This window comes from Pelagibius marinus (assembly GCF_014925385.1).
Classification (GTDB): Bacteria; Pseudomonadota; Alphaproteobacteria; order Kiloniellales; family Kiloniellaceae; genus Pelagibius; species Pelagibius marinus.
The window spans coordinates 56,527-486,021 of record NZ_JACSDK010000009.1 but is presented as its reverse complement, the minus strand read 5'-3'; the positions used below and the strand labels follow the sequence as shown (position 1 = coordinate 486,021).

Below are 429,495 nucleotides of genomic sequence, written 5' to 3'. Positions count from 1 at the left end.
CAGGCGGGCGGGGGCCACCCCCCGGGCTGTCGCGGCGGCGCTTTCCGGGTCCTGCGGGCCCCCGCCGGCGGCGAGGATCCGGGCCGCCACGGCGCGGTAGATGGAGCCGGTGTCCAGGTAGGCGTAGTTCAGCGCGGCGGCCAGGCGGCGCGCCAGGGTGCCCTTGCCGGCGGCCACGGGTCCGTCGACGGCGATGATCATGATTCTGCGATCTCCGCCCCCAGGCCGGTCATCAGCGCGGTGAAGTCCGGGAAGGAGGTGGCGATCGGGGTCATGTCGTCGATCTGCACCGGGCGCTCGGCGGCCAGGCCCAGGACCAGGAAGCTCATGGCGATACGGTGGTCCAGCTCGGTCTGGATGGCCTGGTTGTTGCCGCCGGGCGGGCGGCCGCCGGCGCCCTGGACGACCAGGGTCTCCGGGCGCTCCTCCACCTCGACGCCGCACAGCGCCAGACCACGGGCGGTGGTGGCCAGGCGGTCGCTTTCCTTCACGCGCAATTCACCCAGGCCGTGCATCACCGTGCGCCCCTCGGCCACGGCGGCGGCCATGGCCAGCACCGGGTATTCGTCGATCATCGAGGGCGCCCGCTCGGCCGGCACCTCGACGCCCCTCAGCTTGCTGCCGCGCACCAGCAGGTCGGCGACCGGCTCGCCGCCCTCCTCGCGGGCGTTCTCCAGGGTGATGTCGCCGCCCATCTCCTTGAGGGTGGTGATGAGGCCGATGCGTTGCGGGTTCATGCCGATGGCGGTCAGCCGCACCTCCGATCCCGGCAGCAGCAGCGCCGCCACCAGCGGGAAGGCCGCCGAGGAGGGGTCGGCCGGCACCAGCACCCGCCGGCCGGTGAGCTCCGGCTGGCCGGTAAGAAGAATCTCCTGCGCCGGGTGGCCCTCGTCGTCGATCTCGCGGGTCACAACCTCGGCGCCGAAGTGGCGCAGCATGCGCTCGCTGTGGTCGCGGGTCGCCTCGCGTTCCACCACCCGGGTGGTGCCCGGGGCATTGAGACCGGCCAGCAGCACGGCGGACTTCACCTGGGCCGAGGGCACCGGCAGGCGGTAGTCCAGCGGCAGGGGGTCGCGTGCGCCGATCACGGTCAGCGGCAGGCGCCCGCCCTCGCGGGCGATGAAGGTGGCCCCGCAGTCCGACAGCGGCTCGGTGACGCGCGCCATGGGGCGGCGGCGCAGCGAGGCGTCGCCGGTCAGCACGGCGGTCAGCGGGTGGCTGGCCAGGATGCCCAGCAGCAGGCGCGCGCCGGTGCCGGAGTTGCCCATGTCCAGCACGTCCTCGGGCTCGCCCAGCCCCCCGACGCCGCGCCCCCAGACGTGCCAGCGCCCCTCGGCGTCGCGGCTGATCTCGGCGCCCAGGGCGCGCAGCGCCGCGGCGGTGCGCAGCACATCCTCGCCCTCCAGCAGGCCGTCGATGGTGGTCTCGCCGACCGCCAGGCCGCCGAACATCAGCGCCCGGTGCGAGATTGACTTGTCGCCGGGCAGGCGCAGGCTGCCCGAGAGCGCGTCGCTCGGCCTGGCTGTCATGGGTTTCACGGGATTGGAATTCCTTATTCTGGGCAGGTTTTGGGCGAGCTTTGTTGGTAGGCGGCGATGACCCGGCGTTGGCCGTCAATTACCTTTTGACAGCGATGCACGATCATGGCAATTGCCACGCCCAGCCTGTGAACTGCAAGACCTTTGGATGGAGGATCGCGCTGGTGGCTAATCCGAAGTGGGGAACCAAGCGCATTTGTCAGGGTTGTCAGACCAAGTTCTACGACCTGCAGAAGTCACCGATCGTCTGCCCCTCTTGTGGCACCGTATTCGATCCCGAGGCCCTCTTGAAGTCGCGCCGCGGCCGCAGCGCGCCCAAGCCGGAACCGGCGCCCAAGCCGAAGAAGGCCAAGGCGGCGCCGGTGGCCGACGACGACGATGACAGCGAGACCGAGGACGACGAGGACTTCGACATCGACGATGCCGAGGCGGATGCCGCCGTGGGCGACGACGACGACGAGGATTTCATCGAGGACACCTCGGACCTGGGCGACGACGACGACATGAGCGACGTGGTCGTCGGCGACAAGGACGACAAGGACGACACCTGAAGCCGGGGCTGTCGCGCGCCGTTAGGACAAGAGTAAGGCTTCGGTCCGATACTCGCGACCCGGCCCTGCCCCTGCAGGGCCGAAAGGCCCGGAAAACGGCCCCTTCGAGGGCTCGCAATTTTTCCTTGCCTTGACCGGGCGGGATACCTAATTTCCCGCATCACGCCGCCGGGCGACGCAGTCAACCGACAGGTTCGGGCGCCGGCGGTTCCCATGGGGCCGTAGCTCAGTTGGGAGAGCGCTACAATGGCATTGTAGAGGTCAGGGGTTCGACTCCCCTCGGCTCCACCAGTTTCCAGAACCCCCGGTCCGGCGGCCGGGGGTTTTGCTTTTCCCAGGGCAGCCAGATGCTATTGCCCCATCGCTGAATTGACCAAATGGGAAGGCAATTACCAGCTTCGATGGTGCCTGGATCCGGTGGTCAGATACGAAAAGGCAATGGAATTGGCCTCAGGGTTCATCAATTTCATCAGACAAGAGGGATGATGGGAACCGCCTTCGTGAGAGCCAAAGCAAGAGCAGGAACGGAAGTGAGTAGATTGTTCCTGCCACTCCGAGACCAATCCTATCACTTGTGGAAATCGGCACCGGATCGAGTTGGAACGCGAGTTGAAATTGCATCACTAGACTTGGAAACAGGGCAACCATCACAGCCCCTAGTCCGACGAGAATAACGAGCGACAGAAAAATTTTGAACGTTCGAACGATGCTCTTCGACGGTGTTCGCACCGAAATCGATGAGAAAGTGCCTGCCCTAATAAGAGCTGGTAGGAGCGCATGGAGTGCCGACGGTAAAAGAGGTCCACCGAATTCCATGCCCTTCGGCATCCCAATAATTGTTCCAGAGCATTTAGGTCGCGGTTCCTTGCCAGTGTGAAGCACACGAATGAGAACCCCGTCGCCACGGTCTAGAAACGAGAATTTGTACCGTAAGATATTTCGCTGGTCCCCCTCTATTAAAAGTCTTGATTTATTCGCTTCACGGCTGCGCTTGACGATTTCAGCTTTCAATACTTCTGAGTCATTCCCAAAATCGAAAACTATTGGGTCTTCTTGGACTACATCTTCAGCGCGGACCGCTTTTGCGCCATGATTCCAAATCACGATTTGCGAAAGCGTCACACGCGGGACTTGGCTTCCTGCGTATTGAACAGCCACTTCATTGGGTAGCAATCCACCGCCTGCTTCGATAAGGCGCTGCCCCGATGCTTGAAAGATTAAGCGAGGCCCGGTTCTTCGAACCGTCTGATAAATGGCAATTGCAACCCCTAGAAGCCCAATCGCAATGCCTAACCAAGATTGTTCAAACAGATAGCTGATGGTCTCCATCTTGGCGTGTGCCTCCCAACCTTATGTGTAACCTAAGGTCGGATAAGTTTTTTGATCAAGAGAATCTGTTCGGCAGAGGTTTGTTTAGAATTTGCTGGGGTGCATCCGGAATCCAGCTGCGATGGCGTAGCTCCTTGGCCCCCGTCCTTGCCCAAACCCGGGCTTTGCCCTATTCGAGAGCCCGACAATTCCGGGTAGGGAGGCTCTTTCATGTCCAATCGCAAGCACCGCATCGCCGTGATTCCCGGCGACGGGATCGGCAAGGAAGTCATTCCGGTGGGCCAGCGCGCCGCCGAGGCGGTGGCCGGCAAGCACGGCTTCTCGCTGGAGTGGGAGGACTTCGACTGGTCCTGCGAGCGCTATGCCGAGACCGGGGCCATGATGCCCGAGGACGGCATCGCCCAGGTGAAGGAGTTCGATGCCCTCTACCTGGGGGCGGTGGGCTTTCCCGGCGTGGCCGACCACGTCTCGCTCTGGGGTCTGCTGATCCCGCTGCGCCGCGAGCTGGACCTCTACGCCAACGTGCGCCCGGTGCGGCTGCTGCGCGGCATGACCTCGCCGCTGGCCGGGCGCGGGCCGGAGGACATCGATTTCATCGTGGTGCGCGAGAACGTCGAGGGTGAGTACTCGGAGATCGGCGGGCGCTCCTACGGCGGCACCGAGCAGGAGATGGTCTCCCAGCTCTCGGTCTTCACCCGGCGCGGCACCGACCGCATTCTGGAGTATGCCTTCGAGCTGGCCAAGAAGCGCAAGCGCCGCCACGTGACCTCGGCGACCAAGTCCAACGGCATCGTCCACACCATGCCCTACTGGGACGAGCGCTTCGCCGCCATGGCCAAGAACTACCCGGACATCGAGACGGCGCAGTACCACATCGACATCCTCACCGCGCACTTCGTGCAGCATCCGGACTGGTTCGACGTGGTGGTGGCCTCCAACCTCTTCGGCGACATCCTCTCCGACCTCGGGCCCGCGGTGGCCGGCTCCATCGGCATCGCCCCCGCCGCCAACCTCAACCCGCCGCGCGAGTTCCCCTCGCTCTTCGAACCGGTGCACGGCTCGGCCCCGGACATCGCCGGCCAGGGCGTGGCCAACCCCATCGCCGCGGTGTGGACGGCGGCCATGATGCTCGAGCATCTGGGCGAAGACGCAGCGGCCGCCGAGCTGGAGGCGGCCATCGAGACGGTGCTGGAGGATCCCGCCGCGCGCACCCGCGACCTGGGCGGCACCGCCGATACCACGGCCTGTGGCGAGGCGGTGCTGAAGGCCCTGGTCTAGGGTTGAGGGGCCTGGGGCTCGAGGGCTTAGGGTTTAAGGGCGGCGGCCAGCGACCGGCGATACTGTGAAAGCAGTTCTTCGGGGATCGTCGAGAGGCCTTCGAGAGGCTGCAAATACTGCGTCTCGATCCAGTCGTGCAAAGCCTGGTCGACGAAGACCTCCTCCGCGGCGACGTCATTGGGGGCGAGCAGGGCGGTGACCGGCTGAAGCGCTTCATCGCTTGCGAACTCGACGAGGCGCCTGTTGAGCCCTTTCATGTAGACGTCGACAAAAGGCTTCATGCGCTCATACTCCGGGCCGCACAAAGCCTTGTATTCGCTGAGGCTTTCGTAGCAGTCCGTTGCCGCCGTGGCGAAGCGGTTCAACTGCGCCAGGAGCGGCGTTCTGTTGCCAAGGCTCTTGTTCAGGGACGCGCCCGGTCCGTTGAGCTGTGCAAGGGTCTCTTTTGACGGCTCGGGCATCGAAAGGCGGGCGGCGTATTTGGCCCAGAAGTCTTCCGGGGCATTCCTCAGTTCGTCCGCCGAGAGAACGACGATGCTGTCCCAGTACTTCTGAAAGGTGTCGATCATGAAGCGCAGGTCGAGAATCGCCTCGCACAGCTTGCGCTGGACGCCGAGGAACTCGGCATAGGAGGCGTGGCCGCCTTCCTTGATGGTTTGCTCGTGTACGGCGCGCAACAGGGCGACCGGATCGCGGACGATGATCAGGACCCGGCCCGAAAGCCGGCCTTCTCCCAACACCCTGGCCGCCAATTCCTGCAACGGCTTGATGGCGGCCTGCTTCTCCGGATGATTGAGCCAGCCCCAAGTGAGCCCTTCCGAAGAGAGTACGTTGTGTTTCCGCAGGACTCTCGGCGGGGCCTTGAACTGAATGGTCTGGCCGGCGCTTCTCTCGGCGACGGTGCGAAGGGCCCTCACGATGGGCGACGAATCGAGCAGGTGGTACGTCGTGTCGTCGAACCAGAGCTGCTGAAGATAGGTGCTCGCGCACTTGGCCAGGCCGATATGGATGAAATCCACCGGATAGTCCTGCTGCCCCTCGATCGACGGGGTCTGCGCGGGCTGGACCGTCGTGTGGCTCAAAAGAATGTCTCCGTTGCTTGCGTCAGCAGCTGACGGGGTGCGCCGGGTGACGCCCTCCGGACGCCTCGGCTGTTACCTCATTTCGCGGTCAGCAAACCACGAGGTTTCTTAAATTCCGTTAACCCAACCGCGGCTCGACGGGTTCTTGACCGTCCCTTTACTGGAATTTAGATACTCTGCCGCCGTTCTGACCTCCAAAGGCCAAGAAGGAGCGCCTGTCCCGATGCTGTCCAACCTGCTGTGGAAGAAGCTTGCCATCCGTTTTGCCGCCGTCGCCGCCCTGGCCGCCGCCTTCTGTCTGCCGGGCGAATCCGGCCTGGCCCACTCCAAGGGGCCCAAGATCATGCCGGCGAACGGCAGCGAGCTTAGCGAAGCCCCCGAATCCCTGAACTTCGTCTTCGCGCAGCCGGTGCGGCTGACCGCGGTGCGCCTCTACGACGGCGCCGACAGCGAGGTCGATTTGCCCGGCAAGCGCAGCATCGAGGCCGCCAAGGAACGCCGCATCGAGCTGCCGTCGCTGGAGGCCGGCGCCTATCGGGTGGAATGGCGCGCGCTCTCGGCCGACGGCCACCCGGTCGACGGCGCCTTCAGCTTTGCCATCGTGCCCGCCCAGTGACGGCCGCCGCCGGTGGTTGAACTCTCCCTTTCCCCGGTCGAGGCGGTCAACCTGGGCGCCAAGGTGCTGGCCTACGGCGCCGCCCTGGCCGCGGTCGGCGCCCTCTCCTTCATCGACACCTTCCGCGGCCAGCTTGCCGGACCGGAGATCGCCGGGGTGAAGCGCCACCTGCTGCTGCTGGTCGGCCTGACCCTGCTGGCCTCCCTCGGCACCCTCTACGTCACGGTGGCGCTGCTCAACGGCCTGGGGCTCGCCGGCGGCTTCGACCCGGAACTCTGGACCCTCGTGGCCGGCACCGCGGCGGGCGAGGCCGTCTGGGTGCGCTTCGGCGGTATGGCGGTTTTGCTGCTGGGGCTGTTGTTCGGACCGCTGCGCCTGGCGGCGGCGGTCCTCGGCGGCCTCATCGTCGCCGCCTCCTTCGGCTTCGTCGGCCACGTGCAGGACGATCTCCACTCCGTGCTTCTGCACGGCCTGCTCATGCTGCACCTGCTGGCCGTGGCCTATTGGATCGGCAGCCTCTGGCCGCTGCTGCGCCTGGCCACGGCGCCGGAGCCGCAGCGTGTGGCCCAGGTCATGGAACGCTTCGGTCGCCTGGCGGTCTATGTGGTCACCTGCCTGCTGGCCGCCGGGGTGGTGCTGGCCGCCCTGCTGCTGGACGGCCTCTTGCCGCTGTTCACCACGCCCTACGGACGCCTGCTGCTCGCCAAGCTGCTGCTGGTCGGCCTGCTGCTCTGCTTTGCCGCGCTGAACAAGTGGCGTCTGGTGCCGGCCCTGGCCGCCGGCGCGCCGGACGCCGGGCGGCGCCTGCAGCGCTCCATCGCCGTGGAGGCGGGTCTGGTCGTGCTGATCCTCGGGGCCACGGGTCTGCTCACCTCCGCCTTCTCGCCCGCTTGACCTTCCACTTGCTGGAAAGTGCAGCTTGCCGGGCAAGAAGCAACCGACAGGCAGGACCAAGGTGCAGAAATCACGCGTGATCGTCATCGCAGTGGCCGTACTGATCGCCCTCGGCGCGGCGGCGGCCTACACCTACAACCCCTTCGGCTCGGGCGGTGGGGCCGGCATGGATCCAGGGGACCGCGACAAGGTGGCGCTCGGCGCCCAGGTCTACGCGGCCAACTGTGCGTCGTGCCACGGCGCCGAGCTGGAGGGCCAGCCCGACTGGCGCCAGCGCCGCGCCGACGGCCGCCTGCCGGCGCCGCCGCACGACGTCAACGGCCACACCTGGCACCATCCCGAGGCGCAGCTCTTCGCGCTGACCAAGTACGGCCCGGCGGCGCTGGCCGGCGGCGGTTACGAAAGCGACATGCCGGGCTACGAGGGCACGCTCAGCGACGAAGAGATCTGGGCGGTGCTGTCCTATATCAAGAGCCGCTGGCCGCGCGAGGTGCGGGCGCGCCACGACCAGATGTCGCAGCAATGACCAGATGTCGCAGCAATGATCAAAGCAGGAGAAGCAATGTGAAGAGAAACGGACTCGCAGCTCTTTTTGGACTGGCGGTGCTGGCTGCCGTGACACTGCCCGCCGGCGCGGAGACCACCGTGCCCTATGCCGGCTGGCAGACGCGCGACATCAAGGCGCTGTCGCCGCAGCAGGTCGACGACCTGCGCGCCGGGCGCGGCATGTCGCTGGCTCTGGCTGCGGAACTGAACGGCTATCCCGGCCCGCGCCACGTGCTGGACCTGGGCGCGGCGCTGGGCCTTTCGGCGGAACAGCGCGCCCTCTTCGAGGATCTCTTCGGCGAGATGCAGGCCGAGGCGCAGCGCCTGGGCGCTGCGATCCTGAAGCAGGAAGCCGCCCTGGACCAGGCCTTCGGCAGCGGCGGGGTCGAGGATGGCGAGCTGCGCGAACGCCTGGCGGCGCTGGGCGCGCTGCAGGGTGAGCTGCGCTACGCCCACCTGCGCACGCACCTGACGGCCCAGGCCCTGCTCACGCCGCAGCAGGTGGCGCGCTACAACGCGCTGCGCGGCTATGGCGCAGATGCGGGCGGGGGCGCGTCCCACGGCGGGCACGGGCAGCAGCCGGCCCGCCCCTGACCCCGGCGCGGATTTTCCGCGCGACCTTCGTTGCAGACCACCACGATCAACCGCCGCGCGCTCGCACGGCGGCGCAGGCTGCTGCGCGTTCGTCCGGCGCGCCGCGAGGCGCCTACTCCCTTGGAGGTATGCTGCAATTTTGCAGATCGCTTGTGTGGCTTCACGGCTTCCGCTTTGGCGAGGCTGACTGTATCTCATTGCGCAGGAACACAGCCGCCGGGATTTGCGCGGCTGACGCCGGGGAACACAGCACATTTTTCTCCGGGCCGGATCGCTTGCGATGGGTTCTGCGATTTGTTGGCGCGGTTAATTGAACTGAATTCGCTGCCGGCGCGACCTGCGTCCTGTTCGCCGGGAAATTTTTGTCACCAGTCAATTTTCAAGTTGGAGGTCGATATGAAACTTCGAAGCATTTTCTTCGCCGGTCTTCTGGCGGTTATGTCGGCGCTGGCCATCGGTACGGCGCTGAGCCCGGCTCCCGCCGAAGCGGCGACCTGCGCGCTCTACGACGGCAAGTGGAAGTGTGGCGGGGCGACGTTGAAGAAGGCCAAGGCGGCCTGCAACGTGACCACCGGCAACTTCGAGCACAGCTGCGATAGCGGCATCAACGTCTGCACCTGTGCGACGCGCTCGACCAAGCGTCCCGGGACCGACATCACGAACCTCTCGACCGGCGACGGCGGTGGCGACACCGGCGGCATGACGCTGAAGAATACCCGCTAGGTCAAGCGCGGCCCGCGCCGCCACCCAATCCTTCCCCCCGCCGTTGCCGGCGGGACTTGCTCCCCTCCTTGCCCACCTCGAGGCGCGGCTTTCCCCCGCGCCTCGTTTTCTTCCCGCATCACCGGTGATGCGACCAAGGTGCTATTGGTCGAAGGGGCGGTGAGCCCCGATACTGTGGTCTCTACGGACGAGTCCTCCCGCTAGCTTCTGGGGGAGGGTGATCGTTCGGTAGGGCGTACTCCGAGAACCTCCCTGACACTCCCTCTATGGGGGTTGAGGTCCTAAGCCTGTTGCCTTTGGCCGGCGCCGCTGACGCGGCGCCGGCCCTTTCTTTCTTCACGGCGGCCCGGCGGTGAGGGGCTTGGCGAAGCTCTGCTTCGCTGGGGCTTTGAAAGGGCCCGGCGGCGCGCCTACACTCGGGGGCGCTAGCGCCCCTCCGAGGAGACTGCATGCCACGCATCGTCGCCGAAACCACCCCCTGGCAGGCCGCGCCGCGCGCCCTGCCGCCCGGGCGCGCGGTCTTCGCCATTGGTGACGTGCATGCCCATGCCGACCACCTCTGGAGCCTGCAGGAGCGCATCTCCGGCATCATCGCTCTGGAACTGGGCGAAGAAGCGGTCTCCGTGGTGTGGCTGGGCGACTACGTCGACCGCGGCTGGCAGCCGCTGGAGACTCTGGACCTGGTGGCGGCGGGCCTCGGCCAGCCGGGGGTGGAGGAGATCCGCCTCGTCGGCAACCACGAGATCTTCCTCATCGAGGCGGCCAGCGGCGAGGACGTCAGCCTGCCGCGGCTGCTCAACTGGTGGCGTTTCGGCGGGGCGGAAACCCTGAAGACCCTGGCGCCGGAAGCGCGCATCGAAGAGCCGGGCGAACTCGTCGCCGCGCTCAGCGAGAGCCTGGGCCCGGGGCGCCTGGACTTCCTGCGCGGGCTGGCCCTGCAGCACCGCATCGGCGACTACGTCTTCGTCCACGCCGGGCTCAACCCCGAGCGCCCGCTGGAGGCGCAGGAGGAGCAGGATCTGCTGTGGATCCGCGAACCGTTTCTCAGCGGCCGGGACTGGCCGCACCCGGTCACGGTGGTCCACGGCCACACGCCCGAAGGGCCGACCGCCCTGGACCACCGCATCGGGGTCGACAGCGGGGTCTTCTCCAGCGGCCGGCTAAGCGCGGTGGAGTTGCGCGGCGATCGCCTGCGCTTTATTTCCACGCGAGAAGAAAACTAATAATTTCAAATACATACGCTCAGCCTGCGTTGTTAGCGCAGGTTTGATCCTGGCTTGCCTTTTAAGCAAGCCCTAAGGGTTTGAACCATAGAATTGTTCTGGAGACCCAGTTAGAGCGCCTTGAAGATCCCTGACGATCCTCTGGGGGACCGCTGCGGCAGAGAGGCCGGCCGCCGGCCGGACGGGGAAGGGCACTGATGGTGCAGGCCAAGGAAATCCGGAACGTCGAACTCGTTCTCAGCGAAGCCGAGCAGCTTCGCGAGCAGCGCGACCGTTTCCTCGCCTTCGCCTTCGCCGCTTCCGATCTGCTGCTGGAAGTGGGCGACGACAGCCTGATCCGTTATGCCGTGGGGGCCACCAACCAGCTGCTCGGCGGTTCGCCGCAGGAGGTCGTCGGCCAGGGCTGGCTCGACCTCTTCGTCGAGGAGGACCGCCCCCTGCTGGTTTCCAAGATCGGCAACCTGACCCCCGGCAAGCGCTGCGGCCCGGTCCTGGTCTCGGTGCGCCCGGCAAAGCGTGAGCTGGGCGACGGCAAGCGGCGCCTGCCGCCGACCATCAAGGTGGTGTTCAGCGCCTGCCGCATCCCCGACCACGAAGATGTCATCTACTGCACCATTACCGTGGCCAACATCCCCCAGGCCAAGTCCGCCCGCGCCACGGCCCAGCGCAGCGACAACGGACTGCTGAACCGCGCGGCCTTCGAAGAGGCGGCGACGGAGACCCTGGAGGCGGCGCGGGCCGCCGGCCAGGACGTCGAGATCACCTTCATCGAATTCGTCGGCGCCGCGGGCTTTCGCGAGCGCCTTGGCGGCGAGCGCTGGAAGGCCTTCTACGCCGATGCCGGCAATGTGCTGCGCGAGGGCGCCGTCGATGCCGACTCCGCGGGCGCCATCGCCGACAACCGCTTCGGCTTCGTGCACCAGGCCGGCGCCGCCATCGGCAGCGAAGTGCGCCGCCAGCTGGCCGAGCTGGCTCGCGCCTTCGATCCGACCGGCAGCGGCCTGAACGTGGAGCAGGCCACCGTCGCCGCCTCCGCCGAGGAACTGACCAGCGAGGAGGCCGCCCAGGCGCTGGTCTACACCATCAACAAGGTCGCCGCCCAGGGCACCGCCAACCTGGCCGCCGACAACCTGGCCGCCTCCTTCCACGAGCAGGTGATGGAGACCCAGGACCGCATCGCCGCCTTCAAGGCGGTGGTGGCCGGCAACCGTTTCGACTTTGCCTTTCAGCCCATCGTTGACCTGGAAAACCGCGAGATCTCCCACTTCGAGGCGCTGACCCGCTTCGCCCACGGCGAGTCGCCCTACCAGACCATCGTCTTTGCCGAGGACGTGGGCCTGATCCAGGAATTCGACATGGCCTGCTGCCGCCGCGCCATCGCCTTCATGGCCGAGCGCGCCGAAAGCTCGCCGATCAACCTGGCGGTCAACCTCTCGGGCCTGTCGCTGCAGAACGACATCTTCGTCGAGGCGCTGATGGAGCTGCTGCGCCCGCACGCCAACCTGGCCGGGCGCCTGATGTTCGAGGCCACGGAATCCTCGCGCATGCACGACCTGGAACGGGTCAGCCGGGTCTTTATCGCCATGAAGAAGCAGGGCTTTTCCATGTGCCTGGACGACTTCGGCGCCGGGGCCGCTTCCTTCCAGTACCTGCGCGCGCTGGAGGTCGACTACGTGAAGATCGACGGCACCTACACCCGCCGCCTGCTGTCCTCGGACCGCGACAGCCTGATGCTGCGCAACCTCTGCGACCTCTGCGCCGACCTGAACATCAAGACCATCGCCGAGATGGTCGAACTGGACGACCAGGTCGGCAAGCTGCGCAGCCTGGGCGTCCACCTGGGCCAGGGCTACCTGTTGGGCCAGCCGGCGCCGCAGCCGGTCTTCTCCGGGCCGCCGGCGCGGGCCCGCCAGGCCTCCGGGGACTGAGGCCGCGGCCCGCCCCCATTTCCTTTTTTTAAAGCGCGTATAGTGGTGTGCATCGTTCAACGCCAGGTTTGGCTTTGCGGCTTGATTGGGGGTCTCGGGACCCCCATTTAAGATAAGGCGGCGCCGCTTTTTGGGCCGCTGGCGGACGGATGACCCCCGGGTGTCCGCGCCGTGCAACGAAGGATAGCCTTGCTCAAAGAGGAGGAGGATCCTCAGTCCATGACCCGTTTGTCTCTCTTCAACAGCCCGCTCCTGCTCGGATTCGAGCCTTTTGAGCGGGCCATCGACCGAATTTCCAAGACCGCGGACGGATACCCGCCCTACAACGTCGAGCAGCTCGGCGAGAACCGCCTGCGCATCACCCTGGCGGTCGCCGGTTTCACCGAAGACGACCTTTCAGTTCAGATCGAGGACAAGCAGTTGGTGATCCGCGGCAAACAGTCCGACGATCCCGAGCGCGTCTACCTGCACCGCGGCATCGCCGCGCGCCAGTTCCAGCGCAGCTTCGTGCTGGCCGAGGGCATCGAGATCACCGGCGCCCGGCTGGAACGGGGCCTGCTCCACATCGACCTGGAGCGCCCGCTGGTCGAGCCCGAGGTACGCACCATCAAGATCGACACCCAGGACCGCGCCGACGGCAAAGGCCCGGTCATCGAAGATGTTCGCCAGGACTAGCAGGCGAAAGGAAAGCTAATGAACCAGCAGGTCACCTTCACCGAACTCTCGTCCCAGGACTTCCTGTTGCTCGGCATCAACAACATCGCCTACGTGAAGAAGGGACAGCGGGACGACCGCGAGGTCTACTTGATCCACTCCGCCGACGGCGCCGAGATCACCGCCCTGGCCGACCATGACGTCGCCTTCGCGGCGGTGCGCCAGAACGGCATGGAGCCGCTCAGCGCCCACTAGCGCCCCAAAGGGGCGCCAGGCCCTGCGCCGGCCCCCAAAAAACGAAAGGGCCGCTCCCCTGCCGGGAAGCGTCCTTTTTTCGTCAGCGGCCCGCGTGCCGGCTCAGGCGGCGTGGCTGGCCGGGCTCTGGGTCAGCAGGGCGAAGATGGCCTCGCTGCTGTCGGTGCCGCGCAGCTTGTCGCAGACCGCGCGGTCGCGGAACAGGCGCGAGACCCGCGCCAGCGCCTTCAGGTGGTCCGCCCCAGCGGTTTCCGGCGCCAGCAGCACGAAGATCAGGTCCACCGGCTGCTCGTCGATGGCGTCGAAGTCGATCGGCGTCTCCAGACGGGCGAACAGGCCGTAGAGGCGGTCCAGCTCCGGCAGCTTGCCGTGCGGGATGCCGATACCGTGGCCGACGCCGGTGGTGCCCAGGCGCTCGCGCTCCATCAACACTTCGAACAGGGCCCGTTCGGGCTGCCCGGTGAGTTCGGCGGCCTTCTTGGCCAGTTCCTGGAGAGCCTGCTTCTTGCTGGTGACGCGAAGGTTCGCGATCACGCTCTCAGGTAGGATCAGGTCGGAAATATCCATCAGCAACTCTATAGGTCCTCGTCCGGTCACTCCCCGCGGTTTCCGCGGGGATCGATCCAGCCGATGTTTCCGTCGCTCCGCTGGTAAATCATGTTCAAGCCGCCATGCGCGCTGTTGCGAAACATCATCGCGGGCAGGTTCCCCAGGTCCATGCGCATGACCGCTTCGCTTACCGTAAGCGTCGGAATCTCTGTTGTCATTTCAGCCACCACGGCCGGCTGGCCGTCGGCGCTGCTCTCTTCTCCTGAATCTTCCGGGCCCTCTCCGGCCAGGATGTACTGCTGCGCGGGTAGCGAGGCTCCCTCCGCAGGCTTCGAATTGTGATCCCGCAGGCGGCGCTTATAGCGACGCAGTCGCTTAGAAAGTCGGTCCGCCGCCGCATCGAATGCGGGATAAGGTTCGTTCGCCTCCCCATGGGCTTCCAGATGTATGCCGCGGCCCACATGGGCCGACACCACGGCGCGGTAGAGGTGCGCATCCCGCGACAGCGTTACGATAACCTCAATCGCATCCCCGAAGTATTTGTCGAGAATCCGCGAAAGGCTTTCATCAACGTGCGTTCGCAGCGCGTCACCGACGTCCAGCTGCTTTCCTTTAACGGAGAGCTGCATAACCGCTTTTGTGGATTGAATAGAGGTGGCTGACCACCTTCACAGCATGCCCTATAGCCAAGGCGGGCGCAACATAGAGACGGCCCCAGGTGAAGTCAATAGCCTGTCTCGGGTCGTTATTTGTACCCGTCTCTTCCAGAGATAATGTATGAAAATCAATCGATTATGCCTGATCGGTCAGGACGGCCTTCTCCCGGCGCCGCTGCACTGAGGAGGGGATTCTCATGGCTTCGCGGTACTTGGCCACCGTGCGCCGGGCGATGTCCACCCCGTCCTTGCGCAGCAGTTCCACGATGGTGTCATCGGAGAGGATTTTCTTGCTGCTTTCGCCCTCGATCAGCAGCTTGATCCGGTGACGCACGGCCTCGGCCGAGTGGGCCGTCCCATCGGATCCGGCGATCGCCGCGGTAAAGAAGTATTTCAACTCGAACGTGCCGCGCGGCGTGGCCATGTATTTGTTCGAGGTCACACGGCTGACCGTCGATTCGTGCATCTCGATTTCGGTGGCGATGTCGCGCAGGGTCAGCGGCTTCATGTGCTCGACGCCCTGGCGGAAGAAGGCGTCCTGCTGGCGCACGATCTCGCTTGCCACCTTCAGGATGGTGGTGGCGCGCTGGTGCAGCGCCTTGACCAGCCAGTTGGCCGACTGCAGGCGCTCGTTCAGGTATTCGCGTTCCTTCTTGGAGCGCACCGACCCCGAGATCTGGGCGTAGTAGTCGGAGTTGACCAGCACCCGCGGGACTGTCTCGCTGTTCAGTTCGACGATCCAGCCGCCCTTGCGGTCGGGGCGCATCAGCACGTCGGGCACCACCGGCTGCGCCGTCTCGCCCTCGATGGACAGTGCCGGGCGCGGGTCCAGCACCTTGATCTCGGCGATCATGTCGGCCAGGTCCTCCTGGTCGACGCCGCAGATCTTGCGCAGCTTGGCATGGTCGCCCTTGGCCAGCAGCTCCAAGTTCTCCACCAGGGCCTGCATGGCCGGATCGTATCGGTCGCGGTCCTTCAGCTGCAGGGCCAGGCACTCGGCCAGCGAGCGGGCGAAGATGCCGGTCGGCTCGAAGCCCTGCATCACCGCCAGCACCGCCTCCAGGCGTCCCGGCGGGCAGCCGAGCTGGGCGGCCAGTTCGTCAAGGTCGCCGCTCAGGTAGCCGCTGTCGTCCAACTGGTCGATCAGGCAGACGCCGATGGCGCGGTCGGTGGGATCGAAAATTTCCAGGTGCAATTGGTCGGTCAGGTGCTGGCGCAGGGTGACCGACTCGGCAAGGCGCTGCTCCAGGGAGAAGTCGCTCTCGTCGCCGCTGCCCGAACCGCCGCGCTGGGCGAAGGCGGGTTCGGCGCTGGGGCCTTCCCAGCTGGCGCTGCCGGTGTAGACGTTGTCGTAGTCGGTATCCAGCGGCTCGTCGCTGGAGGACGGCAGCTGCTCGGCGGTGGAGCGCTCCAGGGAGTCCGGGTCGGCGGGGGTATCGAGATCGGAGGAGTCGGGGCCGGCGGCGGAGTCGTCGCCCCCGATGTCGGAGGCGTGCGCAAAATCGTCCTGCTGGTCGGGAGAGGGTCCCTCCAGCAGGCTGTCGTTTGCGCCGTCGTCGCGGTCGAGCAGCGGATTTTGCTCGAGCTCCCGGTCCACTTCCGCCGCAAGTTCCAGGTTGGAAAGCTGCAACAACTTGATCGCCTGCTGCAGCTGCGGCGTCATGACCAGAGATTGGCGCTGGCGCAGTTCCAATCTTTGTGTCGCCGCCATATCGCTTAACCTTTTAGAGGCTAAACCTTTCGCCCAGGTAAACGCGACGGACATCCTCGTGGGCGACGATCTCGTCCGGGGCGCCTTCCATCAGCACCACGCCGTCGTGGATGATGTAGGCGCGGTCAACGATCTCCAGGGTCTCACGCACGTTGTGATCGGTGATCAGCACGCCGATGCCGCGGTCCTTCAGGTGCGAGACGAGGTCGCGGATGTCGCCCACGGCGATGGGGTCGATGCCGGCCAGCGGTTCGTCGAGCAGGATGAAGGCCGGCTGCGAAGCCAGGGCGCGGGCGATCTCGACACGCCGCCGTTCGCCGCCCGACAGCGCCACCGCCGGGGTGCGCCGCAGGTGGGTGATGGAGAATTCGGCCAGCAGGTTTTCCAGCGCCACCTCGCGCTTCTCGCGCACCGGCTCGATGACTTCCAGCACGCCGCGAATGTTTTGCTCCACGCTCAGGCCGCGGAAGATGGAAGCCTCCTGCGGCAGGTAGCCGATGCCCAGGCGGGCGCGGCGATACATCGGCATGTCGGTGATGTCGTGGCCGTCCAAAGTGACCCAGCCGTAGTCCGGCGCGATAAGGCCGGTGACGATGTAGAAGCAGGTGGTCTTGCCGGCGCCGTTGGGGCCCAGCAGGCCGACGGCCTCGCCCCGCTGCAGCGACAGGGTGACGCCGCGCAGCACCGGCCGCTTCTTGAAGCTCTTGCCGATGTTGACCGCCATCAGTCCGGCGTTGTCGGTGACCAGCCGCGGCTTTTCGCCGATCGCGGCGCCCTGCCCCGTGGCGGCGCCTTCACTTACCTTCTGTGTTTCGTCGACCAAATCAAACTACCCCAATCTGTACCTGCCCCGATCTGTAGAATGCTGCGGGCAATCCGCGGGCACTGCCGCGGCCCTACTGGGTGCCGCCCGTCTCCGCTGCGCCGTCGTCGGAAGTCTCCTTCTCTATTTCCTTGGTCGCGCGCGGCAGAACCAGGGCCTTCACCTGTCTGGGCTTGTCCTTGCTGCCCGGCGGCGCGCCCAGCAGCTTGCTGATGCCGGTGGCCATGTTGACCTCGGCATAGTCGCCGTCCAGCTGGTTCTCACCCTGGGTGATCTTCACGTCGCCTTCCAGCGTCGCCAACTCCCGCTTCACATAGTACACGCCTTCACGCCCGCGCGCGTATTCCTTTGCGGTCATGATCTCGACGTTGCCCGCGGCGTCGATGCGGTGCACCTCGAGGTCGCCGGCGGCGTTTTCCTCGAAATTGGCGGTCAGGACGTCGGCCTTGATCTGCTTGTCCTCGTGGGTCGCGTGCGCCTTGCCCCGGGCCACAGCTTTGCGCTGGCCTTCCCAGTATTCCAGGCTGTCGCGCGCGGTCACCACGTCTTCCTTGCTGATCAGGCGCAGGTCCTCGCCGGTCATGATGAAGACCTTCTCCTCCAGCTTGTACTGGCCCTTGTCGCCGAAGACCGAGCCTTCCGGTGAGTTGATGCGCACGTTGCCGGCGGCTTCCAGCAGGTAGATCTCGCTGCCGCCGCCCTGGGAGAAGAGGGAGTCCTCGCCGGCGGGCCTCTCTTCGCGCTCGCGGTAGTAGGCGGTCAGGACGTCGGCCAGCACCTCGACTTCGCCGCTGGCGGCGCGCGCGTTGCCGCGTGCGACGTAGGTCTTGTCGTTGCGGTTCCACTCGATGCCTTCTTCGGCGTTGATCTCCAGCGGCTCGTCGCTCTCGCGCAACTCGGCCGCCGTCGACTGCGCTGCGGCCGGGCGCAGCGGCAGCGCCGCGAGGCCCAGCATCAGGGCGGCGGCCAGCGCGGTCGTCAGCACAGCGGCCAGCATGGGGTGCTCCGCCGGGACGGGACGCGGCCGGGCCGTCAGGCGCAGGGCGACGGTCATTGGTCCGCCTCCGCAGGCGTGCGTTCCTCGGCAGAGCCGGTGGCGGCGTTTTCTTCTGACAACTTGTCCTTGGCCTCCGGGTAGATGAGCAGGCGGCTCTTGCCGGTAAAGAGAATGACCTGCCCGCGTTCGCTCAAGCGGAAGCCCTCGGACTGCAGTTCGCCGGAGGGGCCGGCGCCGCTTACCGCCGTGTCGCCGCTGGCCGAGCCGTCCTTCAGGTCAAGGGTCGCCTCCTCGGTAACCATGTCGAAGCCCTTGTCGTGCGTCAGATGCACCTTGCCGGTCAGGTCCAGGATATCCGCGCCGCGGTTGTAGTGGCCGACGCGCGCGGAGAGTGCCACCAGGTCGCCCTCGGTCGTCTTGATGTTCGCCTTGGGGTGCTGCAGTTCGACCAGGTCCTCGTTTTCCGGGGACTGGGTCGCCAGGTCAGCGGCGATGTTGAAGGGCTGGTTGTTCTCGTCGACGCCGCTGTAGCGGGCGTTCAGCATGTTCAGGGTCTTGGCGTGGTCGCGGGCGATCTTCGCGAAGTCGAGGCCGGAACGGCTGACGTCGGGCATGAGCTGCGGCCAGGCGATGACCAGCAGCACCAGGCCGGCGGCCAGCGCCGGCAGCACCAGCTTCATCGAGCTGACGAAGAGGCTGTAGGTGTTGCGTCCGGAAAGCCGCGGCGGTTGTCGCCCTTTGCCCTCGCCCTGCGGCGGGAGCGCGGCGCCGCGCGGCCTGGCCGGTGGGGAGTGGATTACGGTTTCAGCCACGCTTGCCGCCCGCCAGCTCAGACCACGCCTGCGCGCAGGCAGTCGTGCATGTGGAGAATGCCGATGGGCCGCTCGGGCGAGCCGTTCTCATCGACGACGAAGAGGCAGAGGAAGGGCGGGGTGGAGGTGTTCATGAAGGCCACGGCTTCCGCCGCCAGGGCGTTGGCGCGGATGGTGCGCGGCTTCGGCGTCATGATGTCGCCGGCCCTCAGGGCCAGGATGTCCTGTTCCATGTGACGGCGCAGGTCGCCGTCGGTGATGATCCCGATCAGCCGCTTGGCCTCGTCGATGATGCCGACGCAGCCGAAGCGCCCGGTGGTCATCGCCAGGATGGCCTCCTTCATGTTCGTGTCGGGGCCGCAGAGCGGCAGATCGTCGCCGCCGTGCATCAGGTCGCTGACGCGCAGCAGGCGCTTACCCAGCGAACCGCCCGGGTGGAACACCTTGAAGTCGCTGCTGGAGAAGCCCTTGCGCTCCAGCAAGGCCACCGCCAGGGCATCGCCCAGCGCCAGCATCATGGTGGTGGAGGTGGTCGGCGCCTGGGTCACGGCGCAGGCTTCCGGCGCGCCCTGTGCCTCGCCCGGAAGGATGATTGCGATGTCCGCCGCCTCGGCCAGGGCGCTGTCGTCGCGCGCGGTCATGGCCACCAGGGGAATGGCGAAGCGCTTGGCGTAGGTGATGATGTCGCTCAGCTCCAGCGTATTGCCGGAGTTGGACAGGGCGATGACCGCGTCTTTCTGGGTGATCATGCCCAGGTCGCCGTGGCTGGCCTCGCCGGGGTGGACGAAGAGGGCCGGGGTGCCGGTGGAGGCCAGGGTCGCCGCGATCTTGCGCGCCACGTGGCCGCTCTTGCCCATGCCGGTGACGATAACGCGGCCCTCGACTTCGCCCAGGCGGGCCACCGCCTCGGCGAAACCGCCGTTCAGGCCGGCGGCCAGGGTGGTCAGGGCCTCGGCTTCGACTTCCAGAACGCGGCGCGCGACCGCCAGGTCCGCGGCGCTGTCCGGCGTGTCGGAGTCCACCGGCCTGTCCGATTTCAATGTAGACTTCATGCCATCTCTTCTCGTGGGGGCGTGCCGCCCGCGCCGGCCGGATCGCTTCTTCCGGTCCTACGTGGCGTGCCCGCGCGGCATCCCCCTTGCCACACCTCGCAGGACCGTTCGCAGACTAGCACAGTCGGCCCCACGCCTTAAAAGCCCCAAGCGCCCGATTCCCCATAGATTCAGGGGCGGATTCGGGGCCCGATTCGGGGCGCTCCCTAGAGGACCATCTACGAAAGATTCCTCCGGGTCAATCAACCGGCTGCCGCTGAGGCGGGGTCGAACTAGTGGGCGAAGATGTCGTTCTCGTTCCACCCGGCGATGTCGAGCGCCGCGCGCGTCGGCAGGAACTCGAAGCAGGCCTTGGCCAGCTCCGTGCGGCCTTCGCGCGCCAGCATGACATCTAACTTGGCGCGCAGGTCGTGCAGATACAAGACGTCGGAGGCCGCGTAGGCGAGCTGTTCCTGGCTCAATTCCGCCGCGCCCCAGTCCGAAGACTGCTGCTGCTTTGAGATTTCGGCGCCCAGCAATTCGCGGCAGAGGTCCTTGAGGCCGTGGCGGTCTGTATAGGTGCGGACCAGCTTGGAGGCGATCTTGGTGCAATAGACCGGGGCGCAATCAACGCCGAGGTAGCGGCGAATCGCCGCCACGTCGAAGCGGGCGAAGTGGAAGATCTTGGTCACCCCCGGGTCGGCCAGCAGCGCCTTCAGGTTAGGGGCGTCGTAGTTTCCCTTGGGAAACTGCACCAGGTGGCAGACCCCGTCGCCGGCCGAAAGCTGCAGCAGGCACAGCCGGTCGCGGGACAGGTCCAGACCCATGGTCTCGCTGTCGACGGCGATGCTGTCACCCAGCGCGAGTCCGGCCGGCAGGTCGCCTTGGTGGAGGTGAATTTCTGGAGGTGCCACGAGGAGTGTCTGCCTTGGATAGGTCTTGGGGAAAAAGCCGTACGAATCCTGCAATCGCGGGCCCTTGGCGCGGCCCGCCGCCCAACATAGGCGGTCAATTGAGGCTGTCAACTTGATCCCAGGCTTTGTATATATCGCCCGCAGGCGGGCCCGGGTGCCGGAGACGGCATCGGAAACGGCGCCGGAGGAATTTCCGGAGCGCCGGCCGGCCCTTGGGTTTGGCATTTGGAGAGGCGGGGCATGAGCGCCAGGCGCGGTGGCATCGTTACGGTTTTCGGCGGCTCGGGCTTTCTCGGGCGCTATGTGGTGCAGCGTCTGGCGCGCGAGGGCTGGATGGTCCGCGTTGCGGTGCGCCACCCGGGCCGTGCCGCCTTCCTGAAGCCCCTGGGCGATGTCGGCCAGATCACGCCGCTCTGCGTGCCGCTGCAGGACCCCGCGGCGGTGGCCGCGGCGCTGGATGGTGCCGACGCGGCCATCAACCTGACCGGCATCCTCTTCGAGCGCGGCCGGCAGAAGTTCCAGGCGGTCCACGCCGAAGGGGCCAAGGCCATCGCCGCGGCCGCGGCGGCGGCCGGCTGCGAGGCGCTGGTGCACGTCTCGGCCATCGGCGCCGGGCCGGAGGCGCCGGCCGCCTATGCCCGCTCCAAGGGCGAAGGCGAGGCGGCGGTGCGCGCGGCCTTTCCCGAGGCCGTCATCCTGCGCCCCAGCGTGGTCTTCGGTCCCGAGGACGGCTTCTTCAACCGCTTCGCCGAGATGGCGCGTTTCTCCCCGGTGCTGCCGCTGATCGGTGGCGGCAAGACCCGCTTCCAGCCGGTCTACGTGGGCGACGTGGCCCGCGCGGTGACGACGGCGCTGAGCGATCCGGCCTGCCGCGGCAAGGTCTACGAGCTGGGCGGCCCCAGGACCTATAGCTTCAAGCAGCTGCTGGAACTGATGCTGAAGACCATCAGGCGCAAGCGGGTGCTGGTGAACCTGCCCTTCGGCCTGGCCCGCCTGGAGGCGACGTTCCTGGAGCTGCTGCCCGTGCCGCCGCTGACCCGCGACCAGGTCACCCTGCTGCAGCGGGACAACGTGGTGACGCCGGGCGCGCTGACCCTGGCCGATCTGGGCATCGAGGCGACGGCGCCTGAAGCGGTGATCCCCGGCTATCTGGACAAGTACCGCCCGGGCGGGCGCTACAACCAGTCGGCCGATCTCTGAGATTCAGGGGTCAGGCCGCGCCGCCGTAAGCCCGGCCCCTAGGCGCCTCCGACGCCGTAAACCCACCACAGCAGCACGCCGCCCAGCAGGATGCGGTAGACCACGAAGGGCGTGAAAGACGCCCGCCTGAGCCAGCCGATCATCAGCACGATGGCCAGGAGCGCCACGCCGAACGACAGCACGACGCCGACCAGGGCCTCGTGCCCCAGCGCCACGTTGCCGCTTTCATAGAGGTCGTAGCCCGCCAGGCTGCCGGCGCCGAGGATCGCCGGGATGGCCAGCAGCAATGAAAAGCGCGCCGCCTCGACCCGCTCGAAACCCAGCGCGCGGGCCGCGGTCATGGTGATGCCGGAGCGGCTGGTCCCCGGGATCAGGGCCAGCACCTGGGCCAGGCCGATGACCAGGCTGGCGGTCAGGGTCATGTGGTCGATGCGCCGAAAGGTCATGGCGCTGCGGTCGGCGATGAACAGCACGATGCCGAAACCGATGGTCGCCCAGGCGACCACCGCGGTGTCGCGCAGGATGGCGGTGATGTGGTCCTTGAACAGGCCGCCGACGAGGATCAGCGGCAGGGTGCCGACGATCACCAGGACGGCGAGGCGCGCGCCCGGCGTCCAGCGGCCCACCGCCAGGCGGGCAATGCCGCCCGCCATCTGCCCGATCTCGCGCCAGGCGTAGAGGCAGACCGCCGCCAGGGTGCCGACGTGGACGGCGATATCGAGGGTCAGGCGATCGGACGCGGCCTGCTCGACGCCGCTCATCTGGGCGGCGTCGAAGACCTCCCAGGCCAATACAAGGTGCCCGGAGGAAGAGATCGGCAGGAATTCGGTGATGCCTTGAACGATGGCCAGGATGACGACATGCAGCAGCGACAAGGGCGGGTTCCGGTGGCGGTTGTCGGTCGGGCAAAAGGGTGCGGGCGGCGACCGGCGGCTTATAGCACCCCTTGGTTAACGATCCCATCGGGCAATTTAGTCTCGGATCGGAACTAGTTTTTCGGAAAACTGTCGCCGAACCGGGGTGGTTTTTGATATAAGGAAGGGCCTTCGGGCAAGATAGGTCATAAATATTGTCCTATTCTGTGTTTTTTCCTCGCAAGCTGCGGGGGCTTCGTCTATAGACGGGCGCCCCTGGTGATTTCGGGCGCTCCGCCATCGGCGGCGCCCTGGGACACCGACGCGGACTTCATCGCCGGGACTGCGGCCTTCCGCTCAAGCGCAAGGCGCCGCCGCCCCCGGGGGCGGGGCAAACGCCGCTGCAAGACCCGGCCAGGGCCCGCTGGACATCGGTTCAGCCAGGGCCCGGCAAAGGGGGGCGGCTAGGATCGACTGAGAGAGTTTAGGGACGTAAAGCCTATGGCCAGCCGGATGTTGCAGTTCGTCAAGCTTGCCCGCGCCATGCCGGAAAAGCGCAGCGCCGAAGCGCGCCGCCGTGACTTCGACGAGATCTACGACGAGTACGATCCCGAGGCGGCGGCGAACCAGGCGGGCCGCTGCTCCCAGTGCGGCGTGCCCTTCTGCCAGGTGCACTGCCCGCTGCACAACAACATCCCCGACTGGCTGATGCTGACCGCCGAGGGCCGCCTGCAGGAGGCCTACGAGACCGCTCAGGCGACCAACAATTTCCCGGAGATCTGCGGGCGCATCTGCCCCCAGGACCGGCTCTGCGAGGGCAACTGCGTCATCGAACAGGCCGGCCACGGCACGGTCACAATCGGTTCGGTGGAGAAGTACATCACCGACACTGCCTGGGAGAAGGGCTGGGTCAAGCCGGCCAAGCCGCCGCGCGAGCGCGCGCAGTCGGTCGGCATCATCGGCGCCGGCCCGGGCGGCATGGCCGCTGCCGAGCAGCTGCGCCGCAAGGGCTACCAGGTCCACGTCTACGACCGCTACGACCGCGCCGGCGGCCTGCTGATCTACGGTATTCCCAACTTCAAACTGGAAAAGGAAGTGGTCGAGCGCCGCGGCGATCTGCTGGAGCGCGGCGGCGTGCAGTTCCACCTCAACTACGACGTCGGCGGGGCGGAGAGCTTCGCCGCCCTGCGCGCCAAGCACGACGCTGTGCTGATCGCCACCGGCGTCTACAAGGCGCGCGACATCAAGGCGCCGGGCAGTGGGCTGCAGAACATCTTCGCGGCCATGGACTTCCTCACCGCCTCCAACCGCAAGGGCCTGGGCGACGAGGTGCCGGCCTTCGAGGACGGTACCCTGGACGCCAAGGGCAAGTCGGTGGTGGTCATCGGCGGCGGCGACACCGCCATGGACTGCGTGCGCACCGCGGTGCGCCAGGGCGCCAAGTCGGTGCACTGCCTCTACCGCCGCGACCGCGCCAACATGCCGGGCTCGCAGCGCGAGGTGGCCAACGCCGAGGAGGAAGGCGTCGATTTCGTCTGGCTGTCGGCGCCCGAGGCCTTCCTCGGCGACGACAAGGTGACCGCCGTGCGCGCCCAGCGTGTGCACCTGGGCATGCCCGACGCCACCGGCCGCCAGACGCCGCAGATCATCGAGGGCTCCAGCTTCACGGTGGAGGCCGACATGGTGATCAAGGCGCTGGGCTTCGATCCGGAAGACCTGCCCAGGCTGTTCGACACCAGCGGCCTGGAGGTCACCCGCTGGGGCACCGTGCTGGCCGACTTCAAGACCAAGATGACCTCGCTGGACGGCGTCTTCGCCGCCGGCGACATCGTGCGCGGCGCCTCGCTGGTGGTCTGGGCGGTGCGCGACGGGCGCGACGCCGCCGAGCAGATGCACAACTACATGCAGGCCAAGGCGGGTGCCTCCGCCGTGGCCGCCGAGTAAGGTTGGGGGAGAGAAGATCATGACGGAACAGAAGTCCCTCACGCCCGCCGGGCAGCGCGAAGACTACGCGGCCGCCTGGAAGCGCAACGCCGAGAAGCTCTCCAGCTACGGCCTCTACGATCCCCGCGACGAGCACGACGCCTGCGGCGTCGGCCTGGTCGCCTCCCTGGACGGTACCCCGCGCCGCGACGTGGTGGTGGCGGGCATCGAGGCGCTGAAGGCGGTCTGGCACCGCGGCGCCGTCGACGCCGACGGCAAGACCGGCGACGGCGCCGGCATCCACCTGCAGATCCCGCAGGACTTCTTCCGCGAGCACGTGGCGCGCACCGGCCATGAGCCGGGCGAGGAGACCCTGGCCATCGGCATGGTCTTCCTGCCGCGCACCGACTTCGGCGCGCAGGAGCGCTGCCGCGTGCTGGTCGAGCGTGAGATCCTGAACTTCGGCTACCGCATCTACGGCTGGCGCCAGGTGCCGGTGACCACCGAGATCGTCGGCGAGAAGGCCAACGCCACGCGCCCGGAGATCGAGCAGGTCATGATCGCCAACTCGCGCGGCGTGCCCGACCCGCAGTTCGAGATCGACCTCTATATCATCCGCCGGCGCATCGAGAAGGCGGCCGAGCTGGAATCGATCCAGGACTTCTACATCTGTTCGCTGTCCTGCCGCTCGGTGATCTACAAGGGCATGTTCCTGGCCGAGCAGCTCTCGTCCTTCTACCCGGACCTGCTGGACGACCGCTTCGCCTCCAACTTCGTCATTTTCCACCAGCGCTACTCGACCAACACCTTCCCGACCTGGCGCCTGGCCCAGCCCTTCCGCATCCTCGCCCACAACGGCGAGATCAACACCCTGAAGGGCAACGTGAACTGGATGCAGGCGCACGAGTGCCGCATGGCCTCGGAGACCTTCGCCGATCACGTCGAGGACCTGAAGCCGGTGATCTCCGCCGGTCTCTCGGACTCCGCGGCCTTGGACGCGGTGGCCGAGCTGATGGTGCGCGCCGGGCGCGACCTGCCGATGGTCAAGACCATGCTGATCCCGGAGGCCTGGGGCCAGGACCCCTCGCTGCCGCCGGCGCACCGCGATCTCTACAGCTACTGCAACGCGGTGATGGAGCCCTGGGACGGCCCGGCCGCGGTCTGCGGCTTCGGCGGCCGCTGGGCGGTCGCCGGCCTGGACCGCAACGGCCTGCGCCCCCTGCGCTACACCATCACCAACGACGGCCTGCTCTTCGCCGGCTCCGAGACCGGCATGGTGCGCATCGAGGAGCACAACGTGGTCGAGAAGGGCCGCCTCGGCCCGGGCCAGATGATCGCCGTCGACCTGCAGGAGGGTAAGCTCTACCACGACCGCGAGATCAAGGATCACCTGGCCAAGCAGAAGCCCTTCGGCGAGTGGATCGCCAACGTCACCTCCATCGACGACCTGCTGCGCCCCGACCACGGCGAGCCGAGCCGCTGGGAGGGCGAGGAGCTGCGCCGCCGCCAGCTCAACTACGGCCTGACCATGGAAGACCTGGAGCTGATCCTGCATCCCATGGTCGACGACGCCAAGGAAGCCATCGGCTCCATGGGCGACGACACGCCGCTGGCCGTGCTGTCGGACCGCTACCGCGGCATGCACCATTTCTTCCGCCAGAACTTCAGCCAGGTCACCAATCCGCCGATCGACTCCCTGCGCGAACGCCGGGTCATGACCCTGAAGACGCGCCTCGGCAACCTGGGCAACATCCTGGACGAGGACGAGGCGCAGCTGCGCCTGCTGCAGCTCGAATCGCCGGTGCTCTCCAACGCCGAGTTCGATGCCATGGTGCAGCACATGGGCGACGCCGTGGCGAGCATCGACTGCACTTTCCCGATCGACGGCGGCGAGACCGCGCTGGCGGAGGCGCTGGACCGCATCCGCCAGGAAGCGGAAAACGCCGTGCGCGAGGGCTGCGAGCACGTGGTGCTGACCGACGAGGCCGTCGGCCCGGGCCGCGTCGCCATCCCGATGATCCTCGCCACCGGCGCGGTGCACACCCACCTGGTGCGCCAGAAGCTGCGCACCTTCATCTCCTTGAACGTGCGCTCCGGCGAGTGCCTGGACGTGCACTATTTCGCGGTGCTGATCGGCGTCGGCGCCACCACGGTGAACGCCTACCTGGCGCAGGAGTCGATCGCCGAGCGCCACCGGCGCGGCCTCTTCGGCGACCGCCCGCTGGAGGACTGCGTGCAGCGCTACATCAAGGCGGTGGACGACGGCCTTCTGAAGATCATGTCCAAGATGGGCATCGCGGTGATCTCCTCCTACCGAGGCGGCTGCAACTTCGAGGCGCTGGGCCTGTCGCGCACGCTGGTGGACGAGTTCTTCATGCCCATGCCGTCGCGCCTGTCGGGCATCGGCCTGATGGGTATCCAGGAAAAGGTGCTGGCGCTGCACGCGCGCGCCTGGGACGAGGACTTCGTGGCCCTGCCGGTGGGCGGCTTCTTCCGCTACCGCCGCGGCGGCGAGAGCCACTCCTGGGAGGCGGGGCTGATCCACACCCTGCAGCACGCGGTGGCGACGGATTCCTACACCACCTACCGCAAGTTCTCCGAGGGGGTGCACAGCCAGCCGCCGAACACCCTGCGCGACCTGCTGGACTTCAAGGTCGAGGGCATCGCGCCGGTGCCGATCGAGGAGGTCGAATCGATCACCGCGATCCGCAAGCGCTTCGTCACGCCGGGCATGTCGCTGGGCGCGCTGTCGCCCGAGGCGCACGGTACCCTCAACATCGCCATGAACCGCATCGGCGCCAAGTCGGACTCCGGCGAGGGCGGCGAGGACCCGGGCCGCTTCACGCCGCACCCCAACGGCGACAACGAGAACTCGGCCATCAAGCAGGTCGCCTCCGGGCGCTTCGGCGTCACCGCGGAGTACCTGAACCAGTGCCGCGAGATCGAGATCAAGGTGGCCCAGGGCGCCAAGCCCGGCGAGGGCGGCCAGTTGCCCGGCTTCAAGGTGACCGAGATGATCGCCAAGCTGCGTCACTCGACGCCAGGCGTGATGCTGATCTCGCCGCCGCCGCACCACGACATCTATTCGATCGAGGACCTGGCGCAGCTCATCTACGACCTGAAGCAGATCAATCCGGACGCCAAGGTCTGCGTGAAGCTGGTGGCGCGCTCGGGCATCGGCACCATCGCCGCCGGCGTCGCCAAGGCCAAGGCCGACGTGATCCTGATCTCCGGCAACGTCGGGGGCACCGGCGCCTCGCCGCAGACCTCCATCAAGTTCGCCGGCGTGCCCTGGGAGATGGGTCTCTCGGAGGTCAGCCAGGTGCTGACCCTGAACCGCCTGCGCCACAACGTGACCCTGCGCACCGACGGCGGCCTCAAGACCGGCCGTGACGTTGTCATCGCCGCCATGCTGGGCGCCGAAGAGTTCGGCATCGGCACGGCCTCGCTGGTGGCCATGGGCTGCATCATGGTGCGCCAGTGCCACTCCAACACCTGTCCGGTGGGCGTCTGCGTGCAGGACGAGGCGCTGCGCAAGAAGTTCACCGGCACGCCGGAGAAGGTGGTCAACCTCTTCAGCTTCATCGCCGAGGAAGTGCGCGAGATCCTGGCCCGCCTGGGCGTGCGCAGCCTCAACGAGATCATCGGCCGCACCGACCTGCTGATGCAGGTCAGCCGCGGCGCCGAGCATCTCGACGACCTGGACCTGAACCCGCTGCTGGTGCAGGCCGATGCCGGCGACTTCCCGACCTACTGCACGCTTCTGGGCCGCAACGAGGTGCCGGAGACCCTGGACGCCCAGATCATCGCCGACGCCAAGCCGCTGTTCGAGGACGGCGAGAAGATGCAGCTGCAGTATTCGATCCGCAATACGCACCGCGCCATCGGCACCAAGCTGTCGTCGCTGATCACGCGGCGCTTCGGCATGACCGGGCTGAACCCCGGGCACGCCACCGTGCGCCTGCGCGGTTCGGCCGGACAGTCGCTCGGCGCCTTCGCGGTGCAGGGCTTGAAGCTGGAAGTCTTCGGTGACGCCAACGACTACGTCGGCAAGGGCCTCTCGGGCGGCGAGATCGTGGTGCGGCCGCTGACCTCCAGCCCGCTGGCCAGCAACGAGAACACCATCATCGGCAACACAGTGCTCTACGGTGCCACCGGCGGCAAGCTCTTCGCCGCCGGCCAGGCGGGCGAGCGCTTCTGCGTGCGCAATTCCGCCGCCGTCGCGGTGGTCGAGGGCTGCGGCTCCAACGGCTGCGAGTACATGACCGGCGGCGTCGCCGTCATTCTCGGCTCGGTGGGCGCCAACTTCGCGGCCGGCATGTCCGGCGGCATGGCCTTCATCTACGATGTCGACGACGTGCTGCCCGAGCGCATCAACCCTGAGAGCGTGATCCATCAGCGCGTCGAGACCGACTACTGGGAGGCCCAGCTGCGCGAGCTGATCAGCGAGCACTGGCGCGAGACCCAGTCGGCCTTCGCCCAGCAGATCCTGGTCAACTGGGCGCACGAGAAGGGCCGCTTCTGGCAGGTGGTGCCGCGCGAGATGCTGGAGCGCCTGGAGCACCCGGTCACCCGCGAGGCGGCGGCCGCCGCCGGCGACTAGGGACCAGACCTGATAGCCGGGGGCGCATGCGGCATGGCTGAAACCGCGGAAGCGGGTGTTGTACTGCGGCCCACAGGCCCGGACGACCTCGACTTCGTGCTCGCCCTGGAAGCCCGTCCGGACTATGGCGTGTTCATTCTGCGCTGGAGCCGCGAAGAGCACCTGGCGGCCCTGGACGATACCGATCGGCGCCACCTGATGATCTGCGGCGCCGCAGGGGAACCGCTGGGGTTTGTTCTCCTGGCGGGGCTGGCGAAGGGGGGCGGCTGCATCGAATTGCTGCGCATTGCCTTGGACCGGCCCGGCAAGGGCACCGGAGGAGCCGCGCTTTCCACCCTCTCCGCCTATGTCTTTGAGGAGCTTGGGGCACAGTCTCTTTGGCTCGACGTCTTCGCGGACAACGCGAGGGCCCAGCGTGCCTATCGGCGTGCCGGTTTCGCCGAGGACGGCGGGTCGCGGCCGACCGCTGAGCGCGGCGGCGAGACGGTGCCGCTGGTGGTCATGACTTTGACCCGTGCGGCCTTTGCCGAACGGGAGAAGGCGCGCGCCGGCCTGCGCCGCTAAAGGCTACTGTTCAGGCCCAGGCGCTGCCCGTATAGTCCGCGCCCATGCGCCAGCTCTATCACATCGCCATCGATCCCGGCTGCCGGACGATCCGGGTCCTGCTTGCCGAGAAGGGCCTCGACTGCGAACTGCGTACCGAAAAAGTGTGGGAGCGGCGCGAGGTCTTCCTGCGCCTGAACCCGGCGGGGCAGGTGCCGGTCTTCATCGACGAGGACGGCACCACCATCGCCGGTACCGCGGTGATCGCCGAGTACCTGGAGGAGGTCTATCCCGAGCCGACCCTGCTGGGCCGCGATCCCATCGACCGTGCCGAGGTGCGGCGCCTGGCCGAGTGGTTCGGCGGGAAGTTCCACCGCGAGGTCACGGCCAACCTGGTCGACGAGAAGATCATGAAGCGCTTCCTGAAGCTCGGCACCCCGAACTCCGGGGCGATCCGCGCCGGTCTCGCCAACATCCACTACCATCTGGAATACATCGGCTGGCTCTGCGACCGGCGGCGCTGGCTGGCCGGCGACGCCTTCTCGCGCGCCGACATCACCGCGGCGGCGGAGCTCTCCGCCGTCGACTACCTGGGCGACGTGCCCTGGCACGACCACAGCGGCGCCAAGGACTGGTACGCCCGGGTCAAGTCGCGCCCCAGCTTCCGCACCATCCTCAGCGACCACATCTCCGGCGTCCAGCCGCCCAAGCACTACGCCGATCTGGATTTCTAGGCGGGTCGGGGCAGCGACAATGAACCAGCCAAGATCGCCATATGCCTGGGTCAACGAATACGTTGACTATCTCAACCAACCGCGCGAGAGGTCCGGGCCGCGTGAAATGTTGCCGGTCCTGGAATACATGCGCCGCTCTCACCTGCCGGCTGAGGTGGTGCTGGAATTCGCGAAGGAGGTCATGACCCGCCCAGAGTTGACGGAAGCTCTTGAGGAGCAGACACGCCTCACCACCCACAACATCCATGAGGACGACTTTGCGATTCTGGGAGCTTTTACAGGCTACTATGCATGGAAGAACGGCATAGATGACTTCCAGAAGCTGAGCCTTAACTATGGGTACGATGTTGTTCGCGATGTAATCCGCGGCGACTTGGAAAGCCTTGATTCCGATGAAGCGTTGGATCGCCTCCGCAGTTTCCCCGAAGTCGATTGATCGGAAGATCCGGCGCCCGCCCGAGCACTACGCCAACCTGCATTTCTGAGGTCGTTCTTTTTGCCGACGGCTTGAAGCGGCAAGAAGGTCACCCCCACCCTAGCCCTCCCCCATCCCAGGGGGAGGGGATTATTAGGTGCAGCAGCTCAATGAAACTCCTCCCCCCTTGATGGGGGGAGGTTGGGAGGGGGGTGGATGCAGGCGACGCTGCCTACTCCACCTTCACGTCCAGCTTGGCCAGGTTGTCCTGGGCATCCGCGGCGGCCGGGCTGTCGGGGGCGAGGCGCGTCACCTGCAGCCAGTCCTCCCGGGCGCCGGCCTCGTCGCCGGCCAGGCGGCGCAGGTTGCCGCGCTCCAGGTGCCCCTCGGCGTTGCGGGGGTCGAGCCGCAGGGCGGCCTCCACGTCGGCCAGGGCGGCGTCGGGCTGGTCCAGGTAGCGGTAGGCGCTGGCGCGCAGCACCAGGATATCGGCCCGGTTGGGGGCGTTCGCCAAGGCCCGGTCCAAATCGGCGATGGCGGCTTCGTAGTTGCCGACTTCAGCAGCCGTGAAGGAGCGGTCGACCAGCAGTTCGATGTTGTTGGGCTCGCGCGCCAGGGCCGTCGTCTGCACGGCGTAGGCGCGGTCGATCTTGCCGGCCTCCAGCCAGGCCTGGGCGGACTGGATCAGGATCGGGATCTGCAGGTGGGCGTAGGCGGGCTCCAGGCTGGCGGCCAGGGTCTCCATCTCCTGGGCGGCGACCTCGTAGTGGCCGAGGCGCATCAGGGCGACGGCGGCGCAGTGCCGCGCCGGGTCGCTGCCGCCCAGGTCGGCCCAGGTCTGGGCCGCCTCCACCGCCTCGTCCGGCGCGGTCTCGGCCAGGTCCATGCAGACGCGGTAGCGGGCCGCCTGCTCCGGGTCGTCGCCCTGCGCCCGGGCCGCGCCCGCCGGCCCCAGCGTCAATGCGGTTGCCAGGGCCCCCGCCAAAAGGGCCGGGCTTGCCGTCTTTGCCAAGAAGTTCATATCACTCGCGGGCCCAACGTCCTGCTGGTCATCAGCCTTGCGGCCGCTCTAAGGTGCGGCTCCTGAAAAGACCGCCGAAAAGACCGCCCCATCTATAGAAGAGATGCCCCTCTAAAGAAAGCGGGGCTAAAGAATGCGGGGGAGACAGGAGCCAAGATGACCGAGACCGCCGCGCCTTTCAGGCTGTTCTGCTTCGGATTCGGGTTCAGCGCCCGGGCGCTGGCGCGGCGTCTCGCGGAAGCGGGCTGGGCGGTGGCCGGCACCACGCGCTCGCGCGAGAAGGCGGCGGAACTGCGCGCGGCGGGGGTCGAGGCCTACCTCTTCGACCGCGCCCACCCGCTGGACCCGGCGGCGCTGGCGGGGACCACCCATCTGCTGGTGAGCATCGCCCCGGACGGCGAGGGCGGTCGGGCGGGCGACCCGGTGCTGGACCGCCACGCGGCCGACATCGCCGCGCTGCCGCGGCTGGAATGGATCGGCTATCTCTCCACCACCGGCGTTTACGGCGACTGGCAGGGTGCCGAGGTGGACGAGACCTCGGAGCTGCGCGGCGCCAAGGGGCGCAACCTGCGGCGCATCGAAGCCGAGGCCGCCTGGCTGAGGCTGCAGGAAGAAGAGGGGCTGCCGGTCCATGTCTTCCGCCTGGCCGGGATCTACGGGCCGGGGCGCAGCGTCCTGGACCAGGTGCGCGCCGGGCGCGCCCGGCGCATCGACAAGCCGGGGCACCTCTTCAGCCGCATCCATGTGGAGGACATCGCCAAGACTCTCCAGGCCTCCATGGCCCGGCCCCATCCGGGGCGCGTCTACAACGTCTGCGACGACGAAGCGGCGGCCGCCGCCGAGGTCACCGCCTATGCCTGCGGGCTGCTGGGGGTCGAGCCGCCGCCGCTGATCCCCCTGGAAGAGGCCGAGATGTCGCCCATGGCGCTCAGTTTCTGGGAAGACAACCGCCTGGTCTCCAATCGCCGGCTGCACGAGGAACTGGGCGTCGCCCTGGACTATCCCAACTACCGCGCCGGCCTGGAGGCGATCCTGGCGGAGGACTAGGTCGCTGTTTTCACGGTGATTTCCTCGATCGCGCGCTCCAGGCGGGCCAGGTCCTCGGGGTCCGAGAGGCGGTGCGCCGCGGCTTTCACCAGGGTTACTTCGACGTCTTCGCTCTCCAGCGCCTCGGCCAGGCGCAGGCTGGTCTGCCAGGGGACGTCGACGTCGGCCATGCCGTGGATCAGGCGCACCGGGCAGGCAAGGGGAATGGGGGCGTTCAGCAGCAGGTGGTTACGGCCCTCCTCGATCAGCCGGTAGGTGATGCGGTAGGGCGTCGCGGCGTATTCCGAGGGGCGGTCGACATAGCCGACGCTTTCCAGCGCTGCGCGCTGCTTCGGCGTGGCGCGTCCCCAGATCAGGTCCTCGGTGAAGTCGGGCGCCGGGGCGATGCCGACCAGCCCGGCGACGCGCTCGGGCCGCGCCCGCGCGACCAGGAGGGCGATCCAACCACCCATGGAGGAGCCGATGAGGATCTGCGGGCCCTCGCTCGCCGCGTCCAGCACCGCCAGGGCGTCGCCCAGCCAGTCGCCGATGGTGGCCTCCTCGAAGCGACCGGAGGACTGGCCGTGCCCGCGGTAGTCGAAACGCAGGAAATCGCGGCCCCGGCGTCGGGCGTAGGCCTCCAGGGCCAAGGCCTTGGTGCCGCTCATGTCGGACATGAACCCGCCCAGGAAGATCAGGCCCGGTCGGCCCGCCGGTGCGCCGCTTCTGGCTTTTCCCCCTGCGGTCCTGTAATAGGCCAGGACGGTCCCGTCCTCGCGCGTTAAACTTTGTGGCGGGTCGACCGGCACATCGGATTGCGGCATGCTAACTCACAATAAAGGGTTTCTGTGGCAAGCAGTTCTGTGGCATGAGCCTTTCGTGCAGCGGGAACAGCAAGGTCAATGAGCGTTCCAGACGTTAACATCGGTGTGACAGAAGTCGAAAGGGCCACGGCCAGCGGTGGCCCGGTGGTGTTGCAGATCGTGCCCAGCCTGGTGACGGGCGGCGCCGAGCGCGGCACCGTAGAGATTGCCGCGGCCATTGTCGGCTCGGGCGGCACCGCCATCGTCGTTTCCGAAGGCGGACTGATGGAGAACGACCTGAAGCGCGCCGGCGCCCTGCACCTGAAGCTGCCGGTGGCCTCCAAGAACCCCATCGTCATCTACCGCAACATCGCGCGCCTGGAACGCATCATCGAAAGCTACAAGGTCGATGTGGTGCACGTGCGCTCGCGCGCGCCTGCCTGGTCGGCCAAGGCCGCCTGCCAGCATACCGGCGCCCACTTCATCACCACCTTCCACGCACCCTACAATTTCTCCAACGCCATCAAGAAGCGCTACAACCAAATCATGGCCGAGGGCGAGCGGGTGATCGCCATCTCCGAGTTCATCGCCGAGCACGTGCGCGAAAACTACAATGTCGACCCGGCGCGCCTGCGCGTCATCCGCCGCGGCATCGACCTGGCGCGCTTCGACCCGGACCGGGTCTCGGCCGAGCGCATGATCCAGCTCTCCACCCGCTGGCGCCTGCCCGACGGCGTGCCCCTGATCCTCATGCCCGGTCGCCTCAGCCGCTGGAAGGGCCAGGCGGTCCTGCTGGAGGCGCTGACCCACCTGCGCGACATCGATTACCGCTGCGTCTTCGTCGGCTCCGACCAGGGCCGCACCGGCTACCGCCGCGAGCTGGAGGCGCTGATCGGCAGCTACGAACTCGAAAGCCGGGCCTCGATCACGGACGAGTGCAACGACATGCCGGCGGCCTACATGCTCTCCGACGTGGTGGTTTCGGCCTCGACCGACCCGGAAGGCTTCGGCCGCGTGGTGGGCGAGGCGCAGGCCATGGGCCGACCGGTGGTGGCCAGCAACCACGGTGGCGCGCGCGAGCAGCTGATTTCCGGGCGCACCGGCTTCCTATTCCCCTCCGGCGACCCCAAGGCCCTGGCCGAGGGGCTGCGCAAAGCCCTCTCCCTGGCGCCCGATGCTCGGGCCCGCCTGCACGACGAGGCCATCGCCCGGGTCCGGGCCGAGTTCTCCAAGGACCAGATGTGCGCGCGCACCCTGGCCATCTACCGCGAGGTCCTGCGCGCCGGGGCCGGCCAGCGGGCCACGCGAACTTGATGGGCCCTGGGCACCGCCCAGGGCCTCTCGGCTGACCGCACCCCTCCCGGGGCGCTGCTTGACAGCCCTTGTAATCCTTCTAAAGTCCCCCCGCTTTCTAACAGGACCCGGATTTCCGGGATTTATCATGGCAGTTACGACGCAAAGCAAGCTCTCCATCACCCTTCCCGACGGCAGCACGCGCAGCTACGACGGGCCGGTCACCGGTGGCGAGATCGCCGCTTCCATCGGGCCCGGGCTCGCCAAGGCGGCCCTGGCCGTGAAGGTCGACGGCGCGCTGCGCGACCTGTCGCGCCCCATCGAGCAGGACGCGGCGGTGGAGATCGTGACCGCCGGCCACGAGGACAGCCTGGAACTGCTGCGCCACGACTGCGCCCACGTGCTGGCCGAGGCGGTGCAGGAACTTTATCCCGGCACCCAGGTGACCTTCGGCCCGGCCATCGAGAACGGCTTCTACTACGATTTCGCCCGCGACGAGCCCTTCACGCCCGACGATCTGGTGGTCATCGAGAAGCGGATGCACGAGATCGTCGACCGCAACGAGGAGATCATCCGCGAGGTCTGGGACCGCGACGCGGCGATCCGGCACTTCGCGGAGATCGGCGAGAAGTACAAGGCCGAGCACATCGAAACCCTGGCGGACGACGCGGAAATCTCGATCTACCGCCAGGGCGACTGGCTGGACCTCTGCATCGGCCCGCATCTGCCCGCCACGGGCAAGCTGGGCCATGCCTTCAAGCTGACCAAGATCTCCGGCGCCTATTGGCGCGGCGACGCCCGCAACGAGCAGCTGCAGCGTATCTACGGCACCTGCTGGGAGACGGAAAAGCAGCTCAAGGCCTACCTCACCATGCTGGAGGAGGCCGAAAAGCGCGACCACCGGCGCCTGGGCCGGGAGATGAACCTCTTCCACATGCAGGAAGAGGCCGCCGGCTCGGTCTTCTGGCACCCCAAGGGCTGGAGCCTCTACCGCACGGTGGAGCGCTACATGCGCCAGCGCCTGGAGGCGGCCGGCTATGTCGAGGTGAAGACGCCGCAGCTTATCGACCGCTCGCTGTGGGAGGCCTCGGGCCACTGGGAGAAGTTCCACGAGCACATGTTCATCGCCGAGTCCGAGGAACGCTCCCTGGCGGTGAAGCCGATGAACTGCCCGGGCCACGTGCAGATCTTCAAGCAGGGCATCACCAGCTACCGCGACCTGCCGCTGCGCATGGCGGAATTCGGCTCCTGCCACCGCAACGAGCCTTCCGGCGCGCTGCACGGCATGATGCGGGTGCGCGCCTTCACCCAGGACGACGCCCACATCTTCTGCACGCCCGACCAGATCAACAGCGAGACGGTGATCTTCTGCGACCTGCTGCGCACGATCTACCGCGACTTCGGCTTCGACGAGCTGGTGGTGAAGTTCTCCGACCGCCCGGCGGTGCGCGCCGGCGACGACGCCACCTGGGACAAGGCCGAGCAGGCCCTGAAGGACGCGGTCGAGGAGGCCGGGCTGGACTACACCCTGAACCCCGGCGAGGGCGCCTTCTACGGCCCGAAGCTGGAGTTCGTGCTGCGCGACGCCATCGGCCGCGACTGGCAGTGCGGCACCTTCCAGGTCGATTTCGTGCTGCCCGAGCGCCTGGGCGCCAACTACATCGGCGAAGACGGCGGGAAGCACCGCCCGGTCATGCTGCACCGGGCGATCCTCGGCTCCTTCGAGCGCTTCCTGGCCATCCTCATCGAGCAGTACGCCGGGCGCTTCCCGCTCTGGTTGGCCCCGCAGCAGGCGGTGGTGGCGACCATCACCTCCGACGCCAACGACTATGCCGAAGAGGTGCGGGCCGCTTTCGCCGTGGCGGGCCTTCGCGTCGAGACGGATCTGCGCAACGAAAAAATCAACTATAAGGTGCGCGAACACTCGCTGGCCAAGGTGCCGGTCATCGCCGTGGTCGGGCGCCGCGAGGCCGAGGAAGGCAAGGTCGCCCTGCGCCGCCTGGGCAGCAAGGATCAAGAGGTCCTTGCGCTCGGCGAAGCAGTAGCTAGGATCAGGGAAGAAGCAGCAGTTCCGGGCGCAGAGCCGCCGCGGGGCCAATAGCTGTAGGTAAATTTGGTTGATGCAGCAGATTTCGGGGGGCGGTGAGCCGGGGCAAGCTCGGAAGCGCCCAGCCGGAGAGATGGGGAGGTCGCCGCTTTCGGCGGTGGGACCAGGGAAACGCCTGAATGGGACCCCCTGTAACGGGAATAAGGAGCTTAAGCGATAGCACGCCCACCCTTTGACGCCACGCCGTCCCGCGACGGACCGCGTGTGAACGACATGATCACGTCGCCCCAAGTACGCCTAGTCGACCAGGATGGAGAGCAGGTCGGCGTCGTTTCCGTCGCCGATGCGCTGCGCCGCGCCGAGGACGCCGGGCTGGACCTCATGGAGGTCTCGCCCAACGCCGATCCGCCGGTCTGCAAGATTCTCGACTACGGCCGCTTCCGCTACGAGGCCCAGAAGAAGAAGAACGAGGCCCGCAAAAAGCAGAAGGTCATCGAGGTCAAGGAGATCAAGATGCGCCCCAACATCGACACCCACGACTACGAGGTGAAGATGCGGGCCATCCACCGCTTCATCGACGAAGGCGACAAGGTCAAGGTGACCATGCGCTTCCGCGGCCGCGAGATGGTCCACCAGGACCTCGGCAAGCAGGTCCTCGACCGTGTCCGCGAGGAGATGGAAGAGAAGGCCAAGGTGGAGCAGTTCCCCAAGATCGAAGGCCGCCAGATGACCATGGTCATGGCGCCGCGTTAAGCGGCGCCCCCGGGCGGGCGGCCTCCCGGCGCCGCCCGTGGCAGCGGCCCGGAGACCCTGCGTTAACCATTTCCCCCGGCAGAGCCCCGAAACCCCAGGATTTCCGCGGGGTCCGGGCGCGTCTGAGTCCCTTGCAATCCCCCTTCCGGGGGGCTATAACCCCGCGTTCTCATAGTGAGCGGTCCGGCTAAAGGGCATGCCCAGCCGCTCCAACCGTCTGGTTTCGTTCAGAAAGGATGGAAAATGCCCAAGCTGAAGAATAAGTCCGGGGCCAAGAAGCGTTTCCGCTTCACCGCCACCGGCAAGGTCAAGTTCAAGCACTCGGGCAAGCGCCACATGATGCGCCGCCGCCCCCAGAAGATGATCCGCAGCACGCGCGCCATGAGCACCTTGAGCGATGCTGATGCCAAGATCGTCAAGCGCAACTTCCTGATTTACGCGAAGTAAGGGAGGCGACGACATGGCACGAGCAAAGCGGGGCGTAACCACTCACGCCCGTCACCAGAAGGTTATGAAGCGCGCCAAGGGCTACCGTGGCCGCGGCAAGAACGTCTATACCGTCGCGATCGAGCGGGTCGAGAAGGGCCTGCAGTACGCCTATCGCGACCGCCGCGTTAAGAAGCGCAACTTCCGCTCCCTGTGGATCCAGCGCATCAACGCCGGCGCCCGCCTTCACGGCCTCACCTACTCCCAGTTTATGAACGGCATCAAGCGGGCCGGCATCGAGCTCGACCGCAAGGTGTTGTCCGACCTGGCGGTGCGTGAGCCCGAAGCCTTTAAGTCCCTGGTGGAGCAGGCGAAGGCCGCCCAAGCGTAAGTTCTTGGGCCCTGAGCATTCCGGTAAACCAGTGACCCCCGTCCGCTAAGAGGCGCGCCCTATCGCAGCGGCGCGCCGGACGGGGCGGCAGAGGCGGATCAATGGAGAACCTCGAGGAACTGCAGAACAGCCTTCTGGATCGCGTGGCCGCGGCCGGTGATCTGGAAGCGCTGGAGTCTTTGCGCGTGGCCGCGCTGGGCAAGAAGGGCGAGGTGACCCAGCGCCTGAAGAGCCTGGGCGGCCTGTCGCCCGACGCGCGCAAGGAAGCCGGCCAGCAGCTGAACAAGGTCAAGGAAGCGGTCGCGCAGGCCCTGGAGGCGCGGCGGTCCGACCTGGAGGAGAGCGCCCTGGAGGCGCGCCTGGCCCAGGAAGCGGTGGACGTCACCCTGCCGGCGCGCCCGGCCGAGGCCGGCCGCATCCACCCGATCAGCCAGACCTTCGAGGAGCTGACGGCGATCTTCGGCGAGATGGGCTTCTCGGTCGCCGAGGGCCCGCACATCGAGGACGACTTCCACAACTTCACCGCCCTGAACATCCCCGAGGTGCATCCCGCGCGCCAGGAGATGGACACCTTCTACATGCAGCCGGCCGCCGACGGCTCCCGCAAGGTGCTGCGCACCCACACCTCGCCGGTGCAGATCCGCACCATGCTGTCGCAGAAGCCGCCGATCCGCATCATCGTGCCGGGCCGCACCTTCCGCGCCGACCACGATGCCACCCACTCGCCGATGTTCCATCAGGTCGAGGGTCTGGTGATCGACAAGGCGAGCCACATGGGCCACCTGAAGGGCACGCTGACGGCCTTCTGCCGCGCCTTCTTCGGCGTCGACGACCTGCCGCTGCGCTTCCGGCCCAGCTACTTCCCCTTCACCGAGCCCTCGGCCGAGGTCGACATCGGCTGCTCGCGCGAGGGCGGCGAGCTGAAGATCGGCCCGGGCAAGGACTGGCTGGAGATCCTCGGCTGCGGCATGGTCCACCCCAAGGTGCTGGCCAACTGCGGCATCGACCCGGAGGAGTACCAGGGCTTCGCCTTCGGCATGGGGATCGAGCGCATCGCCATGCTGAAGTACGGCTTCCCGGACCTGCGCATCTTCTTCGAGTCCGACCTGCGCTGGCTGAAGCACTACGGCTTCGTGCCGCTGGAGATCCCCTCGATGGTGAGGGGGATGTAGCGTCATGAAGTTCACGCTGAGCTGGCTGAAAGACCACCTGGAGACCGGGGCTTCCCTGAAGGAGATCACCGACAAGCTGTCGATGATCGGCCTGGAGGTCGAGGGCGTGGAGGACCGCGCCGAGACCCTGAAGCCCTTCACCGTGGCCTACGTGAAGGAGGCGCGCCCGCACCCCAACGCCGACCGCCTGCGCGTCTGCGTCGTCGACACCGGCACGGAGGAGGTGCAGGTGGTCTGCGGCGCGCCCAACGCGCGCACGGGCATGAAGGGCGTCTTCGCCCCCGTCGGCAGCTACGTGCCGGGCATCGACCTGACCCTGAAGGCCGGCAAGATCCGCGGCGAGGCCTCCAACGGCATGCTGGTCTCCGAACGCGAGATGGGCCTTTCCGACGAGCACGAGGGCATCATCGACCTGCCCGAGGACGCGCCGCTCGGCGCGCCCTTCGCCGAGGTCGCCGGCCTCAACGACCCGGTCATCGAGATCGCCATCACGCCGAACCGCGGCGACTGCCTGGGCGTGCGCGGCGTCGCCCGCGACCTGGTGGCCGCCGGTCTCGGCAGCCTGAAGCCCTTCGACAGCACGCGCCAGCCGGGCGGCTTCGAGAGCCCCATCAAGTGGCGGCGCGACCTGCCGGCCGACCGCCAGGAGGCCTGTCCCTTCGTCGCCGGGCGCTACTTCCGCGGCGTGAAGAACGGCCCCAGCCCGAAGTGGATGCAGGACCGCCTGCGCGCCATCGGCCTGCGCCCCATCTCGGCGCTGGTCGACATCACCAACTACGTCACCTACGACCTGGGCCGGCCGCTGCACGTCTTCGACGCCGACAAGGTGAAGGGCGACGTGGTCATGCGCTTCGCCCAGCCGGGCGCCGAGATCCTGGCCCTGGACGGCGACACCTACACCCTGGACGCCGAGATGGTGGCCATCCACGACGACAACGGGCCCGAAGGCATCGGCGGCGTCATGGGCGGCGAGCTGTCGGGCTGCCAGGCGGACACCACCAACGTCTTCCTTGAGGTCGCGCTCTTCGACCCGGACATGGTGGCCCGGACGGGGCGCAAGCTCGGCATCCATTCCGACGCCCGCTTCCGCTTCGAGCGCGGCCTGGACCCGCAGTCGGCGGTCTGGGGCGTGGACGTGGCCACCCGCCTGATCCTGGAGCTCTGCGGCGGCGAGGCCAGCGAGGTGGTCAGCGCCGGTGAGATTCCGCCGGAGACGCGGCGCGTCACCCTGCGCCCGGCCCGCGTTGCGGAGCTGGGCGGCATGGAGGTCGCCCCGGCGCGCCAGGCGGAGATCCTGGAGCGCCTGGGCTTTGAGGTGGCGCAGGAAAACGGCGCGATCGCCGCGGTGCCGCCGAGCTGGCGCCCCGACGTGGAGTCCGAGGCCTGCCTGGTCGAGGAAGTCATGCGCATCCACGGCTACGACGACATTCCCGAGGTCGAGCTGCCGCGCGACAGCTACCTGCCGCGCGCGGTGCTGACCGCGGCGCAGCGCCGCGTCTCGGCGGCGCGCACGGCGCTGGTCTGGCGCGGCATGTTGGAGGGGGTGACCTTCTCCTTCGTCTCCTCCAAGGAGGCCGCGCTCTTCGGCGGCGGCGCAGAGGCCCTGCGCCTGGCCAACCCGATTTCCGCCGACCTGGACGTCATGCGGCCGACGCCGCTGGCCAATCTCGCCACCGCCGCCGTGCGCAACGCCGACCGCGGCTACGGCGACCTGGCGCTCTTCGAGGTCGGCCCGCAGTACGTCGACGACACGCCGGAAGGCCAGCTGACCGTGGCCGCCGGGCTGCGCGCCGGCGAGTTCCAGCCGCGCCACTGGGCCGGCGGGGCCCGGGCGGCCGACGTCTTCGACGCCAAGGGCGACGCCGAGGCGGTGCTGGGCGCCTGCGAGGCGCCGGTGGAGAACCTGCAGGTCACCCGCGACGCGCCGGGCTGGTACCACCCCGGGCGCTCCGGCGTGCTGCGCCTCGGCCCCAAGGTGCTGGCCCAGTTCGGCGAGTTGCACCCGCGGGTGCTGAAGGCGCTGGACCTGAAGGGCCCGGCGGTGGCCTTCGAGGTCTTCCTCGACGCCATTCCGCTGCCGCGCGCCGGCAAGCAGAAGCGCAGCCTGCTGGAGCTTTCGCCCTTCCAGCCGGTGTCGCGCGACTTCGCCTTCCTGGTCGACGAGGAGGTGCCGGCGGAGAAGGTGCTGCGCGCCGCGCGCGGTGCCGACAAGGCGCTGATCGCCGGGGTGTCGCTGTTTGACGTCTACCAGGGCAAGGGCGTGGAGCCGGGCAAGAAGTCGCTGGCCATCGCCGTCACGCTGCAGCCGCGCGAGGCGACGCTGACGGATCAGGAGATCGAGGCGGTGGCGGAGAAGGTGGTGGCCCAGGTCACCAAGGCCACGGGCGGCACCCTGAGAGGCTGAGGGGCAGGGGCTGAAAGGCCGGGCTGCGGGTCCGGCGAAGGTGCAGCGCGCCGGCTGGCCGCCGGCGGCTATCGGCCATCAAAGACAAGTCATCTGCGACCCCTGAATAGCCCCTCGGTGAGGCGGCTGCGGGGCGGGTTTTCCGCTGTTCAGCGGGCCAGGCGGTACTCGCTGTCCGTGCAGCGGGCCCAAAGCTCGTCGGCCTTGCGGGCCCGCTCAACCAGTTCCTTGGCTAGCTTGATATTGCCGGCGGCTTCCGCCCGCGCGGCCAGCGCCCAAGTCATCGCGGCATATTCGCGTGCCTCGGCTTCGCTGATTCTCCGGTCCATAATGAATTTTCCCTGCCCATCAACGGGATACGGCGACACTGGCCAGGGTCGGTCGAGTGTGGTTAACGAAAGGTTAAGAACCGTTTACCTGTGGTATTTCCGCACTTCGAGTTGCAAGGATGCAACAGTCGGCTGGGCCGCCGGTGGACCCCAGGGCGCGCGAACCGGGGGCGCGCGAAGCGTGTGCGCGCGACGCGGGACGGGCGGAATGGAAGCGGGACAAAGAAAAGGCCCGGTCCTTTGTGGACCGGGCCGGGCTTTGATCTCGTGGCCTTGTCGGGGCGCTGCCTTGCGATTGACCTGCCGCTTGGGCGCCGCCGCGACCGTATCGGGAGCTACTGCCTCAGGTGCTGTACCACTGCATGCAAATGCGCGGGCCCTGATGTGCCTTGTTGCTCGCCTTGGTCTGGCGAATCGTCTTGTTGATGAAGGCTTCCAGTTCCCGGATGTGATGCTCCGGCACGCCGTGGCGGATCAGGTAGGCGCGGGACTTGCGGGCGTTCTTGTCGTAGGTCGCGAAGTCCTTCTTACCCATCGCCTCGTAAGCCTTCACCATGCAGTAGTTCTGCTGGTACCAGCGGGCCTCGTTACGCGCCGCTGCTGCGGGGGACGTGGTCGCCGCGAACACAGCGCCTGCAATCGCAATACAGGCTGCCAGGCGAAGTCCGCCACCCACGGACGTGAAAAAACTTCCCATGAAACCTCTCCGCATCGTTCGTCCTCAGTGTACTGAGGCCTGCGATTCTCCGTGCCCCGCGTTGAGATTCAGTGAAGAATCGAGACAATGCACCCCAAATCTTCGGGTAGATTAACAAAAATGCCCGGATACTCAAAGCTGAAGAAAGCGCGGCTTTCCGGAGCGGGGCGTCAGAATTCGCGTGGTGGAACTGGCGGGGGGCTGCCAATGCAACTCCACACCCCGCTCTGCAAGAAAATCTTCCGCTGCCTGACGCGCCTCCGCGTGGGTCCTGGCCGTGCCCTGCCCGAAGCGTACGCCGCCCTGCGCGCCCTCGGCCGGCCGGCTGTCCTCGTAGCGGTAGGTCACCGTCCAGCGGAACAGCCGCTCCCCCCGCTCGTGGGTAAAATTCGACTTCTCGCGCCACGGCTCGATCAGGATATTGTGGCTCTTCACCTGGGTCCTCCCCCTAACACTAGTGGTTGAGGGCTAACATGCTGCTTTGCAGAGGGTGTGTGACGACTTCGAGACAAATTCGGGCGGCGCCGGCCCGGCAGGGGGGCGACGGGAAGCGTTGATTAGCGGGGCGGCGCACCCTATCTTCCTGCGCGCCGAAACCATTCCGGCCCCGGGGCGAAATCTCCGGGACCCGTATTCCCGAGGCAGTCCGCAAGCCAGCATGACCGATCTTTCCCATATCCGTAATTTCGCGATCATCGCCCATATCGACCACGGCAAATCGACCCTGGCCGACCGGCTGATCCAGCTCTGCGGCGGGCTCAGCGACCGCGAGATGAAGGAGCAGGTGCTCGACTCGATGGAGCTGGAGCGCGAGCGCGGTATCACCATCAAGGCCCAGACCGTGCGCCTCAGCTTCACCGCCCAGGACGGCGAGACCTACGAGCTGAACCTCATCGACACCCCGGGCCACGTGGACTTCTCCTACGAGGTCAGCCGCTCGCTGGCGGCCTGCGAGGGCTCGCTGCTGCTGGTCGACGCCTCCCAGGGGGTCGAGGCGCAGACCCTGGCCAATGTCTACCTGGCCATCGACAACGACCACGAGATCATCCCGGTCCTCAACAAGGTCGACCTGCCGGCGGCCGAGCCCGAGCGGGTGAAGGAGCAGATCGAGGAGGTTATCGGCATCGACGCCTCCGACGCCCTGGAAATCTCCGCCAAGACCGGCAAGGGCGTGGCCGAGGTGCTGGAGGCCCTGGTCAAGCGCCTGCCGCCGCCCAAAGGCGACGCCGCGGCGCCCCTGAAGGCCATGCTGGTGGATAGCTGGTACGACAGCTACCTGGGCGTCATCGCCCTGGTGCGGGTCATCGACGGCAAGCTGACCCCCGGCATGAAGATCCGCATGATGGGCAGCGGCGCCACCCACCTGGTGGACAAGGTCGGCGCCTTCACGCCCAAGATGGTGAACCTGAAGGAACTGGGCCCCGGCGAGCTGGGCTTCATCAACGCCTCCATCAAGTCGGTGGCCGACTGCAACGTCGGCGACACCATCACCGACGAGCGCCGCCTGGCCGACAAGCCGCTGCCCGGCTTCAAGCCCTCGGTGCCGGTGGTCTTCTGCGGCCTCTTTCCGGTCGACGCCGCCGACTACGAGGACCTGCGCGACTCCCTGTCGAAGCTGGCGCTCAACGACTCCTCCTTCCAGTACGAGGCGGAGAGCAGCGCGGCGCTGGGCTTCGGCTTCCGCTGCGGCTTCCTGGGCCTGCTGCACCTGGAAATCGTGCAGGAGCGCCTGGAGCGCGAGTTCGATCTCGACCTCGTCACCACCGCCCCCTCGGTGGTCTACAAGATCCACATGACCAACGGCCAGATGATCGAGCTGCACAACCCGGCGGACATGCCCGACGTGGTGAAGATCGATCACATCGAGGAGCCCTGGATCAAGGCGACCATCCTGGTGCCGGACGAATTCCTCGGACCGATACTGAAGCTCTGCGAGGATCGCCGCGGCGAACAGGTCGACCTGACCTATGCCGGTTCGCGCGCCATGCTGGTCTACCGCCTGCCGCTCAATGAAGTGGTCTTCGATTTCTACGACCGCCTGAAGTCGGTCTCGCGCGGCTATGCCAGCTTCGATTACCAGATCGAGGAGTACCGCGAGAGCGAGCTGGTGAAGGTCTCGATCCTGGTGAACCAGGAGCCGGTGGACTCCCTGGCCATCATCGTGCACCGCGGCCAGGCGGAAACGCGCGGGCGCATGCTCTGCGAGCGCCTGAAGGACCTGATCCCGCGCCAGCTCTTCAAGATCGCGATCCAGGCGGCCATCGGCGGCAAGGTTATCGCCCGCGAGACCATCTCGGCGCTGCGCAAGGACGTCACCGCCAAGTGCTACGGCGGCGACGTCAGCCGCAAGCGCAAGCTGCTGGAAAAGCAGAAGGCGGGCAAGAAGCGCATGCGCAATATCGGCAATGTGGAAATTCCGCAGTCGGCCTTCCTGGCGGCGCTGAAGATGAGCGATAACTAGGCCGCGCTTCGCGCGCTGCCTCGGTTTGGACCGCTCAGCGCTTGCCGCTGAAACGCCGCTGCGTGCGTCCGCCGCCCCAGCGCCGGAACAGCAGCAGGAAGACGACGCCCGGCACGACAAAGACCGCCACCGCCGGCCACAGCAGCACGGGCGCGAAGACGTTGTCCCAGAGGTCGACGGAGATGTTGCGCTCGATGCCGGCTTGCAGGGTATTCAGGGTAAAGCCGCCGAGGGCCTGGTCGATCTCGTACCAGCGCTGGCCAAGCACGGCGAAGCCCCAGGTGCCGTTGTCGAGGGACGAGACGGCGTCCCAGCCCAGCAGCACCAGGGCGCAGAACAGCAAAAACCAGCCGATGACGCGGCCAACGATCATCCAGTCCCCCATTCCGGCCGCCGCGCCGGCCGGAACGGCCCGGATTTTTTGCCCCAGCGCTGGTTGCGGGAGGTTCCGGGTTTGGCTCCGACGGCCGCAGGCGGCCCCGAAAGACGCAATAGTAGCAGCCGCGGGGCGCCTCGGCCAACCTCCGGGCGAGACTGCGCCGCCTCGCAAGCTCTTGAAGCGGAGGGGCGATGGCCCCGCGACCCGGGAGGGAGAGAGCCCGGGGACCGGCCGGGTCGGGGCCGGAAGGCGTTGCATCGGGGCCCGGCCTCGGCTAGTTTCCCGCCCGCGCCCCCCTTGGGAGGTTCGGCGCGGGCCCGGATCACCCCTGATTCAGGATTGTGAAACCCGGTTCCGCTAAGACCTAACGGGAAAGCAGGGGACCGCGCCCGAGGAGAGGTGGCCGAGTGGCTTAAGGCGCACGCCTGGACCGCGTGGGGGCGGGAACCCCCCCCGTGGGTCCGAATCCCCCCCTCTCCGCCATACCAAAAGACCCCCGGCAGCGCCGGGGGTCTTTTGGTATGGGAAAGCGGGGTGTGGTGGACGGATCCTGGTTCGTGCCGGCGTCAGCAAGACGCCGGCGACGCCGAACACAGTGAGGCGCCCGTCAGGGCGGCGGTCAGCAGACCGCCGTCAAACCCACCCTCTCCGCCACTTCCAGGAAAAGCCCCGCCGGTTGCCGGGAGGGTTCGAACCCTCAACCCTTAAGCTGCGCGCGGAGCTCGCGGGGTTCGAATCCCACCCTCTCCGCCAGCCTTCGCTCTTCGAGCTTCGGCTGGCCTGCCCCTCAATAAAGACTGCGCGGGAAGAAGGCGAAGAGGAAGTCCTGGACCAGCTGCCAGGTGCTGCGCGTGGGCTGGTGGCGCAGCGTGGTGTCGCCGGCGATCCAGAGGACCTCGTCTTCCTCGCCGTACTTGCCGGGCTCGCCCAGTTCCAGGCGCCAGGCATTCTCCGGGCGCATGTCCACCTCCATGACGGCGGCGAGCTTCTCGGCCAGCGCCGGGCTCTCGACGATGACGCCCATCTCGCTGTTGATGCGCCATGACCTGGGGTCGAAGTTCATCGACCCGATGAAGACGTACCAGCGGTCGACCACCACGGCCTTCACGTGCAGGCCCATGAACTCCCCCTCGACCGGCGGTGTGTCGGCGAGGCGGACCTTGGTGGCGGCGTCCGAGCGCGTCTCGTAGAGCTCGACGCCGGCGCGCAGCAGGTTGTCGCGCCAGATCCGGTAATGGCTGTTCACCGCCGGCACATCGTGGGAAGCCAGCGAGTTGGTCAGGACGCGGTAGCGCACGCCGCGCTTCACCTCGCCGCCGATCCAGTCGACCACCTTGCCGTTGGGAATGATGTAGGCGTTGGTGATAATGACCTCGTTCTCGGCCTTCTCCAGCAGCCCCCGGATCGCCTGCGGCATCAGGTGTTCGACGCCGTCGTCCACCGGGTTGTCGGTAAAGACCCGGCTGCGCCCGCCCGCCATGCCGGCGGCCAGGGCGTCGAGCAGGTCCCGCCAGGTCTGGGGCTCGATCCTGAATTCGGAAAGCAAGGGGTTGCCGGCGAGCCGCCGGTTGATCGCCTGATAGCCCTTCTGCAGTTCCTCGGGCGTTACCTCGACGCCGATCGCGCCGGCGGAGGCCACCAGCCGGCTGTTCCAGAAGCGGTCGAAGACCTCCGAGGACTGGCGGGCGACGGGGCCGATGCCGATGGTGTCCAGGTCGCGGAAATTGAAGGCCGGAGAGAGACCCATGTACTCGTTGCCAAGGTTGCGCCCGCCGATGACGGCGGCGCGGTTGTCCGCGATCATCAGCTTGTTGTGCATGCGCTGGTTGGCGCGCTCGAAGTTCATCACCGTATCCAGCAGGCGGCCGCCGAAGCTGCGCGAGCGCCAGGGATTGAACAGCCGGACCTCGATGTTGGGGTGGGCGTCGACAACCGCGGCGGCGGCGTCGCGCAGCCTGGGCTCGGTGGCGTTCGCCAGCATGGTGGTGAGGTCGTCGACAAGGATGCGCACTTTGACGCCGCGGTCCGCCGCCAGGATGATCCGCTTCATCAGCAGCGCCCCGGTCTCGTCGCCCCACCAGACGTAGTACTGCAGGTCGAGAGAGTGTTCCGCCGAATCGATCAGCGCCAGGCGCCAGCGCAGGCCCTCGGTATTGCTGTTCAGCAGTTCAAAGCCCGACTCCTCCGGCCCCAGGCGGGCCTGCAGCCGCGCCTCGATGTCGGCCAGGGGGCCGCCGGGCTGCGGCGCCAGCGCGTGCTCGGGCGCGGCCCGGGGCAGATCCCGCGGCAATTCGCTCGCACAGGCCGCCAGCAACAGGGCCGGCGCCAGGGCTGTGAGGGTACGTATCATGGCCGGCTTCTTAACTGCATAGGCTGTTTCCGGACGACTTTCCCAACAGAGGCCAGTCTAGCCTGCCTGCGTAGCCAGTCATCCGGTTTCGCACCTGCCCGGCGCGGTCCGGTGCCCTGTGCCCGGCTCCATGGACAAGGCAGACGGGGGTAGGCAACAATCGGCCCGGGCCAAGTCAGCGGAGCCGGCGATGAGCGAAGTGAACCCAAAGGTCGAAGCCTTCTTCACCAAGGCGAAGAAGTGGCGCGAAGAGCTGGAGGCGCTGAGGGCGATCCTTCTCGACTGCCCGGTCACCGAAGAGTTCAAGTGGCGCTCGCCCTGCTACACCTTCCAGCAAGGCAACGTGGCCACCATCTGGGGACTGAAGGAAGGCTGCGTGCTTTCCTTCTTCAAGGGGGTCCTGCTGAAGGACACCGAGGGACTCCTCGTCGCGCCCGGGGAAAACTCGCGCTCGGTGCGCATAATCAGGTTCACCAGCGTCCCGGAAATCGCCGAGAAGGAAGCCGTCCTGAAGGCCTATATCCAGGAAGCCATCGAGGTGGAGAAAGCCGGCCTGAAGGTGGACTTCAGGAAGGACGATCTCGTGTTCCCCGAAGAGCTCACGGTCAGGCTGGATGAAGACCCGGACCTGAAGAGGGCTTTCGAGGCCCTGACGCCGGGCCGGCGAAGAGGATACATCCTCTACTTCTCTCAGCCCAAGCAGTCCAAGACCAGGGCGTCGAGGATCGAGAAATGCGCGCCGAGAATCCTGGACGGCAAGGGATTGCACGATCGGTGAAACCGACCGGCGATCAGGAATTCCGGCACTGCGGCAGGCGGCGCCCTGCAGAGTGCCGTCGGACTCTCATCCCGGCCCTTTCGCTTATGCCGGGACCAGCTCCGCCGGGATCAGGCCGCGCAGGGAGTTGCCGAGGAAGACCGCCTCTGCGGCGCGCAGCTCGTCCAGGCGGAGACGCCGCTCCTCGGCGGCGCCGGTCTCCAGCAGCTCCTCTCGCAGAACGCCGGGCAGCAGGCCGCAGGCCAGCGGCGGCGTGACGAGCTTTCCTTCCAGGCGCGCGAAGACATTGGTGATGGTGCCCTCGCAGACCTCGCCCTCCTGATTGAGGAAGATCACCTCGTCGATCCCCGACGGCAGGGCCGCCCGGGTGTCGTCGTAGAGCCGGCGCTGGGTGGTCTTCACCGCCAGCCAGGGATCCTCGGCGGCGAGACGTTCGGGGCTGACCGTCCCGTGCCACTGCGCCGGGGCCTCTCCCAAGGGGGCCGCCGTGACCTCGACCTGTCCCTGCCGGTCGAGGGTGAGGCGGCAGCGCAGGGCGGGCGCCGGGGCCGCCTGGACCGCACCGCTGAGCGCCGCCTCGCAGGCCGCGCGGTCGAAGGCGAAGCGCAGGCGGGCGCAGGTCCGCCCGGCCCGGGCCAGATGCCGCGCCAGGCGGCAGAAGCCCTCACCGGGTTCCCACCGCAGCGTCTCGATGACCTTCAGGCCGGCCGGGGCAAGTTCGTATAGCGGGCTTTCCACAAGGCCTCCTCGTATTCGGCCGGGCCGGTGCTGTCGTAGACCACGCCGCCGCCGACGTTCAAGGTCACCGCGCCGTCGTCGAAGATCGAGAGGGTGCGGATCGCCACGTTGAAGGCGGCGCTGCCGTCCGGCCCCGCCCAGCCGATCGCGCCACAATAGGCATCGCGCGCCTGCGGCTCCAGCTCGCGCAGGATCTCCATGGCCCGCACCTTGGGCGCGCCGGTGACCGAGCCGCAGGGAAAGAGCGCGTACAACAGCTCCGGCAGGCCGATGCCGTCGCGCAGCCGGGCGCGCACCAGCGAGGTCATCTGGTGCACCGTGGCGTAGTCCTCGACGGTGAAGAGTTCCGGCACCTCGACGCTGCCGATGCGCGCCACCCGTCCGATGTCGTTGCGCAGCAGGTCGACGATCATCAGATTTTCGGCACGGTTCTTGGGGTCGCTGCGCAGGAAGTCGGCCAGCGCGCGATCCTCTTCCGGGCTGGCGCCGCGCGGCGTGGTGCCCTTCATGGGGCGGGTCTCGATCACCCCCTCGGCGTCGACCCGGAAGAACAGCTCCGGCGAGCGCGACAGCAGCAGCGGGCCTTCGCCCAGGGCCACCACGGCGCCGTGGCGCACCGGTTGCAGTCGGCTGAGGGCGGCGTAGAGGCCCAGCGGCGGTCCCTCGTAGCGCGCGCTCATGGGAAAGGTGAGGTTGGCCTGGTAGATGTCGCCGGCGGCGATATAGGCCTCCACCCGGTCGAAGGCGGCCAGGTAGTCGGTCTCGGACCAGTCGGGCCGCGGCGCCGAGAGGCGCGCGGCGGCTTCGTCGCGCCGGGCCGCGGCGAGCAGCTTCTGCGCCGCTTCCTCATCGGGGCCGTCGAAGACGCCGAAACAGATGAGCGGCAGGCGGCGGCCTTGCGGCAGCAGCGGCGCCAGCTTGGGCTCCAGCAGGTAGCCCAGTTCGTAGCTGCAGGCGCCGGCCAGCCAAAGGCCGTTGTCGCGGGCCTGGCGCAGCGCCGCCAGGGCGGCGGGGACCTCTTCGGCGGACCAGGCGACAATTAGCCGCCGTGGCTCGGCGAAGAGCGCGGGGCGGCCTGTCGGGCCGGCATCGAAAAGGACGAAACGCTGTGGCACGGCACCTTATCTCCGGCAGAGCCGGCTCTGGCAACCGGTGAATCGGCCCGGATTCCGGACCATTCGGGAAGGATCCTACAGTAGTACGCCGGGCGCGCCGGGGCGATCCTGGCGGCGACCCGGAATGGCGCAGACCTGCCATGCGCGGGCCCTGCGCCGCTTGCCCGGCGCCCGGGGCGGGCCTAACTTTACGAGGCCGCAACTTTATTGGCTGGACCTGCCTCATGACCCTACGCCACGGCCGGGAATACCTGGCGATCCCCGGTCCCACCAATGTGCCCGACGCGGTGCTGAACGCCATGCACCGCCCGGCCGTCGAGATCTACACCGGTCCGCTGCTGGAGATCACCAGCAGCTGCCTGGAGGATCTGAAGCGCCTCTTCGGCACCACCACGGGCCGCAGCTACATCTACGCCGCCAACGGCCACGGCGCCTGGGAAGCGGCGCTGACCAACACCCTGTCGCGCGGCGACAAGGTGCTGGTGCTGGGCAGCGGCCGCTTCGCCACCCTGTGGGGCGACATGGCCGCCTTCATCGGCATCGAGATCGAGGAGCTGTCCTTCGGCTTCCGCAACGCCGTCGACCCGGCCGCCGTCGAGGCGCGCCTCAAGGCCGACAGCGCCGGGGAGATCAAGGCCATCCTCATGGTCCAGGTCGACACCGCCTCCAGCGTCATGAACGACGTGGCCGCGGTCGGCCGCGCCATCCGGGCCTCCGGCCACGGGGCCCTCTTCATGGTCGACGCCATCGCCTCGCTGGCCACCATGCCCTTCGAGATGGAGGCCTGGGGCGTCGACGTCGCGGTCACCGGCTCCCAGAAGGGCCTGATGTGTCCGCCGGGCCTGGGCTTCAACGCGGCGGGCCCGCGCGCCCTGGCGGCGCACCGCAGCGCCGGGCTGCGCACGGCCTATTGGGACTGGACCAAGCGCGAAGGGCCGCTGCACTACGAGAAGTACTGCGGCACCCCGCCCGAACATCTGCTCTTCGGCCTGCGCCAGGCCATCGACATGCTGTTCGAGGAAGGCCTGGAGGCGGTCTTCGAACGCCACCGCCTGCTGGGCGAGGCGACGCGCCGTGCCGTCGCGGTCTGGGCCGAAGGCGGCGTGCTGGCCTTCAACGTGCTGGACCCGGCGGCGCGCAGCAGTTCGGTCACCACCGTGCGCAGCGAGGGCATCGATCCCCAGCTGCTGCGCGACTACTGCAACGACACCTTCGGGGTGATGCTGGGCGAGGGCATCGGGGAGCTTAACGGCAAGGGAATCCGCATCGCCCACATGGGCCACGTCAGCGGCGCGATGATGCTGGGTACCCTGGGGTCCATTGAAACCTCCCTCGGCGCGCTGGGCCGCGCCCGCGGGAAGGGCGGGGACCGGGCGCCCGCCGCCTCCCTGGCCGAACCCCTGCCGGCGCCGGCCGCCGCCGCCAAGACCGACCTGCGCAACGCCGGGACCTGAGACCGGGACCTGGAGGCCGGGACGTGGAGGCGGGGCCTACCAGCTGCCGCCGCCGCCGCCACCGCCGCCACCGCCCGAGGAGCCGCCGCCCGAGGAGCCGCTGGAGCCGCCGCTGCTGCTGGGCCGCGTCGAGGCGGTGCTCAGCGTGCTGCTGAGCCCCGCGGCCAGGCCGCTGGTCGCGCGGGAGATGTCGGAGAGGCTGCCGCGGTCGCGCGTGTGGTACCAGCGCCGCTGGCGCTGTACCGCCGCTTCCCGGGCCGCCGCGCTGGCGCTGGCGGTGAAGCGCGCGGTCCACTCCTTCTCCACATCCAGCGCCATGGCGTAGGGCAGGTGGTACTCGAAGAGTTCCACCGTCATCTCCGGCTCGGCGGTCAGCATGTTGAGGCGGTCCTTCTCGGCCACCGTGAGGTAGAGCAGGTAGCCCTCGATCTGGTCCAGCAGGTCGCGGCCCAGGCGCGTCGGCGCCTTCAGCAGGAACCAGAACAGCGTCAGGTTGGCGAGATGGGCGATGACCAGCAGTGCCAGCGGCAGCCCGAAGGTGTCGTAGGTGAAGTAGAGGGCGGCGAGGCCGGGCACCATGAAGGGGATGATGAACAACAGCATGATGACCGCGCCCCAGGACAGCTTCGTCTCGCCGCGCAGCACCGCGGCCAGGTCCCAGACGATCTGCCGGGCGATGAGCACCACCGGGATGGAGAAGACGATGCCGAAGAGGCCGCCCAGGCCGATGAAGGGCAGCAGGTCGAGGTTACCGGCCCGGATCAGCAGGCCGCCGACCGCGCTGGCCACCGCCAGCAGCACGCCCAGGAACCAGAACCCCATGTTGTGACGGAAGTAGACCTTGTCGTACTCGCGGCGCAGCACATCGCCGATGCGCTTGACCGCCGAGCCGATGGCCTCCGTGTACTTGGGCCTGATGACCGTGCTCTCCTGGTCGCCGGGAAACATCGCCTCCATGACCGCCGCCTCGCCCGGCGGCAGCTTCTCGGCTGACGCTTTCCCGGGCTCGCGGGTCACGGTGTACTTGCTGCCCTTTTCGTCGATGGTCAGCAGCCCCTTGATGGCGAGGCTGGTGAGGGCGACGGTGAAAGCCTTGGTATTGCCGAAGGAGCTGCCCTGGGTGGCGGCCCAGATGTAGCCGGTGGCCGCCGGCGACAGATCCTCGGGCGCCTCGAACAGCGGGATGATCACGCCGGCCTCCGGGTCGCGGCCGACGCGGCGCCATTGGATCAGGAAGTAGAAGAAGACGACGACGAGGCCCAGGAAGGCGACCAGCGGGCCCAGGTTGTCGGCGACGGCGCGGCCCAGCTTCTCCCCGAAGCTCGGCTCCTTCACGTAGCCCTTGGGGAAGGCCACTGCGATGGTCAGCCCCTCGCCGGGCTGGAGGCTGCGGGTCGTGGCGAAATAGACCGAGCCGTCGGCCTGCACGCTCTCGATGTAGTCCTTGCCGTCTTCGCCGGCATAGCCGGTATAGCCGGCGGTCTCCCGGGCGACGGCACCCGGCGGCAGGTGGATGGTGGCCTCGGCGTGGTCGATCGGATGAGCCCAGTCGTTGCCGGTGACGTCCCAGTAGATCTCGTCGCGGGCGCTGTGGAAGAACAGTTGCCGGCTGGTGCGGTAGGTGATGCGGTAGTGGTGCAGGCCTGCGGGCAGCAGCAGGTTCTCGCGCCCGATGCGCAGGCGCACCCCGGCGGGCCCCTCGATAAGGACGTAGGGCTCCATCCCGCCGTCGCGGGACACCTTTTGCACCTCGAAGCCGACCGTGTCGCGCAGCCCCAGGAAGCCGCTGTAGGTGGTGGGGAAGTCGCGGTAGATGCCGTGCTTCCTGCTGCCCGGCGTGACCAGGAAGTCGATTTCCTCGGTCACCAGGAAATCGCCACTCTCTTCGATCACGATGTCGGCGGCGAAACGCGGGATACGGTCGGGGTCGGTGTCCTGGGCGCTGGCGGGCGGCGCCAGGCAGGCGAGCAGCAGACCCAGGAGCAAGCCCAGGGGCAGGCCGGGGAGAGAAAGGTGCCGTGTGAGGCGCATGAGGGATCTCCAGGTGAGCGCGGCTACCAGCTGCCGCCGCCGCCACCGCCGCCGCCGCCGCCCGAGGAGCCGCCGCCGGACGACGAGCTGCTGCTGGGCGGGGACGCGGCGCTGGATAGCGTGCGGCTGAGCCCGCTCGCCAGGGCGGGAGCCATGCCGGTGAAACTGCGGGGGCCGGACCTGGAGCGGTACCAGTTGCGGCCGCTTTCGGCGGCCTGCTGAACCGCGGCGCTGGCGTTCTCGGTGAAGCGGCGGGTCCACTGCTCCTCGACGCCCAGGGCCATGGCGTAGGGCAGGTGGTGCTCGAAGAGGTCCAGGGTCATCTCCGGCTCGGCGGTCAGCAGGTTCATCTGGCTGGCTTCGGCGACGGAGAGGTAGAGGCGGTAGCCCTCGATCTCGTCGCGCAGGTCGCGGCCCAGGTGGGTCGGCGCCTTCATGAGGAACCAGAACAGTACGACGAGGAAGATGTAGAGGCCCACCAGCAGCGCCATCAGCAGGCCGAACTCCTGGAAGATCAGGTAGACCCCGCCCAGGGCCGGCACAAAGAAGGGCAGGATGAAGATGCTGCCGAAGATGGTGCCGGCCAGGTTCCTGGTGTCGCCGCTCAGGGCCTGCGCCCACAGCGGTGACAGCTTGTAGGCGATCAGCGCGGCGGGCGTTGTGAAGCCACCGATGAAGATGATGCCGAAGGCAACCATGAAGAGGAACTCGATATCGCCGAACTGCAGGGTCAGCGCCGCGGCGATGCCCAGCAGGGCGAGCACCACGCCGCCCAGCCAGTGCCAGGTGTTGTGCTTGAAGTAGACCTTGGCGTGCTCGCGCTTCAGGGCCGCCATCACCTTGTCGGCAGCGGTTTCGATCTTGGCGTCGTAGGCGCGCTCGATCTCCACCTTCTCGTTGCCCAGCGGGAAGAGCCGCGAGAGGGCGGCCGCCTCGCCGCCCGGCAGGCGGGCGGGCGTCTCCCCCTCGGCCCGGGGCCGGCCTTCCAGGACGTAGGTCTTGTCGTCCTCTTCGATGGTCAGCCGTCCCTTGATGGCCAGGCTGGTCAGCGCGACGGTGAAGGCCTGGGCGGTCGGCAGGGTGGTGCCGCGGCAGCGCGCCCAGACGTAGCCCGTGCCCGCCGGGGAGAGGCCGCGCGGCGCTTCGAAACGCGGTACGATGACGCCGGCGTCGGGGTCGCGGCCGACGGCGCGCCATTGCAGGTAGAAGAAGGCGAAGACCACCAGCAGGCCGACAGCGCCGACCAGCAGGCCCAGGTTGTCGTGCAGGCCGGCGGCCAGGCGCTCGCCGCTGCCCGGCTGCGGCACGAAGCCCTTGGGGAAGGCGACGACGATGGTCAGGCCCTCGCCGGGCTCCAGCGTCCGCGTTGTGGCGAAGGTGACCGCGCCGCCGTCGCTGCGCCCGACCGTGGCTTCCGCGCCGTCTTCGCCCAGGTAGCCGGTGAAGACGGCGGTGTCGACGACCGGCGCACCGGCCGGCAAATGAACCGTCGCCTCGGAGCGGTCGATGGGATGGGCCCAGTCGTTGCCGGTGACGTTCCAGTAGACCTCGTCGGACTCCGCGTTGAAGAACAGCTGGCGGCTGGTGCGGTAGGTCAGGCTGTAGCGGTGGATGCCTTCGCCGATCAGCACGTCGGCGGCGCCGATGCGTATGCGTATGCCCGCGCCGGCCTGCTGCAGGAGATAGGGCTCCGCCCGGCCATTGCGCGTGACCTCCAGCAGCTCGAAGCCGACCCGCGTGTTGAGGCCCAGGGCGTCGCGGTAGGTGGTGGGGAAGTCGCGGTAGATGCCGTGCTTCTCGCTGCCGGGCATGACCAGGAAGTCGATCTCCTCGGTGACCGTCAGGTCGCCGTTGTCCTGGACCACGATGGTGGCGGCGAAGCGCGGGATGCGGTCGTTGTCCTCCTGCGCGGCGGCCGGTGCGGCCAGGACGAAGAGGGCGAGCAGCGCGACGAGCGCGCGCCGCAGGCAGAGGCCGGTCATGTCCCGCCCTCCCCGAAGCGGACCTCCGGCAGCACGCGGTCGGCGGCGCTGTCCACTTCATAGTACTCGGCCTCCACGAAGCCGAAACGCTGGGCGATGAGGTTGCTCGGGAAGGACCCGATCAGGGTGTTGAGGTTGCGCACCGAGCCGTTGTAGTAGCGCCGGGCCATCTGGATATGGTTCTCGATGTCGCTCAGCTCTTCCTGCAGGGCCAGGTAGTTGTTACTGGCCTTCAGGTCGGGATAGTTCTCGGCCACGGCGAAGAGATGCCCCAGGGCGCCGCCCAGGCGCGTCTCCACCGCGGCGCGGGCGCCGGCCGGGGCGTTCTCGGCGGCCAGGGCCTGGCCGCGCAGCTGGGTGAGCTCTTCCAGGGTGCGGCGCTCGTGGCTGGTATAGGCCTTCACCGTCTCCACCAGGTTGGGGATCAGGTTAGAGCGCCGCTTCAGCTGGACGTCGATGCCGCTCCAGCCTTCCTCGGTCTGCTGCTTGCGGGCGACCAGGCGGTTGTAGATCAGCACTGCCCAGATCAGCAGCAGCAGGGCGAGCCCGACGAGGGCGCCGATTACGGTTCCAAGTGACATCGGGATCTCCCACCCCTGAAATGAACGCATGGCGGTGCGGGCAAGCGCCCGCGGACCGGCCTTTGTCGATCGTCGCCTCCCGTTGGTCGCCGCGGCAGCGGGGAAGGTTCAATCATGGCTAAGCCGACTCCGCCTTTTCAGCCTTTCGGTAGTCGACGATGCGCTGCCAGCACCTCTCCGAATCGCCTGAGAAAAACACCACCAGGTCGCCCTCGCCGCCAAGGCCGAGTGCCTTGTCGATGGCCGCGACTTCATCGTCGATGGTGATGATCCGGCTGCTCTCGACCCCCTGCGCTACCAGTGCCGCCGCGATACGCTTGGGGATCTCTTCCGAGGGAAAGCCGCGGATCGACTTGAAGGCTTCGCTGTACCATTTATCGCGGGAGCAGATGAAGGTGTCGAACTGTCCCGCGAGTATCTGCGCGGTTTCGGCAATGTGCTCAGCATGGCGGTTGCCGAAGTTCGCCAGGAGGCCGATGCGCCGACCGGGCGCCTCCATGGTCTTCAGGGCCTCGCAGGCGGCCAGAACACCATGCGGGTTGTGGGCCATGTCCAGCACGGCAGTGAAAGGGTGCCCTTCGTAGATGTTGAAGCGCCCGGGATTGCTGTCGAAGGTGTTGTCGTAGCTGGCGAGCGCTGCGGCGATGCCCGGAAGAGAGATGCCGAGGCCGTAGGCCAGGCCGATCGCCGCCATGGCGTTCTGCACGTTGTGTTTCGCTGCCCCGTCCAAAGTGGCGGGAATGCCGCCCACCTTGATGACCGGATCGCTTGCGCCGGGGCGGTGCAGCAGGATGCCTGGAGCATCGTTGTTTCCGTCCAGGCTGATCGCCAGGCCGCCTTTGGCGACATGATCGAGCAGGACTGCGCCGGCGGGCAGCAGTGAAATCAGGCAGACCTCCTGCGCCGGCTTGAGCTCGGCCAAGGCAAGGCAGCGGGGGTCATCGCTGTTGAGCACGGCGAGCTTGCGGGCGGCTTCGGCGACGCGACCCTTGATCCGCGCCAACTCGTCCAAGCTGTCGATGCCGTCGGTCCCGAGATGGTCGTTCGCGATATTCAGCACCGCGCTCACGTCGCACCAGTCGAAGGCCATGCCGCCTTTCACGATGCCGCCGCGCGAGGTCTCCAGGACGGCGGCCTCCACCGAGGGGTCGCGCAGCAGCACCCGGGCGCCGCTGGCGCCGGCGATGTCGCCCCTGGCCACCGTCTGGCCGTCGATCTCGGCGCCCGAGGTGGTCACCAGGCCGACCGTCCCGACGCCGATTTCGCCGCCGGCCCGGCGCAGGATATGGGCCGTCATGCGCGAGGTCGTGGTCTTGCCGTTGGTGCCGGTGACCGCAACGATGGGGATGCGGCCATTGCTCTTGCCGGGGAACAGCCGCTCGATGATGGGCCCGACGACGTCGCGCTCAATACCGGAGGTCTGGGCCGCCACCAGGTGCGGGCGCAGGCCGGGCGAGTAGTTGACCTCGCAGATGCCGCCGCCCACCACCCGGTAGGAGCGCGAGATGTCGCGGGTCAGGAAGTCGACGCCCGCCACGTCCAGCCCGGAGATGCGCGCCGCCCGCTCCAGCATCACGCGGTTGTCGGGGTGGATAAGGTCGGTGACGTCGATCGCCGTGCCGCCGGTGGAGATGTTGGCGGTGCCGCGCAGAGGGACCATCTCGCCCTTCGGCGGGATGCTGTCGCCGGTATAGCCGCGCTTTTCCAGCATGCGCAGCGCCTCGCGGTCCAGTTCGAGGCGGTTCATCAGCTTGGTGAAGCCGATGCCGCGGCGCGGGTCCTTGTTCACCCCGGCCACCAGTTCGGCGATGGTATGACGACCGCCGCCGGTCACGGCGCCGGGAACGCGCTGGGCCGCGGCGACGATGCGGCCGCCGACCACCAGGACCCGGTGGTCGAAGCCGGCGATATAGCCCTCGACAATAACCTCCGGATGACTCTGACGGGCGACGACGAAGGCCTCCGCGACGGCCTCGTCGCCCTCCAACTGCACGCTGACGCCCTTGCCCTTGCCGCCGCGCGCCGGCTTCACCACGACGGGATAGCCCAGGGTCCGGGCCGCGCGCACGGCGCTCTCCTTGTCGCGCACGACGATTTGCCGGGGCACCGGAAGAAGCACTTCGGAGAAGATGCGGTTGGTCGTCGCCTTGTCGCGCTGGAACAGGGCGGCCGTATTGGAAACCTTGTCGGTGACCGTCTCGCGGATGCGTTGCAGGTGGCGGCCCTGGCCGAACTGCACGACGCGCAGGTTGCGCTCGACGACGAACCAGGGAATGTCGCGCCGCTTTGCCTCCTCGATCAGCGCCAGGGCCGTCTGGTCCAACGCGATGCTCCGCGCGGTCTTGAGATAGTTGTCGAGCACCTGCTTGACGTCGATCGGCTGCCGGTACTGGTGGGCCGGGCGCATCTCCGGCGGCAGCAGGCCCAGCGCGATGATGACGCCGCCCTGGCCGGCCAGCACGCCGATCTCGGGGTCGTCGTAGTGGAAGAAGATGTCCTGGACCTCGGCCCCGTCTTCCGGCGCGCCGTCCTCCTGTTTTGCCGGGGGGCGCCGCAGGGCGACCGGCTTAGGAGCCTCGCCCTCGCGGCGCTGCAGTTCGCTGGCGATGCGCCCGGAAACATAGCCCAGCGGCAGGCCCGGCGCGCGGCGCAGTTCGGCGACAAAGCCGCCGGGCTCCTCCGTCGTGCTGGGATGATCGGCCAGGCCGGGCAACAGCTTCAGCAGCGCCCTGGTGGGCTCCGGTGAGATGCTGTCATCGGGCCAGGTCACGTCAACCCGGCTCCCGAGCTGGTTCCGGGGTCCCTCAATCGCCACGCGGAGGTGGACCAGCGGGACCGCCGCGATCTCATTCGGGCCCGCATAGGCGCGTGCCTTGGTGATTTTCATGTCCGCGATTCGCCCTTTCCCCAGGGTGGGGTGAGCATAGCGGGCGGCCGCCGCCGGACCAACGGCAATTGGGCGGCATTTTCCACCGCCGGCGGGTCAGCTGCCCTCGGCCTGGACCCTTCGGCGGGCCGCGGCTTCGGCGGAGATCGCCAGGCCGCCGGCGATGAGGCAATAGAGGGCGCAGGCCAGGGCGATGCTCTCCATGCCCGCCCCGCGGTCGATGAAGAAGCCCAGGGTGGCGGGGGCCAGGCCGGTGGAGAAAACCATGGCCGAGGTGGCGCAGGCGCGGATCGCCCCCAGGTGGGTGACGCCGTAGAGTTCGGCCCAGAGCGCGCCGAAGATCACCGAGCCGCTGCCCGTGGTGAGGCCGAGCAGTCCCATGAAGAGCGTCGCCGCCGGCGCCGCGTCGCTCAGCGCCAGGGTCAGGCAGGCCAGCGTCAGGGGCACCAGCAGCAGCGGCACCAGGCGGCGCGCAGCGAAGCGGTCGACCAGGGGGCCGGCCAGCAGCAGGCCGCCCAGGGCGCAGGCGGCATAGGCGGTGAAGGAGCCGGCCAGCAGGCTCAGCGGCCAGCCCTTGCTCTCGGCCAGGTGGACTTGGTGGAAGATCAGTCCGGTGCCGATGAAGGGGCCGGCCAGCAGCGCCGGCAGGCGCAGCCAGAGGCCCGGGTCGCGCAGCACCCAGGCCAGGGCGCGGTCGCCTTGCGTGGCGCGGCTTTCCTGCTGCCGCCGGACGGCCGCGTCGCGGTCGCGCTGTCCCTTGAGCAGCAGCAGAACCAGGGGCGCCAGGACCAGCAGCAGCAGGCCGCTGCCGCTCCACAGCTGGCGCCAGCCGGCCAGCGCCAGGGCGGCGACCACCAGGGCGGGCAGGATCGCCTCGCCCAGGGTGTGGCCCAGGGTGGCGACGCTGAGGGCGCGCCCGCGCTGGGCCTCGAAGTAGCGGCCCATGGCGACCATGGCGCTGTGGCTGGAAAGGCCCTGACCGAAAAAGCGCAGGCCGAAGAGCGCGACGGCCAGGCTGGCGGCGCTCCAGGTCGCGCCCATCAGCAGGCAGGTCTCCCCCAGCAGCGCCAGGACGGCGGCGGCGAAGACCGGCAGGGGCAGGCGGTCGATCAGGCGCCCCGCCCACAGCAGCACCGCCGCCGAGGTCAGGGTGCCGAGGGAATAGAGGCTGCCGAACTCGCCGTCGCTCAGCGCGAAGTCGGCGCGGATCTCACCGGAAAACAGGGAGATGAAGAAGGTCTGCCCCATGCTGGAGCAGAAGGTCATCAACACCCCGAAGCCGAGCAGACGGCAGTGCGCGCGCAGGAAGGAGATCGACAGCATGCCCTTTACTACGGGCAAAGCGGCGGGGGGAGAAGTGCTCAGCTCGCGACCCAGAAGGCCATTCCGGTCATGGCACGGCCGCTGACCTGGCCTATAGTTGTGGGGGCTCCCTTGGCGGCGCCGCTCTGCGGTCTAGTTTTCTCTCTTGGTGCGGTGCTATCTGCGCAGTCAAACGGGGGATCTCGACGATGCGACAGTCCTTTCCGGCCTTCATCCTGTTGACCGTCCTGCTGGGCGCCGCCGTGACGGCGGGGCCGGCCGGCGCCCAGACCCCGCTGCAGCTCGGCGACGAGCCGCTGCCCGAGATTCCGCCGCAGAACCGCAGCGGCCTGCCCGTCGACCTGGAACTGGTGCTGCTGGCCGACGCCACCGGCTCCATCGACGACAAGGAGATCTTCTTCCAGCGCCAGGGCTATGCCGACGCCCTGATGCATCCCGACATCCTCTCGGCCATCTCGCTGGGCGCGGACGGCAAGATCGCCGTCACCTACGTGGAGTGGGGCGATGCCTCTTCGCAGGAGGTCGTGGTGCCCTGGACCATCATCGACGGCCAGGGCGCGGCGGCCAACTTCGCCGAGGCGTTGATGGAGACGCCGCGCCGCGCCTTCGGGCGCAACGCCATCGGCTCGGCCATCACCTACGCCCACCTGCTGATCGAGAGCAACAGCATCAACGGCTTCCGCCGGGTGATCGACCTCTCCGGCGACTCCGCCAACTCCTGGGGCGGCGTGCCGCTGGAGGCGGCGCGCCAGGCCGCCGTCGCCGCCGACATCGTCATCAACGGCCTGGCCATCCTGTGCCGCGACTGCAGCGGCCGCCCGGTCTTCTATGATCTGGAGGAAGCCTACCGCCGCGACATCATCGGCGGGCCCGCCGCCTTCGTGGTGACCGCCGACGACATGGAGTCCTTCGCCGCGGCGGTGCGCAAGAAGCTGCTGCTGGAGATCGCCGGCGTGCCCGACGAGCGGACCTTCCGCCAGCGCCTGGCCCAGGCCCAGGGCGGGGCTGGGCCGCACAAGGCCATCGACTGAGCGGGCGCACATGCTTCGAGACGGGCCTGCGGCCCTCCTCAGCATGAGGATGGGAAGGGCCTCACCCTGAGGAGCGCTCGCCAGAGCGCGTCTCAAAGGGGGCGCCACCGCTAGGGCGTCAGCGGCACTCTTTCGCCGTGCTCGGCGATCATGCGGTCGATCTCGGCCAGGGCGAAGGCGGCGAGCTGGCGCTGGGTGGCCTGGGCCTCGGGGTCGTCGTCCTCCAGATCGCCGATGACCAGAATGTTCTCGTCGTTCAGGCGGTTGGCCGGGTCGGTGTAGTTGAAGCTGCCGGCGATGATCACCGCGCCGTCGATGACCATCAGCTTGTGGTGCAGCTTGCCCAGGCCGTGCTTGCGCGAGGCGAGGAAGGCTTCGCCGCCGCCGTCGGCCACCATGCGGGTCGCCGCCCAGTCGCGGTTGCCCTGGCCGGAGTCGAAGATGCCGCGGATGCGCACGCCGCCCTTGGCCATGGCCACCAGCGCGTCGTCGATGCCGGAAGACTGGGCGAAGGTGAAGATCGCAAAGTCGACCCGATCTTTCGCCTTCAGGATCTGCTTCATGATCTCCATCTCCGGCGCGTGGTCCGGGGCGAAGAGGGCGCGCACGGTGATGCCGGCGACGCGGTTGTTGCGCGGCGAGGGGTCGTGGCGGTTGCGCACCTTGCCGAAGGTGCCTTGCCAGATCTCCGCGAACTCCTGGTCGTACTCGTTGCAGACCCACTGGTCGTGCACGATGACGATGTGATTGAGGTTCTTTTTGCTCGCATGGCTGCCCACGCCCGTTGGCGTGAAGTTGGTGGACCCGGTCAGCAGCGCGCGGCTCGGCCGGCCGCTGTCGCGGATGATGAACTTCTGATGGAAGATGTCGGGGTTGTAGTCGGTGCGCGCGTCGATGTTGGCGCGCAGCATGGCGGCGAAGAGGTTGCGGTTCTCCTCGTCCTCGCCGCCCACGGCGAAGGGGTCGGCGGGCGGGTTGTCCGCGCGCAGGTAGTCCTGCTCCAGCACCAGCCGGACCCTCACGCCGCGCTGCTTGGCGTGGATCAGGGCCGTGGCGATGGAGAGGGACTCGATCTCCTGCACCGCGACGTCCAGGGTCTTCTCGGCGGCGTCGATGAAGCCGACGATGACCTGCTCCAGGTCGTCGGGGGCGCCCAGGCTGGCCGGCCCCATGTGCAGCTCCAGGCGGTCGTTCAGGATGAATGGCATGGCCTCTCCCTTTCTCTGCTGCCCGATAGCACAGATATGTTACCGCAACGGCGCCAGGCTGCCGCACAAGTTTAGGGCGCAAAATAGTGGGCAAAGGGGGTGCCCCGGCGCGCCATGACGGCTAGCATGCGCTCCGGCGGGGGTTTTGCGTCACAGGAAAGAGGATCCAAGCAACAGTGAGTGACAGCGTGAACGATTTCATCGCCGGCCTGCCGAAAGCCGAGCTGCACCTGCATATCGAGGGCTCATTGGAGCCTGAGATGATGTTCGCCCTGGCCCGGCGCAACGGCGTCGAGCTGCCTTACGCCGGTGTCGAGGAGATCCGCGCCGCCTACAGCTTCACCCGGCTGCAGGACTTCCTGGACCTCTATTACCGGGGTATGTCGGTGCTGCAGACCGAGCAGGACTTCTACGACCTGACCCTGGCCTACCTGCGCCGCGTTGCCCGGGACAACGTGCGCCACGTGGAAATCTTCTTCGACCCCCAGGGCCACACCGATCGCGGCCTCGCCTTCGAGACGGTCTTCAACGGCATCGAGCGGGCGCTGAAAGACGGCGGGAAGGAACTGGGCATCACCTGGAAGATCATCCTCTGCTTCCTGCGCCACCTTTCCGCCGAGGCGGCCATGGCGACCCTGGAGCAGGCGCTGCCCTACAAGGACCGCATCGTCGGCGTCGGCCTCGATTCCTCGGAGAGCGGCCACCCGCCGGCCAAGTTCAAGGACGTCTTCGACCGGGCGCGGGCGGAGGGTTTCCGGACCGTCGCCCATGCCGGCGAGGAAGGCCCGCCCGACTATGTCTGGTCGGCGCTGAACGACCTCCAGGTCTCCCGCATCGACCACGGCAACCGCGCGCTGGAGGACCCGGAGCTGGTGCTGGAACTGGCCCGGCGCAGGATGCCGCTGACGGTCTGCCCGCTCTCCAACCTGCGCCTCCGCGTGGTGGAGGACATGACCGCCCACCCCCTGAAGATGATGCTGGACCGCGGCCTCTTCGTCACCGTGAACTCCGACGACCCGGCCTACTTCGGCGGCTACATGAACGACAACTACGCCGCCGTCCGCCAGGCCCTGGCGCTCACCAAGGAAGAGCTGGCTCTGATCGCCCGCAACTCCTTCGAGGCTTCCTTCCTCGATGACGCCACCAAGGCGAAGTACATTGCCGAGGTGGAGAGCTACGTCCAGGGCCAATGACGCCGAGGGCTCGTATTCTCCCCGTTGCACGGCAACCGTGATGGATCTGCATCCGCTTTACTCCATGCCAAGGCTGGAGGATGTCGCCCGTCTGGTGAGCAGGCTCTATGACGTCGGCGAGGTAACGGCCTGTGCCCTGGCCAACCGCGGCTTCAACGATGTCTACGACCTCCGTACCGCCGGCGGTGATCGCTTCATGTTGCGGATTGGAAATCGGCGCAGCCGCCCGGACGCGAACCTGGACTATGAAACGGCCTTTCTCGCCCATCTCGACTGCCGTGGCGTGCCGGTCGCAACGGCCGTGGCGACCCGCGGTGGCGAACCCTGGTGCCGCGTCCGCCTGGCCGAGGGAGAGCGGCCGACCGTCCTGTTCCGCTATCTGCCGGGGCGTGCGGCGCGGCGTGGCGAGACGCCGGACTCCTTTGCGCAGGGCAGGACGCTGGGGCAGGTCCATCGCGCCGGGGAAAGTTATGACGGCCCCCCAAGCCGCCTCCGGCTGGATATGCAACACCTGATCGAGCGGCCGTTGGCCGCCCTGCTCGCGCAGCCGAATCTGGAGCTGGCTGATACAGAGTTCATTTCGGACCTCGCCGCGCGGCTCGCAGAGCAGTTGGATGGCATTCGTGGCGATCTCACCTGGGGCAACTGCCACGGCGATTGCCACGGCCACAACGCCAGGATTTCGGAAAACGGTGCCCTTGGCCGGACAGCGGCCTTCTTCGATTTCGACGACGGCGGTCCTGGCTGGCTGGCGTATGACCTGGCCGTCTATCTGTGGAACAAGGCGCTGGTGCCTGGCACGATGCACCTCTGGCCGCCCTTTCTTCAGGGCTACCGCAGCGTCCTTTCCTTACCGCCTCAGGATCTCGACGCCACCCTGCTCTTCGTGCCGATCCGTCACATCTGGCTGCTGGGCGAATACGCGGGCCGGGCGGCGGAATGGGGCCTGGACACCATTTCCGCGCTTTGGCTTTCCCGCCAGGTGGATTTCCTGCGCGCCTGGGAAGACGATCATCTTGCCGACCGTCTCTTCTGAATCGCTCTCGCCGCGCCGGCCACATCGGCGCCTTTGTGAGGATTGCCACTTTCGGGCGGCCCTTGGCGTTGACGCCAGCCTCTCCGTCCCGCAAAAAACCCCCGCGTCGCCGCGCAGCAGAACGAGCCTCCCGGATTGCGCTTGCCGGCATCCGGGTCGCAGGGAGGGGCCCTCCAATGGAGATCACCATCAGGCACGCCGCGCCGGAAGATGCGGCGGCGGTTCATGTCATCTTTTCGCAGGACCACGTGCTGGACGGCACCCAGCGCCTGCCCTACGCCTCGCCGGACTACATGCGTGAGCGCCTCTCCGCGCAGCCGGGCGTCATCAAGCTGGTGGCCGAGGCCGAGGGCCGGGATGGTAAGAAGGAGGTGGTCGGCTTCGCCGAGCTCATCACCTATCCCGACAACCCCCGCCACCACCACGCGGGCGAGGTGAACATGATCACCGTGCACCAGGACTGGCAGGGCAAGGGCGTCGGCCGCCGCCTCATGGAGGCCATGATCGATCTGGCCGACAACTGGCTGCAGATCACCCGCCTCAGCCTCATCGTCTGGACCGTCAACGAAAACGCGATCCGGCTTTACGAGGATCTCGGCTTCCGGCGCGAAGGCGTGATGCCGGACTATGGCTTCCGCCGCGGCGCCTACGTCGACGCCCTGATGATGGGCCGCCTGACGCGGCGCGGCTAGCGGTCCCGCAAACTAAGCCGGCCGGAACCCGCCGGGCGCCGCTCCCAAGGAGGGCGCGTACCGGCGCCCGGCTGCGTTGAGCGGCAGCGGGCCGCCGGCTCTACTTCTGAGCGTTTTGATCAAAGCGAGTGCAATCGCCTTCACCTTTGTGCAGAACGCCTGGCTGACTTTGTCCGTCGCATCTTGCTGCGCTGTGCCGGCGTCGGCCGGACAGCTGTGCGAGCCGCAATTAAACGAACACTTAATGTGAAAGTGATTAGAGTGGAGCCTCCCGCAGAGAAGGGAACCACTGCGCCGGCCGCGGTACGGAGGGAAGAACCGCTATGGAGCCGAGATGATGCAGGCTGTTTCCGGGGTTGCCACTGGCGATGAGTCCAGCATTGCCCCTCCAGCCGGCACCGAGGCTTCCGGCGATGCGGGGGCCGCTCTGGCCGAAGCAGTGAGGGCGCTGACGGCGGGCAACTACGATATTGCCCTCGGCGGCGAGGATGGGCTGACCTTGGCCTTGATCGAGCTGCGCGATCGCCTGCGGGAAGATGCCCGCCATTCCCTCGAGGCGACCGTTTCCTTCTCGATGGGCGCCAGCCAGGCCATGGCCTCGATCTCTCACGTGACCGACAGCATGCGCCGCGCCGACGAGCGGACGCAGGGCATGGCTTCGGCGGTGGAGCAGATGAACTCCTCCATCCAGCAGATTTCCGACTCCGGCCGCGTCGCCGCGAAGGAGGCCGACCATTCCCTGGAAGCGGCAAGCGACGGCGTGCACCAGCTCGACAACGCTGTCTCTCAGATGCGGGAGATCACCGGCAGCGTCGCCTCGATCGACAATTGCGCCGAACGTCTGGTGTCCGCCTCGGAGCAGATCTCTGGCATTCTGGCCACCATCGACACGCTTTCCAAGCAAACCAATCTTCTGGCGCTCAATGCGACCATCGAAGCCGCGCGCGCCGGCGAGCACGGCAAGGGGTTCGCCGTCGTATCGAACGAAGTCAAGGCGCTGGCCAAACAGACCGCTGATGCGACCGACGACATTCGCCAGCGCATCCTGCTTTTGGAACAGGAAGTGGCGGCCTTGACCGATGCGGCTTCGGCCAGCCGCGAAGCCGCAGACAGCGGCACGAAAGCCATTGATGAAGCCCGCGAGCGCATGGGCACGATCGGCGACCAGGTGCGCACCGTGAACGGGCACATACGCGAGATTTCGAGCATGCTCAGCGAGCAGTCGACCGCGGTTCAGGAAATCAGCAGCAGCGTCTCGGTCATCGCCGAGCTGTCCGACCGCAACAAGCGCTACGCCGACCAGGCGATCGAGGCGGTGCGCCAATCCGAGACCACCGTCGAAGACTGCTTCGCCGAACTGGACAAGAAGTCGATTGGGGACACGGTGCTCTATCGCGCCAAGTCGGATCACTACATCTGGAAGAAGCGCCTGGCGGAGATGCTGGTCGGCCTGAATTCACTGAAGGCCGACGAGCTGGCCGACCATCACTCCTGCCGCCTGGGCAAGTGGTATGACAAGGTCGATGACGCCTGGTTCCACGGCAATCAGTCGTTCAAGTCACTGGTGGCACCCCACGAGCGGGTTCATTCCCTGGGCAAGAAGGCGGCTGAGGCCTATCAGACCGGCCGTGCCGAGGAAGCCTGGAAACTCTATTCGGAGATGGACGAGGCTTCCGCCGAAGTGGTGCGGCTGCTGGACAAGATCATCACCGGGCGTCGCAGCCGCACGGAGTGATCTGCGTCGCTTGCTCGCTCGGGCGGAAAGGAAAGGAAAAGGGCGCCGCGTCCGCGGCGCCCTTTCGCCTTTCAGGCCGTCAGGCGGCCGTTGCCGCCTTCAGGGTCACCGAGTAGAGCTCTTCGTTGTTGAGGTCTTTCAGGGTGACGGTCATCGCCTCGGTCTCGCCGTCGATGCGCACCTGGCCGAAGAACTGCAGGCCCTCGCTGGGCGCCAGGTTCGGCTTGCCGCCCGGGTTCTTGGTGTAGATCACCTGCGGACCAAAGGTGTTGTCCATCTCGCCGGGGCCGAAGGAGCCGGCGTGCACCGGGCCGGAGACGAACTCCCAGAAGGGGTTGAAGTCCTGGAACTGCGCCTTGTTGGGATCGTAGTAGTGCGCCGCCGTGTAGTGCACGTCGGCGGTCAGCCAGACGATCTGCTCGATCCTGTTGTTCTTCGCGAAGCGCAGCAGGTCGGCGATGTCGTGCTCGCGGCCCAGCACCGGCCCGTCGCCGTTGGAGCTGTTCTCGAAGGCCGGCTGGCCGTCGACCTTGTCCTTCACCTGGATGCCGATGGGCATGTCGGCGGCGATCACCTTCCAAGTCGCCTTGGAGGCCAGCAGTTCGCGTTTGAGCCACATGAGCTGATCGGGGCCCAGGAAGTCGGTCGCCGCGCTGCGCTCGGCCTGGCGGTTGGCGCTGTTGGCGCCGCGGTAGCTGCGCATGTCGACGAAGAAGACGTCCAGCAGAGGGCCGTAGGAGACCTTGCGGTAGATGCGCTCCGGATCGCCCAGGGTCGGGCGGATCGGCATGTACTCCAGGAAGGCACGCTGGGCGCGGCTGGCCAGCAGCGAGGCGCTCTTCACCTTGTAACGGTCGTCGGAGATCAGCATCTCGCCGGGGTACCAGTTGTTCAGCACCTCGTGGTCGTCCCACTGGGAGAACACCGGCACCTCGGCGTTCATGCGCCTCACATTCTCGTCCATCAGGTTGTACTTGTAGCAGCCGCGGAACTCGGCCAGCGTCTCGGCGACCTTCGACTTCTCTTCCGTGGTCAGGTTCTTCCAGATGCTGCCGTCGGGCAGGGTGACCTCCGACTGGATCGGGCCGTCGGCGTAGATGTTGTCGCCGGAGTGGATGAAGAAGTCCGGGCGGTTGTCCAACATGGTCTGGTAGCAGCGCAGGCCGCCCCAATCCAGATTGATGCCCCAGCCCTGGCCGCAGGTGTCGCCGGTCCACACGAAGTTGATGTCGCGCTTGTCGGCGGGCGCGGTGCGGAAGCGGCCGAGCGTCGGCTCGCTCATCACATTCACGTCGGCAAGGTCCTGCCACTGCAGGCGGTAGAAGATATCCTGGCCGGCGGGCAGGTCGGTGAGGTCCATCTTGGCGGTGAAGTCGCTCGTCTCGATCGCCGCCGGGCCGCGCAGGCGCCGCGCGTCCTTGAAGCTGTCGCTGGTCGCGACCTCGACCAGCAGGCGCGACGGCCGGTCGGCCCGCGCCCAGATCATGCCGCTGTTGGTGGTGACGTCGCCGCTCTGTACGCCGTGGGTGAAGACCGGGCGGTTCGACTGGGCGATGGCGGGGGCCGAGAGGCCCAGCAGGCCCGCTCCGGCGAGGCCCGCGCCGGCCGCCCCGGTCTGCAGCAGGCTGCGCCGGGTGAGGCGGAAGGTGGAACGGGCGTTAGGCAGCTGCGACATGATCTGCTCCTTGCGTGTCTTGACGTTTGTAGGCCGCGCGGATGGCGGTTGTCGATTGGCTCCCCGGCGTTGTGACTGCGGTCCTTTCTGCGTTTGGTCCAGGCCCGCCGTCGCGGGCGCTGTCCCCGAGTCGGATCCGGGCGGGGGCCTCGCGCAGTCGATAGCCTGTCGGCGTTGCCGGGCGATGTCGCTCACGCGGCAGTTTTATGACCGAAGGGTCCTGCGCTCGGCGCGCGCAGGTAGCACGTCTATGTCGTGTATTCGCGCCTGCTTCACACACCAGGAGCGGTGAATCTTCAACGTCTTTTAACGCTTATATGTTGGAATTTATATGTGCCACCAGAAGCTTAGGGGATTTTCGGCCCTTGCCGACAAAAGCGCAGTTGGCCGAGGAGCTCGAGAAGCTCCGGCGGCGCGTGGAAGAGGTTGAGCAGCTCGAAGTCGAGCGCTCCAAGGCCGATGCCGCACTGCGTGAGAGCGAAACGCGTCTGCGTGACTTCGCCGCCGCCGCCTCCGACTGGTTCTGGGAGATGGACGCCGACCTGCGCTTCTCCTTCATGTCGGAGCGTCTGCGCGAGGTCACCGGTGTCGACCCCACCAGCACCCTCGGCAAGACGCGCCAGGAGATCGGCGCCGGCGACACCGACGCCGACAAGTGGGAAGCGCACCTCGAGGACCTCCAGGCGCATCGTCCCTTTCGCGACTTCCGCTACGTCTACATCAACGACACGGGCGACCGCCAATACTGGTCGATCAGCGGTGTGCCGCTGTTCGACGATGAGGGTGCTTTCCTCGGCTACCGCGGCACCGGCCGCAACCTGACCGAGGAATACCGTGCCCGCCGCATGGCCTTCGAGGCGCAGGATCTGCTGCTGCAGGCGATCGAGCACTTCACCTCGGCGGTGGCGCTGTTCGACAGCGAGGACCGGCTGCTGCTGTTCAATGACAGCTACGTCGAGATCTTCGGCCCTGCTGCCAATTCGATCGGCCCCGGCATGACCTTCGAGGAGCTGGCGCGCCTGCAGGTGAAGCACGGCATGGTCCCCGCCGCCTTCGGGCGCGAGCAGGAGTGGATCGAAGAGCGCATCGTCCGCCACCGCAACCCGATCGAAGAGTTCGAGATGGAGCGCGCCGACGGCCGCTGGTTCCGCCTGCGCGAGGAGCGTACCGGTAACGGCGGCATCTTCCTGACCGCCACCGACGTCAGCGAGACCAAGACCATGGAGCGGGCCGAGCGCGAGATTCGCGATCGCCTGCGCGCCGTCATCGACCACCTGCCCGCCGGCCTGGTGCTGAAGGACCAGAACGGCGCCTACCTGCTGGCCAACCAGCAGTTCAGTGAACTCTACGGCCTGCAGAGCAACGAGATCGTCGGCCAGTCCGCCCACGACCACTTCCCGGCTGCCGAGGCCGAGGTGATCAACGCCCAGGACAGAACGGTGCTGCGCACCGGCATCCCCATGGAAGCGGAGATGGAGGTGTCGCGCCACGACGGGGGCAAGGTCTTCGCCATGATCACCCGCTTCCCGGTGCTGGACTCCACGGGGAACGCCATCGGCGTCGGCGGCATCCACATGAACATCAGTGAGATCAAGGAGAAGGAGCAGCAGCTGCGCGTCGCCCGCGACGAGGCAGAGCGGGCCAACCACGCCAAGTCGGCCTTCCTGGCCAACATGAGCCACGAGCTGCGCACCCCCTTGAACGCGATCATCGGCTTTTCGGAGATCATGGAGCAGGGCCTCTTCGGCCCGCTCGGCAATCCGCAGTACAGCGAATACGCCGAGGACATCCGCCGCAGCGCCAGCCACCTGCTGTCCATCATCAGCGATATCCTCGACCTCTCGAAGATCGAGGCCGGGCGCATGGAGCTGCACGAGGAGCATTTCGATCTCGCCTCGGTGGCGCAGTCCTGCCAGACCATCGTCAAGGAAGCCGCCGCCAATGCCGGCCTGGCGCTGCGCAGCCTGCTGCCCGAGGATCTGCCCTCGCTCTACGCCGACAAGCGCTCGGTGCGCCAGATCCTGCTCAACCTGCTGTCCAACGCCATCAAGTTCACGCCCAGCGGCGGCGGCGTGATCGTCGAGGCGCGGCAGGAGCCGGGCGGCCAGTTGGCCCTCATCGTGCGCGACACCGGCATCGGCATGTCGGCCGACGACATCGAGATCGTGATGCAGCCCTTCGGCCAGGTCGAAAGCGCCCACACGCGCAGCCACGACGGCACCGGCCTGGGCCTGCCGATCACCCGCTCCCTGGCCGAGATGCACGGCGGTTCCATGACCATCGAGAGCGAAGTGGGCAAGGGCACATCGATCACCGTGCGCTTCCCCGCCGAGCGCGTCGGCGTCGAAGAGCTCTACAGGCTGGAAGAAGACCGCCAGACCGCCTGAACGCCGGAGCCAGACAGCCCGGCTCTACAGCGGCCAGATCACCAGGATCACCGGCACCGCCACGGCGATGACCAGGATCTCCAGCGGCAGGCCCATGCGCCAGTAGTCGCCGAAGCGGTAGCCGCCGGGGCCCAGGATCAGGGCGTTGTTCTGGTGCCCGATGGGCGTCAGGAAGGCGCAGGAGGCCGCCACCGCGATGGCCATGAGGAAGGGGTCGGGGTCGACCCCCAGGCGCTGGGCGATGGTGGCGGCGATGGGCGCCATGACCACGGCGGTGGCCGCGTTGTTCAGGATATCCGACAGGGTCATGGTCACCACCATGACGATGACCAGCACCGCCGCGGCGGGCAGGCCGGCGGTGAGGCTCAGCACCCCGTCGGCGATGAGCGACGTCGCCCCGGTCGCCTGCAGGGCGCCGCCTACCGGGATCAGCGCCCCCAGCAGCACGATGACCGACCAGTCGATGCCGTCGTAGAGCTCGCGCACGTTCATCAGGTCCGTGGCCACCAGCAGCACGATGGCCATGCCGAAGGCGATGTGGATCGGCACCAGGCCGAAGCTGGCCGCGGCGATGGCGGCGGCGAAGATGGCGATCACCGCCGGGCCCTTGCCGCGCTTGCCGAAGTGCAGCTCGCGCTCGGCCAGGGGCAGGCAGCCGAAGGCCGGCACCAGGTCGGCCAGCTGTTCGCCCTCGCCGTGCAGCAGCAGCACGTCGCCGGGGCGGATGCGGAAGGAGCGCAGGCGCCCGTGGAAAGGCTGGCCCTGGCGTGAGACGCCCAGCAGGGTGATGCCGCGGCGGGCGAAGAGCTTCAGCGAGCTGACCAGGCGGCCGTCGAGGCGCGAGCCCGGTGTCACCACCGCTTCCATCAGGCTGGCGTCGCTCGATTTTTCCCGTGGCTCCACGCCCGAGTCCTCGCTGCCGATCTCCAGCCCCAGCTTGCTGACGAACTTGTCGATCTCGTCCGGCGCCGCCTCGATCTTCAGGATGTCGCCGGCGCGCAGCTGCTTGCGCGTGGCGGGCGGATAGGCGCGGTCGCCGCGGATCTGGTCCATGATGATCGCGTCGATGTCCTCGGTCATCTCGTCGATCTCGCGCAGCGTCTTGCCGATGTTGGGGTTGTCCTCCGGCACCGTCACCTCGGTGACGTAGTTCTCGATGTCGAAGAGTTCGCCCTTGGCGCGGGCGCTGGCGCGCTGCGGCACCAGGCGCCAGCCGACCAGGGCGACGAAGACCACCCCGGTCAGGGCAATGGCCAGGCCGACGGGGGTGTAGTCGAACATGTGGAAGGGCTCGCCGGTCAGCTCGCCGCGGTAGCTGGCGACGATGATGTTGGGCGGCGTGCCGATCAGGGTGATGAGACCGCCCAGCATGGAGCCGAAGGACAGCGGCATGAGCACCAGACTGGGTGAGCGCACCGCCTTGCGCGCCGACTCGATGGCCATGGGCATGAGGATGCCCAGCGCGCCGACGTTGTTCATCACCGCCGACATGGCCGCCGCCAGCCCGGCCAGGGCGCCGACGTGGGTGGTGGTGTTGCCCGTCGCCGGGCGCACGATCTGGGTCAGGCGGTCGATGGCGCCGGTGCCCGAGAGCACGCGGCTCAGCACCAGGACGGCGGCGACGGTGATGGTGGCCGGATGCGCGAAGCCGTTGAAGGCCTCCCCGGTCGGCACCAGGCCCAGGGCCACGCAGGCCATCAGGCTGGCGAAGGCGACCACGTCGTAGCGCCAGCGGCCCCAGACCAGCAGAGCGAAGAGCGCCAGGAGAATCGCGAAGAGAACGGCCTGATCGCCCGTCATGCCGCCAGGGATCAAGGTGTCGGGGATCATGGTCTCTGGGGTCAAGGTGCGGTTCGGCTCCCTGGTCGCGCGGATTCGGGACTCCGATTGTGTCATCGCCGCCGTACGGCTGCAAAACCATAAGCGGGAGACTGTTTTTCAGTCACTTGGCCGCCTTTCGGCGCCTCGCGCCCCGCCGGCCGCGCGGCTATGCTTAACGCTACCTTAACGCCGGCCTTTCACGCTGTCTCACAACGCTGTGAGAGGCCTTTTGCCGCGCTGCCGAGTATGCCTATCTGTGCTTGGAGCGCGACACCAGCGCCGGAGTTCCGGCGCGGCAGCAGCGCAAAGGAAAGCGAGCATGCCCAAGACCATCGAGGCCGATATCTGTGTCGTCGGCGCCGGTTCCGGCGGCCTGTCGGTGGCCGCCGGCGCGTCCCAGATGGGCGCGCGGGTGGTGCTTGTCGAAAAGGGCAAGATGGGCGGCGACTGCCTGAACTACGGCTGCGTGCCCTCCAAGGCGCTGATCGCCGCGGCCGCGGCCGCCGACAAGGTGCGCCATGCCGACCGCTTCGGCGTCAACGGGCACGAGCCGGCCGTGGACTTCCCGGCGGTCCGCGACCACCTGCGCAGCGTCATCGCCGCCATCGCGCCGCATGACTCGGTCGAGCGTTTCGAGGGCCTGGGCGTCACCGTCCTTCAGGCGGCGGCGCGCTTCACCGGCGCGCGCGAGCTGGAAGCGGGCGAGACCCGGGTGAAGGCCAAGCGCTTCGTCATCGCCACCGGCTCCAGCGCCGCAGTGCCGCCGATCCCCGGCCTGGAGAGCGTGGCCTACCTGACCAACGAGACCGTCTTCGAGCTGGCCGAGCGGCCGGAACACCTCATCGTCATCGGCGGCGGACCGATCGGGACCGAGCTGGCCCAGGCGCAGCGCCGCCTCGGCGCGCGCGTCTCGCTGCTGGAAATGGACCGGATCCTGGCCAAGGACGACCCGGAGATCACCGCCGTCGCCCGCCGCCGCCTGGAGGAAGACGGCGTCGAGATCCACGAGGGCATCGCCGTGAAAGAGGTGGCGGCGGAGGGCAACGGCATCGCGGTCAGCCTGGAAAAAGACGGCGCGCAGACCCGGCTCACCGGCTCCCACCTGCTGGTCGCCGCCGGGCGCAGGGCCAACGTCGACGGCCTGGGCCTGGAGGCGGCGGGCGTCGCCTATACGGCCCGCGGTATCGAGGTGGACCGGCGGCTGCGCAGCAGCAACAGGCACATCTTCGCGGTCGGCGACGTCGCCCTGGTCGAGGGCCTGGGCGCCTACCAGTTCACCCACCTGGCCGGCTATCACGCCGGCATCGTCATCCGCAACGCGCTGTTCCGCCTGCCCGCCAAGGTCGACTACAAGGCCCTGCCCCGGGTCACCTTCACCGACCCGGAAATCGCCCACGTCGGCCTCACCGAGGCCGAGGCGCGCGAGAAGCACGGCGACAAGGTGCGGGTGCTGACCACGTCTTTCGCCGAGAACGACCGCGCCCGCACCGAGCGCGCCGCGGAGGGCCTGGTGAAGGTGGTGGTCGGCGCGCGCGGGCGCATTCTCGGCGCCTCCATCGTCGGCCTGCACGCCGGCGAGTTGCTGCAACCCTGGGTGCTGGCCATCGACAAGGGCCTGAAGATCGGCGCCCTGGCGAACGTTATCGCGCCCTACCCCACCCTGGGCGAGGTGAACAAGCGCGTGGCCGGCAGCTACTACACCCCGAGCCTGTTCGGCGAACGCACGAAGAAGATCGTGCGCTTCCTGCTGCGCTTCGGTTGAGAAGGCAAGTGAAAGGCAAGGCATGAGCGATCTGGATCAGCGCATTGAGGTTCCGGGCGGCGGCCGCGGCAAGTCGACGGCACGGCGCCTGCTGCCGCTTGTGGTGCTGGCGGCTGCGATCGCCCTTGCCTTCCAGCTTGGCCTGCACGAGCAGGTCAGCATCGATGCCCTGCGCGAGCACCGCAGCGCCTTGAACGGCTTCGTCGCGGAAATGGGCGCCATGGCGGCGCTCGCCTTCGTTGCCCTCTATGCCGTGACCACCCTGCTGTTCCTGCCGGTCGGCGCCGTGCTGACCATTGCCGGCGGCTTCCTTTTCGGCGTTACCTTCGGCACGCTCTACGTCGTCGTCGGGGCGACCCTGGGGGCAGCCGGCATCTTCCTGGTCGCGCGCACGGCACTCGGGGATCACTTCCGCGCCAAGGCCGGCCCCTTCATGCAGCGCATGGAGGCGGGCTTCCGCGAGAATGCCTTCAGCTACATGCTGGTCCTGCGGCTCATCCCGCTGTTCCCCTTCTTCATCGTGAACGTGGTGCCGGCCTTCCTCGGCGTCTCCCTGCGCACCTACGTGGCCGGCACCTTCATCGGCATCATTCCCGGCACCCTGGTCTTCATCCTGGCCGGGGCCGGGCTGGGCTCGGTCTTCGACCAGGGCGGAACCCTGTCCCTGCAGACCATCCTTACGCCGCAGATCATCGCCGGCCTCATCGGGCTGTCGATGCTCTCCCTGCTGCCGGTGGTCTACAAGCACCTGAAGGCGCGCCGCGCTTCCGCCTGATCACTAGCCCCTCTATGATCCGGCGTTCAGGCTTGATATACCTGGAATATCGAGCGGTTCCCCGCTTCCGAGATCTTGAGCCCCATGCCTAGCCGACGGCCCCGGACCTCATGGCGGGACGACCTGTGTTCCAGGGGAGTGACCAGGGGAGAAGCGTCATGCCGTCTGCACCGAACCCGTCCGTGAAAGCTCCGCTGAAGCGCTGCGGACTGCGCGCCCTGCTGGCGCTGCTGCCCTTCCTGGCCCTGACCGGCGCCGTGACGGTCGGCCAGGTCGCCGCGCAGGACATCCGCTTCTTCCGCATCGGCACCGGCTCCACCGCCGGCACCTACTTCCCGGTCGGCGGGCTGATCGCCAGCGCCATCTCCAGCCCGCCGGGCAGCCGCGACTGCGAGCGCGGCGGCAGCTGCGGGGTCCCGGGCCTGGTGGCCGTGGCCCAGTCGACCCGCGGCTCCGTCGACAATGTGCGCCAGATTGCCGATGGCAGTATCGAGTCCGGCTTCAGCCAGTCCGACGTGGCCTATTGGGCCTACTACGGCGAGGAGCTGTTCCACGAGGGCGGGGCGCTGACCTCGCTGCGCGCCATCGCCAATCTCTATCCCGAGACCATCCATCTGGTGGTCCGCGTCGACGCGGGCATCAAGTCCGTCGCCGATCTCAAGGGCAAGAAGATCTCCCTCGACCGCAAAGGCTCCGGCACGCGGGTCGATGCCCTTCTGGTGCTGCACGCCTACGGCCTCACACTCGATGACCTCGAGGACGTTCCCCTGGCCTCCGGCGCCGCCGCCGATGCCTTGCGCGAGGCCGAAATCGACGGCTTCTTCTTCGTTGCCGGCACGCCGGCCGCCGCGGTGCTGGAACTGGCCGAAGAAGCGCTGATCGACCTGGTCCCCCTCACCGGGCCGGAGGCCGACAAGCTGCTGGCGGCCCGGCCGTTCTTCGCCCAACAGACCGTTCCAGTCGGCGTCTATCCCGGCATTCCCGCCACCGAGACCCTCTCGGTCGGCGCCCAGTGGGTGGTTTCCGACCAGGTACCCGAGGACGAGGTCTACGAGATCACCCGCGCCCTCTGGCACCCCAGCACCCGCCAGCTGCTGGACAAGGGCCATCCCAAGGGGCGCCAGATCGTGCTGGAAAAGGCGCTCGACGGCCTCGGCATTCCGCTGCATCCCGGGGCCGCGCAGTACTACCGCGAAGTCGGCCAGCTGCCCTAGGCGGGCAGGCCGATCTCTCATGGCGGTTGTCAGGATTGTCGGCTGGAAGCGTGACCTCCGGAAGATCAGCCACACCACGCTGATTCGCGAGTACGCAGGCTTGGGACTTGCCCAGTCCAAGGCGATCACCGATCGCCTCCTGGAGGGGGAGGAAGTCGATGTAGAGGTCGACGCCAGGAAGACAGAAGAATTTCTGGCCCGGCTCCGTGAACTCGGCGCGATTGCGGAGCTGGCCGCTCCCTCGGACGTTGAGGAAGGTTAAGCCTCAGTCGAACTCGGGGGCCCGGGGCTCCGCGGCCGCCGCGGCGGCCCATTCCTGCATCCAGGGGTGGGCGGTCACCGCCGCGCAGTAGGCCTCGCAGACGCCGTCCAGCTTCACGTCATAGGTGCGAAAGCGCGTCACCACCGGCGCGTAGAAGGCATCGGCGATGCCGAAATCTCCGAACAGGAAGTCACCGCCACCGCCGAAGCTTGCGCGGCAGTCCCGCCAGATATCGCAGATCCGCTCGATGTCGGCCTGCACCTCGGCGCCGACCGCATGGCCGGGATAGTGCTTGCTGAGGTCCATGGACAGGGCCTGGCGCAGGGGCGCAAAGCCGGAATGCATCTCCGCCGTGACGCAGCGCGCCACCTGCCGGGCCCGGGCGTCGCCGGGCCAGAGGCCCTTCCCCGGGAAGCGCTCCGCCAGGGTCTCGGCGATGGCCAGGGAATCCCAGATCGGCTGGCCGTCCTCTACCAGGGCCGGGACCTTGCCGGCCGGGCTGTGCTTCAGGATTTCGGCGCGGGTCTCGGGCCGGCGCAGCGGGATCACCACCTCCGTGAAGTCCAGGCCCGCCTGCCGGGCGAGCAGCCAGCCGCGCAGCGACCAGGAAGAATAGGTCTTGTTGCCAAGGATCAAGGTATAGCTGGTCATCGTCCGTGCTTTCGTTCGTCTGCGGGCCTTGTCGCCCGCATCCAGCGAGTCGACAGGGCGGCGATTTAGCGCAAATATGCGCGCGCCGCGCAAGCCTGCCGTGGCGCCTGACCCCATGAACGAACTCATTCCAGGAGCCGACCCTTGGCCAGTACCGCCTATCTTGTCGCCGATGACGAAGCCAACGCCGCTTGGGCCACGCCGATCGCCGCGGTCACGCGGGAGGCCTATGACGACTGGCTGAAGAACCAGGAGGCGCCGCAGCGCAGCTGGATCGCGGCGAGCGGCTTCCGCGCACAGCCGGGCGCCTTCTGCCTGTTGCCGGGCGAGAAGGGCAAGCTGGCGCAGGTGCTGCTGGTGATCGACGGGGAGGAAGCGATGTGGTCCTTCGCCGGCCTGCCGACGGCCTTGCCGCCAGGCACCTACCGGCTGGACCAGGGCTTGCGCCCGGGCCTCGCCTCGCGGGCGGCGCTGGGCTGGGCGCTGGGCAGCTACAGCTTCACCCGCTACAAGGAAAACCCCCGCGAATATCCCCGCCTGGTCTGGCCGAAGTCCGCCGACAAGGATCAGGTGAGCCATACCGCCGAGGCCATCGGCCTGGTGCGCGATCTCATCAACACCCCGGCCGCCGACATGGGCCCGGCGCAGCTCGCCGAGGCGGCGCGCAGTCTGGCCAAGCAGCACCGCGGCAAGTGCACGGTCCTGGCCGGCGACACCCTATTGAAGCGCAACTACCCGGCGATTCATGCGGTGGGCCGGGCGGCCGCCGAGGAGCCGCGCCTCATCGACCTGCGCTGGGGCACGCGCGGGCCCAAGGTGACACTGGTCGGCAAGGGCGTCTGCTTCGATTCCGGCGGCCTGGACCTCAAGCCCGCCGCGGCCATGAAGCTGATGAAGAAGGACATGGGCGGCGCCGCCCACGTGCTGGGCCTGGCCGCGCTCATCATGGCCGAGAAGCTGCCCCTGCGGCTGAGGGTGCTGGTCCCGGCGGTGGAGAACGCCGTCTCCGGCAACGCCTTTCGCCCGCTCGATGTGCTGCAGACCCGCAAGGGCCTGACGGTGGAAGTGGGCAACACCGACGCCGAGGGGCGCCTGGTGCTCTGCGACGCCCTGGCGGAGGCCGACAGCGAGAAGCCCGATCTGCTGATCGACTTCGCGACCTTGACCGGCGCGGCCCGCGTCGCCCTCGGCCCCGATCTGCCCGCCATGTTCTGCAACGACGACAAGCTGGCCGGCGCGATGCTGCGCCACGGCGTGGCGGAGGGCGATCCGCTGTGGCGCCTGCCGCTGCACAAGGGCTACCGCCAAGGGCTGGAGAGCAAGGTCGCCGACCTCAACAACATCTCCAACAGCCCCTACGGCGGGGCCATCACGGCGGCCTTGTTCCTGGAGAACTTCGTCAGCCCCGGCACCCGCTGGGCGCACTTCGACGTCATGGCCTGGAACGTGGCGCCGCGCCCCGGCCGCCCGGAAGGCGGCGAAGCCATGGGCCTGCGCGCGGTCTACGCCGCCATCGTCGAGCTGACGCGGCGCAGCGCCGCCAAGAAAAGCTGAGACGGCGCAATTGTCACAGCCCTGACCCCGCGCCGGGCTTGCGCCCGCATCGCGGCTTCGGCAGAATTCGTTTCGTTCCTGCAATGACAGCGAGCCGCCGTCATGGCCGCCCCGCCACCGCCGCCCGGCCGTCCCGCCGCCGGGTTCCCCAACGTGCCCCTGCTGCAGCCCAGCCAGGCGCTGACGCTTTGGCATACGGTGCTGGTCTCGGGGCTGAACCGCGCGCTGCCCGATCTCACCACGCGCCAGTTCGCGCTGTTCCTGGAAGTCTACCTGGCGCCGCCGCCGCATACGGTGCGCGGCCTGGCCAAGACCCTCAACATGTCGAAGCCGGCGGTGACCCGCGCCGTCGACCGGCTGGAGAAGCTGGAGTTCGTGCGGCGCAAGACCGATGAGCAGGACAAGCGCTCCGTCCTGGTTCAGCGCAGCGTGAAGGGCTCGGTCTTCCTGCGCGAGTTCGCCGACATGGCCAGCGACGCTTCGCGCCGCCTGGGCGGCTCGTGATCCGCCGCGTTCAGTAGCCGCGCTTCATATCGACCCGGCGGCTAATAGCCGCGCTTCATATCGACCCGGCGGCTAATAGCCGCGCTTCATATCGACAACGTGCTGCAGGGCTTCGCCCGCTTCCAGACGCTGGATGTTGGCGACCACGGCGCGCACCGCGGTCTCCGGCACCGTCATGCTGGCGATGTGCGGGGTCATGAAGACGCGGGGGTGCTCCCAGAAGGGATGGTCCTCGGGCAGCGGCTCCTGCTGGAAGACGTCCAGGGTGGCGCCGCTGATCTGGTCGCTGTCCAGGGCCTCCAGCAGGTCTTTCTCCACCAGGTGGCCGCCGCGCCCGACGTTGATGACCGCCGCGCCGGCCGGCAGCTTGGCGAAGGCCTCGGCGTTGAGGATGCCCTCGGTCTCCGGCGTCAGCGGCAGCAGGCAGACCAGGATGTCGGTCCCGGCCAGGAACTCGTCGAAACCGCCGATGCCGTGGAAGCAGGTGACGCCGCTGATCGACTTGGGGCTGCGGCTCCAGCCGGCCAGGCGGAAGCCGAAGGGCTTCAGCTTTTCCAGCGCATCGCGACCCAGCACGCCGAGCCCCAGCATGCCCACCTGGCGTGCCTCGGCGGGCAGTTGCAGCAGCTCCTCCCAGACCTTCTCGCGGCGCTGGGCGGCATAGTCCAGCATGAAGCGGTGGTGATTCATCACCGCCCAGACGACGTATTCCGACATGCCGGCGGTGAGGCCGGGCTCGACCATGCGCACCACCGGCACGCCCTCGGGCAGGTCGGGATCGCTGGCCAGGTGGTCGACGCCGGCGCCGACGGAGAAGACGGCCTTGAGGTTCGGGTAGCGCTTCAGCTCGCCCTCCGGCGGCTGCCACACCAGGGCATAGTCGATCGCCGCCGGGTCGCCGTCGTAGGGCCAGCTGTAGACCTTCAGCTCGGGGTAATTGGCGGCCAGGGCCTCGGCCCAGGCGTCGCCGCGATCGATATCGGTCTTGATGAGAAGTGCCAAGGTAAACCTGTCGGCTGAAGGGTAGGAAAATCAGGTGGAGACGACGCCTTCGACGGCTTCCAGCTCGAAAGCCGCCTTCATCAGCGCCTGGGTGTAGGCTTCGGCGGGCGCGTCGAAGATCTGTTCGGCGCGGCCCTGTTCCACCACCTTGCCGTCGCGCATGACGATAACCTCGTCGGCCAGGGCGCGGACGACCTTCAGGTCGTGGCTGATGAACATGTAGGCCAGGTTGTGACGCTGCTGCAGTTCGCGCAGCAGGTCGACGATCTGCGCCTGCACCGACATGTCGAGGGCGGAGGTCGGCTCGTCCAGCACCACGAAGCGCGGCTTCAGCACCATGGCGCGGGCGATGGCGATGCGCTGGCGCTGGCCGCCGGAGAATTCGTGCGGGTAGCGGTGGCGGCTTTCGGGATCCAGGCCCACTTCGTTCAGGGCCTCGACGATCAGCGCCTCGCGTTCTTCCTCGTTGCCGCCCAGGCCGTGGATCTTCAGGCCCTCGGCGACGATCTGGCCGACCGAGAGGCGCGGGCTCAGCGATCCGAAGGGGTCCTGGAAGACGATCTGCATGGAGCGGCGCAGTGGGCGCAGCTCCTTGCTGCCGAGCCCCTGGATGGTCTTGCCGTCGAACCGGATCGCGCCCTGGGAGGACAAGAGACGCAGCAGCGCCAGGCCCAGGGTGGTCTTGCCGGAGCCGCTTTCGCCCACTACGCCGACGGTGTGGCCCCGGCGCACGGTGACGGAGATGCCGTCGACGGCGCGCACGTAGTCGACGGTGCGCTTCAAGATGCCCTTCTTGATGGGGAAATAGACCTTCACGTCCTCGCCCTGCATCACCACCGGCGCGTCGGGCGCGGCGGTGAGGGGGCGGCCCTTGGGCTCGGCCGCCAGCAGGCGCTGGGTGTAGGGGTGCTGCGGGTTCTCGAAGATCTGCTCCTCGTTGCCCTGCTCGACGATCTCGCCCTGGGTCATGACGCAGACCTTGTCGGCCATCTTGCGTACGATGCCCAGGTCGTGGGTGATCAGCAGCAGGGCCATGCCGAGTTTCTGCTGCAGCTCCTTCAGCAGCTTCAGGATCTGCGCCTGGATGGTGACGTCCAGGGCGGTGGTCGGCTCGTCGGCGATCAGCAGGTCCGGCTCGTTGGCCAGCGCCATGGCGATCATCACGCGCTGGCGTTGCCCGCCGGAAAGCTCGTGGGGATAGGCGGAGAGGCGCTTCACCGCATCGGGGATGCCGACCAGCTTCAGCAGTTCCAGGGTGCGGGTCCTTGCCTGGTCCTTCGACATGCCCTTGTGCAGGAACAGCGTCTCGTTGATCTGCTTTTCCACCGTGTGCAGTGGATTAAGCGAGGTCATGGGCTCCTGGAAGATCATCGAGATCTGGTCGCCGCGCACCTCGCGCAGCAGCTTGCCCTCGGCGCCGACCAGCTCCTGACCGTTGAACTTGATGGAGCTGCCTTCCGGGTGGCGGGCCAGGGGATAGGGCAGCAGCTGCAGGATCGACAGGGCGGTTACCGACTTGCCCGAGCCGCTTTCGCCGACCAGGGCCACGGTCTCGCCCTTGGCGATGTCGAAGCTGACCTTCTTCACCGCATCGGCGGCGCCGCCGGGCGTCTGGAAGCGCACCGAGAGATTGCGGATCTGCAGCAGCGGCTCCATCAGTCGTCTCCTCCCGCGGCGGGGGCCGGCTTGGCTGTTTCTTCTTCGGCCGCCGTCTCCGCCGGGGCGGGGCCGCTGAACAGCTTGCGCGGGTCGAAGGCGTCGCGCACGCCCTCGCCGATGAAGACCAGCAGCGTCAGGGTGCCACCGATGACGAAGAAGCCGGTGAAGCCCAGCCAGGGCGCCTGCAGGTTGGCCTTGCCCTGGGCCAGGACCTCGCCCAGCGAGGCGGAGCCGGGCGGCAGGCCGATGCCGAGGAAGTCCAGCGAGGTGAGCAGGGTGACCGATCCGGCCAGGGCGAAGGGCATGATGGTCATGGTGACGACCATGGCGTTGGGCAGCACGTGGCGGAACAGGATGACCGGCGTGGGCGCGCCCAGTGCCTTGGCGGCACGCACGAATTCCAGGTTGCGCGCGCGCAGGGACTCAGCCCGCACGCCGGAGACAAAGGCCATCCACTGGAACAGCAGCAGCAGCGCCAGCAGCCACCAGAAGTTCGGCTCGATGATGCTGGTCAGGATGATCAGCAGGAAGAGGGTCGGCATGGAGGCCCAGATCTCGATGAAGCGCTGGAACAGCAGGTCCGTCCAGCCGCCGAAGTAGCCCTGCACGGCGCCGGCGGAGACGCCGATCACCGCCGAGATGATGGTCAGCACGAAGCCGAAGAGCACGGAGATGCGGAAGCCGTAGATCACGCGGGCGACCAAGTCGCGGGCCTGGTCGTCGGTGCCCAGCCAGTGGGCCGCGTCCGGCGGGCTGGGCGGCGGTGTGGCCAGGTCGGCGGCAACGCTCTTCTCGTTGTAGCGGATCAGCGGCCAGACCATCCAGCCCTTGTCGTTGATCAGCTCGGCGACGAAGGGGTCGCGGTACTCCGCCTCGGTCTCGAAGGTGCCGCCGAACTGCGTTTCCGGATAGGCCTCGAAGATCGGCGTGTAGAAGTCGCCGTCGAAGTAGACCAGGAAGGGCCGGTCGTTGGCGACGAACTCGGCGAAGAGAGTGAAGAAAAAGAGCGCCAGGAAAATCCAAAGCGACCAGAAGCCGCGCCGGTTCTTGGCGAAATTCTGCAGCCGCCGCCGGGTCAGCGGCGTGATCGTCATGCCGAGGAAGCGGTCCTGGTGCGGAAGGCTCGTCATGGTCAGACCTCCCGGCTCTCGAAGTCGATGCGGGGGTCGACCACGGTGTACATCATGTCACCGATGATGTTCATGATGAGGCCGAGCAACGAGAAGAAATAGAGCGTCGCGAACATGATGGGATAGTCGCGCGCGAAGGTCGCCTCGAAGCCGAGCCGCCCCAGGCCGTCCAGCGAGAAGATGATCTCGATCAGCACCGATCCGGTGAAGAGGATGCCGATGAAGGATTGCGGGAAGCCGGCGATGACCACCAGCATGGCGTTGCGGAAGACGTGGCCGTAGAGCACGCGCTGCTCGGTGAGGCCCTTGGCCCGCGCGGTGACCACGTACTGGTGGCTGATCTGGTCCAGGAAGGAGTTCTTGGTCAGCATGGTCAGCCCGGCGAAGCCGCCGATCACCATGGCGGTGATGGGCAGCACCATGTGCCAGAGATAGTCGACGATCAGCGCTGGCCAGCTGAGCGATTCCCAGTCGTCCGACACCAGTCCGGCAAGCGGGAACCAGTTGAAGTACTGGCCGCCGGCGAAGACCACCAGCAGGAAGACGGCGAAGAGGAAGGAGGGAATGGCGTTGCCGACGATGACCACGGCGCTGGTCCAGATATCGAAGCGCGAGCCGTCGCGCACCGCCTTGGCCACGCCCAGCGGGATGGAGATCAGGTAGACCAGCAGGGTGGTCCAGATGCCCAAGGATATGGAGACCGGCATCTTGCTGAGAACCAGGTCGACGACGCTTTCGTCGCGGAAGAAGCTGTCGCCGAAGTCGAAGACCACGTAGTTGCGCATCATGATGAAGAAGCGCTCGTACATCGGCTTGTCGAAACCGTAGAGCTTCTCGATCTCGGCGATGAACTCGGGGTCGAGGCCCTGGGCGCCGCGATACTTGCTCGCCGGCGACTGATCGCTGGCTGCGCCGCCGCCCTGCTGGCCGCCGCCGGCCGCCACCTCGCCTTCGCCGCTGCGGGTGATGCGCTGGGAGATGTCGGCGCCCTCGCCGGTGATCTGGCCGATCAGCTGCTCCACCGGCCCGCCCGGGGCAACCTGGATGATGAAGAAGTTGATCACCATGATGCCGAACAGCGTCGGGATGATCAGCAGCAGGCGGCGGATGAGGTAGGCGAGCATGGCGCTGGTCTCTCAGGTTGCGGCGCTGCCGGAACGGCGTCTGTAGACGAAGAAGGCGATGATCACCGCGACACCGGCCAGCAGCCACCACCAGGTCTGTCCGCCGCCGCTCTCCGGCTGCTCTTCGGCGGTCAGGTTCTGGGCACGGCGCTGCTCCAGCAGCTTCGCCTTTTCCTCGTTCCACCACCAATAGGCCCAGGAGGTTCCACTCTTGGGGATGATCTCGGGCTGCGAGAACTTGTCCCAATAAAGGATGCGGTCGACCCGGGAATGCCAGTTGGGCACGACGAAGTGATGCCACAGCAGCACCCTGTCGAGGGCGCGGGTGCGCGCGACGAGGCTTTCGCGGCTCGGTGCGGCGATCAGCAGCTCGATCAGTTCGTCGATAACCGGATCGGCAATGCCGACGTAGTTGCGCCCCGAGGGGGAGTTTGCCGACTCGCTGCCCCAGAAGTCCCGCTGCTCGTTGCCCGGCGATTCCGACTGGCCCCAGCTGCTGACAATCACGTCGAAATCGAAAGCGCGCAGCCGGTTGATGTACTGCGACTGGTCGACGAGGCGTACCCTGGCGTCGATGCCGAGGCGCTCCAGGTTGCGCGTGTAGGGCAGGACGATGCGCTCGAAGGCCGGGCTGACGATGAGGATCTCGAAGCGCAGCTGGACGCCGGTCTCGGCATTCACCAGCTTCAGGTCGCGCACCACCCAGCCGGCCTCGGCCAGCAGTTCGAAGGCCTTGGCCAGGTTGTCACGGGGCCAGCCGCTGCCGTCGGTCTTGGGTGCGTGGTATTTGGTGGTGAAGACCTCCTCGGGAACGCGCCCGCGAAAACGCTCCAGGATCTCCAGTTCCTCGCCTTCGGGCAGACCGCTGGACGCCAGCTCGGAGTTGGCGAAATAGCTCTCCGTGCGGGTGTACTGGCTGAAGAAGAGGTTCTTGTTGGTCCACTCGAAATCGAAGGCGTAGCTGAGCGCCTCGCGCACGCGCGGGTCCTTGAACTGGTCGCGCCGGATGTTCATGGCGAAGGCCTGCATGCCCGAGGTGCGTTCGTTCTCGAAGCCGCGCTTGATCAGCAGGCCGCGCTCGACCGCCGGGACGTCGTAGTCCACCGCCCAGGCCTTGGCCTGATTCTCCACGCGGTAGTCCAGGTCGCCGGCCTTCAAGGCCTGGCGGATCACCGTGTCGTCCAGGTAGTACTGGTAGTGCAGGCGGTCGAAGTTGTAGAGGCCGCGATTGACCGGCAGGTCCTTGCCCCAGTAGTCGTCGACGCGCTGCCAGTCGATGTAGCGGCCCGGCTCGAACTCGGCGATCTTGTAAGGGCCGCTGCCCAGCGGCGGCTCCAACGTCGTCTTGTCGAACTCCCTGTCTTCCCAGTAGTGCTTCGGCAGCACCGGGATCTGCCCGGCGATCAGCGGCAGCTCGCGGTTCTCGCCCTCCGAGAAGTCGAAACGCACGCTGCGCTCGCCCAGCTTGGTGGCCTTCTCGATGTTCTGGTAATAGAAGCGGTAGAAGGGGTGCCCCTTCTCGCGCAGGACGTTCAGCGAAAAGATCACGTCTTCGGCGGTGATCGGCTCGCCGTCGTGCCAGCGCGCCTCGGGGCGCAGGTGGAAGATCACCCAGGAACGGTCGTCCGGCCACTCGACGCTGTCGGCCAGCAGGCCGTATTCCGAGAAGGCCTCGTCGGCGCTGGAGGTCAGCAGCGTCTCGTAGAGGAATCCCAGACCTGCAGCGGTGTTGCCCTTGATAATGTAGGGATTGAAGGAATCGAAGGTGCCGCTGGCGCCGAAGCGCAGGGTGCCGCCCTTGGGGGCGTCCGGGTTCACATAGTCGAAGTGCTGGAAATCGGCGGGATACTTCGGCTCGCCGTGCATGGCGATGGCGTGGGACTTGTGGATGATTTGGTCCTGGGCGCCAACGGGTGGTGCAATGGCCGCAAGAGAGAGGGCAAGCACCGTGGCGGCGGTGCAGTTGGCAAGGACTCGGCGCAAAGGCGGCATCACTTCCAAAAGCTGGACCCTGTTCGTCCCCGACTTGGTTCCGACCCGGGTTGGTCCCGGTGTTGATCGCGGAAATCTTTCTCCAATTCTAAACAGAACTGGCGGGCGAATCCGCAGATAACAAGCCTCCTCGCTGAGAAGTTATGGCGAATCAGGCGCTTTGCAGCAAGGACAACGCTTCGGCGTGGCAGGCGGGGTCGCCGGCGCAGAGCACCCGTCCGTCGGTCTCCAGGCTGGTCGGGCGGCCCTGCCAGTCGGTCATGACCCCGCCGGCGCCGGTGACAATGGGGGCGTGGGCCAGGTGGTCGTAGGGCGCCAGGTTGGCCTCGACGACGATGTCGCTGAAGCCGCTGGCCAGCAGGCCGTAGTTGAAGCAGTCGCCGCCGTAGAGGGTGAGCTTGGCGGCCCCGCGCAGGCGCGCGAAGGCCGGGGCGTCGTCGCCCATGAACATCTCGGGCGAGGTGGCCAGCACCGTGGCGGCGGCGAGGCCGGCGCAGGGGCGCACCCGGGCCTCCCGCGTGCCTTTGCGGTCGGTGAAGGTGGTGGCCTGGCCGCTGGCGCCCAGCCAGCGCTCCTCCAGGATCGGCATGTCGATGAGACCCAGGATCGGCCGGCCGCCCTGCAGCAGGGCGACGAGGCAGCCGAAGAGGGGGTTGCCGGTGATGAAGCGCTTGGTGCCGTCGATGGGGTCCAGCACCCAGACGAACTCGGCCCCGGCGTTCTCGACGCCGAACTCCTCGCCGTGGATGCCGTGGTCCGGGTGGGCGGCGGCGATGAGCTCGCGCATCGCCGTCTCGGCCTCGCGGTCGGCCCGGGTCACCGGGCTCTCGTCGGCCTTGTCCTCGACCGGCAGGTCTTCACGGAAGTGGCGCTGTGCCACGGCGCGTGCCGCCGCGGCCAGACGGCCGGCGAGACTTAGGAATTCCTCGGGGCAGCGCGGCGCGCTCACCGCGGGAGCGCGGTCCGCGCCTTACTCGGGCAGCGCGGCCGGGCTGCCGCTCAGCGTGCGCAGCCAGGCGACGAGATCGGCCCGGTCGCCGACCTTGCTCAGGCCGGCGAAAGACATCTTGGTGCCCGGGGCGAAGTCCTTCGGCTTGGCGAGGAAGGCGTTCAGGTTCTCGTAGGTCCAGGTGTCGCCCGACATGCCGGCCAGGGCGTCGGAATAGCTGAAGCCCTCGTGGCTGGCGATCGGCCGGTTCACCAGGTCGTAGAGGTTCGGGCCCACCTTGTTGGGGCCGCCCTCGTCGAAGGAGTGGCAGGCGGTGCACTTCTTGGCCACCTTCTCGCCGGAAGCCGGATCGGCGGCGGCCAGCAGCGGGGCGATGGGCTCGAGCGTCGGCTCCTCCGCCACCATGGCCGTTTCGGTGCCGCCCTCGCTGGCGGCGATCACGTAGGAATTCTCTTCCAGCTCCACGTGCGGCTCGTAGAGCAATTCGGCCACGAAGCCGGAGAGCATGGCGACAACGCCGGCCGAGAGGACGGCGGCGGCGATCTTATTCGATTCCAACGAGGAAGCCATTGATAAGCCCTTGCATCCCTTCTGAACTGCGCCGGACAATAACGGCGCGAGACAGCGCTTTCAATAGTCCCTGCGGCTGGCGCCTGCAAGGCCCTGGATCGGGGGTGCGACGACGAGTCCTGCCTGCAAATCCGCCGGATTCTTGCTTTCCGGGGCGAAAAGGCGGTTTCTTTTCCCGCTTTTCCGGCCCTAAGCTGCGGCGGCCGGCCCGCCGGGGCCGCTTTTCACCGTGCCGGGTGGTCCGCTGCCCGATCCACTTAGCTCTTCTTCCGCTGTTCCGACCCTGCTGATGACCGCCCCTCCCGAAAATCCTCCCAAGAACCCGATCGTCATGATCCCGGCGCGCCTGGCCTCGACCCGGCTGCCCGACAAGCCCCTGGCCGACATCCAGGGTGCGCCCATGATCGTCCATGTCTGGCGCCGGGCCATGGAGGCCGAGGCGGGGCCGGTGGTGGTGGCCTGCGCCGAGGAGGCCATCGCCGAGGCGGTGACCGCCGCGGGCGGCCAGGCGGTGCTGACCGACCCGGCGCACGCCAGCGGCTCCGACCGCATCTTCGAGGCCCTGCAGCAGGTCGACCCGGAGGGCCGCCACGACGCCGTGGTCAATCTGCAGGGCGACCTGCCGACCCTGGACCCGGCGCTGGTGCGGGCGGTGCTGCGGCCCCTGGCCGAAGGCCCGGCGGACATCGCCACCCTGGTGGTGGAGATCACGGAGCCCGAGGAGCGCAGCAATCCCAACGTGGTCAAGGCGGCGGTCAGCTTTCCGGCGGGTCACGACAGCGCCCGGGCGCTCTATTTCAGCCGCTGCCCGGTGCCCTGGGACGGCGGGGACGACAGCCGCCCGCTCTACCACCACATCGGCATCTACGCCTACCGGCGCCCGGCGCTGGCGCGCTTCGTCGCCCTGCCGCCCTCGCCGCTGGAGCTGCGCGAGAAGCTGGAGCAGCTGCGCGCCCTGGAGGCGGGGATGCGCATCGACGCGGCCCGCGTTGACACCCTTCCCCTGGGTGTCGATACTCCCGCCGACCTGGAGCGGGCGCGGGCCCTGCTGGCGACCGCCTAGGGCCTGGATTTCCCTATGTTCCCGGGCGGTTTGGACGTTCGGGCATCCGCGACAGAGAAGGCCGCACCCTATGTCAGAGGCCACCAAGCAGGCGGCGTCAGAGAACGTCATTGCCTTTCAGGGCGTCCCCGGCGCCTATTCCGACATGGCCTGCCGGGCCGCCTACCCGGAGATGACCACCCTGTCCTGCGCCTCCTTCGAGGACACCTTCGCGGCCGTGACCTCCGGGCGTGCGCGCTACGCCATGATCCCCATCGAGAACTCCAGCGCCGGGCGCGTGGCGGACATCCACCACCTGCTGCCGGGCTCCGGCCTGCACATCATCGGCGAGCATTTCCAGAAGGTGGAGCACCAGCTCCTGGCGCCGAAGGGCGCCACCATGGACAGCGTGCAGACGGTGCACAGCCACGTGCAGGCGCTCTCGCAATGCCGCGAGTACGCCCGGCGCGAGGGCCTGACCCCGGTGACCCACGCCGACACCGCCGGCGCGGCCAAGGAAGTGGCCGAGCTGGGCGACCCGAGCCGCGCCGCCATCGCCTCCGCCCTGGCGGGAGAGATCTACGGCCTGCAGGTGCTCGACGCCAACGTGCAGGACATCCCGCACAACACCACGCGCTTCATCATCATGGCGGAGGAGCCGATCGACCCGCCGCACGACGGCACGCCGGTGATCACCACCTTCGTGTTCCGCGTGCGCTCGGTGCCGGCGGCGCTCTACAAGGCGCTGGGCGGCTTCGCGACCAACGGCGTGAACATCACCAAGCTGGAAAGCTACATCATCGACGGCAGCTTCACCGTGGCCCAGTTCTACGCGGACATCGAGGGCCACCCGGAAGACCGCATGGTGCGCCTGGCGCTGGAGGAGCTGAGCTTCTTCTCCCGCGAGGTGAAGATCCTCGGCGTCTACCCGGCCAACGACTTCCGCGGCACCGAGAACGGCGACGACTGAGGCCGGCCCTTCATCCACACTTCATTTGTCATGCTCGGGCTTGTCCCGAGCATCCAGGGCGGGTGGCGTGGCGGTTGCCCCTGGACCCTCGGCAGAAGGCCGAGGGTGACAGCAGGGGCCGCTCCTAACCCTCTTCCAGCCAGTCCTCGATCAGGCGGCGGGCGATGGAATCGCGCCGCGGCAGCTTGAAGGTCTCGTCCTCCGGCGAGTTCTTGAGGTCCGCGCGGCTGTACCACCGGGCGCTCTCGATCTCGTCCTCGGCAAGGCGCAGAGGGCCGAAGTCGGCGCGGGCGTGGAAGCCCAGCATGATGGAGGAGGGGAAGGGCCAGGGCTGGGAGGAGGAATAGGTGACGTCCTCCACCGCGATCTTCAGGCCGACCTCTTCCCAGATCTCGCGGGCGACGGCCTCCTCCAGGCTCTCGCCGGGCTCGACGAAGCCGGCCAGGGTGGAGTGCATGCCCGGCGGCCAGACCGCCTGGCGGCCCAGCAGGCAGCGGTCGGCGCCGTCGTGGACCAGCATGATCACCGCCGGGTCGGTGCGCGGAAAGTGCACGGCGTTGCACTCGGCATTGCTGCAGCGGCGCTGGTGGCCGGCCTTCTCGCTCACCGTCGGCGCGCCGCAGACCCCGCAGAAGCCGTGGCGCGCGTGCCAGTGGGCGAGGCCGCGGGCGTAGGCCAGGATGGCGCTGTCCTCGCGGTTCATGAGCGGGCCGACCTGGCGCAGGTCGCGGAAGGCCGCGGCGGCGCCGCCCAGCGGCTCGACCTCGGGCTCCTCCAGGTGCGACAGGTCGACGGCCAGGTAGACGGTCTCCTCGCGCAGGCCCAGGAAGACCGCGGTGTCGGCGCTCTCGATCAGGGTCTCGATCTCGGCGCGCTCCAGCCACACCGCCTCGGCCTCGCCGGCGACGAGGTGCAGGCTGCGCCACAGCGGCACCACCCGGGCGCGCGGGTCGGCCAGCAGCTCGGCCAGGCGCTCGGTGTCGCCGCGCAGATGGTCGGCGCGGTCCAGCGGCACCCCGGCGTAGAAATTGATCTTCGGCATAACAATCAAGGTGGCATGGCCCCGGCGGGGCTGGCAATCGCGATGTCCGCCCGCCGCGCGCATGGCCGGGTTGCATCCCCTCGGGCTCCGACCCGCGTAGTTGTCTGCGAAGGCCCGATGGGTCAGGCTTCTGGAAAGCGGAAGGAAAATGCATGCAAAGACGCCAAGCCTTGAAGCTGCTGGGCGGCGGCGGCGCGGCCCTCGGCCTCGGCCCCCTGGGGCCGTTCGGCGGCGCGGCGGCTGCCTGCGATCTGTTTCCCAGGCAGGACGGCTGGCGCTTCCTGGTGCTGCGCCACGGCAACGTGATCGGCGAGCACCTCTTCACCTTCTCGCGGCGCAACGGCGACTTCGTGGTCGACATCGCCATCGACATCGCCGTCGACCTGCTGGGCGTCACCCTGTTCCGCTTCACCCACCGCGCCGAGGAGGTCTGGCGCGACGGCTGGCTGCATTCCCTGGTCTCCGCCACCGACGACGACGGCACCCTCTGGCGGCTGGAGTCGGAGCACCGCGACGGCGCCCTGCGCGGCAAGGTGAACGACGTCGCTTTCGACGTCTCCGGCTTCGTCATTCCGGCCAGCCTCTGGCACCGCGACACGCCGAAGACCCAGGCGCTGTTCGGCACCATCGACGGGCGCATCAAGGTGGTGCGCAGCGAGGCCCTGGGCGAGGAAGCGGTCAAGGTCGGCGCGGACCGGGTCCAGGCCCGCCACTACCGCCTGACCGGCCAGCTGGAGCGCGACGTCTGGTACGGCCCGGACTGCGGCATCGCCAAGGTGACCTTCCCGGCCCGCGACGGCTCCCTCATCACCCTTGAGCGCCAGTAGGAACGCGTGGCCGGTCGCCGCAGCGGGCCGGAAAAGCGCGGAAATCCGCCAAAAAATCTTCTTTCAGGGAATCCGGAGGGGGGTCTTGTGCCGGGCCCTTCGATGCACGATATTGGGCCTGGGAGGTTGGCGGCGGACGGGCCACTCGCCAACCCGGTCAGGTCCGGAAGGAAGCAGCCGTAACGAGATTCCGGTCCGGGTCGCTGTTCCAATCTCCCACCCAAAGCTCTCACGCGCGCCGATCCGCTCTGGGCCGGGAAGATCGCCGGTTCCGCGGCGGCTTATCCCCAAAGCCATCGCCGCTTGGCCTTTGCCGGGCAGCCGTTGCCGGATAGACTGTCTCTCATGAGCGACGCCCCCAGCGACCGAGACCCCAACGGCCTTTCCGAGGGTCAGAAGGACGAGAGCCTTTACCGGGTGCTGGCGCGCAAGTACCGCCCCTCGACCTTCGCCGACCTGGTGGGCCAGGAAGCCCTGGTCCGCACCCTCACCAACGCCATCGACACCGGCCGCCTGGCGCACGCCTTCATCCTCACCGGCGTGCGCGGCGTCGGCAAGACGACCACGGCGCGCATCATCGCGCGGGCGCTGAACTGCGTCGGGCCGGACGGCCAGGGCGGGCCGACGCCCGAGCCCTGCGGCCTCTGCGCGCAGTGCACCGCCATCGCCCAGGACCGCCACGTCGACGTCATCGAGATGGACGCGGCCAGCCGGACGGGCGTCGCCGACATCCGCGAGCTGATCGAGGGCGTGCGCTACCGTCCGGTGCAGGCGCGCTACAAGATCTACATCATCGACGAAGTGCACATGCTCTCCAACAGCGCCTTCAACGCGCTGCTGAAGACCCTGGAGGAGCCGCCGGAGCACGTGGTCTTCATCTTCGCGACCACGGAGATCCGCAAGGTCCCGGTGACGGTGCTGTCGCGCTGCCAGCGCTTCGACCTGCGCCGCCTGACCCAGGAGGACCTGCAGGGCCTCTTCTCGCGCATCGTCGAGAAGGAAGGCGTGAGCGTGGAGCCCGAGGCCCTGGCGATGATCGCGCGGGCCGCCGACGGCTCGGCGCGCGACGGCCTCTCTCTGCTGGACCAGGCCATCGCCCTGGGCGGCGGCACCACGGTCGCGGCCGAGCAGGTGCAGGGCATGCTGGGTCTCGCCGACCGGGCCCGCATCTTCGATCTCTTCGGCGCGCTGGTCGCCGGCAAGGTGCCGGAGAGCCTGGACATTCTCTCTGACCTCTACGCCGCCGGGGCCGACCCCGCCGTGGTCATGCAGGACCTCCTGGAGCTGGCGCACTTCCTGACGCGGGCCAAGCTGGTGCCGCAGACCCTGGAGGCGCCGGGCCAACCGGAGACCGAGCGCCTGCGCGGGCGTGAGCTCTCGGAGAAGCTGAGCCTCGCCGCCCTGGCGCGGCTCTGGCAGATGCTGCTGAAGGGCCTGGGCGAGGTGCAGAGCGCCCCGGTGCCCCTGCAGGCCGCCGAGATGGCGCTGATCCGCCTGGCCTACGTCAGCGACCTGCCGACGCCGGGCGAGCTGGTGGAGCGCCTCAGCGGCGCCGCCGGATCGGCGCCGGCCGCCGCTGCGTCGCAGAGCGCGGCGCCGGCGCCGGGCAACGGCAGCTCTGCCGGTGGGGCGCCGGTCGAGGCGCGCGCCGGCTCCGAAAGAGGCCCCGACAGAAACTACGAGAGGGGCGGCCCCCCGCCCGCCGACAGCGGCCCCCGGGCTTCCCTGGCGCGGGCCTTGCCCGAGGAGCTGCCAGACGAGCTGGTCGTGCCGCGCTACGAGCCCCCTGAAGCGCTGGCCGAGGCGCCGCCGGCGACCGAGGCTTCGGAAACACCGCAGCCGCGCAGCTTCGCGGAGGCGGTGGCGCTGGTGCGCGATGGCGGCGAGAGCATCCTCGCCAACCACCTGATGAACGACGTGCATCTGGTGCGCTTCGAGCCGGGCCGCATCGAGATGCGCGTCACCGAGGCGGCGCCGCCCAACCTGGCGCCCCGCTTCGGCGCGGTGCTGGAGAAGGCCTGCGGCAACCGCTGGGTGATCACCATCTCCCAGGAGACGGGCGAGGCCAGCCTGCGCGAGCAGCAGAACGCCGCGGAGGCCGAGCGGCGCGCGGCGGTGATGCGGCACCCGCTGGTGCAGGCGGTGGTCGAGACCTTTCCCGACGCCAAGCTGGTGGCCCGCCGTGACCGGGTTGAGGTCGAGCGGGCCGAAGCGGCGGCGGTCGACAGAACGGATTCAGACAGAGGAGCGGACGAGGGATGAAGAACCTGGGCCAGATGATGAAGCAGGCGCAGGCGATGCAGGCCAAGATGGCCGAGATGCAGGAAAAGCTGGGGCAGCTCGAAGTCTCCGGCCAGGCCGGCGCCGGCATGGTGACGGCCACCCTGAACGGCAAGTCGGAACTGCGCGCCCTGAAGATCGATCCTTCGCTGGTCGACCCGAACGAGGTGGAGGTCCTGGAAGACCTCATCGTCGCCGCCGTCAACGACGCCAAGGCCAAGGTGGAGGCCAAGGTCGCCGAGGAGATGAGGCAGGTGACCGGCGGGCTCGACCTGCCGCCCGGCATGACGCTGCCCTTCTGATCCGCGCCGCCCCTTCCCCCGTCATGATCACCCCAAGATGATCGCTGGCGATTTAGAACGCCTCATCCAGCTGCTGTCCCGCCTGCCGGGCCTCGGCCCGCGCTCGGCGCGGCGTGCCGTGCTGCACCTGATGAAGAAGCGCGAGGCGCTGATGCTGCCCCTGGCCGAGGCCATGGCCCGGGCGGCGGAGTCGGTGACGCTCTGTTCGACCTGCGGCAACCTGGACAGCCACGACCCCTGCGGAATCTGCCGGGACCCCCGGCGCGATCCCAAGCTGCTCTGTGTGGTCGAGGATGTCGCCGACCTCTGGGCGCTGGAGCGCTCCGGCGCCTTCAAGGGCGGCTACCACGTGCTGGGCGGCACCTTGTCCGCCATCGACGGGCGCGGGCCCGACCAGCTCAACATGGGCCGGCTGCTGGAGCGGGTCACGGGCGAAGGCAAGGATGTCGAAGAGGTCATCCTGGCGCTTTCGGCCACGGTCGACGGCCAGACCACGGCGCACTACATCTCCGAGCGCCTGGCGGGCAGCGGCATCAAGGTGTCCCGCCTGGCCCACGGCGTCCCGGTGGGCGGCGAGCTGGACTACCTGGACGACGGTACCCTGACGGCGGCCATGAAGGCGCGCCGCCCGGCCTGAGAAGATGGGCCTGAGCTGCCCCGAAGCCGCCCTTGCGGTATCACGTTCTCGCCGCAATCCTCGGGCAGGATTTCTGCTACAACTCGCAGCAATGCAGCCTAGTTCCCGTCAGGAGATCCGGCCTATGCCTTCCCCCCGCCTGAAAGCTTCCGCCCTCGCGCTTGTGCTGCTTGCCTCTCCCCTGGTCTCTGCGGCCCTGGCCCCGGCCGTTCTCGCCCAGGAGGTGCCGGTGACGGCGGAGAGCCGCCGGGCGCTGACCCTGACGGTCTACAACCAGAACCTCGGCCTGGTGAGCGAGAGCCGCCGGGTCGACCTGCCGGCGGGCGAGAGCCTCTTGGCCATCGAGGACGTGCCGCGCCAACTGCAGCCGGAGACCGTGCTGCTGGGCGCGCCGGGCCTGCGTATCATCGAGCAGAGCCTGGCCGCCGACCTGCTGACGCCGCAGCGCCTCTTGGAGGCCTCCCTGGGCCAGACCGTGCAGCTTATCCGCGTCCACCCGGAGACCGGGGAGGACATCGTCGAGGAGGCCCGGGTGCTGTCGCTGGCCGGCGGCATGGTGCTGCAGTTGGGCGACCGCATCGAGATCAGCCCGCCGGGCCGCATCGCCTTCACCGGCCTGCCGGCGGGCCTGCGCAGCGAGCCGGCCCTGCTGGCCCGCGTCTTCCCCGGCCAGGCCGGCCCCAGCGACCTGCAGATCGACTACCTGACCGGCGGCCTGTCCTGGCGTGCCGACTACGTGGCGCGGTTGAACAGCGCCTCCGACCGTCTCGACCTCCAGGCCCTGGTGACCCTCACCAACGCCACCGACAGCAACTTCGAGGGGGCCACCCTGCGCCTGGTCGCCGGCGAGGTGAACCAGGCCGCCCCGGCGCCGCGCCCGGTGCTGGGGGCCATGGCGATGCAGGAAGCCGATGTCGCCCGCATGGCGCCGGCCCCGGAGATGTCGAAGGCCATGGCCGCCGCCGACCGCTACGTCTACGCCCTGCAGCGCCCGGTCACCTTGCGCCGCGGCGAGACCAAGCAGATCCCGCTGATGAGCGCCCGCAACGTGAAGGTGGTCCGCGAGTACCGCTTCGAGGGGGTGGTCAACGGCCATCCCGGCCTGGAGGAGATCGGCCCGCTGAACGCCGCGCTGATCCTGGAGCTGGAAAACGACCCCGACCTGGGCCTGGGCGCCCCGCTGCCCGCCGGCATCGTGCGCGTCTACGGGCCGGCCCAGGGCGCCTCGGGGGGTGGTGAGGACGCGACCCTGTTCCTCGGCGCCGACGGCATCGATCACACGCCCGAGGGTGAGAAGGCCCGGCTCGGCCTGGGCGAGGCCTTCGACGTCACCGCCCGGGCAAAGCGCACGGTCTACGAGCGGCTCTCCCAGCGCAGCTACGAAAGCGGCCAGCAGGTGACCGTGAAGAACGCCAAGGACGAGCCGGTGGAGGTGGTCCTGGCCGGGCAGATGCCCCAGGGCTGGCGGATGCTGGAGCAGAGCGCCGAGCACGAGCAGGAAAGCGCCAACCACCTCATCTGGCGGCTCACCGTGCCCGCCGGTGGCGAAGCCGAACTCACCTACCGCATCCGAGTGTCGAACTAGAGATTAGGCAAAATCGAGTTAATTATTCCAGGCAGAAACGGCTGATGCGCCAACGTTTCCGCCGCTTTTCTGTCATTAACTGATTTTCGCTTAATTCTCTGAAAACGACGAGCCCGCAGCGGCCCTAGTGCGTCGTCGGCGCGCCCAGGTGCGGGGGCGGCGGGGCGACCTGCTCGGCCTCGCGCTCGGCCTCTTCCAGCTCCAGCTCGCCGATCTTTTCGCCGCGGTTGAGGACCTTGTTGGCGGAGGTGCGGATGTCCTGGATGTCGCGGGAGGCCTGGTCGAAGTGGCTCTCCAGCTTGCCGACCCGCTTATCCAGGCGCAGCACGTCCTCCATCATCTTGCCGACCTCGGTCTGGATGATGGCGGCCTGCTCCCTCATGCGCACGTCCTTCAGCACCGCACGCACGGTGTTGAGCGTGGCCATGAGGGTGGTGGGGGAGACGATCCAGACCCGCGCCTTGTAGGAGGCTTCCACCACGTCGCGGAAGTTGGCGTGCAGCTCGGCATAGACCGCCTCGCTGGGCAGGAAGAGCAGCGCCGACTCGGCGGTCTCCCCGGGGATGATGTAGCGCTCCGCGATGTCCTTGACGTGGCGGCGCACATCGGCGGCGAAGGCGCGCTTGGCCGGGACGGCCAGGGCCTCGTCGCTGCCGGCGCTACGCAGCGCCTCGTAGCTTTCCAGCGGGAACTTGGAATCGATGGCGATGGCGCCCGGCGGATTGGGCAGCTGCAGCAGGCAGTCGGCGCGCCGCCCGTTGCCCAGGGTCGCCTGGAAGGCGTAGGCCGAGGGCGGCAGGGTGGCCTCGACCAGGTCGCGCAGCTGGATCTCGCCGAAGGCCCCGCGCGCCTGCTTGTTGCCCAGGATCTCCTGCAGGCCGACCATCTGGGTGGAGAGCTCGTTCAGGTTCTGCTGCGCCTTGTCGATGACGGCCAGGCGCTCGCGCAGATCGGCCAGGGCGGTCTGGTGCTTGGTGGTGGAATCGGTCAGGCGGTCGCCGACCTGCTTGGACAGGCCCTGCAGGCGCTCGTCCACGGCCTTGATGACCACCCGCTCCTGGGTCTGCAGGCGCTCGACGATGGTGTTCTGCACCGCGTTCTGGCTTTCGGCCATCTGGGCGAGGCGCCCGGCGAGGGCCGCCAGCTCCGGATTCTCCCGGGGCTGCTCCGGCGGCTTGGGGCGTAGCAGCAGCCCGGCGACGGCACCCAGGGCGAGCGCGGCCACGGCGATGACGAGGATGAGCATCAGGTCCATAGGCCCGACTCCAATGGGGGAACAGAACGCGAATCGGAGGCTAGCATACAAGGCGCGGCCGGGCGAAGGCCGTGCTTTGGAACCCTTCCAAACGGCTTGACCCGGGCCGTTTCTCGCCATACCTACAGGGCCATGGCTCTGCTCCCCATCATCACCGCGCCCGACCCGCGCCTGAAGAAGGTCTGCGCCCCCGTCGAGGCCGTGGACGACGAGATTCGCCAGCTCATGGACGACATGCTGGAGACCATGTACGCGGCGCCGGGCATCGGCCTGGCCGCGCCGCAGGTCGGCGTCCTCAAGCGCATCCTCGTGGTCGACATCTCCGGCGACGACGAGGAGGACGCGCCGCTCTTCATGGCCAACCCGGAGCTGGTCGCCGTTTCCGACGACGACGCCGCCTACGAGGAAGGCTGCCTCTCCCTGCCGGAGCACTACGGCGAGGTGATCCGCCCGGCCAAGATCCGCGTCCGCTTCCTGGACCGCGAGAACGAGATCCGCGAGCTGGAGGCCGAAGGCCTGCTGGCCACCTGCATCCAGCACGAGATGGACCACCTGGACGGTGTCCTCTTCGTCGATCACCTGACGGCGCTGAAGCGCAACATGATCCTGCGTAAGCTCCTGAAGGCCAAGAAGTCGAACACCCCCCTGGCCAGCTACGCCACGGTCTGAGGCGGGCCCCGGCATGTCCCTGCGTGTCGCTTTCATGGGGACGCCCGACTTTTCCGTCCCCACACTGAAGGCGCTCGCCGAAGCGGGCCATGAAATCGCCGCGGTCTATTCCCAGCCGCCCCGGCCCGCCGGGCGCGGGCAGAAGGAACGGCCCTCGCCGGTCCAGGCCTACGCCGAAAGCCGGGGCTGGGAAGTGCGCACCCCGACCTCGCTGAAAACGCCGGAGGCGCAGAAAGCCTTTGCCGACCTGAACCTCGACATCGCGGTGGTGGTGGCCTACGGCCTCATTCTGCCCCAGGCCGTCCTCGACGCCCCGCGCCTCGGCTGCGTGAACGTCCATGCCTCGCTGCTGCCGCGCTGGCGCGGCGCCGCGCCGATCCAGCGCGCCCTGCTGGCCGGCGACGAAGAGACCGGCGTCACCATCATGCAGATGGAGGCGGGTCTCGACACCGGCCCCATGCTGCTGAAGCGCAGTCTGCCGATCACGCCGGAGACCTCGGCGCAGGAACTGCACGACGCCCTGGCCGCGCTGGGCGCGGCCATGATCAACGAGGCGTTGGAAGGGCTCGACGACGGCAGCCTGACGGCGACGCCCCAGCCGGAGGAGGGCGTGACCTACGCCGCGAAGCTGGACAAGGCCGAGGGCCGCCTCGACTGGTCCGACGGCGCCGCGGCCCTGGACCGCCGCATCCGCGCCTTCACCCCCTGGCCCGGCGCCTTCTTCGAGGTCGGGGCGGGTAAAGGCCGAGAGCGGGTGAAGGTGCTGCAGGCGGAACCGCGCGAAGGCCGGGGCGCCCCCGGCACCGTCCTGGATGACCAGGCCACCATCGCCTGCGGCGAGGGCGCTCTGCGCCTTAAGAAGGTGCAGCGCGCCGGCAAGGCGCCGATGGCGGCCGAGGCCTTCCTGCGGGGGTTCGACCTGCCCGCCGGAACGGTGCTGCCGTGACCCGGGGGCTGGCGTGACCCGCTACAAGATCACCGTTGAATATGACGGCGGCGACTTCGTCGGCTGGCAGCGCCAGGCCAACGGCCCCTCGGTGCAGGCGGCGCTGGAACAGGCCATCCACCGCTTCTGCGGCGAGCGGGTGCTGGTGGAAGGGGCCGGGCGCACCGACGCCGGGGTTCACGCCCTCGGCCAGGCCGCGCACTTCGATCTCGTGAAGGACACCACGGCCGATACGGTGATGAAGGCGCTGAACTTCCACCTCAAGCCGGCGCCCGTGGCGGTGCTGACCGCCGAGGCGGTCGGCGGGGACTTCCACGCGCGCTTCTCCGCCATTCGCCGCGCCTACCTCTACCGCATCGTCAACCGCCGCGCGCCCCTGGCGCTGGAGCGCGGGCGCGCCTGGTTCGTGCCGCAGCCGCTCGATGCCGAGGCCATGCACGCGGCGGCACAGCTGCTGGTCGGCCACCACGATTTCACTTCCTTCCGCGCCAGCGAGTGCCAGGCCAAGTCGCCGGTGAAGACACTGGATATGCTGTCCGCTGTTCGTGATGGCGATCTGATCGAGGTGCGGGCCGAGGCGCGCTCCTTCCTGCACCACCAGGTACGCAACTTCGTCGGCTCCCTGAAGCTGGTCGGCGAGGGCAAGTGGTCGGCCGAGGATCTGAAGACGGCGCTGGAGGCGCGCGACCGTGCGGCAGCGGGGCCGACGGCGCCGGCCGCCGGGCTCTACCTCACCGAAGTGGGCTATCCGCCGCCTGCGCCGTGAGGGCCCACGTCAGCGCTCAGGTGACCAGCACCGCGACGAAGCTGACGATGAAGAAGTCGATCATGATCTGCAGCACCAGGAAGCCCGCGGCGCCGGCGGTGCTGATGTTGAGGCAGCTCTTGGCGATGAACCACTGATAGCCGATCAGGTAGCCGACCATCGCGAGGCCCAGCAGGGCGGCGAAGCCGGCCGGCAGGAAGCCGGCGACCACCAGGGTGAACATGGTCAGGCCCAGGTGGTAGGTCACGACCTTCGACCAGTTGTTGGCCGCGAGATAGCGGTAGAATGCGCGCTCGCGGTCAATCGTCTGGCAGATGTGGTAGGCGACGACCGGGAAGACGGTCCAGCTGAGACTGTAGATCAGGATCTCGGCAACGACGGTGAGGAAGCTTACCTCCTGTGCCGCCGCGTCGGCCGGCAGCAGCAGGTCCAGGAAGAAGTAGGCCGGCGCCACCAGCACGGCCGCGAAGAAGGACCGCAGCGCCGGCTCCGGCGCTTCGTCGAAGTACTGCGCGCCGGCGGCGTCGAAACGTGCCAGCCGCAAGACGCCGTACATCCGGTAGAAGACTTCCTGTCGGCTGGGAATCATCGCGGGTGATAGCGCTCCAGGACCGCGCGGTAGATGGCGGTGAGCCGTTCCAGGTGCTCCAGCGGCACCTGCTCGTCCACCTTGTGGGCGGTGGCGTTCAGCAGGCCCAGCTCCGCCACCGTGCAGTGATCCTTGATGAAGCGCGCGTCGGAGGTGCCTCCGGTGGTGCCCAGCTCCGGCGCCTTGCCGGTTACCGAAGCGACGGCATCCGACACCAGGTCGCTCCAGGGCCCCGGCGGGCAGAGGAAGGACTCGCCGGAGACGCGCATCGAAAGCTCGTAGCCGGCGCCGCGGCTGCGGTCGATCGCCTTGTCGAAGCGCTCGCGCAGCCAGGCCTCGACCGAGGCGCTGGAGTGGATGTTGTTGAAGCGCACGTTGAACAGGGCCGTCGCCTTGGCCGGGATGACGTTGGTCACCGGGTTGCCCACGTCAACCGAGGTGATCTGCAGGCTGGAGGGCGGGAAGTGTTCGTTGCCGTCGTCCAGCGCTTCGCCGACCACGGCGTCCAGCATGCGCGCCAGGTGGTGCAGCGGGTTGTCGGCCAGCTGCGGATAGGCGGTGTGGCCCTGCGTTCCGGTGACCGTCAGCACGGCATTGAGGCTGCCGCGCCGGCCGATCTTCACCATGTCGGCCAGGCTGTCGTTGCTGGTCGGCTCGCCCACCAGGCAGACGTCCAGGGACTCGCCGCGCTCCTTCAGCCAGCGCAACACCTTGCGCGTGCCATTGACGGCGTCGCCTTCCTCGTCCCCGGTGATGAGCAGCGAGATCGAGCCTTTCGGCCTGCCGTCTTTCAGGTAGCCGCTGACGGCAGCGACGAAGGCGGCGATGGAGCCCTTCATGTCGACCGCGCCGCGCCCGTAGAGCACGCCGCCGCGCGCTTCGGCGGCGAAGGGATCGCTGCTCCAGGCGGCGCTGTCGCCGGCCGGCACCACGTCGGTGTGGCCCGCGTAGCAGAGATTGGGTCCGGCCTCGCCGAGGCGCGCGTAGAGGTTGTCCGTTTCCGGCGCGCCTTCCTCGGCGAAGGGCAGGCGGTGGCAGGTGAAGCCGAGCTCTTCCAGCACCGACTGCAGCAGGTCCAGGGCGCCGCCTTCGACGGGCGTCACGCTGGGACAGCGGATCAGCGCCTGTGCCAGGGCCAGCGTTTCCACCCTGGTTCCCGTTATGCCTCGGCTGCCCGCCATGCCGCCTCCCGCCTCAGGTGCGCAGCAGGTCGTTGATGGAGGTCTTGGACCGGGTCTTCTCGTCGACGCGCTTGATGATGACGGCGCAGTAGAGGCTGGGTCCCGGGCTGCCGTCGGGCAGCGGCTTGCCGGGCAGGCTGCCGGGCACCACCACGGAGTAGGCCGGCACCCGGCCCATGTGGACCTCGCCGGTCTCGCGGTCGACGATCTTGGTGGAGGCGCCGATGTAGACGCCCATGGAGAGCACCGAGCCCTCTTCCACCACCACGCCCTCGACCACCTCGGAGCGCGCGCCGACGAAGCAGTTGTCCTCGATGATCACCGGGCCGGCCTGCAGCGGCTCCAGCACGCCGCCGATGCCGGCGCCTCCGGAGAGGTGCACGTTCTTGCCGATCTGCGCGCAGGAACCGACGGTGGCCCAGGTGTCGACCATGGTGCCGCTGTCGACGTAGGCACCCAGGTTGACGAAGGAGGGCATCAGCACCACGCCCGGCGCGATGTAGGCGGAATGGCGCACGATGCAGTTGGGCACGGCGCGGAAGCCGGCGTCTCGGAAGCGGTTCTCGCCCCAGCCGGCGAACTTGGAGGGCACCTTGTCCCACCAGTTGGTGTTCTCCCCCGGGCCGCCGGGGATCGGCGCCATGTCGTTGAGGCGGAAGGACAGCAGCACCGCCTTCTTCAGCCACTGGTGGACCTCCCAGCCCGCGCCGCCCTTTTCGGCCACCCGGTAGGTGCCGCCGTCCAGGCCGGCCAGGGCGGTGGTGACGGCCTCGCGAATCTCGCCACCGGTCTCCAGGGTGACGTTTTCGCGCGCTTCCCAGGCATCTTCGATGATGCCCTTTAACTGATCTGTCTGCATGGGATCCCGTAAGGCTGCTTCAGGCTTAATTCTGCGGCCCGAAAGCCTCCCCTGGGAGGCTTGGCCGGCGCGGCTCGGAAGATGCGGGAGGGTCGCCGCTCTGTCAATGACCCCTGGAACCCCCTGGGCGGGGCGAAAGGCCGGATTCCGGGCGCTGCCAGGGTTAAGCGGGGGTTAAGGCGAAGGGCCCCGGAAGGCGCCGTTGCGCAATGCGGTAAGACCGCAAAATGACACGGCCATTTAAGGGCATATTAAGGGCGAAAGGCGCAGATTTGCTGTCTTGAGAGAGATGCAATCATGATCGCAAAGAGGGGTTCTATGGCACGGTCGCCGGCGGTGAGCGACCCACCCGAAGCGCGTGACCCGGCAAAGGACTACCAGCGGTTGGTCGAGCAGACGCCGCCCGGTGGTCTGCTGTCCGCCGGGGGTGCCTTTGCGCACTTTCCCGGGGCGGTCCTGATCGCCGGGCACAACGGCATCGTGCTCAGCGCCAACGACCAGGCCGAAGCCATCGCCCAGATTCTCCAGGCCGGCCAGCACGAGGAGCTGCGCGCCGCCATCCAGGCGGCGCTCGGCGGCACCACCGCCCAGGTCAATCCCCTGGTGGTTGCCACCAGCGAGGTCAGGGCCGGCGAGGCGCCCGAGGGCGCCTTCAAGTCACCGGTGGAGCGTGCTTTTGACGTGGTGGTCCTGCCCTGGGCCGACGGCACTGCCGCTCTGCTGCTGGGCCGCGACGTGACCCTGGAGCGCAGCCTGCGCGCCGCCCTGGTGGAGTCGCGCCAGCGCTACAAGGACCTGGTCGAGATTTCCAACGACTTCGCCTGGGAAACCGACGCCGAGGGACGCTTCGTCTTCGTCTCACCGCGCGGGGCGCTGGGTTACGAGGCGACCGACCTGGTCGGCCGGCCGGCCCGCGAACTGCTGCTGGATCCGGAATCCGGCGGCGCTGGGGCCGAGACCTCCCCCTTCACCGCCCATACCGTGGTCGAGGAAGCCGAAGTCTGGGTGCGCAGCAGCGAAGACGTCCACCTCTGCCTGCTGTCGACGGCCCTGCCGCTGACCTCCGAAAGCGGTGCCTGGATCGGCGCGCGCGGCGTCTGCCGCGACATCACCCGCCTGCGCTGCCACGAGGCCGAGCTGGCCGAGGCGCGCAACCGCGAACGCCTGTTCTCCTACATCGTCAACATGGTGCGCCGCGAGCTCGAGCCGGCGCGCATGCTCAGCGCCACCGCCGAGGCGCTGATGCCCGCCCTGGCGCTGACCGGGATTTCCATTCATGCGCTGGTAGACGGCGCCGCCGGTGCGCGGAAATTGGGCGAAGCCCTGGCCCAGGCCGGCAAGCCGGCCGCGCCTGACGACCTGCGCGTCCTGGTGGCGCGGCTTTCCGCCGACCAGCAGGCCGTCGAACTGGAGGACGCCGCCGGCGGCCTGCTGCTGCGCGCCACGCGCTATCGCGACGAGATCAACGGCCTGCTCTGCGCCCGCCGCAGCGGCACCGGGTCCGGCTGGAGCGTCGAGGACCGCGGCCTCTTCGACAACATCGCCGGCCAGGTCGGCCTCGCCATCGAGCAGCTCGCCCGCCAGACGGAAATGGAGGTGCTCTCCATGACCGACCCGCTGACCGGCCTGCACAACCGGCGCGGCTTCGTCGAAAGCCTGGAGCAGCACCTGGCCAGGCAGCAGGGGGGGGAGGATGCCAAGGTCCTGCGGCCGGGTGCCCTGTTCTACATCGATCTGGACAACTTCAAGCAGGTCAACGACACCCATGGCCACCAGACCGGCGACGAGGCGCTGCTCGACGTGGCGGCGCTGCTGAAGGAGCAGATCCGCGGCGGCGACCTGGCCGCCCGCCTGGGCGGCGACGAGTTCGCCCTCTTCCTGGGCGGCATGGAGCGCGAGGCCGCCGAGCGCAAGGCCGAGCTGATGCTGAAGGCGGCCGAGCGGCTGCGCGGCTACTCCGGCGACGCCGATCACCTGCTGGGCTTCTCTCTGGGCGTCGCCATCTACGATCCGCGCACCGGGGAAGGTCTCGACTCGCTGCTGCGCCGCGCCGACGAAGCGATGTACGGCGCCAAGCGGGCGGGCAAGCATTCCCTCAACTTCGCCCCGGAGTTCGACCGCCGCGGCAAGCGGGAAGGAGGCCAAGGATGATGCTGGGCCTCGGGCGCAAGAAGCTGCCGGACAACCTCACCTACGAGGAGAGCCGGGAACTGGCGCAGAACGGCTCGGACAAGACCCGCGCCGACCTGGCCATGCGCGTCGATCTGCGCCCCGAGGTGCTCTACTTCCTGGCCGAGGACCCCTCTTCGGAGGTGCGCCGCCGCATCGCCGCCAACGCCAAGACGCCGCGCCAGGCCCACCTGCTCCTGGCCCGTGACGCCGACGAGGCGGTGCGCGCCGAGCTTGCCTCCAAGGTCGCCCAGCTGACCGCCCCCGACGGGCGCGGCGCCCAGGAGAAGGCGCAGCGCTTCGTCGAGCAGACCCTGGAAGTGCTGGCCCGCGACCAGACCACCCGGGTGCGTCAGATCCTCGCCGAGGCGCTGAAGTCGGTGGCCCATGCGCCGCCGCAGGTGATCCAGCGCCTGGCGCGCGATGCCGAGGACGTTGTCGCCTGTCCGATCCTGGAGTTCTCGCCGCTGCTGAGCGACGCGGACCTGCTGGAGATCATCGCCTCCTCCGGCGTATCCAGCCGTCTCTGCGCGATTTCCCGGCGCAGCAACCTGGGCGAGGCCCTTTCCGACGCCATCGTCCAGCGCAACGATCGCAAGGCGGTGACCGAGCTGCTGGCCAACGGCTCGGCGCAGATCCGCGAGGAGACCCTGGACAGCCTGATCGATGCTTCGGTGACCGAGACAACCTGGCAGCCGCCCCTGGTGGTCCGCCCGGCGCTGTCCGCCGGCGCGGTCAAGAAGCTGGCCGGCTTCGTCGCCGACTCCCTGCTGAAGAAGCTGCAGAACCGCAGTGATCTGGACCACAAGACCGCCGAGGCGGTGGCCGAGGTGGTGCGCAAGCGCATCGAGGAAGGCGCGGCCGACATGGCCGCCGCGGACGACCCGGCCGCCGAGGCGGCGAAGCTGAAGAAGGCCGGCAAGTTGAACGGCGAAGTGGTCGGCGACGCCGTCCTGGCCGGCAAGCGCGACTTCGTGCGCCATGCCCTGGCGCTCATGGCCGGGGTGGAGGTCGACTTCATCGACCGGGTGCTGCAGGGCCATTCGGCCAAGGGTGTCACCGCCCTGGCCTGGAAGGCCGGCTGCTCCATGCGCGTGGCCATGCAGCTGCAGACCAACATGGGCGGCATCCCCCCGGCAAAGGCGCTGCACGCCCGCGACGGCGAGTTCCCGTTGTCTCCCGAGGAAATGGAGTGGCAGCTCGACTTCTTCGCCAGCCTGGGCCAGGAGTAGGTCGGGGCAGCAGGCCCGGAACCGGCGCGGCCGTCAGCGGTAGGTCCCCTGGCGGTAGATCCCCTAGCGGTAGATCCCCTAGCGGTAGATCCCCTAGCGGTAGATCAGGGTGCCGATGCCGCCGCCGGTGAAGATTTCCAGCAGCATTGAATGGGGCAGGCGGCCGTCCAGGATGACCGCCGCCTCGACGCCGTTGTTCACCGCCTTCACGCAGGTCTCCAGCTTCGGGATCATGCCGCCGGAGATGGTGCCGTCCTTCTCCAGCGCCTCGACCTGGGCGGTGTTCAGCTCCTGAATCAACTCACCGTCCTTGTCCAGCACACCGCTGACGTCGGTCAGCATCATCAGGCGCGAGGCGCCGGCCGCCGCCGCCACCGCGCCGGCCACGGTGTCGGCGTTGATGTTGTAGGTCTCGCCCGCCGGGCCGACGCCGATCGGCGCGATCACCGGAATGATGTCCGACTGCTGCAGCGAGAAAAGGATCTTGGGGTCGATCATGGTCGGCTCGCCGACAAAGCCGAGATCCAGCACCTTCTCGATGTTGGAATCCGGATCCCGCTTGGTGCGGCGCAGCTTCTGCGCCTGGATCAGGTTGCCGTCCTTGCCGGACAGGCCGACGGCCCGCCCGCCGGCCGCGTTGATGGCGCTGACGATCGACTTGTTGATGGTGCCCGACAGCACCATCTCCACCACCTCGACGGTTTTGGCGTCGGTGATGCGCAGGCCGTCGATGAACTCGCTCTTCACCTCCAGGCGCTCCAGCATGCGGCCGATCTGCGGGCCGCCGCCGTGCACCACGATGGGATTGATGCCGACCTGCTTCAGCAGCGCGATGTCGCTGGCGAAGAGCGAGGCCAGCTCTTCGTCCACCATGGCGTGGCCGCCGTACTTGATGACGAAGGTCTTGCCGTTGTAGCGGCGCATGAAGGGCAGGGCCTCGGTGATGGTCCGGGCCGTGCGCAGCCAGTGCTTGGTGTCGCTGATGCTCTTCTGCGTCATCCGTGAATTCCTAAATCCCCCGCGCGGGCCTTGGGTGACGGGCCGCGGTCACTTTACCTTCAGGAGGCCGGTTCGGCCAGGGCCGCCAGGGCCGCGCGCAGCTCCGGCAGGCCGGCGCCGGTCTCCGCCGAGGTGGGCAGGCAGAGCGGATGGGCGGCCGGATGCCGGGCAATGGCCTCCTGGGTCTCCTTCACCAGGCGTTTCAGCGGCCCGGGTTTCACCTTGTCGGCCTTGGTCAGCACGATCTGGTAGGAGACGGCGTCGCTGTCCAGTTCCTCCATCACCTGGAGGTCGCTGTTCTTCAAGCCGTGGCGCGAGTCGACCAGCAGGCAGACCCGGCGCAGCTGCGAGCGGCCGCGCAGGTAGCCGCGGGTCAACTGGTTCCAGCGCGCGATGTCGGTCTTGGAGGCGCGGGCGTAGCCGTAGCCCGGCAGGTCCACCAGGATCAGCCGCCCGCCGAGGCTGAAGAAGTTCAACAGCCGCGTGCGCCCCGGCGTGTTGGAGGCGCGGGCCAGGTTCTTGCGGCCGGTCAGCGCGTTCAAGAGGCTCGACTTGCCGACGTTGGAGCGCCCGGCGAAGGCGACCTCGCTGGCGCCCAGGGGCGGCAGGTCGTTCTCGTCGGCGGCCGAGATCAGGAAGGTGCATTCCCCGGCGAAGAGAAGCCGCCCTGCTTCCAGGGCGGCTTTTTCTTCTTCGCTCAGCGCTGCGTCGGTCATGGGGTTTCAGTCGTAAAGGGGGCCGGCGTCCTCATTCGTTCTGCTCGTTCGGCTTCTTCTTGGACCCGCCGCCGATCGGCACGCCCTGGCGTTTCATGATGAAGGCTTGCTGGGCCATGGAGAGCACGTTGTTCCAGGTCCAGTAGATCACCAGGCCGGCCGGGAAGGTCGACAGCAGGAAGGTGAAGATGACCGGCATCATCAGGAAGACCTTGGCCTGCACCGGATCGGGCGGCTGCGGGTTCAGCTTCTGCTGCAGGAACATGGAGATGCCCATGAGTAGCGGCCAGACGCCGATGTTGAGGACGTGCAGTATGCCCAGTTCAGGCGCATCCCAGGGGAAGAGGCCGAAGCCGTTGAGGATCGTGGTCGGGTCGGGCGCCGAGAGGTCGTGGATCCAGCCGTAGAAGGGCGCGTGGCGCATCTCGATGGTGACGAACATCACCTTGTAGAGCGCGAAGAAGACCGGGATCTGGATCAGGATCGGCAGGCAGCCGCTGAGCGGATTGGCGCCCTCTTTCTTGTAGAGCGCCATCATCTCCTGGTTCAGGCGCTGCTTGTCCTCGGCGAAGCGCTCGCGCAGCTCCATCATCTTGGGCTGCAGCTTGCGCATCTTGGCCATGGATTTGTACGACTTGTTGGCCAGGGGGAAGAAGACCAGCTTGATCGCCACGGTCAGCAGCAGGATGGCGATGCCGAAGTTGCCGACCTGCGCGTGCAGCCAGTGCAGCGCGTAGAAGATCGGCTTGGTGAGGATCTTGAACCAGCCGAAGTCGACCGCCAGGTCGAAATTGATGATGCCGTAGGTTTCCTCGTACTGCTGCAGCAGCGGCACCACCTTGGCGCCGGCGAAAAGCCGGCTGGTCGTCTCGACGCTGGCGCCGGGCTCGACCTTTGCGGTGGGGTAGAGGAAGTCGGACTGGTAGTGGTCCCGCCCGCCCCGCAGGTTGTAGACGAAGCGGGTCTTCACGGCCGTCTGCTGTTCGGGCACCAGCGCGGTCAGCCAGTACTTGTCGGTGATGCCCAGCCAGCCGCCGGTGGTGTCCTTGGCGATCACCGAGTCCCGGCTGCCCTGATACTCATCCTTCAGATCGTCGTATTTGATGCCGTCATCCAGCGAGCCGTTGAATACGCCGACCGGGCCTTCGTGCAGGATGTAGAAGCCGAGAGTCGGTGGCGTGCCCGCCCGCGAGATCAGGCCGTAGGGCGCCATCTCCGCCGCCGCCGCGCCATTGTTCACCACGCGCTGGGTCACCGTGAAGAGGTAGTTGTCGTCGATCGTGATGACCTGCTCGAAGGTCAGGCCCTCGCCGTTGTCCCAGGTCAGCGTGACCGGCGAGGAGGGGGTCAGCGGGCCGCCCGCGGCGGTCCACAGGGTCTCGGCGGTCGGCAGCTTGACGGCGCTGCCGGAGACCGGCGCCCAGCCGAAGTTGGAGTAGTAGGCCTTCTCGGAGCCCTCCGGCGAGAGCAGCGTGATGGGCGCGCTGTTGTCGTCCAGGGTCTCGTGATACTGGGTCAGGATCAAGTCGTCGAGGCGCGCGCCGCGCAGCGCGATGGAGCCGGACAGAAGCGGCGTCTGGATCGACACCCGTGGGCTGATGCCGATGACGTCCTCGCGCGCCGGCTGGGTCGGCACGCCGCCCACGCTGGGGGCGCCCGGCACGCTGGGCGCGCTGCCGGGCACGGAGGTTCCGTCCGGCGCGGTCTGGGCCTGCTGCTGCCCGGGGGTCTGCTCGGGCGGGGTCGCCGGCGGGAACAGGAACTGGAAGCCGAAGAGAATTGCCATCGACAGGACGATCGCGAGGATAAGGTTACGCTGTTCCATTAGACTCGATGGGCTCCCAGGGGGCGGGCCTTAGCGGCCCGGTTGGTGATCCAGATGGCGACAGTCCGGGCAAAGACCAAGCCCGGATTTCTCTTCAGCTGTGGTTTTCCCGGCCCTCTCCGATACCGGGCCCGCGACTGGGTCCGGCACGGGGTCGTAGCCCAGACCGCCCCAGGGGTGGCAGCTGACGATGCGGCGCAGGGCCAGCCAGCCGCCCTTCAGCGGGCCGTGACGGGTGACCGCCTGGCGGGCGTATTGGGAGCAGGAGGGAAAATAGCGGCAGCTCGGCGGAAACATCGGGGAGATCAGCAGCTGATAGCCGCGGATCAGGGCCAGCAGGACGAAGCTCACAAGCTTCATGGCGGCCTTCATTGTGATGCCTCCTTGCGCGCGGTCCCTTTGGCAGGGCGGCGCTTTCCGTCTCTCGGGCCGCCGCTTCCACCGTGACGCTCGACCTTCACGATCGCCTGTTCCAGGTCCCGGCGCAGTGCGTCATAGGGACGCGTCAGCGTGCCGGCGCGGCCGATGACCACATAGTCGGTGCCGGCGCGGCCATGCTCGGCGAAGATCTCCGCCGCCGCGGCCCTGAGGCGCCGCTTCGCGCGGTTGCGCGCGACGGCGTTGCCGACCTTGCGGGTGACGGTGAAGCCGACCCGCACCTCCGCTTCCTCCCGGTCCCCTTGCTCGCGGTCCGCCTTGGCCTCGGCCGCACGCACGCCGGGCGCCGCCCGGTCATCGCCGGGTTGGCGCCTCGCTGCTTGCAGGACGAGGCCGGGCGTGACCCATTTGCGCCGGGCCGCCGCGACCTTGAGGAATTGGGGCCGTGTCTTGAGCCGCCCTACGGTCGGCATCATGACACTTAGGCGGAAAGGCGCTTGCGGCCCTTGGCGCGCCGACGGGCAAGGACGCGACGCCCGCCAACGGTTCCCTTACGTGCGCGGAACCCGTGGCGGCGCTTGCGAACCAGCACACTGGGCTGATAGGTGCGCTTCACGGCTGTACTCCAATATCAGGCTGAATCTCGAATTGACGGGGCTGTATAAGGGTGGGCTTGGGCTCTGTCAACGACCGGCAGGGCCGGAAGCGACGGATTCTCGTTCCCCCCGGTCCGGCGGCCTCACACCCTCTTGACTGGCTGCCGCGCCGGTCTGCGGGTAAAACCGCTGTGTCGCCCGGTTTTCCGCCATTTTTTGCCTCCGGGGGAGGGCCGGCCGCGGGGCGCCGGCGAAATTGCCTGTTAAGGTCCCGTTTACTCTGTTTCCGGCGCCATGTCCCCGCCGCCGCGGTCGTAGAAGGAGCCCGATGACCCAGCCGTCCCCCAGCCCCCCCGAACCGGGACACAACGGCGCCGGTTCCGGGCCCAATGCAAATCCAGACGGGGGACCGGCGCGGCCGCCGGCCTGGCGGCGCTTTCTGCCGCTTTTGGCGCTGGTCGCCGGGCTGCTGGCCTTCCTGGCCCTGGGCGGTCACCGCTACGTCGCCCTGGACACCCTGGAGCGGCACCGTGAGGCCCTGATGGCCCTGGTTGACGAGCACACCGTGCTGGCGCCGCTCGTCTTTATCGGGGTCTATGCGGTGATGGCGGCCTTCTCCGTTCCGGGCGCCGCCATCATGACGGTGGCCGGCGGCTTCCTTTTCGGCATCCTGGGCGGGGCCGCCTGCTCGGTGGTCGGGGCCACGCTGGGCTCCATCGCGCTGTTCCTGGCCGCCCGCACGGCCCTGGGCGACCTGCTGCGCGACCGCGCCGGCGCCGCCGTCAACCGCATGCGGGCCGGCTTCCGCGAGAACGCGCTCAGCTACCTGCTGGTGCTGCGCCTCATCCCCCTCTTCCCTTTCTGGCTGGTCAACCTGGTGCCGGCCCTGGTCGGCGTCTCCCTCAAGACCTTCGTCCTCGGCACCTTCCTGGGCATCATTCCCGGCTCGCTGGTCTACGCCTCGGTCGGCAACGGTCTGGGCGCCCTCTTCGAGGCCGGCAAGGCCGCCGACATCGAGAGCGTCCTCTACCAGCCCGAGGTATTGCTGCCTATCGTGGCCCTGATTGCCCTGTCGCTGGTGCCGGTGATCTACAAAAAGGTGAAGAGCCGCCGGAACGGGGCAAACCGCCGCTAGCAGCCCCGGCGGCGGGGCCGCCCAACGCGGGCCGGGAGCTTGCGCTCACCAAAATTTCACAGGAAGTTGAAGCGAATCGCAGGACCGTGATTCGAGATTGATCGGCGTGGTGCGCATTGTTCTCTCACCAGCGCCGGCCGCGCTCTCCGCGGCGGCGCGACAGAGTGAGAGCTTCTCTTCCCGGGGGAGCCCCCAAGAGACGGCTTGATGAGACCGAACATTATTGGAGGCAAGTAAGATGCTGAAGAAAACCCTGGTGGCGCTGAGTGTCGCGACCGTGTCGACGGGCGCCATCGCCCTGCCGCTGGCTGCGAGCGCCACCGATCTGCCGGTGCAGATCGCGGCCTGTAACCCCTGCAGCCCCTGTGCCGCCAAGGCGGCCTGCAACCCCTGCAGCCCCTGCGCAGCCAAGAAGCCGGTCAACCCCTGCAACCCCTGTGCGGCGGCGAACCCCTGCCAGGCGGCCAATCCGTGCAATCCCTGCGCGGCCAACCCGTGCAATCCCTGCGCCGCCAAGTAAGCACGCGCAGCTAGTCCTTGCGTCTCAGCGCCCGCCGATCGCCGGCTTTGCCCCCCGCCGGTGCGGCGGGCGCTGCTTTTCCTGGCGCCCTTCCCGGGGGCCGCCGAGCCGCAGATTCCCGCCGGGGCGGCCGGCATGCTATAAGCCCGATTATGTTGGGCCATAGATCGCCGGGGAACAGTCTTCGACTGCCGCCCCTCACCAGGAGCCTTTCGGCCAAGCTGCTGCTCTTGACCATCGCCTTCGTGATGCTGGCGGAGGTGCTGATCTACGCGCCCTCGATCGGCCGCATGCGGCTGGTCTATCTGGAGGAGCGCCTGGCCGCGGCCCACCTGTCGATCCTGGCGCTGGAGGCCACCCCCGACAACATGGTCAGCAAGGAGATGGAGGCCGAGCTTCTGCAGCACGTCGGCGCCTACACCGTCGCTCTGGCCAAGCCGGGGTCCGGCAAGCTGATGCTCATGGTGGAAACGCCTGAGGACATCGACGCCACCTACGACCTGCGCGAGGCCAGCTTCTTCGGCCTGATCCACGACGCGGTCATGACCCTGCTGGCGCCGCAGGACCGCCTGCTGCGGATCATCGGCCCCTCGCCCAAGGACGAGCAGACCCTGGTCGAGGTGGTAATGGACGAGGCGCCCCTGCGCGGGGCGATGCTCGACTACTCCTGGCGCATCCTCGCCCTGTCGCTGGTGATCTCCATGTTCACCGCGGCGCTGGTCTATCTCAGCCTGCACCTGCTGATGGTGCGGCCCATGCGCCGCATCACCGAGAGCATGGCCGCCTTCCGCGCCAATCCGGAGGTGGCGGCCGCGGCCCTGCAGCCCTCGGAGCGCAGCGACGAGATCGGCATCGCCCAGCGCGAGCTGGTAAACATGCAGCAGGGGCTGCGCGCCGCCCTGCTACAGAAGACCCGCCTTGCCGCGCTGGGCACCGCGGTCACCAAGGTCAACCACGACCTGCGCAACATCCTGGCCACCGCCAGCCTCATTTCCGACCGTCTCGGCAAGAGCGGCGACCCCGCCGTGCGCTCCATGGCGCCGAGCCTGGTCGGGGCCATCGACCGGGCGCTGCATCTCTGCTCCCAGACCCTGCAGTTCACCCGCGAGGGGCCGGTGCAGCTTGACCTGCAGAGCTTTGACCTGCGCGACCTGCTGACCGAAGTGCGCGAGGCCCTGGCCGAGGTCGGCGGCGGGCGCGAAGCCCTGGCCAATGAGGTCGAGCGCGGCTTCGCGGTGGAGGCCGACCGTGAGCAGCTCTACCGCGTGTTCTTCAACCTGACGCGCAACGCGCTGGAGGCCGGCGCCGCCGAGGTGCGCGTGGAAGCGCGCCCGGTGCGCGACTTCCTGGTCATCGACGTGGAGGACAACGGCCCCGGCATGCCGGAGGCCGCCAAGCAGAACATCTTCAAGCCCTTCGCCGCCTCGACGCGAGAGGGCGGTACGGGCCTGGGCCTTTCCATCGCCCACGACATCATGCGCGCCCACGGCGGGGACATCCGCCTGGAGCGCTCCGGGCCGGAGGGCACGCTGTTCCGCCTGGTCCTGCCGCTGCGCCAGGCCGGCGCCCAGCCCACGGCGAAGGCGAGCTAGCCGCCGCTAATCCAGCGCCAGAATCTGCGCTTTCAGGTAGGCGCTTTCCGGCAGGGCCGGATGCACCGGATGGTCCGGCGCGGCGCCGGAGGTGCGCAGGATGCGCCCGCTGCGCCCGGCGTCCATGAGGCCGCGCTTCACCTGCTCGGCGAAGCTCTCCAGGTCGGCGTGGTGCGAGCAGGAGGCCGCCAGCAGGTAGCCGCCTTCCGCAACGAGGGGTGCGGCCAGGCGCACCATCTTGCGGTAGCCCTTGAGACCCTGGGCCAGGTCCTTTTTCGTCTTCACGAAGGCCGGCGGATCGACGATGACCAGGCCGTAGCGCTCCCCGGCCCTGGCTTGGCGCTGCAGTTCCTGGAACACCTCCGCCTTCACGAAGCGGCAGCGCTCACTCACGCCGTTGGCCTCGGCCGCCTGGGCGGAGAGGTCGAGGGCGCCCTGCGAGCGGTCGACCGAGACCACTTCGCTCGCCCCGGCCAGGGCCGCCTGCACGGTGAAGCCGCCGGCGAAGGCGTAGCAGTCCAGCACGCGGGCATCCTTGGCCAGCCGGGCCGCCCAGGCGCGGTTGTCGCGCTGGTCGTAGAACCAGCCGGTCTTCTGGCCGCCGGCGAGGTCGGCGAAGAAGCGCGCGCCGTTCTCCTCCAGCGGCAGCGGGCCGTCCAGGCTGCCCTGCACGACCTCCACATACTCGTCGAGCTGCTCCAGTTTGCGCACGCCGCCGTCGTTGCGCAGCACGATGGTCTCCGGCGCCACCACGTCGTTCAAGGCTTCGAGCAGCAGCGGCGTGAGGAGCTCCATGCCGGCGGTGTTGACCTGCAGGCAGAGCGCTGCGCCGAAGCGGTCGATGACCACACCGGGCAGGCCGTCGGCCTCGGCATGGACCAGGCGGTAGTAGGGCACGCCGATCAGGCGCTCGCGGATCGCCAGGGCGCGCCTTAGGCGCTGTGCCAGGAAATCCTTGTCGATGGGCTGGGCCTCGTCGCGGCTCAGCGCCCGCGCGGCGATCAGCGGATGGCGGTTGAAGAAGGCGGTCGCCTGATAGCGGCCCTTGCGGTCGCAGAGCCGCACCAGCCCGCCCGGCGGCACCGCCTTGGCGGCGGCGTCCATCTCCACCTCGTTGGAATAGACCCAGGGGTGACCGCGGCCGAGGCGCTTTTCGCCGTGCGGCTTCAGGGTGACGCTCGGCAGCTCGGTGACGCTGCTGTGGGGGGCTTGGGACATCGCCGCGCAGTCTAGTCGGTGGCCGGGTGACTGCAAGACCGCTCTGCCGCCGCCTGCTCACCCTGCTTCGTCGGCACGGCGCCTTCGCGGCCCTACTTCGTTAGCACGACGCCTTCGCGGCCCTACTTCGTTAGCACGACGCCTTCGCGTCGGGGGTCCGCGCCGCCCTCCAGGCCCCCCCCCTCCGGCCCCTTGCGGATCCGGCGGATGCCGTGCAGGCCGCTGGTCATGCCGCGCACATTGACCTCGTGGCCCAGGGCCTCCAGCCCCGCCTTGGCCGCCTCGATGCCGGTGCCTTCCTCCAGGTCGGTGGCGCCGTTGCGGTTGACGAAGTTGGGCAGGGCGACCGCCTGCTGCATGGTCAGGTTCCAGTCCAGGGCGGCGATGATCGCCTTGGTCGTGTAGCCGATGATGCGGCTGCCGCCGGGCGAGCCGATGGCCATGACGAAGCGGCCCTCTCCGTCCAGCACCAGGGTTGGCGACATGGAGCTGCGCGGCCGCTTGCCCGGCGCGACGCGGTTGGCCACCGGCCGGCCGTCGACCTCGGGACGGAAGGAGAAGTCGGTCAGCTCGTTGTTCAGCAGGAAGCCGCGCGCCATGACGCGCGAGCCGAAGGCGCTCTCGATCGAGGCGGTCATGGAGACGGCGTTGCCCTTGGCGTCGACCACGGAGAGGTGCGAGGTGGAGGGCGGATTGAGCTGCGCCGGGCTGTGCGCCTGCGGCGTCCTCAGGCCCGGGCGGGCCTTGCCCATGCTGGCCGCCGGGTCGATCAGCACCGCGCGGGCGGCGAGGTACAGCGGGTCGAGCAGCTTGTCCACCGGTACCTCGACGAAGTCGCTGTCGGCCAGGAAGCGGTCGCGGTCGGCGAAGGCCAGGCGTTCGGCCTCGGCCACCAGGTGGATTGCTTCGGCGCTCGGGCTTTCGCCGGGCGCCGGCGCCAGGGCGGCGAGGTCGAAGGCCTCCAGCAGCTTCAGGGTCTGCAGCACGGCGACGCCGCCGGAGGTCGGCGGCGGCATGCCGCAGACGATCCAGCGGCGGTAGGGCAGGCAGACAGGCTCGCGCCGCTTGGCCTGGTAGCCGCGCAGGTCGGGGTAGCTCAGCAGGCCGGGATTATCCGACGCATCGCGCACGGCGTTCACGATGTCCAGCGCCACCCAGCCCTTGTAGAAGGCGTCGGCGCCGCCCTCGGCGACAAGGCGCAGGGTATCGGCATAGGCCTGGTTCTTCAGCAGGTGACCGACCGGCAGCGGGTTGCCGTCGGCGTCGTGGAAATAGGCGGCCGTCGCCGGGTAGCGCTTCAGGTACTTGTCCCCGGCGATCAGTTCGTGCAGGCGCGGCGAGACGGCGAAACCTTCCTCGGCCAGGCGGATTGCCGGCTGGAAGAGCCTCGCCCAGGGCAGCTTGCCGTGCTCCCGGTGGGCCATTTCCAGCATGCGCAGCAGGCCGGGCGCGCCGACCGAGCGGCCGCCGACCACCGCATCCCAGAAGGGCAGGGGCTCGCCCTCGGCGTCGAGGAACAGCGCCTCGTCGGCACCGGCCGGGGCGGTCTCGCGTCCGTCATAGGCGGACACCGCGCGCTCGGCGGCGTCATAGTGCAGCAGGAAGGCGCCGCCGCCGATGCCGGAAGACTGTGGTTCCACCAGGCCCAGCACCAGCTCGGTGGCAATGGCCGCGTCGGTGGCAGAGCCGCCCTCGCGCAGCATGGCCATGCCGGCCTCGGCGGCCAGCGGATTGGCGGCGGTGACCATCTGGCGCGGCAACGCCGGCGCGGGCTCTTCCACCGTGTTGCAGGCGCCGAGGAGCGGCAGCCCCAGCAGCAACGGGACGGCGAGCAGGCGGCTTAGCCGCTTCAAGGCCTCGGCGGTGACGGCAGAAGTCATGGCGCGGTCTCCCCGATCGGTTGGCGTGCTGCGGCGCGCGCAACGAAGGGCCGCGCCGATGATTCACGTTATCATCGACCGCCGCTCGCGGCTTGGCCAGGGGTAGATTTTGAAGGCGCGGTAACGCTTCAGAGATTGACGGGGATCAGCTTGCACATGTGGAGCCCCTCGACGTGGTGGCCACGTTCGAAGAGCACGGAACACAGCCAGTCGTCGTCGCTCTTTCTGCCGTTGTTGCCCACGTTGGTATGCACCGCCGTGCAGCCGTGGCGCCGGGCGATCTTCTCCAGCCCGCTTTCCAGGGCGCGGGCAACGTTGCCCTGGTCGACGATGTCCAGGGCACCGAAATGGTCGGCCAGCAGGATCGGGCCGTGCAGCAGGTCGTGAGACAGCATGTAGGCCGCCACGGCGACAATGCAGCTTTGCTCGTTGCGGACAATTAGGATACCATTCCCACGTTCGGATCCTCCGGCCAGGCGCTGGCCGGCGAAGCTGCGCCAGGCTTCCAGGTCGGCATCTGGGCAGATGGTGCGGATCAGAGGGAAGGCCTGATCCACCTCCTCCGGCAGGAGCAAACTGACATTGAGTTTCCGCACCAAACGAGTCACCTTAATCACACACAGCTATGCGCCTTTGAGACGCGGGATCAGCGCTAAGTTCGCATTCTCTAGATTGGAAGATTGACGTTCGGCGGCGTTGCGCGTCGTTGATCCACATCAAAAGAAAAAGGCGGGAAGGCTCGCGGCGCCGGTGGGGGATAAGGTGGCGGAGCCGAGTGCAGAGTGTTGTTGCTTGGAGATGGGTGGGAGATGACGGTTTTCGATTTTGACCGCGCGAGCAAGCTGGCGCCGGCCGTTGCACGGGAGCGCAAAGACGATTCGCCCTGCGCGGCCTGTTCGGTACGCGGCATGACCATCTGCGCGCCGCTGGATTCGAACGAGCTGGCCCAGGTCTCGGCTCTCATGACCTCGGTCGAGCTTCAGGCCGGCGCGCCCCTCTTCGACGAGGGCGAGGAGGCCGGCAACGTTTACAACCTCACCTCCGGCACCCTCAAGGTCTACAAGCTGCTGCCCGACGGCCGCCGCCAGGTGACGGGCTTTCTCTTCGGCGGCGATTTCCTGGGCCTTGCCACCCAGGACACCTACGCCTTCAGCGCCGAGGCGGTGACGCCCTGCCTGCTGTGCCGCTTCCCGCGCCACAAGCTGGAAGATCTCATGCAGCGTATGCCCAAGATCGAGCAGCGCCTGCTGAGCATCGCCAGCAACGAGCTGGTGGCGGCGCAGGAGCAGATGCTGCTGCTGGGCCGCAAGACGGCGCGGGAGAAGATCGCGTCCTTCCTGATGATGCTGGCCAAGCGCGCCAAGCAGCGCGGCCAGCCGGAGGACCCGGTGCTGGTGTCCATGAGCCGCACCGACATCGGCGATTATCTGGGGCTGACCACGGAGACCGTAAGCCGCACTTTCACGCAGTTGAAGCAGGAAGGCATCATCAACCTGTTGCCCAATCATCAGGTGAAGCTGGCTCAGCGCGAGGCGTTGGAGGAGATCGCCGGCGGCTACTGAGCCCTCCGGGATCAGCCGCGAGAACCCCTTGAGGCCTCAGCGTGGCGTCTGGATGATCGGCGGCACCGACATCAGCGCCGTATCCCAAGGAAACAGGATCCAGGTGTCCTGGCTGACCTCGGTCACGAAGCTGTCGACCAGGGGGCGGCCGGCCGGTTTGGCGTAGACCGTGGCGAAATGCGCCTTGGGCATGAGTTCGCGCACCTTGCGGGCGGTCTTGCCGGTGTCCACCAGGTCGTCGATCAGCAGCCAGCCCTCGCTGTCGTGCTCCACCGCCTTGAGGACGTCCATCTCGCCCTGGGAGCGGTCCTCGCGATAGCTGACGATGCAGATGGTGTCGATCAGGCGGACGTCCAGTTCGCGGGCGATGACGGCGGCCGGCACCAGCCCGCCGCGGGTGATGGCGGCGATGCCCTTGAAGGGGCCCTGCTCGACCAGCCGCCAGGCGAGCGCGCGGGAATCGCGGTGGAGTTGGTCCCAGGAAACGGGGAAAGTCTTCTGTTCGCCGGCGGACATGTCTAGGGGCCACCCTCTTCTTCAATTCCAGGCTTCTTGTTCACGGCGGCCGCCCCTGGCGGGGCGCCGACTCGAAGCGGGGATTAAAGCGGAAGTCGCGGCTGGCGTCTAAAGGCTTTTCGCCGCCAGCCGGCCTTAGCTGGTCACTTCGCCGGTGCGGATCAACTGCACCGCGGCGATCCGCCAGCTGCCGTCGGGCTGCTGCTCCATGGTGTAGATGGCGACGACCGCCTGGCCGTCGGGGCCGACGAAGCGGACCGCCTGGCCGGTCTTGCCGTCGACGATGCGGGCGTCGAGGTACTCCACCGACTGGGGCCGGTAGACCGGCTGATAGCCGCCGCGCACCATCGCCATGAAGTTCTCCGGCGTGCGGAACAGCGCGCGCAGCCGCGGCGTGGCGTAGGAAAAGGCGCGGCCCCAGTCGTCCGCCTGGAAGGCGTTCAACTGGGCCTGGATGGTGCCGAGGATGGCCCGCTGGTCGCCGGGGGCGGGCCGCAGCACGTCCTGGGCCGCGGCGCCGGTCGGGACAGCGACCCCCGGGACGGCGCAGAGCAGCGCAAGTGCAAGGCAGGTGCGGGCAAGGCGGATCATGCGGGTCTCCCGGAGGGGCTATGCCAGAAGGGCCTGCGGGAGGAACTAGGGCGATCGACGGCGGCGGCCAGTCCCCCCCCCGGAAAGCACCCCCGAAAGCCCTTCCCGAAAAGCGAGAGGCCGGCTCCGTTTCCGGAGCCGGCCTCGAGAAGCTTCGGTTGTCTGCCGGGGTCAACGCACGTAGACGTGCACCTCGTTGACCTGGGCGGTCGGGCTGGAGGTCGCCGAGAGCGTCATGCGGTCGGCGGGCAGGCCCATGTTAGTGAGGGTGCGCAGCACATTCTCCGCGTTGCGGCGCGAGCGGTTGGTGTCCAGCGCCACGCGGGCCGAGTCGCCGCCGGCCGGGGCCACTGCGACGATGTCGAAGGCGGCGTTGGGACGGCGTTCCAGGGCCGCGCCGATCACCGTGAAGAGCGCCTGCTCGTACTGCGGGTTCTCGCGGTCGAAGCGGATCACCGCCAGGGGCTGGCGGGCGCCGACCTGGCTGGCCGCGCCGCCGGCCGGGGCCGGCGCGGGCACGCCGTAGGCGCGGTTGGCCAGGCTGCCGCCGATGTACTCGCCGTTGTCGATGGCGACCTGCATGGCGGTCAGGTTCAAGCGCTCGTTGGCGAAGTAGTTCTGGGTGCGCGCGATGTCGTCGCTCAGCTCGTTGAGCAGGCGGTCGATCACCACCACGGTCTTGTTGACCTCGTCCTCCAGAACGGCGAGCTGGCGGTGGTCTTCCTCGATGGCGCCGCGCAGCTCGAAGGTGGTGCTGGTCGACTCGAGCAGGAAGGCCGACAGCGAGGCGGTGCCGGAGACCTGGCTGGCCAGGGTGTTCAGGGCGGCGATGGAGGCGCCGACCTGCTGCAACTCGGCCTGGGCCTGGTTCCACTGGGCCACCAGCTCCGGGTTGCCGGGGGTGGTGCCGACCTGCAGGCGGGCGTTCATGGCCGCCTTCAGGGAATGGTAGTTGCCGGCGAACTGGCGCGCCGAGATGCGCAGGCTCTGCAGCTGGTCGTTCTCGGCCTTCAACTGCTCCTGCAGCTTCAGGAGGTCTGTGCGCAGCGATTCGATCTTCTGGCCGACCACGGTGCCGGTAGGCCGCATGTTGCTGACCGTCGGCGGCTCGAAGACCGTATTGCCCAGGATCTCAGGCGCCTGGGCAGCCGGAACCGACGAGGCGGGAGCGGTCTCTACGCTGGCGGGCTGGGCGGCCGCGGAAGTCTCGGCCTGTGGCGCCGATGCGCTGCTGCTGACGGGCTTCTTATCTTCCTGAGGGGCGGCGCAGCCCGCCACGAAGAGAAGCGCGCCGATGACGACAGCGGTCCGGCGAAAGGGCAACAAGTGTCTGCTCGACATAGAGATTTCCGTACAGATTTCCGAGACAGCTTAACCTTAGAACTGCTCACATATTAACTATGTAAGTCTTTACAGAGTCTTGCTATCCCGCCCCCCTCGAACGATTGCGAGATAGTAGAGTATGGATTCTGGGCGTACAAGTGCCATTTCCTTGTGGTTGAGAGCGTCCGGCAGGGCGCTTCGAGGTTGGAAATCCTCGCTTTTTTGCCCTTCTCGAAGGTCTTGCAAGGGGCGGAGGCTTCGAGTAATGTCCGGCCTCTTCGCGGCGGCGGTCCCGCCTCCGCGCCGCTTCTAGCGGCTTTGATGTGCGCCCGTAGCTCAATTGGATAGAGCACCTGACTACGGATCAGGAGGTTGGGAGTTCGAATCTTCCCGGGCGCGCCATAATCCCCTGAGAATCAGCAAGAAAACGCGCTGGGAAAGTCTTCACTTTCCGCATTTCCGGATTCGTTCCGGGCCCAGGTCTCCGGTAGTTTGTGCCAGGCGGGCACGGATGCTTGGTCGCGCGACGGCTAAGGCGTCCGCTCCAGGGGGGCGCAGTCCGGCAAGGCCCAGACCAACTGCGGGACTCCGGCCACCGCGTTATGGGCTCCACCCACAGGATATCCAGAGCCTTCGCCTGATGCTTCAAGGCGCCTTGCATGCGGCAGGTTGGAGCACATCTTGCTCACGCACGCTGGGCATCGGCGTTTTGCAGGCTCAACCCGTCTCGGTCATGCCCTTTGACATCGCGGCCGCATATCCAGGTTCGACCCGTGCATCGACTACGACGCAGGCTCCCTCCTTCGCGCGGAGAAGGTCCGCCAGAGCGACGCGCGCCGCCCAATCGTCGGCGGAGCGGGACATGCGCCCCATCATGAAGACAGGATTCTTTGCACGTTCCAGGCGTGCCAGCAGGCTCTCGATTTGAGCGTCCGACGGGGACCGGTGGGTCTGGGATGGGATACGCCGCAGGACCGGGCAGGTCGGGCAGGTCGGACATCTAGGGGCTAGGTCGTGATAGACCGATGTCCCAACCTGACCCGCAGCAGACTTCTAATCGACGACCCGAACGGCATCTGGGCGCAGACCGTGACCGCGCAGACCCCGGCTAGCCCGATTTCGGTCCTGCCAGCAATCCATGTTCAAGTGCATAGCGGGTCAAGCCAGCCGTGGAAGAGATTTCAAGCTTGCTCTTGATGTTCTTTCGATGCGTTTCGACCGTGCGAACGGAAATTTCCAGCTCGCGGGCAACTTCCTTGTTGCTCTTGCCCTCGGCGAGCAACACCAGGACGGTTTGTTCACGGGAGGTAAGGGCACCTGATCTCTCCTTCTCCGCCTGTCCGGAAAGCAGCTGATGCGACACGCCCGAACTGAAGTATGTGGCGCCAGCGTGAATCGCCTCGATGGCGGTGACGATCTCGCGGGTCGGCACGTCTTTCAGGACATATCCCTGAGCTCCATACATCAGCGCATTGGAGATGTATTCCTTGTTGTCGTGCATCGAGAGGATCAGAAGCTTCGATTCCGGCAGGCGTTCCCTGATCAGTTCCGTCGCGTCCAGCCCGTTCAGGCCCGGCATGTTGATGTCCATCAGGATCACATCCGGCTTGGTGTCGGAGGCCGCACTCAAGGCGGCCTCTCCGCTGTTCACCTCGGCCACCACATGGATATGCTCGTAGTTTTCAAGACAGGCGCGGATCCCCTCCAGCACCAGCGGGTGGTCGTCCACCAACATAACCGTGATCCGCGCTTTTTGGTTCATTCTTCGCTTCCACTTTCAAGCGCTCGGTTTGAGCCTGCAGGACCGATTTGGGCAGATGGGCTTCAATGACCGCCCCCCGGTCCGAGAATTCCATCCAGATATGCCCGTCAAAGTGCTCGATGCGCTCCTGCATGTTGCGCAGGCCGAAGCCCTGGGCGCTGTCTCGGGAACGGCGGAGGCCGCTGGAACCGTTGCCGATACCGTCATCGGCGATGCGCAGAACAATCCCCGTCGGCAGGGACTCCAGGCGTAAGACAACCTTGCTGGCTTGGGCATGGCGTTCGATGTTGGTAAGCGCCTCCTGCGCGATCCGGTAAAGGGCTGTCTTGACCTCCGCCGACAGAAGATCCTTGAAGGCAACGGTCTTGATGTCCACCTCGATCCCGGTGCGCTCGGAAAACTCGGTCACCAGACTCTTGAGTGCCGGGGAGAGCCCCAGGTCATCCAGTATTTGCGGGCGCAGATCCCGTGAGATACGGCGGATTTCGCGAATGGCGTGACTGAGGCGGCCTTCACAGGTTTCAAGCGTGGACAGCAACGATTCCCCGTCTCCGTCCTTTGCCCGGTGCAAGACGGACTCCAGAACGTATCTCGCCGATACCAGGATCTGGCTGATGCCGTCGTGCAACTCGCGAGCCACACGGGCGCGCTCTTCCTCCTGGATATCGACGATCCGCTGAGTCAGCGCTTTCAGTTTCGTGTCCGCGAGGCGCCGCTCGTGGATATTGATCGCCACGCCGGTCAGGAAGACCAGGAGGACCGCAGGCACGGTGGCCAGCGCCACGATGAGGAAGGTATCCTCGATACCTTCTTCGACATCGCTGCGGATGGCGGCCGCCTGGGCAACGACATCGTCGATATAGAGGCCGGTGCCCAGCATCCATTGCCATTTGTCGAGGGCGACGGCGTATCCGATCTTGTCGGCAATCGCACCTGACGATGGCTTCTCCCACTGATAGCGATGGTAGCCGCCGCCGGCCTGCGCCTGCTTGATCAGTCCCTGGATCACCTTGTTTCCCGTCCGGTCTTCCAGGTCCCACCAGTTCTTGCCGACGCGAAATTCCTGCTTGGGATGGACGATGTTCACGCCACTGTAGTCGTAGACGAAGAAATAGCCGTCGGGACCATAGGTCATGCCGTTCAGGATCTGGCGCACCGCGTCCTGGGCCGCCGTGTCGTTGGGGCCCGCGGCGTCGTAGATGTGGCGGATCGAAGTCAGCGCCAAGCTGACGTAGTTCTGCAGCTCGGCCTGCTTCGCCGCCAGCATATTGGCTTCGAAGACCGCGATCTCCTGCTCCGACAGGTCCTTTGCCCCGCGCATCACGAGCAAGGTCACGACCACGATCGCTACGATCAGCGGCAAGGTCGCGAGCAACAGGATTTTTGATCGTAAACGCATACACTTACACGGCAACCCGGCCGATCAAACAGTGGGCCGCCGATAGTCTCCCCTGCTGTTCCCGTTTGCAGTCTAACAGATAATCCGCGGCTCTTCCGTCCGTAGTTCTTGGTATTCCCGCCGGGATACTACGCAGAGGCATAGGGGTTATCAGGCGCACCTCTACCCACTAACGCGAATTTCCCGGCCAGGGGGAGTTCGCCAGTGTGGCGCCGCAAATCCCGTCGCATTCATGGCTATGCGGCGGCCACAACAAGAAGAGCCTGATGTGCAGGCTTCTGCAAACCGGGAGGTTACGATGAAAAGGCGTCAATTTATTTCCAAAGCGGGGCTTGGTGTCGTGGGCGCCACCGCCACGCTCGCCGCACCGGCCATTGCCAGCGGCAAGAAGCAGTGGATCGCCGTGTCGGCCTTCGGCAAGGCCGGGCTGCTGGGGCAGGCGCTGGAGGAGTTCACGGCGCAGGTCGCGGCAGCCTCCAACGGGCGCCTGTCCATCAAAGCCTATCATGCGGGCGAGTTGGTGAAGCCCTTCGAGGCCATCGACGCAGTCCAGAGCGGCACCGCCCAGATGGGGTTCGGCGCTCCGTACTACTGGGCAGGAAAGTCTGATTCCATTTCCTTCGTGGCGGCGATGCCCTATGGCCTCACGGCGCAGGAACAGAACGCCTGGTGCTACTACGGCGGAGGCATCGAGATTGCCGACAAGACGGCCTATAACCCGCTGGGCCTGAAGTTCCTGCCGCTCGGCAACACCGGAAACCAGATGGGCGGCTGGTATGCCAAGGAAATTCACACGGTCGCCGACCTTGACGGCCTCAAGTTCCGCATGCCCGGCCTGGGCGGCGAAATCCTGAAGACCTTCGGCGTTAACGTGATCCTCCTGCCCGGATCCGAAGTGCTGCCCGCCCTCACCTCGGGTGCCATCGACGGCACCGAATGGATCGGTCCCGCAGCCGATATGGGCAAAGGCCTATTCAAGGTCGTCAACAACTACTACTACCCGGGTTGGCATGAGCCGGCGACAATCCTGGATGGCTTCTTCGACCTCAACGAATGGGAAGGCCTGGATGCCGACCTGAAGGCCATCGTCACCGAGGCGACGGTAGCCACCAACCTGAAGATCCTGTCCAAGTTTCAGGCCGTCAATAACGTCGCCCTGCAAAAGCTGGTGAAGGAACACGGGGTCAACATTCGCCGGTACAGCGACGAGTTGGTCCAGGCCATCGGCGCGCGGGCGACAGAGTTGCTTCCGGAGCTGGCCGCCCGCACGCCGGAGGGCAAAGAGCTGTTCAATCACATCGTCGATTTCCGCAAGGGAATGCTGGACTGGTCCGGGTACTCGGAACAGGCGTTTCTGGCGGCGCGCGGTGCGGCCTCCTTCAAGTCGGCGTAGCTGTCTTCCCAGGGGAACCTACGACCCTCGCCCTGCGGAGGTGCCGTCAGGGGAGTGACTCCCCTCTCGGAAGGACTTGGGGCTGCAATGCCACAGCCGTTGCAGCCCCATTTTTCCGCCTTTACCAACCCATCCCGGAGTGCTGACCGATGCAAACATTGTCGGCCGCCATCGACATTCTTGAATCCATAAACGACCGGATCGGAAAAGCGGTCGCCTGGCTGAATGTGCTGCTTGTCGTCAATGTATTCACCGTTGTCGTCATGCGCTATGTCTTCAGCCTGGGCTGGGTCTGGATGCAGGAGCTGTATGTCTGGACGCATGCCACGATCTTCCTGGCGGGCGCCGGCTATACGTTGCTGCACAACGGTCACGTCCGCATCGACCTGATCTATGGAATCGCCCGCCCCCGGTATAAGGCGGCGGTCGATCTCGTCGGAACTCTCTGCCTTGGACTACCTCTGGTCGGGGTGATCCTGGATCGCAGCTGGCCGATGATCCATCGGTCCTGGCTGTCGCTCGAGAAGTCGGCTGAGATCGGCGGCCTGCCCGGCTTGTTCCTTCTGAAAAGCATGATTGCCGCATTCTGCTGCATCTTTGGTTTGCAGCTTCTGGCGATGCTGCTGCGTGCCCTGCGAACCCTGGTCACGGGCGAAGCGGCCGCGGAGCAAATCGACATGGGTGCAGAAGTTGCGCGGGAGGCACTTCAATGACTGCGGAACACCTCAGTTTCATCATGTTCGGTGTCTGCCTGCTGGCGCTGGTCATGGGATATCCGGTGGCCCTGACGCTGGGGGGCGTCTCGCTGTTGTTTGCGTTCGTCGGCGACCACCTCGGGCTGTTCAACGCCGGTATGCTGATGGTCTATCCACTACGCGTTTTCGGGGTCATGAAGAACGAGCCGCTCGTCGCGGTGCCGCTCTTCATCTTCATGGGCGTCATGCTGGAGAAGTCCAACCTGGCGGGCGATCTGCTTGAAACCATGGGCAGGATGTTCGGGCGCATGCGCGGCGGGCTCGGCATATCGGTGGTCATCGTCGGCTCGCTGCTGGCAGCTTCCACCGGAATTGTCGGGGCCACGGTGGTCACCATGGGTCTCATGAGCCTGCCGGTCATGCTGCGGTCCGGCTACAGCCCCAGACTGGGGGCCGGGCTTATCTGTGCCTCTGGTACGCTGGGCCAGATCATTCCACCGTCCATCGTCCTGGTGCTGCTCGGCGACATTCTGCAGGGGGCCAACGAAATAGCTGCCCAGCGCGCCGGCAAGCTGGTCCCCGAACCCGTCACAGCCATCGATCTCTTCGCCGGGGCCCTGATTCCGGGCGTCCTGCTGGTCGGCCTCTATGTCGGCTGGCAGGTGGCCATGGCGCTGCTGCAGCCGGGCAGCTGCCCGGCGCTGAAAGGCGGCGATGCGGAAGACCGGGAGACGGTTGCGGTCCTGGAGGCGATAAAGGTCGTCCTGGCACCGGTCCTGCTGATCGTAGTTGTCCTAGGGTCGATTCTGACGGGGATCGCCACGCCGACGGAGTCCGCATCTGTCGGCGCTGTCGGCGCCACCCTGCTGGCACTGCGAGCGCGCCAGCTCAACCTCTCCATCCTGCGGGTGGTCTCGCTGCAAACCATGAAGATAACCTCCATGGTTTTCCTGATCCTGTTGGGCGCGTCCATGTTCAGTCTTGTCTTTCGAGGGTTCGGGGGGGACGTGGTGGTGGAGGAGTTTCTCTCTGATCTTCCCGGCGGGCAATTCACGGCCATGGCTGTCGTCATGCTGATCATTTTCCTGCTGGGCTTCTTCCTGGATTTCATCGAGATCATCTTTGTCGTCGTGCCGATCGTGGGGCCGATACTGATCGCCATGGGATGCGATCCCCTTTGGCTGGGGGTCATGATCGGCATCAATCTGCAAACGAGTTTTCTGACCCCGCCCTTCGGTTTCGCCCTGTTTTACCTGCGGGGCGTGGCGCCGGCGAACATGCGCACATCGGACATTTATCTGGGGGTTTTCCCGTTTATCGGGATCCAACTCGTTGCCTTGACGCTGGTCTGGATGTTCCCGGTCATAGTTACTTGGTTGCCAGAGAGGATATTCATGCCGTGACGGTCAGTTGAACCAAATCGTGACACATCAATCCCGGACAAAAGCAGCGCGGCGGATCATATCCGGCGGACGTTGAACAAGCCTGCAACGAAACATCACGGTTCGGAGATCAGCAACAACCCGGGCCAGTGTTCGCTCATGGCACCAAGCGGACGGCGCTGAGTCGGTGTTTGGTGGTCCGCTTCTGGTGCGAAGGGTCCTCGACCAGGGAGTGGGCAATTTTGCCCGAAACGGTCCAAACCAGTTTCCACTCTGCCTGATAGGCAATTGGAATGATTGAGACGGAATGAGAGACCCAGAGCGGAAACCACTTTTCCGTAATGCATTGAAATAACGTGGAAAAGTGCCATTTTTCCCGCTTTCCCGCCTCTGACTACGGATCAGGAGGTTGGGAGTTCGACTCTTCCCGGGCGCGCCATAACCCCCCGAAAATAAAATAGAAAACGGCCGGGGAAGGCCTGCGCTTTGGGCCTTGTTCCGAACCGCTTTCCAGAATCTCCGATTCGTTCCTGTGCTGCATCACAGGATGGCCGGCAAGATCGAAACCCCCGGTCCGGGCGAAGGCGGAGGCCCTGAGCCGCGGGCTGCGCGCGGGCAGGTGGCGCGCGGGCAGGTGGCGCGCGGGCGGCCGCCAGGCAATCCACGACTATCTGAACGTGAAGCTGACGCAGTTCATGCCGGCGTGACGCCTGCGCGGCGTCGGCGGCGCCCGCGTTGCGGCGGCACCGCAGCCGGGCCCGCCGTCGAGCGTATCAGGGTCTCCTTGGCCGAGGCGAGGTGCGTCCGGCAGGCGGCTTCCACCCGGGTTACGTCGCGGCTGGTCAGGGCGTCGATGTAGGCGAGGTGTTCGCGGATGGCGACTTCGTTGCGCTGGCGCTCGTCCTGCTTGTTCCACTGGTAGTGATAGTGAAAGATCATTGCGATGATCTCGTAGAAGTCCTCGACAAAACGGTTGGGCAGGGCCGCGTTGATCAGGCGGTGAAAGCGGTTGTCGAGATCGGAGAAGTCGTGGAAGCGTTGCTCGATTTCGTCGAGCAGCCGCAGGTGCTCCTCGCGCAGGGCCTCGATCTGCCGCCAGAGCGGCGAAGCGGGTGGCAGCTTCGCGAAAGCGCGCGCCGAGCGCAGCTCGAAGAGCTCGCGGATTTCGAAGAGCTCCAGCGCGAAGTCGGAGGTGAAACCCTTCAGGATCCAGCCGGCGTTGGGGCGCTTCTCAATCAGCCCGAAGCGCTGGAAGCGGTTGAGGAACTCACGGATGCTGGTGGTCGCGGTGCCGAGTTGGCGGGCCAGTTCCAGTTCGTTCACCGCGGTGCCCGGGCAGGCGTTGTCGCGCAGCATCCACTCCATGAAGCGACGTTCGACCTGGGCGCCCAGGGGCACGGTCTCGGCGTCGGGAAAGCGCTGTGTCGGCTGCACGACCGCGCGCACGCGGCGCTGGCGCGGCGCACCGGACACCGCCCCCTTGTCGGCCAGTGCGGCGAGGACCTTGCGCACCGTGGTGCGGCTGACCCCCAGGCGCGCGCCCAGGGCGTTCTCGGAGGGCAGTGCCGCGCCGACGCCCAGCTCGGCGATCAGGTCCAGCGAGTCGTTGTAGGCGCGCTTGAAGACGACGTCAGATTTCATCCCGCTCCGGCCTCTTAATTGAATTGTACTTTAATCGATAAAAAACAAATTGACCACCGGCCTAGGGTGGGTTTTTCTCGATAAGAAACAATCAAGCAAAACGGTCGGTTTGTCAGGGAGGCAAGGTGGCCAACCAGTCGGACGTCGCAACGGCCGCGCCGGAAGGTGACCGGGCCAGAGGGGGAGGCTCCGCGGTTTCGCTGGCGCTGCGGCTGCTCGGCGTGGGGCCGCTGCTGATTCTCATCGCCCTTGCGGTCGCCATCAGCCTGCTGACCCCAAACTTTCTGAAACCCGCCAACCTCAGCAATATCCTCGCGCAGTCCGCGGTGATCGCCGTCGTCGCGATCGGCCAGCACCTCGTCATCCTCACCCGCGGCATCGACCTTTCGGTCGGCGCCAACCTGGCGCTGGCCACGGTCATGGGCGGGCTGATGTTCCGCGTCACCGACTCCCCCACGCTTGTGATCCTGGCGATGCTGGCCGCCGGCACCGTGGTGGGCGCGGTCAACGGGCTGTTCTACGTCTTCGGGCGCCTGCCGCATCCCTTCATCATCACCCTGGCGACACTGAGCATCTGCAAGGGGCTGGCGCTGGAACTGAGCATCGGCCACACCACCATGCGCGGCATGCCCGATGCCATCACCTTCATCGGCGGCGCGTCGTCCTTCGGCTTTCCCAATTCCTTCTTCGTCGTCTTCGGCGTCGCCACCATCGTCCTGGTGCTCACCAAGACCATGGTCTGGGGGCGCTGGATCTATGCCGTCGGCGGCGATCCGGAGTCGGCGCGGGAACTCGGCATACCGGTGAAGGGCGTGCTGCTGTCGACCTACATGATCTCCGGGCTCTGCGCGGGCATCGGCGCAGTCGTGCTCTCCGGCCGCACCGGCGCCAGCTCGCCGCTCTACGGTAACCTGCTGGAGCTCGACACCATCGCCGCGGTGATCATCGGCGGCGCCAGCTTCCTGGGCGGGCGCGGCAACCTCGGCCACGCGCTGATCGGCGCGCTGATGATCGGCGTGATCCGCAACGCGCTCAACCTGATGAACGTGAACGTCTTCTTCCAGATGATCGCCATCGGCGTCATCATCGTAGCGGCGGTGGAGGCCGACGTGCTGCGCAACTACCTGGAAAAGCGCGCACGGACGATCCAGGCGGCGAAGACCCAATGACGGCCGCCGCGACCCCTCCCGTGCTCACGGTGCGCAACGCCCAGAAGCGTTTCGGCGCGGTGCATGCCCTGAAGAACGTCAGCCTGGAAGCCTATCGCGGCGAAGTGCTGGCGCTGCTGGGAGACAACGGCGCCGGGAAATCGACGCTGGTGAAGTGCATCAGCGGCGTGCACGCCCTGGACGAAGGCGAAATCCTGCTCGACGGCGAGGCCGCGCCGGTCCACTCACCGGCCGCCGCTCGACGCGCCGGCATCGAGACCGTCTACCAGGATCTCGCGCTGTTCGACAACCTGACGCCGGCGGAGAACTTCTACTGCGGCCGGGAGATCGCCTGGCCGCGCTGGCTGCCGCGGGGCCTGCGCTTCCTCGACCGCCGCGCCATGAACCGGGATACCGCGGCGGTGCTGGAGCGCCTCAGGGTCAAGCTGCCCAAGCTCGACGCGCCGGTGGCGCTGATGTCCGGCGGCCAGCGCCAGGCGATCGCAGTGGCCCGCGCAACGGTCTTCGCACGCAAGCTGGTGATCCTCGACGAGCCGACCGCCGCCCTGGGCCTGCGCGAGTCGCGCAAGGTGCTGGATCTCATCGTACAGCTGCGCGCGGAGGGCAACGCGGTGATCGTCATTACCCACAACATGGAGCAGGTGGTCGAGCTTGCGGACCGCGCGGTGGTGCTGCGCCAGGGCCGCAAGGTCGGCGAGCTGCGGCCGAGCCGTGCCAGCCAGCAGGAGCTGGTCTCCATGATCGTCGGTGCCGAGGGGTAACGGACCTCGCCGCCGGCAGACGGCGGAAAACGAGTCGTTCCGCTGCGGAACGATGAAAAAATGGGAGGAAATAAAATGAAACTGCGAATGCTGCTAGGGAGTATGGCGCTGCTTGCCGGGATTGCCGGCCCGGCGTCGGCGGCCGATCCGGTGAAGATCGGCTTCATTACGAAGTTTCCGGTCCCGTTCTTTGCCACCATGGAGAACGCCGCCAAGGACTATGCGGCAGCCAACCCGGGCGTTGAGATCATCTACGGCCAGGGGGCCTCGGCAACCGACATCGAAGGGCAAATCGCGCTCATCGAGTCCATGGTCATTAACGGCGTCCAGGGCATCGCCATCACGCCGGTCGATCCCACCGTGGCGCCGGCGCTGGACAAGGCGATCGCTTCGGGCGTGAAGGTGGTCCTGATGGACAACAACATTCCCGACTGGGACGGCCGGACGGCGCTGGCGACCACGGACAACTACGCCGCCGGAAAGATCGCCGGGGAGTACCTGAAGACCAAGCTGAAGGATGGTGACACCCTGGGCATCCTGGAAGGCGTGCCCGGCGTGCCGTCCCTCGACGATCGGGTGAACGGCATGCTTGAGGGGCTGCAGGGCGTCGACGTCAAGATCGTCGGCCGCGGGGCGACCAACTGCACCGAAGAGCTGGGCATCAACGTCGCCCAGGACCTCCTGACCGCCAACCCCGACATCAAGTCGATCTTCTCCGCCTGCGGTCCGCCGGCGGCGGGTGCCGCGCAGGCGATCAAGAACGCCGACCTGGACCAGCGCCCCATCCTGGTGGGCTTCGACTTCTGCTGCGGCGAAGCGGAGGCCCTTGCCGCGGGTACCGAGGATGCCACGGTCGCGCAGTTCCCGTCCAAGATGGCGGAGCTCGGCGTGGATGCCTTGGTCAAGGCCATTCGCGGTGAACGCGTCGAATCGCTGATCGACTCCGGCGCGGCGCTGGTCACCAAGGAAAACATGAGCAAGTTCCAGTAAGGAGGTGGCGAAGGCCGGCAGGTATGCCGGCCTTCGCTTTGCCGCTTGCGAAACAAGTCCGAACCGGAGGTGTCTGCGGTGGAAGCCCTTGTCTGCGTGGAACCCGGCAGGTTGGAGTTGCGCCAGTCGCCGGCGCCTGAAGCGGGCCCGGAGGCGGCACTGGTGCGCCCGCATCGGGTCGGGCTCTGCGGCACCGACTACCATATCTATGAGGGCAAGCACCCTTTCCTCGAATACCCGAGGGTGATGGGGCACGAACTGGCTGTCGAGGTTGTTGAGGCGCCTCCGGGAGCTGGCGTCGCGCCGGGAGAGATCTGCGTGGTCAATCCTTATCTCTCCTGCGGGGATTGCGTCGCCTGCCGGGCAGGCAAGCCGAACTGCTGTACCCGCATCTCGGTGCTGGGCGTGCACCAGGACGGCGGCATGGCCGGACGGCTCTGCGTGCCGCTGCCCAACCTGATACCCGCTCAGGGTTTGAGCGTAGACCAGTGCGCGACCGTGGAATTCCTCTCCATCGGCGCCCACGCCGTGCGGCGCGGCGCGGTGCGCGGCGGCGACAGGGCGCTGGTCGTCGGGGCCGGGCCGATCGGCCTCGGCGCCGCGCTCTTCGCGCGGCTGGCCGGTGCCAGCGTGACGGTGATGGACCGCGATCCCGAGCGCGCCGAAACGGCGAAGGCCGTCACCGGGGCCGAGGCGGCGTTGGCGGGGGGCGATGTCGCGCCGGCCATTGGCGAACTGACGGGCGGCGAGGGTTTCGATATCGTCTTCGACGCGACGGGCAGCCAGCAGGCGATCGAAGCCGGCTTCGAATTCGTCGCGCACGGCGGGCGCTACGTGCTGGTCAGCGTCGTCAAGGAGACGATCACCTTCTCGGACCCGGTCTTCCACAGCCGGGAGATGACCCTGCTGGGCAGCCGGAACGCCACCTCGGCGGATTTCGCGCATGTCATGTCGGCGATCAGGGAGGGGGCCGTCCCGGTCGACCGCCTGATCACGCATCGTATCCCCTTGCGCGAGGCGGCCAGCAGCATTCCTGTCTGGGCGGCCCGGAAGTCGGGGCTGATAAAGGCTGTCATCGAAATTGACTGAGCCGGCACCAAGCCGGCACCACTTTCCTCTCTGCTTCATGGCGGAGCGCTGGTGACCGTCCGCAATGCCAAACGCCCCGGTAGCCGGGCGGTTGGTGCCGCCTGATCGGGGTCCCCCCCGACTGGCAGGCCCTGGCACAAGGAGAGCATTGGACCGGGCAAGCTTGGACATCGGCCTTGGGTACGCAGGAGACACCGTCCAGGCCACGACGTTGCCCTATCCGAAAGCGTGCGAACCGGTTTCCACTCTGACCGATAAGGCTTTGGAATCACCGAGGTGGAATGAGAGTCCCTAAATGGAGACGGCCTTCCTTCTTACGCCATTCAAAATACGTATGAAATAATGACCTTGAGGCAGGCCCGCCCCTGACTGCGGATCAGGAGGTTGGGAGTTCGAGTCTTCCCGGGCGCGCCACAATCCCCTGAAAATCAGCAAGAAAAAGGGCTGGGAAAGTCTTCACTTTCCGCATTTCCGGATTCGTTCAAAGCTCCGTTCCCAGTGCCGGGGAGGGGCTCCGCTGGCCGCTTCACTTTCGGGGAACACGAGGGGGCGTGGTCCCCTTGGCTCCTCGGCGATGGGCCGGGCCACCATGGCGCGCCTGCCGGAGGGAGCGCGCGAATACCTGCTGCGGGCCTGCGCGCGCGATCCCGAGACCTTTGCGAAGATCGAACAGGGTGTCGAGTAGGCGCTGCGCGATCTCGACAGCCAGGGCTTTGTCACTTCCTTCGGCGACTGGCGCCCCGGCGTGAACGCCATCGGCGTGCCCGTGCTTTCGCTGAACCGCGAGCGTGTCTTCGGCCTCATCTGTGGCGGTCCTTCATTCACCGCCTCCGCCGAGCATCTCAGCGAGAAGGTTGGACCGCGCCTGGTGAAGATCGCTGCCGACTTGAGCGCGCCGGCGGAAGCTTCCGTCTCCGCACTCGCCGCGCGCTAGGCGCCTTCCTCCAGAAGGACACGCGACAGCCACTCGGCGGCGACGACCGGTGCCTTACCGCCCTGTACCTCCACCGTCACTGCGTATTTCAGGGTGAGTTCGCCCGGTTTGCGCTCGTCGGCCTGCATCAGGTTGAAGCGCGCACGGACTTTGGCACCCGCCGGCACGGGGGCGAGGAATCGGATTTTATCAAAGCCGTAGTTGATGCGCGCTCCAGCGTTCTTGAAGTGGGGCAGGGCGTTGCGCGCCATGACCGGCAGCAGCGACAGCGTGAGGAAGCCGTGCGCCACGGTGCCGCCGTAGGGCGATTCCTTTTTGGCGCGCGCCGGGTCGACATGGATGAACTGCTTGTCGCCGGTGACCTCGGCGAAGGCGTCGATCAACGGCTGGCCGACGCAAACCCAGTCGGAGACGCCGACTTCCGATCCCGTCAGCCCCTTCCACTCCTCGGCACTCAACGCCACGGTCGCTGTCATCGACATTCCGCTCCAAGATCCGGGTGACTTACTTGGCCGTGCGCCGGGCCAAGGCGTCAACCGAGCAGAGGCGTTGCTTGGGCCACGGCCGCGGCCCTTCAGACCTGGGTGACACCCCGGTCGCGCACGCTTTCCATCGAGACGAAGGTGGAGGTGGAGGCGACGTGCGGCAGGCGCGAGATGCTCTCGCTCAGCACCCGGCGGTAGTCGCCGATGTCGCGGGTGCGCACCTTCACCAGGTAATCGAAGCCGCCGGCGATCATGTGACATTCCTCCACCTCGGCGATCTGCCGCACCGCCGCGTTGAAGGCCTGCAGCGCCTGCTCGCGGGTGTCGGCCAGCCGCACCTCCAAAAAGGCCACGTGCTCCAGGCCCAGGCGCCCGGCCGAGAGCTCGGCGCCATAGCCGGTGATCACCCCCTCCGCCTCCAGGCGCTTCACCCTGGCGGTGACCGGCGTTTTCGACAGGCCGACCTTCTGGCCGAGCTCGATCATTGAGATTCGCGCGTTTCGCGCCAACTCGTTGAGAATGGCGCGGTCGATCCGGTCCAGCTTGAGTGGGGAAGTGTCGGCCAATTCCGTATTCCTGCGAAAGCATGAAAGATCAGGCGTTTTGCCTATGATATAGCCAGATTTGGTCAAAAGAAACGGCCTTATCGGTATATCATGGGTCGTTCGGGCCAACAGGAGTGCCAAGAGGGGGTGGATGAAGATGATCGACCTCGATCCACGATGGGACACAAACAAGCGGCGTGACGAGGCCGAGGTGTTGCAGGCCTTGACCGAGATGGCCGCCCTCGACGCCGGCGCGCGCGCCACGGTCGTCGAGCGTGCCGCGGCGCTGGTGGAGCGAATCCGCGCCGAGGCGCGGCCGGGCCTGATGGATGTCTTCCTCGCCGAATACGGGCTCTCGACCGACGAGGGCGTGGCGCTCATGTGCCTGGCCGAGGCGCTGCTGCGGGTGCCCGACGCCGAGACCATCGACGCCCTGATCGAGGACAAGATCGCCCCCTCGGACTGGAGCCGGCACATCGGCCACTCCTCCTCGCCGCTTGTCAACGCCTCGACCTGGGGACTGCTGCTCACCGGCAAGGTGCTGGAGGCCGACCGGCCGGGGATCGCGGGCACTCTGCGCGGCATGATCCGGCGCCTGGGAGAACCCGTCATCCGCACCGCCGTCGGCCAGGCGATGCGCGAGATGGGGCGCCAGTTCGTGCTGGGCCAGGACATCGAGGCGGCGATGACGCGTGCCCAGGGGAAGGAGGCAAAGGGCTTCACTTATTCCTACGACATGCTGGGCGAGGCCGCCATGACCCGGAGCGACGCGGCGCGCTACGCGAGGGCTTACGCGCAGGCCATCGCCGCCATCGCCGAGGCCTGCAGCGCGTCGGAGATCGCCGCCAATCCGGGCATCTCGGTCAAGCTCTCGGCATTGCACCCGCGCTACGAGGTGGCCAAGACCGCCAGGATCATGGACGAGCTGGTGCCGGTGGTGCGCGATCTCGCGCGCAAGGCCGCCCAGGCGGGCATGGGGCTCAACATCGATGCCGAGGAGGCCGACCGCCTGGGCCTCTCGCTGAAGGTGATCGAGGCGGTGCTGGCCGATCCCGCGCTGGCGGGCTGGGACGGTTTCGGCGTCGTGGTCCAGGCTTACGGCCGCCGCGCCCCCGACGTGATCGACGGCCTCTACGAGATGGCTGAACGTCACGACCGGCGCATCATGGTCCGGCTGGTGAAAGGGGCCTACTGGGACACGGAGATCAAGCACGCCCAGGTCGAGGGCCTGGAGGACTTCCCTGTCTTCACCCGCAAGGCCGCCACCGACGTCAGCTACCTGGGCAACGCGCGCAAGCTGTTGGGTCTCACCGACCGCCTCTACCCGCAGTTCGCCACCCACAACGCCCACACCGTCGCCGCGATCTTGGAAATGGCCGCGGGGCAGGACCGCGCCACCTTCGAGTTCCAGCGCCTGCACGGCATGGGCGAGGCGCTGCACGACATCGTGCATGCGGAGGAAGGCACGCGCTGCCGTATCTACGCGCCGGTCGGCGCCCACCGCGACCTGCTCGCCTACCTGGTACGCCGGCTGCTGGAGAACGGCGCCAACTCCTCCTTCGTGAACCAGATCGTCGACCGCAACGTTCCGGCGCGCACGGTGGCGGCCTGTCCCTTCGAAGCCCTGGAAGGGGCACCGGGCCGCTTCGAGCCGGTGGTGCGGACCGGGCCCGAGATCTTCGCGCCCGAACGGCGGAACGCGCGCGGTTTCGACCTCTTTGACGTGACGGAACTGGCGCGGATCGACGCGGCGCGCAAACCTCTCGAGCCCTGGCGGGTGCAACCGCTGCTCGCCGGGCCCGTGCAGGGCGGAGAGGTGGAGACGGCCCGCAATCCCGCCACCGGCACGGTCATCGGCGAGGTCGTCAGCGCCAGCGCGACGGATGTCGAGACGGCGCTGGCGGCGGCCCGGCCGTGGGACGCGCCGGTCGCCGAGCGCGCTGCCGTGCTGCGCCGGGCCGCGGAGCTCTACGAGCGCGATTTCGGCGAGCTCTTCGCGCTGCTGGCCGGCGAGGCCGGCAAGACGCTGCCCGACGCGGTGGCCGAACTGCGCGAGGCGGTCGACTTCCTGCGCTACTACGCGGGTGAGGCCGAGCACCTCGCCGGACCGCCGCGCGGGATCTTCACCTGCATCAGCCCCTGGAACTTCCCGCTGGCCATCTTCAGCGGACAGATCGCCGCCGCCCTGGCCGCCGGCAACGGCGTGCTGGCCAAGCCCGCTGAGACGACGCCGGCCATCGCCGCCTGGGGCGTGCGGCGCCTGCACGAGGCGGGCGTGCCGCGCGCGGCCTTGCAGCTGCTGCCGGGCGCGGGTGGCGTCGTCGGCGCGGCGCTGACCTCCGATCCGCGGGTGAACGGCGTGGCCTTCACCGGCTCCACCGCCACCGCGCGGGCCATCCAGCGCAACATCGCCCGGCACCTCGAGCCGGGCACGCCGCTGATCGCCGAGACCGGCGGGCTCAACGCCATGATCGTCGACAGCACCGCGCTGCCCGAGCAGGCGGTCCGTGACATCGTGGTCTCCGCCTTCCAGTCCGCCGGCCAGCGCTGCTCGGCGCTGCGCTGCCTCTACGTTCAGGAGGATACCGCCGACACACTGCAGGAGATGATCGTCGGCGCCATGCAGGAGCTGGAACTGGGCGATCCCTGGCGACTCTCCACCGACGTCGGCCCCGTCATCACCGAAGCGGCCCAGAGGAGTATTACCGCCTATGTTCTGCAAGCGGAGCTGGAGGGGCGCCTGATCCACCGCCTCGAGACCTTGCCGGGCGGTCATTTCGTGGCGCCCGCGCTGATCGCCGTCGAGGGGATCGGCGATCTGGAGCGCGAGGTCTTCGGCCCGGTGCTGCACCTGGCGACCTTCAAGGCGGGCCAGCTCGACAAGGTGATCAAGGCGGTGAACGCGACCGGGTACGGACTGACCTTCGGCCTGCACACCCGCATTGACGACCGGGTTCAGAAGATTGCCGATTCGGTCCACGCCGGGAACATCTACGCCAACCGCAACCAGATCGGCGCCATCGTCGGCTCCCAGCCCTTCGGCGGCGAGGGGCTTTCGGGCACCGGCCCCAAGGCGGGCGGCCCGAATTACCTGCCGCGCTTCACGCGCCGGCCGGCCGCGCGCCACAACTTCGATAAAGACATCTCCGCCGAGCCCGCGCGCGTCGCTTCGGCGCTGACCGCGCCCGAGGGGCGGAAGGCGGTCTGGTCGCGGCTCATGCCGGGGCCGACCGGCGAGCTGAACCGGCTGTTCACCTATCCGCGCCCGCCCGTGCTCTGCCTCGGGCCCGGCGCGTCGGCCACGCGCGACCAGGTCGCCGCGGTCGAGCTGCTGGGCGGTCACGCCGTCGCCGTCGAAGGGCGGCTGGCGCCGGAGCGCCTCGCCACCCTCCCCGCCTTCGGCGCCGTCATCTGGTGGGGCGACGAGGCGGCGGCCCGCGACTACGCCTGCGCGCTCGCCGAACGCGACGGACCGATTGTCCCGCTGGTCACCGGCCGGCCCGACAGCGCCCATGCCCTCTACGAGCGCCACCTCTGCGTCGACACCACCGCGGCAGGCGGCAACGCGAGCCTTCTCGCCGGCGGCATGTCCTCCTGATCGTCCCTCGGCGTCCGGATCCTCCGGGCGCGTCACCTCTCTGCGAAGCCAGCCGGGCAGTCGGATCTGAAAGGCTTTCGCCTTCCGATTCCTGTGCTTGACCAAAGTCAATTACAAGCCGTCGAAACCTGCCTGAATGGAGAGGCGGCTGGAATCGGATGTCGAATTCTTGCAGGCGCCCTTCGTGACACCCGCCGACGCGGGCACAGCCGCGGCGATGCGCGCCTGGCGCGTGGCGACCGGTTAGCCGGAGGGTGCGGCCTGTCTCCGCCATTGATCCTGAGGGGGATGAGAATGAGCGACAGCAACACACCTGAAGCGGGCGGCGGCGAAGCGGCGAAACAGGAGCCGGTGCCCGTCATGCAACGCGTTCTGGACAACCCCTTCCTTCTGCTCTTCCTCGGCGTCACGATCCCTGCCGTCCTCTACATTGTCTGGGGCGTGATGGAGGTGGCTTCCGTTCCCGTTGCCAACTGACGGCACTTCTTATCGCGAGGCAGCATCATGGCCGTTACCCCACCGACAAACCGCCTCTGGTGGAAGGAACCGATCCACGGCACCGAGCTGGGCTGGATCATCATCGCCTTCCTCTGGGGCCTCTTCATGTTCTTCTTCATGATCGCCTGGCATTTCATCGGCGAGCAGAACCTGTCGACCGAGACCTACCGCATCCGGCCGGAGAGCTATGTGGAGAAGGTCGAGGCCTTCGCCGAGGAGTACCAGGCCATTGGGGCTGACGGCGAGCCCCTTGAGGAAGAGGGGGTCCCCGTCGTTCGTCCGCCGGCCGGTGGCGATGTCTACATCCTGGCGCGGCTGTGGGAGTTCTGGCCGATCCTGGAATTGCAGAAGGGCCAGAGCTACCGCATTCATCTGTCGTCGGCGGACTGGCAGCACGGCTTCTCCCTGCAGCCGACCAACATCAACATCTCCGTCCATCCGGGTTACGAGCACGTCGTGACCCTGACGCCGACCGATAGCGGCGTCTTTGGCATCATCTGCAACGAGTTCTGCGGGATCGGTCATCACACGATGACAGGGCGCATCCGCGTCGTCGAGTAAGGGGTAAGGGCATGACCACGATTGAAGAAGGCGCCTTCGCGGCCCCGGGCATCGAAGCCAACTATCGCACCTGCCGTTTCACCGGGCTGCGGGTCGAACGCAACGCCGAGCTGCTGATCCGCGTCAACGCCGTGGCGGCGGTGGTCTTCCTGGCCCTCGGCGGGGTGATGGGACTGCTGGTCGCGCTGACGCGCTGGCCGGCGGTGCAGCTGCTGCCGGCGGAGATGTTCTATCTGGTCCTGACCGGCCACGGCGCCAACGTGCTGCTGTTCTGGATCATCTTCTTCGAGATCGCCGTGCTCTATTTCGCCTCCGCCGTGGTGCTGGGGGCGAGACTCGCGACGCCGCGATTCGCCTGGCTTTCCTTCGTGCTGATGCTCGTTGGCGCGGGCATGGCGAACTACGCGGTCCTGCGCGGCGACTCCTCGGTGATGTTCACCTCCTACCCGCCGATGATGGCCTCGCAGTGGTTCTATCTCTCGCTGATCATCTTCGCGGTCGGGGCGCTGATCGGGGTCATGGTGTTTTTCGGAACCCTTGTGGTGGCCAAGGCGGAGCAGACCTATAACGGCTCGGTGCCGCTGGTCACCTTCGGCGCGATCACGGCCGGCATCATCGCGGTCTTCACCCTGGCCTCCGGCGCCATCATCCTGATCCCCACCTGGCTGTGGTCGATCGGCCTGGTCTCCGAGATCGACTCGCTGATGTACAAGGTCGTGTGGTGGGGCATGGGGCACTCGTCGCAGCAGATCAACGTCTCCGCCCATGTCGCGATCTGGTATGCGATCGGGGCCATGGTCGTCGGTGCCAAGCCGCTATCGGAGAAGGTCAGCCGCATGGCCTTCCTCATGTACATCCTCTTCCTGCAGCTCGCCTCCGCCCACCACCTGCTGGCCGAGCCGGGCATGAGCTCGACCTGGAAGATCGTCAACACCAGCTACATGATGTATCTGGCCGTCATGGGGTCCATGGTCCACGGCCTGACGGTGCCCGGCGCGATCGAGGCGGCGCAGCGCCGCAACGGCTTCACGCGCGGCGCCTTCGAATGGCTGACCAAGGCGCCCTGGGGCAACCCGGCTTTCGCCGGCATGTTCCTCTCGCTGGTGATGTTCGGCTTCATCGGCGGCATTTCCGGGGTCGTGCTGGGCACCGAGCAGCTCAACGTGCTGATGCACAACACGATCTATGTGCCCGGGCACTTCCACGGCACGGTGGTCGCCGGCACCACTCTGGCCTTCATGGCGATGACCTACCTCGTGGTGCCGCTGATCTTTCAGCGCGACATCATCTGGCCGGGCGTGGCGCGCTGGCAGCCCTATATCTTCGGCTTCGGCGCCGGCGGCATATCGCTCTTCATGATGGGGGCGGGCACGCTGGGCGTCGCGCGGCGTCACTGGGACCTTGCGCTGACGGATGCGGCCCATGCCTTCGAGTTCGCGCCGGGCGCCTACCTCATGATGGGACTGAACGGTATCGCGGCGATTCTGGCCGCCCTGGGCGGGATCATGTTCATAGTCGTGGTTGTCGCTTCGATCCTCGCCGGTCCACGGCTCGACCGTCCGGGGGCGAAGATGGTCTTTCCGCTGCACGACCAGGGACGCGAAGCGGTGTCGCAGTACGGCAGCGAAGGCACGCTGAAGCTGCCCGGCACAATCATCCTCGTCGGCATCTTCTTCACGGCCTTCGTGCTCTACTACTTCGTGAACTGGAAGTACCTGTCCGAGCTCTGGCTGTTCCATTGAGACAAGGGAGAGCCTAACCATGATCGCTGCGCTCAGAATGACGGTTTCGATCCTCAAGCTGCGGATCGGCTCCTTCGTGGCGCTGGCGGCGCTGGTCGGAATCCTCACCGGAGGCCCGGCGCTGGGGCCGCTTGAAGCCTTGGTCTTTTCCATCGCCGTGCTGGGCGCTTCCGGCGCGGCGGGGGCTTTCAACCAGTACCTCGAGCGCGACGGCGACCGCCTGATGAAGCGTACCCGCAACCGCCCCTTCGCCAAGGGAACGTTGAAGGCGGGCGCGATCTGGCCGATCACCTTCACGGCGCTGCTGGCCGCCTCGCTGCTCATGGCCTACTCGGTGGGCGGCGCCCTGGCCAGCGTGCTGGTGTTCTGCGGCGCCGCGACCTACGGCCTGGTCTACACCGTGTGGCTGAAGAAGCGCACGGTGTGGAACGTGGTGATCGGCGGGGCCGCGGGCAGCTTCGCCGTGCTGGCAGGGGCCGCCGCGGCCGCGGCGCCGACGGAGCCGCTTATCGGGCCCGTGCCGCTGCTGCTGGCGGCGGTGCTGTTTCTCTGGACGCCGCCGCACTTCTGGAGCCTGGCGGCGGCCCGCAGCGAAGACTACCGCGATGCCCAGGTGCCGATGCTGCCGGTCGTGACCGAGCCGTCCTTCTGGGGCCCGACCATTTTCAGTCACGTGGCGGCGCTGGTGGCCCTGTCCTTCATGCCGCTGCTGTTCGGCATGGGGCCGGTCTACGGGCTCTTCGCCGCGGCCGGCGGGCTGCCCTTCCTCCGGGCCAGCTGGCGCCTGATGCGCCGGCCCGACCAGCGTCTGGCGATGGCGACCTTCCGCGCCTCGCTGTTGCAGTTTGCCCTGCTCGCTCTGGGTGTGATCCTGGACGAGGGGGTTCGATGGGCGTTCTGAACCGGGGGCTTCTGCCGGCGGCGCTGGGCGGCGTCCTGCTGCTCGCGGCGGTGCCCTCCGCGCCTGCGGCCGTGCCTCAGCTCGACGCCCGCGTCGCCTACGAGCGCAGTCAGGCCGTGATCGGCGGCAGTGTCGGAGCCCATGTACTGACCGACCGGAACGGCGCGCCCCTGGCCCTGGCCGAGCTGCGCGGCCGTCCCCTGGTCATCTCGCTGGTCTTCACCAGCTGCAGCACGGTCTGCCCGATCACCACGGACCATTTGCGCGACGCCGTTGCGGAGGCGCGCCGTGCCCTCGGGTCACAGAGCTTCGCGGTCCTGACCTTCGGCTTCGACGCCGGGCGGGACCGCCCGGCGCAGCTCAGCGCCTTCGCCGACACCCACCACCTGGACGGCGTCGAGAACTGGTTCCTCGCCAGCGCCGACGCCGACACCACGGAAGCGCTGCTGTCGGACCTGGGCTTCAGCTTGCGCTCGGCGGCCGGCGGCTTCGACCACGTGACCCAGACCACGATCCTGGATGCCGAGGGGCGGGTCTACCGTCAGGTCTACGGCGAGACCTTCCCGCTGCCGGTGCTCATGGAACCGCTGAAGGACCTGGTGCTCGGCAGGGTCACCCGCTCCCTCGCGCCGGCGGATCTCTGGGACCGGGTCTCCTTCCTCTGCACGGTCTACAACCCGCTGACCGGGGCCTACCGCTTCGACTACGGGATCTTCTTCGGCATCTTCTTCGGCGGGCTGTCGCTGCTGATCACCGGCACCGTGATCCTGCGCCTGTGGCTGGGCAACCGGCGCCTTGCGAAGAGCTTGCGCAGCCGCGCGATGCAATGATGGGGCTTCGCAGCGTACTTCGTCGCGGCTTCGACCGGGTCGAACGCGGCCTCGACCGGTTGTTCGGTCCCGACTGGAACCCGCTGGCCAACCTCGGCCCGCTGGGCTGGTTCCTGTTCTGGATCGTCGCGGGAACCGGGATCTACCTCTTCATCTTCTTCGACACCGGCGTTGTGGACGCCTATGCCTCGGTGCAGTGGCTGACCGAGGACCACTGGTTCCACGCCGGGCTCGCCCGCAGCCTGCACCGCTACGCCTCGGACCTCATGGTCCTGGCGATGCTGGTCCACCTGCTGCGTGAGTTGGTTTTCGACCGCTATCGGGGGCGGCGCTGGTTTTCCTGGATCACCGGGGTGCCGGTGCTGTGGTTCGTCTACCTCTCGGGCATTACCGGCTACTGGCTGGTGTGGGACGAACTGGCGCAGTACGTCGCCTTGACCACTACCGAGCTGTTGGACGCTCTGCCGGTCTTCGCCGAACCCATCGCGCGCAACTTCCTGACGCCGGAAAGCCTCTCCAGCCGCTTCTTCACGCTGATGGTGTTCCTGCACATCGCCATTCCGCTGCTGCTGCTGCTCGCCATGTGGATCCACATCCAGCGCATCAGCCAGGCGCGCACCAAGCCGGCGCGCGGCCTTGCCGTGCTGACGCTGGTGGCCCTGGTCGCCGCGTCGCTGCTGATGCCGGCGACCTCCCAGGCGCCCGCGGACCTGGCGACGGTGCCCGCCCGCGTCGGCATCGACTGGTTCCTCCTCAGTCTCTACCCGGTCATCGAGCTGCTGCCCGCAGGCGTCATCTGGACCGGCGTCCTGGTCTTCAGCGTGCTGTTGATCGGCCTGCCGTGGCTTCCCCGCCGCAAAGAGGCGCCGGCGGCGGTGGTGGCGCTTGACCACTGCAACGGCTGCGCGCGCTGCGTCGCCGACTGTCCCTACTCCGCGATCAACCTGGTGCCGCGCAGCGACGGGGCGCCCTTTCCCCACGAGGTCGAGGTCAATGCCGACCGCTGTGTCGCCTGCGGCATCTGCATGGGGGCCTGTCCTTCCTCGACGCCGTTCCGCCGCTCGGGCGATCTGGTCACGGGCATCGATCTGCCGGCCTACTCGCTGGCCGAGCTGCGCACCCAGGTGATCGCCGCCGCGGGCGGACTGTCGGGGCCGGGCCGCGTCCTCACCCTGGCCTGCGGCCATGGCGCCGGCGGCCTGCCGGAAGCGGGCCGCATCGTCCTGCCCTGCGTGGCGATGGCGCCGCCGGCCTTGCTCGATTTCATCATCAGCCGCGGCCTCGCCGACGGCATCTGCATCGCCGGCTGCGCCGAACGCGAATGCTGGAACCGCCTGGGCGGCGAGTGGATGCGTGAGCGCGTGGCGCGCCGGCGCGATCCCTTCCTGCGGGAACGGGTCCCGCGTGAGCGCCTGCTGGTGGTCTGGGCCGGGCCCAGCGAGACCGGCCGGCTGCGGCGGGAAACCGCGGCCTTTGCCGAACAGCTCGCCGCGCAGCCGTCCTACGACAAGGCGCGCCCGCTGAGCCAGGATGAACTGGCAAAGGGCGAGGCGACGGCCGTCCAACGGGAGCTCGCCGAATGAAGGGGCGCCTGCGGCATCTCATCCTGGGCGGCGCGGCCACGCTGGCGCTGTCGCTCGCCGTCGCCTACCTCTCGGCGGCGCCCGGCTGGCAGAGCCTGCCGGCGGACATGGCGCTGCTGCGCGTCAGCTTTACGCACAGCGGCGACCGCAGCGCCTCCTGCCGCGAGCGAACGCCGGAAGAGCTGGCCGAGCTGCCGCCGAACATGCGAATCGCCAAGGTCTGTGACCGCCGCCGGCCGCCGATCTACGTCGAGATCGAGATCGACGGCGCGACGGTGCTGGCCGAGGAGCTGCCGGCGCGCGGCATCGCCGGCAGCGGCCCGTCGCGCATCTACCAGCGCTTTCCTCTGCCGGCGGGCCGCCACGATATCGCCGTGCGCCTGCGCGACCGTCCCGCCACGCAGGGCTTCGACTATGTGGGCGAAACGCAGGTGACCCTCGTCCCGGCGCAGAGCTTCGTCATCGATTTTCGCCCGGAATCGGGCGGCTTTGTATTCAAGTGAGCCGAAGGGAGACCGTCATGGCTCCGATCGAATGGAAGCCCGAGTTCAGCGTCGGCGACCCCGCGGTGGATCATGAGCACCGCCAGCTCATCGATCTGGTGAACCGCACCGCCGGCGCGATCCTGGAGCGGCGCCCGGAGGCCGACGTCGAACGCGGCTTCGGCGATCTTCTGCGCGCCATCTCGGCGCATTTCGCCCTGGAGGAACGGCAGATGCGCGAGGCGCGCTACGACGCGTTGGCCGAGCACAAGGCCGATCATGAGCGCCTCTTGGACGCCCTGCGCGACCTCATGGACGACGCGGCCGGCACGCCGGAAGCCTCGGTCGACCGTCTCGTCGCGACGCTCGAGGCCTGGTTCGCCGATCATTTCCGGGTCCACGACTCGCGGCTTCACCGCCGCCTGGGTCCGCATTCCCATTCCTAGCGTGGGCCCTGCCGCGGCCTAGGATTTTTCATCTGCCAGCGGAAAATTCAGCGATTCCAGGCGGTTCAGCCTGTCACCTTGCCGTGGGCGAGCAGTTGGTGTTGATTCACCTCAATGCCGGAGGTGCGGGGGGAGCGGTATCAATTGCCGCAAGCACAAGGGGATAAGCCATGCGACCGAATGACGATTGGCGCGTCGCCAAGGAGTCCATACTCCTTTCGAGCGTCCCGGACCAGTTGCTTGATACCATCCTTTCCCAGACCGAGATCCGCACCTTCGGGCGCGGCACGACGATTTTTCTGCAGGGTGAGCCCGCGGAGATCGTCTACATCGTGCTGGAAGGTTGGGTGAAGCTGTTCCGCATTTCGCAAAACGGCGCCGAGGCGGTGGTGGGCGTCTTCACCAAGGGGCAGAGCTTCGGAGAGGCCGCGGCCTTCCAGAACGACGTCTATCCGGTGGGCGCCGAGGCCGTCACCGACTGCCGCGTCATGCCGGTGAGCGCCGGCCTGATCCTGGGACTGATGAAACCGCATCCGGAACTCTGCACGGCGATGCTCGCCTCGACCTTCAGGCACCTGCATGCCCTGGTTGCCCAGGTCGAGCAGTTGAAGGCGCATACCGGCGCCCAGCGGGTGGCTGAGTTCCTGCTCGATCTCTGCCCGGTCGACGAGGGCGGCTGTGCCGTCACGCTGCCCTACGACAAGGTGCTGATCGCGGGCCGGCTTGGCATGAAGCCGGAGAGCCTTTCGCGCTCCTTTGCGCGGCTGAAGGAGATCGGGGTCTGCGTCAATCAGAATCACGCGGCCATCTCGGACGTCGCGGCGCTGCGGGCCTACGTGGGCGAGGATCCCGCGATGGCCTGGAGCCGCGTCCATTGAGCGGTCGGCTGGAGGCGGTTCTCGCCGCGATCGACGCCGCCAACGCGCAAGACCCGACCGTGGAGGGCGAGGGGGCGGAGGCAGGCCCCGCCGCCCTGCTCTACGGACGACGCATGTCGGACGAGTTGGCGCGGATCTGCCCGCAGCCGAGCGAGCTGCTGCAGATCGCCGCCCGCGGCCAGCACATCGAGCGCTGGAAGATGCCGCGCAGTTCCTACCCCGAAGGCCGTCCCGGCTATCTCAAATGGCGCAAGGCGCAGGGCGCCTTCCACGCCGAGCGGGTCGCGGGGCTGATGGCGGAGGCCGGCTATCCGGAGGACGACTGCCAGCGGGCCGCCGCCATGCTACGCAAGGAGCGGCTGAAGCACGACGCCGAGGTGCAGATGCTCGAGGACGTCATCTGCCTCGTCTTCCTGCGCTGGTACTTCGCCGACTTCGCCGCGGGGCGCGACGCCGAGCAGATCGCCGGGATCGTCACCAAGACCGCCCGCAAGATGTCCGCCGAGGGCCGCGCCCGGGTCGCCGCCGAGTTCGATCTGCCGGACCACCTGGCCCAGGCGCTGGCTGTGTAGCGCGCTCGCCGCGTTGCCTGTCCCCTATTCGAACTGTTTCAGATAGGCGATCACGTCCGCGCGCTCGCCTTCCTTGCGCAGGCCTGCGAAGGTCATCTTGGTGCCGGGGATCAGGTCCTTGGGCTTGGCCAGGTAGGCATCGAGGTTCTCTTCGGTCCACTCCATGCCCTCGGCGTGCTTTTCCTGGAAGGCGTCGGAGTACTTGAAGTCCTCGACCGAGCCGACGGTGGCGCCGACGATGCCGTTGAGCTGCGGGCCGACCTTGTTCTTGGCGTCCTCGCCGACGGCGTGGCAGGCCTTGCACTTCCGGAAGACCTTCTCGCCATTCTCAGCGTCGCCGTCGGCCAGGGCCGGCGTGGCGAAACAGGCGAGGGCGCCGGCAAGAACGGCAATCTTCAATGTCCGCATGATTTCGTCTCCTTGGGATATGTCTGATTAGAGCAGGGCCTCGAGGGAGGCGTCGGGATGCGCGCCGAGCGCCACGGCGATGGCGTCGCGGGACAGCAGGCAGCAGGCGGTCGAAAGCCCGTCGGCCAGGGCGGCGCGGTCGGCGGCGACGGAAACCAGCTTCCAGCGTCCGCCCGGCTCTCCGCTGCGCGGGTCCAGGATATGGCCGACGCGCCCCGCGGGGTCGAGCAGGGTGCCGAGCGGCGCGGAGGTGGCCAGGCAGCGCTCGCCCAGACGGACCTCGCGGACGATGCGGCCTTCGGGCAGGCTGATGCCGGCGCGCCAGGGCCTGCCGTCCGGCCGCCGCCCGAGGGCGGCGATCTCGCCCATGTCGACAAGGACGTCGCGCAGTCCCATACCGCGCAGCAGTGCCGCGACGCGGTCGGCGATGTAACCCTGGCCGATCCCGTTGAAGGTGAGGGCCATGCCCGGACGGGTGAAGGCCACCTCCCGGGGCGAAATCTCGAGGTGTCGCCAGCCGCAGCTTTCCCGCACTGCGGCGACTTCGCCGGCTGTCGGGCGCCGCCGCTCCGTCGCTGCCGCGGCGTGCAGCAGCCACAGGGGCTGGATCGTCGGATCGAAGGCGCCGCAGGTCGTCCGCTGCAGCCGGTCCGACAACTCAAGCAGGTCCAGAAACTCGCCGGGCGGTGCCGTCAGCCGGCCCTCCGCGTTCAGGCGGGCCAGCAGCGAGCCGCGGCGGTAGAGGCTGAAAAGCCCTTCCAGCCGGTCTATCTCCTCCTCGACCGCGGCGAAGACGTCCGTCGCCTCGGCCTCATGCACGCCCACGAGTGTCATCGATGCCTGGGCGCCGAGGGCGGCGCCGCGCCAACGCGTGACCGGCCGGGCGGCGCGCGCGGCGGCCGGCAGCGCCGCGGTGGCCGCCGAAATGGCCAGGAAGCGGCGTCGGCTCAGACTTGGTTTCGAGACAGGTCGCACGGCGGTAGTCTATCCTTTCCAGCCTGCAAACTCTGGCGGTTTCGGGGATGATCCACCTTGACCATAGTCAAGACGGCCTTGGTTCGGATGGGGGCTCGCCCGGGTTCATGCGCGCCTGGCGGCGCTTCAGGATCGTGCAGCTGTTCGCGTCGTGATAGATCATCTGACAGCGCAGGCAGAGGACGCATTCGTTGGGGTTGATGCGGCCGATTGGGTCGATGGCGCCCACCGTGCAGAGCTTCTCGCAGAGCCGGCATTCGCGGCCGCACTGCGGGCGCCGGCTCAGCCAGTCGAAGAGCTTCAGCTTGGCGGGAATGGCCAGGGCCGCGCCCAGCGGGCAGAGATAGCGGCAGTAGAAGCGCTCGATGAACAAGCCGGCCACGAGAATCACCGCGACGAAGAGCACGAAGGGCCAGGCGCGGATGAAGAGCATCGACATCGCCGTCTTGAAGGGCTCGACCTCGGCCAGCACCAGGGCCTGCTCCATCGAATAGAAGGACAGGCCCAGGATCGCCACGAAGAGCGTGTACTTGATGACCCAGAGGCGCTCCTGCACCACCTGAGGAACCTGGACCTGGGGCACCGAGAGGCGTTGGGCGATCTCGTTGGTCAATTCCTGCAACGCGCCGAAGGGACAGAGCCAGCCGCAGAAGACGCCGCGGCCCCAGAACAGCAGACCCAGGGCGACGAAGCTCCAGAGCATGAAGACGACCGGTTCGATCAGGAAGGTCTCCCAGCGGAAGCCGGTCAGGAGGGACTGCACGAAGGCGATGATGTGGACCACCGAGAGCTGGCCGCCGGCGATCCAGCCCAGCCAGACCAGCGTCACGCTGAGAAAGCCGATGCGGCCCCAGCGCCATAGCCTGGGCCGGCGCACGAAGGATTGCTGCAGAAACAGGATCAGCGCCAGCACCGTCAGCATCAGGCCGACGCCGATGACCTCGAAGCGCTTGCGCTGCCAGGCGCCGATCCAGAGAGGCTCGACCTCCGCCAGCGCGGCGGCCGCCTGCACGAAGACGCCGGGTAGCGCATAGTCCAGCGGGATCCGCATGGCCACCTCGCCCCTTTCCGTCTCGCGGGTCGCGGTCACCTCGATGGTGAAGGGCCGGGTCGGGTCGAAGCTCGTGGTCGGCAGCCGGAACAGGCTCAGTTCCTTGAAGTCCGGGGCGCCTTCGGCCGCCAGGCGATCGAGGCGTAGGTAGTTCTCGGCGCGGACCTCAAAGGTCGCGCCGTCCTGGACCACGCGCAGACGTTCGAAGACGCCGCTGCGCCGCCAGGCCGTGCCGCGGTGCGAGTGCAGGCCGGCGGAAGCGACGAAGAGCGCCACCTCCTCCGCGCCGAGGGTCGCCACCGCGCGGGAGTAGGCTTGCTGACCCAGCAGGTTGCGACCGATCGTCGGCGGGTCGAGCAGCGCAGCCCAGAGGTCGATAAAGGGCGCCTTGCCGGAGGGGATCGGGACCTTGGCGCCGCCGAGGGCGGCCCGCGCCTGGTCGAGGGTGACGGTGGCATGGGCCAGCGCGCCCAGCGCCTGCAATTCCGCCCAGGTCTTTGCCGCAAAGCGCAGGCGGTCGATCCTGGCGCCGCCGGCTGCGCTGCGCGCCAGGGCGACGGTACGCGCCGTGCGCAGTATGGAATCCCGGATGACGCCGCTGGACACGGTGGCGCGGGCGATCACGTCGGGCGCCGCCACGCCGCCGGTCCCGGCTTCGGCGGGGGGGCGGGTCAGGTCGATGCCGGCGAAGCTGTCGATATAGCGCGCGATATCGGCCGTGGAGATGCCCAGCGTCAGGATCGGCTCGTTGTGGCGCACGAGCTGCGCCCCCGCGATCCGACCTGCCTCCGTGACGGCGACCAGGATGTCGATGGGGCGCCCGGAATAACCGACCGAGTGGGAAATTTCCCAGGTCGAGGCGATGTAGCCGAGCGGCCCGTCGGGCGAACTGACGGACCAGCCGGGCACGCCGCCCTCCTCCCGCACCACGCGCAGGGTCTCGTCGCTGCCGAAGAGGCGCGCGGCGAGAGCCGGATCCGGCTCCGCCTGTGTCGGGGCGTCCGCCCGAAGCAGATCACCGGCGGCCGGCGCCGCACCAATCATGGCGGGGGCGGCAAGAGCTACGCATGCCACCAGGAAGGCCCGGAACAGCCGCATCGGTTACTCCAATCTGTTTTGCAAACTTGCGGGGAGCCGCCGCGCACCGCCTTAACGAAAGTCAAGGCAGCCGCGCAGGGCCCCTGCCTATTCTCGCAATAGCCTCACCGGTCCTATGGAGATGGGCATGCATACCCCTCGCGAAACACGGAAAATTGCGCTTCTTGCCGGCGTCCTCTTGCCGCTGGCACTCTTTGCCTCCGGCGCCACGGCGCAGGACAAGCCGAAGGAACACGGCGACTCGCCGGCCTCGTCCTATGAACCCAGCATGACGACGCTGGGGCAGATCAACGTCGAGATTCCGGGCCGCAAGCCCGGTGATCCGGTGATCACGCCCTCGGAGTTCCAGACGGCCTCCACGATCTATTTCGAGCGCTGTGCCGGCTGCCACGGCGTGCTGCGCAAGGGGGCAACCGGCAAGCCCTTGACCACCGAAGTTACGCGCGAGCTGGGCTACCAGCACCTCAGCGACTTCATTAACTACGGCTCGCCCGCCGGTATGCCGAACTGGGGCACCTCCGGCGAGTTGACCGAGGATCAGGTCGATATCATGGCGCGCTACCTGCTGATCGAGCCGCCGGCGCCGCCGGAGTTCGGCATGCCGGAGATGCGCGCGACCTGGAAGGTCCTGGTGGCGCCCGACAAGCGCCCGACCAAGAAGATGAACGACATCGACATCGACAACCTCTTCTCGGTCACTCTGCGCGATGCCGGTCAGATCGCCCTGATCGACGGCAAGACCTATGAGATCCACACCGTCATCGACACGGGCTATGCGGTCCATATCTCGCGCATTTCGGCCTCGGGCCGCTACCTCTACGTCATCGGCCGCGACGCGCTGGTCAACATGATCGACCTCTGGATGGAAACCCCGGCCACGGTCGCGCAGATCAAGATCGGCGCCGAGGCGCGCTCGGTCGAGACCTCCAAGATGAAGGGCTGGGAGGACAAGTACGCCATCGCCGGCAGCTACTGGCCGCCGCAGTACGTCATCATGGACGGCGATACGCTGGAGCCGAAAAAGATCGTCTCGACCCGCGGCATGATCTTCGACACCCAGGAGTTCCATCCGGAACCGCGCGTCGCCGCAATCGTGTCGTCGCACTACCGGCCGGAGTTCATTGTGAACGTGAAGGAGACCGGCAAGATCCTGCTGGTCGACTACTCGGATATCAAGAACCTGAAGGTCACCGAGATCGAGGCCGAGCGCTTCCTGCATGACGGCGGTTTCGACTCGACCAAGCGCTACTTCCTGACGGCGGCCAACGCGCGCGGCAAGATCGCTGTCATCGACACCAAGGAAGGCTCGCTCACCGCCCTGCTGGAAAGCGGCGGCACCACGCCGCACCCCGGCCGCGGCGCCAACCTGATGCATCCGACCTATGGCCCGGTCTGGGCGACCTCCCATCTGGGCGACGAAACGGTCGCGCTGATCGGCACCGACCCGGAAGGACATCCCGACCAGGCCTGGAAGGTGGTGCAGCAGCTCTATGCCCTGGGCGGCGGTTCGCTCTTCGTGAAGTCGCACCCCAGCTCGAGCCACCTCTACGTGGACGCGCCGCTTAACCCGGAAGCGGAGGTTTCCGGCTCGATCGCGGTCTTCAACGTCGGCGACCTGACCCAGGAGGAACCGGAGTACACGGTTCTGCCGATCGTGGAGTGGGCCGGCATCGCCGAGGGCCAGCCTCGCGTGGTGCAGGGTGAGTTCAACAAGGAAGGTGACGAGATCTGGTTCTCGGTGTGGAACGGCCGCGACTTGGAATCGGCGATCGTCATCGTCGACGACAAGACGCTTGAGCTGAAGCACGTAATCAAGGACCCGCGGCTGATCACGCCGACCGGCAAGTTCAACGTCTTCAACACCCGTCAGGACGTTTACTGACGGGACCTCCCCTGGGGGGCGGCCATCGAGGTGAGGCCGCCCCCTTTCAGGCGGCGGGGCAAGGTAGGGAGAAGGCGATGAGGAAGCCGGGTCAGGTTTTTCTCGTGGGCGCCGGGCCGGGGGACCCGGAGCTTCTAACTCTGAAAGCCGCGCGTATCCTCGGTGAGGCGCAGGCCGTGGTCTACGACCGTCTGGTGTCGGAAGAGGTGCTGGCGCTGACGCCGCCGCTGGCGCGCCTCATACCGGTGGGCAAGGCGCCGAAGTCCCACCCCGTCCCGCAGGAGCGGATCAACGAAATCCTGGTCGAGCTGGCCTTGGACGGCCTGACGGTCGTGCGCCTGAAGGGCGGCGACCCGATGATCTTCGGCCGCGGCTCCGAAGAGGCGGCGGCCTTGAGCGCCGCCGGCGTTCCCTTCGAGATCGTGCCCGGCATTACCGCGGCGCAGGGCGCGGCGGCGGCGACCGGCGTGCCGCTGACCCATCGCGGCCTGGCAAGCGGTATCCGTTATATCACCGGCCACTGCCGCGAGGACCGCCCGCTCGATCTCGATTGGGCGGGTCTGGCCGACCCTCAGACGACGCTGGTCGTCTACATGGGCGCCGGCGCCATCGCGGAGATCGCCGCGCGGCTGCTGGGCGAGGGCCTGCCCGCGTCGCACCCGGTCATGGCGGTGGCCAGCGCGACGACACCGCAAGAGCTCCGCCTGGTTTCCAGTCTCGGCAGGATTGCCGAAGACGCGGCGGCGGCGTCTCTGCGCGGACCGGTGCTCTTCGTGATCGGCGAGGTCGTCTCCCTCTACCGCAGTTGCCCGGACACCGTCCTGGCGCTGCTCGCCACCAGCCCATCCAGGGACGCCGTCTATGCATGAGGCCTTTCCGATCCTGCTGCTCTGCGGCCTGGCCGCGGGGCCGGCCGCAGCGGCGGAATTGCCGCCGGGCCGGGCGGCGGAACTGGAGCGGCTGGTGCTGCAGGACTGCGGCTCCTGCCATGGCCTGACGCTGAAAGGCGGGCTCGGGTCCGACCTGCGGCCGGAAAACCTGGCGGGCAAGCCGCTCGACGTCCTGACCGAGATCGTCCTGGACGGCGTGCCGGGCACGCCGATGCCGCCCTGGCGCCCGCTCCTCAGCGAGGCCGAGGCGCGCTGGATCGCCAACTACCTGCTGAACGGAGGCGCTCAGTGACCCGCTTCATGGCTCTTCTCTGCCTTGTCCTGGCGGCCCTGCCGTGGCGCGCGCAGGCCGATTCCCTTCGCGCCACCGGCGACCTGGGGGTGGTGGTGGAGCGGGCGAGCGGGGCGCTGCTCATCATCGACCAGTCGGATCATGCGGCAATCGGCCGGGTCGAGGGGCTGGGCGACCTGTCCCATGCTTCGGTCGTCTTCTCGCCGGACGAGCGCTTCGCCTACGTCTTCGGCCGCGACGGCGGGCTCAGCAAGGTCGATCTGCTGACCCAGAGCGTTGCCGGGCGTGTGCTGCAGTCGGGCAACGCCATCGGCGGGGCGATCTCCGACGACGGCCGCCTGGTCGCGGTGTCGAACTACGAGCCGGGCGGCGTGCGCGTCTTCGATGCCGGGACCCTGAAGATGGTGGCGGACATCCCGACCGGGTCGAAGACCATCGGGCTGGTGGATGCGCCGGGGCGGCGCTTCGTCTTTACCCTCTGGGACGCGGGCGAGACCTGGATCGCCGACTTCTCGAAGGGCGAAGCGGCGGTCACTCCTCCCAAAATTACCCGGGTCCAGGGCATCGGCCGCAATCCCTACGACGCGCTGATCACCGCCGACGGGCGGCGCTACATCGCCGGCCTGTTCGGCGAGGACGGCCTGACCGCCCTCGATCTCTGGCAGCAGCCCCCGATCCCGCGGCGCATCCTGGCCGGCTACGGACGCGGCGAGGAACCTCTGCCGGTCTACAAGATGCCGCACCTGGAAGGCTGGGCCCTGGCGGGCGAGCGCTTCGTGCTGCCCGCCGTCGGCCGCCACGAGGTGTTGTGGATCGATTCGCGCAGCCTGGAGGAGGTCGGCCGCACCAGGACACACGGCCAGCCGGTCTTCGCCGTCGCGCGGCCGGACGGCCAGCAGGTCTGGGTGAACTTCGCCCACCCCCTGAACGACACCGTGGAGGTGATCGACACGCCTTCCGGCGAGGTCATTCACCGGCTGACGCCGGGCCCGGCGGTGCTGCACATGGAGTTCACCCCGCGTGGGCACGAAGTCTGGGTCTCGGTGCGCGACGCCGGACGGATCGACATCTACGACACCCACAGCTTCGAGAAGCTGGGCGAGGTCGCGGCGCAGAACCCCTCGGGCATCTTCTTCACCGCGCGCGCCCATCGGACAGGGCTCTAGGCGATGAGCCCGATCCGCGACTCCCTCGATCGCGCCCTGCTGGACCGCTGGCAACGCGACTTTCCCTTGGTATCGCGGCCCTTCGCCGAAATCGGACGCCGGCTGGATATCCCGGAAGCGGAGGTGCTGGAGCGGCTGTTGCGGCTTTCGGAGGCGGGGGCGATCAGCCGTATCGGCGCGACCTGCCGGCCCAACGTCGCGGGGGCCAGCACGCTGGCCGCGGTAGCGGCGCCGGAATTCCGCATCGACGAAATCGCGGAAGTGATCGGTGGGGAGCCGGGCGTGAACCACTCCTACCTGCGCGAGAACGACTGGAACATCTGGTTCGTGGCGACCGGCCCGGACCGCGACCATGTCGAGACGACGCTGGCCCGTATCCACCGGCGCACGGGGCTGGAGGTTCTGGACCTGCCCCTGGTGCGGCCCTTCAACATCAGCCTCGCTTTCGCGCTTGACGGGCCGGGGCATCTGCCGCCGGCGCGCGACGACGTCGATGCGGGCGTGCTGCTGCCGGGCGACCGGGAAATCATGCAGGGTCTGTCCACGGGGCTGCCGATCATGGCAAGTCCCTTCGCCGAGTTCGCGCGCGAGCTGGGCCGGCCGGAAGAAGAGGTGCTCTCGCGCATTGCCGCGCTGGCGGCGGCGGGCGTGCTTTCGCGCATCGGCGTGATCCTGCGGCACCGGGCGCTCGGCTGGCGCTCCAACGCCATGGTGGTCTGGGACCTGCCGCCGGAGGAGGCCGATCGGATCGGCCCGGCCCTGGCGGCGGTGTCGGGGGTGACGCTGTGCTACCAGCGCCGCCCGGCCGCCCGGGTCTGGCCCTACACGCTCTACTGCATGATCCACGCGCGCTCGCGGCGCGAGGCCATGATCGTGCTCGACCGCGCCTGCGAGGAAACGGGTCTGGCCGGGGTCCCGCACCAGGTGCTCTTCAGCCTGCGCTGCTTCAAGCAGACCGGGGCCATGGTGGCGCCTTCGGCCGGAGCCGCCGCATGACGCGCCCGCTCTATCATCCCGACGCGGTGGACCGCCGCATCATCAACGGCCTGCAGGAGGGCTTCGCGCTGTCGCCGCGCCCCTTCGCCGAGGCGGCGGCGCGTCTCGGCCTGGAGGAGGACGAGCTGATCTCCCGGCTGGAGAACCTGCGCCGGCGCGGCGCCATCACCCGCTTCGGCCCCTTCATCGACGCCGCGGCCATGGGCGGGGCCTTCTGCCTCTGCGCCATGGCGGTGCCCGACGACCACTTCGACTTGGTTGCCGCAGAAGTCAACGCCTTCCCGGAAGTCGCCCACAACTACGAGCGCCAGCACCCGCTCAACATGTGGTTCGTGCTGGCGACGGAGCGGCCGGAGCAGATCGAGGCCACTGCCCGGGCCATCGAAGCGGCGACCGGCCTGGACGTCCTGCGCTTTCCGAAGCTGGAGGAGTTCTTCATCGGTTTCAGGGTGACGGCATGATGCTGGATGCGACCGAACGCAGGATCATCGAGGCGACCCAGGCGGGGCTGCCGCTGTCGCCGGCGCCCTACGCCGAGGTGGCCGCACAGCTCGGGCTCAAGGAACGCGAGGTGATCGACCTGCTGCGCGATCTGCAGGCGCGCGGCGTCATCCGCCGCATCGGCATCGCGCCCAACCACTACGCGCTCGGCATGGTGGCGAACGGCATGTCGGTCTGGGACGTCGACGACGCCGCCGCCAGCGACCTCGGCGCGCGGGTCGGCAACCTGGATTTCGTCTCCCACTGCTACCTGCGGCCCCGCGCCCTGCCGCGGTGGCCCTACAACCTCTTCGCCATGGTTCATGGCAGAAGCCGCGAGGAGGTCGAGGAGAAGCGCGCGGAGATTGCCGCCCTGCTGGGCGCGGCCTGCCGGCAAGGTGACATTCTCTACTCGACCCGCATCCTCAAGAAGACCGGCCTCAGAATCGGCCGGCAAGGGAAGGCTTGATGTTTCGTCTGTCCCACTACATGCGCCAGCTCGTGACGCCGACACTGCCGCGCCGCCGCAAGGGCCCGGTCAAGCCGGTGGTCATCTGGAACCTCACCCGGCGCTGCAACCTGCGCTGCCGCCACTGCTATTCCGTCTCCGCCGACGTCGATTTTCCCGGTGAGCTCAGTCACGCACAAGCCATGGGGGTGCTGGAGGATCTGGGCGCTTTCGGCATTCCGGCGCTCATTCTTTCCGGCGGCGAGCCTTTGGACCGCAAGGACCTCTTCGAGATCGCGGCCCGGGCCCGCGAGATGAAGCTCTACCTGGCGCTCTCCAGCAACGGCACCCGCATCGTCGGAGAGGCCGCCGACCGCGTCGCCGAGATCGGCTTCGACTATGTCGGCATCAGCCTGGACGGCATCGGCGCCACCAACGACTGGTTCCGCGGCCGGGAGGGCGCCTTCGAGCAGGGCCTCGCCGGCGTGCGCGCCTGCAAGGAACGCGGTGTGAAAGTCGGCCTGCGCTTCACGTTGACCGAGGACAACGCCGCCCAGCTGCCCGAGCTGCTGGACCTCACCGAAGCCGAGGGCGTCGACAAATTCTATCTCTCGCACCTGGTCTACGCCGGGCGCGGCGACAAGCACCGCGGTGCCGACGCGAGCTGGCGGCGCTCGCGCGACGCCATGGACCTGCTGCTCGAGCGCGCCTGGGCCGCGGCCGAGGCCGGCGACCCGCTGGAGATCGTGACCGGCAACAACGACGCCGATGCCGTCTACTTCCTGCAGTGGGCGGCGCGGCGCTTTCCGGCGGAGAATATCACCCACCTGCGCGCGCACCTGGCGGCCTGGGGCGGTAATTCCTCGGGCGTCGGCGTGGCCAACATCGACCCGCAGGGCAGGGTCCATCCCGACACCTACTGGTCCGACTACACCATCGGCAACGTGAAGGAGCACAAGTTCTCCGAGCTGTGGACCGGCAGCGATCCCATGCTGGCCCAGCTCCGCCTGCGCCCGCGCCCCTTGAAGGGGCGCTGCGGAGCCTGCGCCTACCGGGATGTCTGCGGCGGCAACACCCGCATCCGGGCGCTGCAGCTGACCGGCGACCCCTGGGCCGAGGACCCCGCCTGCTACATGGCCGACGCGGAGATCGGCGTCGAGTCCGAGCAGCGGCTGACCGTCACGCCGTTCCGCGGGAAGAGCCATGATCCGGCGCATCGCTTCCTCTAGTCTGCTCGCCGCGGCTGTCGGCTGCGGCCTGGCGGTCCCGGCGCTCGCCGAGCCTTCGGGCCCGGCGCTTTATGAAGAGCACTGCGCGGCCTGCCACGGCGCCGACCGGCTGGGCGGAACAGGCCCGGCGCTGATCCCCGAGGCCCTCAGCCGCCTGCGCGGCGCCAAGCTGTCGACCATCATCGCCGGGGGGCGCGCGGCGACCCAGATGCCGGCCTTCGCCGGGACGCTCTCCGAGGAGGAGATCGCCGCCCTGGCCGCCTTCGTGCGCGTTCCGCTGGCGCAGGTCCCCGCCTGGGGAGCGGAGCAGATCACGGCCAGCCGGACCTTCGCGCCGGATTACACGCCGGCCGGGGCACCGGTCTTCGAGGCCGATCCGCTGAACCTCTTCCTGGTGGTCGAGACCGGCGACCATCACGTCAGCGTGCTGGACGGCGACCGCTTCACGGTCATGGACCGCTTTCCGACGCCCTTTGCCGTGCACGGCGGGCCCAAGTTCACGCCCGACGGCCGCTTCGTCTTCATCATGTCGCGCGACGGCTGGGTGCAGAAGTACGACCTCTGGAGCCTGGCGGAGGTCGGCCGGGTGCGCGCCGGCCTCAACAGCCGAAACATTGCGATCTCCAAGGATGGCCTTCACCTGGCCGTGGCCAACTACCTGCCGCGCACCCTGACGATCCTCACGACCGGGGATCTCTCGGTCGAGCGGATTTTCGACGTGGCCTCCAAGGACGGGACTACGTCGCGGGTCTCGGCGGTCTACCAGGCACCGCAGCGCGACAGCTTCATCCTCGCCCTGAAGGACGCGCCGGAGGTCTGGGAGATCGCCACCGATCCCGAAGCCGGTGCGGTCTACGAAGGCTTCGTCCACAGCTACGAGCAGGGCATGGTCGAGGCGCTGCCGACCGCCGAGGGACTCTTCGCCCTGCGCCGCATCGAGGTGACCGAGCCAATCGACGACTTCTTCTTCACGCCGGACTACCGCAACCTCATCGGCGCCTCGCGCGACGGCGCGCGCGGCGTCGTCGTCAACCTGACCGTGGGGCGGGAGATCGCCGAGCTGCCGCTACCCGGCCTGCCGCATCTGGGCTCCGGCATTTCCTGGCTGCGCGACGGTCGCAGGGTCATGGCGACGCCGCACCTGAAGGAGCCGCGCCTGACCGTCATCGACATCGAAAGCTGGGAAGTCGTCGACACCATCGAGACGCTGGGGCCCGGCTTCTTCCTGCGCAGCCACGAGAACTCGTCCTACGTCTGGTCCGACGTCTTCTTCGGTCCCAACCGCGACGTCATGCACGTCATCGACAAGAAGAGCCTCGAGATTGTGAAGACCCTCCGCCCCGTTGCCGGCGCCACGGTCGCCCATGTGGAGTTCGACCGTGACGGGCGCCATGCGCTGGTCAGCGTTTGGGAGGACGAGGGCGCGGTCATCGTCTACGACGCCGCGACGCTGGAAGAAGTGAAACGCCTGCCCATGCGCAAGCCTTCAGGGAAGTACAATGTCTGGAACAAGATCACCTTCTCGGACGGCACCAGCCACTGAGCGGCGCGCCGCCCTGCTGGTGGCCCACGGCGCGCCCTCCGCGCCGGCCGGGCCGGAGCGGGCGATCCGCGCCCTGGCGGAAAGAGTGGCGGCCCTGCTGCCCGGCGTGACGGTCGCTGGCGCGACGCTGGCTGCGCCCGGCGCGCTGGAGGCGGCGCTGGCGGCCCTGCCGGGTACGGCGCCGCTGATCTTCCCGGTCTTCATGGCCGACGGCTGGTTCGTGCGCGAGAAGCTGCCGCAGCGGATCGGCCGGACCTGCGGCGGGTCCTTCGAGATGCTGGGGCCGCTGGGTCTCGATCCGGCCTTGCACCGGCTGTGCCTGGACTACGCGCTGGAGGGCGCGCGGGCCGCCGGTCTGCCCCCTGCACGCACCACTCTGCTGCTTGCCGCGCATGGCTCGCCGAGCGACCCCGCCCCGCGCGAGGCGGTCGCCGCGGCGCTGCGCATCATCGCCGGGGCGGCGGTTTTCCGCCAAGTGCGCCCCGGCTTCATCGACGAGGCGCCGTTCCTTGCGGAGGCGGCGCAGATCGAGGGCCCGGCGCTCTGCCTGCCGTTCTTCGCCGGGCGCGCCGGCCATGTCGCGAGCGATATTCCGCAGGCCCTCGCCGCGGCCGGGTTTGACGGCCTGCTGCTCGACTCCATCGGCCGGCATGACAGGGTCGCGGCGATCGTGGCGACGGCGCTGGCCGCCCGGGCCGGACGCCGCGCGGCCTGACCACGGACGCTAGAGAAGAGATTGAGGAGGACGCGCGCGCCGCCGCCGGGAAACTGAAGAGGGAGGAAGGTCGCCATGTGTGCCGGGAACAAAGGTCCGCCGCCGCCCGAAAAGAGCCGGATCGAACCGAGTTCGACGGCGCTTCTCGACGACCCGCTCGATTTCTTCTTCGCCGAACACTTCCGTCAGCGCGAGCTCTGCAACCTGCTCGAAGAGATGGCCCGCGCCGACCGCCTGGACCGGCGCCTGGCGGCGGAAGTCATTGCCTTTTTGCGCCATGACCTGGTGCTGCACATCCAAGACGAGGAAGAGGACCTCTACCCCATGATGCGGCGTCGTTGCCCCCCGGAAGACGAGATCGAGCGGGTTTTCACCGCGCTGACGGCCGAGCACGCCGGCGGCCGTGTGCTGGCCGAGCGCATGAACACCGGCCTGGAGGCGGCGCTGCGTGAAGGGCGCGCCGGCGCGGCGCAGTCCGGCCTGCGCGAGGCGATGCTCGAATTCGCGCGCAGCGAGCGGCGCCACCTGGCGCTGGAAAACGCGGTGGTCCTGCCGTTGGCGCGCCGGCGCCTGACGCCCAAGGATCTCGAAGCCATGGCGGTTCGCATGCGCGCGCGCCGCGCGCAGGAGCCGGCGCGGGAAGGGGCATGACGAAATCGGACGAGCCGGTCCCGCCCTCGACGGCTGGCCCCGCGCTGCTGCGTGCCGGCTTTCGCGTCTTCTTCCTCGCCGCGGGGGTCTGGGCGGTGGTGGCGGTGGCAATATGGCTCTGCGTCTTTCAGGCCGCCGCCGCGCTGCCGACCGCCTTCGACTATACGGCCTGGCACGCCCACGAGATGGTCTTCGGCTACGCCGCGGCGGTGATCGCCGGCTTCCTGCTGACGGCGATCCCCAACTGGACCGGGCGCCCGCTGCTGCAGGGCCTGCCCCTGGCGCTGCTGTTCGGCGCTTGGATCGCCGGCCGCGCCGCCGCCGCCGGCTCGGCGATTACCGGGCCGCTTGCCGCCGCCGCGGTCGACCTTGCCTTTCTGGTGCTGCTCTTCGCGGTCGCCCTGCGCGAGATCCTGGCGGGGCGCAATTGGCGCAACCTGCCGATGCCGCTGGCGCTGGTCCTGCTGATCGTGGCCAATGTCCTGATGCATCTCCAGGCCGCCGGCCTGGCGGAGACGGGCGGCTTGGGCCAGCGCCTCGGCATCGGCGTCGTGGTGCTGCTCATCAACCTCATCGGTGGGCGCGTCATTCCCAACTTCACCCGCAACTGGCTGGCCCGGACGAATGCGGCCGCCCTGCCCGCCGGCTTCGGACACTTCGACCGGCTCAGCCTGCTGACGACGGCGGCGGGGCTCGGCCTCTGGGTCTTTTTGCCCGAGCATCCGCTGACCGGCGGGGTGCTGCTCGCCGCCGGTGGGCTGAACCTGGCGCGCCTGGCGCGCTGGCAGGGCCTGCGCACGCTGGCCGAGCCCCTGGTGTGGAGCTTGCATCTCGGCTTCGCCTGGGTGCCGCTGGGCCTCGCATTGCTGGGCCTGGGTGTGCTGCTGCCGGAGGTCCTGGCGCCCACCGCCGGCCTGCACGCGCTGACCGCCGGGGCCATCGGCGGCATGACGGTGGCGGTGATGACACGCGCCACCCTGGGGCACAGCGGCCGGCCGCTGACGGGGGACGGCTGGAGCGCGGCGATCTACCTGGGTGTTGCGGCTTCGGCGGCCCTGCGGGCGGCGGCTCCCCTGGCCGGGTCGGCCTACGTGACGCTGCTCTGGGCCTCGGGGCTTCTGTGGGTCGCCGCCTTCGGGCTCTTCGTCCTCCGCTACGGCCGGCTCCACCTCGCGGACTAGCGGCGCCTTGCGCCGGGATCAGAGACCCTCGGCGAATTTCCACAGGAAATAGGCGGCGCCGCAGAGGATGAAGCCTTCCATGAAGAGCTTGTGCACCCGAAGCGAGGTATTGCGCACGATCCAGCGGCCGACATAGGCGCCCGGCACGGTACAGAGGCCGATCAGTACTCCCTTGGCGAGCAGGGGCGCGCCCAGCAGGGGCGAAAAGCCGAAGACCAGCGACTTGGTGAGGTTGAGCCCGAAGCCCAGCGCCGCCACGGTGCCGACCAGGTATTCGCCGGCCAGGCCGAAGCCGAGCAGGAAGGGCGCCAGCATCATGCCGGCCCCGAAGGTGGAGCCGGAGATCAGGCCGTAGGGCACCGCGGCCAGGGCCAGCCCCTTCACGCCGACCTTGAAGTCGTGCTTTTCCATGTAGCGGCGCAGCGGCACCGAGATCAGCAGGAAGGTCCCGAGCAGCAGGGCGACCACGGCCACCGGCAGCGAGATGTAGATCACCGCGCTCAGCACGATGAAGGGCACCGCGGCGCCGAAGATCGCGGTGAAGGCCTTCCAGTTGACCGAGTGGCGGAACACCCAGACCCGCGTCATGTTGGAGACGATCATCGCCGTCGCCGTCACCGGTACGGTTTCCTTCACGCCCAGGATAGGCGCCAGGCAGATCGCCAGCAGCAGGCCGCCGGCAAAGCCGCCGACCGAGTGAAATACCGCCGTCCCGAAGGCTGCCGCGGTCACCAGCAGGACGGTTACCAGGTCCAGCTCCAACAAAGCTTCCCCTTTTTGTCGACAATCGCCCGGCCGGAGGCGGAGGGGCGGCCCGGAGGTTCTATACGTTTCCGGAGCGCTATTTTTGATCGACCGTGACGGAGTTTTCAATCCCGCGCGGATTGTCTACAATTTGTATGTGGAGAATGAAAGCCGGGATTACCGGCGGAGCGGGAGGATCATGGGGACAGAGGCGCCCAAGACGATCTTTGACAGGATCTGGGAGAGTCACGTCATCACCCGGCGCGACGACGGGGAGAGCCTGATCTATATCGACCGCCTGCTGCTGCAGGAAAATTCCTTCCACGCCTTCGACAAGATCCGCCGGGAGAACCGCAAGGTGCGCAACCCCGGCCAGGCCTTCGCCTTTGCCGACCACTACGTGCCGACCCGGGACCGGGCGCGGGGGCTCGATGCCATCGCCGACCCGGAGATCCGCAACATGGTCGAGCTGATCGAGGCCGACACCCGCGCCTACGACATCACGCTCTTCGGGCTGGGCGACATCCGCCAGGGCATCTTGCACGTGGTCGGGCCCGAGCAGGGCATCACCCAGCCCGGCCTGGTGATCGCCGGGGCCGATTCCCATACCTCGACCCACGGCGCGCTGGGCGCCTACGCCTTCGGCATCGGCTCCTCCGAGGTGGCCCACGTGCTGGCGGTGCAGGGGCTGTGGCGGCCGCGGCCGAAGACCATGCTGGTCGACGTGGTCGATCCGCTGCCGGCGGGCACCACCGCCAAGGACCTGATCCTGGCCATCATCGCGCGCATCGGCGCGGGCGGCGCCGTCGGCCACGTCATCGAGTACGCCGGACCCGGCATCACCGGCCTCTCGGTGGAAGAGCGCATGACGGTCTGCAACATGTCCATCGAGGCCGGGGCCCGCGCCGGCCTGGTCTCGCCCGACGACAAGGTTTTCGACTACGTGAAGGGCCGCCCCTACGCGCCGCGCGGCGAGGATTGGGAGCGGGCGCTGGCCTATTGGCGCAGCCTGCCGAGCGCGCCGGGCGCGGCCTACGACCGGCGGGTCGAGATCACCGGCGGGGAGGTCGCACCCATGGTGACCTGGGGCACCAGTCCGGACCAGGCCCTGGCGGTGACCGGGCGGGTGCCGGACCCGGCGGCCGAGGGCGACGCCGACGAGCGCCGGCGCATGGAGCGCGCGCTGACCTATATGGACCTGCGGCCCGGCCAGGACCTGCGCGCCATCGCCGTCGACCGGGTCTTCATCGGTTCCTGCACCAACAGCCGCATCGAGGATCTGCGCGCCGCCGCCGCCGTCGCCAAGGGCCGCCAGGCCCGCGTGCCGGCCATGGTGGTGCCCGGCTCCGGCCTCATCAAGCGCCAGGCGGAAGAGGAAGGCCTGCACGAGATTTTTCTCGGCGCCGGCTTCGAGTGGCGTGAGCCCGGCTGTTCCATGTGCGTGGCCATCAACGGCGACGGCCTGCAGCCCGGCGAGCGCTGCGCCTCCACCTCGAACCGCAACTTCGAGGGCCGCCAGGGCCGCGGCGGGCGCACCCACCTGATGAGCCCGGCCATGGCGGCGGCGGCGGCCGTGACCGGCCATCTGAGCGACGTGCGCGACCTGCTGGCGGAGGGCTGACGGCCATGGACCCTTTTGAGACCCTGAGCGCCGTGGCCGTGCCGCTGGAGCAGGCCAACGTCAACACCGACCAGATCTTTCCCGCGCGCATGATCAAGAAGCCGCGCGCGGTGGGCTATGCCCAGTTCACCTTCCACGACATCCGCCGCGACGACGCCGGCGCGCTGCGGGACGACTTTCCCCTGAACCAGGACAAGTACCGCGACGCCCGGATCCTCGTCGCCGGGGTCAACTTCGGCTGCGGTTCTTCGCGCGAGGGCGCGGTCTACACGCTGCTCGACTCCGGCTTCCGGGTCGTCATCGCCCCCAGCTTCGGCGACATCTTCGCCGCCAACTGTCTGAAGAATGGCCTCTTGACCATCACCCTGCCGGAGGCGACGGTGGCAGACCTGCGCAAGGAGATCTCCGCCGCCGCGGCTCCCCGCCTGACGGTGAACCTGGAGGCGGAAGAGATCACACGGCCCTCGGGAGAGACCCTGGCCTTCGAGGCGGAGCCCTTCCAGAAGCACTGCCTGCTGAACGGCTTGAACGAGATCGACCTGTCGCTGGAGTTCGCCGCCGAGATCGATGCCTTCGAGCAGGCGCACCGCGCGCGCCTGCCCTGGCTGGCCGTTGAAGAAGGGTGACACTGGCTATGCGCCTGCGTGAAATCAGTCTCCACCGCGTCGACCTGCCGCTGACGACGCCCTACCGCCTGTCCTACCGAACCTTCGAGAGCTTCGAGCCCCTGCTGGTGGAGGTTCGCGACGAGGCCGGGGCGGTCGGCTGGGGCGAGCAGCACATCTCGCCGGGCTCCAGCGCCGAGACCCGCGAGGGCGGCTGGGCCTTCGCGCGGGAGATGGCCGAGCAGCTGCTCGGCATGGAGGCGGAAGAGGCCAAGCGCCGGGTGCTGGCCCGCTCGAAAGAAAGCAAGGTCGCGGCCACGGCGCTGGTCACCGCCATCGAGATGCTGGAAGGGGCCGAACGCCTGGTCAACAAGACCGAGCGGCGCTTCCGCCTGCTCACCGCCTTCAACGCCAGCGAGCGCGGCGCCATCGCCGAGGAGGTGGAGCAGCGCCTGGAGCAGGGCTTCCGCACCTTCAAGATCAAGGTCGGCAAGGACCTGGCGGGGGACATCGAACGCCTGGTCTGGATTCAGGAATGCGTGGCCGGGCGCGCGACGCTGCGCATCGACGCCAACCGCGCCTACAGCCGCGAAGCGGGCTGCTGCTTCGCCGCCGCCATCGATCCGGCGGGCGTCGAGCTCTTCGAGCAGCCCTGCGCGGCCGAGGACTGGCAGGCCAACGCGGCGGTGGCCATCGTGTCGCGCGTGCCGCTGATGCTGGACGAGCCGATCTGCACCCTGACCGACATCGACCGCGCCGCCGCCATCGACGGCGTCGGCCTCTGCAAGGTGAAGCTGAAGCGCTTCGGCTCTTTGGCGGGCCTGGAGCAGGCGATCCGCTATCTCCAGGCCAAGGGGCTGGGCGCCGTCCTGGGCGACGGCCTGGGCGCCGAGATCAATTGCTGGATGGAGGCGCGCGTCGCCGACGGCCTGATCGACAACGCCGGCGAGTTCAACGGCTTCGTGAAGATCCGTCCGGAGGCGCGCCTTTTGGCCGAGCCGCTGCCCTTCAAGGCGGGCGAGATCATTCTGCCCGCCGGCTGGTGGCCGGAGATGGACCGCGAGAAGCTGCGCACCCGCTGCCTGGAGACACATCGCTTTGCGCCGCCCAGCGTCGGGGCGACGGCCTGAGACCGGCGGCGAAGAAGGAGGAAGACATGAAGGTTGTTCCCTCGGGCGCGGCCCTGGGCGCGGAAGTGCAGGGTGTCGATCTGGCCGCGCCCTTGGACTCCGCGACGGTCGAGCAGATCAAGGCGGCCTGGGACGCGCATCTGGTGCTGGTCTTCCGCGGCCAGCAGATGAGCGATCCGGACCTGCTGGCCTTCAGCCGCAACTTCGGCGAGCTCGACCCGCCGGGCCCCAATCCTTACGGCGTTACTTTCCTGCCTGAGTTTCCGGAGATCAACGTGATCTCCAACGTGAAGGACGCCGAGAACCGCCCTATCGGCAACCTGGGTGCCGGCGAGGCGGTGTGGCACGCCGACATGACCTACATCGAGACCCCGCCCAAGGCGGCGATCCTCCACGCGCTGGAAATACCGGTGGGGCAGGGCGACACCTACTTCGCCAACATGGTGGCGGCCTACGAGGACCTGCCCGCCGATCTCAAGGCCGCGATCGAGGGGCGGTCGGCGATCCACGACGCCGCGCACAACAGCGCCGGCATGCTGCGCAAGGGCTATGAGGAGATCAGCGACCCCCGGCAGACACCGGGCGCGCATCACCCCCTGGTGCGCCAGGACCCGGCAACGGGACGCCGCGCGCTCTTCCTGGGCCGCCGCCCGCACGCCTATGTGCCGGGCCTCGAGCCGGCGGAGAGCGACGCGCTGCTCGACCGACTCTGGGCGCATGCCACCCAGCCGAAATATACCTGGGCGCATCAGTGGCGGCCCGGCGACCTGCTGATGTGGCAGAACCTCTGGATCCTGCACCGCCGCGACGGCTTCGAGGAGACGGCGCGGCGCATCCTGCACCGCACCCAGATCAAAGGCGACGAGGCGATCGTCGCCTGACTTCCTGCGGCTCTCAGCCGCCGAAGCGCCCGGCGAAGTCGAGCCAGTCATCCTGCTCGACGACCACGTCGCGCTCGGGCAGGGGGCAGAGCAGCTCGGCCACTGCGCTTGAATCGCCGTCGCGGGCCAGTGCCTCCAGCACCTCGCCCAGGCAGCGGATGACGGCGCGCTGCAGGTCCGAGGGCACGATGACCAGCCGGTAGCCCAGTGCGCCCAGCTCCGCCGTCGGGGTGAAGGGCGTGCGCCCGCCGCGGAACATGTTGATCATCACCGGCCCGGTGAGGCGGCGCGGGATTTCGGCGATCTGACGTGGCGTTTCCGGGGCTTCCAGGAACAGGATGTCGGCACCGGCCTCGCGGTAGGACGCGGCGCGTTCCAGGGCCTTGTCGAAGCCCTCGACCGCGATGGCGTCGCTGCGCGCGGCGATCAGGAAATCGTCGTCGCGCCGGGCGTCGACCGCCGCCTTGATCTTGTCGGCCATCTCCGCCGCGTCGATCAGCGACTTGCCGGCAAGGTGGCCGCAGCGCTTGGGGAAGCCCTGGTCCTCGATGTGCAGGCCGGCGATGCCGGCGGCCTCGAAGCTGCGCACGGTGCGGCGGACGTGCAGCGCGGTGCCGTGCCCGGTGTCGGCGTCGGCCAGCACCGGCAGGCCGGCCGATTCCACGATCTGCGCCAGGCGGGCCGCCATCTCGGCCATGCCCACCAGCCCCAGGTCCGGCAGACCCAGGCTGCGCGCGATGGCCCCGCCGCTGGCGTAGACCGCGTGAAAGCCCGCGCGCCGGACCATGGCCGCCGACAGCCCGTCGAAGACGCCCGGCGCGAGCAGCGGGGCCTGCTCGTCCAGCAGCCTTTTGAATGCACTTCCCGGTCCCGGCATGACGCGCCTCCCTTCGCCGTGATGGAGTCGGTTTGTTCTTATCTCTGTCTACAATGCATGGGCGAAGCCTTCACCTCAATCGATGATGCACTGCGAAATTCTGCGCTTTTTTACAGGCCATTGACGTGCCGTCAATTCTCAGCGTTCATTTTTCAAGGTCATTTTGTTGACAATTTTGCCTCCAGTTGAGCATCCTGTATGTCGCCGGTCCGCCCCAGGGCGGCGGCGCGCTCGCGCGACCGCCTGGAGACCTGCCCCGCGATCAAAGCCGGTCCACGTAAGAGACCGGCGCCACAAAGGCCTAATTGGGAGGAAACCATGAAGACAGGATTGAAGACAGCTTGCCGCGGCCTCGCCGCTGCGGTCTTCGGCGTCATTGCCGCCTATGCCGCCCCGGCGGCGGCGCAGGACGAAGGCTATCCCTGCAACATCGAAGTCGTCATCCACTCCAGCTACGGCGGCGGCACCGACACCACCGCGCGCATGATGATGATCCGCACGCGCCGCGAGCTGAAGACCGACATGGCCGTCGTCGCCCATCGCGGCGGCTCCGGCGCCAAGGCCCAGAACTACGTCCTCAGCAAGCCCGCCGACGGCTGCACCGTCATGGCGCTGACCCAGTCGCACCTCTACACCATGGCCCGCGGCAAGTCGGACATGAAGATCGACGACATCGTCGGCATCGCCCGTGCCATGGACGACCCCACCTTCATCGTTGTGAACGGCAAGGGTGATATCAAATCCCTCGACGACCTGATCGCGGCCTCCAAGAAGGCGCCGCTGAACTTCGGCGTCGCCCAGATCGGCGGCACCGAGCACATCGGGCTGGCCCAGCTCGCCAAGGAGGCCGGCTTCCAGTACAAGGTCGTGCCCTTCGGCTCAGGCGCGCAGATGGTGCAGGCCCTGCTGTCGGGGGCCATCGACGCCACCCTGCCGAACGTCAGTGAAGCGCGGTCCCAGGTCGAGGATGGCGCCTTCCGCGCCCTGGCGGTGATGGCGGAAAAGCGCCTCGCCGATTTCCCCGACGTGCCGTCGACCTACGAGCTGGGCTATGAGGTGAAGACCTCGACCACCCGCGGCTACGCCGTTCTGGCAACGACGCCGCCGGACAAGGTCGGCATGCTCTCCGAGGCAATGGTCAAGGCGATGCAGCACGAGGTCTTCGCCAACTACCTGAAGAGCGCCGGCCTGACCCCGGAAGACAGCGTCGCCGGCACCGAAGTCTGGGACAAGCACCTGAAGGAGGAATACCAGAAGGCCGCCGATGCCCTGAAAGAGCTCGGCCTTTTGAATCAGTAATCAAACTTCGTTTCAGCCTCTAGGAAAACCTCATGTCCAAAGAGACTGACGGGGCCGGGGGCGTGGAGGACGCGCGATCGTCCGAGGGTGTCGCGCGCCTCCTCCATCCGGTCGATACTCTCCTGGCGATCCTCATTCTCTGCATCGTCGCGTGGCTCTACTACGAGACGACGCAGTTCGAGGAAGTCTCAGATCTCCTAACGCAGAACATCCCACCGCAGATGTTCCCACGGATTCTGCTGGTCATTGTCGCGTTGTTGGCGCTGGTGATGCCCTTCGAGCATATTCTGCTGAAGCGCAAGGGCAAGGACATCGACAAGGACCGGCGTGCGCCAGTCAAGCGCATCGCCTGGGTGACCATGGCGGCGCTGGTAGCGATCATCATTGCGGAGCAATGGCTCGGGACCTTGCTGACGATGGTGGCTGTCTGCCTGGTCATCCCTCTCCTTTGGGGTGAGCGGCGGCTGCGGTTCGTGCTGCCCTTCGCCGTCTTCTTTCCCCTCTGCGTCGCTTTCCTTTTCAGTGTTGTTCTGGGCGTCTACTTCGATCCTGGTGTGGCCGGGGTCTCGATCAGGTAGGAGCAAGTGATGGAAGCCGTTGCCGAAGGCCTCGGCCTTCTTTTAGATCCGTTCAATATCGCGCTCATTCTGGGCGGCGTCGTCATCGGCGTGCTCGTCGGGGCCCTGCCGGGCTTGAGCTCGCCCATGGCAATCGCCCTGCTGATTCCCTTCACCATCCAGTTTGAGCCGGTGCCCGCCATCTCCATGATGGCGGCGCTCTACTGTGCCGGCACCTTCGGTGGTTCCATCACGGCGATCCTGATCAATGCGCCGGGTGCGCCACCGGCGGCGGCCACCGCTCTCGATGGTTATCCCATGGCCAAGAAAGGAGAACCCGGTCGCGCCTTGGGGCTGGCGACCGTGTCGAGCGTCACGGGTGGGGTCTTCAGCCTGATTGTCTTCATCTTTGCCGCCCCGCTGCTTGCCTCGGTGGCGCTGGAGTTCCGGCCGCAGGAGTATTTCGCCCTGGCGGTCTTCGCGCTTTCCATGCTGGCCTCCATGAGCGGCAGGTCATCCCTGCGCAACCTCATTTCCGGTGCCGTCGGCGTGTTGATCGGCACGATAGGTCTGCATCTGACCACAGGCGTTGAGCGCTTCACCTTCGATATTCCGGAGTTGGAGGAAGGCATCAATTTTGTGCCGGTACTGATCGGGCTTTTTGCCTTGGGCGAGATGCTCAATCAATCGCAGGTCTTGGACAAGGCTTTCGAGCGGATCCGCGCGACAGCCACCAAGCTGCCGAGCATCAAGGAACTCAAGGAGCTCAAGTTCACCATCCTGCGTTCCTCGGTTCTCGGTACCTTCATCGGCATCCTTCCCGCCGAGGGCTCCACCGTCGCGGCCATCATGGGCTACAACGAGGCCAAGCGCTGGTCGAAGAAGAAAGAGGAGTTCGGCAGCGGCACGCCGGAAGGTATCGTCGGGCCGGAGGCGGCCAACAACGCCGCGGCCGGCGGCGCCATGGTGCCGACGCTGGCGCTCGGCATCCCTGGCAGCGGCTCCACCGCGCTGATTCTGGCGGCCCTCATCATGCACGGCTTCCGGCCGGGACCCTACCTGATCAACGAGACGCCGGAGTTCATCTACGCCATCTTCGGCGCCATGCTGGTCGCCAATCTGGGTTTCCTCGTCATCGGCCTGGTCGGCGCGAAGTTCTTCTCCCTTGTCACCTTCGTGCCGAGCCGCCTGCTGTGGCCGGCGGTCTTCGTCTTCTCGATGGTCGGTTCCTATGCCTACGGTGCCTCCATGTTCGATGTCTGGGTGATGTTGATCTCCGGCATCGTCGGTTTCCTCATGATGCGCCACGGCTTCTCGCCGGCGCCGCTGGTGATGGGCCTGATCCTCGGCAAACTGGTGGAGGAGACCTTCTCCCAGGCGATGATTATCCACGACAACAACTTCTTCAGGCTCTTCGAGAGCCCCATCGTGCTGCTGTTCTTTGCGCTGACCCTGCTCAGCCTCTCCTCGCCGCTCTGGGCCCTGTTCCGCGACAGGCGCCGCGCGGCCAAAGAGGCGACTTGAGGGGAGGCGATGAGCACGGGAGACTCATACCGGGTGGCGATCGTCACCGGCGCGGCGCGCAACATCGGCCGCGCGGCCGCGCTGGCGCTGGCGCGCCAGGGCTTCGCCGTGCTGGTGCACAGCGGCTCCGACAAGGAAGGCGCCGAGGAAACGGCGGGACTGGTCGAACAGGCGGGGCCTCCGGCCAGGGTGACGCTGGGCGACCTCACCGAGGAGGCGACGTCCGCGCGGCTGGTCGAGGCGGCCGCGGCGCTGGGCCGGCCGGCCGTCCTGGTGAACAACGCGGCGCTGCGCCGGGCGGTGCCTTTCGAGGAGATGGACCTGGCGGAGTGGCGCGCGGTCCTGGCAGTCAACCTCGACGCCGCCTTCCTGTGCAGCCGCGCCGTGATCGCGCCGATGCTGGAAGCGGGCTGGGGGCGCATCATCAACATCGGCGGCCTGTCCGGCCACAGGGGGGCGGCGAAACGGGCCCACGTGGTGGCCTCCAAGGCCGCCCTGGTCGGCCTGTCCAAGGCGCTGGCGATCGAATACGCCGGGCGCGGCGTCACCGCCAACTGCGTCGTCCCCGGCGAGATCGAGACCCGACGCGGCGCCTCGGCGGGCGCGCGCGGCCAGCATCCGGACAAGGCGCTGCCGCCGGTCGGCCGGCGCGGCACGCCGGAGGAGGTGGCCGCCGTCATCGCCCTGCTCTGCGGGCCCGAGTCGGACTACCTGACCGGCCAGACCTTCCACGTCAACGGCGGGGTCTATCTGCCATGAGCGAGGCCGGCATCCTGACGCAAGAAGAGGCGGCGCTGGCCGAGGTCGTTGCCGGCTGGGCCGACGGCCTCAGCGCGGAAGCTGTTCCCGCGGCGGTGCGCACGGCGCTGACCCGCACCCTGATGGACTCCCTGGGCCTCATGGTGGCGGCGCGGCGCGAAACCTACATCGAGTCCATCGTCCAGGCAGCCGACGGCAACGGGCCCTGCAGCATCGTCGGTCGCCCCGGCGGCTTCGACGTGATGACCGCGGCGCTGGCCAACGGCACGGCGGTTCACGGCGAGGACTACGACGACACCTTCGAGGGCACGCCGGTTCACGTCGGCGCGGTCATGGTGCCGGCCATCCTGGCGGCGGGGGAGCAGCGCAACCTTTCGGGTGAGGACCTGCTGCGGGGTCTGGCCGTCGGCGCCGAGCTGATCTGCCGGCTCGCCCTGGTCGCGCCCACGGCCATGCACCGCCAGGGCTTCCATCCCACCGCGGTCTGCGGCGCCTTCGGCGCGGCGGCGGGGGTGGCGACCGCCCTGCGCCTGCCGCCCGCGCAGATCGCCTCGGCGCTGGGCATTGTCGGCTCCCTGGCCTCGGGCATCATCGAGTACCTGGCCGAGGGCACCTGGACAAAGCGGCTGCATCCCGGCTGGGCGGCCGGTGCCGGCTGGCGCGCGGCGCGGCTGGCGGAAAGCGGCTTCATCGGGCCGCGCACGGTCTTCGAGGGCGAGCACGGCGCCTTCCATGCCTTTGCCGTGCCGGGCATCCCGCGCGACTTCTCGCACCTGGGCGAAGGCTGGGGCAGCCGCTGGGAAGTCGCCAACCTGGCCTTCAAGCCCTATGCCTGCGGGACCATGGCGCAGCCCTTCATCGACTGCGCCCTGAAGCTGCGCGATGAGATCGACGACCTCTCGGAGATCGAGACCATCGTCGCCAAGGTCGGCGAGGGGACGGTGCACCGCCTCTGGGAGCCGCGCGCCGAGAAGGCCCGCCCCTCGACGCCCTACGGCGCCAAGTTCTCGGTGCCCTACTGCGTCGCGGTGGCGCTGCTCGACGGCGGCGCGGGCCTGGAGCAGTTCACCGAGGCGCGCATCGCCGACCCGGCGGTGCTGGCCCAGGCGGCCAAGGTGACCTATGAGATCGACCCGGCGAACGAATATCCCCGGAACTACACCGGCGACCTGGTGGTGACGCTGAAGGACGGCCGGCGGCTGGCAGCGAACCAGCCCTGCCTGCGCGGCGGCCGCGGCGCGCCGCTGGAGGAGGCCGAGCTGTGGGAAAAGTTCCGCGGCAACCTGCGCTTCGGCGGCTGGAGCGACGACCAGGCCGAGGCGCTGGCCGCCTTCGCCCGCGACGCCTTCACCGCCGCGGATGCCGGTGGCCTGAAGCAAGTCGCGCGGCACAGCTAAAACCGGGAATGAGGAGACAGGTATGACCCATGTTCCGGCCTCTGAAGCCCTCTCGCACATCCGGGTGCTGGATGTGACGCGCGTGCGTTCGGGCCCGACGGCGGCCCGCCAGCTCGCCGACTGGGGGGCGGACGTCATCAAGATCGAGCCCCCGGAGAGCCTGGAGCCGGACGGGGCGCTGGGCGCCGGCCGCAACACGCCGGACTTTCAGAACCTGCAGCGCAACAAGCGCAGCCTGACCCTCAACCTGAAGGACCCCGAGGGCCTGGCGATCTTCTACAAGCTGGCCGAGAAGGCCGACGTGGTGATCGAGAACTTCCGCCCCGACGTGAAGGAGCGGCTGAAGATCGACTATCCGGCGCTGAAGGCGATCAACCCGCGCATCATTCTGGCCAGTATCTCCGGCTTCGGCCAGGACGGGCCCTATTCCAAGCGCCCGGGCTTCGACCAGATCGCCCAAGGCATGGGCGGCCTGATGTCGATCACCGGCGAGCCGGGGCGCGGGCCCTACCGCGTCGGCATCCCGCTGGCCGACCTGACGGCGGGGCTGTTCTGCGCCCACGGTATCCTGGTCGCCCTGATCAGCCGCGAGAAGACGGGCGAGGGCCAGTGGCTGCACACCTCGCTGCTGCAGTCGCAGATCTTCATGCTGGATTTCCAGGCCGCGCGCTGGCTGGCCAAGGGCGAGGTGCCGACCCAGGCCGGCAACAACCATCCCACCAGCGTGCCCACCGGCGTGTTCAAGACCCAGGACGGCGCGATCAACATCGCGGTGGCCGGCGAGACCATCTGGCAGCGCTTTGCCAAGGCCGTGGGCAGGCCCGAATGGATCGACAGCGAAGAGTACAAGGACAATGCCGCGCGCCTGGCGCGCCGTGACGAGCTGAACGAAGAGATCGAGGAAATCACCCGGGCCTGGAAGAGCGGCGACCTGGTGACCATGCTGCTGGACAAGGGCGTGCCCTGCGGCGAGATCAACCGCATCGACGAGGTCTTCGCCGATCCGCAGGTTCAGCATCTGGGCATCGCCCAGAACGCCGACACCCTGCCCTTCGGCAAGACGCAGCTGGTCGGCCAGCCGGTCATTCTGACCGGCACCCCCAGCCGCATCGTGCAGCACCCGCCGGAACGCGGCGAGCACACCCAGGAAATTCTTGCGGAGATCGGCTATGACGGCGAGCGTGTCAGCGATCTGCGGCAACGCCAGGTGATTTAGCCGGCGAAAAGGAGAAGAGGTTTATGGCGAGCGAGTCAGCGACGGATCAGCAGAGCGACAAGATGCTCGGCCGCAAGGACGGCGCGATCGGTCATCTGATCTTCAACAACCCGGAAAAGCACAACGCGGTCTCCCTGGAGATGTGGGATGCGGCGGACCGCATCCTCGACGACTTCGCCGCCGACGCAGAGGTGCGCGTCGTGGTGCTGTCGGGTGCGGGCGGCAAGTCCTTCGTCTCCGGCGCCGACATCTCGAAGTTCGAGAAGGAACGCGGCTCCGAGGATGCCGTGCACCACTACAACGAGCGCATCAAGGGCGTCTACGGGCGGGTCGAGCTCTTCGCCAAGCCGACCATCGCCATGGTCAACGGCTACTGCCTGGGTGGCGGGCTGAACCTCGCCGCCGCCTGCGACCTGCGCTTCTGCTCGGCCAAGTCGAAGTTCGGCATGCCTGCCGCGCGCCTGGCGCTCGGGTATCCCTATCACGCGATCCGCCGGCTGATTAACGCCGTCGGACCCTCGGCGGCCAAGTACCTGATGTTTTCGGCCGAGCGCATCGACGCCGAGGAGGCTTTCCGCCTCGGCCTCGTGCAGAAGGTGCTGCCGGAGGAGGAACTGGAGAGCTTCGTGGCCGGCGTTGCCGGGCGCATTGCCGGCAACGCGCCGCTGACGGTCAAGGCCATGAAGGCGATCACCAACGAGGTGCTGAAGGATCCCGAGGACACCGACCTCGCGCTCTGCGACCGCCTGGTCGCCGACTGCTTTGCCAGCGAGGACTACAAGGAAGGCCGCCGCGCATTCATGGAAAAGCGCGACCCGGATTTCAAAGGACGCTAAACGCCGCGCCGCTGGGAGGCGGAGGTCTGGCGCGCCGCGGCAAGTTCCTGGGCGCGTTCGGCCTCCATGGCGGCCAGCAGGCGGTGCTTGGCGGCCAGCACGTGACTTTTCATCGAAACGCCCGCGGCGATGGGGTCGCGCGAGGCGATGGCCTCGACGATCTGGCGGTGCTCCTCGTTGGAGATCCGCATGGAGCCGGACTGCAGCAGGCCCTTGCGCCGGAAGAGGTGCAGCTCCTTGATCAGGCTCTTGTAGAGACGCTCCAGGCGACGGTTGTTGGCGTAGGCCAGCAGGGCGTTGTGGAATTCCAGGTTCGCCGGATAGTAGCTCTCCAGGTCGCGCTCGGCGGCGGCGCGGTCCATCTTGTCCACCAGCTCGAAAAGTGAGGTGATCTGTGCGTCCGTTGCCTGGTCGGCGATCAGGCGGCCCATCAGCTCGTCGAGGGCGGAGCGGATATCGTAGACCTCCAGGGCTTCGCGCAGGTCGAGCTCGCGCACGAAGACGCCGCGGTTGGGGATGGCGACCAGCAGGCCTTCCTGGGCCAGGGCCCGGCAGGCTTCGCGCAGGGGACCCCGGCTGGTGCCGAACTTCTCGGACAGGGCGATCTCGTTCACCCTGTCCCCGCCGCGCAGCTCGCCGTTCATGATCATGTTCTCGATCGCCGCCTGGACGCGGGTGGTCAGGGGGCCGCTGCCGTTTCCCCTGCGGTCGTCGCCCCTGTGATCGTCGCCCCTGTGATCGTCTGCGCTGCTCACCGTAAACCCCTCGAAGGCCCAGCTTTGAAATCAGGCCCCTATTGTCGACGAAACGAGCCTGAACCTAAATCCAAAAATGCGCCAATTTCGGGGAAAAGACTGCTTTTGTGCCGTCTTGGTGCCCTTCTGGGCGGCTTTGGAATGTCGGCAGTCGGGGCAGAACGGCGGCGGGGCATCCAATCGACTGACGCCGCCGAAGCGCGCCGGTGTTCGATGCTCCTTCGCAGATGACCCTGGCACCGCTATGGCGCCTGCTGCATTCTAGGCGCGGGATCCGATCGCACGGAGCGGTGGTGGATGGAGTACACGATCGGCGGCGCGAACATCGTCGTCCTGGCCGTCGCCGTCTGGTTTGCCGGAACCTTCATCAACAGGAAAGTCGCCTTCCTGGAGCGCTACAGCATTCCGGTCGCCGTCACCGGGGGGCTGCTGTGCAGCCTGACGGTCACGGTCATCTACTACGTCTTTGACGTCACCATCCACTTCGACACCCGCCTGCGCGATCTGTTGCTGCTGACCTTCTTCTCGACCATCGGCCTCTCGGCCCGGATGAGCCTCTTGAAGCAGGGTGGTGCGGCGCTGGTGATCCTGCTGCTCGCGGCGGCCGTCCTGCTGATCCTGCAGAACACGACCGGCGTCCTCCTCGCCCTGGCCTTCAGCGCGCCTCCGGGCTACGGCCTCTTCGGCGGCAGCGTCTCCCTGGCCGGCGGGCACGGCACCGCGATCGCCTGGGGCGCCGTGGCGGAGGAGGCGGGGCTGCGGAACGCCAGGGAGATCGGCATCGCCTTCGCCACCTTCGGGCTCATCGCCGGCGGGCTCATCGGCGGCCCCATCGCCGAGCGCCTGATCAAGCAGAACAAGCTGCAGGCGGCCTGCCGGCAAGAGCCCCGGGGCGGCCCGGCCGCGGCGGCAGAACCGGCGGCGACGCAGAGCCTGCCGCCGATCTCCTCGACACTGGGCACGTTGATGCTGCTCGCCGTCTGCGTGGAGGCGGGCGACCTAGTGAACCAGTTCCTCTTCTCGCGCGGCGTCACCTTGCCGGGCTTCCTGACCGCCATGCTGGTGGGCATCGTCATCGTCAACGGCGCCGACCTGCTGAAGATCAGGCTCGAACCGGTTACGCGCGACCGCGTCGCCGAGTTGAGCCTGCAGCTCTTCCTCGCCATGAGCCTGATGAGCATGCAGCTCTGGGTCCTGGCCGGGGCCGTGGGGCCGATCCTGCTGATCCTTTTCGCCCAGATGGCCGTGATCACCCTCTTTGCCGTCTTCATCGTCTTCCGGGTGATGGGTCGGACCTACGACGCCGCCGTCATGGCCGCCGGCTTCTCGGGTCTGGGCATGGGGGCGACGCCCGTCGGCATTGCCAATATGAACGCCGTGACCTCGAAATACGGCCCTTCTCCGAAGGCTTTCCTGGTGGTGCCCCTGGTCGGCGCCTTCTTTCTCGACCTCTTGAACGCCCTTGTCATCAAGACCTTCCTCGGCATGGAGTTCATGCAGGCATTTTGAGCCGATCCGCGCCTTGACGCCCCTTATTGTATCCGCTTGTATACCGACAATAACACCAGGCCTCGGCGCCGGGCGCCGGCGGCTTCTGCGGTCTCAATGGGAAACCTCGCTTCATGACCCAAACGGCTATCCCGTTCCTCTTCATGCGCGGCGGCACCTCGCGCGGCCCCTATTTCAAGCGCGCCGACCTGCCGCAGGACCTCGACGACCTCTCGCAGGTGCTGATCGCTGCCGTGGGCGCCGGCCACCCGCTGAACATCGACGGCATCGGCGGCGGTGCCGCGGTGACCACCAAGGTCGTCATGCTGAGCAGGTCGGAGCGCGAGGACGCCGACATCGACTACTTCTTTGGCCAGGTGGCGGTGGAGGAGCGCCTCGTCGACTACAAGCCGACCTGCGGGAACATGCTCTCCGGCGTCGGCCCGGCCTCGATCGAGCTGGGCCTCTTCGAGCCCGCCGACGGCGAGACCCGCATCCGTATCCACGCCGTCAACACCGGCGCCCTGGTCGAGGCCGTGGTGCAGACGCCGGGCGGTAAGGTGCAGTACGAGGGCGAGGCGGCGATCGACGGCGTGCCCGGCACCGCGGCGCCGGTGCTGCTGAACTTCATGGACGTGGTGGGCTCGAGCTGCGGGGCCCTCCTGCCCACCGGCAAGCTGCGCGAGGAAATCGACGGCATCGAGGTGACCTGCATGGACGTCGCCATGCCCATGGTCATCGCGCGGGCGGCGGACTTCGGCCTCACCGGCTATGAGACCCGCGAGGAGCTGGACGCCAACAAGGATTTCTACGCGCGCATGGAGCCGATCCGCCGCAAGGCCGGCGAGATGATGGGCCTGGGCGACGTCTCCAAGTCGGTGACCCCGAAGTTCGGCATCCTCTCCAAGGCGCGCGAGGGCGGCACCATCTCGGCGCGCTACTTCATGCCCTGGAACTGCCACCCCAGCATGGCGGTGACAGGCTCCCAGTGCCTGGCCTCCTGCACGCTCACCCCCGGCACCGTGGCCGAGGGGCTGGCCGAGCCGGCGCAGGGCCAGCCCGCCGTGGTCACCATCGAGCATGCCTCCGGCAGGATCGACGTCACCGTCGACTACGAGATGAAGGACGGGGCCTTCGAGCTGCGCTCGGCCGGGCTGCTGCGCACGGCGCGGCTGCTGGCGCGCGGCGAGATCTATGTGCCCGGCGCCGTCTGGGCGGGCTGAGCCAGCTTCGGAAAAAATTGCGCTATTTCAGGGCCCTGGAAGCCTTGAACCGCGTTGCCTAATATTGTATACAAGAGAATACAAAAAGTAGGAGAGGTAACCTTGGCCGCGCCACGCGCCAACAAGATCGCCGCCCCCGCGCCCGAGGCGCTGCAGGGGAAGACCGCCTACCAGCGGCTGCTCGACGAGATCGCCTCCGGCGCCCTGCTGCCGGGCACCCGGCTGCGCGAGGTCGAGCTGGCCAACCGCCTGGGCATCAGCCGCACGCCGGTGCGCGACGCCATCCGGCAGCTGGAGGCGGACGGCCTGGTTGTCCACGTGCCGCGGGTCGGCGCGACCATCCGCACCCTCGACTACGCGGAGGTGATGGAGCTCTACGAGATGCGCGCGGTGCTGGAAGGCACGGCCGCGCGGCTGGCGGCGCGTGCCGCCTCGGACGTCGAGATCGCCGAGCTGGAAGCCCTGAACGAGGAGCTGCGCGCGGCCGAGCGCGACGGACTGCGCAGCTACGCGCTCAACAAGCAGTTCCACCGCACGCTCCTGGACGCGGCCCGCAACCGCTACCTCACCCGGTCGGTGAACAGCCTGGAGAAGACGCTGCTGATCCTCGGGCGCTCGACCCTCTCCGAGTCGGACCGCGTGCGCGAGGCCGTGGCCGAGCATGCGGAGGTTCTGGACGCCCTGCGCGCCCGTGACGCCGCCAAGGCCGAAGAGGTCATGCGCCGGCACATCGAGGCGGCGCACCGTGCGCGCCTGCGCCAGCTGCGCACCGTCGTGCTCCCGCACGGCTGACGATCCGGCGACGGCCCGCGCTGCGCTGACCTGCCCTTCATGGACGGTGAGATGGTCGGAAGATCCCTAGTTGAGACCACCTGGGATGTGGTGGTGGTGGGCGGCGGCAACGCGGCGCTCTGCGCCGCCATCACGGCGGCGGAGAAGGGTGCTTCCGTGCTGATCCTCGAAGGCGCGCCGAAGCCCTACCGCGGCGGCAACAGCCGCCATACCCGCAACTTCCGCTGCATGCACCGCGGCCCGCTCTCGGTGCTGACCGATACCTACGAGGAAGAGGAGTACTTCCAGGATCTGCTGGTGGTGACCAAGGGCAAGACCGACGAGGGCCTCGCGCGCATGGCCATCCGCGAGTCCGAGGCCTGCCTGCCCTGGATGGAGGCCCACGGCGTGCGCTTCCAGCCCTCGCTTTCCGGCACCCTCTCCCTGTCGCGGACCAACGCCTTTTTCCTGGGTGGCGGCAAGGCCCTGGTCAACGCCTACTACAACACGGCCGAGGACCTGGGCGTGCGCGCCGTCTACGAGGCCCAGGTCGTCCATGTCGGACTCGAGGACGGCCGCTTCACCCATGTGGAGGTCGAGCTGGGCGGCGAGACGCTGCGGGTCGAAGGCAAGGCGGTGGTCCTGGCCGCCGGCGGCTTCCAGGCCGACATCGACTGGCTGGCGCGCGCCTGGGGACCCTCGGCGCGCAACTTCCTGATCCGCGGCACGCCCTACAACAGGGGCGTGGTCTTGAAGGACCTTCTGGACCAGGGCGCGGAGAGCATCGGCGATCCGACCCAGTGCCACGCGGTCGCCATCGACGGGCGCGCGCCGAAGTACGACGGCGGCATCGCCACGCGCATCGACTGCGTGCCCTTCTCCATCGTCGTGAACAGGGACGGCCAGCGCTTCTACGACGAAGGCGAGGACGTCTGGCCGAAGCGCTACGCCATCTGGGGGCGGCTGGTGGCGGCGCAGCCCGACCAGATGGCTTACGCGATCATCGACCACAAGAGCATCGACCTCTTCATGCCCACGGTCTTCCCGCCGGTCAAGGCGGAGACCATCGAGGGGCTGGCCCAGCGCCTGGGCCTGCCGGCGCCGGCGCTGAAGGAGACGGTCGAGGGCTTCAACCGGGCCTGCCGGGAAGGGACGTTCCATCCCACCGAACTGGACGGGCTGGCGACCGAGGGGGTCTCGCCGGAGAAGACGAACTGGGCGCGGCCCCTCGATACGCCGCCCTACTACGGCTACCTGCTGCGCCCCGGCGTCACCTTCACCTACCTGGGCCTCAAGGTCGACGAGACGGCGCGGGTCACCGGCCAGAACGGCCGCTACGCCAATATCTGGGCGGCCGGCGAGATCATGGCGGGCAACGTGCTGGGCGAGGGTTATCTCGCCGGCTTCGGCATGACCATCGGCACCGTCTTCGGGCGCATCGCCGGCAGGGAGGCGGCCGATCATGTCCTCTGACGCAGCCACTCCATCTCTCCTGCAGTTCGCCGGCGATGCCGAAGGCGAAGCGGCCCTTGCCGAGGCGCGCCGCCAGATCGAGATCTGCAACGCCTGCCGCTACTGCGAGGGCTTCTGCGCCGTCTTTCCGGCGATGACGCGGCAGAAGGCCTTCAGCGACGGCGACATGACCCAGCTCGCCAACCTCTGCCACAACTGCCGGGGCTGCTACTATTCCTGCCAGTACACAGCGCCCCACGAGTTCGACCTCAACGTGCCCGGCATCCTGGCCGAGGTCCGCCAGGACAGCTGGTCCCGCTGCGCCTGGCCGGCGGCGCTGGGCCGCGTCTTCCACCGCCACGGCGTGGCGGTCGCGGCCGCCCTGGTCACCGGCTTTGCCTTCCTGCTGCTGCTCATCCAGTCGCTGCGCCCGGAGGCGGGGCAGGGCTTCTACGCCTTCCTGTCGCACAACGCCATGGTGGCGGTCTTCCTGCCGGCCTTCCTGCTGCCGCTGGCCGCGCTGGCCGTGGGGCTCCGGCGCTACTGGCGCGAAGTCGGCGGCAGCCCCTTGCGCGGACGCCACCTGGTCGCGGCCTTCAAGGACGCGGCGGTGCTGCGCAACCTCGACGGCGGCCAGGGGCAGGGCTGTAATTTCGAGAAGGGCGACCGCTATTCCAACGAGCGGCGCTTCGCCCACCAGGCGACGCTCTACGGTTTCCTGCTGTGCTTTGCCGCGACCAGTGTCGCGACGCTGATGCACTATCTCTTCGATATGCCGGCACCTTACGGCCTCTTCAGCCTGCCCAAGCTGCTCGGCCTGTCAGGCGGCCTGCTGCTGTGTCTCGGCACCCTGCGTCTCGCCATGCTGAAGGCCAGGGGCGAGCGCGACCTAGGCGCCCCGCGTGTCTGGGGCGGCGAGATGGCTTTCGTGCTGCTGCTGTTCTTCGTCAGCCTGTCGGGCCTGGTGCTCTACGCGGCCAGCGGCACGGCTATCGGCACTGGGGCGGTGTCCTGGCTGCTGGCGCTGCACCTGGGATCGGTGCTCGCCTTCTTCCTGCTGACGCCCTATTCGAAGATGGCGCACGGCTTCTACCGCCTGGCGGCGCTGGCGCGCGAGGCCCAGCAGCGCGAAGCAAAGCCCTAGCGCTTGCCCAGCTCCCTGGCCTTGTCGCCGCCGACCACCGAATACTGCATCGCCACCTTGCGCGACTTCTGGAAGGTCGCGAGGTCCTTGCCGCGGAAGGCGGCGTAGATCTCGGGGTTGGAGCGGCCGAGGACGGCGGCCATCTTCTCGATGACGAAAAAGCTGACCCCGTAGCGGATCATCTCGATCCACTTGCGTTCGCGGATGAGGTCGCGTTCCTCCTCGCTGAGGCCGAAGTCCTCGAACAATGCCTCGGGATTCTCGACAAAGCGCTTGCGGTGCTCCGGTTCCGTGAGCCGGTGCAGGAAGTCGTTCACGCGGAAGGCCTTGTGGCTGCGTTCCAGGGTGAAGGGGTAGGTGCCTTCCAGCTTCTCGACGCCGGCCAGCTCGTGGTTCATGTGCCGGCGATAGGCCTCTACCTCCTGCAGTGAGGGCCGGTCGCCCTGGTCCTCGTAGATCACCGTGGCGATGTTGGTCATGGAGGGCAGGTAGGTCGTGCGGTGCACACGCGTCACCCTGTCCGACAGCGCGCCGCGCATGATCAGCCACATGATGACCTCGGCGCCCTCCAGGCCGCCCAGCTCCGCATAGTCCGCCAGGCGCATCCCGGCGAGTTTCTCAGGGTCGTTCTCCAGCAGGTCGAGGAACTTCTCGTCCCAGTCTTCGTTGTTGAAGCCGCAGCGCTCGCCGTGGACCTGGTGCGACAGGCCGCCGGTGGCCATGACCGCGACCTTCAATTCGTCGGGCAGGTCGTCGTCGGGGAAGCTCTCCACCGCCTTGCGCAGGGACTGTCCCAGCCGGTAGCAGCGTTTGGCGCTGGGGATGGGGAACTGCAGCACGCCGACCTGCAGCGGCACGATGCTGCCCGACCAGCCGTCTTCGGCGTCGGCGATCATCGACAGCGGCGAGAAGCAGCCGTGGTCCAGCGGTTTGTGCTGGAAGAACGACATGTCGAACTCGTCGGCCACCAGGGCCGAGGCGATGTGGCGGGCCAGCGCCGCATGTCCCTTCAGCGGCGGCAGGTCGCGCGGGCCGCCGCCTTCGTCGGCGGGCGCGTAGCTGTCGTCCACGCCCAGCGCGAAGGCGGAGTAGTGGTCGAAGAAGAAGGAGGAGATGTGATCGTTGTAGATCATGAAGAGGACGTCGATGTCCCGCGCCTTGACCCAGCGCTTGATTTCCTCGAAGCCCACGAAGATCGGCGCCCAGGCCGGGTCGGCGGCCTTGTCGGCGTCCTTGGCGAAACCGATGGTCGGCGAGTGCGAGGCGCCGATCCCTCCGACGAGTCTGGCCATGCCGGCATTCCTCCCTTTAAGTCCGCCCGGACACTATCGCCGGGGCCATCGGGCAGCGGCCACTTCAATCTGGGTCGGCGGTATAAGAAACGCCTATTGCGCTCTTTGCCTGACGGTGATCGGACGGCTATCCTCAAAGAAAAGAATCTGGGGAGGAGAAGGCATTACATGCAGGAGCAGCTTTTCTTCAACATCGACAGCGCCGAAGGCGGGGTGCCCCGCGAGCTCGCGCCGGGAATCACGACCACGGTCTTCTCCGGCGAGCACGCGCAAATCTCGATCGTCCGCTTCGAAGCAGGCGCCAAGGGTACGCTGCATCACCACCCCGAGGAGCAGTGGGGCCACTGTCTTTCCGGCGGTGGTGTGCGCTACCAGGGCGACGAAGAGGTGGCGGTGAAGCCTGGCGATTTCTGGCGCACCCCCGGCGACCTGCCGCACACCATGGTGGCGGGCGACGCGGGCATGGTGGTCATGGATATCTTCGCGCCGCCGCGCAAGGCTTATAAGCAGGCCGGCAGCGGCTTCGCCGCCGGGGAATAGCGGCCGCGCCGCAGGGCCAATCAGGGGATCTCGGGAAACAGAGGGTCGAGGCCGGTCTCGCGGATGGCCGGCGCGGCTTCCTCGGAGGCCAGGAAGCGCAGCAGGTGTTTGGCTTCGGCCACCTTCTTCGAGGTTGCGCCGATGCCCGCGCAGAACACAAAGGGGCGGCGGAACACCGCGGGCAGCCGCCCGATGATCTTCACGCCCTCGATGGGCAGGATCTCGCTGATCTGCTGGAAGCCGAGATCCGCTTCGCCGCGCGCGACGACACGGCCCACCCGTTCGCTGTAGACGGTCCTTGCCGTCTCTTTCATCTGCTCTGCGATACCCAGGGCGGGAAAGACCTCGGTGGAGAGATAGATGCCGCTGGCGCTGGCTGCGTGCGCCACGGCGCGGGAGGCCAGCAGGGTGGCGCGGAAGGCCTCGACGCTGCCGATGTCCGGCGCCGGATCTCCGCTGCGCACCATGGCGCCGATGTGTGACTCCACGAGGTCGTAGCCGGCGTCCGCGCGGATCAAGCCCTGGGCCGTGAGATTATCCAGCGCCTTGCGGGCGAGGAAGTAGACGTCGAAGCGCTCGCCCTCGGCCAGGCGGGTCGGGATGGAGTCGTGCGCCGTGCCCAGGGAGGAGCCGAAGGACAGCTCCACCGCGCAATCGTTGGCGCTGCGGTAGAGCGGCAACAGCCGTTCAAGGGCGGCGGCCAAGGCGCCGGAGGTAATCGCCCTCAGCGGCGCCCTGCCGGTGTCCTCGCCCATGGGCGCGGCGCCGCTCAGCCCAGGACCTTGGCGAGGAAGGCCGCGCTGCGCTGGTGCGCCAGGTCGGCCGCCGCAGCCACGTAGCTCGGGCGGGCGTCGTTGGCGAAGGCGTGACCGGCCTCGTAGATCTGCACATCGGCCTCGGGCAGGTAGTCCTTCATCTGCTCGACCATTTCCAGAGGCACGTGCTCGTCGCTGGTGCCGCAGTGGCACAGCAGCGGCGCCTTCAGCGGCCGGTCCAGGTACTGCGGCAGGCGCGTGCCGTAGAAGGAGATCCCGCCGGCGACGTCCAGCACCTGGGCGGCGCGCAGGGCCAGGCCGCCGCCCCAGCAGAAGCCCATGACCGCGACCTTGCCCCCCTTCTCGCTGAGCGCCTGCACCGCGGCCTCGACGTCGGTCATGGTCTCGGAGAGGTCGGCGGCCAGCATGATGTCGCGGCCCTTCGGGCCCTGGTCGAAGGGAAAGACAGCGCCGCGTTGCTTGCGGTCGAAGAGCGCCGGGATGGCGACGTCGTAGCCGAGGGCGGCGTAGTGCGCGGCGACGCCCTTCAACTGGTCGGTGACGCCGAAGATCTCCTGCAGGATGACCAGGCCGCCCAGACGCGCGCCCCTCGCGGGCTCCATCCAGCAGTCCAGCTCATGGCCGTCGGCGGCGGTCAGCCGCGTCATCGCCCCTCGGATATCCTGTGTCATGGGCGGTCCTGTCCTTTCGCAATGGAAGTTGCGGGAGCCGCCGCCGGCGGGCGGCTCCCGCAGGGATCATTCGCCGACCGTGATGCCGGCTTCCTTGTAGTAGCGCAGGGCGCCGGGGTGATAGGGCACGGCGTTGGCCGGCGCCATCTCCGCCAGCTTGGCGCGGCCGAAGGCCCCGAAGGAGGCCTTCAGCGCCTCGTTGTTCTCGGCCACCGCCTTGGTCATGCGGTAGACCAGGTCCTCGTCCGCGCCGGCGTGGGTCAACATCATCCAGGGCACCTCGATGATGTTGGCGGCTTCCTTCAGGCCGGGGATGTTGTCGTTCTGCGCTTGCGACACGATCTTGCCGGCCGGCAGGAAATCCTTGAAGGCCTTCACGCCCTCCGGCGAGTTGTCGAGGGAGACGTACTGCAGCCCGCCGCGGTCCTGCATCTTGGCCTCGACCTGCTTGCCGGCGCCGGAGTTGAGGCTGATCAGGGTCACGTCGACCAGGCCGTCGCCCAGGGCCTGGATGCCCTTGACGAAGCTGGAGACCGGCACCTTCTGAAAATCGTCATAGGTCATGCCGCCGTTGGCCAGTGCACCGGCGATGTAATAGGGGATGATGGTGGAGGAGGTGTACTCCGAGGCGATGCGCAGCTCGCCGGCCTTGGCCTTCAGGTCGGCGATGGTCTTGATGCCGCTGTCGGCGACGACCATGAGGCCGGTGCGCAGCGGGAACATGACGCCGACCAGGCGGATGTTCGGGTTGGCGCGGTCGTAGTTGCCGGTGCCGGCGTGGGCGTACTCGGCCTCCACGCCGTTGGAGAAGCCGAAGTCGACCTCGCCTGTGTTGATCAGCGGCAGGTAGCCGACCAGCGGCTGGGTGCGGGCGGTAATGCCGGCGTCGTTGGCCACCTTGGCGACGGCCTGGCCGGAGTTGTAGGCCAGCGAGCCCTGGGCGCCGGTCGCGACGGTCACGACCTGGGCCAGGGCGCCGGCGGCCATGAGGGAACTGCCGAGCAGTCCCAGGGCAAGGGCTTTGGCGAACGTCTTCATTGGTCTTCCTCCCGTGCTGAATTTCTTTCAGTCAGTCGATTCTCTGGGTACTTGGACGTCTTGGGCGGCGCTGCGTCTGAAGTAGATGAGGCTGGCGGCAACGCCGGCGGCCGCCACGGCGCAGGCGATGTGGATCTTGTCCCAGCCCGCCGGCAGATAGCCGGCCGGCAGGGCGCCCAGCCCCAGCGCCGCGAAGAGCAGGCGTGTTGGTGTGCCGAGGCGGCAGTGGAAAAAGCCGACCATGCCCGCGCAGATGGCGGCAACCCCGATGATGGAAAGGACCGTGGCGAGGGCGATGGCGCTCCAGGAACCCTCCAGCAGCAGGGCGGGCGAGCCGACGAAGATGAAGGGGATGATGTAGGCGGCCCAGCCGACCCGCATGGCGGCGAAGCCGGTGCCCAGGGGGTCGGCCTTGGTGATGGTCGCCGCCGCGAAGGCGGCCAGGGCCACCGGCGGCGTGATCATCGACATCATGCCGAAGTAGAGAATGAAGAGGTGCGCGGCGATCGCCGGCACGCCGGCCTGCACCAGCGAGGGCGCGACCAGGGCGGCCAGCAGCACGTAGACGCCGGATGTCGGCATGCCCATGCCCAGCAGGGTGCAGATCAGCGCCGAGACCAGCAGCAGCAGGAAGAGGTTCTCGCCGATGGCGTTGACCAGCACCAGGGTGAGGGCGAAGCCGAGGCCGGTGATGTTGAGGATGCCGATGACGAAACCGGCCGCCGCCACCACCAGGATCAGGTCCACCATGGAGGTGCCGGTATCGATGAAGACGTCGCGCAACTTGGCCAGGGTCAGGCGCTGGCCGCGGTAGCCGCGCAGGAAGCCGACCAGGACGATGGCGATGGAGGCCATGAGCGCCGAGTCCTCGGGGTCGTAGCGCCACCAGAAGAGCGCGGCGAGCAGCACCCCCAGGGGTAGCGCGAAATGCCAGCCGGCGCGCAGCACCTCCGCGGCGCTGAGGACCTCGTCGTCGCCGTGGCTGATCCGGTCGCGCCCGGCGATGAGGTCGACCTGGATGAAGACGCTGACGTAGTACAGCAGCGCCGGGATCAGCGCCGCGGCGGCGACGGTCAGGTAGGAGATGTCGAGGAACTCGGCCATCAGGAAGGCGGCGGCGCCCATGATCGGCGGGGTCAGCTGGCCGCCGGTGGAGGCCACCGCCTCGATGGCGCCGGAGTCCTTCCTGGAATAGCCGCCGCGCTGCATCAGCGGGATGGTGACCACGCCGGTGGTGACCACGTTGGAGACCGCGCTGCCCGAGATGGTGCCGAAGAGGGCCGAGCCGACGACGGAGATCTTGGCGCTGCCGCCGCGCGAACGCCCGGTCGCGGCGATGGCCAGGTCGGTGAAGAAGGCGCCGCCGCCCGCGGCGAAGAGCAGCTGGCCGAAGAAGACGAAGAGCAGCACGATGACCGTGCCGACCACCAGCGGCGTCGAGAAGACGGCGCTGGGGTCGAAGCCGACGTACTGCACCAGGCGCACGGGCGTGAGCGCCTTGCCGATCAGTTGGCCGGGCACCTTGTCGGCGAAGAGCGCGTAGACCAGGAAGATCGCGACGATGACGAAGAGCGTCCAGCCGGCGCGCCGCCGGATGCCTTCCATAACCGCCAGGGTGACGACCAGCCCGATGACGGTGATCTCCGGCGGGCGGTAGGCCTGCTCGCGCAGCAGGTAGGAGAAATCCCAGGCCGCGTACATCAGCACCAGGAAGCAGACGACGGCCGCCAGGCCGTCGACCAGCCCGACCCGCGCCTTGCGGTCGCCCGAGGGGCCGAAGCGCAGGAAGGCGATGGTGAGCGCCAGGCCCAGCTGGAAGGCCAGGTACTGCTCGGTCAGGATGGCAACGCCCAGGCGGGTCGGCGTCTCGATGTTCCACAGGATGCAGGCGACGCACATCACCGCGGCCAGCACCGCGATCAGGCCTTCGCTCCAGCTTCGCTCTGTCGCCGCGTCGCTCAAGAGGCCGCTCCGGCTTCTTCGGGCCAGTAGAGGCGCAGGGGATTGTCGACCAGCAGCGCCCGCTGCAGGGCTTCGGTCCCGGCGATGCGCGGGATCCAGTCGACCAGTGCGCCGTCGTCGGGAATATGCGATTTCATGTTGGGATGCGGCCAGTCGGTGCCCCACAGCACGCGCTCGGGAAAGCGCGCGACCAGCGCGCGGCCGAAGGGCACCACGTCGTCGTAGGGCGGCCCCGCGACGGTCAGGCGCTCCGGGCAGGAGACCTTGACCCAAATGTTCGGATTGTCGTCGAGAAAGCGGATCAGCTGCTGGAAGGCTGGCGCCTCGACGCCCTTGTCGATGTCGGGCCGGCCCATGTGGTCGATGACGACGGTGCCGGGCAGGGCGGCCAGGAAGGGCATCAGCTCGTCCAGGTCGGCGGCCTCGAAGTAGACGACGCTGTGCCAGCCCAGGGCGGTGACGCGCTCGGCGACCTTGCGGAAGACGTCCTTGGGCGTGTTGTCGACCAGGCGCTTGACGAAGTTGAAGCGGGCGGCACGCACGCCGGCGCGGTCCAGCGCGGCCAGGTCGTCGTCGCCGATCTCCGGGTCCAGTACGGCGACGCCGCGGGCCAGCCCCCGGGACGCGATCAGCGCGTCGGCCAGGGCCCGGTTGTCGCGCCCGTGGCAGGAGGCCTGGACGATCACGTTGCGGGTGAAGCCCAGGTGGTCGCGCAGCGCGAAGAGCTTCTCCTTGGGGGCGTCGACGGGTGTGTACTTGCGCTCCGGCGCGAAGGGGAAGACCGCCGCCGGGCCGAAGACGTGGCAGTGCGCGTCGACGGCGCCGGGCGGCACGACGAAATCGGGCTTCTTGGGGTTGGGATGGAACGGCAGGTAGTCGGAGGTCACCCGCGCTCCTCCGGCCCCAGCCTTGCTGAGGTCGTGGGTCTCGAACTGGCCACGCGCCTGGTAGCGGCATGGAGATAAGGGGCAGACTTCTGCGCCGCCGCCATCGACTCCTCCCCTGGATCGATGTCCTCGATCGATGGTCGCGCGCCCGGCCCACCTGCCGTTTTTGCTCTTGCCGGTCATTATGTGCCGTTATCCGGAGGTGTTTCCGGACGCCGGTGCCGGGCGCGAATTTCCTGTGAAACCGTAATGCCATGGCCCGGTCTGAGGTAATAAGAAATAGCGGCGCGGCCATAAGCAGGGGATATGGCGGCGCCAGGGCTGCCGGGGCCCGTGGAATTTATGGCGGCAACGGAAGATTGGACGGCGAATCGCCGCCGGCCCGGCCTATGGTTGGTCCCATCGTCCAGGACCTTGTGAGGCTGCCGAGCTATGACCAAAACCGTGACTGTTGAGCGGGCGCGCTTGCTGCACCTCGCCGAGGCGGCGCTGACCGCCGCCGGGGCCGCTCCGCGCCACGCCGCCCTGTCCGCGGATATCCTCGTCGAGGGCGATCTCATGGGAATTGGTACCCACGGCGTGCTGCGCGTGCTGCTCTACAGCGAGCGGCTGCGCCTGGGCGGCATCAAGGCCGGCGCCGATATCAAGGTGGAACGCAAGGCGCCTTCGCTCGCCCTGGTTGACGGGGACGACGGCCTGGGGCCCGCGGTCGCCATGACCGCCCTGGACGCCGGCTGCGAGATGGCGGCGGAAAGCGGCCTCGCCTACGTCGGCTGCCGCAATTCCAACCACCTGGGCGCGCTGGCCCCCTATGCGCTGAAAGCCTGCGAGAGAGGTCTGGTGCTGATCAGCGGCACCAACGCCTCCACCACCATCGCGCCCTGGGGCGGGCGTGAGGCGCGCCTCGGCAACAACCCCCTCTCCATCGCCGCGCCCCGTCCCGCTTCGGCGGGCCCGGACGCGCCGCACTTCATCCTCGACATGGCGATGAGCGTCGCCGCGCGCGGCAAGATCCGCAAGGCGCGGGACGAAGGTGCCGGCATTCCCGAAGGCTGGGCGGTGGACGCCGCCGGCAAGCCGACCACCGACCCGGTGGCGGCTCTGGAAGGCTTCCTCCTGCCCTTCGGCGGGCACAAGGGCTCGGGCCTGTCCCAGGCAGTGGACCTGCTCTCGGGGGTCTTGAGCGGCGCGCGCTTCCTGACCGACATCTCGCCCTGGACCGACTATCCGGAGCGCCCCTGCGGGACCGGCCACTTCTTCCTGCTGCTCGACCCCGCCCGCCTGCTGGGCAAGGAGGCCTACGAAGCCGCCGTGACGCGCTTCTGCCGCCTGATCCGCGAGACGCCGCCGGCCGATCCCGCGCAGCCGGTGCAGATTCCCGGCGAGCGAGAGCAACTGCGCCGCGCCGAGGCGCTGGACAAGGGGATTGTCCTGCCCGCCGACCTGCTGGCCAAGATCGAGGCCCTGGCGAAGGGCCGAGGGACGCCTAGTCCGAGGTGACGGGATGCCCTTCGAACTGTTTGGCGCCGTCGCAGATTTCGTACCATGAGGGCTTTTCGGCGACGAACTCGTGGAAGCGGTTCTTCACGCCCGGTTCACTGTCCAGGGCATTGGCAGCAATCGGAAAGCTCTCCGCTTCCGACAGGATTTCACCCAGCGAGGTGCCGCAGGTCCTGCAGAAGCACCGACCGTACTTGTAAGGGGAAACCGGTTCGAAAAGCTGGACGTGATCCCGTCCTTGAATCCATCTCAGGTCCTCTTTTTTCACAAACACCAGGGTGCTCGCCCCGACTTTGCGGCACCTCGTGCAGTGGCACGTCGCCATCATCGACGGCTGCGCCAACAGCTCGAACCGGACCGCTCCACAGCAACAGCTTCCAGGAATCATCACCCACCTCTGCAGATTCGAACTCTGTCCAAGATAGAAAGAACATTACATGAACATTTGGGTCGGTTCAATGTGACACCGGGCTGGAAGCGCGGATCCGACGGTTTCGGTCAGCCCGTGGGTCCTGATCCTGGACGATCAGGCTGGATTTTCAGCCCTGCGCCTGGCCGAGGCCGCCTGCACCTTGGCGTCGGCGGCGATCCATTCCTGCGTGATGGCCTTCACTTCCTTCAGCAGGGTGGCCTGCACCTGGGTCGGTTTCCAGTCACGCCGCAGGGTGGCGACGATGGTGCGCCGCAGCTCGGGCAGGCCGATGTCGACGGCCGCCAGCAGTCCGGCCTCCAGCTCCGGGGTGATCTGGTGGCGCGACAGCACGGTCAGGCGGTCGCTCTCCAGCAGCAGGCCGCGCACCGAGGCCTGGGAGCCGGTCTCGATGAGGCCCTTCTCGTGCTGCACGCCGATCCGGTCCAGCAAGGCATCGCAGCTGCGCCGCGTCGGCGTGCCTTCGCGCGGCAGGATCCAGGGGTAGCGCGCCAGATCCGAGATCGAGGACATGCCCTTGACGATCAGCGGGTGATCCGCCCGGGCGACGACCGCCAGCCGGTCCTCGAAGAGCAGGTCCTCGACCACGTCGTCGGTGGCCAGCGGGCGTCCGGCGGTGACGATGAGGTCCAGGTCGCCGGCGCGCAGGCCGTGCAGCAGCTGGTCGTAGGTGCCGTCCTGGACCAGGAAGTTGGCGTCGGGAAAGGCGCGGGCCGCCCGCGCCACCGCCCGCGGCACCAGCTCGGTGCGTCCCAGGGCCAGGGCGCCGATGGCGACACGGCCCTGGTGCCGGCCGCGGGCCTCGTCCAGGTCGTCGGAGACCAGGTCGATTTCCTTCAGGATCAGACCGACCGATGCGGCGAAGTCGGCGCCGCTGCGGGTCGGCGCCAGGCCCAGGCTGGTCTGCTCCAGCAGGTCGACGCCGAGCACGTCCTGCAGCTGGCGCACGGCGCGGTGCACGGAAGGTTGAGAGATGCCCAGGCGTTTCGCGCCGGCCTTGAAACCGCCGGCGCGCGCCGTCGCCACGAAGGCGTCGAGCTGCGACAGGGTCAGCATGCGGTCGGGCAGGACAGCGCCGGAACCGCGATTGCCGCGCCCGGTGCAGACGCGCTGGGTCGCCGCGCGCAGCCGTTCCAGCGCCCGGTTGATGCGTTCCACCGCCACCTGGCCCAGCTCGGTGGGGTAGACGCCGGTGGTGCCGCGCTCCAGCAGGCGGCAGCCGTAGTGACCCTCCAGCCGGGCCACGGCCTGGCTGACGGCGGATTGCGTGACGCGCGCCGCTTCTGCCGCCCGGCTAATGTTTCCCTCGCGGACCGCCAGGCTGAAAGCCCGCAGATGGCGCAGGTTTGGCCGGTTCGCGCGTGTGTTTTGACTGCCCATGAATAGCAACATGTAATGCCTCGTACCGTGAATTTCTTATACAAACCCGACCCCGGCGGCAATACTGCCGTCCGACACCGGAACTGAGTTGCAGGAGGAGTTAATGGCTGGGCAGTCCGCCTTGGTCGTCAGCGCGCATGCCGCTGATTTCGTCTGGCGCGCGGGTGGGGCCATCGCCCTGCATGCTTCCAAGGGCTACGCGGTGACCATCGTCTGCCTGTCCTACGGCGAGCGCGGCGAGTCCGCCAAGCTGTGGAAGCAGGACGGCATGACCCTGGAGCGGGTGAAGGACGCCCGCCGCAAGGAGGCCGAGGCCGCCGCCAAGGCGCTGAACGCCCACGACATCGAATTCTTCGACCTGGGCGACTATCCGCTGGTCGCCGGCCCCGAGGCCAAGGAGCGGCTGGTCGACACCATGCGCCGCGTGCAGCCGTCCTTCCTGCTGAGCCACTCCAAGGCCGACCCCTACAACAGCGACCACCCCTATGCGACCCAGGTGACGCTGGAGTGCCGCTCGACGGCCCAGGCCTGGGGCCACAAGCCGGGCGAGAAGGTGCTGGGCGCGCCGCAGCTCTACCTCTTCGAGCCGCACCAGACCGAGCAGTGTGACTGGCGTCCCGACACCCTCCTCGACATCACCGATGTCTGGGAGCAGAAGTGGGCCGCCATTCAATGCATGGAGGGCCAGGAGCACCTCTGGAGCTACTACACCAACGTGGGCGAAAACCGCGCCAACCAGTTCCGCCGCAACTCCGGCGGCCAGGCGGGCGGCCGCGCGGCGAAATACGCCGAGGCCTTCCAGTCGATCTTCCCGCGCACGGTAGACGAGCTGTAGGAGGACGTGTGATGAGCAATCTTGTCGTCACCAACTGCCCGCGCGCCGAGCGCGCCATCGTCGACGGCCTGGCCGCCTGCGGCGTCGCCACGGTGCACGAGGCCCAGGGCCGCAAGGGCCTGATGCAGAGCTACATGCGCCCGATCTACCCGGGCGCCCGGGTGGCGGGCAGCGCGGTGACAATCTCCATGGCGCCGGCCGACAACTGGATGATCCACGTCGCCGTCGAGCAGTGCCGGGAAGGCGACATCGTCGTCGCCACCCCGACCTCGCCCAGCGACCAGGGCTACTTCGGCGAGCTGCTGGCGCAGTCGCTGATCGCCCGCAAGGTGCGCGCCATGATCATCGAGGCCGGCACCCGTGACACCGCCGACCTGACGAAGCTGGGCTTTCCGGTGTGGTCGAAGGCGGTCTCGGCCCAGGGTACGGTGAAGGAGACCGTCGGCTCGGTGAACGTTCCGATCGTCTGCGCCGGCGCCGCGGTGGCGCCGGGCGACGTGGTCATCGCCGACGACGACGGCGTCTGCATCGTCAGGCGCGAGGAGGCCGAGGTGGTGCTGGCCGCGGCCCGCGCCCGCGAGGAGAAGGAGGAGGCGACCCGCGCCCGCCTCCAGGCCGGCGAGCTGGGCCTCGACATCTACAACATGCGCCAGCGCCTGGCCGACAAGGGACTGAGGTACGTCGACCACGCGGACCTCGCCGCCGGCAAGACGGAAGGCTGATCCCTTGTCCGGCAATTCAGGAAGTTCCGGGATCCCCTGCACGATGATGCGCGGCGGCACCTCCAAGGGCGCCTACTTCCTGGCCAGCGATCTGCCGCAGGACGCGGCCGCGCGCGACGCCCTGCTGCTGTCGGTCATGGGTTCACCCGATCCGCGACAGATCGACGGCATCGGCGGCGCCGATCCCCTGACCAGCAAGGTCGCCATCGTCGAGCGCTCCGCGCGCCCGGGCATCGACGTCGACTACCTCTTCGCCCAGGTCTTCGTCGACGAAGCGCGCGTCGGCTACGCGCAGAACTGCGGCAACATCCTGGCCGGCGTCGGCTACTTCGCCATCGAGCAGGGCCTGGTGCCCGCCGGCGACCCCGTCACCCACGTCACCATCTACATGTCCAACAGCGGCCAGACCGCGGTGGCCGAGATCGCCACGCCCGGCGGCAAGCCGAGCTACAGGGGCGAGGCCCACATCGACGGCGTGCCGGGCAGCGCGGCGCCGGTGCCCTTGAGCTTCACCGACGCCGCCGGCTCCACCTGCGGCGCCCTGCTGCCGACCGGCAACGCGGTCGACGAGGTGGCGGGCACCAAGGTCACGCTGATCGACAACGGCATGCCGGTGGTGGTCATGCTGGCCTCCGACATGGGGATCAGCGGCGAGGAAACGCGCGAAGAGCTGGACGCCAACAGCGAGCTGAAGGCGCGCCTGGAGAAGATCCGCCTCGCCGCCGGCCCGCTGATGAACCTGGGCGACGTCACCGAGAAGACCATTCCCAAGATGACCATGGTCTCGGCCCCGCGCCACGGCGGCTGCGACTCGCCCCGCACCTTCATCCCGCACCGCTGCCACGCGACCATCGGCGTCTTCGGCGCCATCAGCGTGGCCACCGCCTGCCTGCTGCCGGACTCGCCGGCAGCCGGCGTGGCGGTCATCCCCGAGGGGGCCACGAAGAAGCTCGCCGTTGAGCACCCGACCGGCGCGCTCGACGTGCTGATGGAGATCGACGAAGGCGGCTCGCCGCCGGAGATCAAGCGCGCCGCCTTCCTGCGCACCGCCCGCAAGCTCTTCGTCGGCAGCGTCTTCCCCCACGAGGACGGCTAGGCCCGTCTCTGACAAGGGCCCCGGCAGGCGCTTTGGTCCTGCGTCCTTGCCGGGCGCAAAATCTCCGGTTGCTTGGCCGGTGATCCCCTTCGCGTTGACAATCGGCTGCGCTGAGGCCTACGGTGTTCTGAATTCAGAATTCAGAAATAACTCAGGTGGCAAGCATGCAGATGCCCCCCCTCGCGCCGAAGCCCGATCTCACCATGCAGACGCTGGATGCGATCCGGGCGGCGATCCTGTCCGGGGATCTGGCGCCGGGCACGCCCCTGGCGCAGGAGGACCTGGCGGCGCGCCTGGGGGTCAGCCGGCAACCCATCAGTCATGCGCTGATCCTGCTGAAGTACGAGGGGCTGGTGGTCGACCGTGGCCGCAAGGGCCAGATGGTCGCGCCGATCGACGCCGACCGCCTGCTCGGCCTCTACCAGGTGCGTGGCGCCCTGGACCGCTTGGCGGCGCGTCTGGCGGCCAGGCGGGTAGGGGCGCAGGAAGTTCAGGCTTCGACGTTGGGGGTCCTGATCGAAGAAGGCAAAGCGGCGGCCGCAGCCGGGGACATCGACGCGCTTGTCGAGGCCGATGTGGCCTTTCACCAAGCGATGTACGAGCTGTCCGGCAACCCCGAAATCGCGATCACGGCCAACGTTTTCTGGCCCCACATGCGGCGCTCCATGCGTGTCGTCCTGGAAGACCGGGAGTCATGGGGCGCCATCTGGGCCGAGCACGCGGCGATCGCCCAAGCGGTCGTCTCCGGCGACGAAGACCTGGTTGGCTCGCTTGCGGCCCAACATGCGGAAAGCGCCGGCGAAGCGACCTACCGGCGTCTCAAGAACCTGTAGGCGAAGCCCCGGTACGCCGCGTCTCGGCTTGCAGCAAAAACAAACCTAATTCCCGGAGGAGAGTCCCATGCGTTTGACCGACGAGGAACTGGAGCAGTTCGACGAGCAGGGCTATCTGTTCTTTCCCGGCAAGTTCTCGCCCGAGGAAGCAGCCCTGCTGAAACACGAAGCCGAAAACGTCTACGCGATGGAGCGCAAGGAGGTCTGGCGCGAAGCCTCCGGCGTCGCCCGCACCGCCTTCGCCGCGCACCTCTACAACGAAGGCTTCCGCCGGCTCGGTGCGCATCCCCGGCTGATCGAGCCGGTCCAGCAGGTCCTCGGCGGGCCGGTCTACATGCATCAGTACAAGGTCAATGCAAAGGCGGCCTTCGACGGCGAGGTCTGGCAATGGCACCAGGACTACGGCACCTGGAAAAGGGACGACGACATGCCGGAGCCGCGGGCCATGAACATCGCCGTCTTCCTGGACGACGTCACGGCGGCCAACGGTCCGCTGTTGTTCATTCCGGGAAGCCACAAGCAGGGCGTCGTCGAGGCGGGGCACGATCTCGAGACGACCTCCTATCCGCTGTGGACGCTGGACCGGGAAACGGTCAGGAAGCTGGCCGAGAAGGGCGGCTGTGTGGCGCCCACCGGCCCCGCCGGCAGCATGCTGATGTTCTCCTCCCTGCTGGTGCACGCCAGCCCGCCGAACATCTCTCCCTTCGGCCGGACCATCGTCTATCTCTCGCTGTGCCACGTGGACAATCATATCCGCGCCTTCAACCGCGAGGACTGGATCGCGCACCGGGACTTCACGCCGATCACCCCGCTGGACGACGACTGCCTCGACGAGCTGGTCGCCGCGCAGCGCCAGGCCGCGGAGTAAGGCCGGATGTACATCTATCAGGAGCTTGCGGCCCGGGCCGCCGCCGGGGATCCCGTCCGCGTCGGCCTCATCGGGGCGGGAAAGTTCGGCAGCATGTTTCTGTCCCAGGTCCCGACGACGCCGGGGCTGGAGGTCGCGGTCATTGCCGACCTCGCCCCCGACCGCGCCAGGCAGGCCTGCAAGGACGTCGGCTGGCCGGACGAGCTGACGGCGAAAACTCGCTTCACCGATGACGCGCCCGCCATGATGCGGGCGGGCGGCGTCGACGTGGTCGTCGAAGCGACGGGCAATCCGATCGTCGGCATCCTCCATGCGCGCGAAGCCATTCGCAATGGCCTGCACATCGTCATGGTGAATGTCGAAGCCGACGTCCTCGCCGGCCCGCTGCTGGCCGAGGAGGCGCGGAGCGCCGGTGTCGTCTATTCCATGGCCTATGGCGACCAGCCCGCGCTGACCTGCGAGCTGGTCGAGTGGGCGCGCGCCACCGGCTTCGAGGTGGTGGCCGCGGGCAAAGGCACCAAGTACCTGCCGAGCTACCACGCCTCGACGCCCGACACGGTCTGGGACTATTACGGCCTGACCCGCGAGCAGGCCGCCGCCGCCGGCATGAACAGCCAGATGTTCAACTCCTTCCTTGACGGCACCAAGTCGGCCTTGGAGATGGCGGCCATCGCCAACGCCACCGGCCTGGAACCGCCATCGGAGGGCCTTCAGTTTCCGGCGGCAGGGATGGACGACCTCGCGCATGTCCTGCGTCCGCTCGCGGACGGCGGGCAACTGGAAGACAAGGGCCAGGTTGAGGTGGTGTCCTCGCTGGAGCGCGACGGCCGCCCGGTCTTCAAGGACCTGCGCTGGGGAGTCTACGTGGTCATCGAGGCACCCAACGACTACGCCGCCGCCTGCTTTCGCCAATACGGCATGAACACGGATGCGTCGGGTCGCTACTCGGCCATGTACAAGCCGTTCCACCTGATTGGCCTGGAACTGAATATCTCGATCCTCTCGGCGGCGCTGCTCAAGAAGCCGACCGGGTCCACTCAGGGCTTTCGCGGGGACGTGGTCGCCACCGCAAAGCGCGGCCTGAAGGCGGGAGAGGTGCTGGACGGCGAAGGTGGCTTCACCGTCTGGGGCAAGCTCTTGCCGGCGGAGAAATCACTGCGGCTCGGCGGCCTGCCGATCGGCCTCGCCCACAAGGTCGTCCTGAAAGCAGATATCCCCGAAGGCCGGCCGATCAGGTGGCAGGATGTCGACGCCGACAAAACCCTGGACGCGGTGAAGTTCCGGCGGGAGATGGAGCGCCGCCTGAGGGGCCGCGCCGCCGCTTAGCCGCAAGAAGGCGGTTCCTCGCAGGACATCCGGAACCCGGGGGTTCCCCGCCGCCGCCCTCCCGGCGATCGCCCGCCTTCCGGGCCGCTAGGTCAGCGGCCAGGGCAGGCGCACGAACTCCTGCAGCAGACCCGGCGGGAAGTCGCGTCCCAGCGTGCCGGCCAGGAAGCATATGAAGCCGATGGCGATGGCCGTCAGGATGACACTGCGCAGCCAGGAGACATTTGCGCGGATGCGCAGGAAGGTGATGAAGAAGATCGTCGCCGCCAGGATGAAGCCCAAGAGGCAGGACAGCACCAGCAGGAAGGCGAACCATCCCAGCGTCGCCCAGAGGCCGTGCGGGGCGCTCGCGTCCTCGCCGCCGCGCTCGAAATCGGCGAAGAACGCATGCTTCTCCGGCGCGCGTATCATCTGGATCAACAGCGCCAAGCCGCAGACCAGGGTCACCGCGCCGACCGTGACCGGGAAGATCTTGTCCCCCATCCGGTGGATGCCGAGCGCGTCGATCCAGGCGACCGACAGGTAGCCGAGGATGCAGATGAGGAAGATCAGCGGCGCGCGCTTGCCGCCGGTCGGCGGCGTGTCCGAGCCCAGGATGTGCTTGGCCTGGCGAACGCCGATGATGATCGAAATGATGATCAGCGCCAGGATCACCAGGACGATGGGCGAGGCGACGTACTCCAGCCCGTCCATGAGGCCCTGGCGGAAGCGCGCGCCGGCGATCTGGTTGGCCATGTTCGAGAAGGACTCGGCCTGGGCCGAGAGCACGAATCCGATCAGGAAGGCCGGGCGCGAGAACTCGAAGCGGCGCAGGAAGATGCCCAGCACGCCCACCGCCATCAGCGCCGCCAGGTCGCCCAGCGACTGGCGCGACTGGAAGGCGGCGAAGGCGATGACCATGAAGAGGAAGGGGGCGACCAGGGTGAAGCGGATCGTCGTCAGTTTTGCGATCTGGTTGGAAAGGGCGATGCAGAGCCCGGCGCCCAGCACGTTGGCGATGGCCAGCGACCAGACGATCGTATAGGTGATGTCCAGGTTGTGGCGCACCATGTGCGGGCCGGGGTCGTAGCCCAGCAGGGCGAGGCCACCCAGGAAGACGGCCATGCTGCCCGAACCCGGGATGCCGAAGATCAGCGTCGGCACCAGGCCGCCGCCTTCCTTGGCGTTGTTCGAGGATTCCGGGCCGATGACGCCGCGAATCTCGCCCTTGCCGAAGCCGCTCTTCTCTTTGGTCGACTGCACCGTGAAGCCGTAGGCGATCCAGTCCACGACCGAGCCGCCGAGCCCCGGGATGACGCCGACCATGACGCCGATGGCCGAGCAGCGGATCGACAGCCAGATGTTGCGCCACCAGTCGCGCACCCCGTCGATCCAGCCTTTGCCCAGGCCGCCGGACTTGGAAATCGCCCGGTCCTGGCGCAGCAGCGAGACGATCTCGGGAATCGCGAAGATGCCCAGGCCGACGATGACCAGGGAGAGGCCGTCGATCAGGTAGGGAATGTCGTAGGTCGCCATGCGCAGGCTGCCGCCCGCGGCGGCTTCGCCGATGGTGCCGACCATGAGGCCCAGGCCTGCGGCCACCACGCCCTTCAGCGGAATGCGCCCGGCCAGGATCGCGACCATCGACAGGCCGAGGATGGTGATCATCAGCATCTCCGGCAGGCCGAAGGCGAGGATGAGCGGGCGGGCGATGAGGATGAAGAAGGTCAGGACGGTGGCGCCCAGCAGGCCGCCGAACAGCGAGGAGATGAAGGCGGCGGAAAGCGCGCGGGCGGCTTCGCCCTTCTTTGCCAGGGGAAAGCCGTCCAGCACCGTCGCCTGGCTGGCGGTGGAGCCGGGGATGCCCAGCAGCACCGAGGCGAAGGTATCGGATGTCGGCACCACGGCGATGAGGCCGACCATGAGGGCCAGCCCGGACACCGGATCCATGCCGAAGATGAAAGGCAGGACCAGCGACAGTCCGGCGATGCCGCCCAGTCCCGGGAAGACCCCGACCGAGAGTCCCAGGAGAACGCCGACGAACAGGAACATCAGCTGTTCCGGCTGGAGAATAAGAGAAACTGCCTCGCCAAGGGCGGGCAGCGCTGTCGCGAACAGGTCCATAGGTTACTCTTAGCGCAAAAGGCGCGCCGGCCCCACCCATTGGGTGGAGCCGGTCACCAAAGTCGCTTCTATTTCAGCGTGACGTCGTAGTCTGTCTTCAGCCAGTCGAGCACGAACTGCTTGGCCGAAGGTGGGACAGTGGTCGCCAGCTTCTTCGCGTTGTCGGCGGCCTTGCCGGTCATCTGCGGATCCTTGCCCAGGGTCTTTTCCGCCATCTGCGCGAAGTCGGGACGGGCATGGATCTTCTTGAAGGCGGCCTCATAGCCGTCGACGACTTCCTTTGGGGCCGTCTTCGGCAGGAAGACCATCTTCTGGGCCGGGAAGCCGGCGATGAAGAAAGCCTTCCAGGCGTCCCAGGCGTCGCCCTTGGTCTCGCAGGCCGCCGTCTTCTCGCAGACCTCCTTGAAGGTCGGGATGTCCGGGAAGGTCGGATCGCGCACGATGTTGCCGTCGTCGTCCAGCGAGCCCCAGGTCATCATCGGCACGGCCAGGCCTTCCTCGACCATCGGCACGACGCTGCGCAGATAGGCCGGCGAGGTCTGGTAGTCGATGTTGGCCTCGCCCCGCTCGAACATCAGGCGGCCGTCACCGCGACCCTCGATGCCGAAGACCGGCACGACGTTCATGCCCAGCATCTTCCAGGCCAGGTTGGCGACCAGGTCCAGGCGCGTGGCGCCCTGGCTGCCCCAGATGAAGTCGATGTCGCCCAGGTCGTCGGCGTCGCCGTCGAAGCGCTTGGCGATGTCCGGCGGCAGGTAGCTCACGCCGCCCACGCCGGAGGCCAGCACGACCTGCCAGTCGCTGTACTCGTAACGCACGCGCGGATCGCCCAGCAGGTAGGGGAACTGGGTCGAGCCCGAGGAGCCGAAGATCAGCGTGCCGTCGGCGGTATCCTGCTCCTGGAACCAGTTGGCGCCCTTGGTGGAGCCGGCGCCGGGACGGTATTTCACCACGACGGTGGGATTGCCGGGCAGCGCCTCGCTGAGCAGCGGCGCGTAGAAGTTCGCCCAGCGCGCCGAGCCGCCGGATTCCGAGAAGGGAATCACGAACTCGACGGTCTTACCCTCAAGATTGAATTCTGCTGCGTTCGAAATTGCTGGGGTTGCAAGGGCCGCGGCGGCGGCAAGGCCAAATGCCACCCCACGGGTGGTCTTAAAAACAGACATATTGTCCTCCCTCGAGTGAGTCCCGCCCAAAAAGGTGTTGTCCTGCACTAAATTTTTCCGGTGCGTGCTGCCCGGTTGATATCACCTTACTGAGGTCTCTTCCTTGCGCCAAGCACTCAGGGATTACTTATGTGCGATGACTATTACTTTCGTGTGCAATGACTTCCTGCCCCTGGCGGGAGCATGTTGAGTTGAGTTCTAATGATGGCCGCACGTCGGCCATTTGCGCTTTCCGACCGCCTCACTTGAAGGACGACATCCCATGGCCAGGCCACAGGAAGTTCCCAAGATCGATTGCTCGCCCGAGGAATGGGAGATGCGCGTCGACCTCGCCGCGGCCTTCCGCCTGGTCGATCTCTACGGCTGGTCGGACCTGCTGGCCACCCACCTCTCGGCGCGCGTGCCGGGGCCGGAGGACCATTTCCTCATCAACCCCTTTGGGCTGATGTTCGACGAGATCACCGCCTCAAGCCTGGTGAAGGTGGACCAGGAGGGCAACATCCTCTCGCCGACCGACTACACCATCAACCCGGCCGGCTTCGTCATCCACGGCGCCATCCACATGGCGCGTCCGGACGTCGCCTGCGTGATCCACACCCACACCCGTGCCGGCACCGGCGTCGCGACCCAGAAGAACGGTCTTCTCCCGATCACCCAGCACGCCATGGCGGTGATCGCCCAGACCGGCTATCACGACTACCAGGGCATCGCGACGGACGTCGCCGAGCGCGAGAGCATTGTGCGCGACCTGGGCGACAACAACGTGCTGATCCTGCGCAACCACGGCCTCCTGACCGTCGGGCGCACGGCGGGCGAGGCCTTCATGTGGATGTACCGGGCCGAGCGCGCCTGTTACATGCAGCTCTCCTTTCAGCAGTCGGGCGCCGAGCTGAACTACATCCCCGAGGACGTGCAGCGCACCACCATCGAGCGCAACAAGTTCAACAATTCCGAGAAGGGCTACCGCCCCATCGGCAAGGTCGAGTGGCCGGCGCTGCGCCGCAAGCTCGACCGTCTTGATCCGTCCTACAAGGACTGATGCGCAAAGGACGGAGGTTTCCCTCAGGCATGAGGGTCTGTTCACGAACTCGAGGCAGAGGCCGCAAGGATCTCTCCCGTTTTCCTTGCTGTGTGAGACGGGCCGCCTAGCGGTAGGGCGAACGCTGCGGACGCACCATCATCTCGGTGACGCAGGCGTTGGCCGGCAGGGTCACGGCCAAGGCCGCCATCTCGGCGATGTCCTCGACCTGGACACATTTTGCGGGATCCAGCCGCTCCGGGTTGGTCATCTGCGTATTGACGAAGCCGGGGTGCAGCAGCGTCACGCGCACGCCGTCCTCGCGGACCTCTTCGAAAAGCGCCTTGGCGAAGCCTTCCAGGCCGTGCCGGCCGGCACAATGGGCCGCCATCTTCGCCATCCCGATCTTGGCGTAGATGCCGCAGAGATAGAGGTAGGCGCCCTCGGCGGCGCGGACCGCCGGCAGAGTCAGGGCGGTCAGGCGCATCGGGGCGTGAAGGATGCCCGCGAGGGTGCGATCCCACTCCTCGAAGCTTTCGGGCGCCGTCGGCACGGAGCGGCCGCCGGCCGCCGTCCAGATCACCGCGTCCAGCCTGCCGCCGCGCGAGGCCCAGTCCGCCAGGGCGGTGACCTGCTCGGGGTCCGTCAGTTCGGCCTGAAAGCTCTCACCCGCGCCGCCGGCCGCGGACACGGCCGCCAGGGTTTGCGCCAAGGCGTCTTCCTTGCGCCCGTGGGCCAGCACCGTCCAACCCGCGCCGGCCAGGCGCACGGCGATGCCGCGGCCGATCCCGCCGCTGCCGCCGACAATCAGTGCCCGCTTCGTCATGACTGTCTCCCCTTTTGCTTCGCCCCGGGTGCCAGGGTCCGTCTTATGGGGAGATGCTAGCTTATGGTGCCGCCTGCCCGCATCACACGGGGAAGCCACTGTCCGTTCCCGCCGATCAACCCGGCGGCTGTGGGACAGGGGCCAGACAAGAGATTGCGCGGCGGCGATACTGATAATCGTTCGCATAATTTCGCGATGCCGCGGCCCGCCCCTGGAGGCGGCCGCCGCCGCCGCCTCGCCGCATGAGATCGGTGAGATCATCACCAGGCTGGTGCGTCGCGCCGCCGAAGACTATGCCGACGCCGTGGAGGACGACGGCAGCGTCGCGGAGGATTTTGAGTATCAGGCCGCCTTGGGCTTCACGCGGGCGGCGGGAAGCTGGCTGGCAAAGCTGGAGGCGACCGGCGCCCCTGCGGACAAGGTCGCGGCCATCCGCGAACAGCTGGAACTCATCGAGCCCGCCTGGCCATTGCTGGTGCCGCCGGCCCAGGCACCTGTCGAACCCTCGCTGCTCTATGGTGCCGCCGCGCGCATCGAGATCGCCACCCTGAAGCTTAAGGGGTAGCCGCCCGATCAGGGGCGCTTGTCACTGGCCAAGGGCCGCGGGGCGCGCCAAGTTGCCCCGCACAGCTTCAGCGCTGTCTTGTTTGCCTGCCTGCCATTCGAGACCGACGGGAGAGCCACGATGACGAAGCCTGTCTCGCGCCGCCTGCACGCGGCGCTCTGGACGCTGATCGCCCTGCTCACGGCCTTGCTGGCCACGGCCCCGACGCAGGCGCGGGCTCAGGAAAGTCTCGCCGGGCTTCACATCGACCCGGACAGGATTTCGGTTTCCGGGATTTCCTCGGGCGCCTTCATGGCCAGCCAGCTTCACATCGCGCATTCCGAACTGATCATGGGCGTCGGCCTTGTTGCCGGCGGCCTCTACAGCTGCGCCGCCATCAGCGTCGACGCGGAAGGCGGCGAACTCGCCGGCTCGGTCAGTCGCGCCCTCGACCGCTGCATGGCCGCCCGGCCGCCGGTCGCGGCGGCGGAGACCTTTCGTGCGCGCACGGCGGAGCTTGCCGCGGGCGGCTGGATCGACCCCCCGGACGGCCTGGCCGGCGACAGGGTCTATCTCTTCACCGGCCGGGCGGACAAGACGGTGAGCCACATCACCGTGGAACGCAGTGCCCAGCTCTATGAAGCTTTTGGGGTCGAGCCGGGGAACATTGCGCTGGAAAGCTTTCGCGCAGAACCGCCGGCGCCGGGCAGCGAGGCGGGCCATTCCTGGGTGACCGAGGACTGCTGCCAGCCCTGCGCGGTCACCGGCCCGCCCTTCATCAACGACTGCGACTACGACCAGGCCGGTGCGATCCTGAAGCATATCTACGGCCCCCTGGCGCCCAAGGCCGCGAACCTGACCGGCGAGACGATTCTCTTCGACCAGCGCGAGTTCGTGCCCGCGGGTCAGGCCGTCATCAACGGCCTGGACGAAACCGGCGCGCTTTACGTCCCGGCGGCCTGCGCGGCGGGGGAGACCTGCCGGCTGCACGTGGTGCTGCACGGCTGCCAACAGGCGCGCGAGGTGCTGGGCGATGGCTTCTACAGCAGAATCGGCATGAACGAATGGGCGGACAGCAACGGCATTGTCATTCTCTATCCCCAGGCGCACAGCGTCACGCGCGCGGACCTGGACGCCGCCTACCCCGGCCGCTGGTTCCGCAACGGTTTTGCCGTCAACCCGAAGGGTTGTTGGAACTGGTGGGGTTACGCCTACGACGACCACTTCGCGCTGAAGGATGGCGTCCAGGTCAGCGCGATTTTTGGCATGATTCAGCGGCTGACGGGCGGCGACAAGGAATAGGGCCGAGGACCCGCCGCCTCACGAGGCGCGCCCAGCTTGCCGCTGAAGACCTTTTCCCTGGTCACCACGGAGGGAGATGTATCCTCTTTGGTTCCGGCGCTCGGCCAACCATGGGCTGATCTCCGGCTCGCATTGCATCATCGGGTTGGCGAAGCCGGCGGCCTTTGTCGGCAAGGCTCTCTTTTCTTGCGGTTGGTGGCCAGGGAATGGGCTAAAATTTCACGGCTCGCAGACTGGCCAAATGGATCAGGTAAAAGCGGATGCGCAAGGCTCTCCTCATCGCTGCGTCGTTGTTCTACGCCTTCTTCGCCGCGACGTTCGCAGGCCCGGTCGCTGCGGAGCCCGTCAACGTGAACATCGGCGTCTCAGACAATCTCGGTCCGAGAATCTCCCGGATCATGGAGGAGCATCCGGACGTCTGTGAGCAGGATGACTTCTTCTCGGACCAATGGCTTCGTACGTCTTTGGAATTCGTCCTGGTCTGTCGCGCAATCCGTCTGGGAGGTCTCGAAGCGACCTACACCATCTACAGCTTCCCGAACTCCGCGCGGACGCGGGGGGAGCTTCTGGCGGGCAGAGTCGCGATCATGGTCGACCTGCCGTGGAACGATTTCGCGCAGCACGAAGACCTGTATCAAAGCGATGCCGTCTTGCGGGTCGGTGACTTCGTCAAGGGCATCTACACGCGGCCGGACCACACGGAGCTGCTGAAGGTCAGGACGCTGGAGGAGCTGAGGAAATTCACGGCCGTCTCCAGCGATACCTGGGTCTACGACTGGGCCGCCCTGCAGCGTATGAATATCACGACTTCCACCGTTTCCAGGTATGAGCTGATGGGCAGGATGGTGGAAAAGGGCAGAGCAGATTTCCTGGTCGGCGAGTTTCCCGGCGCAAGCGACCTGTCACAGTACATCAACGGCTTCAGGTTCGTTCCCGTGCCGGGCATAAAGATCGCTCTTCCCGGTTCGAGGCATGTCGCCATTTCCAAGCGGGCCCCCCACGCCAAGCAGATATTCGACGCGGTTCAGATCGGCCTGAAGATCTTGCGCGACAGGGGGCTGATCAAAAAGGGCTATCAGACCGTCGGTTTTCTCAATCCGCTGATCGAAACGTGGAAGGTCCTGTGCTGCGAGGACGTGTCCTGATCTGTCGGTCAGGCTCCAGCGAACACGCCCGACGGCCCCCGGGCCTCACGCCGGTTTGTCGCTCTTGCGGGGGAAGGCCTTTTCCATGGCTTCGATCGTGGGGAAGGCGTCGTCGCTGAGGCCGGCTTTGAGGCCCTGTTCGACAGCCCAGGCGATACGCTTGGCCGCGGCCTCCGCCATCAGCGGCTCGATGCCCATGTCGCGCAGCATTGTCGCCGCCTCGCTCATCTCCGCAGAGCGCCGCGTGCCGTGCAGCGCCGAGCGGGAGGTGAGATAGCGCGCCCGCTCCGGCCAGTCGAGGCCCGGCAGGCTGGGCTGCAGAGACTCCAGCACCCGTTGCGTGGCGCCGAACTGGCTGGCCGCCGCCACGCATTCCAGGAACAGTGCCTCGACGCCCTTGATCATGATGGAGCGCAGCATCTTGGTGGCCGAGGCCGCGCCCAGGGTCACGCCGCCGTCTTCCACGTTGAAGCCGAGGGCCGCCAGCTTCGCCGTGGCTTCCGCCGCCTTGGGGCCGCACAGCAGGATCGGCACCTTGTGGCGGTGCTTGGGCACCGGCGAGAGGATGGCGCCGTCCAGCACGTCGCAGCCGCTGGGCTTCAAGGCCTCGGCGACCGCCAGCTTGGTGCGCGGCGCCGCGGAGTTGAGATCAATGTAGATCTGGCCGGGCTTCAGGTGCGGCGCCGCGGCCTCGGCCACGGCGACGGCCTGTTTGGCGACCACGGTGGAGAGCACGATCTCGCCGGCGGCAACGGCCGGGCCCAGGTCGTCGTGGCAGACCGCGTTCAGGGCCGCGGCGGCGGCGCGCAGTTCCGCGCTGTCTTCGCCCTGCAAGCGGATGTCCCATAGATGGATTTCCAGCGCGGGGTTTTGCTCGCGCAGGCCGGTCACCATGGCCCGGCCGGCTTCGCCGAAGCCGATGAAGGTCAGGGCGCCGGGCGCGCCGTCTTGCTGCTCACTCATGTCGCTCCTCCGGATGGGCCCAGGATATAGGGCCGGCCGGCGGCGGGCGAGCCGGCAGTCGCCGCCGCTTTAGAAATTCTGTGCCGAGACGATAAGAAACGTGTGCGCGGCGGCCGCGTTCGGCCGCTCAGCCCTTTGCCGTGCCGCGCTTGTGCGCGGCCTGCTGAGCCAGCGCGACAAAACGCCGGGCGGCGGCTGAGTGATCGCTCTTGCGCGCGACCAGGCGGATCGGCGCCGTCAGGCCCGAAGGCGCGCTCAGCGGGCGGTAGACGATAGACTCGGCCTGCAGCCCACTGAGCGACTGCGGCACCAGGGTGACGCCCAGGCCCGCCGCCACCAGGTTCAGGGTTGCGGTGATGCGCGGGGCTTCCTGCTCGTTGCGCGGCGTGAAGCCGGCGGCGCGGCAGGCGCTGACGATGGCGTCGTAGAGCCCGGGGCCGGAGGCGCGGCGGTAGAGAATGAAGGGCTCGCCCGCCAGGGCCGCGAGGCGCAGCGGGCGGCGCGACGCGGTGGCCAGGCGGTGGCCCGCCGGCAGGGCCGCGACCATGGCCTCTTCCAGCAGGTCGTAGAGCGCCACGCCCTCGGCCGGCGGGATGGCCGGGCGGATGAAGGCGACGTCCAGGCGCTCGGCCTGCACCGCGGCGACCAGTTCCGACGATCCCATCTCCTCCAGGGTCACGGTGACCCGGGGATGGGCGCTGCGGAAGTCGCGCAGCAGGCGCGTGACGAAGGGATGAAAGGGCGCCGAGGCGGTGAAGCCGACGGCGAGGCGGCCGAGCTCGCCGCGTGCCGTGTGCCGCGCCCGGGCCAGCGCGCCTTCGACCTCCGCCAGGATGCGCCGTGCGTCCTCCAGCAGGCTCTCGCCCGCCTCGGTCAGCTCCACGCCGCGCGGTTTGCGGCGGAAGAGCTGCACTTCCAGTTCCGCCTCCAGCGCCTTGATCTGCTGGCTCAGCGGCGGCTGCTGGATACCCAGGCGCTCGGCGGCGCGGGTGACGTGGCCTTCCTCGGCCACGGCGACGAAATAACGCAGGTGCCGTAGGTCCATGCCATATGATTCAGATATGAATAACGGCTTATCAATATATTGGATATCTGGGTCTCGGGCCAGTAGGAAGAAGGGGAACCTTTTCAGCAAAACCTTAAGCCCCGCGCTGCCCCGGCCAGACCTCCGGCGTCTTCCGGCGCAGCGGCGCGCCGGGGCCGGGAGGAGGGAAGATGACCTCTCAATCAAAGGGCCGGAGCCAGGACGCGGACCTCGGCGTCGCCATCTCCGGCGCCGCCCGCGGTCTCTTCGCTCGCCTGAGGGTGGCGCTCGACCGTCGGGTCGCTACCCTGTTCTTCTGGTGCAGCGTCAGCCGCCGTATCGAGCAGTTGTCGGCGCTCAGCGATGCCGAGCTGAGGCAGCTGGGGTTTGAGCGAAACGAGATTGTCGCGCGGGTTTACGAAGAGGCCCGCGGCGCGCAGGACCAGCAGCGCTAGGCCCGGCGGCGCAGGGCCATGGCGGTCTCGACCCTCTCGCGGGCCAGGGCGAGGGCGGCCTCGCGCGGCGCGACCTTGTCGTCGCGGCTGGCCTCCAGCACGGCGCGGGTGTTGGCGCGCACCTTTTCTTCGATGGTCTCGAAGGCCTGGCGCTCGCCGCCGCCGGCGAATTCCACGGCGCCGCAGATGACGCCGCCGGCATTGGCGATGAAGTCGGGGATGACGAGGACGCCGCGCTGGTGCAGTGCCGCCTCGGCCTCGGCGGTGATGGGGATGTTGGCGCCTTCGACCACCAGCGTGGCTTTCAGCTGGTCGACGTTGTCGGCGCGGACCACGTCGGGGCGGGCGGCGGGAATCCAGATGTCGCAGTCGACGCCGACCACCGCATCGCGGTCCAGCTTCTCTCCGCCCTTGTGGTCTCCCAGGCTCTTGCCCGCGTCCTTGAGGGCGATAAGCGCCTCGATATCCAGGCCCGCCGGATCGGCGAGCGTGGCCTTGGAGTCGGCGGCGGCCACCAGAACCGCGCCCTTCTCCGCCAGGAAGCGGGCGGCGTGCTTGCCGACCGAGCCGAAACCCTGCACCGCGACGCGCGCGCCTTGCAGGTCCAGCTCGCAGAAATCGCGCGCCACGTCGACGGCGACGCTGAGGCCGAAGCCGGTGGCGCCGATCTCGTCCAGCGGGATGCCGCCCAGGGCCGCGGGCAGGCCGACGCAGCGGCCGATCTCGTCGTAGACCCAGGCCATGCAGGTCTCGTCGGTGCCCATGTCCGGGCCGGCGATGTAGTCCTTCACATCGGCGATGGCGTCGGCGAAGGCGCGGATCAGCGGCTCCTTCTTCTTCCGCGGCGCCCCTGGGTCGCCGAAGATCACCGCCTTGCCGCCGCCGTGGCGCAGGCCCGCCGCCGCGTTCTTGAAGGTCATGGCACGGGCCAGGCGGAAGCATTCCTCGGTGGAGACATCGGGGGCCATGCGCACGCCGCCGATGGCCGGGCCGCGCACCACGTTGTCGACCACCAGCACGGCCTTCAGGCCGCTGTGCGCCTCGTAGATGTGGATGACCTTGGCGGGCCCCAGGTCGTCGCAGAAGCGAAAGGCGTCTTCCATCGGCTCTACCTCAGGTCATTCCGGTTCCTCGAGATCCTTCACGACGGCGGCGAGGAAGCGCGAGGCCTCGCCGCCCATGATGGCGCGGTGGTCGAAGGTCAACGACAGCGGCAGCACGCGGCGCGCGGCCAGCTGGCCCGCCTGCGCCACGGCGCGCTCGGCGATGCGCCCGGCCCCCAGGATCGCCACCTGCGGCGGCAGCACCACCAGGGCGGCGTGGCGGCCGCCGAACATGCCGAAGTTGGAGAGCGTGATGGTCTGGCCGCGCAGTTCCTCCGGCGGCACGCGGCGCGCGCGCACGTCGGCCTTCATGCGCTCCAGCCCCTGGCGCAGGTCGGCGGCCGTACGCCCGCCGACGTCGCGCAGCACCGGCACGAAGAGGCCGTCCTCGGTGTCCATGGCGATGCCCAGGTCAACCCTGTCGTGCAGGCGCCGGCCCTTGTCCGTACCCAGGAACCAAGCATTCAGCGCCGGTTCGGCGGTGCAGCCGGCGACGATGGCGCGCACCAGGCGCAGGGTGGCGTCGCTGCCCGGCGCCCAGGCGTGGATGTCGGCCTCTTCCGTCACCGTGGCCGGGACCACCTCGACATGGGCCCGGGCCATGTTGAGCGCCATGGCCCGGCGCACGCCGCGCAGCGGCTCCAGCGGTCCGGCCGCGCCGATGGCGGCGGCGGCGCGTTCCACGTCGCTGGCCAGCACCGCGCCCTCCGGCCCGCTGGCCGCCACGTGGGAGAGGTCGACCCCCAGGCGCTTGGCCAGGGCGCGTACGGCGGGCGCGGCCTTCGCCCCGGGCACGGCGGCAGCTGCGGCGGTTTCCTTGGCGGCTGGCTTCGGCTTCTCCGCCGCCGCGATACTGCCGACCACGGTGCCCTTGTCTTCGGCGGCCGCGCTTTCGAACTCGACCAGCGGCGCGCCGATCTCGACGATGTCGCCGGGCGCGCCGAAGACCTTGGCGATGCGGCCGGCCTGGGGCGAGGGGATCTCCACCACCGCCTTGTCGGTCTCCACCGAGACCAGCGGCTGGTCGGCCACCACGTGGTCGCCGGGCCCGACGTGCCAGGAGACGATTTCCGCGTCCTGCAGGCCTTCGCCGAGATCTGGCAGTTTGAAGGTCGTCATGTGTAGGCCAGCGTCTCGCGCAGCTTGCGCAGGATCCGCTGCTCCGTCGGCATGTAGTGGGCTTCCAGGCGCGGCAGGGGCATCACCGTGTCGTAGCCGGCGACGCGCCCGACCGGCGCCAGCAGGCTGACCAGCCCGCGGTCGGCCAGGCCGGCGGCGATCTCGGCGCCGACCCCGCCGCTCAAGGGCGCTTCCTGGACGATGACGCAGCGCCCCGTGCGTTCCACCGAGGCGAGGATGGTTTCCATGTCCAAAGGCTTCAAGGTGGCGACATCGATCACTTCGGCCTCCTTGCCCTCGGCGGCCAGGGTCTCGGCCGCCGCCAGGGTCTCCTGCAGCATGGCACCCCAGGACACCAGGGTCACGTCGCGGCCGTCGCGGAGCGTGAAGCATTGATCGAGCGGCAGCGCCGCGCCGTCGTCGGCGACGTCTTCCTTGGTCGCGCGATAGACGCGCTTGGGTTCCAGGAAGACCACGGGGTCGGGGTCGCGGATCGCCGCCAGCAGCAGGCCGTAGGCCTTGGCCGGCGAGGAGGGGATCACCACGCGGAGGCCGGGGATGTGGGCGAAGAGGGCCTCCATGCTTTCCGAGTGATGCTCCGGCGCGTGGATGCCGCCGCCGTAGGGCGCGCGGATCACCATGGGGCAGGAGAGCCGCCCGCGGGTGCGGTTGCGCAGGCGCCCGGCGTGGTTCAACACCTGGTCGATCGCCGGATACATGAAGCCCATGAACTGGTACTCGATTACCGGGCGGAAACCCTGGGCGCCGAGCCCGACGGCGAGGCCAACAAAAAGCGATTCCGACAGCGGCGTGTCGATCACGCGGGCCTCGCCGAAGCGCGCGAGCAGGCCGTCGGTGGCGCGGAACACGCCGCCGTCGATGCCGACGTCCTCGCCCAGCAGCAACACCGTCTCGTCGTCGCTCATGGCGCGGGCAAGCGCTAGTCGCACCGCCTCGACGAGAGCCAGCTCGCTCATGGCTCGTCACCCTCGGCGTCGTTGTTGGCCGTCACTTCGTCGCGCTGCGCCTCGAGGGCGGCGGGCAGTTCAGCGTAGAGGTGGTCGAACATGGCCGACGGCGGCAAGGCCGGCGTCGCCAGGTATTCTTCCACCGCCGCCTCGACCCGGGCCGCGCAGTCCGCGATCAGCGCTTCCTCCGCCTCCTTGGTCCAGTGGCCGGCCTCGCTCAGGTAGGTCCGCAGGCGCGCGACGGGGTCTTCCTTCCAGCGGGCGCTGACCTCGGCGTCGTCGCGGTAGCGGCTGGCATCGTCCGCCGTGGTGTGGTCGCTGAGGCGGTAGGTCAGCGCCTCGATCAGCGCCGGCCCGCCGCCGCGGCGCGCCCGCTCGACGGCCTCGCCCACCACGTGGCGCACGGCGATGACGTCGTTGCCGTCGACCTGAAGGCCGGGCATGCCGGCGGCGACGGCTTTCTGCGCCAGGGTTTCCGCCGCCGTCTGCCGGGCGCGCGGCACGGAAATGGCCCACTGGTTGTTGTTGACGACGAAGACCAGCGGCAGGGCCTGCAGGGCGGCGAAGTTCATGGCCTCGTAGACGTCGCCGCGCGAGGTCGCACCATCGCCGAAGACGCAGGCCGCCACCCGCGCCTCGCCGCGCAGCTTCAGCGCCAGGGCAACGCCGGCGGCCTGGGGCGCTTGCGTTCCGACCGGCACGCAGATCGGGAAGTCCTCGCGCGGCCCGGCGTAGTCGCTGCCGCGCTCGTCGCCGCCCCAGTAGAGCAGCAGCTCGGTCATGGTGACGCCGCGCAGGAACTGTCCGCCCTGTTCGCGAAAGGAGGGCAGCAGCACGTCCTCCGGGCGCAGGGCCTCGCCCACGCCGACGGCCACCGCCTCCTGGCCAAGCGAGGAGGCGAAGGTGCCGAGGCGCCCGGTGCGCTGCAACGACACCGCCTTGGCATCGAAGGTCCGGGTCAGCACCATGGCCTTGTAGAGCCGGGTCAGCGTCTCGGCGTCCCGGGCGAAAGCCGGCAACTCGCCTTGGACTTTGCCCTGCGCGTCCAGGAAGCCGGTGTGGTCGATGCTGAAGGACGCAACCTGCGACATGGAGCGGGCGCCTCTCGCTAATGACAATTCGTTCCCAGTATGACGCTAGGCGGGCGGTCGCGCCGCCACATTGACGTGGGTCAAGCCCGCGCTCAGCGGTAGAGGTAGATGGGGCTGGTCCAGGCCAGCGTGCCGTCCTCCTGCGTCACGCGAATGAAGATCGGGTTGTCGCCTTCAGGGCGCAGCGCGATGCGCCGCGTGAAGGTCATCGTCCGCTGCGGATTCGCCGTGGGCAGGCGGAAGACCTTCAGGTAGCGCGGCAGCACGCCGCTTTCGTCGAAGATCTCGTCCTCAAGGCCGATCTCTTCCAGCGGCAGACCGCACTTCACCAGCGGCGTCTCGATCTTCAGGGTGCCGCCGTAGGGATCGGCCACCCAGAGGTCGAAGCCGCCGATGTTGCCGGTGGTCAGCGCCCGCCAGGCCAGCTCGGTCTCCGAGACCTGGTCCAGGGTCTTGTCGCGGTTGAAGAAGTTGATCGGCCGGGCGGCGACGACGCTGTTGTCGGAGAGGTGCGCGCTGCCGTCCCAGATAACCTGGCGGAAGCGGCCGCGATACTCGGCGCCTTCCCAGACGACGCGGATGCGGTTGCCCAGGTCCTCCGCGCCGTAGGGGCGCAGGGTTTCCAGGTGCTCCAGGCCGTTGAAGAGGTCGACGCGCTCGATCGGCGCGGCGGCGGCGATGTCGACCTGCAATTCCACCTCGCCCTCGGGCAGCTGGACGAAGTCGCCCATGATCGCCTCGCTTGCCGGCCGCCCTTCGCTGGGGCCGAGGCGCGGATCGTCGTGGTAGAGCGTGGCCGCGCCGCCCAGGCTGGCCCGCAGATCGATGAAGGGACGCCCGCCGTGGCCGCCGGTGGTGGCGTAGTGATGGCGCTTGCGCAGGCAGTCGAGGATCGCCGCGCGGCTCAGCTCCTCGGTCAGGAAGCAGGTCAGCCCGCCGACGGCGCCGAACAGCGAGGCGCCGGGGTAGCTGGCCCCGGGGCGTCCCTTGTGGCCGTCGGAGTTGGCGACGATGCCGACCCGGTAGCCCATCTCGAAGGCGTCCTGGACCAGCCATTCGAAGGTCCCCCAGGAGCTGTGCACCTCCATGGATTTCTCGAAGCGGCCGTCGTGGGCCATCTTCACGTCGGCGTAGCGCCCGCCGCAGTGGGCGTAGCCGACCACGTCCCACTCCTTGTTGTCGGCCAGGGCCTGGAACAGCTCGGCGGCGCTGTTGGCGTCGCTGGCGATGTCGGAGCGGTCCTCGACCAGGGCGTGGGAGGAACGCCTGAGGATGCGCCCCTCTTCGGGGAAGTAGATGTTGCGGTCGCCACCCAGGCCGGTGTTGCCGGACCATTCATAGCCGGGAATGGCGACGAAGCTGCCGGGCCGGTCGAACTCGGCGCAGAGGGCGTCGAGCTCGCGCCAGAAGGGGGTGGTGATCTGGAAGTCGTTGCCCTGGTGGCCGGTGGCGTCCAGGAAGGCGCGGTCGCGGGCGAAGGCAAAGTACTGCCGGGCGCTGCCGGTGCCGATGGTCTCCTCGGACTGGCCGTGCAGATCGCCCCAGAAATGCACCAGTGCGGATCCCTCAACGATGCGCAGGGGATTGGCCTCGGCCGCCGCCGTGCCATCCTCCTGCAGCAGGCGCAGGCGCAGCTCGCCCGGCTCGGCCAGGCTCAGCCCCTCGATCGTGGCGGCGAAGGCGCCGGGCGCCAGGCGCAGCGTCTCCGGCAGGCCGGCGACGGGCAGGTTGCTCTCCAGGCGCAGCACCGCATCGCACTTGTCCGTGGGGTTGCCCCAGAGGTCCTCGGCCCTGACCTTCAGCGCGAAGGTCTCCCCGCAGCGCCGAAGCGTCGGCAGCACGGCGACGAAGCTTTCCGGCGCGCCGGGAACGATGCGGATCGTCGGCTGCTCGGGCAGCGGCTGATAGCAGTAGGTGGCAATGGGGTCGACCAGGGTGTGGAACTCGAAGCTGTCCTCGCAGAAGGTCTGCAGGCGCATGCCGGGCGAGCCCCGGGAGCGGTCGCCGAAGGTCACCGTGATGGTGTCGCCCTCGCGCAGGAAGCCGCGCACCACCTTTATATAGAGGGTACGGTCCCAGGGCCGCACGTTGCCCTTGGGGTCGTAGTGGTACTGCAGCACGGCGGAGTTGGAGGCGACGATGGTGGTGTAGTTCGGCCCTTGCGGGTTCTCGAACTGCGGGCGGGTCTGGTCGCTGGCGAAGCGGAAGCAGATACGCAGCGAGCCGGAGTCGTCGATGCCGAACTTGCCGGCGGTGTAGACCAGGGTGAAGGTCTGGTGGCTGCCGGCCACGAAGTCGCCGTCGGGCGTCAGGGTCACCGAGCCCAGTTCCCGCGCCGGTATGGCGCCGCGCTGCGGCGTGCTGGCGAGGCCGCCGGCGGCGGGCGGCAGGGCGGCGTCGTCGGGACTGCCGAGCGGCTGGTCGGTCACGGGGTCGTCTCCTCCTAGGGGCCTCTTTACGGGCCTCTCTCTCGACCTTGCCGCCGGTCTCGCCGTGCTTGCCGGCGCGATCAGGTGGTCGGGTCGTCGATCAACGGACTGGGCTTGGCCAGGCTACGCAGGTCGTCGATCTTGGTCAGGCGAATCTCGCGGCCACTCACCTCCACGCCGTAGGGCTTCAGGGTGACGAAGGCGCGGGACAGGTTCTCCGGCGTCATGCCCAGGAGGGCGGCCAGGGTGCGCTTGTCGATCTGCAACTGGACGACGCCGGTGCCGCCCTGCTCGGTCTCTGTGCGCAGCAGGTAGTTGGCCAGGCGCTCGACGGCATTGCGCAGCTTGTGGCTTTTCAGGGATTTGACCACGCCGCGGTAGCGGGCCGCCAGTTCGCGCACCACGGCGCGGGCAAAGACCTGGTCGCGGGCGAAGATCGCGCGCACGTTCTCCGAGGGCACCATCAGGATTTTGGAGCTCTCCACCGTGCGCCCCGACATCAGGAAGGGGGCGTCGCGCAGCACGGCGGCCAGGATGAAGGTGGTCACCGGCCGCATGATCTCGATGGAGGTCTCGCGCCCGCCGTTGGCGGCGAAGAGCTCCACGCCGCCTTCGACCATGATGTAGAGGAAGTCGGCGGGGTCGCCCTCGGTGATGAGCTGCACCTGTGGCGGAAAACGTTGCAGGAAGGCGGCCTGCATCAGCTCGTCGAAATTGGCCTCTTCCATTTCGGCGAAGAGGTCCAGTTCACGCACCAAGGGTAGATCTATAGACCTCAAGGAAACTCTCCGACTCGCCTGGCCCACTCTGCGGCAAGGTAATGCCAATTCTTGATAATTATCAAGATTTCAATTTAAACATAATAATTCTGTAATACAAAAAATCCGGAAGAGAATAGAAAAAAGATATCCAAGCGCTTGTTTCAGCAATGGTTCTACAAAAATTGACCTGCATCAAATAAATCTCGTCACGGTCTGATGAATATCCCTCCGCCTGGGAGGCGGGGCCTTCCAGCCAGTTTTGTCGGGCTGCGGCAGAGGAGGGAATCATGCACGACCTGCAAGGCGTCACGCCGGGGCAACAGACGAAGGTGCTGGGCATCAGCACCTTTTCTTTTTCGGTTTGCTTCGCCGTTTGGACGATCTTCTCGATCATCGGCGTGAAGATCAAACAGGATCTCGGGCTTTCCGAAACGGAGTTCGGCATCCTGGTGGCCACGCCGATTCTCACCGGCTCCTTGAGCCGCATCTTCCTGGGGATCTGGACCGACCAGTACGGCGGCCGCACCGTATTCACGGCTGTGATGGCGCTGACCTCTATCGCCGTATACCTGCTGTCGACGGTGAGCACCTACGGGATGTTCCTGGTCGCGGCGCTCGGCGTCGGGCTGGCCGGCGGCTCCTTCGCCGTCGGCATCGCCTACGTGTCGCGCTGGTACGAGAAGGATCGCCAGGGCACGGCGCTCGGCATTTTCGGCGTCGGCAACGTCGGCGCTGCCGTCACCAACTTCGTTGCCCCCTTCCTGCTCGTGGCCTTCGGCTGGCAATCGACCGCCCAGGTCTATGCGGCCGTGTTGCTGGCCACCGCGGTCCTCTTCTTCCTCTTCACCCGTGACGATCCTGCGACGGCAGCGCGGAAGAAAAGCGGTCAGCGCCCGCGCAGCATGTTTATGGAGCTGGAGCCCCTCAAGCGGCTGCAGGTCTGGCGCTTCGCCCTTTATTACTTCTTCGTCTTCGGCGCTTTCGTCGCCCTCGCGCTGTGGCTGCCCCGCTATCTGATCGGCGTCTACGATCTTGATATCAAGACCGCCGGTATGCTTGCCGCCTTCTATGCGGTGCCGGCCAGCCTGTTTCGGGCCTATGGCGGCCACCTGTCCGACAAGTACGGTGCGCGCAAGGTCATGTACTGGACCTTCGCCGTGTCGGTGATCTGCACCTTCATGCTCTCCTATCCCGAGACCCAATACATCATCCAGGGCATCCAGGGGCCGATCGTCTTCTCGACGAGCATGGGCCTGGTCCCCTTCGTCGTGACGATCTTCGTCCTCGGCTTCTTCATGTCGCTGGGCAAGGCGGCGGTCTACAAGCACATCCCGGTCTACTATCCCGACAACGTCGGGTCCGTCGGCGGCCTGGTCGGCATGATCGGCGGCCTCGGCGGTTTTGTGCTGCCGATCGCCTTCGGCGTGATGAACGACCTGACCGGAATCTGGACCAGCTGCTTTGCGCTGCTCTTCGGCATCGTCGTGGTCGCACTGGTCTGGATGCACGTCGCAATCCGCCGCATGGAACAGGCGGCCCTCGCCGGTCAAGGTACTCAGCTGCCCGAACTGCCGGAAATGCTGGAAATCCACAAGCCTGAGCATGTGCGGCCATCAAGCGCGGTGATCGAGGACTGGCGGCCGGACGACGAGGAGTTCTGGGCCACCAAGGGCCGCAAGATTGCCAACCGCAATCTCTGGATCTCGATCCCCTGTCTGCTGCTGGCCTTCTCGGTCTGGATGGTCTGGAGCGTCGTGATCGCCAAATTGCCGGCGATCGGCTTCAACTACACCACCGACCAGTTGTTCTGGCTGGCGGCCCTGCCGGGTCTCTCCGGCGCCACCCTGCGCATCTTCTACTCCTTCATGGTGCCGATCTTCGGCGGCCGGCTTTGGACGACGATGACAACCGCTTCCCTGCTGATCCCGGCTTTCGGTATCGGCTATGCGGTGCAGGACCCGGAAACGCCTTATCTGATCTTCCTGGTCCTGGCGCTGCTCTGCGGCTTCGGCGGCGGCAACTTCGCCTCCTCGATGGCCAATATCAGCTTCTTCTTCCCGAAGAAGCAGAAGGGCAACGCCTTGGCGCTCAACGCCGGCCTCGGCAACGCGGGCGTCAGCGTGATGCAGTTCACCGTGCCTCTGGTCATCACCGCGGGCGTCTTCGGCGCGATCGGCGGGGAGCCTCAGGTGGCGGGTGAGACCACCCAACTGTGGCTGCAGAATGCGGGCTTCATCTGGGTGCCCTTCCTGATCGTCGCGACGCTGGCGGCCTGGTTCGGCATGAACGACATCGCCTCGGCGAGGGCCTCCTTCAAGGAGCAGTCGATCATCTTCCAGCGCAAGCACAACTGGATCATGTGCTGGCTCTACACCGGTACCTTCGGATCCTTCATCGGTTACTCAGCCGGTTTCCCGCTGCTCGCCAAGACCCAGTTCCCGGAAGTCGACTCTCTGCAGTTCGTCTTCCTCGGGCCGCTGGTCGGTGCGCTCAGCCGCGCGGCAACGGGCTGGATCTCCGACAAGTTCGGCGGCGGCCGGGTCACCTTGTGGACCTTCGCCGTGATGATCGCGGCGGTGATGGGGGTGCTCTACTTCCTGGCCGTCAAGGACGCGTCCTATGCTTTCTGGGGCTTCTTCGCGATGTTCATGCTGCTGTTCTTCGCAACCGGTGTGGGCAACGCTTCGACGTTCCAGATGATCCCCGTCATCATGCACCGGGAGATCGGCCGTCTGATGCCGAACCTGGATACGGCGGCGCGGCAGCGCCAGTCGGAGAAGGAGTCGGCGGCGATCATTGGCTTCACCTCGGCGATCGCAGCCTACGGCGCCTTCTTCATTCCGAAGTCCTACGGCTCGTCGATCGCCTTGACCGGCGGCCCGGAAGCGGCGCTTTGGGGCTTTGCGATCTTCTATGCGACCTGCGCATTTCTGACGTGGTGGTTCTACACGCGCGGGGGCGGCCTGCTGCACGACATCGAACGTCGTCGTGCCACGGATACCGCCGCCCACGCAGCCGCCGAGTAACCGGAGGAATACGATGAGCCAACTGCTCGACCGCCTGAACTTCTTTTCCTCGAAGTCGCAAGGCGAGTTCGCCGACGGTCACGGCGTGACCACCGGCGAGGACCGCAGCTGGGAGGAGAGCTACCGCAAGCGCTGGCAGCACGACAAGATCGTGCGCTCCACCCACGGGGCCAACTGCACCGGCTCCTGCTCGTGGAAGATCTACGTGAAGGGTGGCATCGTCACCTGGGAGACCCAGCAGACGGACTACCCGCGCACGCGGCCCGACCTGCCGAATCACGAGCCGCGCGGCTGCAGCCGCGGGGCCAGCTACAGCTGGTATCTCTACTCCGGCAATCGGGTGAAGTACCCCCTGGTGCGCGGGCGCCTGCTGAAGCTGTGGCGCGAGGCGCGGGCGGTTCGTACGCCGGTGGCCGCCTGGGCCTCCATCGTCGAGGATCCGAAGAAGCGCGCGGCCTATACGAAGAAGCGCGGCCTCGGCGGTTTCGTGCGCGCCAAGTGGGAGGAGGTCAACGAGATCATCGCCGCGGCCAATGCCTACACGGCGAAGACCTACGGACCCGACCGGGTCATCGGCTTTTCGCCGATCCCGGCCATGTCCATGGTCTCCTACGCCGCGGGTTCGCGCTACCTCTCCCTCTTGGGCGGCGTCTGCATGTCGTTCTACGACTGGTACTGCGACCTGCCGCCGGCCTCGCCGCAGACCTGGGGCGAGCAGACCGACGTGCCGGAGAGTGCCGACTGGTACAACGCCGGCTTCCTGATGATCTGGGGCTCCAACGTGCCGCAGACCCGCACGCCGGACGCCCACTTCTATACCGAGGTGCGCTACAAGGGCACCAAGTCTGTGGTGGTCAGCCCGGACTACTCCGAAGCCTCCAAGTTCGCCGATCTCTGGCTGCACCCCAAGCAGGGCACCGACGCGGCGCTGGCCATGGCCATGGGCCACGTCATCCTGCGCGAGTTCCACCTGGACCGCCAGGCCGACTACTTCGAAGTCTACGCCCGGCGCTATACCGACATGCCGATGCTGGTCCGCCTCACCAAGAAGGACGGCCACTACGTGCCGGAGCGCCTGCTGCGCGCCTCCGACCTGGACGGCAAGCTGGGCCAGGAGAACAATCCAGACTGGAAGACCCTGGCCATCGATGAGACGAGTGACGGCATCGTCGCGCCGCAGGGCTCCGTCGGCTTCCGCTGGGGCGAGCAGGGCAAGTGGAACCTGGAGGAGAAGGACGCCGAGGGGCGCGACGTGAAGCTGCGGCTCAGCCAGATCCTGGACAAGGACCACGACGACGTGGTCGATGTCGGCTTCCCCTACTTCGGCAACCGCGAGCACGACCACTTCAAGGGCACCGACCATCCCGACGTGCTGCTGCGCCGGGTGCCGGTGAAGGCGTTGAAGACCACCGAGGGCGAGGCGCTGGTCGCCACCGTCTTCGACCTCTTCGTCGCCAACTACGGCCTCGACCGCGGGCTCGGCGGCCAGCACGTGGCCAAGAGCTTCGACGAGAACGTGCCTTACACGCCGGCCTGGGCGGAGGCGATCACCGGCGTGCCGGCCGACCACATCGTCACCGTGGCGCGGGAGTTCGCCGGCAACGCCGAGAAGACCAACGGCCGTTCCATGGTCATCCTCGGCGCCGGCCTGAACCACTGGTACCACATGGACATGAACTACCGGGGGATCATCAATCTCCTGGTCATGTGCGGCTGCGTCGGACAGTCGGGCGGCGGCTGGTCACACTACGTCGGCCAGGAGAAGCTGCGTCCGCAGACCGGCTGGCTGCCGCTGGCCTTCGGCCTCGACTGGGCCCGCCCGCCGCGGCACATGAACTCCACCTCCTTCTTCTACGCCCACACCGACCAATGGCGCTACGAGAGCCTGGGCGTGGAGGAGATCCTCTCGCCGACGGCGCCGGAAGGCCCCTGGGACGGCGCGCTGATCGACTACAACATCCGCGCCGAGCGCATGGGCTGGCTGCCCTCGGCACCGCAGCTCCAGACCAACCCGCTGGAGGTCGCCAAGGCGGCCGCGGCGGCCGGCAAGGACCCTAAGGACTACGTGGTCGAGCAGCTGAAGTCCGGCGAGCTCAAGATGTCCTGCGAGGATCCGGACAATCCGGCCAACTGGCCGCGCAACATGTTCGTCTGGCGCTCCAACCTGCTGGGTTCTTCGGGCAAGGGCCACGAGTACTTCCTGAAACACCTGCTCGGCACTTCGCACGGCGTCCTCGGCAAGGACCTGGGCGAGGATGCCAGTGAGAACGGGGCTCAGAAGCCGCAGGAGGCCGTGTGGCACGACGAGGCGCCGCAAGGCAAGCTCGACCTGCTGGTTACCCTGGACTTCCGCATGTCGACCACCTGCGTCTACTCGGACATCGTGCTGCCGACGGCGACCTGGTATGAGAAGAACGACCTCAACACCTCCGACATGCATCCCTTCATCCATCCGCTGACTTCCGCGGCCGACCCGGCCTGGGAGTGCCGCAGCGACTGGGACATCTACAAGGGCATCGCCAAGAAATTCTCCGAGGTGGCGCCCGAGGTGCTGGGCGTGGAGAAGGACGTGGTCACGGTGCCGATCCTGCACGACACGCCGGCGGAGATCGCTCAGGCGATGGACGTGAAGGACTGGAAGAAGGGCGAGATCGACCCGATCCCCGGCAGGACCATGCCGCAGATCGCCGTGGTCGAGCGCGACTACCCGAACCTCTACAAGCGCTTCACCGCGCTGGGCCCGCTGATGAACAAGCTGGGCAACGGCGGCAAGGGCATCTCCTGGAACACCGAGCACGAGGTCGATGGCCTCGCCAAGCTGAACGGCGTGGTGGTCGAGGAAGGCCCCACCAAGGGCATGCCGCGCATCGAAACCGATATCGACGCCACCGAGGTCATCCTCATGCTGGCGCCGGAGACCAACGGCGAAGTCGCGGTCAAGGCCTGGGAGGCGCTCGGCAAGGCCACGGGGCGTGACCACACGCACCTGGCGGTGCCCAAGGAGGACGAGAAGATCCGCTTCCGCGACGTGGTCGCCCAGCCGCGCAAGATCATCTCCTCGCCGACCTGGTCGGGCATCGAGTCGGAGAAGGTTTGCTATAACGCCGGCTACACCAACGTCCACGAGCTGATCCCCTGGCGCACGCTGACCGGCCGCCAGCAGCTCTACCAGGATCACCTCTGGATGCGGGCCTTCGGCGAGGGCTTCTGTGTCTACCGTCCGCCGATCGACACCAAGACCGTGAACCCTGTCATCAAGTCGAAGGACAACGGCAATCCGCAGGTGGTGCTGAACTTCATCACGCCGCACCAGAAGTGGGGCATCCACTCCACCTATACCGACAACCTGCTGATGCTGACCCTCAACCGCGGCGGTCCCGTGGTGTGGATCAGCGAGACGGACGCCAGGAAGGCGGGCATCAAGGACAACGACTGGGTCGAGGCCTACAACACCAACGGGGCCCTGACCGCCCGAGCCGTGGTTTCCCAGCGCATGCACGAGGGCACGATCTTCATGTACCACGCGCAGGAGAAGATCGTGAACACGCCGGGCTCGGAGATGACGGGCCAGCGCGGCGGCATCCACAATTCGGTGACCCGCGCGGTGTTGAAGCCGACTCACATGATCGGCGGTTATGCCCAGCAGTCCTACGGCTTCAACTACTACGGCACGGTGGGCTCCAACCGCGACGAGTTCGTCATCGTCCGCAAGATGGACAAGGTCGACTGGCTCGAACGGCCCGCCCAAGACGGCCAGGATTCCTTCAGTGGGGAGGCAGCAGAATGAAAATCCGCGCACAAATCGGCATGGTGCTGAACCTCGACAAGTGCATCGGGTGCCACACCTGCTCGGTCACCTGCAAGAACGTTTGGACCAACCGTGAAGGCATGGAATACGCCTGGTTCAACAACGTCGAGACCAAGCCCGGGATCGGCTATCCCAAGGAGTGGGAGAACCAGAAGCGTTGGAACGGCGGCTGGGAGCGTACCGGCAACGGCCGCCTGCGGCCCAAGATGGGCCCCAAGTGGCGGGTGCTGGCGAAGATCTTCGCCAACCCCGACCTGCCGGAGATCGACGACTACTACGAGCCTTTCACCTTCGACTACGAGCACCTGCAGAAGGCGCCGGAATTGGAGGCCTCGCCGACGGCCAGGCCGCGCTCGCTGATCAGCGGCGAGCGCATGGAGAAGATCGAATGGGGTCCGAACTGGGAGGAGATCCTGGGCGGCGAGTTCGAGAAGCGCTCCAAGGACGTGAACTTCGAGGGCGTCGAGAAGGAGATCTACGGCGTCTTCGAGAACACCTTCATGATGTACCTGCCGCGCCTCTGCGAGCACTGCCTCAATCCTGCCTGCGTCGCGGCCTGTCCTTCCGGCGCAATCTACAAGCGCGAGGAGGACGGCATCGTCCTGATCGACCAGGAGAAGTGCCGCGGCTGGCGCATGTGCGTCTCCGGCTGTCCCTACAAGAAGATCTACTACAACTGGTCGACGGGCAAGTCGGAGAAGTGCATCTTCTGCTATCCGCGCATCGAGGCGGGGCAGCCGACGGTCTGCTCGGAGACCTGCGTCGGGCGTATCCGCTATCTGGGCGTCCTGCTCTACGATGCCGACCGCATCGGCGAGGCCGCGGCGACCCAGGACGAGGGCGACCTCTACCAGGCGCAGCTCGACATCTTCCTCGACCCCAACGATCCCAAGGTGATCGAGCAGGCCCGCGCCGACGGCGTGCCGGAGGCCTGGTTGGAGTCGGCGCGCAAGTCGCCGGTGTGGAAGATGGCGATGGACTGGAAGGTCGCCTTCCCGCTGCACCCGGAGTACCGCACCCTGCCAATGGTCTGGTATGTGCCGCCGCTCTCGCCGATCCAGTCGGCGGCGGAGGCCGGCAAGATCGCCTGGGACGACGGCCTGCCGGACGTCTCGGCGCTGCGCATCCCCCTGCGCTATCTGGCCAACCTGCTGACCGGCGGCAACGAGGCGCCGGTGGCCGAAGCCCTGCAGCGTATGCTGGGCATGCGCGCCTACATGCGCTCCAAGACCGTCGACGGCGTCATCGACGCCTCGCTGGCCGAGCGGGTGGGCCTCAGCGTGGAGCGCATCGAGGAGATGTACCACGTCATGGCCATCGCCAACTACGAGGATCGCTTCGTCATCCCGACCTCCCACCGCGAGCTGGGTGAGGACGCCTACGACCTGCGCGGCTCCTGCGGCTTCAGCTTCGGCAACGGCTGCTCGGGCGGGGCCAGTGAAACCAACCTCTTCGGCGGCCCGCGCAAGAAGAAGGTGCAAACCCCGACGGAGGTGTTCTGATGGCCAAGACTTTCAAGGTGCTTTCCCTGCTGCTGACCTATCCCGAGGCGGAGTTGCAGGAAGCGGCCGGCGAGATGAAACAGATCCTCGCCAGCGAGAAGCTGGTCCCGGCCAACTGCCTGGAAGGGCTGACCCGCCTGCTGGACGAGATCGCCGAGGGGGATCTCTACGACCTGCAGGAACGCTACGTCCTGCTGTTTGACCGCTCGCGTTCGCTGTCGCTGCACCTCTTCGAGCACATCCACGGGGAGAGCCGCGACCGCGGCCAAGCCATGGTCGACCTGGCCGAACACTACGAGCGCCACGGTCTGGTGCTGAGTGCCAGGGAACTGCCGGACTTCCTGCCTCTGTTTCTGGAATTCCTCGCCACCCGGCCGCTGCCGGAGGCGCTGGAACTGCTGGAGCAGCCGCTCGATGTCGTCGCCGCCTTGGCCGAGCGTCTGCGCAAGCGCAAGAGCGACTACGCCTGGGTGCTGCTCGCGCTGGAGGGCATCTCCCGGGGAAAGCCGTCGCAGGCGGTGCTGGATGAACTGCTCGCCGCGCCGGACGACGACCCCGAGGACCTGGAGGCTCTCGACCGCGCCTGGGAGGACCAGCCGGTCACCTTTGGCCCCGGGGCCCCGGGCGCCGGCGGCGTTTCGCCGGGCGGCGGCTGCCCGGCGGTGCGCGACACACTGGCGCGGATGGATCGTCCCGCCGATACCAAGCCTTTGTGAGGAGCACGCGTCATGGCTTCCTTCCTCAACACGCTGATCTTCGGAATCTACCCCTACATCGCGCTGGCCGTGCTGGCGCTGGGCTCGATCATCCGCTACGACCGCGAGCCCTACACCTGGCGCTCGGGGTCGAGCCAGCTGCTGCGCCGGCGCCAGCTCGTCATGGGCTCGGTGCTCTTCCACGTCGGCGTGCTCATCGTTTTCTTCGGCCATCTGGTCGGCCTGCTGACGCCGATCCAGCTGTTCGACCTGGTGGGCATCAGCCACGGCTTCAAGCAGATCATGGCCATCGTGGTCGGCGGCGTGGCCGGCGGCTTCGCGATCATCGGCGCCACCATGCTGGCGCACCGGCGCCTCTTCGACCCGCGCATCCGCGCTACCTCCAGCTTCGGCGACAACGCCATCATCGTGCTGCTGTGGCTGCAACTCGCCCTGGGTCTGGCGACCATCCCGCTGTCGCTGGGGCACCTGGACGGCAACGAGATGGTCACCTTCATGTCCTGGGCGCAGGGAATCTTCACCTTCGACTTCGCCGCGTCGAGCTACATCGCCGGGGCGCATCCGATCTTCAAGGCGCACCTCTTCCTGGGCCTGACCATCTTCCTGGTCTTCCCCTTCACGCGCCTGGTGCACATGCTGAGCGTGCCGCTGCGCTACTTCTGGCGCCCGGGCTATCAGATCGTGCGCTCCAAGCGGGCAGCCGCGGAGTAGGGCGATGCAGGAGATCCGTATCAACGAGACGACCATCGAACCGGCGGCGGTGCTGGCCGAGGCCCAGCACCACCCCGCCGACACGCCGGAGGAGGCGCTGACCGCCGCCGCCACGGCGCTGGCGATCCGCGAACTGCTGCTGCAGGAAGCGCGCCGCCGGGGCATCGAGGCCGAACCGCAGAGCGACGGCCAGGGACGGCGAGAGGCCGAAGAGGACGCGCTGATCCGCTGCCTCCTCGCGGCCGAGGTGACGATCCCGGAAGCGGACCCGGAAACCTGCCGGCGCTATTTCGACAACAACCGGGCGCGCTTTCGCAGTCCGGATCTCTTCGAGGCGGCGCACATCCTGCTCTCCGCCGCGCCGGAGGAGGCGGCGGCCTATGCCAAGGCGGTGGCCGAGGCCGAGCGTCTGATCGCCGCTCTGCAGGAGAAGCCCCAGCGCTTCGCCAAGCTGGCTGCCGAGTTCTCCGCCTGCACTTCGGCGCAGAACGAGGGACGTTTGGGCCAGGTGGCGCGCGGCGAGACGGTGCCGGAATTCGAGACCTTCCTGGAGAACCTGGAAGAAGGACAGCTCTGCCCGGTGCCGGTGCAATCGCGCTACGGCGTGCACGTCCTGCGCCTCGACCGCCGCATCGAAGGCCGGGAGCTGCCTTTCGAGGCGGTGGCGGAAACCATTGCCGATCAGTTGCAGGAGACGTCCTGGCGGCGTGCCGTCGCCCAGTACATCCGGGTCCTTGCCGGGCAGGCGCAGATCGAAGGCATCGTGCTCGACGCCGCGGAGAGCCCGCTGGTCCAATAGTCCACAAGAAAAGAAAGCAAGGGAGGCCGCAATGAGTGCCGCGCTAAGAATTCCGCCGCAGATCGAGCCGGCATCGGCGGCACTGCTCAGCGACCCCCTCGACTTCTTCTTTGCCGAGCACTTTCGCCAGCGCAAGCTGTGCAACCTGATCGAGGAAATGGCGCTGGCCGAGACCCTGGACTGGGCGCTGACGGCCGAGGTCCTGGATTTCCTGCGCCACGATGCGGTGCTGCATGTGCGCGACGAGGAGGAGGACCTCTTCCCGCTGATGCGCGAGCGCTGCCCGCCGGAGGACGAGATCGAGCGGGTGCTCTCGGCGCTGAACGCCGAGCATGCCGGCGACCGCCACCTGGCCGACATTGTGATCGAGGGCCTGGAGAAGGCGCTGGCCGCGGCGCAGCCGCCCTCGGCTCTGCCGGGACTGCGCGAGGCGATGATCGATTTCGCCCGCAACGAGCGCCGCCATCTGGCGCTGGAGAACTCCGTGGTGCTGCCGCTGGCCCGCCGGCGCCTCTCACCGGACGACCTGGTCCGCCTCTCGGCGAACCTGCTGCGCCGCCGCCAGGAAGGTGCCGGAGAGGAAAACGCATGAGCAGCGGTGAGTCGGGCCTGGACCGGCGCCGGGACTACAACGGTCCGGCTCTCTTTCGCCAAGGCTTCCGGCCCTTTTTCTTCGCTGCCGGTCTGTGGGCCGCTCTGGCCCTGCCGCTGTGGCTGGGCCAGTTCCTGGGCGCCTTCGAGTTGCCGCTGCTCTTCGGCCCTCTGGCCTGGCACGCCCACGAGATGATCTTCGGCTTCGCCGGCGCGGTCATCGCCGGCTTCCTGCTGACGGCCGTGCCCAACTGGACGGGGCGCCTGCCGGTGCAGGGGACGGCGCTGATGGTGCTGGCCGGCTGCTGGCTGCTGGGCCGCCTCGCCATGGCGGTCTCCGGCCTGCTCGGCGCCCTGCCGACCGCCGTGCTCGACCTGGCTTTTCCCCTACTGCTGCTGGCCCTGGCGCTGCGCGAGATCGTCGCCGGGCGCAACTGGCGCAACCTGCCGCTTCCCCTGGCGCTCGCCGTGCTGCTCGCCGCCAATGCCCTGACCCACCTGGAGGCGGCGGGTCTGCTGAGTTCAGGGTCGGCCGGGCAGCGCCTGGGGGTGGCCGCGGTGATCATGCTCATCTGTCTCATCGGCGGGCGCATCCTGCCCAGCTTCACCCGCAACTGGCTGGCCAAGCGCGGCGCGACAACGATGCCGCTGCCCTTCGGCAGCTTCGACAAGCTCTGCCTGCTGGTCACCGCGATCTCGCTGGTCGCCTGGGTGGCCCTGCCGGACCACGCCGTGGTGGGCGGCCTGCTGCTGCTGGCCGGTGTCCTCAACGCCATGCGCCTGGCCCGCTGGCAGGGGCTGCGCAGCCTGCCGGAGCCGCTGCTGTGGAGCCTGCACCTGGGTTTCCTCTGGGTGCCGCTGGGACTCATGCTGCTGGCGCTGGGCATCGTGGTGCCGGAGGTGCCGGCGACGACCGCCGGGCTGCACGCACTGACCGCCGGGGCCATCGGCGCCATGACGCTGGCGGTGATGACCCGGGCGAGCCTGGGTCACAGCGGCCGGGCGCTGACGGCGGACAGCTGGACGACGATGGTCTATCTGCTGGTCAACGGGGCCGCGGCGCTGCGGGTCGTGGCCTCGCTGGCGCTGGAGGCCTACATGCCCCTGCTGCATGCCTCCGGGGCGCTGTGGACCGCGGCCTTCGGGCTCTTCGTGCTGCGCTACGCGCCGCTCTACCTATCGGGGCATCGCGCGAAGGGTTAACGCCGGGGCGCCAAGCGGCGGCCTGCTCCCGTTTTCGCGCTGGTCTGCTGGGCCGACCGTCCTGCCGCTTGACCTTGCCGCTCTCCTGCGCTTGTTATTAGCAAAACAAAAAGGCATCTCGGGGAGGAGCCGCCCATCAGCACAAGGCCGGCAAGGCAAAGCCGGCATGGGATGGGTCAGGGTGTCTAACAGTTTATCGACGATGAAGATCGCCGTGGTCGACCCGCAGTCGGACCGCGCGGATGTCATTGAGGAGGGCCTGCGCGACGCCGGCTACCGTGACATCCACCACATTTCCGAGATGTCCGGGCTGCTCGAGCGGCTGAGCGAGCTCGCGCCCGACGTCATCCTCATCGACCTGGAAAATCCCAACCGCGACGTCCTGGAGCAGATGTTCGAGGTCTCGCGCCTGGTCAGCCGCCCCATCGCCATGTTCGTCGACGACAGCGACATGTCGATGATCGAGGCGGCGGTCGAGGCAGGGGTCGGCGCCTACGTGGTCGACGGCATGAAGAAGGAGCGCATCAAGAACATCCTCGCCACGGCCATCACCCGCTTCAACACCTTCTCGCGCCTGCAGTCGGAACTGCAGGCCACCAAGGCGGCGCTGGCCGAGCGCAAGGTCATCGACCGCGCCAAGGGAATCCTCATGAAGGCCAAGGGGCTCAGCGAGGAGGAGGCCTACGCCCTGATGCGCAAGACGGCGATGAGCCAGAGCAAGAAGCTCTCGGAGATCGCCCAGAGCATCGTCACCGCCGCGGAGCTGCTGTCTTGAGCCGGCATCACGTGCGTATCGGCTTCATTCCGCTGGTCGACGCCGCGGTGCTGGTGGCCGCCCGCGAGCTGGATTTCGCCGCGGCCGAGGGCGTGGAGCTGGAGCTCTGCCGCGAAACCTCCTGGTCGAACGTGCGCGACAAGGTGGCCTTCGGCCTCTTCGAGGGCGCCCACATGCTGGCGCCCATGCCCATCGCCATGCGCCTCGGCCTCGGCTCGGTGGCGCACGAGGCCGTCGCCCCTTTTGTGCTGAACGTGAACGGCAACGCCATCTCGGTCTCGCGCGAGCTGGCCGGAATCATGGGGGCCCTGCGCGCGCCGGAGAACGGGCCCAAGAGCGGCAGTGCCGCCCTGCAGGCGCTGGAGGTGATGGCGGCGGGGCTGCGCGAGCTGCACCGCAAGCGCGGCGCGCCGCTGACCTTTGGCGTGCCCTTTCCCTTTTCCTGCCACGCCTACGAGCTGCGTCACTGCCTGGCCCACGCGGGCCTGCAGACCGGCCGCGAGGTGGAGATCGTCGTGGTGCCGCCGCCGCTCATGGTCGACGCCCTGCGCGCCGGCAAGCTGGACGGCTTCTGCGTCGGCGAGCCCTGGAACAGCGTCGCCGTTGACGCCGAACTGGCGGAGATCGTGCTGCCCACCGCCCGGGTCTGGCAGTTCGGGGCGGAGAAGGTCCTGGGCCTGCGCCAGGAGTGGGCCGAATCGAACCAGGAGACGCTCTTCGCCCTGCTGCGCGCCCTCCACAAGGCGGCGCTCTGGGCGGATCGGGCGGAGAACCATGTGACCCTCTCGGAGATCCTGGCGCGCGAGCCCTACCTGGACCTGCCGGCGGAAATCATCGAGCGTTCCCTGAACGGCCACCTCACCCTCGCGCCCGACGGCCGCCAGGGGCTCTTCGAGGATTTCCTGGTCCTGCAGCGCAAGGCCGCGACCTTTCCCTGGCGGTCCTACGCCTTGTGGATCTACGCCCAGATGGTGCGCGCCGGCCAGGTGGAGCACAGCCCGGCGCGCCTGGCGGCGGTGCGCGCAGCCTTCCGCCCCGACCTCTACCGAGAGGCCCTGGGCCCCGCCGGAGTCGACCTGCCGGGGGCCAGCGAGAAGGTCGAAGGGGCGCTGGCGGTGGAAACACCGGTGGCCTCCAGCGGCGGCAAGATGTTCCTCGGGCCGGACGCCTTCTTTGATGGAACTGTGTTCGATCCCAACGACCTGGAGGACTACCTCGCCGGTGCCGCGCCGACCGGCCGCGGGCGCCTGGCGACGTGACGAAGAGATGGCCTGCGCCAGTTTGTTCCCCCTCGCCACTCCAAGCCCGTCGTCCCCGCCAGCTTTTTGCCGGGACCTTTTGCCTTTGTGGCCTCTCGCATAAGGCGGTTTGATCAGAGGCAGCTTGCGATGGTTGGCCTGTGATGGCGGCTGGATGCCTGCTGCTTACTGCCCAGCTGAAATGATTTCTTTGACAACACAACAGCGGCTTCTGACCCAAGGGCGACATTTTCAAGCCCAAAGCTTGCTGCTTCAGGTCGACTTTAAGAAATCCATGATCTGCAACTTCGTCGTGTCTGTATTTCGGGGGTGGCACAGGCGCCGGTTCTCGCGTGGATGAGCGGGAACAACCAGGTGACCGAGAGAATACCAGGCGTCTTTCATCCTACGGCGGACGATAAGGCCATGGGTGCACTAAGACCCTTTAGCACGTGGTCACCCCGGTCAAGAAATCGGATGCCGGATCCAGATACCAGATCCTTTACAGTTTGCGACGTCCAGACTTCGTCCTCACTTGCCACCTGAGCGATGCGGGCTGCCACGTGAACACCGATTCCCGCAATGTCGCTGCCGCGCTCCTCGACTTCGGCGGTATGAACACCGCAGCGTACCGCAAGACCAAGCTCGTGACTCGCGTCGCGTATGTCACATCCGCACCGAATTGCACGGGCAGGACCGTCAAAAACCGCAATGGCACCATCACCGGTGGTGTTGACGAAGCGCCCACGATGCCTGTCTAGAACCTTCCGCACCGTTTCCTCGAACGTGCCAAGTATTGAAGCCCATTGCTCGTCACCGGCGGCGATAGCCCTGCCGGTCGAATCAACGATGTCAATGAACAGAATTGTCCCCAGCTTGCGATTGGTAGACTGAGTAGCTCGCTCGCCGGTAACGAACAGTTCCACTTGATCCACGATCTGGTCCGGGTTAATGGCCACAAAGTGATCCTCGCCTTCCAGCTCGACAAAGGTCGATCCAGCAATATGGTCTGCGATGAAGCGACCCTCCTCAACTCGGGAATCTTTATCCCCACTGCGGTGCATGACCAGAGTGGGAACCTGGATCGTCGGCAGGATCTCACGAACGTCCACGAGTGAATTCATTTCGATCAAGGCACGTGCGGATCCAGGACTGGCTGATGCCCGCGCACGCGCTCCCCACCACTCTGCCATCGCCGCATCTGCGCTTGGACACATGAGGTACATGTCGTTTTCCCAACCCCACTCGCTCTCCACTTGATCCGCATAGCGAGTGCGCTCCTCCGAGGTGTAGCCCCACGGATAGTCCTGGGCGGCCATGCGACGCGCATAGGACCCGTAGATGACCAGCGCCTCGACACGCTCCGGAAATGTCGCGGCGAAGAGGATTGCCATCGGCCCGCCTTCCGAATACCCGAAGATTGTTGCTCGCCGGACGTGTGTGGCGTCCATCACTGCGCGCACGTCGTCCATGCGTGTTTCAAGGTCCGGTAGCTCACCCGGCCGGTCTGATAATCCGGTGCCTCTCTTGTCAAACCGGATGAGCCGAGAAAAAGAGCCCAGTCGATCCAGAAATCGGGCATGATCCGGGTGGGCCCAGTCCATTTGAAGATGTGAGACCCAGCCAGAAATCAGCACCATTTCACGCGGTCCACGACCGGTGACTTGATAGGCAATGTTTAGGCCGTCGCTCTTGGCGTAGCGGATTGTGTCCTTCGACATGGTTTGCGCGAGAATTTCCTTGGTGTCGGAAGCGTAGTGCACATAGCGGGCGCTTGTCTAACGACGCCTCTTGGCACACAGCGGCGGTTTTCATGGTCTCGCTGGCAGGTCGGTTACCTGGTACCTACCGGACAATGGAGGACGGTTTCACTGGGGCTCGCTGGTCTGCTGCCGTGAGACTGCAGGTCTCGGAACTGCATTCATGTGAGACGCCTTAGCCCCTCGCCGTTCGATCATCGGCTTCTAGCCGATGTACTGCTCTGCAATGGCCCGGGTCCGAGATTTCATGCAACGCTGGGAGACCGAATCTACGTAGGCCCCGGATCGCGCTCGCTTGTCCGGGGTGACAGGCTGCTGAAAACTGGCAGAAACGGGAGGAATCTCGCCCATTTCGACCCGGCGGCGCTCCCTGGTCTGAGGAGTTGCCTAAATCATAGGCACACATAAGGTGTGCATAAATTTTAGACATTTCTCGTTGACAGCCTCTTTCGCGCTGCTTTAGGGTGCACTGCAACATTCGGGGACAGGCCAATGGCGGCCGGTCCCGTCACATAGCTGATTTACAGCCTTAGCTCCGCCGCAGGAGCATCCGAGCACAGCCGCTCGACCAAGCGACCCGAACCCGGGGCGCGATTGGTCGGGCGGCTTTTTTTTGGCCTCACACAGGCCCGCGGGCCCCGGCGGCAAGACGGAGCCAAGGGCCTTGGGGCGCCGCAGACAGAAGAGAACAGGGGATCATCAATGCACATCGTTTCCACATTGCGCGGAATTGTTCTCGGGGTCGGGGTGGCCGCCGTGGCTGCTGTGGCCGCCGCCGTGGCGCCGGCCCAGGCCGAGATGCTGGACGTCGAGAAGGACGAGCTGAAGTTCGGCTTCATCAAGCTGACCGACATGGCGCCCTTGGCCATCGCCTACGAGAAGGGCTACTTCGAGGACGAAGGCCTCTTCGTCACCCTGGAGCCCCAGGCCAACTGGAAGGTGCTGCTGGACGGCGTCATCACCGGGGAACTGGACGGCGCCCACATGCTGGCCGGACAGCCGCTGGCCGCGACCATCGGCTTCGGCACCAAGGCCCACATCATCACACCCTTCTCCATGGACCTGAACGGCAACGGCATCACCGTGTCGAACGAGGTCTGGGAGATGATGAAAAAACATATCCCTATGGAAAACGGCAAGCCGGTCCACCCGATCAAGGCCGACTACCTGAAGCCGGTGATCGAGCAGTTCCGGGCCGAGGGCAAGCCCTTCAACATGGGCATGGTCTTTCCGGTCTCCACCCATAACTACGAACTGCGCTACTGGCTGGCGGCCGGCGGCATCCACCCTGGCTTCTATTCGCCCGACAACATCACCGGGCAGATCCAGGCCGAGGCCCTGCTGTCGGTGACGCCGCCGCCGCAGATGCCCGCCACTTTGGAGGCCGGCACCATCAGCGGCTACTGCGTCGGCGAGCCCTGGAACCAGCAGGCGGTCTTCAAGGGTATCGGCGTGCCGGTGATCACCGACTACGAGATCTGGAAGGACAATCCGGAAAAGGTCTTCGGCATCACCAAGGAGTTCTCGGAGAAGTATCCCAACACCACTCTGGCCCTCACCAAGGCGCTGATTCGCGCCGCCAAGTGGCTGGACGAGAACGACAACGCCAACCGCATGGAGGCGGTGGAGATTCTCGCGCGCTCCGAATACGTCGGCGCTGACGCAGAGGTCATCGCCAACTCCATGACCGGCACCTTCGAGTACGAGAAGGGCGACAAGCGTGACGTGCCGGACTTCAACGTCTTCTACCGCTACTTCGCGACCTACCCCTACTACTCGGACGCCGTCTGGTACCTGACCCAGATGCGCCGCTGGGGGCAGATCGCCGAGCAGAAGGCCGACGGCTGGTACATCGACGTCGCCAAGCAGGTCTACCGTCCGGACATCTACCTGAAGGCCGCGCGCCTGCTGGTGGAAGACGGCCATGTCGCAGAGGCGGACTTTCCGTGGGACAGCGACGGCTTCCGCGACCCGCAGAGCGAATTCATCGACAGCATCACCTTCGACGGCCGCAAGCCCAACGCCTATCTGGATCAGTTTCCGATCGGCCTGAAGGGCGGCCAGAAAGTCGAGCAGAACGTCGTTGTGGGCGGATGAACCCCTCTTCCCGCGACCTTCCCTGCCCCGGGGGCCTGGCCCCCGGGGACTTCCTTCCCCGGGACTTTTTTCCAAGAGAGATCGAAACATGACGGCCACCGACATCGACAGCGCCGCAGGGATCACGGAAAAGGAGACCGCCGCCGAGCGGCGCGCCAGACTTTTCGCGCTCATCACCAAAGCGGACATCTACCTGAACCTGGTGGCGCTGGGCTGGCTGACCCCGCTGCTGAAGATCGCCGCCGGCGAGCCGGCGCGCCATAACCTGAAGGAAGTCTGGCGCACCCTGGTGCTGCCGCTGCTGGGCATCGGCCTCTTCCTGGCGCTCTGGGCGCAGACGGCGCCCATGGTGGACACTTCCCTCGGCGCCATCCCCGGCCCGGTCCAGGTCTGGGAGCAGGTGGAGAACCTCTACGACGATCATCTGCGCGAGCGCGAGAAGGAGGCCGCCTTCTACGAGCGCCAGGACCTGCGCAACGAAAAGCTGATCGCCGCCGGCAAGGCCGACCAGGTGAAGCACCGCACCTATACCGGCCATCCGACCTACCTGGACCAGATCATCACCTCGCTGCAGACCGTGGCCATGGGCTTTCTCATCGCCACCCTGGTGGCGGTGCCGCTGGGCATTCTCTGCGGCCTCTCGCCCAGCGTGAGCTCGGCGCTCAATCCGCTGATCCAGATCTTCAAGCCGGTCTCGCCGCTGGCCTGGCTGCCGCTGGTGACCATGGTGGTCTCGGCGCTGATGTCCAGCAGCGATGGCCTCTTCGCCAAGTCCTTCATCGTCTCCGCGGTGACGGTAACGCTCTGCTCCTTGTGGCCGACCCTCATCAACACCGCCCACGGAGTCTCCTCCATCGACAAGGACCTGATGAACGTCGGCCGGGTGCTGAAGCTGTCCTGGCCCAGCAAGGTGGTGAAGCTGGTGCTGCCCTCGGCCCTGCCGCTGATCTTCACCGGCCTGCGCCTGTCGCTGGGCGTCGGCTGGATGGTGCTGATCGCCGCCGAGATGCTGGCGCAGAACCCGGGGCTCGGGAAGTTCGTCTGGGACGAATTCCAGAACGGATCCTCCTCCTCGCTGGCCAAGATCATGGTGGCGGTGCTGACCATCGGCCTCATCGGTGTGCTGCTGGACCGCATGATGTACGCCCTGCAGACCATGTTCACCTACTCGGCCAACCGGTGAGGAGACGCGGATCATGGCATTCCTTGAACTGAAGAACGTCTCCAAGGCCTACGGCGACGGCGCCGCCAGGACCTCGGTGCTGAACGACATCAACCTGGCGGTGGAGGAGGGCGAGTTCGTCGCCATCGTCGGCTTTTCCGGCTCCGGCAAGACCACGCTGATCTCCGCCATGGCGGGGCTCATCACACCGGACAGCGGCGAGGTGCTGCTGAAGGGCGTGCCGGTGGCCGGTCCCGGCCCGGACCGCGGCGTCGTCTTCCAGAGCTACTCGCTCATGCCCTGGCTGACGGTCTACGGCAACGTGGCGCTGGCGGTGGGATCGGCCTTCAAGGGCCTGTCCAAGAAGGATCGCGACGCCAAGGTGCGCCACTATATCGACATGGTGGGCCTGACCCACGCCATCGATCGGCGCCCGGCGGAGCTCTCCGGCGGCATGCGCCAACGCGTGGCGGTGGCCCGGGCGCTGGCCATGAGCCCGGAGATCCTGCTGCTCGACGAGCCGCTCTCGGCCCTCGATGCGCTCACCCGCGCCAAGCTGCAGGACGAGATCGAGCGCATCTGGGAGGACGACCGCAAAACGGTGATCCTCATCACCAACGACGTCGACGAGGCCCTGCTGCTGGCCGACCGCATCATCCCGCTGAAGCCGGGACCGGACGCCACCTTCGGGCCGGCCTTCAAGGTGGACCTGCCGCGGCCGCGCGACCGCGGCGCCATGAACCACGACCCGGCCTTTAAGAAGCTGCGCGGCGAGGTGACCCAGTACCTCATGGGCGTCGGCATGGAGCGCGGGTCCGAGGCCGAGGTGGTGGTCGAACTGCCCAAGGTGGCGCCGATCACCCAGAGCGACCCGCCGCCGCCGGCCTACCGCGAGGCGGCGAAGTCGCCCATCGAACGCAACTACGTCGAGTTCTTCCGGCTCGAGAAGGTCTATCCCACGCCCAAGGGGCCGCTGACCGTCGTCGAGTCCTTCGACCTTAAGCTGCGCCAGGGCGAGTTCGTCTCGCTGATCGGCCACTCCGGCTGCGGCAAGTCGACGGTGCTCTCCATGACCGCCGGGCTGACGCCGATCTCCGGCGGCGGCATCGTGCTGGACGGCAAGGAGGTCGACGATGCCGGGCCCGACCGCGCGGTGGTCTTCCAGGCTCCCTCGCTGATGCCCTGGCTGACCGCGCGCGAGAACGTGGCCCTGGGCGTCGACCGCGTCTATCCCCACGCCAGCGAGGTCGAGCGCCGCGACATCATCGAGTACTACCTGGCCCGCGTCGGCCTGGGCGACGCCATGGACAAGGCGGCCAGCGAGCTCTCCAACGGCATGAAACAGCGCGTCGGCATCGCTCGCGCCTTCGCCCTCTCGCCCAAGCTGCTGCTGCTCGACGAGCCCTTCGGCATGCTCGACAGCCTGACCCGCTGGGAGCTGCAGGAGGTCCTGATGGAGGTCTGGCAGCGTACCGAGGTGACCGCGGTCTGCGTCACCCACGACGTCGACGAGGCGATCCTGCTGGGCGACCGGGTGGTGATGATGACCAACGGCCCGCGCGCGACCATCGGCAACATCATGAACGTGGACATTCCGCGCCCGCGCAGCCGCAAGACCCTGCTGGAGCATCCCGACTACTACGCCTACCGGGAGGAGCTGCTCGAGTTCCTGGAAGCCTACGAGGGCGGCGCCGACCCGGCGCCCCAAAAGACAGCGAGCGGGAAAACCGTCGAAAACGAAGAAGAGGAGGCGGCCTGATGAGCGCGACGCACCAGTACCACGGTTCTGGGCGGTCCGGCCCTGAACGTCTTGTCGTCATCGGCAACGGCATGGCGGCCGGCCGGATGGTCGAGGAACTGGTGACCAAGTCTCCGGGCCTCTACGACATCACCATCTTCGGCGCCGAGCCGCGGGTGAACTACGACCGCATCATGCTCTCGCCGGTGCTCTCCGGCGAGAAGGAATATGACGAGATCATCATCCACGACGATGCCTGGTACACAACCCACGGCGTTACCCTGCTGAAGGGCAGGATGGTCACCGCCATCGACCGGACGGCCAAAAAGCTGACCTGCGAGGACGGCTTCGAGCTGGATTACGACAAGCTGCTGATCGCCACCGGCTCCAGCCCCTTCGTCATCCCGGTGCCCGGCGCCGAGCTGCCGGAGGTGCTGACCTACCGCGATCAGGGCGACGTGGAGAAGATGCTGACCGCGGCGGCCAAGGGCGGCAGCGCCGTGGTCATCGGCGGCGGCCTCCTGGGCCTGGAGGCGGCGGCGGGCCTCAGGGCGCGCGGCATGGAAGTCACCGTGCTGCACCTCATGCCGACGCTGATGGAGCGCCAGCTCGACCCCAGCGCCGGCTACCTGCTGGAGCGGGCGGTGGAGGCGCGTGACATCCGGGTCATCACCCGCGCCAATACCCATGAGATCGTCGCCAAGGACGGCCACGTCTCGGCGGTGCGCCTGGACGACGGGCGGGAAATCCCGGCCGACCTGGTGGTCATGGCCGCCGGCATCCGCCCCAACGCCTGGCTGGCCAAGGAGGCCGGGCTGGCGGTCAACCGCGGGGTCCTGGTCGACGACGGCATGGCCACCGACGATCCCGACATTTTCGCCATCGGCGAATGCGTCGAGCATCGCGGCGTCTGCTACGGCCTGGTGGCCCCGCTCTACGAGATGGCCAAGGTGCTGGCCAGGCGCCTGATGGGCGACGCCGAGGCCGCCTACAACGGCATGGCCATCTCCACCAAGCTGAAGGTCACCGGCATCGACCTCTTCTCCGCCGGCGACTTCGCCGAGGGCGAGGGGCGCGAGGAGATCGTGCTGCGCGATCCGGCGCGCAACGTCTACCGGCGGTTGATCCTGGAAGACAACCGCATCGTCGGCATCGTGCTCTACGGCGATACCGGCGACAGCGCCTGGTTCTTCCAGCTCCTGAAGGACGGCAGCGACATCGCCGAGCTGCGCGACACCCTGATCTTCGGTCCGGCCTATGCGGGGGGCTCCCCGCTGGACCCTACGGCGGCCGTTGCAGCGCTGCCGGATGAGGCGGAAATCTGCGGCTGCAACGGCGTCTGCAAGGGTACCATCGTCGCCGCCATCTCCGAGGGCGGCCACAACAGCCTGGACGCGGTACGGGCGCACACCAAGGCCTCGGGTTCCTGCGGCACCTGCACGGGCCTGGTCGAGCAGCTGCTGGAACTGACCCTCGGCGACGGCTACGAGCGCGATGCCGTGCAGCCGATCTGCGGCTGCAGCGAGCTGGGTCACGACGAGGTCCGGCGCCTCATTGTCGCCCAGGAGCTGAAGTCCCTGCCGGCGGTGATGCAGGAGCTGGGCTGGAAGACCTCCTGCGGCTGCGCCAAGTGCCGCCCGGCGCTGAACTACTACCTGCTGGCCACCTGGCCCGGCGAGTACGAGGACGACTACCAGTCGCGCTTCATCAACGAGCGCGTCCACGCCAACATCCAGAAGGACGGCACCTACTCGGTGGTGCCGCGCATGTGGGGCGGCCTGACGTCTCCCGATGAACTGCGCGCCATCGCCGACGTGGCCGACAAGTTCAACATCCCCACGGTGAAGGTCACCGGCGGCCAGCGCATCGACCTGCTGGGCGTGAAGAAGGAGGACCTGCCCGCCGTCTGGGCCGACCTCAACGCCGCCGGCATGGTTTCCGGCCACGCCTACGGCAAGTCGCTGCGCACGGTGAAGACTTGCGTGGGCACCGACTGGTGCCGTTTCGGCACCCAGGACTCCACCGGGCTGGGCGTAGAGCTGGAGAAGTTCCTTTGGGGCTCCTGGACGCCGCACAAGGTGAAGCTGGCGGTTTCCGGCTGCCCGCGCAACTGCGCCGAGGCGACCTGCAAGGACTTCGGCGTGATCTGCGTCGACTCCGGCTACGAGCTGCACTTCGCCGGCGCCGCGGGCATGCACGTCAAGGGCACGGAAGTGCTCTGCACCGTGGCCAGCGAGGAGGAGGTGCTGGAGTACTGCGGAGCGCTCATCCAGCTCTACCGCGAGCAGGCCCGCTATCTGGAGCGTATCTACAAGTGGGCGGCCCGCGTCGGCGTCGATACGGTGCGCGAGCAGGTGGTGGAAGACCACGACAAGCGCAAACGGCTCTACGCCCGCTTCGTCTTCTCGCAGAAGTTCTCGCAGAGCGACCCCTGGGCCGAACGGGTGCAGGGCCGCGACGCGCACGAGTTCAAGCCCCTGGCGCAAGTCTCACTGGAGGACGTGGCGTGATGGACATGATGGTGAGCCGCTGGATCGACGTCGGCGCGCTGGAGGATATTCCGCGCCGAGGCGCAAGGGTGGTGAAGACCCCGGCGGGCTGCATCGCGGTATTCCGCACCGAGGCCGACGAGGTCTTCGCACTGGACGATCGCTGCCCGCACAAGGGCGGACCGCTCAGCCAGGGCATCGTGCACGGCCGCTCGGTCACCTGCCCGCTGCACAACTGGGTCATCGACCTGGCGACCGGCCAGGCCAAGGCGCCGGACGAGGGCCGCGTCGCCACGGTGCCGCTGCGCTCAGAGGGCGGCCGCCTGCTGCTCGACCTGGCCCGCATGGCCAGCCGCGCCGCCTAGGAGCAAGGCGATGCCCGACGGTCTCGCGTTGAAGAAGACCCGGACGACCTGCCCCTACTGCGGGGTCGGCTGCGGCATCCTCGCCAGCGATGCCGGGGACGGAAAGGTGCTGGTTTCCGGTGACCCCGATCACCCGGCGAACTTCGGGCGGCTCTGCGGCAAGGGGGCGGCCCTGGGCGAGACCCTGGGGGTGGAAGGGCGCTTGCTGCACCCGCAAGTCTACGGCCGCCGCGTGGACTGGGACAGCGCCATCGCCACCGTCGCCGAGGGCTTCGCCAGGACCATCGCCGCGCACGGGCCCGACTCCGTCGCCTTTTACGTCTCCGGCCAGCTGCTGACCGAGGACTACTACGTCGCCAACAAGCTGATGAAGGGCTTCATCGGCTCGGCCAACATCGACACCAATTCGCGCCTCTGCATGGCCTCCTCGGTCGCGGGACACCGCCGCGCCTTCGGCGCCGACACCGTGCCCGGCTGCTACGAAGACCTGGAGGAAGCCGACCTGGTGGTGGCGGTGGGCTCCAACTACGCCTGGTGCCACCCGGTGCTCTCCCAGCGCCTCGCCGAGGCCAAGGCGAAGCGCCCGGAGCTGCGCATCGTGCTCATCGATCCCCGGCGCAGCGCCTCGGCCGAGCTGGCGGACCTGCATCTGCCGATCAAGCCCGACTCCGACGTGGCGCTCTTCAACGGGCTGTTGCGCTGGCTGGAGGAAAACGGCTGCGGCGACGACGACTTTGTCGCGCAGCACACCCACGGATTGGAGGCGGCCCTGGCATCGGCGCGCGAGACCAGCCTGGGCGAGGCCGCGCGGCTCACCGGCCTGGGCCTGGCCGAGCTGCTCGATTTCTACCGCCTCTTCACCGTGACCCCCAAGGTGGTGACCCTCTATTCCCAGGGCGTGAACCAGTCTGAGAGCGGCACCGACAAGGTGAACGCCATCCTCAACTGCCACCTCTTGACCGGGCGCATCGGCAAGCCGGGCTGCGGCCCCTTCTCGCTGACCGGCCAGCCCAACGCCATGGGCGGGCGCGAGGTCGGCGGCCTCGCCAACCAGCTCGCCGCCCATATGGACATCGAGAATCCGGGCCACCGGGCGCTGGTGCAGGGCTTCTGGCAGGCCCCGGCGATGCCGGAGAAGCAGGGCCTCAAGGCCGTCGACCTCTTCGAGGCGGTGGCGGCCGGGCGCATCAAGGCGCTGTGGATCATGGCGACCAACCCGGCGGTCAGCCTGCCCGAGGCCGACCGGGTGCGCGCGGCGATCCGTGACTGTCCCTTCGTCGTGGTCTCCGACGTGGAGCAGCGCACGGACACCGGCGACGTGGCCGATGTGCTGCTGCCGGCGGCGGCCTGGGGCGAGAAGGACGGGACCGTCACCAATTCGGAGCGCCGCATCTCGCGCCAGCGCGCCTTCCTGCCGGCGCCGGGCGAGGCGCGGCCCGACTGGAAAATCATCTGCGACGTGGCCGCGGCCCTGGGCTGGGGCGACGCCTTCGCCTACACCGCGCCCTGGCAGATCTTCCGCGAGTACGCGGCGCTCACCGCCGACGGCAACGGCGGTACCCGCGACCTCGACCTCTCCGGCTGCCTCGAGTGGGACGGCGCCGACTACGAGGCGGCGGCGCCCTTCCAGTGGCCCTTCACCGCGGGCGAGGCGGCTGCGGGCGAGACTGAGGCGGCGGCGCCCAAGCGCTTCTTCGCCGAGGGCGGCTTCTTTACCGAAGACCGCCGGGCCCGCTTTGTGGCGGTGACGCCGCCGGCCGGGGAAATCGGCGGCCTGCCCTTCCTGCTCAACACCGGGCGCGTGCGCGACCAGTGGCACACCATGACCCGCAGCGGCCGCTCGCCGCGGCTGGCCCAGCACGTCGCCGAGCCCTACGTGGAAATCCATCCGGCCGACGCCGCGCGCCTGGGGGTGACGCCGGCGGGCCTCGTCGAGCTCACCAACCATCGCGGCAGCTATCTGGCGCGGGCGGTGATCACCGAGCGCCAGCAGCCGGGCCAGCTCTTCGCGCCCATGCACTGGAACGGCCAGACCGCCAGCGCCGGGCGGATCGATGCCCTGGTGGCGCCGCGCCGCGACCCGGTTTCCGGCCAGCCGGCCCTGAAGATGACCCGCGTCACGGCAATGGCCGCGCCGCTCGCCTGGTACGGCTTCGCCGTGGTGGCGCGCAGGCCCGCCGATATCCCCGCCGACTACTGGGCGTTGGCGCGCAGCCAGGCCGGTTTCCGCCTGGAACTCGGCGGCCGCCAGGTTCCCGCGGACTGGCCGACCTTCGCGCGCCGGCTCTTCGGCCTGACCGCCGCGGAAGAAACGGTCGAGTTCCTGGCCTACGGGGACAGCGACAAGGGCAGCCACCGCTTCGCCGCCTTCGATGCCGAGGGCCGTCCGCTGGGCGTCCTCTACGTCGCCGCCGAGCCGGTTGCGGCCTCGCGCGCCTGGGTCTGCCAGCAGTTCGACTCCGGCACCCTGGAGTGCGGCGCGCGGCGCGCGCTGCTGGCGGGCCGCGCCTGCGAAGGGGACGCCGACCCGGGCCCGATCATCTGTTCCTGCTTCGCCGTGGGCCGCAACCAGATCCTCGCCGCCGTGGGCGCGCAGAAGCTGACCTCGGTGGACTGCGTCTCCGCGGCCACCTCCGCCGGCAGCAACTGCGGCTCCTGCCGCGCCGAAATCCAAGGACTGATCGATCATGTCACCGTTGAAGCCGCTGAGTGAGCGCACGCCCGATCGTCGCCCCGCCGAACTCCCGGGGCGTATCGAGCCGCTGGCCAAGCTGCCGGTCTTTGTCTCCCTGCGGGACCGGACGGCCGTGGTGGTCGGCGGCTCGGCCGCGGCGGCCTGGAAGGTTGAGCTCCTGGCCGCCGCGGGAGCGGGCGTCACCGTCTTCGCGGCAGACCTCTCAGCGGAACTGCGGGCCGTGGCGGAGAACCTGCCCGGCAAGGTCACGATCCACCGCCGTGCCTGGCGCGACGACGACCTGGCCGGCACGGCGATGGCGGTCGCCGATGTGGAAACGGAGGCAGAGGCCGCTTGCTTCGCCGCCGCGGCACGCCGGGCGGGCGTGCCCCACAACGTCATCGACAAGCCGGCCCACTGCAGCATTCAGTTCGGCGCCATCGTCAACCGCTCGCCGGTGGTGATCGGCATCTCCACCGACGGCGCCGCGCCGGTGCTGGGCCAGGCGATCCGGCGGCGCGTCGAGACGCTGCTGCCGGCCGGCCTCGCCGCCTGGGCCGCCGCCGCCCAGGGCTTCCGCGCCGGCCTGAAGAGCCTGCTGCCCTCGCCGGAGCGTCGCCGCGCCTTCTGGCGCGCCTTTGCCGAGCTGTCCTTTACCGAAGCGCCGCTGGGCGACCTGGAGGCGCGCCTGCGGGTGCTGGCCGGTCATCACGGCGCGGAAGGGCAGGGGCTGCCGGGCGTCACCCTGGTCGGCGCCGGGCCCGGCGATGCGGGGCTGCTGACGCTCAACGCCGTGCGCGCGCTGCAGTCCGCCGACGTCATCCTCTTCGATGACCTGGTCTCGGATGAAGTGCTGGACCTGGCGCGCCGCGAGGCCCGGCGCCTGCTGGTCGGCAAGCGCGGCGGCCGTGCTTCCTGCAGGCAGGAGGAGATCAACGCCCTCATGGTGAAGCTGGCAAAGCAGGGCAAGCGGGTGGTGCGCCTGAAAGCGGGCGACCCGATGATCTTCGGGCGCGCCGGGGAGGAGATCGCCGAGCTGGAAGCCGCCGGCATCCCGGTCGAGGTGGTGCCGGGCATCACCGCTGCCCTCGGCGCCGCCGCGCGCCTCGGCGTCTCGCTGACCCACCGCGACTGCGCCCAGTCGCTGCAGCTGGTCACCGCGCACAGCCGCAAGGGCGGCCTGCCCAAGGACGTGAATTGGGCCCGCCTCGCCGATCCGCGCTCGACCGTGATGTTCTACATGGGCGCGCGCACCGGCGCCGAGGCCGCCGCGCGCCTGATGGCGGAAGGCCTTGCCGCCGAGACACCGGTGGTCATCCTGACGGCGGTGTCGCGCCCGGAGGAAGAGGTTGAGACCCTGACGCTCAGCGAGCTGGCCGCGCGCGGCGAGATCGCCCACGAGCACCCGGTGCTGATCGGCGTGGGCTCTGTCTTCGCGGCGGTGAAGGCGGGGACCCGGGCTGCGCCGGTCCTGCAGGCACGCTCGGCTTAGACGCGCGCTCTTTCTATTAGACCCGCTCCAGGGCGATGGCGATGCCCTGGCCGACGCCGATGCACATGGTGGCCAGCGCCCGCTTGGCGCCGCTCTTTTCAGTGAGTTCCAGCGCCGCCGTGCCGGTGAGGCGCGCACCCGACATGCCGAGGGGATGACCCAGCGCGATGGCGCCGCCGTTGGGGTTCACCCGGGCGTCGTCGTCGGCGATGCCCAGTTCGCGCAGCACCGCCAGGCCCTGGCTGGCGAAGGCCTCGTTCAACTCGATGACGTCGAAGTCGGACGGCGAAAGGCCGAGGCGGGCGCAGAGCTTCTGCGTTGCCGGGGCCGGGCCCATGCCCATGATGCGCGGCGGCACGCCCGCCGTGGCGGCCCCCAGCACGCGGGCGATGGGCGTCAGGCCGTGCGTCTTCGCGGCGGCCTCCGAGGCGACAATGAGCGCCGCCGCGCCGTCGTTGACGCCCGAGGCGTTGCCGGCGGTGACCGTGCCGTTCTCGCGGAAGGGCGTGCCGAGCGCGGCCAGCTTCTCCAAGGTGGTCTCGCGCGGATGCTCGTCGGTCTCGACCACCGTCGGCGGGCCCTTGCGGTTGGGGATGGTGACGGCGACGATTTCCTTGGCCAGACGCCCGGTGGCGATGGCCGCTGCCGCCTTCTGCTGGGAGCGCAGGGCGAAGGCGTCCTGGTCCTCGCGGGAAACGCTGTAATCGGCGGCGACGTTCTCGCCGGTCTCCGGCATGGAGTCGACGCCGTGGGCTTTCTTCATCAGCGGATTGACGAAGCGCCAGCCGATGGTGGTGTCGTAGATCTCCGCGTTGCGCGAGAAGGCTTGGCTCGCCTTGGGCAGGACGAAGGGCGCGCGGCTCATGGACTCGACGCCGCCGGCGATCACCAGCTCGGCCTCGCCGGCCTTGATCGCCCGCGCCGCCGTGGCGACGGCGTCCATGCCCGAGCCGCAGAGCCGGTTGATGGTGCTGCCGGTCACCGTCTCCAGCAGGCCGGCCAGCAGCGCGGACATGCGCGCGACGTTGCGGTTGTCCTCGCCGGCCTGGTTGGCGCAGCCGAAGATCACGTCGTCCACGGCAGCCCAGTCGACCGAAGAACAGCGCTCCATCAGCGCCTTCAGGGGAACGGCGCCCAGATCGTCGGCGCGCACGGCGGAGAGCGACCCGCCGAAGCGGCCGATGGGGGTGCGAACATAAGCGCAGATGAAGGCGTCGGTCATGGCCGGTTCCTCAGTTCTTGCCGTGGGCGGCGGCGGTGCGCGCCTTGAGGTCGTGCAGGGTCGTGAGTTCCAGGTCGCTCGGCGGCGGCGTCTCCTCGACGCTCTCGTTGAAGCGCGCCGGCCAGCCGCAAGTCTCCTGTACCTGTTCGCGGGTCACGCCGGGATGCAGGGAGGCGACGACGAACTCGCCGCTCTCCGGGTCGGTCTTCCACACCGCGAGGTCGGTGATCAGCAGCGTCGGCCCCTTGGTGGTGAGGCCCAGCTTCTCGCGCGCCTTGCCGCCCGCGCCGTGGCCGAAGGAGGTGACGAAGTCGATCTTCTCGACCATGCCGCGCCTGGACTGCTTCATGGTGATGAAGATCTTGCCGCAGGAAGACGCGATCTCCGGCGCGCCGCCGCCGCCGGGCAGGCGCGTCTTCGGCTTGGCGTAGTCGCCGATCACCGTGGTGTTGATGTTGCCGAAGCGGTCGAGCTGCGCGGCGCCCAGGAAGCCGATGGTGATGCGCCCGCCCTGCAGCCAGTAGCGGAACATCTCCGGCACCGAGACGGTGGTGACCGCGGTGTCGCAGAGGATGCCGTCGCCGATGGACAGCGGCAGCACGTCCGGCGCGGTGCCGATGGTGCCGCTTTCGTAGATCAGGGTGATGTCCGGCGCGTGGGTGAGGCGCGCCACGTTGCAGGCGGCCGAGGGCGCGCCGATGCCGACGAAGCAGACGTCGTCGTTGCCCAGCGCCCGCGCCGCGGCAATGGTCATCATCTCGTCAGGAGTGAAGGATTGCTCGGTCATTTCGCGGCCCTCACCTTGGCGACGCGCGCGGCGAAGTCTTCCGGCGTGGCGGCGATCACGTTGTCCTGCATCCAGGCCTGGAAGCGCTCGCGGTCGGCGGCGATCTCGTCCCAGGCCAGGTAGCTCTGGTTGTCGCGCTCGTAGTAGCCGTGGGCATAGGAAGGATGCGCCCCGCCCGGCACCTGGGCGATGGCGGTGACGGTCCAGTGCGGCAGCACGCAGGCGTTGGGATGCACCTCCGCGAAGTCCTCGACCACCTCTTCCACGGTGACGATGGCGCGCCCGGCGGCGAGGACCGCTTCCTTCTGCACGCCGACGATGCCCTCGATCAGCACGTCGCCGCGCTTGCTGGCCTTCTGGGCGTGGATCACTGCGACGTCGGGCCTTAGCGAGGGCACGGCGGCCAGGACCTCGCCGCTGAAGGGGCAGGTGACCGACTTGATGTTGGGGTTCACCTTGGCCAGGTCGGCGCCCTTGTAGCCGCGGAAGACCGCCAGCGGCAGGCCGGCGGCCCCGGCCTCGTAGGCGTTGGCCATGGCGGCGTGGGAATGCTCCTCGAGCTCCAGCGGCTGCGGCCAGTCGTTCTCCACCGCGTCGCGCAGGCGGCGCAGCAGGCCGACGCCCGGGTTGCCGGCGTAGGAGAAGATCAGCTTTTTGACGAGGCCCATGCCGATCAGCTGGTCGTAGATCACATCGGGGGTCATGCGGATCAGCGTCAGCCCGCCGATGCCCTGTCGGATCACCTCGTGGGCGGCGGCATGGGGGATCAGGTGGGTGAAGCCCTCGAAGGCCACGCTGTCGCCGGCATGGAGGTTCTCGCTGATCGCCTGGGGAAGCGATTGAAAGACGGCCACGTCATCTCCTCCTCACGTTTTCCTACAAATCCCAGATTGCCGGGCCGCCCTCAAGATCGTTTGTGCGATTATTGATATTTGTTCAATTAACGCACATAATGCGCCTTCCCGGGACCCCCAGGGCCGTGAGAGCGAGGAGTTGAAAGGGCGTGGAGAAGAGCTGGCTGGCGGAGCGGCGGCCGACCGATGTGATGCAGGGCCTGGCCAAGGGCCTGGCTGTGATCGAGGCCTTCCAGGAAGGCGCGACCGGGCTTTCGGTGTCCGACGCGGCCGAGCGCACGGGGCTGGACCGGGCGACGGCGCGGCGCTGCCTCCTGACCCTCAACGCCCTGGGCTATGCCGACTACGACGGCAAGTACTTCCGCCTCGCCCCGCGCACCCTGCGCCTGGGCCACGCCTACTACCGTTCGGCCTCCCTGCCGGCCACGGTGCAGCCCTTCCTCGAAGACCTCTCCCAGGCGACGGGGGAGAGCGCCTCGGTCTCTCTGCTGGATGCGACGGAGGTCATCTACGTGGCCCGCGCCTCGCAGAAGCGGGTCATGGCCATCAACCTGACGCCGGGCAGCCGGCTGCCGGCCTACTGCTCCTCCATGGGGCGGGTGCTGCTGGCGGCGCTGCCGCCGGCCGAGGCGCGCGCGATCCTGGAGCGTTCCGAGCGCCGCGCCCACACGCCGCACACGGTGACCGATGTCGGGGCGATCATGGAGATCCTGGCCCGGGTCGCCGAACAGGGCTACGCCGGCATCGACCAGGAACTGGAACTGGGGCTCTGCTCGCTCTCGGTACCGCTCATCGACAGCGAAGGCCGGGTGGTGGCTGCCATGAACATCGGCGCCAACTCGGTGCGCAGCGCCCTGCCGCAGATGATCGAGCGCTACCTGCCGCAGCTCCTGGCCTGCCGCGAGCGCCTGCGCCCGCTGCTCGATACGCGGGTGTGAGGGCGCAGGCTACTCGGCCGGCTTGAAGTAGCCGGGATATTCCTGCTGCAGCTCCGGGATGCGTTTGACCGTGCCGGCCAGGTGGTCTCGCATGGCCTCGTGCGCCGCCTGCGGGTCGCCCGACTCGATCGCCTCCAGCACCGCCCAGTGACCCTTCATGATCCGGCGGATCTTGCCCTCGGCGGGCAGGTCCAGGCGGCGCACCCGCGTCAGGTGCCCGGCCTTGGCCTTCAGCATGGCGTGGAGGTTCAGCTGACCGACGCCGGCGAAAAGCGTCTGGTGAAAGGCCTCGTCGAGCTGGTTGAAGAGGTCGATCTCATCCAGGTTGTCGACCAGGGTGTCCTGCATGGTGAGGATGGCGCGCGCCTTTTTCAGCACCGCCGGGTCCGGCGCCTCGGCCAGGCGCCGCGCCACCTCGGCCTCCACCGAGACGCGCAGGAAGTGCGCCTCGTAGAGCTGGGCGACATCGATCCTGGTCACTTCCGTCTTGGACTGCGGGATGATGCGGATCAGCCCGTCCTGCTCCAGGCGCTGCATGGCCTCGCGGATCGGGGTCAGGCTGACATCGAACTGCTTGGCCAGGTCTACCCGGGACAGCGTGGCGCCGGGCGGCAGCTCCATGCTGACGATGCGCTCGCGCAGCGCGTCGTAGACGCGCTGGGCCGCGGGGACCGAGTCCGCCCGGTTCGACAGGAATATCCCGGCCGGGGCAAGGCGGTCTTCTGGCGTCGGCATGGCCATGGATGAACTCTGCTCGCCTCCCGGATTAGGCCCTAGGCCCTTGATCGTGCGTGGAATCTAGATAGCGCGGATTCTGCATTGATTCAACTAGTCAACTAATATATTAGTTTGATCCTGTAAGCAATCGCTGTCGCCCCGGCGGCCGCCAATCAACGAACCCCCAAGGGGAGGGAACTATGGAATTCAACAAGCTGGGTGTGTTCTCGAAAGCCCTGGCGCTGGCGACGGTGCTGGGCATTGGCCTGGGCGCTGCCGCCGAGGCGAAGACCCTGAAGGTCCAGACCTCTTCGACGGCCAGTCACTTCACGCTGGCCTTCCTCAACGACAAATGGGTGCCGAAGCTCAAGGAAATGACCGGCGGTTCCCTGGAGATCGAGCTGCTGCCGATCAAGGCCGTGGTGCCGCACCGCGAGACGCCGGAAGCGGTCTCCATGGGCATCCTCGACGGCGACCTCACCTCGATCAACTACTTCGCCGGCCGCGACCCGGCCTTCGCGCTGATGGGCGACCTCATCGCCGGCTATGACAGCGCCGACCAGATCCAGACCTACTGCGCCGACGGCGGCGGCAAGGAAATGCTGCAAAAGCTGTACGACAAGTTCCAGCCGGGCGTGCACGTGGTCGGCTGCGGCGCCTATGCCCGCGAGGCCTTCGTCTCCAAGGTGCCGATCAACAGCGTCGCCGACTTCGCGGGCGTGAAGGTGCGCTCGCCGGAAGGCCTCGCCTCCGAGGTCTTCAAGCGCGCCGGCGCCTCGCCGGTCTCCCTGCCGGGCTCCGAGGTCTACACCGCGCTGGAAAAGGGTGTGATCGACGCCGCCGACAACTCGGCCTACGCCAACAACGACGCCAACGGCCTGCACAAGATCGCCAAGTTCCCGATCTTCCCGGGCATCCACTCCACCCCGATCCTGCAGTTCACCGTCTCGCAGAGTGCCTGGGACAAGATGACCCTGGCCGAGCAGGTGGCGCTGGAGACCTGGTACCTGGCGGCCTACAACGACATGCGCCGCATCGTCGACATGGAGGACCGCAAGCTGGTGGCCCGTGACAAGGCGGCCGGCGACCTGACGGTCATCGACTGGCCGCAGGCCGAGCGCGACAAGTTCCGCGAGATCGCGGTCGGCGCCTGGAAGGACTATGCCGGCTCTTCCGAGATGGCGCAGGAGGTCTACGCCTCGCACATCGCCTTCATGAAGAAGATCGGCCTGCTCAGCGCCGACTTCTGATGGCTTGAGGTTGCGTCCTGCCCCTGGGGGGCGGGGCGCGCCTCCCTTTCTTTCCGACTTTACCTATGGCCGCCTGACCTCGCCGCCACTAGGCTCACCGTTCACGTGCCGTGCCGCGAGCCGGACGCTTAAGGCACGCCAGGGGGCGCCCTCCAGATGACCGACACGACCGAAGCGCTCGACAAGACCGACATCGAAATCGCGGCCGACGATCCTCTGCACGAGGAAGAAAGCCTGCCTTTCGAGCGCTACAGCCTCGTCGACCACATCAGTCACTTCTCCGGCGTCGCCATTTCCGTGCTCTACCTGGTGGCGGCCGGGGCGACCCTCTGGGAAGTGGTGGCGCGCTACGTCTTCAATGCCCCCACACAATGGGCCTTCGAGGTTGTCATGGTGCTCTGCGCCGCCTCCTGGATGATCTCCTCGGGCTACGTGACGTTGAAGCAGCGCCATATCGGCATCACCGTCTTCCACGTCATGGCCTCGCCGCGGGTGCGCTGGTGGCTCGACCTCTTCGCCATGGCGGTCGGCGTCCTGGCGCTCTTCCTGCTGCTCACCGACGCGGCGATCAGGGCCTACACCGCCATCGACCACGTGGAGCGCACCGGCAGCGCCTTCAACTCGCCCATGCCGATGGTCCTGAAGGTGCTGCTGATGGTCGGCGGCTTCCTCTACCTGGCCCAGTTGACCGTCAACCTGCACCGGCATTTCGAGGCCGTGGCCTGGCGCGGCGTCGTGAAGGCGGTCGGCGGCCTCATGGTCTTCTACTTCCTGGTCGCCCTGGTGGCGCACTACAGCGGCGACGACAGCATCTTCACGACCGTGCAGGGCTTCTTTGCCGGCATCGGCGAGGCGCTGGATCCGCGCCAGGCCGTCGACATGCGGGCCTACGACCTGGGCACCGTATCGCTGATCATGGTGGTGCTGCTGGTCGCGCTGATGATGACCGGCATGCCGCTGGGCATCGTCACCCTCATCGTCTCGGTGCTCATGGCGGTGGCCTTCTTCGGGCCGCGCGGGCTCTACCTGGTCTCGACCAACGCCGCGGGCCTGCTGGACCACTACACCCTGGTCGCCATTCCCTTCTTCGTGCTCATGGCCTCGATCCTGGAGCGCGCGGGCATCGCCGAGGACCTCTTCGACGCCATGTCGATCTTCGCCGGCAACCTGCGCGGCGGCGTCGCGGTGCAGACCGTGGTGGTGGCGGTGATCCTGGCGGCCATGTCCGGCGTCATGGGCGGCGAGATCGTCATGCTGGGGCTGGTGGCCCTGCCGCAGATGTTCCGCCTGGGCTACGACCGCAAGCTGACCATCGGCCTGATCTGCGCCTCCGGCGCGCTGGCCACGCTGATCCCGCCGTCGATCATCATGATCGTCTACGGACTTTCGGCCGAGGTCGGCATCGGCGACCTCTTCATGGCCGGCGCCGTGCCGGGCGTCATGCTGGCGGTCTTCTACGCCCTCTACGTGCTGGCGCGCGTGCACATCAATCCCAAGCTCGCCCCCACCGCCAAGGAGGTGGAGGCCATGACCGGGCGCAGCAACAAGCTCTCCCGCGCACGCATGAACGCGGTGCTGCTCTGCATCACCCTCATCGCCGCGGTCATGGGCTCGATCTACGGCGGCATCGCCTCGGTGACCGAAGCCGCGGCGGTGGGCTGCATCGGCGCCATCGGCGTCGCCGCAGTGCGCCACCAGATGAAGTGGCCGGTGCTGCAGGCGGCGCTGCTGGGCTCCATGACCACCGTGGGCACCATTATCTGGCTGATCCTCGGCGCGGTCTCCTTCGTCGGTATCTTCAACCTGGTGGGCGGCGGCGACTTCATGCGCTCGCTGTTCCTCGACCTCGGCCTGCCGGCCATGGGCGTGGTGCTCATGATGATGGCGATCCTGGTGATTCTCGGCACCTTCATGGAATGGATCGCCATCGTCTTCATCACCGTGCCGGTCTTCGCCCCGGTGGTGATGACCCTGGCGCCGGAGCTGGGTCTCAGCGAGGACCAGGCCAAGATCTGGTTCGGCATCCTCTTCGTGATGAACATCCAGATCTACTTCCTCTCGCCGCCCTTCGGTCCGGCCTGCTTCTGGCTGAAGTCGGTGGCGCCCAAGGACGTCAGCCTGCAGGAAATCTTCGTCTCGGTGCTGCCCTTCATCGTGCTGCAGGTGATCGGCCTGATCCTGGTGATGATGTTTCCGCAGATCGCGCTGTGGCTGCCCACGGCCCTGGGCGGCTGAGCGGAAAGGAGAACGGGATGATCGGACGCGACAGCAAGGCGGACCTGAACGCCTACGGTTTCTGGCCCTGGATCTGCGGCGTGATCCTGGCCGTGGTGCTGATCTCGATAATGTTCGCCCTGGCTCGTGGCTTTGCCTGAAGCTGGGGGCTTCGCTTGACCCCAATCGCCCCAATCGCAGGACTCCTGGCGTGACCGTGAAGAGAAAGACATACGAAGAGCTGCGCAGCGCGCGCTGGATGGCGCCGGACGACTTCCGCTCCTTCGGCCACCGCTCGCGCACCATGCAGATGGGCTACGCGCCGGAGGACTGGGAAGGCAAGCCGGTCATCGCGATCATCAACACCTGGTCCGATGCCCAGCCCTGCCACATGCACTTCAAGCACCGGGTCGCGGACATCAAACGCGGCGTCTTCCAGGCAGGCGGCTTTCCCATGGAGCTGCCGGCGCTGTCGCTGTCGGAGAACTTCGTCAAGCCGACGACAATGCTCTACCGCAACATGCTGGCGATGGAGACCGAGGAGCTGCTGCGCTCCCACCCTGTCGACGGCGCCATCCTCATGGGCGGCTGCGACAAGACCACGCCGGGCCTGGTGATGGGCGCGCTCTCCATGGGCATTCCCTTCGTCTACGTGACCGCCGGGCCGATGCTGCGCGGCAACTACAAGGGCCGGGTGCTGGGCTCGGGAACCGACGGCTTCAAGTACTGGGACGAACGCCGCGCCGGCAACATCTCCAAGGAGGAGTGGGCCGGCGTCGAGGGCGGCATCGCGCGCTCCTACGGCCACTGCATGACCATGGGCACGGCCTCGACCATGACCGCCATCGCCGAGGCCCTGGGCCTGACGCTGTCCGGCGCCAGCTCGATCCCCGCCGCCGACGCCAACCACCAGCGCATGTGCGCGGCCGCCGGACGGCGCGTCGTCGAGATGGCCTGGGCCGGCCTGACGCCCGACCAGGTGGTGACCGAGGCCGCGGTGAAGAACGCCGTCACCGTGGCCATGGCCATGGGCTGCTCGACCAACGCCATCATCCATCTTATCGCCATGGCGCGCCGCGCCGGGGTGGCGCTGGAGCTGGACGACCTGGACCGCATCGGCCATACCACGCCGGTCATCGCCAACGTGCGCCCGGCGGGCCAGGACTACCTGATGGAGGACTTCTTCTATGCCGGCGGCCTGCGCGGGCTGATGAAGACGCTGGGCGACCGGCTCGACACCGGCGTCCTGACGGTCAGCGGCCGCACCCTGGGCGAGGAGCTGCAAGGCGCCGAGGTCTACAACGACGACGTCATCCGCCCGCTCGACAGGCCGGTCTACCACGAAGGCTCGCTGGCGGTGCTGCGCGGCAACCTGGCCCCCGACGGCGCGGTCATCAAGCCGGCCGCCTGTGATCCCAAGTTCTACCAGCACGCCGGCCCGGCGCTGGTCGCCGACAGCTATGCCGAGCTGAAGAAGATCATCGACGACGAGGACCTGGACCTGGACCCGGACACCGTGCTGGTGCTGCGTAACGCCGGGCCGCAAGGCGGCCCCGGCATGCCGGAGTGGGGCATGATCCCCATGCCGAAATCGCTGCTGAAGAAGGGCTACCGCGACATGCTGCGGCTCTCGGACGCGCGCATGTCCGGCACCTCCTACGGGGCCTGCGTCCTGCACGTCGCGCCGGAGGCCTACGTCGGCGGCCCGCTGGCCCTGTTGCAAAACGGTGACATCGTCGAGGTCGACATCCCGCGCCGCAGCCTGAACATGCGTGTCAGCGATGAAGAGCTGGCCCGCCGCCGCGCCGCGTGGACCGCGCCGGAACCGCGCTACGGTCGCGGCTACGGCTGGATGTTCGCCAAGCACATCCAGCAGGCCAACGAGGGTTGCGACTTCGACTTCCTGCGAACCGAGTTCGGCCCGCCGGTCGGCGAGCCGGAGATCAACTGAGCCCAAGCCTACCTGAGATGGATACCCTGACGATGACCGAGTTGAAGCCGGAAACCCGCGACAAGCTGCTGCAGGTCTCCGTCGCCACCCTGGCGACGGCGCTGTTCAAGCGCGGCTTCCGCAACCAGACGATCCAGGACGTGCGCCCGCTGAAGGCGAAAGGCCGCAACATGGTCGGCCCGGCCTATACGCTGCGCTACATCCCGGCGCGCGAGGACCGCAACGCCATCGACGTGTTCCGCGATCCCGAGCATCCGCAGCGCAAGGGCGTGGAGGAGTGCCCGCCGGGCGCCGTGATGGTGATCGACAGCCGCAAGGACCCGCGCGCCGCCTCGGCCGGCGACATCCTGGTGACCCGCCTGCAGCTGCGCGGCGTCGCCGGCATCGTGAGCGACGGCGGCTTCCGCGACGCCATGAAGATCGCCGAGCTGGATATCCCGGCCTACCACAACCGGCCCTCCTCGCCGACCAACCTGACCCGTCATGAGGCCCTGGACCTCAACGTGCCCATCGGCTGCGGCGACGTGCCGGTCTTTCCGGGCGACATCGTCGTCGGCGACGACGACAGCGTCATCGTCATCCCGGCCCACCTGGCCGACGAGGTGGCGGCGGAAGCCCACGAGATGACCGCCTACGAGGATTTCGTCTCCGAGCGGGTGAAGGCCGGCGAGACCATCATCGGCCTCTACCCGGCGACCAAGCAGGAGAACCTGGAAAAGTTCGCCGCCTGGCGCAAGGAAAGAGGTCGCTGAGCCCATGGTTGTCGCTGACCCGTCGCCGGCCGTTCGATCGCCCGCCGAGAGATCGCCGGTCATCCGGCTCGATGCCGCCGACAACGTGGTGGTCGCCCGCGTGGAGATCGCCAAGGGCGAGATCATCGCCGGCGAGGGCGTGACCACGCTGCACGACGTGCCGCTGGGCCACAAGATCGCCACCCGGCCGATCGCCAAGGGCGAGGCTGTCCTGAAGTACAACACCATCATCGGCTTCGCCGGCGAGGACATTGCGCCCGGGTCCTGGATGCACAGCCACAACGTGCTGATGGACGACTTCCAGAAGGACTACCGCTTCAGCCAGGACTACCGGCCGACGGAGCTGCTGCCGCCGGAAGAGCGCGCCACCTTCCAGGGCATCCGCCGCGCCGACGGGCGCATCGGCACGCGCAACTACATCGGCGTCTTCATCACCGTGAACTGCTCGGCCACGGTGGCCCGGCGCATCGCCAACTACTTCGACGCGGAGCGCCTGGCCGATTTCCCCAACGTCGACGGCGTGGTGCCTTTCGTTCACGAGCAGGGCTGCGGCATGGAGATGACCGGCGAGCCCATGGACCTGCTGCGCCGCACGCTCTCCGGCTATATCCGTCATCCCAACCTGGCCGGCGCGGTGGTCTGCTCGCTGGGCTGCGAGCGCAACAACCTCGGCCGCTTCTTCGAGGAACAGAGTCTCGCGACCGGCAAGATGCTGAAGACCGTCACGATGCAGCAGGCCGGCGGCACGGCGGCGGCCATTGAGGAAGGCAAGGCCCTGGTCCGCGACATGCTGGCCGAAGCCAACCGGGTCGCCCGCGAGCCCTGTTCGGCCGAGCACATCAAGGTCGGCCTGCAGTGCGGCGGGTCCGACGGCTTCTCGGGCTTGTCGGCCAATCCGGCCCTGGGCAGGGCGGTCGACATCCTGGTGCGCCACGGCGGCACGGCGATCCTCTCCGAAACCTCGGAGCTCTACGGCATCGAGCACACCCTGACGGCAAGGGCGAAGACGCCGGAGGTCGGCCGCAAGTTCGTCGAGCGGATCCAGTGGTGGCTGGAGTACAACAAGGGCCGCGACACCCAGATCAACGGCCGCGTCTCGCCCGGCAACAACGCCGGCGGGCTCGCCAACATCATCGAGAAAGCGCTGGGCGGCTCCAAGAAGGGTGGCTCGACCGGCATCAACGAGGTCTACCGCTACGCCGAGCCGGTGACCGAGCACGGCCTGGTCATCATGGACACGCCGGGCTACGACCCGGTCTCGGCCACCGGCCAGATCGCCGGCGGCGCCAACCTGATCTGCTTCACCACCGGGCGCGGCTCCTGCTTCGGCTCCTTTCCGGCGCCGACCATCAAGCTGGCGACCAACACGCCGATGTACCAGCGCATGACCGGCGACATGGACGTCAACTGCGGCGCCGTGATCGACGGTGACAAGAGCCTGGACGAGATGGGCGAGGATATTTTCCGTAAGATGCTGGAGGTCGCCTCCGGCGAGAAGTCCAAGAGCGAGGCGCTGGGTGTCGGCGAGGACGAGTTCGTTCCCTGGCCCATCGGCGTGGTGGCGTGAAATGCTGATTTGGCATCGGTCGAACCGATGACTGCACTTGAATCGAGGAAACGATGAACCTTCCCGAAAATGCCTTCAAGCGCGCGATCCTCTCCGGCAGGCAGCAGGTCGGCCTGTGGTGCATGCTGCCCGGCAGCTTCGTGACGGAAGCCTTGGCAGGGGCCGGCTTCGACTGGCTGCTGCTCGACACCGAGCATTCGCCCGCCGATCCGCTGACGGTGCTGCCCCAGCTGCAGGCGGCGGCGGCCTATGACGTCTCGACGGTGGTGCGCCCGGCCTCCAACGATCCGGTGTTGATCAAGCGGATGCTGGACAGCGGCGCCCAGAGCCTGCTGGTGCCCTATGTGCAGACGGTGGCAGAGGCCGAGGCGGCGGTGGCCGCCGTGCGCTACCCGCCCGACGGCATCCGCGGCGTCGCCGGGCTGACCCGGGCCAGCCGCTTCGGCCGGGTACAGGGGTATGCGCAGAAGGCGGCGGAGGAAATCTGCCTGCTGGTCCAGGTCGAGACCGTGCAGTCCCTCGACGCCATCGAGGCCATCGCCGCGGTCGACGGCGTGGACGGCATCTTCATCGGACCGGGCGACCTCTCGGCCAGCCTGGGCCACCCCGGCGAGCTGTTCCACCCGGAGGTGGTGGCGGCGGTGGAGGGTGCCATTTCCCGGGTGGCCGCGGCCGGCAAGCCGGCGGGTGTCCTTACCTACGACATCGACTTCGCGCGGCGCTGCATGGATCTCGGCTCCCTCTTCACCGCCGTCGGCGCCGACCTTGCGATCCTGATGCGCGGCGTCGACCGGCTGGCGGGCGAGTTCAAGACGAGATAGTCTAGGATTCGTTGCCGGCGGCGGCTGCCGCGCGGCGATTCCCGATCGTTCGTTCTCTTTCGATCCCGAAGGGGCTGCGCGACTAGAATATGTCTGAGTCTCTGCGCACCACCGCGGGGGCGCCGGCGCAATCCGCCCGCGGCCGCCTGGCCGTCGCGGTTTGCCTGCTGGCGGTCATGGCGCTGGATCTGGCCGCGCGGCTGAGCGGCAGCGGGCTGATCCAGCTGGGCGCGAACGCCGCGGTCTTCGCCTGCGCCATCGCCGCGGTGCGCGATTACGGCCTGCGGGAGATATACCTGCTCTCGCTCTGCGCCGTGCTGGCGCTGATGGCCGCCTGGCTGCATCCCGAGCCTGTGGCGGTGCTGCTGTCGGGGCTCGACCAGGCGAGCTTCCTCATGGCCTTCCTGCTGCTCTTGAACCTGCTGCACGAGGCGGCCTCCACCTCTCCCTCGGTGGCGCGCTGCGGCGACTATCTGACCAAGCAGCCGCCGGGGCGGCGCTATTACGCCCTCAATGCCGGCAGCGCGGTCATGGCGGTGCTCTTCAACGTCGGCGTGGTGAGCTTCCTGGTGCCGCTGATCCAGCGCGGCATCCAAAGCGCGACGCCGGGCGACGCCCTGAATCCCATCCGCGAGCGCCGCCAGCTCAGTGCCATGCTGCGCGGCTTCGCCTGGTGCGTGATCTGGTCGCCGACGGCCATTGCCCCCCTGGCGCTGATGGAACTGATCCCCGGCACCGACCGGCAACTCTGGATTCTCATCGGCGCCTGCATCTTCCTCGGCCTGCTGGTGCTGGGCGCCCTGGAGGACCAGATCACCTTCCGCGCCTACAAACCACAGACCCGCCGCCAGGTGCCGACCCTGCCGCGCGCCGCCTTCCTGCGCTTCGGGCTCGCCTGCGCCTGGCTGTTCGGCATGAGCGCGCTGGTCATGTGGCTTTCCGGCGAGACCGTGGTCTTCGGCCTGATGGTCTCCTGCCCGGTGATGCTGGTCGGCTGGCTGCTGGTGCAGAACCTTGGCGCGCCGCACGGTGCCCTGGCCGCCACCGCCCGGCGGCTCGACGTCATCGCCTTCACCAACCTGGCCGGGGCCGCGCCGGTCGCCGTCACCCTGGCCTGCTCGGGCTTCGTCGGGCGGGTGGCGGCGGCGCTGATCCCGGCGCAGGCCTGGGCCCGGTTCCTGGGGCTCGACGCCATGCCCGACTTTGTCTTCCTGGCGTTGCTGCCCGCGGTCATCGCGCTGCTCAGCCTGCTGGCGCTCAGCCCCATCATGATGGCGGTCTTCTTCGGCAGCCTGATCGGCGGCCTGCCGGTGCTGCCGGCCGACCCGACCCTGATCGCGCTTTCGATCTCCTGCGGCTGGGCGCTGTCCATGACCTTCTCGCCCTTCGCCACGGTGGTGCTGCTGATCGACCGGGTCAGCGGCATCTCCTCGCGCGATCTCACCTGGGGCTGGAACCTGGTCTTCACCCTGCTGGCCGCCGCCGCCCTGGTCCCGGTCTTCGCCCTGCTGACCGGCGGGCGCTGAAACCGTCGCGCCGCCGCCAGGGCTTGCTCCGCTGTCGGCGGCGAACCTAAAGTGTCAATCTGGAGCCCGACATGACCATTCTGCCCTTTCAGACTCTCTACTTCGAAGACCTGAGCGTCGGGATGAGCGAGGTCTATTCGAAAACCGTGAGTTCCTCGGACGTGGTCGGTTTCGCCGAGATCACCGGCGACCGCAACCCGATCCACCTCTCCGAGCACTTCGCCGCGCGGACGCCTTTCAAGGGCCGCATCGCCCATGGCCTCTACACGGCCGGCCTGATCTCGGCGGTGATCGGCACGCGCCTGCCCGGACCCGGCGCCATCTACATCTCGCAGACCCTGCGCTTCCTTGCCCCGGTGAAGATCGGCGACACGGTGGACGCTATCGTCGAGGTCACGAAACTGAACGCCGAGCGCCAGCGCGCCGAACTGCGCTGCGAGTGCAGGGTGGGCGAGACCAGGGTCCTGGAAGGCGAGGCCGTGGTGAAGGTCCCACGGCGCGAAGAGGGATAAGGCGGGGCCCGGGCGTCGGCAACTGCCGCGCTGCGCGGGCGGAAATCTTCCTGTAGGCTGTGCGGCGCCGGCCGGGAGCCAACCCGGCGGCTGACGGAACAACCCAGGGAAGAGGACAGCCAAGGTGAAGGTACGCGCAGCGGTATTGGAGAACACGGAGGCCTCGGCGCCCTACGGCGACAGCAAGCCCCTGGTCGTCCAGGAAGTCGATCTGGAGGGGCCCGGCAAGGGCGAGGTGCTGGTGAAGATCGAGGCTGCCGGCATCTGCCACTCGGACCTCTCGGTCATCAACGGCGACCGGCCGCGCCCGACGCCCATGGTGCTGGGCCACGAGGCCGCGGGCGTGGTGGTCGAGACCGGCGCCGACGTCGACGACCTGGAGGCCGGCGACCACGTGATCTTCGTCTTCGTGCCGAGCTGCGGCCACTGCGGACCCTGCTGCGAGGGCCGCCCGGCGCTCTGCGAGCCCGGCGCGCTGCACAACACCGCCGGCGAGCTGCTGTCGGGCGAGCGCCCCTTCTCCAAGAAGGGACAGCCGATCAATCACCACGTCGGTGTTTCGGCCTTTGCCGAGTACACCACGGTCTCGCGCCGCTCGCTGGTGAAGATCGACCGCGAGATCCCGCTGGACATCGCCGCGGTCTTCGGCTGCGCGGTGCTGACCGGGGCCGGCGCGGTGATCAACACCGCCGCGGTGAAGCCGGGCCAGCGCGCCGCCGTGGTCGGTCTGGGCGGCGTCGGCCTGGCCGCGCTGCTGGCGGCCGTCGCCTCCGGCGCCGAGCAGATCGTCGCCGTTGACATGCAGCAGGACAAGCTGGACTTCGCCATGAAGCTGGGGGCCACCGACGCCTTCCGCGCCGATGATCCCGAGGTGGTGGCCAAGGTGAAGGAGGCGACCTCCGGCGGGGTCGACGTGGCCGCCGAGATGGCCGGCTCGGCCAAGGCTCTGGAACTGGCCTACGCCATCGTCCGGCGCGGCGGCACGGCGGTGACGGCGGGGCTGCCGCATCCTTCGGCGATGCTCTCCATTCCCGCGATCAGCCTGGTGGCCGAGGAGAAGACCCTGCGTGGCAGCTACATCGGCAGCTCCGTGCCCTCGCGCGACCTGCCCCGGCTGCTGGCGCTCTACGGGCGCGGCCGCCTGCCGGTCGACCGCCTGGTTACTCACCATCTGAAGCTGGACGAGATCAACGAGGGCATGGACCGCCTGGCCAGCGGCGCGGCGATCCGCCAGATCGTCGGCTTCGCCTAATTCTGATCAGCGCGGGAAACGCGCCTTTTCCTCGACGACGTTCAGGTCCATGTGGTTGCGCATGTAGCGCTCGGCGGCCGGGAGTTCCGGCTGGTGGTCCCAGGGAAGGAAGCGGCCCTGGCGCAGCGCGTCGTAGACCAGCCAGCGCCGCGCCTGGCTCTGCCGCACCTCGGCGTCGAAGCGCGCCAGGTCCCAGCGCTCGCGCACCGCAGCCATAGAGGCTTCGACCCGTCCGGCCTGGGCCGGATCCTCGGCCAGGTTGGTCAGCTCCTGCGGATCGGATTCCAGGTCGAAGAGCTGCGGCGGGTCCAGCTCGCAGTGATTGAACTTGAAGCGCGCGTCGCGGATCGAAACCAGCGGCGCGCAGGAGCCTTCGCCCGCGTATTCCATCAGCACCGGCGCGCGCCGCGGATTGCCCGCGGCCAGGGGCAGCATCGACTCGCCGTCCAGCGCGCCGGCGTCGTTTTCCAGGGCAATGCCCGCCAGCTCGGTCAGGGTGGGCAGCAGGTCGAGCGTTGAGACCGGCGTCGCGACGCGGCCCTCGCCGAGACCGGGCCCCCTCATCATCATCGGTATGCGGGCCGAGTCCTCGAAGAAGCTCATCTTGAACCATAGGCCGCGCTCGCCCAGCATGTCGCCGTGGTCGCTGCAGAAGATCACCACGGTGTCTTCCTCCAGGCGGCAGCGCCGCAGGATGGCGAGCAGGCGGCCGATCTTCTCATCCAGGTAGGAGATGTTGGCGAAGTAGGCGCGGCGCGCGCGGCGGACCTGCGCTTCGGTGATGTCGTAGCTGCGGAAGTCGACGGCCTCCATCAGGCGTTGGCTGTGCGGGTCCTGCGCCTCGTAGGGGATCGCCGCCACCTCCGGCAGCAGCGCCGGGCAGTCGTCATAGAGATCCCAGTACTCCTGGCGCGCCACGTAGGGATCGTGCGGGTGGGTGAAGCTGACGGTGAGGCACCAGGGCTGCGCCTCGGCGCCGCGCGCCAGGCGGTAGAGCTCGGCCTCGGCATGGAAGGCCACCTCGTCGTCGAACTCGAGCTGGTTGCTGATCTCGGCGACGCCGGCGCCGCTGACCACGCCGAGATTGTGGTACCACCAGTCGATGCGCTCGCCGGGCTTGCGGTAGTCGGGTGTCCAGCCGAAGTCGGCGGGATAGATGTCGGTGGTCAGCCGCTCCTCGAAGCCGTGCAGCTGGTCCGGGCCGACGAAATGCATCTTGCCGCTCAGCACCGTGCGGTAGCCGGCCCGGCGCAGGTAGTGCGCGAAGGTCGGCAGGGCGGCCGACACCTCGGCGGCGTTGTCGTAGACGCCGCTGCGCGAGGGCAGCATGCCGCTCATGAAGGAGGCGCGCGAGGGCAGGCACAGCGGGCTGGGCGTGTAGCAGTTGGAAAAGCGCAGCGCCCCTTCGGCCAGGGACGCCAGATGCGGGGTCTTCAGGAAGCCGGCAGGGCCGTCGGGGCAGAGCGTCCCCGTCATCTGGTCGACCATCAAAATCAGGAAGTTGGGCCGCCGGGTCATGAGCTGAGGTCCTTCGTCGTTGTGTGTCGCCGGTCAGCGCAGAGGCGGCCAGGGGCGGCCCCAGACGGGCGGCGGAGCCTGCCGGGAATCCGCAAGATAGTCATCATATTTATATCAGCTGCCGTCTGGCGCACTGTCCAAATCGCGCCAGTGGCCGTTTTCTGCGAGACTCTAAGGGGAGTTTTGAACTAGTGTAAAGGGGCGGCATGCTGATAGTTGATATAAAGAGCATTTATGTCACAGAATCCACTCGATATGGGCAGCCTGCGCCCCTTCGACGTCGTCGCCCGCCACGGCAACCTGTCGCGCGCCGCGGCGGCGCTGGGCACGACGCAACCGGCGCTGTCCTACCGCATCAAGCAGATGGAAGAACTGCTCGGCGTGCCGCTGTTCCGCCGCCGTCCGCGCGGCCTGGAGCTGACGCCCGAGGGTGAGGCGCTGCAGCTGGCGGTGCGCCAGGGGCTGGAGCGCATCGACGAGGCGGTGCAGTCGATCTGCCGGCGCGCGCGCACGCCGACGGTGCGCCTGGCCACCGACTTCGCCTTCGCCGCCTTCCGCCTGATGCCGCGGGTCGCCGACTTCCGCCGCGCCAATTCCGGGGTCGACATCCACATCGTCGCCGCCCAGTCGCTGGCGCCGGAGATCGCTGACGACATCGACCTCGCGGTGCTGTTCGGCGACCGCGACGACTTCGCCGAGGATTTCGGCGGCAGCCGCGATCTGCTGATCCCGGAGCGGGTGGTGCCGGTCTGTGCGCCGGGCTTCCTGAAGCGCTGCGGGCCGTTCACCCGGGTGGAGCAGCTGCTCGACGTGCCGCTGATCCACCTGGACGGCACGCCTGAGAGCGGCTGGCGCTGGTTCACTTGGGAGAGCTGGCTCCGCCAGGCCGGCGTCGCCGGCCACCCCCGGGCCAGTTCCCTGGGTTTCAACACCTATACCCTGGTCATGCAGGCGGTGCTGGCCGAGCAGGGTGTGGCGCTGGGCTGGTACGGCCTGGTGGACGACCTGCTGGCGACGGGCGCCGTGGTCCAGGCCTGCGACTGCACCTTGAGCAGCGAGCGCGGCTACTGGCTGCTGCGGCGCCGCGGCAAGCTGTCCCCCGAAGCTGAACTGGTGGTGGACTGGCTGAGCACCACGGAGGATCGCGCGGCATGAGCACGCCGGGCACCAGAGCTTCCCGCGCCGCGGCCGCCAGGCCTTGTCGGCTTTGCGCAATATCTGGCCGCTATCGGGGTTCATTCCCGGCCGCTTTGCATGCCATGATGGTTGCAAGCAAGAGAACGCGGCACAAGAAGTCCGCGGCGGACCAGGAGGCGATCCTGGGCACACAGGGTTTGGTGGAGCAACAATCGAATGTCTCCGCGGCAGCGTTTCCGCCTCCCGCGGGCCCCGCTTTCGCGCAGCCTGCACGGGCTGCGGCGCCCGGCGCCCACAGCCGCGCCGGCGCAGTTCTTCGAATTTCGACCGCCGTCACCCGAAGCACAGGGAGGGACGCGGTCTGACTCGAGCCGCCGGAGAACCATCCGGCAAACGAATAACCATTAGCAGGGAACAGAGAGGCAATAACAATGAACGACTATCTCAAATTTCTCGGCCGCGAGGCGGCGTTGGGCCGGCTCAGCCGGCGCGAGTTCATGGGCCGCGCCGCGGCCGTCGGCTTGACGGCGCCCCTGGCGGCCAGTCTGCTGTCCTCCAGCGTGAAGGCGGCGGGCCCGCAGCGCGGCGGCCACCTGAAATGCGGCCTGGAAGGCGGCGCCAGCACCGACGTGCTGGATCCGGCGAAGTTCACTTCGCAGTTCTGCTTCATGGTGGGGCGCAACTACGGCGACACGCTGATCGAAACCCACCCCACCACCGGTGAAGCGCTGCCGTCGCTGGCGGAGTCCTGGGAGGCCTCGCCCGACGCCAAGGTCTGGACCTTCAAGATCCGCAAGGGCGTGCAGTTCCACAACGGCAAGGAAATGACCATCGACGACGTGCTGGCGACCCTCAATCGCCACAGCGACGAGCAGTCGCAGTCCGGCGCGCTGGGCATCATGAAGACGGTGAGCTCGATCAAGGCCGACGGCGGCAGCCTGGTGGTCAGCCTGGAAGACGGCAACGCCGACCTGCCGCTGCTGCTCTCGGATTACCACCTAGTCATCCAGCCCGGTGGCGGCGTCGACGAGCCCAATGCCGGCATCGGCACCGGCCCCTACAAGGTGGCCAGCTTCGAGCCGGGCGTGCGCGCCACCTTCGAGCGCAACACCAACGACTGGCGTGACGACCGCGGCTTCGCGGAAAGCGTCGAGATGCTGGTGATCAACGACGCCACGGCCCGCACCGCGGCGCTTTCCTCCAACCAGGTTCACTTCATCAACCGTGTCGATCCCAAGACCGTCGACCTGCTGAAGCGGGCGCCGCATGTGAAGATCCAGAACACCTCCGGCCGCGGCCACTACGTGTTCATCATGCACTGCGACAAGGAGCCCTTCGCGAACAACGACCTGCGTCTGGCCCTGAAGTACGCCATGGACCGCGAGACCCTGGTGGAGAAGATCCTGCGTGGCTTCGGCAAGGTCGGCAACGACTTCCCGATCAACGAGACCTACGCGCTGTTCCCCGAGGACATCGAGCAGCGCGGCTACGATCCCGACAAGGCGGCCTTCCATTTCAAGAAGTCCGGCCACGACGGCTCGGTCCTGCTGCGCACCTCGGAAGTCGCCTTCCCGGGCGCGGTGGACGCCGCCGTGCTGTACCAGGAGTCGTGCAAGAAGGCCGGCATCGAGATCGAGATCAAGCGCGAGCCGGGCGACGGCTACTGGTCCAACGTGTGGAACGCGCAACCCTTCTGCACCTCTTACTGGGGCGGCCGGCCGACCCAGGACCAGATGTACACCACGGCCTACTATTCGAAGGCGGACTGGAACGACACCAAGTTCTTCCGGCCCGACTTCGACAAGCTGCTGATCGAGGCGCGCGCCGAGCTGGACCAGGCCAAGCGCAAGGACATGTACCGCGAAATGGCTATCATGGTGCGTGACGAAGGCGGCCTGATCCTGCCGATGTTCAACGACTTCATCAACGCCACGACCAACAAGGTCGATGGCTATGTTCACGACATCGGCAACGACATGTCGAACGGCTACGCCGCCACGCGCCTCTGGCTGACGTCGTAACCATGGTGCAGGAAAGCGGACCGGCCGGGACGGGCCGGGCACCGCAGGGAAGCCTGGCGGCGGGTCTTTCGGGCCCGTCGCCGGCCAACGACAGCGGGGCGCCCAGCGGGCGCGGCGGCGGCCTGGCGGCACTGCGCCGCCGCATGCCGCTGGCGACCCTGCTGGCCCAGCGGCTGGGCCTCAGCTTGCTGCTGCTCTGGGCGGTCTCGGTGGTGGTCTTCCTCGGTATCGAAGCCCTGCCCGGCGACTTCGCGCAGACCTACCTGGGGCAGTCGGCGACGCCCCAGGCGGTGGCCAACATCCGGGCCGAGCTCGGCCTCGACCAGCCGGCGCTCTCCCGCTACCTCGAGTGGCTGGGCGGGGTGGCGCAGGGCGACTTCGGAAAGTCCTGGGCCAGCGGCAACTCGGTCACCGAGCAGATCGGACTGCGCCTCGGCAATACGCTCTTCCTGGCCTTCTGGGCCGCCCTGGTCTCGGTGCCGCTGGCGGTCGGTCTCGGCATGCTGGCGGTGCATTTCCGCGACCGCTGGCCCGACCGGCTGATCAATGTGGTTTCCCTCGGCGCGATCTCCCTGCCGGAGTTCTTCGTCGGCTATATCCTGATCCTCTTCGTCGCCGTGCAGGGCGGCTGGGTCACCTTTCCCTCCACCGTCTATGCCGGCATGTCCTTCGGCCAGCGGCTGGAGGCCATCATCCTGCCCTGCGCCACCCTGGTGCTGGTGGTGCTGGCCCACATGATGCGCATGACCCGCGCGGCGATCATCAGCGTCATGTCGTCGCCCTATATCGAGACGGCCGAACTGAAGGGCCTCGATACCCTGCGCATCATCGCGCGCCACGCCGCGCCCAACGCCGTCGCGCCGATCATCACCGTTGTGGCCCTCAACCTCGCCTACCTCGTCGTCGGCGTCGTGGTGGTCGAGGTGGTCTTCGTCTATCCCGGCATGGGGCAATACATGGTGGATGCGGTGACGGTGCGCGACATGCCGGTGGTGCAGGCCTGCGGCCTGATCTTCGCCTCGGTCTACATCCTGCTCAACATGACGGCGGACATCCTCGGGATTCTCACCAATCCGCGTTTGAGGCACCCGAGATGAAGTGGCGCGCGATACCCTTGAGCGCCTGGATCGGCATCGTCGGCCTGGCCATCGCTATCTTCTGCGCCGTCTTCGCGCCTCTGATCGCTCCCTACGGCGAGCGTGAGGTGGTCGGCGACATCTGGCTGCCCATGGGCGGCGACTTCGTCCTGGGGACCGACAACCTGGGCCGCGACCTGCTTTCGCGCCTCATCTACGGCGCGCAGACGACGATCTTCGTGGCGCTGGCCGCCACGGTGCTGTCGTTCTCGCTGGGCGTCATGCTGTCCTTCACCGCCGCGGTGGTGGGTGGCTGGACCGACCAGGGCCTGTCGCGCATCAACGACCTGATGATGTCGATCCCGACGCTGATCTTCGCCCTCATCGTGCTGGCGGTGCTGCCGCAGGAACTGTGGATCCTGATCCTGGTCATGGCGGTCCTGGACTCGACCCGCGTGTTCCGCCTGGGCCGCGCGGTCGCCGTGGACGTCACGGTGATGGAGTTCGTCGAGGCGGCGCGGCTGCGCGGCGAGGGGCGCATGTGGATCATCTTCCGCGAGATCCTGCCCAACACGCTCTCGCCGCTGCTCGCCGAGTTCGGCCTGCGCTTCGCCTTCGCGGTGCTGTTCCTCTCGACGCTGTCCTTCCTCGGCCTCGGCATCCAGCCGCCGGAAGCCGACTGGGGCGGCATCGTGAAGGACAACAAGGACGGCATCATTTTCGGCATTCCGGCGGCGCTGATACCCGGCGCCGCCATCGCCGGTCTGGCGATCTGCGTCAACCTGGTGGTCGACTGGCTGCTGAAGCGCACCTCGAGCCTGAAGGGAGGGCGCGGCGATGGCTGAGCTGCTGGAAGTCAGGGATCTGAAGATCGGCGCCACGGCCTATCCGCCGGGCGAGCCGCCCCAGGACATCACCATCGTCCACGGCGTCTCCTTCACTCTGCAGAAGGGCAAGGTGCTGGGCCTCATCGGCGAGTCGGGGGCCGGCAAGTCGACCATCGGCCTGGCCGCCCTGGCCTACGGCCGCGGCGGCGTGCGTATCACCGGCGGCGAGGTGCTGCTGGACGGCGAGGACATCCTGGCGCTGGGCGGCAGCGGCATCCGCGACATCCGCGGGCGGCGCGTCTGCTATGTGGCGCAGTCGGCGGCGGCGGCCTTCAACCCGGCGCACCGTCTGGGCGACCAGGTGGTCGAGGCGGCGGTGCGCCACGGCGTGATGAGCCGCAGCGAGGCCTGGGAGCGGGCGAAGTACCTCTTCGGGGTGCTCGGCCTGCCGGACCCGGACAGCTTTGGCCGGCGCTATCCGCACCAGGTCTCCGGCGGCCAGTTGCAGCGCGCCATGACCGCCATGGCGCTCTGCCCGGGCCCGGAGCTCATCGTCTTCGACGAACCGACGACGGCCCTGGACGTGACCACGCAGATCGACGTGCTGGCCGCCATCAAGCGGGCCATCGAGGAAACCCACACCGCCGCGCTCTACATCACCCACGACCTGGCGGTGGTGGCCCAGATCTCCGACGACATCATGGTGCTGCGCCACGGCAACATGGTGGAGTACGGCTCGGTTCAGCAGATCATCGAGGAACCGAAGGAGGACTACACCCGTGACCTGGTCTCGGTCACCCAGACCCTGAAGGACGAGGCGCCGGACCAGTCCGACAGCCTGCTGCGCATCGACAGCGTGGATGCCGCCTATTCCGGCGACTTCAAGGTGCTGCACGACGTCAGCGTCCACCTGCCGCGCGGCCAGACCCTGGCGGTGGTGGGCGAGTCGGGCTCCGGCAAGTCGACGCTGGCCCGCGTCATCACCGGCCTGCTGCCGCCGTCGAGGGGCGAGGTGATCTTCAAGGGCGCCGCCCTGCCGCCGGAGTTCGCCAACCGCAACAAGGAACAGCTGCGCCAGGTGCAGATGCTCTATCAGATGGCCGACACGGCGATGAACCCGCGCCAGACGGTGCGCGACATCGTCGGCCGGCCGCTGACATTCTACTTCGGCCTGCGCGGGGCGGAGAAGACCAGGCGCGTCGCCGAGCTGCTGGAGCAGATCGAGATGGGCAAGGGTTTCATCGACCGCTACCCGGCCGAGCTCTCCGGCGGTCAGAAGCAGCGCGTCTGCATCGCCCGGGCCTTGGCGGCGGAGCCGGAGGTGATCCTCTGCGACGAGCCGACCTCGGCTCTCGACCCGCTGGTGGCCAAGGGCATCCTGAAGCTGCTCCTGCGCCTGCAGGCGGAAACCCAGCTTTCCTATCTCTTCATCACCCACGACATCGCCACGGTGCGGGCCATCGCCGATTCCATCGCGGTGATGTACCAGGGCCGCGTGGTGCGCTTCGGACCCAAGTCCAAGGTGCTCTCGCCGCCCTTCGACGACTACACCGACCTGCTGCTGAAGTCGGTGCCGGAGATGCGCCTGGGCTGGCTGGAGGAAGTGCTGACCACCCGGCGCATGGGGAGCGCAGGTCACTGATGTGAGCGAGCGAGCCTATCGGGTTCTCGAGAACGAATGGATCACCCTGGCGGACGGCACGCGCCTGGCTGCGCGCCTCTGGCTGCCCGAAGCGGCCGAGGCGGAACCGGTGCCGGCGGTCCTGGAGTTCCTGCCCTACCGCAAGCGCGACGGCACGGCGCCGCGCGATGAAAGCACCTATCCGGTCTTCGCGCTGAACGGCTATGCCGGCGTGCGCGTCGACATCCGCGGCTCCGGCGAGTCCGAGGGCGTCATCGATGGCGAGTACACCCCGCGTGAGCTCTCCGATGCCTGCGAGGTGATCGACTGGATCGCCGCGCAGCCCTGGTGCAGCGGCGCGGTCGGCATGATGGGGATCTCCTGGGGCGGCTTCAATGCGCTGCAGGTGGCGGCCCTGAAGCCGCCGGCGCTGAAAGCCGTCATCTCCATCGCTTCAACGGTCGACCGCTTTGCCGACGACATTCACTTCAAGGGCGGCGCGCAGCTCTCGGCCAACCTCTCCTGGGCGGCGACCATGCTGGCCTACCAGTCGCGTCCGCCCGATCCCGAATTGGTGGGCGAGCGCTGGCGCGAGATGTGGCTGGAGCGCCTGGAGGGCGAGCCCTTCATGCTGGAAGACTGGTTGACCCACCAGCGCCGTGATGATTTCTGGCGGCACGGCTCGATCTGCGAGGACTTCGACACCTTCGACGTGCCCGCCCTGGTGCTGGCCGGCTGGGCCGACGGCTATCGCAACACGCCCTTGAACGCCGTCGAGGGCCTGGGCAAAAAGGCCAAGGCGATCCTCGGTCCCTGGGTCCACAAGTACCCGCACTTCGCCTGGCCCAAGCCGCGCATGGATTTCCACGCCGTGGCGCTCCGCTTCTGGGACCGCTGGTTGAAGGGCATCGAGAACGGCGCCGAGGACGATCCGCAGGTCACGGCCTACATCCTCGACGCGCCGCGTCCGGCGGCCCGCCGCGAGGAGGACCCGGGCCGCTGGATCGCCGTCGACCGCTGGGAGGGCGCGCCGGCGGCGCAGCTGCATCTGACCGCCGACCGCCGCCTGGCCTCGGAAGCCGGGGAGGGGGGCAGCTTTACCATTTCCTCGCCGCCGGACTGCGGCACCCGGGGCGGCGAGTACTTCACCCTGAAGCCCGGCGGGGAACTGCCCGCCGACCAGCGCCAGGACGACGGCGGCAGCCTGGTCTTCGAGACCAAGCCTCTGGCCGAGCCGCTGGAACTTCTCGGCCGTCCCGTCCTGAAGGTGACGCTGAGCTGCGAGGCGGCCACGGCCCTGCTGGCGGCGCGGCTGGTGGACGTGCATCCCGACGGCACGGCGACGCGCATTTCCCTCGGCGTGCTGAACCTGGCCCACCGCGACGGCAGCGCCGCGCCACAAGCCATGCCCAAGGGCGCGGGCGTGGCGGTCACCCTGGTGCTCGATGCCTGCGGCTACCGCCTGCCGCCGGGCCATCGTCTGCGGCTTTCCCTCTCGAACGCCTACTGGCCGCAGGTACTGCCGCCGCCCGGCGCCGCGCCGCTGACGCTGGACCTCACCGGGGCGGTGCTGGCGCTGCCGCTGCTGAGCGGCCACAGAGACATCGAGGTGCCGGCGCCCGCCAACCCGGACCCCTTGCCGCACTATATCGAGCATGCCCCCATGGCGACGCGCCACGCGGTGGAGCGCGAGCTCACCACGGGCGAGACCCGCTACATCATCCACGAGGACACAGGCGCTTCCGAGCATCCGGAGACGGGCCTGGTGACGCGCCAGCTGCGCCACGAGACCTGGACCCTGCCGCTCGCCGACCCCGACAGCGCAAAGGGTGTTTGCCGCTGGACCACGCAGATGTGGCGCGGCGACTGGTCCGTGCGCAGCGAAAGCGTGGCGATCCTCGCCTGCACCCCCGACAGCTTCGAGATACTGGCGGACGTTGAAGCCTTCGAAGGCGATACCTCGATCCACCAGAAGTCCTGGCGAAAGAAGATCCCGCGCGACCTGATGTAGCAACTTGCCGAGCGCGAACTGTTGTCAGGTTAAAAGGCGGGGGTGCGACGGACCGGGTTGTGGTATGCCGTTTTGCCAATCCATAATTGCGATACTGACTCCAATTTCGAGAGCGTGTTTGCCAACCGCAGGCTTTCGACCTTCTGGAAAACGATCACCTATTAGGATCCCCACCATACAGTCGGTAATCTCGACGAAGAAATCTTCGTCGCCTTCGCCCTCTATCAGCCATCTGAACTCTCGCTCTTGCTCCCAGTCTTCTGACTTAACGAAGAAAAGATCTTTCCAGTAGAGCTTAACGTGTGCCTTGATGAACTCATCAAGGCCGAGGCTTTCTAGCTCATCAATCGAAATAGTAAGTGCGCCCGGTTTAAACGCGGGCATCTTGGGATTTCGGTATTTCACTGGGGCAGAATAAACCATCAAACTAGGTGCGCTAGCAGTAGATCTGATTTGGTGATCTAATTTTTTCTTATCGAAGACGAGACATGCCCCTCGGTAATTCTCGCCATATTGCGCCCACATGCGGGGGCGCGAATGGCCCCTCTCGTGTAGTGGGCTCAAGACATCTATTCCGGAATCCATCCTTTCCTTGGTAGCAAGAGATCTCTCCACATCTGAAACAAAGCAGCCAATTCGCCATTGGTTCTTCAGTCGCTTGTTCAGCGTGCTTCCGACAGCGTCGAAATCGTAGCTCGAAGCAACTCGTCTGAGATAGTGATAGTTGAAGCGCCAGTCTTTTGATTCTCGCGGGTCATTTACATAACGAAAGCGAGAAAATCGAAGCTTACGAGTCGGAAGGATGTGGTCGGTCAATGTGGCGGCGGACGTGTAGTGATACACGTAGCGGTCTAGGTCTTGCAGCATATACCAAACATCGCTCACCTTTTTGTTGCCTCCCCATTGTCCAGCAGCTCTCCGATCCCCCGGCACAGCGCGTCGAAGCCGGCCTTGGCGCTGGGGCTGCGGTGGCGCGCGCGCAGCCAGGCATGGACCATCTGCGGCTCTTCGCGGTAGGTGACATCGATACCGGCGGCGGCGAGGCGGGCGGCGCTGTTGCGGCCGTCGTCGCGCAGCGGATCGAAGAAGGCCGAGGTGATGTAGGCGGGCGGCAGGTCCGTCCAGTCGGCCGCGGCCAGGGGGTGGCCGTAGGGATCGCCCTCCGGCGCGCCCAGGATATCGCGGTAGTAGCGCACTTCTTCAGTGGTGAGACAGGGCGCCTCGGCCATCTCGAGGTAGGAGCCGGCCGAGAGGTCGCCGCCGGTCACCGGGTAGATGAGGGCCTGGCCCGCGAGGCGCGGCAGCGGCGTCCCTTCGCGCCAGCCCGCGGCCTGCAGCAGCTCCAGGGCGGCGGGCACCTTGCGGGCCGCGTCGCGCAGGGTCATGGCAAGCCCGGCGGCAAGGCTGCCGCCGGCGCTGTCGCCGGCCACCACAACCGGGCGCGAACCCTGGACCAGCACGGCGGCAAGGCAGTCGGTGAGGGCCAGCGGGAAGCGGTGCTCCGGCGCCAGGCGGTAGCCGGTCGCCACCACCTCGGCGCCCGTCGCCTCGGCGATCTCGGCGCAGATGGCGTGGTGGCTGTCCAGCCCGCCGACCACGAAGCCGCCGCCGTGGAAGTAGACCACCAGGGCTTCATGCTTAACCGTTGCCGAGCGGTAGCGGCGCAGCGGCACCGGGCCGTCCGGGTGCGGCGCGCTCTCGTCGCTGACGCTCAGGCCGGAAGGCAGCGGCGCGTCGAAGTTCTGGCAGAGGGCGTCGTAGCGCGCGCGCTGTACCTCGATGCCGCCGCCGATGGAGCCGGGGGGATAGAAGCGCGCGACCTCCTCGATGAAGGCCAGGATCTCGGGTTCGCTTGGAGAGGGCTTGCTCATGGAAAGTAGCCTAGCGCCCCTTCCAGACCGGATCGCGCTTCTCGGCGAAGGCGCGGAAACCCTCCATCTGGTCCTCGCTGTCGTAGAGGACGTCCACCGTGGGGAACTGGCGCTTGGTGATGCGGTTCATGGCGTCCTGGAAGGTCAGGGCCTCGGACTCGCGCGCCACTTCCTTGATGGCGGCGAAGACCAGCGGCGGGCCACTGGCCAGCAGGCGGGCAAGTTCCCAGGCGCGCTCCATGAGCTTGTCCTTGGGCAGAATCTCGTTCACCAGGCCCCAGCGCTGCGCCTCGGCGGCATCCATCCAGCGCCCGGTCAGCAGCAGGTCCATGGCGATGTGGTAGGGCATGCGCTTGGGCAGCTTCACCGTGGCGGCGTCCGCCAGGGTGCCGGCGCGGATCTCCGGCAGGGCGAAGGTGGTCTCCTCGGTCGCGAGGATCAGGTCGGCGGAGAGCGCCAGCTCGAAGCCGCCGCCCACGGCCATGCCGTCCACCGCGGCGATCACCGGCTTGTTGAGGCCGCGCAGCTCCTGCAGGCCGCCGAAGCCGCCGACGCCGTAGTCGCCGTCCACCGCGTCGCCGCCGGCCGCCGCCTTCAGGTCCCAGCCGGCGGAAAAGAACTTGTCGCCGGCGGTGGTGAGGATCGCCACGCGCAGCTCGGGATCGTCGCGGAAGGCCTTGAAGGTCTCGCCCATCAGGCGGCTGGTCGCCAGGTCGATGGCGTTGGCCTTGGGCCGGTCGAGCGTCACTTCCAGCACGCCGCCCTCGCGGCGGGTTCGCAGGACGTCGCTTTGGGGCTCAGACATCGGCGCTTTCCTTCCAGACGATGAGGGCATCCGCGGCGGCGGCACCGCGGCCTTCGGTGGAGACGATCAGGGGATTGATTTCCAGTTCCACGATAGAGCCCGCCTCGGCGAGCGCAAGGCGCTGCACCGCCTCGATGGCCTCGACCGCGGCGGCGAGGTCGGCGGGCGGTCCGCCGCGGTAGCCGGTCAGCAGCGGCGCCGACTTCAGGCCCAGGAGCGCCGCCTCGATCTCGGCGCGGGAGGCGGGCAGCAGCAGGGTCGCGGTGTCGCGCAGGATTTCCGCCAGCACGCCGCCGCTGCCCAGGGTCATCACCAGCCCGAAGGGCGGCTCGGCGAGCACGCCGACGATGAGTTCGGCCAGGGGTGCCTCGATCATGCGCTCCACGTAGAGGTCTTTGCCGAGCTTGGCGAGGTCGCCCGCCGCCGCGCGGACCGCCTGGGCGTCACCGAGGTTCAGGCGCAGGGCGCCGGCTTCGGTCTTATGGGCGAGGCCCAGGGCTTTTAGCACCACCGGGAAACCCAGCTCTTCCGCAACAGTGACCGCTTCTTCCGCGCCGGCCACGCGGCGGCCCGGCGGCACCGCCACGCCGTGACGCGCCAGCAGCGCCTTGGCCGCGGCCTCGTCCAGGGTCTTCGTCTCGCCCGGCGCGCCTTGCGCGGTCATCACCGGCGCCGGCAGCGGGGTCCGCCAGGCCGCACCGATGTCGGCGGCGGCCTCGGCGGCGGCGAGCGCCTCGTCGATGCCGGCCAGGGGCACGATGCCGCGCGCCAGCATGGCCTCGGCCTGGGCCTCGGAGATGTTCTCCGGCAGGCTGGCGACGACGGCGCCCCGGGCGTTCTGGCTTTTCAATGCCGCGGCGAAGGCTTCCAGCGTCGGCTGCCAGGCGGCGTCGGCGCAGCGGTCGCCGCGGGGAAAGTCGAGCACCAGCAGGTTGAGGTCGAAGCCGGCGGCGGCCATGGCCGAGAAGGTGACGGTCATGGCCGCGACGTCGGCCCAGATGAAGGTGTGGTAGTCGAGCGGGTTGGCCACCGTGACCAGCGGCCCGAGGCTCGCCTTCACCGCCCTGGCCTGGTCGGGCGTGAGCGCGCGGTAGGTGACGCGGCGGCCGGTGGCGGCGTCGGCCATGATCGAGGCCTCGCCGCCCGAGCAGCTGAGGGAGGAGAGCGCATAGCCGGGCAGTGGCCCGGTGACGTGCAGCAGCTTCAGGCATTCCAGGAAGGCCGGAATGCTATCCAGCCGGGCGATGCCCAGGCGCTTCAGGAAAGCGGCGGCGGCCGCGTCGGAGCCGGCCAGGGAGGCGGTGTGCGACAGGGCCGCCGCGCGCGCCGCCGCCGAGCGGCCGAGCTTCATGGCGACCACCGGCTTCTTCAGTTCCCGCGCCCTGGCGGCGACGCTCTCCAGTCCGCTAAGGGAATCGAAGCCCTCGATGTGCAGGCCCAGCGCCGTGACCCGCGGGTCCTCCAGCAGGGCGAGCGCCAGGTCGGAGAGCCCCGTCTGCGCCTGGTTGCCCGCCGTCAGCACATAGGCCAGCGGCAGGCCGCGGCGCTGCATGGTCATGTTGAGCAGGATGTTGGAGGACTGCGTGACGATGGCGATGCCGCGTTCTCCCTCCTGCAGGCGACGGCCACCGTGCTGGTCCGGCCACAGGAGCGCGCCGTCGCCGTAGTTGATGAGGCCGTAGCAGTTGGGCCCGAGGATCGGCATGGCGCCCGCCGCCTCGACCAGGGCCTCCTGCAGGCCGTTGCTGCCGGCATCCTGCCCCTCGGACTCGCGAAAGCCGGAGGCATAGCAGACGGCCCCGCCGGCTCCGGCGGCGGCCAGATCGCGCACCACCTCGATGGTGGCGTGTCGGTTCACCGCCACGAAGGCCGCGTCGGGCGCGCCGGGCAGCTCCGCGACACTCCCGTAGGCGCGGCGTCCCGCCACCTCGTCCTTCGTCGGATGGACCGGCCAGATGTCCCCGGCGTAGCCCAGGCGGTCGCACTGGCGCACCACTTCCGCCGCCGGGCCGCCGCCGATGACGGCGATGGTCCTGGGACGCAGCAGGCGTTCAAGAGAGCGCGGCGGCTTCAGCATTCCCGCTCCTAGCATCCGAGCGGGCGCAGCAGCTCGCGGGAGATGATGTGGCGCTGGATCTCCGAGGTGCCGTCCCAGATACGCTCCACCCTTGCGTCGCGCCAGAAGCGTTCCAGCGGCAGGTCGTCCATCAGCCCCATGCCGCCGTGGATCTGGATCGCCTCGTCGGTGACCCGCGCCAGCATCTCGGTTGCAAAAAGTTTTGCCGAGGCGATCTCGCGGTTGGCCGGGAGCTCCTGGTCCAGGCGCCAGGCGGCCGACAGCGTCAGCCAGTCGGCGGCGTCGATCTCCGTCACCATGTCGGCCAGCTTGAAGGAGACGCCCTGGAAGCGGCCGATCTTCTGGCCGAACTGCTTGCGCTCGGCGGCATAGTTCACGGCGTAGTCGAAGGCTCGGCGGGCGCGGCCGACGCTCATGGCGGCGACGGTGAGGCGCGTTCCGTAGAGCCAGTCGTTGGCCAGCTCGAAGCCGCGATGGACCTCGCCCAGGATCTGCGCCTTGGGCAGACGGCAGTCGTCGAAGCTGAGGATGCAGTTGTGGTAGCCGCGGTGGGAGACGGAGTTGTAGCCCTTGCGGATCTCGAAGCCGGGCGTGCCGCGGTCGACCAGGAAGCAGGTGATCTTCTTCTTCACGCCCGCCGCGGTCTCCTCCTCGCCCGTGGCGATGAAGACGATGACGAAGTCGGCGATGTCGGCGTGGCTGATGAAGTGCTTGGTGCCGTTGACGATCCAGTCGTCGCCGTCAGGCTTGGCCGCGCACTTCATGCCGCGCACGTCGGAGCCGGCGTCGGGCTCGGACATGGCCAGGGCGTCGTACTTCTCGCCGCGCGCCGCCGGCAGCAGGTAGCGCTCGCGCTGCTCGCCCGCGCAGGCCATGAGGATGCCGGAGGGCCGGCCGAAGAAGACGCTGAGCGCCATGGAGGCACGGCCGAGTTCCCGCTCCAGAAGCGTGAAGTCCAGGTGACCCAGGCCGCCGCCGCCGACCTCCTCGGGCAGGTTGGCGGCGAAGAAACCGATGTCCCGGCACTTGCGGGCGATCTCCTCGCCCAGCTCGCGGGGCACCTCGCCCTCGCGCTCGACCCGGGCCTCGTGCGGATAGAGCTCCTTCTCGACGAAGCCGCGCACGGTATCGACGATCATCTGCTGCTCGTTGCTGAGACCGAAGTTCATGACGCGGCTCCTTCCTTCACGCCCTGGGCCTGGCGCGGCTGGCCGACGGCGCGCCCGGCGCCCTCGGGCCAGTCGAGCCCGGCGTGGGCGGCGGCCAGCTCCGCCGCCTTGGCGGCGATGGCCGGGGCCGGCTCGGTGGCGCTGCGGGTCTTGAGGCTGACGTGCAGCAGCAGGTGCTCGCCGGTCGCCAGCAGGCGGCCCTCCTTTTCGCCGGGGCCGCCGTGATGGAGCCGGTGGAAGAGACGCAGCTTCTTGCCCTTGGCTTCCAGCACCTGTGTGGTGGCGGTCACCGGCTCCAGCGCCGCCACCTCGTCCAGGTGGCGGATGTGGGTTTCGACGGTGAAGTAGGAGCCGCCGTTCGCCACGTAGTCGGCGTCGACGCCGATGAGGCGCAGCAGGGCGTCGCTGGCGTCGGCGAAGCACTGCAGGTAGCGGCTCTCGGTCATGTGGTTGTTGTAGTCGGTCCAGTCGGCCGGCACCCGGATGTCCAGGGTCTGGATGGGCTGGGCGATGTCGACGTCTCCCGCGCGGGCGCCGGCGGCATCGACCAGGGAACGCTCGTAGGCGGCGAGCGTCCGCCCCGCGCCCCAGTCCTTCACCTTCAGGGCCTGCAGGATGGCGATCAGGTTGTCGTCGCGGATGCGCTCCAGCTCGCGGATGGAATACTGGCCGGACTGGGCGTCGGACTGATCGGCCACCAGGTCGACCAGCTCCTCGGTGAAGTCGGGCACGTCGGTCAGCTTGGTCCAGGGCCATTTCAGGCAGGGCCCGAACTGGGCCATGAAGTGTCGCATGCCGGCTTCGCCGCCGGCGATGCGGTAGGTTTCGAAGATGCCCATCTGCGCCCAGCGCAGGCCGAAGCCGTAGCGGATGGCGTCGTCGATCTCCTCGGTGGTGGCGATGCCATCGGTGACGAGCCAGAGGCATTCGCGCCACACGGCTTCCAGCAGGCGGTCGGCGACGAAGGCCTCGATCTCCTTCCTGACGTGCAGCGGGTGCATGCCCAGGCTGGCGTAGATCTTCTTGGCGCGCTCGATAGCCTGGGGCGCGGTCTTTTCGCCGCCGACCAGCTCTACCAGCGGCAGCAGGTAGACCGGGTTGAAGGGGTGGGCGACCAGCAGGCGCTCGGGCAGCATCATCTCGGCCTGCAACTGGCTCGGCAGGATGCCGGAGGTGGAGGAAGCGATGAGCGCGGTGGGTGTCGCCGCGCATTCGACCTCGGCATAGACCTTGCGCTTGATGTCCAGGCGCTCGGGCACGGACTCGATAATCAGGTCCGACCCGGTAACGGCCTCGCCGATGCTGGGGTGGAAGCTGAGCGCCCCTTTCTTGGGGCGCGGCGCCAGGGTCAGCTTGGCGCAGGCGCGTTCGGCATTGTCGAGCACCGCCTGCACGCGCTCCTCCGCGCCGGGCGCCGGGTCGTGGACCGCGACGTCGATGCCGTTCTCCAGCAGGCGGGCGACCCAGCCGGCCCCGATGACGCCGCCGCCGATGGCGGCCGCTTTTCTGATCGGCTTCATTCGGCGGCCCTCATGGTGGTGAACTCGATGGTTTCCATCGGCGCCTCCCCGGTTCTCAAATGGTGTTGGCCTATTTCGGGGCCCGCTTCTGAAGGCCCAGCTTGGCGCGGACTTCCTCGGGGCCCAGGACCCGGGCGCCCAGGTTCTCGATGATGGTGACGGCCCGCTCGACAAGCTGCGCGTTGGTGGCCAGCACGCCCTTCTCCAGCCAGAGATTGTCCTCCAGTCCGACGCGCACGTTGCCCCCGCCCAGCACCGCGGCGGCGACATAGGGCATCTGGTAGCGGCCGAGGGAGAAGGCCGACCAGGTCCAGTTCGGCGGGATGTTGTTGACCATCGCCAGGAGGGTGTTCAGGTCGTTGGGCGCGCCCCAGGGCACGCCCATGCAGAGCTGCACCAGCGGGTCGTCCTTGAGCACCCCTTCCTTGACCAGTTCCTTGGCGAACCAGAGGTGGCCGGTGTCGAAGGCCTCGATCTCCGGCTTGACGCCCAGTTCCGTCATCATCGCGCCCATGGCCCGCAGCATGCCGGGCGTGTTGGTCATCACGTAGTCGGCCTCGGCGAAGTTCATGGTGCCGCAGTCGAGGGTGGTGATCTCCGGCAGGCACTGACGCACGTGTTCCATGCGTTCGCCGGCCCCCGCCATGTCCGTTCCCGCAGGGTTCAGCGGCAGCGGCGCTTCGGCGGAGCCGAAGACCAGATCGCCGCCCATGCCCGCCGTCAGGTTCAGCACCACGTCGACCTCGGCGTCGCGGATGCGCTCCGTCACCTCGCGATACAGATGGACGTCCCGCCGCGGTGCTCCCGTTTCAGGGTCGCGGACGTGGCAGTGGACGATCGCGGCCCCCGCCTTGGCCGCGTCGATGGCGCTCTCGGCGATCTGCTGCGGCGAGCGCGGGACGTGCGGGCTGCGGTCCTGGGTCCCGCCCGACCCGGTGACGGCGCAGGTGATGAAGACGTCGCGGCTGGGCTGCAGCGTCATCGTGGGGCCTCCCTTGGAACGGCTTGAACGTTGGCTCGATGATGACGCCCTTGCAGTTTTGTGATTGACGATTTACGAAGAAAAGTTGATGAAAAGCGAAATTTCCCTCTTCGCGCCCGCCGACGCCTCGGCCGACAGGCCGCTGGCGGTGACGCTGCTGCTGCTGCCCGACTCCTCGATGATGTCGCTGGCCTCGACCCTCGATCCCCTGCGGGCGGCCAACCGGGTGGCCCGCCGGCCGCTGTTCTCCTGGCGCATCGTCACCCCCGACGGGGCGCCCGCCAGGCTGACCTGCGGCGTGCCGGTCCCGGCCGAGGGGCGGCTGGAGCGCGACCTGGAAGGCGATGCCCTCATCGTCGTCGCCGGTTTCAACCAGGAGCGCCATGTGGACAAGGACGCCCTGGCCCGGCTGCGCGCGGCGGCCCGCCGCTTCCGTGCCCTGGGCGGTGTCGAGGCGGGGACCTGGCTGCTGGCCCGCGCCGGCCTCTTGGACGGTCACGCGGCGACCACCCACTGGGAGGACCTGGAGGATTTCGCCGCGCGCTTTCCGGAGGTCAACGTTTTGCCCGACCGCTTCGTCGTCGACGGGCGCGTCTTCACCGCCGGCGGCGCCTCGCCCAGCTTCGACCTCATGCTGCACCTGATCCGCCGGCGCTTCGGCTATCCCCTGGCCCTGGAGGTGGCGAGCATCTTCATCTACGACGAGGCCCACGCCGCCAACGACGCCCAGCCGCTGATCTCCCTGGGGCGCCTCGCCGGCCACGAGCCGCGGATCGCCGCGGCCATACGCCTCATGGAGCAGCACCTTGACGGCCCGCTGACCACCGCGGCCATCGCCCGGCGCCTGAAGATCTCGGTGCGGACCCTGGAACAACTCTTCAAGCAGGCGCTGGGCATGGGGCCGGGCAGCTACTACCTGCGCCTGCGCCTGCAGGCGGCGCGCCGCCTGCTGCTCGATACCCGGCTGTCCATGCAGGTCATCGCCGTGCGCTGCGGCTTCGGCTCGCACTCGGCCTTTTCGCGGGTCTTCCGCCAGCACTTCGCCATGAGCCCCAGCGCCTACCGCCGGGCCAACGCCTTCTAGCGGGCGTCCTCAGTCCGCGGCGCTCTCGACGGGCGGGGGCGCGCCGCTCTCCGGCTTCTTCTTCTTGCGGCTGCCCAGCCCGGAGAGCCGCTGCATGACCACGTAGAAGGCCGGCGTGAAGCAGAGCGACATGATGGTCGCGGCCAGCATGCCGCCGACCACCGCCGTGCCGATGGCCTGGCGGCTGGCCGCGCCGGCGCCGGCGGCCACCACCAGCGGCATGAAGCCGGCGATGGAGGAGATCGCGGTCATGAGGATGGGGCGGAAGCGCAGCTTGGCCGCCGATACCGCGGCCTCGGTGATCGACTTGCCGGCCTCGTGCTCGGCCTTGGCGAACTCGACGATCAGGATGGCGTTCTTGCTGGCCAGGCCGATCAGCAGCACGATGCCGATCTGGGTATAGACGTTGTTGTCGAAGTGGCGGGCCAGCAGGGCGGCGATGGTGCCCAGGAGGGCCAGCGGCACCACCAGGATGACGGCCGCGGGCATGGCCCAGCTTTCGTACTGCGCGGCCAGCACCAGGAAGACCAGCAGGATCGCCAGGGCGAAGACCAGGATGGATTCCGAGCCGACCCGCTTTTCCTGGAACGAGATGCCGGTCCACTCGAAGCCCATGGAATTGGGCAGCTTGGTCTCGGCGAGTTGCTCCATGAGGTCGAGGGCCTGGCCGGAGGAGTAGCCCGGCGCCGCCTCGCCGGTAATCGCGGAACTGGGATAGAGGTTGTAGCGCAGCACCGTCTGGGGGCCGAGGATCTCGTCCACCCGCACCAGGGTGCCCAGCGGCACCATGTTGCCGGCGGCATTGCGCACCTCCAGGCGGCGGATGTCCTCCGCTTCGAGGCGGAAGCGGTGATCGGCCTGCACCTTCACCTGCCAGGTCCGCCCGAACTTGTTGAAGTCGTTGACGTAGGACGAGCCGAGATAGGTCTGCAGCGCGCCGAAGACATCGTTGAGCGGGATCTGGAGCGATTTGGCCTTGACGCGGTCGACCTCGGCGAAGAGCTGCGGCACGTCGGCGCGGAAGGTGGAGTTCAGGTTGCTGAGGCCGCTCTGGGCATTGCCGTCGACCAGGATCTCCTGGGTCATGCGCTGCAGTTCCTGCAGGCCGACGCCGCCGCGGTCCTGCAGCTGCATCTGGAAACCGCCGGCGACGCCGAGCCCGGGAATGGCCGGCGGCGGAAAGGCGTAAGCGATGGCTTCCTGGATCTGGCGGAAGGCGCCCTGCAGGCGGCCGAGGATGGCCTGCTGCGAGAGGCTCGGGTCCTGGCGCTCCTCCCAGGGCGTCATGGTGATGAAGACGGTGGCGGCGTTGGAGGCGTTGGTGCCGTCGATGGCGGAATAGCCGCCGATGGTGACCCAGTTGGCGATACCGGGCATCTCCGCGAGGATGCCGTCGACCTGCTGCAGCACCGCGTTGGTGCGCTCCAGCGAGGCGGCGTTGGGCAGCTGTACGGCGGCGATCACATAACCCTGGTCCTCGACGGGCAGGAAGGCGGTCGGCAGCTTGCCGAACTGCCAGCCGGTCAGGGCGAAGAGCCCGACAAACAGCACCATGACCAGCGCCGTCACCCGCACCAGCTTTTGGATCATCGCCGAGTAGCCGTTTTCCGCCGTGGTGAAGAGCTTGTCGAAACCTCGGAAGAAGGCGTTCTTTTGTTCCTTGGGCGGGCGCAGCAGCAGGGCCGAAAGGGCCGGGCTCATGGTCAGGGCGTTGATCGAGCTGAACACCGTGGCCACGGCGATGGTCACCGCGAACTGGCGGTACATCTCGCCGGTGATGCCGGGCAGGAAGGCCGCGGGAACGAAGACCGCGAGCAGCACCAGGGTGGTGGCGACGACCGGGCCGGAGACCTCCTGCATCGCCTGGATCGCCGCTTCCCGCGATTTCATGCCGCGTTCGATGTGCGCCGTCGTCGCCTCGACCACCACGATGGCGTCGTCCACCACGATGCCGATGGCCAGCACCAGCCCGAAGAGCGTCAGCATGTTAAGGGAGAAGCCCAGGACGCCCATCACCGCGAAGGTGCCGATCAGCGATACCGGAATGGTGACCGCCGGGATCAGCGTCGCGCGCCAATCCTGCAGGAAGAGGAAGAGGACCAGGAAGACCAGTCCTGCCGCCTGGAACAGGGTGATGTAGACCTCCTCGATCGATTTCTGGACGAAGATCGTCGTATCGTAGGGGATCTGATAGGTCATGCCGCCGGGAAAGCGGCTGCTTATCTCCTCCATGGCGGCGCGGACCTGGGTGGCGACATCCAGGGCGTTGGCGCCGGGCAGCTGGTAGACCGCGACGGCGGCCGAGGGGGAGCCGTTGAGCGAGGAGTTGACGTCGTAGCTCTTGCCGCCCAGCTCCACCCGGGCGATGTCCTTCAGGTAGATCGTGCCGCCGTCTTCGGCATAGCGGATGACGATGTCCTCGAACTGCTGGATGTCCGCCAGGCGGCCCAGCACGTTGACCGTGTACTGGAAGGACTGGCCGCTCGGTACCGGCGGCTGGCCGATCTGCCCGGCGGCGACCTGCACGTTCTGCTCGCGGATTGCCGCGAGCACGTCGCCGGTAGTGAGGCCGCGCGCCTTGAGGCTGCTGGGATCGAGCCAGATGCGCATGGAGTAGTCGCTGGGCGGGAAGATGAAGACTTCGCCGACGCCGGGAATACGGCTCAGGATGTCGCGGATGTTGAGGGTGGCGTAGTTGCTGAGGAAGATCTCGTCGTGCAGCGGATTATCCGAGGTCAGCGAGGCGATGAGAATGATGTTGCTGGATTTCTTCTTGGTGCTGACGCCCTGGCGCGTGACCTCCTCGGGCAGGTTCGATTCGGCCAGCGCCACCCGGTTCTGCACCAGGATCTGCGCCAGATCGAGATCGCTGCCCACCTCGAAGCTGACTGTCAGGTTGTAGGAGCCGTCATTGGCGCTGGTCGAGGACATGTAGATCATGTTCTCGACGCCGTTGACCTGCTGCTCGATGGGCGCTGCCACGGTTTCCGCCACGACCTCTGCGTTGGCGCCGGGATAGGCGGCGGAGACCTGCACGGTGGGCGGGGTGATCTGCGGGAACTGCTCGATCGGCAGCGCCCCCAGCGTGACCACGCCGGCGATGACGATGACGATTGAAATGACCGAGGAGAAGATCGGACGCTGGATGAAGAACTTCGAGAACATCTTCGCCGCGTTTCGTCAGTTGGCCGCTTTGCTGGCCTGCTGTCCGGCGCTGTTGAGCGCCGAGGCCGAGAAGGCGCTCATCTCCGCTTCCTCCGGGTCCACCTTGGCGCCGTCGCGGGCACGCTGGATGCCGTTGACCACCACCTTCTCGCCGGCGGCGAGGCCATTTTCGACAACGCGCAGGCCGTCGATGAGTTGACCGATGACGATGGAGCGCTTTTCCACGACGTTCTCCGCGCCGACCACGTAGACATAGCGGCCGGTCTGGTCCAGGCCGATGGCGCGCTCGGTGACCAGCGGCATGTCCTGGCGCTCGGCGACCGGAATGCGCAGGCGCACGAAGAGGCCCGGCAGCAGAACCGGCTGCGGTTCAGCCGGGTTGGCAAAGCGCGCGCGCAGCCCCAGCGTGCCGGTCGAGGGATCGAGCGAAGATTCGGAGAAGTCCAGGTCGCCCGTGAAGCTGTATTCCTCCTTGCCGCCGATGGACATTTCGACCCGGAAATCGTCGCGTTTCTCCGGTTGCCCCGTGCCGGTCTGGCCGCGCATGCGTTCCATGACGGTCAGGAGATCGCGCTCGTTGATGTCGAAGTAGACGTACATGGGGTCACCATCGGTGATGGTGGCCAGGTGGGTCGCCTCCGACTGTCCCACCAGGTTGCCGGCGTCCACCAGGTTGCGGCCGATGCGCCCTTTGATCGGCGCGCGGATGTCCGTGTACTCCAGGTTCAGCTCGGCCTGGCGTACGGCGGCTTCCTTCACCGAGACGTCGGCGGTGGCGCTGCGGGCGGCGGCCTCGGCCTCGTCCAGCTTGGCCTGGGAGACGTTGCCGCGCTTGATCAGCTCCGCTGCGCGCGCCAGGGCCTTGTCGGCCTCGACCTTCTGGGCCCTGGCGCTCTGCAGCTGCGCCTTGGCGATCTCCAGGTCGGCGATGTACTGGCGCTGGTCGATCAGGAACAGAGGATCGCCTGCCTCGATGAAGGTGCCGGGCGCAAAGGAGATGTTCTCCAGGGTCCCCGGCACGCGGGCGCGCACGTCGACCACGGCCGCGGCCTGGCTGGTGCCGGTGAAGTAGAGATAGTCGGTGATCTCCTGAACCGCCGGAGCGGCGACCGTCACCTTGGGCGGCGGCGGCTCGACGTAGGTATTGCCGTCATCGCAGGCCGTGAGGACGAAAAGCACAGCAAGCGCTGTAGAAAGCCGAGTTATAGCCAAGCGATTCCCCTGCCAAGCGATCGTCTGGAGGATGAAGGCACGGAATGCAGGTTAACGTAGGTTTGCGCTCGCTGGCTATCGGCTAATTAGTGCGAATGCTTATGGCGCTTTGATTGCAAAGTGGCTTTCCGCCCCGCGGGGAGCATCTCTTGACCTTCCAGTGACTGGAAGCCCTACCTAGAGGCCAAGTGCCGGCATAGGGGCCGGCTCGTGAGGAAAAGGCAGTCGATCATGGCCACCGCAACCCATCAGCATGACAGTCAAACTCCAGCGGAGGTCGTCCGCGATCCCGTCTGCGCCATGACCGTGGACCCCGCGGCGGGCAAGCCGACCTACGAGCATGACGGCCACCTCTATCACTTCTGCGCCGGCGGCTGCCGCGACAAGTTCGCCGCTGCGCCCGAGGACTACATCACCGCGGAGGATCTGGTCTGCGGCATGTCGGTGGACCGGGCGAGTGCGCGCCATGTCGCCAAGCACGCGGGCCAGCGCTTCTATTTCTGCTCCGCGCGCTGCCAGGAGAAGTTCGAGTCCGGGCCGGAGACATACCTGGCCGGCCGGCCGGCGCCGGAGCCCATGCCGGCGGGCACCCAGTACACCTGCCCGATGCACCCGGAGATCGTCCAGGACGGGCCGGGTGACTGCCCGCTGTGCGGCATGGCGCTGGAGCCCATGGGCATTCCCACCGGCGAGGAGGGCCCCAACCCGGAACTGGTGGACTTCACCCGGCGCTTCTGGATCGGCGCCGCGCTGACGCTGCCGGTCCTGGTTCTCGCCATGGCGCCACATTTCGGCCTGCCGCTGCGCGAGGCGTTGGGCGAGGGCATTTCCTCCTGGGCCGAGCTGATTCTTTCGACGCCGGTGGTCCTCTGGGCCGGCTGGCCTTTCTTCCAGCGCGGCTGGAAGTCGGTCGTCAACCGCAGTCTCAATATGTTCACGCTCATCGCCATGGGCGTCGGGGCGGCCTATCTCTTCAGCGTCGTGGCGACCCTGGCACCGCAGATCTTCCCGGCCGGCTTCCGTGGGCCGGAGGGCCAGGTTGCCGTCTACTACGAGGCGGCGGCGGTCATCGTGGTGCTGGTCCTTCTGGGCCAGGTGCTGGAACTGCGCGCGCGCGAGCGCACCGGTGGGGCTATCCGCGCTCTGCTGGACTTGGCGGCCAAGACCGCCCGGGTGGTCCGCCCGGACGGACAAGAAGAGGAGATCCCGCTGGAGGAAGTGAAGGTCGGTGATCACCTGCGGGTGCGCCCGGGCGACAAGGTGCCGGTCGACGGCCATGTGATTGAAGGCCATTCGTCGGTCGACGAATCCATGCTGACCGGCGAACCGGTGCCGGTGGAAAAGGCGGTGGGCGATCAGGTGACCGGCGCCACGCTCAACGGCAGCGGCTCCCTGGTCATCGAAGCCGAACGGGTCGGCGCTGACACGGTGCTCTCGCAGATCGTCGGCATGGTGGCCGAGGCGCAGCGCAGCCGCGCGCCGATCCAGAAGCTGGTCGATCAGGTGGCCGCCTATTTTGTGCCGGCGGTGGTGCTGGTGGCGTTGCTCGCCTTCGTCGCCTGGTCGATCTGGGGTCCGTCTCCCGCCCTGGCCTATGGGCTGGTGGCCGCGGTCTCGGTCCTGATCATCGCCTGCCCCTGCGCCCTGGGACTGGCAACGCCCATGTCGATCATGACGGCGACCGGGCGCGGTGCCCAGGCCGGCGTGCTGATCAAGAACGCCGAGGCGCTGGAGCGCTTTGCCAAGGTCGACACTCTGATCGTCGACAAGACCGGGACGCTCACCCTCGGCAAGCCGAAGCTGGTGGCGGTGCTGCCGGAGGACGGCAGCTCCGAGGACGAGCTGCTGCGCCTCGCCGCCTCGCTGGAGCGTGGCAGTGAGCACCCCCTGGCCGAGGCCATCGTCGCCGGCGCCTCGGAGCGCGGCGTGGCGATCGCCAAGGCCGAGGATTTCAATGCGCTGACCGGCAAGGGCGTGACCGGCCGGGTTGACGGCCGTGACGTGGCGCTGGGCAACGCGGCGCTGCTGGCCGAACTCGGGCTTGAGAGCGGCCACGCCGCTGAGGAGGCCGGTGCGAGGCGCGACCAGGGCGAGACGGTGATGTTCGTGGTGGTCGACGGCAAGGTCGCCGGCCTGGTCAGCGTCGCCGACCCGGTGAAGGAAACCACGCCGGAAGCGTTGAAGGCGCTGCACGGCGAGGGCCTGCGCATCGTCATGGTGACCGGCGACAACGAGCGCACGGCCAGGGCGGTGGCCGGGCGTCTCGGCATCGACGAAATCCGCGCCGACGTGCTGCCGGAGGACAAGGCGCGCATCATCAAGGAGCTGCAGGCTGGAGGCGCAAAGGTGGCCATGGCCGGCGACGGCGTGAACGACGCCCCGGCGCTCGCCCAGGCCGACGTCGGCATCGCCATGGGCACCGGCGCCGACGTGGCCATCGAAAGCGCCGGCTTCACCCTGGTGAAGGGTGACCTCAACGGCATCGTGCGCGCCCGCCGCCTTGCCGAGGCGACCATGGGCAACATCAAGCAGAACCTCTTCTTCGCCTTCTTCTACAACGCGGCGGGGGTACCCATCGCCGCGGGCGTGCTCTATCCGGTCTTCGGCCTGCTGCTCTCGCCGATCATCGCCGCGGCGGCCATGAGCCTCTCCTCGGTTTCCGTGGTGACCAACGCCCTGAGGCTGCGCCGGGTCAGGCTCTAGGACGCCGGTCACAGGCCCGCCGGTCCGCAGAAAAGGCCAGTTTTCGCGGGAACTTCCGTGCTACCGTTTCGCCTTGCCGGCCCGGGGCCGGGCGGCCAGGACCAGGAGAACCGGGGCCCTCGCCCGGCTCCCGCCCCACCGCCCGTGAAGCGGGCGGCGCCTTCGGCGACCTCGGCACCTTCCTGCCGCACGTGATTTCCGTGCTGACGGTGGGCGGGCTGGCCTCGGGCGGCGTGCTGTTCGGTTTCGGCCTCTTCTACCTCTTCACCGGCGCCTTCTACCGCCTGCCGCTTCCGGTGCAGCCCATGAAGGCGGTCTCGGCGGTCATCGTCACCTCCGGCCTGCCGCCCGGCGCCGTCGCCGCCACCGGCATGATCCTCGGCGTGGTGCTGCTGGTGCTGGGCCTGAGCGGCGCCATCGAGCGCCTGTCCCGCGCCATCCCGCCCTCGGTCATCGCCGGCCTGCGCTTCGGCCTGGGCCTCAGCTTCGCCCTCATCGGCCTGAAGCTGATGCTGGAGGTGCCCTGGCTCGGATTCGGCATGCTGGCGCTGCTGGGCGTGCTGACCTTCCTGCGCGGCTGCCCGGCGACGCTGATCGGCCTGGCCGTGGCGCTGCTGGCCGGCCAGGCGGCGGGCCTGGCGCCGCCCTTTGCGGAACTGGCCGGCGAGCTGGCGCCGCGCTTCGGCCTGCCGGCGGTGGTGCTGCCCGGCTTTGCCGAGATGGGCGCGGCCCTGCACAAGGCGGTGCTGCCGCAGATCGCCCTGACCGTCACCAACGCGGTCATCGTGACCGCCGCCCTGGCCCGCGCGCTCTACCCGGAAGCGGGCGCGCGCGTTTCCGAAAAGCGCCTCTGCCTCACCTCCGGCGCCGCCAACCTGCTGCTGGCGCCTTTCGGCGCCCTGCCCATGTGCCACGGCGCCGGCGGGCTGCAGGCGCACCACCGCTTCGGCGCGCGCAGCGGTACGGCGCCCCTGCTGATCGGCGCTCTCCTGTTCGTGCTGGCGCTGTTCTTCGCCGATGCGGCCGTCGGCCTGCTGGCCATGATCCCGCTTGCCGCCGTGGGCGCCTTCCTGGTGCTGGCCGGCGCCGAGCTGGCGATCTCCAAGCGTCTCTTCGATGCGCGGCCGGACTGCTGGCCGGCCATCGGCCTGACCGCGCTGGCCACCCTGCTGGTCGACGCCGCCGTCGGCCTGGCGGTCGGCTGCACCATCGAATTCGGCCGCACCCTGGCGCGCGACTTCGTCAGCCGCCGCGGCTCGCGCAGCGACTGACGCTTCCGCCGCCGGCTGGAAAGCAAGCAGCCAAAACGGCTTTTGCCTTACCGCTGCGGCTTTCCGCTTCTCCCCGCAACTCGCGAAGCCCTGCGGCTTAACCCCCCGGAAAACCACGACATCGCAGATCTGGCACGGGCCTTGCTGATGCTCTCTCGAACCTGAGGCGGAGTCTGTCCGTTCTCGGGGTCCAACAAGGGGAGGGACAGCCCAGCATGACCGAGACGTTCTACGAGGTAATGCGGCGGCAGGGGATTACCCGCCGAAGCTTTCTGAAATTCTGCAGCCTGACGGCGGCGGCCCTGGGTCTCGGGCCCAGCTTCGCGCCGAAGATCGCCGAGGCGATGGAAACCAAGCCGCGCATTCCCGTGCTGTGGCTGCACGGCCTGGAGTGCACCTGCTGCTCGGAGAGCTTCATCCGCTCGGCCCATCCGCTGGCCAAGGACGTCATCCTGTCGATGATCTCGCTCGACTACGACGACACCATCATGGCGGCGGCGGGCCACCAGGCCGAGGCCATCATCGAGGAGACGGTGCAGAAGTACGACGGCAATTTCCTCCTCGCGGTGGAAGGCAATCCGCCGCTCAACGAAGACGGCATGTACTGCATCATCGGCGGCAAGCCCTTCGTCGAGCAGCTGCGTTACGCCGCCGATCACTGCAAGGCCATCATCTCCTGGGGATCCTGCGCCTCCTGGGGCTGCGTGCAGGCGGCGCGGCCCAACCCGACGCGGGCGACGCCGGTGCACAAGGTGCCGGGCATCGCCGACAAGCCGATCATCAAGGTGCCGGGCTGTCCGCCCATCGCCGAGGTGATGACCGCGGTCATCACCTACATCCTGACCTTCGAGCGCTTCCCCGAGCTGGACCGCCAGGGCCGCCCGAAGATGTTCTATTCCCAGCGCATCCACGACAAGTGCTACCGCCGGCCGCACTTCGACGCCGGTCAGTTCGTCGAGTCCTTCGACGACGAGGGCGCGCGCAAGGGCTACTGCCTCTACAAGGTCGGCTGCAAGGGGCCGACCACCTACAACGCCTGCTCCACCGTGCGCTGGAATGGCGGCCTGTCCTTCCCCATCCAGTCCGGCCATCCCTGCTTCGGCTGCTCGGAAGACGGCTTCTGGGACAAGGGCAGCTTCTACGACCGGCTGACCGACGTCCACGGCTTCGGCATCGAGGCCAACGCAGACAAGATCGGCGGGACCGCCGCGGCCGCCGTCGGGGTGGCCGTCGCGGCCCATGCCGGCGCCAGCGCCGTCAAACGGGCGCGTCAAAAGGGGGGTGACAACTGATGGCGATGACACAAACGCCCAACGGCTTCGATCTCGATACCTCCGGCCAGCGCGTGGTGGTCGATCCGGTGACCCGGATCGAGGGGCACATGCGCTGCGAGGTGAACATCGACGAGCAGAACATGATCCGCAACGCGGTTTCCACCGGCACCATGTGGCGCGGGCTGGAAGTGATCTTGAAAGGCCGCGACCCGCGCGACGCCTGGGCCTTCACCCAGCGCATCTGCGGCGTCTGCACCGGCACCCACGCGCTGACCTCGGTGCGCGCGGTGGAGGACTCCCTCGGGATCGACATCCCGGAGAACGCCAACTCCATCCGCAACATCATGCAGCTCTCGCTGCAGGTGCACGATCACCTGGTGCACTTCTATCACCTGCACGCCCTGGACTGGGTGAACCCGGTCAACGCCCTGAAGGCGGACCCCAAGGCGACCTCGGAGCTGCAGCAGAGCGTCTCGCCGCACCACCCGAAATCCTCGCCGGGCTATTTCCGCGACATTCAGAACCGGCTGAAGAAGTTCGTCGAGTCCGGCCAGCTCGGGCCCTTCAAGAACGGCTACTGGACCAACCCGGCCTACCTGCTGCCGCCGGAGGCCGACCTCATGGCCGTCACCCACTATCTGGAGGCCCTCGACTTCCAGAAGGAGATCATGACCACGCGCACGATCTTCGGCGGCAAGGACACCCATCCGAACTGGCTGGTCGGCGGCGTGCCCTGCGCCATCAACATCGACGGCGAGATGGCCGCCGGGGCGCCGATCAACATGGACCGGCTGAACTACGTCTCCGGCGTCATCGACCGTTCGCTGGAGTTCGTCAACAACGTCTACATCCCGGACATCCTCGCCATCGGCTCCTTCTACAAGGACTGGCTCTACGGCGGCGGCCTGTCGGGCAAGAGCGTGCTGGCCTACGGCGACATCCCGGACCGGGCCAACGACTACTCCGCGGAGAACCTGATGATGCCCCAGGGCGCCGTCATCAACGGTAACCTGAAGGAGGTGCATCCGGTCGACCTGCGCGATCCCGAGCAGATCCAGGAGTTCGTGCCGCACTCCTGGTACAGCTACCCGGACGAGGCCAAGGGCCTGCATCCCTGGGACGGCATCACCGAGCCGAACTACGCCCTGGGACCCAACGCCAAGGGGACCAGGACCAACATCGAGCAGCTGGACGAGCAGGCGAAGTACTCCTGGATCAAGGCGCCGCGCTGGCGCGGCCATGCCATGGAGGTCGGGCCGCTGTCCCGCTACGTGGTCGGCTACGCCCAGGGCCACGAGGTGATCACCGACCAGGTGAACCGCACCCTGCGTGCCCTCGACCTGCCGGTCGAGGCGCTGTTCTCCACCCTGGGCCGTACCGCGGCGCGGGCGCTGGAGGCGCAGTGGGCGGCTGAGATGCAGCGCTACTTCATGGACAAGCTGATCGCCAACATCAAGGCCGGCGACAGCGCCACCGCCAACGTGGAGAAGTTCGATCCCGCCACCTGGCCGAAGGAGGTCAAGGGCGTCGGCTTCACCGAGGCGCCGCGCGGGGCCCTGGCCCACTGGATCAGGATCAAGGACACCAAGATCGACAACTACCAGTGTGTCGTGCCGACCACCTGGAACGGTTCGCCACGCGACAACGAGGGCAACATCGGCGCCTTCGAGGCCTCGCTCATGAACACCAAGGTGGAGCGCGCCGAGGAGCCGGTGGAGATCCTGCGCACCATCCACAGCTTCGACCCCTGCCTTGCCTGCTCGACCCACGTCATGGGTCCGGACGGCGAGGAGCTGGCCGAAGTGAAAGTGCGCTGAGGGAGGGAACGAACATGCGAAAGATCTTTCTGCCTGCCGCCGGCTTCCTGGCCGCGGCGACTCTCGCGGGCCCGGCCTCGGCCCACACCGGCGGTGCGGTGAGCGGCCTCACGGCGGGGCTTGCCCACCCCTTCCTCGGCCTCGATCACCTGCTGGTCATGCTGGCCGTCGGGCTCTGGGCCGCGGCCCAGCCGGCGGTGCGGGCCTGGCGGGGCCCGGCGCTCTTCCTCGCCTTGCTGGCGGTTGGCGGGCTCACCGGCCTGGCCGGCGGCGCCCTGCCCTTCGTCGAGCCGGGCATCCTGGCCTCCGTGGTGGTGCTGGGGGCGATGGTCTTCGCCGCCCGGCGCCTGCCGGCGGGCCTGGGGCTCGCCGTCCTCGGCGGCTTCGCCCTGCTGCACGGCCAGGCCCACGGCGCCGAGGCCGTGGGCGGCCTTGGCGGCTACTTCGTGGGCTTCCTCGCGGCCAGCGCGGGCCTGCACCTTGGCGGCTTCGCGGCCGGGCAGATGTTGGCGCGCTGGCGCTACGGCCTGCCGGCGGCGGGCCTGGGGCTTGGCCTCGCCGGCCTGGCGCTGGTCGCCGGATAGGAGGGCGCGCCATGAACGCAGAGACTTCCATCGAACCGTCGGTCGCCGCCGCGGCGGCCCATGCGCCCCACAAGGAAGAGGCGGTCTATGTCTACCAGGCGCCGGTGCGCCTCTGGCACTGGGTGAACGCCTTCAGCATCCTCGCCTTGTGCCTCACCGGCTACTTCATCGGCTCGCCGCCGCCCTCGGTGACCGGCGAGGCCAGCAACTCCTTCCTTTTCGGCTGGATCCGCGCGGTCCACTTCGTGGCCGCCTACATCCTCATCGTCGGCTTCGCCCTCAGGGTCTACTGCGCCATCGTCGGCAACAGCCACGCCAGGCAGATCTTCCTGCCGCCGGTGTGGCGCGGACGCTTCTGGAAGGAGCTGCTGCACGAGGTGCTGTGGTACGCCATGATCGCCAAGCAGCCGCTGAAGTACGCCGGGCACAACCCGCTCGCCACCCTGGTCATGCACGTGATGTTCGTCTGGGGCATCCTCTTCATGATCGTCACCGGCCTGGCGCTTTACGGCGAAGGCACCGGCATGGGGTCCTGGCAGTTCGACCTCTTCTCCAGCTGGGTGATCCCGCTGTTCGGCCAGAGCCAGGACGTCCACACCTGGCATCACCTGGGCATGTGGGTGCTCATCTGCTTTGCCGTTGTCCACATCTACGCGGCGGTGCGCGAAGACATCATGTCGCGCCAGTCGATCATCTCTTCCATGTTCTCCGGCTGGCGGACCTTCCGTGACGGCGGACCGGGCGACAACGGGCTTTGACGTTCTGAAGGTTTCCACGGGGCCGTCGACAGAACCCAACCTCTGTCAGGCACTTTCCCCCTCGCAGGGGCGGGGCTTCGGCCCCGCCCTCTTTTTTTGCGGCGGGATAAGAAGTGGTAAGCAATCTTCCAATTTGATTATGATCTGGATGGAAGGTTTGCTTCCATCGTCGGCGGCTCTCCGGAGAGTGCAGCGATTCCGGATAGTTACTTTCACCTGGTCGTTGGCATGCGTCTTGCTGTTAACCACCCAAAGGGCGCCGCAGAGCGCCCCTGAGAAAACCAAGGATTTGGGAGGGAGCCGCGATGGCAGATACGCCGTCGGTGCTTATTCTGGGGATCGGCAATCTTCTCTGGGCCGACGAGGGCTTCGGCGTCCGCGCCGTGGAAGAGCTGCACCGCGGCTGGTCCTTTCCCGACAACGTGCGCCTCATGGACGGCGGCACCCAGGGCATCTACCTGGTCCAGCACATCCGCGAGGCCGACATCCTGGTGGTCTTCGACGCCGTCGACTTCGGCCTGGCGCCCGGCAGCCTGAAGCTGGCCGAGGGCGACGAGGTGCCGAAGTTCCTGGGCGTGAAGAAAATCTCCCTGCACCAGACCGGCTTCCAGGAAGTTCTCGCCATGGCCGAGATGCTGGGCGACGCCCCCGCCGAGCAGCTCCTCATCGGCGTGCAGCCGGTGGAGTTGGACGACTACGGCGGCAGCCTGCGCCCCGAAGTGAAGGCGCAGATCGCCCCGGCCATCGAGGTGGCGCTGGACTATCTCGCCCGGCGCGGCATCACCGCCCGGCGCCGCGCACAGCCCCTCGACGACGACATCACCATCGCCTCCAGCGAAATGAGCCTGGCGCGCTACGAGGCCGGCCGCCCGGACGCGGCGGCGGCCCTGCGACAGGGTGATGCCCGCGTTCTGACGGCGGAGGGCTGGCGCGGTCCCGAGGACTTCGAGGCCGAGATCGACCAACTGCTCAGCCAGCCGGCAAGGCCCCGCTGATGTGTATCGGCATTCCCATGCAGGTCATCGAGGCCGATTTCGGCGAGGCGCTCTGCCAGGCCCGCGACGGCCGCCACCGGGTCGACACCCGCCTGGTCGGCAACCCCGCGCCGGGCAGCTGGGTTATGGTCTTCCTGGGTGCGGCCCGCGAGGTGATCAGCGCGGAGCGGGCGGCGCAGGCCGCCGATGCCCTGGAGGCCCTGGCCATGGTCCAGCGCGGCGAAGCGGGCTTCGAGCACCTCTTCGCCGACTTGATCGACCGCGAACCGCAACTGCCGGACCACCTGCGCCGGTTCCCCGAAGAAGACAAAGCCTAGAAAAACTCTGAAGGAGCAAGAGCGCATGAGCTTTTCCCCCCTGCTGCAGTCGATCATCGAACGCCACGGCTACAAGGTCGCCGACGAGGACAATCTGGACGCGGCGGCGGGCGCTCTGGAGCATGCGGCGCTGTTCTTCGCCGGCGATGCCGAGCGCATGGCCGAGAGCAACGACGTGGCGGTGATCCTGCCCGAGCTCGACAAGGCCTTCGCCGGCGCCTTCACCCCGCTGGTGGTGGCCCGCGAGGCTGAGCGCGCGCTGCAGCGCCGCTACCGCTTCAACGCCTACCCGACGCTGGTCTTTCTGCGGCGCGGCCAATATCTCGGCGCCATTCAGGGCGTGCAGGACTGGATCGACTATCTGCAACAGATCCGCGCCCTCCTGACCTCCGAGCCCAGCGACCCGCCGCCCTTCAAGTTCCCCGAAGGCTGCGGCGTTCCCCAGCAGGCCCACTGACACCGGCGGAGAAAGATCATGAGCGACACACCCATCTCTTCTTTTCTCGGCCCCGGAAGCCAGCCGGGTGACGAGGACGGCGGCCAGCTGGAATACATGCAGATGCCGGCGGCGATGATGACCTTCGCGGCCCCCGACCTGCCGGAGCCGGAGGACACGGCGGGCCTGGAAGCGGCCAAGACGGCGCTGGCGGAAGTTCTCGCCCGCCTGCAGAACTATGAGCGCGACGGCGCCCACAACATCGTCTCCCTGGCGGGGCTGGACGCCGCCAACCTGGAACTGGTGAACCAGGTGCTGGGCGAGGGCGAGGTCTCGGTGGTCGCCGGCGCCGAGCTGCAGGCCCAGGAAGCGGTGCTGGCCGGGGTCTGGCGGGTGCGCGGCACGGACGGCGAGGGCCGGGTGGTGCGCGACGAGATCGAGGTCGGCACTTTCCCGACCAGCGTGGCGGCCCTGGCCTTCAAGGACGCCCGGCCGGCGGTGACGATTCCGGAGAGCTTCGCGCCGGACGTCTTCAACGCCCCGCCGCTGCTGCCGGAGATCAACGAGCACATTCCGCAGGTGGCGGCCCAGGGCGTTGGGGGCGCTGCCCCGCATGTCATCAACCTCTCGCTGCTGCCGCACACCGAGGCCGACCTGGCGCTCCTGGCCGGGCTGCTGGGCGAGGGGCCGCTCACCATCCTCTCGCGCGGCTACGGCAACTGCCGGGTGACCAGCAGCGGCACGCACTCGGTCTGGTGGGTGCAGTTCTACAATTCCCAGGACGCGCTGATCCTGAACTCCATCGAGATCTCGAAGATGCCGGAGGTGGTCTGCGCGGCGGCGGAGGACATCGCCGAGTCCGCCGAGCGCCTGCACGAGATCCTGGAGGTCTACAGGTGAGCGAGTCCTTCTTCGCCGGGTCCTACGGCGGCGACGCCGCCAAGCTGAAGGCCGACAGCAGGCTGGAATGCAAGATCTGCTGGCACGTCTACGACCCGGCCGAAGGCGACGACTACTGGCAGGTGCCGGCGGGCACGCCCTTTGCCAAGCTGCCCGAGCACTGGACCTGCCCGAACTGCGACGGCGCCAAGGCGGACTTCATGGTGATCGAAGAGGTTTGAGTTGGACACGCCCGAAACCATCGCCGCCCAGGAAACCGCAGAACAGCTGGAACGCTGCTTCGCGGCGATCGGCGCGACGCGCATGGAGGGCGTCCCGATCCTCAACGCGGCGCTGCGGGTGCAGGCGGTGGGGACCCGCGAGTGGCAGGGCTTCTGGCTCTCGGTCCTCATCACCCCCTGGTTCCTGAACCTCATGCTGCTGCCGCGCCAGCAGGAAGAAGACGATCTGCCGGTCGGCAGCAAGCGGAGCTTCGCCTTTCCCGCCGGCGCCTTCGAGTTCATCCGCGGGCGCGAAGAGGCCCTGGGCGGCTACTGGATGTGCTCGCTCTTCTCCCCGGTCCTGGAGTTCACCGATCAGGAGGCCGCCGAGGCGACGGCGGCGGCGGCGCTTGAGGAGCTTTTCGCCGCCGACGAAGCAGAGCCGGCGGAAGCGGAGATGGCGATGATCTGGCGCGGCGAACTGCCGGCGGAGGAAGAGTCCGAACCGGAAGCGGAGGGGGCTGAGGAATCCCGGAGCGAACCCACCACCGTCAGCCGCCGCGCCTTCCTGCGCGGTCCTGCCGCGAGAGAGGAAAGCCAGGCATGAGCGGCGTCCTCTCTCCCGGCCGGACACTAGAAGGCCGCGTCGTCATCGACCTGCCGCGTGGCGCCCCGGCCCGGATCGCCTTCACCGAACCCGGCGACATCGGCGGGCTGCTGCGCGGGCGCAGGCCGGAGGAAGCACTCACCCTGGTGCCGCTGGTCTACGCGCTCTGCGGCACCGCCCAGAGCCAGGCGGCGGTCACCGCCCTGGAACAGGCCCTCGGCAGCGCGCCGTCTGCGCAGACCCGCGCGGCGCGTGCGGCGTTGACCGGGATGGAAACCCTGCGCGAGCACAGCCTGCGCATCGCCCTCGACTGGCCCGGCTTTCTAGGCCTGCCGCCGCAGGCCGAACGCCTGCGCCCGGTGATGGAGCTGCTGCCGGCGCTGACGGCGGCGCTCTTCGGGGAAGAAGCGCCCTTCGCCCTGGGCGGCGAAGCCGCCCCCGACAGGGTGGCAGCCCTCAAAGTCATCGGCACGGCGGAGGACCTGCTGGTCCGCGAGATCTTCGGCGAGCCGCTGGAAGACTGGCGGGCGCGGCGCGGCTGGGACGGCCTGCGGGCCTGGGCGGAAGAGAGTGGCTGCCTCGCCGGGCAACTGCTGGCCGCCGTGGAGGAGAACGGCTGGCGCGACGCCGGGGCGGTTCAGGCCACTCCTCTGACGGTGCCGGCGGCCGAGGACCTGCGGGCCTGGCTGAAGCACGGCGGCGAGCTGCCGCTGGCCGCCGGTGCGGCCCTGCCCGAGACCACGCCCTTCTCCCGCAATCTGGACGATCCGCTGCTGGCGAGCCTGGAGAGCGGCGGCCTGGCCGCGCGGCTCACCGCCCGCCTGGTGGAACTGGCGGGCCTGCCGGCGGTGCTGCGCGCGCTCGTTCAGGAGGAAACGCCGCCGCCCCTGCACGCGCCGCGGGGCGGAGGGGTCGGTTTCGCCGCGGTCGAGGCGGCGCGCGGCCTGCTCATTCATGCGGTGGAGTTGCGCGACGGCGCCGTCGCCCGCTACCGTATCCTGGCGCCGACGCGCTGGAACTTCGATGCCGCGGGCATCGCCCAACGCAGTCTTTCCCGATTGCCGGCGGCGGAGGCGGCGACCCGCCGGCGCCTGGCGGAGCTGCTGGTCAACGCCGTCGACCCCTGCGTCCGCCACGAAGTGAGGGCCGCCTGATGCACGAGATGTCGATCTGCCAGAGCATCCTGCAGACCCTGGAGGAACAGGCGCGGCTGCAGAACTTCTCCCGCGTCGAGCGGGTCTGCCTGGAGATCGGCCCACTCTCGGGCGTGGAGATCGAGGCCCTGAAGTTCGGCTTCGACGTGGTCATGCGCAACTCCCTGGCGGCCGAAGCCAGCCTGGAAATCATCGAGTGTCCGGCGCAAGCCTGGTGCCTGCCCTGCGCCGCCACGGTGCCCATCGGTCAACGCTTCGATGCCTGCCCGCGCTGCGGCTCGCACCAGCTGCAGGTGACCGGCGGCGAGGAACTGCGGATCAAGGAACTGGAGGTGAACTGATGTGCAACGTCTGCGGCTGCGGTGAAGGGGAAGTGCGGATCGAAGGTTCCGCCGTGCCCCATCACCATCATCACCACCACGGCCACGATCATCACCATGATCATGCCCATGACCACTGCGAGCTGCACCACTACGGCGAGGGTCCGGCCGGCGTCGCCGTGCCCGGCATGAGCCAGAGCCGCCTGGTGACCCTGGAGCAGGACATCCTGGCAAAGAACAACGGCTACGCCGCCGCCAACCGGCGCTTCTTCGCCGAACGCGGTATCCTGGCGCTGAACCTGGTCTCCAGCCCCGGCTCCGGCAAGACCACCTTGCTGGTCCGTACGATCGAGGAACTGGAGGGACGTTTTCCCGCCTACGTCATCGAGGGCGACCAGCAGACCTCGGCGGACGCCGAGCGCATCCGCGCCACCGGCGCCCCTGCGCTGCAGATCAACACCGGCAAGGGCTGCCACCTGGACGGCCACATGGTGGGCCACGCGGTGGAGCACCTGGACCCCGCCGCCGGCAGCGTCCTCTTCATCGAGAACGTCGGCAACCTGGTCTGCCCCGCCGCCTTCGACCTGGGCGAGGCGCACAAGGTGGCGATCCTCTCGGTCACCGAGGGCGAGGACAAGCCGCTGAAATACCCGGACATGTTCGCCGCCGCCGACCTGGTGCTGCTGAACAAGACTGATTTGTTACCGCACCTGGACTTCGACGTGGCAGCCGCCGTCGCCAACGCCCGCAAGGTCAATCCGGCAATCGAGGTGCTGCGGGTCTCGGCGCGCAGCGGCGAGGGCCTGGTTGAATGGCTGGCCTGGATCGCGGCGGCGCGCGAGCGGGTCGAAGCGACACAGGGCGCCGCAGCTTCTCAATTCAACGCACAAACAGGCTGAGGGGGAGAGGTATCATGTGTCTGGCATTGCCGGCCAAGGTGGTCGAATTGGGCGAGGGTGGCATGGCCACCGTCTCCCTGGAAGGCGTGACCAAGGAAATCTCCCTGGCGCTGGTGGAGGACGTGGCCCTGGGTGACTTCGTGCTCATCCACGTGGGCTACGCGCTGCACAAGGTGAGCCCGGAGGAGGCCGAGCGCACCCTGAAGCTCATGGCCGAGGCCGGCGTGCTGAGCGAGGAGGTCATGGAGCTGGCGCCCGTTCAGGGCGAGGTGCCCGGCGACGTCCAGGGGGGAGAGACGCCATGAAGTACATCCGCGAATTCCGCGACCGCGGCCTGGCCCGCACCCTGGCCGAGGCCATCGCCCGCGAAAGCGATACCGGGCGCGACTACCACCTGATGGAGTTCTGCGGCGGCCACACCCACGCCATCTTCCGCTACGGCGTGCAGGACCTCATGCCGGACAACGTGGAGTTTGTGCACGGCCCCGGCTGCCCCGTCTGCGTGCTGCCGGTGCGCCGTCTGGACGACGCGGTGGAGCTGGCCGAGCGCCACGGGGTCATCCTCTGCACCTACGGCGACATGATGCGCGTGCCCGGCACCAAGCAGCGCAGCCTGATCCGGGCCAAGGCCGACGGCGCCGACGTGCGCATGGTCTATTCCACCCTGGACGCCCTGAAGGTCGCCCGCGACAACCCGGAGCGCGAGGTGGTGTTCTTCGCCATCGGCTTCGAGACCACCACGCCGCCGACGGCGGTTGCGGTGAAGCAGGCGGAGGCCCTGGGCCTCACCAACTTCACGGTCTTCTCCAATCACGTGATGACACCGCCGGCCATGCGCCACCTGCTGGAAACGGCGGGCGAGGAAGAGGTGAAGATCGACGGTTTCCTCGGACCCTCCCACGTCAGCTCGGTGATCGGCTCCAATCCCTACAAGCCTTTTGCGGAGACTTTCAAAAAACCTGTCGTCATCGCCGGCTTCGAGCCGCTGGACGTCATGCAGGCCAGCCTCATGGCGATCCGCCAGATCAACGAGGGCCGCCACGAGGTGGAGAACGAGTACACCCGCGTGGTGACGCCCGAGGGCAACCTCAAGGCCCAGGTTCTGGTGGCCGAGGTCTTCGAGCCGCGCCGCAGCTTCGAGTGGCGCGGCCTCGGCGCGATCCCGGAAAGCGCCCTGAAGCTGCGCGCGCGCTACGCCGCCTTCGACGCCGAGCAGCGCTTCCCGCTGGCCGCCAAGGACTCCCGCGAGGTGAAGTCCTGCGAGTGCCCGGCCATCCTGCGCGGCGCCAAGAAGCCGACGGACTGCAAGCTCTTCGGCACGGTCTGCACGCCCGACAATCCCATGGGCTCCTGCATGGTGTCTTCCGAGGGGGCCTGCGCCGCCTACTGGAGCTACGGACGCTTCCGGGGCCCTGAAGAGCAGAAGAAGGGAGCGGCGGCATGAACATGATCGCCCCCAAGATGACAAAACATAAGGCCCCGGCAAAAACGTCGACGTTGCGCGGCACCGTCAACATGACCCACGGCGGCGGCGGGCGCGGCATGGCCGAGCTGATCGACAATCTCTTCCTGCGCCACCTGGACAACGCCCTGCTGCGCCAGGGCCATGACGCGGCGCTCTGCGCTGTGCCGCCGGGCCGCCTCGCGATCTCCACCGACGGCCACGTCATCTCGCCGCTGTTCTTCCCCGGCGGCGACATCGGCTCGCTGGCGGTGCATGGCACCCTGAACGACGTGGCCATGGCCGGGGCGAAGCCGCTCTACCTTACGGCCGGCTTCATCCTGGAGGAGGGCTTTCCGCTGGCCGACCTGGAGCGCATCGTCATCTCCATGGCCGCGGCGGCGCGCGAGGCCGGCGTGCCGGTTGTCACCGGCGACACCAAGGTGGTCGAGAAGGGCAACGGCGACGGCGTCTTCATCACCACCACCGGCATCGGGGTGGTGCCGGAGGGCGTCGAGATCTCGGCCCAGCGCGCGCGGCCCGGGCAGGCCATCCTGCTGTCGGGCTCGATCGGCGACCACGGGATCGCCATCCTCTCCCAGCGCGAGAATCTGGCTTTCGACACGGAGATCCGCTCCGACAGCGCCGCCCTGCACGGGCTGGTGGCCGAGATGGTGGCCGCGGTGCCGGAGATCGCGGTGCTGCGCGACCCGACCCGCGGCGGCCTCGCGGCCACGCTGAACGAGATTGCCCGCCAGGCCGGTGTCGGCATGGTCCTGGAAGAGGAAGCCATTCCGGTGAAGCCGGAGGTCACGGCGGCCTGCGAGCTGCTGGGCCTCGACCCGCTCTACGTCGCCAACGAGGGCAAGCTGATCTGCCTCTGTGACGCCGAGGACGCCGGGCGCCTGCTGGAGGTCCTGCGCGCCCATCCCCTGGGGCGGGAGGCCGCCCTCATCGGCCAGGTCACCGAGGACCCGCACGCCATGGTGCAGATGCGCACCTCTTTCGGCGGCGGGCGCGTGGTCGACTGGCTGGCCGGCGAGCAGCTGCCGAGGATCTGCTGAGCCATGAGCGACCGGTCTCTCACCCTGCCCACCATCCTGGTCATCGACGACGAGGTGCGTTCGCTTGAGTCATTGGAGCGCATCCTTTCCGACGACTTCGACGTGAAGACGGCGGCCACCATTGGCGCGGCCACCGAGGTGCTGGAGAACGAATGGGCGCAGGTGGTGCTCTGCGACCAGCGCATGCCGGAGCAGACCGGCGTCGAATTCCTGAAGACGGTGCGCGAGCGCTGGCCCGACGTTATCCGCATGATCGTCTCCGGCTACACCGACGCCCACGACATCATCGACGGCATCAACGAGGCCGGCATCTACCAGTACATCACCAAGCCCTGGCACCCGGACAGCCTGATCCTGACGCTGAAGAACGCGGTGCGCCTCTACGAGCTGCAGCGCGAGAACGAGCTGCTGGCCGTCGAGATGAAGATGTCGCCCTCGGTCGCCAAGAAGGTGGTGGTGAACCGCCGCGAGGCCCTGCGCCGCGACTACGACTTCGACGACGGCATCGTGCGCGGGCCGGACAGCCCCATGAACAAGGTCTGCGAGACCCTGCGCCAGGTCGCGCCCTACGACGTGCCGGTGGTGCTGACCGGCGCCTCGGGCACAGGCAAGGAACTGGCCGCCCGCGCCCTGCACTACGGCAGCCTGCGCTGGAACAAGCCCTTCGTGGTGGAGAACTGCGGCGCCCTGCCGGACCAGCTGCTGGAAAGCGAGCTCTTCGGCCACAAGCGCGGCGCCTTCACCGGCGCGGTGGAGGACTATGTGGGCCTTTTCGAGCGCGCCGACGGCGGCACCGTATTCCTGGACGAGATCAGCGAGGTTTCGCCGGCCTTCCAGGTGAAGCTGCTGCGCGTGCTGCAGGAAGGTGAGATCCGCCCGGTGGGCAGTGCCAGGACCCGCAAGGTCGACGTGCGCGTCATCGCCGCCACCAACCGCGACCTGGAGGAGGAGGTGCGCGCCGGCCGTTTCCGCGCCGACCTCTACTACCGCCTCGCCGGCATGGTGATCCGCCTGCCGGCCCTGAAGGACCGCCGCGACGACATCCCGGTGCTGGTCGGAGAGCTGATGCAGCGCGCCGAGGCCAAGCTCGGCAAGCAGGTGCCGGGCATCAGCGCGGAGGCCGTCGAGTGCCTGAAGGGCTACCACTGGCCGGGCAACGTGCGCGAGCTGCAGAACGAGATTCAGCACCTGCTGGTGGTGGGCGAGGAAGGCCGGGAACTGGGCGCCGAGCTGCTGTCGCGCCACATCCTGCGCGCCGCCCCGGCCGAGGAGGAGGAGGCCGCCGAGGACGTCATCGCCGGGCTGGACGGCACCCTGAAGGACCGCATCAGCCTGCTGGAGGCGCGCATCATCAAGGAGACCCTGATCCGCCACCGCTGGAACAAGTCCAAGGCGGCGCGGGAGCTCGGCTTGTCACGGGTGGGGCTGCGCAGCAAGATAGAGCGCTATGGCCTCGCCAACGTCAAACCCCTGCCGGCCCGCCGCGCGGCGACTTCCTGAGGATTTCCGCCGATGGCCTGGTCCGACCCGCACGCCGTGAAGCGCCACAAGGCAGCGCCGCACGACCCCGACCTGCCCATCGGGGCCGGCGAGGAGGCCTGGATCGAGGTGGTCCAGAAGATGGACGAGGTCTACGCCGACCTCATCGCCTCGCAGACCCTGCTGGAAAAGCAGAACGCCCGGCTGGAGGAGGCGCAGACCTTCATCAGCTCGGTGCTGGCGGCCATGACCGACGTGCTTATCGTCTGCGACCTGCAGGGCCGCATCCAGCAGGTGAACCCGGCGCTGGAGAAGCTGCTCGGCCGCCGCGAGGCGGAGCTGGCCGGGTTGCCGCTGACCGAGATCTTCGAGGCGGCGAGCCACGCCACCGTCACCGCCTTTCCCGAGCGTGTGCAGAAGGACGGGCAGCTGGCCGACTGCGAGGTCTCGCTGGTGGATGCCGAGGGCCATGCCGCGCCGCTGGCCATGAACTGCACCGCCCGGCGCGACCACCGCGGGCGCCTGGCCGGCATGGTGCTGGTCGGCCGCCCGGTGGGCGAACTGCGCCGCGCCTACCGCGAACTGGACCTGGCGCACCAGCAGTTGACCCAGACCCAGCAGCAACTGGTGGCCTCGGAAAAGATGGCCGCGCTGGGCCGCCTGGTGGCCGGCGTGGCGCACGAGCTGAACAATCCCATCAGCTTCGTCTTCGGCAATATGCACGCGCTGAAGCGCTACGGCATCGCCATCACCAGGTACCTGGAGGCCTGTGAGCGCTACGACGCCTGCCCGGAGCTGAAAGCCCTGCGCGAGGAACTGAAGATCGACCGGGTGGTGCGCGACATCTCGCCCCTGGTGGAAGGCACCCTGGAGGGCGCCGAGCGGGTCAGCGACATCGTGCAGGACCTGCGCCGCTTTTCCAGCAACCAGGAGGAAACCCAGGAAGGCTTCGACCTGGTGAAGCTGATCCGCACGGCGACCGACTGGGTGATCAAGGCCGAGCGGGTGAAGCCCCAGGTGCGCTTCGATCTGCCGGACAGCCTGGAGATGGTGGGGCGCAAGGGGCACCTGCACCAGATCATCGTCAACCTGGTGCAGAACGCCACCGATGTGCTGGCGGGGCGCGACGACGGCGCGATCGAGATTGCCGCCCGCCGCCAGGGCGCCGACATCCTGGTCGAGGTGGCCGACAACGGCAGCGGCATCGCCGCGGGCGACCTGGACAAGATCTTCGAGCCCTTCTTCACCACCAAACCCATCGGCCAGGGCACCGGCCTCGGCCTCTACGTCAGCTATTCCATGGCGCAGAAGCACGGCGGCGACCTGACCGCGGCCAACCGGCCCGGCGGCGGCGCTCTCTTCACCCTCAGGATACCGGATCATGGCCCAGCCGAAGACTAACGGCGGGAAGCGCCGCCTCAGGATGCTGTGGCTGCAGTCCGGCGGCTGCGGCGGCTGCACCCTGTCGCTGCTGGGCGCCGAGGGCCCCGACCTGCTGACCGCCTTCGAGGCAGCGAACATCGAGGTGCTGTGGCACCCCTCCTTGAGCGAGCTCAGCGGGCGCGGCGTCATCGAGCTCCTGGAGCGCATCGCCGCCGGGGAGGAGCCGCTGGACATCCTCTGCCTGGAGGGCGCGGTAATGCGCGGGCCCAACGGCAGCGGGCGCTTCCACATGATGTCGGGCAGCGACCGCCCGGTCATGGCCTGGCTCAAGGACCTGGCGCAGCAGGCGGACTACGTGGTGGCGGTGGGCAGCTGCGCCGCCTTCGGCGGCATCACCGCGGCGGGCCTCAACGAGGTGGAGGCCTGCGGCCTGGCCTACGACGGCACGGAGGCCGGCGGCCTGCTGGGCGCCGACTTCCGCTCGCGCGCCGGCCTGCCGGTCGTCAACATCTCCGGCTGCCCCATCCATCCCGACTGGCTGACCGAGGCGCTGCACCAGATCGCCGCCGGCAGCTTCACCGCCCAGCACCTGGACGAGTGGGAACGCCCGCTGGCCTACACGGTGCACCTCGTCCACCACGGCTGCGCGCGCAACGAGTTCTACGAGTTCAAGGCCAGCGCCGAGAAGCTCTGCGACCTGGGCTGCATGATGGAGAACCTGGGCTGCAAGGGCACCCAGGCGCGCGCCGACTGCAACATCCGGCCGTGGAACGGCTCCGGCTCCTGCATCGACGGCGGCTATCCCTGCATCAACTGCACGGCCCCGGTCTTCGAGGAACCGGGCCACACCTTCACCGAGACGCCGAAAGTCTCCGGCATTCCCATCGGCCTGCCGACCGACATGCCCAAGGCCTGGTTCGTGGCGCTCGCCTCCCTCTCCAAGGCGGCGACGCCGGCGCGGCTGAAGAAGAACGCGGTCGAGGATCACCTGGTGCTGCCGCCGGTCGACCGCCGGAAGCAGACGTCATGAGCCGCCTCCCATGAGCCGGCTGATCGTCGGCCCCTTCAACCGGGTCGAGGGCGACCTGGAGGTGAAGCTCGACATCGACGGCGATGCGGTGCGCGAGGCCAGGGTGGTCTCGCCGCTCTACCGCGGCTTCGAGCAGATCCTGCGCGGCAAGCCGCCGGCCGACGCCCTGGTTTACGCCCCGCGCATCTGCGGCATCTGCTCGGTCTCCCAGTCGGTGGCCGCCGCCTACGCCCTGGCCGAGACGCAAGGTGTTGTCATGCCGCCCAACGGGCGCCTGGCGGTGAACCTGATCCACGCGGCGGAAAACGTCGCCGACCACCTGACCCACTTCTACCTCTTCTTCATGCCGGACTTCGCGCGCGAGGCCTATGCCGGGGAGCCTTGGTACGCCGAAGCGGCGGACCGCTTCCGGGCGGTGAAGGGCACGGCGGCCCAGGACGTGTTGCCGGCGCGCGCCCAGTTCATGCACGTCATGGGCCTTCTCGCCGGCAAGTGGCCGCACACCCTGGGCATCCAGCCCGGCGGCTCGACCCGGGCGGTCAGCGCCAACGAGCTGGCGCGCCTCGCCGCGGTGCTGGCCGCCTTTCGCCGCTATCTCGAACGCCACCTCTACGGCGACGCGCTGGAGCGCATCGCCGCGCTGGCCTCCGCCGCCGAGCTGGCCGCCTGGGCCGAGGAGCGCCCGGCGGTCAGCAGCGATTTCCGCCACTTCCTCATGATCTCCGAGGCGCTGGAGCTGGAGCGCCTGGGCCGCGCCGGCGACCGCTTCATGAGCTATGGCGCCTACGGGGCTGGGGAGGCGGCGCTCTTCCGGCGCGGGGTCTTCACGCGCGGCGAAGAGGTCGCGGGCCTGGACACGGCGTTGATCCGCGAGGATCTGAGTCATGCCTGGTACCGCGAGGCCGACGGCCCGCAGGCGCCCTTCGAGGGCGAGACCAGGCCCGACGGAGAGCAAAGCGATGGCTACACCTGGTGCAAGGCGCCGCGCCTGGACGGCAAGGTGATCGAGACCGGGGCGCTGGCCCGCCAGGCGGTGGCGGGCCACCCGCTGATCCGCGACCTGGTGGCGGCCGGCGGCGGCAACGTCCATTCCCGCGTGGTGGCGCGCCTGCTGGAGATCGCCCTGGTGGTCATGGCCATGGAGCGCTGGGTGGAAGAGGTGCGCCCCGGTGAGCGCTTCATCGACCATGCGCTCACGCCGCAGGCGGCCCAGGGCGTCGGCCTCACCGAGGCGGCGCGCGGCTCCCTCGGCCACTGGCTGAAGGTGGAAAAGGGCGTCATCGCCAACTACCAGATCATCGCGCCCACCACCTGGAACTTCTCGCCGCGCGATGCGGCGGGCACGCCCGGCGCCCTGGAGCAGGCGCTGGTCGGCGCGCCGCTGCGCCCGGGCGAAACCGAGCCGGTGGCGGTCCAGCACGTGGTGCGCTCCTTCGATCCCTGCCTCGTCTGCACGGTGCACTGAGGAGCGACGCCATGGCCCTGCCGCTCGCCCAGACCGAAGGCCGCCGCATCCGGGTGCGCGGGCTGGTCCAGGGCGTCGGCTTCCGCCCGCACGTCTGGCGCCTGGCGCGGGACGCGGGCCTGGCGGGGCTGGTGCGCAACGACGGCGAGGGCGTGGAGATCGAGGCCTGGGGCGAAGCCGCCGCCCTGGCGGGATTCCTGGAGGCCCTGCGGACCGAGGCACCGCCCTTGGCGCGCGTCGACGCGGTGGAGGCCGAGGCCCTGGCGGGCCGCACGCCCGCCGGCGGTTTCAGCATCGCGGAGAGCGGCCAGGGCGCCGTCCATACCGGCATCGTCCCCGACGCCGCGACCTGCCAGGCCTGTCTCGCCGAGGTGCTGGACCCCGCCGACCGGCGTCACGGCTACGCCTTCACCAACTGCACCCACTGCGGCCCGCGCCTCTCCATCGTGCGGGAGATCCCTTACGACCGCGCCACCACCTCCATGAGCGTCTTCGAGATGTGCCCGGCCTGCCGGCGCGAGTACGAGGACCCGGCCGACCGGCGTTTCCATGCCCAGCCCAACGCCTGCCCGGACTGCGGGCCGCGGCTGTGGCTGGAGACGGAAGAGGGGCGTCAGGCGGTGGCGGACCCGCTGGCGGAGGCGGCGCGCCTGATCAGGGAAGGCGGCATCGTCGCGGTGAAGGGCATCGGCGGTTTCCACCTGGCCTGTGATGCCCTGAACGCCGAGGCCGTGGCGGCGCTGCGGGCGCGCAAGCGGCGTTACGGCAAGCCCTTTGCCGTCATGGCCCGCGATCTTGCCATGGTCCGGCGCTTTGCCCGGGTGAGCGACGCAGAAGCCGAGCTGCTGGAAAGCCCCGCCGCGCCTATCGTGCTGCTGCGCGCGGCAGGGGAAGCCCTGGCGGAAGGCGTCGCGCCGGGGCAGGACAGCCTCGGCGTCATGCTGCCCTACACGCCGCTGCACCACCTGCTGCTGCGCGCCGTCGGGGGGCCCATCGTGCTGACCTCCGGCAACCGCAGCGACGAGCCGCAGGCGACCGGCAACGCCGAGGCCCGCGCGCGCCTCGCCGGCATCGCCGGGGCCTGGCTGATGCACGACCGCGCCATCGTCAACCGCCTGGACGACTCGGTGATCCGCCTCGATGCGCCGGGGCCGTCAGTGCTGCGCCGGGCGCGGGGCATGGCGCCGGCACCGCTGAACCTCGCCGCGCCCTTCAAGGAGGCGCCGCGAGTCTTGGCCCTGGGCGGCGAGTTGAAGGCCACCTTCTGCCTGCTGCGCCAGGGGCAGGCCGTGGTCTCCCAGCACATCGGCGACCTGGAGGAGGTGGCGACCCACGCCGACTACCGCGCCATGCTGGCGCTCTACCGGCAGATCTACGACTTCGATCCCGAGGTCATCGCCGTCGACAAGCATCCCGACTACCTCTCCACCCAGTGGGGCGCGGCCCTGGCGGAAGAGACCGGCGCGCGCCTGGTCACCGTGCAGCACCACCATGCCCATCTCGCCGCCTGCCTGGCCGAACACGGCCTGGCGCCGGGGGAGGAGCAGGCCCTGGGCCTCATCCTCGACGGTCTCGGTTTCGGCGCGGACGGCACTATCTGGGGCGGCGAGTTCCTGGCCGGCGGCTACGCGGGCTTCGAGCGTCTGGGCCATTTCCTGCCGGTCGCCATGCCCGGCGGCGCCAGGGCCTCGCGCGAGCCCTGGCGCAACACCTATGCCCATTTGAGGGCCGCCGGGATGACCGGGCGCGCGCAGGCGGCGGGCCTGGCCGGCAGGCCGCTGGAAACCCTGGACCGCATGATCGCCCAGGGGCTGAACGCGCCGCCGGCCTCTTCCGCCGGGCGGTTGTTCGACGCCGTGGCCGGGGCCCTGGGCCTCTGCCGCGACGGCCAGAGCCACGAGGCCCAGGCCGCCATGGAGCTGGAAGCCCTGGCGCGGCCCTGGATGGCAGAGCAAACGGCCTATCCCGTGGCCCTGCTGTCGGAAGAGCGCCTGGTTCTGGGCTGGGCACCGCTCTGGACGGCTCTGCTGGACGACCTGGACCGGAATGAGATGGCGGGGCGCATCGCCGCGCGCTTCCACCTCGGCCTCGTCGACGCCCTGGCCCGCGCTGCCGCCACGCTTGCCGGGGCACAGGGACTGCGACGCATCGTGCTCTCCGGCGGGGTGATGCAGAACCAATTGCTGCTGGAGGGCCTCTCCCGCGAGTTGGGTTCGGCGGGCTACGAGGTCTTGAGTCACCGCCGCGTGCCCGCCAACGACGGCGGCCTCTCGCTCGGCCAGGCGGTGATTGCGGCGCTGCGGTGAGACACTTCCCTGCGGGCCGGCCGCGGGTGATCTCCGGCCGGCATGCGCGTCCTCTCCGGCGTGCTCAGGTCGACGATGCCTCTTGCGCCGCGCCGCCGAGGTCGAAAGCGGTCTTCTTGCTGACCGTGCGCAGGGCGAAGCTGGAGCGGATGCGGGAGACGTAGGGAAAGCGCGAGAGGTAGTTGCGGTGCAGGCGCTCATAGTCCTCGGCGTCGGCCACAGCCATGTGCAGCAGGTAGTCGGCGTCGCCGGACATCAGGTAGGAGGCCATGACCGCGGGGCAATCGCGCACCGCCGCTTCGAAGGCGTCGAGGGCTTCCTCGGTCAGTGCCTTCAGGGAAATCTCCACGAAGACGTTGAGCGGCAGCCCGATGGCCGCCTGGTTGACCAGCATGACATAGCCCTGGACGACGCCTTCCTCCTCCAGGCGCCGCACCCGGCGCAGACAGGCGGACTGCGACAGGTTCACGCGCTCGGCGAGCTCGGCATTGCTCATCCGGCCGTCCTGCTGCAGCAGGGTAATAATATTGCGATCTAGCGCGTCGAGGTCCATGGACCGCAGATAATACGTGATCTGATGGGATTTACGCAAGAATCTGCGAAAACAGGCCCGAATTGCCGCCCACTTCGCAAGGACATGCACAGGCTTTTGCGGTTATCCATCGGCATCAAGCCAAGAAACCGCCGGACCGGAGGAAAGCCATGCTGATCGGCGTGCCCAAGGAGATCAAGAATCACGAATACCGCGTCGGGCTGACCCCCGACAGTGTCGCCGAGGTGGTCGCGCACGGCCACCAGGTGCTGGTCGAGACCGGCGCCGGTGCGGCCATCGGATTTTCCGACGATGCCTATCGCGCCGCCGGCGCCGAGACCGCCGGCGCTGCCGCCGATGTCTTCGCCAAGGCCGAAATGATCGTGAAGGTGAAGGAGCCCCAGGCCGTCGAGCGGGCCATGCTGCGCGAGGGGCAGATCCTCTTCACCTACCTGCACCTGGCCCCGGATGCCGAGCAGACCCGCGACCTGGTCGCCAGCGGCGCCACCTGCATCGCCTACGAGACCGTGACCGACGGCAATGGCCGCCTGCCTCTGCTGGCGCCGATGTCCCAGGTCGCCGGACGCATGTCGATCCAGGCCGGCGCCTACTGCCTGGAGCGCGCCCACGGCGGGCGCGGCATGCTGCTGGGCGGCGTGCCGGGCGTCGCGCCGGCCAAGGTGGTGGTGCTGGGCGGCGGCGTGGTCGGCGAGAACGCCATCTACATGGCCCTCGGCGCGGCGGCCGACGTCACCGTCTTCGACAGGAACGTCGCGGTGCTGGAGCGCCTGACCCAGCGCTTCGGCCCGGCCTTGAAGACGGTCTACTCGACCAAGACCAAGGTCGACGAGGCGGTGGTCGAGGCCGACCTGGTCATCGGCGGTGTGCTGGTGGCCGGCGCCGCGGCGCCCAAGCTGGTGACCCGCGAGACTCTGGCCCAGATGCGCCCCGGCAGCGTGCTGGTGGACGTGGCCATCGACCAGGGCGGCTGCTTTGCGACGTCGCGTCCGACCACCCACGACGAGCCGACCTATGTGGTCGACGACGTGGTGCACTACTGTGTCGCCAACATGCCGGGTGGGGTGCCGCGCACCTCAACCTTCGCGCTCAACAACGTGACCCTGCCTTATGTGCTGAAGCTGGCCGACAAGGGCTTCCGCGAGGCCCTGATCGAGGATCCGAACTTCCTGAAGGGACTCAACGTCATCAACGGCATGGTCACCTTCGAGGCCGTGGCAAGCGCCCTCGACTACGACTACGTGGAGCCGGCCGCCGCCCTGGCGGCCTGAGGTTCGGCACAGGGGCCGGCCCCCTTACCCGCAGAAGGGCTGGCGTTGTCCGCGTCGCAACGGGTTCGGGGCCGGACCCGGGGCCGGGCAACGCCGTTTCCCCTGCACTAGCCCGGATTTCTCAAAGGATTGCGGAGTGTCTTCGTCCTGTCTTTTGCGAAGACGGGGCACAGCCATTACAGTCGTCCCTGGAGCGCAATGACGTTCCCGCGGAAAGTCGTTCGCGAACAGCCAACACAGCGGGGACTGATGGGATCGGAGAAACAGGCGATTCTGGATGCCGAGGGGCTGCAGGCTCTGCTGACGGCGCTGAAGGCGCGCGGCTATCGCGTCATCGGCCCGACGCTGAGCGACCAGGCCGTCATCTACGACGATATCGAGACCCTCGACGAATTGCCCCGCGGTTGGCGCGACGAGCAGGACGGCGGCCACTATCGCCTGGTTGAAAGCGGCGAGGACCGCTTCTTCGACTTCGTCGTCGGCCCGCAGTCCTGGAAGAAGTTTCTCCACCCGCCTCAGCAGACCCTCTGGCGCGCCAGGCGGGAGGGGGAGGCGGTGACCGTGACCCCGGAGCCCGCGGAGCCGGAGCGTTTCGCCTTCATCGGCGTGCGCTCCTGCGAGATCCACGCCATCGCCATCCAGGACCGGGTGCTGATCGAAGGCCCTCACGCCGATCCCCACTACCGGGCGCGGCGCCAGGACAACTTCATCGTCGCGGTGAACTGCGCCCGGGCGGCCGGCACCTGTTTCTGCGCCTCCATGAACACGGGGCCGAAGGCGGAGAGCGGCTTCGACCTGGCGCTGACCGAGATCGACGGCCCGGAAGGCCCGCTTTTTGTCGCAGAAAGCGCCAGCGCGGCGGGCGAAGACCTGCTGGGTGAGTTGCCGCGGCGACCGGCGACGCCGGAAGAGGTCGCAGCGGGCACGGCGGCGGTCGCCGCCACGGCCCGGTCCATGGGCCGCGAGATGCCGGCGGAGGACCTGCGCGACCTGCTGCTGCGCAACCTGGAGCACCCGCGCTGGGAAGAGGTGGCCGAGCGCTGCCTCACCTGCGCCAACTGCACCATGGTCTGCCCGACCTGCTTCTGCACCTCGGTGGAGGACGCCAGCGATCTCACCGGCCAGGAAACCTCGCGCAGCCGCCGCTGGGACTCCTGCTTCACCCTGGACTACTCATACATCCACGGTGGCAGCGTGCGGTCCAGCACGCAGTCGCGATACCGCCAGTGGATGACCCACAAGCTGGCGACCTGGCACGACCAGTTCGACAGCTCCGGCTGCGTCGGCTGCGGGCGCTGCATCACCTGGTGCCCGGTCGGCATCGACATCACCGAAGAGGTCCGCGCCATCCGCGACAGCGAGCGCGACCCCGTATCAGAGTCCTGAGGAGAACGGCCATGGAAGGGCTGGAACGCATCGTCAAGGAACACGTCTTTTTCGCGGACCTCACCGATGATTTCTGCAAGCTGGTCTGCGGCTGCGCCAAGAACGTGCGCTTCGAGGCGGGCGACTACCTTTTCCGCGAAGGCGATCCGGCGGACCAGCTCTACGTGATCCGCGAGGGCCGGGTGGCGATGGAGCTGAGCGCGCCGGGGCACGGCTCCATGACCTTTCAGACCGTCGGCGAGGGGGAGATCGTCGGCATCTCCTGGCTCATCCCGCCTTACCGCTGGACCTACGACGCCAAGGCGCTGGAGCGGATCCGCGCGATCTCCATCGACGCCACCTGTATCCGCCGCAAGTGCGAGGACGATCACGATCTGGGCTACGAGCTGATGAAGCGCTTCGTGCCGGTGATCATCGAGCGCCTGCACGCCACGCGCCTGCAGATGCTGGACGTCTACGGGACCAAGAGCTAGTGGCGGCGCCGGAGACAGCCCCGCTGGACCCCATGGCGCCGCTGGTCGCGCGCGTCACCAGGCGTCACCACGACGCGCCGGAGGTCTTCACCCTGGAGCTGGAGCCGGAAGACCCAGGCGCGCTGGCGCCCTTCGCGCCGGGCCAGTTCAACATGCTGACCGTCTTCGGCGTCGGCGAGGTGCCGATCAGCTTCAGCGGCGACCCCGTCGACCAGAACCGCCTGGTTCACACCATCCGCGCCGTGGGGCCGGTCTCCGGCGCCCTGACCGAGCTCGAGCCCGGGGCGGCGGTCGGCCTGCGCGGGCCCTTCGGCGTCGGCTGGCCGATGGCGGAAGCGGAAGGCAAGGACGTGGTGGTGGTGGCCGGCGGCCTGGGCCTGGCGCCGCTCCGCCCGGCGCTCTACCGCCTCTTCGCCGAGCGCGAACGTTACGGCAAGATCGTGCTGCTCTACGGCACCCGCAGCCCGGACGACATCCTCTTCCGGCGCGAGCTGGAGGCTTGGCGCGGCCGCCTGGACGCGGAGGTGGAGGTCACCGTGGATCACGCCATGGCGGCCTGGCACGGCAACGTCGGCGTGGTCACCACGCTGATTCCGCGCTGCAGCTTCGATCCGGCGCAGACCGTGGCGCTGGTCTGCGGCCCCGAGGTGATGATGCGTTTCGCCATCGCCGCTCTGATGGACGCCGGTGTCGCGGCCGACGACATCTACCTCTCCATGGAGCGCAACATGAAGTGCGCGGTGGGCTTCTGCGGCCACTGCCAGTTCGGGCCGGTCTTCGTCTGCCGCGACGGGCCGGTGTTCCCCTACGCGCGGCTGCGCGGCCTGTTGGCCCTGAAGGAGCTTTGAAATGGCAAGGGGAGAGAAGAAGCCGCGCCTGGCCGTCTGGAAGTTCGCCTCCTGCGACGGCTGCCAGCTCAGCCTGCTGGACTGCGAGGACGAGCTGCTGGCCGTCGCCGGCGCCCTCGACGTCGCCTATTTCCCGGAGGCGACCCGCGCCGAGATCTCCGGCACCTATGACCTTTCCCTGGTCGAGGGCTCGGTGACCACGGCCCATGACGCCGAACGCATCCAGGAGGTGCGCCGCCGCTCCAAATTCCTGGTGACCATCGGGGCCTGCGCCACGGCGGGCGGCATCCAGGCGCTGCGCAACTTCGCCGACGTGAAGGAATACACCTCCGTCGTCTACGCCCGGCCCGACTACATCGAGACTCTGGCCACCTCCACGCCCATCGCCGAGCACGTGGCGGTGGATTTCGAACTGCGCGGCTGCCCGATCAGCAAGCGCCAGCTGCTGGAGGTGGTCTCAGCCTACCTGGCCGGCCGCCGCCCGGTGACGCCGCCGCATTCCACCTGCATCGAGTGCAAGCTGAAGGGCAACGTCTGCGTCATGGTGGCCCACGGCACGCCCTGCCTGGGTCCCGCGACCCACGCCGGCTGCGGCGCGCTCTGTCCTTCCTACGACCGCGGCTGCTACGGCTGCTTCGGGCCGATGGAGTCGCCCAACGCGGTTTCCCTCAGCCGCCGCCTGCAGGACCTGGGCATGGACGCGGCGGCGCTGAAGCGCGTCTACCGCAGCTTCAACGCGGGGGCGTCGGCCTTCCGCAAGGAGAGCGAACGCCATGGGAAATAGGACCATCAAGGTCGATTACCTGGCCCGCGTCGAGGGCGAGGGCGCCTTCAAGGTGGTGGTGCGCGACGGCAAGGTGCAGGAGGCCGAGCTGCGCATCTTCGAGCCGCCGCGCTTCTTCGAGGCCTTCCTGCGCGGGCGCTCCATCGACGAGCTCTCCGACATCGTCGCGCGCATCTGCGGCATCTGTCCCGTCGCCTACCAGATGAGCGCGGTGCACGCGGTGGAAAACGCCCTGGGCATCACCGTCGACGGCCCCCTGCGCGAACTGCGCCGCCTGCTGTACTGCGGCGAGTGGATCGAGAGCCACGTGCTGCACGTCACCATGCTGCACGCGCCGGACTTCCTGGGCTACCAGGGCGGCATCGACATGGCGCGCGATCACGGCGAGGCGGTCAGGCGCGGCCTGGCGCTGAAGAAGGCCGGCAACGACATCCTGACCCTGCTGGGCGGGCGCGAGATCCATCCGATCAACGTGCGCGTCGGCGGCTTCTACCGTGCCCCGCGGCGGCGCGAGCTCGCGCCCCTGGCCGAGACACTGAAGCGGGCCCGCGACCAGGCGCTGGAGACGCTGCGCTGGGTCGCCGGCTTCGACTTCCCCGACCGCGAGCGCGACTACACCTTCGTCTCCCTGCGTCACCCCGACGAATACCCCTTCAACGAAGGCCATATCGTCTCCAACCGCGGCCTCGATATCGCCGCGGCGGACTACGACGACCACTTCGGGGAAATCCATGTGGCGCACTCCACGGCGCTGCAGTCGCGCATGACCGACGGCGGCGCCTACCTGGTCGGCCCGCTGGCGCGCTACAGCCTGAATTTCGACAAGCTGTCGCCGGCGGTGCAGCAGGCGGCGCGCGAGGCGGGCCTGGGCGAGGTCTGCCGCAATCCCTACCAGAGCATCGTGGTGCGCGCCGTCGAGGCGCTGCACGCGGTCGAGGAGGCGCTGCGCATCATCGCCGACTACCAGGAGCCGGAGCGCCCGGCCATGGCCATTGAGCCTGCCGCGGGCGTCGGCTTCGCCGCCACCGAGGCGCCGCGCGGGATGCTGTGGCACCGCTATGTCCTGAACGGCGACGGCACCATCGCCGAGGCGCGCATCGTGCCGCCGACCTCGCAGAACCAGGCCTGCATCGAGGAGGACCTGACCAGCTTCATCGGCGGCTTCCTGGACCTGCCGGACGAGGCGCTGCAGCACCGCTGCGAGCAGACGGTGCGCAACTACGATCCCTGCATCTCCTGCGCCACGCACTTCCTGCGCCTCGACGTCGACCGGGGCTGAGCCGTGGCGGGCGGCGGCAAGCCCTGCCGGGTGATCGGGCTCGGCAATCCGGAGCGCGGCGACGACGGTGCCGGGCGGGCGGTGGCGCGCTGGCTGGCGGGCCGCCTGCCGCCCCAGGTGGAGATCCTGGAACGCGGGGGCGAGGCGGCCGACCTGCTGGCCTGCCTGGACGGCGCCGGCGCGGTCTACCTGGTCGACGCCTCGGCCCCGACCGGCGCGCCCGGCCGTATCCGGCGCTTCGACGCCGCCGCCGCGCCCCTGCCGGCGGAGAGCTTCGCCTTCTCGACCCACGGCCTGGGCCTGGGCGAGGCCGTGGAACTGGCCCGCGCCCTGGGCAGCCTGCCGCCGCACTGCGTCGTCTACGCCATCGAGGGTCAGGCCTTCGACCCCGGCGCCCCCCTCTCGCCGCCGGTGGCCGCCGCCGTGGCCGAGGCGGGCGGGCTGCTCACCCGCGAGATCGCCGGCTGAGACTTATCCCCCGATTGGTCCGAACGACGGGTCGACAAGCCGCTGTCAGGGACTATGCTGCAGCCCTGCGCCGAAGATAGCGCTACCCTGGCGTACTTTTGCACACAAGGAAGAGACGATGAGCCTAGCCCTGACTGGAAAGCACCTGATTGCCGGCGCCTGGGTCGCCGGCGAGAAAACCTTCGAGACCTCGCCCGCGCAGGGCCCCGCCCGCAGCTACGCGGTGGGCACGCCGGGCGATGTCGCCACCGCCTGCGAGGCCGCCGAGGAGGCCTTCTGGAGCTACGGCTACTCGACCCGCGCCGAACGCGCCGCCTTGCTGAACAAGATCGCCGACGAGATCGAGGCGCGCGGCGAGGCCATCACCGAGATCGGCACCCAGGAAACCGGCCTGCCCGAGGCGCGCCTGCAGGGCGAGCGCGGGCGTACCACCGGCCAGCTCCGGCTCTTCGCCGCCCACATCGAGAAGGGCGACTACCTGGACCGTCGCCATGACGAGGCCCTGCCCGACCGCCAGCCCCTGCCGCGCCCGGACCTGCGGGTCATGCAGCGCCCCATCGGCCCGGTCGCCGTCTTCGGCGCCTCCAACTTCCCGCTGGCCTTCTCCGTGGCCGGCGGCGACACCGCCGCGGCGCTGGCCGCCGGCTGCCCGGTGGTGGTCAAGGGCCACTCGGCCCACCCCGGCACCGGCGAGATCGTGGCCCAGGCCATCGACGCGGCGATCAAGGCCTGCGGCGTCCATCCCGGCGTCTTCTCCCTGATCCAGGGCGGCAACCGCGCGGTCGGCCAGGCCCTGGTGCAGCACCCGCTGATCAAGGCGGTGGGTTTCACCGGCTCGCTGGCCGGCGGGCGCGCGCTCTTCGACCTCTGCGCCCAGCGCCCGGAGCCGATCCCCTTCTTCGGCGAGCTGGGCTCGGTCAATCCCATGTTCCTGCTGCCCCAGGCGCTTTCGGCGCGCGGCGCGGCCATCGCCCAGGGCTGGGCCGGCTCGCTGACCATGGGCGCGGGCCAGTTCTGCACCAATCCGGGCATCGCGGTGGCCGTCGACGGTCCCGACCTGCAGTCCTTCATGGCCGCGGCCACCGAAGCGCTGAAGCCGGTCGATGCCCAGACCATGCTGACCGACGGCATCGCCGAGGCCTACCGCAGCGGCCGTGACCGGATCAGCGGCGCGGCGGGCGTGCAGGAGGTGCTGACCACCACCTGCGACCTGCGCAACGCCACGCCCTACCTCTTCTCGACGACCGGCAAGGACTGGCTGGCCAACGAGGAACTGGGCGAGGAGGTCTTCGGCCCGCTCGGCCTGGTGGTCGCGGCCAGCGGCTTCGACGAGGTGGTGGAGATCGCCAAGAGCCTGCAGGGCCAGCTGACCTGCACCCTGCACATGGACGACGGCGACGCCGAAGACGCGCGCACCCTGATGCCGATCCTGGAACGCAAGGCCGGCCGCGTTCTCGCCAACGGCTATCCCACGGGGGTGGAGGTCTGCGACGCCATGGTGCACGGCGGACCCTATCCGGCCTCGACCAACTTCGGGGCTACCTCGGTGGGCACCCTGTCGATCCGCCGCTTCCTGCGCCCGGTCTGCTACCAGAACATGCCGGAGGCCGTGCTGCCCGCCGACATGGCGGTCTAGTCCCGGAAACGCGCCGGGCTCAAGGGGGCGGGGTCGATCCCGGTCGGCGCCGTCTCCTCCAGCAGCAGGCCGGCGGCCAGGCGCGCCGCGCCGGGGGCGGTCTGGATGCCGTAGCCGCCCTGTCCGGCCAGCCAGAAGAAGCCCTCGGCCGTGGGATCGAAGCCGATCACCAGGGCGCGGTCGGGCGCGAAGGTCCTGAGGCCCGCCCAGGTTCGCTCGACGCGCGTCACCTCGTAGTCGACGGCCCGGGCGAAGCGGTCCAGGCCCTCGGCCAGGTCCATGTCGTCGGGCCAGGCGTCGTGCGGGTCGACCGGCGTTTCGTCGGCCGGCGAGACCATCAGCTTCCCGGCCTCCGGCTTGAAGTAATAGGTCTCGGCCGCGTTGCCGGCCAGGGGCCAGCGCTCGACCGCGTGGCCCGGCGGGGCCGGCAGGATGGCGGCGGAGCGGCGCAGCGGCCGGAGGCCCAGCGGCTCGACGCCGGCCATGGCGGCGGTCAGGTCGGCCCAGGCCCCGGCGGCGTTCACCACCAGCGGCGCCTCGAAGACGCCGGCGCGGGTTTCGGCGCGCCACACCCCGCCGTCGCGGGTGAGCCCGGTGACCCCGGCGTTGCAGACCAGGCTGCCGCCCGCCTGTTTCAGGTGGCGCAGGTAGAGCTGGTGCAGGCGGTCGACGTCGATGTCCAGGGCGTCGGCCTCGAAGGCGGCGCGTTCGATGGCCGCGCGGCGCAGGATCGGCACCATCTCGACCGCTTCGTCAGGGGGTATCTCCTCGACGCCGGGATTTTCCGCCAGCAGGGCGTCGAGGTGAGCGGTCTCGTCCGCGCCGGCCAGCGTCAGGATGCCGCGCGGCGACAGCACGCCGGCGCCCTCCGGGTCGAAGGGATGCGCTTCCAGCAGCGGGCGGCTCGCCCGGTTCAACTGCCGCACGGCGGCGTTGCCGTAGCTCTGGATGAAGATGGCCGCCGAGCGCCCGGTGCTGTGGTAGCCGGGGTGGGGCTCGCTCTCCAGCACCACCACCTTGGCGCCGCGGGTCATCTCCGCCGCCGCCGAGGCTCCGGCCATGCCGGCGCCGATGACAATCACGTCTGCCGTCTGCGTCATGGATTCTAGTTTGTCTTGTGATCGGCTTCGAAGCCGCCGAGGAAGGCGGCGAGGTTATCACCCAGGGCGTCGCAGAGGTAGCCGCCTTCCTGGATCACGATACTGGGCAGGCCGAGCCCGGCCAGGCGCGCGCCGATCCTGCTGAAGCCTTCGGTGCTGACCGCGAGGCCGCCGAAGGGATCGCCCTCGAAGGCGTCGAGGCCGAGCGCCACCACCAGGGCGCCGGGGGCGAAGGCGGCGACCGTTTCCAGGCCGCGGTTGAGGGCCTCCAGGAAGGCCGCGTCTTCCGAACCGCGCGGCAGCGGCAGGTTCAGGTTATAGCCGGTCCCCGCGCCCTCGCCGCGCTCATGCGCGTGGCCCCAGAAGAAGGGGTAGAAGCGGATCGGGTCGGCATGGACCGAGACGGTCAGCACGTCGTCGCGCCGGTAGAAGATGCCCTGGGTGCCGTTGCCGTGGTGCAGGTCGACGTCGACGATGGCGACGCGGGCGTGTTTCTGCCGCAGCACCATGGCGGCCACGGCGGCGTTGTTGACGAAGCAGAAGCCGCCGGCCAGGTCGGTGAAGGCGTGGTGCCCGGGCGGGCGGCAGAGCGCATAGGCGGCCGGCGCGCCGCCCAGCACCGCTTCGGCGGCCGAGGCGGCGCAGTTGGCGCTCCAGCGAATCGCCGCCCAGGAGTCGGGGCCGATGGGGCAGGCGGTGTCAGCCATGTGGTAGCCGGCCTGGCCCACGGCGGAGAGCGGGTAGCTGGCCTCGCGGCGGTCCGGGTGGATGTTGGGGATGACCTCTTCGGAAGCACCGGGGATGCGCGCCCAGCGTTCGTAGATGTGCTCCAGGAAGCGGAGGTACTCCGGCGTGTGGACGGCGGCGATGGGGCCGAGGCCGTGGTCGGCGGGCGCGGCGATGTCGTGGCCGCCGGCGCTCGCGGCCTGCAACAGGCGGTCGACGCGCTCCGGCACTTCCGGGTTCGGCTGCGGCGCGCCGTTGACCAGGAAATTGCGCGGGTAGTGAATCTTCTGCCGCTCAGGCGCGGAGAATACCTTCATGCCGACGCTCCTTTCGCGCTTTCGGCCAGGGCGTCGAGCGCGTCGTCTTCCAGCACGTAGATCTGCTCCGGCGTGGAATGCCTGAGGCCCGTGCGCTGGTAGAAGCGCTGGGCGCCAAGATTGTCGTCGTCGACGGAAAGTCTGAGGTAGGCGGCGCCCCGCGCCTTTGCCAGTGCGGCCACCTCGGCCAGCAGGCGGCGGCCGAGACCCAGGGAGCGGGCGCTCTCCAGGACCACCAGGTCCTGCACATAGATGCCGCGCCGGCCGCGCCAGGTGGAATAGCTGCCGAAGAAGAGGCAGAGCCCGGCCGGCTTGCCGTCCACCTCGGCGATGAGCGCCTCGAAGGCCGGGTCGTCGCCGAAGCCGTCGCGCTCGATGTCGGCGACGCTGGAGACCACCTTTTCCGGCATGCCTCTTGCGCGCCCCAGTTCCACGACCAAGCCGTAGACCGCCTGCGCGTCGGCCTTGCCGGCCAGACGTACGCTGATCTCGGCCATCAGAAGGACACCCGGTCGCCGCCCTTGAGCTCCAGGGTCTCGCGCACCTCGTCCGGCCTGGCGGCCTCGTAGCCCAGCTCTTCCAGGATGCGGCGGATCTTCTCCACCTGCTGGGCGTTGCTCTCGGCGAGCCGGCCGCGCCCGATGCTGAGGCTGTCTTCCAGGCCGACGCGCACGTTGCCGCCCAGGATGACGCCCAGGGTGCCAAGCGGCATCTGCTGACGCCCGGCGGCCAGGACGGAGAAGCGGTAGGCCTCGCCCAGCAGGCGGTCGGCCGTCGCCTTCATGTGCATGAGCTGCTCCGGCGAGGCGTCGGCGCCGCCCAGCACGCCGAGCACGAACTGCAGGAAGACCGGCGGCTTGATCAGGCCTTGGGCCAGGTAGAAGGCGACGGTCTGGATGTGGCCGCTGTCGTAGCACTCGAACTCGAAGCGGGTGCCGCAGCCGTTGCCCAGGCGGTCGAGCACGCCCTCGATGTCGGCGAAGGTGTTCTTGAAGACGGTATCGCGCGAGGCTTCCAGGAAGCCGGGCTCCCAGTCGTGCTTCCAGTCGTCGTAGCGCTCAAGCAGTGGAAAGGTGCCGAAGTTCATGGAGCCCATGTTCAGCGAGCACATCTCCGGCTGGGCCTGCAGCGGCGCGGCCAGGCGCTCGTCCAGGGTCATCTGGGCGCTGCCGCCGGTGGTGATGTTCACCACGGCGTCGCAGGCCTGCTTGATGCGCGGCAGGAAGGCCATGAAGTGGGCCGGGTCGGCCGAGGGGCGGCCGTCCTCGGGGTGGCGGGCGTGCAGGTGCAGGATCGCCGCGCCGGCCTCGGCGGCGGCCACCGCGCCGGCGGCGATCTCGTCCGGGGTAACCGGCAGGTGCGGACTCATGCTCGGCGTGTGGATCGAGCCGGTGACCGCGCAGGTGATGATGACTTTGTTGTTGGCCATGGTCGGGCTCACGCGGCGCTGTTGGAAACGGGCAGGCCGGCCTCGGCGGCGAAGGCGACGAGGCTTTCTTCCAGCAGGCCCAGGATCTCGCCGACCTGGGCTTCGTCGACGATCATCGGCGGGCAGACCAGGAAGTGGTCGCCTTCAATGCCGCCTCGGGTGCGCCGCGAATAGATGATCAGCCCGCGCTCGTAGGCCAGATCCACCAGGCGGCTGTGGGCGTTCAGCCCCTTGGGCAGCGGCTGCATGGTCTGGCGGTCGGCCACCATCTCGAAGGCCAGCAGCAGGCCGAGGCCGCGCACGTCGCCGATGAAGGGGAAGCGCGCCATCAGGCGGCAGAGGCCGCCCTTCAGCAGACCGCCCATGCGCGTGGCGTTGCCCATCAGGTCCTGGCTTTCGATCTCCTCCAGCACCGCCAGGCCGGCGGCGCAGGCCAGCGGGTTGCCGGCGTAGGTGTAGCCGTGGATGAAGCCGCCGGCGTCCAGCACCGGTTCCACCAGGCGGCGGTCGGCGACCATGGCGCCCAGCGGCGCATAGCCGGCGGCGAAGCCCTTGGAGAGGGCGATGATGTCGGGGCGCAGGTCCCAGTGCTCGGAGGCGAGGAAGCGCCCGGTACGCCCGACGCCGCTCATCACCTCGTCGAGAATCAGCAGGATGCCGTAGTCGTCGCAGATCTCGCGGACGCGCGCGTAGTAGCTGTCGGGGGCGACCAGGGCACCGGTCGAGGCGCCGCCCACCGGCTCCATGATGAAGGCCAGCACGCTCTCCGGCCCCTGGCGCTCGATCTCCTCGCGCAGCATCTCCGCATAGCGCAGGCCGCGCGCCTCCCAGTCCAGGTTGTCGCGGTCCAGGTAGCAGGTCGGCGCCGGGATCTTGGGCATCTCCTGCATCATCGGCGCGAAGGGCGCGGTCATCGGCGTGTAGCCGGTGACGGCCAGGGCGCCCAGGGTCGCGCCGTGGTAGGAGGGAAAGCGCGAGATCACCTTCCAGCGCTTTTCCTGGCCCGTCGCCACGGCGTGCTGGCGGGCCAGCTTCAGGCAGGACTCCACGGCCTCCGAGCCGCCGGAGACGAAGAAGATGCGGTCCAGGCCCTGCGGCGCGCGCTGGGCGATGCGCTTGGCCAGGGTCTCCGCCGCCTCGTTCTCGAAGTGCAGGCGGTAGGCAAAGGTGGTCTCTTCCATCTGGCGGCGCATGGCGGCCAGGACCCGCGGGTTGCTGTGGCCGATGTTGGCCACCATGGCGCCGCTGGAGCCGTCGATGTAGCGCCTGCCGTCCTTGTCCCAGAAATAGATGCCCTCGGCGCGCGCCACGACCGGGCGGCGGTTGCGTGTCTGGTAGAAGAGGTTGGAGGGCTCGCGGGTCTGGGCTGCGGGCGCGGTGGTGGCGGTCATAAGGGCAGTGGTCCCCAAGGGTTGTTCTCTTGTCGCCAAGTCGTCACTCAGGCTTCGGGCGTCAGCAGCACGATGTCCCGCGGCCGGACATGCACGCAGACCTCGGCGCCCTCGGCGAAGGGGCGGCTGTCGATCGGGTTGATCACCTGAAGGCTGTGGGCGCCGACGGTCACGAAATATCGGGCCGCCTGTCCCTGGTAGTCAACGGTGTCGACGCGGCCGTTCATCCGGGTGGCGCCGGGCTCGCCACTGGGCTCGGTGGAGAGGTGCAGCTTTTCCGCGCGCACCACCAGGCGCACCGGCTGGCCGTCCTGCGGCACGGCGGCGCCGTTCGCGTCCGCTTCGACCTGGCCCAGGCCGCCGACCTCGACGCTGAGGCTGCTGCCGTTGTGCGCGGTGATGGTGCCGTCCAGCAGGTTGGAGTTGCCCAGGAAGCGGGCGACGAACTCGGAACGCGGGCGCGCGTAAACCTCCTCGGGCGAGCCCTCCTGCTCGATGCGGCCCTTGTTCATAACCACGATCTTGTCGGACATGGCCAGGGCTTCCGACTGGTCATGGGTGACGAAGATGGTGGTGATGCCCAGCTGGTGCTGAATTTTCTTCAGCTCGACGCGCATGTCCTCGCGCAGGTTGGCGTCCAGCGCCGAGAGCGGCTCGTCGAGCAGCAGCACGTCGGGCTCCACCACGATGGCGCGGGCCAGTGCGATGCGCTGCTGCTGGCCGCCGGAGAGCTGGTTGGGGAAGCGGTCGGCCATCTGCGGCAGCTGGACCAGCTCCAGCGCGCGGGCGACCCGCTCGGCGATCTCCGCCTTGGGCACCTTGCGGTACTTCAGGCCGAAGGCGACGTTGTCGAAAATGTTCTTGTGCGGGAAGAGGGCGTAGTTCTGGAACACGATGCCCAGGTTACGCTTGTGGATCGGCACCTCGTTGACCCGAGACCCCTTGATGAGGATGTCGCCTCCGCTGGGGGCGGCCAGGCCGGCGACCATGCGCAGGGTCGTCGTCTTGCCGCAGCCCGAGGGGCCCAGCAGGGTCACGAAGGCGCCCGGCTCGACGTTCAGGTCCATCGGCTCGACCGCCGTGAAATTGCCGTAGCGCTTGATCACCTGGCGCAGTGCGACGACGGGCTCGCGATCGCTCATCAGAGGTTACTCCGGTTCTTGCACGAAAAGGTGCGGCGGGCCGGGGGAGGGCCGGCCCGCCGCGGCCCAATAACCCAATCGGGTCAGTAGCCCTTCTGCACGCGGCCGAACTTCTTCGACCACTCCGCCTCGTTGCCGTTCCAGTAGGCCGGATCCGCGAAGGTGAGATTGGCCAGCTTGCCGGTGGGGTCGAAGGCCGGCAGTGTCGGGATCTTCTCGCCCAGGTCGACCTTGGTGGGGTCGAGCGAAGGGGGATAGTTCTGCCCCTCGGCAACCGCGATGGAAACCGACGGCTCCAGCATGAAGTTCAGGAGTTCCTCGCAGGCCTCCAGCGGGCTGCCCTTCAGCACCATGAGGCATTCCTGCCAGGCGTAGCTGTTGGGCGCGTCGTAGTAGGCGATGGGATGGCCCTGCTGCTGCAGCGCGGCGATGCGGCCCGACCAGCCCTCGGTGACGTAGATCTCGCCCTCGGCCAGCAGGCTCATCAGCTCGGCGCCCGAACCCCAGTACTTCAGCGCCAGATCGCGGTGCGCGCGGATGGCGTCCCAGACGGCGTCCATGTCCTGGATGTTGTTGGGGTTCTGATCGGTCGCCAGCGCGCCGTACCAGATGCGGGTGCGCCAGTCGCCCCAACCGCCGATCTTGCCCTTGTACTTGGGGTCGATGAGGATCTTGGCGCCCTTGTCCTCCATCTCCTGCTTGGAGATCTTCTCGGTGTTGTAGGCCAGGCCCGTGGTGCCGTAGTCGTAGGGCGCGGCGGAGAGCTTGCCGCCGGTGACGCCGCGGAAGGGCGTCATCAGGGCCGACATCACGTACTTCAGGTTCGGAATGTTGGCCTCGTTGAGCACCACGTCGTAGCCCAGGTTCACGTAGCGGGCATAGTCGAAGACGCCGGAGGCGTGGAAGATGTTGTATTCGCCTTCCTGGCCGGCCTTCACGCGGTTCAGGTATTCGTCGCCGCTGCCGAAGGTGCCGTCGACGACCTTGATGCCGGTCTTCTCGGTATAGGGGTCGAAGGCGTGCTTGCGGAAGGCTTCGGAGACGACGCCGCCCCAGCCGTCGAAGCGCACGCTCTCCGGCGTGGCGGCCATGGCCTGTCGCTGCAGTCCCTTCAGCGGCGCGCCGGTCAGCCCGGCGGTGAGGCTGGCGGCGCCCAAGAGCGTGAGGAAGGTGCGGCGGTCGAGGTCGCCGTTGCGGTAACGTTCGAGAAGTCGTTGATAGCGAGTGGTGTTATCCATCTCCCATACCTTTCCCTGTCTGGTGTTCGTGGGTTTGCGGTTCGTTGTTATCGGTCTGCATATCTTGTTATCGGAGCGCGGCGGCCATGCGCCGGGCGATGGCGACGCCCAGCAGGGGCACCGCCACGGTGATCACCACCATCACCGCGCCCAGCGCATTGATTTCCGGGCTTATGGAGTTGCGCAGCATGGCGAAGATCTGCGTGGGGACCGTCTCGACGCCGCCCGGCTTCCAGAACAGGGTGCCGGTGACGTCGTCGAAGGAAATCGTGAAGGCGAAGATGATGCCGGCGAAGACCGCCGGCATGATCAGCGGCAAGGTCACCTCGCGGAAGGTGTGAAAGGCGTTGGCGCCCAGGCTGAGCGCGGCTTCCTCGAACTCGCGGCGCACCGCCACCAGGCGGGCCTGCACGATCAGCACCACGAAGGGCAGGGTGAAGATCACGTGGCCGAGCAGCAGCAGCGGAAAGCTCTTCGGCATCTCCAGCCAGCGCAGGAACAGCAGCAGCGCGACGGCCAGCACCACCTCCGGCACCAGGATCGGCGCGATCAGGGCGGTAGTGATCAGGCTCTTGGCGCGGAAGTCGTAGCGCACCAGGGCGAGGCTCGCGAGCACGCCCAGCGTGGCGGAGATCACCGCGGTCAGTGCCCCCAGCAGCATCGAGGTCTTGAAGGCGCGCACGATGGCGTCGTTGTGCCACAGTTCGATGAACCAGCGGAAGCTGACGCCCTCCATGGGAAAGCTGCCGAACTGGTTGGCGTTGAAGGCCAGCAGGATGACCACCGCCACCGGCAGGAACATGAAGAGGTAGACCAGGACGGTGAAGGCGCGGATCAGGCTCCAGCTGCTGAAGATGTTCATGGCCGGCCTCACTTGAAACTCTTGGCGAGCTGGCCGATGCCGGCGTAGCGGGTGTAGACCACCACCACGGCGCCGAGGACGACGAGCAAGACCAGCGACAGGGCCGAGCCCAGCGGCCAGTTGAGCTGGGTGATGATGGCCTCGAAGACCAGGTTGGCGAACATGGCGTTGCGCGGTCCGCCCAGGATCATCGGCGTGATGTAGGTGCCGGCGCCGAGGACGAAGCAGAGCAGGCTGCCGGCGGCCAGGCCGGGCATCGACAACGGCAGGGTCACCTCGCGGAAGGTCTGCCAGCCGGTGGCGCCCAGCGAGCGCGCGGCGTCGGCCAGGTTGGTGTCGATGCCGTCGATGCTGACGTAGATGTTGAGGATCATGAAGGGCAGCAGGAAGTGCACCAGCCCCAGGATCACCGTGGCCTCGTTGTAGAGGATCTGCAGCGGCTCCGAGATGATGCCGGTCCACAAGAGGAAGACGTTCAGCGCGCCGCTGACCCCCAGGATGTTGATCCACGACATGGTGCGGATGATGTAGCTGATCCAGAAGGGCAGCATGAGCAGCAGGATCAGCGCCGCCTTGTGGCGCGTCGTCGAGCGAGCGATGAAGTAGGCCGGAATGTAGCCCAGCAGGATGCAGACGACGGTCGAGAGGCCGGCGATGCGCAGGGTCTGGAACAGGATGTCGCGGTAGAACTCGTCGCTCAGCACCTCGGCCCAGTTGTCGAGGAAGAAGCCGACCTGCTCGCCGCCGGCGGCGGTGCGCAGCCAGAAGGAATAGACCAGGATGAAGCACAGCGGCACGGCCAGCAGCAGGACCACCGCGGTCAGGGCCGGCGACATGAGCAGCCAGGGGCGGGGCCCCGGCGCGTCCGCGTCCGCTGCTACTGCTGCCATGAAATCTGAACCTAGCCCGGACTTCTCAAACCATCGTGGAGCGTCATCGCCTCAGGAAGCCCGCTCGATAGGAGAAGCCCGAAAAGCGTAGCAGGGACTACGGTTGAGGGCTTCGACGCAGCGTGCGGGCTTCCTGAGGCGACCCGAAGGGCGGGGCGAATTTGCTGACAGGCGGCGTCAAGCCGCTCGACCGTATTGCCGATACGCTCTTCGCGTCTTTTCTGGCCTGTCAGCAAATTCGCCTCCGTGACGCCCGCGATGGTTTGAGAAATCCGGGCTTCTGCTCCATCCGGCTTATCGCCTGCCGGTATGAGAGGGCCAGTCTTTGCCTTGGGGGTTCATTGTGCAAATAGATAAGTGCTATGCTGGTCATAGATGACATCTATGACTGCCCCAAGGAGGCCGGAATGCTTCAGGAAAGCGGCGAACGCCTGGCCCGGGAACTGGACTGGAATCTGCTGCGCACCTTCATGGTGGTGGTGCAGGAAGGCAGCGTCACCGGCGCCGCCAAGCGTCTCTACCTGCGCCAGCCCACGGTCAGCCACGCGCTGAAACGTCTGGAAACCCGCCTCGGCAAGCGCCTCATCGAGCGCGGCCCGGCGATCTTCCGCGTCACCCCGGCCGGCGAGGTGCTCTATAAGGAGTGCGTCGAGATCTACGGCAACGTCGCCCGGGTGGCGGTGCTGACCCGCGACGTGAAGGACGAGATCACCGGCCATGTGCGCATCGCCATGGCCAGCCACGTGATCTCGCCGATCTTCGACGAGGTGCTGGCCGCCTTCCATGCCGAGAACCCCAAGGCGACCTACGAGATCGAGGTCGATACCTCCGCCGAGGTGACCCGCGCGGTGCTGGAGAAGTCGGCCAGTTTCGGGCTCTGCCTGGTGCACAAGCGCTCGCCGCGCCTCGACTACAAGATGATCTACCGCGAGCACTTCGGTTTCTTCTGCGGCCCGCCGCACCCGCTGTTCGGGCGCGAGGGCCTCAGCCTCACCGACCTGAAGGGCCACGCCTCCGTCTCCTTCAAGACCGACCAGCTGGCCGACGCCCTGCGTCCCGTCGCCCTGTTGCGCGCCCAGCACGACCTCGACGACTGGGTGGTCGGCCACTCCTCCCACCTGGAGGAGGTGCGGCGGATGATCATCGCCGGGCTCGGCATCGGGCCGCTGCCGATCCACGTGGTAGCGCGCGACCTGCGCGACGGCCTGCTGTGGCGCCTGCCGCCCTACGAAAACCCGCCGGCGGTGGATATCTACCTGGTATGGAACCCCCAGACCCACCTGAACCGCGCCGAGGCCGGCCTGCTGCAGGCCCTGCGCGAGGCCATCGACGCCAAGCCGCTCAGCGCCCGCACCTACGAGTAAGCCCCCGGCGTCATCCGGCGTGGGCGGGAAAGCTTGCCGGTTTCAGCCGCAGCAGCCGCCGCCGGTCTGGACCGGCGGGCAGGGAACCGTTCCATAAGAGCAGAACACGCAGCAGTCCCCCGGCTTCGGCCTCAAGAGGGCGTTGCAGGCCTTGCAGTCGTAGAACCACTGGCAGGCGTCCGTCGGCATCGCCTCGGTGACGGCATGGCCGCAGTGCGGGCAGGTGAGCGTTGAGTGAAGGATGACGCCGGCGGATCGTATTTCCATGATCGGGCTTCCCGCCGTCTTCCGGTCAGCTTCCCGGCCGGGCCGGATAACCGGCATCGCTCGAAGCGGCGGCAATCGATGCGGCTGTGGTGATGGCCGGATCGAAGGTGACGAAGGCCGTCTTGGCCTCGAAGTCGATCTCGACCGAACTGACGCCCTCCACGCCCTCCATCGCCTTGCGGACGGTAACGGGGCAGAGCGCGCAGAACATGTTGTCGACGGTGAAGGTGACGCTTTGGAGAGTTGCCTGGCCGCCGGCGGACTGGGCCGCTGCCGGCGGGAGGGGGGCGCCCATGTGAAGCCCGATCGTCGCGAGAAGGAGAAAGCCGGCGAGGCGAGAGAGGGAAAACTTCATCAGCGGTTTGCTCCAAAGAGTGAGGTCAGTAGAACAGCGGCGCCCACCAGTTGACGGTCAGCGCCGACGCTACCAGCAGGGTTGCGATCCAGAGCGCCGGTTTGACGATCACGGAGGACCGGGGCCGGCTGCAGTGGGTCCCCTCGGCGCAGCCTGCGGCGGGCCGGAAGTAGACCTGCCGGAACCCGAGGCCGACAAAGACCAGCGCCACAATCGCGAAATAGGGCTTGAAGGGCTGCAAAGCGGTCAGGTTTCCGATCCAGGCGCCGGAAACGCCGAGAAACAGCAGGACAAGGGGAAGGATGCAGCAGGCGGAGGCGAGGACCGCCCCGACGACGCCGCCCGCGGCGAACCATCCCGGCCGATGGTCGGGTGCGGTATCGGGGGTTTCCGGCAAGGCCGTTGCGGCTTGTTTCTCGCTCATATCATTCGGCTCTCGAATTCGGGCTGATTTGATCCTAAAGTCTGTAGTAACTACAGACTCAAGGAGTTTCAGGCGATGAAGGCATTCAGCCCGGATAAAGGTCTCCTGCGGGCCGACCTGGCCCGCCGGACCGGCTGCAACCTGGAGACCATCCGCTACTACGAGAAGATCGGCATGATGCCCGATCCGCCGCGGAGCGGCGCCGGGTACCGCGTCTACGATGCGGGTCACGTATCCCGCCTGCGCTTCATCCTGCGGGCGCGCGAACTCGGCTTTTCGATCGATGACGTGCGGGGACTGCTGGCGCTGATGGACCGCGGCACGCAAACCTGTGCCGAGGTGAAGCAGCGCACGGAGCGGCACCTGGCCGACGTCCGGGCGAAGATCGCCGACCTCAGACGCATAGAGCGGATTCTCGCGGAGACGGCGTCGCGGTGTTCGGGAGACGAAGTGCCGGAATGCCCCGTCTTGGACGCGCTCGAGTCGCAGGCATAAGAGCCCGATCCGCCGCCGCCGCTTGGTGACGACTCAGTCGACGATGCCGGCCTTGCGGCAGGCGAGGGCCGAGAGCGCAAGGTCGCCCAGCGCGTGGCCGCGAAAGATGAAGGCGCTGCGTTCCTGCGGGCTCTCGCGGCCGGCGATCTCTCCCAGGACCAGGCCCGTCAGGTCGCCCGAGACGGCCTCGGGCGGGGCCAGCTTGTTGGGCAGCGCCGCTTCCTGCGCCATGTCGTCGATGACCAGACGGTCGAAGGCCGTGAAGCTCTCCTTCTTCCAGGGGGCGGCGAGATCCGTCACCGCGGCGAAGGCGCCGGGCTTCAGCCAGTCGGCGTCCAGGAAGGGCTCCAGCGCCGGTGAATAGGTGACCGAGGTGACGAGCAGGTCCGCCGGTCTTGCGGCTTCCTCCGGGGAGGCGCAGACCACCACCGACAGCCCCAGGGCGGCCGCCGCTTCGCTCAGCCTGTCGATGTTGGCCCGCCCGCGGGCGAAGATGCGCACTTCCTCCAGGGGGTAGATGTCGGCGAAGGCGGCAAGGTGGCTGCGCGCCTGCACGCCCGCGCCGATGAAGGCGGCGACGGCGGAGTCTTCGCGCGCCAGGTGCCTGGCAGCGGTCGCACTGAGGCCGGCGGTGCGCACCGCGGTGATCCAGTTGCCGTCCAGGATCGCGACGGGCAGGCCCGTGTCGCTGCTCAGCAGCGTGACCAGTCCGTTGATCTGCGCCAGGCCGCGCTCCGTGTTGCGGGGGTTGAGCACCACCGTCTTCACCGCCAGCAGCGCCGGGTCGTCGGCGGCGGCCAGGGCGGCCATCATGTAGCGGCCGTCGCCGGGCTGGATCACCGCCTTGGGGGCGCTCCAGACCGCCGAACGGGCGCTGCCGGCAATCATGGATTCGATGCTTTCGATGACCTCGCCGGTGGTGATGCCGAGGCCGGCGAGCGCCGCTTCGGAGAGAAAGGGAATGTTTTTGAGATCAGTCATGGGGCGCATGCTACCACGGCAAAACCCCGGCTTGGCTCGGCGGGCCGAATCGGCCGCTGCCGCCCGCCCCTCGAAGTCCGCAGCCCGCCTGGGGAAATCGTGTTAACTATTTATAAAGGTTGAGAAAACTTTACTCTCTCGGCATGATGCTTTTCGGGGACCGGCATTGCCGGAGTTGGTAGAGGAGACGTTCGAGGGGGACTTGTTCCACCGGGCGCGCTCTTCCGAAATGGAAGGCCAGCCCCTAGCCAGGGATGCCAAGCGGTGTCGGGTGATTCGCTGAAGGCAACCGAGCCGGCGGTGCCGCGGGAAGCTCCCGCCAAGCCGCGACGACGGCCACCTTTCGGACGCGGCTGGCGGCGTATCGCCACCCTTGGCTCGACCCTCTGCCTGCTGACCGCGCTGGGCAGCCTGGCCGTCATCGAGGCCAAGACCTCCACTCTGCAATCCGCACTCTTTTCGCGCCTGGCCGGCGAGATGACCTTCCGCGTCGACGAGGGGCCGAGCGACGTTATCGCCTTTCCCAAGGACGGGCCCTATGACCGGCGGCTCGGCTACGTCGGCCTGCCGGAGTTCATCGACAGCCTGCGCGCCGAGGGCTACCGGGTCGAAACCCAGGCCCGTGTCTCCGAGCGCTTCGACTGGTATTTCCAGCAGAGCGGCATCGCGCCCTACCGCGCCAAGTCGCGCTCCGGCCTCGCCCTGCTCGACCGCGACGGCGCGCCGGTCTTCCTCTCGCGCACGCCCGAGCGTGCTTTCGAGACTTTCGAGGCGGTGCCGCCGCTGATCGTCAAGACGCTGCTCTTCATCGAGAACCGGGAGCTTCTGACTCCGCGCTTTCCGCGCGCCAACCCGGCGGTGGAATGGGACCGCCTGGCCATTGCCTTCGCCGACCTGGTGGTGAAGAAGACGGTGACCGGCGGCCAGAGCCCGGGTGGCAGCACCCTGGCCACCCAGATGGAAAAGTTCCGCCACTCGCCGGAAGGGCGCACCGACAGCGTGGTCGAGAAGCTGCGGCAGATGATCTCCGCCAGCCTGCGCGGCTACCTCGGCGGGCGCGACACCACCGCGGCGCGCCGCCGGATCGTCGTCGATTACCTGAACTCCACGCCGCTGGCCGCGCGGCCGGGCTACGGCGAGGTGATCGGTCTCGCCGACGGTCTCTGGGCCTGGTTCGGCACCGATTTCGAGACGCTGCGCGACAGCCTCTCGGCCCCGGCCGCCGACGCCGCGGCGCTGCAGCGCCAGGCCACCGTCTACCGCCAGGCGCTGAGCCTGCTCATCGCCCAGCGGCGGCCCTCGGAATACCTGCTGGCCGGTCGCGCGGCCCTGGACCGCCTGGTCGACAGCCACCTGCGCCTGCTGGCCCAGGCCGGGGTCATCGACGCCCGCCTGCGCGACGCGGCCCTGGCCCGGCGCAACGGCTTCACGACGGCTCTGCCGGCCGCCGCCTCGCCGGCCTCGGAGCTGTCCTGGAAGGCCGCCTCGACGCTGCGCGCCCGCCTGCTCGGCCAGCTCGGACTCGGCTCGTTCTACGACCTGGACCGCCTGGACCTGACGGTGGAGACGACGCTGGACAAGAAGGTGCAGGAGCAGGTGACCGCCGCCCTGAAGAGCCTCTCCGACCCCGCCGCCCTGAAGGACAGGGGTCTGGACGCGCCGCGCCTGCTGGACCGCGGTGACCCGGCCAAGGTGATCTACAGCCTGCTGCTCTACGAGCGCGGCGCCGACCGCAACCGGCTGCGCCTGCAGGCCGACAACTACGACGGCCCCTTTGACGTCAACGAGGGCACCAAGCTCGACCTCGGCTCCACGGCCAAGCTGCGCACCCTGGTCAGCTATCTGGAGATCATCGCCGAGCTGCACGAGGAACTGCACGGCCAGCCGGTGGAGGTGCTGCGCGTCAGGGCCCTCAAGGGCGACGCGCTTACGCGCTGGGCCGCCGCGGCGCTGGCCGGGCGCCCCGAGCTGGATCTGCGCGGCCTGCTGGCCGCGGCCATGCAGCGGCGCTATTCCGCCAACCCGGAGGAGGGCTTCTTCACCGGCGGCGGGCTGCACCACTTCGTCAATTTCGACAGGCGCGACAACGGCCGCGTCATGACCGTGGCCGATGCCCTGCACAACTCGGTGAACCTGGTCTTCATCCGGCTGATGCGCGACGTGGTGCGCTACCACGTGGCACGGATCGTCGCCGAGCAGGGCGATCCGCGCGACCCCGCCTCGCCGCTGCGCGACGGCTATCTCAGCCGCTTCGCCGACCGCGAGGGCAAGGAGTTCATGCTCGGCTTCTACGATGCCTACCGCGGCCTCGACCGTGATGAGATCCTGGAGCGCCTGTCGCGCCGGGCGCGGCAGTCGGCCGCGGCCCAGTCGGTGGTCTTCCGCTCCCTGCGTCCGGAGGCCGGGCCGGCGGCGCTGGGCGCCTTTCTCAAAGAGCGGCGGCACGGACGCGCGCTGAGTGACAGCGACCTGCGCGGTCTCTACGACAGCTACGCGCGCGAGAGCTTCTCCCTCAACGACCGCGGCTACATCGCCAAGGTCCATCCGCTGGAGCTCTGGCTGGCCGCCTTCCTCAGCCGCGGGCCGGGCAGTTCCTTCGCCGAGGCCGTGGAGGCCGGCGCCCAGGCCCGTCAGGACGCCTACAGCTGGCTGTTCCGCGCCAAGATGCGGCGCGCGCAGAATCAGCGTATCCGCGTCCTGCTGGAGGAGGAGGCCTTCCAGCGCCTGGCCGTCACCTGGCAGCGGCTCGGCTACCCCTTCGACTGGCTGGTGCCGTCCTACGCCACCTCGATCGGCAGCTCCGGCGACCGGCCGGCCGCCCTGGCCGAACTGATGGGCATCATCCTGAACGACGGCCTGCGCCTGCCCAGCGGCCGCTTCGAGCGCCTGCGCTTCGCCGAGGGCACGCCCTTCGAAACCGTGATGCGCCTGCAGGTGCCGCCGGGCGAGAGGGTGCTGCGCGCCGAGGTGGCCGCCACCCTGCGCCAGGCGCTGGTCGAGACCGTCGAGCAGGGCACCGGCCGCCGGGCGAGCGGCGCCTTCAGCGACGCCGAGGGCAACCGGCTGATCGCCGGCGGCAAGACCGGTACCGGCGACCACCGCTACGAGCGCTTCGGGCGCAGCGGCGAACTGATCTCCTCGCGGGTCGTGAACCGTACCGCGACCTTCGTGTTCTTCCTGGGCGACCGCTTCTTCGGCGTTATCTCGGCCCATGTGGCCGGACCGGACGCCGCCGGCTACGGCTTCACCTCGGCGCTGCCCACGCAGTTGCTAAAGTCCCTGGGCCCGGAACTGCAGCCGTTGCTGGAGCGCGCGCCCGCGCCGCCGGCCCCGGTGCCGGCCCCGCAGCTGGTCGACGACGTCGAGGAGACCACGCCGCCGCGCCCGGGGGCGCCCTGCTATCGCACGCGGGAAAATCGCTGGAACTGCACCCTGGCCGCGGTACCCCAGTCTGCCTCGGCGGCGGCCCCGCGCGGCAACGCCCTCGCGGCGCAATAGAGGCCGCCGGAGAGCGTCTCAGTAGCGGCCGGGGTCCTGCTCGTCGGGCAGGCGTTTCAGGAAATCACGGTAGACGGCGTCCTTGGAGCGTTCGTGCAGCGCCGCCAGGGCGGCCACCGGATTTTCGTCGTAATCGATCCTGAGATTGAGGGCCGCGCCCCTGCCGCCGTCGACCAGCAGCGCCGCCGAGCGGGTGCCGCGGCTGTCGCCGCCGGCCGCCTGGCCGGCGCTCAGCGCCGCCAGCAGGCGCCCGGCCAGGTCCGGCGCCGACTCCGTCCGGTAGGCGGCGGACATGGCCTCCAGCACCTCCGGTCCCGCCAGAATGTTGCCGGCGACGATGACGTTGTCGCCTTCGAGGTGGCCCTTGAAGTCGCTGTTGGCCGTGCCGGTCCAGCCGGCGGTCGCGCCCGCGCGGTCCATCACCGCGAGCTGGCGGAAATCGCGGCCTTCGTCCTCGGCGACCAGGGTGCGCATGACGTGCGAGGCGCTCTGCCCCTTGGCCAGCAGCGGCAGGCCGCGGCGGGCGAAGAGCACGTTGGTGGTCCAGCCCTGGGTGGCCACGGCCCCGACGCCGAAGCGGCAGTGCGGCACCTGGGCGCCCACGGCGATGCTGCCGGTCGCGGTGGCGACGCCGATGGCCCCGTTTTCCGGGTCGCGGCCGATGATGGTGAAGGTCATGCCCTAGTAGGTTCCTGGGGGCGGGGTTCCTGCCGCCAGTTGTTCGCTGGCGAGCAATTTATCATGAAAAAATACGTTACATTTGAATTTATCATGCTAAATTGAAGCTGTAAACGCGCAGAAACTGCGCACAACCGATCCACCAGGGAGGCGGTAATGAAAAAAATTCTCTACGCAGCGGCTCTCGCGGCCGGCCTTGGGGCCACCGGCGTCCTCGCCGCCGGCGCCGTGCAGGCGCAGACGCCGCCGGGCGTTCTGGTCGTCGGCCAGATCGCCGAGCCGAAGTCGCTCGATCCCCATGCGGTGACCGCGGTCAACGACTTCCGCATTCTGATGAACGTCTACGACGGGCTGGTCCGCTACAAGGACGGCACGCTGGAGGTCGAACCGTCGCTGGCCGAGTCCTGGACCATCAGCGACGACGGCACAACCTACACCTTCGACCTGCGCGACGGCGTCACCTTCCACGACGGCTCCGCGCTGACCGCCGAGGCGGTGAAGTTCAACTTCGACCGCATGCTCGACGAGAACCATCCCTTCCACGACACCGGGCCCTTCCCGCTGTCGTTCTTCTTCAGCGCCATCGACAGCGTGACCGCCGAAGACGCGGACACGGTGACCTTCAAGCTGAAGGAGCCCTACGCGCCCTTCCTGTCCAACCTCGCCTATCCGACCGGCCTGATCGTCTCGCCGGCGGCGGTGAAGGAACACGGCAAGGATTTCGGGCGCCATCCCTCGGGTACCGGTGCTTTCCGCTTTGCGGAGTGGGAGAGCAACGCCAAGGTCGTCGTCGTGCGCAACGAGGACTACTGGGAAGGCGCGCCCTCGCTGGAGGCCATCGTCTTCCGCCCCATCACCGACGCCAACACCCGGGTCGCCGAGATGCTGTCGGGCGGTATCGACATGATGGTCGAGGTGCCGCCGGATTCCGTCGCCACCTTCGGCAACGACGCCAGCTACCAGGTCTACGAGCAGGCCGGTCCGCACGTCTGGTTCCTGATCTTCAACGTGAAGGAAGGTCCCCTGGCCGACAAGAAGGTGCGCCAGGCGGTGAACTACGCCATCAACAAGAAGGCGCTGGTGGAGAACGTGCTGCAGGGCACCGCGGAAGTCGCTGCCGGCCCGACGCCGCCGGCTTTCTCCTGGGCCTACAACGACGAGCTCGACCCCTATCCCTACGATCCGGACAAGGCCAGGGACCTGATCAAGGCCGCGGGCCATGAGGGCGCGGAGCTGACCTTCTACGTCACCGAAGGCGGCTCGGGCATGCTGGACCCGGTGCCCATGGGTGCGGCGATCCAGGCGGACCTCGCCAAGGTGGGTCTCAAGGTCGACATCGAGACCTACGAGTGGAACACCTTCCTCGGCAAGGTGAACCCGGGCCTGGAAGGCAAGGCCGACATGGCGGAGATGGCCTGGATGACCAACGATCCGGATACGCTCCCCTACCTCGCCCTGCGCAGCGAAGCCTGGCCCGACAAGGGCGGCTTCAACTCGGGTTACTATTCCAACCCGGAGGTCGACAAGCTGCTTGAGGCGGCGCGCAGCAGCACCGACCAGGCCGAGCGCGCGAAGCTCTATAAGGAGATGCAGGCCATCGTGCATGAGGACGCACCCTGGGCCTTCATCGCCAACTGGAAGCAGAACGCGGTGACCTCCGCCGCAGTGAGCAATTTCTCCCTGCAGCCGTCCTTCTTCCTGATTCTGAAGGACGTCACCAAGGGCTGACTTCCGCCCAGGTTCCTCCCCGGTGGCCCCTGCAGGTAGCGGGGGATCCGGGGAAGGGGCCGCCCGCCGCCCGCAAGTCGCTCCACGACCAACAGGGGAGACAGCGCCCAAGATGCTGGCCTACACGGTAAAGCGCCTGGTGCTCGCGGTGCCCGTCCTGCTGGGCCTCACCGTCATCGTCTTCCTGATCATGGCGATGATCCCGGGCGATCCCGCAACGGCCATCCTCGGCTCCTACGCCACGCCGGAGAACGTCGAGCGTCTGAACCGTCAACTGGGCCTCGACCGCTCCCTGGTGGAGCAGTACTTCGTCTGGCTCGGCAACCTGCTGCAGGGCGACTTCGGGCGCTCCTACAACCTGAACCGCCCGGTGATCGACGAGGTGCTGGAGCGTTTCTCCGCCACTCTCATCCTGGCCGGCGCCTCGCTGCTGCTCTGCTCGATCTTCGGCCTCATCGCCGGCGTCGTCTCGGCGGTGCGCCAGTACGGCTGGACCGACAAGATCGTCACCTTCTTCGTGCTGGTCGGCATCTCGGTGCCGTCGTTCTGGCTGGGCCTGCTGCTGGTCCTCGCCTTCGCGGTGACCTGGCGCCTCTTCCCGGCCAGCGGCATGTTCGCCATCTACGGCGGCGGCGACCTGCCCGACCTGCTGCACCACCTGGTGCTGCCCGCGATCACCCTGGCGGTGGTGGCCACCGGCGTCATCGCCCGCCTCACCCGCGCGGCCATGCTGGAGGTGCTGCGCCAGGACTACATCCGCACCGCCCGCGCCAAGGGGGTGAGCGAGCGCCGCGTCATCTACCGCCACGCCTTCAAGGCGGCGCTGGTCAATGTCATTCCGGTGATCGGCGTGCAGGCCGGCTTCGTGCTGGGCGGCGCCGTCTACATCGAGACCGTGTTCCAGTGGCCGGGCATCGGCCGCATGCTGGTGACGGCCATCTCGACCCGCGACCTGCTGCTGGTGCAGGGCGGCGTGCTGGTGGTGGCGGCCAGCTACGTGCTGTTCAACCTGCTCACCGACCTGCTGCAGCACCTGGTCGACCCGAGGCTCCGCTCATGACCGCCGCCGCCACCGCCACGGCCCCGGCCGCCAAGGCCGGCAGCGGGCGGCCCTCGCCGCTGAAGCTCTTCCTGCGCAACCAGCTCGCCGCCTTCGGCGCCGGGCTGCTGCTGGTCATCATCCTGCTGGTCATCCTGACGCCCTTCCTGCCGCTGCAGGACCCGGCCGCGACCGATCCGGCCAACCGCCTGCTCCGGCCGCTGGCCGAGGGCCACCTGCTGGGCAGCGACCACCTTGGCCGCGACATCCTCTCGCGCCTGCTGTGGGGCACCGGGGTCAGCCTGCTGGTCGGCCTTTCGGCCACCTCCGTCGCCGCGCTCTTCGGCTCTTCCATCGGCATTCTCGCCGGCTACTTCGGCGGGCGCGCCGACACCCTGCTGATGCGCGGCATCGACATGCTCATGGCCTTTCCCTACATCCTGCTGGCGCTGGCCATCGTCGCCGCGCTGGGGCCGGGCCTGCTGAACGCGCTCTTCGCCATCGCCATCGTCAACATCCCCTTCTTCGCGCGCAACATCCGCGGCGTCACCCTGGGCCTCGCCAAGCGGGAGTTCATCGACGCCGCGCGCCTCTCCGGCAAGTCGGACCTCTCGATCCTTCTGACCGAGGTGCTGCCCAACGTGCTGCCGGTCATCGTCATCACCGTCTCGACCACCGTCGGCTGGATGATCCTGGAGACCGCGGGCCTCAGCTTCCTCGGCCTCGGCGCGCAGCCGCCCGACGCCGACCTGGGCTCCATGCTGGGCGAGGGGCGCAAGCTGCTGATCACCGCGCCGCACGTCTCGGTCATTCCCGGCGTGATGATCTTCCTGGTGGTGATGAGCATCAACCTCTTGGGCGACGGCATCCGCGACCTGCTGGATCCGCGCCTCAAGTCCGGCGCCCTGGCGCGCCCGGCGCCGATGACGGAAGTCGACCGTCCCTCGGCGCAGACCGCACCGTCGGCCCAGGCCGTGGCGGCGATGAGCGCGAAGCAAGGCAGCGTCCTGGCGGTGCATGACCTGGAGACCCAGTTCCGCATCGGCAGCGACGTCTACAAGGCGGTGAACCGCGTCAGTTTCGACATCCGGCCCAACGAATGCCTGGGCCTGGTCGGCGAGTCCGGTTCCGGCAAGTCGGTGACCGCGCTGTCGCTGCTGGGCCTGGTGGCGACACCGCCGGGCCGCATTGTCGGCGGGCAGGTGCTGCTGCAGGGGCGCGACTTGCTGGGGCTCGATGCCGCCGGCCTGCGCGCGGTTCGCGGCGACGGCGTCGCCTACATCTTTCAGGACCCGCTGACCACGCTGCATCCGCTGTTCACCATCGGCGACCAGATCGCCGAGGCGATCCGCAGCCACAAGCCCGTGTCCTACAGGGAAGCCTGGGCCAGCGCCGTGAAGCTGCTGGACGCGGTGCGCATTCCCAACGCGGCGGGCCGCGCCTCGGCCTATCCGCACGAGCTTTCCGGCGGCATGCGCCAGCGCGTCTCCATCGCCATGTCGCTGGCCAACGATCCCGAGTTGCTGATCGCCGACGAGCCGACCACGGCGCTGGACGTCACCGTCCAGGCGCAGGTGCTGAAGCTGCTGGACCAGCTGCGCGACGATACCGACGCCTCGCTGCTGTTCATCACCCACGACTTCGGCGTGGTCTCGGAGGTCTGCCACCGCGTCGCGGTGATGTACGCCGGGCGTATCGTCGAGATCGGTCCCACCGAGGAGGTGCTGAGCGCACCGGCGCATCCCTACACCGAGCGCCTCATCGCCTGCGTGCCGCGCCTGGGCGAGCCGGGCCGCCGCCTGGAGGCCATCCCCGGCCTGCCGCCGGCGGTCAACAAGCTGCCGCCGGGCTGCGCCTTCGCCGAGCGCTGCCCCCATGCCGAAGACGCCTGCCGCCAGGGCGAGATCGATCTCGACGCCGTCAACGACGCCCACCAGGTGCGCTGCATCAAGCCGCGCAACGGGCAAGGCGGGGGGGCGGCATGAGCGCGCTGATGGAAATCCAGGACGTCACCCGCCGTTTCGGCGGCGGGCGCACGCTGCTCGGCCGGCCCAAGCCTGCCGTCCACGCGGTGCAGGGCGTCAGCTTCGAGGTGCGCCAGGGCGAGACCCTGGGCATCGTCGGCGAATCGGGCTGCGGCAAGTCGACCCTGGCCAAGCTGCTGGTCGGTCTGCAGCGGCCGACGGAGGGCGAGGTCTCCCTGGGCGGGGCCCTGCTGCACGACCCGGCGGTCTTCGACCGCCGCGCCCTGGCCAAGCGGGTGCAGTACGTCTTTCAGGACCCCTTGAGCTCGCTGAACCCGCGCAAGACCATCCGCCAGATCCTCGAAGCGCCGCTCATTCACCTGCTGCAGATGCCGGCGGCGGCGCGCCAGGACAAGCTCATGGAGATCATGGAGGCGGTGCGCCTGCGCCCCGAGTTCCTGGAGCGCTATCCTCACGAGTTCTCCGGCGGCCAGGCCCAGCGCATCGGCATCGCCCGCGCGCTGGCCGCCGAGCCGGAGGTCCTGGTGCTCGACGAGCCGGTCTCGGCCCTCGACGTCTCGGTGCAGGCCCAGGTGCTGAACCTGCTGGACCAGCTGAAGGCGGACTTCGACCTGACCTACATCTTCATCAGCCACGACCTGGCGGTGGTGGAGTCGGTCAGCGACCGGGTGCTGGTCATGTATTTCGGCCGCGTGGTGGAGGAAGGCACCGCCGGGGAACTGTTCCGCCGGCCGCTGCATCCCTACACCCGGCTGCTGCTGTCCTCCGCGCCGGTGCCGGGCAGGAAGGGCATCGGCGCCGAGGCCAGGATCGCCGAGCTGCCGGACCCCCTGGCGCCGCCGCCCGGTTGTGCCTTCGCCGCGCGCTGCCCTCATGCGAGTGATCTCTGCCGCGAAACCCTTCCGGTGCTGGAACGCGAGGGCGAATCCGCCTATGCCTGTCACCACCCGCGCAAGGGGGAGCCCTGGCCTCCGGCCAATGTCGAAGCGGCCGGGGACTAGGCGGCGGGAAACCCGAAGGCGTCGAAGAAGAACATGAGCGAGACCCTGGACAGTCCTGTCACACCCCCGGAGGAGGGCGGAAAACGGCGCGGCAAGAATCGCCCGGTGCGCATCGCCGAGGAGATCAAGGACTGGATCGTCATCCGCGGCCTCAAGCCCGGCGACCGCCTGCCCGGCGAGCGCGAACTCATCGGCCGCTTCCAGGCCAGCAAGGGCACCATCCGCGAGGCCCTGCGCGTGCTGGAGACGCAAGGCCTGGTGCGCAGCCGCACCGGCCCCGGCGGCGGCACCTTCGTCGAGGCGCTGTCGGAATCCCGCGCCATGGAGCTGCTCGGCAACTACTTCTTTTTCCAGAACCCGACCATCGGCGACATCTATGCCCTGCGCCGCATCCTGGAGCCGGAGCTGGCGGCCGGCATCGCCGGCAAGCTGGAGGAAGCCGACTTCAAGCGCCTGGAACAGATCATGCAGATCTACGAGGATCCGCCCCAGGATCTGGAGGAGGAGCGCCGCCAGCGCCATGCCGAGCTCGACTTCCACTCCATCCTGGTCGACTACTGCGACAATCCGGTGCTGGCCTTCATGTGCCGCTTCCTGCAGTCGCTGCTGCGCGACCTGACCGTCTGCAAGCGTATCTACGACGTGCCCAACCCGGATCTGCGCGAGAGCGGCCTCAGCTACCAGGTGCGCCTGCTGCGCGCCCTGCGCCGCGAGGACGCCAAGGCGGCACGCGAGATCATGTTCGAGCACATGTGCACGGCCCAGCGCTACATGGAAGAGCGCGAGGCGGTGCTGCAGACGAAGTTCCTGCAGGTTCCCGACTAGAATTTAGTGCAAGACGTAGCGGTGTTCGGCCAGGGCCGTCCGCCAGGCTTGCTTGGCGGCGCGGCGCTCTTCCGGGGTCGCCAGCGGGCCGATGTGGCCGGGCCAGTTCTCCCTCTCGACATAGGCGAAGAGCCGCAGTGCCTGGTAGCACATGACGCCCAGGGTCACCGCCTTGCCGTCCAGGCGCGCGGCCGCAAGGCGAGGGTCGTCGATGCAGCCGGCCAGCGCGCTCAGCTTGTCCTCGGTGATGGGCTCCAGCAGGCCGGCGAGGCCGGGGCGGTCGGAGAAGACGTAGTCCCGGCGGGCGTCCTGCCATTGGAAGCGACCCTCGAAGGCCAGCAGGTCGTCTTCCAGCGGCGCCGCGGCGGCCGGGCCGGACGTGCCGAGGGCGGCGCTTAGAAGCAGCAGCAGGGCGAGGAGTGGTCGGCGCAGGCCCGAAGGAGGGTTGTTCATCGGCGAAACTTCGAGTGTTGGCGAGGTGTGCTGCCCTTCAGTCGCACGAAACGGCGCCGTGGTTCAACGCCGCCGTCTCCCGGGGCGCCGTCAGACGTGGCTGCGCTGCCGGGGCAGGCCGGAGGCCAGGGCGGTCAGCGGGTTGTCCAGTACCCGCTCGGCCGGCAGGGTCACGCTCACCTGGGTGCCGAGGCCGCGGCGGCTGGTGATGGTCAGGGTGCCGCCGTGCAGCTCCGCCAGGCTGCGCGCGATCGGCAGGCCCAGGCCGGTGCCGCGGTCGCGCGTGCGCACGTAGGGGCTGCGGATCTGGCTGAACAGCCCCATGGCCTCGGGAATGTCGTCCTCGTTCATGCCGCAGCCGGTGTCGGCCACGGTGATCTTGTAGTCGCCCGTCTCCGTCACCTCACCGCTCACGGTGACCTTGCCGCCCTCCGGCGTGAACTTGATGCCGTTGGACAGCAGGTTGAGCACGATTTGATCCAGCTTCACCGGGTCGGCGCGCAACAGCCGCGCCGGGCCTTCGATGTTGCAGCTGAGCCGCAGCCCATGCTCGCGCGCCGTCGGCTCCTCGGCGTGAATGGCGGTCTGCAGCAGGTCGTGGACGTCGACGGTCTGCTCGTCCAGCTCCTCGCGCCCGGCCTCGATCTTCGAGAGGTCGAGCAGGTTGTTGATGAGCGTCAGCAGGTGGCGGCCGGAATTCCGGATGGTCGCCAGGTAGTCCTCGTAGCGCGGGTTGTCGATCTTGCCGAAGACGCCGCGCTGCATCATCTCGGTGAAGCCGATGATGGAATTCAGCGGGGTTCGCAGCTCGTGGCTCATGTTGGCCAGGAACTTCGACTTCATTTCACTGGCCAGTTCCGCCTGCTGCTTGGCCAGCAGCAGGGCGCGCTCGGTGCGCTTGCGCAGCGAGATGTCGCGCAGAGTGGCCAGGACGGCGGGCTCGCCGTTCCAGGTGGTTCGGGTGATGCGCAGGTCGGCCACCGTGTCGCTGCTGCGATGGCGGCCGATGACGATTTCCATCGTGTCACCGTCGTCGATCGGGATGCCCGGGTTGCTGCCCAGCAGGCTGGCCGGGTTGCGCCTGAACAGGTTGGCGGCGGCGGGATTGGCGAACCTGATGTGACCGCGCAGGTCGAGCACCAGCATGGCGTCGCTGTTGTCCTGCACCAGGGATTCGAAGCGGGTCTTCTTTTCTTCCGCCTGCTGCAGGCGCCGCCGGGTCTGGCAGGTCCGGGCGAAGCGCTCGATGCGGAACTTCAACCGGTGACGGAAGACAGGGTCGTCGAGGTCGGACTTCAGGATGTAGTCATGGGCTCCCTGGCGCACCGCATTCATGGCGACGAGCAGGTGATCGTTGTCGGCCAGCAGGATCAGGGGCGCGTCCGGGGCGGTGCCGGAGAGCAGATTGAGCACGTCGCTGGGACGGCAGCCGGTGAAGCCGGCCTCCAGCAGCACCGCGGCGACGTTGCCCTGGCGCAGGGCCGCGGCCGCGCCGAACAGGTTGCCTGCCCAGATGACCTCCTCGCGGAACGCGGAGGCCGCGCGCCGCGCAGCGGCGTCGTCGGCGGTGCCCTGCCGCGTCCCGGCCAGGGCGGCCTGCAGGCGGACGGCTTCTTCGTTGCCATCTGCCATCAGGAGGTAGCGCGTCGGTCTCTCCATTTACCGGTTCCTAACCAAGCTTAACCTCTGGGTTACGCCCAATTGATTAATGCTTAGTAAAGGTTCTACGCCGGATGACTATGGTGTGCCGTGACCTTTCTGGGGTGTGGCGGGCCGATTCCGAAGCCGCGGATGGTCAGGGAGTTGTGGCCGGGTTGTCAGAATTTATCATGTAAAGCAGCGGGTTATATGCTATTGCGCAACATGCCGCCGCGACGGTACTGCTGCTCCACGGTCGGGCCGGGAGGTGGTAACGGTAATAATTCCTATGGATACGGGCCGGTGATGCCCCTTTTTTCACACGCGATGCCACAGGCGGAATCGTTGATCGCCGCCGGCGCGCTGCGATACTCAACAAAGCCTCGCCCGCCCCACAAGAAGGCAGGCCCTTATGACAAAGCAGAAGGGCAGAAAGGCTGAAGGAATGGAGATGCAGTACCGAAGCGCACCGCAACGCTTCACGCAAGGCGGCCTGTGGGTCGGCCAGCGGTTTCAGGAGATGCGTAAGGCGGCCCGGCAGTGGGAGGTGGAGTCCTTCTTCACCGACTCCCGGGCCGTGCGCCACGTCTGCCTGCGCGACATCCTCGATCCGTCCCGCCGGGTGACGCTGGCCTGCTCCACCTTGATGGACCGCAGCCGGTTCCGCCCCCTGGAAGTGCGGCTGCGGCGGTCTTTCTAGCGCGGCCGCGCCCGGCGCTGCAGGGCAACCTGCGCGTAAATTGAATTTGCGCTGTCTTCGCACAATCGTTAACGAAAGCTTCAGGACCCTGGGGCATTCTTGAGGTATGTTTTCTTCATTGTTCAGGCGTTTTTCGTCCCCTTGTTCTGATCGCCGCATTGAACCGCGCGGCACCGAGGTCGATGGCCATGTTTTCATCGACGGCAAAGCCTACCCCCTGAAAGACTGGTCACGCCGCGGTTTCTCCGCCGGCGCCTACAGTGCTGAGCACTACCCCGGCGACAAGATCGCCTTGACCGTCGAGCTGGATATCGAGGACGAGGCCCTGACGTTCGACTGCCAGGCGGTCGTCATCTGGGTCGACCGCGAGCGCCGGGAACTGGCCGGCGTCTTCACCGACCTGGATCTCCGGGTTCAGGAAAAGATCATGCGCTCCCTCTTCGCGCGCCGCGCGGAGACTCAGGATCTCGGCGCCCCGCTGCACGCCTGAGCAGTCCTTCCGCGTCACCTCCGCGCCGGCGGCACTATTTCCGCTGGGGCAGCTGGGCCAGGATGGCGCGCTTCTGCTCGGCCGTGAGGATCGGCCAGTCGCGGATCTCGTCGACGTGACGCAGGCAGCCGATGCAGCGGTCGGTCCGGGGGTCGACCTGGCAGACGGAGATGCAGGGCGAGGGCACCGAAGTGTCGAAGACGCGCTGCGGACGCTGGCGCCGCCTGGGCCTGGGGTTGTCGCTGTCGGTCACGGGGCCCGGCCCCTCCTTACGCAAAAGTGATCCGCCGGCTCCCGCCGGTTTTTGCCCCCGAACAGGCGCAAGTCGTGGGAAAGGCGCGCCGGCCGCGGGACGTCTCCGGCCAACAGCAGGGCCAATAGCAGGCTCAGAGGCCCGTTTTCAAGCCCGCAGCACCCGCTTATGATCTGAAACCTACTCCGGTTGCCCTGCCGCTCGCAGCCAATGCAATGAAAGTAGAGGAACAAGCATGGTCCGGCGCCTGCGGCTGATCAGCGGTCTTACCCTCTTCTTCTATGTCCTGACGCATCTCTTGAACACGGCGTTGGGGGTGGTGTCCTTCTCCGCCCTGGAAGCAGGGCAGGAGGTTTTCGTCGCGTTCTGGCGCAGCCTGCTGCCCACCGTGCTGCTCTACACGGCGCTGCTGGTTCACTTGAGCCTGGCCTACTACGCGATCTTCCGGCGGGAGAGCCTGGCCATGCCGCCGCTCGACGCCCTGCGCTACCTCTTCGGGGTGCTGATCATTCCGCTGGCGGCGCTGCACATCCTGGGCACCCGCCTGGTGCACGAGATCTATGGCGTCGACGACAGCTATCTCTACATCGTGGCGGTGCAGTGGGGCTTCAATCTGCGCGACGCCCTGCAGCAGACGCTGCTGGTGCTGGTGGTCTGGACCCACGGCTGCATCGGCCTGCACCTCTGGCTGCGCCTCAAGCGCTGGTACCCGCGCTTCGCCCCCTACGGCCTCGCCGCCGCCGTGCTGCTGCCGACCCTGGCGCTGGCCGGCTACCTGGCCGCCGGGCGCGAGGTGCTGCGCCGCGTCGCCGCGAACCCGGACTATATCGCCGAGATCCTGGTGCTGAGCAACGCCCCCTCGACGGCCGAGCGCGACGACGTGCTGGCGCTGCGCGACGGCGTGGTCATCGGCTTCTTCGTGCTGCTGGCCCTGACGCTGGTCGCCCGCCTGTTGTGGCGCCTGTGGCAGCATCGTCAGGGCATGGTGCGCCTCAGCTATCCCGGCGGGCGCCGCGTCAGCGTGCGCAAGGGCGTGACCATCCTGGAAGCGAGCCGCAGCGCGCGAGTGCCGCACGCCTCGGTCTGCGGCGGGCGCGGGCGCTGCTCCACCTGCCGTGTGCGCGTTGGCCGCGGCGGGGCCAGCCTGCCCCCGCCGGAGCCCGAGGAGCGAAAGGTGCTGGCCCGCGTCGGCGCCGCGCCCAACGTCCGGCTGGCCTGTCAGACCGCGGTCTTCGCCGACTGTGAAATCACGCCGCTGCTGCCGCCGGCCGCCGGCCCGGCCCTGGCGCAGCCGCGCGCCGGCTACCTGCAGGGCGACGAGCGCGAGATCGCCATCCTCTTCGCCGACCTGCGCGGCTTCACCTCCCTGTCGGAGGACCGCCTGCCCTACGACGTGGTCTTCGTGCTCAACCGCTATTTCACCGCCATGGGTACGGCGGTGGAGCAAGCCGGCGGGCGCATCGACAAGTTCATCGGCGACGGCGTGATGGCGCTGTTCGGCATCGAGCGGGGCGTCGAAGTGGGCAGCCGCAACGCCCTGGAGGCGGCGCGGCGCATGGCCGAGCATCTGGAGGAGTTGAACCGCAGCCTGGCCGCCGACCTGCCGGAGCCCCTGCGCATCGGCATCGGCCTGCACAGCGGATCGGTCATCGTCGGGGAGATGGGCTACGGCCCGGCGACGTCACTCACCGCCATCGGCGACGCGGTCAACACGGCCAGCCGCCTGGAGGCGCTGACCAAGGACTATGAAGCGCAGCTCATCGTCTCGGCCCCGCTGGCCGCCCACGCCGGCATCGATCTCGCGGCCTTCCCGCATCAGCAGATCGACGTGCGCGGCCGCAGCCAGCCGCTGGACATTCACGTGTTGAAGAGCGCCCTGGACCTGCCGGCCATAGCACCTTCAGCGGTGCGCGCGGCGGAGTAGGCGGCCCCTGAAGGGTCAGCTGCCGGCCTTGGCCTTGTACTCGGCGATGGCGTTCTTCAGCTCTGTGTACTCGTCGCAGCCGAAGAAGCAGGCGTCGTCCAGCACGTCGAGGCGCTCCTCGGCCTTCGGCAGGTCGCCCAGGGTCAGGTAGAGCTCGCCCAGGTACTCGTTGGCGCCGCGGTGACGCGGCTCGAGGGCCAGGGCCTTCTGATAGTGAGCCAGGGCGACGTCGTTGTTACCGAGCTGGCGGTTGCTGTAGCCGAGGTAGTTGAAAGCGTCGGCGTTCTTGTCGTCACCGGCGACCACCTTTTCCAGCAGCGGGATGGCCTCGGCGTACTTGCCGTCCTCGACCAGCTGCTTGGCGGCGGTGTAGTTCGGATCCATCGGCTTCTTGGAGTCACTGCCGCTGTCGCCGCCCATGCCGTAGGCGGCGCCGCATGCCAAAGCAAAGGTGAGGGCGAAGGGGGTGATCAGTTTGAGTATCCGGATCATCGCTTCCTCTTCCGTTTTGAGCGACCAAGCAACTTCAAGCTCTCGCGTCGGCGCTCGCGCCACTATGCGTCGGAATGCTGCGCCGCACCAAGTACAATTGGGGTGACCTCCCCGGAGGCCCCGGACTGCTGCGGTCGCGGGCGCCTTCTTTTCATACCTACGCAGCCGCGGGCCCGGTGGATGCAGCCCGGCGGGCAGAAATTCGCGCCGGTCCTCCGTCAGCCGGTGTCCAGCTCGGCTTCCAGGGCGGCCGGATCCTCGCTGTCGATGACCCGCCGGGCGGTCTCGTAGTCGAAGCCCTGGCGGCCCAGGGCGGCCAGGTCGCGCTCGCGCCGCTCGGCGCGCTCGCCGGGGCGGTTCTCCAGGCGGTAGGGGCCGAGGCGCCGGCGCTTGGCGTAGCGCAGGGCGGCGCGCAGTTCGCGCCCGGGTCCGGCGTTCTCGTCGGCCTCCAGGGCCGCCTCGATCAGCGCCGCGGGCAGGCTCTTGGCCCTCAGCTTGGCGCGGATCATGGCCGCCGAGGTGCCGCGCGCCAGCAGGCCGCGCACCCGCTCGCGGGCGTAGCGGGCGTCGTCCAGCAGGCCCAGCCCGGTCAGCCGCGCAATCAGGCGCTCGACCGCCGCGGCGCCCTCGTCGGGGTCGGTGCCGTGCACCTTGGCGGAGAGTAGGATTTTCCGCCGCAGCAGGCGTCGCAGGTGGCCGCTGGAGCTGTCGTAGCGCTCCAGGTAATACAGCGCCGAGCGCTCCAGGCCCTCGGGCGTGGCCTTCAAGGGCTGGCGCCGTTTTCCCCGGGTTTTGCCCGCTTTGCGCCCCGCCTCCTCGTCGCCCTGCCGGCTCATGGGCGCGCCTTCGCGCCTTGCGTCCGGCGGCGGCTGGGACTATGTGAAGCGCTATGGAACATCAGACCCTCTCGCTTGGCGGCACCCGCGTCAGGCACATGGGGCGCGTGAACTGGCGCGGCCTCTGGACCCTCTACATGAAGGAAGTGCGCCGCTTCCTCAACGTCTTTACGCAGACCCTGCTGGCGCCCATGGTGACGACGCTGCTGTTTCTGGCGATCTTCACCCTGGCGCTGGGCGGCGGCGGGCGGGTCGTCGGCGGCGTGCCCTTCGCGACCTTCCTGGCGCCGGGCCTCATCATGATGGCCATGGTGCAGAACGCCTTCGCCAACACCTCCTCCTCGCTGGTCATCGCCAAGGTGCAGGGCAACATCGTCGACGTGCTGATGCCGCCCCTCTCGCCGGCCGAGCTGACCCTGGGCATGGCCGGCGGCGGCGTCACCCGCGGCATCATGGTCGGCCTCGCCGTGGGCCTGGGCATGTGGATCTTCGTGCCGGTCACCATCCATAATCCGCTCTTCATCCTCTTCCACGGCGTCATGGCCTCGCTGATGCTGTCGCTGCTCGGCATGATCGGCGGCATCTGGTCGGAGAAGTTCGATCACATCGCCGCGGTGACCAACTTCGTGATCACGCCCTTCTCCTTCCTCTCCGGCACCTTCTATTCCATCCAGCGGCTGCCGGAGACCTGGCAGATCGTGGCCCACTTCAATCCCTTCTTCTACATGATCGACGGCTTCCGCTACGGCTTCATCGGCCACGCCGACGGCAATCTGACGCTGGGGATCGTGGTCATGGCCGGGGTCAACCTCTTCCTCTGGTTCGTGACCTACCGGATGTTCGCCACCGGCTACCGGCTGAAGCCGTGACCGGGGTCGGCGGCAGCCCCGAGGCGGAAGGCGCCGCGGTGGGCGCCGCTGCGCCGGTGCTGGCCTTTCGCGCCTGGCGTCCACTGTCCTTCCGGCGCTTCAACTGGCGCGGCCTCTGGACGGTCTACTACGGCTACGGCCTGTTCCGCTTCCTGCGTTTCGGACTGGAAACCCTGGCCGGCCCGCTGGTCTCCAGCATGCTGTTCCTGCTGGTCTTCGTGGTCGGCCAGCGCAGTCTCGGCGAGATGCTGCCGGGGGTGGGCCTGAAGGAATTCATCGCGCCCGGCGTGGCGCTCTACGCCCTTGCCTACACCGCCTTCCAGAACTCCGCGGCGATGATCGTGCTGGACAAGATGGAGGGTACCATCGCCGACGTGCAGATGGCGCCGCTCAGCGCGCTGGAGGTCATCGCCGGCTTCGTGCTCTCGGCGGCGACCTGCGGGCTGATGTCCGGCGCGCTGGTCGCGCTGGGAACCGCGGTCTTCGTGGATTATTCATACTTCGATGTAACGTTTGTCCTCGGCTTTGCCGTATTGGCAGCGCTGCTCTTCGCGCTTCTGGGCACCATCGCGGGTCTCTGGGCCGAGCGCTGGGACCACTACGGCGCGGTGGAGGGTTTCCTCATCGTTCCGCTGGGGCTCCTCTCGGGGACCTTCTTCTCGGTGGAACGGCTGCCGGAGGCGTTCCGGGACTGGATCTACTTCAATCCCGTGTTCTACGCCGTCGACGGCTTTCGGGCCGGCTTCATCGGCCAGGCGGAAACCTCGCTGGCGCTGGGCGCCGGCCTGCTCGCCGCGCTGAACCTGACGCTGGCGGTGCTGGCCTGGCGCCTCTTCGCGGCGGGCTACAAGATCCGGCCCTGAGTAGCGCCGCGCTGCGGGAGCCGGCGAAAGGTGACGATTGAGGTCAGTCGGGCAATGCTGAAATCACTCCAGAGCAAGCTTTTCACGGCGCCGCTGGCGGTTCTCGCCGCGGCCTTCCTGTGGCTCACGCCGGCCGCCGCCGCGGAGAACATTCCCTTCAGCCAGGGCCTGCTGTGGCAACTGCAGAAGGACGATGCCCCGGCCAGCTACCTGCTCGGCACCATGCACTCGACAGACCCGCGTCTGCGCGAGCTGCCCAGGGAGATCGACCAGGCGCTCGACCGCTCGCAGGTCGCCGCCTTCGAGATCGTCACCGGCCAGGGCGGCGAGGCGGACATGGCCCAGGCCCTCCAGCTGCCGCCGGGCCGGAACCTGGAGGACATCATCGGCGCCGAGCTTTTCGGGCGCACCGCCGCGGCGGTGGCCGACTTCGGCGTCACGCCCGAGGGCCTGCAGCGCATGAAGCCCTGGGCGCTGAGCTTCTTCCTGGCGCGTCCGCGCATCGAGGTGATCCGCCAGGCCCAGGGTGAGCCGGCCTTCGATTTCTGGCTGCAGGGCGAGGCCCAGCGCCGCGGCAAGGCCCTGCACGGTCTGGAGAGCTATGCCGAGCAGCTCGAGATCTTCGACGGATTGAGCGAGGCCGAGCAGGTCACCCTGGTGGCCGACCTGTTGAACGATCACGAGCACATCGTGAGCCAGTTCAATGCCATGTTCCGCGCCTACCTGAAGGGCGACACCGCGACCCTTATGACGTTCGCCAACGACTACTCCGGCGTCGACGATGCCGCCGCCGCGAAGCGCCTGGCCGAACGCATGATCGACGACCGCAACCACACCATGGCCGAGCGCATGGTCCCGCTGCTGGAACAGGGCCGCGCCTTCGTGGCCGTGGGCGCGCTGCACCTGCCCGGCGAAGAGGGCATCCTCAGCCTGCTGCAGCAGCGCGGCTACCGGGTGACCCGGCTCTACTGACCGGCAGCCCGCCCGCGCATTGGGCTAAATCCCCGTATTGCCGGAATCTTAAGGTTTTCCGCCCAGGCTCACCTGCAACCGGCGATTGATCCCGCCTGGGCGGGGCAGCTGGAACTGTGCAACGGCGGAAATGCGGGATCACCATGACGCGGCATCAACACACCAGCGCCATTCTTCGTGCCTGGACCTTGTCACTCCTCGGACTAGTGCTGGTATTGGGGGCGGGCTCGGCTGCTGCCTCCGATCCTCATCCGGTCAAACATGCCGAGGGGCAGCTCTGGCAAGTTGAGCGCGAGGGCCAGAGGCCGAGTTACCTCTTCGCTCTGTTTTACTATGACGACCCGGCTCTGCGGGATCTGCCCGCGCCGGTAATGCAAGCCTTCGGCAAGGCCGAACAGGTGAGCTTCTCCTTCATTTTCGATGAAGCCGAGATGGGGCAATGGAAAGACCAGCTCCACCTGCCGGCGGCCCAGTCGCTGCGTCACCTGCTTGACGACGACACCTACCGCGGCGTCGTTGCCAGGGCGGAACGCTACAATCTCTCGCCGGCCGAAGTCGACCGGCTGGCGCCTTCTGCTCTGTCCCACATGTTCAGCTTCCCGCCGCGTCTTTGGAACGGGTTCGGCGCGCAGGATCAGTTTCACGGAAGGCGCCTGGTTGATTGGGCGCAGCAGGACGGCAAACTTCTGATCTCACTGGAAGACCCGCAAGAGGTGGCGGCTTTGCAGGACAGCGTGCCGGTGGCCGACTACGTCGCGGCTCTCAAGGTCGATCTTGCTATGGCCGGCTCGCTTGAAGACGCCTATGCGAATCACCTGAAGTCCTATCGCGCCGGCAGAGTCGACTTCATAGCGAAGTACAATGAGTTCTTTGCAGCAAACATGGGTCCCGATGCCTACGAACGGATCGAGGAGAAGTGGATTTTCGGGCGCAACCGAATGCTGGCGAAGCGCCTGAGTTCAATGTTCGAGAGCGGCGCCACCTTCGCGGGCCTGCAAGCCTTTCAACTGCCCGGGGAGAAAGGCGTTCTCTCCCTGCTCGAGAAGGAGGGCTACCGGGTCACCCGGCTCTATTAGGCTGCCGGGGTCGCCCGAATCCGCCGCAAGCCGCCGGAATCCGGGCGCTCCGGTTGACAGCGGGGGGCATTCTGCCAATAGTGTCGCCCCTTCAGCCCCGGCCGCGTGCCGTGTAAGCTGAACCCGGCCGGCCCCGGCAAGCCCGGTGCCGGCCCTAGAATGAACCGTCCCCGCCCCAGAATATGAGGCATTTCGGCCCTTTCAGGCCAAAAGGGGCCTGTCGGGCCCCTTTGCGGGCCCGTGGGGGCCTGTTGGACAAGGTATAGGAGTTCGGTCCGTGAGTGACGCCTTGATGCATACCTATGCGCGCGCCGACCTCGCTTTCGAGCGCGGCGAAGGCCCCTATCTCTATACGGCGGACGGGCGACGATTCCTGGATTTCGCGGCCGGCATCGCGGTCAATGCCCTGGGGCACAGCCATCCGCACCTGGTGAAGGTCCTGCAGGAACAGGCCGGCAAGCTGTGGCACGTCTCCAATCTCTACGAGATCCCGGAGGGCCGGCGCCTGGCCGAGCGGCTGGTGGCGAACTCCTTCGCCGACAAGGTATTCTTCTGCAACTCCGGCGCCGAGGCCATCGAGGGCGCGCTGAAGCTGGCGCGCCGCTATCACTATGCCGCCGGCCAGCCGGAACGCATGCGGGTGATCTCCTGCACCGGCGCCTTCCACGGCCGCACGCTGACCACGCTGTCGGCGGCGGGCAATCCGAAATACCTGGAGGGCACCGGGCCGACGGCCGAGGGCTTCGACAACGTGCCCTTCGGCAACATGAACGAGTTGCGCAACGCCATCCGTCCGGAGACCGGCGCCATCCTGGTGGAGCCGATCCAGGGCGAGGGTGGCATCCGCGCCGCCGACCTGGACTACCTGAAGGCCCTGCGCAACGTCTGCGACGAGTACGGCCTGCTGCTGGTGCTGGACGAAATCCAGTGCGGCATGGGCCGGACCGGCAAGCTCTTCGCCTATGAATGGGCGGACATCCGGCCCGACGTCATGGCGCTGGCCAAGGGACTGGGCGGCGGCTTTCCCATCGGCGCCATCCTGGCGACCGAGAAGGCCTGCGGCGGCATGCAGCCGGGCATCCACGGCACCACCTTCGGCGGCAACCCGCTGGCCATGGCGGTGGGCAACGCGGTGCTGGACGTGATGCTGGAGCCCGATTTCCTGCCCCATGTGCAGCGCACGGCCGAGCAGCTGCGCGGCAAGCTGGAAGACCTCGCGGCGCGCTTTCCGGAAGTGCTGGCGGAGGTGCGCGGCGCGGGCCTCATGCTGGGCCTCAAGTGCGTGGTGCCCAATACCGAGCTGGTCGCCAAGCTGCGCGAGGAAGGCCTGCTGACCGTGGGCGCGGCGGAGAACGTGGTGCGCCTGCTGCCGCCGCTGATCATCGATGCGCGTCACGTGGACGAGGCCGTGCAGGCCATCGAGCGCGCCTGCAGCACCTGGGCGAAGGCGGCGTGACATGACCGAACTGAAGCTGCCGCAGCCCAAGCATTTTCTCGATCTCGACCGGCTGGAAACCGCCGAACTGCGCGCCATGCTCGACGACGCCCTGCGCATGAAGCGCGGTGAAAGCCGCAGCGGCGACAAGCCGCTGACCGGCAAGACACTGGCCATGATCTTCGAGAAGCCCTCAACCCGTACCCGCGTTTCCTTCGAGGTTGCGGCCACGCAACTGGGCGGACATGCCGTGGTGCTGGAGCCCAGCGGCACCCAGCTGGGCCGCGGGGAGACCGTTGGCGACACCGCGCGCGTTCTGTCGCGCTATGTCGACGCGATCATGATCCGCACGACCAAGCAGTCGATCCTGCTGGAAATGGCTGAGGCCGCAACGGTACCGGTGATCAACGGCCTGACCGACGTCACCCATCCCTGTCAGCTCATGGCCGACGTCATGACCTTCGAAGAGCACCTTGGGCCCATCGAGGGCAAGGTGGTGGTCTGGTCCGGCGACGGCAACAACATGGCGACCTCCTGGATCCATGCGGCCGTGCGCTTCAACTTCGAACTGCGCCTGGCCTGCCCGGAGATGCTGCGTCCGCCCCAGTCGGTGCTGGACTGGGCGGCGTCCCAGGGCGGCAAGATTGTCGTTTCCAGCGACGCCGACGCCATGGTGCGGGACGCCGACGCGGTGGTGACCGACACCTGGGTCTCCATGGGCGACGACGACGGCGAGAGCCGTCACAACCTGCTGCAATCCTACCAGGTCGATGACCGGCTCATGGCGCTGGCCAAGCCCGGGGCGATCTTCATGCACTGCCTGCCGGCCCACCGCGGCGACGAGGTTACCGCCTCGGTGATCGACGGTCCGCAGTCGGTGGTGTGGGACGAAGCGGAAAACCGCCTGCATGCCCAGAAGGGCATTCTCGCGTGGTGCCTCTCCTGACGGATATAGGTGGCTGATGCCTGAAGGTACGAGCGGGCCGGGCGGTCTGAAGGCCGACCTCGTCCAACCCTTTCTCCTTGAGTCCTCCGGGATCCGCGGGCGCCTGCTGCGCCTGGAGAACGTCTGCGACCGGATTCTCGCACGCCACGACTATCCGGAGCCGGTGGCCCAGTTGCTGGCGGAGATGCTTGCGCTCTGCGGCGGCCTGGCCAGCCTTATCAAGTACGAAGGCGTTTTCACCCTGCAGGCCAGCGGCGACGGCCCCCTGCGCATGCTGGTGGTCGATGTCACCTCGGAAGGGGAAATGCGCGGCTACGCCGGCTTCGACCAGGCGCGCATCGATCAGCTGATCGCCGGCCTGGACAGCCCGCCGACGGTGCCGCAGCTCTTCGGCAAGGGCCACCTCGCCTTCACGGTGGACCACCAGGGCAGCCACAGCGACCGCTACCAGGGCATCGTCGCCTTGACCGGCGACACCCTGGCCGACTGCCTGCAGCACTACTTCATGCAGTCCGAGCAGCTGCAGAGCGGCATCGTGCTGGCGGCGGGGCGGCGCGGCGCACACTGGCTTTCCGCCGCGCTGGTGCTGCAGCGCCTGCCGGAGGAGGCGGTCCACGCCATCGAGGACGAGGACGACTGGCGCCGGGCCATGGTGCTGCAGGCCAGCGTGCGTGACGAGGAGCTGCTGGACGACTCCCTGGGCTTCAACGATCTGCTGTTCCGCCTGTTTCACGAGGAAGGGGTGCGCGTCTTTGAGCCGCGTGCGCTCACCGACGGCTGCCGCTGTTCGCGCGAGAAGCTGGAGAACGTCCTCCAGGCCATGCCGCGCGAAGAGATCGAGGATCTGAAGACCGACGGCGCGGTGGAGGTCACCTGCCAGTTCTGCACCCAGGTCTACCGCTTCGACGACGACGACCTGGCGCACATCTACAGGGAATAGCGCGGCTTCCGCGGGCCGGCTGGTCACGCAGATGACCCTCGCACGCCTTGATCCTGCCCGATTCCCATCTTATTCATACTTTCCGCCTAAGAAGGCACCCGACTCTTCGTCCGATTCCCGAACCATGTTCGACAGGAAGCCTGCCATGCGTGTTCCTTTCCGTCTCGCCCCCTTCGGCCAGGTCGTCGTCTTCTCGCTCTTCGCCGTTCTTGCGGCGGGCTGCGCCATGGACGACCCGGGCAACAGGTTTGCCGGCATGAGCTACGAACATCTGCCCGACATCAACCTGGATGTCGGCGATATCCAGGTCGAGCAGGCCTACAAGGCGACGACCGAGGCGCCGAACGTAGGCCACCGCTTCCCGGTGCCGCCCAAGGACGCCGCGGTGCGCTGGGGCCAGGACCGCCTGGTCGCCAAGGGTGACCGCCTGACCTTCCGCTACATCGTGCGCCAGGCTTCGGCCATCGAGACCGAGTTGCCGAAGTCGCAGGGCGTTACCGGCCTGCTGACCACCGATCAGTCGGAGCGCTATGAGGTCAACATCGTGATCGACATGCAGATCCTCGACGGCCGCCAGGTGCAGGGCACGGCCAGCGCCGAGGCGCGCCGCTCGGTCACGGTGCCCGAGGACATCACCCTCAACGAGCGCGAGAAGGTCTGGTACAAGCTGACCGAGGACACCATGAACGACCTCAACGATCAGCTGGAAGAAACCATCAAGACCGCCTTCTTCCCCTACATCGTTCTGTAGGGCTTGCCGGTCCGGGGGCTGAAATGATCGGCGTCTTCGATTCCGGCCACGGCGGCCTGACGGTGCTGCACGCCCTGACCGACCGGCTGCCGCGAGAGGCCTTCACCTACCTGGGCGACCACGGCAATGCGCCCTACGGGCGGCGTACGGAGGCGGAAATCTTCGATCTCACCCTGGCCGCGGTCGAGCGCCTCTTCGCCGAGGGCTGCCTGCTGGTGCTGCTGGCCTGCAACACCGCTTCGGCCATCGCCCTGAGACGACTGCAGCAGGACTGGTTGCCGGAGGCGGCGCCGGAACGCCGGGTGCTGGGCGTCTTCGTGCCCATGGTGGAAGTGCTGGCCGGGGTGTCCTGGCGCGACGGCACCAAGGTACCGGGCAAGGTGTCGCCCGACGGCATGGTGGCGGTCTTCGCCACCCAGCGGACCATCCATTCCGGCGCCTACCCCTTCGAGGTGGGTTTGCGTGCGCCGCACATGCGGGTGGTCAGCCAGGCCTGTCCGCAGCTGGTCGCCGCCATCGAGGCGGACGAGCCCGAGAGCGTGCTGCGGGAGCTGGTGTCCGGCTACGTCGCCGAGATGCTGCAGCAGACCGAGGGCCGCGCGCCGGAGGCGGCGGTGCTGGGCTGCACCCACTATCCCCTGGTGGCGCGGCTCTTTGCCGAGGCCCTGCCGGCGGGGGTGCAGCTGCTCGACCAGCCGACCATCGTCGCCGACAGCCTGGCCGAGTACCTCTCGCGTCACGACCGCTTCACCGCGGCGCCGGAGGCGGCCGGCGCACGCCGCTTCCTCACCACCGGCGACCCGGCCAGGGTCTCCGCCTTCGCCAGCCGCTTCTTCGGCGCGCCGATGTCCTTTGAGGCGGCCTGAAGCGCCGCTCAGCGGCTCACTTCGCGGCGCTCTCGATGAAGTCCTCGTAGTCCTTCTGGGTGATAACACCCTTGCCGCCGCGATCGAGAATCCGGAAGGCTTCGATAAACTCGATCGGCACAATCTTCTCGTCGCCGTCCTGGTCGAAGAGGCTGAAGCGATCCGGCGGCAAGAGAGTCTCGTCGCGGGTCACGAAGCCGTCGTCGTTGGTGTCGAGCAGACCCAGAAGCCGGACGCTGTTCAGCCTGAACTCGAACTCGTCGATCTCACCGTTACCGTTCTTGTCGAGAACCTTGAAGCTTCTCTCGATCCGGCTTTTCTCATCCATCGCCCGCGGCTCGGGAGCGCCGGCGGGCGCTTCGAGCTTGGCCATGGAGCCGGCGGTCGGCGCGGTCGTGCCGGCAGCGGCCGCCGCGGCTTCAGCCGGCGCTTCTTTCTGCAAGCGCTCCGCCGTCTGCGCCAGCTCGGCCGACTCGGCGCGCAACCGTTCCACCTCGTGCTCGGCGAGCGCGGCATCCTGCCTGGCCGTCTCAAGGGATGTCGTCTGCTCCCTCAGTTGACGTTCCAGCTTGCTGAGCTCAAGCTTCTGCGCCTCGATGTCTTTTGTTAAGTCCGCCAGTTCGGACCTCTTGCCCTGCAACTGCTTGTCCAGGACATCGGCGTTGGCCTCGGCAGACGCCAATTTTTTCTCGATCTCCGCCAGACTGCCGACCGCATCGGCCTGCTTCTTGAGATCGCCTTGTGCGGCGCTCAGTTCCCCTTCGGCCTCGGCGCGCCCGGCCTCGGCGCTCACCAATCTTTCGGTGAGGTCGCCTGACTCCGTGTAGAAAACATAGGCTGCCGCCCAGCCGGCGACGGCCAGAATTGCCAGGATACCCAGGATGATCTTTTGCATCGCCTGCTTCCCTGCCCAACCTGCGCTCGATGGGAGACGTGTCGATCCGAGCCTACGCCAATATGGCCCTGGAGTCGCAAGAGAAGATGCCGGCTACCCCATAGGATGCGGACTAAGTCGCCGCCCAGTCGCGCAGCTTCAGCAGAAATTTCTCGCAGGCCGCGACCTGATCCAGATCGATGAATTCGTTGGGCTTGTGCGCCTGGTCGATGGAGCCCGGGCCGAACACCACGGCCGCCAGGCCCGCGTCCTGGAAGAGGCCGCCCTCGGTGCCGAAGGAGACCACGCCCGCTTCGGCGTTGCTGCCGGAGAGGCGGCGCACCAGGGCCTCGGCGGGATTGTCCTCCACCGGCATGAGCGGCAGCACGGTGGAGAGGTGCCGGGTCTCGATGCTGGCCTCCGGCGCGAACTCGCTGAGCGCCGGCAGGACCTCGTCGCGGGCATAGGCCTCGAAGCCCTGGATGATGGCCGTGGTGTCCTCGCTGGGGATCGGGCGGAACTCCCAGCCGAAGCTGCAGTCCTGCGCCACGATGTTGAGCGCCTTGCCGCCTTCGACGAGGCCCAGGTTGAAGGTGGTGTAGGGCGGATCGAAGGGGCTGTCGGCCGGCGCCTCGGAGCGCTTTTGCGCAGCCAGCTCGGCCAGGTAGGCGATCAGCTTGCCGGCGGCGAAGATGGCGTTGCCGCCGTGGTGCGGCTGGCTGGAGTGCGCCGCCAGGCCCTTGAGGTGGGTCTCGAAGACGTAGCAGCCCTTGTGGCCGTTCACGATCTGCATGTCCGTCGGCTCGCCGACGATCACCATCTCCGGGCGCGGCAGGTTGGTGACGATGTCGTCGATCATGCTGCCGACGCCGGTGCAGCCGACCTCCTCGTCGTAGGAAAGGGCGAGGTGCAGCGGATGCTTCAGCGGCTGCGCCTGGAACTCCGGCACCAGGGCCATGGCCACGGCGATGAAGGACTTCATGTCGGCGGTGCCGCGGCCGTAGAGCCGGCCGTCGCGCTCCACCACCGTGAAGGGATCGCTGTCCCAGGACTGGCCGCCGACCGGCACCACGTCGCTGTGGCCGGACAGCACCACGCCGCCCGGCGCCTCCGGGCCGAGGCTGGCGAAGAGGTTCGCCTTGGTGCCCTCCGGATTGGTGATGCGCCGGCAGCGCGCGCCGTGGCCTTCCAGGTAGTCCTGGGCGAAGTCGATGAGCTCCAGGTTGGACTTGGCGGAGGTGGTGTCGAAACCGATCAGGCGTTCGATGAGCGCGCGGCTCTGGGGACGGATGGAAGCCATGGCAACTTTCTCAGCCCCGCCAGAAGGAGGGCGCGAGCAGGATCAGGACGGTGAAGAGTTCGAGGCGTCCGAGCAGCATGCCCAGGCAGAGCAGCAGCTTGGCGCTGTCCGGCAGGGTGGTGTAGGTGCCGGCCGGCCCGATGACATCGCCCAGGCCGGGGCCGACGTTGGCGATGGCCGAGGCGGCGCCGGAGACGGCGGTGATGAAGTCCAGCCCGGTGAGGCCCAGGCCGACCGCCAGCAGCGCGAAGCTGGCGGCGAAGAGGAAGAAGAAGCTCATCACCGAGGTGGCCACGGGATCGGGGATCGGCTTCTTGTTGTAGTAGGGAAAGAACACGCCGTTGGGCTGCATCAGGCGGTGGATCTGGGCGTGCGCCGTGGCGTAGAGCACCTGCAGGCGGAAGATCTTGATGCCGCAGGTGGTCGAGCCGGCGCAGCCGCCGACGAACATCAGCACGAACATGACGGCGACCACGAAGCTGCCCCAGCGCCCGTAGTCGGCGGTGGCGAAACCGCTGCCGGTCATGACCGAGATCACGTTGAAGGTGCTGTAGCGCAAGGCCTGCAGCGGCTCCATCAGGTCGCCGCGGTACAGCCACACCGCGGTGAAGAGGATGGCGATGGCCAGAATGGTCAGGAACCAGCGCACCTGGGTGTCGGCGAAGACCGGCCGCAGGTCGCCGCGGATGACGCGCAGGTAAAGCACGAAGGGAATCGAGCCCAGCACCATGATGCCGCTCATCGCCCAGTCGATGGCGGCGTTGTCGAAGTGGCCGACCGAGGCGTCGTAGGTGGAGAAGCCGCCGGTGGCGATGGAGGTCATGGCGTGGGCCACGGCATCGAAGCCCGACATGCCCAGCGACCACAGCAGCATCGCCGCCACGGCGGTCAGGAAGACGTAGATGATGGCGATGCCGCCGGCGATCTGCGCGGCGCGCGGCAGCACCTTGTCGGTGTCGAAAGCCTCGACGCGGAACATCTGCATGCCGCCGACCTGCAGCATCGGCAGGATGGCCACGGCCATGACGATGATGCCGATGCCGCCCAGCCATTGCAGGATGGCCCGCCACAGCAGAATGCCCGGCGGCGCGAAGTCCAGGCCGACGATGACGGTGGCGCCGGTGGTGGTGACGCCGGACATGGATTCGAAGAAGGCGTCAGCCGGATCCAGCTCCAGTTCCGAGAACTGGAAGGGCAGGGCGCCGAAGGCGGCGATGACGAACCAGGCCAGGTTGGTCATGACGAAAGCCTGGCGCACCGAGAAGCTGCCCAGGCTGGCGCGCGTGGTCAGCATCATGGAAACGCCGACAAAGAGCGTGACGAAGGCGGCCACGGAGAAGACCTGCCAGTCGGGATGGCCGACCGAGATGTCGACGATGGCCGGGATGATCATGGCCACGGCCAGGACCGAGAGCAGGATGCCGATGACGAAGATGACGGGGCGCAACTCGATCATCGCCCGGCCCCTCTGAGATCCGCCTCAACCAGGCCCGCCCGCTGCACAATCCCCCGAAGCATGATCCCCAAATCCGGGCTAGCTGCCGTCGTGATGCAGACCCGCGGGCGATCCGACCAGCGCGAGGAACTCCCGCCGCGTGGACGCATTGGTGCGGAACATGCCGAGCATGCGGCTGGTTACCATGGAGGTGCCCGGCTTGTGAATCCCGCGCGTCGTCATGCATTGGTGCGACGCCTCGATGACCACGGCGACGCCTTTGGGCTGCAACACCTCATCGATCGTGTTGGCGATCTGCGCGGTCATCTTCTCCTGGATCTGCAGGCGCTTGGCGTAGGCTTCCACGATGCGCGCCAGCTTGGAGATGCCGACGACGCGATTGTTGGGCATATAGGCGACGTGGGCCTTGCCGATGATCGGCGCCATGTGGTGTTCGCAGTGGGACTCGAAGCGGATGTCGCGCAGCAGCACCATCTCGTCGTAGCCCTCGACCTCCTCGAAGGTGCGTTCCAGCAGGTCCAGGGGATCGACGCTGTAGCCCTCGAAGAACTCCTCGTAGGCCTTGACCACGCGGTCCGGCGTGCCGCGCAGGCCTTCGCGCGAGGGATCGTCTCCTGCCCAGCGAATCAGGGTTTCCACGGCCCGCAGCGCTTCCTCGCGCGTCGGTCGTTCCGCCTGCTGCAGGCTTTGGATTTTCTGCTTGGTGTTCACGCCGCGACGGTCCCCTTCCTGGCCCTCTTCCTGGTGGTCCGCAAAACAGGCCGCCGATCTCCGCTCTTCAACAGGACCAGCCGCCCGAAAGTCGGCTAGTTGAGTTGCACGGGCTGATGCGGGCTGTCCAGCGAAAAGGCCGGAATTTCGACGTCGAAGCGCCGGCCGTCGGTGCTTTCCATCTCGTAGCTGCCGACCATGATGCCGGAGGGCGTCGTCAGCGGCGTGCCGCTGGTGTACTCGAAGGTCTCGCCCGGCTCCAGCATCGGCTGCTCGCCGACCACGCCGGCGCCGTGGACCTCCTGCACCCGCCCCATGGAATCGGTGATACGCCAGTGCCGGTTCAGCAGCTGGACCGTTTCCGAACCGGTATTCTCGATGCGCACCTGGTAGGCCCAAACATAGTGGCTTTCGGTGGGGGAGGATTGCTCCTCCAGATAGATCGGTTTGACCGTCACGCTGATTGACTGGGTCGTCGCGCTGTACATGGTCTGTTGATCCCCTTATCAGCCGGCGGCAAGGCCGGCGGTGCGCGGTGTTGGGGTCAGTCTACGCCCTGCCGGGCGGACAGGAAAGGCCCAGAGGGGCGCACCGCCGGAGGCCGGGTTTGCCTGGGGAATTGTGTGAAACCGCGGCCAAAGGCCGACTATTCGTGGAAAAATGGAATGCCCAAAAGGCCGCTCAGGGCAGATTGCCGGGGCGGTGGCCGCGTCCCGCCGCACGGCCGCCGAGGATGCGTCCCTCGGCGTCGATCTGCAGGCGCGGGCCGCCCGCATCGGCGGCGTCCTGCGGGTCGTGGGTGACCAGTAGCGTCGGCAACCCCTGGGCGCGGGCATGGTCGAAAACGAAACTGCGAAAGCGATGGCGCAGGGCGACGTCCAGCTTGGCGAAGGGCTCGTCGAGCAGCAGGGCGCGCGGCTCCGACAGCAGGGTGCGCAGCAGGGCGATGCGGGCGCGTTGACCGCCGGACAAGGTCGTCGGGTCGCGGTCGTAGAAGGCCAGCATGTCGGCCTCGGCCAGCGCCGCCTCGATGCGTTCGCGCCGGGCGCGGCGTCCGCGCAGGTCCGGCGGCAGACCGAAGGCCAGGTTGCCGGCCACCGAAAGGTGCGGGAACAGCAGGTCGTCCTGGAACAGGATGCCGATGTGGCGCGCTTCGGGCGGCGCCGCGGTCACCTCGGCGCTGTTCAGCAGCACCCGCCCGCCGCCGCTGAGCCCCGGCGCCAGGGTGCCGCAGATGTAGGCCAGCAGGCTCGACTTGCCGCAGCCGCTGGGCCCCATGACCGTGACCACCTCGCCCGGCGGCACGGTCAGGCTGACCGGCCCGATGATGTGTTTCTCACCCCGTGACGTAGGGTGCGTGATCTCCACCTGGCTCAAGATCAGGCCGCGTTCCTGGTTCAGGCTGATGACGCTCATGCCGGGCCTCTCATGCCGGAATCGCCTCCAGCCTGCGGGTGAGCACCAGGGGGCGCGGCAGGGCCAGGGCGGCGGCGAAGGCCAGCAGCGGCAGCAGCGCCTGCAGGAAGGCGTAGACGCCCATCACCCGGCGGTCGCCGCCGGCGGCCAGGCCCACCGCCTCGGTGGTCAGGGTGACGAAGCGGCCGCCGCCGGCGAAGAGGGTCGGCAGGTACTGCGCCACGCTGACCGCGAAGCCGACGGCGAGCGCGAAGAGCATGGGCCTGAGCAGCATCGGCAGCTTGACCTGCCAGAACACCCGGTTGGGTTTGGCGCCGAGGCAGAGCGCGGTGCGGGCGTAGCGTTCGTCCAGGGCGCGATAGGGATCGGCCAGAGTCAGGAAGACATAAGGCAGCACGAACAGCAGGTGGCTCCACACCAGCGCGATCCAGGTGGCGTCGATGCCGGCCTGGATGGCCAGCACCTGCGTCCCAAAGAGAAAAGCGACCTGTGGAACCAGCAGCGGCGCATAGAGCAGCCAGAGCGCGCGGTTGGAGAGGGTGAGCCCGCGGCGCTGCTCGTTCTCCAGGCAGCCGACGACCAGCATTAGGGCGATGCCGGCGGCCACCAGGCCGGTGACCAGGGTGGTGGCGGTGATGGCCGCCGCTTCGGGGGCGTGGCGTGCCCAGGTGTCCAGCGAGACATCGGCGGGCAGGGCGTCGGGAAAGCGCCAGCGCCCGGTGACGGACCACAGGGCCACGGCGGCCAGGCCGGCGGCCGCCAGGATCACCAGACCCTGCACCAGGCCGGCGCTGACCGCGCGGGCGATCCGCCCGTCGCCGCCGCGCTGCCCGCCGGCGATCCAGGCGCGGCCGGCCAGCGCCACCGCCGTTTCACCCAGGCGCCACAAGGCGATGGCCCCGACGACGATGAGCAGCTGCAGGCAAGCGCCGGCCGCCGCGACGAAGCGCATCGAAAGGTCCGGGTCGTTGAACCAGCGCAGCACCTGCACCGCCAGCGGCGGCGGCGTCAGCGGCGCCAGGATCAGCGCCATGTCGACGACCGAAAGCGAGAAGGCGAGCACGGCGTAGAGCGGCAGGCGGATCTGCCGGTAGACCGCCGGCAGCACTGCCTTCAGCCAGGCGACCAGCGGTCCGTAGCCGAGCGAGCGGGCGACGGCCAGGCGCTCCTCGGCGCGCACCTGCTCCAGGGCGGCGAGCGTCATGAGCAGCAGGAAGGGCACCTCCTTCACCACCAGTGCCAGGGTCAGCGCCAAGGCGTTGGGGTCCTGCACCGTGGCCACGTCGGGCGGCAGGTCCCAGCCGGTAGCCCAGGGCGAGACGAGACGCACCAGCCAGCCGCTGGGCGCGAGGAGGAAGGCCAGGCCCAGCGCCACGGCGGCGTGGGGCACGGCGATGAGCGGCGCCATGAGTCCGCGCACCGCCAGGATCAGCCGCCCGCCGTGGCAGGCGGCGAGAAAGAAGACGGTGAGGAGGAAGGCAAGGAGGGTCGCGAGGAGGCCGGAGATCAGGGTCAGGCGCAGGGATTCGGCAAGGCCCGGCTGTGCGAAGAGCTCACGCCAGGGCGCCAGGGTCAGGCTCTCGCCGCCCAGGGTGGGAAAGAAGCCGAAGGCGGGCAGCCAGGTGCCGATCAGTCCGGCGACGACCGGCGCCAGGAAGGCGGCCAGAGTGATCGCGGGAAGGCTGCTCAGCAAGCCGCGGCGGCGCATCTGCGGGTCTCCTGCATGCCGCCGGTCAGCGCGCGTAGCGCTTCTGCCACTCGGCCTCGATGCGCGTCATCCAGGACGGATGGGGCTCCAGCAGGGTCGGACCGAGTTCGTCCGGCGGCAGGGTGGCGACGCCCAGCGGCAGGGTCTCGAAGAGATGGCGCTCGCCGGCGGTGAGCTTTGTCATGGCCAGGACCGTCGGGTCGCCCCAGGCTTCCGGGTTCTGCTTTACCGCCTGGGCCTTTGGGCTCATGAGGAAGTTGGCGACCACCATGGCGCCCTCGGCGGCGTTGGCGTTGAAGGGGATGGCGACGAAATGGGTGTTGCCGATGGTGCCCTTGTCCAGCACGAAAGTGCGCACCGTCTCCGGCAGCAGCTTGTTGGCGATGGCCGAGGAGGCCTCGGCGGGATTGAAGGAGATGGTGATGTCGACTTCGCCGTCGTCGAGAAGCTGGCGCTGCGCCGGGCCGCCGGAGGGGAAGGTCTCGCCGCCCCGCCAGAGGTTGGGGTGCAGCTTGTCCAGGTATTCCCACAGGGGCCGGGTGAACTGCTCGACCTGGGCGTCGCTCTCGACCGGCTGCTGCAGGAAGGCCCGGTCCGGCGCCAGTTCGATCAGCGCCTGTTTCAGGAAAGTCGAGCCGAGGAAGGCGGGCGGCGCGGGATAGGTGAAGCGCCCCGGATGGGCCTCTGCCCACTCGAGGAATTCGGGGATCGATCGCGGCGTCTCGTCGACGCGGGCCGAATCGTAAGGGAAGTTCAGCTTCGCCATGCCCCAGGGCGCCTCCAGCCCGTCGGTCGGCACGGTGAAGTCCACCAGGGTGGAGGGCTTGTCCTCGACGTCGACAAGCCGGAAGTTGGGCAGCGCCTGGGTGAAGGGACCGTAGAGCAGGTGCTGCTCCTTCATGGCGGCGAAGTTCTCGCCGTTAATCCAGATGAGGTCGACGGAGCCGCCTTCCTTCTTGCCCGCCGCGCGTTCCGCCAGCACCCGCGAGACCGCGTCGGCGGTGTCGGACAGCTTCACGTGCTTCAGGGTGACGTCGTATTCCTCGCGCATCTGGTCGCCGACCCAGGCGATGTAGGCGTTGATGCGCTCGTCGCCGCCCCAGGCGTTCCAGTAGACCGTCTGCCCCTTGGCGGCGCTGACGATCTCCTGCCAGCTCCGGGTCTCGGTGCCGCCTTCGGCCGGGCCGCTCAGACCCAAGGTCGTGGCCAGGGCGGCGAGCAGCATGGAAAACAGCGGTAAGCGGCGGCGGATCATCTGCGGCAATCTCCCAAGGTTCCCGGTTCCCTCCGGGGATAGGGAAGAGCCTACAAGGCGTCCGGCGGGCTGTCACCCGCGGGCGGCACCGGATCACGGGGTGTTTATTTGGGTTTCCGTCCGGCCGCCGCGGTCTTCAGCGTCACCTTCAAGCCCGGTTCGTTGTCTTCCAGCGCCAGGGCGATATCGTGCAGCTTGGCGACGGCGGCAACCAGGCTCAGTCCGAGTCCGCTGCCCGGCGTGCCGCGGCTTGCGTCCAGGCGCACGAAGCGCTGCAGGACACGGTCGCGGTCAGCCGCCGGGATGCCCGGGCCGTTGTCGGTGACGCTCAGTTCGGCGCCGCCCTCTGCGGTCGCCGCCAGCTCGAAGCTGATGCGCCCGCCGGCGGGGCTGTACTTGATGGCGTTGTCGAGCAGGTTGGACAGGGCTTGGCCCAGCAGCTGGCGGTGGCCCTTCACGGTGATGTCCGGCGCGATGGCGCCGTCCAGCTCCAGCCCCGCGTCCTCGGCGATGGGCTGATAGACCTCCAGCAGGTCGCCGGCCAGCGCCGAGAGGTCGAGGTCGCTGAGGGTGAGCCGGTTCAGGCCCGCCTCGGCCTGGGCGATGTTGATGAGCGAGTCGAAGGTGCGCTGGATGGTCTCCAGCTCGCCGGCGGTCTGCTCCAGGGCCTCGCGGTAGGTCTCGGGGTCCTCGGCGCCTTTGCGCAGCACTATCTCGATGGTGCTCTTGGCGCGGGTCAGCGGGCTGCGCAGGTCGTGCGCCAGGCTGTCGGTGACCAGGCGCATGCCGCCCATCAGGGTTTCGATGCGCTCCAGCATCTCGTTGATGGTGGCGGCCAGGCGGTCGAATTCGTCGCCGCTGCCGGTCAGCGGCACGCGCTGCGAGAGGTCGCCGCTGACGATGTCCTGCCCCGTGGCCCGCACAGCGTCGACGCGCTTCAGGCTGTAGCGGCCGATGAGGGCGCCGCCGATGAGGCCCAGCACCACCGCCGGCAGCAGCGCCCAGGTCAGGGCCCCCAGGACGATGTCGCGGAAGTCGGCGCGCTCCACCGTGTCGCGGCCGACGAAGAGGTGATAGCCGCCGGCCAGGGTGAAGGCGCGTCCGCGCACGATGTGCTCGGCGCCGCTGGGGTCGTCGCGGCGGCCCAAAGCCACCTCGACCCAGCCGTCCTCGTCGGTGATGCGCGCGGGCCAGGTGGAGAGGTTGCCGGCCAGCGGCTGCAGGCGCGGGCCGGTCAGGAGATAGACGTTCTCGGCGCTGCCCTGCGGGCCGCTGCGCTCGCCGATCACCTCCATGAGGCGGGGCAGACCTTCATCGCGGTACTGCTCGGCCAGGCCGCGGATCTCGGCCTCCACGGTCTCCTCGGTCTGGCGCTCGATGAGCTGGGCGGTCGACCAGTAGACGAAGCCCATGAGCGCCCCCAGCGTGACGCCCAGCAGCAGAAGGTACAGCAGGGCGATGCGGAAGATCGAGGTGTGGAACAGCCTATCCATCAGCCGAGATGCAATAGCCGCCGCCGCGGTGGGTGTGGATCAGCGGCTTGTCGAAGCCCTTGTCGACCTTCTGGCGCAGGCGGCTGATGTGCACGTCGACCACGTTGGTCTGGGGGTCGAAGTGAAAATCCCAGACGCCCTCGAAGAGCATGGTGCGGGTCACCACCTTGCCGGCGTGGCGCATCAGGTATTCCAGCAGCTTGAACTCCTGCGGGCGCAGGTCGATGGGCCGGCCGGCGCGGCTCACCTTGCGGGTCAGCAGGTCCATTTTGAGGTCATCGACCTGCAGCTCGGTCTGCTGGGCGATGTTGTGCGGCCGGCGCAACAGCGCCTCGAGGCGCGCCTGCAGCTCAGAGAAGGCGAAGGGCTTGGAAAGGTAGTCGTCGCCGCCGGCGCGCAGGCCCGTCACCCGCTCGTCGACGTGGGCCAGCGCGCTGAGGATCAGCACCGGCACCGGCAACTCCGCGGCGCGCAGCGCCTTGACGATGGCCAGGCCGTCCAGTCCCGGCAGCATGCGGTCGACGATGATGGCGTCATACTTGCCGCTGGTGGCCTGGTGCAGGCCGTCGCGGCCGTCGTCGACCCAGTCGGTGGTGTAGCCGCACTCGGCCAGGCCCTTCAGGATGTAGTCGGCGGTCTTCTTGTCGTCTTCAATGACCAGAATGCGCATCGCTTCGCTGCTCGCTGGGCTTTTGCAGGCGGCTTGCCGCTGCTGCGCCCTATATGGGAATTCTTGCGCTATCGGCAACTCGTCTCTTCCGCGGGGCACTGTCCGCCGCATCGCCCTTGAGGACAAGCGCAGGGCCGTCCGGACTTTTGCCGAACGGCCCTGCTCCCGGCTTCGGGCCCCGGCTCCCCTGCGCTTTTTGGGCGGGGAGCCGTTGCGCGGGGGCCGGGCCGGCAGGAGTCCTCCCAGATGAACTGCCGGCCCTTGGTGGCCTCCGCCGAAGGGCCCGGCACAGGGCGGGAGGGGGGCGCCGGGGGCGGGCAGCGCGTCCCGGCGTTCAGTGCCCCCTATGCGACGCCGAGCTTCACGCCGAGGAAAAGATCCTGGCCGTTGCGGTTGACGAGCATCAGCACCGCCTTTCTGTCCGTGGCCTTGGCCGCCTCGACCTTGCGCTCGACTTGCTGCGGCTCGGTGACCGCGGTGCCGTCGACCTGTTTGATGACGTCGCCGGAGCGCAGGCTCTGCTGGAAGATCGAGCCCTCCTTGATGTCGAGCACCAGGACGCCCTGCAGGTTCTCGTCCAGGCCGTACTTGGCGCGGCGCGACGGCGTCAGGGCGGCGAGCTGCGCGTCCAGGGCGGACGCGTGATAGCTGCCGTCCGGTGCTTCATCGCCGCCGCCCTCGGCCAGGCGCTGGGCGCCCGGCTGGCGACCGGTCACCACGGTCAGGGTCTCGGCCTCGCCGTTGCGCCAGATCTTCATCTCGGCCTCGGATTTGGCCGGATGCTGGGCGACGACACGGGCCAACTCGCGGGTGTCGTCGATCGCTTCGCCGGCGAAGCTCAGGATCACGTCGCCGGACTTGAGGCCGGCCTTCTCGGCCGGGCTGTCGGGGGTCACCTCGGCGACGATGGCGCCGGCGGCTTTGTCGAGACCGAGCGCCTCGGCGAGGTCAGGGCTCACGTTCTGGATCTGCACGCCCAGCCAGCCGCGCTCCACGGTGCCTTTCTCGCGCAGCTGGGCGACCACGGTCTTCACCATGTTGGAGGGAATGGCGAAACCGATACCCACGCTGCCGCCGTTGGGTGAGTAGATCGCCGTGTTCACACCGATGACGTTGCCGTCCAGATCGAAGAGCGGGCCGCCGGAATTGCCGCGGTTGATGGAGGCGTCGATCTGCAGGAAGTCGTCATAGGGGCCGGCCTGGATGTTGCGGCCGCGTGCCGAGATGATGCCCGCGGTCACGGTGCCGCCCAGGCCGAAGGGGTTGCCAACGGCCATGACCCAGTCGCCGACCTCGGCCTCGTCGGAATCGCCCAGGCTCAGGGCGGGCAGCGGCTTGCCGGCGTCGATCTTCAGCAGCGCCAGGTCGGTCTGCGGGTCAACGCCGATGACCTTGGCGGGATAGACGCTCTCGTCGGTCAGGCGGACGGTCACCTCGCTGGCGTGGTCGACCACGTGGTTGTTGGTCACCACGTAGCCCGCCGGGTCGATGATGAAGCCGGACCCCAGGGCGGTGGCGTGCCGCGGGGCCGCCTGCGGCCGGCCGTGCTCGTCGTACTGCCGGCGGAACTGCTTGAAGAAGTCCTCGAAGGGCGAACCGGGGAAGTCGAAGGGCATGCTCTGCATGTTGCCCTCAGGCCTTTCGACCTCCTGGGTCGAGGCGATGTTGACCACCGCCGGGCTGACCTTCTTGGCCAGATCGGCGAAGCTCTCCGGCGCCTGGGCGGCGGCGGCGACGCCGCTCCACAGCAGGCCCGAGGCCACGACCGAGGCAGCGACCAGTCCGGCGCCCCAGCGTCGACGGGGGCGCTGGAGGGGGCGCCCGGGACCTTCCGGCCTCTCTGCGACTGCGATCTGCGACATAGCTGCACTCTCCCTTGCTTTGGCGAATGTCGGGGTGCGGGGGGAGGTCCCCGCGTCTTGAAGCTAAAGATGGGGAGGGGTGGCTGGCCTAGGGCCTACAGGAAGATTAACTCCCTGTTATCTTCGCGGCCGGGCGGCCGCGACGGTATCGAAGCGCCGCTCGTAGCGCTTGCACAGCTCCGTCGGGGTCAGGGCCTGGGCGGACTGCTCATAGGGCGAGGCGGGCAGGGCGACATGGCCCGGCAGGGCCGTCTGCTTCGCGGCCATGGGGTCCGCCATCTCTGCGGCGATGTGGTCCGCCTTCTGATCTTCCATATGCAAGATCATGTGCCCCAGGTTCCGGTTCTGCGGCATCGGCGTCACCGGCGTTTGACCTTCGCTGCCGGCGGCCTGGGCGGCGGGCGCGGTGAAGGCGGCCACGACGCTTGCCGTCACGACGGCCGAAAGAAATCGACGGCTGTTCATAGGACTGTCCTTTCCTAGCTGCGGCGTGTCCCGCGGCGGGACCGCTCTCAGGAGGAAAGGTGGGGTGTCCGGCTGTCGGTGTCCTTGCGGCCGGGTGGCATCCCGGTCATGGGGAGGCCCCGGCCGCAGGGCCTAGGGCTGGGCCGGCGGCAGCCCGGCGCGCAGGTAGGCGATGACCTGCCAGGTCTGAGCCTCGTTGAGGCGGTTCTTGAAGGCCGGCATCGCGGTGTCGAACTGCTTGCCGCCCTCGGAAATGGTCCACAGCAGGTACTCGTCGGCGGCGCCCTGGTTCTTGGTCAGCTCGGTGAGCAGCGCCGGAGAGGGGATGAGGTCGAGCCCGGCGTCGCCGTCGCCGCGCCCGCGCGGTCCGTGGCAGGCTTTGCAGTTGGCCTCGTAGATCTCGCGCCCGGCGTCGATGGCCTTGGTCACGTTGGGATAGGGGTTGCGCTGGCTGCGGTACTCGACGGGCACGCCGGCCTGGATGAATTCGATATGACGCTTGCCGCGCGCCTTGAGCTGCGCCGGGGCGTTGCTCGGGTCCCACTTGGGGCCGCCGCGGATTTCGACGTTCCAGGGATCGAGCCCGGGGATGCGCTTTTCCACGTCGTCCTGCGCCTGGGCCACGTCCTGCGCCTGGACTGCTTCCTGCGCCGGGGCGGCGCCTGCCAGCCACAGCAGCGCCGCCAGCACGAGGCCGACGGCCAGGCCGATGCGCCGCAGGCTCTCGGCGAGACAGGGCCCGGCCTTCTGGTGGATCGTCGCTTTCATGGCCAGGCTCCCTCCCGAGATCGATCGCGCCCGGCGCAGCCGGGACTTCAGGCTTAGGGGCGCAGGGTCGCAGGGACCATGATGCAAATCAAGCGCGCGCGGGCCTCAGCCGAGGATCTGCGCGGCGATCGCCATGGTGAGCGGCAGGGTGACGAAGGCCAGGCCCGTCTGGACCGTGACGATGGCGGCCATCAGCGGCGCGTCGCCGCCCAGCTGGCGGGCCAGGGTGTAGGCCGAAGACGCCGTGGGCACCGCGCCGAACAGCAGGGCCACCAGGGTTTCCGTCTCGCTCAGCTCCATGACCTGGGCCAGGGCGACGATGGCTAGCGGGAAGACCACCAGCTTGCCGAGGCTGGAGAGCAGCAGCGGCAGGGCCGAGGCGGCCATGGCGCGGACGTGGATGTTGGCGCCGACGCAGAGCAGCACCACCGGCAGGGCGGCGTCGCCCAAAAGCCGCGTCACGTCGTGGACCACCGGGATCGGGCCGTTGCCGAGGACGTTCCAGGCGACGCCCAGGCCGACCGAGAGGATGAGGGGGTTGCGCGCCAGGTCGCGCAGGATGGAGCGCAGGATGCGTTTCTCGTCCGCCCCGCGCACCAGGCTGACCATGAGGGTCACCATGGTGACGTTGGTGGTGGGGATCAGCAGCGAGGTGGCGACGGCGGCGATGGCCAGGCCGTCGGTGCCGTAGAGCCGCTCGGCCACCGCCAGGGCGATGAAGGTGTTGTGCCGCGCCGAGCCCTGCAGGATCGAGGAGGCGACCGGCCCCGGCAGGCCCAGGGCCTTCGCGGACAGCAGGCCGAAGAGCGCCGCCGCCGCGAAGGCGCCCAGGATCACCACCGCGTAGGCGCCGACGACGGAAGGCTGCAGCTCGATGGTCGAGGTCTTGTTGAACAGCAGCGCCGGCATCAGCACCCAGTAGACCAGCCGGTCGTTCAGGTTCCAGAACTCCAGGCTGGGAATGCCGCCGCGCCGCAGCAGGTGCCCCAGGACGATCAGCACGAAGATCGGGGCGATGGACAGCAGGATGTGCAGCACGGGGGAAGGCTTTCGCGGAAGGGCGGCGGCGGGGCGCCATCTTGGGACGCGCCGGACACCTTGAAAACCCCCTTGCATCGGGCCGGGGGGCTGACTAATCCTTAGGCCAGCGGCGGACCTGTCCTGGCGGGGTCGCCGATACCCTTGGGCGGGTATGATGTAATGGTAGCCTGTCAGCTTCCCAAGCTGAACGCGCGGGTTCGATTCCCGCTACCCGCTCCAACTTCCCCTCTTCGTTGCTCTGCCCTCTGCGACCGCTCGCCGCGCAGCGTCTAAGGTCTTGGTCCGGCACGGGTTTCAGACCCTTCTGGTGCGCTGCTGGGACCAAAGTCACGTATGGTCGCAGGTCTTGCCTTGGTTTATACTGCGCTGCAATAACCAAGAACGCTTCACGCAAATTCTGGGGGAAGTTCGACTTGAGCCCGATTCAAGCCGGCCGCGCCGCGCCGCCCTTCCGCAAGCTGCTGGTCGCCAACCGCAGCGAGATCGCCATCCGCGTGCTGCGCGCCGCCAGTGAACTCGGCATCCGCACCGTGGCGATCTTCTCCCACGAGGACCGCTTCGCCCTGCACCGCTTCAAGGCGGACCAGTCCTTCCTGGTCGGCAAGGGCAAGGAGCCGGTGGCGGCCTACCTCGACATCGACGACATCCTGCGCATCGCCCACGACGCAAGGGTTGACGCCATCCATCCCGGCTACGGTTTCCTGTCCGAGAACCCGGACTTCGCCGAGGCCTGCGCCAAGGCCGGAGTCACCTTCATCGGCCCCAAGCCCGAGGTCATGCGCGGCTTCGGCTCCAAGGTCGAGGCGCGCGCCCTGGCCGAGCAGGCGGGTATCCCGGTCATGCCGGCGACCGGCGCGCTGCCCTACGACGAAAAGGAAGTCGAGGCGCTGGCCGAGCAGGTCGGCTATCCCATCATGGCCAAGGCCAGCTGGGGCGGCGGCGGGCGCGGTATGCGCGTCATCGAGGGGCCGGAAGAACTGCACGAACAGATCGCCGCCGGGCGGCGCGAGTCCAAGGCCGCCTTCGGCAACGACGAGATCTTCCTGGAGAAACTGGTGCGCCAGGCGCGCCACGTGGAAGTGCAGATCCTGGGCGACAGCCACGGCAACGTCATCCACCTCTTCGAGCGCGACTGCTCCATGCAGCGGCGCAACCAGAAGATCGTCGAGCGCGCGCCCGCGCCCTACCTCAGCGAGGCCAAGCGCGCCGAGCTCTGTGACGCCGCCGTGCGCCTGGCCCAGACCGCGAAGTACGAATGCGCCGGCACGGTCGAGTTCCTCATGGATGCCGAGACCGACAAGATCTACTTCATCGAGGTCAATCCGCGCATCCAGGTGGAGCACACGGTGACCGAGGAGGTGACAGGCGTCGACCTGGTGAAGGCGCAGATCCGTATCGCCGCCGGGGCGCGCATCGGCGAGCCGGAAAGCGGCGTGCCGCCGCAGCACCAGCTGCGCCTGGACGGCCATGCCCTGCAGTGCCGGATCACCACCGAAGATCCGCTGAACAAGTTCATCCCGGACTACGGGCGCATCACCGCCTACCGCGGCGCGACCGGCTTCGGCATCCGCCTGGACGGCGGCACCGCCTATTCCGGTGCGCTGATCACGCCTTTCTACGACTCGCTGCTGGAGAAGGTGACCGCCTGGGGCGCGACGCCGGAAGAGTCGACGGCGCGCATGGACCGCGCCCTGCGCGAGTTCCGCATCCGCGGCGTAGCGACGAACCTCTGGTTCCTGGAGGCGGTCATCGGCCATCCCAAGTTCCAGAGCGGCGAGGCGACGACGCGCTTCATCGACGAGACGCCGGAGCTCTTCGAGTTCCACCGCCGCCGCGACCGCGCGACGCGCCTGCTGACCTACATCGGCGACGTCATCGTCAACGGCAACAAGGAGGTCGAGGGCAGGCCCGATCCGGGGCTCCAGGTGCGGCAGGGTCTGCCCCCGGCCATCCTGCCCGAGGTGCCGGCCGCCGAAATGGCCAAGGACCCGCCGCCGGGCAGCAAGCAGAAGCTCGACGAACTGGGGCCGGAGAAGTTCGCCCAGTGGATGCTGGAGCGGAAGGAGCTGCTCATCACCGACACCACCATGCGCGACGCCCACCAATCGCTCTTCGCCACGCGCATGCGCAGCTACGACATCACCGCCGTCGCGCCCCACTATGCGCGGCTGCTGCCCAACCTCTTCTCGCTGGAATGCTGGGGCGGTGCCACCTTCGACGTCTCCATGCGTTTTCTCATGGAGGATCCCTGGGAGCGCCTGGCCACCCTGCGCGAGGCGGTGCCCAACGTGCTGCTGCAGATGCTGACCCGCGGCTCCAACGGCGTCGGCTATTCGAACTACCCCGACAACGTGGTGCGGCACTTCATCGCCCAGGCCGCCGGGGCGGGCATGGACATCTTCCGCGTCTTCGACTCGCTGAACTGGGTGGAGAACATGCGCGTCTCCATCGACGCCATCCGCGAGTCCGGCAAGCTCTGCGAGGCGGCGATCTGCTACACCGGCGACCTGGCCAGCCCCAAGGAGACGAAGTACACGCTGAAGTACTACGTCGACATGGCCAAGGAGCTGGAAGCCGCCGGCGCCCACATCCTGGGCATCAAGGACATGGGCGGGCTCTGCAAGCCGGCCGCCGCGCGCCTGCTGGTCGAGACCTTGAAGCAGGAAGTCGGCATCCCGCTGCATTTCCACACCCACGACACCTCGGGCATCTCCGCGGCCTCGGTGCTGGCGGCGGCGGAGGCCGGCGTCGATGCCGCCGATGCCGCCATGGACGCCATGAGCGGTCTTACATCCCAGCCCAACCTAGGCTCCATCGCCGCGGCGCTGGAGGGCGGCGAGCGCGATCCCGGACTCGACCACGCCAAGCTGCGCCAGATCTCGACCTACTGGGAAGGCGCGCGGCGCTACTACCGCGGCTTCGAGAGCGAGATGCGCGCCGGGGCTTCCTCGGTCTACGACCACGGCATGCCCGGCGGCCAGTTCACCAACCTGCAGGAGCAGGCGCGCTCTCTGGGTCTCGCCCAGCAGTGGCCGGAGGTCGAGAAGGCCTATGCCCAGGTAAACAAGCTGTTCGGCGACATCGTCAAGGTGACGCCGACCTCCAAGGTGGTCGGCGACCTGGCGCTCTACATGGTCTCCAACGGGCTGACGCCGGAGGACATCGAGAACCCGAAGAAGGAGATCGCCTTCCCGGCCTCGGTCATCGCCCTCTTCCGCGGCGAGGTGGGCCAGCCCTACGGCGGTTTCCCGGAAGCCCTGCAGAAGAAGATCCTGAAGGGCGAGGCGCCCCTGACCGAGCGGCGCGGCGCCACGATGCCGCCGGCCGATCTCGACGCCGTGCGCCAGGAAGCGGAGAAGAAGGCCCGCCGCCACATCAGCGAGACGGAGCTGTCCTCCTACCTCATGTACCCGGAGGTCTTCGTCGACTACGCCACCCACCGCCGCGCCTACTCGAATACCGCGGTGCTGCCGACGCCGGTCTACTTCTACGGCATGGAGCCGGGGCAGGAGACGGCCGTGGAGATCGAACGCGGCAAGACCCTGATCATCACCTTCCTGGCGACGAGCGATCCCGACGACGAGGGCCAGCGCACCATCTTCTTCGAGCTGAACGGCCAGCCGCGCACGGTGAAGGTGCTGGACAAGGCGATCGCCGCTTCCGGCAAGATCCGCCGCAAGGCTGACGACGCCGACCCGGCCCAGGTCGGCGCGCCCATGCCGGGCATGATCGTCAACGTCTGCGATGCCGGCAGCAAGGTGAAGGCCGGCGACCGCCTCTTCACCATCGAGGCCATGAAGATGGAGACGGCGGTCTACGCCGACATGGACGGCAAGGTCGCCGAGGTGGTGGCCCATACCGGCCAGCGCGTCGAGCCGCACGACCTGGTGGTGGTGCTGGAGCCGCTGTAGGGGCTCATCCACTCGTTCGGTATCATCTGAATGCGGACAGCGATCATTCCGGGGCTTCGTTCTTTGCTCTCCTGAGTGGAAGTGCAAAGAACCAGACTCCTTCTTGCTTCCACGTCCGCCGGCTACCTGAGAAGGAAAAGCGCATGACCAATGTGCGCGATAGCCGCGAATGCTCAACCAGTGAAGTGTCGGCCCTCTTTACACGCCGGAAGCTGCCGCAAAAAGTACGCATCATTTGCACGGATTTACAGATTGGCATGGGAATTGCGGATTGTCTGAAGCTAGGTGCCATGAACGTTTCTTGGAACTGATTGCTGCAGCCAAGGCTGAGAGGGTAGGCCATGCCCGCCGATACTCGCTTCAGACGAAAGTTGGTTTTCGGAGTCGTCGGACTGCTGACGATGACCGCGGCGTTTGTGCAGGCATCGCAGCACGAGTCACAGGCAATTCCGATCTGGTCTACCGACACCGGAGGTGATGTCGACTCGACGCCGACGGTTGCGAATGGCCTCCTCTATGTTGGATCGGACAGCGGCTCGATCTATGCCCTTGACGCCTCTACGGGTCAGGTCCTGTGGATTACGAATACCGGGGGAGAGGTGAATTCGTCACCCACCGTGGTCGACGGCGTCGTCTACGTAGGTTCGGCCGACAACAACGTCTATGCTCTCAGCGCTCAGACCGGCGAGGTGTTTTGGACGACGGCAACGGGAGGGAGCGTCGATTCGTCACCTACCGTGTCGAACGGTCTCCTCTATGTCGGCTCGGACAGCGGCTCGATCTATGCCCTTGACGCCTCTACGGGTCAGGTCCTGTGGATCACGAATACCGGGGGAGAGGTGAACTCGTCTCCCACCGTGGTCGACGGCGTCGTCTACGTGGGTTCGGCCGACAACAACGTCTATGCTCTCAGCGCTCAGACCGGTCAGATTTTTTGGACGACCACAACAGGAGGCAGCGTCGATTCATCTCCTACAGTTGTGGACGGTCTCCTCTATGTCGGCTCGGACAATGGCGGAATCTACACCCTTGACGCAGCGACGGGCCAGGTCCTGTGGATTACGCTCGCTGGTGACGACGTCAACTCTTCACCAGCAGTCGCAGACAATACCGTCTTTGCTGGATCGGATAATGGATTTCTGCTTGCACTGGATGCATCGACCGGCCAGCTCTTCTGGATAACGATCACGGGGGGCGCCATCGCGTCATCGCCCACCGTCTTGGACGGGGTCGTGTATTTCGGTTCGGGTGATGGTTTCCTCTATGGGCTCGATGCGCTAACCGGGCAAATCGAATTGCAGGAATTCATCGGGGCCCCAGTCGACTCGTCTCCCTTCATCTCAGACAGCGTTCTTTATATAGGGTCGGACGACAATTTCATCTATGCGTTCGACCTGCCTGCTGTAGTTGCTGTAGCGGAGCCTGCGACGGCTTACCTGATCGGTATCGGCCTGGGCTGCCTCGTTCTTCTTTGCAGATGCGGTCACAGAACTGCGCGGGTTGGATGCAAAGCGTAGCTGGGCGCATTTGCCTCAAATGCCGGGTTTAAAATTTCCTCAAGACTCAGACGGTATTTGGTGCACCAAGGTTGTTTTAGTGAGGTGTATTACCATGCGTGCAAAGGCCGCTTTTGCCGCTTTGGCGTTGCTTTTCCCTGTGGTTTTCGCCGGTCCCGCGGGGGCCGCTTCACCGCCGGTCGAGGGCCAACAGGCCTCGGCGGACAGTCGCGTCGCGCAGATCACCATCGAGGGCTTCGAGGAGATGTTGACCGTCTCCGTGGAGGACAAGGGCGGCATCAAGACCGAAGAGGGCGATACCCTGCGCGTGGAGCTGCGCGACGAGGCCAAGGTGCTGTTCTTCACCCGGCCCGGCCACCGCGCCCACCCGGGCGTCGTCGAGGTCAGGATCGTCGAGGAAGAGAACGGCCCCGGGGTCGACACCGCCGGCTGGTGGGCCGGCGACGGCCAGGCCTTCGAAGCCTGGTTCCGCGTCTTCAAGCGCCGCAACGAGCGCCTCAGCCGCCAGTGGCAGATGGAGGCGGGCCCTTTCTAGGGGGCAGAATCAGGCGGAGGCCAGCGGCGCCGAGGAGTCTTCGTTGAAGGCCTTCAGGGTGTGCTCGAACATCTCCGGCTTCAGGTCGCGCACGATGAAGACGATGCGCGAGGCGCGCTGATCGTCCGGCCAGGCCTCCAGGCGCACCGGCGGGTGGAAGACGTGCTGCACGCCGTGGATGACGATCGGCTCATCCGCCCCCTCGACGTTCAGGATGCCCTTGATGCGCAGGATGTCGGCGCCGTAGAGGGTGATCAGCATCTCGACCCAGGAATTGAAACGGTCCCAGTCCAGCGGCCGGTCGTAGGTCAGGCAGAAGGCGCGGATCGAGTCGTCGTGCCGGTTCGGGTCGTGGCTATGCCCGTGACTGTGATGATGGTCGCCGTGCTCTTCGCCCTGCTTCTCATAGGCCTCGGCCTGCAGCCAGCGCTGCACGTCGGTGGTCTTGGTGGTCGGGTCGTAGAGCCCGGCGTTGAACAGCCGGGCCGGGGCGATCTCGCCCTGCACGACGCGCAGGATCGGCGCCGCCGGGTTCAGTTCGCGCAGGCGCGCTTCCAGGGCGGCCAGAGCCCCGGGCGCCGCCAGGTCGCTCTTGGTCAGCAGGATGCGGTCGGCGACGGCGGCCTGCTTCACCGATTCCATATGGCGGTCCAGCGTCGCCATGCCGTTGACCGCGTCCACCGTGGCGATGACGCCGTCCAGGCGGAAGCGCTCCGACAGCAGCGGGTCGCTCATGATGGTCTGCAGGATGGGCGCCGGGTCGGCCAGTCCCGTGGTCTCGATGACGAGGCGCTGGAAGGGTGGCACCTCGCGCTTCACCCGCCGCTTGAAGAGGTCGCGCATGCCGGTGATGAGGTCGCCGCGCACGGTGCAGCACAGACAGCCGCTGTTCAGCAGCACGGTGTCCTCGGTGGCCTTCTCGACCAACAGGTGGTCCAGGCCGATCTCGCCGAACTCGTTGACGATGACCGCCGTCTCCTCCATGCCCGGGTGGGCCAGCAGGTAGCGCAGCAAGGTCGTCTTGCCGCTGCCCAGGAAGCCGGTCAGCACGGAGACGGCCAGCGGCTCCTCGGGGATGGCGAGATCGTCTTCGGCCGCCATGGTCAGGCGCTCGGCCGGCAGCGCAGGTGATAGAGGGTCCAGATCGTCGCCGTCAGCACCAGGATGGCGCCGGCCTGGTGCAGCGCGCCCAGGGTGACCGGCACCACCAGCAACAGCGTGGTGATGCCCAGCGCCAGCTGGATGAGGGCCAGGATGGCCAGCGCGGCGAAGCCGCCGTGGGCGGCCGGTGCGATGTCACGGCTCAGCGACCAGAACCACAGGGCCAGGGCCAGCGCCACCGTGGCCACGGCCAGCAGGCGGTGGTTGAACTGCACCGCGGCGATGTTCTCGAAGAGGTTCACGATCCAGGGTGAGAAGTCGCCGTAGCCCAGGGGGATCAGTTCCCCGTCCATCAGCGGGAAGGTGTTGTAGGTCATGCCGGCATTGAGCCCGGCGACGAAGCCGCCGGAAGCGATGGTGACGGCCACCAGGGCCAGCAGCCAGAAGAGGGCGCGGCGCAGGCGGCCCACGGCGGGATCGTGGCTGCGCTCCGGGCGCGGCCAGAGCACGCTGAGCGCCAGCCAGAAGAGATAGCCGTAGATGACCAGCGCCAGGGCCAGGTGGGCGGTCAGGCGGTACTGGCTGACGTCGGTGCGGTCGGCGAAGCCCGAGGCCACCATGAACCAGCCGAGCCCGCCCTGGGCCGCGCCCAGGGCCAGGGCGATCAGCAGCTTCTTGCCCAGCGGCCGGTCGATGTGTCCGCGCCACCAGAACCAGGCCAGCGGCAGGGCGAAGACCACGCCGATGAGCCGACCCCAGAGGCGGTGGATGTACTCCCACCAGAAGATGGTCTTGAATTCCGCCAGGCCCATGCCCGCGTTTTCCTGCTGGTACTCGGGGATCTGCTTGTAGAGCGCGAAGACGCGTTCCCACTCGGCCTGGCTCAACGGCGGCAGGGCGCCGGTGAGCGGGGCCCACTCCATGATCGAGAGGCCGGATTCGGTCAGGCGCGTGATGGCGCCGATGACGGCCATGGCCAGGACCATGGCGGCGCAGCCCAGCAGCCAGATGCCGACGGCCCGCCGCGGGGCGGGGGCGGTCTCGGCGCTGAAACTTCCTGTGGTGGTGGCGGACATAAATCAGCCCAGGTTTCGGTCGCTGCCCCGATTGGGGGCCTGCCGACAACCTAAAGGGCGCGAAGGGGGCCGCCAAGCCCCTGCGGCGTCTTGTCGTGGCGCCTTGTCCGCCGCAGCCCGGCTCCGGCGAGCGGCGCGAAGATCCCCGCGCGCGGCGGGTCGCGACCTGCCGCGCGGCTCTTGTGGCCGGAAAGCCTGCCTCAGTGCAGCGTCAGATAGGCATCTGCGAAGCGTGTCTCGCCGGGCTTGATGATGGGAACGTTGGCCACCTTCACCGAGTGCAGCGGGCCGTCCAGGTTCTTTTCCCAGAAATCCAGGAACTTGCGCAGCTCGGGATAGCGCGGAGCCAGGTCGTATTCCTGCCAGATATAGCTTTGCAGCAGCGCGGGATGATCCGGCAGGTGATAGAGAATCTCGGCCGTGGTCAGCCGGTAATCGTTCAACTGACGAACAAAATCGCTCATCGTCCCTCCTCTCCATCCGTCCCAGAGTCCCGTAAGACTCATTGGACCCCGATAGGGACCAAGCTTGCCCACCTGTTGGATAAATCTCAACAGGATAAGCTTAATAATACAATAACTTAGCAGCCTCCACCAGGGAGTGCTGCCAATGTTCGCAGACCCTCGATAGAGGTTCGGAGAGGTTGGGGAGGCGGATCCGGGCGCTTCTTCCGAAGCAGCCGGGACGGCGCTCAGAGCCGCGTGTAGCGGGCCCGGGCGCCGCGTTCGATGGCGGCGGCCGGCAGGCGGCCGACGGCCAGGCGGTGGCGCAGCATTTCCAGCAGGCGCAGCTCTTCCTGGCTGGCCTTGCCGTCGGCTGCGGCCACGTCCAGGGCGATGGCGTAAGCGGTCTCCTTCAGCTTTTCCGGCAGGCCGGCGACGATCTGGCTCAGCACCTTCTCCAGGCCGTTGTCCTCGGAAAGCAGCTCGGCGCAGGCCTGGGCCTCCTTGGGTAGCCTTTCCAGGTCATAGTCGGCGAAAACCGGCAGGTGCGAGACAATCTCGCCGATGGTCGTCATCTCGGCGTCGGTCATCTCTCGGTCGGCCGCGGAAACCAGGACCATGGTGTGGACGAGGGCCGTGTGATGCTGGGACATGCGTCTCGCTTCTCGTTGTGCTGATGGATACGGGCCCGCGCGGGCCCTTTGCCTTCGCGGAGCGGCAGAGACTAGTCGGGCCGCGCCCGCAAGGTCAAGGGCCGGCGGCGCCCCGTCCCGCCTTGCACGCAGGGCATGGGGGGCTGCGGTCTTTGCGCTCGACAGCCGTGGGCATGGCGGGCAATGTCCGCGCCATGGGCCCGATCCTCAACGTCGTTTTCCCGATCTTCGCCATCATGGCCGCGGGCTACGCCGCCGGCTATTTCCGCATCCTCGGCGCGGCCAGCAGCGAGGCGCTGAACCGCTTCGTCTATTTCATCGCCCTGCCAGCGCTGTTCTTCGTTTCCATGGCGCGGGTGTCGCTGGACGAGGCTTTCAACCTGCCTTTCCTGGGCGCCTACGGCGGCGGCGCGGCGGCGACCTTCCTCCTGGCCGTGGTGGTGGCCAAGTTCGCTTTCCCCAACCGCCTCGGCGCGCTGGGCCTGGCCGGGCTGTCGGCCAACTTCGCCAACACCGGTTACATGGGCATCCCACTGCTCATGCTGGCCTTCGGCGAGGCGGGCATGCTGCCGGCGATCGTCTCCACGATCCTCAACGGTGCGGTCATCATGGCCTTCGGCATCGTGCTGCTGGAACTCGACGTGCACCAGGGCAAGGGCAGCCTGGTGGTGGTGAAGAGCGCGCTGCGTGGCGTCGCGCGCTCGCCGCTGGTGCTTTCCGCCGCGGGCGGGCTGCTGGTTTCGGCCTCGGGGCTGCCGCTGCCCCAGGCGATCACCGCCTTCTGCGACATCCTGGGCGCCTCGGCGGGGCCTTGCGCGCTCTTCGCCATCGGCCTCTTCATGGTCGGCAAGTCGCCCACCGCCGGCATGGGCGAGGTGTCCTGGCTGGTTCTCCTGAAGCTGGTCTTCCAGCCGCTGATCACCTGGTGGCTGGCCTTCCAGGTTTTCACCATGGACCCGGTCTGGGCCGCCGGGGCGCTGATCCAGTCGGCGCTGCCGACCGGCGCCCTGGTCTTCGTGCTGGCCCAGCAGTACGACATCTACGTGCAGCGCTCGACCGCCGTCATCATGCTGTCGACGGTGGTCTCGCTGTTCACGCTCTCGGCGCTCTTCGTCTGGCTGGGCATCGGCTGAGGCCGGTGGAGGCAGTGACCCGGCGCGGTCACAAGCAAAGCTGTTCGTGCGGTCTCAGCCGCCCTGCTGAATGACCTTGCGGACCGGGCAGGCCGGCTTGGCGGCAGCTGGTGCCGCGGCGCCCACCACGTCGTTCAGGGCCGGCTGCAGCGTCGGATAGCGGAAGACGAAACCGCTGGCTTCCGCTTTCGCCGGCACCACACGCTGGCCGCCGAGCAGCAGCTCGCGGGCGAAGTCCCCGGCGCCGAGGCGCAGCAGCCAGGCCGGCAGAGCGGCAAGCGCCGGCCGCCCCAGCGCGCGCCCGAGCGCCCGGGTGAAGTCCGCATTGCGCACCGGATGAGGGGCGGTAGCGTTCACTGCGCCCTCAACATCCTCGCTGTCGAGGGCATGGACGATGAGGCGCACCAGGTCGTCGCGCATGATCCACGACATCCACTGCTGTCCGTGGCCGAGCCGGCCGCCGAGGCCGAACTCAAAAGGCGTCAGCATGCTGGCGAGCAGGCCGCCCTCGCGGCCCAGCACCAGGCCGATGCGCAGGCGCACGACGCGCAGGCCCAAGCGCTCGGCCTTGCGGGCTTCCTGTTCCCAGCGCACGCAGACCTCCTGGGTGAAGCAGACCCGGGCTGTGTCATTCTCGGTCAGGGTCTCGTCGCCGCGCAGACCGTACCAACCGACTGCCGAAGCGTTCACCAGCACGCCGGGCCGCTCTTTGCGGTCGGCGAGCCAGTCGACCAGGCGGCGCGTGGTGCCGACGCGCGAAGCGACGATCTTGCGCTTTTTCGCCTTGGTCCAGAGACCGTTGGCGATGGGTTCGCCCGCCAGGTTGACCACGGCGTCGAGTGGCGTGTCGCTGTTTATCTGCTCCAGTCGGGTGACGATACGCAGCGGTGTCGGCAGGTCGGCGGCTTTCTTCGGATCGCGGGTCAGCACTGTCACATCGTGGCCTGCGGCGACGAGCGCAGCCACCAGGCGGCGGCCGATGAAGCCGGTGCCGCCGGTGACCAGAATGTGCCGGGGCGTCTCGGCAGGATTCACCAGGTCCAGCGGGTCCGTCTCGCGCAGCCGCGCCACCCGCCGGGCGGCGAAGAGGTCGCGCAGCCCGAAGAGGGTGACGCCGAGCGATGCCAGGGAAAGGAACCAGCTCCACAGGCCATGGCCGGTGAGGAGCAGACCTGCGGGCCGCGACGCCCAGTCCGCCAGGCCCGGCAGCAGGAGCACCAGGATGGCGCCGTAGTTCAGCGCCAGCAGGGTATGCAGCACGCGCTCCGTCTCCGGCAGCTTGCGGGTGCGGTCCTCTTCGACGAAGTCCCAGAGGGTGATCGCGACCTCGATCAGCAGCACCGCGATCAGCGCGAGCGCGAAGAAGCCCTGGGGCTGCAGCCAGGCGAGGCAGAGGAAGAAACCGCCGTAGATCAGGTTGCGCAGGGCGTGCAGCAGGAGCTCGCGGCGCTGCGACGGGCGCCAGGCGAGGCGCTCTGTCGCTTCATGGTGGAACACCATGTCGAAGGTGCCGAAGGCGATCTGCAGGGTGATCAGAGTGGCGAGCAGGGGGGTGAACATGGCTGCGCCTCCTGGATGTCGGGCCCGCTGCAGCTGCCGGCGGGACCTGTGTCGTTGAACCGAGAAACCTGGTGCAGCAATTCGCCGAGCCAGGGATGGACGAGTTGCAGAGTGAATGTGAAGCGGCCGCCGCCCAGGTCGTCGTGGCCGATGACCATGCGGCCGGGCGCGAGCCAGGACGGCAGGTCGAGGCGCCATCCGAAGGCGGTGAGGAAGTAGCCGGCGCTGCGAAAGCGCAGGCCGCCGTTCTCCTCGTGCAGCGTCAGCCCTACACCGACGCCGCAGCCGACGTATTCCTCCAAGCCCGTCGGGCCGGCGAAGCGCTTGGAGGAGTGGACGATCTGCGGAAAGCCCCTGCGCCAGGCATAGAGCCTGGTCCAGTGCTGGCCCGCGCTGCCGCAGTCGGCGGTGAGGGCGACGACGGCGGCTTCGCCGCGCGCCTCCGGCTCCAGGGGAAAGGGCGAGCCGATGAGGCGGGCGGCCTGCACCAGCAGGCGGCCGGCCAGGTTCATCCGCGTTTCGGTGATCTGTCCCGTGTAGACGACGCTCTGGCCGAAGGCGAGGCGCTTGGCGAAGCGCCTGCGGACGGCGGGCTTCAGTGCGTTCCAGGCGCGCTCGCCCATCAGGTCGCGGTAGCGCCGGTCACCGTCGGTGCCGACGGGCCGGCACGGCTGGCGGCGCAGCAGGGCCGCCGGCTGGGCGGCCGGCAGCGCCAGTCCGCCCGGCGGCGGGCCGGCGACGGAGGCGGGAGCGCAATCTGCAACGAGGGTCATAGTTCTTTTCCGTTATTTCTGTTCAGACAGAAATGCTGAGGCAAAAAAATCAGGTCCTGCCGCTCGGCGTCGGCGCGGAGTCCGGCGCGTCGCTGCGGCGTTTGCCGGGGCTCTTCTTGACCGCGGAGAGGAAGTTCACGACACGGCTGCCCATCTTCAGCAGGGCGAAGACCTTGGCCTTGGGCAGGCAAACCATCTGCTGATACCAGCGGTCAGTGGTCTCCATAAAGTCGAGCATCGCTTCCAGGCGCTGCCGGGCGACCTTGCCGACGCGCGGATCCTCGCCCCCTGCGCGCACGCAGCGGCGCAATACGGCGGTGGCGGGATCGATCTCGCGCTCCTTGCGGCTTTCGGCGATGCGCAGGACCATTTCCCAGATGTCGGTCTCGGCCACGAAGTGATCGCGTCGGTCGCCGGGCACAGGCACACGCTCGATCAGCCGCCAGCCGACCAGCCACTTCAGCGAGTTCGACACGTTGGAGCGGGCGATGCCCAGGCAGGTGGCGATCTCCTCGGCGTGCAGAGGGCGGTCGCTGAGATAGAGCAGCGCCTGGATCTGGGCCACCGAGCGGTTGACACCCCATTGGCCGCCCAGGTCGCCCCAGTGCAGGATGAACTCCCGCAGGGCAGGTGGCATTTGATCTATTTTTTCTAAAGATTCTGTCATGACAGAAATTTATGACGGAACCGGAGGGGCGTCAAGTGGCGGAGTCAAAAGCCGCAGGTTTCTGCGGTCTACGGCATGTCGGAAAGAGGGAGCCGGCGGACGTTGGGGAACGTCCGCCGGCGTGTCCCGGCCAACCGCTAGGCTTCGTCGCCAGCCGCTGGGGCTCTCTTGCGGCCCGTGATCATGGCCCGCACCAGGTTCTCGTGGTGCTTCAGGCTGGCCAGGACCACGCCCGCCAGATGCAGGCCGACGAGGACCAGCAGAAGATTGGCCAGGGCTTCGTGGAGCTCTTCGACCCAGTCTTCACCCCAGAACATGTCCAGGGTGGTCATCCAGCCGGTCAGGCAGAGCGCCGCCAGGCCGAGGATGAGGGCCAGGATCATCGCCCCGCCGGCCGGATTGTGGCCGAGGTAGCGGCGCTCCCGCCCGCTCAACAGGTCCTTGAGGTAGGCGGCGACGGCGCCGGGCGCGTGCAGGAACTGGGTGAAGCGGGCGTAACGCGGCCCGACCAGCCCCCAGACCAGGCGGAAGGCGACGAGCGCCGCCGCCGTGTAACCCGCCCAGATGTGCAGGTCGTCCCACTCGTCGGCGGAGACCCAGGCCACCGCGAAGGAGGCGACCAGGGACCAGTGGAAGATCCGGACCAGGGGGTCCCACACCCGCACCGTCGTTGTCGGAACCGTCGCCGTCATGGTCTCAGCTCTTCGACTTCACGACCGCGAAGGTCTTGGGGTCGAAGTAGACCTCCATGCGCTTGCCTTCGGCATCGGTGCCGTAGACCTCGTAGCAGCCGTCGTCGACCTTCATCTTCTTCACCTTCCAGCCCTCGCCTTCCAGCTTCTGCTGAAGGGCGGTCTGCGGCTGCCATTCGGCCTTCGGCACGCTGCACTTGTCGCTGGCGGCGGCGGAGCCGGCAGCCAGGGTGGCGGCAAGGGCGGCCGCCAGGGTGGCGGAGACAATCATGGATTTCATTGCAACACCTCTTGATGGATTGGCTTCGGGGTTTGGACGGCGACAGTTCTGCGCTTGGGCACTGACGGGAAACTGACGTGGGGAGAAAGAGTTGTTCAGCTTGGCGTAAGCTTGCTATGGGAAGTCCCCAGGTCCCTTGGAAGGGCCTCTTTATGACCCTTTTATGGCCCCTTTATATCGCCGCCCCGGGCTGGCGGCGCTGCGGCGTCCGGGGCAGCAAAGCGGGTAGGGTATGCGTGTTCTCTTGATCGAAGACGAGCCGGTTCTCGGCCAGGCGGTGCAGGAGCAGGTCGCCGCCGACGGGCATGCCGTCGACTGGGTGGCCCGCCTGGACGAGGCCGATGCGGCCCTGCGCGCGGTCGACTACGGCCTGGTGCTGCTGGACCTGCACCTGCCGGACGGCCGTGGTCTCGATCTGCTGAAGACCCTGCGGCGCGGCGGCGACCAGCGTCCGGTCATCATCCTCACCGCGCGCGACCAGATCAGCGACCGCATCGAGGGGCTGAACGCCGGCGCCGACGACTACCTGGTGAAGCCCTTCGACCTGAACGAACTCAGCGCACGGGTCATGGCGGTCTCGCGGCGCTATGCCGGCAATCCCAACCCGCTGATCAGCTCCGGCAAGCTGAAGATCGACAAGGCGGCGCGGCGCGTGTGGCGCGGCGAGGAGGCCATCGACCTCACCAAGCGGGAATGGGCGATCCTCGACCTGCTGACCCGGCGGGCGACGGCCGTGATCTCCAAGGAGCAGATGGAAGAGGCGCTCTACGACTTCGGCTCGGAGATCGAGAGCAACACCGTCGAGGTGCACATCAGCCGCCTGCGCAAGAAGCTCGGCCGCGACGCCATTCACACGGTGCGCGGCGTCGGCTACCGCCTGGGTTCGGACTAGGGGGCGGCGTGGGCGATACCCGAAGATGGAGCATCTCGCGACGGCTGATCTCCGGCCTCACCGCGGCGCTGATTCTGCTGTGGCTCGCCGCCGCCGGGGTGGCGGGCAGCATCGTCAACCACGAGGTCAACGAGGTTTTTGACAGCGCCCTGCAGGAAACCGCGCAGCGCCTGGCGCCGCTGGTGGTCAGCGGCTTTCCGGTGCCGGGGGGCGAGGACGAAGACGAGGACGAAGACGAGGACGGGGGCGATCCGCACGAAGTCCGCGTGATCGCCGAGAACCTGGAGTTCGCCGAGCACGAGGAATACCTCGTCTATCAGGTGCGCGACGCCGAGGGTCATGTGCTGCTGCGCTCCCATGACGCCCCGGAGGAGCCCTTCCCGGTGGCGCTGAAGCGCGGCCACGCGGAGGCCGGCGACTGGCGCTTCTTCACCGAGCGCGTGCCCCCGGGGCGGATCTTCATCACGGTCGGCGAACCGCTGTCCCACCGCCGCGAGGCGGTCTACGAGACCCTGGGCGGGGTAGCCGCACCGCTGGCCGTGCTCATTCCCCTGGCGGGCCTGGTCATCTTCTGGACCGTGCGCCGCAGCCTGGCGCCGGTGGCCGAGGTGCGCGCCGCCCTGGACGCGCGCGGCGGCGGCGACCTTTCGCCGATCCCCTACGAGGCCATGCCGGAGGAGCTGGCGCCCATCATCGAGGACGTGAACGACCTGCTGGCGCGCCTGGAAAGGGTGCTGGAGAGCGAGCGCGCCTTCGCCGCCAATTCGGCCCACGAGCTGCGCACGCCGGTGGCGGCCGCCCTGGCCCAGACCCAGCGCCTGGCCGCCGAGCTGCGCGGCACGCCGCAGCAGGCGCGCATCGACCAGATCGCAGCGACCCTGCACCGCCTCGGCGATCTGGTGGAAAAGCTGCTGCAGCTAGCCCGCGCCGAGTCGGGCATCGCCCTCAGGCGCGATCCCGTGGACGTCATGCCGGCTTTTCGCCTGGTGGTGGAGGAGTTCGCGCGCCGCGGCGACAACGGCGGGCGGCTGCACTTCGACGACGGCGGCCGCGCGCGGCTGGTGGCGCGCACCGATATCGACGCCTTCGCCATCGCCCTGCGCAACCTCATCGACAATGCCCTGCACCACGGCCGCGAGGGCGGGCCGGTGGTGGTCCACATAGAGGGTGACGGCTCGATCCACGTGGTCAACGGCGGTCCCGTGGTGCCGCCGCAGCGCCTTGCCACCCTGACCCGGCGTTTCGAGCGCGGCGCCGCCGAGGCGCCGGGCGGGGGGCGCGGGCCGCCCGGCCCCCCCGCGGCCCCTTCCCCCCCTCCCCCGCCGTTGCGAGCGGGGCGCCGCCGGGGCCCCGGGCGCCGGCCTGGGCCTCGCCATCGTCGAGACGATCCTCGCCCAGTCCGGCGGCAAGCTGGAACTCAACTCACCGGCGCGGGGGCGCAGCGACGGCTTCGAGGCGATTCTGCGACTTGACCTTCGTGAGCGGGCTGAGGTTCAGCCAGGCGCGTAGCGCGCGGCGGGCGCGGGTGCTGCCCAGGGCCTCCAGCCGCCCGCTGGAGAGCGCCTGGGGCAGCAGCAGGTCGCCGCGCACGATGTAGATCATGTCCGGCAGGCTGCAGGCCAGGTAGAGGTCGACCTCGAAGCCCGGGTCCTCCAGGCAGAGTTCGCACTTGCCGTCCCGATTGATGAACCACCAGAGGCGCTTGTCCTTGGGCTGGTCGGTGAACTCCACCTGCACCAGGGACTGCCGCTTGCCGAAGGCCGTGGCGTCGGCGGCGCGCTCCAGCGACCAGACCAGCAGGCCCAGATCGACCTCGCCCTCCACCAGCTGGCGGCGCGACCAGCGCTGGCCCCAGGTGCCCAGCGCCACCACCAGGGGGATGAACTCGCGCCCCGGCTCGGTCAGGTGATAGGTCCTGCCGCGCGCGCCCTTCTGCGGGCGCGTTTCGATGATTCCTTCGGCCTCCAGCTGCTTCAGGCGTTTCGACAGCAGGGTCGGCGACATTAGCGGCACGCCGCGCTGCAGCTCGGAAAAGCGCGTCGCCCCGGCCGCCAGGTCGCGCACGATCAGCGGCGTCCAGCGTTCGCAGAACAGCTCGGAAGCCTTGGCGACGGGGCAGAACTGGCCATAGCTCTTCATGGCTTCCTCCTTTGTGCCGGGCGCGAAGCTTAGCACCCCTTTTTTGACCCGGTGAACTACACTTTGTGGACTATTCAGTGCCGCGCCGCCTCTGTCAGCTTTCCGGCAGCTCATTTCATCTGCACAGGAGATCAGCAATGGAAGCCAGCCAAGCCATGGAAAGCGGCCAGCTCACCAAGACGGCGGCCGAGGTCTACGAGGAATTCTTCGTCCCCGCCCTGTTCGGCGAATGGGCGTCGCGGACCTGCGATGCCGCCGGGGCCGCGCAGGGACAGCGCCTGCTCGATGTGGGCTGCGGCACCGGCTGCGTTGCCCGCGAGGCGGCGCGCAGAGGGGCGGCGGTGACCGGCCTGGACCCCAATGAGGGCATGCTGGCGGTGGCCCGGCGCCTCGATCCCAAGGTCGATTGGCGCGACGGCTTCGCCGAAAAGATCCCCTTCGACGACGGTCGCTTCGACGCCGTCACCTGCCAGTTCGGCCTCATGTTCTTCGAGGACCGGGTGAAAGCGCTGGCCGAGATGTGGCGTGTGACGAAGCCGGGCGGACGCCTGGTGGTGGTGACCTGGGATTCGCTGGAGCGCACGCCGGGCTATGCCGCCATGGTCGCGCTGCTGGAGCGGCTCTTCGGCGAGGCGGTCGCCGACGGCCTGCGCGCGCCCTTCGTGCTGGGCAATCCGGCGGAGGTGCTCGGCCTCTTCCAGGCCGCGGGCATTCCCGGGGCGTCGGCCGACACCCAGGTCGGCAGGGCGCGCTTTCCTTCCATCGCGGACTGGGTCCACACCGACGTGAAGGGCTGGACGCTGGCCGACGCCATCGACGACGCGCAGTACGCGCAACTGCAGCAGGCGGCACAGGAAGAACTGAAAGGCTTCGCCGCTGCGGACGGGACCGTAAACTTCGATTCCCCCGCGCACATCGTGACGGCGCAGAAGGCATAGGGCGGCGAGGCGGCCGAGCGTCGCCCGCTCAGCTCTGCGCGGTCTCGTACATGAAATAGCGCCAGGGCGCGATGCCTTCGGGCAGTTCGATCGCCGGCAAGGCGATCTGGCCGAGGGCGGGATGGGAGAGGGGGCGGTCGCTGACGACGATCCCCTGCGGCGCGACCAGTTCGGTGATGGGAGCGGCGATCTCCTGTGCCAGCGCCTTGTCCGCGTCGCAGTCTTCGCTGCCGAAGTCGGCGTGCACCAGGACGGCCTGGCCGGGGCGCCGCCGCGCCATCGCCGGCAGGGTTTCCCGGAAGTCACCGAGCAGCAGGCAGTCCTGCGGCGGTGCGGCGCCGGGCGGCGCGTGCAGGTCGGCGTCGAAGGCGATGATCTCCCGACCGGCGAAGACCTGGCGCAGGTGCGTATAGGTGCGCCCCTTGCCCAGTCCGATCTCAAGCACGGGACCTTCCAGATGCTCGACCCTGCGTGCCGCCGCGCCGATGCAGGCGCGCTGCGTGATCAGGCGCGCGATCATGCGTTCAAGCCGGCTCGTCACCTGGGATCCTCCTCTGCGAAAAAGCTCTTCACCGCCGCCACCGCCTCGGCCAGGCCAACGCGCTCGGCGGTCACTTCCGGCGGAAAGGCGTCGAGCAGCCTTGAGGGAAGAGGATCAAGCAATACGAAGACGCCGCGGTCGTCGGCGCGGCGGATGAGGCGGCCGTAGGCCTGGCGCAGCTTCAGGCGGGTCAGGCGCTCGTCGTAGGCGCGGCCCCCGAAGACCTCGCGCCGGGCCTTGTGGATAATGTCGGGGCGCGGCCAGGGCACGCGGTCGAAGGCGATGAGGCGCAGGGCGCGGCCCGGCACGTCGACGCCGTCGCGCACCGCATCGGTGCCCAGCAGGCAGGAGTCCTCCTCGGCGCGGAAGATGTCGACCAGGGTGCCGGTATCCAGGCCGTCGACATGCTGGCTGTAGAGCGTCAGGCCTTCGTCGGCCAGCGGCTGGGCGATGAGGCGCTGCACCGCGCGCAGCCGGGCGATGGCGGTGAAGAGGCCGAGGCCGCCGCCGCCGGAAGCCAGGAACAGCTCGCGGTAGGCGCCGGCCAGCTGCTTCACGTCGCCGCGCTTCAGGTCGTGGACGATGAGGATGCGCGTCTGCCGCGCGTAGTCGAAGGGCGAAGGCAGCGAGAGGCGCGCGACGTTCGCCATGAGGTGGTTGATGCCGAGGCGCGCTTCGGCCGCCTGCCAGGCATCGGCGGTGTGAACTTCCTCGCCGTGGTCGCGCTTGCCGCTGTCGTCGGTGAGCGTCGCCGAGGTGATGAGCAGGCCGTGGGCGCTCTGGCCCAGGCTGGCGGCGAAGGGTCGGCTGGGATCGACCCAGTGGCGGTAGAGCCCGACGTCGATGTCGCGGCCCTCGATGCGCTCTACGGCGAACCAGTCGCAGAACTCCGGCGGGGTTTCCTCCTCCAGGGCCTTCAGCATCTCGCGCCAGGCGGCGATGGGCAGCAGGGCGCGGCTGTCCAGGCTGCGCGCCGCCGCCTCGATGCGCCGCCGCGTGTCGCTGTCCAAACTGTCGGCCTCGTCGTCCAGGCGCAGCACCAGCAGCTTGCGCAGCTTGGCCAGCGGGCTCGCCAGGGCGCCCAGGTCGTCGGCCAGGTCCTCGGCCGCCTCCAGCAGACCCTCGACCGGCGGATGGGCCGGCGCTTCCAGGCTGTAAGGCTGGTCCTGGCCGCTGGCGCGGGCGTAGACCTGGCGCCCGGCGAGCAGCAGGAAGCGTTCCGTGGCGCCCTCCGGGCGGCCTTCCTCGACGCGCTGGCGCCAGCCCTCGCCGGCCAGCACCCGGGCGGCTTTCAGGGCCTCTTCCAGGGCCTCCAGCGCCTGTTCGTCATCTCCCAGCAGGTCCTCCAGGCGGCGCTGCAGGCCGCGCATGCGGCTGCTGGCGCGCCGCCCGCCCTCGGCGCCCAGGATCCAGCGGCGCAGCTCGCGGGTTTCCAGGCCGCTCAGGTGCGCGGCGAAGGCGCTGTCGGCGGCGTCGAAGAGCTGGTGGCCCTCGTCGAAGACGTAGCGGGTCGGCAGCTGGCCGTCGTCGCCGCCGCCCATGGCCGCCTGGATGAGAACGAGCGCGTGGTTGGCGATGACGATCTCCGCCTGGCGGGCCGAGCGCACCGAACGCTCGATGAAGCACTTCTTGTAGTGCTGGCAGGCGGAATAGATGCACTCGCCGCGGCGGTCGGCCAAGCCCAGGGTGCGCAAGGGCCCGAAGAGATCGGGGAACCAGCCGGGAAAGTCGCCGCCCACCATGTCGCCGTTTCGCGTGCGCGCCGCCCAGCGCGCCATGAGGCCGAGGACAACGCCGTCCTGCGGGCGCGCCTGGGCCACCGCCTCGGCGAGGTTCAGGAGGCAGAGGTAGTTCTCCCGCCCTTTGCGGATCACCACCTTGCGGGCCCTTTCGCCCGGCTCGGGGAAGAGGCGCGCCAGTTCGTCGTCCACCTGGCCCTGCAGGTTACGGGTATAGGTGGAGATCCAGACGGCGGCCTTGTTGCGCTCGGCCCAGAGGCTGGCCGGGGCGAGGTAGCCCAGGGTCTTGCCGGTGCCGGTGCCGGCCTCGGCCAGGACCACCTGGGGTTCGCCCTCCAGTGCACGCGGGGCGAAGGCGGCGGCGGCCGCCGCTGCGTAGTCGGCCTGCTGCGGGCGCGGCTCGGAATCTTCATCCAGCAGGGTGGCGAGGCGCCCGCGGGCCTCCACGGCGCTCACCGGGCTGGTGCCGGGGGCGCCGCGCGGCGGCCGTTCCTCCCACTCGGGCAGGCGCTCCCAGACGCGAAAGCCGAGGGTGCGCTTGGGCAACTGCGCGCCGCCCGCGCCGAAACCGAGCGCCGCGACGACATAGGGGCCCCAGAGCCAGCCGGCCTGGGCCATAAGCCAGGCGATGCCGGGGGCGTCACGGTCACCGCCGCCGAGGCCGTGATTGTCCGAGGTGCCGCGCGCGCTCATCTCGGCCAGCAGGGCCTGGGCCAGTCCGGGCAGGGCGATGGCGGCAGCTTCGTTGTCTTCGGGTTTGGGCCGGCCGAGCGCGGCGGCCAGGCCGTGGGGCGTCGGCGCGCAGAAGCTGGCCGGGCGCACGAAGGCGAAGAGCTCCAGCAGGTCGTAGGCGGGGAAAGGGTCGCTCTCCAGCCGCCGCGCGGTGGCCTTCGCGTGGCACAGCAGGGGCGGGCTCTGCTGCGCCCGCCGGGCCGCCTCGCCGGGCTTCAGGCTCAGAACCTCGCCTTCCTCCGGGTCGATCCACACCGCCTGGCCGATGCCGGCCAGCAGCACCGGGGCCGCCGGCAGGCGCAGGCCAGGGGCCGGTGTTGCCGGTGGGGAGGCTCCCGGGGAGTTTTGGGGGGATGTTTGGGGCGGAAGCGACGTAGAACTCATCGTTGGACTATAACGGGAACAACTGGGCCGCGCATGCGGATAAGCTGGCGGTCTGGCACTCCCGGGGTGGAATCGGTCTATGCTGGCGGGCCGACGGGGTAGAGATCCCGGTGCCGGCAGAGGTCCGATCGAAGGAGTGGGATGAGTTTTGCCGTTGCGGTGGAAGGCGAGACCGTGAGCGGAGGCGATGCCGATCTGGGCGCCCTGCTGGACGGGAACAAGGCGGCCTGGGATCGCTTCGTGGCGCGTTATGCGGCGGTGATCTTCGCCGCCGTGCGCCGCCGGCTGGTGCCGGCCGGGCGCACCTCGGACGCGGAGGACGTGGTGCAGGATGTCTTCGTGAAGCTGTGCCAGAACGATTTCCGGCTGCTGCGCAGCTACGACGCCTCACGGGCAAAGATCACCACCTGGCTGACGGTGGTGGCCAACTCGGCGGCGATCGATCACCTGCGGCGCCTGCGCCGGCGCACCGAGGACATCGAGACCCAGCCGGAGTCGGTGCTGGCGGTCGATCCGGTGATCCCGGAGAAGGTGAAGATTCCCGACGGCCTGCTGTCGCCGCGCCAGGCTCTGGTGCTGGAACTGCTCTACCGGCGCGACATGACGCCGGGCGAGGCGGCCGAGGTGATCGGCATTGACCCGCAGACCGTGCGCTCCATGCACCACAAGGCGCTGGTGAAGCTGCGCGGGCATTTTCAGGCTGAATTGGGGGAAGAAAGTTAAACCGGGGATATTTCGCGGCGTTGCCGCGTAATACGGCTTAAGGGGCAAGAGGTAGTGAGACATGAGGGAAGATAAGACCAAGACGAAAGAGGGCGCGGCCCTCTGGCGCCGGGCCCGCGAGGCCGGGGCGCCCCCAGGGGCGGCCCAGGGGATGGAGGCCGAGGAGCCCGAGGCGCTGTGGCTGGCCGCCTACCTGGACGGCAGCCTGGCCGAGGACGAGGCGGCGCGCCTGGAGGCGCGGCTGGCCGGCGACCCGGCCCTGCTGGACGAACTGCTGGTCCTGCGCGAAACGCTGGCCGCCGGCCCCGAGGCGGCGCCGATCGGCGTCGTCGAGAAGGCCCAGGCTCTGCGGCCGCGAAGGAAGGCGCCGCAGGCGACGCCGGAGAAGGGAGGCGCCCGGTTCGGGCACCTCCTCGTCGGCTGGCTGCGCCCGGCGGTGCCGGCCTTCGCGGCGGTGGCCCTGGTGCTGGCCTGCGCCGGCGCCTTCGAGTTGGGCCGTTATCAGGGGGAACAGATGGAACCCACGCAGTCCGCCGAGGTCACCGACGGGGATTTGTCGGCCGACCTGCTGCTGGACGACCTGATCTAGTTTTTGGAAAGCTGACCCGAGATGCGTAGCAAACTCCCCTGGTTTCTGCTGGCGGCCTCCGTGGCGCTGAACCTCTTCTTCCTGGCCGGCGTGGTCTTCTATCCCCACGTGCGCGACCAGGACCATCCGCCGCGCGGGGGCGATCCGGTGGCCATGGCCGCCGAGGAATTCTCCCTCGATGCCAACCAGGTCGCCGCCCTGGAAGCCCTGCGCGAACGGATTGCCGAGCGCCGCCAGGAAGGCCGCGAGAACCGGGAAAGCTTCCGCACGATCATCATCAACGCCCTGGAGAAGCCGGCCTTCGACCGCGTCGCCCTGGCCCAGGCGCTGGAGCAACGCCGCGAAGGCTTCGGCGACAGGATCCTGGACATGACCGAGGACCTGCACGGCTTCCTCGCCGGCCTCGCGCCGGAGCAGAAGGCCGCCTTCCTGGCGCGTGCCGGCGAAGATCGTGACTTCCTGCGCCGCCTGCTCTTCCCCCCGCGCCCGCCCCGCGACCGCGACTGATCCCCGCCGCGCCCGCCGATTCGGCAAGATTGACGCTCAGCCGCGCTGGGCCGAGAGCATTGTCCGGCTAGTTTGAACCATTCTGCCGGAGCAGTTTTGCGCCAAAATCAAGGGGTTTGGCGCCGGCCATAGTGGTGCCATGGCCAAGCCGAAGCCCGCCGATGTTGGCGCAAAGTTGCCCGGCCCGAAGGGTTTTCGAGCGGCGGGCGTCCGGGGCGTCGTAAGGCTTGCCCGATGCCCCGCATCGCGCTGCGCCTTTCTCCTGCCGGTCACCTCTCCGCTCGAAAACAGAATTGCTTCAAACTAGCCGGACAATGCTCTAGTGTCCGCCCCACTTGACGGGGCGGCAGGAGGCCGCACCCGAGCTATCCATCCCGTCGGACGAGCGGAACCATGACAAGCGAGAGAGACCTGGCCGAGGACGCACGCGCCTGGCCCTTCGAAGAGGCAAAAAGAGTCGTAAAGCGCATCGGCGGGAAAACGCCGGAGAAAGGCTACGTCCTCTTCGAAACGGGTTACGGTCCCTCGGGGCTGCCGCACATCGGCACCTTTGGCGAGGTGGCGCGCACGACCATGGTGCGCCAGGCCTTCCAGCGTCTCTCCGACGTGCCGACGCGCCTCTTCTGCTTCTCCGACGACATGGACGGCCTGCGCAAGGTGCCGGACAACATCCCCAACAAGGAGATGGTGGCCGAGCATCTCGGCAAGCCGCTGACGCAGATCCCCGATCCCTTCGAAACCCACGAGAGCTTCGGGCACCACAACAACGCGCGCCTGCGCGGTTTCCTCGACACCTTCGGCTTCGAGTACGAGTTCCAGTCGGCGACCGACTGGTACACCTCCGGCCGCTTCGACGAGGCGCTGCTGCAGGTGCTGCGCAACTACGACAAGGTGAAGAACGTGGTGCTGCCGACCCTGGGTCCGGAGCGCCGCGAGACCTACAGCCCCTTCCTGCCGCTCTGCCCCAAGACGGGGCGCGTGCTGCAGGTGCCGGTGCTGGAGGTGAACCCCGAGGCGGGCACCATCGTCTATCAGGACGAGGACGGCGCCAAGGCCGAGGTGCCGGTGACCGGCGGCCAGTGCAAGCTGCAGTGGAAGGCCGACTGGGCCATGCGCTGGTACGCGCTGGGCGTCGACTACGAGATGTCGGGCAAGGATCTCATCGACTCGGTGAAGCTGGGCTCGCAGATCTGCAAGATCCTCGGCGGCCGCCCGCCGGAGGGCTTCAACTACGAGCTCTTCCTGGACGAGGAGGCCAAGAAGATCTCCAAGTCCAAGGGCAACGGCCTCAGCGCCGAGGAGTGGCTGACCTACGGGCCCACCGAGAGCCTCTCGCTCTTCATGTTCCAGAAGCCCCGGGCGGCCAAGCGGCTCTACTTCGATGTTATCCCGCGCGCGGTGGACGACTATCTCTCGCACCTCGCGGCCTACAACGGCCAGGACGAGAAGCGCCTGGAAAACCCGGTGTGGCACATCCACAACGGCCAGCCGCCGGTGCCGGGCACCAAGCTTTCCTTCGCGATGCTGCTGAACCTGGCGTCCGTGTGCAATACGGAGGACCCGGCGGTGCTCTGGGGTTTCATCTCGCGCTATGCGCCGGAAGCCTCGCCGGAGAGCGATCCCTTCCTCGACCGTCTCGTCGGCTTCGCCCTGCGCTACTACGCCGACTTCGTGAAGCCGAAGAAGTCCTACCGCGCGCCGGACGACAAGGAACGCGCGGCGCTGGAGGATCTCGCCGGGCGTCTGCGGAAACTGCCGAAGGACGCCGACGGCGAGACCATCCAGAACGAGGTCTACGCGGTCGGCAAGGAGCACGGCTTCGAGAACCTGCGTGACTGGTTCAAGGCGCTCTACGAGACCCTGCTGGGCCAGGACCAGGGCCCGCGCATGGGTTCCTTCATGGCGCTCTACGGCCTGGAGGAAAGCCTGGCGCTGATCGACTCGGTGCTGGCCGGCGAAAGCCTGCAGGCCTCGTCGTAGGTTTCCCCACAAGCAGCAGACACACACCGCTGTCGCCCCGGGACTTGTTCCCGGGGCCCATTGCCACCGGCAGCCGCCGACGGCCTCGCAGGCCTGCATCATTGCAGCGGCAAGGCATTGAATCCCGGCAACAAGTGCCGGGATGACCGTCTTGGGATACGGCAAGAGCGACGACTTGCCTTTATTGTCTCCCGTAGTGATCTTAATCAATCCGTCAGGTTTTTGCGGCAGGCATATTGCTGTCTTATTCGCAGCCCCTCGAGAGGGAACCGCCATGCAGTACTTCCGCCGCATCAAGACGGGCATCGATCCGCAGCCGCTTCTGGACGAAATCGCGTCCATCGACGGCGCCTGGGATGTCTCCACCGGGCGCCAGGCCAAGATCGCGGTGCAGCGCGAGGCGCTGTCGATTCCCCTGCGCGGCCTGCGCAAGTCGGCCATTGGCGGGCGCAAGCGTCGCGACGTGCACGAGAGCCGCTGGACCACGGGCTCGAAGCTCTATCCCCTGGCGCGCCGCTTCCTGAAGGACTTCGCCCTCGAGCAGGACGCCCTGCTCAGCCGCGCCAAGATCGTCTGCCTGCCGGCGGGCCGGCGCGTCTATCCGCACATCGACCGCGGCGCATACTACGCCGTGCGCGACCGCTATCACCTGGTGCTGCGCTCGGCCGCCGGCTCCTGGCTGAAGGCGGGCGACGAAGACGTGCGGATGCGCGAAGGCGAGCTCTGGTGGTTCGACAACAAGCAGATGCACGAGGCCTTCAACGACGGTGGCCAGGACCGCATCCACATGATCTTCGACCTGCTGCCGCGTGAGCGTGCCCAGGAGGTCTTCGGCGCCAACGTGAAGCTGGGCCGCTATACGGTGCGCGTCGGCGCCTGATGTCGGCGCGGCGCCGTCAGCCGTGCGCCCAGTCCCAGTAGGCTTCGCGGGCGGTGGTGTAGACCGGGCCGGGCTGCAGGTTGCGGTCCTCGACACGTGTGATCGGCACGACCTTGCCGTAGTTGCCGGTGGAGAAGACCTCGTCGGCTTCCAGCACGTCCTGCCAGGTAACGCGCGTCTCGTAAACCTTGATGCCGCGTTCGCGCAGCAGCGCCATGACCCTCTGGCGGGTGACGCCATTCAGGAAGGTGCCGTTGGGCGCCGGGGTGATGGCGGCGCCGTCCTTGGCGATCCAGATGTTGGCGGTGGCCAGTTCGGCGACGTTGCCGATGGCGTCCAGCACCACCGCGTTGTCGAAACCGCGTTGGCCGGCCTCGGTGAGCGCGCGCGCCGAGTTGGGATAGAGGCAGGAGGCCTTGGCGTCGGTCGGCGCCATGTTGGGGGCCGGGCGGCGGTAGCTGGACAGGCAGACGGAAAAGCCGTCGGCGGAGGGCAGCGGCGCCTCGTAAAGGGTGAAGCAGAAGCGCGTCGATTCCGGGTCGGGGGCGACGAAGCCGCTCTCCGCGAAGAGCATGGGGCGCAGGTAGAGCGCCGCGTCCTTGTCGAAGTGCTTGAGGCCGTCCTGGGCGATCTCCAGCATCTCGCCGGCGGAATGCACCGCTTTGAGACCGAAGGTCCCGGCGGAGTTGACGAGGCGCTCGCAGTGCTTGTCCAGGTCCGGCGTGATGCCCTCGAAGGCGCGCGCCCCGTCGAAGACCACCGAGGCCATCCAGGCGGCATGGGTCATGGGGCCCATGATCGGCGGGTTGCCTTCAACCCACTCACCCTCCAGGAAATGCACGGCCTTCGGAGCTGTCATGACGGTCTCTCTCAGCTGGTGTTGCGGCGCCGGAAAGAGCCTAGCGGCTTGCCCGGATCAGGGAAAGCGTTGCCCGCCCGGTGTCGCGCCGGGCAGCTATGCGTTGGAATTGTAGCGGTGACAATCGGCAGGCGGCGCCGACGGGCAGCGGTCCGCGCCGCGGCTATTCAGTGCCCGGACCAGGAAATCCGCGACACCCACTGCACCTGGGTCATTGGCAGCTCGCGCACCACGTGCTCGCGGCTGAAGGACTTGAGGCGCAGCACCCCGCCGCTGTTCTCCAGCAGCTCGGCCATCAGCAACTCGCCCTGCTGGCTGCGCAGCAGCACGCGGTCGCCGGGGCGCACCTCGGCGCCGGGCGAGACGACCACCAGGTCGCCGCTGCGGTAGACCGGAAGCAGGCCGTCGCCGGAAATCTCCAGGGCGAAGGCATGGGGGTCCGGCACGCCGGGGAAGGGCGCTTCCTCCCAGTGGCTGCGCACCGGCCGGCCTTCGCCGTCGAAGTAGCCCGGCTGGGCCGCCAGGGCGAAGCGCAGCTTCGGCAGGCGGCGGAAGCTGGTCGGGTGCTCCTGATCCTCGATCAGGCTGATGAACTCGCTGAGCGAGGCGCCGGTGGCGTTCAGCACCTTGGCCAGCGACTCCGTGCTGGGCCAGCGCTGCTTGCCTTCCTTGGTGATGCGCTTGCTCTTGTTGAATGTCGTGGGGTCAAGACCGGCCTGCCGGGCAAGCCCGGAGGGGGAGAGATTGTATCTCGCGGCGAGGCGGTCGATCGCCCGCCATACGGCCTCGTGCTCTAGCATGGGAACATTGTCTTATATGTTGACCCCCAATGCAGCAAGAACATAGTCACAGGCCCTCAACCCAAGGCAAAACAATGATATGCAATGTTTTGTCTGCTGTTGTCCGTCTCCTCTTGTTCGGGCTGTTTACTCTCGATTACTTTGGCGCACATGAATCGGGAACTGATCTACCACATTTGCCGCAAAGATGAGTGGGCCGCCGCCGAGGATTCCGGCAGCTACGCCGGCTCCTCCCAGGACCGTGCCGACGGCTTCATCCACTTCTCCGGCGCCGGCCAGGTCCGTGCCTCGGCGGCCAAGCATCGCGCCGGCCAGGATGGCCTGGTGCTGCTCACGGTCGAGGCCGCGGCGTTGGGCGAAGCGCTGAAGTGGGAGCCCTCGCGGGGCGGCGCCCTCTTCCCCCACCTCTACGGCGCGCTGCCGGCGACGGCGGTGCGACGGGTCGACGAGTTGCCCCTGGGCGCCGACGGCGCCCATGTCTTCCCGCCGCAATTTCAGGACTGAGTGAGGCCTTTGGACAGTTTTTCCCTGATCGGCCCGGCGCTGCGGCGGCTGGACCCGGAGACCGCGCACAACCTCACCCTCTGGGCGCTGGAGCACGGCCTGGCATCGCGCCGGACGGCGCCGGACGATCCGGTGCTGGCGTCAGAGGTCTGGGGGCGGCGCTTTCCCAATCCCCTGGGACTCTCCGCCGGTTTCGACAAGGACGCCCGGGTCATGGGCGCCATGCTGGGACTCGGCCTCGGCTTCGTCGAGGTGGGCTCGATCACGCCGCGCCCGCAGCCTGGCAATCCCAAGCCGCGCATCTTCCGCCTGCCCGAGGACGCGGCGGTGATCAACCGCCTGGGCTTCAACAACGGCGGCCTGGAGGCGGCGCGGGCGCGCCTGGAGGCATTCCGCAGCGGCGGGCGGGGCGGCCCAGGCAAGAATGGCATTGTCGGCGTGAACCTGGGCAAGAACAAGGACACGGCGGACGCGGCCGGCGACTACGTGCTGGGCGCCGCGGCGCTGGGTCCGCTGGCCGACTACCTGGTGGTCAACGTCTCCTCGCCCAACACGCCGGGCCTGCGCGCCCTGCAGGGCCGCGGCGAGCTGGAGACCCTGCTGGGCCGGGTGCTGGACGCCCTGGCGGACCCGGCGCCGCCGCTGCTGCTGAAGATCGCCCCCGACCTGACCGAGGAGGACAAGGCGGACATCGCCGCGGTCTGCCTGGAGCTCGGGGTCTCCGGCATCATCGCGACCAACACCACCATCGCCCGGCCCGAGACCCTGAAGGGCGCGGCGAAGGGGGAGGCCGGCGGGCTTTCCGGACGGCCGCTCTTCGAGCCCTCGACGGCGGTCCTGCGCGACCTCTACCGCCTGACCGGGGGCAAGCTGCCGCTGATCGGCGTCGGCGGCGTGTCGTCGGGGGCGGAGGCCTACCGCAAGATCCGCGCCGGTGCCTCGCTGGTGCAGCTCTACACCGCGCTGATCTACAGCGGCCCGGCACTGGTCACGCGCATCAAGACGGAATTGGCGCGGCTGCTGCGCGAGGACGGCTTCGACTCGGTCGCCGCCGCCGTCGGCGCCGACCACCGCTATTCGGGTTAGCGGACCCGGCTACAGAATCTCCAGCACGTTTTCCGGCGGGCGGCCGAGGGCGACCTTCTTGCCCTTGACCACGATGGGGCGCTCGATGAGCACCGGGTGCTCGACCATGGCGGCGATCAGCGCCTCGCGGCTGAGGCCCGGGTCGTCCAGGCCCAGCTCCTTGTAGGGGGCCTCCTTGCGGCGCATCAGCTCGCGCGGCTCCATGTCCAGCTTCTTCAGGAAGTCCTCCAGGGTCGCCGCGTCCGGTGTGTCCTTCAGGTACTCGACGATCTTGGGGTCTTCGCCCTGTTCCTGCAGCAGCGCCAGGGTCTGGCGTGATTTGCTGCAGCGGGGGTTGTGATAGATGGTCACGGCCATCGCCTGCGTCCTCCTGAAATGGCGCCTCGTTACCCCGAGGGATGCGCTGCTTTGCGGGATTCGTCAAGGGTGCCGCAAGGTTCCGTTAACTATCTTTCAAGCCTATTGGGCGAAAGTGCCCGACATGGTCCGGCACAGCATTTTTCTTTCCCGGCAGGCGGATGCTTAAACACCTCGCGATCTTCCTCTGCTACGCGGGCGGCGCAGTGGCGCTGACCCTCTTCGCGCCCTTGTGGCTGCCGCTCAGCGGCCCCGAGGCCGCCATCGGCCTGGGCCTGGCGGCGCTGATCGGCGGCGGGCTGCTGCACGAGGTATTTGCCCGCCTGGGCCGCGAATCCTTCCTGGTCGAAAAGCTGATCGGCCTGCGCCACGCCCAGAGCGAGGCATTGGAGGAGCTGAGCTGGACGCGCCGCGAGCTGGCCATCCTGCGCGAGGCGCTGGAGTCCGCCGGCAGCCTCAGCCGCTCGGGCAAGAGTGTCGACGAAGTCATTTCCGAGGTGAAGGTGCTGCAATCGCTGATCACACGCCTCGCCAAGTCCTCCAAGGCGCCGTCCCCGGCCGGCCTCGGGACACCGAAGGCCGCCGCCCCGGCCATGGCCGAGCCGGCGCGCCGCTCGGCCGAGGCGCCGCCGCGCGGCCTGCCGCTCCGCGACGATGAGGGCGGCAAGATCGCCGTCATGCCGGCCAACGCCAACCAGAGGCCGGGGGTGCTGCCGCCGGTGGCCGAGGGGCTGGACGAAGCGGCGGTGCTGGAGGTGGCCCGCCAGGCCCTGCGCGACGACCGCATCGACCTGGTGCTGCAGCCCATCGTGCTGCTGCCCCAGCGCAAGCGGCGCTACTACGAGTGCTTCTCGCGCCTGCGCACCACGGACGGCTACATGATCCTGCCGGAGCAGTACATCGGCCTGGCCGAGCGCGAGGGCATCGTCGCGGCCATCGACAACATGCTGCTGATCCGCTGCATCCAGCTGGTCCGCAAGATCCAGTATCGCAGCGAGAAGCTCGACTTCTTCTGCAACATCTCCAGCCACACCCTGGGCGACGACGCCTTCTTCGCCGACTTCGTGGACTTCCTGGAGAGCAACGGCGACCTGGCCAAGCACCTGATCTTCGAGTTCTCGCAGTCCGATTACGAGGCCTGGGACTCCGGCGCCGCGGTCTACCTGCGCCGCCTGGCCGAGCTGGGCTGCCGCTTCTCCCTGGACGGCATGCATCACCTGAACGTCGACGGCGAGATCCTGGCGCGGCGCAACTTCCACTTCGTCAAGGTCCACGCCGAGCTGCTGCTGGCCGACGCCGCCGCCGGCGAAGCCCTGGTCAACGACCTGAAGGAGCACGGCGTGCGCCTGGTGGTGGAGAAGGTGGAGGACGAGGACGCCCTGGTCGAGGTCATGGACCTGGGCGTCGACTGCGCCCAGGGCTACCTCTTCGGCGAACCCCGCCTGGCCAAGCCGGCGGCCTAGGGAACCCCAGCCTGCCGGATACCGGCGGTCCTCTCCCTCCGCAAATGCCCCTTTGCATCCCCCCCTTTGCATGAGGGGGCGGGCTGTGGCAGAAGTGGCGCGCAAGAGCGATCCTTCGCCATCAAACGGCCCCAGAAACGGACCAAGGCGCCCGAAAGCCCATGAAATCCGAGACCCTCACGACCGAGGTGCCCATCTACCCCGGCCTCTCGGCCCTGGCCGAGCGCTACGACGCCTTCATCATCGACCTCTGGGGGGTCATGCACGACGGGCTGAATGCCTATCCGGCGGCGGTGGAGGCGCTCAGGCAACTGCGCCAGGCCGGCAAGAAGTCGGTGGTCCTCTCCAACGCGCCGCGCCGCGCGGCGGTCATCGCCGGGCGCAACGCCGAGATGGGCATCCCCGAGGATCTGCCCGACCACCTGCTGAGCTCCGGCGAGGACGCCTGGCAGCACCTGAAGACCCGCCCCGATGCCTGGTACCAGGCGCTCGGCACCCGCTGCTACCACCTGGGCCCGGAACGCGACCACGGCATGCGCGAGGGGCTGGAGGGCATTGAGTTCGTCGAGGTCCTCTCGGAGGCCGAGTTCATCCTCAATACCGGCATCCTCAACGACCACGACGTGGTGGAGACCTACCGCACCTTCCTGGACGAGGGCCTGCGCCGCGATCTGCCGATGATCTGCGCCAACCCGGACCTCATCGTCATGCGCGGCGACGACATGGAGATCTGCGCCGGGGCCCTCGCCCTGGACTACGAGCAGAAGGGCGGCAAGGTGCGCTGGCACGGCAAGCCGCATCCCGAGGTCTACCGCAGCTGCTTCGCCCTGCTGGAGGGCATCGACCCGTCGCGCATCGCCGCCATCGGCGATTCCCTGCGCACCGACGTGGCCGGGGCCCAGGCCTCGGGTATTTCCAGTATTTTCATCGCCGGAGGGATCCACGGCGAGGAATTGGGCGTAGATAGTGAGGGATTGATCGACCCCGAGGCTTATGCCGCCTTCATCGCGGCGGCCGAATGGAAGCCCACCGCGGTCCTGCCCTTCATGCGCTGGTAGTGACCAGCCTGGGCTAACTCCTCGCGGTCGGCCGGAACGGAAGTCATGGCTGAACCGCAAAGCCGCAGTTTCCACTGGCGTTTTGAGAATCCGCCGCAGGCCATCTGGCCGCTGCTGGCCGACACCGTGCGCTTCAACGAGGCCGCCGGCCTGCCGCGCTACGAGGTGACCGAGACCCTGCAGGACGACGGCTCGGTACGCTACGAGGGCAGCCTGCAGCGCGGGCCCGTCACCATCGCCTGGCGAGAGATTCCGGTGAACTGGGTGGCCAACCGCTGGTTCGAGCATCGCCGCGAGTTCCGCGGCGGGCCGCTGAAGGACCTCACCGCCCGCCTCACCCTGACGGACGAGCCGGGCGGCGGCTGCCGTGGCGACTACACCCTCAGCGCCACGCCGGCCAATCTGCTGGGCCGCCTGGTCCTCAAGGCCGGCTTTTTCGAGCGCACCGCCAAGACCTTCGCCGCCCTGGCCGCCGATGCCGACCGCTTTGCCGCCGGCGCCGCGGCGCTGCCCTTCACCTTCAAGGCGCCGCGCCCGGACCCGGCGCTGAAGGCGCGGGTCGAGGCCCAGGTAGCGGAGATCGAGGCCAGCGGCCACGGCCACGGCCTGGCGGCGCGTCTGGCCGATCACCTGCTGAGCGCCCAGGAGGCCGATCTAGGCCACATCCGCCCGCTGGCGCTGGCGCGCGACTGGGGCGCCCAGCCGCGCGAAGTGATCGAACTTTGCCTGCAGGCGGTGCGCAGCGGCCTCCTGACCATGCGCTGGGACTTGCTCTGTCCGCGCTGCCGCGTCGCCAAGGCCGCGGTGCAGGCCCTCGACCAGCTGCCCAAGGGGGCGCACTGCGCGACCTGCAACATCGACTATGACCGCGACTTCTCGCGCAATGTGGAGCTGAGCTTCGCCCCGGCCCCGGCGGTGCGCGAACTGGGCACGGGTGAGCACTGTCTTTTCGGGCCCATGTCGACGCCGCACATCTGGCTGCAGCGGACCCTGGCGCCGGGCGCAGCCCTGGCCGAGCCCTGCGAGCTGCCCGCCGGCAGCTATCGCCTGCGCACCCTGGAGGCGGGACCGGAAGAGGAGGTCGTGCTGGCCGAGGGCGAGGCCCTGCCCGAGGTGGTGGTGGACGGCGCGGCCGTGCGCCTCGGCGGGGCGGGCGAAGCCGGACGGGTGCTGCTGCGCAACGAGTCCGCCGGCCCCCTGACCGTCATCGTCGAGGAGCGCCGCTGGGCGCGCGATGCGCTGACCGCCGACCGGGTGACCGCGCTGCAGGCCTTCCGCGACCTCTTCTCCGATCAGGTGCTGCGGCCCGGCGACGAGGTGGCGGTGGCGCGGGTGGCGCTGCTCTTCACCGACCTGAAGCGCTCCACCGACCTCTACGGCAGCATCGGCGACGCCGCCGCCTACCACCTGGTGCGCGATCACTTCGCCTTCCTGGGCGCCATCGTGCGGCGGCACAGCGGCGCGCTGGTGAAGACCATCGGCGACGCCATCATGGCCGCCTTCGCCGCGCCCGGCGATGCCCTGGCCGCCGCGCTCGACATCCAGCGCGAGCTCGGCAGCTTCAACGAGTCGGAAACGCGCGCCCTGGCCATCAAGGTCGGCCTGCACGAAGGCCCCTGCATCGCCGTCACCCTGAACGGGCGTCTCGACTACTTCGGCACAACGGTCAACATGGCCGCGCGCCTGCAGGGGCAGAGCGAGGGCGGCGACATCGTGCTGTCGCAGGCCGTGGCGGAAGACCCGGCGGTGGCGGCCCTGCTGCCGGGACTTGACTGCAGCGCGGAGACCACGGCCCTGAAGGGCTTCGACGCCCCGGTCGCCTTCCGCCGTATCCGCGTCTAGCGGGCTGCAACTTTCGATCTCTGGCCCCGCCGCGCGGCTGCGCTATGATGCGCGCCTCTGCGAAAGACCTATTGCGAAAGACCTTGGGGGGATTCGATGAAACGGGGAACACGGCGCAGCCTGGCGCGCCTGCTGCTTGCCGCCATGCTTTCGGCGCTGCTGCCCGCGGCGGCAGCCGCGGCCGACTTCGATCTGGCGAAACTGAAGGACGGCGGCTACGTGGTGCTGCTGCGTCATGTGAAGGCCGGCGGCGCCGATGCCGACGACTTCGACCTGAAGGACTGCCGCACCCAGCGCCAGGTCGGCAAAGCGGGCCGCGCGCAGGGTGCCGTCCTGGCCGAACGTTTCCGCGCCGCCGGGATCACCGAAGCGACGGTGCTGAGCTCGCAGTTCTGCCGCGCCAAGCAGACGGCGGAACTGCTGGGGCTCGGCCCGGTGACAGAGGAGCCGGCGCTGAACTACTTCCACTGGACCCTGGGCGGCGAGGACGAAATGAACGCGGCCATCCGCCGCCTCTTCGCCGAGATGAAGCCACCCAGCGGGCCGCTGGTGCTGGTGACCCACAGCCACGCCTTCGTCGCCCTGGGCCAGGAGAAGCCGCCCTCGGGCGGCGGCCTGGTGTTCATTCCGAACGGCAGCGCGCGGCCGGAGGTTGCCGGGTCCATCACTGCCCCGGAGTAAGGGTGTCTCCGCCGCTCTCCCCCTCACCCAGCTTCGCCTAAGCTCGATCTCCAATCTCGCTAAGGCTGCGCAACCCTCTCCCGCCGGGGGAGAGGGAATTTGTTGGGCGGCACTTTGTAACCCTCTCCCCTCGTGGGAGAGGGAGGGCCCGCGAAGCGGGAGGGTGAGGGGGACACTCAATACCCTGCGGCAGCGGGACTCTGCCGAGCGGGATTTGCAAATCTGCGGTGCCGGGCGCGTGCTAGCCTTGCGGGCATGACGGGAGATTCCGAAGCCTCTTCCCCGGCCACAGAAGCGGTTCCGGCGGGCAGCGTTGCGGCGGTGGCCCTGGGCGGCTGCCTGGCGCTGGCCGCGGCCATGGGCATCGGGCGCTTCGTCTACACCCCCATCCTGCCCTTCATGGTGGAAAGCCTGGGCCTCACCCAGGCCGAGGCCGGCGTCATCGCCTCGGCCAACTTCCTCGGCTACCTCCTGGGCGCGCTGGCCGCGGCCAAGGCCAGCCTGCCGGGCGGGCGGCGGCGCTGGTTTCTGATTTCCTTGGGCATCTCCGCGGCGACCACCGCGGCCATGGCGCTCGAGGCCTCGGTGCCGCTTTTCCTCTTCCTGCGTTTTGCCTCGGGCGTGGCCAGCGCCGTCGTGCTGGTCTTCGCTTCCGCCCTGGTGCTCGACCGCCTGGCCGCGGCGGGCCGTCCCGGCCTCTCGGCGCTGCACTTCGCCGGCGTGGGCGTCGGCATCGCGGGCTCGGCGGTGCTGGTCGCGGGCCTGGCCGCCGGCGGCGTCGGCTGGCGCGGGCTGTGGCTCGCCAGCGGCGCCCTGGCCCTGCTGGCGCTCCTCGCCGTGCTGCACCTGGTGCCGGCCGAGCGGGAACCGCCGCCGACACCCCGTCCCGCCGGCAGGGCGCGGCCCAACCCGCGGCTCGTCGCCCTCATCCTCGCCTACGGCCTCTTCGGCTTCGGCTACGTGATCACGGCGACCTTCATCTCGACACTTGTGCGCCTGACCCCGGCGCTGCAGTGGCTGGAGCCCTATGTCTGGCTGACCGTCGGGCTGGCCGGCATCCCCTCGGTGGCGCTCTGGGGCTGGGTTGCGAAGCGGATCGGCAACGGCCGGGCCTTCGCCGGCGCCTGCCTGGTGGAGAGCATTGGCGTCGCTTTCTCGGTGCTGGGCGAGGGCGCGGTGGCGGTGCTGCTGGCCGCGGCGCTGCTGGGCGGCACCATCATGGGCATCACCGCCCTGGGCCTGGTCCACGCCCGAAGCCTTTCCAAGGGCGATCCGCGCCGCTCCATGGCGCTGATGACCGCGGCCTTCGGGCTGGGCCAGATGATCGGGCCCAGCTTCGCCGGCATCGCCTACGGCATCGGCCAGTCCTTCACCCTGCCGACGCTGGTCGCCTCGGCCGCGCTGCTGCTCGCCTTCTTTCTCACCATGGAGTGGCGGCGGGGCTAGCGTCGTGGGCCCTAGCTCGCGTAGCCCACGTAGCAGAACCAATTCCCGAGCAGCAGCGCCAAGATCGCGCTGGCGAACAGCAGGGAGCTTCTGGCCGTCCAAGCGGTAAAGCGTATCGCCGCCTGGGGAAAGACCAGCAGCAGGATGCCCTTGGCCACTCCCAGCCAGCCCAAAATGGTCAGGATCACCCGCCAGTCGGCGACCCAGAGGTTGTGGAACAACAGGACCGCTACGCCGAAGACCAGGGCCATCGCGCCGGAAAGATAGTAGAGGATCCCGCCGCTCGGCAGGCTGCGCAGCATCTCGCGGTAATAGCCCTGGTTCAGCAGCAGGCCGACTCCCACCGCCAGATACAGCGGGCCGATGAGTCGCGCCAGGAGAATGGAAACGTCCATTGCCAGATTGCCTTTCGGTGGTTCGGCGGCTTCGCCGATGGCTTCAGTCGCCCAGGGCCCTGGCGGCCGGCGCGGCCTCCTGCGCTGCTTCGGCCGCCGGCAGGTAGAGGCGGAAGACGGTGCCGCGCTCGCCGGCGCGCTTGATCTCGATGCGCCCGCCCTGGGCTTCCATGTAGGAGCGCGCGATGGTGAGTCCCAGGCCGACGCCGGTGTTCTCCGCCACGAAGGAGTTGCCTTCCTGCCAGAAGGGCTCGAAGACGCGGGCCAGGCGCGCCTCGTCGATGCCGATGCCGTTGTCCTCGACGCTGGCGACGGCGAAGCCGCCCTCCTGTTGGGCGCTGCAGGTCACCGTGCCGCCGCGCTGGGTGTACTTGATGGCGTTGGAGATGCCGTTGATCAGCGCCTGCTTGGTAAGGCGGGAGTCGCAGCGCATCAGGCAGGGCGTCACCGCGCGGTTGACCAGGGTGATGTCCTTCTGCTCGGCCAGGGGCTTGAGGATGCGCAGGATGTCGCCGAACATCCCGCTGAGGTCGCAGGTCGTCTCCTCGATATCCAGGGCGCCGGCCTCGACGCGGGAGAGATTGAGGATGTCGTTGATGATGGCCTGCAGGCCGCTGGCGGCCTCGTGGATGTTGCGCGCGTAGTCGCCGACCTTCTCGACCACCTTCTCCTTCGGCAGCACGGCCAGCACCTCGGAGAAACCGAGGATGGCGTTCAGGGGCGTGCGCAACTCGTGGCTCATGTTGGCCAGGAACTGCGACTTGGCGGCGTTGGCCGCTTCGGCGCTCTGGCGCGCCTCCAGGTATTCCTGGTTGCGCCGCTCCAGGCGCATCATCAGCTCTTCGCTGTTGTTGTAGGACTCGATCAGCTCCTGCTCGTGTTTCTTCAAGGCGTCGTAGGCCTTGGCGAAGCTGGCCATCAGCATGCCGACCCCGGCGGTCAGGGTGAAGACCTGCCCGATGGCGTAGGCGGCGTAGACCATGCCGTAGGCCTCCCACATCGGGTAGAACAGGATGGAGGCGGTACGCCCGAGGAAGGCGGCGGCGATGAGGGTGTTGAGACCGCCGCCCTCGCGCAGGAACATCGCCGCGGCGGCGACGTAGCCGATGCTTATGCAGGCGGTGAGATAGATGTAGCCCTCGGTCTTGCCGAGCAGTTCGGCCAGGCCGTAGCCGGGCAGGGCGATGGCGGCGAAGAGCAGCAGGAAGGCGTAGCGCGGCGGCTGGGTCTGCTTGCGGTAGCCGAAAATGCCGAGCAGCAGCAGCGGCACGGCGACGCCCACGGCCAGGGAGGCCGGCAGCATGTTGCGGTCGACGATGACCGCCACGGCCAGGGCGAATTCGTAGGCGCTCCAGTGCAGCAGCCAGGGCGTGCGGTCGGCCGAGCGCCAGAACACGAAGAGCGCGCTGCCGATGATTACCAGCACGGCGACGTTCAGCGCCTTGATGATGAGGAAGGGATCCATGGCCCCCCGGGGCTTGCCTCCCGCGCGATCCACACCCCCCGGCGCGGCCGCACGGCTAAAAAATAGTCTAAATGTTTGTCTAGGCTAAATGATTTAACGGGTTATTAAATCGGGAGAACATAACGGAAGTCAATCACCGGGGGGTTGTGGGCGCCGCCGCAGTCCCGGACCGCGGCGGCCCTGCCGGCGGGTTTCCGCCGCTTCATGCTTTCCCCGCCATCGTTCGCGCGCTTATACTGCACCTGCGAAATAAGGAGCGCCGGCCGGGAGAAACCCTGAATGTCCCGGGGGCCGCCGGCGCCGGGAATACCGGGGAGCAGAGGGCAGAGACCATGAGCGATTGGCCGGACAAGAGCGTGGAAGACTGGCGCGCCCTGGCGTCGAAGGAGCTGAAGGGCGCCGAGCCGGAGAGCCTCACCTGGCAGACGCCGGAGGGCATCGAGGTCAAGCCGCTCTACACCGCCGCCGACCTGGAAGGCCTGGAGACGGTCGACAGCCTGCCCGGCTTCGCCCCCTTCACCCGCGGCCCCCGCGCCACCATGTACGCCGGCCGGCCCTGGACGCTGCGCCAGTACGCCGGCTTCTCCACCGCCGAGGAGTCCAACGCCTTCTACCGCGCCAACCTGGCCGGCGGGCAGAAGGGGCTTTCGGTGGCCTTCGACCTGGCGACCCACCGCGGCTATGACTCCGATCATCCGCGCGTGGTCGGCGACGTCGGCAAGGCGGGCGTCGCCATCGATTCCGTGGAGGACATGAAGATCCTCTTCGACGGCATCCCCTTGGACGAGATGTCCGTCTCCATGACCATGAATGGCGCCGTGCTGCCGGTGCTGGCCGGCTACATCGTCGCCGCCGAGGAACAGGGTGTCGGGCCGGAGAAGCTCTCCGGCACCATCCAGAACGACATCCTGAAGGAGTTCATGGTCCGCAACACCTACATCTATCCGCCCGAGCCCTCGATGCGGATCGTCGCCGACATCATCGGCTACACCTCGCAGCACATGCCGCGCTTCAACTCCATCTCGATCTCCGGCTATCACATGCAGGAGGCCGGGGCGACCTGCGTGCAGGAGCTGGCCTTCACGCTCGCCGACGGCGTCGAGTACGTGCGCGCCGCCCAGTCCAAGGGCCTGGACGTGGACGCCTTCGCGCCGCGCCTGTCGTTCTTCTTCGCCATCGGCATGAACTTCTTCATGGAAATCGCCAAGCTGCGCGCCGCGCGCTTCCTCTGGGCCGAGCTGATGCAGAAGCACTTCCAGCCCAAGGACCCGCGCTCGCTGATGCTGCGCACCCATTGCCAGACCTCGGGCGTCTCGCTCACCGAGCAGTCGCCCTACAACAACGTGGTGCGCACGGCGGTGGAGGCCCTGGCCGCGGCCCTGGGCGGTACCCAGTCGCTGCACACCAACGCCCTGGACGAGGCGGTCGCCCTGCCGACGCCCTTTTCCGCGCGCATCGCCCGCAACACCCAGCTGATCCTGCAGGAGGAGACGGGCATCACCAAGGTCGTCGATCCGCTGGCCGGCAGCTACTACGTGGAGAGCCTCACCGCCTCCATGGTGAACGAGGCGCGCAAGCTGATCGACGAGGTCGAAGAGATCGGCGGCATGACCAAGGCCGTCGAGTCCGGCATGCCGAAGCTGCGCATCGAAGAGTCCGCGGCGCGGCGCCAGGCGCGCATCGACCGCGGCGAGGAAGTCGTCGTCGGCGTCAACAAGTACCGCAGCGAGCAGGACGACCCGGTCGAGATCCTCGACATCGACAACACCTCGGTGCGCGAGCAGCAGGTCAAGCGCCTGGAGAAGATCCGCGCCGAGCGCGACGACGCGGCGGTGACCGCGGCGCTGGCCGACCTCACCAAGGCGGCCGAGGACGGCAGCGGCAACCTGCTGGACCTGGCGGTCAAGGCGACGCGGGTGCGCGCCACGGTGGGCGAGATCTCCGACGCGCTGGAGAAGGTCTACACCCGCCACCGCGCGATCATCCGCTCGGTCACCGGCATCTACGGCTCGGCCTACGAGGGCGACGAGGGCTTCAACCGCATCCAGTCGGAGGTCCTGGCCTTCGAGGCGGAGGAGGGCCGGCGCCCGCGCATGCTGGTGGTGAAGCTGGGCCAGGACGGCCACGATCGCGGCGCCAAGGTGATCGCCACCGCCTTCGCGGATATCGGCTTCGACGTCGACGTCGGCCCGCTGTTCCAGACCCCGGAGGAGGCCGCGCGCCAGGCCGTCGAGAACGACGTCCACATCATCGGCGTCTCCAGCCAGGCCGCCGGCCACAAGACCCTGGTGCCGCAGCTCATCGAGGCCCTGAAGACCCAGGGCGCCGACGACATCATCGTGGTCTGCGGCGGCGTCATCCCGCCCCAGGATTACGACATGCTGCTGAAGGCTGGCGTCTCGGCGATCTACGGCCCGGGGTCCAACATCCCCCACGCCGCCAGCGAGATCCTGGGCATCGTCAAGCAGCGCCGCAAGGCGGCGTGAGCAGAACAAAGACCGTCATGCTCGGGCTTGACCCGAGCATCCCTGGACGTGCCGCACGGAAGGTGCTGTGGAGGGATGGACCCTCGGGTCAAGCCCGAGGGTGACAGTGGTAGAGAAGGGCGAGGCCGGCCCCCTCACCCAGCTTCGCCTAAGCTCGGCCCTAGGCCTTGCTAAGGCTTCACAACCCTCTCCCACCAGGGGAGAGGGTTTGTTTTTGGTGCCCTCTCGCCTTCGTGGGAGAGGGAGGGGCCCGCGTTAGCGGGAGGGTGAGGGGGAACCCGCCCCAAGAGAATGATTGGCCCTGGGGCGCAGGGCCCCTATATCTCTCCTTAGATGCGCGCGACCACCCTCGAAAAAGACCAGCAGGTCGGCCTCGGCCAGCTCAAGGTCCTGGCCAACCTGCTGCCCTACCTCTGGCCCGCCGGGCGTAGCGACCTGAAGGTCCGCGTGGTGGCGGCCATGGTGCTGCTGGTCTGCGCCAAGCTGGCCATCGTCACCGTGCCCCTGGTGCTGAAGGCGGCGGTCGACGCCCTGACGCCGGGAGCGGCCGGGGCGGACGCCGCGGGCCTCGCCCTGGTGCTGCCGCTGGGCCTGCTGCTGGCCTACGGCGCGGTGCGGGTCGCGGCGCTCGGTTTCGGCGAACTGCGCGATACCCTTTTCTCCCGCGTCTCCCAGAACGCGGTGCGCCGGGTGGCGCTGGCCACCTTCCGCCACCTCCACGCGCTCTCGCTGCGCTTCCACCTGGAGCGCCAGACCGGCGGCCTCAGCCGCGCCATCGACCGCGGCACCAAGGGCATCGAGTTCCTGCTGCACTTCACCGCCATCTCGGTGATCCCGACATTGATCGAGGTGAGCCTCGCCTGCGGCATCTTGTGGGTCATGTTCGACTGGCGCTTCGCCCTCATCCCCTTCGCGACCATCGCCGGCTACGTGGTCTTCACCTTCAAGGTGACCGAGTGGCGCATCGAGATCCGCAAGCAGATGAACGACGCGGACAACGACGCCAGCACCAAGGCCATCGACAGCCTCCTGAACTTCGAGACGGTGAAGTACTTCGGCAACGAGGACCATGAGGCGCGGCGCTTCGACGGCGCGCTGGCCAGCTACGAGAGCGCGGCGGTGCGCAGCCGCTCCAGCCTCTCGGTGCTGAACACCGGGCAGTCGCTGATCATCGCCGTCGGCATCACCCTGCTGATGGTGCTGGCCGCCCAGGGCGTGGTGGCCGGGACCATGACCGTCGGCGACTTCGTCATGGTCAACGCCTACCTGCTGCAGCTCGCCATGCCGCTGAACTTCCTCGGCACGGTCTACCGCGAGATCAAGCAGTCGCTGATCGACCTGGAGACCATGTTCAAGCTGCTGCACTCCGATGCCGAGGTGCGCGACAGGGACGCGGCATCGGACCTCGACCTCAAGAAGGGCGAGGTGGTCTTCGAAAACGTCTCCTTCGGCTACGACCCGCGCCGGCCGATCCTGAAGGACGTCAGCTTCACGGTGAAGGCCGGCAACACGGTCGCCATCGTCGGGCCCTCGGGCGCCGGCAAGTCGACCATTTCGCGCATTCTCTTCCGCTTCTATGACGTGCTGGACGGCGCGGTGAAGATCGACGGTCAGGATCTGCGCGAGGTGACTCAGTCCTCCCTGCGCGCGGCCATCGGCATCGTCCCGCAGGACACGGTGCTGTTCAACGACACCGTCGGCTACAACATCCGCTACGGCCGCCCCTCGGCCAGCGAAGAGGAAATGCGCGAGGCCGCGCGCCTGGCGCAGATCGACGGCTTCGTGGCGGGCCTGCCCGACGGCTACGACACCATGGTGGGCGAGCGCGGCCTGAAGCTTTCCGGCGGTGAGAAGCAGCGTGTCGCCATCGCGCGGACCATCCTCAAGGGCCCGAAGATCCTGCTGTTCGACGAGGCGACCTCGGCCCTCGACACCAAGACCGAGCGCGAGATCCAGAAGTCCCTGAAGCAGGTCTCGCGCGACCGCACGACGCTGGTCATCGCCCACCGCCTCTCCACCGTGGTGGAGGCCGACGAGATCCTGGTGCTGGAGGCCGGCCGCATCGTCGAGCGCGGCCGCCACGAGGCGCTGCTGACGCGCGGTGGCGTCTACGCCCAGATGTGGGCGCGCCAGCAGGCCGCGGTGGAAGAAGAGCCCAGGCCCGCCGTTGCCGCTGCCGGCGGCGCGGCGGAGTAGCCGCGTTATCGCATTGAGCCGTAGTGTGCGGCGAGGAATTCCTCGATATCAGACAGGTCGATGGTCCACTCGGAAATGGCCTCGCCATCTTCTGTAGTCGTTTCCCGTCGCGGCACGGATTTGTAAGGCTGTGCTTCGCTAAAGGGCTTTGCCAGTTCCGCCAGGAACAGAAGCTGATTTTGAACCAGCACGCAGTCGCCGTCTCGATACAGCGGCCACCAGGTGATGAAGTTGGCTTTGTCGGGATCGTACATGGATGTGACAAGGGCTGATTTGTCTTCACCCTTGACCAGGCGTTCCAGCGCCTCCTTCCATTGGGACCGATATCTCTCCTGGTCCCAATGGGACAGGGACGCATGGAAGTCTTCCTGAAAATTCCCGAGCTTGATCGATCCCAGGGCGATCTTCTCGCCGTCCGACTCGAACTGGTCCTCGCTCAAGGTGATCCAAAAAGCTGTCATGCGTGCTCGCCCCCCTCGCCGGGGGATTGTTGCCCAATAGATGCTGGGGTCAAGCCCGGGCTCAATGATTTGAGATCAGATCAGCGCCAGTCCCACCGAGGCGACCAGCAGCACGGCGAAGGCGATGTTGGTGATGCGCGCCTTCACCGGGTCGTGCAGCAGGGCGGCGATCATCGAGCCGAAAACCAGCCAGATGAGATTCACGACCACGATGACCAGGGTCAGGGCCGCGATCTTCGCCGCCGCGTCGAGGGCGAGGTCGCCGGGCACGACGGTGTTGCCGGCATAGATCGCGCCGAGCACGGCGAAGGCCTTGGGGTTGGCGACCGCCAGGAAATAGCCGCCGGGAAAGGCCGGCGCCTTGGCCGCCGTGCCCGCCTTGGACAGCGGCGGCGCCGTGGCGATGCGCCAGGCGAGATAGAGGATGTAGGCGGCCGCGGCGAGGGTGATCGCCGAGCTCAGGGCCGGAACGGTCAGGACCACCGCTGTGACGCCGCTGGCCATGAGGCAGAGCACGGTCGCCGTGCCGGCGATGATGCCGAAAACATAGGGCAGGCCGCGCCTGGCGCCGAAGGCCGCGCCCATGGCGGCGGAGCCCAGGGTGGCCGGTCCCGGGCTGCCCATCAGCGGCAGGGCGGCCAGCCACAGCAGGCCGAGGTTGGTGATCAGAGAGGCGCCGGCGGTCGTCATGGGTTAGACTTAGGCCCGATCCTGACCCCGATCTTGAAGGTTTGTGCAGGATGACAGCGAGACAGCAGTTGGAATGGCTGCGCTACCGTGCGGCGGCGCCCGGTTTCGACTGGGCCGAGGCGGCCCTGGTGGACCTGCAGTTCTCGCCGCACCGCCACGACACCTACGCCGTCGGCGTCACCACCCATGGCGTGCAGGCCTTCACCTATCGCGGTGCGGCGCGGGCCTCTTGCCCCGGCGACGTCTTCGTGCTGCATCCCGACGAGCTGCACGACGGCCGGCCGGGCAGGGAGGGCGGCTTCGGCTACAGGATCGTCTACGTCGCCCCGGAGCTGATCGGCGAAGCGCTCGGCGGGGCCGCGCTGCCCTTCGTGCCCGATCCGCTGGCCCGCGACCGGGCGCTGCGGGCGGTCGTTCCCGCGCTCTTCCCGCATCCTGACGACCCGCGTGAGGCGCTTGCCGAGAACGACCGCGTCACCCTCCTGGCCGGGGCGCTGGCGCGGGCGTCGGGGGCGCCCCTGCGGCCGGCGGTGCGGCACCCGCGCATGGCCCGCGTGAAGGATCACCTGGCGGCGACCTGCGCCGAAGGCATCTCCCTGGCGGTGCTGGAGCGCGAGCATGGCCTGGACCGCTTTACCCTGGCCCGGCAGTTCCGCAAGGCCTACGGCGTCTCGCCCAGCCGCTTCGTCACCCTGCGCCGCCTCGACCTCGCCAAAGGCGCCATCGCCGAGGGCCGCTCCCTGGCAGCCGCGGCTGCGAGCGCCGGCTTTGCCGACCAGGCGCACATGACGCGGCAGTTCCGCGCGGCCTTCGGCACCACGCCCGGGAAGTGGCGCGCATTGTTGCACGCGGCCTGAGGCGTTAGCCTTTGCCCATGACATCCAGTGTCACAACGCCGGCTTTCACCCACCTGGCGCTGCACGTGCGCGACCTGGCGGCCTGCCTGGCCTTCTACCGGGACTACTGCGGCATGAACGTGGTGCATGAACGAAACGATGGCGGTGTGCGCGTGGTCTGGCTGGCCGAACCGGGCAGGGAGAAGGACTTCATCATCGTCATGCTGCCCGGCGGGCCGGGCCGCGACCAGGCCGAAGGCGACTTCAGCCACCTGGGCTTCGCTTTGGAGAGCAAGGAGGCCGTCGACGCCATCGCCGCGCGCGCCGAGGCCGCCGGCTGCCTCGCCTGGGCGCCCCGGCAGGAGCCTTATCCCGTCGGCTACTACTGCGGCCTCAAGGACCCCGACGGCAACTTCGTCGAGTTCAGCTACGGCCAGCCGCTGGGGCCGGGGGCAGAGGGTTAGATAAACAACCAAACTCACCCCCTACCCATCCTTCCCCCATCAAGGGGGAAGGGGCTGTTTGGTGCGGCTGCCTACTTTGAATCCCCTCCCCCTTGGATGGGGGAGGGTTAGGGTGGGGGTGACAGCCTCTCCGCATCTCGGCTCACGACGCGAGAGACTTGCATTTCGCTGCCCCTTCGGCCCATAAGCGGGGCATGACGAAACCGGGGGCAGAGGATCAGGCCGGGCTGGCCGGCAAGGTCGTGGCGGGCGACCGCCGCGCGCTGGCCCGCGCCATCACCCTCATAGAATCGACCAAGCCCGAGCACAGCGAGGAGGCCGAGAGCCTGCTGGAGGCGCTGCTGCCGGCCAGCGGCAAGTCGGTGCGCATCGGCATCTCGGGCGTGCCCGGCGTCGGCAAGTCCACCTTCATCGAGCGTTTCGGCCTGCACCTGGTCGAGCAAGGCCACCAGGTGGCGGTGCTGGCGGTCGACCCTTCCTCCAAGGTCTCCGGCGGCTCGATCCTGGGCGACAAGACCCGCATGGAGGAGCTGTCGCGCCATCCCCGGGCCTTCATCCGCCCCTCGCCCACCGGCGGCACCCTGGGCGGCGTCGCCCGGCGCACCCGCGAGGCCATGCTGGTCTGCGAGGCCGCGGGCTTCGACGTGGTGATCGTCGAGACCGTCGGCGTCGGCCAGTCGGAGACGGCGGTGGCGGAGATGGTCGACATCTTCCTCTTGATGCTGCTGCCCGGCGGCGGCGACGAGCTGCAGGGCATCAAGAAGGGCATCGTCGAGCTGGCCGACGCGGTCATCGTCAACAAGGCCGACGGCGACCTGGTCCCGGCGGCCGACCGGGCGGTGGCGGAATACTACGGCGCCCTGGGCCTCCTGCGCGCGCCCAACCCGGACTGGCGCCCGCCGGTGCTGAAATGCTCGGCCCTGCTGGACGAGGGCATCGACGCGGTCTGGGAGACCGTCCAGAAGCACCGGGAGATCATGGAGGCCAGCGGCGCCCGCGCCGCCAAGCGCGCCGCCCAGGCCGGCGCCTGGATGTGGGCCGAGATCTCCGACGGCCTCATGCGCCGCTTCAAGGCCCAGCCGGAGGTGGCTCGCGAGCTCCAGGGCCTGGAGCGCGAGGTCCGGGCCGGCAAGACCACCCCGACGGCCGCCGCCCGCCGCCTGGTGGGGCTGTTCATCGGGGATTAACTGGATTCGCGGGTAATTTCAGTCATTCCGCCTCACCCAGCTTCGGCTAGGCTCGGCTTTGTGCCTCGCCAAGCCTGCGCAGCCCTCTCCCACCAGGGGAGAGGGGTAAATTATTGGCGTGGCGAGGAAAATTCCCTCTCCCCTTGTGGGAGAGGGAGGGGCCCGCGCAGCGGGAGGGTGAGGGGGTGGCGCAAGCGGCCAGATGCTCGGGAATCGGCTTGACGGGGCCCCGCTGCTGCCTTAGAAACCAGCCCGCACCGGGTGGCGCAGCCGCCCGGTAACCTTTTTCAATGGATGCCTGCCAGCCCCTAGGGATACCGGGGCGCGGGCCACAGACCTGGGATTTGCGATCATGGCACGACGTTGCGACTTCACCGGCAAGGGCGTTCAGACCGGCAACAACGTGAGCCACGCCAACAACCGCACCCGCCGGCGCTTCCTGCCGAACCTGCAGGACGTCAGCCTGATGAGCGACGTGCTGGGCACCACCGTGCAGCTGCGCCTCTCGACCCGCGCCATCCGTACCGTGGAGAAGCGCGGCGGCATCGACGCCTACCTGCTGTCGACCTCCTCGGAGAAGCTCGGCCAGAAGGCCCGCGAGCTGAAGCGCCGCATCAAGAAGGCCGCCGAGAAGCAGGGCGCCGCCGCCTGAGCTTCAACTCGCCTCTTTAAGGGGTTCATAGAGTTTCCGAAAGGCCCGCTCCCAGCGGGCCTTTTGCTTTTCTGGAAAGCCAGGGAAGAGGTGTTCCTTGCCCTCTCAACGGGCCGGGGTATAGAGCTGAACCGGTTCTGAAAAACCTTTGAGTGTCTGGGCGCCCAGGGATTCAAAGCCCAGGACGCCGCCGTTGCAGGCATTCCGGACCTCGTGGGATACGAGGACGGTGTTGGCCTGGGCGAGACCACAAATTCGCGCCGCCATCTGCACCGCCGAACCGAAGAGGTCATTGCTCTCTTCGACGGGGTCGCCGGCGTGTATGCCGATCCTCACGTGGATCGGCGTCTTGCTGCTCTCGTTGTACGACCCGAGCTCTTCCTGAATCCTCATGGCACAGGCGACCGAAGCCGGCACATCGTTGAACGACGCCATGATGCCGTCCCCGAGATGCTTCACCTCGGAACCGCCATGCTGTTCCAGGGACCGCCGAATGATCGCATCGTGCGCCCTCAGCAGCTCCAACGCCATCGTATCGCCGAGCTGTTCCGTCATTTCCGTCGAACCGACCATGTCCGTGAACATGATGGCGCGGAAGGCCGAATCGTCGAGCGGCGCCGCCTTGGCAGCGGGCGGATCCTGGATGCGGCCGAGAAAGGCTTCGACGGCCGAGAGCTCCACGGCGATCATTTCGTTGGCGACGTGTCCATGGGCCTCCGCATGGACCCGGTCGGCCATGGCTTTGTCCGGCGCATCCACGAGACAGAAGGTCGTCCGGCGTTCGGAATCGTACCAATAGGTCAGGAACCTCACACCGTATTTGTCCTGAATTTCCAGATCCCGGATGTGCAGCTCGGCGATGTCTTCCGCGGACGCCTCGCCCACGTCGTGACGGTCCAGAAAGATCGGCATCTCTTCGGTCCCCGCTGATTCCCTTTGATCCCAGCCACGATTTGCTCAGGCCTTGAACTCGAAGTGGGGCCGGCAAGCGGACGTGGCCTGTTCGTATCGGCTTTCGATTCTCCTGCGACACCCTGCCGCCGGCTTGGCTCGCTTCGCGCTTTCGGCGACTTACTGCCCCTCAGTCGACGTGGACCTTGAAGTCCTTCTTCTCGCCGGTCTCCAGATTGTACTGAGAGCGCACGGTGTGGTTCACATGCCGGCCGTAGGTGTGCAATGACAGGGTGACCTTGTCCGTCTCGTTGCGTACCGAGTGGATGCCGCCGGTTTTCATGCAGATCAGCTCGCCCTCGTCGGCGTCGATCTCGTTCTTCACTTCCAGCTCGGCGTAGTCGGGTCGGCTGCGGTCGTCGACACGGGCGTAGCGCGTGTTGCGTTCCACGCCCTCGATGCCGGCCACCACCGCCCAGGTGCCGTGGTCGTGCGGCGGCGCGCCGCGGCCGGGCAGCCAGTTTGCGACGAAGACCGCCAGGGAATGGTCCGGTTCCTCGTGCAATAGGATGGCGTTGAAGCCCTGTTCGGCGTTGGTCACGTAGTGCTTGTCCTGCAGCCAGCTCTTGTTGACGGCAAGGCGCTGGGCCAGCGGGCCGACGCGGCGGATGATCTCGTCCTCGTCGTCGGTCTCGGCGGTGATGCGCCGCAAATCCTCGACGTAGGTTTCCAAGGTGTAGGGCTGGTCCTTGGCTTGCGGTGACGGCATGCGGCTTCCCCCTCTGCTTTGTCTAGGCGGATAGCTTAGGCGAAATCGCGGCGTGGTGGGAACGCGAACTTTGTCTGCTACCAATTCTGCGCCGAGGTGATCTCCGGCAAGTTGTCGACGGCGGAGACTCTCAACCGCCCTTCAGCAGATCGAACTGCACGAGGAGGCTGCGCTGCAGGGGGCTGAAGTTGTCGTCGGAGATGAGCGTGATCCGCGTCGTGCCGTCGCTGAGTTGGTGGACGGCCACGCCCTCGAAGTTGTCGAGGGTGAGCGGCGGGCGCAACTCGGCGATCTCGAGGCCGTCCAGCAGGGCGCCCGGTTGGATCGCGGCGAGGGGAATGCGTCTTAAGCGGGCGCTGAGGCCGCCCAGCAGGGTGAAGCGCCGCTCCAGCAGGATGACGTCGCCGGAGGGAAGCTGCGCCGCGCCGGTCGGGTAGAAGAGGCCCTTGGGCTTCAGGGCCAGGCCCTGCCACAGGCCGGCGCCGTCGCGCAGATAGACCGCGTAGCCGGTGCCGATCCTCTGGCCTTCCGTGAAGGCGAGCAGGCGGTCGCCGGCCAGCGCCACCAGGGCCTCGATGCCGCCGTTGTCCTCGGCCGCCGCGAGGCTCGCGGGCGCGGTGATCTCCGCCGGCGGTTTTGTGAGGTCGCCGCCGGGAAAGCGCCGCAGGCGGTGGTGGCGCTCGTAGGCGACCAGCAGGCTGCCGTCGGCCAGCCGGGTCAGGGCCTCGGCGTCCTGCTCGGCCTTGCCGCTCAGCAGCAGGCCCCTGGTGTCGCGCAGGGCCCCCCACTGGCCCTCGGCGATGCCGGCGAGGTTGCCGGCCTTGTCGTAGGCGAGTCGCGCGGTGAGCCAGCGCCCGGCATCGGTGACGGCGGTGATGCGCCTGCCGTCGGGCGAGATCACCAGGTCGGAGAAGCCGCCGAAGCGCGGATCCCCGGCGCTGAGCAGCAGGCCGCCGCGCCAGCGCAGGTCGCCGGCGGTGAGTTCGGTCTTGTCCTCGGCGTTGAGCCGCAGCGGCGTCGTGCGCAGTTCAAGCGGCGTCTGGGCCGCGGCGGGCGCGGAGAGGAACAGCAGGCAGAGGAGAAGGGCGGTGAGGTGCGCCGTCCGCAAGGTCAGTGAACGCGCGCGCCGCGGCGGGCGCGGGGGGCCGCCATGGCGGCGGCGCTTTCTTCCTCGAAGAGCTCGGCCAGCTTCTCCATCACCGTGCCGCCCAGCTGCTCGGCGTCGACGATGGTGACGGCGCGGCGGTAGTAGCGGGTCACGTCGTGGCCGATGCCGATGGCCAGCAGTTCCACCGGTGAGCGGTTCTCGATGTAGGCGATGACGTCGCGCAGGTGGCGCTCCAGGTAGTTGCCCGGATTGACCGAGAGGGTCGAGTCGTCGACCGGCGCGCCGTCGGAGATCACCATAAGGATGCGGCGCTGCTCGGGGCGGCCGATCAGGCGGTTGTGCGCCCACAAGAGAGCCTCGCCGTCGATGTTCTCCTTCAGAATGCCCTCGCGCAGCATGAGGCCCAGGTTCTTGCGCGCCCGCCGCCAGGGCGCGTCGGCGGCCTTGTAGATGATGTGGCGCAGGTCGTTGAGGCGGCCCGGGTTGGGCGGCTTGCCGGCGCCGATCCAGCGCTCGCGCGCCTGGCCGCCCTTCCACATGCGCGTGGTGAAGCCCAGGATCTCCACCTTCACGCCGCAGCGCTCCAGCGTGCGCGCCAGGATGTCGGCGCTCATCGCCGCCACGGTGATCGGCCGGCCGCGCATGGAGCCCGAGTTGTCGATCAGCAGCGACACCACGGTGTCGCGGAACTCTGTGTCGCGCTCCTGCTTGTAGGTCAGCGAATGCATGGGATTGACGATGACGCGGGCGAGGCGCGCGGTGTCCAGCATGCCTTCGTCCAGGTTGAAGTCCCAGGCGCGGGTCTGCATGGCCAGCAGGCGGCGCTGCAGTCGGTTGGCCAGGCGCGCGATGACGCCCTGCAGATGGGCGAGCTGCTGGTCGAGCAGCTGGCGCAGGCGCGTCAGCTCGTCGGGGTCACAAAGCTCTTCGGCTTCGATGGTCTCGTCGAATTCCGTGGTGAAGGCGTGATAGGGCTCGTTGTCGCGGGCATTGTGGCCGAACAGCTCGGGCAGCTGGCCCGGGCGGCCCGGGTCTTCCTCGCCCTCGCCTTCCATCATCTCGCTGTCGGCCTCGGCGGCCTGCGGCTCGGCGGCCTCCGACTCGTCGCCGTCGCTGTCCTCGCCTTCCATGGAGGTCGGCGACTCGGCGCTCTCGTCGCCGTCGGTCTGGGTGCCGCTGCTGTCTTCCTCGGAATCGTCCTTCTGCTGCTCCTGCTCGTCGTCGTCCTGATCCAGCTCGTCTTCCAGGCCGACGTCGATGTCCAGGTGTTGCAGCATGTCGCGCACCGTCTCGGCGAAGAGCGCCTGATCCTCGGCGCGCTTCCCCAGTTCCTTGAGGTCCTGCAGGATCTCCTGTCCCAGCAGGGGGCGCCAGAGGTCGATGACGCCCTTGGCGCCGGCCGGCGACGGCGTGCCGGTCATGGCTTCGCGGGCCAGCAGGCGCAGGGCCTCCGACAGGGGCACGTCCTCGCGGTTCTGGGCGCGGTTCAGGCCGCGCACCCGGTACTGCTCCTCCAGGGCGGCGTCCAGGTTCTGCGCCACGCCGGCCATGCGTCGCATGCCCAGCGCCTCGCAGCGCGCCTGCTCGACGGCGTCGAAGATCTCCCGCGCCTCCTGGGAGCGCGGGCGCGCATGGGCATGCAGGCCGCCGTCGTGGTGGCGCAGGCGCAGCGCCGCGGCATCGGCCTCGCCGCGCACCAGCGCCGCGTCCTCCAGCGGCAGGTTGCGCGCCGGCAGCGTCACCTTCACTTCCTTGCCGACCAGCCCCTGGCCGCGCGGCGCGTAGGTGACGTTGATGTCGTCACGCTCTGCGATCGCGCGCACCGTCGCGGCGGTGGTCCGCCGGAAGACGTCGAGCGGGTTCTCGGGCTGGCTCATCTAGAAGCGTCTCTGGTCCAGGATGCTCTCAGGTGATGTGCGCCTTGACGCCGGACTCGGGCAGCTCGCTGCCGAAGCAGCGCTGGTAGTACTCCGCCACGATGGGGCGCTCGATCTCGTCGCACTTGTTGAGGAAGGTGACCCGAAAGGCGAAGCCGACGTCGCCGAAGATGGTGGCGTTCTCGGCCCAGGTCATCACCGTGCGCGGGCTCATCACCGTGGAGATGTCGCCGTTGATGAAACCGCTGCGCGTCAGGTCGGCCAGCGCCACCATGGCGGAGACCCTTTCGCGGCCCTCGGCGCTGTCGTACTCCGGCGACTTGGCGAGGACGATCTCGACCTCCGCGTCGTGCTCCAGGTAGTTCAGCGTGGCGACGATGTTCCAGCGGTCCATCTGCGCCTGGTTGATCTGCTGGGTGCCGTGGTAGAGCCCCGTGGTGTCGCCCAGCCCGATGGTGTTGGTGGTGGAGAAGAGACGGAAGGCCGGGTGCGGGCGGATGACGCGGTTCTGATCCAGCAGGGTCAGCTTGCCGTCGACTTCCAGCACCCGCTGGATGACGAACATCACGTCCGGGCGGCCGGCGTCGTACTCGTCGAAGACCAGCGCCGTCGGGCGCTGCAGCGCCCAGGGCAGCAGACCTTCGCGGAACTCGGTGATCTGCTTGCCGTCCTTCAGCACGATGGCGTCCTTGCCCACCAGGTCGATACGGCTGATGTGGCTGTCCAGGTTGATGCGGATGCAGGGCCAGTTGAGGCGCGCGGAGACCTGCTCGATGTGGGTCGACTTGCCGGTGCCGTGGTAGCCCTGAATCATCACGCGGCGGTTATGGGCAAAGCCGGCCAGGATGGCGAGGGTGGTGTCGTGGTCGAAGCGGTAGGTCTCGTCCACCGCCGGCACGTAGTCGTTGGCCTGGCTGAACGCCGGCACCTGCATGTCGCAGTCGATGCCGAAGGTCTGGCGCACCGAAACTTCGATATCGGGGCCGCTGGTCGGCATCTCGCCGTCGCTGGCCATGGGGTCTGCTGTCGCCATGAAGTAGGAATTCCGTCGTTTGAATTTAAGGAGTTAATCAGGGCTCAAAGGCTGTTGAACATCAGTCGAAGGCCGCCTTCAAGTCCGAATACGCCAGATTGATGATTTTCAGCCGCTCTTCCGAGAGGCCGTCGCCCCCGGTGATGTCCGGATGCAGCTCCTTCACCAGGGACTTATAGCGCGCTTTGACCTCGGCCAGGGTGGCGTTGGGGGCCAGTTCCAGGGTGCGCAGCGCCTTGGCCTGGCGGGAAGCGGGCGGAAAGCGGCCCTTGTGCTGTTCCTGGTCCGCCGCTTCCTCGGTGAAGAAGCCGAAACCGTCGTGGAGGGGTCTGCTGTGCGGACCAGTCTTGCGTCCGCCGAGGCCGCCGTTGAGGGGCCAGGTCGGGCGCTGCCACACCGCGTCGCCGCGGCGAATTCGCTCGATATCGTCCTCGTCCAGGTCCTTGAAATAGTCCCAGGCCAGGTTGTACTCGCGCACGTGCTCCAGGCAGAACCAGTAGTAGCTGGTGAGGTCGTCGCGTGAGCGCGGCGCCCGGTGCAGCCCCTCGGCCGCGCAGCCCGGTCGCTCGCAGCGGCGCAGGCCCGCGTCCGAGCCGGCGTCGCCGGTGCGGTAGGGGCCTTCATGGAAGGGATTGCCGTGAGGCTTCTGGGGGGAACCGGACATCCGCAGATTATGTGGGATGGCGCGGGACCAGCGCAAGGGAGCGACGGCTCAAAACTGCGCTATTCCGGGCTGTTAGTCGATCATTGTACCGGTGTTTTCGGGGGCCTTCTCCGCCCCTTGGGCCCGGGCGGCGCGCTCGCGGCGCAAGTCGGCCAGGTTCACCAGCACCGTGCCGCCCAGGATCAGCGCCAGGCCGCCGATCAGGGTGGGGGTCAGCGGCTCATCCAGAAAGACCGCCGAGGCCAGCACCCCGGCCACCGGCACCGCCAGCAGGCTGAGCGAGGAGGTCACCGCCGGCAGGGCCCGGGTGACGCTGACCGTGGCCCAGAAGCAGAAGGCGGTGGCCAGGGGGCCGTTGTAGGCCAGGATCACCCCCAGTTCGTCGGACCAGCGGATCGCCGACCAATCCTCGGTAGACCACGAGAGCACCGCCAGGGGGACGGCCGCCAGGACCATCTGCCAGGGGGCGAGCTGCAGGGGCGAGGAGTCCCATTTGTGGGCGCGCACGTGGAGGATGGGGATCGAGCCGACCAGGGCGGCGGCCAGCAACAGGGCGTTGCCGACCAGGGCGTCGCGGCTGGTCCAGTCGAAGCCCAGGGGATTGAACAGGGCGGCCACGCCGCAGAGGCCCAGCACCAAGCCCAGCAGCTTGCGCCGGTTCATGCCCTCGCCCAGCAGCAGCATCGCCCCGGGCGTCACCCACAGCGGCGTGGTGTAGGCGAGGATCGCGGAGCGCCCGGCCCCGACGTACTGCAGTCCGCTGTTTATCAGCACCAGGAAGACCGCCATCTGCAGGCCGCCGACGGTGAAGACCACCGGCAGGTCGCGGCGCGTCGGCAGCTTCAGGCGGCCGAGGACGGCCAGCATGGCGAAGAGGCTGAGCGCGCCCAGGGTCATGCGCGCGGCGGCGAACCAGACCGGCGGCATGGACTGCAGGCCGACCTTCATGACCGGCCAGTTGGCGCCCCAGAGGACCACCACACAAACCAGCAGCAGCCGCGCGGCGGCGGGGCTGAGGGCGGCGGAGGGGGTGGTCTTGGTTGACACGAAGGCGATTCCTGGTGGCCTGCCCCGGCGGCAGTCGGGCATTGGGCGTTGTCGGACGGCCCCGATCAGGCGGACGTTGACAGACCGGGGCGGGCGACCCACTTTCTGAGCGCGCCGGTCAGGCGCAGCGGATCGTCGGTGAAGGAGCAGAGCCGTGGCAGTCGCGGAGACCATCGAACACAAACTGACGCAGGCCCTCGCGCCGCAACGCCTTAAGATCGTTGATGATTCGGAAAAGCACAAGGGCCATGCCGGCTACCGCGAGGGCGGCGAAACCCATTTCAGCGTCGAAGTGGTCTCCGAGGCCTTTACCGGCCAGAACCGCGTCGCGCGCCAGCGCCGGGTCTACGAGATCTTGGCCGAGGAACTGGCCGCCGGCGTTCACGCCCTGCAGCTCAAGACCCTGACCCCCGAAGAAGACGCTTAGCCCCCTCGCGTTTTCGCGCTGCCCGCATCGTTCCCTTACATGGACCCCCTTACATCGAGGAGGCGCC

General features: G+C 68.1%; 390 protein-coding genes, 4 tRNA genes, 1 other RNA gene and 1 pseudogene (1 of these 396 only partly in view). 235 read left to right on the top strand and 161 right to left on the bottom strand.

Features of this window, described 5'->3' with window-relative positions; all coding sequences use genetic code 11:
• Together H7X47_RS12185 and aroA are read right to left on the bottom strand one after the other, a co-directional pair.
• Positions 1-201 (bottom strand): (d)CMP kinase (locus H7X47_RS12185; protein ID WP_193368927.1); only part of this gene is annotated, 201 nt, incomplete at its 3' end.
• The gene (aroA, locus tag H7X47_RS12180) at positions 198-1,529 is read right to left on the bottom strand and encodes a 3-phosphoshikimate 1-carboxyvinyltransferase (RefSeq protein WP_193368962.1); all 1,332 of its coding nucleotides are present in this window, start codon (positions 1,527-1,529) and stop codon (positions 198-200) included. The genes H7X47_RS12185 and aroA, both read right to left, overlap by 4 nt.
• Positions 1,530-1,702: 173 nt before the next feature.
• Between aroA and H7X47_RS12175 the strand changes: the two genes are divergently transcribed.
• A complete protein-coding gene (locus H7X47_RS12175) occupies positions 1,703-2,089 on the top strand; it encodes a TIGR02300 family protein (RefSeq protein WP_193368926.1) in 387 nt (128 codons plus the stop codon).
• Positions 2,090-2,304: 215 nt separating this feature from the next.
• Positions 2,305-2,380: transfer RNA gene (locus H7X47_RS12170), tRNA-Ala, on the top strand.
• 159 nt (positions 2,381-2,539) lie between these two features.
• Here the strand turns inward: H7X47_RS12170 and H7X47_RS12165 are convergent.
• Positions 2,540-3,418 (bottom strand): hypothetical protein, encoded by an 879-nt coding sequence (locus tag H7X47_RS12165; protein ID WP_193368925.1) that lies wholly within the window; start codon positions 3,416-3,418, stop codon positions 2,540-2,542.
• Between the two features lie 210 nt (positions 3,419-3,628).
• On the opposite strand from H7X47_RS12165, the gene H7X47_RS12160 reads away from it, so the two are divergent.
• Positions 3,629-4,696, top strand: coding sequence for a tartrate dehydrogenase (locus H7X47_RS12160; protein ID WP_193368924.1), 1,068 nt, complete (start codon positions 3,629-3,631; stop codon positions 4,694-4,696).
• A 26-nt stretch (positions 4,697-4,722) separates the two neighbouring features.
• Here H7X47_RS12160 and H7X47_RS12155 read toward each other — a convergent pair whose 3' ends face one another.
• Positions 4,723-5,778: a hypothetical protein gene (locus H7X47_RS12155; protein WP_193368923.1), complete on the bottom strand. Its 1,056-nt coding sequence runs from the start codon at positions 5,776-5,778 to the stop codon at positions 4,723-4,725.
• A gap of 223 nt (positions 5,779-6,001) precedes the next feature.
• Here H7X47_RS12155 and H7X47_RS12150 point away from each other — a divergent pair, with 223 nt between their 5' ends.
• The 9 genes from H7X47_RS12150 (at position 6,002) to H7X47_RS12110 (ending at position 13,211) form a co-directional block, all read left to right on the top strand.
• Positions 6,002-6,394, top strand: coding sequence for a copper resistance CopC family protein (locus tag H7X47_RS12150; protein ID WP_193368922.1), 393 nt, complete (start codon positions 6,002-6,004; stop codon positions 6,392-6,394).
• A 12-nt stretch (positions 6,395-6,406) separates the two neighbouring features.
• Positions 6,407-7,288, top strand: coding sequence for a CopD family protein (locus tag H7X47_RS26315; protein ID WP_193368921.1), 882 nt, complete (start codon positions 6,407-6,409; stop codon positions 7,286-7,288).
• 61 nt (positions 7,289-7,349) lie between these two features.
• A complete protein-coding gene (locus tag H7X47_RS12140; RefSeq protein WP_319633588.1) occupies positions 7,350-7,814 on the top strand; it encodes a c-type cytochrome in 465 nt (154 codons plus the stop codon).
• 38 nt (positions 7,815-7,852) lie between these two features.
• On the top strand, positions 7,853-8,428 hold the full coding sequence (locus H7X47_RS12135) for a Spy/CpxP family protein refolding chaperone (RefSeq protein ID WP_193368920.1): 576 nt from the start codon (positions 7,853-7,855) through the stop codon (positions 8,426-8,428).
• A gap of 396 nt (positions 8,429-8,824) precedes the next feature.
• Entirely contained in the window at positions 8,825-9,151 is a 327-nt protein-coding gene (locus tag H7X47_RS12130) for a hypothetical protein (protein WP_193368919.1), read from the top strand.
• Between the two features lie 449 nt (positions 9,152-9,600).
• Positions 9,601-10,374 (top strand): metallophosphoesterase, encoded by a 774-nt coding sequence (locus H7X47_RS12125; protein WP_193368918.1) that lies wholly within the window; start codon positions 9,601-9,603, stop codon positions 10,372-10,374.
• Between the two features lie 197 nt (positions 10,375-10,571).
• Positions 10,572-12,302 carry an EAL domain-containing protein gene (locus tag H7X47_RS12120; RefSeq protein ID WP_193368917.1) on the top strand — a complete coding sequence of 577 codons (1,731 nt, stop codon included), beginning with the start codon at positions 10,572-10,574 and terminating at the stop codon, positions 12,300-12,302.
• A gap of 219 nt (positions 12,303-12,521) precedes the next feature.
• Positions 12,522-12,977: an Hsp20 family protein gene (locus H7X47_RS12115; protein WP_193368916.1), complete on the top strand. Its 456-nt coding sequence runs from the start codon at positions 12,522-12,524 to the stop codon at positions 12,975-12,977.
• A gap of 18 nt (positions 12,978-12,995) precedes the next feature.
• Positions 12,996-13,211, top strand: a complete 216-nt coding sequence (locus H7X47_RS12110) for a DUF1150 family protein (protein ID WP_193368915.1) — start codon at positions 12,996-12,998, stop codon at positions 13,209-13,211.
• Positions 13,212-13,313: 102 nt separating this feature from the next.
• Here the strand turns inward: H7X47_RS12110 and ptsN are convergent, their stop codons facing one another.
• The 8 genes from ptsN to H7X47_RS12070 form a co-directional block, all read right to left on the bottom strand.
• Positions 13,314-13,778, bottom strand: a complete 465-nt coding sequence (gene ptsN / locus H7X47_RS12105) for a PTS IIA-like nitrogen regulatory protein PtsN (protein ID WP_193368914.1) — start codon at positions 13,776-13,778, stop codon at positions 13,314-13,316.
• Positions 13,779-13,804: 26 nt separating this feature from the next.
• On the bottom strand, positions 13,805-14,389 hold the full coding sequence (gene hpf, locus H7X47_RS12100) for a ribosome hibernation-promoting factor, HPF/YfiA family (protein ID WP_193368913.1): 585 nt from the start codon (positions 14,387-14,389) through the stop codon (positions 13,805-13,807).
• 163 nt (positions 14,390-14,552) lie between these two features.
• A complete protein-coding gene (gene rpoN, locus H7X47_RS12095; RefSeq protein ID WP_193368912.1) occupies positions 14,553-16,127 on the bottom strand; it encodes an RNA polymerase factor sigma-54 in 1,575 nt (524 codons plus the stop codon).
• Between the two features lie 13 nt (positions 16,128-16,140).
• Positions 16,141-16,893, bottom strand: a complete 753-nt coding sequence (gene lptB / locus H7X47_RS12090; protein ID WP_319633593.1) for an LPS export ABC transporter ATP-binding protein — start codon at positions 16,891-16,893, stop codon at positions 16,141-16,143.
• 130 nt (positions 16,894-17,023) lie between these two features.
• A complete protein-coding gene (locus tag H7X47_RS12085; RefSeq protein ID WP_193368911.1) occupies positions 17,024-18,004 on the bottom strand; it encodes an LptA/OstA family protein in 981 nt (326 codons plus the stop codon).
• Positions 18,001-18,759 (bottom strand): LPS export ABC transporter periplasmic protein LptC, encoded by a 759-nt coding sequence (gene lptC, locus H7X47_RS12080; RefSeq protein WP_193368910.1) that lies wholly within the window; start codon positions 18,757-18,759, stop codon positions 18,001-18,003. Before lptC ends, H7X47_RS12085 begins: the two co-directional genes overlap by 4 nt.
• 17 nt (positions 18,760-18,776) lie before the next feature.
• A complete protein-coding gene (locus H7X47_RS12075) occupies positions 18,777-19,811 on the bottom strand; it encodes a KpsF/GutQ family sugar-phosphate isomerase (RefSeq protein WP_193368909.1) in 1,035 nt (344 codons plus the stop codon).
• A 272-nt stretch (positions 19,812-20,083) separates the two neighbouring features.
• Positions 20,084-20,704: a ribonuclease D gene (locus H7X47_RS12070; RefSeq protein ID WP_319633587.1), complete on the bottom strand. Its 621-nt coding sequence runs from the start codon at positions 20,702-20,704 to the stop codon at positions 20,084-20,086.
• A 240-nt stretch (positions 20,705-20,944) separates the two neighbouring features.
• Between H7X47_RS12070 and H7X47_RS12065 the strand changes: the two genes are divergently transcribed.
• Positions 20,945-21,904, top strand: a complete 960-nt coding sequence (locus H7X47_RS12065; RefSeq protein WP_193368907.1) for a complex I NDUFA9 subunit family protein — start codon at positions 20,945-20,947, stop codon at positions 21,902-21,904.
• 38 nt (positions 21,905-21,942) lie between these two features.
• Here H7X47_RS12065 and H7X47_RS12060 read toward each other — a convergent pair whose 3' ends face one another.
• The gene (locus tag H7X47_RS12060; protein WP_193368906.1) at positions 21,943-22,779 is read right to left on the bottom strand and encodes an undecaprenyl-diphosphate phosphatase; all 837 of its coding nucleotides are present in this window, start codon (positions 22,777-22,779) and stop codon (positions 21,943-21,945) included.
• Between the two features lie 480 nt (positions 22,780-23,259).
• On the opposite strand from H7X47_RS12060, the gene H7X47_RS12055 reads away from it, so the two are divergent.
• Genes H7X47_RS12055 through H7X47_RS12035 form a run of 5 tightly spaced genes read left to right on the top strand, consistent with a single transcriptional unit; the run spans position 23,260 to position 30,997 of the window.
• Complete coding sequence (locus H7X47_RS12055) at positions 23,260-24,702, top strand: NAD(P)-dependent oxidoreductase (protein ID WP_193368905.1); 1,443 nt, start codon at positions 23,260-23,262, stop codon at positions 24,700-24,702.
• A gap of 19 nt (positions 24,703-24,721) precedes the next feature.
• Positions 24,722-29,284, top strand: a complete 4,563-nt coding sequence (gene gltB, locus H7X47_RS12050; RefSeq protein ID WP_193368904.1) for a glutamate synthase large subunit — start codon at positions 24,722-24,724, stop codon at positions 29,282-29,284.
• A gap of 33 nt (positions 29,285-29,317) precedes the next feature.
• Positions 29,318-29,848: a GNAT family N-acetyltransferase gene (locus tag H7X47_RS12045; RefSeq protein ID WP_193368903.1), complete on the top strand. Its 531-nt coding sequence runs from the start codon at positions 29,318-29,320 to the stop codon at positions 29,846-29,848.
• 44 nt (positions 29,849-29,892) lie between these two features.
• The gene (locus H7X47_RS12040) at positions 29,893-30,561 is read left to right on the top strand and encodes a glutathione S-transferase family protein (protein ID WP_193368902.1); all 669 of its coding nucleotides are present in this window, start codon (positions 29,893-29,895) and stop codon (positions 30,559-30,561) included.
• Between the two features lie 19 nt (positions 30,562-30,580).
• Positions 30,581-30,997, top strand: coding sequence for a hypothetical protein (locus tag H7X47_RS12035; protein ID WP_193368901.1), 417 nt, complete (start codon positions 30,581-30,583; stop codon positions 30,995-30,997).
• A 211-nt stretch (positions 30,998-31,208) separates the two neighbouring features.
• Here H7X47_RS12035 and H7X47_RS12030 read toward each other — a convergent pair whose 3' ends face one another.
• Positions 31,209-31,988 carry a tetratricopeptide repeat protein gene (locus H7X47_RS12030; RefSeq protein ID WP_193368900.1) on the bottom strand — a complete coding sequence of 260 codons (780 nt, stop codon included), beginning with the start codon at positions 31,986-31,988 and terminating at the stop codon, positions 31,209-31,211.
• 165 nt (positions 31,989-32,153) lie between these two features.
• Here H7X47_RS12030 and H7X47_RS12025 point away from each other — a divergent pair, with 165 nt between their 5' ends.
• The gene (locus H7X47_RS12025) at positions 32,154-33,044 is read left to right on the top strand and encodes an SDR family oxidoreductase (protein ID WP_193368899.1); all 891 of its coding nucleotides are present in this window, start codon (positions 32,154-32,156) and stop codon (positions 33,042-33,044) included.
• Here the strand turns inward: H7X47_RS12025 and H7X47_RS12020 are convergent.
• Entirely contained in the window at positions 33,041-33,700 is a 660-nt protein-coding gene (locus tag H7X47_RS12020) for an alpha/beta hydrolase (protein WP_227010388.1), read from the bottom strand. The genes H7X47_RS12025 and H7X47_RS12020 overlap by 4 nt on opposite strands.
• 225 nt (positions 33,701-33,925) lie before the next feature.
• Here H7X47_RS12020 and H7X47_RS12015 point away from each other — a divergent pair, with 225 nt between their 5' ends.
• The 7 genes from H7X47_RS12015 (at position 33,926) to pheT (ending at position 42,312) form a co-directional block, all read left to right on the top strand.
• On the top strand, positions 33,926-35,140 hold the full coding sequence (locus H7X47_RS12015; protein ID WP_193368897.1) for a glycosyltransferase family 4 protein: 1,215 nt from the start codon (positions 33,926-33,928) through the stop codon (positions 35,138-35,140).
• Positions 35,141-35,267: 127 nt separating this feature from the next.
• Positions 35,268-37,220: a threonine--tRNA ligase gene (gene thrS / locus H7X47_RS12010; protein ID WP_193368896.1), complete on the top strand. Its 1,953-nt coding sequence runs from the start codon at positions 35,268-35,270 to the stop codon at positions 37,218-37,220.
• Between the two features lie 210 nt (positions 37,221-37,430).
• Positions 37,431-37,919 carry a translation initiation factor IF-3 gene (gene infC / locus H7X47_RS12005; protein WP_322096476.1) on the top strand — a complete coding sequence of 163 codons (489 nt, stop codon included), beginning with the start codon at positions 37,431-37,433 and terminating at the stop codon, positions 37,917-37,919.
• 243 nt (positions 37,920-38,162) lie between these two features.
• The gene (gene rpmI / locus H7X47_RS12000) at positions 38,163-38,366 is read left to right on the top strand and encodes a 50S ribosomal protein L35 (protein ID WP_193368895.1); all 204 of its coding nucleotides are present in this window, start codon (positions 38,163-38,165) and stop codon (positions 38,364-38,366) included.
• A gap of 13 nt (positions 38,367-38,379) precedes the next feature.
• Positions 38,380-38,736, top strand: coding sequence for a 50S ribosomal protein L20 (gene rplT / locus H7X47_RS11995; RefSeq protein ID WP_193368894.1), 357 nt, complete (start codon positions 38,380-38,382; stop codon positions 38,734-38,736).
• 101 nt (positions 38,737-38,837) lie between these two features.
• A complete protein-coding gene (gene pheS / locus H7X47_RS11990; RefSeq protein WP_193368893.1) occupies positions 38,838-39,908 on the top strand; it encodes a phenylalanine--tRNA ligase subunit alpha in 1,071 nt (356 codons plus the stop codon).
• A 4-nt stretch (positions 39,909-39,912) separates the two neighbouring features.
• Positions 39,913-42,312 carry a phenylalanine--tRNA ligase subunit beta gene (pheT, locus tag H7X47_RS11985; RefSeq protein ID WP_193368892.1) on the top strand — a complete coding sequence of 800 codons (2,400 nt, stop codon included), beginning with the start codon at positions 39,913-39,915 and terminating at the stop codon, positions 42,310-42,312.
• Between the two features lie 149 nt (positions 42,313-42,461).
• Here the strand turns inward: pheT and H7X47_RS11980 are convergent, their stop codons facing one another.
• From H7X47_RS11980 to H7X47_RS11970, 3 genes are all read right to left on the bottom strand, one after another.
• Positions 42,462-42,641: a hypothetical protein gene (locus H7X47_RS11980; protein ID WP_193368891.1), complete on the bottom strand. Its 180-nt coding sequence runs from the start codon at positions 42,639-42,641 to the stop codon at positions 42,462-42,464.
• 343 nt (positions 42,642-42,984) lie between these two features.
• Entirely contained in the window at positions 42,985-43,269 is a 285-nt protein-coding gene (locus H7X47_RS11975; RefSeq protein WP_193368890.1) for a hypothetical protein, read from the bottom strand.
• Positions 43,270-43,470: 201 nt separating this feature from the next.
• Positions 43,471-43,773, bottom strand: coding sequence for a hypothetical protein (locus tag H7X47_RS11970; RefSeq protein WP_193368889.1), 303 nt, complete (start codon positions 43,771-43,773; stop codon positions 43,471-43,473).
• A gap of 223 nt (positions 43,774-43,996) precedes the next feature.
• On the opposite strand from H7X47_RS11970, the gene lepA reads away from it, so the two are divergent.
• Positions 43,997-45,799: a translation elongation factor 4 gene (lepA, locus tag H7X47_RS11965; protein WP_193368888.1), complete on the top strand. Its 1,803-nt coding sequence runs from the start codon at positions 43,997-43,999 to the stop codon at positions 45,797-45,799.
• 34 nt (positions 45,800-45,833) lie between these two features.
• Here the strand turns inward: lepA and H7X47_RS11960 are convergent, their stop codons facing one another.
• Positions 45,834-46,172: a hypothetical protein gene (locus H7X47_RS11960; protein WP_193368887.1), complete on the bottom strand. Its 339-nt coding sequence runs from the start codon at positions 46,170-46,172 to the stop codon at positions 45,834-45,836.
• A gap of 399 nt (positions 46,173-46,571) precedes the next feature.
• Between H7X47_RS11960 and H7X47_RS11955 the strand changes: the two genes are divergently transcribed.
• Positions 46,572-46,661: transfer RNA gene (locus H7X47_RS11955), tRNA-Ser, on the top strand.
• 304 nt (positions 46,662-46,965) lie between these two features.
• On the opposite strand, the gene H7X47_RS11950 is transcribed toward H7X47_RS11955, so the two are convergent.
• Entirely contained in the window at positions 46,966-48,528 is a 1,563-nt protein-coding gene (locus H7X47_RS11950; protein ID WP_193368886.1) for a phospholipase D-like domain-containing protein, read from the bottom strand.
• A gap of 190 nt (positions 48,529-48,718) precedes the next feature.
• On the opposite strand from H7X47_RS11950, the gene H7X47_RS11945 reads away from it, so the two are divergent.
• Positions 48,719-49,306, top strand: coding sequence for a YdeI/OmpD-associated family protein (locus H7X47_RS11945; protein ID WP_193368885.1), 588 nt, complete (start codon positions 48,719-48,721; stop codon positions 49,304-49,306).
• Positions 49,307-49,390: 84 nt separating this feature from the next.
• Here the strand turns inward: H7X47_RS11945 and H7X47_RS11940 are convergent, their stop codons facing one another.
• Positions 49,391-50,044 (bottom strand): aminotransferase class IV family protein, encoded by a 654-nt coding sequence (locus tag H7X47_RS11940; protein ID WP_193368884.1) that lies wholly within the window; start codon positions 50,042-50,044, stop codon positions 49,391-49,393.
• Positions 50,005-51,159, bottom strand: coding sequence for an aminodeoxychorismate synthase component I (locus tag H7X47_RS11935; protein ID WP_193368883.1), 1,155 nt, complete (start codon positions 51,157-51,159; stop codon positions 50,005-50,007). Before H7X47_RS11935 ends, H7X47_RS11940 begins: the two co-directional genes overlap by 40 nt.
• A gap of 224 nt (positions 51,160-51,383) precedes the next feature.
• Here H7X47_RS11935 and H7X47_RS11930 point away from each other — a divergent pair, with 224 nt between their 5' ends.
• Positions 51,384-52,613: a pyridoxal-phosphate-dependent aminotransferase family protein gene (locus H7X47_RS11930; RefSeq protein ID WP_193368882.1), complete on the top strand. Its 1,230-nt coding sequence runs from the start codon at positions 51,384-51,386 to the stop codon at positions 52,611-52,613.
• A 36-nt stretch (positions 52,614-52,649) separates the two neighbouring features.
• Here H7X47_RS11930 and H7X47_RS11925 read toward each other — a convergent pair whose 3' ends face one another.
• From H7X47_RS11925 to H7X47_RS11905, 5 genes are all read right to left on the bottom strand, one after another.
• Positions 52,650-54,644 carry a DUF2207 domain-containing protein gene (locus tag H7X47_RS11925; RefSeq protein ID WP_193368881.1) on the bottom strand — a complete coding sequence of 665 codons (1,995 nt, stop codon included), beginning with the start codon at positions 54,642-54,644 and terminating at the stop codon, positions 52,650-52,652.
• 23 nt (positions 54,645-54,667) lie between these two features.
• Positions 54,668-56,626, bottom strand: coding sequence for a DUF2207 domain-containing protein (locus H7X47_RS11920; RefSeq protein ID WP_193368880.1), 1,959 nt, complete (start codon positions 56,624-56,626; stop codon positions 54,668-54,670).
• Positions 56,623-57,207 carry a LemA family protein gene (locus tag H7X47_RS11915; RefSeq protein WP_193368879.1) on the bottom strand — a complete coding sequence of 195 codons (585 nt, stop codon included), beginning with the start codon at positions 57,205-57,207 and terminating at the stop codon, positions 56,623-56,625. Before H7X47_RS11915 ends, H7X47_RS11920 begins: the two co-directional genes overlap by 4 nt.
• A 118-nt stretch (positions 57,208-57,325) precedes the next feature.
• On the bottom strand, positions 57,326-59,977 hold the full coding sequence (locus H7X47_RS11910) for a Mur ligase family protein (protein WP_193368878.1): 2,652 nt from the start codon (positions 59,975-59,977) through the stop codon (positions 57,326-57,328).
• A 213-nt stretch (positions 59,978-60,190) separates the two neighbouring features.
• A complete protein-coding gene (locus H7X47_RS11905; RefSeq protein WP_193368877.1) occupies positions 60,191-61,417 on the bottom strand; it encodes an MFS transporter in 1,227 nt (408 codons plus the stop codon).
• 188 nt (positions 61,418-61,605) lie between these two features.
• On the opposite strand from H7X47_RS11905, the gene H7X47_RS11900 reads away from it, so the two are divergent.
• Complete coding sequence (locus H7X47_RS11900) at positions 61,606-62,448, top strand: DUF1194 domain-containing protein (protein ID WP_193368876.1); 843 nt, start codon at positions 61,606-61,608, stop codon at positions 62,446-62,448.
• Between the two features lie 110 nt (positions 62,449-62,558).
• Here H7X47_RS11900 and H7X47_RS11895 read toward each other — a convergent pair whose 3' ends face one another.
• A complete protein-coding gene (locus H7X47_RS11895) occupies positions 62,559-63,656 on the bottom strand; it encodes a phospholipase D-like domain-containing protein (RefSeq protein WP_193368875.1) in 1,098 nt (365 codons plus the stop codon).
• 176 nt (positions 63,657-63,832) lie between these two features.
• Between H7X47_RS11895 and H7X47_RS11890 the strand changes: the two genes are divergently transcribed.
• The 4 genes from H7X47_RS11890 to H7X47_RS11875 all read left to right on the top strand — a co-directional run bounded on the left by H7X47_RS11890 (position 63,833) and on the right by H7X47_RS11875 (position 68,312).
• A complete protein-coding gene (locus H7X47_RS11890; RefSeq protein ID WP_319633586.1) occupies positions 63,833-64,849 on the top strand; it encodes an adenosine deaminase in 1,017 nt (338 codons plus the stop codon).
• A 40-nt stretch (positions 64,850-64,889) separates the two neighbouring features.
• The gene (locus H7X47_RS11885) at positions 64,890-65,885 is read left to right on the top strand and encodes a phosphotransferase enzyme family protein (RefSeq protein WP_193368874.1); all 996 of its coding nucleotides are present in this window, start codon (positions 64,890-64,892) and stop codon (positions 65,883-65,885) included.
• 176 nt (positions 65,886-66,061) lie between these two features.
• Positions 66,062-66,577 carry a GNAT family N-acetyltransferase gene (locus tag H7X47_RS11880; RefSeq protein ID WP_193368873.1) on the top strand — a complete coding sequence of 172 codons (516 nt, stop codon included), beginning with the start codon at positions 66,062-66,064 and terminating at the stop codon, positions 66,575-66,577.
• A 334-nt stretch (positions 66,578-66,911) separates the two neighbouring features.
• Entirely contained in the window at positions 66,912-68,312 is a 1,401-nt protein-coding gene (locus tag H7X47_RS11875; protein WP_193368872.1) for a methyl-accepting chemotaxis protein, read from the top strand.
• Between the two features lie 79 nt (positions 68,313-68,391).
• On the opposite strand, the gene H7X47_RS11870 is transcribed toward H7X47_RS11875, so the two are convergent.
• Positions 68,392-69,987, bottom strand: a complete 1,596-nt coding sequence (locus H7X47_RS11870) for an alkaline phosphatase D family protein (protein WP_193368871.1) — start codon at positions 69,985-69,987, stop codon at positions 68,392-68,394.
• Between the two features lie 365 nt (positions 69,988-70,352).
• Here H7X47_RS11870 and H7X47_RS11865 point away from each other — a divergent pair, with 365 nt between their 5' ends.
• Positions 70,353-72,374 carry a PAS domain S-box protein gene (locus tag H7X47_RS11865; RefSeq protein ID WP_193368870.1) on the top strand — a complete coding sequence of 674 codons (2,022 nt, stop codon included), beginning with the start codon at positions 70,353-70,355 and terminating at the stop codon, positions 72,372-72,374.
• Between the two features lie 24 nt (positions 72,375-72,398).
• On the opposite strand, the gene H7X47_RS11860 is transcribed toward H7X47_RS11865, so the two are convergent.
• The gene (locus H7X47_RS11860) at positions 72,399-74,219 is read right to left on the bottom strand and encodes an SLC13 family permease (protein ID WP_227010387.1); all 1,821 of its coding nucleotides are present in this window, start codon (positions 74,217-74,219) and stop codon (positions 72,399-72,401) included.
• Between the two features lie 295 nt (positions 74,220-74,514).
• Here H7X47_RS11860 and H7X47_RS11855 point away from each other — a divergent pair, with 295 nt between their 5' ends.
• From H7X47_RS11855 to H7X47_RS11840, 4 genes are all read left to right on the top strand, one after another.
• Positions 74,515-75,957: a dihydrolipoyl dehydrogenase family protein gene (locus tag H7X47_RS11855; RefSeq protein ID WP_193368869.1), complete on the top strand. Its 1,443-nt coding sequence runs from the start codon at positions 74,515-74,517 to the stop codon at positions 75,955-75,957.
• Positions 75,958-75,979: 22 nt separating this feature from the next.
• Positions 75,980-76,732: a TVP38/TMEM64 family protein gene (locus H7X47_RS11850; protein WP_193368868.1), complete on the top strand. Its 753-nt coding sequence runs from the start codon at positions 75,980-75,982 to the stop codon at positions 76,730-76,732.
• A gap of 158 nt (positions 76,733-76,890) precedes the next feature.
• The gene (locus H7X47_RS11845) at positions 76,891-77,946 is read left to right on the top strand and encodes a TAXI family TRAP transporter solute-binding subunit (RefSeq protein ID WP_193368867.1); all 1,056 of its coding nucleotides are present in this window, start codon (positions 76,891-76,893) and stop codon (positions 77,944-77,946) included.
• A gap of 19 nt (positions 77,947-77,965) precedes the next feature.
• Positions 77,966-78,208, top strand: coding sequence for a hypothetical protein (locus tag H7X47_RS11840; RefSeq protein ID WP_193368866.1), 243 nt, complete (start codon positions 77,966-77,968; stop codon positions 78,206-78,208).
• Positions 78,209-78,211: 3 nt separating this feature from the next.
• On the opposite strand, the gene H7X47_RS11835 is transcribed toward H7X47_RS11840, so the two are convergent.
• The gene (locus H7X47_RS11835; RefSeq protein ID WP_193368865.1) at positions 78,212-78,859 is read right to left on the bottom strand and encodes a glutathione S-transferase family protein; all 648 of its coding nucleotides are present in this window, start codon (positions 78,857-78,859) and stop codon (positions 78,212-78,214) included.
• Between the two features lie 144 nt (positions 78,860-79,003).
• Here H7X47_RS11835 and H7X47_RS11830 point away from each other — a divergent pair, with 144 nt between their 5' ends.
• On the top strand, positions 79,004-80,413 hold the full coding sequence (locus tag H7X47_RS11830) for a leucyl aminopeptidase family protein (protein ID WP_227010386.1): 1,410 nt from the start codon (positions 79,004-79,006) through the stop codon (positions 80,411-80,413).
• Between the two features lie 102 nt (positions 80,414-80,515).
• A complete protein-coding gene (locus H7X47_RS11825; RefSeq protein WP_193368864.1) occupies positions 80,516-80,917 on the top strand; it encodes a MarR family transcriptional regulator in 402 nt (133 codons plus the stop codon).
• 72 nt (positions 80,918-80,989) lie between these two features.
• Here H7X47_RS11825 and H7X47_RS11820 read toward each other — a convergent pair whose 3' ends face one another.
• The 7 genes from H7X47_RS11820 to H7X47_RS11790 form a co-directional block, all read right to left on the bottom strand.
• On the bottom strand, positions 80,990-81,919 hold the full coding sequence (locus H7X47_RS11820; protein ID WP_193368863.1) for a 2-hydroxyacid dehydrogenase: 930 nt from the start codon (positions 81,917-81,919) through the stop codon (positions 80,990-80,992).
• Positions 81,920-81,949: 30 nt separating this feature from the next.
• Positions 81,950-83,575, bottom strand: coding sequence for an ABC transporter ATP-binding protein (locus tag H7X47_RS11815; protein WP_193368862.1), 1,626 nt, complete (start codon positions 83,573-83,575; stop codon positions 81,950-81,952).
• Positions 83,575-84,708 carry an ABC transporter permease gene (locus H7X47_RS11810; protein ID WP_227010385.1) on the bottom strand — a complete coding sequence of 378 codons (1,134 nt, stop codon included), beginning with the start codon at positions 84,706-84,708 and terminating at the stop codon, positions 83,575-83,577. The genes H7X47_RS11815 and H7X47_RS11810 overlap by 1 nt, the downstream gene beginning before the upstream one ends.
• A gap of 2 nt (positions 84,709-84,710) precedes the next feature.
• A complete protein-coding gene (locus H7X47_RS11805; protein ID WP_193368861.1) occupies positions 84,711-85,832 on the bottom strand; it encodes a microcin C ABC transporter permease YejB in 1,122 nt (373 codons plus the stop codon).
• 12 nt (positions 85,833-85,844) lie between these two features.
• Positions 85,845-87,824 carry an extracellular solute-binding protein gene (locus tag H7X47_RS11800; protein WP_193368860.1) on the bottom strand — a complete coding sequence of 660 codons (1,980 nt, stop codon included), beginning with the start codon at positions 87,822-87,824 and terminating at the stop codon, positions 85,845-85,847.
• Positions 87,825-87,975: 151 nt separating this feature from the next.
• Positions 87,976-88,773, bottom strand: coding sequence for a histidinol-phosphatase (gene hisN / locus H7X47_RS11795; RefSeq protein ID WP_193368859.1), 798 nt, complete (start codon positions 88,771-88,773; stop codon positions 87,976-87,978).
• 21 nt (positions 88,774-88,794) lie between these two features.
• A complete protein-coding gene (locus H7X47_RS11790) occupies positions 88,795-89,343 on the bottom strand; it encodes a c-type cytochrome (protein WP_193368858.1) in 549 nt (182 codons plus the stop codon).
• A gap of 289 nt (positions 89,344-89,632) precedes the next feature.
• Between H7X47_RS11790 and H7X47_RS11785 the strand changes: the two genes are divergently transcribed.
• Together H7X47_RS11785 and H7X47_RS11780 are read left to right on the top strand one after the other, a co-directional pair.
• Positions 89,633-90,406 (top strand): 3-deoxy-manno-octulosonate cytidylyltransferase, encoded by a 774-nt coding sequence (locus H7X47_RS11785; protein WP_193368857.1) that lies wholly within the window; start codon positions 89,633-89,635, stop codon positions 90,404-90,406.
• Positions 90,407-90,476: 70 nt separating this feature from the next.
• Positions 90,477-91,355 carry a prephenate dehydratase gene (locus H7X47_RS11780; protein WP_193368856.1) on the top strand — a complete coding sequence of 293 codons (879 nt, stop codon included), beginning with the start codon at positions 90,477-90,479 and terminating at the stop codon, positions 91,353-91,355.
• Between the two features lie 124 nt (positions 91,356-91,479).
• Here H7X47_RS11780 and nudC read toward each other — a convergent pair whose 3' ends face one another.
• Positions 91,480-92,397 (bottom strand): NAD(+) diphosphatase, encoded by a 918-nt coding sequence (gene nudC, locus H7X47_RS11775; RefSeq protein WP_193368855.1) that lies wholly within the window; start codon positions 92,395-92,397, stop codon positions 91,480-91,482.
• 152 nt (positions 92,398-92,549) lie between these two features.
• Here nudC and H7X47_RS11770 point away from each other — a divergent pair, with 152 nt between their 5' ends.
• The 6 genes from H7X47_RS11770 (at position 92,550) to H7X47_RS11745 (ending at position 98,028) form a co-directional block, all read left to right on the top strand.
• Positions 92,550-93,224 (top strand): DUF6134 family protein, encoded by a 675-nt coding sequence (locus H7X47_RS11770; RefSeq protein WP_193368854.1) that lies wholly within the window; start codon positions 92,550-92,552, stop codon positions 93,222-93,224.
• 121 nt (positions 93,225-93,345) lie between these two features.
• Positions 93,346-93,444: signal recognition particle sRNA small type (gene ffs / locus H7X47_RS11765), an RNA gene on the top strand.
• Between the two features lie 125 nt (positions 93,445-93,569).
• A complete protein-coding gene (locus H7X47_RS11760; RefSeq protein ID WP_193368853.1) occupies positions 93,570-95,486 on the top strand; it encodes a DNA polymerase III subunit gamma/tau in 1,917 nt (638 codons plus the stop codon).
• Positions 95,483-95,806, top strand: a complete 324-nt coding sequence (locus H7X47_RS11755) for a YbaB/EbfC family nucleoid-associated protein (RefSeq protein WP_193368852.1) — start codon at positions 95,483-95,485, stop codon at positions 95,804-95,806. Before H7X47_RS11760 ends, H7X47_RS11755 begins: the two co-directional genes overlap by 4 nt.
• Before the next feature lie 37 nt (positions 95,807-95,843).
• Positions 95,844-96,443, top strand: coding sequence for a recombination mediator RecR (recR, locus tag H7X47_RS11750; protein ID WP_193368851.1), 600 nt, complete (start codon positions 95,844-95,846; stop codon positions 96,441-96,443).
• Positions 96,444-96,567: 124 nt separating this feature from the next.
• The gene (locus tag H7X47_RS11745; protein WP_193368850.1) at positions 96,568-98,028 is read left to right on the top strand and encodes a DUF4139 domain-containing protein; all 1,461 of its coding nucleotides are present in this window, start codon (positions 96,568-96,570) and stop codon (positions 98,026-98,028) included.
• Between the two features lie 124 nt (positions 98,029-98,152).
• Here H7X47_RS11745 and H7X47_RS11740 read toward each other — a convergent pair whose 3' ends face one another.
• Complete coding sequence (locus H7X47_RS11740) at positions 98,153-99,283, bottom strand: DNA recombination protein RmuC (RefSeq protein ID WP_193368849.1); 1,131 nt, start codon at positions 99,281-99,283, stop codon at positions 98,153-98,155.
• A 132-nt stretch (positions 99,284-99,415) separates the two neighbouring features.
• Here H7X47_RS11740 and def point away from each other — a divergent pair, with 132 nt between their 5' ends.
• The 3 genes from def to truA are packed head-to-tail and all read left to right on the top strand — an operon-like array spanning position 99,416 to position 101,664.
• Complete coding sequence (gene def / locus H7X47_RS11735; protein WP_193368848.1) at positions 99,416-99,952, top strand: peptide deformylase; 537 nt, start codon at positions 99,416-99,418, stop codon at positions 99,950-99,952.
• A 13-nt stretch (positions 99,953-99,965) separates the two neighbouring features.
• Positions 99,966-100,898, top strand: a complete 933-nt coding sequence (fmt, locus tag H7X47_RS11730) for a methionyl-tRNA formyltransferase (protein ID WP_193368847.1) — start codon at positions 99,966-99,968, stop codon at positions 100,896-100,898.
• Positions 100,899-100,911: 13 nt separating this feature from the next.
• Positions 100,912-101,664 carry a tRNA pseudouridine(38-40) synthase TruA gene (gene truA / locus H7X47_RS11725; RefSeq protein WP_193368846.1) on the top strand — a complete coding sequence of 251 codons (753 nt, stop codon included), beginning with the start codon at positions 100,912-100,914 and terminating at the stop codon, positions 101,662-101,664.
• A 16-nt stretch (positions 101,665-101,680) separates the two neighbouring features.
• Here the strand turns inward: truA and H7X47_RS11720 are convergent, their stop codons facing one another.
• From H7X47_RS11720 to dapD, 3 genes are read right to left on the bottom strand one after another with little or no spacing between them, the layout of a single operon-like run.
• Positions 101,681-102,253 (bottom strand): hypothetical protein, encoded by a 573-nt coding sequence (locus H7X47_RS11720; RefSeq protein WP_193368845.1) that lies wholly within the window; start codon positions 102,251-102,253, stop codon positions 101,681-101,683.
• Entirely contained in the window at positions 102,250-103,434 is a 1,185-nt protein-coding gene (dapE, locus tag H7X47_RS11715; protein WP_193368844.1) for a succinyl-diaminopimelate desuccinylase, read from the bottom strand. The genes H7X47_RS11720 and dapE overlap by 4 nt, the downstream gene beginning before the upstream one ends.
• A gap of 13 nt (positions 103,435-103,447) precedes the next feature.
• Positions 103,448-104,293: a 2,3,4,5-tetrahydropyridine-2,6-dicarboxylate N-succinyltransferase gene (gene dapD / locus H7X47_RS11710; RefSeq protein ID WP_193368843.1), complete on the bottom strand. Its 846-nt coding sequence runs from the start codon at positions 104,291-104,293 to the stop codon at positions 103,448-103,450.
• A 318-nt stretch (positions 104,294-104,611) separates the two neighbouring features.
• On the opposite strand from dapD, the gene H7X47_RS11705 reads away from it, so the two are divergent.
• Both H7X47_RS11705 and H7X47_RS11700 read left to right on the top strand, forming a co-directional pair.
• Positions 104,612-106,444, top strand: coding sequence for a sensor domain-containing diguanylate cyclase (locus tag H7X47_RS11705; RefSeq protein WP_193368842.1), 1,833 nt, complete (start codon positions 104,612-104,614; stop codon positions 106,442-106,444).
• Entirely contained in the window at positions 106,441-107,694 is a 1,254-nt protein-coding gene (locus H7X47_RS11700; protein WP_193368841.1) for a DUF2336 domain-containing protein, read from the top strand. The genes H7X47_RS11705 and H7X47_RS11700 overlap by 4 nt, the downstream gene beginning before the upstream one ends.
• A 93-nt stretch (positions 107,695-107,787) precedes the next feature.
• On the opposite strand, the gene argB is transcribed toward H7X47_RS11700, so the two are convergent.
• From argB to rpmH, 6 genes are read right to left on the bottom strand one after another with little or no spacing between them, the layout of a single operon-like run.
• Positions 107,788-108,693 carry an acetylglutamate kinase gene (gene argB, locus H7X47_RS11695; protein ID WP_193368840.1) on the bottom strand — a complete coding sequence of 302 codons (906 nt, stop codon included), beginning with the start codon at positions 108,691-108,693 and terminating at the stop codon, positions 107,788-107,790.
• Between the two features lie 59 nt (positions 108,694-108,752).
• Entirely contained in the window at positions 108,753-109,409 is a 657-nt protein-coding gene (yihA, locus tag H7X47_RS11690; RefSeq protein ID WP_193368839.1) for a ribosome biogenesis GTP-binding protein YihA/YsxC, read from the bottom strand.
• Positions 109,410-109,440: 31 nt separating this feature from the next.
• Positions 109,441-111,234, bottom strand: a complete 1,794-nt coding sequence (gene yidC, locus H7X47_RS11685) for a membrane protein insertase YidC (RefSeq protein WP_193368838.1) — start codon at positions 111,232-111,234, stop codon at positions 109,441-109,443.
• A 30-nt stretch (positions 111,235-111,264) separates the two neighbouring features.
• Positions 111,265-111,606, bottom strand: a complete 342-nt coding sequence (yidD, locus tag H7X47_RS11680; RefSeq protein WP_193368837.1) for a membrane protein insertion efficiency factor YidD — start codon at positions 111,604-111,606, stop codon at positions 111,265-111,267.
• Complete coding sequence (rnpA, locus tag H7X47_RS11675) at positions 111,603-112,088, bottom strand: ribonuclease P protein component (RefSeq protein WP_193368836.1); 486 nt, start codon at positions 112,086-112,088, stop codon at positions 111,603-111,605. Before rnpA ends, yidD begins: the two co-directional genes overlap by 4 nt.
• 5 nt (positions 112,089-112,093) lie before the next feature.
• Positions 112,094-112,228 carry a 50S ribosomal protein L34 gene (gene rpmH, locus H7X47_RS11670; RefSeq protein WP_167228744.1) on the bottom strand — a complete coding sequence of 45 codons (135 nt, stop codon included), beginning with the start codon at positions 112,226-112,228 and terminating at the stop codon, positions 112,094-112,096.
• 308 nt (positions 112,229-112,536) lie between these two features.
• On the opposite strand from rpmH, the gene H7X47_RS11665 reads away from it, so the two are divergent.
• From H7X47_RS11665 to H7X47_RS11655, 3 genes are all read left to right on the top strand, one after another.
• Entirely contained in the window at positions 112,537-113,343 is an 807-nt protein-coding gene (locus H7X47_RS11665) for a TVP38/TMEM64 family protein (protein WP_193368835.1), read from the top strand.
• A 238-nt stretch (positions 113,344-113,581) separates the two neighbouring features.
• The gene (locus H7X47_RS11660; RefSeq protein WP_193368964.1) at positions 113,582-113,863 is read left to right on the top strand and encodes a hypothetical protein; all 282 of its coding nucleotides are present in this window, start codon (positions 113,582-113,584) and stop codon (positions 113,861-113,863) included.
• 152 nt (positions 113,864-114,015) lie between these two features.
• Positions 114,016-115,455: a sensor histidine kinase gene (locus H7X47_RS11655; RefSeq protein ID WP_193368834.1), complete on the top strand. Its 1,440-nt coding sequence runs from the start codon at positions 114,016-114,018 to the stop codon at positions 115,453-115,455.
• Positions 115,456-115,461: 6 nt separating this feature from the next.
• Here the strand turns inward: H7X47_RS11655 and H7X47_RS11650 are convergent, their stop codons facing one another.
• The 3 genes from H7X47_RS11650 to H7X47_RS11640 all read right to left on the bottom strand — a co-directional run bounded on the left by H7X47_RS11650 (position 115,462) and on the right by H7X47_RS11640 (position 119,149).
• On the bottom strand, positions 115,462-116,673 hold the full coding sequence (locus tag H7X47_RS11650; RefSeq protein ID WP_193368833.1) for a class I SAM-dependent rRNA methyltransferase: 1,212 nt from the start codon (positions 116,671-116,673) through the stop codon (positions 115,462-115,464).
• 122 nt (positions 116,674-116,795) lie between these two features.
• A complete protein-coding gene (gene ggt / locus H7X47_RS11645; RefSeq protein WP_193368832.1) occupies positions 116,796-118,553 on the bottom strand; it encodes a gamma-glutamyltransferase in 1,758 nt (585 codons plus the stop codon).
• Positions 118,554-118,681: 128 nt separating this feature from the next.
• On the bottom strand, positions 118,682-119,149 hold the full coding sequence (locus tag H7X47_RS11640; RefSeq protein ID WP_193368831.1) for a hypothetical protein: 468 nt from the start codon (positions 119,147-119,149) through the stop codon (positions 118,682-118,684).
• A gap of 213 nt (positions 119,150-119,362) precedes the next feature.
• Between H7X47_RS11640 and H7X47_RS11635 the strand changes: the two genes are divergently transcribed.
• Positions 119,363-120,115, top strand: a complete 753-nt coding sequence (locus H7X47_RS11635; protein WP_193368830.1) for a Crp/Fnr family transcriptional regulator — start codon at positions 119,363-119,365, stop codon at positions 120,113-120,115.
• A 36-nt stretch (positions 120,116-120,151) separates the two neighbouring features.
• Here H7X47_RS11635 and gpt read toward each other — a convergent pair whose 3' ends face one another.
• The 3 genes from gpt to H7X47_RS11620 form a co-directional block, all read right to left on the bottom strand.
• The gene (gene gpt, locus H7X47_RS11630) at positions 120,152-120,631 is read right to left on the bottom strand and encodes a xanthine phosphoribosyltransferase (protein WP_193368829.1); all 480 of its coding nucleotides are present in this window, start codon (positions 120,629-120,631) and stop codon (positions 120,152-120,154) included.
• 135 nt (positions 120,632-120,766) lie between these two features.
• The gene (locus H7X47_RS11625) at positions 120,767-121,222 is read right to left on the bottom strand and encodes a DUF4864 domain-containing protein (protein ID WP_193368828.1); all 456 of its coding nucleotides are present in this window, start codon (positions 121,220-121,222) and stop codon (positions 120,767-120,769) included.
• A 171-nt stretch (positions 121,223-121,393) separates the two neighbouring features.
• Positions 121,394-122,563 (bottom strand): hypothetical protein, encoded by a 1,170-nt coding sequence (locus H7X47_RS11620; RefSeq protein WP_193368827.1) that lies wholly within the window; start codon positions 122,561-122,563, stop codon positions 121,394-121,396.
• A gap of 307 nt (positions 122,564-122,870) precedes the next feature.
• Here H7X47_RS11620 and H7X47_RS11615 point away from each other — a divergent pair.
• A tRNA-Arg gene (locus tag H7X47_RS11615) sits at positions 122,871-122,947 on the top strand.
• Positions 122,948-123,653: 706 nt separating this feature from the next.
• Here H7X47_RS11615 and mctR read toward each other — a convergent pair.
• Together mctR and H7X47_RS11605 are read right to left on the bottom strand one after the other, a co-directional pair.
• The gene (gene mctR, locus H7X47_RS11610) at positions 123,654-124,280 is read right to left on the bottom strand and encodes a two-component system response regulator MctR (RefSeq protein WP_322096474.1); all 627 of its coding nucleotides are present in this window, start codon (positions 124,278-124,280) and stop codon (positions 123,654-123,656) included.
• Positions 124,228-125,682, bottom strand: a complete 1,455-nt coding sequence (locus H7X47_RS11605) for a cache domain-containing protein (protein WP_322096473.1) — start codon at positions 125,680-125,682, stop codon at positions 124,228-124,230. The genes mctR and H7X47_RS11605 overlap by 53 nt, the downstream gene beginning before the upstream one ends.
• 322 nt (positions 125,683-126,004) lie before the next feature.
• On the opposite strand from H7X47_RS11605, the gene H7X47_RS11600 reads away from it, so the two are divergent.
• The 3 genes from H7X47_RS11600 to H7X47_RS11590 all read left to right on the top strand — a co-directional run bounded on the left by H7X47_RS11600 (position 126,005) and on the right by H7X47_RS11590 (position 129,197).
• Positions 126,005-127,099, top strand: a complete 1,095-nt coding sequence (locus tag H7X47_RS11600; protein WP_193368824.1) for a TRAP transporter substrate-binding protein — start codon at positions 126,005-126,007, stop codon at positions 127,097-127,099.
• Between the two features lie 149 nt (positions 127,100-127,248).
• A complete protein-coding gene (locus H7X47_RS11595; RefSeq protein WP_193368823.1) occupies positions 127,249-127,812 on the top strand; it encodes a TRAP transporter small permease subunit in 564 nt (187 codons plus the stop codon).
• The gene (locus tag H7X47_RS11590; protein ID WP_193368822.1) at positions 127,809-129,197 is read left to right on the top strand and encodes a TRAP transporter large permease; all 1,389 of its coding nucleotides are present in this window, start codon (positions 127,809-127,811) and stop codon (positions 129,195-129,197) included. The genes H7X47_RS11595 and H7X47_RS11590 overlap by 4 nt, the downstream gene beginning before the upstream one ends.
• A 672-nt stretch (positions 129,198-129,869) precedes the next feature.
• On the opposite strand, the gene H7X47_RS11585 is transcribed toward H7X47_RS11590, so the two are convergent.
• Positions 129,870-130,817 (bottom strand): GntR family transcriptional regulator, encoded by a 948-nt coding sequence (locus H7X47_RS11585; RefSeq protein WP_193368821.1) that lies wholly within the window; start codon positions 130,815-130,817, stop codon positions 129,870-129,872.
• 125 nt (positions 130,818-130,942) lie between these two features.
• Between H7X47_RS11585 and H7X47_RS11580 the strand changes: the two genes are divergently transcribed.
• The 5 genes from H7X47_RS11580 (at position 130,943) to H7X47_RS11560 (ending at position 135,760) form a co-directional block, all read left to right on the top strand.
• A complete protein-coding gene (locus H7X47_RS11580) occupies positions 130,943-131,986 on the top strand; it encodes an ABC transporter permease (protein ID WP_322096472.1) in 1,044 nt (347 codons plus the stop codon).
• Positions 131,983-132,747, top strand: a complete 765-nt coding sequence (locus H7X47_RS11575) for an ATP-binding cassette domain-containing protein (protein WP_193368820.1) — start codon at positions 131,983-131,985, stop codon at positions 132,745-132,747. Before H7X47_RS11580 ends, H7X47_RS11575 begins: the two co-directional genes overlap by 4 nt.
• Before the next feature lie 75 nt (positions 132,748-132,822).
• Positions 132,823-133,737, top strand: coding sequence for a sugar ABC transporter substrate-binding protein (locus H7X47_RS11570; protein ID WP_193368819.1), 915 nt, complete (start codon positions 132,823-132,825; stop codon positions 133,735-133,737).
• 78 nt (positions 133,738-133,815) lie between these two features.
• Complete coding sequence (locus H7X47_RS11565) at positions 133,816-134,826, top strand: zinc-binding alcohol dehydrogenase family protein (RefSeq protein WP_193368818.1); 1,011 nt, start codon at positions 133,816-133,818, stop codon at positions 134,824-134,826.
• A 745-nt stretch (positions 134,827-135,571) separates the two neighbouring features.
• The gene (locus H7X47_RS11560; protein ID WP_193368817.1) at positions 135,572-135,760 is read left to right on the top strand and encodes a hypothetical protein; all 189 of its coding nucleotides are present in this window, start codon (positions 135,572-135,574) and stop codon (positions 135,758-135,760) included.
• On the opposite strand, the gene H7X47_RS11555 is transcribed toward H7X47_RS11560, so the two are convergent.
• Both H7X47_RS11555 and H7X47_RS11550 read right to left on the bottom strand, forming a co-directional pair.
• Positions 135,757-136,236: a MaoC family dehydratase gene (locus H7X47_RS11555; RefSeq protein WP_193368816.1), complete on the bottom strand. Its 480-nt coding sequence runs from the start codon at positions 136,234-136,236 to the stop codon at positions 135,757-135,759. The two genes, H7X47_RS11560 and H7X47_RS11555, sit on opposite strands and share 4 nt — an antisense overlap.
• 98 nt (positions 136,237-136,334) lie before the next feature.
• The gene (locus H7X47_RS11550) at positions 136,335-136,811 is read right to left on the bottom strand and encodes an Lrp/AsnC family transcriptional regulator (RefSeq protein ID WP_227010383.1); all 477 of its coding nucleotides are present in this window, start codon (positions 136,809-136,811) and stop codon (positions 136,335-136,337) included.
• 130 nt (positions 136,812-136,941) lie between these two features.
• Between H7X47_RS11550 and putA the strand changes: the two genes are divergently transcribed.
• From putA to H7X47_RS11495, 11 genes are all read left to right on the top strand, one after another.
• Entirely contained in the window at positions 136,942-140,388 is a 3,447-nt protein-coding gene (gene putA / locus H7X47_RS11545; protein WP_227010382.1) for a bifunctional proline dehydrogenase/L-glutamate gamma-semialdehyde dehydrogenase PutA, read from the top strand.
• Positions 140,389-140,682: 294 nt separating this feature from the next.
• Positions 140,683-140,865 (top strand): hypothetical protein, encoded by a 183-nt coding sequence (locus H7X47_RS11540; protein ID WP_193368963.1) that lies wholly within the window; start codon positions 140,683-140,685, stop codon positions 140,863-140,865.
• Between the two features lie 27 nt (positions 140,866-140,892).
• Entirely contained in the window at positions 140,893-141,447 is a 555-nt protein-coding gene (locus H7X47_RS11535) for a cupredoxin domain-containing protein (protein WP_193368815.1), read from the top strand.
• Between the two features lie 11 nt (positions 141,448-141,458).
• Entirely contained in the window at positions 141,459-143,189 is a 1,731-nt protein-coding gene (locus tag H7X47_RS11530) for a cytochrome c oxidase subunit I (protein WP_193368814.1), read from the top strand.
• A gap of 19 nt (positions 143,190-143,208) precedes the next feature.
• Positions 143,209-144,090: a heme o synthase gene (gene cyoE, locus H7X47_RS11525; protein WP_193368813.1), complete on the top strand. Its 882-nt coding sequence runs from the start codon at positions 143,209-143,211 to the stop codon at positions 144,088-144,090.
• Positions 144,078-144,920, top strand: coding sequence for an SCO family protein (locus tag H7X47_RS11520; protein WP_193368812.1), 843 nt, complete (start codon positions 144,078-144,080; stop codon positions 144,918-144,920). Before cyoE ends, H7X47_RS11520 begins: the two co-directional genes overlap by 13 nt.
• Entirely contained in the window at positions 144,917-146,503 is a 1,587-nt protein-coding gene (locus H7X47_RS11515; protein WP_193368811.1) for a cytochrome b N-terminal domain-containing protein, read from the top strand. The genes H7X47_RS11520 and H7X47_RS11515 overlap by 4 nt, the downstream gene beginning before the upstream one ends.
• Positions 146,500-147,006 carry a hypothetical protein gene (locus H7X47_RS11510; RefSeq protein ID WP_193368810.1) on the top strand — a complete coding sequence of 169 codons (507 nt, stop codon included), beginning with the start codon at positions 146,500-146,502 and terminating at the stop codon, positions 147,004-147,006. Before H7X47_RS11515 ends, H7X47_RS11510 begins: the two co-directional genes overlap by 4 nt.
• Positions 147,007-147,023: 17 nt before the next feature.
• Positions 147,024-147,431: a bacteriohemerythrin gene (locus tag H7X47_RS11505; RefSeq protein WP_193368809.1), complete on the top strand. Its 408-nt coding sequence runs from the start codon at positions 147,024-147,026 to the stop codon at positions 147,429-147,431.
• 170 nt (positions 147,432-147,601) lie between these two features.
• Positions 147,602-148,309: a Crp/Fnr family transcriptional regulator gene (locus H7X47_RS11500; protein ID WP_193368808.1), complete on the top strand. Its 708-nt coding sequence runs from the start codon at positions 147,602-147,604 to the stop codon at positions 148,307-148,309.
• The gene (locus tag H7X47_RS11495; RefSeq protein WP_193368807.1) at positions 148,306-148,881 is read left to right on the top strand and encodes a DUF4202 domain-containing protein; all 576 of its coding nucleotides are present in this window, start codon (positions 148,306-148,308) and stop codon (positions 148,879-148,881) included. Before H7X47_RS11500 ends, H7X47_RS11495 begins: the two co-directional genes overlap by 4 nt.
• A gap of 24 nt (positions 148,882-148,905) precedes the next feature.
• Here the strand turns inward: H7X47_RS11495 and H7X47_RS11490 are convergent, their stop codons facing one another.
• The 3 genes from H7X47_RS11490 to H7X47_RS11480 form a co-directional block, all read right to left on the bottom strand.
• Positions 148,906-149,289, bottom strand: a complete 384-nt coding sequence (locus H7X47_RS11490) for a c-type cytochrome (RefSeq protein ID WP_193368806.1) — start codon at positions 149,287-149,289, stop codon at positions 148,906-148,908.
• 27 nt (positions 149,290-149,316) lie between these two features.
• The gene (locus tag H7X47_RS11485) at positions 149,317-150,264 is read right to left on the bottom strand and encodes an FAD:protein FMN transferase (RefSeq protein WP_319633585.1); all 948 of its coding nucleotides are present in this window, start codon (positions 150,262-150,264) and stop codon (positions 149,317-149,319) included.
• Positions 150,265-150,331: 67 nt separating this feature from the next.
• Complete coding sequence (locus H7X47_RS11480; RefSeq protein ID WP_227010381.1) at positions 150,332-152,413, bottom strand: NosR/NirI family protein; 2,082 nt, start codon at positions 152,411-152,413, stop codon at positions 150,332-150,334.
• 127 nt (positions 152,414-152,540) lie between these two features.
• On the opposite strand from H7X47_RS11480, the gene H7X47_RS11475 reads away from it, so the two are divergent.
• The 12 genes from H7X47_RS11475 (at position 152,541) to H7X47_RS11420 (ending at position 163,886) form a co-directional block, all read left to right on the top strand.
• Positions 152,541-154,295 carry a nitrite reductase gene (locus tag H7X47_RS11475; RefSeq protein WP_193368805.1) on the top strand — a complete coding sequence of 585 codons (1,755 nt, stop codon included), beginning with the start codon at positions 152,541-152,543 and terminating at the stop codon, positions 154,293-154,295.
• Positions 154,296-154,372: 77 nt separating this feature from the next.
• Positions 154,373-155,164 carry a uroporphyrinogen-III C-methyltransferase gene (gene cobA, locus H7X47_RS11470; protein ID WP_193368804.1) on the top strand — a complete coding sequence of 264 codons (792 nt, stop codon included), beginning with the start codon at positions 154,373-154,375 and terminating at the stop codon, positions 155,162-155,164.
• Positions 155,157-155,477: a c-type cytochrome gene (locus H7X47_RS11465; protein WP_193368803.1), complete on the top strand. Its 321-nt coding sequence runs from the start codon at positions 155,157-155,159 to the stop codon at positions 155,475-155,477. Before cobA ends, H7X47_RS11465 begins: the two co-directional genes overlap by 8 nt.
• Complete coding sequence (locus H7X47_RS11460) at positions 155,474-156,643, top strand: cytochrome D1 domain-containing protein (RefSeq protein ID WP_319633584.1); 1,170 nt, start codon at positions 155,474-155,476, stop codon at positions 156,641-156,643. Before H7X47_RS11465 ends, H7X47_RS11460 begins: the two co-directional genes overlap by 4 nt.
• Before the next feature lie 3 nt (positions 156,644-156,646).
• Complete coding sequence (gene ahbB / locus H7X47_RS11455) at positions 156,647-157,639, top strand: siroheme decarboxylase subunit beta (protein WP_193368802.1); 993 nt, start codon at positions 156,647-156,649, stop codon at positions 157,637-157,639.
• Positions 157,636-158,100: an Lrp/AsnC family transcriptional regulator gene (locus H7X47_RS11450; RefSeq protein WP_193368801.1), complete on the top strand. Its 465-nt coding sequence runs from the start codon at positions 157,636-157,638 to the stop codon at positions 158,098-158,100. Before ahbB (H7X47_RS11455) ends, H7X47_RS11450 begins: the two co-directional genes overlap by 4 nt.
• Complete coding sequence (ahbB, locus tag H7X47_RS11445) at positions 158,097-158,588, top strand: siroheme decarboxylase subunit beta (RefSeq protein WP_193368800.1); 492 nt, start codon at positions 158,097-158,099, stop codon at positions 158,586-158,588. The genes H7X47_RS11450 and ahbB (H7X47_RS11445) overlap by 4 nt, the downstream gene beginning before the upstream one ends.
• A complete protein-coding gene (gene nirJ / locus H7X47_RS11440) occupies positions 158,588-159,796 on the top strand; it encodes a heme d1 biosynthesis radical SAM protein NirJ (RefSeq protein ID WP_193368799.1) in 1,209 nt (402 codons plus the stop codon). Before ahbB (H7X47_RS11445) ends, nirJ begins: the two co-directional genes overlap by 1 nt.
• Positions 159,771-161,339 carry a nitrite reductase gene (locus H7X47_RS11435; RefSeq protein WP_193368798.1) on the top strand — a complete coding sequence of 523 codons (1,569 nt, stop codon included), beginning with the start codon at positions 159,771-159,773 and terminating at the stop codon, positions 161,337-161,339. The genes nirJ and H7X47_RS11435 overlap by 26 nt, the downstream gene beginning before the upstream one ends.
• Positions 161,296-162,054, top strand: a complete 759-nt coding sequence (locus H7X47_RS11430) for a CbiX/SirB N-terminal domain-containing protein (RefSeq protein WP_193368797.1) — start codon at positions 161,296-161,298, stop codon at positions 162,052-162,054. Before H7X47_RS11435 ends, H7X47_RS11430 begins: the two co-directional genes overlap by 44 nt.
• Before the next feature lie 75 nt (positions 162,055-162,129).
• Positions 162,130-162,705, top strand: coding sequence for a hemerythrin domain-containing protein (locus tag H7X47_RS11425; RefSeq protein ID WP_193368796.1), 576 nt, complete (start codon positions 162,130-162,132; stop codon positions 162,703-162,705).
• On the top strand, positions 162,702-163,886 hold the full coding sequence (locus H7X47_RS11420) for an NnrS family protein (protein WP_193368795.1): 1,185 nt from the start codon (positions 162,702-162,704) through the stop codon (positions 163,884-163,886). The genes H7X47_RS11425 and H7X47_RS11420 overlap by 4 nt, the downstream gene beginning before the upstream one ends.
• A gap of 18 nt (positions 163,887-163,904) precedes the next feature.
• On the opposite strand, the gene H7X47_RS11415 is transcribed toward H7X47_RS11420, so the two are convergent.
• Positions 163,905-164,648: a sulfite exporter TauE/SafE family protein gene (locus H7X47_RS11415; protein ID WP_193368794.1), complete on the bottom strand. Its 744-nt coding sequence runs from the start codon at positions 164,646-164,648 to the stop codon at positions 163,905-163,907.
• 181 nt (positions 164,649-164,829) lie between these two features.
• Between H7X47_RS11415 and leuC the strand changes: the two genes are divergently transcribed.
• The 4 genes from leuC to H7X47_RS11395 are packed head-to-tail and all read left to right on the top strand — an operon-like array spanning position 164,830 to position 168,867.
• Entirely contained in the window at positions 164,830-166,251 is a 1,422-nt protein-coding gene (gene leuC, locus H7X47_RS11410; protein WP_193368793.1) for a 3-isopropylmalate dehydratase large subunit, read from the top strand.
• A gap of 5 nt (positions 166,252-166,256) precedes the next feature.
• Positions 166,257-166,877: a 3-isopropylmalate dehydratase small subunit gene (gene leuD / locus H7X47_RS11405; protein WP_193368792.1), complete on the top strand. Its 621-nt coding sequence runs from the start codon at positions 166,257-166,259 to the stop codon at positions 166,875-166,877.
• 8 nt (positions 166,878-166,885) lie between these two features.
• A complete protein-coding gene (locus H7X47_RS11400; RefSeq protein WP_193368791.1) occupies positions 166,886-167,986 on the top strand; it encodes a mandelate racemase/muconate lactonizing enzyme family protein in 1,101 nt (366 codons plus the stop codon).
• A 26-nt stretch (positions 167,987-168,012) separates the two neighbouring features.
• Positions 168,013-168,867 carry a TauD/TfdA dioxygenase family protein gene (locus tag H7X47_RS11395; RefSeq protein WP_193368790.1) on the top strand — a complete coding sequence of 285 codons (855 nt, stop codon included), beginning with the start codon at positions 168,013-168,015 and terminating at the stop codon, positions 168,865-168,867.
• A gap of 13 nt (positions 168,868-168,880) precedes the next feature.
• On the opposite strand, the gene H7X47_RS11390 is transcribed toward H7X47_RS11395, so the two are convergent.
• Positions 168,881-169,744 carry an isocitrate lyase/PEP mutase family protein gene (locus tag H7X47_RS11390; RefSeq protein ID WP_193368789.1) on the bottom strand — a complete coding sequence of 288 codons (864 nt, stop codon included), beginning with the start codon at positions 169,742-169,744 and terminating at the stop codon, positions 168,881-168,883.
• A gap of 318 nt (positions 169,745-170,062) precedes the next feature.
• Here H7X47_RS11390 and H7X47_RS11385 point away from each other — a divergent pair, with 318 nt between their 5' ends.
• The 7 genes from H7X47_RS11385 to H7X47_RS11355 are packed head-to-tail and all read left to right on the top strand — an operon-like array spanning position 170,063 to position 177,332.
• The gene (locus H7X47_RS11385; protein ID WP_193368788.1) at positions 170,063-171,043 is read left to right on the top strand and encodes a Bug family tripartite tricarboxylate transporter substrate binding protein; all 981 of its coding nucleotides are present in this window, start codon (positions 170,063-170,065) and stop codon (positions 171,041-171,043) included.
• Positions 171,044-171,075: 32 nt separating this feature from the next.
• Entirely contained in the window at positions 171,076-171,621 is a 546-nt protein-coding gene (locus H7X47_RS11380) for a tripartite tricarboxylate transporter TctB family protein (RefSeq protein ID WP_193368787.1), read from the top strand.
• A gap of 9 nt (positions 171,622-171,630) precedes the next feature.
• Entirely contained in the window at positions 171,631-173,124 is a 1,494-nt protein-coding gene (locus H7X47_RS11375) for a tripartite tricarboxylate transporter permease (protein WP_193368786.1), read from the top strand.
• Between the two features lie 9 nt (positions 173,125-173,133).
• The gene (locus H7X47_RS11370) at positions 173,134-173,883 is read left to right on the top strand and encodes an SDR family oxidoreductase (RefSeq protein ID WP_193368785.1); all 750 of its coding nucleotides are present in this window, start codon (positions 173,134-173,136) and stop codon (positions 173,881-173,883) included.
• Positions 173,880-175,280, top strand: a complete 1,401-nt coding sequence (locus H7X47_RS11365) for an MmgE/PrpD family protein (protein ID WP_193368784.1) — start codon at positions 173,880-173,882, stop codon at positions 175,278-175,280. The genes H7X47_RS11370 and H7X47_RS11365 overlap by 4 nt, the downstream gene beginning before the upstream one ends.
• A 22-nt stretch (positions 175,281-175,302) precedes the next feature.
• Positions 175,303-176,496 carry a CaiB/BaiF CoA transferase family protein gene (locus H7X47_RS11360; RefSeq protein WP_193368783.1) on the top strand — a complete coding sequence of 398 codons (1,194 nt, stop codon included), beginning with the start codon at positions 175,303-175,305 and terminating at the stop codon, positions 176,494-176,496.
• Positions 176,497-176,519: 23 nt separating this feature from the next.
• Positions 176,520-177,332, top strand: a complete 813-nt coding sequence (locus H7X47_RS11355; RefSeq protein WP_193368782.1) for an enoyl-CoA hydratase — start codon at positions 176,520-176,522, stop codon at positions 177,330-177,332.
• Here the strand turns inward: H7X47_RS11355 and H7X47_RS11350 are convergent.
• Positions 177,329-178,087, bottom strand: coding sequence for an FCD domain-containing protein (locus H7X47_RS11350; protein WP_193368781.1), 759 nt, complete (start codon positions 178,085-178,087; stop codon positions 177,329-177,331). The two genes, H7X47_RS11355 and H7X47_RS11350, sit on opposite strands and share 4 nt — an antisense overlap.
• A gap of 297 nt (positions 178,088-178,384) precedes the next feature.
• Here H7X47_RS11350 and gltS point away from each other — a divergent pair, with 297 nt between their 5' ends.
• The 5 genes from gltS (at position 178,385) to tcuB (ending at position 184,165) form a co-directional block, all read left to right on the top strand.
• Positions 178,385-179,596: a sodium/glutamate symporter gene (gene gltS, locus H7X47_RS11345; protein WP_193368780.1), complete on the top strand. Its 1,212-nt coding sequence runs from the start codon at positions 178,385-178,387 to the stop codon at positions 179,594-179,596.
• A 113-nt stretch (positions 179,597-179,709) separates the two neighbouring features.
• Positions 179,710-180,798, top strand: coding sequence for a 4-oxalomesaconate tautomerase (locus tag H7X47_RS11340; RefSeq protein WP_193368779.1), 1,089 nt, complete (start codon positions 179,710-179,712; stop codon positions 180,796-180,798).
• Between the two features lie 102 nt (positions 180,799-180,900).
• The gene (locus H7X47_RS11335; RefSeq protein WP_227010380.1) at positions 180,901-181,590 is read left to right on the top strand and encodes a GntR family transcriptional regulator; all 690 of its coding nucleotides are present in this window, start codon (positions 180,901-180,903) and stop codon (positions 181,588-181,590) included.
• Positions 181,591-181,641: 51 nt separating this feature from the next.
• Complete coding sequence (gene tcuA, locus H7X47_RS11330; RefSeq protein ID WP_193368778.1) at positions 181,642-183,042, top strand: FAD-dependent tricarballylate dehydrogenase TcuA; 1,401 nt, start codon at positions 181,642-181,644, stop codon at positions 183,040-183,042.
• A complete protein-coding gene (tcuB, locus tag H7X47_RS11325) occupies positions 183,032-184,165 on the top strand; it encodes a tricarballylate utilization 4Fe-4S protein TcuB (RefSeq protein WP_193368777.1) in 1,134 nt (377 codons plus the stop codon). The genes tcuA and tcuB overlap by 11 nt, the downstream gene beginning before the upstream one ends.
• On the opposite strand, the gene H7X47_RS11320 is transcribed toward tcuB, so the two are convergent.
• Entirely contained in the window at positions 184,162-185,457 is a 1,296-nt protein-coding gene (locus H7X47_RS11320; protein WP_193368776.1) for a gallate dioxygenase, read from the bottom strand. The genes tcuB and H7X47_RS11320 overlap by 4 nt on opposite strands.
• A 168-nt stretch (positions 185,458-185,625) precedes the next feature.
• Between H7X47_RS11320 and H7X47_RS11315 the strand changes: the two genes are divergently transcribed.
• Positions 185,626-185,997 carry a cupin domain-containing protein gene (locus H7X47_RS11315; RefSeq protein WP_193368775.1) on the top strand — a complete coding sequence of 124 codons (372 nt, stop codon included), beginning with the start codon at positions 185,626-185,628 and terminating at the stop codon, positions 185,995-185,997.
• 20 nt (positions 185,998-186,017) lie between these two features.
• Here the strand turns inward: H7X47_RS11315 and H7X47_RS11310 are convergent, their stop codons facing one another.
• From H7X47_RS11310 to H7X47_RS11290, 5 genes are all read right to left on the bottom strand, one after another.
• Positions 186,018-186,752 carry a substrate-binding domain-containing protein gene (locus H7X47_RS11310; protein ID WP_193368774.1) on the bottom strand — a complete coding sequence of 245 codons (735 nt, stop codon included), beginning with the start codon at positions 186,750-186,752 and terminating at the stop codon, positions 186,018-186,020.
• Positions 186,753-186,766: 14 nt separating this feature from the next.
• A complete protein-coding gene (locus H7X47_RS11305) occupies positions 186,767-187,444 on the bottom strand; it encodes a dienelactone hydrolase family protein (RefSeq protein ID WP_227010379.1) in 678 nt (225 codons plus the stop codon).
• A gap of 66 nt (positions 187,445-187,510) precedes the next feature.
• Positions 187,511-188,482 carry a TAXI family TRAP transporter solute-binding subunit gene (locus H7X47_RS11300; RefSeq protein WP_193368773.1) on the bottom strand — a complete coding sequence of 324 codons (972 nt, stop codon included), beginning with the start codon at positions 188,480-188,482 and terminating at the stop codon, positions 187,511-187,513.
• A gap of 27 nt (positions 188,483-188,509) precedes the next feature.
• Positions 188,510-190,444, bottom strand: coding sequence for a TRAP transporter permease (locus H7X47_RS11295; RefSeq protein ID WP_193368772.1), 1,935 nt, complete (start codon positions 190,442-190,444; stop codon positions 188,510-188,512).
• Positions 190,441-191,331: an amidohydrolase family protein gene (locus tag H7X47_RS11290; RefSeq protein ID WP_193368771.1), complete on the bottom strand. Its 891-nt coding sequence runs from the start codon at positions 191,329-191,331 to the stop codon at positions 190,441-190,443. The genes H7X47_RS11295 and H7X47_RS11290 overlap by 4 nt, the downstream gene beginning before the upstream one ends.
• A gap of 432 nt (positions 191,332-191,763) precedes the next feature.
• On the opposite strand from H7X47_RS11290, the gene H7X47_RS11285 reads away from it, so the two are divergent.
• Entirely contained in the window at positions 191,764-192,831 is a 1,068-nt protein-coding gene (locus H7X47_RS11285; RefSeq protein WP_193368770.1) for an Ldh family oxidoreductase, read from the top strand.
• Here the strand turns inward: H7X47_RS11285 and H7X47_RS11280 are convergent.
• Both H7X47_RS11280 and H7X47_RS11275 read right to left on the bottom strand, forming a co-directional pair.
• Positions 192,818-193,219 carry a GFA family protein gene (locus tag H7X47_RS11280; protein ID WP_193368769.1) on the bottom strand — a complete coding sequence of 134 codons (402 nt, stop codon included), beginning with the start codon at positions 193,217-193,219 and terminating at the stop codon, positions 192,818-192,820. The genes H7X47_RS11285 and H7X47_RS11280 overlap by 14 nt on opposite strands.
• Before the next feature lie 138 nt (positions 193,220-193,357).
• Entirely contained in the window at positions 193,358-194,653 is a 1,296-nt protein-coding gene (locus H7X47_RS11275; RefSeq protein WP_193368768.1) for a LysR family transcriptional regulator, read from the bottom strand.
• 91 nt (positions 194,654-194,744) lie between these two features.
• Here H7X47_RS11275 and H7X47_RS11270 point away from each other — a divergent pair, with 91 nt between their 5' ends.
• The 6 genes from H7X47_RS11270 (at position 194,745) to H7X47_RS11245 (ending at position 200,321) form a co-directional block, all read left to right on the top strand.
• Positions 194,745-195,476 (top strand): PIG-L deacetylase family protein, encoded by a 732-nt coding sequence (locus H7X47_RS11270; protein ID WP_193368767.1) that lies wholly within the window; start codon positions 194,745-194,747, stop codon positions 195,474-195,476.
• Between the two features lie 11 nt (positions 195,477-195,487).
• Entirely contained in the window at positions 195,488-196,198 is a 711-nt protein-coding gene (locus H7X47_RS11265) for a 4-carboxy-4-hydroxy-2-oxoadipate aldolase/oxaloacetate decarboxylase (RefSeq protein WP_193368766.1), read from the top strand.
• A gap of 43 nt (positions 196,199-196,241) precedes the next feature.
• Complete coding sequence (locus H7X47_RS11260; protein WP_193368765.1) at positions 196,242-197,294, top strand: 4-oxalomesaconate tautomerase; 1,053 nt, start codon at positions 196,242-196,244, stop codon at positions 197,292-197,294.
• A gap of 164 nt (positions 197,295-197,458) precedes the next feature.
• Positions 197,459-198,127 (top strand): GntR family transcriptional regulator, encoded by a 669-nt coding sequence (locus tag H7X47_RS11255; RefSeq protein WP_193368764.1) that lies wholly within the window; start codon positions 197,459-197,461, stop codon positions 198,125-198,127.
• 67 nt (positions 198,128-198,194) lie between these two features.
• Positions 198,195-198,995: a phytanoyl-CoA dioxygenase family protein gene (locus tag H7X47_RS11250; RefSeq protein WP_193368763.1), complete on the top strand. Its 801-nt coding sequence runs from the start codon at positions 198,195-198,197 to the stop codon at positions 198,993-198,995.
• Between the two features lie 6 nt (positions 198,996-199,001).
• Complete coding sequence (locus H7X47_RS11245) at positions 199,002-200,321, top strand: NAD(P)H-dependent oxidoreductase (protein ID WP_193368762.1); 1,320 nt, start codon at positions 199,002-199,004, stop codon at positions 200,319-200,321.
• A gap of 87 nt (positions 200,322-200,408) precedes the next feature.
• Here H7X47_RS11245 and H7X47_RS11240 read toward each other — a convergent pair whose 3' ends face one another.
• Both H7X47_RS11240 and H7X47_RS11235 read right to left on the bottom strand, forming a co-directional pair.
• Positions 200,409-202,424, bottom strand: coding sequence for a tripartite tricarboxylate transporter permease (locus H7X47_RS11240; protein WP_193368761.1), 2,016 nt, complete (start codon positions 202,422-202,424; stop codon positions 200,409-200,411).
• Positions 202,425-202,492: 68 nt separating this feature from the next.
• Complete coding sequence (locus tag H7X47_RS11235) at positions 202,493-203,590, bottom strand: type 2 periplasmic-binding domain-containing protein (protein WP_193368760.1); 1,098 nt, start codon at positions 203,588-203,590, stop codon at positions 202,493-202,495.
• Between the two features lie 262 nt (positions 203,591-203,852).
• Between H7X47_RS11235 and H7X47_RS11230 the strand changes: the two genes are divergently transcribed.
• Positions 203,853-204,629: a class II aldolase/adducin family protein gene (locus tag H7X47_RS11230; RefSeq protein WP_193368759.1), complete on the top strand. Its 777-nt coding sequence runs from the start codon at positions 203,853-203,855 to the stop codon at positions 204,627-204,629.
• 106 nt (positions 204,630-204,735) lie between these two features.
• Here H7X47_RS11230 and H7X47_RS11225 read toward each other — a convergent pair whose 3' ends face one another.
• Positions 204,736-205,434 carry an SDR family oxidoreductase gene (locus tag H7X47_RS11225; protein ID WP_193368758.1) on the bottom strand — a complete coding sequence of 233 codons (699 nt, stop codon included), beginning with the start codon at positions 205,432-205,434 and terminating at the stop codon, positions 204,736-204,738.
• On the opposite strand from H7X47_RS11225, the gene H7X47_RS26620 reads away from it, so the two are divergent.
• The 3 genes from H7X47_RS26620 (at position 205,382) to H7X47_RS11210 (ending at position 208,425) form a co-directional block, all read left to right on the top strand.
• Positions 205,382-205,999, top strand: a complete 618-nt coding sequence (locus H7X47_RS26620; RefSeq protein WP_496196152.1) for a 4-helix bundle domain-containing protein — start codon at positions 205,382-205,384, stop codon at positions 205,997-205,999. The genes H7X47_RS11225 and H7X47_RS26620 overlap by 53 nt on opposite strands.
• A gap of 120 nt (positions 206,000-206,119) precedes the next feature.
• Entirely contained in the window at positions 206,120-207,280 is a 1,161-nt protein-coding gene (locus H7X47_RS11215; protein WP_193368756.1) for an extracellular catalytic domain type 2 short-chain-length polyhydroxyalkanoate depolymerase, read from the top strand.
• Between the two features lie 260 nt (positions 207,281-207,540).
• On the top strand, positions 207,541-208,425 hold the full coding sequence (locus tag H7X47_RS11210) for a type 2 periplasmic-binding domain-containing protein (RefSeq protein ID WP_193368755.1): 885 nt from the start codon (positions 207,541-207,543) through the stop codon (positions 208,423-208,425).
• 45 nt (positions 208,426-208,470) lie between these two features.
• On the opposite strand, the gene H7X47_RS11205 is transcribed toward H7X47_RS11210, so the two are convergent.
• Both H7X47_RS11205 and H7X47_RS11200 read right to left on the bottom strand, forming a co-directional pair.
• A complete protein-coding gene (locus H7X47_RS11205) occupies positions 208,471-209,388 on the bottom strand; it encodes an NAD(P)-dependent oxidoreductase (protein ID WP_193368754.1) in 918 nt (305 codons plus the stop codon).
• Between the two features lie 127 nt (positions 209,389-209,515).
• Positions 209,516-210,433, bottom strand: coding sequence for a LysR family transcriptional regulator (locus H7X47_RS11200; RefSeq protein WP_193368753.1), 918 nt, complete (start codon positions 210,431-210,433; stop codon positions 209,516-209,518).
• 170 nt (positions 210,434-210,603) lie between these two features.
• On the opposite strand from H7X47_RS11200, the gene H7X47_RS11195 reads away from it, so the two are divergent.
• Complete coding sequence (locus tag H7X47_RS11195; protein WP_193368752.1) at positions 210,604-210,867, top strand: hypothetical protein; 264 nt, start codon at positions 210,604-210,606, stop codon at positions 210,865-210,867.
• Here H7X47_RS11195 and H7X47_RS11190 read toward each other — a convergent pair.
• The 6 genes from H7X47_RS11190 to H7X47_RS11165 all read right to left on the bottom strand — a co-directional run bounded on the left by H7X47_RS11190 (position 210,864) and on the right by H7X47_RS11165 (position 218,383).
• On the bottom strand, positions 210,864-211,970 hold the full coding sequence (locus H7X47_RS11190) for a Glu/Leu/Phe/Val family dehydrogenase (protein ID WP_193368751.1): 1,107 nt from the start codon (positions 211,968-211,970) through the stop codon (positions 210,864-210,866). The two genes, H7X47_RS11195 and H7X47_RS11190, sit on opposite strands and share 4 nt — an antisense overlap.
• Positions 211,971-211,985: 15 nt before the next feature.
• On the bottom strand, positions 211,986-213,089 hold the full coding sequence (locus tag H7X47_RS11185) for a dihydrolipoamide acetyltransferase family protein (RefSeq protein WP_193368750.1): 1,104 nt from the start codon (positions 213,087-213,089) through the stop codon (positions 211,986-211,988).
• On the bottom strand, positions 213,086-214,066 hold the full coding sequence (locus H7X47_RS11180; RefSeq protein ID WP_193368749.1) for an alpha-ketoacid dehydrogenase subunit beta: 981 nt from the start codon (positions 214,064-214,066) through the stop codon (positions 213,086-213,088). The genes H7X47_RS11185 and H7X47_RS11180 overlap by 4 nt, the downstream gene beginning before the upstream one ends.
• Positions 214,063-215,148 carry a pyruvate dehydrogenase (acetyl-transferring) E1 component subunit alpha gene (pdhA, locus tag H7X47_RS11175; protein ID WP_193368748.1) on the bottom strand — a complete coding sequence of 362 codons (1,086 nt, stop codon included), beginning with the start codon at positions 215,146-215,148 and terminating at the stop codon, positions 214,063-214,065. Before pdhA ends, H7X47_RS11180 begins: the two co-directional genes overlap by 4 nt.
• 92 nt (positions 215,149-215,240) lie before the next feature.
• Positions 215,241-217,577 (bottom strand): CehA/McbA family metallohydrolase domain-containing protein, encoded by a 2,337-nt coding sequence (locus H7X47_RS11170; protein ID WP_319633583.1) that lies wholly within the window; start codon positions 217,575-217,577, stop codon positions 215,241-215,243.
• 80 nt (positions 217,578-217,657) lie between these two features.
• Complete coding sequence (locus tag H7X47_RS11165; protein WP_319633582.1) at positions 217,658-218,383, bottom strand: cyclic nucleotide-binding domain-containing protein; 726 nt, start codon at positions 218,381-218,383, stop codon at positions 217,658-217,660.
• 242 nt (positions 218,384-218,625) lie between these two features.
• Between H7X47_RS11165 and H7X47_RS11160 the strand changes: the two genes are divergently transcribed.
• The 10 genes from H7X47_RS11160 (at position 218,626) to H7X47_RS11115 (ending at position 232,728) form a co-directional block, all read left to right on the top strand.
• The gene (locus tag H7X47_RS11160; RefSeq protein WP_193368746.1) at positions 218,626-221,364 is read left to right on the top strand and encodes a nitrate/nitrite transporter; all 2,739 of its coding nucleotides are present in this window, start codon (positions 218,626-218,628) and stop codon (positions 221,362-221,364) included.
• Positions 221,365-221,377: 13 nt separating this feature from the next.
• Complete coding sequence (locus H7X47_RS11155) at positions 221,378-225,151, top strand: nitrate reductase subunit alpha (RefSeq protein WP_193368745.1); 3,774 nt, start codon at positions 221,378-221,380, stop codon at positions 225,149-225,151.
• On the top strand, positions 225,148-226,674 hold the full coding sequence (narH, locus tag H7X47_RS11150) for a nitrate reductase subunit beta (protein WP_193368744.1): 1,527 nt from the start codon (positions 225,148-225,150) through the stop codon (positions 226,672-226,674). Before H7X47_RS11155 ends, narH begins: the two co-directional genes overlap by 4 nt.
• Positions 226,674-227,390, top strand: coding sequence for a nitrate reductase molybdenum cofactor assembly chaperone (gene narJ, locus H7X47_RS11145; protein ID WP_193368743.1), 717 nt, complete (start codon positions 226,674-226,676; stop codon positions 227,388-227,390). The genes narH and narJ overlap by 1 nt, the downstream gene beginning before the upstream one ends.
• A gap of 12 nt (positions 227,391-227,402) precedes the next feature.
• Positions 227,403-228,101 carry a respiratory nitrate reductase subunit gamma gene (gene narI, locus H7X47_RS11140; RefSeq protein ID WP_193368742.1) on the top strand — a complete coding sequence of 233 codons (699 nt, stop codon included), beginning with the start codon at positions 227,403-227,405 and terminating at the stop codon, positions 228,099-228,101.
• Between the two features lie 4 nt (positions 228,102-228,105).
• Entirely contained in the window at positions 228,106-228,900 is a 795-nt protein-coding gene (locus H7X47_RS11135; protein ID WP_193368741.1) for a peptidylprolyl isomerase, read from the top strand.
• A gap of 31 nt (positions 228,901-228,931) precedes the next feature.
• Positions 228,932-229,492, top strand: coding sequence for a hemerythrin domain-containing protein (locus H7X47_RS11130; protein ID WP_193368740.1), 561 nt, complete (start codon positions 228,932-228,934; stop codon positions 229,490-229,492).
• Complete coding sequence (locus tag H7X47_RS11125) at positions 229,489-230,694, top strand: NnrS family protein (protein ID WP_193368739.1); 1,206 nt, start codon at positions 229,489-229,491, stop codon at positions 230,692-230,694. The genes H7X47_RS11130 and H7X47_RS11125 overlap by 4 nt, the downstream gene beginning before the upstream one ends.
• Before the next feature lie 181 nt (positions 230,695-230,875).
• On the top strand, positions 230,876-231,469 hold the full coding sequence (locus H7X47_RS11120) for an ANTAR domain-containing response regulator (protein WP_322096471.1): 594 nt from the start codon (positions 230,876-230,878) through the stop codon (positions 231,467-231,469).
• Positions 231,466-232,728, top strand: coding sequence for a CmpA/NrtA family ABC transporter substrate-binding protein (locus tag H7X47_RS11115; RefSeq protein ID WP_193368737.1), 1,263 nt, complete (start codon positions 231,466-231,468; stop codon positions 232,726-232,728). Before H7X47_RS11120 ends, H7X47_RS11115 begins: the two co-directional genes overlap by 4 nt.
• A gap of 380 nt (positions 232,729-233,108) precedes the next feature.
• On the opposite strand, the gene H7X47_RS11110 is transcribed toward H7X47_RS11115, so the two are convergent.
• Complete coding sequence (locus H7X47_RS11110; protein WP_193368736.1) at positions 233,109-234,428, bottom strand: adenylate/guanylate cyclase domain-containing protein; 1,320 nt, start codon at positions 234,426-234,428, stop codon at positions 233,109-233,111.
• A gap of 741 nt (positions 234,429-235,169) precedes the next feature.
• On the opposite strand from H7X47_RS11110, the gene H7X47_RS11105 reads away from it, so the two are divergent.
• The 7 genes from H7X47_RS11105 to cysG all read left to right on the top strand — a co-directional run bounded on the left by H7X47_RS11105 (position 235,170) and on the right by cysG (position 246,484).
• Entirely contained in the window at positions 235,170-236,564 is a 1,395-nt protein-coding gene (locus H7X47_RS11105; RefSeq protein WP_193368735.1) for a CmpA/NrtA family ABC transporter substrate-binding protein, read from the top strand.
• Positions 236,565-236,652: 88 nt separating this feature from the next.
• Complete coding sequence (locus tag H7X47_RS11100) at positions 236,653-237,747, top strand: ABC transporter permease (RefSeq protein ID WP_193368734.1); 1,095 nt, start codon at positions 236,653-236,655, stop codon at positions 237,745-237,747.
• 13 nt (positions 237,748-237,760) lie between these two features.
• Positions 237,761-239,485 carry an ABC transporter ATP-binding protein gene (locus H7X47_RS11095; RefSeq protein ID WP_193368733.1) on the top strand — a complete coding sequence of 575 codons (1,725 nt, stop codon included), beginning with the start codon at positions 237,761-237,763 and terminating at the stop codon, positions 239,483-239,485.
• Positions 239,485-241,974, top strand: coding sequence for a nitrite reductase large subunit NirB (gene nirB, locus H7X47_RS11090; RefSeq protein ID WP_193368732.1), 2,490 nt, complete (start codon positions 239,485-239,487; stop codon positions 241,972-241,974). The genes H7X47_RS11095 and nirB overlap by 1 nt, the downstream gene beginning before the upstream one ends.
• Entirely contained in the window at positions 241,974-242,318 is a 345-nt protein-coding gene (gene nirD, locus H7X47_RS11085; RefSeq protein ID WP_322096477.1) for a nitrite reductase small subunit NirD, read from the top strand. The genes nirB and nirD overlap by 1 nt, the downstream gene beginning before the upstream one ends.
• 10 nt (positions 242,319-242,328) lie before the next feature.
• Positions 242,329-245,031 carry a nitrate reductase gene (locus H7X47_RS11080; RefSeq protein ID WP_193368731.1) on the top strand — a complete coding sequence of 901 codons (2,703 nt, stop codon included), beginning with the start codon at positions 242,329-242,331 and terminating at the stop codon, positions 245,029-245,031.
• The gene (cysG, locus tag H7X47_RS11075) at positions 245,006-246,484 is read left to right on the top strand and encodes a siroheme synthase CysG (protein WP_193368730.1); all 1,479 of its coding nucleotides are present in this window, start codon (positions 245,006-245,008) and stop codon (positions 246,482-246,484) included. Before H7X47_RS11080 ends, cysG begins: the two co-directional genes overlap by 26 nt.
• A 16-nt stretch (positions 246,485-246,500) precedes the next feature.
• On the opposite strand, the gene pcaF is transcribed toward cysG, so the two are convergent.
• Genes pcaF through H7X47_RS11060 form a run of 3 tightly spaced genes read right to left on the bottom strand, consistent with a single transcriptional unit; the run spans position 246,501 to position 249,347 of the window.
• Positions 246,501-247,706 (bottom strand): 3-oxoadipyl-CoA thiolase, encoded by a 1,206-nt coding sequence (gene pcaF, locus H7X47_RS11070; protein WP_193368729.1) that lies wholly within the window; start codon positions 247,704-247,706, stop codon positions 246,501-246,503.
• Positions 247,707-247,716: 10 nt separating this feature from the next.
• Positions 247,717-248,493, bottom strand: a complete 777-nt coding sequence (locus tag H7X47_RS11065; RefSeq protein ID WP_193368728.1) for a CoA-transferase subunit beta — start codon at positions 248,491-248,493, stop codon at positions 247,717-247,719.
• Positions 248,490-249,347, bottom strand: a complete 858-nt coding sequence (locus tag H7X47_RS11060; protein ID WP_193368727.1) for a CoA transferase subunit A — start codon at positions 249,345-249,347, stop codon at positions 248,490-248,492. The genes H7X47_RS11065 and H7X47_RS11060 overlap by 4 nt, the downstream gene beginning before the upstream one ends.
• Positions 249,348-249,496: 149 nt before the next feature.
• Here H7X47_RS11060 and H7X47_RS11055 point away from each other — a divergent pair, with 149 nt between their 5' ends.
• On the top strand, positions 249,497-250,285 hold the full coding sequence (locus H7X47_RS11055) for an IclR family transcriptional regulator domain-containing protein (RefSeq protein WP_322096470.1): 789 nt from the start codon (positions 249,497-249,499) through the stop codon (positions 250,283-250,285).
• A 9-nt stretch (positions 250,286-250,294) separates the two neighbouring features.
• Here the strand turns inward: H7X47_RS11055 and H7X47_RS11050 are convergent, their stop codons facing one another.
• Complete coding sequence (locus H7X47_RS11050; RefSeq protein ID WP_227010378.1) at positions 250,295-251,026, bottom strand: GntR family transcriptional regulator; 732 nt, start codon at positions 251,024-251,026, stop codon at positions 250,295-250,297.
• Between the two features lie 176 nt (positions 251,027-251,202).
• On the opposite strand from H7X47_RS11050, the gene H7X47_RS11045 reads away from it, so the two are divergent.
• The 10 genes from H7X47_RS11045 (at position 251,203) to H7X47_RS11000 (ending at position 262,847) form a co-directional block, all read left to right on the top strand.
• Positions 251,203-252,252 (top strand): TRAP transporter substrate-binding protein, encoded by a 1,050-nt coding sequence (locus tag H7X47_RS11045; protein ID WP_193368726.1) that lies wholly within the window; start codon positions 251,203-251,205, stop codon positions 252,250-252,252.
• A gap of 156 nt (positions 252,253-252,408) precedes the next feature.
• On the top strand, positions 252,409-254,487 hold the full coding sequence (locus H7X47_RS11040; protein WP_193368725.1) for a TRAP transporter large permease subunit: 2,079 nt from the start codon (positions 252,409-252,411) through the stop codon (positions 254,485-254,487).
• 17 nt (positions 254,488-254,504) lie between these two features.
• Positions 254,505-254,627: a dihydroxy-acid dehydratase gene (locus tag H7X47_RS26100; protein ID WP_193368724.1), complete on the top strand. Its 123-nt coding sequence runs from the start codon at positions 254,505-254,507 to the stop codon at positions 254,625-254,627.
• Positions 254,628-254,683: 56 nt separating this feature from the next.
• Positions 254,684-256,417, top strand: a complete 1,734-nt coding sequence (araD, locus tag H7X47_RS11030) for an L-arabinonate dehydratase (protein ID WP_193368723.1) — start codon at positions 254,684-254,686, stop codon at positions 256,415-256,417.
• Between the two features lie 32 nt (positions 256,418-256,449).
• Entirely contained in the window at positions 256,450-257,169 is a 720-nt protein-coding gene (locus H7X47_RS11025; RefSeq protein ID WP_322096469.1) for a ribonuclease activity regulator RraA, read from the top strand.
• 4 nt (positions 257,170-257,173) lie between these two features.
• Positions 257,174-258,736 (top strand): UxaA family hydrolase, encoded by a 1,563-nt coding sequence (locus tag H7X47_RS11020; RefSeq protein ID WP_193368722.1) that lies wholly within the window; start codon positions 257,174-257,176, stop codon positions 258,734-258,736.
• A 53-nt stretch (positions 258,737-258,789) separates the two neighbouring features.
• Complete coding sequence (locus H7X47_RS11015) at positions 258,790-259,557, top strand: aldolase/citrate lyase family protein (protein ID WP_193368721.1); 768 nt, start codon at positions 258,790-258,792, stop codon at positions 259,555-259,557.
• Between the two features lie 89 nt (positions 259,558-259,646).
• Complete coding sequence (locus tag H7X47_RS11010; RefSeq protein WP_193368720.1) at positions 259,647-261,083, top strand: hypothetical protein; 1,437 nt, start codon at positions 259,647-259,649, stop codon at positions 261,081-261,083.
• A 71-nt stretch (positions 261,084-261,154) separates the two neighbouring features.
• Positions 261,155-261,595 (top strand): MaoC family dehydratase, encoded by a 441-nt coding sequence (locus H7X47_RS11005; protein ID WP_227010377.1) that lies wholly within the window; start codon positions 261,155-261,157, stop codon positions 261,593-261,595.
• Positions 261,596-261,719: 124 nt separating this feature from the next.
• Positions 261,720-262,847 carry a zinc-dependent alcohol dehydrogenase family protein gene (locus H7X47_RS11000; protein WP_193368719.1) on the top strand — a complete coding sequence of 376 codons (1,128 nt, stop codon included), beginning with the start codon at positions 261,720-261,722 and terminating at the stop codon, positions 262,845-262,847.
• Between the two features lie 6 nt (positions 262,848-262,853).
• Here H7X47_RS11000 and betC read toward each other — a convergent pair whose 3' ends face one another.
• On the bottom strand, positions 262,854-264,365 hold the full coding sequence (gene betC, locus H7X47_RS10995) for a choline-sulfatase (protein ID WP_193368718.1): 1,512 nt from the start codon (positions 264,363-264,365) through the stop codon (positions 262,854-262,856).
• A 234-nt stretch (positions 264,366-264,599) separates the two neighbouring features.
• On the opposite strand from betC, the gene H7X47_RS10990 reads away from it, so the two are divergent.
• The 6 genes from H7X47_RS10990 to H7X47_RS10965 all read left to right on the top strand — a co-directional run bounded on the left by H7X47_RS10990 (position 264,600) and on the right by H7X47_RS10965 (position 273,058).
• The gene (locus H7X47_RS10990) at positions 264,600-265,520 is read left to right on the top strand and encodes a LysR substrate-binding domain-containing protein (RefSeq protein ID WP_193368717.1); all 921 of its coding nucleotides are present in this window, start codon (positions 264,600-264,602) and stop codon (positions 265,518-265,520) included.
• 413 nt (positions 265,521-265,933) lie between these two features.
• Positions 265,934-267,523, top strand: a complete 1,590-nt coding sequence (locus H7X47_RS10985; RefSeq protein ID WP_193368716.1) for an ABC transporter substrate-binding protein — start codon at positions 265,934-265,936, stop codon at positions 267,521-267,523.
• Between the two features lie 2 nt (positions 267,524-267,525).
• Entirely contained in the window at positions 267,526-268,620 is a 1,095-nt protein-coding gene (locus H7X47_RS10980; RefSeq protein ID WP_193368715.1) for an ABC transporter permease, read from the top strand.
• Positions 268,617-269,444 (top strand): ABC transporter permease, encoded by an 828-nt coding sequence (locus H7X47_RS10975; RefSeq protein WP_193368714.1) that lies wholly within the window; start codon positions 268,617-268,619, stop codon positions 269,442-269,444. Before H7X47_RS10980 ends, H7X47_RS10975 begins: the two co-directional genes overlap by 4 nt.
• Positions 269,437-271,068, top strand: coding sequence for an ABC transporter ATP-binding protein (locus H7X47_RS10970; RefSeq protein WP_193368713.1), 1,632 nt, complete (start codon positions 269,437-269,439; stop codon positions 271,066-271,068). Before H7X47_RS10975 ends, H7X47_RS10970 begins: the two co-directional genes overlap by 8 nt.
• Before the next feature lies 1 nt (position 271,069).
• The gene (locus H7X47_RS10965) at positions 271,070-273,058 is read left to right on the top strand and encodes a CocE/NonD family hydrolase (protein WP_193368712.1); all 1,989 of its coding nucleotides are present in this window, start codon (positions 271,070-271,072) and stop codon (positions 273,056-273,058) included.
• Between the two features lie 24 nt (positions 273,059-273,082).
• On the opposite strand, the gene H7X47_RS26310 is transcribed toward H7X47_RS10965, so the two are convergent.
• The 7 genes from H7X47_RS26310 to bcoG form a co-directional block, all read right to left on the bottom strand.
• On the bottom strand, positions 273,083-273,943 hold the full coding sequence (locus tag H7X47_RS26310; protein ID WP_193368711.1) for a DUF2971 domain-containing protein: 861 nt from the start codon (positions 273,941-273,943) through the stop codon (positions 273,083-273,085).
• On the bottom strand, positions 273,940-274,929 hold the full coding sequence (locus H7X47_RS10955) for an alpha/beta hydrolase (RefSeq protein ID WP_193368710.1): 990 nt from the start codon (positions 274,927-274,929) through the stop codon (positions 273,940-273,942). Before H7X47_RS10955 ends, H7X47_RS26310 begins: the two co-directional genes overlap by 4 nt.
• Positions 274,930-274,939: 10 nt before the next feature.
• The gene (locus H7X47_RS10950) at positions 274,940-275,734 is read right to left on the bottom strand and encodes a carnitinyl-CoA dehydratase (protein WP_193368709.1); all 795 of its coding nucleotides are present in this window, start codon (positions 275,732-275,734) and stop codon (positions 274,940-274,942) included.
• Complete coding sequence (locus H7X47_RS10945; RefSeq protein ID WP_193368708.1) at positions 275,727-277,811, bottom strand: acetate--CoA ligase family protein; 2,085 nt, start codon at positions 277,809-277,811, stop codon at positions 275,727-275,729. Before H7X47_RS10945 ends, H7X47_RS10950 begins: the two co-directional genes overlap by 8 nt.
• An 8-nt stretch (positions 277,812-277,819) precedes the next feature.
• A complete protein-coding gene (locus H7X47_RS10940) occupies positions 277,820-278,980 on the bottom strand; it encodes an acyl-CoA dehydrogenase family protein (protein WP_193368707.1) in 1,161 nt (386 codons plus the stop codon).
• Positions 278,977-280,500 (bottom strand): carnitine 3-dehydrogenase, encoded by a 1,524-nt coding sequence (locus H7X47_RS10935; RefSeq protein ID WP_193368706.1) that lies wholly within the window; start codon positions 280,498-280,500, stop codon positions 278,977-278,979. The genes H7X47_RS10940 and H7X47_RS10935 overlap by 4 nt, the downstream gene beginning before the upstream one ends.
• 70 nt (positions 280,501-280,570) lie before the next feature.
• Positions 280,571-281,482, bottom strand: a complete 912-nt coding sequence (gene bcoG, locus H7X47_RS10930; protein WP_193368705.1) for a 3-dehydrocarnitine:acetyl-CoA trimethylamine transferase BcoG — start codon at positions 281,480-281,482, stop codon at positions 280,571-280,573.
• Positions 281,483-281,570: 88 nt separating this feature from the next.
• Here bcoG and H7X47_RS10925 point away from each other — a divergent pair, with 88 nt between their 5' ends.
• Positions 281,571-282,566 (top strand): GlxA family transcriptional regulator, encoded by a 996-nt coding sequence (locus H7X47_RS10925; RefSeq protein ID WP_193368704.1) that lies wholly within the window; start codon positions 281,571-281,573, stop codon positions 282,564-282,566.
• 9 nt (positions 282,567-282,575) lie between these two features.
• On the opposite strand, the gene H7X47_RS10920 is transcribed toward H7X47_RS10925, so the two are convergent.
• Positions 282,576-285,731, bottom strand: coding sequence for an efflux RND transporter permease subunit (locus H7X47_RS10920; protein WP_193368703.1), 3,156 nt, complete (start codon positions 285,729-285,731; stop codon positions 282,576-282,578).
• A 15-nt stretch (positions 285,732-285,746) separates the two neighbouring features.
• Entirely contained in the window at positions 285,747-286,910 is a 1,164-nt protein-coding gene (locus H7X47_RS10915; protein ID WP_193368702.1) for an efflux RND transporter periplasmic adaptor subunit, read from the bottom strand.
• Between the two features lie 264 nt (positions 286,911-287,174).
• On the opposite strand from H7X47_RS10915, the gene H7X47_RS10910 reads away from it, so the two are divergent.
• The 24 genes and pseudogenes from H7X47_RS10910 (at position 287,175) to hypF (ending at position 311,346) form a co-directional block, all read left to right on the top strand.
• Positions 287,175-289,646 carry a heavy metal translocating P-type ATPase gene (locus H7X47_RS10910; RefSeq protein ID WP_193368701.1) on the top strand — a complete coding sequence of 824 codons (2,472 nt, stop codon included), beginning with the start codon at positions 287,175-287,177 and terminating at the stop codon, positions 289,644-289,646.
• Positions 289,647-289,804: 158 nt separating this feature from the next.
• Positions 289,805-290,122 (top strand): annotated as a pseudogene (locus H7X47_RS26095) (putative sulfate/molybdate transporter); the annotation flags it as partial.
• Positions 290,123-290,155: 33 nt separating this feature from the next.
• Positions 290,156-290,917, top strand: a complete 762-nt coding sequence (locus H7X47_RS26090) for a putative sulfate/molybdate transporter (protein ID WP_319633591.1) — start codon at positions 290,156-290,158, stop codon at positions 290,915-290,917.
• A 215-nt stretch (positions 290,918-291,132) separates the two neighbouring features.
• The gene (locus H7X47_RS10900; RefSeq protein ID WP_193368699.1) at positions 291,133-292,209 is read left to right on the top strand and encodes a hydrogenase small subunit; all 1,077 of its coding nucleotides are present in this window, start codon (positions 291,133-291,135) and stop codon (positions 292,207-292,209) included.
• Positions 292,209-294,008: a nickel-dependent hydrogenase large subunit gene (locus tag H7X47_RS10895; RefSeq protein ID WP_193368698.1), complete on the top strand. Its 1,800-nt coding sequence runs from the start codon at positions 292,209-292,211 to the stop codon at positions 294,006-294,008. Before H7X47_RS10900 ends, H7X47_RS10895 begins: the two co-directional genes overlap by 1 nt.
• Positions 294,009-294,022: 14 nt before the next feature.
• Positions 294,023-294,592: a HupE/UreJ family protein gene (locus H7X47_RS10890; protein ID WP_193368697.1), complete on the top strand. Its 570-nt coding sequence runs from the start codon at positions 294,023-294,025 to the stop codon at positions 294,590-294,592.
• Between the two features lie 11 nt (positions 294,593-294,603).
• Positions 294,604-295,350 (top strand): Ni/Fe-hydrogenase, b-type cytochrome subunit, encoded by a 747-nt coding sequence (gene cybH / locus H7X47_RS10885; protein ID WP_193368696.1) that lies wholly within the window; start codon positions 294,604-294,606, stop codon positions 295,348-295,350.
• 305 nt (positions 295,351-295,655) lie between these two features.
• On the top strand, positions 295,656-296,345 hold the full coding sequence (locus H7X47_RS10880) for a HyaD/HybD family hydrogenase maturation endopeptidase (RefSeq protein WP_193368695.1): 690 nt from the start codon (positions 295,656-295,658) through the stop codon (positions 296,343-296,345).
• Positions 296,345-296,662 (top strand): HypC/HybG/HupF family hydrogenase formation chaperone, encoded by a 318-nt coding sequence (locus H7X47_RS10875; protein WP_193368694.1) that lies wholly within the window; start codon positions 296,345-296,347, stop codon positions 296,660-296,662. The genes H7X47_RS10880 and H7X47_RS10875 overlap by 1 nt, the downstream gene beginning before the upstream one ends.
• Positions 296,663-296,687: 25 nt before the next feature.
• On the top strand, positions 296,688-297,119 hold the full coding sequence (locus H7X47_RS10870) for a thioredoxin domain-containing protein (protein ID WP_193368693.1): 432 nt from the start codon (positions 296,688-296,690) through the stop codon (positions 297,117-297,119).
• Between the two features lie 18 nt (positions 297,120-297,137).
• Positions 297,138-297,998, top strand: coding sequence for a hydrogenase expression/formation protein (locus tag H7X47_RS10865; protein WP_193368692.1), 861 nt, complete (start codon positions 297,138-297,140; stop codon positions 297,996-297,998).
• Positions 297,995-298,219: a rubredoxin gene (locus tag H7X47_RS10860; RefSeq protein WP_193368691.1), complete on the top strand. Its 225-nt coding sequence runs from the start codon at positions 297,995-297,997 to the stop codon at positions 298,217-298,219. The genes H7X47_RS10865 and H7X47_RS10860 overlap by 4 nt, the downstream gene beginning before the upstream one ends.
• A gap of 1 nt (position 298,220) precedes the next feature.
• Positions 298,221-298,805, top strand: a complete 585-nt coding sequence (gene hybE, locus H7X47_RS10855; protein ID WP_193368690.1) for a [NiFe]-hydrogenase assembly chaperone HybE — start codon at positions 298,221-298,223, stop codon at positions 298,803-298,805.
• The gene (locus tag H7X47_RS10850) at positions 298,802-299,959 is read left to right on the top strand and encodes a nickel-dependent hydrogenase large subunit (RefSeq protein ID WP_193368689.1); all 1,158 of its coding nucleotides are present in this window, start codon (positions 298,802-298,804) and stop codon (positions 299,957-299,959) included. The genes hybE and H7X47_RS10850 overlap by 4 nt, the downstream gene beginning before the upstream one ends.
• Entirely contained in the window at positions 299,959-300,300 is a 342-nt protein-coding gene (hypA, locus tag H7X47_RS10845) for a hydrogenase maturation nickel metallochaperone HypA (RefSeq protein WP_193368688.1), read from the top strand. Before H7X47_RS10850 ends, hypA begins: the two co-directional genes overlap by 1 nt.
• Positions 300,300-301,178 carry a hydrogenase nickel incorporation protein HypB gene (gene hypB, locus H7X47_RS10840; protein ID WP_193368687.1) on the top strand — a complete coding sequence of 293 codons (879 nt, stop codon included), beginning with the start codon at positions 300,300-300,302 and terminating at the stop codon, positions 301,176-301,178. The genes hypA and hypB overlap by 1 nt, the downstream gene beginning before the upstream one ends.
• A gap of 14 nt (positions 301,179-301,192) precedes the next feature.
• Entirely contained in the window at positions 301,193-301,483 is a 291-nt protein-coding gene (locus H7X47_RS10835; RefSeq protein ID WP_193368686.1) for a HypC/HybG/HupF family hydrogenase formation chaperone, read from the top strand.
• Positions 301,480-302,622 (top strand): hydrogenase formation protein HypD, encoded by a 1,143-nt coding sequence (gene hypD, locus H7X47_RS10830; protein ID WP_193368685.1) that lies wholly within the window; start codon positions 301,480-301,482, stop codon positions 302,620-302,622. The genes H7X47_RS10835 and hypD overlap by 4 nt, the downstream gene beginning before the upstream one ends.
• Before the next feature lie 2 nt (positions 302,623-302,624).
• The gene (gene hypE / locus H7X47_RS10825; protein ID WP_319633590.1) at positions 302,625-303,683 is read left to right on the top strand and encodes a hydrogenase expression/formation protein HypE; all 1,059 of its coding nucleotides are present in this window, start codon (positions 302,625-302,627) and stop codon (positions 303,681-303,683) included.
• A 3-nt stretch (positions 303,684-303,686) separates the two neighbouring features.
• Positions 303,687-305,183, top strand: coding sequence for a sigma-54-dependent transcriptional regulator (locus tag H7X47_RS10820; RefSeq protein ID WP_193368684.1), 1,497 nt, complete (start codon positions 303,687-303,689; stop codon positions 305,181-305,183).
• A gap of 12 nt (positions 305,184-305,195) precedes the next feature.
• Positions 305,196-306,563, top strand: a complete 1,368-nt coding sequence (locus tag H7X47_RS10815) for a sensor histidine kinase (protein WP_193368683.1) — start codon at positions 305,196-305,198, stop codon at positions 306,561-306,563.
• On the top strand, positions 306,544-307,575 hold the full coding sequence (locus tag H7X47_RS10810; protein ID WP_193368682.1) for an NADH-quinone oxidoreductase subunit B family protein: 1,032 nt from the start codon (positions 306,544-306,546) through the stop codon (positions 307,573-307,575). Before H7X47_RS10815 ends, H7X47_RS10810 begins: the two co-directional genes overlap by 20 nt.
• Positions 307,576-307,585: 10 nt before the next feature.
• Complete coding sequence (locus tag H7X47_RS10805; RefSeq protein ID WP_193368681.1) at positions 307,586-309,040, top strand: nickel-dependent hydrogenase large subunit; 1,455 nt, start codon at positions 307,586-307,588, stop codon at positions 309,038-309,040.
• 11 nt (positions 309,041-309,051) lie between these two features.
• Positions 309,052-311,346: a carbamoyltransferase HypF gene (gene hypF / locus H7X47_RS10800; protein WP_193368680.1), complete on the top strand. Its 2,295-nt coding sequence runs from the start codon at positions 309,052-309,054 to the stop codon at positions 311,344-311,346.
• Positions 311,347-311,410: 64 nt separating this feature from the next.
• Here the strand turns inward: hypF and H7X47_RS10795 are convergent, their stop codons facing one another.
• Complete coding sequence (locus H7X47_RS10795; RefSeq protein ID WP_193368679.1) at positions 311,411-311,899, bottom strand: Lrp/AsnC family transcriptional regulator; 489 nt, start codon at positions 311,897-311,899, stop codon at positions 311,411-311,413.
• 149 nt (positions 311,900-312,048) lie between these two features.
• On the opposite strand from H7X47_RS10795, the gene ald reads away from it, so the two are divergent.
• From ald to H7X47_RS10755, 8 genes are all read left to right on the top strand, one after another.
• Positions 312,049-313,167: an alanine dehydrogenase gene (gene ald / locus H7X47_RS10790; protein ID WP_193368678.1), complete on the top strand. Its 1,119-nt coding sequence runs from the start codon at positions 312,049-312,051 to the stop codon at positions 313,165-313,167.
• Between the two features lie 249 nt (positions 313,168-313,416).
• Positions 313,417-314,553, top strand: coding sequence for a 4Fe-4S dicluster domain-containing protein (locus H7X47_RS10785; RefSeq protein WP_193368677.1), 1,137 nt, complete (start codon positions 313,417-313,419; stop codon positions 314,551-314,553).
• An 11-nt stretch (positions 314,554-314,564) separates the two neighbouring features.
• Positions 314,565-315,026 (top strand): cyclic nucleotide-binding domain-containing protein, encoded by a 462-nt coding sequence (locus H7X47_RS10780; protein ID WP_193368676.1) that lies wholly within the window; start codon positions 314,565-314,567, stop codon positions 315,024-315,026.
• Complete coding sequence (locus H7X47_RS10775) at positions 315,026-315,874, top strand: FAD/NAD(P)-binding protein (RefSeq protein ID WP_319633581.1); 849 nt, start codon at positions 315,026-315,028, stop codon at positions 315,872-315,874. Before H7X47_RS10780 ends, H7X47_RS10775 begins: the two co-directional genes overlap by 1 nt.
• A gap of 1 nt (position 315,875) precedes the next feature.
• Positions 315,876-316,658 (top strand): NADH-quinone oxidoreductase subunit B family protein, encoded by a 783-nt coding sequence (locus H7X47_RS10770; protein ID WP_193368675.1) that lies wholly within the window; start codon positions 315,876-315,878, stop codon positions 316,656-316,658.
• Positions 316,648-317,937 (top strand): Ni/Fe hydrogenase subunit alpha, encoded by a 1,290-nt coding sequence (locus tag H7X47_RS10765; RefSeq protein ID WP_193368674.1) that lies wholly within the window; start codon positions 316,648-316,650, stop codon positions 317,935-317,937. The genes H7X47_RS10770 and H7X47_RS10765 overlap by 11 nt, the downstream gene beginning before the upstream one ends.
• Before the next feature lie 3 nt (positions 317,938-317,940).
• Positions 317,941-318,405: a hydrogenase maturation protease gene (locus H7X47_RS10760; RefSeq protein WP_193368673.1), complete on the top strand. Its 465-nt coding sequence runs from the start codon at positions 317,941-317,943 to the stop codon at positions 318,403-318,405.
• Positions 318,406-318,523: 118 nt separating this feature from the next.
• Positions 318,524-320,041 carry an aldehyde dehydrogenase (NADP(+)) gene (locus H7X47_RS10755; protein WP_193368672.1) on the top strand — a complete coding sequence of 506 codons (1,518 nt, stop codon included), beginning with the start codon at positions 318,524-318,526 and terminating at the stop codon, positions 320,039-320,041.
• Here the strand turns inward: H7X47_RS10755 and H7X47_RS10750 are convergent.
• From H7X47_RS10750 to H7X47_RS10710, 9 genes are all read right to left on the bottom strand, one after another.
• Positions 320,038-321,141, bottom strand: coding sequence for an NAD(P)/FAD-dependent oxidoreductase (locus H7X47_RS10750; protein ID WP_193368671.1), 1,104 nt, complete (start codon positions 321,139-321,141; stop codon positions 320,038-320,040). The genes H7X47_RS10755 and H7X47_RS10750 overlap by 4 nt on opposite strands.
• 5 nt (positions 321,142-321,146) lie before the next feature.
• Positions 321,147-322,184, bottom strand: a complete 1,038-nt coding sequence (locus H7X47_RS10745; protein ID WP_193368670.1) for a histone deacetylase family protein — start codon at positions 322,182-322,184, stop codon at positions 321,147-321,149.
• Positions 322,181-322,681: a GNAT family N-acetyltransferase gene (locus H7X47_RS10740; RefSeq protein WP_193368669.1), complete on the bottom strand. Its 501-nt coding sequence runs from the start codon at positions 322,679-322,681 to the stop codon at positions 322,181-322,183. The genes H7X47_RS10745 and H7X47_RS10740 overlap by 4 nt, the downstream gene beginning before the upstream one ends.
• Complete coding sequence (gene kce / locus H7X47_RS10735; RefSeq protein ID WP_193368668.1) at positions 322,681-323,613, bottom strand: 3,5-dioxohexanoate:acetyl-CoA acetone transferase; 933 nt, start codon at positions 323,611-323,613, stop codon at positions 322,681-322,683. Before kce ends, H7X47_RS10740 begins: the two co-directional genes overlap by 1 nt.
• 8 nt (positions 323,614-323,621) lie before the next feature.
• Complete coding sequence (locus tag H7X47_RS10730) at positions 323,622-325,004, bottom strand: aminotransferase family protein (protein WP_193368667.1); 1,383 nt, start codon at positions 325,002-325,004, stop codon at positions 323,622-323,624.
• A gap of 47 nt (positions 325,005-325,051) precedes the next feature.
• The gene (locus tag H7X47_RS10725; protein WP_193368666.1) at positions 325,052-326,146 is read right to left on the bottom strand and encodes an ABC transporter ATP-binding protein; all 1,095 of its coding nucleotides are present in this window, start codon (positions 326,144-326,146) and stop codon (positions 325,052-325,054) included.
• 83 nt (positions 326,147-326,229) lie between these two features.
• Entirely contained in the window at positions 326,230-327,384 is a 1,155-nt protein-coding gene (locus H7X47_RS10720) for an extracellular solute-binding protein (RefSeq protein ID WP_193368665.1), read from the bottom strand.
• 67 nt (positions 327,385-327,451) lie between these two features.
• On the bottom strand, positions 327,452-328,246 hold the full coding sequence (locus tag H7X47_RS10715) for an ABC transporter permease (RefSeq protein ID WP_193368664.1): 795 nt from the start codon (positions 328,244-328,246) through the stop codon (positions 327,452-327,454).
• 8 nt (positions 328,247-328,254) lie between these two features.
• On the bottom strand, positions 328,255-329,136 hold the full coding sequence (locus tag H7X47_RS10710) for an ABC transporter permease (protein WP_193368663.1): 882 nt from the start codon (positions 329,134-329,136) through the stop codon (positions 328,255-328,257).
• Positions 329,137-329,498: 362 nt separating this feature from the next.
• Between H7X47_RS10710 and H7X47_RS10705 the strand changes: the two genes are divergently transcribed.
• Positions 329,499-330,500: a LysR family transcriptional regulator gene (locus H7X47_RS10705; protein WP_227010375.1), complete on the top strand. Its 1,002-nt coding sequence runs from the start codon at positions 329,499-329,501 to the stop codon at positions 330,498-330,500.
• 42 nt (positions 330,501-330,542) lie between these two features.
• Here H7X47_RS10705 and H7X47_RS10700 read toward each other — a convergent pair whose 3' ends face one another.
• The 3 genes from H7X47_RS10700 to H7X47_RS10690 are packed head-to-tail and all read right to left on the bottom strand — an operon-like array spanning position 330,543 to position 331,546.
• A complete protein-coding gene (locus H7X47_RS10700) occupies positions 330,543-330,767 on the bottom strand; it encodes a GDCCVxC domain-containing (seleno)protein (RefSeq protein ID WP_193368662.1) in 225 nt (74 codons plus the stop codon).
• A gap of 25 nt (positions 330,768-330,792) precedes the next feature.
• Positions 330,793-331,122: a heavy-metal-associated domain-containing protein gene (locus H7X47_RS10695; protein WP_227010374.1), complete on the bottom strand. Its 330-nt coding sequence runs from the start codon at positions 331,120-331,122 to the stop codon at positions 330,793-330,795.
• 25 nt (positions 331,123-331,147) lie between these two features.
• A complete protein-coding gene (locus H7X47_RS10690) occupies positions 331,148-331,546 on the bottom strand; it encodes a mercuric transporter MerT family protein (protein ID WP_193368661.1) in 399 nt (132 codons plus the stop codon).
• Positions 331,547-331,621: 75 nt separating this feature from the next.
• On the opposite strand from H7X47_RS10690, the gene H7X47_RS10685 reads away from it, so the two are divergent.
• Positions 331,622-332,041 carry a MerR family transcriptional regulator gene (locus H7X47_RS10685; protein WP_193368660.1) on the top strand — a complete coding sequence of 140 codons (420 nt, stop codon included), beginning with the start codon at positions 331,622-331,624 and terminating at the stop codon, positions 332,039-332,041.
• A gap of 33 nt (positions 332,042-332,074) precedes the next feature.
• On the opposite strand, the gene H7X47_RS10680 is transcribed toward H7X47_RS10685, so the two are convergent.
• Positions 332,075-333,022, bottom strand: coding sequence for an ornithine cyclodeaminase family protein (locus H7X47_RS10680; protein ID WP_193368659.1), 948 nt, complete (start codon positions 333,020-333,022; stop codon positions 332,075-332,077).
• A gap of 264 nt (positions 333,023-333,286) precedes the next feature.
• Between H7X47_RS10680 and H7X47_RS10675 the strand changes: the two genes are divergently transcribed.
• Entirely contained in the window at positions 333,287-336,520 is a 3,234-nt protein-coding gene (locus H7X47_RS10675) for a transglycosylase domain-containing protein (RefSeq protein ID WP_319633580.1), read from the top strand.
• An 18-nt stretch (positions 336,521-336,538) separates the two neighbouring features.
• On the opposite strand, the gene H7X47_RS10670 is transcribed toward H7X47_RS10675, so the two are convergent.
• Entirely contained in the window at positions 336,539-337,198 is a 660-nt protein-coding gene (locus H7X47_RS10670) for a DUF1028 domain-containing protein (RefSeq protein ID WP_193368658.1), read from the bottom strand.
• Positions 337,199-337,354: 156 nt separating this feature from the next.
• On the opposite strand from H7X47_RS10670, the gene H7X47_RS10665 reads away from it, so the two are divergent.
• From H7X47_RS10665 to H7X47_RS10645, 5 genes are all read left to right on the top strand, one after another.
• The gene (locus H7X47_RS10665) at positions 337,355-338,926 is read left to right on the top strand and encodes an ABC transporter substrate-binding protein (RefSeq protein ID WP_193368657.1); all 1,572 of its coding nucleotides are present in this window, start codon (positions 337,355-337,357) and stop codon (positions 338,924-338,926) included.
• A 112-nt stretch (positions 338,927-339,038) separates the two neighbouring features.
• Complete coding sequence (locus H7X47_RS10660; RefSeq protein ID WP_193368656.1) at positions 339,039-339,986, top strand: ABC transporter permease; 948 nt, start codon at positions 339,039-339,041, stop codon at positions 339,984-339,986.
• The gene (locus H7X47_RS10655; protein WP_193368655.1) at positions 339,983-341,950 is read left to right on the top strand and encodes a dipeptide/oligopeptide/nickel ABC transporter permease/ATP-binding protein; all 1,968 of its coding nucleotides are present in this window, start codon (positions 339,983-339,985) and stop codon (positions 341,948-341,950) included. Before H7X47_RS10660 ends, H7X47_RS10655 begins: the two co-directional genes overlap by 4 nt.
• Complete coding sequence (locus H7X47_RS10650) at positions 341,947-342,951, top strand: ABC transporter ATP-binding protein (RefSeq protein WP_193368654.1); 1,005 nt, start codon at positions 341,947-341,949, stop codon at positions 342,949-342,951. Before H7X47_RS10655 ends, H7X47_RS10650 begins: the two co-directional genes overlap by 4 nt.
• 33 nt (positions 342,952-342,984) lie before the next feature.
• Complete coding sequence (locus H7X47_RS10645) at positions 342,985-343,776, top strand: FadR/GntR family transcriptional regulator (RefSeq protein ID WP_193368653.1); 792 nt, start codon at positions 342,985-342,987, stop codon at positions 343,774-343,776.
• Between the two features lie 3 nt (positions 343,777-343,779).
• On the opposite strand, the gene H7X47_RS10640 is transcribed toward H7X47_RS10645, so the two are convergent.
• Both H7X47_RS10640 and H7X47_RS10635 read right to left on the bottom strand, forming a co-directional pair.
• On the bottom strand, positions 343,780-344,229 hold the full coding sequence (locus H7X47_RS10640; protein WP_193368652.1) for a hypothetical protein: 450 nt from the start codon (positions 344,227-344,229) through the stop codon (positions 343,780-343,782).
• Positions 344,230-344,319: 90 nt separating this feature from the next.
• Positions 344,320-345,888 carry an ATP-binding response regulator gene (locus H7X47_RS10635; protein WP_193368651.1) on the bottom strand — a complete coding sequence of 523 codons (1,569 nt, stop codon included), beginning with the start codon at positions 345,886-345,888 and terminating at the stop codon, positions 344,320-344,322.
• 430 nt (positions 345,889-346,318) lie between these two features.
• On the opposite strand from H7X47_RS10635, the gene H7X47_RS10630 reads away from it, so the two are divergent.
• Together H7X47_RS10630 and H7X47_RS10625 are read left to right on the top strand one after the other, a co-directional pair.
• A complete protein-coding gene (locus H7X47_RS10630) occupies positions 346,319-346,567 on the top strand; it encodes a hypothetical protein (RefSeq protein WP_193368650.1) in 249 nt (82 codons plus the stop codon).
• Positions 346,568-346,673: 106 nt separating this feature from the next.
• Positions 346,674-347,057 (top strand): hypothetical protein, encoded by a 384-nt coding sequence (locus tag H7X47_RS10625; protein ID WP_193368649.1) that lies wholly within the window; start codon positions 346,674-346,676, stop codon positions 347,055-347,057.
• 34 nt (positions 347,058-347,091) lie between these two features.
• Here H7X47_RS10625 and H7X47_RS25795 read toward each other — a convergent pair whose 3' ends face one another.
• Complete coding sequence (locus H7X47_RS25795; protein ID WP_319633579.1) at positions 347,092-347,310, bottom strand: DUF1289 domain-containing protein; 219 nt, start codon at positions 347,308-347,310, stop codon at positions 347,092-347,094.
• Between the two features lie 235 nt (positions 347,311-347,545).
• Here H7X47_RS25795 and H7X47_RS10615 point away from each other — a divergent pair, with 235 nt between their 5' ends.
• Positions 347,546-349,234, top strand: coding sequence for an adenylate/guanylate cyclase domain-containing protein (locus H7X47_RS10615; protein ID WP_193368648.1), 1,689 nt, complete (start codon positions 347,546-347,548; stop codon positions 349,232-349,234).
• 15 nt (positions 349,235-349,249) lie between these two features.
• On the opposite strand, the gene H7X47_RS10610 is transcribed toward H7X47_RS10615, so the two are convergent.
• Both H7X47_RS10610 and H7X47_RS10605 read right to left on the bottom strand, forming a co-directional pair.
• Positions 349,250-349,726: a tetratricopeptide repeat protein gene (locus tag H7X47_RS10610; RefSeq protein WP_193368647.1), complete on the bottom strand. Its 477-nt coding sequence runs from the start codon at positions 349,724-349,726 to the stop codon at positions 349,250-349,252.
• Positions 349,727-349,944: 218 nt separating this feature from the next.
• Complete coding sequence (locus H7X47_RS10605) at positions 349,945-350,562, bottom strand: regulatory protein RecX (RefSeq protein WP_193368646.1); 618 nt, start codon at positions 350,560-350,562, stop codon at positions 349,945-349,947.
• Between the two features lie 53 nt (positions 350,563-350,615).
• Here H7X47_RS10605 and H7X47_RS10600 point away from each other — a divergent pair, with 53 nt between their 5' ends.
• The 9 genes from H7X47_RS10600 to H7X47_RS10560 all read left to right on the top strand — a co-directional run bounded on the left by H7X47_RS10600 (position 350,616) and on the right by H7X47_RS10560 (position 359,280).
• Positions 350,616-351,431, top strand: a complete 816-nt coding sequence (locus tag H7X47_RS10600; RefSeq protein ID WP_227010372.1) for an ABC transporter permease — start codon at positions 350,616-350,618, stop codon at positions 351,429-351,431.
• Positions 351,428-352,294 (top strand): ABC transporter permease, encoded by an 867-nt coding sequence (locus tag H7X47_RS10595; RefSeq protein ID WP_193368645.1) that lies wholly within the window; start codon positions 351,428-351,430, stop codon positions 352,292-352,294. Before H7X47_RS10600 ends, H7X47_RS10595 begins: the two co-directional genes overlap by 4 nt.
• A gap of 54 nt (positions 352,295-352,348) precedes the next feature.
• A complete protein-coding gene (locus H7X47_RS10590) occupies positions 352,349-353,266 on the top strand; it encodes a TraB/GumN family protein (RefSeq protein ID WP_193368644.1) in 918 nt (305 codons plus the stop codon).
• Between the two features lie 143 nt (positions 353,267-353,409).
• Complete coding sequence (locus H7X47_RS10585) at positions 353,410-354,342, top strand: TraB/GumN family protein (RefSeq protein ID WP_193368643.1); 933 nt, start codon at positions 353,410-353,412, stop codon at positions 354,340-354,342.
• A gap of 292 nt (positions 354,343-354,634) precedes the next feature.
• Positions 354,635-355,798, top strand: coding sequence for an aspartate aminotransferase family protein (locus H7X47_RS10580; RefSeq protein WP_193368934.1), 1,164 nt, complete (start codon positions 354,635-354,637; stop codon positions 355,796-355,798).
• Position 355,799: 1 nt separating this feature from the next.
• Positions 355,800-356,723 carry an ornithine carbamoyltransferase gene (gene argF / locus H7X47_RS10575; RefSeq protein ID WP_193368642.1) on the top strand — a complete coding sequence of 308 codons (924 nt, stop codon included), beginning with the start codon at positions 355,800-355,802 and terminating at the stop codon, positions 356,721-356,723.
• 16 nt (positions 356,724-356,739) lie between these two features.
• Entirely contained in the window at positions 356,740-357,663 is a 924-nt protein-coding gene (gene hslO / locus H7X47_RS10570) for an Hsp33 family molecular chaperone HslO (protein ID WP_193368641.1), read from the top strand.
• A gap of 145 nt (positions 357,664-357,808) precedes the next feature.
• Positions 357,809-358,414: a hypothetical protein gene (locus H7X47_RS10565; RefSeq protein WP_193368640.1), complete on the top strand. Its 606-nt coding sequence runs from the start codon at positions 357,809-357,811 to the stop codon at positions 358,412-358,414.
• Positions 358,415-358,437: 23 nt separating this feature from the next.
• Positions 358,438-359,280 (top strand): glutamate racemase, encoded by an 843-nt coding sequence (locus tag H7X47_RS10560; RefSeq protein WP_193368639.1) that lies wholly within the window; start codon positions 358,438-358,440, stop codon positions 359,278-359,280.
• A gap of 16 nt (positions 359,281-359,296) precedes the next feature.
• Here the strand turns inward: H7X47_RS10560 and H7X47_RS10555 are convergent, their stop codons facing one another.
• The 14 genes from H7X47_RS10555 to H7X47_RS10490 form a co-directional block, all read right to left on the bottom strand.
• The gene (locus H7X47_RS10555; protein WP_193368638.1) at positions 359,297-360,175 is read right to left on the bottom strand and encodes a hypothetical protein; all 879 of its coding nucleotides are present in this window, start codon (positions 360,173-360,175) and stop codon (positions 359,297-359,299) included.
• A 112-nt stretch (positions 360,176-360,287) separates the two neighbouring features.
• Positions 360,288-361,454: an acetylornithine deacetylase gene (gene argE / locus H7X47_RS10550; protein ID WP_193368637.1), complete on the bottom strand. Its 1,167-nt coding sequence runs from the start codon at positions 361,452-361,454 to the stop codon at positions 360,288-360,290.
• A gap of 10 nt (positions 361,455-361,464) precedes the next feature.
• Positions 361,465-362,910, bottom strand: coding sequence for a TrkH family potassium uptake protein (locus H7X47_RS10545; RefSeq protein WP_193368636.1), 1,446 nt, complete (start codon positions 362,908-362,910; stop codon positions 361,465-361,467).
• A gap of 78 nt (positions 362,911-362,988) precedes the next feature.
• Positions 362,989-363,621: a GTP cyclohydrolase I FolE gene (gene folE / locus H7X47_RS10540; protein WP_193368635.1), complete on the bottom strand. Its 633-nt coding sequence runs from the start codon at positions 363,619-363,621 to the stop codon at positions 362,989-362,991.
• Between the two features lie 95 nt (positions 363,622-363,716).
• Positions 363,717-364,109: a Co2+/Mg2+ efflux facilitator ApaG/CorD gene (gene apaG, locus H7X47_RS10535; protein WP_193368634.1), complete on the bottom strand. Its 393-nt coding sequence runs from the start codon at positions 364,107-364,109 to the stop codon at positions 363,717-363,719.
• A gap of 193 nt (positions 364,110-364,302) precedes the next feature.
• Entirely contained in the window at positions 364,303-365,037 is a 735-nt protein-coding gene (locus H7X47_RS10530; RefSeq protein ID WP_193368633.1) for an ATP-binding cassette domain-containing protein, read from the bottom strand.
• A 10-nt stretch (positions 365,038-365,047) separates the two neighbouring features.
• A complete protein-coding gene (locus H7X47_RS10525) occupies positions 365,048-366,745 on the bottom strand; it encodes an ABC transporter permease (protein WP_227010371.1) in 1,698 nt (565 codons plus the stop codon).
• A 25-nt stretch (positions 366,746-366,770) separates the two neighbouring features.
• Positions 366,771-368,000, bottom strand: a complete 1,230-nt coding sequence (locus H7X47_RS10520) for an ABC transporter substrate-binding protein (protein WP_193368632.1) — start codon at positions 367,998-368,000, stop codon at positions 366,771-366,773.
• A gap of 104 nt (positions 368,001-368,104) precedes the next feature.
• Positions 368,105-369,493 carry a sensor histidine kinase gene (locus H7X47_RS10515; protein WP_193368631.1) on the bottom strand — a complete coding sequence of 463 codons (1,389 nt, stop codon included), beginning with the start codon at positions 369,491-369,493 and terminating at the stop codon, positions 368,105-368,107.
• Positions 369,486-370,163: a winged helix-turn-helix domain-containing protein gene (locus H7X47_RS10510; protein ID WP_193368630.1), complete on the bottom strand. Its 678-nt coding sequence runs from the start codon at positions 370,161-370,163 to the stop codon at positions 369,486-369,488. Before H7X47_RS10510 ends, H7X47_RS10515 begins: the two co-directional genes overlap by 8 nt.
• A 344-nt stretch (positions 370,164-370,507) precedes the next feature.
• Positions 370,508-372,025 carry a DegQ family serine endoprotease gene (locus H7X47_RS10505; protein WP_193368629.1) on the bottom strand — a complete coding sequence of 506 codons (1,518 nt, stop codon included), beginning with the start codon at positions 372,023-372,025 and terminating at the stop codon, positions 370,508-370,510.
• A gap of 117 nt (positions 372,026-372,142) precedes the next feature.
• Complete coding sequence (locus H7X47_RS10500; protein ID WP_193368628.1) at positions 372,143-372,490, bottom strand: hypothetical protein; 348 nt, start codon at positions 372,488-372,490, stop codon at positions 372,143-372,145.
• 132 nt (positions 372,491-372,622) lie between these two features.
• Entirely contained in the window at positions 372,623-373,258 is a 636-nt protein-coding gene (locus H7X47_RS10495; RefSeq protein WP_193368627.1) for a c-type cytochrome, read from the bottom strand.
• Between the two features lie 105 nt (positions 373,259-373,363).
• On the bottom strand, positions 373,364-374,296 hold the full coding sequence (locus tag H7X47_RS10490; RefSeq protein ID WP_193368626.1) for an AEC family transporter: 933 nt from the start codon (positions 374,294-374,296) through the stop codon (positions 373,364-373,366).
• 148 nt (positions 374,297-374,444) lie between these two features.
• On the opposite strand from H7X47_RS10490, the gene H7X47_RS10485 reads away from it, so the two are divergent.
• The 5 genes from H7X47_RS10485 to H7X47_RS10465 all read left to right on the top strand — a co-directional run bounded on the left by H7X47_RS10485 (position 374,445) and on the right by H7X47_RS10465 (position 380,262).
• A tRNA-Gly gene (locus tag H7X47_RS10485) sits at positions 374,445-374,518 on the top strand.
• 194 nt (positions 374,519-374,712) lie between these two features.
• On the top strand, positions 374,713-378,210 hold the full coding sequence (locus H7X47_RS10480) for a pyruvate carboxylase (protein ID WP_193368625.1): 3,498 nt from the start codon (positions 374,713-374,715) through the stop codon (positions 378,208-378,210).
• A 143-nt stretch (positions 378,211-378,353) separates the two neighbouring features.
• Positions 378,354-378,521 carry a hypothetical protein gene (locus tag H7X47_RS10475; protein WP_193368624.1) on the top strand — a complete coding sequence of 56 codons (168 nt, stop codon included), beginning with the start codon at positions 378,354-378,356 and terminating at the stop codon, positions 378,519-378,521.
• Positions 378,522-378,551: 30 nt separating this feature from the next.
• Positions 378,552-379,727: an outer membrane protein assembly factor BamB family protein gene (locus H7X47_RS10470; RefSeq protein ID WP_193368623.1), complete on the top strand. Its 1,176-nt coding sequence runs from the start codon at positions 378,552-378,554 to the stop codon at positions 379,725-379,727.
• 94 nt (positions 379,728-379,821) lie between these two features.
• Complete coding sequence (locus H7X47_RS10465; RefSeq protein ID WP_193368622.1) at positions 379,822-380,262, top strand: hypothetical protein; 441 nt, start codon at positions 379,822-379,824, stop codon at positions 380,260-380,262.
• 9 nt (positions 380,263-380,271) lie between these two features.
• Here the strand turns inward: H7X47_RS10465 and H7X47_RS10460 are convergent, their stop codons facing one another.
• The 4 genes from H7X47_RS10460 to H7X47_RS10445 all read right to left on the bottom strand — a co-directional run bounded on the left by H7X47_RS10460 (position 380,272) and on the right by H7X47_RS10445 (position 383,535).
• Positions 380,272-381,363, bottom strand: coding sequence for a CobW family GTP-binding protein (locus tag H7X47_RS10460; protein ID WP_193368621.1), 1,092 nt, complete (start codon positions 381,361-381,363; stop codon positions 380,272-380,274).
• 2 nt (positions 381,364-381,365) lie between these two features.
• Positions 381,366-382,439 carry a COX15/CtaA family protein gene (locus H7X47_RS10455; RefSeq protein WP_193368620.1) on the bottom strand — a complete coding sequence of 358 codons (1,074 nt, stop codon included), beginning with the start codon at positions 382,437-382,439 and terminating at the stop codon, positions 381,366-381,368.
• 200 nt (positions 382,440-382,639) lie between these two features.
• Positions 382,640-382,903 (bottom strand): usg protein, encoded by a 264-nt coding sequence (locus tag H7X47_RS10450; RefSeq protein WP_193368619.1) that lies wholly within the window; start codon positions 382,901-382,903, stop codon positions 382,640-382,642.
• 227 nt (positions 382,904-383,130) lie between these two features.
• Positions 383,131-383,535: a tellurite resistance TerB family protein gene (locus H7X47_RS10445; RefSeq protein ID WP_193368618.1), complete on the bottom strand. Its 405-nt coding sequence runs from the start codon at positions 383,533-383,535 to the stop codon at positions 383,131-383,133.
• 152 nt (positions 383,536-383,687) lie between these two features.
• Here H7X47_RS10445 and H7X47_RS10440 point away from each other — a divergent pair, with 152 nt between their 5' ends.
• The gene (locus tag H7X47_RS10440; RefSeq protein ID WP_193368617.1) at positions 383,688-384,668 is read left to right on the top strand and encodes an AEC family transporter; all 981 of its coding nucleotides are present in this window, start codon (positions 383,688-383,690) and stop codon (positions 384,666-384,668) included.
• 54 nt (positions 384,669-384,722) lie between these two features.
• Here H7X47_RS10440 and H7X47_RS10435 read toward each other — a convergent pair whose 3' ends face one another.
• The 5 genes from H7X47_RS10435 to H7X47_RS10415 form a co-directional block, all read right to left on the bottom strand.
• A complete protein-coding gene (locus H7X47_RS10435; protein WP_193368616.1) occupies positions 384,723-386,228 on the bottom strand; it encodes a TIGR01777 family oxidoreductase in 1,506 nt (501 codons plus the stop codon).
• Positions 386,201-387,001 carry a DUF4166 domain-containing protein gene (locus H7X47_RS10430; RefSeq protein ID WP_227010370.1) on the bottom strand — a complete coding sequence of 267 codons (801 nt, stop codon included), beginning with the start codon at positions 386,999-387,001 and terminating at the stop codon, positions 386,201-386,203. The genes H7X47_RS10435 and H7X47_RS10430 overlap by 28 nt, the downstream gene beginning before the upstream one ends.
• A 49-nt stretch (positions 387,002-387,050) precedes the next feature.
• Complete coding sequence (locus H7X47_RS10425; RefSeq protein ID WP_322096468.1) at positions 387,051-387,638, bottom strand: GbsR/MarR family transcriptional regulator; 588 nt, start codon at positions 387,636-387,638, stop codon at positions 387,051-387,053.
• 167 nt (positions 387,639-387,805) lie between these two features.
• On the bottom strand, positions 387,806-388,360 hold the full coding sequence (locus tag H7X47_RS10420) for a cytochrome b/b6 domain-containing protein (RefSeq protein WP_193368614.1): 555 nt from the start codon (positions 388,358-388,360) through the stop codon (positions 387,806-387,808).
• A 4-nt stretch (positions 388,361-388,364) separates the two neighbouring features.
• Complete coding sequence (locus tag H7X47_RS10415; protein ID WP_193368613.1) at positions 388,365-388,640, bottom strand: PepSY domain-containing protein; 276 nt, start codon at positions 388,638-388,640, stop codon at positions 388,365-388,367.
• A 232-nt stretch (positions 388,641-388,872) separates the two neighbouring features.
• On the opposite strand from H7X47_RS10415, the gene H7X47_RS10410 reads away from it, so the two are divergent.
• Both H7X47_RS10410 and H7X47_RS10405 read left to right on the top strand, forming a co-directional pair.
• Positions 388,873-389,532 (top strand): response regulator, encoded by a 660-nt coding sequence (locus H7X47_RS10410; protein WP_193368612.1) that lies wholly within the window; start codon positions 388,873-388,875, stop codon positions 389,530-389,532.
• An 8-nt stretch (positions 389,533-389,540) separates the two neighbouring features.
• Positions 389,541-391,004, top strand: a complete 1,464-nt coding sequence (locus H7X47_RS10405; protein ID WP_193368611.1) for a sensor histidine kinase — start codon at positions 389,541-389,543, stop codon at positions 391,002-391,004.
• Here H7X47_RS10405 and H7X47_RS10400 read toward each other — a convergent pair.
• Complete coding sequence (locus tag H7X47_RS10400; protein WP_193368610.1) at positions 390,955-391,671, bottom strand: winged helix-turn-helix transcriptional regulator; 717 nt, start codon at positions 391,669-391,671, stop codon at positions 390,955-390,957. The two genes, H7X47_RS10405 and H7X47_RS10400, sit on opposite strands and share 50 nt — an antisense overlap.
• A gap of 137 nt (positions 391,672-391,808) precedes the next feature.
• Between H7X47_RS10400 and H7X47_RS10395 the strand changes: the two genes are divergently transcribed.
• Positions 391,809-392,609: a methyltransferase domain-containing protein gene (locus H7X47_RS10395; RefSeq protein ID WP_193368609.1), complete on the top strand. Its 801-nt coding sequence runs from the start codon at positions 391,809-391,811 to the stop codon at positions 392,607-392,609.
• A 28-nt stretch (positions 392,610-392,637) separates the two neighbouring features.
• On the opposite strand, the gene H7X47_RS10390 is transcribed toward H7X47_RS10395, so the two are convergent.
• Positions 392,638-393,150 carry a class I SAM-dependent methyltransferase gene (locus H7X47_RS10390; RefSeq protein ID WP_193368608.1) on the bottom strand — a complete coding sequence of 171 codons (513 nt, stop codon included), beginning with the start codon at positions 393,148-393,150 and terminating at the stop codon, positions 392,638-392,640.
• Positions 393,147-395,903: an ATP-dependent DNA helicase gene (locus H7X47_RS10385; protein WP_319633577.1), complete on the bottom strand. Its 2,757-nt coding sequence runs from the start codon at positions 395,901-395,903 to the stop codon at positions 393,147-393,149. The genes H7X47_RS10390 and H7X47_RS10385 overlap by 4 nt, the downstream gene beginning before the upstream one ends.
• Positions 395,904-396,146: 243 nt before the next feature.
• Between H7X47_RS10385 and H7X47_RS10380 the strand changes: the two genes are divergently transcribed.
• The 5 genes from H7X47_RS10380 (at position 396,147) to H7X47_RS10360 (ending at position 400,684) form a co-directional block, all read left to right on the top strand.
• A complete protein-coding gene (locus tag H7X47_RS10380; RefSeq protein WP_193368606.1) occupies positions 396,147-396,728 on the top strand; it encodes an RNA polymerase sigma factor in 582 nt (193 codons plus the stop codon).
• Between the two features lie 61 nt (positions 396,729-396,789).
• Positions 396,790-397,317: an anti-sigma factor family protein gene (locus H7X47_RS10375; RefSeq protein ID WP_193368605.1), complete on the top strand. Its 528-nt coding sequence runs from the start codon at positions 396,790-396,792 to the stop codon at positions 397,315-397,317.
• A gap of 21 nt (positions 397,318-397,338) precedes the next feature.
• A complete protein-coding gene (locus tag H7X47_RS10370; protein ID WP_193368604.1) occupies positions 397,339-397,824 on the top strand; it encodes a Spy/CpxP family protein refolding chaperone in 486 nt (161 codons plus the stop codon).
• Positions 397,825-398,217: 393 nt separating this feature from the next.
• Positions 398,218-399,804, top strand: a complete 1,587-nt coding sequence (locus H7X47_RS10365) for a lysine--tRNA ligase (RefSeq protein WP_193368603.1) — start codon at positions 398,218-398,220, stop codon at positions 399,802-399,804.
• Positions 399,805-400,078: 274 nt separating this feature from the next.
• On the top strand, positions 400,079-400,684 hold the full coding sequence (locus H7X47_RS10360) for an aspartyl/asparaginyl beta-hydroxylase domain-containing protein (protein WP_193368602.1): 606 nt from the start codon (positions 400,079-400,081) through the stop codon (positions 400,682-400,684).
• Between the two features lie 16 nt (positions 400,685-400,700).
• Here the strand turns inward: H7X47_RS10360 and H7X47_RS10355 are convergent, their stop codons facing one another.
• Both H7X47_RS10355 and H7X47_RS10350 read right to left on the bottom strand, forming a co-directional pair.
• Complete coding sequence (locus tag H7X47_RS10355) at positions 400,701-401,543, bottom strand: branched-chain amino acid aminotransferase (RefSeq protein ID WP_193368601.1); 843 nt, start codon at positions 401,541-401,543, stop codon at positions 400,701-400,703.
• Positions 401,544-401,710: 167 nt separating this feature from the next.
• The gene (locus H7X47_RS10350) at positions 401,711-402,343 is read right to left on the bottom strand and encodes a S24 family peptidase (RefSeq protein WP_193368600.1); all 633 of its coding nucleotides are present in this window, start codon (positions 402,341-402,343) and stop codon (positions 401,711-401,713) included.
• A gap of 150 nt (positions 402,344-402,493) precedes the next feature.
• On the opposite strand from H7X47_RS10350, the gene H7X47_RS10345 reads away from it, so the two are divergent.
• Together H7X47_RS10345 and H7X47_RS10340 are read left to right on the top strand one after the other, a co-directional pair.
• On the top strand, positions 402,494-402,847 hold the full coding sequence (locus H7X47_RS10345; RefSeq protein WP_193368599.1) for a DUF952 domain-containing protein: 354 nt from the start codon (positions 402,494-402,496) through the stop codon (positions 402,845-402,847).
• Positions 402,848-402,856: 9 nt separating this feature from the next.
• Positions 402,857-403,933: a quinone-dependent dihydroorotate dehydrogenase gene (locus H7X47_RS10340; protein ID WP_227010369.1), complete on the top strand. Its 1,077-nt coding sequence runs from the start codon at positions 402,857-402,859 to the stop codon at positions 403,931-403,933.
• 9 nt (positions 403,934-403,942) lie between these two features.
• Here the strand turns inward: H7X47_RS10340 and arsC are convergent, their stop codons facing one another.
• On the bottom strand, positions 403,943-404,290 hold the full coding sequence (gene arsC, locus H7X47_RS10335) for an arsenate reductase (glutaredoxin) (protein WP_193368597.1): 348 nt from the start codon (positions 404,288-404,290) through the stop codon (positions 403,943-403,945).
• 161 nt (positions 404,291-404,451) lie between these two features.
• Between arsC and H7X47_RS10330 the strand changes: the two genes are divergently transcribed.
• From H7X47_RS10330 to H7X47_RS10310, 5 genes are all read left to right on the top strand, one after another.
• The gene (locus H7X47_RS10330) at positions 404,452-405,753 is read left to right on the top strand and encodes an EAL domain-containing protein (protein WP_193368596.1); all 1,302 of its coding nucleotides are present in this window, start codon (positions 404,452-404,454) and stop codon (positions 405,751-405,753) included.
• A 161-nt stretch (positions 405,754-405,914) separates the two neighbouring features.
• Positions 405,915-406,811, top strand: a complete 897-nt coding sequence (locus H7X47_RS10325; protein ID WP_193368595.1) for a TIGR01459 family HAD-type hydrolase — start codon at positions 405,915-405,917, stop codon at positions 406,809-406,811.
• Between the two features lie 45 nt (positions 406,812-406,856).
• On the top strand, positions 406,857-408,653 hold the full coding sequence (locus H7X47_RS10320) for an adenylate/guanylate cyclase domain-containing protein (protein WP_193368594.1): 1,797 nt from the start codon (positions 406,857-406,859) through the stop codon (positions 408,651-408,653).
• Between the two features lie 96 nt (positions 408,654-408,749).
• Positions 408,750-409,334 carry a histidine phosphatase family protein gene (locus tag H7X47_RS10315; RefSeq protein WP_193368593.1) on the top strand — a complete coding sequence of 195 codons (585 nt, stop codon included), beginning with the start codon at positions 408,750-408,752 and terminating at the stop codon, positions 409,332-409,334.
• 255 nt (positions 409,335-409,589) lie between these two features.
• Complete coding sequence (locus H7X47_RS10310) at positions 409,590-410,780, top strand: YbfB/YjiJ family MFS transporter (RefSeq protein WP_227010368.1); 1,191 nt, start codon at positions 409,590-409,592, stop codon at positions 410,778-410,780.
• An 11-nt stretch (positions 410,781-410,791) separates the two neighbouring features.
• On the opposite strand, the gene H7X47_RS10305 is transcribed toward H7X47_RS10310, so the two are convergent.
• Positions 410,792-411,175, bottom strand: a complete 384-nt coding sequence (locus tag H7X47_RS10305) for a hypothetical protein (RefSeq protein ID WP_193368592.1) — start codon at positions 411,173-411,175, stop codon at positions 410,792-410,794.
• Between the two features lie 43 nt (positions 411,176-411,218).
• Positions 411,219-412,640 carry a sensor histidine kinase gene (locus tag H7X47_RS10300; protein WP_193368591.1) on the bottom strand — a complete coding sequence of 474 codons (1,422 nt, stop codon included), beginning with the start codon at positions 412,638-412,640 and terminating at the stop codon, positions 411,219-411,221.
• Positions 412,641-412,972: 332 nt separating this feature from the next.
• On the opposite strand from H7X47_RS10300, the gene scpA reads away from it, so the two are divergent.
• Positions 412,973-415,126 (top strand): methylmalonyl-CoA mutase, encoded by a 2,154-nt coding sequence (gene scpA / locus H7X47_RS10295; protein WP_193368590.1) that lies wholly within the window; start codon positions 412,973-412,975, stop codon positions 415,124-415,126.
• 333 nt (positions 415,127-415,459) lie between these two features.
• Positions 415,460-417,322, top strand: a complete 1,863-nt coding sequence (locus H7X47_RS10290) for an ABCB family ABC transporter ATP-binding protein/permease (RefSeq protein ID WP_193368589.1) — start codon at positions 415,460-415,462, stop codon at positions 417,320-417,322.
• 5 nt (positions 417,323-417,327) lie between these two features.
• Here the strand turns inward: H7X47_RS10290 and H7X47_RS10285 are convergent, their stop codons facing one another.
• Both H7X47_RS10285 and H7X47_RS10280 read right to left on the bottom strand, forming a co-directional pair.
• The gene (locus H7X47_RS10285; protein ID WP_193368588.1) at positions 417,328-417,783 is read right to left on the bottom strand and encodes a hypothetical protein; all 456 of its coding nucleotides are present in this window, start codon (positions 417,781-417,783) and stop codon (positions 417,328-417,330) included.
• Between the two features lie 75 nt (positions 417,784-417,858).
• Complete coding sequence (locus tag H7X47_RS10280) at positions 417,859-418,473, bottom strand: LysE family translocator (protein ID WP_193368587.1); 615 nt, start codon at positions 418,471-418,473, stop codon at positions 417,859-417,861.
• 50 nt (positions 418,474-418,523) lie between these two features.
• Here H7X47_RS10280 and H7X47_RS10275 point away from each other — a divergent pair, with 50 nt between their 5' ends.
• From H7X47_RS10275 to rpmB, 4 genes are all read left to right on the top strand, one after another.
• On the top strand, positions 418,524-419,330 hold the full coding sequence (locus tag H7X47_RS10275; protein WP_193368586.1) for an AraC family transcriptional regulator: 807 nt from the start codon (positions 418,524-418,526) through the stop codon (positions 419,328-419,330).
• Between the two features lie 17 nt (positions 419,331-419,347).
• Positions 419,348-419,773, top strand: coding sequence for a VOC family protein (locus H7X47_RS10270; protein ID WP_193368585.1), 426 nt, complete (start codon positions 419,348-419,350; stop codon positions 419,771-419,773).
• Positions 419,774-419,967: 194 nt separating this feature from the next.
• The gene (meaB, locus tag H7X47_RS10265) at positions 419,968-420,960 is read left to right on the top strand and encodes a methylmalonyl Co-A mutase-associated GTPase MeaB (protein WP_193368584.1); all 993 of its coding nucleotides are present in this window, start codon (positions 419,968-419,970) and stop codon (positions 420,958-420,960) included.
• Positions 420,961-421,312: 352 nt separating this feature from the next.
• Entirely contained in the window at positions 421,313-421,612 is a 300-nt protein-coding gene (gene rpmB / locus H7X47_RS10260; protein WP_193368583.1) for a 50S ribosomal protein L28, read from the top strand.
• A gap of 105 nt (positions 421,613-421,717) precedes the next feature.
• Here rpmB and H7X47_RS10255 read toward each other — a convergent pair whose 3' ends face one another.
• From H7X47_RS10255 to H7X47_RS10225, 7 genes are all read right to left on the bottom strand, one after another.
• Complete coding sequence (locus H7X47_RS10255; protein WP_193368582.1) at positions 421,718-422,524, bottom strand: nickel-binding protein; 807 nt, start codon at positions 422,522-422,524, stop codon at positions 421,718-421,720.
• Between the two features lie 169 nt (positions 422,525-422,693).
• Complete coding sequence (locus H7X47_RS10250; RefSeq protein WP_193368581.1) at positions 422,694-423,272, bottom strand: cysteine dioxygenase family protein; 579 nt, start codon at positions 423,270-423,272, stop codon at positions 422,694-422,696.
• 130 nt (positions 423,273-423,402) lie between these two features.
• The gene (locus H7X47_RS10245; protein ID WP_193368580.1) at positions 423,403-424,380 is read right to left on the bottom strand and encodes an esterase-like activity of phytase family protein; all 978 of its coding nucleotides are present in this window, start codon (positions 424,378-424,380) and stop codon (positions 423,403-423,405) included.
• Between the two features lie 2 nt (positions 424,381-424,382).
• Positions 424,383-426,257, bottom strand: coding sequence for a cobaltochelatase subunit CobT (gene cobT, locus H7X47_RS10240; protein WP_193368579.1), 1,875 nt, complete (start codon positions 426,255-426,257; stop codon positions 424,383-424,385).
• A gap of 28 nt (positions 426,258-426,285) precedes the next feature.
• On the bottom strand, positions 426,286-427,290 hold the full coding sequence (cobS, locus tag H7X47_RS10235; RefSeq protein ID WP_193368578.1) for a cobaltochelatase subunit CobS: 1,005 nt from the start codon (positions 427,288-427,290) through the stop codon (positions 426,286-426,288).
• Between the two features lie 61 nt (positions 427,291-427,351).
• Positions 427,352-427,954, bottom strand: a complete 603-nt coding sequence (locus H7X47_RS10230) for a J domain-containing protein (RefSeq protein ID WP_193368577.1) — start codon at positions 427,952-427,954, stop codon at positions 427,352-427,354.
• Between the two features lie 72 nt (positions 427,955-428,026).
• Complete coding sequence (locus H7X47_RS10225) at positions 428,027-429,001, bottom strand: DMT family transporter (protein WP_319633576.1); 975 nt, start codon at positions 428,999-429,001, stop codon at positions 428,027-428,029.
• A gap of 154 nt (positions 429,002-429,155) precedes the next feature.
• Between H7X47_RS10225 and H7X47_RS10220 the strand changes: the two genes are divergently transcribed.
• The gene (locus H7X47_RS10220; protein WP_193368575.1) at positions 429,156-429,428 is read left to right on the top strand and encodes a BolA family protein; all 273 of its coding nucleotides are present in this window, start codon (positions 429,156-429,158) and stop codon (positions 429,426-429,428) included.
• 49 nt (positions 429,429-429,477) lie between these two features.
• Here the strand turns inward: H7X47_RS10220 and H7X47_RS10215 are convergent, their stop codons facing one another.
• Positions 429,478-429,495 carry the 3' end of a hypothetical protein gene (locus tag H7X47_RS10215; protein ID WP_193368574.1) on the bottom strand. It continues 561 nt past the right edge of the window, so only the last 18 of its 579 coding nucleotides appear in the window; its start codon lies beyond the right edge, outside the window — the gene reads right to left on this strand; it ends in the stop codon at positions 429,478-429,480.

Coding starts and splice junctions, on each gene's coding strand:
- aroA (WP_193368962.1), bottom strand. CDS start 1,529: ATGACAGCCAGGCCGAGCGACGCGCTCTCGGGCAGCCTGCGCCTGCCC.
- H7X47_RS12165 (WP_193368925.1), bottom strand. CDS start 3,418: ATGGAGACCATCAGCTATCTGTTTGAACAATCTTGGTTAGGCATTGCG.
- H7X47_RS12160 (WP_193368924.1), top strand. CDS start 3,629: ATGTCCAATCGCAAGCACCGCATCGCCGTGATTCCCGGCGACGGGATC.
- H7X47_RS12150 (WP_193368922.1), top strand. CDS start 6,002: ATGCTGTCCAACCTGCTGTGGAAGAAGCTTGCCATCCGTTTTGCCGCC.
- H7X47_RS12130 (WP_193368919.1), top strand. CDS start 8,825: ATGAAACTTCGAAGCATTTTCTTCGCCGGTCTTCTGGCGGTTATGTCG.
- H7X47_RS12125 (WP_193368918.1), top strand. CDS start 9,601: ATGCCACGCATCGTCGCCGAAACCACCCCCTGGCAGGCCGCGCCGCGC.
- H7X47_RS12120 (WP_193368917.1), top strand. CDS start 10,572: ATGGTGCAGGCCAAGGAAATCCGGAACGTCGAACTCGTTCTCAGCGAA.
- H7X47_RS12115 (WP_193368916.1), top strand. CDS start 12,522: ATGACCCGTTTGTCTCTCTTCAACAGCCCGCTCCTGCTCGGATTCGAG.
- H7X47_RS12110 (WP_193368915.1), top strand. CDS start 12,996: ATGAACCAGCAGGTCACCTTCACCGAACTCTCGTCCCAGGACTTCCTG.
- ptsN (WP_193368914.1), bottom strand. CDS start 13,778: ATGGATATTTCCGACCTGATCCTACCTGAGAGCGTGATCGCGAACCTT.
- hpf (WP_193368913.1), bottom strand. CDS start 14,389: ATGCAGCTCTCCGTTAAAGGAAAGCAGCTGGACGTCGGTGACGCGCTG.
- rpoN (WP_193368912.1), bottom strand. CDS start 16,127: ATGGCGGCGACACAAAGATTGGAACTGCGCCAGCGCCAATCTCTGGTC.
- H7X47_RS12085 (WP_193368911.1), bottom strand. CDS start 18,004: ATGACCGTCGCCCTGCGCCTGACGGCCCGGCCGCGTCCCGTCCCGGCG.
- H7X47_RS12075 (WP_193368909.1), bottom strand. CDS start 19,811: ATGAAGTCTACATTGAAATCGGACAGGCCGGTGGACTCCGACACGCCG.
- H7X47_RS12065 (WP_193368907.1), top strand. CDS start 20,945: ATGAGCGCCAGGCGCGGTGGCATCGTTACGGTTTTCGGCGGCTCGGGC.
- H7X47_RS12055 (WP_193368905.1), top strand. CDS start 23,260: ATGGCCAGCCGGATGTTGCAGTTCGTCAAGCTTGCCCGCGCCATGCCG.
- gltB (WP_193368904.1), top strand. CDS start 24,722: ATGACGGAACAGAAGTCCCTCACGCCCGCCGGGCAGCGCGAAGACTAC.
- H7X47_RS12045 (WP_193368903.1), top strand. CDS start 29,318: ATGGCTGAAACCGCGGAAGCGGGTGTTGTACTGCGGCCCACAGGCCCG.
- H7X47_RS12040 (WP_193368902.1), top strand. CDS start 29,893: ATGCGCCAGCTCTATCACATCGCCATCGATCCCGGCTGCCGGACGATC.
- H7X47_RS12035 (WP_193368901.1), top strand. CDS start 30,581: ATGAACCAGCCAAGATCGCCATATGCCTGGGTCAACGAATACGTTGAC.
- H7X47_RS12025 (WP_193368899.1), top strand. CDS start 32,154: ATGACCGAGACCGCCGCGCCTTTCAGGCTGTTCTGCTTCGGATTCGGG.
- H7X47_RS12020 (WP_227010388.1), bottom strand. CDS start 33,700: ATGTCCGACATGAGCGGCACCAAGGCCTTGGCCCTGGAGGCCTACGCC.
- H7X47_RS12015 (WP_193368897.1), top strand. CDS start 33,926: ATGAGCGTTCCAGACGTTAACATCGGTGTGACAGAAGTCGAAAGGGCC.
- thrS (WP_193368896.1), top strand. CDS start 35,268: ATGGCAGTTACGACGCAAAGCAAGCTCTCCATCACCCTTCCCGACGGC.
- rpmI (WP_193368895.1), top strand. CDS start 38,163: ATGCCCAAGCTGAAGAATAAGTCCGGGGCCAAGAAGCGTTTCCGCTTC.
- rplT (WP_193368894.1), top strand. CDS start 38,380: ATGGCACGAGCAAAGCGGGGCGTAACCACTCACGCCCGTCACCAGAAG.
- pheS (WP_193368893.1), top strand. CDS start 38,838: ATGGAGAACCTCGAGGAACTGCAGAACAGCCTTCTGGATCGCGTGGCC.
- pheT (WP_193368892.1), top strand. CDS start 39,913: ATGAAGTTCACGCTGAGCTGGCTGAAAGACCACCTGGAGACCGGGGCT.
- H7X47_RS11980 (WP_193368891.1), bottom strand. CDS start 42,641: ATGGACCGGAGAATCAGCGAAGCCGAGGCACGCGAATATGCCGCGATG.
- lepA (WP_193368888.1), top strand. CDS start 43,997: ATGACCGATCTTTCCCATATCCGTAATTTCGCGATCATCGCCCATATC.
- H7X47_RS11960 (WP_193368887.1), bottom strand. CDS start 46,172: ATGATCGTTGGCCGCGTCATCGGCTGGTTTTTGCTGTTCTGCGCCCTG.
- H7X47_RS11950 (WP_193368886.1), bottom strand. CDS start 48,528: ATGATACGTACCCTCACAGCCCTGGCGCCGGCCCTGTTGCTGGCGGCC.
- H7X47_RS11945 (WP_193368885.1), top strand. CDS start 48,719: ATGAGCGAAGTGAACCCAAAGGTCGAAGCCTTCTTCACCAAGGCGAAG.
- H7X47_RS11930 (WP_193368882.1), top strand. CDS start 51,384: ATGACCCTACGCCACGGCCGGGAATACCTGGCGATCCCCGGTCCCACC.
- H7X47_RS11925 (WP_193368881.1), bottom strand. CDS start 54,644: ATGCGCCTCACACGGCACCTTTCTCTCCCCGGCCTGCCCCTGGGCTTG.
- H7X47_RS11920 (WP_193368880.1), bottom strand. CDS start 56,626: ATGACCGGCCTCTGCCTGCGGCGCGCGCTCGTCGCGCTGCTCGCCCTC.
- H7X47_RS11915 (WP_193368879.1), bottom strand. CDS start 57,207: ATGTCACTTGGAACCGTAATCGGCGCCCTCGTCGGGCTCGCCCTGCTG.
- H7X47_RS11905 (WP_193368877.1), bottom strand. CDS start 61,417: ATGCTGTCGATCTCCTTCCTGCGCGCGCACTGCCGTCTGCTCGGCTTC.
- H7X47_RS11900 (WP_193368876.1), top strand. CDS start 61,606: ATGCGACAGTCCTTTCCGGCCTTCATCCTGTTGACCGTCCTGCTGGGC.
- H7X47_RS11895 (WP_193368875.1), bottom strand. CDS start 63,656: ATGCCATTCATCCTGAACGACCGCCTGGAGCTGCACATGGGGCCGGCC.
- H7X47_RS11885 (WP_193368874.1), top strand. CDS start 64,890: ATGGATCTGCATCCGCTTTACTCCATGCCAAGGCTGGAGGATGTCGCC.
- H7X47_RS11880 (WP_193368873.1), top strand. CDS start 66,062: ATGGAGATCACCATCAGGCACGCCGCGCCGGAAGATGCGGCGGCGGTT.
- H7X47_RS11875 (WP_193368872.1), top strand. CDS start 66,912: ATGATGCAGGCTGTTTCCGGGGTTGCCACTGGCGATGAGTCCAGCATT.
- H7X47_RS11870 (WP_193368871.1), bottom strand. CDS start 69,987: ATGTCGCAGCTGCCTAACGCCCGTTCCACCTTCCGCCTCACCCGGCGC.
- H7X47_RS11855 (WP_193368869.1), top strand. CDS start 74,515: ATGCCCAAGACCATCGAGGCCGATATCTGTGTCGTCGGCGCCGGTTCC.
- H7X47_RS11850 (WP_193368868.1), top strand. CDS start 75,980: ATGAGCGATCTGGATCAGCGCATTGAGGTTCCGGGCGGCGGCCGCGGC.
- H7X47_RS11845 (WP_193368867.1), top strand. CDS start 76,891: ATGCCGTCTGCACCGAACCCGTCCGTGAAAGCTCCGCTGAAGCGCTGC.
- H7X47_RS11840 (WP_193368866.1), top strand. CDS start 77,966: ATGGCGGTTGTCAGGATTGTCGGCTGGAAGCGTGACCTCCGGAAGATC.
- H7X47_RS11835 (WP_193368865.1), bottom strand. CDS start 78,859: ATGACCAGCTATACCTTGATCCTTGGCAACAAGACCTATTCTTCCTGG.
- H7X47_RS11825 (WP_193368864.1), top strand. CDS start 80,516: ATGGCCGCCCCGCCACCGCCGCCCGGCCGTCCCGCCGCCGGGTTCCCC.
- H7X47_RS11815 (WP_193368862.1), bottom strand. CDS start 83,575: ATGGAGCCGCTGCTGCAGATCCGCAATCTCTCGGTGCGCTTCCAGACG.
- H7X47_RS11810 (WP_227010385.1), bottom strand. CDS start 84,708: ATGACGAGCCTTCCGCACCAGGACCGCTTCCTCGGCATGACGATCACG.
- H7X47_RS11805 (WP_193368861.1), bottom strand. CDS start 85,832: ATGCTCGCCTACCTCATCCGCCGCCTGCTGCTGATCATCCCGACGCTG.
- H7X47_RS11800 (WP_193368860.1), bottom strand. CDS start 87,824: ATGCCGCCTTTGCGCCGAGTCCTTGCCAACTGCACCGCCGCCACGGTG.
- H7X47_RS11790 (WP_193368858.1), bottom strand. CDS start 89,343: ATGGCTTCCTCGTTGGAATCGAATAAGATCGCCGCCGCCGTCCTCTCG.
- H7X47_RS11785 (WP_193368857.1), top strand. CDS start 89,633: ATGACCGCCCCTCCCGAAAATCCTCCCAAGAACCCGATCGTCATGATC.
- H7X47_RS11780 (WP_193368856.1), top strand. CDS start 90,477: ATGTCAGAGGCCACCAAGCAGGCGGCGTCAGAGAACGTCATTGCCTTT.
- nudC (WP_193368855.1), bottom strand. CDS start 92,397: ATGCCGAAGATCAATTTCTACGCCGGGGTGCCGCTGGACCGCGCCGAC.
- H7X47_RS11770 (WP_193368854.1), top strand. CDS start 92,550: ATGCAAAGACGCCAAGCCTTGAAGCTGCTGGGCGGCGGCGGCGCGGCC.
- H7X47_RS11760 (WP_193368853.1), top strand. CDS start 93,570: ATGAGCGACGCCCCCAGCGACCGAGACCCCAACGGCCTTTCCGAGGGT.
- H7X47_RS11755 (WP_193368852.1), top strand. CDS start 95,483: ATGAAGAACCTGGGCCAGATGATGAAGCAGGCGCAGGCGATGCAGGCC.
- recR (WP_193368851.1), top strand. CDS start 95,844: ATGATCGCTGGCGATTTAGAACGCCTCATCCAGCTGCTGTCCCGCCTG.
- H7X47_RS11745 (WP_193368850.1), top strand. CDS start 96,568: ATGCCTTCCCCCCGCCTGAAAGCTTCCGCCCTCGCGCTTGTGCTGCTT.
- H7X47_RS11740 (WP_193368849.1), bottom strand. CDS start 99,283: ATGGACCTGATGCTCATCCTCGTCATCGCCGTGGCCGCGCTCGCCCTG.
- def (WP_193368848.1), top strand. CDS start 99,416: ATGGCTCTGCTCCCCATCATCACCGCGCCCGACCCGCGCCTGAAGAAG.
- fmt (WP_193368847.1), top strand. CDS start 99,966: ATGTCCCTGCGTGTCGCTTTCATGGGGACGCCCGACTTTTCCGTCCCC.
- H7X47_RS11720 (WP_193368845.1), bottom strand. CDS start 102,253: ATGATTCCCAGCCGACAGGAAGTCTTCTACCGGATGTACGGCGTCTTG.
- dapE (WP_193368844.1), bottom strand. CDS start 103,434: ATGGCGGGCAGCCGAGGCATAACGGGAACCAGGGTGGAAACGCTGGCC.
- dapD (WP_193368843.1), bottom strand. CDS start 104,293: ATGCAGACAGATCAGTTAAAGGGCATCATCGAAGATGCCTGGGAAGCG.
- H7X47_RS11705 (WP_193368842.1), top strand. CDS start 104,612: ATGGCACGGTCGCCGGCGGTGAGCGACCCACCCGAAGCGCGTGACCCG.
- H7X47_RS11700 (WP_193368841.1), top strand. CDS start 106,441: ATGATGCTGGGCCTCGGGCGCAAGAAGCTGCCGGACAACCTCACCTAC.
- argB (WP_193368840.1), bottom strand. CDS start 108,693: ATGACGCAGAAGAGCATCAGCGACACCAAGCACTGGCTGCGCACGGCC.
- yihA (WP_193368839.1), bottom strand. CDS start 109,409: ATGACCGACGCAGCGCTGAGCGAAGAAGAAAAAGCCGCCCTGGAAGCA.
- yidC (WP_193368838.1), bottom strand. CDS start 111,234: ATGGAACAGCGTAACCTTATCCTCGCGATCGTCCTGTCGATGGCAATT.
- yidD (WP_193368837.1), bottom strand. CDS start 111,606: ATGAAGGCCGCCATGAAGCTTGTGAGCTTCGTCCTGCTGGCCCTGATC.
- rnpA (WP_193368836.1), bottom strand. CDS start 112,088: ATGATGCCGACCGTAGGGCGGCTCAAGACACGGCCCCAATTCCTCAAG.
- H7X47_RS11665 (WP_193368835.1), top strand. CDS start 112,537: ATGACCCAGCCGTCCCCCAGCCCCCCCGAACCGGGACACAACGGCGCC.
- H7X47_RS11660 (WP_193368964.1), top strand. CDS start 113,582: ATGCTGAAGAAAACCCTGGTGGCGCTGAGTGTCGCGACCGTGTCGACG.
- H7X47_RS11655 (WP_193368834.1), top strand. CDS start 114,016: ATGTTGGGCCATAGATCGCCGGGGAACAGTCTTCGACTGCCGCCCCTC.
- H7X47_RS11650 (WP_193368833.1), bottom strand. CDS start 116,673: ATGTCCCAAGCCCCCCACAGCAGCGTCACCGAGCTGCCGAGCGTCACC.
- ggt (WP_193368832.1), bottom strand. CDS start 118,553: ATGACTTCTGCCGTCACCGCCGAGGCCTTGAAGCGGCTAAGCCGCCTG.
- H7X47_RS11635 (WP_193368830.1), top strand. CDS start 119,363: ATGACGGTTTTCGATTTTGACCGCGCGAGCAAGCTGGCGCCGGCCGTT.
- gpt (WP_193368829.1), bottom strand. CDS start 120,631: ATGTCCGCCGGCGAACAGAAGACTTTCCCCGTTTCCTGGGACCAACTC.
- H7X47_RS11625 (WP_193368828.1), bottom strand. CDS start 121,222: ATGATCCGCCTTGCCCGCACCTGCCTTGCACTTGCGCTGCTCTGCGCC.
- H7X47_RS11620 (WP_193368827.1), bottom strand. CDS start 122,563: ATGTCGAGCAGACACTTGTTGCCCTTTCGCCGGACCGCTGTCGTCATC.
- mctR (WP_322096474.1), bottom strand. CDS start 124,280: ATGTTGGTGGACGACCACCCGCTGGTGCTGGAGGGGATCCGCGCCTGT.
- H7X47_RS11600 (WP_193368824.1), top strand. CDS start 126,005: ATGAAAAGGCGTCAATTTATTTCCAAAGCGGGGCTTGGTGTCGTGGGC.
- H7X47_RS11595 (WP_193368823.1), top strand. CDS start 127,249: ATGCAAACATTGTCGGCCGCCATCGACATTCTTGAATCCATAAACGAC.
- H7X47_RS11590 (WP_193368822.1), top strand. CDS start 127,809: ATGACTGCGGAACACCTCAGTTTCATCATGTTCGGTGTCTGCCTGCTG.
- H7X47_RS11585 (WP_193368821.1), bottom strand. CDS start 130,817: ATGAAATCTGACGTCGTCTTCAAGCGCGCCTACAACGACTCGCTGGAC.
- H7X47_RS11575 (WP_193368820.1), top strand. CDS start 131,983: ATGACGGCCGCCGCGACCCCTCCCGTGCTCACGGTGCGCAACGCCCAG.
- H7X47_RS11570 (WP_193368819.1), top strand. CDS start 132,823: ATGAAACTGCGAATGCTGCTAGGGAGTATGGCGCTGCTTGCCGGGATT.
- H7X47_RS11555 (WP_193368816.1), bottom strand. CDS start 136,236: ATGACAGCGACCGTGGCGTTGAGTGCCGAGGAGTGGAAGGGGCTGACG.
- putA (WP_227010382.1), top strand. CDS start 136,942: ATGAAGATGATCGACCTCGATCCACGATGGGACACAAACAAGCGGCGT.
- H7X47_RS11540 (WP_193368963.1), top strand. CDS start 140,683: ATGAGCGACAGCAACACACCTGAAGCGGGCGGCGGCGAAGCGGCGAAA.
- H7X47_RS11535 (WP_193368815.1), top strand. CDS start 140,893: ATGGCCGTTACCCCACCGACAAACCGCCTCTGGTGGAAGGAACCGATC.
- H7X47_RS11530 (WP_193368814.1), top strand. CDS start 141,459: ATGACCACGATTGAAGAAGGCGCCTTCGCGGCCCCGGGCATCGAAGCC.
- cyoE (WP_193368813.1), top strand. CDS start 143,209: ATGATCGCTGCGCTCAGAATGACGGTTTCGATCCTCAAGCTGCGGATC.
- H7X47_RS11520 (WP_193368812.1), top strand. CDS start 144,078: ATGGGCGTTCTGAACCGGGGGCTTCTGCCGGCGGCGCTGGGCGGCGTC.
- H7X47_RS11515 (WP_193368811.1), top strand. CDS start 144,917: ATGATGGGGCTTCGCAGCGTACTTCGTCGCGGCTTCGACCGGGTCGAA.
- H7X47_RS11510 (WP_193368810.1), top strand. CDS start 146,500: ATGAAGGGGCGCCTGCGGCATCTCATCCTGGGCGGCGCGGCCACGCTG.
- H7X47_RS11505 (WP_193368809.1), top strand. CDS start 147,024: ATGGCTCCGATCGAATGGAAGCCCGAGTTCAGCGTCGGCGACCCCGCG.
- H7X47_RS11500 (WP_193368808.1), top strand. CDS start 147,602: ATGCGACCGAATGACGATTGGCGCGTCGCCAAGGAGTCCATACTCCTT.
- H7X47_RS11490 (WP_193368806.1), bottom strand. CDS start 149,289: ATGCGGACATTGAAGATTGCCGTTCTTGCCGGCGCCCTCGCCTGTTTC.
- H7X47_RS11480 (WP_227010381.1), bottom strand. CDS start 152,413: ATGCGGCTGTTCCGGGCCTTCCTGGTGGCATGCGTAGCTCTTGCCGCC.
- H7X47_RS11475 (WP_193368805.1), top strand. CDS start 152,541: ATGCATACCCCTCGCGAAACACGGAAAATTGCGCTTCTTGCCGGCGTC.
- cobA (WP_193368804.1), top strand. CDS start 154,373: ATGAGGAAGCCGGGTCAGGTTTTTCTCGTGGGCGCCGGGCCGGGGGAC.
- H7X47_RS11465 (WP_193368803.1), top strand. CDS start 155,157: ATGCATGAGGCCTTTCCGATCCTGCTGCTCTGCGGCCTGGCCGCGGGG.
- ahbB (WP_193368802.1), top strand. CDS start 156,647: ATGAGCCCGATCCGCGACTCCCTCGATCGCGCCCTGCTGGACCGCTGG.
- H7X47_RS11450 (WP_193368801.1), top strand. CDS start 157,636: ATGACGCGCCCGCTCTATCATCCCGACGCGGTGGACCGCCGCATCATC.
- ahbB (WP_193368800.1), top strand. CDS start 158,097: ATGATGCTGGATGCGACCGAACGCAGGATCATCGAGGCGACCCAGGCG.
- nirJ (WP_193368799.1), top strand. CDS start 158,588: ATGTTTCGTCTGTCCCACTACATGCGCCAGCTCGTGACGCCGACACTG.
- H7X47_RS11435 (WP_193368798.1), top strand. CDS start 159,771: ATGATCCGGCGCATCGCTTCCTCTAGTCTGCTCGCCGCGGCTGTCGGC.
- H7X47_RS11430 (WP_193368797.1), top strand. CDS start 161,296: ATGTCTGGAACAAGATCACCTTCTCGGACGGCACCAGCCACTGAGCGG.
- H7X47_RS11425 (WP_193368796.1), top strand. CDS start 162,130: ATGTGTGCCGGGAACAAAGGTCCGCCGCCGCCCGAAAAGAGCCGGATC.
- H7X47_RS11420 (WP_193368795.1), top strand. CDS start 162,702: ATGACGAAATCGGACGAGCCGGTCCCGCCCTCGACGGCTGGCCCCGCG.
- leuC (WP_193368793.1), top strand. CDS start 164,830: ATGGGGACAGAGGCGCCCAAGACGATCTTTGACAGGATCTGGGAGAGT.
- leuD (WP_193368792.1), top strand. CDS start 166,257: ATGGACCCTTTTGAGACCCTGAGCGCCGTGGCCGTGCCGCTGGAGCAG.
- H7X47_RS11400 (WP_193368791.1), top strand. CDS start 166,886: ATGCGCCTGCGTGAAATCAGTCTCCACCGCGTCGACCTGCCGCTGACG.
- H7X47_RS11395 (WP_193368790.1), top strand. CDS start 168,013: ATGAAGGTTGTTCCCTCGGGCGCGGCCCTGGGCGCGGAAGTGCAGGGT.
- H7X47_RS11390 (WP_193368789.1), bottom strand. CDS start 169,744: ATGCCGGGACCGGGAAGTGCATTCAAAAGGCTGCTGGACGAGCAGGCC.
- H7X47_RS11385 (WP_193368788.1), top strand. CDS start 170,063: ATGAAGACAGGATTGAAGACAGCTTGCCGCGGCCTCGCCGCTGCGGTC.
- H7X47_RS11380 (WP_193368787.1), top strand. CDS start 171,076: ATGTCCAAAGAGACTGACGGGGCCGGGGGCGTGGAGGACGCGCGATCG.
- H7X47_RS11375 (WP_193368786.1), top strand. CDS start 171,631: ATGGAAGCCGTTGCCGAAGGCCTCGGCCTTCTTTTAGATCCGTTCAAT.
- H7X47_RS11370 (WP_193368785.1), top strand. CDS start 173,134: ATGAGCACGGGAGACTCATACCGGGTGGCGATCGTCACCGGCGCGGCG.
- H7X47_RS11365 (WP_193368784.1), top strand. CDS start 173,880: ATGAGCGAGGCCGGCATCCTGACGCAAGAAGAGGCGGCGCTGGCCGAG.
- H7X47_RS11360 (WP_193368783.1), top strand. CDS start 175,303: ATGACCCATGTTCCGGCCTCTGAAGCCCTCTCGCACATCCGGGTGCTG.
- H7X47_RS11355 (WP_193368782.1), top strand. CDS start 176,520: ATGGCGAGCGAGTCAGCGACGGATCAGCAGAGCGACAAGATGCTCGGC.
- gltS (WP_193368780.1), top strand. CDS start 178,385: ATGGAGTACACGATCGGCGGCGCGAACATCGTCGTCCTGGCCGTCGCC.
- H7X47_RS11340 (WP_193368779.1), top strand. CDS start 179,710: ATGACCCAAACGGCTATCCCGTTCCTCTTCATGCGCGGCGGCACCTCG.
- tcuA (WP_193368778.1), top strand. CDS start 181,642: ATGGTCGGAAGATCCCTAGTTGAGACCACCTGGGATGTGGTGGTGGTG.
- tcuB (WP_193368777.1), top strand. CDS start 183,032: ATGTCCTCTGACGCAGCCACTCCATCTCTCCTGCAGTTCGCCGGCGAT.
- H7X47_RS11320 (WP_193368776.1), bottom strand. CDS start 185,457: ATGGCCAGACTCGTCGGAGGGATCGGCGCCTCGCACTCGCCGACCATC.
- H7X47_RS11315 (WP_193368775.1), top strand. CDS start 185,626: ATGCAGGAGCAGCTTTTCTTCAACATCGACAGCGCCGAAGGCGGGGTG.
- H7X47_RS11310 (WP_193368774.1), bottom strand. CDS start 186,752: ATGGGCGAGGACACCGGCAGGGCGCCGCTGAGGGCGATTACCTCCGGC.
- H7X47_RS11305 (WP_227010379.1), bottom strand. CDS start 187,444: ATGACACAGGATATCCGAGGGGCGATGACGCGGCTGACCGCCGCCGAC.
- H7X47_RS11300 (WP_193368773.1), bottom strand. CDS start 188,482: ATGAAGACGTTCGCCAAAGCCCTTGCCCTGGGACTGCTCGGCAGTTCC.
- H7X47_RS11285 (WP_193368770.1), top strand. CDS start 191,764: ATGACCAAAACCGTGACTGTTGAGCGGGCGCGCTTGCTGCACCTCGCC.
- H7X47_RS11280 (WP_193368769.1), bottom strand. CDS start 193,219: ATGATTCCTGGAAGCTGTTGCTGTGGAGCGGTCCGGTTCGAGCTGTTG.
- H7X47_RS11275 (WP_193368768.1), bottom strand. CDS start 194,653: ATGTTGCTATTCATGGGCAGTCAAAACACACGCGCGAACCGGCCAAAC.
- H7X47_RS11270 (WP_193368767.1), top strand. CDS start 194,745: ATGGCTGGGCAGTCCGCCTTGGTCGTCAGCGCGCATGCCGCTGATTTC.
- H7X47_RS11265 (WP_193368766.1), top strand. CDS start 195,488: ATGAGCAATCTTGTCGTCACCAACTGCCCGCGCGCCGAGCGCGCCATC.
- H7X47_RS11260 (WP_193368765.1), top strand. CDS start 196,242: ATGATGCGCGGCGGCACCTCCAAGGGCGCCTACTTCCTGGCCAGCGAT.
- H7X47_RS11255 (WP_193368764.1), top strand. CDS start 197,459: ATGCAGATGCCCCCCCTCGCGCCGAAGCCCGATCTCACCATGCAGACG.
- H7X47_RS11250 (WP_193368763.1), top strand. CDS start 198,195: ATGCGTTTGACCGACGAGGAACTGGAGCAGTTCGACGAGCAGGGCTAT.
- H7X47_RS11245 (WP_193368762.1), top strand. CDS start 199,002: ATGTACATCTATCAGGAGCTTGCGGCCCGGGCCGCCGCCGGGGATCCC.
- H7X47_RS11240 (WP_193368761.1), bottom strand. CDS start 202,424: ATGGACCTGTTCGCGACAGCGCTGCCCGCCCTTGGCGAGGCAGTTTCT.
- H7X47_RS11235 (WP_193368760.1), bottom strand. CDS start 203,590: ATGTCTGTTTTTAAGACCACCCGTGGGGTGGCATTTGGCCTTGCCGCC.
- H7X47_RS11230 (WP_193368759.1), top strand. CDS start 203,853: ATGGCCAGGCCACAGGAAGTTCCCAAGATCGATTGCTCGCCCGAGGAA.
- H7X47_RS26620 (WP_496196152.1), top strand. CDS start 205,382: ATGCCGCGGCCGATCCCGCCGCTGCCGCCGACAATCAGTGCCCGCTTC.
- H7X47_RS11225 (WP_193368758.1), bottom strand. CDS start 205,434: ATGACGAAGCGGGCACTGATTGTCGGCGGCAGCGGCGGGATCGGCCGC.
- H7X47_RS11215 (WP_193368756.1), top strand. CDS start 206,120: ATGACGAAGCCTGTCTCGCGCCGCCTGCACGCGGCGCTCTGGACGCTG.
- H7X47_RS11210 (WP_193368755.1), top strand. CDS start 207,541: ATGCGCAAGGCTCTCCTCATCGCTGCGTCGTTGTTCTACGCCTTCTTC.
- H7X47_RS11205 (WP_193368754.1), bottom strand. CDS start 209,388: ATGAGTGAGCAGCAAGACGGCGCGCCCGGCGCCCTGACCTTCATCGGC.
- H7X47_RS11200 (WP_193368753.1), bottom strand. CDS start 210,433: ATGGACCTACGGCACCTGCGTTATTTCGTCGCCGTGGCCGAGGAAGGC.
- H7X47_RS11195 (WP_193368752.1), top strand. CDS start 210,604: ATGACCTCTCAATCAAAGGGCCGGAGCCAGGACGCGGACCTCGGCGTC.
- H7X47_RS11190 (WP_193368751.1), bottom strand. CDS start 211,970: ATGGAAGACGCCTTTCGCTTCTGCGACGACCTGGGGCCCGCCAAGGTC.
- H7X47_RS11185 (WP_193368750.1), bottom strand. CDS start 213,089: ATGACGACCTTCAAACTGCCAGATCTCGGCGAAGGCCTGCAGGACGCG.
- H7X47_RS11180 (WP_193368749.1), bottom strand. CDS start 214,066: ATGAGCGAGCTGGCTCTCGTCGAGGCGGTGCGACTAGCGCTTGCCCGC.
- pdhA (WP_193368748.1), bottom strand. CDS start 215,148: ATGTCGCAGGTTGCGTCCTTCAGCATCGACCACACCGGCTTCCTGGAC.
- H7X47_RS11160 (WP_193368746.1), top strand. CDS start 218,626: ATGCACGACCTGCAAGGCGTCACGCCGGGGCAACAGACGAAGGTGCTG.
- H7X47_RS11155 (WP_193368745.1), top strand. CDS start 221,378: ATGAGCCAACTGCTCGACCGCCTGAACTTCTTTTCCTCGAAGTCGCAA.
- narH (WP_193368744.1), top strand. CDS start 225,148: ATGAAAATCCGCGCACAAATCGGCATGGTGCTGAACCTCGACAAGTGC.
- narJ (WP_193368743.1), top strand. CDS start 226,674: ATGGCCAAGACTTTCAAGGTGCTTTCCCTGCTGCTGACCTATCCCGAG.
- narI (WP_193368742.1), top strand. CDS start 227,403: ATGGCTTCCTTCCTCAACACGCTGATCTTCGGAATCTACCCCTACATC.
- H7X47_RS11135 (WP_193368741.1), top strand. CDS start 228,106: ATGCAGGAGATCCGTATCAACGAGACGACCATCGAACCGGCGGCGGTG.
- H7X47_RS11130 (WP_193368740.1), top strand. CDS start 228,932: ATGAGTGCCGCGCTAAGAATTCCGCCGCAGATCGAGCCGGCATCGGCG.
- H7X47_RS11125 (WP_193368739.1), top strand. CDS start 229,489: ATGAGCAGCGGTGAGTCGGGCCTGGACCGGCGCCGGGACTACAACGGT.
- H7X47_RS11110 (WP_193368736.1), bottom strand. CDS start 234,428: ATGTCGAAGGACACAATCCGCTACGCCAAGAGCGACGGCCTAAACATT.
- H7X47_RS11105 (WP_193368735.1), top strand. CDS start 235,170: ATGCACATCGTTTCCACATTGCGCGGAATTGTTCTCGGGGTCGGGGTG.
- H7X47_RS11100 (WP_193368734.1), top strand. CDS start 236,653: ATGACGGCCACCGACATCGACAGCGCCGCAGGGATCACGGAAAAGGAG.
- H7X47_RS11095 (WP_193368733.1), top strand. CDS start 237,761: ATGGCATTCCTTGAACTGAAGAACGTCTCCAAGGCCTACGGCGACGGC.
- nirB (WP_193368732.1), top strand. CDS start 239,485: ATGAGCGCGACGCACCAGTACCACGGTTCTGGGCGGTCCGGCCCTGAA.
- nirD (WP_322096477.1), top strand. CDS start 241,974: ATGGACATGATGGTGAGCCGCTGGATCGACGTCGGCGCGCTGGAGGAT.
- H7X47_RS11080 (WP_193368731.1), top strand. CDS start 242,329: ATGCCCGACGGTCTCGCGTTGAAGAAGACCCGGACGACCTGCCCCTAC.
- cysG (WP_193368730.1), top strand. CDS start 245,006: ATGTCACCGTTGAAGCCGCTGAGTGAGCGCACGCCCGATCGTCGCCCC.
- pcaF (WP_193368729.1), bottom strand. CDS start 247,706: ATGACCGACGCCTTCATCTGCGCTTATGTTCGCACCCCCATCGGCCGC.
- H7X47_RS11065 (WP_193368728.1), bottom strand. CDS start 248,493: ATGACCGAGCAATCCTTCACTCCTGACGAGATGATGACCATTGCCGCG.
- H7X47_RS11050 (WP_227010378.1), bottom strand. CDS start 251,026: ATGGCCATGCCGACGCCAGAAGACCGCCTTGCCCCGGCCGGGATATTC.
- H7X47_RS11045 (WP_193368726.1), top strand. CDS start 251,203: ATGGAATTCAACAAGCTGGGTGTGTTCTCGAAAGCCCTGGCGCTGGCG.
- H7X47_RS11040 (WP_193368725.1), top strand. CDS start 252,409: ATGACCGACACGACCGAAGCGCTCGACAAGACCGACATCGAAATCGCG.
- H7X47_RS26100 (WP_193368724.1), top strand. CDS start 254,505: ATGATCGGACGCGACAGCAAGGCGGACCTGAACGCCTACGGTTTCTGG.
- H7X47_RS11025 (WP_322096469.1), top strand. CDS start 256,450: ATGACCGAGTTGAAGCCGGAAACCCGCGACAAGCTGCTGCAGGTCTCC.
- H7X47_RS11020 (WP_193368722.1), top strand. CDS start 257,174: ATGGTTGTCGCTGACCCGTCGCCGGCCGTTCGATCGCCCGCCGAGAGA.
- H7X47_RS11015 (WP_193368721.1), top strand. CDS start 258,790: ATGAACCTTCCCGAAAATGCCTTCAAGCGCGCGATCCTCTCCGGCAGG.
- H7X47_RS11010 (WP_193368720.1), top strand. CDS start 259,647: ATGTCTGAGTCTCTGCGCACCACCGCGGGGGCGCCGGCGCAATCCGCC.
- H7X47_RS11005 (WP_227010377.1), top strand. CDS start 261,155: ATGACCATTCTGCCCTTTCAGACTCTCTACTTCGAAGACCTGAGCGTC.
- betC (WP_193368718.1), bottom strand. CDS start 264,365: ATGACCCGGCGGCCCAACTTCCTGATTTTGATGGTCGACCAGATGACG.
- H7X47_RS10990 (WP_193368717.1), top strand. CDS start 264,600: ATGTCACAGAATCCACTCGATATGGGCAGCCTGCGCCCCTTCGACGTC.
- H7X47_RS10985 (WP_193368716.1), top strand. CDS start 265,934: ATGAACGACTATCTCAAATTTCTCGGCCGCGAGGCGGCGTTGGGCCGG.
- H7X47_RS10980 (WP_193368715.1), top strand. CDS start 267,526: ATGGTGCAGGAAAGCGGACCGGCCGGGACGGGCCGGGCACCGCAGGGA.
- H7X47_RS10975 (WP_193368714.1), top strand. CDS start 268,617: ATGAAGTGGCGCGCGATACCCTTGAGCGCCTGGATCGGCATCGTCGGC.
- H7X47_RS10970 (WP_193368713.1), top strand. CDS start 269,437: ATGGCTGAGCTGCTGGAAGTCAGGGATCTGAAGATCGGCGCCACGGCC.
- H7X47_RS10955 (WP_193368710.1), bottom strand. CDS start 274,929: ATGAGCAAGCCCTCTCCAAGCGAACCCGAGATCCTGGCCTTCATCGAG.
- H7X47_RS10950 (WP_193368709.1), bottom strand. CDS start 275,734: ATGTCTGAGCCCCAAAGCGACGTCCTGCGAACCCGCCGCGAGGGCGGC.
- H7X47_RS10945 (WP_193368708.1), bottom strand. CDS start 277,811: ATGCTGAAGCCGCCGCGCTCTCTTGAACGCCTGCTGCGTCCCAGGACC.
- H7X47_RS10940 (WP_193368707.1), bottom strand. CDS start 278,980: ATGAACTTCGGTCTCAGCAACGAGCAGCAGATGATCGTCGATACCGTG.
- H7X47_RS10935 (WP_193368706.1), bottom strand. CDS start 280,500: ATGAAGCCGATCAGAAAAGCGGCCGCCATCGGCGGCGGCGTCATCGGG.
- bcoG (WP_193368705.1), bottom strand. CDS start 281,482: ATGACGCTGCAGCCCAGCCGCGACGTCTTCATCACCTGCGCCGTCACC.
- H7X47_RS10925 (WP_193368704.1), top strand. CDS start 281,571: ATGAAAAGCGAAATTTCCCTCTTCGCGCCCGCCGACGCCTCGGCCGAC.
- H7X47_RS10920 (WP_193368703.1), bottom strand. CDS start 285,731: ATGTTCTCGAAGTTCTTCATCCAGCGTCCGATCTTCTCCTCGGTCATT.
- H7X47_RS10910 (WP_193368701.1), top strand. CDS start 287,175: ATGGCCACCGCAACCCATCAGCATGACAGTCAAACTCCAGCGGAGGTC.
- H7X47_RS26090 (WP_319633591.1), top strand. CDS start 290,156: ATGCTGGAGGTGCCCTGGCTCGGATTCGGCATGCTGGCGCTGCTGGGC.
- H7X47_RS10900 (WP_193368699.1), top strand. CDS start 291,133: ATGACCGAGACGTTCTACGAGGTAATGCGGCGGCAGGGGATTACCCGC.
- H7X47_RS10895 (WP_193368698.1), top strand. CDS start 292,209: ATGGCGATGACACAAACGCCCAACGGCTTCGATCTCGATACCTCCGGC.
- H7X47_RS10890 (WP_193368697.1), top strand. CDS start 294,023: ATGCGAAAGATCTTTCTGCCTGCCGCCGGCTTCCTGGCCGCGGCGACT.
- cybH (WP_193368696.1), top strand. CDS start 294,604: ATGAACGCAGAGACTTCCATCGAACCGTCGGTCGCCGCCGCGGCGGCC.
- H7X47_RS10880 (WP_193368695.1), top strand. CDS start 295,656: ATGGCAGATACGCCGTCGGTGCTTATTCTGGGGATCGGCAATCTTCTC.
- H7X47_RS10875 (WP_193368694.1), top strand. CDS start 296,345: ATGTGTATCGGCATTCCCATGCAGGTCATCGAGGCCGATTTCGGCGAG.
- H7X47_RS10870 (WP_193368693.1), top strand. CDS start 296,688: ATGAGCTTTTCCCCCCTGCTGCAGTCGATCATCGAACGCCACGGCTAC.
- H7X47_RS10865 (WP_193368692.1), top strand. CDS start 297,138: ATGAGCGACACACCCATCTCTTCTTTTCTCGGCCCCGGAAGCCAGCCG.
- H7X47_RS10850 (WP_193368689.1), top strand. CDS start 298,802: ATGAGCGGCGTCCTCTCTCCCGGCCGGACACTAGAAGGCCGCGTCGTC.
- hypA (WP_193368688.1), top strand. CDS start 299,959: ATGCACGAGATGTCGATCTGCCAGAGCATCCTGCAGACCCTGGAGGAA.
- hypB (WP_193368687.1), top strand. CDS start 300,300: ATGTGCAACGTCTGCGGCTGCGGTGAAGGGGAAGTGCGGATCGAAGGT.
- H7X47_RS10835 (WP_193368686.1), top strand. CDS start 301,193: ATGTGTCTGGCATTGCCGGCCAAGGTGGTCGAATTGGGCGAGGGTGGC.
- hypD (WP_193368685.1), top strand. CDS start 301,480: ATGAAGTACATCCGCGAATTCCGCGACCGCGGCCTGGCCCGCACCCTG.
- hypE (WP_319633590.1), top strand. CDS start 302,625: ATGATCGCCCCCAAGATGACAAAACATAAGGCCCCGGCAAAAACGTCG.
- H7X47_RS10820 (WP_193368684.1), top strand. CDS start 303,687: ATGAGCGACCGGTCTCTCACCCTGCCCACCATCCTGGTCATCGACGAC.
- H7X47_RS10815 (WP_193368683.1), top strand. CDS start 305,196: ATGGCCTGGTCCGACCCGCACGCCGTGAAGCGCCACAAGGCAGCGCCG.
- H7X47_RS10810 (WP_193368682.1), top strand. CDS start 306,544: ATGGCCCAGCCGAAGACTAACGGCGGGAAGCGCCGCCTCAGGATGCTG.
- H7X47_RS10805 (WP_193368681.1), top strand. CDS start 307,586: ATGAGCCGGCTGATCGTCGGCCCCTTCAACCGGGTCGAGGGCGACCTG.
- hypF (WP_193368680.1), top strand. CDS start 309,052: ATGGCCCTGCCGCTCGCCCAGACCGAAGGCCGCCGCATCCGGGTGCGC.
- H7X47_RS10795 (WP_193368679.1), bottom strand. CDS start 311,899: ATGGACCTCGACGCGCTAGATCGCAATATTATTACCCTGCTGCAGCAG.
- ald (WP_193368678.1), top strand. CDS start 312,049: ATGCTGATCGGCGTGCCCAAGGAGATCAAGAATCACGAATACCGCGTC.
- H7X47_RS10785 (WP_193368677.1), top strand. CDS start 313,417: ATGGGATCGGAGAAACAGGCGATTCTGGATGCCGAGGGGCTGCAGGCT.
- H7X47_RS10780 (WP_193368676.1), top strand. CDS start 314,565: ATGGAAGGGCTGGAACGCATCGTCAAGGAACACGTCTTTTTCGCGGAC.
- H7X47_RS10770 (WP_193368675.1), top strand. CDS start 315,876: ATGGCAAGGGGAGAGAAGAAGCCGCGCCTGGCCGTCTGGAAGTTCGCC.
- H7X47_RS10765 (WP_193368674.1), top strand. CDS start 316,648: ATGGGAAATAGGACCATCAAGGTCGATTACCTGGCCCGCGTCGAGGGC.
- H7X47_RS10755 (WP_193368672.1), top strand. CDS start 318,524: ATGAGCCTAGCCCTGACTGGAAAGCACCTGATTGCCGGCGCCTGGGTC.
- H7X47_RS10750 (WP_193368671.1), bottom strand. CDS start 321,141: ATGACGCAGACGGCAGACGTGATTGTCATCGGCGCCGGCATGGCCGGA.
- H7X47_RS10745 (WP_193368670.1), bottom strand. CDS start 322,184: ATGAAGGTATTCTCCGCGCCTGAGCGGCAGAAGATTCACTACCCGCGC.
- H7X47_RS10740 (WP_193368669.1), bottom strand. CDS start 322,681: ATGGCCGAGATCAGCGTACGTCTGGCCGGCAAGGCCGACGCGCAGGCG.
- kce (WP_193368668.1), bottom strand. CDS start 323,613: ATGGCCAACAACAAAGTCATCATCACCTGCGCGGTCACCGGCTCGATC.
- H7X47_RS10730 (WP_193368667.1), bottom strand. CDS start 325,004: ATGACCGCCACCACCGCGCCCGCAGCCCAGACCCGCGAGCCCTCCAAC.
- H7X47_RS10725 (WP_193368666.1), bottom strand. CDS start 326,146: ATGAGCGATCGCGAGCCCGTCGTCGCACTGCGCCAGGTGATCAAGCGC.
- H7X47_RS10720 (WP_193368665.1), bottom strand. CDS start 327,384: ATGGATAACACCACTCGCTATCAACGACTTCTCGAACGTTACCGCAAC.
- H7X47_RS10715 (WP_193368664.1), bottom strand. CDS start 328,246: ATGAACATCTTCAGCAGCTGGAGCCTGATCCGCGCCTTCACCGTCCTG.
- H7X47_RS10710 (WP_193368663.1), bottom strand. CDS start 329,136: ATGGCAGCAGTAGCAGCGGACGCGGACGCGCCGGGGCCCCGCCCCTGG.
- H7X47_RS10705 (WP_227010375.1), top strand. CDS start 329,499: ATGCTGGTCATAGATGACATCTATGACTGCCCCAAGGAGGCCGGAATG.
- H7X47_RS10700 (WP_193368662.1), bottom strand. CDS start 330,767: ATGGAAATACGATCCGCCGGCGTCATCCTTCACTCAACGCTCACCTGC.
- H7X47_RS10695 (WP_227010374.1), bottom strand. CDS start 331,122: ATGAAGTTTTCCCTCTCTCGCCTCGCCGGCTTTCTCCTTCTCGCGACG.
- H7X47_RS10690 (WP_193368661.1), bottom strand. CDS start 331,546: ATGAGCGAGAAACAAGCCGCAACGGCCTTGCCGGAAACCCCCGATACC.
- H7X47_RS10685 (WP_193368660.1), top strand. CDS start 331,622: ATGAAGGCATTCAGCCCGGATAAAGGTCTCCTGCGGGCCGACCTGGCC.
- H7X47_RS10680 (WP_193368659.1), bottom strand. CDS start 333,022: ATGACTGATCTCAAAAACATTCCCTTTCTCTCCGAAGCGGCGCTCGCC.
- H7X47_RS10670 (WP_193368658.1), bottom strand. CDS start 337,198: ATGACCTTCACCATCATCGGCCGCGACCCGGAAAACGGGGCCATCGGC.
- H7X47_RS10665 (WP_193368657.1), top strand. CDS start 337,355: ATGAAAAAAATTCTCTACGCAGCGGCTCTCGCGGCCGGCCTTGGGGCC.
- H7X47_RS10660 (WP_193368656.1), top strand. CDS start 339,039: ATGCTGGCCTACACGGTAAAGCGCCTGGTGCTCGCGGTGCCCGTCCTG.
- H7X47_RS10655 (WP_193368655.1), top strand. CDS start 339,983: ATGACCGCCGCCGCCACCGCCACGGCCCCGGCCGCCAAGGCCGGCAGC.
- H7X47_RS10650 (WP_193368654.1), top strand. CDS start 341,947: ATGAGCGCGCTGATGGAAATCCAGGACGTCACCCGCCGTTTCGGCGGC.
- H7X47_RS10645 (WP_193368653.1), top strand. CDS start 342,985: ATGAGCGAGACCCTGGACAGTCCTGTCACACCCCCGGAGGAGGGCGGA.
- H7X47_RS10640 (WP_193368652.1), bottom strand. CDS start 344,229: ATGAACAACCCTCCTTCGGGCCTGCGCCGACCACTCCTCGCCCTGCTG.
- H7X47_RS10635 (WP_193368651.1), bottom strand. CDS start 345,888: ATGGAGAGACCGACGCGCTACCTCCTGATGGCAGATGGCAACGAAGAA.
- H7X47_RS10630 (WP_193368650.1), top strand. CDS start 346,319: ATGCAGTACCGAAGCGCACCGCAACGCTTCACGCAAGGCGGCCTGTGG.
- H7X47_RS10625 (WP_193368649.1), top strand. CDS start 346,674: ATGTTTTCTTCATTGTTCAGGCGTTTTTCGTCCCCTTGTTCTGATCGC.
- H7X47_RS10615 (WP_193368648.1), top strand. CDS start 347,546: ATGGTCCGGCGCCTGCGGCTGATCAGCGGTCTTACCCTCTTCTTCTAT.
- H7X47_RS10610 (WP_193368647.1), bottom strand. CDS start 349,726: ATGATCCGGATACTCAAACTGATCACCCCCTTCGCCCTCACCTTTGCT.
- H7X47_RS10605 (WP_193368646.1), bottom strand. CDS start 350,562: ATGAGCCGGCAGGGCGACGAGGAGGCGGGGCGCAAAGCGGGCAAAACC.
- H7X47_RS10600 (WP_227010372.1), top strand. CDS start 350,616: ATGGAACATCAGACCCTCTCGCTTGGCGGCACCCGCGTCAGGCACATG.
- H7X47_RS10590 (WP_193368644.1), top strand. CDS start 352,349: ATGCTGAAATCACTCCAGAGCAAGCTTTTCACGGCGCCGCTGGCGGTT.
- H7X47_RS10585 (WP_193368643.1), top strand. CDS start 353,410: ATGACGCGGCATCAACACACCAGCGCCATTCTTCGTGCCTGGACCTTG.
- H7X47_RS10580 (WP_193368934.1), top strand. CDS start 354,635: ATGCATACCTATGCGCGCGCCGACCTCGCTTTCGAGCGCGGCGAAGGC.
- argF (WP_193368642.1), top strand. CDS start 355,800: ATGACCGAACTGAAGCTGCCGCAGCCCAAGCATTTTCTCGATCTCGAC.
- hslO (WP_193368641.1), top strand. CDS start 356,740: ATGCCTGAAGGTACGAGCGGGCCGGGCGGTCTGAAGGCCGACCTCGTC.
- H7X47_RS10565 (WP_193368640.1), top strand. CDS start 357,809: ATGCGTGTTCCTTTCCGTCTCGCCCCCTTCGGCCAGGTCGTCGTCTTC.
- H7X47_RS10560 (WP_193368639.1), top strand. CDS start 358,438: ATGATCGGCGTCTTCGATTCCGGCCACGGCGGCCTGACGGTGCTGCAC.
- H7X47_RS10555 (WP_193368638.1), bottom strand. CDS start 360,175: ATGCAAAAGATCATCCTGGGTATCCTGGCAATTCTGGCCGTCGCCGGC.
- argE (WP_193368637.1), bottom strand. CDS start 361,454: ATGGCTTCCATCCGTCCCCAGAGCCGCGCGCTCATCGAACGCCTGATC.
- H7X47_RS10545 (WP_193368636.1), bottom strand. CDS start 362,910: ATGATCGAGTTGCGCCCCGTCATCTTCGTCATCGGCATCCTGCTCTCG.
- apaG (WP_193368634.1), bottom strand. CDS start 364,109: ATGTACAGCGCGACGACCCAGTCAATCAGCGTGACGGTCAAACCGATC.
- H7X47_RS10530 (WP_193368633.1), bottom strand. CDS start 365,037: ATGAGCGTCATCAGCCTGAACCAGGAACGCGGCCTGATCTTGAGCCAG.
- H7X47_RS10525 (WP_227010371.1), bottom strand. CDS start 366,745: ATGCGCCGCCGCGGCTTGCTGAGCAGCCTTCCCGCGATCACTCTGGCC.
- H7X47_RS10520 (WP_193368632.1), bottom strand. CDS start 368,000: ATGATCCGCCGCCGCTTACCGCTGTTTTCCATGCTGCTCGCCGCCCTG.
- H7X47_RS10515 (WP_193368631.1), bottom strand. CDS start 369,493: ATGGATAGGCTGTTCCACACCTCGATCTTCCGCATCGCCCTGCTGTAC.
- H7X47_RS10510 (WP_193368630.1), bottom strand. CDS start 370,163: ATGCGCATTCTGGTCATTGAAGACGACAAGAAGACCGCCGACTACATC.
- H7X47_RS10505 (WP_193368629.1), bottom strand. CDS start 372,025: ATGTCGCAGATCGCAGTCGCAGAGAGGCCGGAAGGTCCCGGGCGCCCC.
- H7X47_RS10500 (WP_193368628.1), bottom strand. CDS start 372,490: ATGAACAGCCGTCGATTTCTTTCGGCCGTCGTGACGGCAAGCGTCGTG.
- H7X47_RS10495 (WP_193368627.1), bottom strand. CDS start 373,258: ATGAAAGCGACGATCCACCAGAAGGCCGGGCCCTGTCTCGCCGAGAGC.
- H7X47_RS10475 (WP_193368624.1), top strand. CDS start 378,354: ATGACCAATGTGCGCGATAGCCGCGAATGCTCAACCAGTGAAGTGTCG.
- H7X47_RS10470 (WP_193368623.1), top strand. CDS start 378,552: ATGCCCGCCGATACTCGCTTCAGACGAAAGTTGGTTTTCGGAGTCGTC.
- H7X47_RS10465 (WP_193368622.1), top strand. CDS start 379,822: ATGCGTGCAAAGGCCGCTTTTGCCGCTTTGGCGTTGCTTTTCCCTGTG.
- H7X47_RS10460 (WP_193368621.1), bottom strand. CDS start 381,363: ATGGCGGCCGAAGACGATCTCGCCATCCCCGAGGAGCCGCTGGCCGTC.
- H7X47_RS10455 (WP_193368620.1), bottom strand. CDS start 382,439: ATGTCCGCCACCACCACAGGAAGTTTCAGCGCCGAGACCGCCCCCGCC.
- H7X47_RS10450 (WP_193368619.1), bottom strand. CDS start 382,903: ATGAGCGATTTTGTTCGTCAGTTGAACGATTACCGGCTGACCACGGCC.
- H7X47_RS10445 (WP_193368618.1), bottom strand. CDS start 383,535: ATGTCCCAGCATCACACGGCCCTCGTCCACACCATGGTCCTGGTTTCC.
- H7X47_RS10435 (WP_193368616.1), bottom strand. CDS start 386,228: ATGTTCACCCCCCTGCTCGCCACTCTGATCACCCTGCAGATCGCCTTC.
- H7X47_RS10430 (WP_227010370.1), bottom strand. CDS start 387,001: ATGACCCTCGTTGCAGATTGCGCTCCCGCCTCCGTCGCCGGCCCGCCG.
- H7X47_RS10425 (WP_322096468.1), bottom strand. CDS start 387,638: ATGCCACCTGCCCTGCGGGAGTTCATCCTGCACTGGGGCGACCTGGGC.
- H7X47_RS10420 (WP_193368614.1), bottom strand. CDS start 388,360: ATGACGGCGACGGTTCCGACAACGACGGTGCGGGTGTGGGACCCCCTG.
- H7X47_RS10415 (WP_193368613.1), bottom strand. CDS start 388,640: ATGAAATCCATGATTGTCTCCGCCACCCTGGCGGCCGCCCTTGCCGCC.
- H7X47_RS10410 (WP_193368612.1), top strand. CDS start 388,873: ATGCGTGTTCTCTTGATCGAAGACGAGCCGGTTCTCGGCCAGGCGGTG.
- H7X47_RS10400 (WP_193368610.1), bottom strand. CDS start 391,671: ATGAAGAGCTATGGCCAGTTCTGCCCCGTCGCCAAGGCTTCCGAGCTG.
- H7X47_RS10395 (WP_193368609.1), top strand. CDS start 391,809: ATGGAAGCCAGCCAAGCCATGGAAAGCGGCCAGCTCACCAAGACGGCG.
- H7X47_RS10380 (WP_193368606.1), top strand. CDS start 396,147: ATGAGTTTTGCCGTTGCGGTGGAAGGCGAGACCGTGAGCGGAGGCGAT.
- H7X47_RS10375 (WP_193368605.1), top strand. CDS start 396,790: ATGAGGGAAGATAAGACCAAGACGAAAGAGGGCGCGGCCCTCTGGCGC.
- H7X47_RS10370 (WP_193368604.1), top strand. CDS start 397,339: ATGCGTAGCAAACTCCCCTGGTTTCTGCTGGCGGCCTCCGTGGCGCTG.
- H7X47_RS10365 (WP_193368603.1), top strand. CDS start 398,218: ATGACAAGCGAGAGAGACCTGGCCGAGGACGCACGCGCCTGGCCCTTC.
- H7X47_RS10360 (WP_193368602.1), top strand. CDS start 400,079: ATGCAGTACTTCCGCCGCATCAAGACGGGCATCGATCCGCAGCCGCTT.
- H7X47_RS10355 (WP_193368601.1), bottom strand. CDS start 401,543: ATGACAGCTCCGAAGGCCGTGCATTTCCTGGAGGGTGAGTGGGTTGAA.
- H7X47_RS10350 (WP_193368600.1), bottom strand. CDS start 402,343: ATGCTAGAGCACGAGGCCGTATGGCGGGCGATCGACCGCCTCGCCGCG.
- H7X47_RS10345 (WP_193368599.1), top strand. CDS start 402,494: ATGAATCGGGAACTGATCTACCACATTTGCCGCAAAGATGAGTGGGCC.
- arsC (WP_193368597.1), bottom strand. CDS start 404,290: ATGGCCGTGACCATCTATCACAACCCCCGCTGCAGCAAATCACGCCAG.
- H7X47_RS10330 (WP_193368596.1), top strand. CDS start 404,452: ATGCTTAAACACCTCGCGATCTTCCTCTGCTACGCGGGCGGCGCAGTG.
- H7X47_RS10325 (WP_193368595.1), top strand. CDS start 405,915: ATGAAATCCGAGACCCTCACGACCGAGGTGCCCATCTACCCCGGCCTC.
- H7X47_RS10320 (WP_193368594.1), top strand. CDS start 406,857: ATGGCTGAACCGCAAAGCCGCAGTTTCCACTGGCGTTTTGAGAATCCG.
- H7X47_RS10315 (WP_193368593.1), top strand. CDS start 408,750: ATGAAACGGGGAACACGGCGCAGCCTGGCGCGCCTGCTGCTTGCCGCC.
- H7X47_RS10310 (WP_227010368.1), top strand. CDS start 409,590: ATGACGGGAGATTCCGAAGCCTCTTCCCCGGCCACAGAAGCGGTTCCG.
- H7X47_RS10305 (WP_193368592.1), bottom strand. CDS start 411,175: ATGGACGTTTCCATTCTCCTGGCGCGACTCATCGGCCCGCTGTATCTG.
- H7X47_RS10300 (WP_193368591.1), bottom strand. CDS start 412,640: ATGGATCCCTTCCTCATCATCAAGGCGCTGAACGTCGCCGTGCTGGTA.
- scpA (WP_193368590.1), top strand. CDS start 412,973: ATGAGCGATTGGCCGGACAAGAGCGTGGAAGACTGGCGCGCCCTGGCG.
- H7X47_RS10290 (WP_193368589.1), top strand. CDS start 415,460: ATGCGCGCGACCACCCTCGAAAAAGACCAGCAGGTCGGCCTCGGCCAG.
- H7X47_RS10285 (WP_193368588.1), bottom strand. CDS start 417,783: ATGACAGCTTTTTGGATCACCTTGAGCGAGGACCAGTTCGAGTCGGAC.
- H7X47_RS10280 (WP_193368587.1), bottom strand. CDS start 418,473: ATGACGACCGCCGGCGCCTCTCTGATCACCAACCTCGGCCTGCTGTGG.
- H7X47_RS10275 (WP_193368586.1), top strand. CDS start 418,524: ATGACAGCGAGACAGCAGTTGGAATGGCTGCGCTACCGTGCGGCGGCG.
- H7X47_RS10270 (WP_193368585.1), top strand. CDS start 419,348: ATGACATCCAGTGTCACAACGCCGGCTTTCACCCACCTGGCGCTGCAC.
- meaB (WP_193368584.1), top strand. CDS start 419,968: ATGACGAAACCGGGGGCAGAGGATCAGGCCGGGCTGGCCGGCAAGGTC.
- rpmB (WP_193368583.1), top strand. CDS start 421,313: ATGGCACGACGTTGCGACTTCACCGGCAAGGGCGTTCAGACCGGCAAC.
- H7X47_RS10255 (WP_193368582.1), bottom strand. CDS start 422,524: ATGCCGATCTTTCTGGACCGTCACGACGTGGGCGAGGCGTCCGCGGAA.
- H7X47_RS10250 (WP_193368581.1), bottom strand. CDS start 423,272: ATGCCGTCACCGCAAGCCAAGGACCAGCCCTACACCTTGGAAACCTAC.
- cobT (WP_193368579.1), bottom strand. CDS start 426,257: ATGAGCCAGCCCGAGAACCCGCTCGACGTCTTCCGGCGGACCACCGCC.
- cobS (WP_193368578.1), bottom strand. CDS start 427,290: ATGGCGACAGCAGACCCCATGGCCAGCGACGGCGAGATGCCGACCAGC.
- H7X47_RS10230 (WP_193368577.1), bottom strand. CDS start 427,954: ATGTCCGGTTCCCCCCAGAAGCCTCACGGCAATCCCTTCCATGAAGGC.